Annotated in this window: 459 protein-coding genes, 2 tRNA genes, 1 other RNA gene, 8 pseudogenes, 2 riboswitches and 9 other annotated features (2 of these 481 cut by a window edge); of the genes and pseudogenes, 401 read left to right on the top strand and 69 right to left on the bottom strand. The window is 39.2% G+C overall.

The genetic code is table 11. The annotated features are described in order from the left end of the window. A protein-coding gene (locus tag NSQ71_RS14285) for a DNA translocase FtsK (RefSeq protein ID WP_340734140.1) crosses the window boundary here: on the top strand, positions 1–1,067 show its 3' end. It extends 1,513 nt beyond the left edge of the window; the window shows 1,067 of its 2,580 coding nt (coding positions 1,514–2,580); its start codon lies beyond the left edge, outside the window; it ends in the stop codon at positions 1,065–1,067. A 203-nt stretch (positions 1,068–1,270) separates the two neighbouring features. After that, a complete protein-coding gene (gene murC / locus NSQ71_RS14280; RefSeq protein ID WP_063387332.1) occupies positions 1,271–2,569 on the top strand; it encodes a UDP-N-acetylmuramate--L-alanine ligase in 1,299 nt (432 codons plus the stop codon). Between the two features lie 59 nt (positions 2,570–2,628). On the opposite strand, the gene NSQ71_RS14275 is transcribed toward murC, so the two are convergent. Continuing rightward, positions 2,629–3,744, bottom strand: coding sequence for an aminopeptidase (locus tag NSQ71_RS14275; protein ID WP_340734139.1), 1,116 nt, complete (start codon positions 3,742–3,744; stop codon positions 2,629–2,631). 197 nt (positions 3,745–3,941) lie between these two features. On the opposite strand from NSQ71_RS14275, the gene NSQ71_RS14270 reads away from it, so the two are divergent. The 4 genes from NSQ71_RS14270 (at position 3,942) to ccpA (ending at position 7,647) form a co-directional block, all read left to right on the top strand. Further along, a complete protein-coding gene (locus tag NSQ71_RS14270) occupies positions 3,942–4,373 on the top strand; it encodes a DUF948 domain-containing protein (protein ID WP_063387334.1) in 432 nt (143 codons plus the stop codon). Between the two features lie 32 nt (positions 4,374–4,405). Beyond that, positions 4,406–4,849, top strand: coding sequence for a YtxH domain-containing protein (locus NSQ71_RS14265; RefSeq protein WP_063387335.1), 444 nt, complete (start codon positions 4,406–4,408; stop codon positions 4,847–4,849). A gap of 477 nt (positions 4,850–5,326) precedes the next feature. Next, positions 5,327–6,403 (top strand): bifunctional 3-deoxy-7-phosphoheptulonate synthase/chorismate mutase, encoded by a 1,077-nt coding sequence (locus tag NSQ71_RS14260; protein ID WP_063387336.1) that lies wholly within the window; start codon positions 5,327–5,329, stop codon positions 6,401–6,403. Between the two features lie 239 nt (positions 6,404–6,642). Then, positions 6,643–7,647: a catabolite control protein A gene (ccpA, locus tag NSQ71_RS14255; RefSeq protein WP_066248881.1), complete on the top strand. Its 1,005-nt coding sequence runs from the start codon at positions 6,643–6,645 to the stop codon at positions 7,645–7,647. 35 nt (positions 7,648–7,682) lie between these two features. Here the strand turns inward: ccpA and NSQ71_RS14250 are convergent, their stop codons facing one another. Genes NSQ71_RS14250 through NSQ71_RS14240 form a run of 3 tightly spaced genes read right to left on the bottom strand, consistent with a single transcriptional unit; the run spans position 7,683 to position 10,189 of the window. Continuing rightward, positions 7,683–8,879: an acetoin utilization protein AcuC gene (locus NSQ71_RS14250; protein ID WP_063387338.1), complete on the bottom strand. Its 1,197-nt coding sequence runs from the start codon at positions 8,877–8,879 to the stop codon at positions 7,683–7,685. Between the two features lies 1 nt (position 8,880). Beyond that, positions 8,881–9,522, bottom strand: a complete 642-nt coding sequence (locus NSQ71_RS14245; RefSeq protein WP_063387339.1) for an acetoin utilization AcuB family protein — start codon at positions 9,520–9,522, stop codon at positions 8,881–8,883. 34 nt (positions 9,523–9,556) lie between these two features. After that, positions 9,557–10,189, bottom strand: coding sequence for a GNAT family N-acetyltransferase (locus NSQ71_RS14240; RefSeq protein WP_066248879.1), 633 nt, complete (start codon positions 10,187–10,189; stop codon positions 9,557–9,559). Between the two features lie 159 nt (positions 10,190–10,348). Here NSQ71_RS14240 and acsA point away from each other — a divergent pair, with 159 nt between their 5' ends. Next, positions 10,349–12,064, top strand: a complete 1,716-nt coding sequence (gene acsA / locus NSQ71_RS14235; protein ID WP_063387341.1) for an acetate--CoA ligase — start codon at positions 10,349–10,351, stop codon at positions 12,062–12,064. A 115-nt stretch (positions 12,065–12,179) separates the two neighbouring features. Then, positions 12,180–12,626, top strand: coding sequence for a GNAT family N-acetyltransferase (locus tag NSQ71_RS14230; protein WP_063387342.1), 447 nt, complete (start codon positions 12,180–12,182; stop codon positions 12,624–12,626). Between the two features lie 128 nt (positions 12,627–12,754). Here the strand turns inward: NSQ71_RS14230 and NSQ71_RS14225 are convergent, their stop codons facing one another. Further along, entirely contained in the window at positions 12,755–15,544 is a 2,790-nt protein-coding gene (locus NSQ71_RS14225; RefSeq protein WP_340734138.1) for a transglycosylase domain-containing protein, read from the bottom strand. Between the two features lie 128 nt (positions 15,545–15,672). Further along, positions 15,673–15,889, top strand: a binding site (T-box leader). 48 nt (positions 15,890–15,937) lie between these two features. On the opposite strand from NSQ71_RS14225, the gene tyrS reads away from it, so the two are divergent. The 4 genes and pseudogenes from tyrS to NSQ71_RS14205 all read left to right on the top strand — a co-directional run bounded on the left by tyrS (position 15,938) and on the right by NSQ71_RS14205 (position 21,965). Beyond that, positions 15,938–17,200 (top strand): tyrosine--tRNA ligase, encoded by a 1,263-nt coding sequence (gene tyrS, locus NSQ71_RS14220; RefSeq protein ID WP_339193230.1) that lies wholly within the window; start codon positions 15,938–15,940, stop codon positions 17,198–17,200. Positions 17,201–17,590: 390 nt separating this feature from the next. Further along, entirely contained in the window at positions 17,591–18,706 is a 1,116-nt protein-coding gene (locus NSQ71_RS14215) for an IS4 family transposase (protein WP_340734137.1), read from the top strand. 302 nt (positions 18,707–19,008) lie between these two features. Next, positions 19,009–20,237 (top strand): annotated as a pseudogene (locus NSQ71_RS14210) (IS256 family transposase). 216 nt (positions 20,238–20,453) lie between these two features. Further along, positions 20,454–21,965: an Eco57I restriction-modification methylase domain-containing protein gene (locus tag NSQ71_RS14205; RefSeq protein WP_340734136.1), complete on the top strand. Its 1,512-nt coding sequence runs from the start codon at positions 20,454–20,456 to the stop codon at positions 21,963–21,965. 3 nt (positions 21,966–21,968) lie between these two features. On the opposite strand, the gene NSQ71_RS14200 is transcribed toward NSQ71_RS14205, so the two are convergent. The 3 genes from NSQ71_RS14200 to NSQ71_RS14190 all read right to left on the bottom strand — a co-directional run bounded on the left by NSQ71_RS14200 (position 21,969) and on the right by NSQ71_RS14190 (position 23,582). After that, positions 21,969–22,847: an IS982-like element ISGth1 family transposase gene (locus tag NSQ71_RS14200; RefSeq protein WP_094246354.1), complete on the bottom strand. Its 879-nt coding sequence runs from the start codon at positions 22,845–22,847 to the stop codon at positions 21,969–21,971. Between the two features lie 289 nt (positions 22,848–23,136). Then, positions 23,137–23,319: a hypothetical protein gene (locus NSQ71_RS14195; protein WP_340734135.1), complete on the bottom strand. Its 183-nt coding sequence runs from the start codon at positions 23,317–23,319 to the stop codon at positions 23,137–23,139. Positions 23,320–23,423: 104 nt separating this feature from the next. After that, positions 23,424–23,582: a hypothetical protein gene (locus tag NSQ71_RS14190; protein WP_340734134.1), complete on the bottom strand. Its 159-nt coding sequence runs from the start codon at positions 23,580–23,582 to the stop codon at positions 23,424–23,426. 60 nt (positions 23,583–23,642) lie between these two features. Here NSQ71_RS14190 and NSQ71_RS14185 point away from each other — a divergent pair, with 60 nt between their 5' ends. The 8 genes from NSQ71_RS14185 to NSQ71_RS14150 all read left to right on the top strand — a co-directional run bounded on the left by NSQ71_RS14185 (position 23,643) and on the right by NSQ71_RS14150 (position 31,635). Continuing rightward, entirely contained in the window at positions 23,643–24,869 is a 1,227-nt protein-coding gene (locus NSQ71_RS14185) for an ISL3 family transposase (protein WP_340734133.1), read from the top strand. Positions 24,870–25,358: 489 nt separating this feature from the next. Beyond that, entirely contained in the window at positions 25,359–26,633 is a 1,275-nt protein-coding gene (locus NSQ71_RS14180) for an SLC13 family permease (RefSeq protein ID WP_340734132.1), read from the top strand. A 117-nt stretch (positions 26,634–26,750) separates the two neighbouring features. Further along, entirely contained in the window at positions 26,751–27,650 is a 900-nt protein-coding gene (gene ttdA, locus NSQ71_RS14175; protein WP_340734131.1) for a L(+)-tartrate dehydratase subunit alpha, read from the top strand. Next, a complete protein-coding gene (gene ttdB / locus NSQ71_RS14170) occupies positions 27,647–28,258 on the top strand; it encodes a L(+)-tartrate dehydratase subunit beta (RefSeq protein ID WP_340734130.1) in 612 nt (203 codons plus the stop codon). The genes ttdA and ttdB overlap by 4 nt, the downstream gene beginning before the upstream one ends. 20 nt (positions 28,259–28,278) lie before the next feature. Beyond that, complete coding sequence (locus tag NSQ71_RS14165) at positions 28,279–29,076, top strand: fumarylacetoacetate hydrolase family protein (RefSeq protein WP_340734129.1); 798 nt, start codon at positions 28,279–28,281, stop codon at positions 29,074–29,076. 252 nt (positions 29,077–29,328) lie between these two features. After that, positions 29,329–30,414, top strand: a complete 1,086-nt coding sequence (locus tag NSQ71_RS14160; protein WP_340734128.1) for an AraC family transcriptional regulator — start codon at positions 29,329–29,331, stop codon at positions 30,412–30,414. A 263-nt stretch (positions 30,415–30,677) separates the two neighbouring features. After that, positions 30,678–31,085 (top strand): cysteine peptidase family C39 domain-containing protein, encoded by a 408-nt coding sequence (locus NSQ71_RS14155; protein WP_340734434.1) that lies wholly within the window; start codon positions 30,678–30,680, stop codon positions 31,083–31,085. Next, the gene (locus tag NSQ71_RS14150) at positions 31,015–31,635 is read left to right on the top strand and encodes an ABC transporter transmembrane domain-containing protein (RefSeq protein ID WP_340734127.1); all 621 of its coding nucleotides are present in this window, start codon (positions 31,015–31,017) and stop codon (positions 31,633–31,635) included. Before NSQ71_RS14155 ends, NSQ71_RS14150 begins: the two co-directional genes overlap by 71 nt. Before the next feature lie 154 nt (positions 31,636–31,789). Here NSQ71_RS14150 and NSQ71_RS14145 read toward each other — a convergent pair. Further along, a pseudogene (locus tag NSQ71_RS14145) lies at positions 31,790–33,010 on the bottom strand (IS110 family transposase). 746 nt (positions 33,011–33,756) lie between these two features. Here NSQ71_RS14145 and NSQ71_RS14140 point away from each other — a divergent pair. Next, entirely contained in the window at positions 33,757–34,080 is a 324-nt protein-coding gene (locus NSQ71_RS14140) for a hypothetical protein (RefSeq protein WP_311066392.1), read from the top strand. A 337-nt stretch (positions 34,081–34,417) separates the two neighbouring features. Continuing rightward, positions 34,418–35,564, top strand: a protein-coding gene (locus NSQ71_RS14135) for an IS3 family transposase (RefSeq protein WP_445684694.1) whose coding sequence is annotated in 2 segments (ribosomal slippage) — positions 34,418–34,689 and positions 34,688–35,564 — 1,149 coding nt in all. Because the reading frame shifts where the segments join, the coding sequence is not laid out codon by codon here. Positions 35,565–36,931: 1,367 nt separating this feature from the next. Here NSQ71_RS14135 and rpsD read toward each other — a convergent pair. After that, entirely contained in the window at positions 36,932–37,534 is a 603-nt protein-coding gene (gene rpsD / locus NSQ71_RS14130; RefSeq protein WP_063387361.1) for a 30S ribosomal protein S4, read from the bottom strand. Positions 37,535–37,919: 385 nt separating this feature from the next. Between rpsD and NSQ71_RS14125 the strand changes: the two genes are divergently transcribed. Next, complete coding sequence (locus NSQ71_RS14125; RefSeq protein WP_340734125.1) at positions 37,920–39,725, top strand: sensor domain-containing diguanylate cyclase; 1,806 nt, start codon at positions 37,920–37,922, stop codon at positions 39,723–39,725. A 145-nt stretch (positions 39,726–39,870) separates the two neighbouring features. Here the strand turns inward: NSQ71_RS14125 and NSQ71_RS14120 are convergent, their stop codons facing one another. Then, positions 39,871–40,350 carry a GAF domain-containing protein gene (locus tag NSQ71_RS14120; protein ID WP_066247848.1) on the bottom strand — a complete coding sequence of 160 codons (480 nt, stop codon included), beginning with the start codon at positions 40,348–40,350 and terminating at the stop codon, positions 39,871–39,873. A gap of 124 nt (positions 40,351–40,474) precedes the next feature. Here NSQ71_RS14120 and refZ point away from each other — a divergent pair, with 124 nt between their 5' ends. Further along, positions 40,475–41,110 carry a forespore capture DNA-binding protein RefZ gene (gene refZ / locus NSQ71_RS14115; protein ID WP_063387364.1) on the top strand — a complete coding sequence of 212 codons (636 nt, stop codon included), beginning with the start codon at positions 40,475–40,477 and terminating at the stop codon, positions 41,108–41,110. Here the strand turns inward: refZ and hisJ are convergent. After that, positions 41,107–41,904 (bottom strand): histidinol-phosphatase HisJ, encoded by a 798-nt coding sequence (hisJ, locus tag NSQ71_RS14110; RefSeq protein ID WP_063387365.1) that lies wholly within the window; start codon positions 41,902–41,904, stop codon positions 41,107–41,109. The two genes, refZ and hisJ, sit on opposite strands and share 4 nt — an antisense overlap. Positions 41,905–42,088: 184 nt before the next feature. Here hisJ and ezrA point away from each other — a divergent pair, with 184 nt between their 5' ends. The 7 genes and pseudogenes from ezrA to NSQ71_RS14075 all read left to right on the top strand — a co-directional run bounded on the left by ezrA (position 42,089) and on the right by NSQ71_RS14075 (position 48,824). Further along, complete coding sequence (gene ezrA / locus NSQ71_RS14105; RefSeq protein ID WP_340734124.1) at positions 42,089–43,789, top strand: septation ring formation regulator EzrA; 1,701 nt, start codon at positions 42,089–42,091, stop codon at positions 43,787–43,789. A 494-nt stretch (positions 43,790–44,283) separates the two neighbouring features. Further along, positions 44,284–45,183: an aldo/keto reductase gene (locus NSQ71_RS14100; protein ID WP_094246540.1), complete on the top strand. Its 900-nt coding sequence runs from the start codon at positions 44,284–44,286 to the stop codon at positions 45,181–45,183. A 184-nt stretch (positions 45,184–45,367) separates the two neighbouring features. Next, positions 45,368–45,565 carry a hypothetical protein gene (locus NSQ71_RS14095; RefSeq protein WP_340734122.1) on the top strand — a complete coding sequence of 66 codons (198 nt, stop codon included), beginning with the start codon at positions 45,368–45,370 and terminating at the stop codon, positions 45,563–45,565. Positions 45,566–45,766: 201 nt separating this feature from the next. Further along, a pseudogene (locus NSQ71_RS14090) lies at positions 45,767–45,974 on the top strand (hypothetical protein); the annotation flags it as partial. 170 nt (positions 45,975–46,144) lie between these two features. Further along, entirely contained in the window at positions 46,145–47,293 is a 1,149-nt protein-coding gene (locus NSQ71_RS14085) for a cysteine desulfurase family protein (RefSeq protein ID WP_340734121.1), read from the top strand. 2 nt (positions 47,294–47,295) lie between these two features. Beyond that, positions 47,296–48,513, top strand: coding sequence for a tRNA uracil 4-sulfurtransferase ThiI (thiI, locus tag NSQ71_RS14080; protein ID WP_066247844.1), 1,218 nt, complete (start codon positions 47,296–47,298; stop codon positions 48,511–48,513). Positions 48,514–48,605: 92 nt separating this feature from the next. After that, the gene (locus NSQ71_RS14075) at positions 48,606–48,824 is read left to right on the top strand and encodes an alpha/beta-type small acid-soluble spore protein (protein WP_063387370.1); all 219 of its coding nucleotides are present in this window, start codon (positions 48,606–48,608) and stop codon (positions 48,822–48,824) included. A gap of 53 nt (positions 48,825–48,877) precedes the next feature. Here the strand turns inward: NSQ71_RS14075 and NSQ71_RS14070 are convergent, their stop codons facing one another. Next, the gene (locus NSQ71_RS14070; RefSeq protein WP_340734120.1) at positions 48,878–49,678 is read right to left on the bottom strand and encodes an NAD kinase; all 801 of its coding nucleotides are present in this window, start codon (positions 49,676–49,678) and stop codon (positions 48,878–48,880) included. 135 nt (positions 49,679–49,813) lie between these two features. Between NSQ71_RS14070 and sppA the strand changes: the two genes are divergently transcribed. The 9 genes from sppA to NSQ71_RS14025 all read left to right on the top strand — a co-directional run bounded on the left by sppA (position 49,814) and on the right by NSQ71_RS14025 (position 58,467). Next, positions 49,814–50,815 carry a signal peptide peptidase SppA gene (gene sppA, locus NSQ71_RS14065; RefSeq protein ID WP_063387372.1) on the top strand — a complete coding sequence of 334 codons (1,002 nt, stop codon included), beginning with the start codon at positions 49,814–49,816 and terminating at the stop codon, positions 50,813–50,815. Between the two features lie 11 nt (positions 50,816–50,826). After that, positions 50,827–51,312 carry an RDD family protein gene (locus NSQ71_RS14060; RefSeq protein WP_063387373.1) on the top strand — a complete coding sequence of 162 codons (486 nt, stop codon included), beginning with the start codon at positions 50,827–50,829 and terminating at the stop codon, positions 51,310–51,312. Between the two features lie 68 nt (positions 51,313–51,380). Then, the gene (locus tag NSQ71_RS14055) at positions 51,381–52,085 is read left to right on the top strand and encodes a DUF2953 domain-containing protein (RefSeq protein ID WP_340734119.1); all 705 of its coding nucleotides are present in this window, start codon (positions 51,381–51,383) and stop codon (positions 52,083–52,085) included. Beyond that, the gene (gene ytfJ / locus NSQ71_RS14050; RefSeq protein ID WP_066247839.1) at positions 52,082–52,549 is read left to right on the top strand and encodes a GerW family sporulation protein; all 468 of its coding nucleotides are present in this window, start codon (positions 52,082–52,084) and stop codon (positions 52,547–52,549) included. Before NSQ71_RS14055 ends, ytfJ begins: the two co-directional genes overlap by 4 nt. Before the next feature lie 101 nt (positions 52,550–52,650). After that, positions 52,651–53,151: a thiol peroxidase gene (tpx, locus tag NSQ71_RS14045; protein ID WP_063387376.1), complete on the top strand. Its 501-nt coding sequence runs from the start codon at positions 52,651–52,653 to the stop codon at positions 53,149–53,151. A gap of 90 nt (positions 53,152–53,241) precedes the next feature. Next, positions 53,242–54,231, top strand: a complete 990-nt coding sequence (locus NSQ71_RS14040) for a class I SAM-dependent methyltransferase (RefSeq protein ID WP_063387377.1) — start codon at positions 53,242–53,244, stop codon at positions 54,229–54,231. Positions 54,232–54,594: 363 nt separating this feature from the next. Next, positions 54,595–55,785, top strand: coding sequence for an acetate kinase (locus NSQ71_RS14035; RefSeq protein WP_066247835.1), 1,191 nt, complete (start codon positions 54,595–54,597; stop codon positions 55,783–55,785). A gap of 327 nt (positions 55,786–56,112) precedes the next feature. After that, entirely contained in the window at positions 56,113–57,570 is a 1,458-nt protein-coding gene (locus NSQ71_RS14030; RefSeq protein ID WP_340734118.1) for an alkaline phosphatase family protein, read from the top strand. 75 nt (positions 57,571–57,645) lie between these two features. After that, positions 57,646–58,467 (top strand): EcsC family protein, encoded by an 822-nt coding sequence (locus NSQ71_RS14025; protein WP_340734117.1) that lies wholly within the window; start codon positions 57,646–57,648, stop codon positions 58,465–58,467. Positions 58,468–58,479: 12 nt separating this feature from the next. Here NSQ71_RS14025 and NSQ71_RS14020 read toward each other — a convergent pair whose 3' ends face one another. Further along, positions 58,480–58,776 carry a hypothetical protein gene (locus tag NSQ71_RS14020; protein WP_445290585.1) on the bottom strand — a complete coding sequence of 99 codons (297 nt, stop codon included), beginning with the start codon at positions 58,774–58,776 and terminating at the stop codon, positions 58,480–58,482. 172 nt (positions 58,777–58,948) lie between these two features. On the opposite strand from NSQ71_RS14020, the gene NSQ71_RS14015 reads away from it, so the two are divergent. From NSQ71_RS14015 to NSQ71_RS13995, 5 genes are all read left to right on the top strand, one after another. Beyond that, positions 58,949–60,154, top strand: a complete 1,206-nt coding sequence (locus NSQ71_RS14015; protein ID WP_340734115.1) for an argininosuccinate synthase — start codon at positions 58,949–58,951, stop codon at positions 60,152–60,154. Further along, positions 60,151–61,521 (top strand): argininosuccinate lyase, encoded by a 1,371-nt coding sequence (argH, locus tag NSQ71_RS14010; protein ID WP_066247830.1) that lies wholly within the window; start codon positions 60,151–60,153, stop codon positions 61,519–61,521. Before NSQ71_RS14015 ends, argH begins: the two co-directional genes overlap by 4 nt. A 229-nt stretch (positions 61,522–61,750) precedes the next feature. After that, positions 61,751–62,512: an SDR family oxidoreductase gene (locus NSQ71_RS14005; RefSeq protein WP_063387386.1), complete on the top strand. Its 762-nt coding sequence runs from the start codon at positions 61,751–61,753 to the stop codon at positions 62,510–62,512. Between the two features lie 69 nt (positions 62,513–62,581). Beyond that, entirely contained in the window at positions 62,582–63,262 is a 681-nt protein-coding gene (locus NSQ71_RS14000) for a metal-dependent hydrolase (RefSeq protein ID WP_144597842.1), read from the top strand. 142 nt (positions 63,263–63,404) lie between these two features. Further along, the gene (locus NSQ71_RS13995; RefSeq protein ID WP_066247825.1) at positions 63,405–64,724 is read left to right on the top strand and encodes a CBS domain-containing protein; all 1,320 of its coding nucleotides are present in this window, start codon (positions 63,405–63,407) and stop codon (positions 64,722–64,724) included. A 47-nt stretch (positions 64,725–64,771) separates the two neighbouring features. Here NSQ71_RS13995 and NSQ71_RS13990 read toward each other — a convergent pair whose 3' ends face one another. Continuing rightward, on the bottom strand, positions 64,772–65,071 hold the full coding sequence (locus NSQ71_RS13990) for a YtpI family protein (RefSeq protein WP_063387389.1): 300 nt from the start codon (positions 65,069–65,071) through the stop codon (positions 64,772–64,774). 88 nt (positions 65,072–65,159) lie between these two features. Here NSQ71_RS13990 and NSQ71_RS13985 point away from each other — a divergent pair, with 88 nt between their 5' ends. Then, complete coding sequence (locus tag NSQ71_RS13985; protein WP_340734114.1) at positions 65,160–66,098, top strand: DHH family phosphoesterase; 939 nt, start codon at positions 65,160–65,162, stop codon at positions 66,096–66,098. A 46-nt stretch (positions 66,099–66,144) separates the two neighbouring features. Here the strand turns inward: NSQ71_RS13985 and ytrI are convergent, their stop codons facing one another. Beyond that, positions 66,145–66,648, bottom strand: coding sequence for a sporulation membrane protein YtrI (ytrI, locus tag NSQ71_RS13980; protein WP_066247820.1), 504 nt, complete (start codon positions 66,646–66,648; stop codon positions 66,145–66,147). Next, positions 66,645–66,983 (bottom strand): YtrH family sporulation protein, encoded by a 339-nt coding sequence (locus NSQ71_RS13975; protein ID WP_063387392.1) that lies wholly within the window; start codon positions 66,981–66,983, stop codon positions 66,645–66,647. The genes ytrI and NSQ71_RS13975 overlap by 4 nt, the downstream gene beginning before the upstream one ends. Positions 66,984–67,196: 213 nt before the next feature. Here NSQ71_RS13975 and dnaE point away from each other — a divergent pair, with 213 nt between their 5' ends. Beyond that, positions 67,197–70,535, top strand: a complete 3,339-nt coding sequence (gene dnaE, locus NSQ71_RS13970) for a DNA polymerase III subunit alpha (RefSeq protein ID WP_340734113.1) — start codon at positions 67,197–67,199, stop codon at positions 70,533–70,535. A 246-nt stretch (positions 70,536–70,781) separates the two neighbouring features. Here dnaE and NSQ71_RS13965 read toward each other — a convergent pair whose 3' ends face one another. Continuing rightward, positions 70,782–72,011, bottom strand: coding sequence for an IS110 family transposase (locus NSQ71_RS13965; RefSeq protein WP_027725928.1), 1,230 nt, complete (start codon positions 72,009–72,011; stop codon positions 70,782–70,784). A 433-nt stretch (positions 72,012–72,444) separates the two neighbouring features. On the opposite strand from NSQ71_RS13965, the gene NSQ71_RS13960 reads away from it, so the two are divergent. From NSQ71_RS13960 to coaW, 26 genes are all read left to right on the top strand, one after another. Then, positions 72,445–73,677 (top strand): NAD(P)-dependent malic enzyme, encoded by a 1,233-nt coding sequence (locus NSQ71_RS13960; RefSeq protein ID WP_066247817.1) that lies wholly within the window; start codon positions 72,445–72,447, stop codon positions 73,675–73,677. Positions 73,678–73,869: 192 nt separating this feature from the next. Further along, positions 73,870–74,733, top strand: a complete 864-nt coding sequence (gene accD / locus NSQ71_RS13955) for an acetyl-CoA carboxylase, carboxyltransferase subunit beta (RefSeq protein ID WP_066247816.1) — start codon at positions 73,870–73,872, stop codon at positions 74,731–74,733. After that, positions 74,727–75,701, top strand: coding sequence for an acetyl-CoA carboxylase carboxyl transferase subunit alpha (accA, locus tag NSQ71_RS13950; RefSeq protein WP_063387396.1), 975 nt, complete (start codon positions 74,727–74,729; stop codon positions 75,699–75,701). Before accD ends, accA begins: the two co-directional genes overlap by 7 nt. Before the next feature lie 179 nt (positions 75,702–75,880). Next, positions 75,881–76,840: a 6-phosphofructokinase gene (gene pfkA / locus NSQ71_RS13945; RefSeq protein WP_063387397.1), complete on the top strand. Its 960-nt coding sequence runs from the start codon at positions 75,881–75,883 to the stop codon at positions 76,838–76,840. 49 nt (positions 76,841–76,889) lie between these two features. Then, complete coding sequence (pyk, locus tag NSQ71_RS13940; protein WP_340734112.1) at positions 76,890–78,650, top strand: pyruvate kinase; 1,761 nt, start codon at positions 76,890–76,892, stop codon at positions 78,648–78,650. A gap of 136 nt (positions 78,651–78,786) precedes the next feature. Beyond that, the gene (locus tag NSQ71_RS13935) at positions 78,787–79,176 is read left to right on the top strand and encodes an FxsA family protein (RefSeq protein WP_327847828.1); all 390 of its coding nucleotides are present in this window, start codon (positions 78,787–78,789) and stop codon (positions 79,174–79,176) included. Positions 79,177–79,477: 301 nt separating this feature from the next. Next, complete coding sequence (citZ, locus tag NSQ71_RS13930; protein WP_063387400.1) at positions 79,478–80,596, top strand: citrate synthase; 1,119 nt, start codon at positions 79,478–79,480, stop codon at positions 80,594–80,596. 96 nt (positions 80,597–80,692) lie between these two features. After that, entirely contained in the window at positions 80,693–81,964 is a 1,272-nt protein-coding gene (gene icd / locus NSQ71_RS13925; protein WP_066247811.1) for an NADP-dependent isocitrate dehydrogenase, read from the top strand. Between the two features lie 96 nt (positions 81,965–82,060). Then, positions 82,061–82,999, top strand: a complete 939-nt coding sequence (gene mdh / locus NSQ71_RS13920; RefSeq protein WP_063387488.1) for a malate dehydrogenase — start codon at positions 82,061–82,063, stop codon at positions 82,997–82,999. 243 nt (positions 83,000–83,242) lie between these two features. Continuing rightward, positions 83,243–83,965, top strand: a complete 723-nt coding sequence (locus NSQ71_RS13915; protein ID WP_063387489.1) for a response regulator transcription factor — start codon at positions 83,243–83,245, stop codon at positions 83,963–83,965. Further along, positions 83,958–85,718 (top strand): two-component system histidine kinase PnpS, encoded by a 1,761-nt coding sequence (gene pnpS / locus NSQ71_RS13910; protein ID WP_339197028.1) that lies wholly within the window; start codon positions 83,958–83,960, stop codon positions 85,716–85,718. Before NSQ71_RS13915 ends, pnpS begins: the two co-directional genes overlap by 8 nt. A gap of 204 nt (positions 85,719–85,922) precedes the next feature. Next, the gene (hflK, locus tag NSQ71_RS13905; RefSeq protein WP_066247808.1) at positions 85,923–86,933 is read left to right on the top strand and encodes an FtsH protease activity modulator HflK; all 1,011 of its coding nucleotides are present in this window, start codon (positions 85,923–85,925) and stop codon (positions 86,931–86,933) included. Then, positions 86,920–87,834, top strand: coding sequence for a protease modulator HflC (gene hflC, locus NSQ71_RS13900; RefSeq protein ID WP_339197026.1), 915 nt, complete (start codon positions 86,920–86,922; stop codon positions 87,832–87,834). Before hflK ends, hflC begins: the two co-directional genes overlap by 14 nt. 89 nt (positions 87,835–87,923) lie before the next feature. After that, entirely contained in the window at positions 87,924–90,554 is a 2,631-nt protein-coding gene (polA, locus tag NSQ71_RS13895; RefSeq protein WP_340734111.1) for a DNA polymerase I, read from the top strand. Positions 90,555–90,617: 63 nt separating this feature from the next. Then, complete coding sequence (gene mutM / locus NSQ71_RS13890; protein WP_130156137.1) at positions 90,618–91,442, top strand: DNA-formamidopyrimidine glycosylase; 825 nt, start codon at positions 90,618–90,620, stop codon at positions 91,440–91,442. Next, the gene (gene ytaF / locus NSQ71_RS13885) at positions 91,399–92,181 is read left to right on the top strand and encodes a sporulation membrane protein YtaF (protein WP_340734110.1); all 783 of its coding nucleotides are present in this window, start codon (positions 91,399–91,401) and stop codon (positions 92,179–92,181) included. The genes mutM and ytaF overlap by 44 nt, the downstream gene beginning before the upstream one ends. A gap of 20 nt (positions 92,182–92,201) precedes the next feature. Further along, positions 92,202–92,801 carry a dephospho-CoA kinase gene (coaE, locus tag NSQ71_RS13880; protein ID WP_063387409.1) on the top strand — a complete coding sequence of 200 codons (600 nt, stop codon included), beginning with the start codon at positions 92,202–92,204 and terminating at the stop codon, positions 92,799–92,801. A gap of 152 nt (positions 92,802–92,953) precedes the next feature. Beyond that, the gene (locus NSQ71_RS13875) at positions 92,954–93,979 is read left to right on the top strand and encodes a glyceraldehyde-3-phosphate dehydrogenase (RefSeq protein WP_063387490.1); all 1,026 of its coding nucleotides are present in this window, start codon (positions 92,954–92,956) and stop codon (positions 93,977–93,979) included. A 261-nt stretch (positions 93,980–94,240) separates the two neighbouring features. Then, positions 94,241–94,621 carry an adenosylmethionine decarboxylase gene (speD, locus tag NSQ71_RS13870; RefSeq protein WP_063387410.1) on the top strand — a complete coding sequence of 127 codons (381 nt, stop codon included), beginning with the start codon at positions 94,241–94,243 and terminating at the stop codon, positions 94,619–94,621. 430 nt (positions 94,622–95,051) lie between these two features. Then, the gene (nrdR, locus tag NSQ71_RS13865; RefSeq protein ID WP_063387411.1) at positions 95,052–95,513 is read left to right on the top strand and encodes a transcriptional regulator NrdR; all 462 of its coding nucleotides are present in this window, start codon (positions 95,052–95,054) and stop codon (positions 95,511–95,513) included. Positions 95,514–95,559: 46 nt separating this feature from the next. Then, positions 95,560–96,954: a replication initiation and membrane attachment family protein gene (locus tag NSQ71_RS13860; RefSeq protein ID WP_094246325.1), complete on the top strand. Its 1,395-nt coding sequence runs from the start codon at positions 95,560–95,562 to the stop codon at positions 96,952–96,954. 18 nt (positions 96,955–96,972) lie between these two features. After that, positions 96,973–97,908 (top strand): primosomal protein DnaI, encoded by a 936-nt coding sequence (dnaI, locus tag NSQ71_RS13855; RefSeq protein ID WP_063387413.1) that lies wholly within the window; start codon positions 96,973–96,975, stop codon positions 97,906–97,908. Between the two features lie 86 nt (positions 97,909–97,994). Then, positions 97,995–98,822 carry a putative sporulation protein YtxC gene (gene ytxC, locus NSQ71_RS13850; RefSeq protein WP_063387414.1) on the top strand — a complete coding sequence of 276 codons (828 nt, stop codon included), beginning with the start codon at positions 97,995–97,997 and terminating at the stop codon, positions 98,820–98,822. A 351-nt stretch (positions 98,823–99,173) separates the two neighbouring features. Further along, positions 99,174–101,105, top strand: a complete 1,932-nt coding sequence (gene thrS, locus NSQ71_RS13845; protein WP_066247800.1) for a threonine--tRNA ligase — start codon at positions 99,174–99,176, stop codon at positions 101,103–101,105. A 135-nt stretch (positions 101,106–101,240) separates the two neighbouring features. Then, positions 101,241–103,034 carry an IS1182 family transposase gene (locus NSQ71_RS13840; protein ID WP_340734109.1) on the top strand — a complete coding sequence of 598 codons (1,794 nt, stop codon included), beginning with the start codon at positions 101,241–101,243 and terminating at the stop codon, positions 103,032–103,034. A 22-nt stretch (positions 103,035–103,056) separates the two neighbouring features. After that, the gene (gene coaW, locus NSQ71_RS13835; RefSeq protein ID WP_339197016.1) at positions 103,057–103,860 is read left to right on the top strand and encodes a type II pantothenate kinase; all 804 of its coding nucleotides are present in this window, start codon (positions 103,057–103,059) and stop codon (positions 103,858–103,860) included. A gap of 20 nt (positions 103,861–103,880) precedes the next feature. Here coaW and NSQ71_RS13830 read toward each other — a convergent pair whose 3' ends face one another. Continuing rightward, the gene (locus NSQ71_RS13830) at positions 103,881–104,060 is read right to left on the bottom strand and encodes an H-type small acid-soluble spore protein (protein ID WP_063387416.1); all 180 of its coding nucleotides are present in this window, start codon (positions 104,058–104,060) and stop codon (positions 103,881–103,883) included. A 179-nt stretch (positions 104,061–104,239) separates the two neighbouring features. After that, positions 104,240–104,370: a sequence feature (ribosomal protein L20 leader region), on the top strand. 68 nt (positions 104,371–104,438) lie between these two features. Between NSQ71_RS13830 and infC the strand changes: the two genes are divergently transcribed. The 4 genes from infC to NSQ71_RS13810 all read left to right on the top strand — a co-directional run bounded on the left by infC (position 104,439) and on the right by NSQ71_RS13810 (position 105,910). Beyond that, the gene (infC, locus tag NSQ71_RS13825) at positions 104,439–104,960 is read left to right on the top strand and encodes a translation initiation factor IF-3 (protein ID WP_222422773.1); all 522 of its coding nucleotides are present in this window, start codon (positions 104,439–104,441) and stop codon (positions 104,958–104,960) included. 15 nt (positions 104,961–104,975) lie between these two features. Beyond that, the gene (rpmI, locus tag NSQ71_RS13820; protein ID WP_063387419.1) at positions 104,976–105,176 is read left to right on the top strand and encodes a 50S ribosomal protein L35; all 201 of its coding nucleotides are present in this window, start codon (positions 104,976–104,978) and stop codon (positions 105,174–105,176) included. Between the two features lie 34 nt (positions 105,177–105,210). Beyond that, positions 105,211–105,570: a 50S ribosomal protein L20 gene (gene rplT, locus NSQ71_RS13815; protein WP_063387420.1), complete on the top strand. Its 360-nt coding sequence runs from the start codon at positions 105,211–105,213 to the stop codon at positions 105,568–105,570. Positions 105,571–105,718: 148 nt separating this feature from the next. Next, complete coding sequence (locus NSQ71_RS13810; protein ID WP_130156128.1) at positions 105,719–105,910, top strand: hypothetical protein; 192 nt, start codon at positions 105,719–105,721, stop codon at positions 105,908–105,910. Between the two features lie 277 nt (positions 105,911–106,187). On the opposite strand, the gene NSQ71_RS13805 is transcribed toward NSQ71_RS13810, so the two are convergent. Further along, positions 106,188–106,598 (bottom strand): hypothetical protein, encoded by a 411-nt coding sequence (locus NSQ71_RS13805; RefSeq protein WP_063387422.1) that lies wholly within the window; start codon positions 106,596–106,598, stop codon positions 106,188–106,190. A gap of 122 nt (positions 106,599–106,720) precedes the next feature. Between NSQ71_RS13805 and NSQ71_RS13800 the strand changes: the two genes are divergently transcribed. Together NSQ71_RS13800 and NSQ71_RS13795 are read left to right on the top strand one after the other, a co-directional pair. After that, a complete protein-coding gene (locus tag NSQ71_RS13800) occupies positions 106,721–107,209 on the top strand; it encodes a dUTP diphosphatase (RefSeq protein ID WP_063387423.1) in 489 nt (162 codons plus the stop codon). Positions 107,210–107,258: 49 nt separating this feature from the next. Beyond that, complete coding sequence (locus NSQ71_RS13795) at positions 107,259–108,344, top strand: M42 family metallopeptidase (RefSeq protein ID WP_340734108.1); 1,086 nt, start codon at positions 107,259–107,261, stop codon at positions 108,342–108,344. Positions 108,345–108,358: 14 nt separating this feature from the next. On the opposite strand, the gene sspI is transcribed toward NSQ71_RS13795, so the two are convergent. Next, entirely contained in the window at positions 108,359–108,583 is a 225-nt protein-coding gene (gene sspI, locus NSQ71_RS13790) for a small acid-soluble spore protein SspI (protein WP_063387425.1), read from the bottom strand. 67 nt (positions 108,584–108,650) lie between these two features. Here sspI and NSQ71_RS13785 point away from each other — a divergent pair, with 67 nt between their 5' ends. The 3 genes from NSQ71_RS13785 to pheT all read left to right on the top strand — a co-directional run bounded on the left by NSQ71_RS13785 (position 108,651) and on the right by pheT (position 113,219). Beyond that, positions 108,651–109,433, top strand: a complete 783-nt coding sequence (locus tag NSQ71_RS13785; protein WP_375338756.1) for a TrmH family RNA methyltransferase — start codon at positions 108,651–108,653, stop codon at positions 109,431–109,433. A gap of 49 nt (positions 109,434–109,482) precedes the next feature. Continuing rightward, positions 109,483–109,713, top strand: a binding site (T-box leader). A 45-nt stretch (positions 109,714–109,758) separates the two neighbouring features. Continuing rightward, positions 109,759–110,793: a phenylalanine--tRNA ligase subunit alpha gene (gene pheS / locus NSQ71_RS13780; RefSeq protein ID WP_063387428.1), complete on the top strand. Its 1,035-nt coding sequence runs from the start codon at positions 109,759–109,761 to the stop codon at positions 110,791–110,793. 14 nt (positions 110,794–110,807) lie between these two features. Continuing rightward, positions 110,808–113,219 (top strand): phenylalanine--tRNA ligase subunit beta, encoded by a 2,412-nt coding sequence (pheT, locus tag NSQ71_RS13775; RefSeq protein ID WP_340734106.1) that lies wholly within the window; start codon positions 110,808–110,810, stop codon positions 113,217–113,219. Between the two features lie 127 nt (positions 113,220–113,346). Here the strand turns inward: pheT and rnhC are convergent, their stop codons facing one another. Beyond that, on the bottom strand, positions 113,347–114,255 hold the full coding sequence (rnhC, locus tag NSQ71_RS13770) for a ribonuclease HIII (RefSeq protein ID WP_340734105.1): 909 nt from the start codon (positions 114,253–114,255) through the stop codon (positions 113,347–113,349). Between the two features lie 151 nt (positions 114,256–114,406). On the opposite strand from rnhC, the gene zapA reads away from it, so the two are divergent. From zapA to uvrC, 11 genes are all read left to right on the top strand, one after another. Further along, positions 114,407–114,664, top strand: a complete 258-nt coding sequence (gene zapA, locus NSQ71_RS13765; protein ID WP_063387431.1) for a cell division protein ZapA — start codon at positions 114,407–114,409, stop codon at positions 114,662–114,664. A gap of 8 nt (positions 114,665–114,672) precedes the next feature. Next, positions 114,673–115,221, top strand: coding sequence for a CvpA family protein (locus NSQ71_RS13760; protein WP_063387432.1), 549 nt, complete (start codon positions 114,673–114,675; stop codon positions 115,219–115,221). Positions 115,222–115,341: 120 nt separating this feature from the next. After that, positions 115,342–117,060 carry a DNA polymerase/3'-5' exonuclease PolX gene (polX, locus tag NSQ71_RS13755; protein WP_339197005.1) on the top strand — a complete coding sequence of 573 codons (1,719 nt, stop codon included), beginning with the start codon at positions 115,342–115,344 and terminating at the stop codon, positions 117,058–117,060. A gap of 29 nt (positions 117,061–117,089) precedes the next feature. Continuing rightward, positions 117,090–119,450: an endonuclease MutS2 gene (locus tag NSQ71_RS13750; RefSeq protein WP_340734104.1), complete on the top strand. Its 2,361-nt coding sequence runs from the start codon at positions 117,090–117,092 to the stop codon at positions 119,448–119,450. A gap of 23 nt (positions 119,451–119,473) precedes the next feature. Then, the gene (locus NSQ71_RS13745) at positions 119,474–119,884 is read left to right on the top strand and encodes a DUF350 domain-containing protein (RefSeq protein WP_063387435.1); all 411 of its coding nucleotides are present in this window, start codon (positions 119,474–119,476) and stop codon (positions 119,882–119,884) included. A 221-nt stretch (positions 119,885–120,105) separates the two neighbouring features. After that, on the top strand, positions 120,106–121,782 hold the full coding sequence (locus NSQ71_RS13740; protein ID WP_094246314.1) for a long-chain-fatty-acid--CoA ligase: 1,677 nt from the start codon (positions 120,106–120,108) through the stop codon (positions 121,780–121,782). 120 nt (positions 121,783–121,902) lie between these two features. Beyond that, entirely contained in the window at positions 121,903–122,493 is a 591-nt protein-coding gene (locus NSQ71_RS13735) for a TetR/AcrR family transcriptional regulator (RefSeq protein WP_339197000.1), read from the top strand. 38 nt (positions 122,494–122,531) lie between these two features. Beyond that, complete coding sequence (locus tag NSQ71_RS13730; protein WP_063387438.1) at positions 122,532–123,305, top strand: electron transfer flavoprotein subunit beta/FixA family protein; 774 nt, start codon at positions 122,532–122,534, stop codon at positions 123,303–123,305. 30 nt (positions 123,306–123,335) lie between these two features. Further along, on the top strand, positions 123,336–124,316 hold the full coding sequence (locus tag NSQ71_RS13725) for an electron transfer flavoprotein subunit alpha/FixB family protein (protein WP_063387439.1): 981 nt from the start codon (positions 123,336–123,338) through the stop codon (positions 124,314–124,316). 182 nt (positions 124,317–124,498) lie between these two features. Beyond that, positions 124,499–124,813, top strand: coding sequence for a thioredoxin (trxA, locus tag NSQ71_RS13720; RefSeq protein ID WP_063387440.1), 315 nt, complete (start codon positions 124,499–124,501; stop codon positions 124,811–124,813). 117 nt (positions 124,814–124,930) lie between these two features. Continuing rightward, complete coding sequence (gene uvrC, locus NSQ71_RS13715; protein ID WP_094246311.1) at positions 124,931–126,703, top strand: excinuclease ABC subunit UvrC; 1,773 nt, start codon at positions 124,931–124,933, stop codon at positions 126,701–126,703. A gap of 59 nt (positions 126,704–126,762) precedes the next feature. Here uvrC and NSQ71_RS13710 read toward each other — a convergent pair whose 3' ends face one another. After that, positions 126,763–127,212, bottom strand: coding sequence for a YslB family protein (locus tag NSQ71_RS13710; RefSeq protein ID WP_232515579.1), 450 nt, complete (start codon positions 127,210–127,212; stop codon positions 126,763–126,765). Positions 127,213–127,512: 300 nt separating this feature from the next. On the opposite strand from NSQ71_RS13710, the gene NSQ71_RS13705 reads away from it, so the two are divergent. The 13 genes from NSQ71_RS13705 (at position 127,513) to NSQ71_RS18575 (ending at position 136,644) form a co-directional block, all read left to right on the top strand. Next, entirely contained in the window at positions 127,513–128,121 is a 609-nt protein-coding gene (locus tag NSQ71_RS13705) for a succinate dehydrogenase cytochrome b558 subunit (RefSeq protein ID WP_339196997.1), read from the top strand. Between the two features lie 36 nt (positions 128,122–128,157). Continuing rightward, positions 128,158–129,909 (top strand): succinate dehydrogenase flavoprotein subunit, encoded by a 1,752-nt coding sequence (gene sdhA, locus NSQ71_RS13700; RefSeq protein ID WP_066247775.1) that lies wholly within the window; start codon positions 128,158–128,160, stop codon positions 129,907–129,909. A 29-nt stretch (positions 129,910–129,938) separates the two neighbouring features. Next, positions 129,939–130,703: a succinate dehydrogenase iron-sulfur subunit gene (gene sdhB / locus NSQ71_RS13695; protein WP_063387445.1), complete on the top strand. Its 765-nt coding sequence runs from the start codon at positions 129,939–129,941 to the stop codon at positions 130,701–130,703. A gap of 247 nt (positions 130,704–130,950) precedes the next feature. Then, the gene (locus NSQ71_RS13690) at positions 130,951–131,175 is read left to right on the top strand and encodes a helix-turn-helix domain-containing protein (protein WP_063387446.1); all 225 of its coding nucleotides are present in this window, start codon (positions 130,951–130,953) and stop codon (positions 131,173–131,175) included. Between the two features lie 237 nt (positions 131,176–131,412). Continuing rightward, positions 131,413–131,847, top strand: a complete 435-nt coding sequence (locus NSQ71_RS13685) for a MarR family winged helix-turn-helix transcriptional regulator (protein WP_339193195.1) — start codon at positions 131,413–131,415, stop codon at positions 131,845–131,847. 10 nt (positions 131,848–131,857) lie between these two features. Then, positions 131,858–132,676 (top strand): glutamate racemase, encoded by an 819-nt coding sequence (racE, locus tag NSQ71_RS13680; protein ID WP_144597664.1) that lies wholly within the window; start codon positions 131,858–131,860, stop codon positions 132,674–132,676. 101 nt (positions 132,677–132,777) lie between these two features. Continuing rightward, positions 132,778–133,860, top strand: coding sequence for a GerMN domain-containing protein (locus NSQ71_RS13675; protein WP_340734102.1), 1,083 nt, complete (start codon positions 132,778–132,780; stop codon positions 133,858–133,860). Positions 133,861–133,964: 104 nt separating this feature from the next. Continuing rightward, positions 133,965–134,735, top strand: a complete 771-nt coding sequence (gene rph, locus NSQ71_RS13670) for a ribonuclease PH (RefSeq protein WP_063387450.1) — start codon at positions 133,965–133,967, stop codon at positions 134,733–134,735. Further along, positions 134,732–135,349 carry an XTP/dITP diphosphatase gene (locus NSQ71_RS13665; RefSeq protein ID WP_339193192.1) on the top strand — a complete coding sequence of 206 codons (618 nt, stop codon included), beginning with the start codon at positions 134,732–134,734 and terminating at the stop codon, positions 135,347–135,349. Before rph ends, NSQ71_RS13665 begins: the two co-directional genes overlap by 4 nt. After that, complete coding sequence (locus tag NSQ71_RS13660; RefSeq protein WP_144597669.1) at positions 135,327–135,839, top strand: metallophosphoesterase family protein; 513 nt, start codon at positions 135,327–135,329, stop codon at positions 135,837–135,839. Before NSQ71_RS13665 ends, NSQ71_RS13660 begins: the two co-directional genes overlap by 23 nt. A 125-nt stretch (positions 135,840–135,964) precedes the next feature. Next, positions 135,965–136,041 (top strand) — tRNA-Arg (locus NSQ71_RS13655). A 209-nt stretch (positions 136,042–136,250) separates the two neighbouring features. Further along, on the top strand, positions 136,251–136,442 hold the full coding sequence (locus NSQ71_RS18580) for a DUF2283 domain-containing protein (protein WP_445206682.1): 192 nt from the start codon (positions 136,251–136,253) through the stop codon (positions 136,440–136,442). Continuing rightward, positions 136,405–136,644 carry a hypothetical protein gene (locus NSQ71_RS18575; protein ID WP_445684583.1) on the top strand — a complete coding sequence of 80 codons (240 nt, stop codon included), beginning with the start codon at positions 136,405–136,407 and terminating at the stop codon, positions 136,642–136,644. The genes NSQ71_RS18580 and NSQ71_RS18575 overlap by 38 nt, the downstream gene beginning before the upstream one ends. A 253-nt stretch (positions 136,645–136,897) precedes the next feature. Here NSQ71_RS18575 and NSQ71_RS13645 read toward each other — a convergent pair whose 3' ends face one another. Then, positions 136,898–137,257, bottom strand: a complete 360-nt coding sequence (locus NSQ71_RS13645; protein WP_066249800.1) for an MmcQ/YjbR family DNA-binding protein — start codon at positions 137,255–137,257, stop codon at positions 136,898–136,900. A 540-nt stretch (positions 137,258–137,797) separates the two neighbouring features. Then, positions 137,798–138,049: a binding site (T-box leader), on the top strand. Positions 138,050–138,136: 87 nt separating this feature from the next. Between NSQ71_RS13645 and ilvB the strand changes: the two genes are divergently transcribed. The 13 genes from ilvB to yihA all read left to right on the top strand — a co-directional run bounded on the left by ilvB (position 138,137) and on the right by yihA (position 155,280). Then, on the top strand, positions 138,137–139,861 hold the full coding sequence (gene ilvB, locus NSQ71_RS13640; RefSeq protein ID WP_063387453.1) for an acetolactate synthase large subunit: 1,725 nt from the start codon (positions 138,137–138,139) through the stop codon (positions 139,859–139,861). Further along, positions 139,858–140,376 carry an acetolactate synthase small subunit gene (ilvN, locus tag NSQ71_RS13635; protein ID WP_063387454.1) on the top strand — a complete coding sequence of 173 codons (519 nt, stop codon included), beginning with the start codon at positions 139,858–139,860 and terminating at the stop codon, positions 140,374–140,376. Before ilvB ends, ilvN begins: the two co-directional genes overlap by 4 nt. Before the next feature lie 13 nt (positions 140,377–140,389). Then, the gene (gene ilvC / locus NSQ71_RS13630; RefSeq protein ID WP_257790183.1) at positions 140,390–141,448 is read left to right on the top strand and encodes a ketol-acid reductoisomerase; all 1,059 of its coding nucleotides are present in this window, start codon (positions 140,390–140,392) and stop codon (positions 141,446–141,448) included. After that, on the top strand, positions 141,435–142,979 hold the full coding sequence (locus tag NSQ71_RS13625; protein WP_339193188.1) for a 2-isopropylmalate synthase: 1,545 nt from the start codon (positions 141,435–141,437) through the stop codon (positions 142,977–142,979). The genes ilvC and NSQ71_RS13625 overlap by 14 nt, the downstream gene beginning before the upstream one ends. 23 nt (positions 142,980–143,002) lie before the next feature. Further along, positions 143,003–144,115 carry a 3-isopropylmalate dehydrogenase gene (gene leuB, locus NSQ71_RS13620; RefSeq protein WP_063387457.1) on the top strand — a complete coding sequence of 371 codons (1,113 nt, stop codon included), beginning with the start codon at positions 143,003–143,005 and terminating at the stop codon, positions 144,113–144,115. An 84-nt stretch (positions 144,116–144,199) separates the two neighbouring features. After that, positions 144,200–145,615 carry a 3-isopropylmalate dehydratase large subunit gene (gene leuC, locus NSQ71_RS13615; RefSeq protein ID WP_340734101.1) on the top strand — a complete coding sequence of 472 codons (1,416 nt, stop codon included), beginning with the start codon at positions 144,200–144,202 and terminating at the stop codon, positions 145,613–145,615. Between the two features lie 16 nt (positions 145,616–145,631). After that, positions 145,632–146,225 carry a 3-isopropylmalate dehydratase small subunit gene (gene leuD, locus NSQ71_RS13610; protein ID WP_063387459.1) on the top strand — a complete coding sequence of 198 codons (594 nt, stop codon included), beginning with the start codon at positions 145,632–145,634 and terminating at the stop codon, positions 146,223–146,225. 90 nt (positions 146,226–146,315) lie between these two features. Continuing rightward, positions 146,316–147,296 carry a tetratricopeptide repeat protein gene (locus NSQ71_RS13605; RefSeq protein ID WP_339193186.1) on the top strand — a complete coding sequence of 327 codons (981 nt, stop codon included), beginning with the start codon at positions 146,316–146,318 and terminating at the stop codon, positions 147,294–147,296. Positions 147,297–147,500: 204 nt separating this feature from the next. Next, on the top strand, positions 147,501–148,787 hold the full coding sequence (tig, locus tag NSQ71_RS13600) for a trigger factor (RefSeq protein WP_063387461.1): 1,287 nt from the start codon (positions 147,501–147,503) through the stop codon (positions 148,785–148,787). Between the two features lie 274 nt (positions 148,788–149,061). Beyond that, positions 149,062–150,327 (top strand): ATP-dependent protease ATP-binding subunit ClpX, encoded by a 1,266-nt coding sequence (clpX, locus tag NSQ71_RS13595; RefSeq protein WP_066249773.1) that lies wholly within the window; start codon positions 149,062–149,064, stop codon positions 150,325–150,327. A 201-nt stretch (positions 150,328–150,528) separates the two neighbouring features. Further along, the gene (lonB, locus tag NSQ71_RS13590; RefSeq protein WP_340734100.1) at positions 150,529–152,187 is read left to right on the top strand and encodes an ATP-dependent protease LonB; all 1,659 of its coding nucleotides are present in this window, start codon (positions 150,529–150,531) and stop codon (positions 152,185–152,187) included. Positions 152,188–152,374: 187 nt separating this feature from the next. Beyond that, entirely contained in the window at positions 152,375–154,699 is a 2,325-nt protein-coding gene (gene lon / locus NSQ71_RS13585) for an endopeptidase La (protein ID WP_340734099.1), read from the top strand. Next, positions 154,696–155,280, top strand: a complete 585-nt coding sequence (yihA, locus tag NSQ71_RS13580; protein WP_063387465.1) for a ribosome biogenesis GTP-binding protein YihA/YsxC — start codon at positions 154,696–154,698, stop codon at positions 155,278–155,280. The genes lon and yihA overlap by 4 nt, the downstream gene beginning before the upstream one ends. Before the next feature lie 70 nt (positions 155,281–155,350). On the opposite strand, the gene NSQ71_RS13575 is transcribed toward yihA, so the two are convergent. Further along, the gene (locus tag NSQ71_RS13575; protein WP_339193183.1) at positions 155,351–155,824 is read right to left on the bottom strand and encodes a LiaF transmembrane domain-containing protein; all 474 of its coding nucleotides are present in this window, start codon (positions 155,822–155,824) and stop codon (positions 155,351–155,353) included. A 195-nt stretch (positions 155,825–156,019) separates the two neighbouring features. On the opposite strand from NSQ71_RS13575, the gene hemA reads away from it, so the two are divergent. The 8 genes from hemA to ysxE all read left to right on the top strand — a co-directional run bounded on the left by hemA (position 156,020) and on the right by ysxE (position 165,249). Continuing rightward, positions 156,020–157,357 carry a glutamyl-tRNA reductase gene (gene hemA, locus NSQ71_RS13570; protein ID WP_340734098.1) on the top strand — a complete coding sequence of 446 codons (1,338 nt, stop codon included), beginning with the start codon at positions 156,020–156,022 and terminating at the stop codon, positions 157,355–157,357. Positions 157,358–157,377: 20 nt separating this feature from the next. Then, the gene (locus NSQ71_RS13565; RefSeq protein WP_063387468.1) at positions 157,378–158,199 is read left to right on the top strand and encodes a cytochrome c biogenesis protein; all 822 of its coding nucleotides are present in this window, start codon (positions 157,378–157,380) and stop codon (positions 158,197–158,199) included. Between the two features lie 23 nt (positions 158,200–158,222). Further along, positions 158,223–159,164, top strand: coding sequence for a hydroxymethylbilane synthase (hemC, locus tag NSQ71_RS13560; RefSeq protein WP_063387469.1), 942 nt, complete (start codon positions 158,223–158,225; stop codon positions 159,162–159,164). Next, positions 159,161–159,958, top strand: a complete 798-nt coding sequence (locus NSQ71_RS13555) for a uroporphyrinogen-III synthase (protein WP_340734097.1) — start codon at positions 159,161–159,163, stop codon at positions 159,956–159,958. The genes hemC and NSQ71_RS13555 overlap by 4 nt, the downstream gene beginning before the upstream one ends. A 3-nt stretch (positions 159,959–159,961) precedes the next feature. Further along, the gene (gene hemB / locus NSQ71_RS13550) at positions 159,962–160,945 is read left to right on the top strand and encodes a porphobilinogen synthase (RefSeq protein WP_144597681.1); all 984 of its coding nucleotides are present in this window, start codon (positions 159,962–159,964) and stop codon (positions 160,943–160,945) included. 16 nt (positions 160,946–160,961) lie between these two features. After that, a complete protein-coding gene (gene hemL / locus NSQ71_RS13545; protein WP_144597683.1) occupies positions 160,962–162,245 on the top strand; it encodes a glutamate-1-semialdehyde 2,1-aminomutase in 1,284 nt (427 codons plus the stop codon). Between the two features lie 774 nt (positions 162,246–163,019). Further along, a complete protein-coding gene (gene spoVID / locus NSQ71_RS13540; RefSeq protein ID WP_340734096.1) occupies positions 163,020–164,162 on the top strand; it encodes a stage VI sporulation protein D in 1,143 nt (380 codons plus the stop codon). A gap of 73 nt (positions 164,163–164,235) precedes the next feature. Then, on the top strand, positions 164,236–165,249 hold the full coding sequence (gene ysxE, locus NSQ71_RS13535) for a spore coat protein YsxE (protein WP_340734095.1): 1,014 nt from the start codon (positions 164,236–164,238) through the stop codon (positions 165,247–165,249). Between the two features lie 18 nt (positions 165,250–165,267). Here ysxE and NSQ71_RS13530 read toward each other — a convergent pair whose 3' ends face one another. Beyond that, entirely contained in the window at positions 165,268–165,459 is a 192-nt protein-coding gene (locus NSQ71_RS13530; RefSeq protein ID WP_327847811.1) for a hypothetical protein, read from the bottom strand. A 146-nt stretch (positions 165,460–165,605) separates the two neighbouring features. After that, positions 165,606–165,828, top strand: a binding site (T-box leader). Between the two features lie 53 nt (positions 165,829–165,881). Between NSQ71_RS13530 and NSQ71_RS13525 the strand changes: the two genes are divergently transcribed. From NSQ71_RS13525 to NSQ71_RS13505, 5 genes and pseudogenes are all read left to right on the top strand, one after another. Further along, on the top strand, positions 165,882–168,524 hold the full coding sequence (locus NSQ71_RS13525) for a valine--tRNA ligase (RefSeq protein ID WP_340734094.1): 2,643 nt from the start codon (positions 165,882–165,884) through the stop codon (positions 168,522–168,524). Positions 168,525–168,630: 106 nt separating this feature from the next. Beyond that, positions 168,631–169,914 (top strand): bifunctional folylpolyglutamate synthase/dihydrofolate synthase, encoded by a 1,284-nt coding sequence (locus tag NSQ71_RS13520; RefSeq protein WP_340734093.1) that lies wholly within the window; start codon positions 168,631–168,633, stop codon positions 169,912–169,914. Positions 169,915–170,039: 125 nt separating this feature from the next. After that, positions 170,040–170,975, top strand: coding sequence for an SPOR domain-containing protein (locus NSQ71_RS13515; RefSeq protein ID WP_340734092.1), 936 nt, complete (start codon positions 170,040–170,042; stop codon positions 170,973–170,975). Positions 170,976–171,174: 199 nt separating this feature from the next. Further along, the gene (locus tag NSQ71_RS13510) at positions 171,175–171,741 is read left to right on the top strand and encodes a Maf family protein (protein WP_094246292.1); all 567 of its coding nucleotides are present in this window, start codon (positions 171,175–171,177) and stop codon (positions 171,739–171,741) included. A gap of 18 nt (positions 171,742–171,759) precedes the next feature. Continuing rightward, positions 171,760–172,149, top strand: a pseudogene (locus NSQ71_RS13505) (UPF0758 domain-containing protein); the annotation flags it as partial. A 35-nt stretch (positions 172,150–172,184) separates the two neighbouring features. Here the strand turns inward: NSQ71_RS13505 and NSQ71_RS13500 are convergent. From NSQ71_RS13500 to NSQ71_RS13480, 5 genes are all read right to left on the bottom strand, one after another. Further along, entirely contained in the window at positions 172,185–173,579 is a 1,395-nt protein-coding gene (locus NSQ71_RS13500) for a recombinase family protein (RefSeq protein ID WP_340734091.1), read from the bottom strand. 69 nt (positions 173,580–173,648) lie between these two features. Then, a complete protein-coding gene (locus NSQ71_RS13495) occupies positions 173,649–175,043 on the bottom strand; it encodes a thermonuclease family protein (RefSeq protein WP_340734090.1) in 1,395 nt (464 codons plus the stop codon). Positions 175,044–175,161: 118 nt separating this feature from the next. Then, positions 175,162–176,151 carry a hypothetical protein gene (locus tag NSQ71_RS13490; protein ID WP_340734089.1) on the bottom strand — a complete coding sequence of 330 codons (990 nt, stop codon included), beginning with the start codon at positions 176,149–176,151 and terminating at the stop codon, positions 175,162–175,164. Positions 176,152–176,224: 73 nt separating this feature from the next. Then, positions 176,225–176,644: an ImmA/IrrE family metallo-endopeptidase gene (locus NSQ71_RS13485; RefSeq protein ID WP_340734088.1), complete on the bottom strand. Its 420-nt coding sequence runs from the start codon at positions 176,642–176,644 to the stop codon at positions 176,225–176,227. A gap of 11 nt (positions 176,645–176,655) precedes the next feature. Then, entirely contained in the window at positions 176,656–177,105 is a 450-nt protein-coding gene (locus tag NSQ71_RS13480) for a helix-turn-helix domain-containing protein (RefSeq protein WP_340734087.1), read from the bottom strand. A 154-nt stretch (positions 177,106–177,259) separates the two neighbouring features. On the opposite strand from NSQ71_RS13480, the gene NSQ71_RS13475 reads away from it, so the two are divergent. From NSQ71_RS13475 to NSQ71_RS13160, 64 genes are all read left to right on the top strand, one after another. Further along, positions 177,260–177,484 (top strand): helix-turn-helix transcriptional regulator, encoded by a 225-nt coding sequence (locus NSQ71_RS13475; protein ID WP_327873626.1) that lies wholly within the window; start codon positions 177,260–177,262, stop codon positions 177,482–177,484. 167 nt (positions 177,485–177,651) lie between these two features. After that, complete coding sequence (locus NSQ71_RS13470; RefSeq protein WP_340734086.1) at positions 177,652–178,386, top strand: phage antirepressor N-terminal domain-containing protein; 735 nt, start codon at positions 177,652–177,654, stop codon at positions 178,384–178,386. A gap of 68 nt (positions 178,387–178,454) precedes the next feature. Next, complete coding sequence (locus tag NSQ71_RS13465) at positions 178,455–178,976, top strand: hypothetical protein (RefSeq protein ID WP_063387854.1); 522 nt, start codon at positions 178,455–178,457, stop codon at positions 178,974–178,976. Further along, positions 178,973–179,206: a hypothetical protein gene (locus NSQ71_RS13460; protein ID WP_340734085.1), complete on the top strand. Its 234-nt coding sequence runs from the start codon at positions 178,973–178,975 to the stop codon at positions 179,204–179,206. The genes NSQ71_RS13465 and NSQ71_RS13460 overlap by 4 nt, the downstream gene beginning before the upstream one ends. Positions 179,207–179,458: 252 nt before the next feature. Further along, entirely contained in the window at positions 179,459–179,617 is a 159-nt protein-coding gene (locus NSQ71_RS13455; protein ID WP_340734084.1) for a hypothetical protein, read from the top strand. Between the two features lie 2 nt (positions 179,618–179,619). Beyond that, on the top strand, positions 179,620–179,820 hold the full coding sequence (locus tag NSQ71_RS13450) for a YqaI family protein (RefSeq protein WP_340734083.1): 201 nt from the start codon (positions 179,620–179,622) through the stop codon (positions 179,818–179,820). A 94-nt stretch (positions 179,821–179,914) separates the two neighbouring features. Further along, positions 179,915–181,900, top strand: a complete 1,986-nt coding sequence (locus NSQ71_RS13445) for a hypothetical protein (protein ID WP_340734082.1) — start codon at positions 179,915–179,917, stop codon at positions 181,898–181,900. A 1-nt stretch (position 181,901) separates the two neighbouring features. Next, positions 181,902–182,801: a recombinase RecT gene (locus NSQ71_RS13440; RefSeq protein WP_340734081.1), complete on the top strand. Its 900-nt coding sequence runs from the start codon at positions 181,902–181,904 to the stop codon at positions 182,799–182,801. Further along, positions 182,802–183,503, top strand: coding sequence for an MBL fold metallo-hydrolase (locus NSQ71_RS13435; RefSeq protein WP_340734079.1), 702 nt, complete (start codon positions 182,802–182,804; stop codon positions 183,501–183,503). It begins immediately after the preceding gene. Positions 183,504–183,522: 19 nt separating this feature from the next. Continuing rightward, positions 183,523–184,386 carry a DnaD domain-containing protein gene (locus NSQ71_RS13430; protein WP_340734078.1) on the top strand — a complete coding sequence of 288 codons (864 nt, stop codon included), beginning with the start codon at positions 183,523–183,525 and terminating at the stop codon, positions 184,384–184,386. A gap of 4 nt (positions 184,387–184,390) precedes the next feature. Beyond that, the gene (locus tag NSQ71_RS13425) at positions 184,391–184,597 is read left to right on the top strand and encodes a hypothetical protein (protein WP_340734077.1); all 207 of its coding nucleotides are present in this window, start codon (positions 184,391–184,393) and stop codon (positions 184,595–184,597) included. Positions 184,598–184,609: 12 nt separating this feature from the next. Continuing rightward, positions 184,610–184,978: an IDEAL domain-containing protein gene (locus NSQ71_RS13420; protein WP_340734076.1), complete on the top strand. Its 369-nt coding sequence runs from the start codon at positions 184,610–184,612 to the stop codon at positions 184,976–184,978. Next, a complete protein-coding gene (locus NSQ71_RS13415) occupies positions 184,929–185,114 on the top strand; it encodes a Fur-regulated basic protein FbpA (RefSeq protein ID WP_340734075.1) in 186 nt (61 codons plus the stop codon). The genes NSQ71_RS13420 and NSQ71_RS13415 overlap by 50 nt, the downstream gene beginning before the upstream one ends. After that, positions 185,104–185,268 (top strand): hypothetical protein, encoded by a 165-nt coding sequence (locus NSQ71_RS13410; protein WP_340734449.1) that lies wholly within the window; start codon positions 185,104–185,106, stop codon positions 185,266–185,268. The genes NSQ71_RS13415 and NSQ71_RS13410 overlap by 11 nt, the downstream gene beginning before the upstream one ends. Before the next feature lie 100 nt (positions 185,269–185,368). Beyond that, positions 185,369–186,031 carry a dUTP diphosphatase gene (locus tag NSQ71_RS13405; RefSeq protein ID WP_340734074.1) on the top strand — a complete coding sequence of 221 codons (663 nt, stop codon included), beginning with the start codon at positions 185,369–185,371 and terminating at the stop codon, positions 186,029–186,031. A 9-nt stretch (positions 186,032–186,040) separates the two neighbouring features. Then, a complete protein-coding gene (locus tag NSQ71_RS13400) occupies positions 186,041–186,466 on the top strand; it encodes a DUF1064 domain-containing protein (RefSeq protein WP_340734073.1) in 426 nt (141 codons plus the stop codon). 181 nt (positions 186,467–186,647) lie between these two features. Continuing rightward, positions 186,648–186,842 carry a hypothetical protein gene (locus tag NSQ71_RS13395; protein ID WP_340734072.1) on the top strand — a complete coding sequence of 65 codons (195 nt, stop codon included), beginning with the start codon at positions 186,648–186,650 and terminating at the stop codon, positions 186,840–186,842. A 40-nt stretch (positions 186,843–186,882) separates the two neighbouring features. Next, entirely contained in the window at positions 186,883–187,137 is a 255-nt protein-coding gene (locus NSQ71_RS13390; protein WP_340734071.1) for a hypothetical protein, read from the top strand. Beyond that, on the top strand, positions 187,127–187,387 hold the full coding sequence (locus tag NSQ71_RS13385) for a hypothetical protein (RefSeq protein ID WP_340734070.1): 261 nt from the start codon (positions 187,127–187,129) through the stop codon (positions 187,385–187,387). The genes NSQ71_RS13390 and NSQ71_RS13385 overlap by 11 nt, the downstream gene beginning before the upstream one ends. Further along, a complete protein-coding gene (locus NSQ71_RS13380; RefSeq protein ID WP_340734069.1) occupies positions 187,384–187,749 on the top strand; it encodes a hypothetical protein in 366 nt (121 codons plus the stop codon). The genes NSQ71_RS13385 and NSQ71_RS13380 overlap by 4 nt, the downstream gene beginning before the upstream one ends. Next, positions 187,734–187,871, top strand: coding sequence for a hypothetical protein (locus tag NSQ71_RS13375; RefSeq protein WP_340734068.1), 138 nt, complete (start codon positions 187,734–187,736; stop codon positions 187,869–187,871). The genes NSQ71_RS13380 and NSQ71_RS13375 overlap by 16 nt, the downstream gene beginning before the upstream one ends. Before the next feature lie 77 nt (positions 187,872–187,948). After that, positions 187,949–188,134, top strand: coding sequence for a DUF3954 domain-containing protein (locus NSQ71_RS13370; protein WP_445684693.1), 186 nt, complete (start codon positions 187,949–187,951; stop codon positions 188,132–188,134). 4 nt (positions 188,135–188,138) lie between these two features. Further along, positions 188,139–188,567 carry a LexA family protein gene (locus NSQ71_RS13365; protein WP_340734067.1) on the top strand — a complete coding sequence of 143 codons (429 nt, stop codon included), beginning with the start codon at positions 188,139–188,141 and terminating at the stop codon, positions 188,565–188,567. Then, the gene (locus tag NSQ71_RS13360; RefSeq protein ID WP_340734066.1) at positions 188,504–189,463 is read left to right on the top strand and encodes a hypothetical protein; all 960 of its coding nucleotides are present in this window, start codon (positions 188,504–188,506) and stop codon (positions 189,461–189,463) included. Before NSQ71_RS13365 ends, NSQ71_RS13360 begins: the two co-directional genes overlap by 64 nt. Then, positions 189,394–189,750, top strand: a complete 357-nt coding sequence (locus tag NSQ71_RS13355; protein WP_340734065.1) for a hypothetical protein — start codon at positions 189,394–189,396, stop codon at positions 189,748–189,750. Before NSQ71_RS13360 ends, NSQ71_RS13355 begins: the two co-directional genes overlap by 70 nt. Positions 189,751–189,752: 2 nt before the next feature. Further along, the gene (locus NSQ71_RS13350) at positions 189,753–190,703 is read left to right on the top strand and encodes a hypothetical protein (protein WP_340734064.1); all 951 of its coding nucleotides are present in this window, start codon (positions 189,753–189,755) and stop codon (positions 190,701–190,703) included. After that, positions 190,700–191,383, top strand: coding sequence for a hypothetical protein (locus NSQ71_RS13345; RefSeq protein WP_340734063.1), 684 nt, complete (start codon positions 190,700–190,702; stop codon positions 191,381–191,383). The genes NSQ71_RS13350 and NSQ71_RS13345 overlap by 4 nt, the downstream gene beginning before the upstream one ends. After that, a complete protein-coding gene (gene cas6 / locus NSQ71_RS13340; RefSeq protein WP_340734062.1) occupies positions 191,376–192,035 on the top strand; it encodes a CRISPR system precrRNA processing endoribonuclease RAMP protein Cas6 in 660 nt (219 codons plus the stop codon). Before NSQ71_RS13345 ends, cas6 begins: the two co-directional genes overlap by 8 nt. Further along, positions 192,032–192,703 (top strand): hypothetical protein, encoded by a 672-nt coding sequence (locus NSQ71_RS13335; protein ID WP_340734061.1) that lies wholly within the window; start codon positions 192,032–192,034, stop codon positions 192,701–192,703. The genes cas6 and NSQ71_RS13335 overlap by 4 nt, the downstream gene beginning before the upstream one ends. Further along, positions 192,693–193,397 (top strand): hypothetical protein, encoded by a 705-nt coding sequence (locus tag NSQ71_RS13330; RefSeq protein WP_340734060.1) that lies wholly within the window; start codon positions 192,693–192,695, stop codon positions 193,395–193,397. Before NSQ71_RS13335 ends, NSQ71_RS13330 begins: the two co-directional genes overlap by 11 nt. A 4-nt stretch (positions 193,398–193,401) precedes the next feature. Next, positions 193,402–194,154, top strand: coding sequence for a phosphoadenosine phosphosulfate reductase domain-containing protein (locus NSQ71_RS13325; RefSeq protein ID WP_340734059.1), 753 nt, complete (start codon positions 193,402–193,404; stop codon positions 194,152–194,154). Between the two features lie 208 nt (positions 194,155–194,362). Then, entirely contained in the window at positions 194,363–194,797 is a 435-nt protein-coding gene (locus NSQ71_RS13320) for a LuxR C-terminal-related transcriptional regulator (RefSeq protein ID WP_340734058.1), read from the top strand. A 122-nt stretch (positions 194,798–194,919) separates the two neighbouring features. Next, a complete protein-coding gene (locus tag NSQ71_RS13315; protein WP_340734057.1) occupies positions 194,920–195,096 on the top strand; it encodes a hypothetical protein in 177 nt (58 codons plus the stop codon). 73 nt (positions 195,097–195,169) lie between these two features. Next, on the top strand, positions 195,170–195,892 hold the full coding sequence (terS, locus tag NSQ71_RS13310) for a phage terminase small subunit (RefSeq protein WP_340734056.1): 723 nt from the start codon (positions 195,170–195,172) through the stop codon (positions 195,890–195,892). Next, entirely contained in the window at positions 195,889–197,184 is a 1,296-nt protein-coding gene (locus NSQ71_RS13305; RefSeq protein ID WP_340734055.1) for a PBSX family phage terminase large subunit, read from the top strand. The genes terS and NSQ71_RS13305 overlap by 4 nt, the downstream gene beginning before the upstream one ends. An 11-nt stretch (positions 197,185–197,195) precedes the next feature. Next, the gene (locus NSQ71_RS13300) at positions 197,196–198,539 is read left to right on the top strand and encodes a DUF1073 domain-containing protein (RefSeq protein WP_340734054.1); all 1,344 of its coding nucleotides are present in this window, start codon (positions 197,196–197,198) and stop codon (positions 198,537–198,539) included. Next, entirely contained in the window at positions 198,532–199,305 is a 774-nt protein-coding gene (locus NSQ71_RS13295; protein ID WP_340734432.1) for a phage head morphogenesis protein, read from the top strand. Before NSQ71_RS13300 ends, NSQ71_RS13295 begins: the two co-directional genes overlap by 8 nt. Before the next feature lie 53 nt (positions 199,306–199,358). Further along, positions 199,359–200,450: a DUF2213 domain-containing protein gene (locus tag NSQ71_RS13290; protein WP_340734053.1), complete on the top strand. Its 1,092-nt coding sequence runs from the start codon at positions 199,359–199,361 to the stop codon at positions 200,448–200,450. 14 nt (positions 200,451–200,464) lie between these two features. Then, complete coding sequence (locus NSQ71_RS13285) at positions 200,465–200,938, top strand: structural cement protein Gp24 (protein ID WP_066249664.1); 474 nt, start codon at positions 200,465–200,467, stop codon at positions 200,936–200,938. Positions 200,939–200,951: 13 nt separating this feature from the next. Then, on the top strand, positions 200,952–201,845 hold the full coding sequence (locus NSQ71_RS13280) for a DUF2184 domain-containing protein (protein WP_340734052.1): 894 nt from the start codon (positions 200,952–200,954) through the stop codon (positions 201,843–201,845). After that, positions 201,845–202,213 carry a hypothetical protein gene (locus NSQ71_RS13275; protein WP_340734051.1) on the top strand — a complete coding sequence of 123 codons (369 nt, stop codon included), beginning with the start codon at positions 201,845–201,847 and terminating at the stop codon, positions 202,211–202,213. Before NSQ71_RS13280 ends, NSQ71_RS13275 begins: the two co-directional genes overlap by 1 nt. Before the next feature lie 11 nt (positions 202,214–202,224). Continuing rightward, entirely contained in the window at positions 202,225–202,569 is a 345-nt protein-coding gene (locus tag NSQ71_RS13270; protein ID WP_340734050.1) for a DUF4054 domain-containing protein, read from the top strand. Continuing rightward, positions 202,570–203,190, top strand: coding sequence for a hypothetical protein (locus NSQ71_RS13265; RefSeq protein ID WP_340734049.1), 621 nt, complete (start codon positions 202,570–202,572; stop codon positions 203,188–203,190). It abuts the gene before it with no gap. Further along, a complete protein-coding gene (locus tag NSQ71_RS13260; protein WP_340734048.1) occupies positions 203,174–203,542 on the top strand; it encodes a hypothetical protein in 369 nt (122 codons plus the stop codon). Before NSQ71_RS13265 ends, NSQ71_RS13260 begins: the two co-directional genes overlap by 17 nt. Next, complete coding sequence (locus NSQ71_RS13255; RefSeq protein ID WP_340734046.1) at positions 203,532–203,993, top strand: phage neck terminator protein; 462 nt, start codon at positions 203,532–203,534, stop codon at positions 203,991–203,993. Before NSQ71_RS13260 ends, NSQ71_RS13255 begins: the two co-directional genes overlap by 11 nt. After that, the gene (locus tag NSQ71_RS13250) at positions 203,993–205,018 is read left to right on the top strand and encodes a DUF3383 family protein (protein ID WP_340734045.1); all 1,026 of its coding nucleotides are present in this window, start codon (positions 203,993–203,995) and stop codon (positions 205,016–205,018) included. Before NSQ71_RS13255 ends, NSQ71_RS13250 begins: the two co-directional genes overlap by 1 nt. Before the next feature lie 67 nt (positions 205,019–205,085). Further along, positions 205,086–205,490, top strand: coding sequence for a phage structural protein (locus tag NSQ71_RS13245; protein WP_340734044.1), 405 nt, complete (start codon positions 205,086–205,088; stop codon positions 205,488–205,490). A gap of 21 nt (positions 205,491–205,511) precedes the next feature. Then, entirely contained in the window at positions 205,512–205,814 is a 303-nt protein-coding gene (locus NSQ71_RS13240; protein WP_340734043.1) for a hypothetical protein, read from the top strand. After that, positions 205,798–205,989, top strand: a complete 192-nt coding sequence (locus NSQ71_RS13235) for a hypothetical protein (RefSeq protein WP_066249641.1) — start codon at positions 205,798–205,800, stop codon at positions 205,987–205,989. The genes NSQ71_RS13240 and NSQ71_RS13235 overlap by 17 nt, the downstream gene beginning before the upstream one ends. Positions 205,990–205,996: 7 nt before the next feature. Next, positions 205,997–210,166 (top strand): phage tail tape measure protein, encoded by a 4,170-nt coding sequence (locus tag NSQ71_RS13230; protein WP_340734042.1) that lies wholly within the window; start codon positions 205,997–205,999, stop codon positions 210,164–210,166. Further along, entirely contained in the window at positions 210,166–210,729 is a 564-nt protein-coding gene (locus NSQ71_RS13225; protein ID WP_340734041.1) for a LysM peptidoglycan-binding domain-containing protein, read from the top strand. Before NSQ71_RS13230 ends, NSQ71_RS13225 begins: the two co-directional genes overlap by 1 nt. A 12-nt stretch (positions 210,730–210,741) precedes the next feature. Beyond that, entirely contained in the window at positions 210,742–211,128 is a 387-nt protein-coding gene (locus NSQ71_RS13220) for a phage baseplate plug family protein (protein WP_066249634.1), read from the top strand. After that, on the top strand, positions 211,118–212,017 hold the full coding sequence (locus NSQ71_RS13215; protein ID WP_340734040.1) for a phage protein: 900 nt from the start codon (positions 211,118–211,120) through the stop codon (positions 212,015–212,017). The genes NSQ71_RS13220 and NSQ71_RS13215 overlap by 11 nt, the downstream gene beginning before the upstream one ends. Before the next feature lie 8 nt (positions 212,018–212,025). Then, entirely contained in the window at positions 212,026–212,367 is a 342-nt protein-coding gene (locus tag NSQ71_RS13210; protein WP_340734039.1) for a hypothetical protein, read from the top strand. Continuing rightward, the gene (locus tag NSQ71_RS13205) at positions 212,364–212,720 is read left to right on the top strand and encodes a DUF2634 domain-containing protein (protein ID WP_340734038.1); all 357 of its coding nucleotides are present in this window, start codon (positions 212,364–212,366) and stop codon (positions 212,718–212,720) included. Before NSQ71_RS13210 ends, NSQ71_RS13205 begins: the two co-directional genes overlap by 4 nt. Further along, on the top strand, positions 212,713–213,879 hold the full coding sequence (locus NSQ71_RS13200) for a baseplate J/gp47 family protein (protein ID WP_340734037.1): 1,167 nt from the start codon (positions 212,713–212,715) through the stop codon (positions 213,877–213,879). The genes NSQ71_RS13205 and NSQ71_RS13200 overlap by 8 nt, the downstream gene beginning before the upstream one ends. Then, on the top strand, positions 213,876–214,679 hold the full coding sequence (locus NSQ71_RS13195; RefSeq protein ID WP_340734036.1) for a hypothetical protein: 804 nt from the start codon (positions 213,876–213,878) through the stop codon (positions 214,677–214,679). The genes NSQ71_RS13200 and NSQ71_RS13195 overlap by 4 nt, the downstream gene beginning before the upstream one ends. After that, a complete protein-coding gene (locus NSQ71_RS13190) occupies positions 214,680–214,976 on the top strand; it encodes a hypothetical protein (RefSeq protein ID WP_340734035.1) in 297 nt (98 codons plus the stop codon). 14 nt (positions 214,977–214,990) lie between these two features. Further along, on the top strand, positions 214,991–215,467 hold the full coding sequence (locus NSQ71_RS13185; protein WP_340734034.1) for a signal transduction protein: 477 nt from the start codon (positions 214,991–214,993) through the stop codon (positions 215,465–215,467). A 13-nt stretch (positions 215,468–215,480) separates the two neighbouring features. Next, positions 215,481–215,867 carry an AAA family ATPase gene (locus NSQ71_RS13180; protein WP_340734033.1) on the top strand — a complete coding sequence of 129 codons (387 nt, stop codon included), beginning with the start codon at positions 215,481–215,483 and terminating at the stop codon, positions 215,865–215,867. Then, entirely contained in the window at positions 215,867–216,952 is a 1,086-nt protein-coding gene (locus tag NSQ71_RS13175; RefSeq protein ID WP_340734032.1) for an SUMF1/EgtB/PvdO family nonheme iron enzyme, read from the top strand. The genes NSQ71_RS13180 and NSQ71_RS13175 overlap by 1 nt, the downstream gene beginning before the upstream one ends. Before the next feature lie 80 nt (positions 216,953–217,032). Further along, a complete protein-coding gene (locus NSQ71_RS13170) occupies positions 217,033–217,299 on the top strand; it encodes a hypothetical protein (RefSeq protein WP_340734031.1) in 267 nt (88 codons plus the stop codon). A 5-nt stretch (positions 217,300–217,304) separates the two neighbouring features. Beyond that, entirely contained in the window at positions 217,305–217,559 is a 255-nt protein-coding gene (locus NSQ71_RS13165) for a hypothetical protein (RefSeq protein WP_340734030.1), read from the top strand. Further along, positions 217,559–218,278, top strand: a complete 720-nt coding sequence (locus NSQ71_RS13160) for an N-acetylmuramoyl-L-alanine amidase (protein WP_340734029.1) — start codon at positions 217,559–217,561, stop codon at positions 218,276–218,278. The genes NSQ71_RS13165 and NSQ71_RS13160 overlap by 1 nt, the downstream gene beginning before the upstream one ends. Positions 218,279–218,307: 29 nt before the next feature. Here the strand turns inward: NSQ71_RS13160 and NSQ71_RS13155 are convergent, their stop codons facing one another. From NSQ71_RS13155 to NSQ71_RS13145, 3 genes are read right to left on the bottom strand one after another with little or no spacing between them, the layout of a single operon-like run. After that, positions 218,308–218,547 carry a hypothetical protein gene (locus NSQ71_RS13155; RefSeq protein ID WP_340734028.1) on the bottom strand — a complete coding sequence of 80 codons (240 nt, stop codon included), beginning with the start codon at positions 218,545–218,547 and terminating at the stop codon, positions 218,308–218,310. Continuing rightward, positions 218,548–218,964, bottom strand: a complete 417-nt coding sequence (locus tag NSQ71_RS13150) for a helix-turn-helix domain-containing protein (RefSeq protein ID WP_340734027.1) — start codon at positions 218,962–218,964, stop codon at positions 218,548–218,550. Next, entirely contained in the window at positions 218,964–219,488 is a 525-nt protein-coding gene (locus NSQ71_RS13145; RefSeq protein WP_340734026.1) for a hypothetical protein, read from the bottom strand. Before NSQ71_RS13145 ends, NSQ71_RS13150 begins: the two co-directional genes overlap by 1 nt. Positions 219,489–219,709: 221 nt before the next feature. Here NSQ71_RS13145 and radC point away from each other — a divergent pair. The 6 genes and pseudogenes from radC to minD all read left to right on the top strand — a co-directional run. Then, positions 219,710–220,009 (top strand): annotated as a pseudogene (gene radC, locus NSQ71_RS13140) (RadC family protein); the annotation flags it as partial. A gap of 1,507 nt (positions 220,010–221,516) precedes the next feature. Next, the gene (locus tag NSQ71_RS13135) at positions 221,517–222,539 is read left to right on the top strand and encodes a rod shape-determining protein (RefSeq protein ID WP_340734025.1); all 1,023 of its coding nucleotides are present in this window, start codon (positions 221,517–221,519) and stop codon (positions 222,537–222,539) included. A gap of 16 nt (positions 222,540–222,555) precedes the next feature. Then, complete coding sequence (mreC, locus tag NSQ71_RS13130) at positions 222,556–223,440, top strand: rod shape-determining protein MreC (protein ID WP_311066364.1); 885 nt, start codon at positions 222,556–222,558, stop codon at positions 223,438–223,440. Continuing rightward, on the top strand, positions 223,437–223,955 hold the full coding sequence (mreD, locus tag NSQ71_RS13125; protein ID WP_340734024.1) for a rod shape-determining protein MreD: 519 nt from the start codon (positions 223,437–223,439) through the stop codon (positions 223,953–223,955). Before mreC ends, mreD begins: the two co-directional genes overlap by 4 nt. 58 nt (positions 223,956–224,013) lie before the next feature. Then, the gene (gene minC / locus NSQ71_RS13120; protein ID WP_082829524.1) at positions 224,014–224,718 is read left to right on the top strand and encodes a septum site-determining protein MinC; all 705 of its coding nucleotides are present in this window, start codon (positions 224,014–224,016) and stop codon (positions 224,716–224,718) included. Further along, entirely contained in the window at positions 224,711–225,514 is an 804-nt protein-coding gene (gene minD, locus NSQ71_RS13115; protein WP_327856493.1) for a septum site-determining protein MinD, read from the top strand. Before minC ends, minD begins: the two co-directional genes overlap by 8 nt. A 184-nt stretch (positions 225,515–225,698) precedes the next feature. On the opposite strand, the gene NSQ71_RS13110 is transcribed toward minD, so the two are convergent. After that, on the bottom strand, positions 225,699–226,250 hold the full coding sequence (locus NSQ71_RS13110) for a nitroreductase family protein (protein ID WP_339210163.1): 552 nt from the start codon (positions 226,248–226,250) through the stop codon (positions 225,699–225,701). A 406-nt stretch (positions 226,251–226,656) separates the two neighbouring features. Here NSQ71_RS13110 and NSQ71_RS13105 point away from each other — a divergent pair, with 406 nt between their 5' ends. From NSQ71_RS13105 to pheA, 11 genes are all read left to right on the top strand, one after another. Next, positions 226,657–227,895, top strand: coding sequence for an Nramp family divalent metal transporter (locus NSQ71_RS13105; protein ID WP_340734023.1), 1,239 nt, complete (start codon positions 226,657–226,659; stop codon positions 227,893–227,895). 346 nt (positions 227,896–228,241) lie between these two features. Next, entirely contained in the window at positions 228,242–229,036 is a 795-nt protein-coding gene (locus tag NSQ71_RS13100; protein WP_327873565.1) for a M23 family metallopeptidase, read from the top strand. After that, entirely contained in the window at positions 229,029–229,895 is an 867-nt protein-coding gene (locus NSQ71_RS13095) for a M50 family metallopeptidase (RefSeq protein WP_340734022.1), read from the top strand. Before NSQ71_RS13100 ends, NSQ71_RS13095 begins: the two co-directional genes overlap by 8 nt. Before the next feature lie 59 nt (positions 229,896–229,954). Next, entirely contained in the window at positions 229,955–231,421 is a 1,467-nt protein-coding gene (locus tag NSQ71_RS13090; protein WP_340734021.1) for an Rne/Rng family ribonuclease, read from the top strand. 51 nt (positions 231,422–231,472) lie between these two features. Beyond that, positions 231,473–231,548: a sequence feature (ribosomal protein L21 leader region), on the top strand. Positions 231,549–231,561: 13 nt separating this feature from the next. Then, positions 231,562–231,870 carry a 50S ribosomal protein L21 gene (rplU, locus tag NSQ71_RS13085; protein ID WP_063387953.1) on the top strand — a complete coding sequence of 103 codons (309 nt, stop codon included), beginning with the start codon at positions 231,562–231,564 and terminating at the stop codon, positions 231,868–231,870. Between the two features lie 15 nt (positions 231,871–231,885). Beyond that, a complete protein-coding gene (locus NSQ71_RS13080) occupies positions 231,886–232,224 on the top strand; it encodes a ribosomal-processing cysteine protease Prp (RefSeq protein WP_063387954.1) in 339 nt (112 codons plus the stop codon). A 12-nt stretch (positions 232,225–232,236) separates the two neighbouring features. Further along, positions 232,237–232,527, top strand: a complete 291-nt coding sequence (rpmA, locus tag NSQ71_RS13075) for a 50S ribosomal protein L27 (RefSeq protein WP_063387955.1) — start codon at positions 232,237–232,239, stop codon at positions 232,525–232,527. A 120-nt stretch (positions 232,528–232,647) separates the two neighbouring features. Continuing rightward, the gene (locus NSQ71_RS13070; protein ID WP_340734020.1) at positions 232,648–233,196 is read left to right on the top strand and encodes a Spo0B C-terminal domain-containing protein; all 549 of its coding nucleotides are present in this window, start codon (positions 232,648–232,650) and stop codon (positions 233,194–233,196) included. Between the two features lie 28 nt (positions 233,197–233,224). Next, the gene (gene obgE / locus NSQ71_RS13065; RefSeq protein WP_327856489.1) at positions 233,225–234,520 is read left to right on the top strand and encodes a GTPase ObgE; all 1,296 of its coding nucleotides are present in this window, start codon (positions 233,225–233,227) and stop codon (positions 234,518–234,520) included. A gap of 67 nt (positions 234,521–234,587) precedes the next feature. Next, positions 234,588–235,031, top strand: coding sequence for an ACT domain-containing protein (locus NSQ71_RS13060; RefSeq protein ID WP_063387958.1), 444 nt, complete (start codon positions 234,588–234,590; stop codon positions 235,029–235,031). Between the two features lie 22 nt (positions 235,032–235,053). After that, positions 235,054–235,908: a prephenate dehydratase gene (gene pheA, locus NSQ71_RS13055; RefSeq protein ID WP_063387959.1), complete on the top strand. Its 855-nt coding sequence runs from the start codon at positions 235,054–235,056 to the stop codon at positions 235,906–235,908. A 41-nt stretch (positions 235,909–235,949) separates the two neighbouring features. Here the strand turns inward: pheA and NSQ71_RS13050 are convergent, their stop codons facing one another. Then, positions 235,950–236,489, bottom strand: a complete 540-nt coding sequence (locus NSQ71_RS13050; protein WP_063387960.1) for a transcription repressor NadR — start codon at positions 236,487–236,489, stop codon at positions 235,950–235,952. A 22-nt stretch (positions 236,490–236,511) separates the two neighbouring features. Then, entirely contained in the window at positions 236,512–237,600 is a 1,089-nt protein-coding gene (locus NSQ71_RS13045) for an IscS subfamily cysteine desulfurase (protein ID WP_063388165.1), read from the bottom strand. Between the two features lie 154 nt (positions 237,601–237,754). Here NSQ71_RS13045 and nadB point away from each other — a divergent pair, with 154 nt between their 5' ends. The 14 genes and pseudogenes from nadB (at position 237,755) to yajC (ending at position 250,392) form a co-directional block, all read left to right on the top strand. After that, entirely contained in the window at positions 237,755–239,296 is a 1,542-nt protein-coding gene (gene nadB, locus NSQ71_RS13040; RefSeq protein WP_340734019.1) for an L-aspartate oxidase, read from the top strand. After that, positions 239,293–240,147 (top strand): carboxylating nicotinate-nucleotide diphosphorylase, encoded by an 855-nt coding sequence (gene nadC, locus NSQ71_RS13035; RefSeq protein WP_340734018.1) that lies wholly within the window; start codon positions 239,293–239,295, stop codon positions 240,145–240,147. Before nadB ends, nadC begins: the two co-directional genes overlap by 4 nt. Then, positions 240,134–241,246, top strand: a complete 1,113-nt coding sequence (nadA, locus tag NSQ71_RS13030; RefSeq protein WP_327847806.1) for a quinolinate synthase NadA — start codon at positions 240,134–240,136, stop codon at positions 241,244–241,246. Before nadC ends, nadA begins: the two co-directional genes overlap by 14 nt. Positions 241,247–241,544: 298 nt before the next feature. Continuing rightward, a pseudogene (gene safA / locus NSQ71_RS18570) lies at positions 241,545–241,692 on the top strand (SafA/ExsA family spore coat assembly protein); the annotation flags it as partial. 1,164 nt (positions 241,693–242,856) lie between these two features. Then, entirely contained in the window at positions 242,857–243,597 is a 741-nt protein-coding gene (nadE, locus tag NSQ71_RS13020; protein ID WP_130156071.1) for an NAD(+) synthase, read from the top strand. 95 nt (positions 243,598–243,692) lie between these two features. After that, complete coding sequence (locus NSQ71_RS13015; protein ID WP_066249549.1) at positions 243,693–244,361, top strand: YhcN/YlaJ family sporulation lipoprotein; 669 nt, start codon at positions 243,693–243,695, stop codon at positions 244,359–244,361. 110 nt (positions 244,362–244,471) lie between these two features. Beyond that, positions 244,472–245,197: a YebC/PmpR family DNA-binding transcriptional regulator gene (locus NSQ71_RS13010; RefSeq protein WP_144597700.1), complete on the top strand. Its 726-nt coding sequence runs from the start codon at positions 244,472–244,474 to the stop codon at positions 245,195–245,197. 239 nt (positions 245,198–245,436) lie between these two features. After that, positions 245,437–245,946, top strand: coding sequence for a BofC C-terminal domain-containing protein (locus NSQ71_RS13005; protein ID WP_340734016.1), 510 nt, complete (start codon positions 245,437–245,439; stop codon positions 245,944–245,946). 100 nt (positions 245,947–246,046) lie between these two features. Then, entirely contained in the window at positions 246,047–246,655 is a 609-nt protein-coding gene (ruvA, locus tag NSQ71_RS13000; RefSeq protein ID WP_063387968.1) for a Holliday junction branch migration protein RuvA, read from the top strand. 10 nt (positions 246,656–246,665) lie between these two features. Then, the gene (gene ruvB / locus NSQ71_RS12995; protein ID WP_117016756.1) at positions 246,666–247,667 is read left to right on the top strand and encodes a Holliday junction branch migration DNA helicase RuvB; all 1,002 of its coding nucleotides are present in this window, start codon (positions 246,666–246,668) and stop codon (positions 247,665–247,667) included. Then, positions 247,664–247,864 carry a DUF2905 domain-containing protein gene (locus NSQ71_RS12990; protein WP_063387970.1) on the top strand — a complete coding sequence of 67 codons (201 nt, stop codon included), beginning with the start codon at positions 247,664–247,666 and terminating at the stop codon, positions 247,862–247,864. The genes ruvB and NSQ71_RS12990 overlap by 4 nt, the downstream gene beginning before the upstream one ends. Positions 247,865–247,887: 23 nt before the next feature. Further along, positions 247,888–248,916: a tRNA preQ1(34) S-adenosylmethionine ribosyltransferase-isomerase QueA gene (queA, locus tag NSQ71_RS12985; RefSeq protein ID WP_063387971.1), complete on the top strand. Its 1,029-nt coding sequence runs from the start codon at positions 247,888–247,890 to the stop codon at positions 248,914–248,916. A gap of 39 nt (positions 248,917–248,955) precedes the next feature. Beyond that, on the top strand, positions 248,956–250,101 hold the full coding sequence (gene tgt / locus NSQ71_RS12980; RefSeq protein WP_063387972.1) for a tRNA guanosine(34) transglycosylase Tgt: 1,146 nt from the start codon (positions 248,956–248,958) through the stop codon (positions 250,099–250,101). A gap of 21 nt (positions 250,102–250,122) precedes the next feature. After that, a complete protein-coding gene (gene yajC / locus NSQ71_RS12975; protein ID WP_063387973.1) occupies positions 250,123–250,392 on the top strand; it encodes a preprotein translocase subunit YajC in 270 nt (89 codons plus the stop codon). Positions 250,393–250,436: 44 nt separating this feature from the next. Here the strand turns inward: yajC and NSQ71_RS12970 are convergent, their stop codons facing one another. Together NSQ71_RS12970 and spoVB are read right to left on the bottom strand one after the other, a co-directional pair. Then, entirely contained in the window at positions 250,437–250,826 is a 390-nt protein-coding gene (locus NSQ71_RS12970) for a TIGR04086 family membrane protein (protein ID WP_327847802.1), read from the bottom strand. A gap of 123 nt (positions 250,827–250,949) precedes the next feature. Beyond that, positions 250,950–252,530 (bottom strand): stage V sporulation protein B, encoded by a 1,581-nt coding sequence (spoVB, locus tag NSQ71_RS12965; RefSeq protein WP_340734015.1) that lies wholly within the window; start codon positions 252,528–252,530, stop codon positions 250,950–250,952. A gap of 99 nt (positions 252,531–252,629) precedes the next feature. Here spoVB and NSQ71_RS12960 point away from each other — a divergent pair, with 99 nt between their 5' ends. The 7 genes from NSQ71_RS12960 to NSQ71_RS12930 all read left to right on the top strand — a co-directional run bounded on the left by NSQ71_RS12960 (position 252,630) and on the right by NSQ71_RS12930 (position 262,834). Then, on the top strand, positions 252,630–252,923 hold the full coding sequence (locus NSQ71_RS12960) for a post-transcriptional regulator (protein ID WP_066249531.1): 294 nt from the start codon (positions 252,630–252,632) through the stop codon (positions 252,921–252,923). 45 nt (positions 252,924–252,968) lie between these two features. Further along, positions 252,969–255,191: a protein translocase subunit SecDF gene (gene secDF / locus NSQ71_RS12955; RefSeq protein WP_340734014.1), complete on the top strand. Its 2,223-nt coding sequence runs from the start codon at positions 252,969–252,971 to the stop codon at positions 255,189–255,191. 522 nt (positions 255,192–255,713) lie between these two features. Next, positions 255,714–258,092, top strand: coding sequence for a single-stranded-DNA-specific exonuclease RecJ (gene recJ / locus NSQ71_RS12950; protein WP_117016752.1), 2,379 nt, complete (start codon positions 255,714–255,716; stop codon positions 258,090–258,092). 20 nt (positions 258,093–258,112) lie between these two features. Then, complete coding sequence (locus tag NSQ71_RS12945) at positions 258,113–258,625, top strand: adenine phosphoribosyltransferase (protein WP_063387979.1); 513 nt, start codon at positions 258,113–258,115, stop codon at positions 258,623–258,625. A 224-nt stretch (positions 258,626–258,849) separates the two neighbouring features. Next, positions 258,850–261,033 carry a RelA/SpoT family protein gene (locus NSQ71_RS12940; RefSeq protein WP_063387980.1) on the top strand — a complete coding sequence of 728 codons (2,184 nt, stop codon included), beginning with the start codon at positions 258,850–258,852 and terminating at the stop codon, positions 261,031–261,033. 15 nt (positions 261,034–261,048) lie between these two features. Beyond that, complete coding sequence (gene dtd / locus NSQ71_RS12935) at positions 261,049–261,489, top strand: D-aminoacyl-tRNA deacylase (RefSeq protein WP_063387981.1); 441 nt, start codon at positions 261,049–261,051, stop codon at positions 261,487–261,489. Positions 261,490–261,652: 163 nt separating this feature from the next. Continuing rightward, on the top strand, positions 261,653–262,834 hold the full coding sequence (locus NSQ71_RS12930) for an IS701 family transposase (protein ID WP_311066339.1): 1,182 nt from the start codon (positions 261,653–261,655) through the stop codon (positions 262,832–262,834). 52 nt (positions 262,835–262,886) lie between these two features. On the opposite strand, the gene NSQ71_RS12925 is transcribed toward NSQ71_RS12930, so the two are convergent. Further along, positions 262,887–264,578 carry an SH3 domain-containing protein gene (locus tag NSQ71_RS12925; protein WP_339193156.1) on the bottom strand — a complete coding sequence of 564 codons (1,692 nt, stop codon included), beginning with the start codon at positions 264,576–264,578 and terminating at the stop codon, positions 262,887–262,889. 138 nt (positions 264,579–264,716) lie between these two features. Here NSQ71_RS12925 and NSQ71_RS12920 point away from each other — a divergent pair, with 138 nt between their 5' ends. The 5 genes from NSQ71_RS12920 (at position 264,717) to NSQ71_RS12900 (ending at position 269,351) form a co-directional block, all read left to right on the top strand. Then, entirely contained in the window at positions 264,717–264,884 is a 168-nt protein-coding gene (locus tag NSQ71_RS12920) for a hypothetical protein (RefSeq protein ID WP_158640147.1), read from the top strand. A 59-nt stretch (positions 264,885–264,943) separates the two neighbouring features. Continuing rightward, positions 264,944–265,162, top strand: a binding site (T-box leader). Positions 265,163–265,223: 61 nt separating this feature from the next. Beyond that, a complete protein-coding gene (gene hisS / locus NSQ71_RS12915; RefSeq protein ID WP_144596729.1) occupies positions 265,224–266,492 on the top strand; it encodes a histidine--tRNA ligase in 1,269 nt (422 codons plus the stop codon). A gap of 15 nt (positions 266,493–266,507) precedes the next feature. Continuing rightward, the gene (gene aspS / locus NSQ71_RS12910) at positions 266,508–268,283 is read left to right on the top strand and encodes an aspartate--tRNA ligase (RefSeq protein ID WP_311066350.1); all 1,776 of its coding nucleotides are present in this window, start codon (positions 266,508–266,510) and stop codon (positions 268,281–268,283) included. Positions 268,284–268,349: 66 nt separating this feature from the next. Next, a non-coding RNA gene (ssrS, locus tag NSQ71_RS12905) (6S RNA) lies at positions 268,350–268,542 on the top strand. Between the two features lie 41 nt (positions 268,543–268,583). Further along, the gene (locus NSQ71_RS12900; protein ID WP_063387985.1) at positions 268,584–269,351 is read left to right on the top strand and encodes a tRNA threonylcarbamoyladenosine dehydratase; all 768 of its coding nucleotides are present in this window, start codon (positions 268,584–268,586) and stop codon (positions 269,349–269,351) included. A 132-nt stretch (positions 269,352–269,483) separates the two neighbouring features. On the opposite strand, the gene NSQ71_RS12895 is transcribed toward NSQ71_RS12900, so the two are convergent. After that, a complete protein-coding gene (locus tag NSQ71_RS12895) occupies positions 269,484–270,761 on the bottom strand; it encodes a replication-associated recombination protein A (protein ID WP_340734013.1) in 1,278 nt (425 codons plus the stop codon). A 135-nt stretch (positions 270,762–270,896) separates the two neighbouring features. Between NSQ71_RS12895 and cymR the strand changes: the two genes are divergently transcribed. From cymR to NSQ71_RS12795, 20 genes are all read left to right on the top strand, one after another. Continuing rightward, a complete protein-coding gene (gene cymR, locus NSQ71_RS12890) occupies positions 270,897–271,316 on the top strand; it encodes a cysteine metabolism transcriptional regulator CymR (RefSeq protein ID WP_063387987.1) in 420 nt (139 codons plus the stop codon). 18 nt (positions 271,317–271,334) lie between these two features. Next, positions 271,335–272,480, top strand: coding sequence for a cysteine desulfurase family protein (locus NSQ71_RS12885; RefSeq protein ID WP_130158149.1), 1,146 nt, complete (start codon positions 271,335–271,337; stop codon positions 272,478–272,480). 15 nt (positions 272,481–272,495) lie between these two features. Continuing rightward, a complete protein-coding gene (gene mnmA, locus NSQ71_RS12880; RefSeq protein WP_063387989.1) occupies positions 272,496–273,611 on the top strand; it encodes a tRNA 2-thiouridine(34) synthase MnmA in 1,116 nt (371 codons plus the stop codon). Positions 273,612–273,692: 81 nt separating this feature from the next. After that, positions 273,693–274,346, top strand: a complete 654-nt coding sequence (locus tag NSQ71_RS12875) for a tetratricopeptide repeat protein (protein WP_063388167.1) — start codon at positions 273,693–273,695, stop codon at positions 274,344–274,346. Positions 274,347–274,367: 21 nt separating this feature from the next. Then, positions 274,368–276,743, top strand: coding sequence for an SF1B family DNA helicase RecD2 (gene recD2 / locus NSQ71_RS12870; RefSeq protein ID WP_066250524.1), 2,376 nt, complete (start codon positions 274,368–274,370; stop codon positions 276,741–276,743). Positions 276,744–276,941: 198 nt separating this feature from the next. After that, complete coding sequence (locus tag NSQ71_RS12865) at positions 276,942–277,127, top strand: hypothetical protein (protein ID WP_063387991.1); 186 nt, start codon at positions 276,942–276,944, stop codon at positions 277,125–277,127. A gap of 72 nt (positions 277,128–277,199) precedes the next feature. Continuing rightward, complete coding sequence (locus NSQ71_RS12860; RefSeq protein ID WP_063387992.1) at positions 277,200–278,261, top strand: AI-2E family transporter; 1,062 nt, start codon at positions 277,200–277,202, stop codon at positions 278,259–278,261. Between the two features lie 49 nt (positions 278,262–278,310). Then, positions 278,311–278,517: a binding site (T-box leader), on the top strand. Positions 278,518–278,589: 72 nt separating this feature from the next. Then, on the top strand, positions 278,590–281,226 hold the full coding sequence (gene alaS, locus NSQ71_RS12855; RefSeq protein WP_339193149.1) for an alanine--tRNA ligase: 2,637 nt from the start codon (positions 278,590–278,592) through the stop codon (positions 281,224–281,226). A 71-nt stretch (positions 281,227–281,297) separates the two neighbouring features. Continuing rightward, positions 281,298–281,564, top strand: coding sequence for an IreB family regulatory phosphoprotein (locus NSQ71_RS12850; protein WP_063387994.1), 267 nt, complete (start codon positions 281,298–281,300; stop codon positions 281,562–281,564). A gap of 1 nt (position 281,565) precedes the next feature. Beyond that, the gene (gene ruvX / locus NSQ71_RS12845; RefSeq protein WP_094246262.1) at positions 281,566–281,982 is read left to right on the top strand and encodes a Holliday junction resolvase RuvX; all 417 of its coding nucleotides are present in this window, start codon (positions 281,566–281,568) and stop codon (positions 281,980–281,982) included. A 15-nt stretch (positions 281,983–281,997) separates the two neighbouring features. Further along, on the top strand, positions 281,998–282,276 hold the full coding sequence (locus NSQ71_RS12840; protein WP_063387996.1) for a DUF1292 domain-containing protein: 279 nt from the start codon (positions 281,998–282,000) through the stop codon (positions 282,274–282,276). Positions 282,277–282,418: 142 nt separating this feature from the next. Then, on the top strand, positions 282,419–283,549 hold the full coding sequence (gene mltG, locus NSQ71_RS12835; RefSeq protein WP_066250532.1) for an endolytic transglycosylase MltG: 1,131 nt from the start codon (positions 282,419–282,421) through the stop codon (positions 283,547–283,549). A 120-nt stretch (positions 283,550–283,669) separates the two neighbouring features. Next, positions 283,670–284,320 carry an O-methyltransferase gene (locus NSQ71_RS12830; RefSeq protein WP_066250537.1) on the top strand — a complete coding sequence of 217 codons (651 nt, stop codon included), beginning with the start codon at positions 283,670–283,672 and terminating at the stop codon, positions 284,318–284,320. Then, positions 284,317–285,246 (top strand): peptidase U32 family protein, encoded by a 930-nt coding sequence (locus tag NSQ71_RS12825; RefSeq protein ID WP_063387999.1) that lies wholly within the window; start codon positions 284,317–284,319, stop codon positions 285,244–285,246. The genes NSQ71_RS12830 and NSQ71_RS12825 overlap by 4 nt, the downstream gene beginning before the upstream one ends. Positions 285,247–285,270: 24 nt before the next feature. Continuing rightward, on the top strand, positions 285,271–286,542 hold the full coding sequence (locus tag NSQ71_RS12820; RefSeq protein WP_063388000.1) for a peptidase U32 family protein: 1,272 nt from the start codon (positions 285,271–285,273) through the stop codon (positions 286,540–286,542). Positions 286,543–286,737: 195 nt separating this feature from the next. Further along, a complete protein-coding gene (gene greA, locus NSQ71_RS12815) occupies positions 286,738–287,214 on the top strand; it encodes a transcription elongation factor GreA (RefSeq protein ID WP_063388001.1) in 477 nt (158 codons plus the stop codon). 69 nt (positions 287,215–287,283) lie between these two features. Then, on the top strand, positions 287,284–289,041 hold the full coding sequence (locus tag NSQ71_RS12810) for a peptidoglycan D,D-transpeptidase FtsI family protein (protein ID WP_340734012.1): 1,758 nt from the start codon (positions 287,284–287,286) through the stop codon (positions 289,039–289,041). Between the two features lie 53 nt (positions 289,042–289,094). Next, positions 289,095–289,763: a DUF1510 family protein gene (locus tag NSQ71_RS12805; RefSeq protein WP_340734011.1), complete on the top strand. Its 669-nt coding sequence runs from the start codon at positions 289,095–289,097 to the stop codon at positions 289,761–289,763. Positions 289,764–289,872: 109 nt separating this feature from the next. Then, on the top strand, positions 289,873–290,568 hold the full coding sequence (gene mtnN, locus NSQ71_RS12800) for a 5'-methylthioadenosine/S-adenosylhomocysteine nucleosidase (RefSeq protein ID WP_340734010.1): 696 nt from the start codon (positions 289,873–289,875) through the stop codon (positions 290,566–290,568). Between the two features lie 90 nt (positions 290,569–290,658). After that, positions 290,659–290,892, top strand: a complete 234-nt coding sequence (locus tag NSQ71_RS12795) for a YrhC family protein (protein ID WP_063388004.1) — start codon at positions 290,659–290,661, stop codon at positions 290,890–290,892. Positions 290,893–291,353: 461 nt separating this feature from the next. Here the strand turns inward: NSQ71_RS12795 and sigK are convergent, their stop codons facing one another. Further along, complete coding sequence (sigK, locus tag NSQ71_RS12790; RefSeq protein WP_340734009.1) at positions 291,354–292,073, bottom strand: RNA polymerase sporulation sigma factor SigK; 720 nt, start codon at positions 292,071–292,073, stop codon at positions 291,354–291,356. A 284-nt stretch (positions 292,074–292,357) separates the two neighbouring features. Continuing rightward, entirely contained in the window at positions 292,358–292,498 is a 141-nt protein-coding gene (locus tag NSQ71_RS12785) for a sporulation histidine kinase inhibitor Sda (RefSeq protein WP_063388169.1), read from the bottom strand. 316 nt (positions 292,499–292,814) lie between these two features. Between NSQ71_RS12785 and NSQ71_RS12780 the strand changes: the two genes are divergently transcribed. The 8 genes from NSQ71_RS12780 to NSQ71_RS12745 are packed head-to-tail and all read left to right on the top strand — an operon-like array spanning position 292,815 to position 297,847. Next, positions 292,815–293,330 carry a YqeG family HAD IIIA-type phosphatase gene (locus NSQ71_RS12780; protein ID WP_339193131.1) on the top strand — a complete coding sequence of 172 codons (516 nt, stop codon included), beginning with the start codon at positions 292,815–292,817 and terminating at the stop codon, positions 293,328–293,330. Beyond that, positions 293,330–294,436: a ribosome biogenesis GTPase YqeH gene (yqeH, locus tag NSQ71_RS12775; protein ID WP_445684692.1), complete on the top strand. Its 1,107-nt coding sequence runs from the start codon at positions 293,330–293,332 to the stop codon at positions 294,434–294,436. The genes NSQ71_RS12780 and yqeH overlap by 1 nt, the downstream gene beginning before the upstream one ends. A gap of 26 nt (positions 294,437–294,462) precedes the next feature. After that, on the top strand, positions 294,463–295,308 hold the full coding sequence (gene aroE, locus NSQ71_RS12770; RefSeq protein ID WP_327848035.1) for a shikimate dehydrogenase: 846 nt from the start codon (positions 294,463–294,465) through the stop codon (positions 295,306–295,308). Continuing rightward, positions 295,305–295,601, top strand: coding sequence for a ribosome assembly RNA-binding protein YhbY (gene yhbY / locus NSQ71_RS12765; RefSeq protein WP_063388009.1), 297 nt, complete (start codon positions 295,305–295,307; stop codon positions 295,599–295,601). Before aroE ends, yhbY begins: the two co-directional genes overlap by 4 nt. Before the next feature lie 22 nt (positions 295,602–295,623). Next, positions 295,624–296,193 carry a nicotinate-nucleotide adenylyltransferase gene (locus NSQ71_RS12760; RefSeq protein WP_066250550.1) on the top strand — a complete coding sequence of 190 codons (570 nt, stop codon included), beginning with the start codon at positions 295,624–295,626 and terminating at the stop codon, positions 296,191–296,193. Continuing rightward, positions 296,183–296,743, top strand: coding sequence for a bis(5'-nucleosyl)-tetraphosphatase (symmetrical) YqeK (gene yqeK / locus NSQ71_RS12755; protein ID WP_339196888.1), 561 nt, complete (start codon positions 296,183–296,185; stop codon positions 296,741–296,743). Before NSQ71_RS12760 ends, yqeK begins: the two co-directional genes overlap by 11 nt. A gap of 13 nt (positions 296,744–296,756) precedes the next feature. Further along, positions 296,757–297,110, top strand: coding sequence for a ribosome silencing factor (gene rsfS, locus NSQ71_RS12750; protein ID WP_063388012.1), 354 nt, complete (start codon positions 296,757–296,759; stop codon positions 297,108–297,110). Continuing rightward, positions 297,098–297,847: a class I SAM-dependent DNA methyltransferase gene (locus NSQ71_RS12745; protein ID WP_235600443.1), complete on the top strand. Its 750-nt coding sequence runs from the start codon at positions 297,098–297,100 to the stop codon at positions 297,845–297,847. Before rsfS ends, NSQ71_RS12745 begins: the two co-directional genes overlap by 13 nt. A gap of 72 nt (positions 297,848–297,919) precedes the next feature. Here NSQ71_RS12745 and comER read toward each other — a convergent pair whose 3' ends face one another. After that, the gene (comER, locus tag NSQ71_RS12740) at positions 297,920–298,744 is read right to left on the bottom strand and encodes a late competence protein ComER (RefSeq protein ID WP_066250551.1); all 825 of its coding nucleotides are present in this window, start codon (positions 298,742–298,744) and stop codon (positions 297,920–297,922) included. 95 nt (positions 298,745–298,839) lie between these two features. Between comER and NSQ71_RS12735 the strand changes: the two genes are divergently transcribed. From NSQ71_RS12735 to NSQ71_RS12725, 3 genes are read left to right on the top strand one after another with little or no spacing between them, the layout of a single operon-like run. Beyond that, on the top strand, positions 298,840–299,529 hold the full coding sequence (locus NSQ71_RS12735) for a helix-hairpin-helix domain-containing protein (RefSeq protein WP_339210144.1): 690 nt from the start codon (positions 298,840–298,842) through the stop codon (positions 299,527–299,529). Between the two features lie 33 nt (positions 299,530–299,562). Then, positions 299,563–300,123, top strand: a complete 561-nt coding sequence (locus NSQ71_RS12730) for a ComE operon protein 2 (RefSeq protein ID WP_063388016.1) — start codon at positions 299,563–299,565, stop codon at positions 300,121–300,123. Between the two features lie 25 nt (positions 300,124–300,148). Beyond that, complete coding sequence (locus NSQ71_RS12725) at positions 300,149–302,458, top strand: DNA internalization-related competence protein ComEC/Rec2 (RefSeq protein ID WP_340734007.1); 2,310 nt, start codon at positions 300,149–300,151, stop codon at positions 302,456–302,458. 100 nt (positions 302,459–302,558) lie between these two features. Here NSQ71_RS12725 and NSQ71_RS12720 read toward each other — a convergent pair whose 3' ends face one another. Next, positions 302,559–302,690: a YqzM family protein gene (locus tag NSQ71_RS12720; protein WP_065095531.1), complete on the bottom strand. Its 132-nt coding sequence runs from the start codon at positions 302,688–302,690 to the stop codon at positions 302,559–302,561. Positions 302,691–302,978: 288 nt separating this feature from the next. Here NSQ71_RS12720 and holA point away from each other — a divergent pair, with 288 nt between their 5' ends. After that, positions 302,979–304,031 (top strand): DNA polymerase III subunit delta, encoded by a 1,053-nt coding sequence (holA, locus tag NSQ71_RS12715; RefSeq protein ID WP_063388017.1) that lies wholly within the window; start codon positions 302,979–302,981, stop codon positions 304,029–304,031. A gap of 15 nt (positions 304,032–304,046) precedes the next feature. On the opposite strand, the gene rpsT is transcribed toward holA, so the two are convergent. Beyond that, positions 304,047–304,313 carry a 30S ribosomal protein S20 gene (rpsT, locus tag NSQ71_RS12710; RefSeq protein ID WP_063388018.1) on the bottom strand — a complete coding sequence of 89 codons (267 nt, stop codon included), beginning with the start codon at positions 304,311–304,313 and terminating at the stop codon, positions 304,047–304,049. Positions 304,314–304,508: 195 nt separating this feature from the next. On the opposite strand from rpsT, the gene gpr reads away from it, so the two are divergent. The 13 genes from gpr to deoC all read left to right on the top strand — a co-directional run bounded on the left by gpr (position 304,509) and on the right by deoC (position 319,174). Beyond that, positions 304,509–305,603: a GPR endopeptidase gene (gene gpr, locus NSQ71_RS12705; RefSeq protein ID WP_340734431.1), complete on the top strand. Its 1,095-nt coding sequence runs from the start codon at positions 304,509–304,511 to the stop codon at positions 305,601–305,603. A 74-nt stretch (positions 305,604–305,677) separates the two neighbouring features. After that, complete coding sequence (gene spoIIP, locus NSQ71_RS12700; protein ID WP_063388019.1) at positions 305,678–306,847, top strand: stage II sporulation protein P; 1,170 nt, start codon at positions 305,678–305,680, stop codon at positions 306,845–306,847. 23 nt (positions 306,848–306,870) lie between these two features. Then, the gene (locus NSQ71_RS12695; protein ID WP_063388020.1) at positions 306,871–307,218 is read left to right on the top strand and encodes a DUF3679 domain-containing protein; all 348 of its coding nucleotides are present in this window, start codon (positions 306,871–306,873) and stop codon (positions 307,216–307,218) included. Between the two features lie 184 nt (positions 307,219–307,402). Next, the gene (lepA, locus tag NSQ71_RS12690; protein ID WP_340734004.1) at positions 307,403–309,232 is read left to right on the top strand and encodes a translation elongation factor 4; all 1,830 of its coding nucleotides are present in this window, start codon (positions 307,403–307,405) and stop codon (positions 309,230–309,232) included. A 63-nt stretch (positions 309,233–309,295) separates the two neighbouring features. Next, positions 309,296–310,441 (top strand): radical SAM family heme chaperone HemW, encoded by a 1,146-nt coding sequence (gene hemW, locus NSQ71_RS12685; RefSeq protein ID WP_340734003.1) that lies wholly within the window; start codon positions 309,296–309,298, stop codon positions 310,439–310,441. 81 nt (positions 310,442–310,522) lie between these two features. After that, a complete protein-coding gene (gene hrcA, locus NSQ71_RS12680; RefSeq protein WP_063388023.1) occupies positions 310,523–311,548 on the top strand; it encodes a heat-inducible transcriptional repressor HrcA in 1,026 nt (341 codons plus the stop codon). A gap of 52 nt (positions 311,549–311,600) precedes the next feature. After that, on the top strand, positions 311,601–312,233 hold the full coding sequence (gene grpE, locus NSQ71_RS12675; RefSeq protein WP_261308784.1) for a nucleotide exchange factor GrpE: 633 nt from the start codon (positions 311,601–311,603) through the stop codon (positions 312,231–312,233). Between the two features lie 33 nt (positions 312,234–312,266). Further along, positions 312,267–314,099 (top strand): molecular chaperone DnaK, encoded by a 1,833-nt coding sequence (dnaK, locus tag NSQ71_RS12670; protein WP_063388025.1) that lies wholly within the window; start codon positions 312,267–312,269, stop codon positions 314,097–314,099. A 142-nt stretch (positions 314,100–314,241) separates the two neighbouring features. After that, on the top strand, positions 314,242–315,372 hold the full coding sequence (gene dnaJ, locus NSQ71_RS12665) for a molecular chaperone DnaJ (RefSeq protein ID WP_063388026.1): 1,131 nt from the start codon (positions 314,242–314,244) through the stop codon (positions 315,370–315,372). Between the two features lie 18 nt (positions 315,373–315,390). Then, positions 315,391–316,326, top strand: coding sequence for a 50S ribosomal protein L11 methyltransferase (gene prmA / locus NSQ71_RS12660; RefSeq protein ID WP_340734002.1), 936 nt, complete (start codon positions 315,391–315,393; stop codon positions 316,324–316,326). Positions 316,327–316,337: 11 nt separating this feature from the next. Next, positions 316,338–317,093 (top strand): 16S rRNA (uracil(1498)-N(3))-methyltransferase, encoded by a 756-nt coding sequence (locus NSQ71_RS12655; RefSeq protein WP_066250567.1) that lies wholly within the window; start codon positions 316,338–316,340, stop codon positions 317,091–317,093. A 5-nt stretch (positions 317,094–317,098) separates the two neighbouring features. After that, entirely contained in the window at positions 317,099–318,445 is a 1,347-nt protein-coding gene (gene mtaB, locus NSQ71_RS12650) for a tRNA (N(6)-L-threonylcarbamoyladenosine(37)-C(2))-methylthiotransferase MtaB (protein WP_066250569.1), read from the top strand. A gap of 69 nt (positions 318,446–318,514) precedes the next feature. Beyond that, positions 318,515–319,174 (top strand): deoxyribose-phosphate aldolase, encoded by a 660-nt coding sequence (deoC, locus tag NSQ71_RS12645; protein WP_063388030.1) that lies wholly within the window; start codon positions 318,515–318,517, stop codon positions 319,172–319,174. A gap of 73 nt (positions 319,175–319,247) precedes the next feature. Here the strand turns inward: deoC and NSQ71_RS12640 are convergent, their stop codons facing one another. Next, entirely contained in the window at positions 319,248–320,195 is a 948-nt protein-coding gene (locus NSQ71_RS12640; RefSeq protein ID WP_082829575.1) for a Na/Pi symporter, read from the bottom strand. Between the two features lie 342 nt (positions 320,196–320,537). Here NSQ71_RS12640 and rpsU point away from each other — a divergent pair, with 342 nt between their 5' ends. Then, entirely contained in the window at positions 320,538–320,711 is a 174-nt protein-coding gene (gene rpsU / locus NSQ71_RS12635) for a 30S ribosomal protein S21 (protein ID WP_063388032.1), read from the top strand. Between the two features lie 19 nt (positions 320,712–320,730). Continuing rightward, entirely contained in the window at positions 320,731–321,177 is a 447-nt protein-coding gene (locus NSQ71_RS12630) for a GatB/YqeY domain-containing protein (protein ID WP_063388172.1), read from the top strand. Positions 321,178–321,657: 480 nt separating this feature from the next. On the opposite strand, the gene NSQ71_RS12625 is transcribed toward NSQ71_RS12630, so the two are convergent. Further along, entirely contained in the window at positions 321,658–322,212 is a 555-nt protein-coding gene (locus tag NSQ71_RS12625) for a YkoP family protein (RefSeq protein WP_340734001.1), read from the bottom strand. Positions 322,213–322,353: 141 nt separating this feature from the next. Here NSQ71_RS12625 and NSQ71_RS12620 point away from each other — a divergent pair, with 141 nt between their 5' ends. Continuing rightward, entirely contained in the window at positions 322,354–323,463 is a 1,110-nt protein-coding gene (locus NSQ71_RS12620; RefSeq protein ID WP_340734000.1) for an MGDG synthase family glycosyltransferase, read from the top strand. Positions 323,464–323,510: 47 nt separating this feature from the next. On the opposite strand, the gene thiC is transcribed toward NSQ71_RS12620, so the two are convergent. Further along, positions 323,511–325,253: a phosphomethylpyrimidine synthase ThiC gene (gene thiC / locus NSQ71_RS12615; RefSeq protein WP_340733999.1), complete on the bottom strand. Its 1,743-nt coding sequence runs from the start codon at positions 325,251–325,253 to the stop codon at positions 323,511–323,513. 136 nt (positions 325,254–325,389) lie between these two features. After that, a riboswitch (TPP riboswitch) is annotated at positions 325,390–325,505 on the bottom strand. A 193-nt stretch (positions 325,506–325,698) separates the two neighbouring features. Here thiC and NSQ71_RS12610 point away from each other — a divergent pair. From NSQ71_RS12610 to NSQ71_RS12500, 23 genes are all read left to right on the top strand, one after another. After that, the gene (locus tag NSQ71_RS12610; protein ID WP_340733998.1) at positions 325,699–326,982 is read left to right on the top strand and encodes an NfeD family protein; all 1,284 of its coding nucleotides are present in this window, start codon (positions 325,699–325,701) and stop codon (positions 326,980–326,982) included. 16 nt (positions 326,983–326,998) lie between these two features. Next, positions 326,999–327,991, top strand: coding sequence for a flotillin-like protein FloA (gene floA / locus NSQ71_RS12605; protein WP_066247540.1), 993 nt, complete (start codon positions 326,999–327,001; stop codon positions 327,989–327,991). A 28-nt stretch (positions 327,992–328,019) separates the two neighbouring features. Next, positions 328,020–328,397, top strand: a complete 378-nt coding sequence (locus NSQ71_RS12600) for a hypothetical protein (protein ID WP_340733997.1) — start codon at positions 328,020–328,022, stop codon at positions 328,395–328,397. A 63-nt stretch (positions 328,398–328,460) separates the two neighbouring features. Next, positions 328,461–328,745 (top strand): sporulation protein YqfC, encoded by a 285-nt coding sequence (yqfC, locus tag NSQ71_RS12595; RefSeq protein WP_063388039.1) that lies wholly within the window; start codon positions 328,461–328,463, stop codon positions 328,743–328,745. Positions 328,746–328,755: 10 nt separating this feature from the next. Beyond that, positions 328,756–329,949, top strand: a complete 1,194-nt coding sequence (gene yqfD / locus NSQ71_RS12590) for a sporulation protein YqfD (protein WP_063388040.1) — start codon at positions 328,756–328,758, stop codon at positions 329,947–329,949. Between the two features lie 3 nt (positions 329,950–329,952). Beyond that, positions 329,953–330,915, top strand: coding sequence for a PhoH family protein (locus NSQ71_RS12585; protein ID WP_063388041.1), 963 nt, complete (start codon positions 329,953–329,955; stop codon positions 330,913–330,915). A 60-nt stretch (positions 330,916–330,975) separates the two neighbouring features. Then, positions 330,976–333,108 carry an HD family phosphohydrolase gene (locus NSQ71_RS12580; protein WP_063388042.1) on the top strand — a complete coding sequence of 711 codons (2,133 nt, stop codon included), beginning with the start codon at positions 330,976–330,978 and terminating at the stop codon, positions 333,106–333,108. Next, a complete protein-coding gene (ybeY, locus tag NSQ71_RS12575) occupies positions 333,105–333,581 on the top strand; it encodes an rRNA maturation RNase YbeY (RefSeq protein ID WP_130158844.1) in 477 nt (158 codons plus the stop codon). The genes NSQ71_RS12580 and ybeY overlap by 4 nt, the downstream gene beginning before the upstream one ends. A gap of 2 nt (positions 333,582–333,583) precedes the next feature. Next, positions 333,584–333,943, top strand: coding sequence for a diacylglycerol kinase family protein (locus tag NSQ71_RS12570; protein ID WP_063388044.1), 360 nt, complete (start codon positions 333,584–333,586; stop codon positions 333,941–333,943). 98 nt (positions 333,944–334,041) lie between these two features. Beyond that, positions 334,042–334,440, top strand: coding sequence for a cytidine deaminase (locus NSQ71_RS12565; protein ID WP_339193093.1), 399 nt, complete (start codon positions 334,042–334,044; stop codon positions 334,438–334,440). Further along, positions 334,433–335,338 carry a GTPase Era gene (gene era / locus NSQ71_RS12560; protein ID WP_094246235.1) on the top strand — a complete coding sequence of 302 codons (906 nt, stop codon included), beginning with the start codon at positions 334,433–334,435 and terminating at the stop codon, positions 335,336–335,338. Before NSQ71_RS12565 ends, era begins: the two co-directional genes overlap by 8 nt. Before the next feature lie 112 nt (positions 335,339–335,450). Continuing rightward, positions 335,451–335,591 carry a YqzL family protein gene (locus NSQ71_RS12555; RefSeq protein ID WP_065095532.1) on the top strand — a complete coding sequence of 47 codons (141 nt, stop codon included), beginning with the start codon at positions 335,451–335,453 and terminating at the stop codon, positions 335,589–335,591. Positions 335,592–335,621: 30 nt separating this feature from the next. Then, positions 335,622–336,374 (top strand): DNA repair protein RecO, encoded by a 753-nt coding sequence (gene recO, locus NSQ71_RS12550; RefSeq protein WP_066247548.1) that lies wholly within the window; start codon positions 335,622–335,624, stop codon positions 336,372–336,374. A gap of 116 nt (positions 336,375–336,490) precedes the next feature. Next, positions 336,491–336,664 (top strand) — a binding site (T-box leader). A gap of 69 nt (positions 336,665–336,733) precedes the next feature. Next, on the top strand, positions 336,734–337,624 hold the full coding sequence (gene glyQ / locus NSQ71_RS12545) for a glycine--tRNA ligase subunit alpha (RefSeq protein WP_063388048.1): 891 nt from the start codon (positions 336,734–336,736) through the stop codon (positions 337,622–337,624). After that, positions 337,617–339,680, top strand: a complete 2,064-nt coding sequence (glyS, locus tag NSQ71_RS12540) for a glycine--tRNA ligase subunit beta (RefSeq protein ID WP_144596771.1) — start codon at positions 337,617–337,619, stop codon at positions 339,678–339,680. The genes glyQ and glyS overlap by 8 nt, the downstream gene beginning before the upstream one ends. A 125-nt stretch (positions 339,681–339,805) precedes the next feature. After that, positions 339,806–340,444: a helix-turn-helix transcriptional regulator gene (locus tag NSQ71_RS12535; RefSeq protein ID WP_094246231.1), complete on the top strand. Its 639-nt coding sequence runs from the start codon at positions 339,806–339,808 to the stop codon at positions 340,442–340,444. A gap of 15 nt (positions 340,445–340,459) precedes the next feature. Next, entirely contained in the window at positions 340,460–341,269 is an 810-nt protein-coding gene (locus NSQ71_RS12530; RefSeq protein ID WP_063388051.1) for a pyruvate, water dikinase regulatory protein, read from the top strand. 260 nt (positions 341,270–341,529) lie between these two features. Next, positions 341,530–342,018 (top strand): YaiI/YqxD family protein, encoded by a 489-nt coding sequence (locus NSQ71_RS12525; protein ID WP_066247551.1) that lies wholly within the window; start codon positions 341,530–341,532, stop codon positions 342,016–342,018. 24 nt (positions 342,019–342,042) lie between these two features. After that, on the top strand, positions 342,043–343,839 hold the full coding sequence (gene dnaG / locus NSQ71_RS12520) for a DNA primase (RefSeq protein WP_063388053.1): 1,797 nt from the start codon (positions 342,043–342,045) through the stop codon (positions 343,837–343,839). 32 nt (positions 343,840–343,871) lie between these two features. Continuing rightward, positions 343,872–344,999, top strand: coding sequence for an RNA polymerase sigma factor RpoD (rpoD, locus tag NSQ71_RS12515; protein ID WP_063388054.1), 1,128 nt, complete (start codon positions 343,872–343,874; stop codon positions 344,997–344,999). 315 nt (positions 345,000–345,314) lie between these two features. Beyond that, positions 345,315–345,680: a cytochrome c550 gene (gene cccA, locus NSQ71_RS12510; protein ID WP_063388055.1), complete on the top strand. Its 366-nt coding sequence runs from the start codon at positions 345,315–345,317 to the stop codon at positions 345,678–345,680. A gap of 89 nt (positions 345,681–345,769) precedes the next feature. Next, a complete protein-coding gene (locus NSQ71_RS12505) occupies positions 345,770–346,480 on the top strand; it encodes a tRNA (adenine(22)-N(1))-methyltransferase (protein WP_094246228.1) in 711 nt (236 codons plus the stop codon). Continuing rightward, positions 346,481–347,602 (top strand): Nif3-like dinuclear metal center hexameric protein, encoded by a 1,122-nt coding sequence (locus NSQ71_RS12500; RefSeq protein ID WP_340733995.1) that lies wholly within the window; start codon positions 346,481–346,483, stop codon positions 347,600–347,602. Positions 347,603–347,664: 62 nt separating this feature from the next. Here NSQ71_RS12500 and NSQ71_RS12495 read toward each other — a convergent pair whose 3' ends face one another. Both NSQ71_RS12495 and vrrA read right to left on the bottom strand, forming a co-directional pair. Continuing rightward, complete coding sequence (locus NSQ71_RS12495) at positions 347,665–348,612, bottom strand: 4-hydroxy-3-methylbut-2-enyl diphosphate reductase (protein WP_130156326.1); 948 nt, start codon at positions 348,610–348,612, stop codon at positions 347,665–347,667. Positions 348,613–348,716: 104 nt separating this feature from the next. Beyond that, a pseudogene (gene vrrA, locus NSQ71_RS12490) lies at positions 348,717–349,088 on the bottom strand (VrrA/YqfQ family protein); the annotation flags it as partial. Positions 349,089–349,355: 267 nt separating this feature from the next. Between vrrA and NSQ71_RS12485 the strand changes: the two are divergent. Together NSQ71_RS12485 and NSQ71_RS12480 are read left to right on the top strand one after the other, a co-directional pair. After that, on the top strand, positions 349,356–350,657 hold the full coding sequence (locus NSQ71_RS12485; protein WP_340733994.1) for a DEAD/DEAH box helicase: 1,302 nt from the start codon (positions 349,356–349,358) through the stop codon (positions 350,655–350,657). Between the two features lie 23 nt (positions 350,658–350,680). After that, positions 350,681–351,574: a deoxyribonuclease IV gene (locus tag NSQ71_RS12480; protein ID WP_066247561.1), complete on the top strand. Its 894-nt coding sequence runs from the start codon at positions 350,681–350,683 to the stop codon at positions 351,572–351,574. A 38-nt stretch (positions 351,575–351,612) separates the two neighbouring features. Here the strand turns inward: NSQ71_RS12480 and NSQ71_RS12475 are convergent, their stop codons facing one another. Then, positions 351,613–351,879: a DUF2624 domain-containing protein gene (locus NSQ71_RS12475; RefSeq protein ID WP_063388062.1), complete on the bottom strand. Its 267-nt coding sequence runs from the start codon at positions 351,877–351,879 to the stop codon at positions 351,613–351,615. Positions 351,880–352,025: 146 nt separating this feature from the next. Between NSQ71_RS12475 and NSQ71_RS12470 the strand changes: the two genes are divergently transcribed. The 5 genes from NSQ71_RS12470 to NSQ71_RS12450 all read left to right on the top strand — a co-directional run bounded on the left by NSQ71_RS12470 (position 352,026) and on the right by NSQ71_RS12450 (position 355,682). Further along, a complete protein-coding gene (locus NSQ71_RS12470; protein WP_144596777.1) occupies positions 352,026–352,907 on the top strand; it encodes a YitT family protein in 882 nt (293 codons plus the stop codon). A gap of 114 nt (positions 352,908–353,021) precedes the next feature. Next, positions 353,022–353,780, top strand: a complete 759-nt coding sequence (locus NSQ71_RS12465) for a metal ABC transporter ATP-binding protein (RefSeq protein WP_066247563.1) — start codon at positions 353,022–353,024, stop codon at positions 353,778–353,780. 15 nt (positions 353,781–353,795) lie between these two features. Then, positions 353,796–354,635, top strand: a complete 840-nt coding sequence (locus NSQ71_RS12460) for a metal ABC transporter permease (RefSeq protein ID WP_063388065.1) — start codon at positions 353,796–353,798, stop codon at positions 354,633–354,635. Continuing rightward, positions 354,632–355,054 (top strand): Fur family transcriptional regulator, encoded by a 423-nt coding sequence (locus tag NSQ71_RS12455; RefSeq protein WP_063388066.1) that lies wholly within the window; start codon positions 354,632–354,634, stop codon positions 355,052–355,054. Before NSQ71_RS12460 ends, NSQ71_RS12455 begins: the two co-directional genes overlap by 4 nt. Positions 355,055–355,295: 241 nt before the next feature. Continuing rightward, a complete protein-coding gene (locus NSQ71_RS12450) occupies positions 355,296–355,682 on the top strand; it encodes a hypothetical protein (RefSeq protein WP_063388067.1) in 387 nt (128 codons plus the stop codon). A 35-nt stretch (positions 355,683–355,717) separates the two neighbouring features. On the opposite strand, the gene ispG is transcribed toward NSQ71_RS12450, so the two are convergent. Next, complete coding sequence (gene ispG, locus NSQ71_RS12445; RefSeq protein WP_094246222.1) at positions 355,718–356,824, bottom strand: flavodoxin-dependent (E)-4-hydroxy-3-methylbut-2-enyl-diphosphate synthase; 1,107 nt, start codon at positions 356,822–356,824, stop codon at positions 355,718–355,720. 95 nt (positions 356,825–356,919) lie between these two features. Next, on the bottom strand, positions 356,920–357,222 hold the full coding sequence (locus NSQ71_RS12440; RefSeq protein ID WP_063388069.1) for a hypothetical protein: 303 nt from the start codon (positions 357,220–357,222) through the stop codon (positions 356,920–356,922). A 494-nt stretch (positions 357,223–357,716) separates the two neighbouring features. On the opposite strand from NSQ71_RS12440, the gene NSQ71_RS12435 reads away from it, so the two are divergent. Further along, on the top strand, positions 357,717–358,931 hold the full coding sequence (locus tag NSQ71_RS12435) for an MFS transporter (RefSeq protein WP_340733993.1): 1,215 nt from the start codon (positions 357,717–357,719) through the stop codon (positions 358,929–358,931). A gap of 77 nt (positions 358,932–359,008) precedes the next feature. Continuing rightward, on the top strand, positions 359,009–360,706 hold the full coding sequence (locus NSQ71_RS12430; protein WP_327848019.1) for a methyl-accepting chemotaxis protein: 1,698 nt from the start codon (positions 359,009–359,011) through the stop codon (positions 360,704–360,706). 51 nt (positions 360,707–360,757) lie between these two features. On the opposite strand, the gene NSQ71_RS12425 is transcribed toward NSQ71_RS12430, so the two are convergent. Continuing rightward, the gene (locus tag NSQ71_RS12425; protein ID WP_066247566.1) at positions 360,758–361,540 is read right to left on the bottom strand and encodes a DUF1189 domain-containing protein; all 783 of its coding nucleotides are present in this window, start codon (positions 361,538–361,540) and stop codon (positions 360,758–360,760) included. A gap of 362 nt (positions 361,541–361,902) precedes the next feature. Between NSQ71_RS12425 and NSQ71_RS12420 the strand changes: the two genes are divergently transcribed. The 10 genes from NSQ71_RS12420 (at position 361,903) to phoU (ending at position 371,249) form a co-directional block, all read left to right on the top strand. Next, positions 361,903–363,534, top strand: a complete 1,632-nt coding sequence (locus NSQ71_RS12420; RefSeq protein WP_327848018.1) for a Na/Pi cotransporter family protein — start codon at positions 361,903–361,905, stop codon at positions 363,532–363,534. Between the two features lie 56 nt (positions 363,535–363,590). Further along, entirely contained in the window at positions 363,591–364,073 is a 483-nt protein-coding gene (locus NSQ71_RS12415) for a DUF456 domain-containing protein (protein ID WP_063388073.1), read from the top strand. Positions 364,074–364,129: 56 nt separating this feature from the next. Then, positions 364,130–364,203: transfer RNA gene (locus NSQ71_RS12410), tRNA-Ile, on the top strand. Positions 364,204–364,341: 138 nt separating this feature from the next. Further along, positions 364,342–364,950, top strand: a complete 609-nt coding sequence (sodA, locus tag NSQ71_RS12405) for a superoxide dismutase SodA (protein ID WP_063388074.1) — start codon at positions 364,342–364,344, stop codon at positions 364,948–364,950. Positions 364,951–365,355: 405 nt separating this feature from the next. Then, a complete protein-coding gene (locus tag NSQ71_RS12400; protein WP_311066322.1) occupies positions 365,356–366,636 on the top strand; it encodes an MFS transporter in 1,281 nt (426 codons plus the stop codon). A 161-nt stretch (positions 366,637–366,797) separates the two neighbouring features. After that, positions 366,798–367,784, top strand: coding sequence for a PstS family phosphate ABC transporter substrate-binding protein (locus NSQ71_RS12395; RefSeq protein WP_063388076.1), 987 nt, complete (start codon positions 366,798–366,800; stop codon positions 367,782–367,784). Between the two features lie 73 nt (positions 367,785–367,857). Beyond that, on the top strand, positions 367,858–368,799 hold the full coding sequence (gene pstC, locus NSQ71_RS12390) for a phosphate ABC transporter permease subunit PstC (RefSeq protein WP_063388077.1): 942 nt from the start codon (positions 367,858–367,860) through the stop codon (positions 368,797–368,799). A gap of 1 nt (position 368,800) precedes the next feature. After that, a complete protein-coding gene (gene pstA, locus NSQ71_RS12385; protein WP_063388078.1) occupies positions 368,801–369,679 on the top strand; it encodes a phosphate ABC transporter permease PstA in 879 nt (292 codons plus the stop codon). A gap of 84 nt (positions 369,680–369,763) precedes the next feature. Continuing rightward, on the top strand, positions 369,764–370,555 hold the full coding sequence (gene pstB, locus NSQ71_RS12380; RefSeq protein ID WP_269467022.1) for a phosphate ABC transporter ATP-binding protein PstB: 792 nt from the start codon (positions 369,764–369,766) through the stop codon (positions 370,553–370,555). A gap of 40 nt (positions 370,556–370,595) precedes the next feature. After that, positions 370,596–371,249 (top strand): phosphate signaling complex protein PhoU, encoded by a 654-nt coding sequence (gene phoU / locus NSQ71_RS12375; protein WP_063388079.1) that lies wholly within the window; start codon positions 370,596–370,598, stop codon positions 371,247–371,249. A 533-nt stretch (positions 371,250–371,782) separates the two neighbouring features. Here the strand turns inward: phoU and NSQ71_RS12370 are convergent. Together NSQ71_RS12370 and NSQ71_RS12365 are read right to left on the bottom strand one after the other, a co-directional pair. Continuing rightward, a complete protein-coding gene (locus NSQ71_RS12370) occupies positions 371,783–372,328 on the bottom strand; it encodes an endolytic transglycosylase MltG (RefSeq protein ID WP_066247568.1) in 546 nt (181 codons plus the stop codon). Continuing rightward, positions 372,325–372,690 carry a DUF6115 domain-containing protein gene (locus tag NSQ71_RS12365; RefSeq protein ID WP_063388081.1) on the bottom strand — a complete coding sequence of 122 codons (366 nt, stop codon included), beginning with the start codon at positions 372,688–372,690 and terminating at the stop codon, positions 372,325–372,327. Before NSQ71_RS12365 ends, NSQ71_RS12370 begins: the two co-directional genes overlap by 4 nt. Before the next feature lie 219 nt (positions 372,691–372,909). Here NSQ71_RS12365 and rpmG point away from each other — a divergent pair, with 219 nt between their 5' ends. From rpmG to NSQ71_RS12315, 10 genes and pseudogenes are all read left to right on the top strand, one after another. Then, positions 372,910–373,059, top strand: a complete 150-nt coding sequence (gene rpmG, locus NSQ71_RS12360; RefSeq protein ID WP_063388082.1) for a 50S ribosomal protein L33 — start codon at positions 372,910–372,912, stop codon at positions 373,057–373,059. A gap of 67 nt (positions 373,060–373,126) precedes the next feature. Next, complete coding sequence (locus NSQ71_RS12355; RefSeq protein ID WP_240326721.1) at positions 373,127–373,696, top strand: 5-formyltetrahydrofolate cyclo-ligase; 570 nt, start codon at positions 373,127–373,129, stop codon at positions 373,694–373,696. Beyond that, complete coding sequence (locus NSQ71_RS12350; RefSeq protein WP_130156347.1) at positions 373,693–374,484, top strand: DUF92 domain-containing protein; 792 nt, start codon at positions 373,693–373,695, stop codon at positions 374,482–374,484. Before NSQ71_RS12355 ends, NSQ71_RS12350 begins: the two co-directional genes overlap by 4 nt. Before the next feature lie 310 nt (positions 374,485–374,794). Next, positions 374,795–376,324, top strand: a complete 1,530-nt coding sequence (locus NSQ71_RS12345) for a rhomboid family protein (protein WP_130156349.1) — start codon at positions 374,795–374,797, stop codon at positions 376,322–376,324. Positions 376,325–376,410: 86 nt separating this feature from the next. Beyond that, positions 376,411–376,641: a YqgQ family protein gene (locus NSQ71_RS12340; RefSeq protein ID WP_066247571.1), complete on the top strand. Its 231-nt coding sequence runs from the start codon at positions 376,411–376,413 to the stop codon at positions 376,639–376,641. After that, positions 376,631–377,599: an ROK family glucokinase gene (locus NSQ71_RS12335; protein WP_340733992.1), complete on the top strand. Its 969-nt coding sequence runs from the start codon at positions 376,631–376,633 to the stop codon at positions 377,597–377,599. The genes NSQ71_RS12340 and NSQ71_RS12335 overlap by 11 nt, the downstream gene beginning before the upstream one ends. A 494-nt stretch (positions 377,600–378,093) precedes the next feature. Continuing rightward, complete coding sequence (locus NSQ71_RS12330) at positions 378,094–380,004, top strand: LTA synthase family protein (RefSeq protein WP_144596790.1); 1,911 nt, start codon at positions 378,094–378,096, stop codon at positions 380,002–380,004. A gap of 110 nt (positions 380,005–380,114) precedes the next feature. Then, the gene (locus tag NSQ71_RS12325) at positions 380,115–381,236 is read left to right on the top strand and encodes a M14 family metallopeptidase (RefSeq protein ID WP_094246210.1); all 1,122 of its coding nucleotides are present in this window, start codon (positions 380,115–380,117) and stop codon (positions 381,234–381,236) included. A gap of 69 nt (positions 381,237–381,305) precedes the next feature. Continuing rightward, positions 381,306–382,424, top strand: a complete 1,119-nt coding sequence (locus NSQ71_RS12320; protein WP_144596792.1) for a YqgU-like beta propeller domain-containing protein — start codon at positions 381,306–381,308, stop codon at positions 382,422–382,424. Positions 382,425–382,769: 345 nt separating this feature from the next. After that, positions 382,770–383,897, top strand: a pseudogene (locus tag NSQ71_RS12315) (IS110 family transposase). 185 nt (positions 383,898–384,082) lie between these two features. On the opposite strand, the gene NSQ71_RS12310 reads toward NSQ71_RS12315, so the two are convergent. Continuing rightward, positions 384,083–384,256 (bottom strand): DUF2759 domain-containing protein, encoded by a 174-nt coding sequence (locus NSQ71_RS12310; RefSeq protein ID WP_065095533.1) that lies wholly within the window; start codon positions 384,254–384,256, stop codon positions 384,083–384,085. A 245-nt stretch (positions 384,257–384,501) separates the two neighbouring features. Between NSQ71_RS12310 and NSQ71_RS12305 the strand changes: the two genes are divergently transcribed. Beyond that, on the top strand, positions 384,502–385,146 hold the full coding sequence (locus NSQ71_RS12305) for an MBL fold metallo-hydrolase (protein WP_063388091.1): 645 nt from the start codon (positions 384,502–384,504) through the stop codon (positions 385,144–385,146). A 54-nt stretch (positions 385,147–385,200) separates the two neighbouring features. Here NSQ71_RS12305 and NSQ71_RS12300 read toward each other — a convergent pair whose 3' ends face one another. After that, positions 385,201–385,446 carry a DUF2626 domain-containing protein gene (locus NSQ71_RS12300; protein WP_063388092.1) on the bottom strand — a complete coding sequence of 82 codons (246 nt, stop codon included), beginning with the start codon at positions 385,444–385,446 and terminating at the stop codon, positions 385,201–385,203. A gap of 316 nt (positions 385,447–385,762) precedes the next feature. Here NSQ71_RS12300 and comGA point away from each other — a divergent pair, with 316 nt between their 5' ends. The 9 genes from comGA to ltrA all read left to right on the top strand — a co-directional run bounded on the left by comGA (position 385,763) and on the right by ltrA (position 391,844). Next, positions 385,763–386,830, top strand: a complete 1,068-nt coding sequence (gene comGA / locus NSQ71_RS12295; RefSeq protein ID WP_066247583.1) for a competence type IV pilus ATPase ComGA — start codon at positions 385,763–385,765, stop codon at positions 386,828–386,830. Then, positions 386,823–387,854, top strand: a complete 1,032-nt coding sequence (comGB, locus tag NSQ71_RS12290; protein WP_340733991.1) for a competence type IV pilus assembly protein ComGB — start codon at positions 386,823–386,825, stop codon at positions 387,852–387,854. Before comGA ends, comGB begins: the two co-directional genes overlap by 8 nt. Positions 387,855–387,858: 4 nt before the next feature. Beyond that, positions 387,859–388,170, top strand: coding sequence for a competence type IV pilus major pilin ComGC (comGC, locus tag NSQ71_RS12285; protein WP_063388095.1), 312 nt, complete (start codon positions 387,859–387,861; stop codon positions 388,168–388,170). Next, entirely contained in the window at positions 388,139–388,600 is a 462-nt protein-coding gene (comGD, locus tag NSQ71_RS12280) for a competence type IV pilus minor pilin ComGD (protein WP_063388096.1), read from the top strand. The genes comGC and comGD overlap by 32 nt, the downstream gene beginning before the upstream one ends. After that, positions 388,584–388,910 carry a hypothetical protein gene (locus tag NSQ71_RS12275; protein ID WP_063388097.1) on the top strand — a complete coding sequence of 109 codons (327 nt, stop codon included), beginning with the start codon at positions 388,584–388,586 and terminating at the stop codon, positions 388,908–388,910. The genes comGD and NSQ71_RS12275 overlap by 17 nt, the downstream gene beginning before the upstream one ends. Continuing rightward, on the top strand, positions 388,840–389,331 hold the full coding sequence (comGF, locus tag NSQ71_RS12270) for a competence type IV pilus minor pilin ComGF (protein WP_327856456.1): 492 nt from the start codon (positions 388,840–388,842) through the stop codon (positions 389,329–389,331). Before NSQ71_RS12275 ends, comGF begins: the two co-directional genes overlap by 71 nt. Next, complete coding sequence (gene comGG / locus NSQ71_RS12265; protein ID WP_327874156.1) at positions 389,328–389,699, top strand: competence type IV pilus minor pilin ComGG; 372 nt, start codon at positions 389,328–389,330, stop codon at positions 389,697–389,699. The genes comGF and comGG overlap by 4 nt, the downstream gene beginning before the upstream one ends. A 119-nt stretch (positions 389,700–389,818) precedes the next feature. Then, entirely contained in the window at positions 389,819–389,998 is a 180-nt protein-coding gene (locus NSQ71_RS12260; protein WP_130156369.1) for a YqzE family protein, read from the top strand. Between the two features lie 583 nt (positions 389,999–390,581). Next, the gene (gene ltrA / locus NSQ71_RS12255; RefSeq protein WP_327848818.1) at positions 390,582–391,844 is read left to right on the top strand and encodes a group II intron reverse transcriptase/maturase; all 1,263 of its coding nucleotides are present in this window, start codon (positions 390,582–390,584) and stop codon (positions 391,842–391,844) included. 130 nt (positions 391,845–391,974) lie between these two features. Here ltrA and NSQ71_RS12250 read toward each other — a convergent pair whose 3' ends face one another. After that, complete coding sequence (locus NSQ71_RS12250; RefSeq protein ID WP_063388101.1) at positions 391,975–392,772, bottom strand: YqhG family protein; 798 nt, start codon at positions 392,770–392,772, stop codon at positions 391,975–391,977. A gap of 50 nt (positions 392,773–392,822) precedes the next feature. Next, positions 392,823–394,490 (bottom strand): DEAD/DEAH box helicase, encoded by a 1,668-nt coding sequence (locus NSQ71_RS12245; protein ID WP_063388102.1) that lies wholly within the window; start codon positions 394,488–394,490, stop codon positions 392,823–392,825. Positions 394,491–394,773: 283 nt separating this feature from the next. Then, positions 394,774–394,861, top strand: a riboswitch (glycine riboswitch). Between the two features lie 213 nt (positions 394,862–395,074). Here NSQ71_RS12245 and gcvT point away from each other — a divergent pair. From gcvT to gcvPB, 3 genes are read left to right on the top strand one after another with little or no spacing between them, the layout of a single operon-like run. After that, entirely contained in the window at positions 395,075–396,190 is a 1,116-nt protein-coding gene (gcvT, locus tag NSQ71_RS12240; protein ID WP_082829399.1) for a glycine cleavage system aminomethyltransferase GcvT, read from the top strand. 18 nt (positions 396,191–396,208) lie between these two features. After that, positions 396,209–397,552, top strand: coding sequence for an aminomethyl-transferring glycine dehydrogenase subunit GcvPA (gene gcvPA, locus NSQ71_RS12235; RefSeq protein WP_340733990.1), 1,344 nt, complete (start codon positions 396,209–396,211; stop codon positions 397,550–397,552). Continuing rightward, positions 397,543–399,003, top strand: a complete 1,461-nt coding sequence (gcvPB, locus tag NSQ71_RS12230; protein ID WP_130156377.1) for an aminomethyl-transferring glycine dehydrogenase subunit GcvPB — start codon at positions 397,543–397,545, stop codon at positions 399,001–399,003. The genes gcvPA and gcvPB overlap by 10 nt, the downstream gene beginning before the upstream one ends. A 40-nt stretch (positions 399,004–399,043) precedes the next feature. Here gcvPB and NSQ71_RS12225 read toward each other — a convergent pair whose 3' ends face one another. Continuing rightward, entirely contained in the window at positions 399,044–399,418 is a 375-nt protein-coding gene (locus NSQ71_RS12225) for a rhodanese-like domain-containing protein (protein WP_063388106.1), read from the bottom strand. 193 nt (positions 399,419–399,611) lie between these two features. On the opposite strand from NSQ71_RS12225, the gene NSQ71_RS12220 reads away from it, so the two are divergent. The 3 genes from NSQ71_RS12220 (at position 399,612) to NSQ71_RS12210 (ending at position 404,960) form a co-directional block, all read left to right on the top strand. Then, the gene (locus tag NSQ71_RS12220; RefSeq protein WP_339210099.1) at positions 399,612–400,448 is read left to right on the top strand and encodes a lipoate--protein ligase family protein; all 837 of its coding nucleotides are present in this window, start codon (positions 399,612–399,614) and stop codon (positions 400,446–400,448) included. A gap of 323 nt (positions 400,449–400,771) precedes the next feature. Further along, entirely contained in the window at positions 400,772–403,333 is a 2,562-nt protein-coding gene (locus NSQ71_RS12215) for a vitamin B12-dependent ribonucleotide reductase (RefSeq protein ID WP_063388108.1), read from the top strand. 748 nt (positions 403,334–404,081) lie between these two features. Continuing rightward, positions 404,082–404,960: a patatin-like phospholipase family protein gene (locus tag NSQ71_RS12210; RefSeq protein ID WP_130156379.1), complete on the top strand. Its 879-nt coding sequence runs from the start codon at positions 404,082–404,084 to the stop codon at positions 404,958–404,960. On the opposite strand, the gene NSQ71_RS12205 is transcribed toward NSQ71_RS12210, so the two are convergent. Both NSQ71_RS12205 and NSQ71_RS12200 read right to left on the bottom strand, forming a co-directional pair. Then, positions 404,957–405,328 (bottom strand): SA1362 family protein, encoded by a 372-nt coding sequence (locus NSQ71_RS12205; protein WP_066247602.1) that lies wholly within the window; start codon positions 405,326–405,328, stop codon positions 404,957–404,959. The two genes, NSQ71_RS12210 and NSQ71_RS12205, sit on opposite strands and share 4 nt — an antisense overlap. A 57-nt stretch (positions 405,329–405,385) precedes the next feature. Further along, on the bottom strand, positions 405,386–406,324 hold the full coding sequence (locus NSQ71_RS12200) for a DUF1385 domain-containing protein (protein ID WP_066247604.1): 939 nt from the start codon (positions 406,322–406,324) through the stop codon (positions 405,386–405,388). 243 nt (positions 406,325–406,567) lie between these two features. On the opposite strand from NSQ71_RS12200, the gene NSQ71_RS12195 reads away from it, so the two are divergent. The 27 genes from NSQ71_RS12195 (at position 406,568) to spo0A (ending at position 430,318) form a co-directional block, all read left to right on the top strand. Continuing rightward, positions 406,568–407,062, top strand: coding sequence for a YqhR family membrane protein (locus tag NSQ71_RS12195; protein WP_340733988.1), 495 nt, complete (start codon positions 406,568–406,570; stop codon positions 407,060–407,062). Positions 407,063–407,202: 140 nt separating this feature from the next. After that, positions 407,203–407,655: a type II 3-dehydroquinate dehydratase gene (gene aroQ, locus NSQ71_RS12190; RefSeq protein WP_339193038.1), complete on the top strand. Its 453-nt coding sequence runs from the start codon at positions 407,203–407,205 to the stop codon at positions 407,653–407,655. Beyond that, positions 407,645–408,706 (top strand): M24 family metallopeptidase, encoded by a 1,062-nt coding sequence (locus tag NSQ71_RS12185; RefSeq protein WP_094246194.1) that lies wholly within the window; start codon positions 407,645–407,647, stop codon positions 408,704–408,706. Before aroQ ends, NSQ71_RS12185 begins: the two co-directional genes overlap by 11 nt. Positions 408,707–408,756: 50 nt before the next feature. Next, positions 408,757–409,314, top strand: coding sequence for an elongation factor P (efp, locus tag NSQ71_RS12180; RefSeq protein ID WP_063388115.1), 558 nt, complete (start codon positions 408,757–408,759; stop codon positions 409,312–409,314). 479 nt (positions 409,315–409,793) lie between these two features. Then, positions 409,794–410,711 (top strand): stage III sporulation protein AA, encoded by a 918-nt coding sequence (spoIIIAA, locus tag NSQ71_RS12175; protein ID WP_339196819.1) that lies wholly within the window; start codon positions 409,794–409,796, stop codon positions 410,709–410,711. Positions 410,712–410,713: 2 nt separating this feature from the next. Further along, positions 410,714–411,226, top strand: coding sequence for a stage III sporulation protein SpoIIIAB (spoIIIAB, locus tag NSQ71_RS12170; RefSeq protein ID WP_339196817.1), 513 nt, complete (start codon positions 410,714–410,716; stop codon positions 411,224–411,226). A gap of 27 nt (positions 411,227–411,253) precedes the next feature. Continuing rightward, positions 411,254–411,460, top strand: coding sequence for a stage III sporulation protein AC (spoIIIAC, locus tag NSQ71_RS12165; protein WP_063388118.1), 207 nt, complete (start codon positions 411,254–411,256; stop codon positions 411,458–411,460). Positions 411,461–411,466: 6 nt separating this feature from the next. Then, positions 411,467–411,865 (top strand): stage III sporulation protein AD, encoded by a 399-nt coding sequence (gene spoIIIAD, locus NSQ71_RS12160; RefSeq protein WP_094246193.1) that lies wholly within the window; start codon positions 411,467–411,469, stop codon positions 411,863–411,865. A 13-nt stretch (positions 411,866–411,878) separates the two neighbouring features. Beyond that, positions 411,879–413,096 (top strand): stage III sporulation protein AE, encoded by a 1,218-nt coding sequence (gene spoIIIAE, locus NSQ71_RS12155; RefSeq protein WP_094246192.1) that lies wholly within the window; start codon positions 411,879–411,881, stop codon positions 413,094–413,096. Positions 413,097–413,108: 12 nt separating this feature from the next. Beyond that, positions 413,109–413,726: a stage III sporulation protein AF gene (gene spoIIIAF / locus NSQ71_RS12150; RefSeq protein ID WP_063388120.1), complete on the top strand. Its 618-nt coding sequence runs from the start codon at positions 413,109–413,111 to the stop codon at positions 413,724–413,726. Then, on the top strand, positions 413,719–414,354 hold the full coding sequence (gene spoIIIAG, locus NSQ71_RS12145) for a stage III sporulation protein AG (protein WP_232515569.1): 636 nt from the start codon (positions 413,719–413,721) through the stop codon (positions 414,352–414,354). Before spoIIIAF ends, spoIIIAG begins: the two co-directional genes overlap by 8 nt. A 15-nt stretch (positions 414,355–414,369) precedes the next feature. After that, positions 414,370–414,990, top strand: coding sequence for a SpoIIIAH-like family protein (locus NSQ71_RS12140; RefSeq protein WP_066247608.1), 621 nt, complete (start codon positions 414,370–414,372; stop codon positions 414,988–414,990). A gap of 185 nt (positions 414,991–415,175) precedes the next feature. Beyond that, positions 415,176–415,667 (top strand): acetyl-CoA carboxylase biotin carboxyl carrier protein, encoded by a 492-nt coding sequence (gene accB, locus NSQ71_RS12135; protein ID WP_066247610.1) that lies wholly within the window; start codon positions 415,176–415,178, stop codon positions 415,665–415,667. A 10-nt stretch (positions 415,668–415,677) separates the two neighbouring features. Further along, on the top strand, positions 415,678–417,027 hold the full coding sequence (gene accC / locus NSQ71_RS12130) for an acetyl-CoA carboxylase biotin carboxylase subunit (protein WP_063388123.1): 1,350 nt from the start codon (positions 415,678–415,680) through the stop codon (positions 417,025–417,027). 17 nt (positions 417,028–417,044) lie between these two features. Then, on the top strand, positions 417,045–417,446 hold the full coding sequence (locus tag NSQ71_RS12125; RefSeq protein WP_063388124.1) for an Asp23/Gls24 family envelope stress response protein: 402 nt from the start codon (positions 417,045–417,047) through the stop codon (positions 417,444–417,446). A gap of 158 nt (positions 417,447–417,604) precedes the next feature. Beyond that, on the top strand, positions 417,605–418,003 hold the full coding sequence (nusB, locus tag NSQ71_RS12120; protein WP_063388125.1) for a transcription antitermination factor NusB: 399 nt from the start codon (positions 417,605–417,607) through the stop codon (positions 418,001–418,003). A 10-nt stretch (positions 418,004–418,013) separates the two neighbouring features. Continuing rightward, positions 418,014–418,868, top strand: coding sequence for a bifunctional methylenetetrahydrofolate dehydrogenase/methenyltetrahydrofolate cyclohydrolase FolD (folD, locus tag NSQ71_RS12115; protein WP_339196811.1), 855 nt, complete (start codon positions 418,014–418,016; stop codon positions 418,866–418,868). 22 nt (positions 418,869–418,890) lie between these two features. After that, positions 418,891–420,237 (top strand): exodeoxyribonuclease VII large subunit, encoded by a 1,347-nt coding sequence (gene xseA / locus NSQ71_RS12110; protein ID WP_339196808.1) that lies wholly within the window; start codon positions 418,891–418,893, stop codon positions 420,235–420,237. Further along, positions 420,234–420,473, top strand: coding sequence for an exodeoxyribonuclease VII small subunit (locus tag NSQ71_RS12105; RefSeq protein ID WP_063388128.1), 240 nt, complete (start codon positions 420,234–420,236; stop codon positions 420,471–420,473). Before xseA ends, NSQ71_RS12105 begins: the two co-directional genes overlap by 4 nt. Continuing rightward, entirely contained in the window at positions 420,473–421,351 is an 879-nt protein-coding gene (locus NSQ71_RS12100) for a polyprenyl synthetase family protein (RefSeq protein WP_063388129.1), read from the top strand. Before NSQ71_RS12105 ends, NSQ71_RS12100 begins: the two co-directional genes overlap by 1 nt. Before the next feature lie 763 nt (positions 421,352–422,114). Continuing rightward, entirely contained in the window at positions 422,115–422,735 is a 621-nt protein-coding gene (locus NSQ71_RS12095; RefSeq protein ID WP_066247695.1) for a hypothetical protein, read from the top strand. Between the two features lie 10 nt (positions 422,736–422,745). After that, on the top strand, positions 422,746–424,647 hold the full coding sequence (gene dxs / locus NSQ71_RS12090; protein WP_063388130.1) for a 1-deoxy-D-xylulose-5-phosphate synthase: 1,902 nt from the start codon (positions 422,746–422,748) through the stop codon (positions 424,645–424,647). After that, a complete protein-coding gene (locus NSQ71_RS12085; protein ID WP_066247615.1) occupies positions 424,640–425,473 on the top strand; it encodes a TlyA family RNA methyltransferase in 834 nt (277 codons plus the stop codon). The genes dxs and NSQ71_RS12085 overlap by 8 nt, the downstream gene beginning before the upstream one ends. A gap of 67 nt (positions 425,474–425,540) precedes the next feature. Then, positions 425,541–425,990 carry a transcriptional regulator AhrC/ArgR gene (ahrC, locus tag NSQ71_RS12080; protein ID WP_063388132.1) on the top strand — a complete coding sequence of 150 codons (450 nt, stop codon included), beginning with the start codon at positions 425,541–425,543 and terminating at the stop codon, positions 425,988–425,990. Between the two features lie 21 nt (positions 425,991–426,011). After that, positions 426,012–427,736: a DNA repair protein RecN gene (gene recN / locus NSQ71_RS12075; RefSeq protein WP_327859091.1), complete on the top strand. Its 1,725-nt coding sequence runs from the start codon at positions 426,012–426,014 to the stop codon at positions 427,734–427,736. 115 nt (positions 427,737–427,851) lie between these two features. Further along, positions 427,852–429,141 carry a SpoIVB peptidase gene (spoIVB, locus tag NSQ71_RS12070; protein WP_144596806.1) on the top strand — a complete coding sequence of 430 codons (1,290 nt, stop codon included), beginning with the start codon at positions 427,852–427,854 and terminating at the stop codon, positions 429,139–429,141. A gap of 382 nt (positions 429,142–429,523) precedes the next feature. Next, positions 429,524–430,318, top strand: coding sequence for a sporulation transcription factor Spo0A (gene spo0A / locus NSQ71_RS12065; protein WP_063388135.1), 795 nt, complete (start codon positions 429,524–429,526; stop codon positions 430,316–430,318). A 20-nt stretch (positions 430,319–430,338) separates the two neighbouring features. Here spo0A and NSQ71_RS12060 read toward each other — a convergent pair whose 3' ends face one another. Beyond that, positions 430,339–430,587: a DUF2627 domain-containing protein gene (locus tag NSQ71_RS12060; RefSeq protein ID WP_063388136.1), complete on the bottom strand. Its 249-nt coding sequence runs from the start codon at positions 430,585–430,587 to the stop codon at positions 430,339–430,341. Positions 430,588–430,798: 211 nt separating this feature from the next. On the opposite strand from NSQ71_RS12060, the gene lpdA reads away from it, so the two are divergent. The 6 genes from lpdA (at position 430,799) to NSQ71_RS12030 (ending at position 437,103) form a co-directional block, all read left to right on the top strand. After that, positions 430,799–432,220 carry a dihydrolipoyl dehydrogenase gene (gene lpdA / locus NSQ71_RS12055; RefSeq protein ID WP_063388137.1) on the top strand — a complete coding sequence of 474 codons (1,422 nt, stop codon included), beginning with the start codon at positions 430,799–430,801 and terminating at the stop codon, positions 432,218–432,220. A 17-nt stretch (positions 432,221–432,237) separates the two neighbouring features. Continuing rightward, entirely contained in the window at positions 432,238–433,230 is a 993-nt protein-coding gene (locus tag NSQ71_RS12050; RefSeq protein WP_063388138.1) for a thiamine pyrophosphate-dependent dehydrogenase E1 component subunit alpha, read from the top strand. 13 nt (positions 433,231–433,243) lie between these two features. Further along, a complete protein-coding gene (locus NSQ71_RS12045) occupies positions 433,244–434,227 on the top strand; it encodes an alpha-ketoacid dehydrogenase subunit beta (RefSeq protein ID WP_063388139.1) in 984 nt (327 codons plus the stop codon). 30 nt (positions 434,228–434,257) lie between these two features. Next, entirely contained in the window at positions 434,258–435,493 is a 1,236-nt protein-coding gene (locus tag NSQ71_RS12040; protein WP_340733987.1) for a dihydrolipoamide acetyltransferase family protein, read from the top strand. Positions 435,494–435,610: 117 nt separating this feature from the next. Continuing rightward, complete coding sequence (locus NSQ71_RS12035) at positions 435,611–436,048, top strand: BrxA/BrxB family bacilliredoxin (protein ID WP_063388141.1); 438 nt, start codon at positions 435,611–435,613, stop codon at positions 436,046–436,048. Between the two features lie 77 nt (positions 436,049–436,125). Further along, a complete protein-coding gene (locus tag NSQ71_RS12030; RefSeq protein ID WP_063388142.1) occupies positions 436,126–437,103 on the top strand; it encodes an aromatic acid exporter family protein in 978 nt (325 codons plus the stop codon). A gap of 424 nt (positions 437,104–437,527) precedes the next feature. On the opposite strand, the gene prli42 is transcribed toward NSQ71_RS12030, so the two are convergent. Beyond that, a complete protein-coding gene (gene prli42, locus NSQ71_RS12025) occupies positions 437,528–437,626 on the bottom strand; it encodes a stressosome-associated protein Prli42 (RefSeq protein ID WP_232515568.1) in 99 nt (32 codons plus the stop codon). 147 nt (positions 437,627–437,773) lie between these two features. Between prli42 and NSQ71_RS12020 the strand changes: the two genes are divergently transcribed. Further along, positions 437,774–438,895, top strand: coding sequence for a tripeptidase T (locus NSQ71_RS12020; protein ID WP_063388143.1), 1,122 nt, complete (start codon positions 437,774–437,776; stop codon positions 438,893–438,895). A gap of 190 nt (positions 438,896–439,085) precedes the next feature. Here NSQ71_RS12020 and NSQ71_RS12015 read toward each other — a convergent pair whose 3' ends face one another. After that, positions 439,086–439,988, bottom strand: a complete 903-nt coding sequence (locus NSQ71_RS12015) for a LysR family transcriptional regulator (protein ID WP_063388144.1) — start codon at positions 439,986–439,988, stop codon at positions 439,086–439,088. Positions 439,989–440,116: 128 nt separating this feature from the next. Here NSQ71_RS12015 and gltB point away from each other — a divergent pair, with 128 nt between their 5' ends. The 7 genes from gltB to NSQ71_RS11980 all read left to right on the top strand — a co-directional run bounded on the left by gltB (position 440,117) and on the right by NSQ71_RS11980 (position 452,626). After that, positions 440,117–444,676 carry a glutamate synthase large subunit gene (gene gltB / locus NSQ71_RS12010; RefSeq protein WP_340733986.1) on the top strand — a complete coding sequence of 1,520 codons (4,560 nt, stop codon included), beginning with the start codon at positions 440,117–440,119 and terminating at the stop codon, positions 444,674–444,676. Between the two features lie 45 nt (positions 444,677–444,721). Continuing rightward, positions 444,722–446,203: a glutamate synthase subunit beta gene (locus NSQ71_RS12005; protein ID WP_063388146.1), complete on the top strand. Its 1,482-nt coding sequence runs from the start codon at positions 444,722–444,724 to the stop codon at positions 446,201–446,203. A 268-nt stretch (positions 446,204–446,471) separates the two neighbouring features. Further along, positions 446,472–447,692 carry a DNA polymerase IV gene (locus tag NSQ71_RS12000; protein ID WP_066247697.1) on the top strand — a complete coding sequence of 407 codons (1,221 nt, stop codon included), beginning with the start codon at positions 446,472–446,474 and terminating at the stop codon, positions 447,690–447,692. A 110-nt stretch (positions 447,693–447,802) separates the two neighbouring features. Beyond that, a complete protein-coding gene (gndA, locus tag NSQ71_RS11995) occupies positions 447,803–449,215 on the top strand; it encodes an NADP-dependent phosphogluconate dehydrogenase (protein WP_063388147.1) in 1,413 nt (470 codons plus the stop codon). Positions 449,216–449,441: 226 nt separating this feature from the next. Then, a complete protein-coding gene (locus tag NSQ71_RS11990) occupies positions 449,442–449,993 on the top strand; it encodes a hypothetical protein (RefSeq protein WP_340733985.1) in 552 nt (183 codons plus the stop codon). 161 nt (positions 449,994–450,154) lie between these two features. Next, entirely contained in the window at positions 450,155–451,657 is a 1,503-nt protein-coding gene (locus tag NSQ71_RS11985) for a hypothetical protein (protein ID WP_340733984.1), read from the top strand. 297 nt (positions 451,658–451,954) lie between these two features. Continuing rightward, complete coding sequence (locus NSQ71_RS11980) at positions 451,955–452,626, top strand: ABC transporter ATP-binding protein (RefSeq protein WP_094246181.1); 672 nt, start codon at positions 451,955–451,957, stop codon at positions 452,624–452,626. A 190-nt stretch (positions 452,627–452,816) separates the two neighbouring features. On the opposite strand, the gene NSQ71_RS11975 is transcribed toward NSQ71_RS11980, so the two are convergent. Together NSQ71_RS11975 and NSQ71_RS11970 are read right to left on the bottom strand one after the other, a co-directional pair. Then, complete coding sequence (locus tag NSQ71_RS11975; protein WP_066247629.1) at positions 452,817–453,284, bottom strand: CBO0543 family protein; 468 nt, start codon at positions 453,282–453,284, stop codon at positions 452,817–452,819. Further along, complete coding sequence (locus NSQ71_RS11970) at positions 453,205–454,356, bottom strand: DUF2515 family protein (RefSeq protein WP_066247631.1); 1,152 nt, start codon at positions 454,354–454,356, stop codon at positions 453,205–453,207. Before NSQ71_RS11970 ends, NSQ71_RS11975 begins: the two co-directional genes overlap by 80 nt. Positions 454,357–454,446: 90 nt before the next feature. On the opposite strand from NSQ71_RS11970, the gene shc reads away from it, so the two are divergent. The 5 genes from shc to xylF all read left to right on the top strand — a co-directional run. After that, a complete protein-coding gene (gene shc / locus NSQ71_RS11965) occupies positions 454,447–456,309 on the top strand; it encodes a squalene--hopene cyclase (protein ID WP_339211929.1) in 1,863 nt (620 codons plus the stop codon). 215 nt (positions 456,310–456,524) lie between these two features. Continuing rightward, entirely contained in the window at positions 456,525–457,640 is a 1,116-nt protein-coding gene (locus NSQ71_RS11960) for a sugar-binding protein (RefSeq protein ID WP_242513817.1), read from the top strand. Beyond that, entirely contained in the window at positions 457,637–459,070 is a 1,434-nt protein-coding gene (locus NSQ71_RS11955; RefSeq protein WP_445206644.1) for a sensor histidine kinase, read from the top strand. Before NSQ71_RS11960 ends, NSQ71_RS11955 begins: the two co-directional genes overlap by 4 nt. Further along, on the top strand, positions 459,063–460,337 hold the full coding sequence (locus NSQ71_RS11950; RefSeq protein WP_066247636.1) for a response regulator: 1,275 nt from the start codon (positions 459,063–459,065) through the stop codon (positions 460,335–460,337). Before NSQ71_RS11955 ends, NSQ71_RS11950 begins: the two co-directional genes overlap by 8 nt. A 222-nt stretch (positions 460,338–460,559) precedes the next feature. Beyond that, positions 460,560–461,373, top strand: partial view of a D-xylose ABC transporter substrate-binding protein gene (xylF, locus tag NSQ71_RS11945; RefSeq protein ID WP_339230421.1) — the 5' portion only. Its footprint extends 275 nt past the window's final position; the window shows 814 of its 1,089 coding nt (coding positions 1–814); it begins with the start codon at positions 460,560–460,562; its stop codon lies beyond the right edge, outside the window.

Raw genomic sequence — 461,373 nt, 5'->3', positions numbered from 1 at the left:
CGAAAGCTTTTCAAGCCAACCGCTCTCCGTTAACGGTTGCTCTGGGCCTCAGCATTTCAGGGGAGCCGATTGTGACGGATTTGAAAAAAATGCCGCATGGTTTGATTGCGGGAGCTACAGGGTCAGGAAAAAGCGTTTGTATCAATACGATTTTAGTCAGCCTGCTCTATAAAGCAACTCCAAATGATGTGAAAATGCTCCTCATTGATCCAAAAATGGTGGAGCTTGCACCGTATAACCGCATACCTCATCTCGTCAGCCCTGTTATTACGGATGTAAAAGCAGCTACTGCTGCACTGAAATGGGCGGTAGATGAAATGGAAAGAAGGTATGAATTATTTGCCCATGTAGGCGTTCGAGATATCGAGAAATTTAATGAACGGGTCGGCGACAAGGAAAAGGAGAAACGATTGCCGTACATCGTGATTGTGATTGACGAGCTCGCTGATTTAATGATGGTTTCGCCGAACGATGTGGAGGAGGCGATTTGCCGGATTGCCCAAAAAGCGAGAGCTTGCGGCATCCATTTATTAATTGCCACACAAAGACCGTCTGTTGATGTTATAACCGGTTTAATAAAGGCGAATATTCCTACAAGAATAGCATTTTCCGTATCATCGCAAATAGATTCAAGAACGATTCTTGATACTTCCGGTGCAGAAAGACTCCTAGGAAGAGGAGACATGCTGTTTTTAGAAAACGGTTCTGCAAAACCGGTAAGAGTTCAAGGAACTTTTGTTTCTGATGATGAAATTGATCGCGTCGTTCACCATGTAAAAAACCAGATGGCGCCCAATTATTTGTTTAAACAAGAGGAATTGCTTGCGAAAACAAATTTCCAAGCAGAAGAAGATGATCTTTTTTATGAAGCCTGCGAGTTTGTTGTAGAGCAGGGGCATGCTTCGGCTTCAAGCCTTCAACGCCGTTTTCGAATCGGTTATAATAGAGCGGCCAGATTGATTGATTTAATGGAGGAGCAGGGGATCATTTCCCCGCCGAAAGGAAGCAAGCCGCGAGACGTGCTAGTGTCAGAAGAACAATTGAAAACAATAAAAGAGAGTAGTTGAGATGTACTGAACATGATATTATTAAAATGTTGGGCTGATTTTGGCAATGCCGATTTAAAACGATATACGTTGCTTTCAATTAGGAAACACTAAAAGTATACAATATTGCGTTATGAAGCTTGCAGGAAATAAATATTATAGTTGCAAAACTAGTCATTCGTCATATATTATTTTACAGATAGACGATTGTTGGAGGTTCTTATATGACTGCTTATCATTTTGTTGGCATAAAAGGAACAGGGATGAGTGCTTTAGCTCAAATCCTTCATGATATGAATGAAAATGTACAAGGATCTGATATTGAAAAATATATTTTTACACAAAAAGGCTTGGAGGAACGGGGAATTCAAATATTTCCTTTTTCAAAAAATAACATTCACCCTGGTTTAACTGTAATAGCTGGTAATGCTTTTCCAGATACACACGAGGAGATTGAAGAAGCAAAGAGACTTCAATTGCCGGTTTACCGCTATCACAAATTTTTAGGGGAATTGATGAACAAATTCACAAGCATAGCGGTAACTGGCGTGCACGGTAAAACATCTACAACCGGTTTACTGTCTCATGTTATGCAAGGTGCTTTTCCTACCTCATACTTGATTGGAGACGGAACGGGAAAAGGAGTTCAAAACAGCAAATATTTTGTCTTTGAAGCATGTGAATACCGGCGCCATTTTCTATCCTATCATCCGGATTATGCGATTATGACGAACATTGATTTTGACCACCCTGATTATTATCGTGATCTGGATGATGTTTTTTCAGCCTTTCAGCAAATGGCTTTACAAGTGAAAAAAGGAATTATCGCTTGCGGAGATGATGAGCGTTTACAGGAAATACAAGCGAAAGTTCCGGTATTATATTACGGTTTTCATGAGGAAAACGATTTTCAAGCGAGAAATGTGGTGAAAAGCACAACGGGAACTGTATTTGATGTATATATTCGGAATACGTTTTACGGCACGTTTGAAATTCCTGCATTCGGGGATCACAACGTTCTAAATGCGCTGGCGGTTATTACGTTATGCCAATACGAAAATATTGGAATTGATGTTATTCAGGAGCGCGTCAAAACGTTTAAAGGCGTAAAAAGAAGATTCAGCGCCAAAAATTTCGGAGGACAAGTGCTGATTGACGATTACGCCCATCATCCTACGGAAATAAAAGCAACAATTGAAGCTGCGCGGCAAAAATATCCTGACCGGGAAATTGTTGCTGTTTTTCAGCCTCATACCTTTTCAAGAACACAGTCATTTCTTAATGAGTTTGCGGATAGTTTAAAAAGCGCCGACAAAGTATACTTATGCGAAATTTTTGGCTCTGCCCGTGAAAACATAGGGAACCTCACGATAAAAGATTTGCAGGCGCAAATTGAACATTCAGAGCTAATCGATGAGACGAACATTAAAGTTTTGAAAAAGCATGAAAGCAGCGTTATTTTATTCATGGGTGCAGGAGATATTCAAAAATATCAAGATGCCTATGAAAAGCTGTGTGTTTAAAACAAAACGACTGTAACAAAAAATGTTACAGTCGTTTTGTTTTTATAGCGAAGAATGCACTATTTTAAATTCTCAGGATTTAGCTGCTCCAATTCCGGAATGACAAACAGTCCGTCTTTTCGGATCAATACGTCGTCAAAATAAATTTCTCCGCCTCCATATTCCGGACGCTGAATGGCGACCAAATCCCAGTGGATATTGGAATGATTGCCATTATACGCCTCATCGTAGCATTGCCCTGGCGTAAAGTGGAAGCTTCCAGCGATTTTTTCGTCAAACAGAATGTCCTGCATCGGGTGAAGGATGTATGGATTGACACCGATGGCGAATTCACCGATATATCTTGCTCCTTCATCTGTATCCAAAATGCTGTTTAATCGTTTTGTATCATTAGCTGACGCATCAATGATTTTTCCGTCTTTAAATGTTAACTGAACATTTTCAAATGTAAATCCTTGGTACGGAGAAGGCGTATTAAACGTAATGGTACCGTTCACAGAATTTTTAACAGGCGCTGTAAATACTTCACCGTCAGGAATATTCATGCGTCCTGCACATTTAATCGCAGGAATATCTTTGATTGAAAAAGTCAAATCAGTGCCAGGACCTTTAATATGTACTTTGTTAGTTTTGTTCATCAGTTCAACAAGCGCATCCATCGCTTTATCCATTTTTTCGTAATCAAGAGTGCAGACATTAAAATAAAAGTCTTCAAACGCTTCTGTGCTCATTTTTGCAAGCTGTGCCATGGATTCATTCGGGTATCTGAGAACCACCCATTTTGTTTTCGGAACGCGGATTTCACGATGCACCTTTTGCCCGATTGTTCTGCCTTCCAGCTTCATTTTTTCTTCTGGAACGTCAGCAAATTCATTAATGTTTTTGCCTGATCTGAGGCCTATGTATGCGTCCATTTCTTTCATGACATTTGCTTCGAAATCAGCCATCATTTCGAATTGTTCTTCTTGTCCTCCAAGCAATAAAGCTCGGTTTATTTGATGATCTTTAATGGAAACAAACGGATGCCCGCCAGCTTTGTAAGCCTCGCGGATGAGAGCAATCACAAGCTCCTTCTCAAGACCAAAGTTTTCAATAAGCACTTTTTCGCCTTTTTGCAGTTGGCATGAATAATGAATTAAAATTTTTGCCAATTTTTCGATTCTTGGATCTTTCAACTTGCCGGCCTCCTTTTTTTTCGTTATACAATAATATTGTAGCGTTTCCTGATTGGATTTAAAACTTGTTCTATTTTTGATATGATCGAAAGGATTCAATTGACAAAATGTCGAATAGATAAATGATTGCAGATTTTATGTTTGCATTCCGAAAAATTAGGGAATTGTATTATTGGTTTTACTTGGAGGTGCAGCAGTTGGAATTCATATTATATGCAAGCATTGCGCTAATAGCCGTAGCTTTTACAGTGTTAGTTGTTTATTTAGCCAAAACATTAAAATCTCTGCGCATTACACTCGATCAAGTAGCCGGGACACTTGCGGGCCTTGAAAAGCAGGTGGAGGGCATTACAAAAGAAACAACAGATTTGCTTCATAAAACAAACCAATTGGCGGAAGACATTCAGAAAAAATCTGAGAAGGTCAACTCAGTGGTGGATGCCGTAAAAGAGATTGGAACATCCATTCAACAATTTAATCGGTCTATGAAAAAAGTTTCAGCGAGTGTAACTGGACAATTGGAAAAAAATGAAGAAAAAGTTGCTCAAGCCATCCAGTGGACAAATGCTGTGATGGAATTGATTGATAAAGTAAAGCAGAGAAAACGATCAAAGAAGCAAACTGATTAATTAATTTTACTTAAAAAACAGGAGGCGCAAACATGTCAAAAAAAAGCACGAATAAAAAAGGGTTCATAATAGGTTCTATTATAGGCGCTGTTGTTGGGGCAGCTTCCGCATTATTGCTTACGCCAAAGTCAGGAAAAGAGCTTCGCGAAAATTTTAATGATCAGGCGGGAAAAGTGAAGGAAAAAACATCAAAAATTACAAGCGAAGCATATGAAAAAGGAGTACAGTTTATCAGCTTGGCAAAAGAAAAATCACAAAATATTCAACAGAAAATCCAAGAGCAGTCTGAGGGCTTGGTAAAAAAAATAAAGGAACGAAGCAATGAAAATGAAATTTCTGAAAAAGAAAATCCTTCAGATTCCGCTGACACCGAGCTTGACGACGAACAAAGTCAGAAAACAGAAAATTTGACTGACACTTCACAAGCCTCAGATGAAGAGCTTCAAAGCGAAAACAATAAAGAAACAAAGTCATAGGTTTGGCAAGACAATCATCATCGGCAAACAAGCCGATGATTTTCGTTTACAGGAAAATAGGCAGCGAATAGAGGAAAAGAGCGTGAAAATTTTCATGGGGAATATTTTTCGAACAGTGTTACAAGTCCATCAGCCGGCAAGGTTTTCAAGAATTTTAAGCTTTTGCTGCTGATTGCCAAAGCCCTAATCATTTAGTTTACATGTACAAGAATTGTCCGATTCCATAACTGAAACATAATATAAATGAAACATAAATCCCCCAAATATTGTATAATAATTTTATCTGGCATGATGATCATTGGGAAATGACTTGTGAAGAACTGAAGAAAATATTTTGAAAAAAATAAACACTTTACCGCTTAAAAGCGTTTAATCGATAAAGAAATTTTTAGTGACATTTCAAGGAATATGGTTTATAATAAACCCTAATTAAAATCAAATGCTTAAAATTTTGACGGATGTGAAAGGGTGGAAAAAATGAGCAATACAGAATTAGAAGCGCTTAGGGAACGGGTTGATGAAATCAATTTGCAAATTTTAAAATTAATTAACGAGCGAGGCAAGCTTGTTCAAGAAATTGGGAAAGCGAAAGAAGCGCAAGGAGTTAACCGATATGATCCTGTCCGTGAACGAAAAATGCTCGATTTGATAAAAGAACATAATAATGGTCCATTTGAAGATTCCACTTTACAGCATATTTTTAAGGAAATATTTAAAGCGGCATTAGAGCTTCAAGAGGACGATCATCGCAAAGCATTGTTAGTATCAAGAAAGAAAAAGAAAGAGAATACAATCGTTGACGTCAAAGGCGAAAAAATCGGGGATGGCAGCCAATACTTTGTTGTCGGTCCTTGTGCGGTAGAAAGCTATGAGCAAGTAGCTGCTGTTGCGGAAGCAGCGAAGAAACAAGGCTTGAAGCTGCTAAGAGGCGGTGCATTTAAACCTAGAACATCACCATATGATTTCCAAGGTTTAGGTATTGAAGGCTTAAAAATTTTAAAAAGAATTGCTGATGAGTTTGATATGGCAGTTATTAGTGAAATTGTGTCGCCTCAAGATATTGATGTGGCCCTTGATTACATCGATGTCATCCAAATCGGGGCACGGAACATGCAAAACTTTGAATTGTTAAAAGCAGCAGGATCTGTTCGCAAGCCTGTATTGTTAAAACGCGGTCTTTCTGCAACGTTATCAGAATTTATGAATGCTGCGGAATACATTATTTCTCGAGGTAACGATCAAATCATTCTTTGTGAACGCGGAATTCGCACGTATGAACGCGCTACAAGAAACACGCTGGACATTACAGCAGTTCCGATTTTAAAACAGGAAACACATTTGCCTGTATTAGTTGATGTCACTCATTCAACAGGCCGGAAAGACCTTCTAATTCCTGCTGCAAAAGCTGCTCTTGCTATTGGGGCAGACGGTATTATGGCTGAAGTTCATCCGGATCCGGAAGTAGCTTTGTCAGATTCTGCGCAGCAAATGAATATTGAGCAATTCAATCAGTTTATTTCTGAATTAAGACCATTAGCGAAAGTAAATGCCTAATTGAATATCGTCTATTTTTTAAAAAAGGAGCCTTTTAAGGTTCCTTTTTTTGCGTAGATCGTTTACATTATTTAATGAAGGATATACTTTAATGAACATATTTTTTTAACGAAAAAGGTAAAAATATAAGAAAACACGCCAAGCACATTGCGGACGAATGCTTTGTATCGTATGATAAGAGTTATACGGAAGAGACTGTACTTATTTGATATAGATCATTTAGATGAGGAGTGTTGATCATGAATAATGTGACGATATATGATGTTGCACGTGAAGCGAACGTTTCAATGGCGACAGTTTCACGAGTTGTAAACGGCAACCCGAATGTAAAGCCGACAACTAGAAAGAAAGTATTGGAAGCGATTGAGCGTCTCGGCTATCGGCCAAATGCGGTCGCAAGAGGGCTGGCTAGCAAAAAGACGACGACTGTAGGTGTTGTTATACCGGATGTATCAAGCACATTTTATTCAGAATTGGCTCGCGGGATTGAAGACATCGCAACGATGTATAAATATAATATTATTTTAAGCAATTCTGACCAAAATAAAGAAAAAGAATTGCATTTGCTTAACACCCTTTTAGGGAAACAAGTGGATGGAATTGTATTTATGAGCGGCAATATTACAGAGGAGCATGTGGAAGAATTTAAACGTTCACCGGTTCCTATTGTGCTTGCATCAACTTTTGATGAAAACAATGAACTGCCTTCTGTTAATATCAATTATGAACAGGCAGCCTATGATGCGGTTAAGTTTTTAATCGATAAAGGACACAAACATATTGCCTATGTATCCGGGCCGATGGAAGAGCCTGTGAATAAAGTGAAAAAACTTAAAGGATACATACGTGCACTTGAAGAGGCAGGGATCAAATACGATGAACAATTTGTAGTAGAAGGAGATTATTCCTACGAATCCGGGATTGAAGCATTTGACAAAGTGTTGGAGCTGTCGCCAAAACCGACTGCAATCTTTGTTGGAACGGACGAAATGGCATTGGGCGTGATTCATGCCGCTCAAGATAAAGGCTATGAAATTCCGAAAGATTTTGATGTCATCGGCTTTGACAATACTCGTTTGGCGACTATGGTTCGTCCGCGATTAACAACCGTTGTCCAACCGTCTTACGATATCGGTGCGGTTGCGATGCGCCTGTTAACAAAATTGATGAACAAAGAGGAAGTAGATAATCATATTGTTGAACTCCCGCATCGTATTGAAATTCGGCAATCGACAAAATCATAATCTTTTTAAGCTGAAGAAAAAACGGCCAAGCTTTTTTAAAAAGTTTGGCCGTTAACATTTTTTTTTGCATTATATTCCCTTTGCTGCCGGATGAATTGCAGAGCCAATTCAAGAGTGTGATTGTTTTTTTCTTCAATTTCTTTTTTCCTTGGAATCGGTTGATATAACGGATCGGGATCTTCCCATGTTGGGATTAATTCAACGGGAGATTTCTCCTGCCATTTTTCCAGCCATTCTTTCGGAAGAGCCCCTTGTGCTTTGCAGCTTAAATTTTTCATCTCCAGCCAAATGAGCGACCAAGCTCTTGGAACAACCCGCCAAATATCGTAGCCTCCTCCGCCGACAGCTATCCATTTTCCATCGCAGTAGCTATGGGCAATTTCATGTGCAAGTTTCGGAATTTCCCGGTAAATATTGATGCTGGCGTGAAGATGAGTTAGTGGATCAAAATAGTGGGCATCAGCTCCGTTTTGAGTGACGATGACATCAGGCTTAAAGTACTCTGCAACTTCTGTAACGGCCTCTTTGTAAACTTTTAGCCATGATTCATCTTCGGTAAATGCATCTAACGGAATATTAAAGGCAAAACCGTATCCAGAACCTTGTCCCCGCTCATGAACTGTTCCTGTCCCAGGAAATAAATATCGCCCAGTTTCATGAATAGATAGTGTGCAAACGTTTGGCTCATCATAAAACGACCATTGAACACCATCTCCGTGATGCGCATCCGTGTCAATGTACAGCACCCTTGCCCCATATTTTTCGATAATATATTTAATCGCCACTGCGCTGTCATTATATATACAAAATCCAGACGCTTTCCCCCTGAAGCCGTGATGAAGACCTCCGCCTAAATTTAAAGCATGCTTCGATTTTTCCATCATGACATGATCAACTGCTGTTAATGTCGCGCCAACAATAAGAGAACTGGCCTGATGCATGTTTTGAAAAATAGGTGTATCTTCCGTACCAAGTCCGTAGTTTAAAGCTTCATGCTCAGACAGCTTTCCTTCCCCTGCCTGTTTTACTGCACGAATATAGCCGGCATCATGAATAAGCTCCAGCTCCTCATCTGTTGCAAATCTTGGTTCAACTATTTCATCATCTTCAAGCGCTTTCAATTTTTTTAGCAAATCAACTGTTAATTCTACTCGCAGCTGGTTGAATGGGTGCTTATTACTAAATTTATAATTTAAAAATAAAGGGGAATAAATAAACACGCTGTCTTTCATGTTATTCCCCCATCATATGAGGCCATACAACGGTATAACCTTTTTTCTCAAGCTCAGTAATAAGCCCCATTGGATTCATCGTCTGCACCCGAAAAACTAGTGTTTTGAATTTTTCGTTTTCTTCCGGATACACAAAAACGCTGGAAATGTTTACTTTTCCTTTATGAAATACTGTTGCGACTTCTGAAAGCATTCCGGTTATATTGGGAACTCTTACTTCAATTCGGGAGCTGGGCTGATGGGCTCCAGTCAACTTTACAAACGTATTCAAAACATCTGTTTTGGTAATAATTCCGACAAGCTTGCCATTTGTAGTAATGGGGAGGCAGCTGATTTTATGCTCATAAAAAATCGTAGCAGCATCTTCAACAAAATCAAGAGGGTGTCCGGTTATGACATCGGTTTTCATAATGTTTTTAACTGGCTTGTTTAAAAGCGCATCCAATTTTTCATTTTTACTTAATATAGAGGGAGCAGCATCGCGAATATCTCTGTCTGATATAATGCCAATAAGGGTATTCTCTTCGCTGATGATCGGAATATGCTTGATTCTAGCTTTTTTAATTAAGTTTAAAGCATCTTGGATCGAGTGATCCGGAGAAAGCGTGAGTACGTTTTTTTGCATGATTTTTTCAATAATCATGTTATCCATCCCCTTTCCAAGAATAGCATGGCGATTAATACAAAAATCTGTTTGTAAACCTTAATTGGTCGAATTTCTGAATCGATTCGTTATCTACCCTTTTTCCAATACGAACCATTAGACAGTTTGCAGGATGAGAGCAAATTTCTGGATCATCTGTTGCATACCACTCAAGACCGCCTGCATTCATCATTTTTTCCATCATTTTTCTATACTCCCAAACATTTAAGCCAGTTCCCTTTAAATCCCAATGCCAATAATATTCCGTTGTAATAATGATGTAATCTTCCATTGCATCATCCATCATCGAAACAATCAATAAATTTTTTCCAATTTCACATCCGCGAAATTCTGGAATCACTTCAATGGCTCCTAGCTCAATTAAATTTTCCATCTTTCCTTCAGACCATCGTTCTAGAGGATCAGGGTATAAAAATGTAACATACCCGATGATTGTTTCGTCTTTTCTGGCAATAATAATCCGTCCTTCAGGAAGCTTGGCAATTTCTACAAGCGCTTTGTGCTGCCTTGGTGCAGGACGGAAAGCTGTTAAATCCTCATGAAATTTATAGCCTGCCAGTTTATCTGGGGGAATTGGCCCTTCGACAATCACCGTTCCATTTGGAGTTTCAATTTCTTTGGCATGATATGTTTTTTTATGTTCCATTCATTACACCGCCTACCAATCTAATAACCTATTCATATTATACAGGAATTGTCGAACATAATCGGATTTGTTTTGTAAAAAATTTTTACAAAATTGCGAAATGGAATAAAAAGTTATATAATGATAAACAAATATACTAATTTTTAGGGGGGTACTTCGATGAAAGTGGAAGCGCTACCAGCAATAAAAGGAAACCACAACTTAGCAAACTATGAGGAAGCATATGCGAGCTTTGACTGGAAAGAAGTAGAGGAGAATTTTTCATGGAGTAAAACTGGGAAAATCAATGCGGCTTATGAGGCGATTGACCGTCATGCAGATGGGGCCAAAAAAAATAAAGTCGCACTTTATTATCGCGATGCGAATCGTGACGAAAAGTATACGTTTGAAGAGATGAAAGAGCTCTCCAATAAAGCTGCGAATGTTTTAAAACAGCATACCGACCTTCAAAAAGGTGATCGGGTTTTCGTATTTATGCCTAGAAGTCCAGAGCTTTATTTTGTCATTTTGGGCGCAATTAAACTGGGAGCTATTGTAGGTCCTTTATTTGAAGCGTTTATGGAGAGCGCGGTAAAGGATCGTTTGGAAGATAGTGAAGCAAAAGTGATTGTAACAACAAAAGAGCTGCTGCCAAGAGTTCCAATTGATGAATTGCCTGCGCTCAAACATGTGGTGGTTGTAGGAGAAGATGTAAAAGAAGAAGGAAAAATAATCGATTTCTTTGCTCATTTTGAAAATGCAAGCAAAGATTTGGAAATTGAATGGGTGGATCGGAGAGACGGACTTCTTTTGCATTATACTTCCGGATCAACAGGAAAACCGAAAGGCGTTCTCCATGTCCATAATGCGATGATTCAGCATTATCAAACAGCAAAATGGGTTCTTGACTTGAAGGAAGAAGATATTTATTGGTGTACGGCAGACCCTGGATGGGTAACCGGAACAGTTTATGGTATTTTTGGTCCGTGGCTCCTAGGTGTTACAAATGTTATTGTTGGAGGCAGATTCAGCCCTGATTATTGGTATGAAACAATCGAAAAATACGGTGTCACTGTCTGGTACAGCGCTCCAACAGCGTTTCGGATGCTGATGAGTGCAGGAGACGAATTGGTGAAAAAATATAATTTAAGCTCTCTGCGCCATATTTTAAGTGTCGGAGAACCTTTAAATCCTGAAGTTATTCGCTGGGGAATGAAAGTATTTAATAAGCGCATTCATGATACTTGGTGGATGACGGAAACAGGCGGGCATCTTATTTGCAACTATCCGTGTATGGATATCCGGCCTGGATCAATGGGCAAGCCGATCCCCGGCGTAAAAGCAGCAATTATTGACGATCATGGAAATGAATTGCCTCCAAACCGAATGGGGAATCTAGCAATTAAAAAAGGCTGGCCTTCCATGATGCAAGCAATTTGGAATAATCCTGAAAAATATGAATCTTATTTTATCGGTGACTGGTATGTATCTGGAGACTCCGCTTATATGGATGAAGATGGATATTTTTGGTTCCAGGGACGGGTTGATGACGTCATTATGACTTCCGGCGAACGGGTCGGACCGTTCGAAGTAGAAAGCAAGCTTGTTGAACATCCTGCTGTAGCGGAAGCTGGAGTTATCGGCAAGCCGGACCCTGTTCGAGGAGAAATTATTAAAGCGTTCGTTGCATTGCGCAGCGGCTATGAAGCATCAGAAGATTTGAAAGAGGATATTCGCCAGTTTGTTAAAAAAGGGCTGGCAGCACATGCAGCGCCACGGGAAATAGAATTTTGCGAAAAACTGCCGAAAACTCGAAGCGGAAAAATTATGCGCCGCGTGTTGAAAGCATGGGAGCTTAACTTGCCAACAGGTGACTTGTCGACGTTGGAAGATTAAAAATAATAGAAGCCGTAAGTCTAGTAAATAGGCTTGCGGCTTTGTTATTGGCGGTTCAGGCATTAATAATAGATTGATAAAATAAACGCTAAAAATGGAAATAGGAGAGAAGCTTATGGAATCATCCCTTTTATTGAAAGAATTGCGAACGAAAGAGGAAATTTTAGAAGGATTTTCAGTGATGAAACATTTGCGGACTCATCTTGATGAACAATCATTTCTTGAATTGGTGCTTGAAGCTAAACAAAAGGAAGGATATCAATTAGTTGCTCTTTACGATCATAATAAAATGGTTGCCATCATCGGATTTATGCCAATGATCACTTTATACTACGGGCGTTTCATTTGGGTTTGTGATTTAGTGACATTGCCTGAAGAACGATCAAAAGGATACGGTGAAAAGCTTTTAACGTATGTTCATCAATATGCTGTAGAAAATGGCTATAATATTGTTTCTTTATCTTCCGGCTTGCAGCGCGTTGACGCACACCGCTTCTATGAAGAAAAAATGCGATACAATAAAGTAAGCTATGTTTTCTTAAAAAAGCTGCCGTCACACTAGCCAGTAAAAGATAAAAAGGACCACGTGCGGTCCTTTTTAAATATTTATTGGGTGAAAGCAAGTTTTGCTGGGCTGTTTTTTCTGTTTCGTCTACTTTATTGATCGTTTAATGCATCTTTTCCATTCGCCTATTGTCTTGCATTTGCCGTCTGCTTCGGTTTTTGCTGCGGCTCTGTTTTTCCAGATTGCGCCGTTTTTACAATGGCTGAAGGAGGAGACGCTTTTCCTGCCACATCAACTGCAACGACGTAATAGGAGGCAGGAGATTTTCCGACTGAGATGCTTAAGTTATTTTTTGCAGGTATGCTGGCAATTTTTTTGAAACTATTTGAATTAGAGGGAGCTGCATAAACTCTGTACCCGATAACATCATATTCACCGCTTTTGCTCCAGGATAATGTTGTTCCGCTAAGCTTTACAGCGGGCACTTTAGAAGGAGCTTTGCCATTATCCTGAAGAACCCTATTGCCGGTCAACGTCAAAGCCTCTAAATTAACTCCGCTAGGCAGAAGTTTAGTCAATTGGGACACGTCTGAAATCCCAAGATTATTCAATACTTCTTTTTTCAGCAGAGGCCCTTCCTGGACGAATTCAGCCGGTGCATTTGCCGGCACTTGATAGGCTACGTTGTCTACTAAAACAAATTTGCCGTACGCCAAGCTTTTATCCACTTTATTCGGCAGAAATTTAGCGTTATACAAGTCAGTTTGAACGAGTCCAGCTTTCTTACATAATTCAGAAGGCAGATCCCCAGAGAGGGCGCAATACGATCTTGAAACAATTCCTTTAGGCATTTTAAAGGAAGTGTTAGGATCTATTAAGTCAGGTTTGACGCTGTATGCGGCGTTCATTAATTTTGCCCAAAGCAATATATTTCTATTACTGTAGGTCAAACCTTTGTAGGTCGTTTCCAGCCTTTTCGGCGTGTCATAACCGATCCATGTGCCGAAGGATACATTAGGATTTACAGCAACAAACCATGCATCCCGATAATCCTGCCCAGTTCCTGTTTTTCCAGCCCAATCAGATTGAAATGATAGATACCTTTTTAAAGAGGAAGCCGTTCCGCTTTGAATGACATCCCGCATCATATCAATCATTAAATAGGCTGTTTGAGGGGAAAAGACCTTCTCTTTCTTGCTGTTATGTTGATATATAACTTTTCCGTCTTGTGTTTCAATTTTTTCAATCATGTAGGCGTCGACAAATTCACCGTTATTGGCAAATGTTGAAAAGGCGTTTACGTTTTCCTCCACGGTTACTCCGTAAGTCATTGCCCCAAGAGCGAGGGAGAATGAACTGTAATCTTCTTGAGCAAGTGAACTAAATCCCATTTTTTCTAAATAGGATACCGGATTTTGCGAAATAATTTTTGCATAGGTTTTTACCGCCGGAATGTTATATGAATGTTTCAATGCTGTTCGAATACTTGTTAATCCGTGATAGCCGCCTCCATAGTTTTTCGGCTGATATTTCCCGATTGAAAATGGAAGATCTGCCACAACAGTTCCCGGCTGGACGATGCCCATTTCCATCGCGGGTGCATAGACAGCGAGCGGTTTCATTGTTGAACCGTTTGGTCTTAATGCTCTTGTAGCATGGTTTGTCTGCTCCCTGTTATGATCACGGCCGCCAACAAAGGAGATAATTTTTCCAGTTTTGTTTTCGATTAAAACAGCGCCGACTTCAACTGGTTCCTCGATGGTTACGGTCTTGCCTGTTTCAGGATCTTTTTTCTTTTCAAGCTTTGGACTTCCGTAATACTCGTAGTTTTTGACAACCTCTTGCATTTTGTCATAAATTTTCTTGTTAATGGTCGTATGAATGTTGTAGCCGTTTTGTCTCATGTCTTGATCGGCCAGCGCCATGTATCGATTAAACAGCTCTTTATTATTTTTTCGGAGATCCTCCAGCTTGTGACCGTCTTTTTTCGCCAGCTGCTCAGCCAGTATATCCTTCACTCTTTTTTCAACTTCGTATATAATCCAAGGATATTGCTCAATATCAGGTTTTTTCTTTTTGGCTAAATGAGCCTTTAAATCAAACTTAAGTGCTTCTTCATATTCTTTTTTTGTAATATATCCTTCTGCAAACATTTTTCTTAGGACGGTTTTCATTCGGTTTATACCAGGCTGTAAATCTTCTTTTACTTCTCCGTCCTTTGTGAACGGTGTATAAGCAAAAGGATTTTGAGGGAGACCAGCGATAAAAGCTGCCTGCGGTATCGATAAGTCTTTCGCATCTATGCCAAAAATCCCCTGCGCTGCAGCCTGCACGCCTGCAATGTTTCTTCCGGAGCTGTTTCGTCCAAATGATGATACATTTAAATAGGCTTCTAATATTTGATCTTTCGTAAAATATTTTTCTAATCTCAATGCTAGCAGGATTTCTTTTGCTTTTCTTTCAAATGACACTTCGTTGGTCAATATTTGGTTTTTAATTAATTGCTGTGTGAGGGTGCTTCCGCCGGTTCTGACAGAAGAGTTTGAGAACTCCTGGAAAATCGCCCGCATGATCGCCTTTGGGACAATCCCTTTATGCTCGTAAAAATATTCGTCCTCAACTGCAACAATTGCATGTTTTAAATGCTCGGAAATTTGATCAATTTTGATTTTTTCACGTTCAAGATCTGTGCGAATTTTCCCTAAATAGACATTGTCTGCAAAGTACACTTTCGTTGTTTCAGAATAATCGTAAATGTCTTTTTCCAATTCTTTTTCGGAACGGATCGGCTCATCTTTTACAAGCGATGCAAAATAACCAGCTCCTAATCCTCCGATAAAGGAGAAGCCTATTAAACCGATAACTAATAGTAAAAGAAATAAGTTCCATGTTACGTTATAGGCAATGACCATTTTTTGCTGGTGCTTGTGATAAAAGGAGCTTACCTTCCTAAAAAATTCGTACCATTTCTCCATTTTTCATCATCCCTCTACAAAATCTAGTTTATTATAGCATATTTTTTTCTCCGGTTGACGCCCTCTGTTCTAATCTTAGTTGACAAAGGATGTCAATTATGCTAAAAATATTTATTAATGAAAAAAATACTTGAGCGTTGATTGGAGAAAGTAGCAGGCATTTCCCTGTTTCAGAGAGCTGATGGCCGGTGCGAATCAGCACATAAATGCTTTGTGAATTACCTCCATGAGCATTCTTTGTGAAAGTGAAGTAGCAAAGGACGGTTTTTAGCCGTTATCAGAATGAGTGAAGAACATGCAAATGTTCTTAAGCAGGGTGGTACCGCGTAATTATACGTCCCTTCATGAAGGGGCGTTTTTTATTTGGATAAAATTTGAAAAGGAGTGGGTTTGATGAATGCTTTGCTAGAAGATTTAAAATATCGCGGACTCATTAATCAAGTAACGGATGAAGAAGGATTAGATAAATTGTTGTCAGAGGAACAGGTGAAGCTGTACTGCGGTTTTGACCCGACGGCAGACAGCCTTCATATCGGGCATTTGCTGCCGATTTTAACGTTAAAAAGATTTCAAGAGGCAGGTCATCAACCGATTGCTCTTGTTGGCGGCGCAACAGGCTTGATCGGCGATCCAAGCGGAAAAAAACAGGAAAGAACATTAAATGAAAAAGAAACGGTGAAGCAGTGGTCAGAACGCATTAAGGAACAGCTTTCCCGCTTTTTGGATTTTGAAAAAGAAGGGAATCCGGCCATTTTGGCCAACAACTACGATTGGATCGGGCCATTGGATGTCATCACATTTTTGCGCGATATCGGCAAAAGCTTTGGCATAAACTATATGCTGGCGAAAGAAACCGTGCAGTCAAGAATTGAAACGGGCATTTCCTTTACGGAATTCAGCTACATGATTTTGCAATCGTACGATTTTTTAAAGCTGTACCAAACCTATGATTGCCGCTTGCAAATCGGCGGAAGCGACCAATGGGGAAATATTACGTCAGGACTTGAACTAATTCGAAAAACGGAAGAAAATGCGAAAGCATACGGTCTTACACTCCAGCTCGTCACGAAAGCCGACGGCACAAAATTCGGCAAAACGGAAGGAGGAGCCATCTGGCTCGATAAAGAAAAAACATCGCCTTACGAATTTTATCAATTTTGGATCAATACCGATGACCGGGATGTCATCAAATATTTAAAATATTTTACTTTCTTATCAAAAGAAGAAATTGAACAATTGGCAGAAGAAGTGAAAAATACTCCTGAAAAACGGTCTGCGCAAAAAGCGTTAGCGGAAGAAGTGACAAAGCTTGTCCATGGCGAAGAAGCACTCAAACAGGCAGTCAAAATTTCCGAAGCGCTGTTCAGCGGCAATATAAAAGCTTTAACAGCAGAAGAAATAAAACAAGGCTTTAAAGATGTGCCTTCGTATGAAACGACCGAAAATGAAATCGGATTAGTCGATTTATTGGTTCAGGCGAAAATTTCTCCATCGAAACGGCAGGCAAGAGAAGACATCGGAAACGGTGCGATTTACATTAACGGCGAACGGGTGCAGGAGCTTGATTATATTGTGTCTGAAAAAGACATCATCGAAGGTCAATTTGCTGTGATCCGCCGGGGCAAAAAGAAATATTTCTTAATTCATTTCAAATAATCATATGCCTCTGCTCACACTTTAGGGGCCTATTAAAATCAATTGGAAAATATACGGGCGAGTGATTCTAAACGACCACCGCTCATACCCGTATTCTATTAAATAAGTCAAAAGCACCCCCCCCTTCAATTGAATGGATTAATTTATTCATTGAAGGGGGGTTTTTTCGTACAAAAGAAGCGGAATTTGTCGAAAAATACAGAATTTTGTATGTCAAAAAATGTACCTAAATCTAGTTTTTATAAAGTATCACTAGCATTGCACTAATTAAATCTGATGATTCAAAATACTAAGAATGTTCAATTTTTTATTGATTTCGAAACAAAAAAATCCTTTACAATGGAAGTACAGGTGGTTCCTGTCCAAATCCAATCGTAAAGGATAACCATTATGGACAAGAATACACTAATTTCATCATTTGGTAAATGGGTTTCACCCATAAATATTCAAAAACTTAGCGAACAAGTCAAAGAATTGAAACAGGACTATTACACAAAAAAGCTGACAACAGAAGCCTATATTAAACTTTTATTGGTAGCCCAACTGCTCGAATTTACGAGCTTAGAGGAAATGAGTGATGCACTTGTAGACGAAGATCTTCAAAAAGCACTCGGATTTGAATCGATAAGTGCCTCTCAGCTATCCCGAAAAAACAATCAGATCCACCCACTAATTCTTGCAAATTTGTTCTTGGATCTTGTTTGGAAAATTCAACGGCACCATTATCAAAACGGAAAGAATATGCCACTGAAAATCATTGATTCAAGTACACTCCCGTTGAATTTGACCCATTATAAATGGGCAAAATTCCGTAAAACAAAAGCTGGTGTAAAGCTACACTTACGGCTCGTTTTCATGGATAAAGACACCGTCTATCCTGAAAAAGCAGTGATTACGACAGCAAAAGAACATGACCGAAATCAACTCGAAGTCCTAGTGGATGATCAAGAAGCCATGTATGTGTTTGACCGCGGTTATGTGGACTATGAACGTTTTGATCGGATGACAGATGATGGCTATTTCTTCGTTTCAAGACTGAAGAAAAACGCAGTCATTCGTGAAGTCTATACATTTTCACTTCCTGATGATTGTCACGTTCTATCCGATAAAATGGTCTACATTGGTACCACACAAAATCGTACTGAAAATGTCTTTCGTCTACTAGAAGTTACGGACACAAAAGGGAACTTACTTCGTTTCATCACCAACCGATTTGATTTAAAACCAGAAGAGATAAGTGATATTTACCGATCTCGCTGGGCTATTGAGCTCTTTTTCAAATGGCTCAAGCAACACGTGGAAATTAAGCACTTTTATGGGATGAGTGAAACAGCTATTCAAAATCAAATTTTCTTAGCCCTTATCACGTATTGCTTACATGTTCTCATTCAATTGGAGATGAAAAGTAAGAAATCCCTACTTCGAATTACTCGTTGGTTAAAGAGATCTCTGTGGAAACCAGCTTATGTTTGGTTGCGAAAATTTGATGGGCGAGCCAGTCCATAATCTCCCTTTTGTCGTTGTCGCTCTGGTTTAGCTGTATATATTTACCAAATGGGCAGTGCCACCTTTCTGTAGGTTTTGTCTTTTTGGCACAAATTCACAAAAATTAATTAACAGAAAATTCTAACTATATTTATGCAATGCTAATGATTTTAAATAGTTCCTGATAGAATTTATAAAAAACTTTTGGGGAGTTAAGTCCATATAATTGTGTAAAAAGGGAAATAGAAAAAGAGCCATGTTGCTTCCCCTTTGGTAGTATAAACAGTGGACCAAAAACACCAAACATAAGGAGGAATGCAACCATGGCTCAATATCATATTACCCTAAATGATGAACTTTTGCACGGGTTATTCACCAGAGATGAAGGATTAGCTAAGCTATTGGAACAAGTCCTCAATCAAATCCTCGAGGCGCAAGTAGAAGAACAGCTGGGAGCTCGCCGTTATGAACGAACGGAAGAACGAAAAGGCTATCGAAACGGTTCGTATCCACACCAGCTGACGACCCGGGTGGGACGGTTGACCTTGCGCGTTCCACGGACAAGAGATGGGGAGTTCTCTACGGAACTGTTCTAACGGTATCAACGGAGCGAACAAGCACTGGTACTGGCACTAATGGAAATGGTGGTAAACGGGGTGTCTACCCGAAAAATCACTCAAATCACGGAGGAATTATGCGGCACTTCGTTTTCCAAGTCGACGGTCTCCTCGCTGTGCAAGGGACTGGATCCGATTATCCAAGACTGGAATTACCGTTCCCTTCATGAACACGTGTATCCGTTTGTGCTAGTAGATGCTATTTATACGAAAGTCCGGGAGGATGGACGATTACGCTCCAGAGCCGTGTTGATCGCTACAGGAGTGAATGAGGAAGGATATCGAGAAATTCTTGGCCTGCAAATCGGAAACAGTGAATCGGAGTCCAGCTGGAGCGAGTTCTTCGGATGGCTGAAAGACCGGGGACTCCGGGGAGTGGACTTGATCATCTCGGATCAGCACGGCGGGCTGGTGCAAGCCATTGAAAAGCATTTCCAAGGCGCTACATGGCAACGATGCCAGACACATTTTATTCGCAATATCCTCGATGCCGCACCAAAGTATATGCAGGATGCCTTGCTCGAGGAGATTCGTGGGATTCTTCATGTAAGCAAACGGCCCGGCTGTTATTGGAACAAGTGCTGGCCAAATGGGAAGAAAAAGCCCCAAAAGCCATGCAAATCCTCGAAGAGGGATTCGAAGACGCCACCGCCGTATTGGACTATCCGGACCGTTATCGTCGGCGTCTGCGTACGACAAACGGAGTGGAACGGCTGAACGAAGAAATTCGCCGCAGAGAACGGGTCATCCGCATCTTTCCGAACCGGGAATCGGTGTATCGCCTCGTTGGTGCCGTGTTGATCGAAATCGATGAGAAATGGATGTCGGGACGTAAATACTTAGATATGTCCGAATATTGGCAGTGGCGGAAAACGAAAGAGCAAGAAGCTCGATCGGTGAATCAGGAGGCTCCGGCGATCAAGAGAGTGGGATAACCTCTATGCCGTGTCAAGGAGAACGTGGAATACCGGAGCGAAGCGAGGATATGCCGCGAAAGCTCCTTGACACGCCTGTTCCTTGACAACATGATGTTTTGTCCGGAAGGCGACTGGCAGGGAGACTTGCCGGACTTACCTACTATACGTCAAGTCATCAGGTCCATGTTGTCTATCAAAGGGGAATTTACACAATAATTTGGACTTGACCCTGCAGTGCTGGGATTAATCTTTGAAAAAATTAATGGTTATAGGGATGGCTCATACTTTACACCTGGTCACATCACAATGTATATGAGCAGATATATTATTAGAAAAGCTGTGGTTGATAAGATAAATGAGGTCAAAGGTTGGAACTGTAAAGATATTTACGAGGTTCAGTTTAGAATTACATCGTTAGATGAAGCAAAAGAAATTAGTGGAATTATAGACACTATTAAAATTTGTGATCCTGCGGTTGGATCAGGACATTTTCTTGTTTCAGTGTTGAATGAACTTATCGCTATTAAAAGCGAACTTAGAGTCTTAATTGATACTGAAGGGCGATCAATGAATGATATTCGTTGTACAGTTGTGAATGACGAATTAGTCATTCAAGATATGAATGGTGATAATTTTACTTATAGAAAAGGAAATCCAGAATCTGAACGTATTCAAAAAGCAATTTTCCATGAAAAAAGAAAATTAATAGAAAACTGTCTATTTGGTGTAGATATTAACCCTAACTCTGTTAATATTTGTCGCCTACGTTTGTGGATTGAATTACTTAAAAGCTCTTACTATTATCATGATGAAGAATCAAATACACAGCAATTAATCACATTGCCTAATATTGATATTAATATCAAGGTTGGTAATAGCTTGCTTCATAAATTTGGCATTCACGATAGTTTAGATAAACGGTTTTCTGAATTGAAAAATTATACACAACTTGTTTCTGAATATAAGGGTGCTAATGACAAACGGAAGAAACAAGATTTGATGAAGCAGATCGATGAAATTAAAAAGCGGTTCTTATCCAGTATTGAAACACCTGAATCACGGCGTGTAAAACGATTAAATCGCAAATTAGCACTAGTTGGGCAAACCAATTTGTTTGCTTCGGATGAAGATGTAAAAAAACAACGTAAAGAATTTGCTGAAATTGAGAAGAAACTTAAAGAAGCAATTGCTGACTTGGAGTATTCGCGTCAAAATCCTCTGTTCCGTAAAGGCTTAGAATGGCGAATGGAATTTCCTGAAGTTCTAGATGATGAAGGTAACTTCGTTGGTTTTGATGTTGTAATTGCTAATCCACCATATATATATTCGTCTGATGGTGCTTTTAGTGAATCTGAAAAACGGTATTTTGAAACAAAATATCCTCTTTGCAAGTATCAAGCAAATACATTTGGTCTTTTTTTAGAACTGAGTTTTAAAATTTTAAGAAAAAATGGATATTGCTCAATGATTATTCCAAATACTTTCCTTACAATTGGTCAATACGATACATTACGTCGATATATCTTGGAACACACAGGCGATGTATTCATTATAAATTCCCATGATAAGATTTTTGAAGATGCATCGGTTGATAATTGCATTGTAAACTTTAAAATGTCATCTCCTAATACAGTTGTTTTAGCGGAACTAATAAATGAAGAAGTATGTATAGTTAACAAAGTTACGCCAGATCAGTTATTAAGATTCAGTGTTATTAATATTTCTTCAACCCGTGGTGCTAGTTGAGTCTTAACGCTCAACTAGCCCAAGAACAACAAGGGAGTAAGCCAGTAAAATACCATCCAGTGCCGTTTCAAATCCAGAAACCGAGTTCGCTCGAATCTCGGTGATCCGATACGAATCGACTAAAATCGAAAACACGGTTTCAATCACTTTGCGTTTTCGTTTCATCCACTGTTTCCATGCGTCGGATTGGAGAATTCGCTGATTTTTTCGAACGGGCGTCCAAAAAGCGACTTGATGCTCTTCGTACAGCTTCTTTTGCAGTTTTTGGCTGATGTACCCTTTGTCACCTAGGTTATATGGATGTGGAATTTGCGTCATGACGGTTTCAGCGGCCACCCGGTCGTGACAAGACGCTTCGGTGACAACATATCCCATCGGAAGCCCTTGGTCGGTGACTTGCAGGTGAAGTTTCAACCCATAGAAAGTGATCCTTTTGGAAGCACAATAGCCAATATCCGCAATTCCACGAAACCGTTTGGCGCGATACATTCGAGCTGAATGACACAGCTCGATCGGCAAACTGTCCACGACCGCATACGCATGGTGTTGTCCACGCTTGGCCAGCTGGTGCCGCATCCACTTGATCGCAAAGCCAAGCGCTCGGCAGCGACGGTTGTATCGAGAACGTTCAGGGAACAAGTCCTTGGAAAACAAATTCCCGATCACAAACCGGTGCCAAGCCCGTTCGGAAGTGAAGCCTAACAACTTTCCAAGGACATGGACGGCGATGATGACCTCGTCCTTCTGTTTCAACAAATGAAGATTTCGACGTTGAAGATGAATCTGGATACTCGATAGTTGAGCTGATACAAAACACAAAATCGATACATATTGTTTTTGAAGTTTGGCTCGATCTGTTGTAAAATGAAAGTGCTCTTGCATGTGAATTCTCCTTTTAAATGTTTGGTCGCACTTTCATTTTAAGGAGATCCTCATGCAAGGGCTTTTTTTATGCTTGTCTGATTTTATCTAGCACCACGGGTTTTAAATATCTTCTTAGGCTCCTTTAAATTTAATTCAGGAGTAATTTACACTATTCGGACAGCCCCTCTTAAAAATTAGATTTTTCGATAATCCTCTCTAGCTCCTAACCACTCTTTCCCATATTGATATAATGTTAAAGCAGCACCGAATGGACCTACTTTAACGGCACCTCCAACAACTTTTTTAATTAAAGCCAACTCAATAGATTACCAGCTTTTAACGCTTTTATTATATCATCTGCAAAACTTGCTACTCCAAAAGTAACCAAATCAAGCTCTTTACCCCTTAACCCATCTGCATGTCCTTGAAATCTAATAAAATTAGAATTATTTTTTCTTGTGTCTTTATAGTAAGGTTTTTGCCCAGCCATAATTGCTGTCGCCTTACTGTCAGAAAACACTCTATATCTAACATCTGCTACGTAAGATCCACCATCAGTATAATAATAATTTACTGCAAAAACACGGTTGCTTTTCAAATTACTACTATTGTTATACTAGTATCAATAAGAATCTTTTCACCTTCTTCTGATTCCACTTCAATCTTATCAGAGTCTACTTCAGAAACAATAGTAGTTCCTTCATCTATCAACAATTTATTTTCTCCATCAACTTTATAAAAAATTTGATTCATCACCACATTTTGTGATTTAACCTAAAAAATAAGGAAAACACTCACGAATTCCTGGCAATAATGTTAGCGTCACTTAACATAACAGGAGGTTCTAAGTTTTCCGTATCACTAGATTTGCCAGAATTTGAAGTTGTTAAACAAGTGTTTCTTGAAGATTGCAATTTGTTACATGTCGAGAAAAATACTACAGAAGAACGCTGTTCTTACTGCGGTTTTTTTTCTAGTCATGTCCATGACTGGCGGACAAGAAAGGTTCGTGACTTGTCCGTATTAGGTAAGCCCCTTTTCTTATTTGTCAGAGTGTATAGATACCGTTGTCACAACTGTAATGAGGTATTTTCACAAACATTTGAATCTATCAGTCCTAATAAGCATCAGACCAATCGGTACAGAGAATATCTGTACGAAATGTGCATTGGCTCTACTATCCAAGAAGTGAGTCGAAAGGAAAAAATACCTTATACAACCGTTGAAAGAATATTTTATTCCGTTGCTAAAGAAAAAGAGAAGGAGCATTTAGAAACTCTTGAAAGTGTTTTAGAAAACAATGAATTAATCCTTAGCCTTGATGAGATCGCTGTCCGAAAGGGTCACCGATATGAAACAGTTCTTATGGATACCCAATCCGGGAGTGTGCTTGGTATGGAACATCAACGGAGTTATCATTCAACTCAGATCTTACTTGCCAAGAAGATTCTGTCTAATAAATGTGTTCATACCGTTGTTATGGATATGTGGGATCCCTTCCATAAAGCTGTTAAATCTATATTCCCAGAGGCCTGTATCGTCATTGATAAATATCATGTGGTGCAAAAGGTGACACATGCACTTGACCAAGTTAGAAAGAAAACTCCTGGACTAAAAAAGGGACGGTTTAAACTCTTGAAAGGTTCTGAAAAGTTAACGGCTAATGAAAAACAACAATTAGACGAGATGCTCAAAGAGCATTCAGAATTGTCATATGCCTATTTTCTAAAAGAACTCTTTAGAGAAATATACCAAGTGAATGACTATGATACAGCTGATTCACTCTTAGAAGAATGGATTCAACTCGCATGGAGCAGCCCATTTCCTTCATTTCATCAAGTTGCCAAGACGATAGAAAATTGGAAGGCACAAATTTTACAATATTTTCTTACACCTTTTACGAATGGCCGGATTGAAGGTACAAACCATAAGAGTAAGAACATCAAAAGACGTGCTTTTGGCTTCAGAAACCTTGAAAGATTTCGACTACGTGTATTTTTGGAATGTACAGGTAAAACTTATACAAATCAGGTTGCTTAACCATGCTCTTCATCAGCTTTCCGCATTGTAGTGGCTAGAATGGAAGCCGTCAAGGAAAGCGCTTGACCACTTCCATTCTACCCACTTAGTGGTCTGCAAGCTGACGAAGGAGCTACTCTAGATTGAGTATCAATCTCGCTAACTTATTACCGGAATTGTGTGAACATCACAGAATATGGTGATGAGACAAAAATTTTTAAAAATAAAAAATATAAAGTTTTTACTAAGTATTTTTTTATATTGTTGAAGATAATGAAATTTTGTGGATATTGTGCGTTTATGCCTTATAAGGTTAATTTTATTATTTGAATATTTAGGTTATTTTTTGTTAGCGCTTACTTTTTATTTGGCGATATCAAAAAGTGCTAATTAAAACGAGAAAATAAAGATTTAAAAAATTGGATAGAATAAGCGCTTGTAAATGATTACTATATGCATCAAGAAGAGGTCTTCTATATTCAAAATAAAGAATGAGAAAGGGGATGTTGGATGAGCGAGGTGTTTATCACTTTATTTTTTCTAGTATTTGCTATTGTTATGTTTGTATGGGAAATAATCCCTTTATCTATCACGGCAATGATCGTTGCAGTTGGTCTTACGGTTTCCGGGGTTCTTGAGCCTGCTGATGCTTTTGCTGGGTTCGTTGATGGAAATGTTCTTCTTTTCATGGCGATGTTTATTGTTGGTGCTGCTTTTTTTGAAACGGGTATGGCACAAAAAGTCGGAGAGGTTGTTACTAAATTTGCTAAAACAGAAAAACAGTTAATTATAGCTGTGATGATCGTTACTGGATTAATGTCTGGATTTCTTTCTAATACTGGAACAGCAGCAGTTTTAATACCGTGTGTCATAGGTATTGCAGCGAAATCCGGTTTTTCGCGTTCCAGATTATTGTTACCTCTTGTGTTGGCTGCTGCAATGGGAGGGAACTTAAGTTTAATTGGTGCGCCTGGAAATATGATTGCTCAGTCAGCGCTTCAAGAGATTGGATTAGAATTCGGCTTTTTTGAGTATGCCAAAGCAGGTTTACCAATTCTTATTGTAGGTATTTTGTACTTCAGTTTATTTGGTCATAAGGTTTTACCAAGGGGTGAAGATACTCTTTTAGATTCAGATTCCATTTACAATAAGCAAATCGATTATTCAAGCATACCGAAATGGAAACAGCATATGTCCTTCATTGTGCTCGTATTAACTATTTTGGCGATGGTATTTGAAAAACAAATTGGAATAAAGCTTTATGTGTCAGCGTGGATAGGAGCATTAATATTAGTAGCGATGCGGATTATTTCTAAAAGTAATGCGATGAAGTCAATAGATATGGATACGATCATGTTATTTGTCGGTTCTCTCGCACTAGCTAAAGCTATAGATGTAACTGGAACAGGGGCGGTCATAGCCGATTCAATTATTGGTGCTGTAGGAAACACTTCATCTCCTTACGTTCTGTTGTTCGTTATTTTAATACTTTCGGCGATGATGACAAACTTTATGTCGAATACGGCGACAACTGCATTGCTCGTTCCTATAAGTCTTTCCATTGCTAGTGCTATGGGTGCAGATCCAAGGGCCGTTTTAATGGCAACAGTAATTGGTGGTTCCATGGCTTATGCGACACCTATTGGAATGCCGGCAAACACAATGGTCTATGGTCTAGGGGGGTATAAGTTTAAAGATTATGTAAAAGCTGGCGCCCCGTTAATTATTATTTCAATTATTGTTTCGATGATTTTGTTACCGATTTTCTTTCCTTTCTATAGGTAAAATGGTGGTTAAGCGCTTTATTTTAGCTTATAAACAAAAGTACCATTGTTCAAACTCATACTTAAAAGTTGAATCGACTTAAAAATTATCTTATTAGAAAGTGAGGTTGAGATTTTGATGGATAAAAAACAGCAAAAAGAAAAAATGATTGAACTGATGTCAAATTTTATTTCACTCGTTAGCTATAAGCTTCCAGATGATGTGGAAAGTAAATTGAGAGAACTGAGTGAAGAGGAAAGCAACCAGCTTGCTAAAACCATATACAAAACGATGTTTGAAAATCAAAAGATAGCTTATAAGTTAAAGAGACCTTCCTGTCAAGATACTGGTGTACTACAGTTTTTTGTGAAATGCGGCGAAGACTTTCCTTTAATTGGACAGTTAGAAAGTATTTTAAGAGAGAGCACCTATAAAGCAACAAAAGAAACTCCATTACGTCATAATTCGGTTGAAACATTTGATGAATATAATACTGGAAAGAATATCGGCAGCGGTACACCGAGCATTTTTTGGGAGGTAGTAGAAGGTAGTGACAAAGCAGAAATTTATACTTATATGGCAGGCGGGGGGTGTACACTTCCGGGAGTGGCAACGGTTCTAATGCCGAGTGAGGGATATGAAGGAGTTGTCAAGTTTGTGCTTGATCGTATGACAAGCTACGGAATTAATGCATGTCCTCCTCTTCTCGTCGGAGTAGGTATCGGTACATCAGTTGAAACAGCAGCTTTAAATTCAAAGCTGGCACTTATGAGACCTGTCGGTAGTCGAAATGAAAATGAAAACGCTGCTAAATTAGAGAAACTTCTCGAAGATGGAATAAATGCGATCGGTCTTGGTCCTCAAGGATTAAAAGGTTCGAAGTCTGTCATGGGAGTTAACGTCGTGAACTCAGCAAGACATCCTTCTACTATCGGAGTAGCAGTTAATACAGGTTGTTGGTCGCATAGAAGAGGCAAAATCACTTTTGATAGAAATTTGAACTATGAAATTCACACACACAAGGGGGTAAAGTTGTGAATAAGAAAATATTAACTACTCCAATAACAGATGAAGATCTAAAGAATATAAGAATAGGAGATATTATTTACTTAAACGGAACGTTAGTTACTTGCAGAGATGTCGCTCATAGAAGAGTGGTTGAAGGAGGAATTCCGTTACCGATTGACCTTAAAGGAAAAGCGATTTTCCATGCGGGTCCCATCGTGAGAGAAACTGAGGATAATAAGTATGAGATTGTTTCTATCGGCCCTACTACAAGCATGAGAATGGAAAAATTCGAAAAACAATTTATAGAAAAAACTGGCGTTAAACTGATTATCGGAAAAGGTGGAATGGGGAAAAGGACAGAAGAAGGGTGTAAAACTTATAAAGCTCTTCATCTCGTCTTTCCCGCTGGTAATGCAGTTTATGCTGCAACAAAAGTTGAACGAATTAAGGAAGTTTATTGGACAGACTTAGGAATGCCGGAGTCACTTTGGGTATGTGAAGTGAAGGAATTTGGCCCTTTAATTGTTTCAATTGATGCAGAAGGTAACAATGTATTCGAACAAAATAAAGCGGAGTTTAATAGAAAAAAAGAAGAGCAATATGAGTACATTAGCAAGCAGGTAGGGTTTATTAAGTAGTCGAGGGAGTTTTGTGAATCATGCGAATAATGACCAAGACCCAAACGATAGTTCGGTATCAACGATATGAGGGCAATATTTTCTATGGCGTTTTAGAAGGAGATGAAATTTTACAACTGTCTAGTGATTTTAAGGACATTGTCCACAATGAATTAAAATACGATGGTGAAAAAGTAAAATATAGTGATGTGCAGATTTTAGAACCGATAGTACCATCAAAGATTATTAATTTCGGCTGGACATATGCTGAACATGCTGTTGAAACGGGAGGGAAGGTTGGTCTCCAAGAACCATTTTTGTTTTTAAAGCCGCCGTCTTGCTTGATTCCGGATCAAGGGGATATTATCATTCCGCCAAGTGATTTAACTAACCAGGTGGAGATGGAAGGAGAAGTAGCGCTTATTGTTGGAAAGCAAGGAAAAAATATAAAAGAAGAACATGCATTAGATTATATTTTCGGCTGTACGATATTTAATGATGTGACTGCGAGGGATCTTACAAAAACGGATCCGCAATTTACTAGAGGTAAAGGATTTGATACTTTTGGTCCTATTGGTCCGTATATTGTAACGGGTATAGATCCAACTAATTTACGAATCGTTACGACTTTAAATGGGAAAGTTGTGCAAGAAGGTAATACGAATCAGATGTTATTTTCGATCCCTTATCTCATAAGTTGGGTTTCGAGAATTATGACGTTAGAGCCCGGCGATGTTTTAGCTACAGGATCTCCTTCCGGCAGTTGTGCGATGAAGCGAGGAGATACTGTAGTCGTCGAAGTAGAAGGTATGGGTAAGCTTTGTAATTATGTGAAGTAAGAGCAAATAGTCTTTACCCGTGGTGCTAGTTGAGCGTTAACACTTAACTAGCACCACGGGTATTTTGATTGTTTGTGCGGATTATTTCCAATCCTGGATACGGTTGTGGAAGAAAGGGGATTAGGACTTACTATCCCATAGAAGGACGGTGAAAAAGTTCACTCTGAGAGAGGGGATGATAGGGCTTGTGTCGAAAAAAGTAAAAGAATGTTGTCGGGCTGTTTACAAATATGAAAAAGTCGGGGGGATTTAATGAGTATCGTATACTATGAATGGAAGAATGATAAAAAAGATATAGATGTAAAGCAGTACGTGTATTATATTAAGCATTATCATTACAACTGGCATGAATCATTAGAGTTCATCATCGTTCTTCAAGGTGAGGTTGAAATGAGCGTAAACGGGAATATATATATTCTGCAAGAAGACGATATTATGCTCGTTAACTCTAATGTTGGGCATGCTACTATTGCGAAAAAGATAAATTCAATAGCTATGGTTATTCATATTAATCCGATATATTTTCGCTCTTATTACAAAGACTATCATTTACTTCAGTTTTCATGTAGATCTAACTTTAAAACTAGAAATAATGAGAGTTTTAGCCGATTAAGAAATTTAGCGCTCGAAATGGTTAAATATATAAAAGGTGAACATCCTGAAGAAAAAATTTACTTCGAGAGCCTTCTTAATCAGCTAATAGCCAATTTGATCAGAGATTTTCCTCCGAAAATGATGTCTTCAAAAGAGTTAGTTAGAAATAAAAAGAGAAAAGAAGATGTAGACAATATTGTTGCGTATATTGAAAAAAACTATAAAAATAAAATTAGTCTTGAAGAGCTTTCATCATTTTCAGGATATCATGAAAGTTATATTTCTCAAATTGTAAAGCAACAGCTCGGTATTAATTATTACGAATATCTCACAAGAATTAGACTTCGTGAAGCTACGTATGACTTAACGGATTTAAAAAGAAAAATTTCTGATATCGCTTTGTCACACGGTTTTTCTGATGTCAAGTCTTTTAATATTGCATTTAAGAAAAACTTTGGAAAAACGCCTTCAGAGTACAGGAAGCAGCTCCTCAAAGAAAAGATGCACGAGACTGAGTTGCGGGAAAAGAGATATTTAGAGGAATATGAGTTTAATACGTTGCTTATGGGCAGGGAAGAAATCAAAAATAAAGTTGTTGCCGACCAAATCAGTAACAAGAAAATACCTAAAGGTTTGAGCGAAGAGGACTTTCTTGATATGAAGGAAATTATAGATAGTTTAGATGATTCTGTTGTTAAACTTATAAATCTATATGATAAATGGCGTAGAGAAGCAAATGATTAGTACTTGATCCTTCCTAATGCCAAGCGTTGAAGACAAAAAGGCGAAAATCGCACCTACAAACAGGATGCGAGAAAAAGAAAACGTTTACAAAAATCGAAATCACAGAAAATTAAAACAAAAAAAGGAACCTTAAATTGGCAATATAAAAAAACAAGACCCAACCGCTGTTTAAGTAAACAGATCGAATGCTGGATGCTTCCTTAGATTATCGAGCAACTTTATATGGGGTGGCGGGCATGATAGTCTAAAAAAAATACTATTGTATAAAGCAACATGACATAAAGGACTGTGGTCCTGCTTGCTTAGCAACGATAGCGAAACAATATGGTCTAAAAATTCCTATTTCCAAATTAAGAGAGATAGCGAAAACAGATAAGCAAGGTACAAACTTATATGGATTAATTAAAGCAGCAGAGCAACTAGGGTTTACAGCAAAAGGTGTGAAGGGAAATAAAGAGAGTTTTTTTAGTCCATTTCCTTTGCCCGCTATTGCACATGTCGTAATCAATAATAGTTTGTTGCACTATGTTGTTATTCATAAGATTACAAAAGAGCAAGTCATTATTGCTGATCCTGCATCCTGCAGAAGGCTTGAAAAAAATGAGCCCAGAAGAATTTTTTCAGATTTGGACAGGGGTTTTAGTCCTTCTTGTTCCTGCTCCAACATTTGAAAAAGGAGATCAGACTAAAGGGTTATTTCAGAGGTTTATTGGTTTATTAAAGCCACAAAAAGGCATTCTTCTACAAATATTCTTTGCAAGTATTTTATTTACCATCTTTGGAATTATTGGTTCGTTTTATTTCCAATTTTTAATAGATGACATATTGACACAGAGTTTAGAAAAATCTCTTCATGTTTTATCTATCGGAATCATAGTACTATATACATTTAAAGTGTTACTAAATGCTTTTCGATCTTATCTACTTATTCATTTAAGTCAAAAGTTAGATTTAGGACTTGTACTTGGATACTATCATCATGTTTTATCTTTACCAATGAACTTTTTTAGTACAAGAAAAGTTGGAGAAATTATTTCTAGGCTAATGGACGCCTCAAAAGTAAGAGATGCTATTTCAGGTGCGACTTTAACGATTATGATTGATACTCTAATGGTCGTTATTGGTGGTGCCATTTTATATGCACAAAATACACTTCTTTTTGGTGTAACTGTTTTGCTTGTTCCTTTATATGCCTTAGTTGTATGGCTTTCTTACGATTAGTCAAGAGGTTTATCAATAGTTATTTGAGATCATTAATCTTTTTTTGGCGGAAGGGGTACCCCTTCCGCCAAAAAAAGATTTTCGCATGCCAAATAGACCTAACGATTTTTGCTTTTTTTCGCTAGGCCCATTATGTTATACTTTTACTACACAATTACGAAGATACTGAAGCGATTTCGTAATTGTACGTTAAATTGTGTGTAATAAGGTGGAAAAGGCACTTCAATAACTTATTCACACATGCGATGGACGCAACTTTATAACATTTGTTATAGGGTTGCGTTTTTAATTTGTCATAGTATTCTACAAAATGATTGTGTCCAAAGCGTCTGTTGGCGGATCATATTTTGAATCGTAAAATAAAGGATTTTGCGCAGATGACTGTTGCCACGCTTATTGATTTTATCTTTGTAAAACAAGGTGCCTGATTGAAAACGCCTTATATCAATTCCTGCATAGGCATTGAGTTGCTTATGATTTTCGAAGCGTGTCATGTCGCCTATTTCTCCAATCAAACGAACGGCTGTATTTTTCCCTATACCAGGAATACTGATTAAGATTTGATATTCATTTCGTTCTTCTGAAAGAACAACCATCTGCTGAATCAGTTCCTCACGTTTTCTCAAAATGGCTAAAGAACGTTTGGCATAATCTTTTAGCTGTTCACAGCGAATGTCGTCTTGATCCACTGCTGGATACGAATCCTGTGCTGCACTTATTAACTGTATGGCCTTTTTCTCTGCCGTTTTAGGCGCTAATTTCTTATCTGTGTTGGCAAGTAGTCGGTTGCGTACAACCGTTTTTGAAAGATTTTTAACGTAATCAGGATGTGGGAATAGCTGTAGGATATTTAAAAACAGTTCGGATTTTTGTGTGAACAGCGATTCCATTTCTGGGAAAGTCAGTTGTAGTAAAGTGTGCATTCTACTTCGAAGCATCGCTAATTCTTCGTCTAATTCATGATAGTATCGGGAAAGCGCACGCATTTGGTCGAAGTAGTGGTCCTGCGGTTTTTTTATGCGCCGTTCGGTTGTAAAGTGAGTTTGGGCCAAACGGTGGGCATCACTTTTATCGGTTTTATGAATGCGCATAGTAGCCGTTTGAATCTTTGATTCAAGGGGATTTAACAGACAGTACGGAAAACCGTGATCATTCATAAAGCGCTCTAATGGTCGGGAATACACGCCTGTTGCTTCAAATACAATGGCTGGAACTTGTCCATCTTTTTGTACTAAATCGATGATTCGTTTATTTAGCTGTTCAAAATGGGGGCGATTATGCAAAATTTCCCCTCAAAAATACAAGAACGTGCAGCGTTATAAATCACCATATAACTTTTTCCCATACTGACATCAAAAGCAATGACGCTTTTCATATACATTCCTCCTGATTTTTATGTAGAAGTCTTCACTTCACCTTATCGATTCCCTTTTCTTATACACGATCTCAAGGATCCAACATACTGAAACTGATTCTTATAAGGGCAGTGAAGTAGGCCAGTTTTTCATACGAACTCAAGGTTCTGGGGCTGTCACGACCTATTCTCCACTTCTACTATAAAAAAATAGTAGCACAGACCATGGCCGTGGTCTGTGCTACTAATCTTAGTATGTTTCTTATGTTTTCTTGCTTAAAAAAATAACTTTTATTATATATAAGCCTCTCCATACCATACCCTGTCAAAAAGTTGGTAAAAAATTTATAAATGAAAATGTGTAAAAGTAGTTTCTTTTCAAAAATATCCTATGATACCATTCAATTATTAGGTATTAAGATATGGTTTTTGTGAAGAGGAGTGGGATGAATTTCCAAATATCAATTTAAGATTTCCGGTAAAATTTTTTTGGTAATATCCATTGTAATTTATTTATTGGTCGGAGCTTATATGGTAGGAACAGGATATTATATCGATGAGGAGGCACCTGATGCGCTTGTTTTTCATAAATTTGGCTTTTTGGAATTAATCATCCTGTCCTATGCGTACATTTTTTTAGGACTTGCAGTAGGGTTTGGGAAAAGGAAAGAGAATTGAAATTGGAAATCCCCAAGGAATTTGGAGCCGTGGAGACGGGATATAAGGATGTAATCCATAATAAAAAGGAATCAAGGAGAACGATAACAATGAAAATTAGTGAATTGGCTGTTTACGAGCCATATTATATTTCAATTTTTTTAGTCTTACTTGGATTAGGATATTGGATGATAATTGCGTTAGTTGTTTCTAAATTTCGTTTTACTATATTCGGTAAATTATTTTTGGCAATATCCATTGTGATCTATCTCTTGGTCGGGGTTTATATGGTTGGCAAGGGGGATTATATCGATGAAAAAGCTCAGGATTCACTTATTTTTCATAAATTTGGCTTTTTGGAATTAATCATCCTGTCCTATGCGTATATTTTTCTAGGACTTGCGGTAGGCTTTGGGAAAAGGAAAGACAATTGAATGTTAAATCTTGGATTTTTCAATATTCCACTTGTTTTTTCATAACACGGTTATGCAAAAAAGATTGGCCAAATTTTATGGTCAATCTTTGCATTTATCTATTCAAATACTTTTGTTGAAGAGGAAGATCTTGTCGTTTTATTTTCTCTCCGCTCTTATTTCTTTTTTTAAGAAACCAGAACAGGACTGTAAGTGAAAATAATAAAATTGGTATATATCCAACTAACCGCCATGCGTTTAACGCACCGAGAAAATAATATGCAACTGGTAAAAATGTTACTATAATGCTCCCATAAGGTGAGACACATGAGCGTGATAAATAAGTTATAATGATACCATGAAAAAAAGAAACCGATATACCGCAGAATTTAAAGCTAAGGTGGTTCTTGAGGTGTTGCGTGAAGAGCAAACCGTCAATGAAATAGCCGCCAAATATGAATTAAGCCCAGTCATGGTCAGTCGTTGGAAAGCAGAATTTCTAGAACGATCCTCGATGGTCTTTGAAAAAGGCTCAAGCGAAGTGGATAAAATCCGTAAAGAATATGAGGCCAAACAAGAAAATTTAGAGAAATTGGTAGGTCAGTTAACGGTTGAAGTTGACTGGCTGAAAAAAAAATCTGGACTCAAATAAGTCTGTTGACGAACGAAAGGCTATGGTCGAATTCAATCACCCATCGATCAGCATCAAGCGTCAGGCACAGTTATTAGGTATTCATCGTACTAGCGTGTATCGCCAATCAAAGGGGCAAACAGAAAGCTCAGAAAACATCATGCTCATGCACGAAATGGATATGCTTTATACAGTTCATCCCTACTTTGGCTACAGGCGCATGACTGCGAAACTTCGTGAGAAAGGATTTGATGTGAATCGTAAACGCGTACGCCGTCTCATGCGCCTTATGGGTATACAAGCTATTTACCCTAAACCCAACATTAGTAAGAGGCTACATGCCAAGTACTGCCGACCTTACCTGCTCCGTGGATTGGAGATCACCCATCCGAACCATGTGTGGGGAGTGGATATCACCTACCTTCGTATGGGACGGGGCTTTATGTATCTGTTTACCATCATCGACTGGTTCAGCCGCAAAGTGATCGATTACGAGTTATCTAGTACGCTGGAGAAAGGATTTGTCATCAACTGTCTTAAGCGGGCATTGCGTCATGGTAAGCCGACCATCATCAATAGTGACCAGGGCAGCCATTTTACAAACGCTGACTATCTCGGGCTGTTGAAAGAGTATGGCATCCAGGTATCAATGGATGGCAAAGGACGAGCAACAGACAATAGTCGTACGGAACGCTTCTTTAGAGCTTTAAAGTATGAATGTATCTATCTCAATGAATTCGAGAATCCTAAAGAGTTGCGAAAAGGCATTCGACGCTATGTTACGTTCTATAATACAGACCGACCTCACCAATCCTTGGACTATTTGACGCCAGCAACAGTGTACAAGCAACCTAAGATGGCTCAAGCATCCTAACCATCGAACGTGATGAGAGGCTTTATATGGAGAGACGGGCATGATAGGCTGTTTTAGCCATGCGATGTTATCTGTCCATCGCTCCAGCGCAAAAAATCGTGCCCGTAGAGGCTCCATGTCAAGCCTTTATCGCACACGCACCACATTCATAGCGAAAGGAGAGAATGGATAACTTAAATATTATCAATTTGTGTCTTGACAAAGGGGTGCATTACATACAGTACTAATAAGCATAAACAGCCAAGAACGATGGAGTAAACCAATTATAAATGTAAGTATTGAAATAACAAATGAAGTTCTCCATAAGAATATAATCAAATTAAAATCATCCAATATATCGTCCACCCCCTGCGTGAAATACTGTAATATTTAAAGAAACTAGGAGCTGTCCAAAAAGTCAGGGTTAACTGACTTTTTCGAGCCCCTTCATTTTAGGGACTTATCGGGCAGACCATTTTTTCTATCTTTTTATATCCTTCAGAAGTCTTATGAAGGACTTTTCTTATGCTCCCTCTTTCTGAATTGGTTCTTCAAAAGTTTTTTATGACGGACATTCAGCACATATAATTGCTTCTTGTTGGGCTTCATTGCCTCTATGAAGGACATTTACAAATTTTATTCCATTATTTTTGTCCTTCACAGTAGTATTTCTCCCAAATCCTTCATTTTAGGGACTCATCAGGCAGCCCCTTTAAAAAATTGATTTCTTACTCATCATCAACTTTTAATTTTAAATTTGAGTAAAGAACTAAATTCCTACCTCAAATTTTGCTTCGTCATCCGATGTATCAGCATCTATTTCATTAGAAGATCATTAATCGATATTATTTCACCAGCTGTGAAAGCATTCGTTATTGGGATTTTACAACTAAATCTAATAGAATATTGCCGTATATAAATATTCTTCATTATGCGCTCAATTCCTTTTTTTGTTTTAAGAAGTGAGTCTTCAAGCTTTTTTCTGCAACGATATGGCATGCAGGCACAAAACTAAACAATTTAAATTCAATAGAGCAAATGTCCCGTGTATTTTATGTGAGTAAAAAGAATTGGTTAAAAATAGGGGAAATTTTAAGTTATAAAAACGTTTTACTAAGCACATACATTTTATGAATCGTGATAGATCTGAATGTACTGATACGATTTCAAGGATTTCCACCGGCTCTAAATCTCATTTTGGTACTTTCGTGTATATAAAAATAATTCAGCATCTGTCCGCATTTTTATAAAAAGTAGCTCCAAAAGCTGCCCCACTTGCCCCAAAATAATACATTATGAAAACCTAAATTGAAACAAAAAAACCCTGAAATCCTTTCTTCTCAAGGGTTTCAGGGTTTTTAAATACTGAATTATACAATCTAATTTTATTAACGAGAGTAGAACTCAACGATGAGCGATTCGTTGATTTCCGCAGGCAATTCAGAGCGTTCGGGCAGACGAGTGTATGTTCCTTCAAGCTTTTCCGGATCAAATGTTAAATATTCAGGAACAAAGTTGTTTAATTCAACCGCTTCTTTAATGATTTGAAGGTTGCGGGATTTTTCACGGACAGAAATCGTTTGGCCTGGTTTTACTTGGTAAGACGGAATGTCCACGCGGCTTCCATCCACTAAAATATGGCCGTGGTTAACCAATTGGCGTGCTTGACGGCGAGTGCGAGCCAAGCCAAGACGATAAACAATGTTATCTAAACGAGACTCTAAAAGGATCATGAAGTTTTCACCGTGAATACCCGGCATTTTGCCCGCCTTTACGAAAGTATTTCGGAATTGACGTTCGTTAACTCCGTACATATGGCGAAGCTTTTGTTTTTCTTGCAATTGTAAGCCATATTCAGAAAGTTTTTTCCGTTGGCCTGGACCATGCTGACCAGGTGCATACGGGCGTTTTTCAAGCTCTTTGCCTGTGCCGCTCAAAGAAATGCCTAAACGGCGGGAAATTTTCCATGTAGGACCTGTATAACGAGACATATTGCTCCTCCTTTTGTATTTTCGATTGTAAAATACAAACAGACTGATTCTCTCAATTATGCACATTTTGTTTTCATGTACCTTCGCTCCAGCAGCAGAGAGTTACACGGTACACCTCAGATTTGAGGAACAAAATGAAATCATAATTGTCGAATCCTTAGGCTGCTATATTTTACACAACGATCATTATATGATTTTAAATGAGCGGTGTCAAGATTATTTCCTTTGCTGTCAGCGAAAAGGAATATTTAATCCGACGAACTTCACACATTCATTTCTATTTTTTGTGAAAAAAATACCAATTATTTCACAAAAAAAATTGTGCTTCATGTTATAATACTATTAAAGTAATAAGGTCTATTTTCCCGGTTATAGGTGGTGGAGTATGGATTGGGATCATTTTGAAAACTTATTTTTCCGATTACTTATGAATGATTCGGACAGGCAGCATTTCGATGAATTTATTAATGAAATGTTTGCAATTTTAATCAAAGCATTTAATCTTCAAAATGTGTCGATTTGGAAAGAGATCGGTTCGAATCTTTTTTTATGCCAATACTCGAGCAATGACGATGTAAAAGGTGCTTCGAAATCATTTAGCTTCAAAGACGATGAACAATTTGTAGTTTACAAAGAAAAAGGACGATTGTTTTTGCAGTATTCGGCAGATTCCTCTCCAAAAATGCTGTTGGAATTCAGAGGAGGCCGTGTACTTCACAAACTTTCTAATCAACAACTAGAAAAAATTTCTAAAATATGTTTTGCCATGTTTTTTCACGGAAAAAAATTATATTTGCAAAAAACGCTTAAAGAAAAATATTATCAATTGTTTTTATTAACTGATGAACTTTATTCCATTATGAAAGAAGAAGAAGTGTTAAACAAGCTTTATAACACTTTGAGGCAAATGTATCCCGACCTATTATGCCATTTCATTTTGCCAATGGATTATTCATTAGGACATGAAATTCCTGTGAAAAATTTGGAGCAGGAAATAGATCAGTATGAGGAAGCTATGACAGCCTTTTTGAAAGGCGATATGGTCGTAAGAAGCTCGTCAAACGGGCTCTATATTTATGTCCCGATTGCAGGAAGACAGGGTGTTTATGGATTAATTGATGTACATATCCCACTTCATATTGAACAAATCGATGACGTAATCGATATGATCGAAAAAGTGGCAAAGGCCGGCGGCAAAGCGCTGGAAAATGCCAAGCTGTATGAACAGTCGAAGCAGCATGTAAACGATTTGCAGCTCATTAATGATACGGCTCGAAAAATTAATAAAAACTTGCGGATTTCAGATACGATGAAATACATGGTTAAAAGAATGCTTCGTTCATTTTCTGCAGATGAGGCCGCTTTTTTTATTTTTGATGAAAATAAAAAATGGAACATGCTTTCAGAAAGTACATCGTTTTTCCATTTAGATGAATCGAAGGCTTACGTTGATTGGGTTGCACAAAATATATTGGAGCAAAATAGTGTATTCACTGGCGATATTTCCAATTCCATTCTCGGGGAAGCCGTTTATAAATCAATAATGGCTGTTCCGATGATCGACAGTGAAAAAATCATCGGATTTGCTGTTGTGCTGCGTAAAGAACCGTATTCCTTCACGTTTGATATGTACAAATTAATGGAATCGCTTGTGTCTCATTCTACACTCGCCTTTACGAACTCCATGCTTCGGGAAAAGCTGGAATTGCTCGTGATCACAGATCCGCTTACAAATCTTTTTAATAGAAAATATTTTGACGAGGTTGTTCATCAATCGTTTAAAGAAGACCAAAGAGGCACATTAATTTTAATAGACGTAGACAATTTTAAACAAATCAATGATACGTATGGCCACCAAGTAGGCGATAAAGTGCTTATTCAAATTGCTAAAACGATAAGGAACAACATACGGGAGGAAGATGTAGGAGCTAGATGGGGCGGAGAAGAGCTGGCCATTTATCTTCCTAAAGTGGGTTTAAAAATCGGATGTGAAGTGGCAAACAGAATTGTTTCAGCTGTGCGGAAATCAACGAAACCGCCTGTAACAGTTTCATGCGGTGTTTCCTGTTGGGATGCAGCCCATAAAAATGATTCGCCTGCCCTTCTTTTTAAAAGAGCAGATGATGCCTTGTATCAGGCAAAGCGCAATGGAAAAAATCAAGTATCGGTTTTAGACCAAGAAAGAGCATAAAGGGTTCCTAGGTATTGCTCTGATTTGTTAAAATCGTTTGACAGATCGTAACTAGGGACCCTTTTTTATATCATTTGAAAGGGTTCAAAAGTTGAATGCTCATTTCCACCTGTTCACGACTTCCGGCGTTTGAAAAACAAGGCTATTAAAGGTATTCTGTAAGAATATTCGTGAATTTTTCTAAATATCTTTGGTCTATTTCATCAAATCGGTTTTTAATCGGGCTGTCAATATCTAACACACCGATTACCTCATCGTTCTTAATAAGCGGGACAACGATTTCCGATTGTGATCGCGCGTCGCAGGCGATGTGTCCAGGGAACTCATTTACATCAGCCACTCTCACCGTTCTTTTTTCGAAAGCAGCTGTTCCGCATACACCTTTGCCAATAGGAATTCGAACGCATGCCGGCAGCCCCTGAAAAGGTCCGAGAACAAGCTCATCTCCGTCTTTTACATAAAAACCAACCCAATTGATTTCTGACAAAAATTGATTCAACAAGGCGGATGCATTAGCTAAATTCGCTATGACATTTTTTTCCCCTTCAATCAATGCTGTAAGCTGTTTTAACACAAGCTCATAATTTTCTTCTTTTGTTCCATTATAGCTTTCGACGACAAACATGGAAATTCCTCACTTTCTTTTTCAAAATGACAAGTAAGTACGAACTTTGTCGAGAAATTATAGCAGGAAAATATCGTTGCGGGTAGAAAACTTCTAACAGCCATCAACAAAAGGAGTGATCCACTTGCAAACGAAAACGAACACTGTTACGAAAGAAAATATCGTTGATGCAGCAATTTTCCTTTTTAATACAAAAGGTTACACCGGAACATCGGTTAGGGAAATTGCCAAACGGGCCAATGCAAATATCGCCCATATTTCTTACTATTTTAAAGGAAAAAACGGATTATTGGAACATTTAGTGTCCAAGTTTTATGAAGGTTATTTAGACGTAATCGATCAATGCTATCAAAAATGTACAGAATCTCCAAAACTCTCTCTTATGGCAATCGTTGAAGAACTTCTCCGCTATCAATATGAAAACCGCCGGCTTGCCCGTTTTGTCCACCGAGAAGTAACGCTTGATTCGACTCTCATTCGCCAGGTGATGATGACTTATTTAGCGAAAGAAAAATATTATTTGCTTAACCTGCTTGAACGAGGGATGCGAGCGAACCAATTTAAACAAGTAGACATTCCCCATTTTTTAGTACAATTCAAAAGCTTAATAAATATGCCGTTTTTACAGCCTCAATACATGTATGAAGTTTTACATATTAATCCGTACGAAGAATATTTTGTCAAGCAATATAGTAAACAGCTGGTTTCATGGCTGGAACAAATACTTTTTCAGAAAAACGAAAAACAATCAAATGACTAAACCATTTTTTCAAAAAGTGAAAAATCGCTGCCTACATCCTTCGCGCTATGGGCATCAGAACCATAAACGAGAGGGATGCTTTGTTTTTTGGCCGCTTGTATAATATCCTCTGGCGGGTAAATTTCTCCGCAAAAGGCTTTTCGTAAACCGGAAGTGTTGACGTCCAGTTCCATCCCCCTTTTGTTCATTTCAGCAAAAATCTGTTCAATATAAGGCTTTTCATCAAATGTGGCTTGGAAAAGCTTTTGAAATTTGTGTATTAGCGTAATATGTCCAAGCCGCTTCGGCTTATACTTTCCAAGATCTGAAACAACCCCTTTTAATACTGTCGCATAATATAATTCGTATAAATGATTGATGCCACCTGACAGCTCCGCCATTTTTTGAAACGTATGTTCATCAAAATCTACACAATAATATTGTCCATTTAATTTTAAAAAATGTACGGACAAAATGCTGTCATCAAGAAAAGGACCGTATTTGTCCAAAAATTGCGCTGTTTCTCTTTCAAAACCGTTAATATAGTCTACTTCTAAACCGATATGAATATCGATATCGCGTTTATATTGTTTTTTTAAGTCTAGCAAAATAGACAAGTAGCGGTCGATATCACTGAAGGGCATTGCGCTGTCCTTATCGGGAGTTGGATCAACAAACCCTTCCGGCAATGGAGCATGTTCTGTAAAGGTTATAGCAGAAAATCCTTTTTTTATGGCAGTTTCAATATACAATTCAAATGAATCGTCCGTACCGTGGGGGCAAAAAGGGGTGTGAACATGTCCATCTTTTTTCATAGAAATCACCTCAAGTTTGTCGAGATTTATGTGAAAAAATTAAAAATTTTGCTCAAAAAATGTCGTTATCATGGTATCATAAATACATTGAGAACACATTATTTTCTTTTGAAAGTTTTTTCGACAACGTCGTTTAAAATATACATACCCTTTAAGAAAGTGAAACGGACCGAGGGGGCTCATAATGGAAGTTGTGATCGTATTAATTTTATTGATTTTCCTTCTATTTGGAATCGGTTATGGATTTCGAAAAAATATTTATAAAGAAGTAGACCGTCTTGAAGCTTGGAAAATAGACATTATGAATCAGTCCATAACAGATGAACTGTCCAAAGTAAAAGAATTAATCATGAGTGGAGAAACAGAAGAATTGTTTGAACGCTGGCGAAAAGATTGGGACGATATCGTCACTAGCAGGCTTCCGCAGGTGGAAGAGCTTCTGTTTGAAGCGGAGGAATATGCTGAAAAATACCGCTTTAAAAAGTCAAAAGAAGTTTTATTACATATTGAATCGGTTTTAAAAGAAATAGAAGAACAAATAGCCGGCATTGTTCAGCACATTAACGATCTTGTTGCAACAGAAAGCAATAATAAGACAGAAGGTGAAGCAGTCAAACAACAGCTAAAAGAGTTGAAAAAAACACTGCTCTCCCATCGCCATACATTTGGAACTGCGTATGAACGGCTGGAAAAAGAGTTATATGAAATGTTACATACAATGGAAAAATTTGATGAGGAAATGAACTCAGGAAATTACGTAACAGCGAAGGAAATTTTGGATGAACAAAAACAGAAGCTTGAAGCACTCCAATTAAAAGTAGAGGAGATTCCAAAGCTTTTAACTGAATGTCAAATGATTGTGCCGAACGAGATTTCCGAATTGAAAGAAGGGTATAAAAAACTGCTCGAGGATGGCTACAAGCTTGAGCATTTGGAAGTGGAAAAAGAAATTTCGCATATTGAGGAAAAAATGCAGGGCTTGAAAAAGAAGCTAAGTGAAGCAGAGACAGAAGACGTGAAAATGGGTCTTGATTCCATAAAAGAAACGATTGATAACCTTTACGAAATGCTTGAGAAGGAAGTGTATGCGAGCCAATATGTAAGACAAGAAGCGGAAAAAACCGGGGAAAAGCTGCAATCTTTATTAGAGGAAAAAAATGATTTAAAAGAACAAGTCAGTCTTGTACAGCAGAGCTACCAGCTGTCAAATGATGATGTCGACAAGCTAAAAGAGTTGGATAAACTGATGAACCAACTGAAAAATCATTACAAGCATATTTTGGCAAGCATAGAGAACTCCAATATTGCGTATTCCGTTTTACAGGAGGAACTGGAAAGTTTTAATAAGCAAATTGATCAAGCAAAGGAAAAATACAACGAATGGCATTCGATGCTTCAGGCATTGAGAAAGGATGAATTAAACGCGCGCGACAAATTAGCAGAACTAAAGCGAATGATGGCTGAGATTAAACGGGCGATTCGAAAAAACAACATTCCCGGCCTTCCGGAAAGCTTCGTGGAGCAATTACAAACTGCTCAGCAATCGTTTGAAAAGGTCAGCAATGCGCTTGAAGAAATTCCGCTCGATATGGATCGAGTCCAAACGTATTTAAACGATGCTGTGAGCATCATCGAACAATTAAAAGAAAACACAGATGAGATCATTGCCCAAGTTTGTTTAGTCGAAAGATTAATACAATACGGTAATCGATACCGCAGCACGTATTCGGGCCTTGATAAAAAATTAAAAGAAGCTGAACAGTTGTTCAGAAATTATGAATACAGCAAATCTTTGGAGCAAGCGGCTGCTGCCATAGAGGAAATCGATTCGGAAGCGATGAAAAGAATACAGAAGCTTGTTGAAAATGAATTGAAAGATCTATGATTTATGCCTGTCTTCGTTTGAAAGACGGGCATTTTTATTGCCCATGCTCCCATATGGACTATAGTCAGTAAGCATTTTTATTTAACTATGAGGAGTTGAAGCAATAATGCTGTGCGAAATGTCGGTTTGGAGAGTATATTTTTTCACTTAACATGAGAAAACCTATAAGAAATTGAAACTCCACTCGTACAAACACGAGCAATTGCAGAGCTTGTTATCTATAAGATAATGAAATTCCACAGCCGGATGATTTTGTGAATCGTCCTTTCCTTATTTTTATTTGTCCCATCTAGGCGCTTGCCGCTGTGAAGGGCTTTTTTATTGTAATTCATTGCCACATTTGTTATAAAGGTGTAAAAGGGAAACAATAGCAATCAAACAAACACTAAAAACAAGTTTCGAAAGCACGTACATATTTTTGAAGTCGAAAAGGTATGAAAGCGGAATTTTATAGAATGGGAAATTCACAATATAACGGAAAGGGTCGAGAGTGGATGGGATTATTGGACAGTAATAAAATCATGGAAATAAGAAGTCATGTTGAAAAACGAGTAGTGAAGCTGCCTGATGGCACGACTGTTCCATGTATAGGTCAAGGAACATGGTACATGGGAGATAAGCCACAGGAGAAAGCTAAAGAAATAAAAGCCTTACAACTTGGAATAGAATTGGGCATGAAAGTAATTGACACTGCTGAGATGTACGGAAATGGCGCTTCTGAACGCTTAGTCGGCGAAGCAATCAAAGGGCGCAGAGATGATGTGTTTTTAGTCTCTAAAGTGTATCCGCATAATGCAGGACTAGACAAGATTTCCGTTGCATGTGAAAACAGCTTAAAACGGCTGGGGACGGACTATTTAGATTTATATCTTTTACATTGGCGAGGCCGCATTCCTTTAGAAGAAACAATCGAAGGCATGGAAAAGCTGCGAAAAGAAGGAAAAATATTAAGATGGGGAGTCTCCAATTTTGACACAGACGATATGGAAGAGCTATGGAACACGCTCAACGGATCAAACTGTGCGACAAACCAAGTATTATACCATATAGGTTCGAGAGGAATTGATTTTGATCTGCTGCCTTGGCACCGGGAACATCATATACCGATTATGGCGTACAGCCCCCTTGCCCAAGGAGGTACATTAAGAAAGCAGTTGTTGACGGATCCAACTGTTAATGAAATTGCCAAAAAATACAATGTAAAACCATTACAAATTGCACTTGCTTGGACGATACGCACGAATGATGTCATTGCTATTCCAAAAGCTGGGCAAGAGCAGCATGTGCTGGAGAATGCTGAAGCTGCTGCTATTGAATTAACTCAAGAAGACTTGAACCGACTTGATGAGGCATTTCCAAAACCTCGTAAAAAAGTGCCTTTGGATATCATTTAACATGTTGCTGAAGCAATATTCGGTAATACGCTGGAGTTGTCCAGAAAGTCAAGCTCCCATCGAAAACAAAAAATCATAAACACCGATATATCAAAGTTTCTAAAACATTAAAGGGGTCAATAACCCGAAAAAACGACTTATTAGACAGCCCCTTCATTAAAAGGAAATAGAAACGAAGGTCGTCATGAAAACTTTTTTTCAAGGATTGACGTTTCCCGAGTTAGCTCTGGCAGGCAAGGAGCAAGCAAAAAGGGCAGCTAAAGGACATGATGATGAACGGATTCAAGAAACGAATCATCAGCAGCTTAAACTATTGCACCTGCTGGCAGCTGTGGCAGGATTCCGGCAGTCTTTTGGAACGACATTACGCTTTGCGCTATAGGCGTTTTATGAGCTGCTTAAAAAGTAATTCACGATAGTCCGGTTATTTTGAAAAATAGAAGCCGATGCTTTTATCAACTTTTTATGGCATAATGAACAGCTGAGAAAATCAGCTAATTCTCGTTTCTCTAAAGCAAAATGCTAGAGGAGTAACGAGTTTTTTTTATTTCTTTACTCTGTGTTCTAAAAGTGATTGATAGGAATGAGAAAGAGATTGATCTCAAATTTTATTTGCGGTTCAAGAAATGGGGAACGACTGACGAAGAAAGGGGAAATCATCCGCTTTGTGAAGCGAGTGACGAAGGAATACGATAGGTTAGTCGTGCTTGATGATGTCAGTTTTTAAGATTGAACGCGGGAAGTTTTACACGCTGCTTGGGATCGGCGGATGTGGGAAGACGACGATGATCGAAGATGACGTTGTTGAATTCACAAAAAAAGCGGCTTACGTGCGTGGACAAAGGCTTTCGTCTGAATGAGCCCGTTTATGTGATGATCTTTTCTTTTTCATTTCAATTTACTTATGTTAATATTGCATTGCAAAGTGTTAGAAAATATAATTCAAAGGGGTATACAACCGATGCTTTACTTGGATAATAGTGCAACTACAAAGCCTTACCCTGATGTACTTGATACGTACCGGCAAGTGGCGGAAAAGTTTTTCGGGAACCCATCATCTCTTCATCATTTGGGTGTTCAAGCGGAAAGACTTTTAACAAAAGCGAGAGAACAAGTAGCCGATTTGCTAGGTGTAAGCGGACAGGAAATCATATTTACGTCTGGAGCAACGGAAGGAAATAATTTGGCGATTAAAGGCGCGGCTTTTGCACAAAGACATAAAGGAAAGCATTTGATTACGACTGTAATTGAACACCCTTCTGTCAGCGAAGCATTTGAACAGCTTGAAAAAGAATTCGGGTTTGAAGTGACGTGGATTCCTGTAAATGAAAATGGCATTGTGTCTCCAGCTGACATACAAAAGGCTGTACGTAACGATACAATCTTAGTGTCCGTTATGCATGTCAACAATGAAATCGGAGCGATTCAGCCAATTGAAGAGATTGGCGAAATACTTAAAAGCTATCCGAACATCGTTTATCATGTCGATCACGTGCAAGGAGTCGGGAAGGTTCCTTTAAATATAAAAAAAGCGGGAATTGATTTATGTACAATATCTGGCCATAAATTTCATGCCCTAAACGGTACAGGAGTGTTGTACATTAGAAAAAATACACCAATTCTCACTCTTTTATCAGGGGGTGGCCAGGAAGCAAGCATTAGATCTGGCACCGAAAATTTAGCGGGCAGCGTGTCCCTAGCGAAAGGTTTAAGGCTGGCATTCAACGACTATGAAGAGAAGATCGATCGTCTGATTAATACGAAAAACTATCTTATAAATGAGCTTGAAAAAATAGATGGCATTATTATCAACACACCAAAGGAATCTTCCGCCCCTCATATTATCAACTTTTCTGTACCTGGTATAAAAGCGGAAGTTTTAGTTCATATGCTTGAAGAGGAGAATATTTATGTCTCCACTACTTCAGCTTGTTCTTCAAGGAAAAAGGGAGAAAGCAAAGTATTGAAGGCGATGGGCAAAAAAAGCAGCATCACCGAAAGCGCCATCCGCATAAGCCTTTCAATTGGGCAGACGATCGATGATGTCAAGCCGTTGATTGACGTCCTGCCATCATCTATACAAAAATTAAAAAATATAATGGGGTTATAAACATGCAATATGATCATATTTTAGTCAGATATGGTGAAATGTCTTTAAAGGGAAAAAATCGCAAACATTTTATTAACCATTTGAAGAACAATATAAAACTTGCATTGTCTTCCTTTTCGTCTTTAGAGTATACAGCGAACAGAGATCGTCTTTTCATCAAATTAAATGGAGAAGACGGGGAAAAGGTAGCGGAAAAATTGCAAACAGTTTTTGGCATACAGTCCTTCAGTTTGGCAATCAGAACGAAAAGCGACATCGAAGCCATAAAGGACACGGCTTTACAGGCAGTCAAGCAATTGTATAAAAACGGAGACACTTTTAAAGTGTCGGCCAAAAGAGCAGATAAATCGTTTCCGTTAACTTCAGACCAACTCAATTATGAAATTGGCCGGCATATACTTATTCATACTGACGGTTTGAAAGTAGATGTTCATCATCCGGACATAAACGTGCGCGTAGAGGTCCGTCCGCATGCCACATATATAATGTGCAAAGATTTTAAAGGGGCGGGAGGGCTTCCGGTTGGTTCAAGCGGAAAGGCGATGCTGATGCTTTCTGGAGGAATTGACAGCCCTGTCGCTGGGTATTTGTCAATGAAAAGAGGCTTGGAGATTGAAGCGATCCATTTCTTCAGCCCTCCATATACGAATGAAAGAGCGAAGCAAAAGGTTATGGATCTCGTAGAAAAATTAACCGAATTTGGCGGCAAAATCGTGCTTCACATCGTTCCGTTTACAGAAATTCAAGTGACCATTCAGCAAAAAATATTAGAAAATTATACAATGACATCGACTAGAAGAATGATGTTAAAAATTGCCGATGAAATTCGGAAAAACCGAGGCGCCTTAGCCATTGTAACAGGCGAAAGTCTAGGGCAGGTAGCAAGCCAAACGCTTGAGAGCATGTATGCTATTAATGAAGTGACGACAACTCCTATACTGAGACCTTTAATTTCAATGGATAAAAATGAAATCATTGAAATTGCCGAAAAAATTGATACGTTTGAGATTTCAAACAGACCTTATGAAGACTGCTGTACTATTTTTACACCAGCTTCACCGAAAACGAAGCCGAAAAGGGAGAAAATATTAAAGCTTGAAAGCTATGTAGATTTTCAACCTCTCATTCAGAAGGCGATTGAGGAAACAGTAACAATTGAATTTCCAAGAAAACATGATATACAAGAAAAAATAGAAGAGGATTTTGAAAATTTACTATAATATTCCACAAGTTCAAAACAATTACCATTTCGTTTTATGCATGAAGCCATGTGTTTTTTCACATTCTATATCCACAAGGAGGTGAATGACACATGGCTCAAAACAGATCTAGCAACTCTAACCAAATTTTAGTTCCTGGTGCTGAACAAGCACTTGAGCAATTAAAAACTGAAATCGCATCAGAATTTGGTGTAAACTTAGGTCCTGATACTACATCCCGCGCGAACGGCTCCGTTGGAGGAGAAATTACAAAGCGGCTTGTATCTTTTGCTCAGCAGCAACTATCTGGCGGTGGCGGAACATTTCAATAAATGAATATTTTGGCTTTTGAGCGAAAAGGTGATCCTTTTCGCTCATTTTCATTTTATAAAAAGGTTCTTTTCACTTTATCCCAGAAAGAATTATCTTTTAATTTAACAGTTTTAATTTTTTTCTTTCCTAATTCAATATCCAGCTGGTTGACATGACGAATGCTTAGAGCTTCGTTGTCCATTCCGATAATCGGATAATCGTTGCCGTCCTGCACTATTTTTAATGTAAGCTTTCGATTTCCGCTTAAAATAAAAGAGGATCCTAACGTCCGATATAGATTATTGTTCAAAGATGCAAGTTCAGTTACTTGTAAACAGTCTATGAGCGGATCGACGACAGCTCCCTTCACAGATTTATTGTAGGCTGTGCTCCCTGTTGGAGTGGCAATAATCATTCCGTCGCCTCGGAACGTTTCAAAATGCATATCATCAATAAATACATCCAGAACAAATGTTTTAATAATTGCTGATCTGACACTGCATTCATTTAAGCAGGAAATCTTTACTTCATGGTCGACGGTGACATCGATGGTTGGATATCTTCTTACCTCGACCTTTTCCAGCTGAAAAGCTTCAACTAATTTGTCTTTTTGATCTATATGGAAATCACAATAAAAACTGATATGCCCTTCAGTTGCGATGCCTATGTACAGACAGTCGTCGCGAAATTGCGTTTTTCTAACCGCTTGCAAAAATGTTCCGTCCCCTCCGATTGCTACGATAATGTTCGCATGTCTCCAATCTTCAACAGGATGAAAATCATACTGCTTCGCCAAGTCAATTAACGAAGCTATTTTCTGTTCAAGGTGATCGCTATGTTTGTAAAAGAAGTAGATATTTCGGCGTGGATCCATCAAAAAACCTCCTCTTTTTGGAAGATTCTCCACAATTATATAAATAAATGTTAAAATACACTATGATATATAGTTTAACATTTTTATAATGGAACATGTCAAAAAAGGTGAAATTGAATCAAGGAGGTAAACATCTTGAGTGGAAAAAGGTGGGCTGCGTTAGGAATTGCCGCAGCATTATTTGTTTTTTCGATGATCATTAGCTTTACTTCTATGGCTGTTTCAAATGCAGAAAAATTGTCTGAGAATTTTTTTGAATCGCAGTTTTCCGAGGAAGTCCTTGAAGAAGGAATGCCGGATGAAAAAATTGCGGTGCTGGAAGTAAATGGAGTGATTCAAGATACGGGAGAAGATGTTACATCGATTTTTGCCAGTGAAGGCTACAATCATAAAGAATTTTTGAAATTGATTGAAAAGGCCGGCGAGGATAAAAGCGTAAAAGGAATAATTTTGCGAGTCAACTCTCCTGGCGGGGGAGTAGTGGAAAGTGCAGAAATTCATAAAAAACTAATGGAAGTTAAAGAAAAGGCGAAAAAGCCGATTTATGTTTCGATGGGAACCATGGCAGCTTCAGGAGGATATTATATTTCAACTCCTGCCGATAAAATTATTGCAGCACCGGATACGATGACAGGCTCGCTAGGGGTCATTATGCAAGGAATAAACTACAGTGAATTGGCAAAAAACTTTGGGGTGAAAGTAGAAACGATCAAAAGCGGTCCATATAAAGACATTTTTTCTTCAACAAGAGATATGACAAAAGAGGAAAGAGAAATTCTTCAAAAAATGGTGAATAACGCTTATGAAGGCTTTGTAGACGTAATCTCGCAAGGAAGAAAGATGGATGAAGGGGAAGTGCGGAAAATTGCCGATGGACGAATTTATGACGGCCGGCAGGCGAAGCAGCTCCATTTAGTTGACGAGCTAGGCTATTTTGATGATGCGGTGGAAATGATGAAAAAAGACTTAGACTTATCAGATCCATATGTATTCAAATATAAATCGAGCTTTGGATTTGAATCGTTCCTTTCCATGATGGCTGGGAAGGTGATCTCTAAAGATCTGGAAATGCAGGGACTATACAAATTGTTTTCACAACCGAATTCTCCCCGCCTGATGTATTTATATTCGGAGTAGGAGGTGCCAACATGGATGGAACATTTGAAGAAATAAATCAAATTGAACAAAAGCGTGAGGTTCAAACAGACATCTCTTATCACTTTGCGGGATTTTGGATGCGGTTTTGGGCATACTTGCTTGACCTCATTGTTGTTTCAAGCGTCATCCGAATTGTTGCCAATCCGCTTTTTTTACTGATCGGATTGGAAAAAAGCGATTTTATTTTTTCACCTTATCGAATTTTAAGCGCCTTGTTTTTCTTTTCCTACTTTATTCTTATGACGAAGTTTTTAGGACAAACGCTCGGGAAAATGGTTTTTGGCCTGCGTGTTATATCTTTAAAAAATGATAAGCTTACATGGACCGATGTTTTCTTCAGGGAATGGATCGGACGGTACATTTCCAAGGTTACGTGGATTGGATATTTGATCGTTGCTTTTACAAAAAAGAAACAAGGACTGCACGATTTATTCAGCGATACAACAGTTATTCATGATGAACGGTTTTCAAGATGACCTGCCGAAAAGGCAGGTTTATTTTTTTATAGAGAGGTGATAATGGTTCACTGAAAGGATGTGAAATTATGCCATTTTGGCTTGCAATAGTCTTTTTCCTATTTTTGATATTTGTGCTTCTTGTTGCAATGACAAAATTAACGATTGTACTTTCATATAAACACGATAAATATGACGATCGGTTAAGAGTGACATTTCTATTGTTTTTTGGCCTTATTCGCTACACAATCAAAATCCCTTTTATAAAACTGGATCAAGAAGGTCCAAATATTGTTTATAAACAAGAAAAAGAAACGAAACATTCAACTCAAAAATCGTCCGAAAAAGTGACTCCTGAAGAGCTGTTTGAGAAGCTGCAAAATTTTAAAGAAATATTGGAAAATGTTATCCATTTTTCCTTTATTATTCGGAAATTTTTGAAGAAGGTTCGGATTGTGAAATGGGAATGGCGTACTGAAATCGGAACGGGAGAAGCTGCCTCAACAGGAATGTCGGCGGGTACACTATGGGGGATGAAAAGCTCTATTATTTATTTCGCTTCCCTATACTTTACATTAATAGGTTATCCAGTTGTTTCAATCTTTCCTAATTTCAACCGAATGGTTTTGAAAACGACATTTGTATGTATGATGCAATTCCGACTTGGGAATGCTATCATAGCAGGATTGCGTCTCGTAAAATGGTCGAGATCAAAAACAGCATTATGGCGAAACTTACCGTTTGCCAAGAAAAACAAGAAGAATGAACATAGTTTAGAGGAGGCAAAAGTATGAGCGATCATCCGATTCAAGGGTTAATGAAAACGGCAATGGAAAACTTGCAGCAAATGATCGATGTCAATACCATAATTGGCGATCCAGTTGAAACTCCTGATGGGAGTGTTATACTAACCGTTTCAAAAGTGGGATTCGGATTTGCGGCAGGTGGCAGTGAATTTTACGGACCGACAGGTGAAAAACATTCAAGCAGTCCTTATGGAAGCAGCACTACAGGTGAAAAAGGAAAACTTCCTTTCGGCGGAGGAAGCGGAGGCGGTGTATCGATTACGCCAATCGCATTTCTTATTGTTGGAACAAATGGAATCAAAATTCTACATTTAGATGAAAATACCCATCTTTATGAAAAAATTTTAGATGCAACCCCTCAAACGGTAGAAAAAATTCAAGAACTGTTTCGAAAGAAAAAACATATACAAGACGATAACAATGAAAAAGAAAAAATTGATTTTGACATTTAAAGCTGCTTTGGCAGCTTTTTGAAATTTTCAAACACTTTTTCTTTGAAAAGTCTTCAAAAACAAGCTATAGTTAAACTATACATAGATTTGGAGGGGATAAAATGGCAAACGTAACATTTAAAGGAAATCCGGTAACTCTTTTAGGAAATGAAGTGAAGGTTGGAGATAAAGCGCCTGATTTCAAAGTGCTTGCGAATGATTTGTCGGAAGTTACTTTAGCTGATACAAAAGGGCAGGTCCGAATCATTTCTGTTGTTCCTTCGATCGATACTGGCGTATGTGATGCACAAACACGCCGCTTTAATGAAGAAGCTTCCAAGCTGGATAATGTTAAAATTTTAACAATCAGCATGGATCTTCCTTTTGCGCAAAAACGTTGGTGCGGTGCGAACGGAATTGAAAATGTACAATTGTTATCAGACCATCGCGACGCTTCTTTCGGACAGGCGTACGGAGTATTAATCAAAGAATTGCGTCTGCTTGCTCGCGCTGTTTTTGTTGTTGATTCAAACGATAATGTAACATATGTAGAATATGTCAGCGAGGCGACAAATCATCCAAACTATGAAGCGGCGATTGAAGCTGCAAAAGCAGCAAATTAAGGACCTGATGCAAGGTCCTTTTTTTCTTGCTTATAAAACAATGAAACGCTAAAATGAAAGGATGTGACGAGCTTAAAGGAGGAAGCCTTTATGCAAGGATTTTCAAATGTTGAAAAACTGTTTTCACTCATTAATGAGACGGCAGAAATCATTAAAAACGAAATGAATTGTACATACATTGAAGCGGTAGCGAACACAGGAGAAAACCTGTTTCACGGAACTGCAGTTCAAGATTCCATTAGCGAAATTACAAGTAAAAAACTGAACAATATATACCGGACGTTTCATTTGGATCACTACTCAAATGAAGAAATTCGGAGAGCTTTTCAGCTCGCTGTTTTAAAAGGATTAAAGGAAGATAATCAGCAAATCCACCAAATGACCCCTGACAGCGTTTGCATATTGCTCGGCTATCTTGTGCAAAAATTTTTTCAAGATGAAAAAAATTTAATGATTTTAGACCCTGCTGTAGGTTCGGGTAATTTACTCTCGGCTGTCTTAAACCAACTAGAAGCAAAGCAAGTTGAAAGCATTGGAATCGATATAAATGATTTGTTAGTTAAAATCGCTTATGTGAATGCAAATTTGCAGAAGCATTCTATTGACTTTTATAATCAGGACAGCTTAAAAAACCTTTTTATCGACCCTGTGGATGCGGTGGTGTGCGACTTGCCAGTCGGCTATTATCCCGATCATGACGTCGCAAAGCATTTTGAATTGAAGGCTGATGAAGGCCATTCTTACGCCCATCATCTTTTTATTGAGCAGAGCATCCGCTATACAAAAGAAGGCGGTTATTTGTTTTTCCTTATACCAAACCATCTTTTTGAGACGCCTGAAGCTCCAAAATTGAATCGATATTTAAAAGAAAATACAGTGATCCAAGGCCTGTTGCAGCTCCCGCGCTCCATGTTTAAATCGGAAAATAGTCGAAAAAGCATCTTTATTTTGCAAAAAAAGGGAGAAGGAATTGTACCGCCCAAACGGGTTATGCTTGTTGATCTACCGAAATTTTCGAATAAAAAAGCTCTTGCTTCGATTATGGATCAAATTGATGAGTGGGTCCGGACAAATAAATGAAAAGATGAAGACACTAAAAGGTGACAGCATGTCGCCTTTTTTTTAGAATTCGGTTTATTTCTTCTATTTTTCATAAAAACTAAACTAGAGAAAAGAAATCTTCGGTTTTAGCGAATAGTGGCTTCCCGTTTCATTTAGGAAGTGGATGGAAGCGCTTTTTATTTTTAGAAATTTTTGTATACAGATAGACATTTATTTTTCACTTGAAATGTTGCTTTATCAATGTTTAAATGTATAGAGCGATCATCTCTCTTTTTAAAATTAGACAAGTCTGGTGTTTCACATATTTTGCTAATTTCTATGTCACATGCAGGAATTTTTAAAAAAGTTTCATCAACAAAAAGAAGGAGAGAATGAAAATACATGCCTAAGATTTTAGCTGTAAATGCTGGAAGCTCTTCATTAAAGTTTAAATTGTTTGAAATGCCGAATGAAGAAGTTTTAACAAAAGGGGTAGTTGAAAGGATTGGTTTGGACCAATCATTTTTTAAGATATATGTTAACGGAGAAGAAAAGAAAGAAAGTTGTCAAATTACCGATTTTTCAATAGCGGTACAGCTTGTGCTAAATAAATTAACTGAATATGGAATTATCCGGACGTTAAATGATATTGACGGAATCGGTCATAGGGTTGTACATGGAGGAGAGATCTTCAGTGACTCAGCGCTTATTACGGATGGAACTTTAAAGAAAATTGAAGAACTCTCTCATTTGGCGCCTTTGCATAATCCAGTCAATGTGCTTGGCATTCGCGCCTTCCAAAAGGTGCTTCCGGACGTTCCAGCGGTAGCGGTGTTCGATACTGCCTTTCACCAATCGATGCCGGAACAATCTTACTTATACAGTTTGCCATATGATTATTATGAAAAATACGGAATTCGCAAATACGGCTTCCATGGAACGTCTCATAAATATGTAACGGAACGGGCAGCTCAATTGCTTGAAAGACCTTTAAAGCATTTGCGGCTTATTTCCTGCCATCTAGGAAATGGTGCCAGCATTGCAGCAGTTGAAGGCGGAAAATCAATCGATACATCGATGGGATTTACGCCTCTTGAAGGTGTTGCGATGGGAACTCGTTCCGGAAGTATTGATCCAGCGCTTATCCCATATATCATGGAAAAAACAGGTAAAACCGCTGATGAAGTTATTAATGTATTAAATAAAAAGAGCGGACTTTTAGGAATATCCGGTTTCTCAAGCGATTTGCGCGATATCGAAGATGCTGCAGCGAAGGGGAATGCTCGCGCCGAATTGGCATTGGCGGTTTTTGCTGACCGCATTCATAAATATATCGGATCTTATGCGGCGCGGATGTGCGGTGTGGATGCGATTATCTTTACCGCCGGCATTGGTGAAAACAGTGACATTGTCCGCGAACGAGTGCTGCGGGGATTGGAATTTATGGGCGTTTATTGGGATCCTGCCTTAAACAAAGTACGTGGAAAAGAAGCGTTTATTAACTATCCACACTCACCAGTAAAAGTTCTAGTTATACCGACAAATGAAGAAGTGATGATTGCAAGAGATGTAATGAGAATAGCGAATTTATAAGGTTTTGCCGAGGGATAACAGCAAAACCTGAACTCGTAACCAACGCAACCTTTTTTCATATTCCGAAATGGATATGAAAGGAGGTTGCTTTTTTTTACCAATAAAAAGTGGAAACAATCTATTTATATGATGAACGATGCAGGGGAACTAAAATGATTCATTCCCTCCAACATTTCTTATTTCAAAAATAAAGTAGTGATGATTGAAGGGTGATGAGAATGATAATAGCGTTTAATATTGCTCCGGTTTAAAAAACCGGAGTTTTTTGCATGATTTTCACCTTCTAGACAAATTCTAATAGCAAATAAACGATGAGGATGGAACAAAATGGCTAAAAAAAATGTGATATTGTTGATTATCGATACTCTCATGCTCCCTTTTTTGAAAAAAGCAGTAGACAATAAAATGGCGCCGGCTTTCGCCTTTTTCATGAAGCATGGTACTGCTTCAGAAATTATCAGTCCTTTTCCGACGATGTCCGTCAATGTGGAAAGCAGTCTGCTTACCGGGCATTATTCAGATGTGCATCACGTTCCAGGATTAGTCTGGTTTCATGATGAAGAAAAGCGTCTTATTAATTATGGAACAAATGCATCTGAGCTTTTACAGCTGGGGCTCGCAACTTCATTAAAGGATCCGCTGTACAATATAAATCATGAGCATTTAAACAAAAAGGCCGCAACCATTTTTGAAGAACTGAGCAAAAAGGGGAAAAATTCCGCGTCTATTAATGGACTTCTCTATCGAGGAAGTCAGGAAAAAGTAATGCAGCTTCCGTTTTTATTATCTTTGCTGCCTACTTTTCATAGAAGCCTTACTGTTAAGGGACCGGATTTGTTAACTTACGGCTCCTTCATTAAACAAAACCCATTTGCAAAGTATGGACACTTCTGGCAAAGATTTGGCTTTAATAATCGATTTTCTGCTCAGGAGCTTATTTATCTTATTAAAAATCATTCTTTGCCTCCTTTTACAATGGTCTATTTTCCTGATATGGATCAAATTATACATAAAAAAGGAGTTGAGGATCTGTCAGGAATCGTAAAAACAGATCGTGAATTGCAAAAAGTGTTAGACAGTTTTCATTCATGGGAGGAAGCGCTGAAGAACAATGTTTGGATCATTATGGGCGATAACGGCCAAGCGGTTGTCCGCCCGAGAAATCAAAATCCTCTGATCCATTTAGAAAAGCTACTCAGCCCATATCGTATTACCAAGCTGTCAAAAGGTGTACGGAAGGATGATGATCTCGTACTTGCGGTCAATCAACGCATGGCGTTCGTATATTTATTACAGCCGAACCATTCGCTTGAAGAAATTGCAAACATTTTGAAAACAGATGCACGCATCGATGTCATCGCTTGGCGGGAAGAAGAGGAAAAAATAAAAGTTGTTTCAGGGCGGCGGGAAGGAATGCTGATGTTTAAAAAAGGAGGTCAATGGGAAGATCCGTATGGAAGTATGTGGACTTTAAACGGAGACATTGAAGTGTTGGATATTTTCACGGAAGGAAGCCGAATTAAGTACGGGGAATATCCGGATGCGCTGGCAAGATTACATGCAGCCGCTTTGTCACATAAAGGACAATTTCTTATGATTAGCGCTTATCCTGGCTTTGAATTCAAGTACGGGTCATCTCCAGTGCATGTGGGCGGTGCGAGTCATGGCGGTTTACACCAGCATGACTCTTTAGCAGCAATCATCGTTTCAGGGACAGAGCGATTGCCGAAGTATAATCGGATGATAGATGTAAAGGATTGGATTTTATCAATGCTCGACTCTTAAGAGTTATATCAATTCCGTGATATAATATCATTGTATATTTGCGCGCATTTTTTTAAAAAGAAAGGCGGTGCATTTTTGGGGGCCATTTTGGAAGAAAGCTGGGTAAATCAAATGAAATGCTGGGAGGAAGAGTTGGAAAAATGTGCATGTAAATGCACGCTTCCATTTGACAAATGGCTGGAAACAAGATTGAATGACCTTCCTGAGCATATTCAAAAAGAAATGTTTGAGAAGGTCGATTACGTTTTGTTTCATATGCATTCGATTTTGCAAAGCTCGATCTTCTATTCAGAAACACGGAAGCGGATCCTCTCATTTGCACGTGTTATTTCCGATCAAGTTCAAACGATCACTGATTTAAAAAAGCTCCCTTTAGAAGAATGCTATCAATTGGCTGAGAAGGAAATGGCGAAGCAGCGGCTGTATTCCTTTATTCAAGGAGGAATCGCATCTTCCGGTGGAGTTTTTTCGCTAAGTGCAGATATTGTGCTGCAAATAATTTTTCATATGCGGGCTGTGCAAACATTATCTCTTGCGTATGGTTATGAAGTTTCGTCACCTTATGAAATGATGCTGTCTCTAAAGGTTTTTCACAGCTCTTTAATGCCGAAACATTTAAAATTTGAAGCGTGGAATCAATTAAAAGAGGAATTACAAAATGGAGATGATGCTTATTTTTATGAGCAGAACGAACCATTTGTCAACCATCAAACTGTAAACCAAATCTTAAAATGCATTGCCGTGCAAACATTCAAATATAAAACAATTCGGGGAAAACCGATTTTAAGCTTAATGATCGGAGGCGGCATTCGCTATCGTTCAATGAAAGTGGCCATTGAGTTTGCCCATAAATTTTATCAATATAGACATCATTATGAAAGGATGAGCTTGAGATGAAATTATAACTTCTCAAGCTTTTGTTATATGCGGATCAATCCGGTACCAAAGCCATAAATCATTGATGATGGAAGCAATCTCACTGATTTCTTCATTTAGTCTGCACGAAAGCTCAAAATCCTCTTCGTCATTCAACTGCTCTTGCTTTTTATTTATTATCGCTTCTAAATGTTTAATGCGGTCAGGGATTTGTCCACGTATACATTCCCAATCCGATAAAATTTGCTGTTGAACCTCATTTGGATATTCATCCCAATGCTTGCTGAATGCAGGAAGAGGAATCCCCAATCTTTCGTTATATTCAAACATTTCCATTCCTCCATTTTTTATTATGCAAATTATATCATAAACAAATAATGCTTTTTTAAAAAAACTATTGAAAAAAGTCAGCAAAACTGTTACATTTTTAATTAATGATTGCATTTTTATGAATAAAAAAGTATTTTTATTCATTTTGTATACATCGGAGAGGAGAATGAACATGTCAAAACCAAAAGTAGTATTGGCCTATTCTGGAGGTTTAGATACATCTGTCGCCATCAAGTGGCTGCAAGAAAAAGGATATGACGTCGTTGCCTGCTGTCTGGACGTTGGGGAAGGGAAGGATTTAGAGTTTATTAAAGAAAAAGCACTAAAAGTCGGTGCTGTACAATCTTATATTATAGATGCGAAAAAAGAGTTTGCGGAAGAATATGCGTTGATCGCCCTTCAGGCACACACCCTTTATGAAGGTAAATATCCTCTTGTTTCCGCTCTTTCAAGACCGCTCATTGCCAAAAAATTAGTGGAAATAGCGGAAAAGACCGGCGCTGTCGCAGTTGCTCACGGTTGTACCGGAAAAGGAAACGACCAAGTGCGCTTTGAAGTTTCCATAAAAGCGTTAAATCCTGAGCTGGAGGTTTTGGCACCTGTTCGGGAATGGAAATGGTCGCGTGAAGAGGAAATTGAATATGCGAAACAGCATGACATTCCAATTCCGATTGATCTGGACAGCCCATATTCCATCGATCAAAACTTATGGGGAAGAAGCAATGAATGCGGAGTTTTAGAAGATCCATGGGCTGCACCGCCTGAGGATGCCTATGAACTGACTTCTTCCATTGAAAATGCACCGGATGAAGCGGACATCATCGAAATTGAATTTGAACAAGGCGTACCGGTAGCAGTGAACGGTCAAAGAATGCAGTTAGATGAACTTATTTTGAAGCTGAATGCGCTCGCTGGAAAACATGGCGTCGGCAGAATCGATCATGTGGAAAACAGACTTGTCGGCATTAAATCGCGCGAAGTGTACGAATGCCCTGCGGCTATGACATTGATTAAAGCGCATAAAGAATTGGAAGATTTAACACAGGTTAAAGAAGTAGCGCATTTTAAACCGCTGATCGAACAAAAGCTTGCCGAGCTTATTTACAACGGTCTTTGGTTCTCTCCGCTGAAAAGCGCATTGGAAGCATTTTTGAAAGAAACTCAAAAATATGTAACAGGGACAGTGCTCGTAAAATTGTATAAAGGGCACGCAATTGTTGAAGGAAGAAAATCTCCGTACTCGCTTTATGATGAAAAGCTGGCCACCTACACGCAAGAAGATTCATTTGATCATGAAGCAGCAGTCGGCTTTATTAAACTGTTCGGCCTTCCAACAGCGGTGAACAGCATCGTGAAAAACAAGAAGGTGACAATATGAAAAAACTTTGGGGCGGCCGTTTTCAAAAGACGCCCGAAGCATGGGTCGACGAATTCAATGCGTCGATCACGTTTGACAAACAGCTCGTAGAGGAAGACATTCAAGGGAGCCTCGCCCATGTTAAAATGCTTGCCAAGTGCGGCATTTTAACAAAAGAGGAAGGAGAAGCGATTGAAAAAGGGCTGCACCGTCTTTTGGAAAAAGCAAAAAATGGGGAGCTTGAATACTCCGTTCAATATGAAGATATTCATTTAAACATTGAAAAAATGTTAATAGATGAAATCGGACCGATCGGCGGAAAGCTGCATACATCAAGAAGCCGCAACGACCAAGTGGCGACCGATATGCATCTATACTTAAAAAAACATGTTGAAGCCATTGTGGAACTGATCAGAGAATTGCAAAAAGCGCTTGTAAACAAAGCTGAACAGCATATTGAGACGATTTTGCCGGGATATACACATTTGCAGCGGGCGCAGCCGATTTCATTCGCCCATCATTTATTGGCTTATTTTTGGATGCTTGAGCGTGACAAATCTAGATTTACAGAATCTTTGAAACGGATTAATATCAGTCCGCTTGGCGCTGCCGCATTAGCTGGGACAACCTTTCCGATTGACCGGAAATATACGGCTGAGCTTTTAGGCTTCGATGAAGTTTATTTAAACAGCCTGGATGCGGTGAGCGACAGGGATTTTATTGTTGAATTTATGAGCAACAGCTCGCTGTTGATGATTCATCTATCAAGATTTTGCGAAGAATTAATTTTATGGTGCTCGCAGGAATTCCAGTTCGTTGAAATGGATGACGCTTATTCGACCGGCAGCAGCATCATGCCACAAAAGAAAAATCCGGATATGGCGGAATTAATTCGAGGGAAGAGCGGTCGCGTCGTCGGCAATCTCGTCGGTTTGCTGACGGTTTTAAAAGGTCTCCCTCTTGCCTATAACAAAGACTTGCAGGAAGATAAAGAGGGCATGTTCGATACTGTAAAAACAGTAGAGGGCTGTTTGCAAATTATGACGGGAATGATCGAAACGCTGAAAGTAAATAAAGAGCAGATGGAAAAATCGGTGAAGCAGGATTTTTCAAACGCTACTGAACTCGCTGACTATTTGGCGAAAAAAGGTCTTCCTTTCCGCGAAGCTCATGAAGTAGTCGGAAAACTTGTATATAAATGCATTCAAAAAGGAATCTATTTACTTGACTTGCCATTAGAAGAGTATAAGGAAGCATCCTCTCTGTTTGAAAATGATGTATATGAAGTTCTGAACCCATACGAAGCGGTCAACAAACGAAACAGCTTAGGTGGAACCGGATTTAAGGAAGTAAAGGAGCAAATCAATAAAGCAAAGGCGATTATATAAATCCAACTCCATTTGTTTTAATTGAATAAAGACCTTCAATGAAAAATCAGTCTTCTGCGCATAAGCTGAAACAGGCGGGTACTCATTGTGCCCGCTTTTTTGTATGGAAAGGCCGCCTTGCACTTGCATTCCAACCTCTTGCTGATAAAAATCGTGGAAGCTATTCCGTTTTTGCATTTTAAAAAATTATTGTAAAATGATTGTAGTAAATAAAGGGAGGAATTGATGGGTGCGCCATGCAATTGTTACGGCAGGCTCAAGAGGTCTTGGACGAAAGGTGACCGAATTATTTTTGGAAAAGGGGTACAGCGTGACGGTCAGTTATCACAATAATCAAACAGGAGTTGAACAACTGCAGGAAAAATATGCTTCTATGCGCGACCGTTTGCTGTTTATACGATGTGATGTGACGAAAAAGGAAGATTTAATTCGGCTGATTGATCAAACTTATCAGTGCTTTGGCCGTATTGACTGTTTAGTTAATAATGCGGGTCCGTATATATTTGAGAGGAAAAAGCTTGCTGATTATTCTGATCAGGAATGGTATGAAATGATTGAAGGAAATTTAAGCTCGGTGTTTCATTTAGTGAAACGAACAATCCCGATTATGAGGAAACAAAAGTATGGCCGAATCATTACCTACGGCTTCCAAGGTGCCGGGGATGCTTCAGGCTGGCTTCACCGCTCGGCGTTCAGCGCGGCTAAGACCGGACTAGTCTCTTTGACAAAAACGATTGCTATTGAAGAGGCGGAAAACGGCATCACAGCAAATATGGTTTGTCCAGGAAACATTACGGCGGAAATGAAAGAGGCGACCATTGAAGAAGCTAGAAAACATATTGACGTGAACACGCCGATTGGAAGATCAGGTACAGGGGAAGATATCGCAAGAATTATAACCTTTTTGTGCGATGAACAGTCAGATTTTATTACAGGCGCCATAATTGAAGCGACGGGAGCCGCTAATGTCATTCATCGATTTCATCAATAACGATAAAACGTTTTCAAAAGCATAAGTTTCCAGTAAAATGAAAGTAGATTCAAAAAGGAGGGGTTTTTTATGAAGGTTTCCTTTCACGGTCATTCCATCGTTCAAATTGAAACAAATGGGAAAAACATTATCATTGATCCGTTCATTAATGGGAACGGGCAAACCGATTTGAAGGTAGAAGATGTGAAAGCAGATGTCATTTTGTTGACACACGGCCATAATGATCATGTAGGGGATACGGTTGAGATTGCAAAAAGAAATGATTCGTTAGTCGTGGCGATTGCAGAGCTGGCTACATACTTGAGCTGGAAAGGGATTAAAACCCATGGAATGAGCATCGGGGGAGCATATGAGTTTGAGTTTGGAAAAGTAAAGCTGACTCAGGCTTTCCATGGCTCCAGCTATACGGAAGATAACCAAAACATTGTGTATACTGGCATGCCAGCAGGAATTTTGTTGACAACTGAGGACAAAACGATTTATCATGCAGGCGATACAGCATTGTTTTCTGATATGAAATTAATTGGAGAACGCAATGAAATTGATTTAGCCTTTTTGCCGATTGGCGATAATTATACAATGGGGCCGGAGGATGCTCTTACAGCAGCAGAATGGATTCGAGCTAAAAAAGTCGTGCCGATTCATTACAACACGTTCCCAGTGATCCAGCAAAACCCTGAAGATTTTGTTTCCAAGCTTCCAGACGGTGTCGGTCTCCTATTGAAACCAGGAGAAACAATCGAACTGTGAGATTGTTGATGGACGGCTTTTAGCCGTTCATTTTACGTATTATGAGTTCAAAGCATTTGTTTGTTAAACAGTAAATTTTAGGAAAAAATAAGTAAATGTTTGAAGAATTTGCCAATCGTGTAACTTAAAAGGAGGGAAGAAATTGGCGACAAAGCATGAACAAATTTTGAACTATATTGAGTCTCTGCCCGTCGGAGATAAAATTTCTGTCAGACAAATTGCCAAAGTTATGAATGTCAGTGAAGGAACTGCCTATCGTGCGATTAAAGATGCGGAAAATAAAGGCTTTGTCAGCACAATCGAAAGGGTCGGCACCATTCGAATTGAAAAAAAGAAAAAAGACAATATTGAAAAGCTGACATTTGCGGAGGTTGTCAATATTGTCGACGGACAAGTGTTAGGCGGCAGGGCCGGTCTTCATAAAACTTTAAATAAATTCGTTATCGGCGCCATGAAATTGGAAGCGATGATGAGATATACAGGTGCTGGAAACTTGCTCATTGTCGGCAACAGGACAAAAGCTCAGCAGTCGGCTTTGGAAGCAGGTGCCGCCGTTTTAATAACCGGGGGATTTGACACAGATGATTATGTAAAAAAACTGGCGGATGAGCTCGAGCTCCCGATAATATCCACTAGCTACGATACTTTTACAGTGGCTACGATGATAAACAGAGCGATATATGACCAGCTGATCAAAAAGGAAATCGTGTTAGTGGAAGACATTTTGACCCCATTAGAAAAAACTGTCACGTTAACCCCGAATGATCCGATTGAACGCTGGTTTGAATACAACCGGCAAACTGGACACGGACGATTCCCGGTCATTGATCAAGGTTTGAAGGTTGTTGGAATTGTCACGGCAAAGGATATTATGACGTCAGATCGAAAAACATCCATTGAAAAAGTGATGACAAAAAGTCCGATAACCGTTACAGGAAAAACATCTGTCGCTTCAGCTGCGCAAATAATGGTTTGGGAAGGAATTGAAGTATTGCCTGTTGTGGACGGAAACGGCCGCCTATCAGGTATGATTTCCAGACAGGACGTTTTAAAGGCTCTCCATTCAATTGAACGGCAGCCGCACACAGGTGAAAAAATTGATGACATCATCACGAGGCAGATGATCAATCTTTCTGATGAAGCAAAAGAATCAAACATTTTTAAATGTGAAGTAACACCGCAAATGACAAACCAGTTCGGTACCATTTCATACGGTGCCTTCACAACTCTAGTTACAGAAGCGGCCAATTATCATTTGAGACAGAAAAAGAAAGGCGAGCTTGTCGTTGAGAATATGACGATTTATTTTTTGAAACCTGTTCAAATGGAAAGTATGATTGAAATTCATCCGAAAATATTAGACGTGGGTCGAAAATTCGGGAAAATTGATGTGGAAGTATTCCACGAAAACACTTTAGTCGGCAAAGCTATGTTAATGGTGCAAATCATGGATCGTAATTAAAAAAAGACTGTCTGAAAAATAAGGACAGTCTCTCCCATATAATTTTCTTAGCGGGCATTTTCGCTTTCTTTGATTGCCAAAGGCAAATAATATTTGTAAGCTTTATATCCTGCCCAAATGCTCAGACAACCTGTTATAATAAAAACAACACCGACGATGAGCGCAACAGTGGATCGGTTTAAAAACATTTGGTTTAATCCGAAAAAGAAGACAAACAATCCTAGAGAAATGCTAGATTTAGATGAAATCCAGCTTCTTTCCATCGGACGTTTCGTGCGAAAATATTTGATTTTGTAAAAAACATAAAAAGATAAAGAAATGACCGTTAGGATAGCTAAAACAGGCATGATGTCAACCTCCATCTAAGTATCGTATATCATTTTACCATTAGTAAATGATGAAATAAAACATTTATGATGATAAAGGAGAGCTGAAATGAAACAACAGATTTTAAATGAAATAAAAGCATTCGATACGATTATTATACATAGACATGTCCGGCCGGATCCTGATGCATACGGTTCTCAGTGCGGGCTTGCGGAATTGTTAAAAGAATCGTTTCCTGAAAAAAACATATATGTAGTCGGCAACGATGAGCCTTCTTTAACGTTTTTATACAAAATGGATGAAATTCAAGATGACGTCTATCAAGAAGCGCTCGTCATCGTATGTGACACAGCTAACCAAGAACGAATTTGCGATCAAAGATATGATAAAGGGAAAAAATTGATCAAAATCGATCATCATCCAAATGAAGATCCTTATGGAGATATAGTCTGGGTAGACACATCTGCCAGCTCTGTCAGCGAAATGATTTATGAATTTTATCTATTTGGCAAAGATCAAGGCTTAACGTTATCGAAAAAAGCAGCCAGTCTCATTTATGCCGGAATTGTTGGGGATACAGGAAGATTTTTGTTTTCAAATACGACGAAAAAAACGTTCCAATATGCAAGCGAGATTATAGACTATGGGTTTTCATTTACGCAAATATACGACGAAATGTATAAAACGAAACTTAATGTGGCGAAGCTGAACGGTTACGTCCTGCAAAATTTTGTTTTGACTGATTCAGGGGCCGCTTATATAAAGCTTCCAAAAGAACTATTGGACGAATACCGCGTCACTCCTTCCGAAGCTTCACAGCTCGTCGGTGCTTTAGGAAATATTGAAGGGATCAAGGCGTGGGTGCTGTTTGTCGAGGAAAACAACGAAATTCGGGTCAGATTCCGCTCGAAGGGAATCGTGATCAATGAGCTTGCAAAACGCTTTAAAGGAGGAGGCCATCCGCTTGCGGCCGGAGCTACGATCGACAGCTGGGAAACTGCGGATCAAATCATTCAAGAGCTGGTCGCTTTATGTAAAGCATCTTAAGGAGGGCGCTTTTTCCCTCCTCATAATAGGAGAAAAGTTGCCATTATTATTTGCTCAATTTCAATTCTACTTCAACAATAATGGTCGGTGTAATGACAAGCTCCACGACAGTAGCGTTGTATTCTTTGTCATCTATTTTATATTTTCTATTTTCAATCGTTTTGGCAATTAAATGCCTTGTTTTCACAACACTGTCAATATCTTTTGCAATTAAATCAGCTAAATCGTTTTTGATCGTATTTTCAATCGAATATTTCATTAATTCATCCAGCTTATATTTTTCCGCATTTTTAATTTCGATTTTGACATCCTGTACAGTCAATAATTCTAAGTTTCTCTTATTTAGCTCTTTGTAATCCCTCTGCCAAATTTGAATGTCATTTTTTAATTGTTCGATCGTTTCTTGCTGTGTTGAAATGATTTTTACTTGTTTTTCTTGGTAATAGCCAAAGGAATATAGAAAAAACCCCCAGCTAATAAGAGCTCCTACGGCAACTCCGGCAAAAAAACGCTGCCATGAAGGCTTTTTATAATAAGGCGGGATTCTCATTGCGAAACATGCTCCTGTGTGAACCAAGAGATTAAGAGCCAGCCTGTTTGAGAACCACCCATGGCGGAAATGATTAACAAAATCTGTTTCACAATGTCCTTTGTCGCTCCTTCAAAAATCCCTCGTTCAAAGCTGTAAAACGCATCAAACGTCCCTCCAATAGCTGCAACAAGAGCCCAAATTTTCAATTTGTTTGCCATTCTGAAAATGGAGGTGAGAGGAGCATCGCCTGTAATATATGCGCCAATACCGCCGATTAACGAGCCGCCGAAAATGACTCCTAACGCAATAAAATACACTTTAATAAAGGTTGCAATAAAAGTATCTGTTTCCATTGAGCTTCCACCATCCTTTCTTCCGTTCATTGGGGAAATATGATTATAATAAACTTGCTAAATAGCCGGTTTCAGCAAGCAGTGAAAAGGCTTGTTTTATTCTCTTTCTTTATATGTATATGGATGGGAAGATAAAAGTATGAAGTTTGTCTTTCATTGAAAACAATGACTATAATTGTTTTAAGAAATCATTGAAAAAAGGTGGGGTCTTCATTGCCTTTTGTTCACCTACAAGTGAAGAGCGCCTATAGTTTGCTGACTAGTGCTGCGGGATTGGACAAGCTTGTCCGCTATGCGAAAAAAACTGGTCAAACAGCTCTAGCCTTGACAGACCATCATGTCATGTATGGAGCGCTCTCTTTTTATAAAATTTGTAAAGAACACGGGATTAAACCGATTTTCGGTTTAACTGCTACCGTTATCATAAAAAACGAACCGTATCCTTTTGTTTTGCTTGCTAAAAATAACAGCGGATACCGCAATTTGCTTAAATTAAGCAGTTTGCTGCAAACAAAGTTTCCGAAAGGACTTCCGCTTTCTTTTTTTAAACAATACAGCAGGGATCTTTTTGTGATCACACCTGGCAGACAAGGCTTGATTGAGCAGCTGCTTATAAACGGACAGATTGCAGAGGCAGGAAAAGCGGTGGAGTTTTTTCAAAGCATGCTCGATCCCAATTCTTTTTACATATCCTTACAAAATCACGGCTTGCCGGAAGAGCAGCAATTAAATGAAAAAATTGCGGAGCTGAGAGAAACGATCAAAGTTCCGATTGTCGCAACGAACGATGTTTTATATGTTGAAAAGGATGATGCATTTGCACACCGCTGTTTGCTGGCGATTAAAGACGGAACGACTGTAGAAGAACAAGACGCAGCGTTTGCTTGCGAATATTATTTAAAATCCCCGGCGGAAATGATAAACAATTTCGCGAACTTTCCTGATTCCATTGAGAATACTGTTCGGATCGCCTCCGAATGCCATGTTGAAATAGAATTAGGCAAAACAAAATTGCCTAAATACCCCTTTTCTGGAGGATTGAGCAGCGATGATTTTCTTGAACAGCTGTGCTTTGAAGGATTAAGAAAAAAAGTAACATCCCCTTCGAACGAGTATGTCAAAAGGCTGTCGTATGAGCTGTCTGTTATAAAAAAAATGAATTTTAGCGATTATTTTTTAATCGTTTGGGATTTTATGAAATACGCGCATGAAAAAGGTATTGTAACCGGTCCAGGCCGCGGTTCAGCAGCCGGCTCTTTAGTGGCATATGTACTAGATATTACGAATGTAGATCCAATTCGCTATAATCTATTGTTTGAGCGTTTTTTAAATCCTGAACGTGTTTCTATGCCAGATATCGATATTGATTTTCCGGATACAAGACGGGATGAAATGATTGAATATGTTGCGCGAAAATACGGAAAAGGGCATGTGGCTCAAATCATCACTTTCGGTACTTTTGCGGCCAAAGCTGCTATTCGAGATGTGGCAAAAGCGCTTGGAGCTTCGAATAAAGAGGTGGATGTGCTCGCAAAGCACATACCTTCAAAGCTTGGAATTACTTTAAGAGAAGCATTTGAACAATCGGCAGCATTTCGAAACATCCTTCATTCAATGGAAAAAGGAAAGGAAATTTTTGAAACGGCTTTAAAGCTGGAAGGCTTGCCGCGCCATGTATCGACGCATGCTGCGGGAGTGGTGCTAAGCGATCACCCGCTGACTGAAGTCATTCCGATTCAAAATGGTCATCACAATATATATTTAACACAATATTCAATGGATTTTTTAGAAGAAATCGGGCTGTTGAAAATCGATTTTTTAGGTCTGCGAAATTTAACGTTAATAGAAGATATCAAACGTTTAATTGAACGTTACGAGGGAACAAAGCTCTCTGTCCACTTTACAAATTATGATGATGAAAAAACGTTTTCCCTTTTATCGGAAGGAAATACGACAGGTGTGTTCCAATTTGAGTCAGAAGGAATGAGGAAAGTTTTACAAAAGCTAAAACCTACTAATTTGGAAGATTTGGTTGCGGTTAATGCTTTATATCGTCCAGGACCGATGGAAAACATTCCTGTCTATATCGAACGGAAGCACGGCCGGATGCCGGTAGAATATTTGCATAAAGATTTGCAGCCTATTTTAGAAAAGACATACGGAGTCATTGTGTATCAAGAGCAAATAATGGAAATCGCAGCGAAAATGGCCGGTTTTTCGTTAGGGGAAGCAGACCTGTTGAGACGGGCCGTCGGCAAAAAAATTAAAACGATTTTGGATGAAAACAGAAATCGCTTTATTATAGGTTGTTTAAAAAAAGGATACGACGAAAAAACCGCGAATAAAGTATACGATCTCATTGTTAAATTTGCCAACTACGGTTTTAACCGCAGCCACGCTGTTGCCTACAGCATGATTGCCTATCAGCTTGCTTATTTAAAAGCCCACTATCCTTTATATTTTATGGCTGCGCTAATGTCGAGCATCGGAGGAAATCAAGAAAAATTAGCGCAATATGTTCGAGAAGCTTCAGAAATGGGAATTACAATCCTGCCACCGTCCATTCATAAAAGCGGTTTTTCTTTTTTAGTGGAAAACGGATCTATCCGATTCGGACTTGCCTCGATTAAAAATGTTGGCATTGCCGCCATGAAAGAAATTGCAAAAGAAAGAAAAAAGAAGCCTTTTGAAGATTTGTTTGATTTTTGTATCAGGATGTCTTCAAAGGCAGTCAATCGCCGAACAATAGAAGCGCTCATTTTTTCTGGCGCGATGGATGATTTTGGGCAAGATCGGGCAACGTTGCTTGCTAGTATAGATGTTGCGCTCGAGCATGCAGAATTATTCAAAATGGATGAAAAAGAGCAAATCGTTTTTCCGCTTGACGATCTTGCTGCGATTAAACCAAAGTATGTGGAAGTGGAACCGTTCACCATTGAAGAAAAATTAAAATTCGAAAAGGAAACATTAGGATTTTATTTATCAAGCCATCCGATTCAGCCTTACGATTCGGTTTTGAAGCAGCTGGGGGCAGTTCGATTAATGGATTTATCGCAATGGATTGAAAAAAAAGTTCATGTGGGCGCGTATGTGACAAACGTAAAGGCAATTCGCACAAAAAGCGGCCAGGCGATGGCTTTTCTCAATATAAGCGATCAAAGCGGGGATGTAGAAGCGGTCTTGTTTCCTAATGAATACGCAAAGTTCAGCGGAAAAATAAAGAAAGGGAATGTTTATTTGTTGACCGGAAAACCGGAAATTAGAAATGAACATGTTCAATATATAATTCAAGACGTAAAAGACATCTCGGAATTTAAACGGCAGCGTGCTTTATTTTTAAAAATTGCAGATGAAGCATCAGAGAAACAAAAGCTTCTCGAAATAAAAAAAGTTTTGCAGGATTATCCAGGCAGCATACCTGTATTTATTTACCATGAACGAAAAAAGAAAGCGGTCAAGCTTCCCGAAACATTTGGTGTACAACCGTCTGAACAATGTTTGAATCGATTGCGGGCATTGCTCGGAGAAAGGAATGTCGCCTTGAGAGAATAAACATGTCTTTTTCTTTACAACGGATTGCATGTATAATATTTTAGAAATATCTAAAAAGTGGTCTTTCCATTTTGACGATTATCCATGTTGTTAAGTCCTGCGGTAATATGTCAAGGTGAAAAATCATAGAAATTGGAAATTCCCTTGTCCGATGATCCGAAAAAAGGCAATACTGAAGAAACCCAGTATTGGTACATGTAATAAACTGGGTCTAAAGGTTGATATTGGTATACCAGATCGATCCTCTTATCGATCTTCCCCCTTTCTTGGCGTGTAGATTTGACCGTTGCGTAGCAGCGCATCGATCACACGCACGAGTTTTCTAGCGGTGAGGACGAGGGCTCGTTTATGTTGGTGTTTGGGCACTTCCTCATACTTCTTCCGGTAGTACGCACGAAACGTCGCATCATGCCGTTGCACCGAGTTGGCAGCCTCCACTAGGTAGTAACGGAGATAGCGATTGCCGGAACGAATGAGGGAGGTGTCCTCGGCTTGAAAACGGCCCGATTGGTGCTTGGACCATGTCAAGCCGGCATATTTTGCCAAGGCGGCCTGGTTGTGAAACCGCTCGATTTGCCCGATTTCGGCCAGGATGCCTGCGGTATAAACCGGTCCGATGCCTGGGATGGTTTGCAGTGTGTTCGGAATGCCTTCAAGATGGCGGGTAATGGCTTTATCGAGCTCTTTGAGCTGCGATTGCAGGCTGCGGATTGATTGAATCGACAGCCCTAACAGCAAGTCGATGGAATCCTCGACACACTTGGACAACCGATACGACGAACGGGCCGCCTTTTGAATCGACTTGGCGATGCATTCCGGATCGGCAAAGCGATTGCGCCCTTTTTGGCGCAGGAAGTCGGCCAACTGCTTGACATCCATTTGGCAGATGTCATCGAGGCTCCACGACTCAAGCAGCAGTTCGAGAATGGCATGTCCGAAGATCGAACTGTCCACCTCTTGGGTAAAGGAACTGCATTTGTAAAACAAGTGCTGGAGAAAATACTGTTTCTCACGGGTTAACTGGTGGACGAGATGATATCGCATGCGTGTCAGTCGCTGAAGCGCGAGAAACTGCTCCTTGAGGACAGCCGTCATCTTCAGACGGCCGAAGCGAAGCCGATCCGCAATGATCCAAGCATCGATGTCATCCGTTTTCTCCAAGTCGACATAGGCTTCTTTAAACTTGCGAATGAGCTTTGGATTGATCGTAAACACCTTGACGTTCCAAGCCTGCAAGGCCTCCTGCTGGTGGAAAAACATAGCTGGATGCCAACTGTAGACCGAGGTGGCTTCCATCCCGATCAGAATTTCGGTTGGCTTTCGCTTGTTAGCCCACAGGAGGATTTGATCCCGAAGGAAGGTGGCGCCCAGAAGATGATTATCCACTTTGAAGCGTGCGCACGTATTTCCTTCATGATCCATAATGCAGGTGGCTAAGTCGCGTGAGCTCACGTCGATCCCGACGTAGAGTTTCATGAGATCACCTCCTATTGTTGTAGGATCGAGGGGTAGGACTCTTCGGGATGCCCCCGGATCGCGCCTGTTGACCAGTCACCCTCGCATATGAGAACTCACGTTGGACCATGGGCTGCCCTGGAAGCTGCTCCTTCCAGCATGGGGAAAACCAACGGGAACAGCCTGCGGGTTAGACGTCCAAACAGGGGCCGAGGAGACAGACTTTACAAGTAGTCAAAGCTACAGGAGTGAGAAGAGTATCCCCGATGATCCTAAGACCATTATCCAGGAACATTGCGAAAAGTCCAACCCCGGTACGCTCAACCCTTTGTGGGAGGGGCGCGCCCCTCCCACAAAGGCAACCACCCAAGATATGCGATTGTCAAGGAGCGTATCGGACTGGAAATTCGATAAAAAAACTTTCTGAAACTTAGTATACGAGGAGTGATAAAGGTTGTCATTAAGAGAAGAAGCATTACATATTCATAGTGTTCAGAAGGGAAAACTTGAAACAAAATCAAAAATTCCGGTACGAAATGCAAAAGATTTAAGTTTAGCATACTCTCCTGGAGTGGCTGAGCCGTGCAAGGCAATTTATGATGATAAAAGCAAAGTCTATGAGTATACGATGAAGGGGAATATGGTGGCGGTTGTCTCTGATGGAACAGCCGTTTTAGGGCTTGGAAACATCGGACCGGAGGCAGCTCTCCCTGTCATGGAAGGAAAAGCTGTTTTATTTAAAAGCTTTGCAGGTGTCGATGCGTTCCCGATTTGTATAGATACGACAGATGTGGAAAAAATTATTGAGACAGTAAAGCTTCTTGAGCCGACTTTTGGCGGCATAAACTTGGAAGATATTGCCGCACCAAATTGCTTCGAAATTGAAGAGCGTTTAAAAAAGGAAACGAACATTCCGATTTTCCATGACGATCAACACGGAACCGCCATTGTAACTGTCGCTGGTTTATTAAATGCGTTGAAGCTGGTCGGCAAAGAGATGTCAAATATTAAAGTTGTCGCAAACGGAGCAGGAGCGGCTGGAATAGCTATTATAAAATTATTATATCGCTATGGTGTTCGTGACATTATTTTGTGCGATTCAAAAGGAGCCATTTTCGACGGACGCCCTTACGGAATGAACAGCATAAAAGCTGAAGTGGCTAAATATACAAATCATGATCGCTTAGAGGGCTCTTTGGCCGATGTAATCGAAGGAGCGGATGTTTTTATCGGTGTGTCAGTCGCAGGAGCCCTAACAAAAGAAATGGTAAAATTAATGGCGGATAATCCGATCATTTTCGCTATGGCCAATCCAGATCCGGAAATTATGCCTGACGATGCGAAAGAAGCTGGAGCAAAAGTCATTGGAACAGGACGTTCAGATTTCCCTAACCAGGTGAATAACGTTTTAGCATTTCCAGGGATTTTCCGTGGAGCATTGGATGTAAGAGCAACACATATAAATGAACAGATGAAAATGGCTGCTGCTGAAGCGATTGCTTCTCTTATTAAGGAAGATGAGCTTCGTCCTGATTATGTTATTCCGGCGCCGTTTGATCCAAGGGTTGCACCATGTGTTGCTGCAGCTGTTGCGAAAACGGCAATGGAAACAGGTGTTGCACGCATAAAAGTAGATCCGGAAGAAGTTGCGGAAAAAACAAGAAAGCTTGCTATTATTGGAAAATAAAAGCGGCTACAAATGGCGAAAGAATGAGAAACCTCTCTTCTCTGCTGTTGGGAGAAAGAAAAATATGATATATTTATAATATTTGAATACCTCTCAAAAGATATAGGAAGAAGATCCGGAAGATTTAAGATTGATTGAAGGTGTCATCCCTTGCAATGAAGACATTATTCAGCCAAAAAGGGAGGTTCTATTTTGATAAAAAACATTTTTTCAAAAAAGAAAAAATATGCATCGATCCCTTCCGGACATGCAAAATATGATGTTCCTGAAGGTATTATGACAAAATGTCCAAAATGTAAAAAGATTATGTACTCAAAAGAAATTGAAAAAAATTTAAAAGTGTGCAACAACTGCGGCTACCATTTTCAAATGGGAGCGAGAGAAAGAATTGCCAGCCTTTTAGATCATGGCAGCTTTTTAGAATATGACAGCGATATGCGTTCTGAAAACCCTCTTAATTTTGAAGGGTATTTAGAAAAGCTAGAAAAAGACAAAGAGAAAACGAAGCTAAATGAAGCTGTCGTGACAGGCGAAGGAACAATCGGCGGATTTCCAGTAGTGATTGCCGTTATGGATGCAAGTTTTCGCATGGGGAGCATGGGTTCGGTAGTTGGCGAAAAAATTACAAGGGCAATTGAAAAAGCGAAGAAAAAAAACATCCCCTTTATTATTTTCACAGCTTCAGGCGGTGCTCGTATGCAAGAAGGCGTCCTCAGTTTAATGCAGATGGCGAAAACTAGCGCTGCTTTAAAATTATTCAGCGATGAAGGCGGACTCATTATTTCGGTTATGACCCATCCGACTACAGGGGGAGTATCGGCTAGCTTCGCTTCTTTAGGTGACTACAATTTTGCCGAGCCTGGTGCATTAATCGGTTTTGCAGGGCGCAGAATCATAGAACAAACGATCAGAGAAGAGCTTCCGGAAGATTTCCAAACTGCTGAATTTCTGCTGAAGCATGGGCAGCTTGATTCTGTATTGCACCGCCACCAACTGCGGGATACGTTAATCAACCTCTTGGATATACACCAAGCAAAGGGGGATGTAGATTGGTAGGAGAACTGGAATTTGAAAAGCCGATTATAGAATTAAAGAAAAAAATTCATGAATTAAAGGAATTTACAAAAACAGCGGATGTAGATTTGTCGGCTGAAATTGAAAAGCTGGAAACAAGACTAAAAAATTTAGAAAAGGAAATATATGATCACCTCTCCCCGTGGAATCGCGTCCAAATCGCACGCCATCCGAATCGCCCTACAACGCTTGATTATATTGAGCTGTTATTTGAAAATTTTTTCGAATGCCACGGAGACAGATATTTTGGTGATGACGAAGCGATTGTAGGAGGCGTTGCAAAATTTCATGGGATCCCTGTAACGGTAATCGGGCAGCAAAGAGGAAAAGATACGAAAGACAATATCCGAAGAAATTTTGGTATGCCGCATCCTGAAGGTTACCGTAAAGCATTGCGCCTTATGAAACAGGCGAACAAGTTTAACCGCCCTATTATTACGTTTATCGATACAAAAGGAGCTTACCCAGGAAAAGCTGCAGAAGAGCGGGGACAAAGTGAAGCAATTGCCAGAAATTTGTTTGAAATGGCCGGTTTTTCTGTTCCAATTATATGTATTGTCATTGGAGAAGGGGGAAGCGGCGGCGCATTAGCATTAGGAGTAGGAAATCATATATATATGTTGGAAAATTCTACTTATTCAGTTATTTCTCCCGAAGGGGCTGCCGCCCTATTATGGAAGGATGCCGGCTTAGCTAAAAAAGCGGCAGAAACAATGAAGATCACTGCCCAAGATTTAAAAGAGCTTGGTGTTATTGATGATATCATTCCGGAAGTAAAAGGCGGGGCACATAGGGATGTCCAATTGCAAGCTAAACACATTGAACAGGCTTTAAAACGATCATTAAAAGAATTGACCAATATGAGCGGAGAAGAGCTGATAAGGCATCGGTACGAAAAATTTAAAAGTATTGGGGCCGTTATTGACGAACAAGTGACAAATACGCAGTAACGTGCGCTCCTTGATGGAGCCGCACGTTATTTTTTTATTTTTATCTTTCGCATCGCTTCTTTTTGTGTATAATAATAAAGAATTTAACTATTCTAAGCTTACTATGCTCAACGATTATCAGATAATATGATCATTATTTTATGTAAGCTTTGTTTGAGCAGTCCAAGAGAGGTGAAATTATGAAAAAAATCGGCGTTTTAACGAGCGGCGGCGATTCTCCTGGTATGAACGCTGCAATTCGTGCCGTTGTCCGCAAAGGAATTTTTCATGGATTAGAAGTTTATGGAATTTATAATGGTTACTCAGGTCTTATTTCGGGAAAAATTCAAAAGCTTGAACTTGGTTCAGTAGGTGACATCATTCATCGCGGTGGAACGATGCTCTATACGGCACGGTGCGAAGAATTTAAAACAATCGAAGGACAAAAAAAAGGAATTGAACAATTGAAGAAATTCGGGATTGAAGGTCTTGTCGTTATTGGCGGAAACGGCTCCTACATGGGCGCAAAAAAGTTGACTGAACATGGATATCCATGCGTTGGGGTGCCGGGCACCATCGACAATGACATACCTGGAACTGACTATACGATCGGTTTTGATACAGCACTTAATACGGTGATACAAGCAATTGATAAAATTCGTGATACAGCTACCTCCCATGAGCGTACATACGTAATAGAAGTAATGGGTCGGGATGCCGGTGACATTGCTTTATGGTCCGGGCTTGCCGGAGGTGCGGAAACCATTTTAATTCCGGAAGCAGATTTCAAAATAGAGGAAATCATCGATCGATTAAAACGAGGTCATGAAAGAGGGAAAAAACATAGTATTATTATTGTCGCTGAAGGTGTGGGAAGCGGCGTCGAAATAGGCCAAAAGATCAAAGAGATGACAAACTTTGAAACGCGTGTTTCTGTATTAGGCCACATTCAACGCGGCGGATCGCCTACCGCATTTGATAGAGTATTGGCAAGCAGACTAGGCGCTTATGCGGTGGAACTGCTTCTTAATGGTAAAGGCGGACGATGTGTAGGCATCCAAAATAATCAGCTTGTGGATCATGACATTTTAGAAATTTTGGATCAGCCTCATACGGTTGATAAGTCAATGTACAAGCTTTCAAAAGAACTTTCTATATAAAGTATGAACATGGGATCGTTTTCATAATGTTTAGGAGGTATGCCAATTTATGCGAAAAACGAAAATTGTTTGTACAATAGGTCCTGCAAGCGAGAGCATCGAAATGTTGGAAAAACTAATTAAGGCCGGCATGAATGTGGCTCGGCTCAATTTTTCGCATGGAGATCATGAGGAGCATAAAGCGAGAATTCAAAACATTCGGGAGGCAGCGAAGCGCTTGGGCAAAAGTGTTGCAATATTATTGGACACAAAAGGCCCTGAGATTCGAACGCATACAATGGAAAACGGGGAGATACAATTAGAAGCAGGATCCCGCCTTCTTATTTCAATGGAAGAGGTTGTCGGCACGAAAGAAAAAATTTCGGTTACATATAAAGGATTAATCAATGATGTGTCCGTTGGTTCTAAAATATTGCTTGATGACGGATTAATTGGTTTAGAAGTTACAAAGATTGATAAAGAAAAACAGGAAATTGAAACGAAGGTATTAAACAGCGGAATTTTGAAAAATAAAAAAGGAGTCAATGTTCCTGGAGTTAGTGTCAATCTTCCTGGAATTACGGAGAAAGATGCAAAAGATATTTTGTTTGGCATTGAGCAGGGAGTCGATTTTATCGCTGCATCATTTGTTCGCCGCGCTTCCGATGTATTGGAAATTCGTCAACTGCTGGAGGAGCACCAAGCTGACGATATTCAAATTATCCCGAAAATAGAAAATCAAGAAGGCGTTGACAATATTGATCAAATTTTGGAAGTTTCCGACGGGCTAATGGTTGCTCGAGGAGATTTAGGAGTAGAAATTCCCGCTGAAGATGTTCCGCTTGTCCAAAAAGAACTGATTCGCAAATGCAATCAATTAGGAAAACCTGTTATTACTGCTACTCAAATGCTTGATTCGATGCAGCGAAACCCAAGACCTACCCGGGCGGAAGCCAGCGATGTAGCAAACGCTATTTTTGATGGAACCGATGCAATTATGCTTTCAGGCGAGACAGCTGCCGGTTTATATCCGGTAGAAGCAGTGGAGACGATGCATAAAATTGCTTCCCGCGTTGAACAAGCTTTAGATTATCGCCAAGCCTTAACGAAACATACGAAAGTTGCTGATTCAACGATCACAAATGCAATTGGACAATCAGTAGCTTATACGGCGATAAATTTGGACGTTTCGGCCATTATCACGCCAACAGTCAGCGGCTATACGGCCAAAATGATTTCGAAATATCGGCCAAAAGCACCGATTATTGCAGTAACATCCAGCAGTAAAGTATGCCGTAAGCTTGCCCTTGTATGGGGTGTGCATCCAACAATAGGACAAATTGCTACAACAACAGATGAAATGCTTGACATAGCTGTGCGTGAATCTATAAACACTGGAATTATTACACATGGAGATCGAGTGATTATTACAGCCGGAGTACCTGTAGGAGAAACAGGTTCCACAAATCTGATGAAAGTCCATGTTGTTGGCGATGTTTTAGGAAAAGGTCAAGGGATTGGACGAGCATCGGCATTTGGAAAGGTTATCGTTGCAAAGAATAGTAAAGAAGCTGTTGAGAAAATGGTGAAAGGTTCAATTCTCGTTACGAATGGAACCGACAAATACATGATGGAAGCGATTGAAAAAGCAGCTGCACTTGTTACGGAAGAAGGCGGCTTAACGTGCCATGCGGCCGTAGTCGGTTTGAGCCTTGGCATTCCAGTCATTGTCGGGGTAGAAAATGCAACAGAAATTTTGAAGGATGGTATGGAAGTCACTGTGGATGCAATACAAGGGATGATATATAAAGGACATGCGAGCGTTCTATAATTTTGATTGAAAGGAGAAGGATTTCAGTTCCTTCTCTTTTTTTGTATAGTAAAGATTAAGAAACGAGCATTTTACATCTCCCTTTTGTATAGTAAAGAGTAGGGAACGGGTATTTTATATATGGAGGAGATAGCATATGCGAGCATTATTGATTTTTTTTATTGTTGCACCGGCTTGTGAAATAGGGGTTTTGCTTTTATCTGGAAAGACGATCGGGGTGCTTCCGACTGTGCTATTGATTATCTTAACAGGCTTTGTTGGGGCTTATTTGGCGAAAAAACAAGGAATTCAGGCTGTGCGAAATCTTCAAAAGGAAATTCAATATGGGCGCATTCCAAGCAATGCCATTTTGGATGCAATTGCTATTTTAGTCGGAGGAATCATGCTATTGACGCCGGGATTTATTTCGGATATCGTCGGTTTGTTTCTTTTATTTCCAATCACAAGAAATTGGATAAAACCTTTTCTTATTCAATTCATAAAAAAATGGATTGATAAACATACGATCCATATTATTCGGCCATAATTCAATAAAAGATTTATTATGCTGAAATAAGTAATTCTTATTCAATTCTATAAGATTTTTTTATTAAAAAAAAGAATTCCGTAAAAAATATCTTATTTATCTGATTCACAAAAGTCTGATAATTGTTTATAATAGAGGTGTATTTTTTAATTCATATGTTTGGTGATCATTTCACTGATAAAAAATATTTCACAAAAGAAATGAAAGCATTTTCTTTTTGTGAAAAAATGAAAGTTTTATGAATTTTGTTTATTTCTATTTGAATTGCAGTTGAAAATTTTTATGTAAAGGGGAGATAGCCATGACAGCAACGCGTGGACTAGAGGGCGTGGTAGCCACAACTTCATCAATAAGTTCTATTATTGATGATACATTGACATATGTTGGTTACAATATTGACGATTTAGCTCAAAACGCAAGCTTTGAAGAAGTTGTTTACCTGCTTTGGCATCGAAAGCTTCCGAATAAGGAGCAATTAGAGGAATTAAGAAAGCAGCTTGCTGAGAATGCGTCGATACCGAATGAAATATTAGAACATTTTAAAACTTATCCGATTGATAAAGTTCATCCGATGGCAGCTTTGAGAACAGCTGTATCTTTGCTTGGATTGTATGACGAAGAAGCGGACAACATGTCTGATGAGGCAAATTATCGAAAAGCAATTCGATTGCAGGCGAAAATTTCTACAATTGTCGCTGCTTTTGCCCGCATCCGCAAAGGATTGGAGCCTGTTCAACCGAGAACAGATTTAGGCTTTGCCGCTAATTTCTTATATATGTTAAAAGGTGAAGAACCTGATCAAACTTCCATTGAAGCCTTCAACAAAGCGCTCGTTCTTCATGCAGACCATGAATTGAATGCTTCGACATTTACTGCAAGAGTATGTGTGGCAACGCTTTCGGACATTTATTCCGGAATTACTGCGGCAATTGGAGCATTGAAAGGACCGTTGCATGGCGGTGCGAACGAACGCGTTATGCGAATGTTAACAGAAATTGGTGAACCTGAAAATGTAGAATCTTACATTCGCGAAAAATTAGCAAACAAAGAAAAAATTATGGGATTTGGTCATCGAGTTTATCGCAAAGGGGATCCTCGTGCCAAACATTTAAAAGAAATGTCCCGCAGACTAACAGAAATCACCGGTGAAACGAAATGGTATGAAATGTCAACTAAAATTGAGGAAATCGTAACATCTGAAAAATCTTTACCGCCGAATGTTGATTTTTATTCAGCGTCTGTATACCATTGCTTAGGTATTGATCATGATTTATTTACGCCGATTTTTGCAATAAGCCGCACATCTGGATGGTTAGCCCATATTTTAGAGCAATATGAAAACAATCGATTGATTCGTCCTCGTGCGGAATATACAGGACCAGAAAAACAAGTATTTATCCCTATCGAAAAGCGCAGCTAACAGGTAAAATAGAAAAGGGATTCCTTTTTCTTCCCTGTTAAGCATGGCCATGCTTTTATACACAAATAGAGAATACATATTTAGGAGGTAATGATTGTGGCAGAAGGTCAAAAAATTACAATGACAAATGGTACTTTAAACGTTCCAAATGATCCTATAATTCCGTTTATTGAAGGAGACGGCACTGGTCCTGATATTTGGAGAGCTGCGTCAAAAGTGCTGGAAGCAGCTGTAGAAAAAGCATACAATGGCGAAAAGAAAATCGTTTGGAAAGAAGTGCTTGCTGGTGAAAAAGCTTTTAAAGAGACTGGGGAATGGCTTCCTCAAGAAACGCTTGATGTGATACGCGAGTATATGATTGCGATCAAAGGTCCGTTAACAACTCCTGTAGGTGGAGGAATCCGTTCTTTAAACGTTGCTCTTCGCCAAGAGCTGGATTTATTTGTGTGCTTAAGACCTGTCCGTTATTTCAACGGAGTTCCTTCCCCTGTAAAACGTCCTCAAGATACAGACATGGTAATTTTCCGTGAAAATACCGAAGACATCTATGCTGGCATAGAGTATGCAAAAGGGACAGAAGAAGTAAAAAAAGTCATTGAATTTTTACAAAAAGAGCTGGGAGTAAACAAAATCCGTTTCCCTGAAACGTCCGGAATCGGCATTAAGCCTATTTCTGAAGAAGGAACGAAACGGCTTGTCCGGGCGGCCATTAACTATGCAATTGAACACGGAAGAAAATCTGTCACCCTTGTTCATAAAGGGAACATTATGAAATTTACAGAAGGCGCGTTTAAAAATTGGGGATATGAATTGGCTGAGCAAGAGTTTGGCGATAAAGTATTCACATGGGCTGAGTATGACCGCATTGTTGAAAAAGAAGGAAAAGAAGCGGCTAACAAAGCGCAAGAAGAAGCAGAAAAAGCTGGAAAAATTATAATTAAAGATGCAATTGCAGATATTTTCCTACAGCAAATTCTTACTCGTCCGCGCGAGTTTGATGTAGTAGCAACGATGAATTTAAATGGAGACTACATTTCGGATGCTTTGGCTGCACAAGTAGGCGGAATCGGTATTGCTCCAGGAGCAAACATTAACTACGAGACAGGGCATGCGATTTTTGAAGCAACACACGGTACAGCACCAAAATACGCCGGACTTGATAAAGTGAATCCATCTTCCGTAATTCTTTCTGGAGTGCTTATGCTCGAACATTTAGGCTGGAAAGAAGCAGCTGATTTAATCATTCAAGCAATGGAAAAAACGATCGCTTCAAAAGTTGTCACCTATGACTTTGCACGCCTCATGGACGGAGCTACGGAAGTAAAATGCTCTGAATTCGGCAATGAATTGATTAAAAACATGGGTTAAACAAAGAACTGAGAGCTGCTTCTTTACGAAGTAGCTCTCCATTTAGATTCATTTTTGAAAAAATCACTTACATAAAAGAGAGGATGGATGCTTGAAATGGCGATTAAAAGAAAGAAAATTTCTGTCATTGGTGCTGGATTTACTGGTGCGACAACAGCTTTTTTGCTGGCAAAAAAAGAGCTGGGAGATGTTGTGCTCGTTGACATTCCGCAAGCAGAGAATCCGACAAAAGGGAAAGCGTTAGACATGCTTGAATCAAGCCCTGTTCTTGGATTTGATGCGAACATTATCGGAACATCAAACTATGAGGAAACGGCTGATTCCGATATTGTTGTGATCACGGCAGGAATTGCAAGAAAACCTGGAATGAGTCGAGACGATTTAGTGCAGACCAACCAAAAAGTAATGAAAAGCGTCACAAAAGAAGTTGTAAAATATTCCCCAAATTCCATTATCATTGTGCTGACAAATCCGGTTGATGCAATGACTTACACTGTTTATAAAGAATCCGGATTTCCAAAACACCGCGTCATCGGTCAATCTGGAGTTTTAGATACCGCAAGATTCCGTACATTTGTTGCTCAAGAATTGAATTTATCAGTCAAAGACATTACAGGATTTGTGTTAGGCGGCCACGGAGATGATATGGTGCCATTAGTTCGCTATTCATACGCAGGGGGCATTCCGTTAGAAAAATTAATTCCGAAAGAGCGCTTGGATGCGATTGTTGAAAGAACTAGAAAAGGCGGGGGAGAAATTGTTAACCTGCTTGGAAACGGAAGCGCATACTACGCACCAGCCGCATCTCTTGTAGAAATGGTGGAAGCGATTGTTAAAGATCAGCGCCGCGTATTGCCTGCCATTGCATATTTAGAAGGAGAATACGGTTTTGAAGGTATTTATTTAGGCGTTCCAACAATTCTTGGAGGCAATGGCTTAGAGCAAATTATTGAGCTTGAACTGACGGATGAAGAAAAAGCAGCTTTGGAAAAATCTGCGGAATCTGTAAGAAATGTTATGAAAGCATTAATATAGTGCATGATAGAAAAAGGAGGACATGTTATGTTCCTCCTTTTTCTTATAAAAGAAAAAAGAGAGTTTGCATAGAAAATTCGTCCGCTTTTTCAATTTCCGCTTCAAAACCGCTCCATCATGTTTCTATCGATTCTTTAAAATCTTCTGAAAGCAGCTTTTCTTGTATTGGTTCTTTCTGCTTCGTGGACTATAATAATAATAAAGAATAATAAGAACAGTAGGAGAAAATTATTGGAGGATTTTATGAGTAAAAAAATATTAGTAGTGGATGATGAACAATCGATTGTCACTCTTCTTCAGTATAATCTTGAACAAGCAGGCTATGAAGTCATTACTGCTCAGGATGGAAGCGAAGGATTTGAAAAAGCAATTACAGATGCACCGGATTTAATTGTGCTTGATTTAATGCTCCCGAGTATAGATGGTATGGAAATTTGTAAACAGCTTAGACAGCGCAAAGTGATGACGCCCATTTTAATGCTTACGGCAAAAGATGATGAATTTGATAAGGTGCTTGGGCTTGAGTTAGGTGCGGACGATTACATGACAAAACCGTTCAGTCCAAGAGAAATTATCGCTCGGGTAAAAGCAATCCTGCGGCGTGTCAGATCAGAAGATGCTCACATGCATGTAAAAAAAGAAGCGGAAGAAAACAACATTATTATCGGTGATTTAAAAATTATGCCTGAACGATATGAAGCTTATTTTGAACAAGAAAGACTTGACTTTACACCGAAAGAGTTTGAACTGCTTCTTTATCTTGCGAAACATAAAGGCCGAGTTTTGACAAGGGATCAGTTATTAAGCGCTGTTTGGAATTATGATTTTGCCGGTGATACAAGAATAGTGGATGTTCATATCAGCCATTTAAGAGAAAAAATTGAACGGAATACGAAAAAGCCTGAATATATTAAAACGATCAGAGGTCTAGGCTACAAACTGGAGGATCCAAAGCTAAATGAGTAAGTTCCGTTCAAAACTGCTTCTTGCGTTTACAGCATTAATTATTACTGTTCTGCTTGGTTTTGGATTTATTTTAGGACAATTATTTCAATCGTTTTACTTCATCAATTATGAGAAGCAATTTAAAAAAGAAGCCGAGTTGATCAAGCTGGTCATTGAGAATGAAAAGATCGGTTCTACCGAAATGAAGCATAAAATGGAGGAAATGAGCGAAAAGTTAAACTCACTCCTTCTTTTTATGGATATGGACGGAAACATCGTTTTTAAAACAGGTCCTAGCTTTCATCAAAGCGACGAAAGGTTATCAGAACTGATCTTGACCAACCACCGAAATGCAAAGGAAGGATTTCGCCTAGGTCTCGATCAAGCTGATTTGTTATTTTACGGTATTCCCATCTTTCAACAAGATGAACGAAAGGGATTTTTAGTTTTCGGGACTTCCATCAAATATTTCGAAGCGATGAATAAAGAAATTTGGTTTTTCATTATAGGGAGTCTTATTGCGGCATTAACGATCATTTTAATTTTTGGCACCCGCATTATGAAGCAGTATACGAAACCGATCGAATCGGCGACAGAAGTGGCGATGGAGCTTGCAAAAGGAAATTACAAAGCGAGAACATATGAAAATTCATCAGGCGACGAAACGAGTATGTTGAGCAAATCCATCAACATTTTGGCACGCAACCTTCAAGACATGACAAGAACCCAGGAATTGCACCAGGAAAGGCTGCAAACATTGATTGAAAACATGGGAAGCGGTCTTCTTTTCATTGATGAACGTGGCTATATTAGCCTGATGAATAAAGCCTTTAAAGAAATTTTTCAAATTAATCAAGAGGATTATTTATATAAATCTTACCAAGAAGCGATCGCATATAAAGAAATTATTCAAATGGTCGAAGAAATTTTTTTGACGGAATCAAATATAAGAAAGCATATTATGCTTCCTGTTAACATCGAAAGAAAGCATTTTGAAGTTTACGGTGCTCCGATCATTGGAAAAAGTGAAGTATGGAAAGGCGTCGTTCTTGTTTTTCACGATATTACCGAATTGAAAAAGCTTGAACAAATACGAAAAGATTTTGTAGCAAATGTATCTCATGAATTAAAAACACCGATCACCTCCATCAAAGGGTTTTCTGAAACATTGCTGGATGGCGCCATGAAAGATGAACAAACATTGCACTTTTTTTTATCCATCATTTTAAAAGAAAGCGAACGAATGCAATCTTTAATTCAAGATTTATTAGATTTATCAAAAATCGAGCAGCAGGGCTTTCAGCTGGAGCTTAGAAAATGCAATGTAAACGAGTTTTTAAAAGAAATTCATCATTTGCTAGATAGAAAAGCGAAAGAAAAAAATATTGATTTTATATTGGATGTTCCAGACGAGCCTGTTTTTATTGAAGGCGATCCTCATCGGCTGAAGCAAATTTTTATAAACTTAGCCAGCAACGGAATTATGTATACGCCAGCTGGCGGAAAAGTGACCCTTTCTGTTAAGGCTGGACATGATGAAGTAGCCATTTCTGTTCAAGACACCGGAATTGGAATTAGAGAAGAGGAAATTCCTAGAATTTTTGAGCGTTTTTATAGAGTTGATAAAGCTAGAAGCAGAAACTCAGGTGGAACTGGTTTAGGGCTTGCGATCGTAAAACATTTAGTAGAAGCCCACCAAGCAAATTTGACAGTCAAAAGCACCGTTGGTGTTGGAACGACTTTTACTGTGACTTTTCAAAGATACAATGAATAGTTTAACATAAGATTTACATCCAATTTATGCTAAGTTAACATTTGATTGTTAAAATGGCATTCGAAAACCCCTTCATCCAAGGAGCCCATTTGCAGATGGAAACAATTACGTTTCCGTCTTTTTTTTATGGCTGCGTTTTTTAAATGAAACAAAATCGTACTTTTTTCGTATGAAATAATAAATAGAGAGAGATGGGGGGATATAATGGTAAGCATAAGAAGATTATTAACAATTATTGGATTTATTTTTCTGATCAGCATTCTCGGTCTTGCTGCGATTACTTCCTGGTATACTGTAGACGAGTCGGAACAAGCGGTTATTACTACATTTGGAAAAGTGGAAGAGGGTATAACTGAGCCTGGGCTTCATTTTAAATGGCCATGGCCGATTCAATCGGTAAAAAAACTATCCAAAGAAACATTCAGTTTACAATTTGGATATAAAGAAAAAGATGGAAAAGTTGAGTCTTTTCCAAAGGAAACAAAAATGATTACAGGCGATGAAAACATTGTGTTAGCAGATATGGTCGTTCAATGGAAAATAACGAATCCGGCAAAATATTTGTTCAATGCTGAAAATCCAAAGGAAATTTTGCGGGATGCAACATCTGCTTCGTTAAGAAGCATTATTGGAAGCACAAAAATTGACAATGCTTTAACGAGCGGAAAAGTGGAAATTGAAGCTCAAGTGCAAGAATTATTAAGCTCGTTGATGAAAAAGTATGATATTGGCATTTCAATCATTGCGGTCAAATTGCAGGATGTTGATTTGCCGAACGAAGAAGTTCGAAAGGCGTTTACAAACGTTACGGATGCAAGAGAAATGATGAATACGAAAATAAACGAAGCCAATAAATATAGGAATAAACGAACAAAAGAGGCAGAAGGAGAGCGCGATGCAATCATCTCCAAAGCTGAAGGGGACAGAGCGTCCAGAATTGAACAAGCGAAAGGGGAAGTCGCACTATTTAATTCTTTATACAATGAATACAAAAATTCGAAAGAAATCACAGAAAAACGTCTAATTTTAGAAACAATAGACAGCGTGCTGCCAAATGCGCAAATTTACATTATGAAGGATGATGGAAATACAATGAAGTATTTTCCTGTTCAGCCTATGCAGCAAGTGCTGCCTAATGATCAGCAAAGTCAGCAAAAAGCTGATCAATCGAGTGAGAACACGCAAAAAAGAGGTGAAAACAATGGACAAGAATGAAAAGAAAATTAATTTTGAATGGAAGAAATACATACGCCTAGGGTCTGTTATAGCCGGTTTATTTGCGTGTTTGCTATTTTTATTCAGCAACGTTTTTGTTGTGAAAGAAAATGAATATAAAGTCGTTCGTCAATTTGGCGAAGTTGTAAAAATTATAGAGAAGCCCGGCCTCCATTTAAAAATTCCTTTCATACAAACAGTTGAAAGTCTTCCAAAGCATCAATTAACGTATGATGTGGAGGAAGCGGAAATCAATACAAAGGATAAAAAACGAATATTAATTGACAACTATGCGGTTTGGAGAATCGAAGATCCGAAAGAAATGATCGCCAATGCAAGAACAGTTGTCAATGCAGAGGCAAAAATGTCGGAATTTATCTTTTCCACTGTGAGATCGCAGCTTGGAAAACTGAATTATGATGAAATTATTAATGATGAAAAGTCTTCCCGCGGGAGCCTCAATGACAAAATCACAAATATTGTTAATAACCTGCTTGAACAAAATCATTTCGGCATTAAGGTGGTTGATGTAAGAATTAAACGGACGGATTTGCCGGAAGCAAATGAAAAATCGGTATTTACTAGGATGATATCAGAGCGGGAATCAAAAGCCCAAGAATATTTATCGATGGGGGATGCAGAAAAAAATCGAATTGTTGCTGAAACGGACAGACAAGTAAAAGAAATGCTGGCAAAAGCTGAAGCTCAAGCTGAAACCATCCGCGGTCATGGAGAGGCGGAGGCGGCGAAGCTCTATAACCAGGCTTATTCAAAAGATCCTAAATTTTATGAATTATATAGAACACTTCAATCCTACAAGAAAACAATCGACGGTGAAACAGTCATCGTTCTCCCGTTCGATTCTCCATACGCCAAAATATTAATGGGAGAAACAGAATAAAATCGATAAGCCATGTTTTTTCTTCTGCTGAAAGTAATGGTAGAATAGAAGGAAGGCATGGCTTTTTTAGTTGAAGGAGGCTAGTAGTAGTGACAAAGAAGCTAGTTTTAATTGATGGAAACAGTATTGCTTACAGAGCGTTTTTCGCTTTGCCGCTTTTAAATAATGATAAGGGGATTTATACGAATGCAATTTACGGCTTTACAAATATGCTGTTAAAAGTACTGGAGGAAGAAAAACCGACACATATCCTTGTTGCATTTGATGCAGGGAAAACAACGTTCCGGCATAAAACTTTTAAAGAATATAAAGGAACTCGGCAAAAAACCCCGCCTGAATTGTCGGAGCAGCTACCATTTATACGGGATTTGCTTGATGCCTACAAAATTACAACATATGAGCTCGAAAATTATGAGGCTGATGATATTATTGGAACAGTTGCGAGACAAGCTGAGAAGCAAGATTTTGAAGTGAAAATTATTTCCGGAGATAAGGATTTAACACAGCTGGCAACTGAAAAAACGACCGTTTCCATCACGAAAAAAGGAATTACGGATGTTGAACCGAACACGCCTGAATCGATTCAAGAGAAGTATGGGCTAAGCCCGGCACAAATTATTGATTTGAAAGGATTGATGGGCGATCAATCAGATAATATCCCAGGTGTGCCCGGCGTTGGAGAGAAAACCGCGATTAAATTGCTGAAACAGTTTGAGACAGTCGAAAATATTTTAAATTCGATTGAAGAAGTAAATGGAAAAAAATTAAAGGAAAACTTACAAAACTATAAAGAGCAAGCATTAATGAGCAAACAGCTTGCGACAATTAATTGTGAAGCTCCTGTCGAAATAAAAATTCAAGACCTTGAGTATAAAGGCTATGACAAAGAAAAAGTAGTGAAAATTTTTAAGGAACTAGGCTTCCAATCGCTCCTAGACAAAATGGGAGAGCATGAGAATGAAGAAGCGGATGAAATGCCGACGATTAAGTTCGAAAAAGTTGAAAAGCTGTCAGACAAGGTTTTATCAGAGAAGGCAGCTCTTTTAGTGGAAATCATTGATGAAAATTATCATACTGGAGAAATCATCGGGTTTTCTATCGCAAACGAAAATGGATGTTTTTATATTCCAGCCGAAATTGCGCTACATTCAAAAGAGTTCATAGAATGGGTGAAGGATGAAACAAAGCGGAAAGTGGTGTATGATGCGAAAAAATCAATTGTGGCGCTGCGCTGGCGAAACATTGATTTAGCAGGTATTGAGTTTGATGTTCTCATTGCCTCATACATTTTAAACCCGTCTGAATCGATTGACGACATAGCCGAGCTTGCCAAGACAAAAAATAAACATTTAGTTCAAAAGGATGAAGTGATTTACGGAAAAGGCGCTAAACGTCATATCCCTGATGAAGACATTTTAGGCGAACATCTTGCCAGAAAAGCGTTAGCCATTTATGAGCTGGAAGAATTATTAATACAAGAATTAGAAGAAAATGAACAATTTCATTTATTCAGCGAATTGGAGCTTCCGCTGTCAGCCATTTTATCTGACATGGAAACAACAGGAGTAAAGATAGACGTCAACCGTCTGAAAGAAATGGGAAAAGAGCTTGATGAACAGCTGAAGCAATTAGAAAAGGATATTCATCGTCTAGCTGGAGTGTCATTTAACATTAATTCTCCGAAGCAGCTTGGGCCGATTTTATTTGAAAAGCTCAATCTACCGGTTTTGAAAAAGACCAAAACGGGGTATTCGACCTCTGCGGACGTTTTAGAAAAATTGAGAGGACAACACGAAATTGTGGAGAAAATTTTGCATTACCGGCAGCTCGGAAAGCTTCAATCGACGTATATTGAAGGGCTGCTGAAGGTTGTCCATCGTGATACGCATAAAATCCACACCCGATTTAATCAAGCATTAACGCAAACCGGAAGATTAAGCTCCACAGACCCGAATTTGCAAAACATTCCGATTCGCCTTGAGGAAGGCCGCAAAATTCGTCAAGCATTTATCCCTTCTGAAAAAGATTGGGTCATTTTTGCTGCGGACTATTCCCAGATTGAACTGCGAGTGCTTGCGCATATATCTGGAGATGAAAAATTGATTGAAGCGTTTCAACAAGATCTTGATATTCATACAAAAACGGCGATCGATGTGTTCCATGTCGAAGAAGATAAAGTGACCTCCAACATGAGAAGACAGGCAAAAGCAGTTAATTTCGGGATTGTTTACGGAATCAGCGATTACGGATTGTCGCAAAACTTAGGAATTACCCGAAAAGAAGCTGGTGAATTTATTAAAAAATATTTTGAAATTTATAAAGGTGTTAAAGAATATATGGATGGCATAATCCAAGAGGCGAAGCAAAAAGGCTATGTAACGACACTAATGCAGCGTCGGAGATATATTCCGGAAATTACGAGCAGAAATTTCAATATCAGAAGCTTTGCCGAGCGAACAGCCATGAATACTCCGATTCAAGGAAGTGCAGCGGATATTATCAAAAAAGCGATGATCGATATGGCGCAAGAAATTGAAAAACGAAATTTGCAAACGAGGCTGCTGCTTCAAGTTCATGACGAATTGGTGTTTGAAGCGCCAAAGGATGAAATTGAAATTTTAGAAAAGCTTGTTCCGGAAGTAATGGAAAATGCCATTCAGCTAAAAGTGCCGTTAAAGGTTGATTATTCTTACGGTTCTACGTGGTATGAAGCGAAATAATTTGAAAAAGGCGGAAAGGGAAGCTCCCCCGCCTTTTTCGAGTGTAGATAAGGGGTGAACATAATGCCTGAGCTTCCTGAAGTAGAAACGATTCGAAAAACATTAAGGGAGCTTGTCATAGGAAAAGTCATCGATGAAGTTATCGTATCATGGCCGAAAATCATCAAACGTCCCGAAGACGCAGAGCAGTTTTGCCGCGTTTTGAGAGGGGAAACAATCAATGAAATCGGAAGAAGAGGGAAATTTTTAAAATTTTATTTAGATCGTTATGTTCTTGTATCACATTTACGAATGGAAGGAAGATATGGACTGTATCCAAAAATAAAGCCCATTGAACCTCACACACATGTCATTTTTCGCTTTCAAGATGAAACGGAATTAAGATATCGGGATGTTCGCAAATTTGGCACTATGCATCTGTATCAAAAGGGCGAGGAGGAGAAGCATCCTCCTTTGTCCCAGTTAGGGATGGAGCCTTTTTCGGAACAATTTACTGCTGAAAGACTTATGAGCAAGCTTCAGTCTACCTCTAGAAACATCAAGACGGTTTTGCTTGACCAAAAAATAGTGGCGGGATTAGGAAACATTTACGTTGATGAAGTATTGTTTCGATCAGGCATTCATCCGGAGCGGCTGGCAAAAGATTTGACAGCGGAAAAAGTGAAAATATTGCATCGGGAAATTATTCAAACGCTGAAGGAAGCAGTTGAAAAAGGAGGAAGTACTGTCCGATCCTACGTCAATTCACAAGGGCAAATCGGGATGTTTCAACTGGACTTATTTGTCTATGCAAGAGAAAAAGAACAATGTAAAATTTGCGGAAGCCCTATCCAAAAAATAAAAATTGGGGGAAGAGGCACACATTTTTGTTCATCTTGCCAAGTGTAGAAAGATTTATGCCACCTTCTTTAAGCGAACACATTTTAGTCGGTTTTCATATTACTATGTTAGCAATAAAAGGAAAGAAGGGGCATTTGATAAAATGACGGAAATCGGATCGGTTTTAATATTGGCGTTGGCAGTCAGTCTTGATAGTTTTTCTGTTGGCTTAGCGTTCGGTTTGCGTAAAGTAAAAATTCCAATTAAATCGATTATCACTATTTCATGCTGTTCGGCGATTGTGTTGCTCGCTGCGATGATGGCCGGACAAATAGCTCAAAGTGTTCTTCCTCCCTATTTTACGGATAGGCTTGGCGGAGCTATTTTCATTTTGCTTGGCATGTTTGTGTTATATTCCTTTTTCCGCAACAATGAATCAGAGGATGAGAAAGATGAGGAAAAGAGTGAAAAAACGATTTTAAATATGGAATTAAAATCGTTAGGCATTGTCATTCATATATTGAAAAAGCCTGCTGCAGTTGATATGGATCGATCTGGCGAGATTACAGGCGTGGAAGCTTTGCTGCTTGGGATCGCTCTTTCGCTCGATTCATTCGGAGCAGGAATCGGTGCGGCTTTAGCAGGGTATGAACCTTTTTTAACAGCTATTTTCGTCACTTGTATGAGCACGATGTTTGTTTATATTGGAATGAAATTCGGCCGATTTGCTTCATCCTATTCGTTTTTTGAAAAGTTTTCATTTATCCCGGGTTTATTATTAATAATGATCGGTGTTTGGGCCATGTAAGGATAAAGGAGAATGATGATATGACAATGATTATTGGATTAACTGGAGGCATAGCAAGCGGAAAAAGCACTGTGTCTGAAATGCTTAAAAAAAGAGGCATTCCAGTTATTGACGCAGATCTAATTGCAAGAGAAGTGGTAGAAGTCGGCAAAAAAGCATATACAGAGATCGTAAATGCTTTCGGAAAAGAAATATTAAACGAAGACTTAACGATCAACCGAGCTCGATTAGGCTCCATTGTATTTCAAAACGAAGATAAGCGGGAGAAGCTAAACAGTATTGTACATCCTGAGGTCAGGCTGGAAATGAAAAGGCGACAGGAACAATTGATCTCAGAAGGTGCGAAAGCAGTAGTTCTTGATATTCCCCTTCTATTTGAAAGCAATTTGAAGCATTTAGTGGATAAAGTGATTGTTGTTTATACGGGAGAAAAAAATCAACTGGAACGATTAATGAAAAGGAATAATTTTTCGAAGAAAGAAGCTTTATCACGCATCAATGCACAAATGCCTTTGAAAGAAAAAGTAAAATTTGCCGATGCAGTGATCAATAATGATGGAACATTAGAAGAAACGGAACAGCAATTGGAAAACATTCTCATGAATTGGGGAATTGGTTAATCCGCTCGTGAATAGAGCGGTTTTTTTTATTTTTAGTATATATTTTTTAAGAAACGATTAAAATAATTGTTTCGTTATTTTATAAATATGATATACTAATTAACAGAATAGGAGATAAAAAGTGTAACATAATGCCGGAAGGGGATATTCACATGAGTGCTAAGGTTGCCATTAACGGTTTCGGCCGAATTGGCCGAATGGTATTCAGAAAAGCAATTTTAGAAGGAGATTTGAATATCGTAGCAATCAATGCAAGCTATCCAGCAGAAACATTGGCTCATTTAATTAAATACGATACAAACCATGGGAAATTTGAAGGAGAAGTCATTCCAAAAGAAGATCATTTAATTGTAAATGGCCATAAAGTGCTTCTTTTGAACAATCGAAATCCTATTGAACTTCCCTGGAAAGATCTAGATGTGGACATAGTGATTGAAGCGACAGGAAAATTCAACTCCCGTGAAAAAGCGATGATGCATGTTGAGGCAGGGGCGAAGAAAGTCATTTTAACAGCACCTGGAAAAAATGAAGATGTAACGATTGTTATCGGTGTAAACGAAGAACAATATGATCCTGACAACCATGTCATTATTTCGAATGCTTCTTGCACAACAAACTGTCTAGCGCCTGTTGCAAAAGTTCTTGATGAACAGTTTGGCATTGAATATGGTTTAATGACCACTGTCCACGCATATACGAACGATCAAAGAAATATTGATAATCCGCATAAAGATTTAAGAAGAGCGCGAGCGTGCGCCCAATCAATCATTCCGACAACTACCGGTGCAGCAAAAGCGATCGGTTTAGTTTTACCGCAATTAAAAGGAAAATTGCACGGTCTTGCATTAAGAGTGCCTACACCAAACGTCTCCCTCGTAGACTTTGTTGTAGATCTAAAACGCGATGTGACCGTTGAAGAGGTAAATGAAGCGTTTATCCAAGCTTCTCAAGGAAAGCTGAAGGGGATATTAGATTTTTCTTCAGAACCGCTCGTATCGGTTGACTACAACACAAACCCGCACTCTGCTATTGTCGACGGTTTAACGACAATGGTTATGGGAACAAGAAAGGTAAAAGTGCTTGCATGGTATGATAATGAATGGGGCTACTCTTGCCGCGTTGTGGATTTAGCAAAACTTGTAGCAAGCAAATTGAATAAATTGGCCGCAGCTGTATAAAATGATGGGAGGGTTGATCTTTACAAAGATTGACCCTCTTCTTCTTTTTGTTTGGATACTTTTTTCAGCGCAAAATTTTTGACAAAGTATGTTGCAAAAACAAATCAAACCATATATACTATTTTTCGTGAACTTCTTAAACGCAAGGTAATGTGGCTACTTAAAGGGTTAGGACCTCTTTGGACTAACTTTCCCCCGTGGTAGTTAAACATACCAGAGTGCGAAGAATTCATAAAAATTTATAAAGGGGGATCCATGGCTATGGAAACAATGGGACGTCACGTTATCTCTGAGCTGTGGGGATGCGACTTTGATAAGTTGAATGACTTGGAATTTATTGAAAAAACGTTTGTAAATGCAGCATTAAAATCAGGTGCTGAAATCCGGGAGGTTGCGTTTCATAAGTTTGCGCCTCAGGGTGTAAGCGGAGTTGTGATCATTTCAGAGTCACACCTAACAATTCATAGTTTTCCAGAGCATGGATATGCTAGCATTGATGTGTACACTTGCGGTGATTTAAATCCAAATATTGCAGCGGATTACATTTCTGAAGCTTTAGGTGCTCAAACGCGCGAAAATATTGAAATTCCTCGCGGTATGGGTCCTGTTCAAATCAAACAGGGTCAAGCAAAAGCACTTTAAAGTGAAAACAGAATAAAATTTGAATGGAAATGCAAAGAGGTGTCAGCTTTTTACTGCACCTCTTTTTATATTATAATAAAGAATAATATTTCATATTGAATGGTATTTAGAGGCATCTTATTTGTGGCCTCAAAGGACCGAGTTATTCTACCCCCTTCAAAGCCGTTATGAAAAAGAGGCTTTGATGTTTTTAAAATCATTCATTGTAGTGATGTAAAAATAAAAAAGCTTTTATTGGCATGGCTGCCATCACTGTTTGGCGGTTCGAACATCATTTGATTGGACCGGACTGACAGAAATCCATTTCATTCAGTCGAATTATCTATAACAAAAATACAAGAGCTTGAAAGTTTCTTGTCTGATCCAATGCTATTTAATAAGATGTAGGTAGAGCTTTTTTGATTTAGTTAAAAAGATTGGAGCTGGTGATATGAAATGCCCTTCCTGCCACCATTTTGGAACACGTGTTTTAGATTCGCGTCCAGTCGATGAAGGGAGATCAATTCGGAGGCGAAGGGAATGTGAGGAATGTCAATATCGGTTCACAACGTTTGAAAAAGTGGAAGAAATTCCGCTCATCGTTGTGAAAAAGGAAGGAACACGTGAAGAGTTCAGCAGGGAAAAAGTTTTGCGCGGGATGATTAAAGCTTGTGAGAAAAGACCGGTTTCTTTAAAAAAATTGGAAGATGCTGCGCATGATATTGAAAAAGAACTAAGAAATCTAGGTACATCGGAAATATCAAGCGAAACGATCGGCGAAATGGTGATGGACAGACTAGCCGAAATTGATGAAGTCGCATACGTTCGATTTGCTTCTGTTTACAGGCAATTTAAAGATATAAATGTCTTTATTGAGGAATTGAAAGAACTGATCAAAAAAGAACGTTCATAAAAGAGCTGCGAGATTATGACATGCTATTTGGGAAGGTTTTGAAAAAATGATTGGACATCATCACTGGAAAGAGCTGCTGCCTGTTGATCGCTACGTTGTGAAATGTACGAGCAGTTTGATTCATGAATTTGACCGAAAAGTTCTTACATTACTGTACCAGCCCTTAATCGGGCCAAGAACGTTAAACTTATACATGACGCTTTGGAGCGAGCTTGAACAAAACCGTCTTTGGGGGACGGAATCGACCCACCATTTTTTAATGGCTGTTACTCAATCCCCATTAAATGAAATTTATCATGACCGTTTGAAATTAGAAGGAATAGGTCTTTTAAAAACATACCTTGTCGATGAAAGCGAACCGAAAAAATATATTTATGAACTTCAACGACCTCTTTCCCCCAAACAATTTTTTTATGATGGAATGTTGAACATATATTTATATAACAGAGTTGGAAAAACGGTGTACCAAAGATTGAAAAGCTATTTTTCCGATAAATCGGTTGATAGCAACGCCAAAGATGTGACAAGATCATTTCATGAAGTATACCAATCGATCCACCCATCTGAGCTTTCAGCCAATATTGCAATGGAACCCGAGGAAAACGATCAGGAGCTTTTTGATCATGCGCCTGGAGAACCGATTTCGATTCAAAACCAGTCCTTTGATTTTCAATTGTTTTATGCCGGTTTATCAGAGCATATTGTGCCCAAAAAAGCGATCACGCCTGCGGTTAAGGAAGCTGTTGAGAAATTAGCATATGTTTATGGAATTGATCCAATTGAAATGAAAAATCTGGTCATCCGTTCTTTGGATCATGATGAGCAAATTAATTTAGACGAGCTGCGAAAATGGGCGAGGGATTGGTATAAGCTGAATCACGGCAACCGTCTTCCAGAGCTTGTTGATAGGCTTCAGCCTTTGAATCAGCGGGTGAAAGACGAAGAAATTGAACAGTCAAAAGATAAGGAATTAATTCGACAGCTTGAATCCATCTCTCCAAGACAGTTTCTAAAAGATATTTCAGGCGGTATTGAACCGTCCGCAGCGGATTTGAAAATTATTGAAGATGTCATGTTTCAGCAAAAGCTGCTTCCCGGAGTTGTCAACGTTTTAATTTATTATGTCCTGCTAAAAACAAATATGAGATTGTCAAGAGCGTATGTTGAGAAAATTGCCAGCCACTGGGCTCGATTAGGAATTAAAACTGTGAAGGATGCAGTGGATGTGGCGAAAAAAGAACATAAGAAATATTTAACTTGGGCGGAAACAAAGGATAAGAAGACTGTCAGCAAAAAAATCGTTCGAAAAGAAAAACTCCCTTCATGGCTTTTGGAAAACGAAAATCAACAGGTAGAAAACATCGATCCGGAAGCGTTTGAAAAAGAAAAACAAAAGCTACAGGAGCGGATTAAAAAATATAAAAATAAACAGAAGGACTAGGTGAAAGGAGGGAGGAAGATGGAATCCCTGCAAAATCATTTAAAACAATTCATGAACAGCAAAGGGTTTCGGGAAACGTATTTGAACTTGAAACAGCAAATAAAATCGGACAAAGATGTCAGGTTATTTTTAGAAAAGCATAAAAATCAAATCGATGAACATATGATTGACCGCAGCTTAGGCAAACTGTATGAATTTGTAACGCAGAGCAAGTTTTGCCGTGAATGCCGAAATTTAGATGAGTGCAAAAATATTTTAAAAGGATATCACCCTACATTAATTATTGAAAGAAAAACAATCGACCTGAAATATGATAAATGCCCGAGAAAAGAAGCATATGATGCTCGAAAAAAACAAGAATCGCTCATTAAATGCATGTATGTACCAAAGGAAATCCTCAATGCACACCTAGAGGATATTGATTTAAACGAACCAAACCGTCTGAAGGCAGTGTCTCTCGTGCAAGATTTTGTTGAGCAATACGGTCAAAATGATCGGTTAAAAGGATTGTATTTATACGGTTCCTTCGGCGTGGGAAAGACATTTATTCTTGGAGCGATCGCGAATGAGCTGGCGGAAAAAGGCGTTCCTTCCATGCTTGTATATGTTCCGGAGTTTGTCAGGGAGTTAAAAAGCGCTCTTCAAGATCATTCACTGAATGAAAAGATTGATGCGGTTAAAAAAATTCCGGTATTAATGCTTGATGATATTGGTGCTGAATCGATGTCGAGCTGGATGAGAGACGACATTTTAGGCTCGATTCTCCAATTCCGCATGCTTGAAAATTTACCGACCTTTTTTACATCCAACTTTAATTTTAGCGAATTGGAACACCACCTGACTTATTCACAAAAAGGCGAAATAGAACAGCTAAAGGCAAAAAGAATTATGGAAAGGATTCGTTTTTTGGCCATTCCCGTGGAATTGAAAGGAAAAAATCGCAGACAAGAATAACCGCTGGACAGCAAACACTTCTAAATAATGCCATCCCCCCATATATATAGAAACAGGACTTGCTATATAAAGGGGGGGATCTTTTTTTGCTGGAAATAACTTTTCAAACGGAAAAAGAAGCTTCTTATCTGCATCAATTGCTTAATACAGAGAAGGAAAACTTTGATTTCCAAGCAGCCTTGCTGAACGGCACAGTATTAACATGTGAAACAGATGATTGGGAAACATTTATATCTGATGTGCTCGTACCATCATTTGTTGACTTTTTTCTAAATGTGAAAGAGCCCCGTCTCCTTCTTTTTATAATTGAAAAACAATTTTATTTTGAGGATGAAGATGAAAAACAGCAAATTTTACATATTGCTCAATCGATCTTGGAAGGAGAGCGGGCGGAAATTCCAATGATCAAACATTTTGAGCCGAGAGAAAACTTAATTATTTCTGCTTTAACGAATTTCCTTCGGCCAAACCAATCTTTTTCTATAGAATCATTTATTCAATTCCGCTTGTCTGATTATTTATCAAGACTTTCGGAATATGTCGGTCTCTCCATTGAAGAGTATAAAATGGAGCAGGAATACCAAAATTTTATTCAAAGCTTGCGGGAATATGTTCTCAATAAAAAACCGAAATTATCAACGATTCATATTTTGCATGATACTTCCTTTCAAGTGTTTAATGAAAAGTTCATCGAAATAAAAGAGCTGGAATTGAAAAAGTGGATTGATCGGGAATTTATTTATCGCCACCCGATGTATATTGATTCCCATTTGCTGGCCCCGCTTGTATCCATTGCTCCTTTAGAAATTTATATATACTCCGATCAACAGGAGGAAGCAATGATTCAAACGATCCAAAACATCTTTCAGGAACGGGTTCGATTTTTTTCAAGGGCTAGCTTTCAAAAACGATAAGTTTCTTTCAGTACTCCTTGATTTTTGGTGGCGAATCAGTCTATAATACGGTTGAAATCATTCATCACGAAAAGGTTATGATGAGGACACGGGAGTATTATCACAGTTCAAAGAGAGGGAAGGCACAGGCTGAAACCTTCCTAACTCGTGTAATGCTCTTACCACCTCTAAACTTCAGCTGTGAACGGCTTTTGCCAAGTAATAGCTGGCGGATTGCTCCGTTATCAAAATGAGCCGCGCAAAGTTTTGAGCGGGAACTAGGGTGGAACCACGGGTTTTACATACAACACTCGTCCCTTCTTTTAGGGACGGGTGTTTATTTTTGCAAGAAAAAACAAAGGAGGAAAGAAGATGAAAGAAGCCATTAAAATTACTTTTCCAGACGGTTCTGTAAAAGAATTTCCGTACGGAACAACAACGGAAGAAATCGCTGCATCCATCAGCCCTGGATTAAAGAAAAAAGCCATTGCAGGTAAAATAAATGGAAAGCTTATTGACTTAAAAACCCCGATTGAACAAGACGGCCAGATTGAAATTTTGACGCCTGATACAAAAGAAGCGTTAGAAATTTTACGACATAGTACAGCACATTTAATGGCGCAAGCGATTAAACGGCTTTACCCAAATGTAAAATTGGGAGTTGGGCCCGTCATTGAAAACGGTTTTTATTATGATATCGATATGGATGAAACGATCTCACACGAAGATTTGCCTAAAATCGAAAAAGAAATGAAAAAAATTGTCGGCGAAAATTTGCCGGTTATTCGTAAAGAAGTAAGCCGCGATGAAGCAAAAAAAATGTATGAGGAAATCGGCGACCATTTAAAGCTTGAGCTTATCGATGATATTCCGGAAGGCGAAATCATTTCCATATATGAGCAAGGAGAATTTTTCGATCTATGCCGAGGAGTCCACGTTCCTTCTACCGGAAAAATAAAGGAATTTAAATTGCTCAGCGTAGCCGGCGCCTACTGGCGTGGAGACAGCAAAAACAAAATGCTTCAACGCATATACGGTACAGCATTTTTTACAAAAGAAGAGCTTAAAGAACATCTCCGCATGCTTGAAGAAGCGAAAGAGCGGGATCATCGCAAGCTTGGAAAAGAATTAAACCTGTTTACCACTTCTCAAAAGGTTGGACAAGGCTTGCCGCTTTGGCTGCCAAAAGGTGCAACTATCCGCCGGATTATCGAACGCTATATTGTTGATAAAGAAATTAAACTCGGATACCAGCATGTATACACACCTGTTCTCGGCAGCGTCGATCTTTATAAAGCTTCCGGCCATTGGGACCATTATCAAGATGATATGTTTCCGCCAATGAAGATGGATAACGAAGAGCTTGTATTGCGTCCGATGAACTGCCCGCATCATATGATGATTTACAAAAATGAAATTCACAGCTATCGGGAATTGCCGATCCGCATTGCAGAACTTGGAACAATGCACAGATACGAAATGTCAGGGGCATTGACAGGGCTGCAGCGTGTTCGCGGGATGACGTTGAACGATGCGCATATTTTCGTGCGGCCGGATCAAATTAAAGACGAATTCATCCGAGTTGTCCGCCTTATTGAAGAGGTATACGAGGATTTTGGTATAAAAGATTATTCGTTCCGATTATCTTACCGCGATCCTGAGGATAAAGAAAAATATTATGATGATGATGAAATGTGGGAAAAGGCCCAGTCGATGCTGAAAGCCGCAATGGACGAACTCGGGCTGGATTATTATGAAGCGGAAGGTGAAGCGGCATTTTACGGACCGAAATTGGATGTACAAGTGCGGACGGCTTTAGGAAAAGATGAAACATTATCGACTGTTCAGCTAGATTTTCTCCTTCCGGAACGGCTTGATTTAACATATGTTGGCGAAGACGGCAAACATCATCGGCCAGTTGTTATTCACCGCGGAGTTGTTTCAACGATGGAACGGTTTGTTGCCTTCTTAATTGAGGAATATAAAGGCGCCTTCCCAACTTGGCTTGCACCTGTGCAAGTCAAAGTCATCCCTGTTTCGCCGGAAGTGCATCTTGATTATGCCAAAACAGTAGAACAGCGTCTTCAGCAAGAAGGCTTGCGTGTTGAAGTCGATATTCGGGATGAAAAAATCGGCTATAAAATTCGTGAGGCACAAATGCAAAAAATCCCGTACATGGTCGTTGTCGGTGATCAAGAAGCAGAAAATGAGACGGTCAATGTCAGAAAGTATGGAGAACAAAAATCAGAATCCATGCCGCTGGAGACATTTGCTGTATCTGTTGGAAAAGAAGGGAGAAAATAAGGGGCTGTCCAAAAAGTCAGGGTAACTGACTTTTTGGAGCCCCTCATTTTTCACTTTTAAAAAAAATGCACAAAAAAATCGTCCTTTCTAGTAAAATGAAGTTACCACACAACATTACAGAAAGGACGATTTTTTATGAGCAATCAAATGATTACTCGTGAAAATTATAACACACAAATGACACTTCCTCTAGATGGAAAAGAAGAAAAAACTCCTGCCAAAAGAAATTTAGCCCCTACTTTCAAACCATATGACAACCGTCAAGTTCAAATGATTTATGATATTGAATCTCTTATACCCGAACATCACGTGGCACGTGTCGTGGACGAAATGGTGGAGGCGATACCAGATAAACAATTGTTTTCTCATTATAAAGGCGGCGGCAGAAGTTCCTATCATCCCAAAATGATGCTGAAAATCATTCTGTATGCTTATTCTCAAAAGGTTTATTCCTGCCGAGGAATCGAAAAACTCGTTAAAGAAAATATTCCTGCCATGTGGCTTTCAGCGATGCAACAACCAGATTTTCGCACCATTAATGAGTTCCGAGGGGAACGGATGAAAGCTTTCATGGATGAGCTCTTTGAAGTCATGATTCTCAAATTGATAAAAGAACATTACATCACGATGGAAAACTACTTTTTGGATGGCACTAAGATCGAAGCCAATGCCAATAAGTATTCTTTTGTGTGGAAAAAATCCACTTTGAAATTCGAAGAGAAATTAAAAGAAAAAATCCAAGAAACACTAAAGCACATTCATGAATTAACCCAATTAGAAGCCGGAACAGGGCAAAAGGAAAGCGATCAACATACAGAGATCACCGAACAAAACCTGGAGGAAACCGCAAAAGAAATAGAAGAAAAAGTTGAAACGCTAACGGAAGAAATCGAAAAGGAGACCGATACATCCATTCGGAAAGAGAAGCGAAAAAAACGCAGTCAATTAAAGAAATCGGTGAAACAAATTCGGGAAGATTTCCTGCCCCGAATGGCAAGATACAAAGAACAAAAGGAAATGTTCGGTGACCGTAACAGCTACTCGAAAACAGACAAAGACGCAACCTTCATGCGCATGAAAGAAGACCATATGAAAAACGGTCAGCTCAAGCCCGGATACAACGTGCAAATGGGGACAGAGAATCAGTTTATCTTGTTTTATACTATTCATCAACGACCGACCGATACACGTTGCTTTATCCCACATATGGAGAAGCTAGCCTCCAGTTCATTACCGATGCCCCAAACAGTTATTGCGGATGCAGGCTATGGTAGTGAAGAAAACTATGTATATGCAGTTGGTGATGAGAAAGAGCCCCGTTTTGAGTTTCTAATTCCTTATGGGAGCTATGTAAAAGAACAAACACGTACATACAAAAAAGACATTAAAAATGCCAAAAACTGGACCTATTGTGAAGAGGATGATTGTTTTATTTGCCCGAATGGAAGGAGAGTAACGTTTAAAAAATACCAAAACAAAAAGAATCCATCTGGCTATGAACAAAGCTTCAAAATATACGAATGTGAAGATTGTACCGATTGCCCATTGAAAGCGAAATGCACAAAAGCGAAAGGCAACCGACAAGTTCACTGGAATCCCATCTTCGAAGAAATGAAAGCAAAGGCCAAAACAGCCCTTGAATGTGAAGAGAAAGCCGCTATCTACGCTCGACGCAAAGTCGAGGCAGAAAGTGTGTTCGGTCACATCAAGGGCAATCGGTCGTTCCGCAGATTTTCTTTGCGGGGCCTCGACAAGGTACATGTTGAGTTTGGGATTGTGGCATTAGCCCACAACATACTGAAAGTAGCCGGTATCCGCCAGCTACTTTCAGATAAAAATCGAAAAAATATAAAAGCAAGTGGAGAGAAACGAATTGTTTTTCTCCACTTGCTTCATTTTAGGGACTTATCGGACAGCCCCTTTTTTTGAAACATAAGCGAGGGGTGTACGGATGGAAATAGTAGGAATTGATGCAGGGGGAAGTTTATTAAAAATTGCTTATGTTGAACATGGGCGATATCGGTATAAATGGTTTCCAATTGATGAAATGGATCAAGCTCTTTCTTGGATGAAGAGATTGAAGCCGGCTGCCCGCTATAGAATAACAGGAGGCAGAGCTGCAAAAGTAAAAGAAAAATTGACCGGCGCTGATGTGACCTTTATTCCAGAATTTGATTCAGTTTGTATAGGAACAAGAGAGCTTTTAGTAGAAGAAGGAAAGGAGCCAAAGAGCGATTTTTTAATCGTCAGCATCGGAACTGGAACATCTTTTTTCCTTATGAAGGGCGAGCGGTATGAGCGTTTGCTTGGAAGCGGTATCGGCGGCGGTGTTATTTCCGGTTTAAGCCGGCTCATTTTGCAGGAGAGCAATTTTTATCAAATCGTTGATTTGGCGAAAAAAGGTGATCGAAGCCATGTTGATTTGTTGGTAAAAGATTTGTATGGAGAAGAGGCTCCTCCAATTTTAGGAGATGTAACCGCTGCTAATTTTGGCAATCCGGATTTATCGAGAGCCCGGAAAAAAGATGCTTTTGCAACGTTATTTCAATTGATTGGTGAAACGATCGTTCTTTTGGCAAAGCAATGTGCCGAGCTTCATCAAGTGGACACGTGTGTCTATGTTGGAGCTGCAATTTCGCAAAACCCTCCTTTACAACAAATCATCCAAAGCTTTGATTCCATGACAGGTCTGCAAAGCATATTTTTATCAAACGGTTCTTTTACCGGAGCATTGGGAGCTATTTTATATCAATAATGTTTAAAACAATGGAGGAATTATTTTTCTTCAAGCTCAGAAATATCTACAACCGTACGTTCTTTAAACGGACCTCTTACATGAACGGTTGCTGTTTTTCCATCTTCATTTAGCTGATCAATCCAAACGGAAGCTCCGTTATAGAGAACTTCAATATCAGCGGGCGAGGATAAAATTTGTTTTACGCGGTTTGCATCCATTTCGATCACTCCAATAGTTATATGAAATATTGATTATCATGTCCACTCCATTCCGATTTATGTATGTTCATTCAAATAGACTCTTGCATTTTCTGTTTGAATAGTTTAAAATGGTATCGTTTTTGAAGAAATGTTGTTTTGACAAAGCTGCTTTGCCATGGTAGAATATTATAGTCAAGGAGAACAAGCAGAAGCACCCGCTTCTCACCTGATTGACGCACATTGTTGCTGTTGACAGGTTTATACATTGGACAAAAAGTTCGTGTATTCAACGTGTGGGTGCAGTGTGCGTCTACGCGTTTTTTATTTGCATAAACGAATGTATAAGCTCTGTCAAGGCGAACGTGCACTTTGTTTATAAAATCTTGGAGGTGGCTCATTATTAGCAAAGATATGTTAGTAAACGAGGGCATCCGCGCTCGTGAAGTTCGACTGGTCGATCAAAACGGTAATCAGTTAGGCATTAAATCACGGCAAGAAGCGCTTGATATTGCCGCAAATGCCAATTTGGATCTCGTTCTTGTTGCTCCGAATGCAAAACCGCCGGTTGCTCGCATCATGGATTACGGAAAATACCGCTTCGAGCAGCAAAAGAAAGAAAAAGAGGCGCGTAAAAAGCAGAAAGTTATTAATGTGAAGGAAGTCCGCCTAAGCCCAACAATTGAAGAGCATGACTTTAATACAAAGCTTCGCAATGCTCGGAAATTTTTGGAGAAGGGTGACAAGGTGAAAGCATCGATCCGCTTTAAAGGAAGAGCGATTACCCATAAAGAAATCGGCCAACGAGTTCTAGAAAGATTTTCTGAAGCATGCGCTGACATCAGTTCTGTTGAAACGAAGCCGAAAATGGATGGGCGCAGCATGTTTCTAGTGCTAGCACCGAAAAACGAAAAGAAATAGAAGGAGGATCCTTTTATGCCTAAAATGAAAACTCATCGCGGCTCTGCGAAAAGATTTAAAAAAACTGGGAACGGAAATTTGAAACGGTCTCATGCATTTACTAGTCATTTATTCGCTAACAAAACTCAAAAGCAAAAACGCAAACTTCGCAAACCAGCATTAGTAAGCAAAGGTGACTTTAAACGTATTCATCAAATGCTTGACAATATAAAATAATTTTTAACTTCGATTTTTTAGGAGGGAATGCATTATGGCACGTGTTAAAGGCGGTACAGTGACACGCAGACGCCGCAAAAAAATTATTAAGCTTGCAAAAGGTTATTACGGTTCGAAGCATCGTTTATATAAAGTTGCTAACCAGCAAGTAATGAAATCTTTAATGTATGCATACCGTGACCGTCGCCAAAGAAAACGCGATTTCCGTAAGCTTTGGATTACGAGAATCAATGCTGCTGCGCGCATTCACGGTCTTTCCTACAACCGGTTCATGCACGGTTTAAAGCTTGCTGGCATTGAAGTAAACAGAAAAATGCTTGCTGACTTAGCAGTAAATGATGAAAAAGGATTTGCACAACTCGCCGAAACAGCTAAAGCTGAATTAAATAAGTAATCGAAAAAGCAAGCCACCTATAAACGTACATTGCCCTTTGGGCTGGACATAATTGAACAGCACATTATTGATCCCCTTTAAGTAGACGTGTAAAAAATCTGCGCAATGACTCGCGGATGCTGCACTTCTATTTGGAGGGGATTTTTATATGGCTGAAAAGGTAAACGATTATGGCTTTACGTTTCTCAACAGTGAAAAAAGTCAAAAGTTCAAGGGTTTTTTAGGCCGATGCAAAAAATTTAGGTTCTATACTAAATGTTGGGATCAAGAATATCATCAAAATGAAAAAAGCATTTACGAAGCACTCTGTTTTATAATGAAAGTGACCAAACCCAATTAAAAAGGAGACTTCGAAAAATTATAATCAATTACCGAGCTGTTTTACAAAATTTCATAGAGGAAGAGAAAAGGTAATGGGATAAAAATAGAAATGGAAGCTAACAGCAGCTCCCGCAATGGGAACTGCCTTCAGAATGCTTATTTTCTTTTTAAATCAGAAATATTGCATAGATTGATCAAAAAAGCGACACCATGATCGTCCAGTCATGGACCGCATAGTCTTTTAACACTGTCAATTTTGAACGAGAATGTCAAGCTGCTCATTCTTTTTTACTGTCTTAAGATAGTGTCGGGAATTCCGATTCGTTCCGATTCAAAAACTCTTTAATTGGACTTTTCCAGTCGATTTTGGCGTAAGGATATGCTTCTTTTATTTTCGATTCTATAAATTGAAAATCTTCTTTTGTAAACCCCCTTAACTTATTTGGAGTAGATGTCCAAATAAAAACGGAGATAACTTCAAAAGAAGTTTCAGTCGTGCCTAAATATTTTTCCCCTTCAAATAAAACTCCTTTATGCGTTAACAAAAAATTTTTGTGGACATTTTCTTTATCATCAAGAAAGAAAAATTTTTTTTGCTCATGAGCCAATTCTAACTTTCGCTTCGGGTTCAATAAATATTTAATGAATGAATAAATTAGGAAAATAATCGCAGCAATTATGAAAAGACGAAGAAGGATGACAATCATTTACTTTAAACCTCCCCGAAGGTCATATTCATACATATACATTACGAAAAAGGAATTGAAGGGGTTTCATTAATGATCACATTTGCTATAATTTTTTTAGATATATTTTAGGGGTTGAGAAAATGGATTTTGAACAGTTATATAAAATGCAAAAAGAATTGGATGAAAAAATTGAAAAGAAACACGGTTTGGAGGAAGAAAGGCTGATCGAGAGAAAAGTTTTAGCCTTGCTTGTCGAAATTGGCGAATTGGCTAATGAAACGCGCTGCTTTAAATTTTGGAGCGTTAAGCCGCCTTCCGACAGAGAGGTTATTTTGGAAGAGTATGTAGACGGCCTTCATTTTTTATTGTCGATCGGCCATGAATTGTATATTGAAAAACTGCCGGAAATGAAAGCAAGAAAAATCGATAAAAGCCTGACCGATCTTTTTTTAAACGTTTATCAAAAAACGGCAAAATTCAGTGAATATTTGTCTGTCCAAGCGTATATCGATTTATTTAACGACTATGTTACACTCGGCTCTGCGCTGGGCTTTTCAGAGGAAGATATTATTTCAGCATACATGGCGAAAAATGAAGTCAATCATGCTAGACAAAATCAAGGATATTAACAATTCCGTTTGGGAAAAATGAAGAATATAAATTAAAGGAGGTTTCAGTGTGGAGAAATGGGATGAAACATTGAAAATGTTAAAAGATTTAACAGACGCGAAAGGCATCGCCGGCAATGAACGGGAAGTCAGAGAAGTAATGAGAGGGTACATAAAAGATTATGCGGATGATATCCAAACGGATGGACTCGGCAGTTTAATTGCCAAAAAAGAAGGAGAATCAGGCGGACCCAAAATTATGATCGCGGGCCATCTTGATGAGGTCGGCTTTATGGTTACGCAAATTGATGATAAAGGGTTCATTCGCTTTCAGCCTGTTGGTGGCTGGTGGAATCAAGTTATGCTCGCACAAAGAGTGACGATTGTCACCCAAAAAGGAGATGTGACCGGCATCATCGGTTCCAAGCCGCCGCATATTTTGCCGGCAGAAGCACGAAAAAAGCCTGTAGAGATCAAAGACATGTTTATTGATATTGGCGCCAGCAGTCGAGAAGAAGCGATGGAATTTGGTGTTCGTCCCGGCGACCCAATTGTGCCTTATTTTGAGTTCACCGTTATGAAAAATGATAAAATCCTTTTGGCGAAAGCTTGGGATAACCGCATCGGTTGTGCAATAGCGATCGAAGTTTTGAAAAAGCTGAAAGGGGTAAACCATCCGAACGTCGTTTACGGTGTAGGAACCGTTCAGGAGGAAGTAGGATTAAGAGGAGCCCGCACATCAGCCCATTATATTGAGCCTGATATTGCTTTCGGCGTAGACGTCGGAATAGCCGGCGACACTCCAGGCATTTCCGAAAAAGAAGCGATGGGAAAAATGGGGAAAGGTCCGCAAATTATTTTATATGATGCTTCTATGGTCTCCCATAAAGGGCTTCGCGATTTTGTCGTAGGGGTCGCTGAAGAATGCGGCATTCCATATCAGTATGATGCTATGCCGGGTGGCGGTACAGACTCCGGATCGATTCATTTAACAGGAAATGGTGTTCCAACGCTTTCCATTACGATTGCAACGCGCTACATTCATACACACGCTGCGATGATTCATCGCGAAGACTTTGAACATACGGTTCAATTATTGACAGAAGTCATTAAACGCCTCGACAAAAAAACGGTTGAAAACATTACGTACAACTAAAAAGCAGGAGCTGGTTATTTCCCAGCTCCAGTCTCTTTTAATCCTTGTTCAAGTGTTTCAACCATTTCCTGCTGATCACGCTGACTTGAATGGTTCCAGATAATTTCAAATAACACGCCTAACCCTGGAAGCATTTTTTCTTCCTTGCTATTGATGGCATCAACGATCGTTTCTCTCAGCTCGTCTTTTGAATTTTGCGATATGTTGGCAATGACTGCATTGCGCAAATCAAAATTCATATCCTTCACCTCGTTTTTCTTCATTCTTCTTTATTTTTTCTTTTGTTTTCTATAATATGTATATGAAATGAACTATCAGTTGAAGGAGACACCATCATTGAAACGGATTGCGTCAACTAAAAATGAAAGAGTAAAAGAATGGAAAAAGCTGCAATCAAGAAAAAAACGGGAAGAGCGCGGGCTGTTTTTAATTGAAGGCTTGCATTTAATCGAGGAAGCTCTCAAATACAAATCAATTGTTCAAGAGTTAATTGTTTTAGACGGAGCGAAGCTGCCAAATCATTTTTTCGAAGGTACTATTCCGACAACGATTGTTTCCAAAGAGGTGTTTTCGCTTCTGTCTGAAACGGATTCCCCGCAAGGTGTCATGGCTGTTTGTAAGCAGCTTAGGTGGGAAATCGATTTGAACGCCAAAAAATGGCTGTTAATAGATGCGGTTCAAGACCCAGGAAATCTCGGTACGATCATTCGTACTGCAGATGCGGCTGGAATGGATGTTGTGATTTTAGGTGACGGGACGGTTGATTTGTACAATAGTAAAACGATCCGGGCGACACAAGGATCAATTTTTCATTTGCCTGTGGTCAATTCGTCATTAAAACAGATTATAAACAAATTGAAGGAAGAGAAAATTCCTGTATTTGGAACTTCAACAAAAAATGCTGTTTTCTATAAAGAGATCCCTCCATCTGAAACATTTGCCCTCCTTGTAGGAAATGAGGGAAATGGGGTCTCAAAAGAGCTGCTGGATATGACGGATCAAAATTTACACATTCCGATTTATGGAAAAGCGGAGTCATTAAATGTTGCCGTTGCTTCAGCTATTTTCATGTACCATCTTCGCAAATAGTGTTGCGCCTTTAATTCCTTTTTTTTATAATTAAAAGCAATTGAATAAAGGAATAACGATGACGGAGAAGAGTAGTTTGCAGGTCGCCATTTAGGGAGAAAATGCCGTAGACTGGAAGCATTTTTATGGTAGAGGCAAACGAATTCACCTCCAGAGTTGACGCCAGGACCATGCGGAAGCATGTAAAGGCGCTCCGGCTGTGCCGTTATGATAATGAAGTGAACAAAGATTCTTTCTTTGTTAATAAGGGTGGTACCGCGAAATTCAACTCGTCCCTTTTTTGGGATGGGTTTTTTTATTTATTTTAAAAAAAGGAGGAATTTACATGCAGGAAGAATTAACAAAGCTTCGCGATGAAGCGTTGCAAAAGGTACGGGAAGCAACGGATTTAAAACAATTGCAAAATATTCGCGTTCAATATCTTGGAAAAAAAGGACCGATTACCGAAGTTCTTCGCGGAATGGGAAAGCTTTCGAAAGAAGAACGGCCGAAAATAGGTGCGTTAGCAAATGAAATTCGGGAAGTGATTGCCGGGGAAATAACAAGTAAGCAAGAACAACTCGAAAAAGCAGAAATCGAGAAAAAATTACAGCAAGAAACGATTGACGTTACCCTTCCAGGCAGACCGGTTCGAACAGGAAACCATCATCCTCTCCAAGCGGTCATTGAAGAAATTGAAGATTTGTTTATCGGCATGGGATACACAGTAGAGGAAGGTCCAGAAGTTGAAACAGATTATTACAATTTTGAAGCGCTCAATTTGCCGAAGGGCCATCCGGCAAGGGATATGCAAGATTCCTTTTACATAACTGATGAAATTTTGCTGCGCACACACACATCTCCAGTTCAGGCGAGAACGTTAGAAAAATATAAAGGGAAAGGTCCTGTAAAAATCATTTGTCCAGGGAAAGTATACAGACGTGATACAGATGATGCAACGCACTCCCATCAATTTACGCAAATTGAAGGGCTCGTTGTGGATGAAAACATTCGCATGAGCGATTTAAAAGGAACGCTCGAAGTGTTTGCGAAAAAACTGTTCGGTGAAGACAGGCAAATTCGTCTGCGTCCGAGCTTTTTCCCGTTTACTGAACCGTCGGTGGAAGTCGATGTATCCTGCTTTAAATGCTCCATGAAAGGCTGTCATGTATGCAAAGGAACAGGCTGGATTGAAATTTTAGGAGCGGGGATGGTTCATCCAAACGTTTTGGAAATGGCGGGATTCGATTCGAAAAAATACCGTGGTTTTGCATTTGGAATGGGACCGGAACGGATTGCCATGTTGAAATATGGAATTGATGATATTCGTCATTTTTATACAAACGATGTGCGTTTTTTGAAACAGTTTAAACAAGCTTAAAAGGAGGTTTTCTCATGTTCGTTTCATACAAATGGCTCTCTGAATATGTCGATCTAGACATTTCCCCTGAGGAGCTGGCTGAAAAAATAACGAAGAGCGGCATTGAAGTTGAAAATGTTCAAGCTGTTAATGAAGGAATAAAAGATGTTGTAGTTGGACAGGTGCTTGAAAAAGAACAGCATCCAAATGCAGAAAAATTAAGCAAATGTTTAGTTGACATCGGAGAAGGAGAACCAGTGCAAATTATATGCGGCGCCAAAAACGTTGAAAAAGGGCAAAAAGTGCCGGTAGCCAAAGTTGGTGCGGTTTTGCCGGGCAATTTCAAAATTAAACGGGCAAAGCTGCGCGGTGAAGAATCTAACGGTATGATTTGTTCTTTGCAAGAGCTGGGCATTGAAGGAAAGCTTGTCCCAAAAGAGTTTTCTGACGGCATTTTTGTTTTCCCTAGTGATGCTGAAGTTGGAAAAAATGCGATTGAACAGCTGTTTATGGACGATTATGTACTTGAATTAGGTCTTACACCAAACCGTTCTGACTGTTTAAGCATGATCGGTGTTGCCTATGAAGTTGCAGCAATTTTAAAGAAAGAGGTTCGAAAGCCGGAAGTTCATTATGAGGCTGCCGAAGAAAAAGCAACTGATTATATTACTGTGAATGTTGAAGCAAAAGAAGATAATCCATTCTATGTAGCCAAAATTATTAAAAATGTCAAAATTGCCCCTTCCCCTTTATGGATGCAAATGCGCTTAATAAAAGCCGGAATCAGACCGCATAACAACGTCGTCGATATTACAAACTATTGTTTATTAGAATACGGCCAGCCGCTTCATGCGTTTGACTATGACCGGTTCGGATCAAAGGAAATACTCGTTCGCCGCGCACATGACGGAGAGACGATCGTGACCCTTGATGATCAAGAACGAAAGCTTACAAGCGATCACCTTGTGATCACAAATGGCAAAGTACCTGTTGCATTAGCTGGTGTAATGGGAGGGGCCGATTCTGAAGTAAGAGACGATACGACGACCGTTTTGCTTGAGGCCGCCTATTTTAAAGGCAGTGTTGTCCGAAAAGCGTCGAAGGATTTCGGACTTAGAAGTGAAGCGAGCTTGAGATTTGAAAAGGGGGTTGACCCGAACAGGGTAAAAGCTGCAGCAGAGCGGGCAGCACAATTGATCGCAAAATACGCCTCCGGAACTGTTTTAGAAGGTGAAGCAGAATTTCATGATTTTTCAATCGAGAAAAAAGTGATCACCATTTCCGCTGAGAAAATTAACAACGTTTTAGGGACAAACATTGCAGTAGATGAAATAAAAGAAATTTTTGACCGCTTGCAATTTGAAACCGTTGAAGAAAACGGTCTTTTTACAGTAACCGTTCCGACAAGAAGAGGCGATATTGCGATTGAAGAAGATTTAATTGAAGAAGTAGCCCGCCTTTACGGATATGACTATATTCCGTCAACATTGCCTGCAGGATCTTCAACATCCGGAGCATTAACAGACTATCAATTGAAAAGAAGAAAAGTGCGAAGATTTTTGGAAGGCGCCGGGCTTTATCAAGCGATCACATATTCGTTAACGAGCAAAGAAAAGGCGGGACAATTTACGCTGGAGACGTCAAGCTTTACTCAATTAGCATTGCCGATGAGTGAAGAGCGGAGTGTTTTGCGTTTAAGCCTGCTTCCTCATTTGCTTGAGTCCGTAAAATATAATAAAGCGCGGCAAATCGATGATATTCATCTTTATGAAATTGGTTCTGTTTTCATTTCGGACGATGCTTTAGAAAAGCCTTTGGAAAAAGAACGTTTATCAGGCGTCATGACGGGTCACTACGTTTATCACCCATGGCAAGGGGAAAAAACAAAAGTTGATTTTTATGTTGTGAAAGGAATTTTAGACGGTTTATTTGATCTGCTTGGACTGTTGGATGAAATTGAGTATAAACAGGCAAAACGTGAAGGGCTGCATCCCGGCAGAACGGCAGATATTTATTTAAACGGATCATTCATCGGATTTGTCGGCGAATTAAATCCGGAAGTTGAAAAAGAGTATGATTTAGATGAAACATATGTTTTTGAGCTGAAGCTAGCCGATCTCATTCAATATGAAGCTAAGCCAGTCATATATACGCCGATTCCAAGGTTCCCATCCATTACAAGGGATATCGCCTTAGTCGTTGATCAGCATGTGCATGCTGGCGAGCTTCAAGAAACGATCCGGGAAGCGGGCGGAAAACTGTTAAAAGAGATTTCCATTTTCGATGTGTATGAAGGAGAACGTTTGGGAGCAGGGAAAAAATCGATCGCATTTTCACTCCGCTACTACGATCCTGAACGAACATTGACGGATGAGGAAGCAGCAAAAGCTCATGAAAAAGTAATTAAGGCGGTAGAGGAAAAATTTTCAGCAGTTCTTCGCAGCTAACGCAGGACGATAAATCCCTAAAATAATTCCAGCTAACAAATGAAGGTGCAGATAGCACCTTCATTTTTATTGAAATCATAAATTGGTCCTGCTAACCTCAGAAAATAAGATTTCCGGATTCGTCATTTCAATTCAATAGATTCAAAGCTTTTTCGGTGTTGGCAAAATGAAGCTTTGCCATTTTGCCAAGTGTGTTTTTCCCTTTTTCCTTTATTAATTTGGCAGCAGCTTCATCAACAGTATGGCTGGCTCCTTTTGGCAAATAAAATCCGGCTGCGTTGGATAAGCTGTTTAATTCTTTTAAAAAAGCATATCTTGCGATAATGGATGCTGCAGCGACAGATATGTGTATATGCTCCGCCTTCGGTTTAAAGATGGTTATGTCTTTAAACGGAACATCCCGGTCTTTAAGATATTGAAAGTAAACATTCGGCTCTGCAAACTGATCGATCAACACAGCTTCTGGTTTATCAGGAGAAATTTTCTTGAGTAAATGATGGATCGCTTGATTATGAAGGATAGCTTTCAATTTCCCTTGGTTCATTCCAGATTTTTGCAATTGATTGTATTTTTCATTGCGCAAAATTAAGAGGCTGTACGGAACTTTCTCTATTAAAGTGTTGGCGATTGAAAAAACTTGTTTGTCTGTCAAAGCCTTTGAATCTTTTACTCCAAGCTGCTGAACCAGTTTTCTTTTTTCTTTAGGGACAAATACTGCAGCAACCGTGATCGGTCCAAAATAATCCCCCGTTCCTGCTTCATCAGAGCCGATGACTGACATCTGTTGAAGCTGTTGAAGCTCATTCTCTGTTTGAGAAGGGGCTGTTTTTGCTGTTTTTTCCCATCTGTTTGCTTCCTGCTGAGCGGCAGATCCTTGAAAAAGCACTTTTCCCGACTTGTAAGCAGTGATCGTACAGTTTGTCAATTTGGCAGAAAAGACGGCACCTGGAGGGGTTCTGTCTATAATGAAAGGATTATAAAAATCTTTCAAAGTTTGAATTCCCCCATGATCAACTTTTATGACGATATTGGACAATAAAAAACGCCTCGCTTTCCTAAAATGGATGCTATATTATTGTACCCTTTCTTTTGTTCTTCTTTCCATCTTTTCGACAAACATGTTATGATTATGATTAGGATTTTGAATCATTTTGCGATATTTTTTCATAGAGGATGGAGGATTCGCTTTGTCTGATCAACCTAAAAATAAAGCGACTGTTTATATATATGGACAGCAGTATTCGATTGTTGGAAATGAGAGCGTAAATCATATGAAGCTTGTCGCTTCAATTGTTGACGAAAAAATGCGGGAAATCAGTCAAAAAAACCCATCTCTAGATTTAAACAAGCTGGCAGTACTAACTGCGGTTAATGCTGTTCATGATTATCTCAAATTAAAGGAGAAATTTGAAGAACTAGAAAAGCAACTTCAAGAAAAGGATTGAAATTTAAAATGCTTGACTTGATCATTTTATTTTTCTTAGTATTCGGATTGCTCACTGGCCTTAAAAGGGGATTTATTCTCCAAGTAGTTTATTTATCAAGTGTTATAGTGTCTTTCATAATTGCCAGAACATATTTTGACGATCTTGCTCCTAAACTGGAATTATGGGTACCGTATCCAAATATAGGAGATTCAAATGCTGCTCTATCTATATTGACAGGGGGCCATTTGGAGGAAGCTTACTATCGCGGAGTTGCATTCGTGCTTTTGTTTATCGGATCAAAAATAGCGCTTCACATCATCGGATCTATGTTTGATTTTGTTGCGATGCTTCCAATACTTAAGCAAATCAACCGCTTGCTGGGTGCGGTTTTAGGTTTTGCGGAAACTTACCTCATTTTATTCATTCTGCTTTTTTTGGCAGCGCTCATTCCAGCCGAGCAAATTCAAAATCTTATCGATAAATCGCTGCTGGCTGATTTAATTGTCAATCATACCCCTGTCTTATCTGATAAAATTCACGATCTTTGGATCGGCTATTTCGGTAAAGGAAGCTAGACGTAAAGGGACGATGGAAACATCTTTATTTAGACCCCCATCGTCCTTCTCTGTTTCTATTAAATAGTTCAATAGCAGGTGATTTTTATATTGTTTAAGATTCAAGAGGTGACGTAAAACATGACGGTTCACAAAAAGGATGTTGTCAGCCTGTTAAAGAAAATTGCGGTATATATGGAGTTAAAAGGCGAAAACCCTTTTAAAATCTCCGCGTTTTATAAAGCTGCCAATGCCCTTGAAAGGGATGCGAGAAGCCTATCAGACATCCACGATTTTACTTTAATCAGTGGGATTGGGAAAGGAACGAGTGCAGTCATCGAAGAATTCATAAAAACCGGCGAGTCAAAAACGCTGCAAACCTTGCAAAAGGAAGTTCCTGAAGGGTTAATCCCTCTTCTTCAATTGCCAGGGCTGGGCGGAAAGAAGATTGCAAAATTGTACAAGGATTTAGGTGTTGTGGACATCGATTCTTTAAAAAAAGCTTGTGAAGAACATAAAGTGCAAAGTTTACAAGGTTTTGGAAAAGTAACGGAAGAAAAAATATTGGCTGCGATCGATGAAATGAATAAAAAACCGGGCCGACTGCCTCTTGCTTATATGCTGCCGATTGCAGAAAAAATAGAGAAATTTTTAGAAAAAGGACAGAAAAACGGAATAGTTCGCTTTTCTCGCGCAGGAAGCTTAAGAAGAATGAAAGAAACGATAAAAGACCTTGACTTTATTATTGCGGCGGAAAATAAAGAAGCTGTGCGAGATTACATTTTAACAATGCCGAATATAACTGAAATCATTGCGAAAGGCGATACGAAAATATCGATTGAACTCAAGTTTGATGTCAAGGTTCAGGTCGATTTTCGCATCGTGCACCCAAAGGAATTCATTTCGGCTTTGCACCATTTTACAGGCTCAAAAGAGCATAATGTAAAAATGCGCCAGCTAGCGAAGGAAAGAGGAGAAAAAATAAGCGAATACGGCGTAGAAATAATAGAAACCGGAGAAGTGCTCACATTTGAGTCAGAAAAAGAGCTGTATGCACACTTTCAGCTTCCCTACATTCCGCCAGAGGTTCGGGAAGATGGGGAGGAAGTGGAAAAATACAAAGGAAATCTTATTTCGCTCGAGGAAATAAAGGGAGATCTCCATATGCATTCAACATGGAGCGACGGCGCTCATTCAATCAAGGAAATGGCTGAGGCTGCTAAAAGAAAAGGCTACAAGTACATCGCGATTACAGATCACTCGCAATTTTTAAAAGTAGCCAACGGCTTGACTCCTGAGCAGCTGAAAGAACAAAAAGAAGAAATTGACATGTTGAATGAACAATATTCTGATTTTACGATTTTCAGAGGAATCGAGATGGATATTTTGCCGGACGGTACACTTGATTATGACGACGATTGTCTAAAAGAGCTAGATATAGTTATTGCATCGATCCATTCGAACTTTTCCCAGCCGCAGAGTGTAATTATGAAAAGGCTGAAAGCAGCCCTATATAATAACCATGTTGATATTATCGCTCATCCGACTGGAAGGTTAATTGGGCGAAGAGAAGGATACGATGTTGATATAGAAATGCTTTTAGAACTTGCAAAGGAAACAGATACTATTTTAGAATTGAACGCAAATCCGAACAGGCTTGACTTATGTGTAGAACATTTGAAGAAAGCGAAGGAATACGGTGTAAAGGTTGTGATTAATACAGATGCCCACAGCATAAACATGCTAGAACATATGGAGATAGGGGTTGCGTATGCGCGGAAAGCTTTCATTCAGCCGGATGACGTTGTGAATACGTGGGATGTTGAACAATTAAAGCAATTTTTAAAAAGGAAAGACTGACCATTCAACTGTCAGGAGGTTTTGAGAAGTTGCAGGAACGAGTGTTACATGTTTTGGAATTTAATAAAATAAGGGAACTGCTGAAAGAGCATGCTTCTTCTTCTTTAGGAAAAGAGAAAGCGTTAAAGCTTATGCCATCAGGAGACATCAACGAAGTACTGAAGAGGCAGGAGCAGACAGATGAAGCACTAACAGTGCTCCGATTGAAAGGCTCTGCCCCTTTCGGAGGATTAAGCGACATACGGCCGAGCGTAAAGCGTGCGCAAATAGGCGGAACTTTAGGTCCGCAAGAGCTTGTGGCTGTTTCTGCCGTGTTATATGCTTCAAGACAAATGAAGCAATTTATTGAAAAGTTGACTCAAGAAGAGGAGGTTTCACTTCCTCATTTAGAACAATTGGTCAGCGAAATCGGAATTTATTTAAAAGAAGAAAAAGAAATTCAACGTTGCATACGCGATGACGGGGAAATTGTTGATGATGCGAGCGATAAATTAAAAGCGATAAGAGGTCAAATCCGTACACTGGAGGCTCGTATTCGCGAAAAGCTGGAATCGATCATTCGCTCCCCATCTGCACAAAAAAATCTTTCGGATGCCATTATTACGATTCGAAATGACCGCTATTGCATTCCTGTCAAACAAGAATATAGAGGAGTTTACGGAGGAATCGTCCATGATCAATCTTCCTCAGGAGCAACTCTGTTTATTGAGCCGCAGGCTATCGTAGAAGCGAGCAACTCTTTAAATGAAGCGCGGATTAAGGAAAGGCGCGAAATTGAACGGATCTTAACGGAATTGTCGAAAATGGTTGCTGACATAAGCAAGGGAATCATTCATAATATCACTGTAATGGGTGAAATCGATTTTATGTTTGCCAAGGCATTGTATGCTAAAAAATTAAAGGCTACAAAGCCAAATATAAATGATCGTGGCATTATGAAGCTATATAAAGCCCGCCATCCTCTTATTGACCCTGAAACCGTTGTGCCAAATACAATTGAACTTGGGGAAGATTTTCAATCGATTGTCATTACCGGTCCAAACACCGGCGGTAAGACGGTGACGCTGAAGACAATTGGACTGCTCGCACTAATGGCGCAATCAGGTCTGCAAATACCTGCTGAAGAAGGATCTACAATGCCGGTATTTGAGGCAGTTTACGCAGATATTGGGGATGAACAGTCAATTGAACAAAATTTGAGTACATTTTCTTCTCATATGGTGAACATCGTCAAAATTTTACAGGAACTTAATGATCGCTCACTCGTACTACTTGATGAACTTGGGGCAGGTACAGATCCTGGAGAAGGTGCTGCTCTAGCCATTGCAATTTTGGATGAAGCTTTAAACAGAGGAGCGCAAGTTGTTGCAACCACCCACTATCCCGAATTGAAAGCATACGGATTTAACCGTAAGGGCGTGATCAATGCAAGCGTTGAGTTTGATGTCGACACATTATCGCCGACGTATAAATTGTTGATCGGTGTACCTGGCCGAAGTAATGCGTTTGAAATATCAAAAAGGCTTGGATTGAGCAAAGAAATTATTGAGCGCGCCAAATCGTTCATGAGCGCTGACAGATCCAAAACGGATGCAATGATTGCCTCCCTTGAGGAAAGCAAAAAACGTGCTGAAGAGGATTGGATGGAAGCTGAAAAAACGCTGAAAGAAGCAGAAAAACTTCATAAAGAACTACAAGAACAAATCATTGAATTTAATAAGCAGAAAGACCGCCTATATCAAGAAGCTGAGGAAATGGTGAAAAAAAGGCTGGAAGAAGCGCAAAAAGAAGCAGATCAGATTATTCAAAAATTGAAAAACATGCAAAAAGAGCACAGTTCAGCTATTAAAGAGCATGAATTAATAGAAGCAAAAAAGCGGCTTGAATATGCAGCGCCTGAATTTATAAATACTGAACAAAAATCTGAAAAACAAAAAAGCAAAAAGCAGCTGCGCCCCGGCGATGAGGTAAAAGTGATCAACTTAAATCAAAAAGGACATCTGCTTGAAAAAGCAAATGAAAGTGAATGGCTTGTACAAATTGGAATATTGAAAATGAAAGTAAAAGAAGAAGATCTTGAATATATTGGCAGCCCGAAACAAGAGGGAGAAAAAACGCTCGCAACAGTAAAAGGGAAGGATTTTCATGTTTCATTAGAACTTGATTTGCGGGGAGAGCGATATGAAGATGCGCTCCTCCGTCTTGAAAAATATATTGACGATTGTCTTCTCGCAGGATATCCACGGGCGCACATTATTCATGGCAAAGGGACGGGCGCTTTAAGAAAAGGGGTGCGGGAATTTTTGCAAAACCACCGCGCTGTTAAAAACGTCCGTTTCGGTGAAGCAAATGAAGGCGGAACAGGTGTTACGATTGTCGAGTTCAAATAAACTTTTCTTTAAGGAGAGTAAACATGAATCTGTTTTGGGAAAACGTATATGTTCAAACTGCTGCTAATTATAGTGTTGTCATATTGTGCGGGGTTTTATTTTTAGTCATTTTTGAATTGGTGACGAAATATAAAAACTGGGAAGAAATCCAAAAAGGCAATGTGGCTGTTGCAATGGCAACAGGCGGCAAAATTTTCGGGATTTCAAACGTTTTCCGATTCTCAATTGAACAGCATGACGGTCTTTTTGAAATGATTGGCTGGGGCTTTTACGGATTTGCCTTGCTCTTAATCGGATATTTTATTTTTGAATTTCTGACTCCTAAATTTAATATTGATGATGAAATTCAAAAGGATAACCGTGCAGTTGGCTTTATCTCAATGGTCATATCCATAGGCTTGTCCTTTGTAATCGGAGCAGGAATTACAAATTAGGAGAGGGGAACATGGAAACGCTGGCTAAAATTTTATTTGGTTTGTGCGGTCTGTTTATTGCGATCGGTATTATTTATATGGTGTTTTTTGCTTGAAAAAGCGGAGAAAAGAAAAGGTCTCCGCTTTTTCCTATTTAAAATTCTAAAAATAATTATATTTCTGAATTTTATTTTGATATAATGAAATAAAATCATCATTATTTTTCAAAGGAGAGGAGATAAATGGAATGTCAAAAACCTTGGCTCAATTTTTATCCCTCGGAAATTCCGCATAATATCTCTTGGGAGAATAAGCCGCTTTCCAAATATTTTCAAGATACGGCTAATCAGTTTCCGAATCATACAGCCGTTTCATTTCTTGGAAAGAACATTACGTACCGCAAGCTATACGAACAGATGCTTCAATTGGCTAATTATTTGGAGCAAACAGGGTTTGAAAAAGGGGATCGGGCAGCGATTATGCTTCCAAATTGTCCACAGGCAGTTATTGCTTATTATGCAGTTCTGGAGGCAGGCGGAATAGTCGTTCAATTGAACCCTCTTTATACAGAATCAGAGCTGGAGTACCAGTTGAATGACAGCAGTGCTACACATCTCATTACATTAGATCTTTTCTATCCAAAAGCCTCGAAATTGAAATCTCTCACAAATATCAAACATATCATAATAACAAAGATCCAAGAGTATTTGCCTTTCCCAAAAAATCTTCTATACCCGCTCATTCAAAAGAAGGAGCAAAATCTTTTAATAAAGGTAAACGCAGCAAATGGTGTTCATGTATGGACAGAGATCTTAAAAACATCGCCTGCTAAAGAATTGACAGTAAATATTGATCCGAAAGAAGATATTGCCCTTTTGCAATATACAGGAGGGACGACAGGGACGCCTAAAGGGGTGATGTTGACGCATGAAAACTTAATTTCCAATACGAAAATGTGTGCTGCCTGGATGTATAAATGCAGGAAAGGAGAAGAGTCCATACTAGGAGTTTTGCCTTTTTTTCACGTATATGGCATGACGACTGTAATGAATTTATCGATCATGGAAGGTTTTAAAATGATTTTAATCCCCAAATTTGATTCAACCGAAATTTTGAAAGCGATTGAAAAAGAAAAGCCAACGCTTTTTCCAGGAGTGCCAACGATTTATGTTGCTCTTTTAAATCATAAAGATTTGCGAAAATACGACTTGTCCTCGGTTAAATATTGTATCAGCGGTTCGGCTCCTCTTCCGGTAGAAATTCAGGAGCGCTTTGAAAAAGAAACAGGCGGGAAGCTTGTTGAAGGATATGGACTCTCGGAAGCTTCTCCCGTTACGCATGCAAACTTATTTTATTCAGATGTCAAGAAAAAAGGAAGCATTGGCATCCCTTGGCCCAATACGCATGCAGCCATTTATTCGGCTGAAAAAGAAGGATTTGCAGATGTCAACGAATTCGGCGAGCTTATTGTAAAAGGACCGCAGGTGATGAAAGGCTACTGGAACAACCGAGAGGAAACGGAAGCGGTTTTCAAAGACGGATGGCTTTTTACAGGAGATATCGGCTATATGGATGAAGACGGATTCTTTTATATTGTCGATCGTAAAAAAGATATGATTATTGCTGGCGGGTACAATATTTATCCCCGCGAGATAGAAGAAGTGTTGTATGCTAATGAAAAGGTTAAAGAGGTTGTCGTTGCAGGTGTTCCGGATCCTTACAGAGGCGAGACCGTGAAAGCTTATGTTGTACCAAAGGGAGGAGCACAGCTTACGGAGCAAGAGCTTGACCAATTCGCCCGAAAACATCTTGCCCCGTACAAAGTGCCGAAAAAATACGAATTTCGCGACGAGCTTCCGAAAACAGCAGTAGGAAAAATTTTAAGAAGAAAACTAGTAGAGGAAGAAAGAAAAATATAAAACGGACATCTATCGGTTTTGAACGAGAATAAAAACTTCCCTCAATGCTTGACAAAAAGGCTTAATCTAAATATCATATAAATGAATGACCATTCATTCATTTTGAAGGGAAGATACACGTTGAAAGAAAAAAAGGCAAAATATAAACAAATCATTGATGCAGCTATTGTCGTCATTGCGGAGAACGGCTATCATTCCGCTCAGGTTTCGAAAATTGCCAAACAGGCGGGCGTAGCAGATGGAACGATTTATTTGTATTTTAAAAACAAGGAGGATATTTTAATCTCCCTTTTTCGAGAAAGATTGATGAATCATATCGCTGAAGTGAAAAAAAGCATTGATGCAAAGCAGACTGCTGCAGAAAAATTGTTTGCGTTGATCGAAAAGCATTTTCAAATGCTAGTTCATGATCGGAATTTGGCAGTGGTTCTTCAATTGGAATTGCGGCAAGTAAACAAAGAATTGCGCCGGCGCATAAATGAAATTTTTAAAGAATATTTGAAAGTAATAGACGAAGTGATCGAATTCGGAAAAAAAACGGGAGAGTTTCGACAAGATTTGGATTTAAGGCTGGCAAGACAAATGATTTTTGGGACGATGGACGAAACGGCGACAACGTGGGTAATGAAAGATCAAAAATACGATCTCCTCACAATTGCAGAAAAAATTCCTGAGCTGTTAATCAACGGATTTAAAAGCAATCATTCATAAAAAGAGAATGATCAATTTTTAAAAAGGGGATGGGAAAGGTGAATATTTTTGTCCTTATGAAAAGAACTTTTGACACAGAAGAAAAAATTTTAATTGAAAATGGATCAATCTCCGAGGATGATGCAGAATTCATCATAAACCCTTATGATGAATATGCCATTGAAGAAGCGCTGCAGCTTAAGGAGGCTCATGGCGGAGAAGTAACTGTTGTTACAGTAGGATCAGAAGAAAGCGAAAAAGAGCTGAGAACGGCTCTTGCGATGGGATGCGATAAAGCTGTCTTAATAAATATTGAGGAAGATTTGGAAGATGGAGATCAATTTACAACAGCAAAAATTCTATATGAATTTTTGAAGGATAAAGAAGCGGACATTATATTAGCTGGAAACGTTGCCATTGACGGAGGATCTGGCCAAGTAGGCCCCCGTTTGGCGGAGCTTCTTGACATTCCGTATGTCACAACGATCACAAATATTGAAATAGATGGAAAAAACGTGAAAATTGTGAGAGATGTTGAAGGGGATTCGGAAATCATTGAAACAACACTCCCTCTTTTAGTAACTGCCCAACAAGGTTTAAACGAACCGAGATACCCGTCTTTGCCGGGAATTATGAAGGCAAAGAAAAAACCGCTTGAAGAGTTGGAGCTCGATGATTTAGATCTTGAAGAAGAAGATGTCATGCCGAAAACAAAAACGTTAGAAATTTATTTGCCGCCTAAAAAAGAAGCAGGAAAAATATTGCAAGGGGAACTGCAGGATCAAGTGAAGGAACTTGTTTCTTTATTGAGATCAGAAGCAAAAGTTATTTAGTGGAGACGAATATAGCAGGGGGATGAAAAAATGGCTCGAAAAGTGTTCGTATTGGGAGAAATAAGGGATCAATTTTTAAGGAACGTATCATTTGAAGCGCTTGCAGCCGGCAAGATAATATCCGAAGGCGGAGAGGTGGTCGCCGGATTAATTGGAGAGAACGTTAGAACGCTTGCAAATGACATGATTTATTATGGAGCGGATAGGGTTGTCATCGTGGAAGATGAAAAATTGAAATATTATAGTCCGGACGGGTATTCACAAGCTGTCATGGCGATCATTGACAGTGAAAAGCCTGACGCTATTATTTTCGGACATACGGCATTAGGCAAAGATTTATCTCCAAAAATAGCGGCTAAATTAAACGCAGGTCTTATTTCTGATGCTACCGCTGTAGAAATAGTGGGCGGTAACGTTGTTTTCACAAGACCGATCTATTCAGGAAAAGCTTTTGAGAAAAAAATCATTACGGATGGGATTATTTTTGCGACCGTTCGTCCGAACAATATTCCACCTCTCGAAAAAAATGAATCAAGGAGCGGAGAAGTTGCTTCCATATCGGTAGAAATAAAAGATCTGCGCACGATCGTGCGTGAGGTTGTCCAAAATGCAGCGGAAGGCGTTGACTTATCTGAAGCAAAGGTGATCGTTGCCGGAGGGAGAGGGGTAAAAAGTGCAGAAGGGTTTGAACCGTTAAAAGAATTGGCATCTGTGCTCGGAGGAGCAGTAGGGGCGTCACGCGGTGCCTGTGATGCAAACTATTGTGACTACTCGCTGCAAATCGGACAAACGGGAAAAGTCGTTACACCGGATTTATATATTGCCTGCGGAATTTCTGGAGCCATTCAGCATTTAGCGGGAATGTCGAATTCTAAAGTAATTGTTGCAATCAATAAAGATCCGGAAGCGAACATTTTCAACGTCGCAGACTACGGTATTGTCGGAGATTTATTTGAAGTTGTGCCAATGCTTACGGAAGAATTTAAAAAATTAAAAATCCATTCCTCTTAACGTGTCCTGAATGGACTCGTATTTTTTTGAACAAATCCATTCCTCCTAGTATAAGTGGAGACGGGTCACGACGTACATAAAATACAAAAAATATGAAAAAATAGTTGCAGATCAAAACATTCGCTTCAAGCGAAAGAACATGGTATACTTCACATAGAAAAAGTGAATTAGGAGGAATTAAGATGGCAATTGTAAACGTTACTGACCAGAATTTTTCCCAAGAAACAAGCGAGGGTGTAGTATTGGCAGATTTCTGGGCGCCTTGGTGCGGTCCATGTAAAATGATTGCCCCAGTCCTTGAAGAATTGGATCAAGAACTTGGTGACAAAGTAAAAATTGTTAAGCTTAACGTGGATGAAAATCAAGAAACTGCCGGTCAATACGGAGTCATGAGCATTCCGACGTTAATCGTCTTTAAAAATGGTGAAGCAGTGGATAAAGCGATCGGTTACCAGCCGAAAGAAGCTTTAGCGCAATTGCTTAACAAACATTTGTAATATAAAATATAAAAAGAGGCGCTCACGAAAGTTACCTTTTGGAGCGCCTTCTTGCTTTTAAATGAAAACGGCTGAATAAATCCAGCACAGATTAGAATAAGTTGGAGTGTTTTACCGATGTATGAGCATTTAAAAGAAAAACTTTCGCTTCTTCCGAATAAGCCTGGCTGTTATTTAATGAAGGACAAAAACGGAACCGTCATTTATGTTGGAAAGGCAAAAGTATTGAAAAACCGGGTTCGTTCCTACTTTACTGGATCACATGACGGAAAAACGTTAAGACTCGTTCAAGAAATTGCCGATTTTGAATATATCGTAACATCCTCGAATATTGAGGCGCTTCTATTAGAAATGAATTTAATTAAAAAACATGAACCGAAATACAATGTCAATCTAAAAGATGATAAAAGCTATCCGTATATTAAAATTACTTCCGAGCGCCATCCGCGGCTGATCGTCACACGAAAAGTAAAAAAAGATAAGGGAAAATACTTTGGACCGTATGCAAACGTCCAAGCTGCGAGAGAGACAAAAAAGCTGCTTGACCGCATGTATCCTTTGAGAAAATGCAATTCGCTTCCAGACCGGGTTTGCATCTATTATCATATGGGCCAGTGTCTTGCGCCTTGTGTTCACGAAGTTTCCGAAGAAACGAACAAACAAATGGTGGAAAGCATCATCCGTTTTTTAAATGGCGGATATAAGGAGATCAAAAAAGAATTAACAGAAAAAATGCTGAAATGTGCAGAAAATCTTGAATTTGAAAGGGCAAAAGAATATCGGGACCAAATCGCGCATATCGAAGCAACAATGGAAAAGCAAAAAATGGTTCTCAATGATTTTATTGATCGCGATGTATTTGCTTATTATTACGATAAAGGATGGATGTGCGTCCAAGTATTTTTTATCAGGCAAGGAAAACTGATAGAACGGGATGTGTCCATTTTCCCTCTGTACCAAGAGCCAGAGGAGGAATTTTTAACATTTATTGGTCAATTTTACGCAAAGAACGACCATTTTCTTCCGAAAGAAATAGTCATTCCGGAAGATGTCAATGAGGAAATGGTTCGAGCTTTAGTACAAGTACAGGTCAGCAAACCAAAGAAAGGAAAAAAGAAAGATCTCGTACAGCTAGCTTATCAAAATGCAAAAATTTCGTTAAAAGAGAAGTTTTCACTCATTGAACGAGATGAAGAAAGGACGATCAAAGCAATTGAAAATTTAGGAAAGCAGTTGAATATTCCTACACCACATCGGATTGAAGCTTTTGACAATTCCAATATTCAAGGCGCGGACGCTGTTTCGGCTATGGTTGTTTTCATAGATGGAAAACCTGCGAGAAAAGAGTATCGAAAGTTTAAAATAAAAACAGTCAGCGGGCCTGATGATTATGAATCGATGAGGGAAGTAATTCGCAGGCGATATACTAGAGTGCTGAAGGAGGAGCTGCCGTTGCCGGACCTTATTATTGTTGATGGAGGAAAAGGACAGGTACAAGCAGCTATGGATGTATTAGAAAACGAACTGGGACTTGACGTTCCTGTTGCCGGGCTTGTGAAAGATGACAAGCACAAAACGAGCGATTTGCTTCTCGGCAACCGGGAAGCTGCTGTTCAATTGTCAAGAAGCAGCCAAGAATTTTATTTGCTTCAGCGCATTCAAGATGAAGTGCACCGCTTTGCCATTACGTTTCATCGACAAGTCCGCCAAAAGAATACGTTTAAGTCTGTATTAGATGAAATCCCCGGCATAGGACCTAAGCGTAAAAAACAACTGTTAAAATCGTTCGGTTCCGTTGAAAATATTAAAAAGGCATCGCTTGAAGAGCTAAAACAGGCAGGAATGCCTGAAAAAACAGCACAAAACATTTTACAATATTTCAGCGAATAGCGATGTAATAAAACAAATAGGAGGAAGCTTTTAAATCCTCCTACTGCCCTTTCATTCTGTTAAATTTTATCTTTTTCATCCCATTTTACAATGAAAATAACTTTGTTTAAGCGTTTGTTTATCTGTTCATACGCTTCTGTGACGACACCGTTCATACATTCGATTTGCTGCGCGATAAATCCTGCTTCTAGTTGGAAGGATAAATCTTTGAAAAGCTTCATCCTTTTTTCGATCAATTGGCCTGTTAATTCAAATTCCATTTCGTTTTTTTTCTGGCGAATAATATGAAGATCGCCCCATCCGGCTGATGAAAAAAAAGATATAAGTTCTTCTAACGTAGATAATTGAATTTTTCGAGCTAGCTGTTTGCCTGCCCAATACAAAATGGAATGATGCTCTTTTCCTAGAAGTTCAGGAAGTAAATAGTCGCGAAGCAGCAAAACGCTAAAAGGATGTAAGGTTATTTCTTCTAATTCTTTTAATTGATCGTGATATGACAGCTCTTTCAATCGTTTCCCCTCTTTCTAGCGAACAATTATATTATATCAGCTTTCACATAAGATGAAAGAGTTTATAAAATCAATTTCGGATACGGGAAATATTCTATTTTCCGATCAGAAAAAATGATTTTACTGAATAATACTTTGTAGACGTTTTCTTGACGGTACTACTTTATGGGAGTACAATGAATTTGTCCTATTATTTTAAGATTTCGTCATATTTTGTCGGCGGATTTTTACATGCCAAGCAGGGGGAGCAGGAGATTTTAAGAAATCTTTTAATTTATTAAGATTAGGGGGTAAACGCATATGTCTGGTAACAGAGAATTTGCAAACCGCAGACTACATTCACTTTTAGGTGTTGTACCGATTGGCGTATTTTTAATTCAACACCTGACTGTCAACCATTTCGCCACAAGGGGCGAAGAAGCATTTAACAACGCAGCGCATTTTATGGAAAATTTACCATTCCGCTATTTTCTGGAAATTTTCGTTATTTTCCTTCCTCTGTTATACCACGCCATTTATGGGATTTATATTGCTTTCACAGCAAAAAGCAATGTAGGTCGCTTTGGCTATTTCCGCAATTGGATGTTCCTGCTTCAACGTGTAACTGGTATTATTACCCTTGTTTTTATTGCATGGCATGTATGGGAAACTCGTATTGCCGCGATGTTTGGGGCTGAAGTTAATTTTGATATGATGGAATCCATTTTAAGCAATCCTGTTAGTTTAGTGCTTTACATAGTAGGCGTTCTTTCAGCGATTTTCCATTTTTCCAACGGTCTATGGTCTTTTGCAGTCAGCTGGGGAATTACGGTTACTCCAAAATCTCAGCTAGTCTCAACTTATGTGACAATAGGTATTTTTGTGTTGCTTTCAATCGTAGGTCTTCGTGCCATTTTTGCGTTTGTCTAATCTAACTAAATTGCGTTCAAGGGAGTGGGCGAAAAAATGAGTAAAGGAAAATTAATTGTTGTCGGCGGCGGCTTGGCTGGCTTAATGGCAACTATAAAGGCTGCGGAAGCCGGGGTGTCTGTTGACTTATTCTCGTTAGTACCTGTAAAACGTTCCCATTCAGTATGTGCTCAAGGAGGGATCAACGGGGCGGTAAATACAAAAGGAGAAGGAGACTCTCCGTGGATCCATTTTGATGATACGATTTATGGCGGAGACTTTTTGGCTAACCAGCCACCGGTTAAAGCGATGTGTGAAGCAGCACCGGGAATTATTAACCTTTTAGATCGCATGGGTGTTATGTTTAACCGTACACCAGAAGGATTGTTGGATTTCCGTCGTTTTGGAGGAACACAGCATCACCGGACAGCGTTTGCCGGAGCAACAACTGGACAACAGCTTTTATATGCATTGGACGAGCAAGTTCGACGTCACGAAGTAGCAGGTCTTGTGACGAAATATGAAGGCTGGGAGTTTTTAGGAATCATACAAGATGATGAAGGACGCTGCCGCGGCATCGTTGCTCAAGATTTAAAATCAATGGAGATTCAAGCTTTCCGTTCGAATGCCGTAATAATGGCGACAGGAGGACCTGGAATTATCTTTGGTAAATCAACAAACTCTGTGATTAATACGGGATCGGCTGCTTCTATCGTTTATCAGCAAGGAGCTTATTATGCAAACGGGGAATTTATACAAATTCATCCGACAGCCATCCCTGGAGATGACAAGCTTCGATTAATGAGCGAGTCTGCACGCGGCGAAGGCGGAAGAATTTGGACATATAAAGACGGAAAACCATGGTATTTCCTTGAAGAAAAATATCCGGCATATGGAAACCTTGTTCCTCGTGATATTGCAACGAGAGAAATATTCCATGTATGTGTAGACTTGAAATTAGGCATTAATGGCGAAAACATGGTATATCTTGATCTTTCTCATAAAGATCCAAAAGAGCTTGATATTAAACTAGGCGGTATTATCGAAATTTATGAAAAATTCATGGGTGAAGATCCAAGAAAAGTGCCGATGAAAATTTTCCCTGCCGTCCATTATTCTATGGGAGGTCTATGGATCGATTACGATCAAATGACAAACATCCCTGGTTTGTTTGCAGCTGGTGAATGCGATTACTCTCAGCATGGTGCGAACCGGCTTGGAGCAAACTCATTGCTTTCTGCAATTTACGGTGGTATGGTTGCAGGACCAAAAGCTGTTGAATATATGAATGGATTGGAAAAATCAGCTGACGATTTACCATCCACATTATATGATGCACGCGTAAAAGAAGAACAAAGCAAATGGGACGAAATCCTGAAAATGGATGGAAACGAAAATGCTTACGTTCTTCATAAAGAGCTTGGTGAATGGATGACGGATAATGTTACAGTCGTGCGCTACAATGATAAACTTCTAAAAACAGATGAAAAAATTCAAGAGCTTATGGAACGTTGGGAAAGAATTAATATTAACGATACTGCGAAATGGAGCAACCAAGGCGCAAGCTTTACTCGCCAGTTGAGAAACATGCTTGTGTTGGCTCGGGTTATTACGCTTGGAGCTTATAACCGTAATGAAAGCCGAGGTGCTCACTATAAACCAGAATTTCCAGAACGAAATGATGAAGAGTGGCTCAAAACAACTATGGCAACGTTTGCCGGCCTGAAGGAAGCTCCTAAGTTCCACTATGAAGATGTTGATGTATCACTCATTAAGCCTCGTGTGCGTGACTATACGAAGAAACATTAAAAAAGCTGGGAGAAAAGGGGGAGTAAACAATGAGTGAAAAAAAAGTGCGGTTTATTATCACTAGACAGGATCGACCAGACACGGAACCATATCAAGAAGAATTTGAAGTGCCATATCGTCCGAATATGAACGTTATTTCGGCCTTAATGGAAATTCGCCGTAATCCTGTTAATGCCAAAGGCGAAAAAACAACGCCTGTTACATGGGATATGAACTGTTTAGAGGAAGTATGCGGTGCTTGTTCAATGGTCATTAACGGGAAGCCCCGCCAATCATGTACAGCGCTTATTGATCAGCTGGAACAGCCTATTCGTCTCGAGCCGATGCGCACATTCCCGGTTATTCGCGATCTTCAAGTAGACCGCAGCCGCATGTTTGACTCTTTGAAAAAAGTAAAAGCATGGATACCAATTGACGGTACGTATGACTTAGGACCAGGACCAAGAATGCCTGAGAAAAAACGCCAATGGGCATATGAGCTTTCAAAATGTATGACGTGCGGCGTATGCCTTGAAGCTTGTCCAAACGTAAACAGCAAATCGAACTTCATCGGTCCAGCGCCATTATCACAAGTTCGTTTGTTTAACGCTCATCCGACAGGCGCGATGCATAAATCAGAACGCTTGGAAGCTATTATGGGCGACGGCGGACTTGCGAACTGCGGAAATTCCCAAAACTGCGTTCAATCCTGTCCAAAAGGAATTCCGCTTACAACATCGATTGCAGCATTAAATAGAGAAACAACTGTTCACGCATTTCGTAAAATGTTCGGAAGCGACTATATTGACAGCTGATGTATATTGTGAAAAAGGAACACCTTGCAATGTCAAGGTGTTCCTAATTTTAGAAACGGTTGAATCTTTCTCGAACATTTCCTCCTTCAAACGAGTCCCTTTAACGTAAAGAAGCTTCTTTTCGCCTAAAATGCACCTTTCTTTTATGAATCTTGTCACGGTCATCTTTTTGCGATCATACTATATGGTGACAATTTTTAAATCCATCCTGTCGACTGGCTCTCATCTGCAAGGAGGGTTACAATACTTGAATGAGAAGGATTTTCAGCCAAAGCCGCTGCTAACAAAGAGAGAGAGAGAAGTATTTGAGTTATTAGTGCAAGATAAGACTACAAGAGAAATAGCCAGTGAACTTTTCATAAGTGAAAAGACGGTGCGGAACCATATTTCAAATGCTATGCAAAAATTAGGTGTGAAAGGGCGCTCACAAGCAGTCGTAGAACTTCTTCGTATGGGAGAACTAAAGCTTTAAACAGTAGAGGCAGCCTTAGTGGAACTTCGCCGTCGGCTGCCTTTTTTAGATTGATAAGGAAAGAGTTTGTTTTACTCTTTTTCTATGAATCATTGGCTTCTTAAAAAGGCTTGTGACTTTTTGAAAAAATTCGTCTTTCCACATTTTGAAAATACGGCTATGCTTGAAATTTTACATAAAAAAATGGAAAATAGATTTGATCTTATTTGTTAATCTTGAAAGAAAGGGTTCCCCGTTATGACGTACGTTTTCAATACTGTTGAAGAAATAGAAAAATCCCTCCGCTGCATAGCTGCGATTTTAAAAAAGAAGGGCCGTGATATTTTAAGCAACTACTCGATTACTCCTCCGCAATTTGATGCGCTTCTGTTATTGAATGAATCAGGAAACATGACAATTGGAGAACTTTCAAATAAAATGTATCTTGCATGCAGCACGATCACGGATTTAATGGATCGAATGGAAAAAAACAACCTTGTTAAAAGGGTGAAAGACGAAAAGGATCGTCGATTAGTCAGGATTCAATTGCTTGAAAATGGACAACGCGTTATCGAGGCTGCATTAGCGAAGCGGCAAGAATATTTAAGAGAAGTTTTGAAAAACTTCTCGGATCAAGAAATTGTTCAATTGGAAAAGCTATTAGCAAAATTGCAACAAGAAATGAAAGAATAGAGGCGATTTTTTGAATAGACCAATTGGAGTTATTGATTCAGGTGTTGGTGGATTAACTGTTGTTAAAGAGTTGATGAGGCAGCTTCCAAAAGAAGAATTAATTTATTTGGGTGATACCGCCCGATGTCCGTACGGCCCGAGGCCGAAAACGGAAATTCGACAATTTACATGGGAGCTGACCAACTATTTAATTTCAAACTTTCATATCAAAATGCTTGTCATTGCTTGTAATACTGCAACAGCAGTTGTATTAAAAGAAATTCAAGAACAACTTGATATCCCTGTGATTGGTGTAATTCAACCAGGGGCAAGAGCTGCCATAAATGCTACACGCTCAGGCCATATTGGTGTAATCGGAACAAAAGGAACTATATCGAGCGGCGCGTACGTTCGTGCGCTCAAAACGATTAATAGTTCCGTCATTGTGGAGAGTCTCGCTTGCCCTGAGTTTGTGCCGGTAGTAGAAAGCGGCGAATTTGAAGGTGAACGGGCGGAATATATTGTTGCAGAATCTTTACTTCCTTTTAAAGGAAAGAGAATTGATACGCTTATTTTAGGATGCACACATTATCCTCTATTACGGCCTTTAATTCAAAAATATATCGGGAAAGACGTAAAAATAATCACCTCGGGAGATGAAACAGCCCGGGAAGTGAGCGCTATTTTATCCTTTCATCATTGTTTAAACCAAGAGGATGGCAATAAAAACCACAAATTTTTAACTACTGGGTCGAAACAAATGTTTCAAAAGATTGCTTCAAAATGGTTCGGTCATCACATTGATCATGTAGAAAGTATAACTTTAACGAAAACAGTTTGCTCTAAATGAGCAAGCTGTTTTTTTGTCCATTGAATTTTTGGTTGGAGCTGGTCTATTTTTTTTCAATGCTCGTATACATAGTAGTACAAACTGCCTTAGGAGGGATTGTTATGCCAAAAAACAGATGGGTGAATGTGACAGCAGCAGTTTTGGCTACTTTTGTTTTGCTTTCAGGGTGTTCTTCATTTGGAAGCAAGAGTTCAAAACAAGAAATAGATCCGCCGCAGGATATTACCTATTTGGAGGACGGGGATCAGCTTGATCAGCAATTAGACTCAGAGAAATCAACGTCCGACAAAGAGGAATCCTCAAAGGAAACGGTGAAAAGAGTTCTGTATTTAATTGACAAAAACGGAATGGTCGTTCCACAAACATTGGAGCTGCCTAACACGAAGGAAGTAGCCAAACAAGCCGTTGAATATTTAGTGGCTGGAGGGCCCGTTTCAAACATTCTCCCGAACGGGTTCCGTGCGGTATTGCCGGAAGATACAGTTGTTAAAGGAGTAGATATTAAAGACGGAACGGCTATTGTAGATTTCTCAAATGAATTTACTAACTACAAGCCGGAAGATGAAGAAAAAATTTTGCAGGCAATTACATGGACATTAACCCAATTTAAAAATATTAATAAAGTAAAGCTCTGGGTGAACGGCCATGAACTGAAAGAAATGCCAGTAAAGGGAACCCCAATCGGCGAAGGAACGACTAGAAAAGACGGCATCAATATTGATACGAGCGATGCTGTTGATATTACGGATACTCATCCTCTAACCGTGTATTATATTGGGGAAGAAGGGGATAACGTATATTATGTTCCCGTGACAAAGAGGATCAGCAATGAAGAAAAAGACGAAGTCGTAGCTGCTGTTAACGCATTAGTTGAAGGTCCAGACCGTTCAAGCGGATTATTAAGCGAGTTTCAGTCTGAAGTGAAGCTGATTGAAAAGCCAAAATATGAAGACGGTCAAGTCACTTTAAACTTCAACGAAGCGATTTATGGAAGCTATGATGAGGAGAAAAAGATCGTTTCCAATCATGTTATAAACTCCCTTGTGCTTACATTGACGGAGCAGGAAGGAATAGAAAAAGTAGCACTAAAAGTGAACGGCAAGCAAGACCTTGTGAATGAAGATGGAAAAAGTTTGTCAGAGCCAGTGTCAAGACCTGAAAATGTAAACACAGGTAGTTTTTAAACATCTATTTTTGATATACTATAAGAATGAGACTTTAGAGGCGAGCATGATAGCTGCCTCTTCTTTCATGTTTTCGTACATTGCAGTTGGTAGGAGGGAAAACAATGCGCCTTGATGGCAGAAATCAAGATGAGTTAAGAGAAGTCACAATAGTAACGGATTATTTGAAGCATCCGGAAGGGTCTGTTTTAATAACGGTTGGAGATACAAAAGTGATATGCAGCGCAAGTGTAGAAGACCGTGTCCCTCCTTTTATGAGAGGTGAAGGGAAAGGATGGATTACCGCAGAATACTCCATGCTTCCGCGTGCAACGGCTCAAAGAACGGTCCGGGAAGCATCAAAAGGAAAAATCTCCGGAAGGACAATGGAAATTCAACGGCTGATTGGAAGAAGCTTGCGTGCAGTAGTTGATTTGGAGAAACTGGGTGAAAGAACATTATGGATTGATTGCGATGTAATTCAAGCGGACGGGGGAACGAGAACGGCTTCCATAACAGGTTCTTATGTTGCAATAAATCTCGCTCTCGGTAAATTATTCAATGACGGTGTACTAGATACATATCCAGTAACAGATTTTTTAGCAGCTACGTCTGTAGGGATCGTTCCTGAACACGGAGTCATTTTAGATTTGAATTATGAAGAGGACTCAGCGGCAAAAGTTGATATGAATGTTGTTATGACATCAAGCCGCCATTTTGTTGAATTGCAGGGAACTGGGGAAGAATCCACGTTTTCAAAAGAAGAGCTGAACTTACTGTTGGAATATGCTGAAAAAGGAATTTTGGAACTAATCGAAAAACAAAAAGCGGCATTAGGGGAATGGACTGCAAAAATTATCAATAACAGGGATCAGCGGGAAGAGGGATGCTCATGAAAGAATTGGTGATCGCCACCAAAAACAAAGGGAAAATCGAAGAATTTCGCGCGATGTTAGAAAAAAAAGGAATACAGGTCAAGTCACTGTTGGATTATCCGAATTTGCCAGATGTTGAAGAAACCGGCCAAACTTTTTATGAAAATGCTGTTCTAAAAGCGGAGACAATCAGCCAATTGCTTAATAAACCCGTTGTTGCAGATGATTCCGGGCTTTCGATTGATGCTTTAAATGGTGAACCGGGGGTTTATTCGGCCCGATATGCAGGAAATGAAAAAGATGATCAAAAAAATATTCAAAAGGTTTTAAAAAAAATGGAAGGCGTTGAAAATCGAAAAGCAAGGTTCATATGTGTTTTGGCGTTTGCTGCTCCAGACCTTGAAACGATGACGGTGGAAGGTGTGTGTGAAGGACAAATTACAACTGAACCTCGCGGTGACAATGGCTTTGGATATGATCCTATTTTTCTTGTGGACGGCAAAGAAAAAACGATGGCTCAACTAGAGCAGTTCGAAAAAAACAAAATCAGCCATCGTGCAAAAGCTTTGAAGAAACTAGAAAAATTAATAGGCGATTGGGGAGAGGCTAATCGTGAAAGTTTTAATTATAAGTGATAGTCACGGTCTTACGGATGAGCTTGTGGAAATTAAGAAAAGGCATATAAACGAAGTAGAAGCAATCATCCATTGCGGTGATTCAGAGCTGAATGATGGAGCGGAACAAATTCAAGATATGTTGATCGTGAAAGGAAATTGCGATTTCCTTGGAAGCTTCCCGAATGAAATCATTGAAACAATCGGAACCTATCGCTTTTTTATCACCCATGGCCATTTATATTCTGTCAAAACGACTTTAATGAAATTAAAATATCGTGCAGAGGAAGCGCAAGCGAACATTGTTTGTTTCGGCCATTCGCATATAGCCGGAGCCGAGCTTGTAGACGGGAAATTGTTTATTAATCCAGGAAGTATTTTCCTTCCGAGGATGAGAAATGAAAAAACTTATGCTATACTAGAATTGATGAATGGCCAAGCAATTGTAGATTTTTACAATCTTCATGGAGAGAAAATTTCAAACTTGTCCACTAAATTCCAATTTGCTTAACCACTCTTCCTTGAGGGAGAATTTTTCTCCCTCAAAAAATTTTTTTAAAAAAGTAGTTGACATACTTTTAGCATGAAATTATAATAAACATTGTCTTTCGAAAAAATAATAAAAAATTATCCAATGTCCCAGTAGCTCAGCTGGATAGAGCAGCGGCCTTCTAAGCCGTCGGTCGGGAGTTCGAATCTCTCCTGGGACGCCATTTTTATAACGATAAAGCCCATCAAATCAACCTTTTAAAGTGCTTAGTGAAGCGGTCAAGAATTCGATCGCTTTTTAAAAGTGGAGCGTTTTAGAAGGTTGATTTTTATTATGACGAAGAAAAAAGATGTTATAATGTTATTAAGAAAAATTATAGTTTGAATGTTGTGCCTCTTGTTCATGAAAAAAGATAACGAGGTAAAAGATAAAATGGAACCTAGAATAACGTATGACAATGAAGCTAAATTAGCCTATTTATATATTTTCCCTGCAGATTTTCCATATGATATTGAATGTACCGAGGAATTAGAAGTTAATGAATTTTTAGTGCTTGATATTGATCATCATGAAAGGATTGTGGGGATTGAATTTTTTTGGACCTGCAGCCCATCAATTATCTAAATTAGCTGGGGCAGAGAAAATATATAAGAAAAATGGTAATACCTTTTCGTTTCGTCTGTCAGAACAAGAAGTAAAAAATAAATTCCAATATAAAGGAATTAATTTTTGCTTTTCTGATAAAGAGTTTGAACATTTTATCGGGTTTGATATTGTAGATCTTAATAAATACAATGAACATGCTTTAGAACAATTAGTAATTTAAAAAAATAATTAATACAGTTTATTAGACAGAGTAAGGATTTAGCTTGCTCTGCTTTTTATCGTTTCAATGTTTAAAAATTTATTGCTGCAGGCCTATGGTTTCTATGCATTAAAAGACTAGCATGTGTATAAGCGAAATCCGTGGATGCAAATCCAATTCTAAGCTCCATTTAAAAAGATTTGAGGCTTTTCACTGAGGAGGAGTTCACATCTAATAAGTGACGCCCAAAACAGCAATGTCATTATTTCCTAAGTTACTGCAGTTTTATTTGCTTTTGTATTTTCTTCGGCAATTTTTGAAAAACAAGTTCGTAGGAACGAAAAATCAGGTTTTCCAAAATTTCCTCCGGGATGTTCGTGTTAAAATATATTGAGATCCAATGATTTTTGTTCATATAGTAGCCTGGAATGACGCCATCGTAATTTTCTCTTAATTGTTCAGAATGATGCGGATCACATTTTAACGTGATGATTGGCTTTCCTTCAGAATCACATCCTATAATCGCAAATATTTTGTCTCCCACTTTATATCGGTCTGCTTCCCAATCAATTTGGTAATCATGAACAGAACCGGGAAGTTTGAGACAGAAAGATTCAAGCTTTTGTTTGTTCATCATATAATCTCCTCCACCATATATTGTTCCAAATATTTTTTATACAACATACTTTGTCTTTTTTCCTTCTTCCGAAATTGCTCGTTTCAAGTGAAGGGCTTTTATTTAAAATCGAATAACGTTCAAGGTTTTAGAACATACATATGCTGCATTACTGATTAAAACAGATTACAGCCCTCTTTCTGAAGTGTTCGGGTTGCCGAGCCTTTAAGAAAAACTGGTGTAATTTCGAATAAAATGGATGTTTTTTCTTTTGCCGCATTTGTTGAAAACGTTGGCTATTCAAATTAATTTAAATAAAATATTACGCACATTTTGCCTAATGGCTTGGAATCGATATTTATTTCAATTTAGAGCATAAAAAATTTTCATTGTATTATAAAATGTTGAAATAATGAGTTTGTAAACGTTACCAAAAAAACTGTTTCATAAAAATAATCAAATAATTCATAAAAATGGTGTTGACACTTTTGAAAAATCAGCGTATTATAAGGCTCAAACATAAATTTTCGTAGAAGAATTGAATGTAAAAATTTATAGATGAAAACGATGAAGAGGATTAGTAATCTTTGGTTAAGATAACTCCAGAGAGCCGGGGGAGCTGAAAACCGGCGTTATCACCAAGGATGAACTCGCCTCCGAGTGCCTTTTCGAAAGCGGACAGCGAGTAGGATTGGCCGGGTGCATCCCAATGCACTCGTTAGGAAAAGAACGGATATTCCGTTCATGAGGTGATCGATTTGATCACGAAGAAGGGTGGTACCGCGGGAATTCAACCTTCTCGCCCCTTTGGCCTGCTATAAGTGGGTTTCATAGGGGCGGGAAGGTTTTTCATTATCTAAAAATTCTATCACATCTGTTTAAAAGGAGGATATATTCATGACTGCGAATGTACAGTTGGATGAGTTGAAAACCAAATGTACAACAACAACCATGACGGGGTCGGAAATGCTCATCGAAGCCTTAAAAAGGGAAAATGTAGAAGTCATTTTCGGCTATCCCGGTGGAGCCGTTTTGCCAATATATGATAAGCTATATAATTCTGGAGTCTTTCACGTCTTAACAAGACACGAGCAAGGAGGAATCCATGCTGCTGAAGGATATGCACGTATATCCGGAAAACCGGGTGTCGTCATTGCCACTTCAGGACCTGGTGCAACCAACTTAGTGACAGGGCTTGCGGATGCATTAATTGATTCTTTGCCGCTCGTCGTCTTTACAGGGCAAGTAGCAACAACTGTGATCGGTTCTGATGCTTTCCAAGAAGCAGATGTGATCGGAATTACCATGCCCGTTACAAAACATAATTATCAAGTTCGGGATATAAATGATTTACCGAGAATTGTTAAAGAAGCGTTTCATATCGCAACAACTGGAAGACCAGGACCTGTATTGATCGATATTCCAAAAGATATTTCACAGGCGGAAGGCAATTTCGAATATGATATGGAATTGTCATTGCCTGGCTACCAGCCGAAATTAGAGCCGAATTACTTGCAAATCCGCAGGCTTGTGGAATCGGTCAGCAGTGCAAAAAAACCGGTGATTTTAGCTGGTGCCGGCGTTCTTCATGCCAATGCTGCGAATGAACTGAGAGAATATGTTGAACAGCAGCAAATTCCGATCACAAACACTCTACTTGGATTAGGAAGTTTCCCAGCGGATCATCCTCTATTTTTAGGAATGGCAGGAATGCATGGAACATACGCGGCTAACATGGCTCTTTATGAATGCGACTTATTGATTAGCATCGGAGCCCGCTTTGATGACAGAGTGACAGGAAATCTTAAACATTTTGCGCCTAATGCAACTGTAGCACATATTGACATTGATCCTGCCGAAATTGGTAAAAATGTTCCCACACAAATTCCGATTGTCGGCGACGCGAAGCAAGTATTGAAGCTTTTGATCGAGCAGGAAGGAAATAAAGGCGATCATCAAGAGTGGATTCAGCATCTTGCTGAATATAAAAAAGAATATCCATTATGGTATGAAAAATCTGAAAATGAAATCAAACCTCAAGAAGTGATCGAAGAAATTTATAAACAAACAAAAGGAGAAGCAATTGTTACAACAGATGTAGGCCAGCATCAAATGTGGGCTGCGCAATATTATCGCTTTAATTCGCCAAACAGATGGGTGACATCGGGCGGACTTGGAACGATGGGCTTTGGACTCCCTTCAGCTATCGGCGCGCAATTTGCTGACCGCAACAGAACGGTTGTCGCGATATTGGGTGATGGAGGGTTCCAAATGACCTTCCAAGAGCTTGCGGTAATCAAAGAGCACAATTTGCCAATCAAAGTAATCGTTCTGAACAACAATTCGCTCGGTATGGTTCGCCAATGGCAAGAACTCTTTTATGAAAAACGTTATTCTCATTCCGTCTTTCAAACGCAGCCTGATTTTATTAAATTGGCAGAAGCGTTTGGAATAAAAGGAGTAAGAATCCAAAATCATCAAAATCTTAAGACAGTGTTGGAAAAAAGCTTTGCAAACAGAGAGCCGGAGCTGATTGAAATCGTCGTAGCACCGGAAGAAAACGTATATCCAATGATTGCTCCTGGCAAAGGACTGAATGAAATGGTGGGGATAAAGAAATGAAGCGAATCATTACGCTGACTGTCATGAATAGATCAGGAGTTTTAAACCGAATTACTGGCCTGTTTACGAAAAGACACTATAATATCGAAAGCATTTCTGTCGGCCATTCGGAAATAGAAGGCGTTTCGCGAATTACATTTGTTGTAAATGTTAAAGAAGAAAAAGAAGTTGAACAAATTACAAAGCAATTAAATAAGCAAATTGATGTGTTGAAAGTGATGGATATCACAAATCAATCAATTGTTGCAAGAGAACTAGCATTAATTAAAGTTGTTGCAAATCCATCGACAAGAATGGAAATATACGGTGTGATCGAACCGTTTCGCGCATCGATCATTGATGTTAGCAGAGACAGCGTTGTCGTACAGGTAACAGGTGAGCCGAACAAAATTGAAGCGCTGATTGACTTATTGAAACCGTACGGCATCAAGGAAATAGCAAGAACAGGACTGACAGCTTTTCCTCGCGGTACACAAAAGCTGCAGCAGTCCGAAAAAACTTTTTCAATCGTCTAATACATTTTTAAATATAGTAAAACATTTAAGAAAGGGAGATGTACAAATGACAAAAGTATACTATAACGGAGATATTAACGGAGCTGTATTAGAAGGGAAGAAAGTAGCGATTTTAGGATATGGTTCTCAAGGTCACGCGCATGCTTTAAATTTAAAAGAAAGCGGCGTAGATGTAGTAGTTGGCGTTAGAAAAGGTAAATCATTTGAAAAAGCTCAAGAGGATGGATTGGAAGTTAAAACAGTTCGTGAAGCTGTTGAAGAAGCAGACATTATCATGGTGCTTGTTCCGGATGAAAAGCAAAGAGAGCTTTATGAAAATGAAGTGAAGCCGGGACTAAAAGCAGGAAATGCTCTCGTATTTGCCCATGGATTTAACGTTCATTTCAATCAAATTGTTCCGCCAAGCGATGTGGATGTATTTTTAGTTGCACCTAAAGGCCCAGGTCATCTTGTGCGAAGAACTTACACTGAAGGAGCTGGGGTTCCGGCATTGATTGCTGTTGAACAAAATGTAACAGGTCAAGCGAAAGAATTGGCTTTAGCATATGCAAAAGCAATCGGATCCGCACGTGCCGGCGTTCTTGAAACAACGTTTAAAGAAGAAACAGAAACGGATCTTTTCGGTGAGCAAGCAGTTCTTTGCGGCGGGTTAACATCCCTTGTAAAAGCTGGATTTGAAACGCTTGTTGAAGCAGGTTACAAGCCTGAAGTTGCATATTTTGAATGTTTGCATGAACTAAAATTAATTGTGGATTTACTGTATGAAGGCGGGCTTTCCAACATGAGATACTCCATTTCCGATACAGCTCAATGGGGTGATTTTGTATCTGGACCGCGCGTAATCGATGCGCATGTAAAAGAAAACATGAAAGCTGTATTGAATGATATTCAAACTGGAAAATTTGCGAAAGAATGGATTTTGGAAAACCAAGTAGGAAGACCGCAGTTTAACGCGATCAACAATCGTGAAAATGAGCATCAAATTGAACAGGTCGGAAGAGTGTTAAGAGACATGATGCCGTTTGTAAAGCCTAAAAATAAGGAAGCGGTGGTAACTGGTGCGAAAAATTAACTTTTTTGACACAACCTTAAGAGATGGCGAGCAATCCGCTGGAGTAAACCTAAACTTAAAAGAAAAATTAGAAATCGCAAAACAGCTGGAACGAGTTGGAATGGACATTATTGAGGCAGGCTTTCCTGCCTCCTCTCCAGGCGATTTTCGCTCAGTACAGGAAATTGCCAGAACAATCAAAAATTCTTCTGTTACAGGATTGGCGAGATCTGTTAAAGGAGATATCGATGCGGCGTGGGAAGCATTGAAAGACGGGGCGGAGCCAAGACTTCATACGTTTATTGCAACATCGCCTGTTCATCGGGAATATAAATTGAAAATGACGAAGGAGCAAGTGATCGAGCGTGCAGTAGAATCCGTCAAATATGCAGCGAAATTTTTCCCTATTATACAATGGTCTGCAGAGGATGCCTGCCGCACTGAACTCGATTTTTTGGCGGAAATTGTTGAAAAAGTGATTGAAGCCGGCGCGAAAGTCATCAATATTCCTGATACTGTAGGCTATATCACTCCGATTGAATATGGCAAAATATTTGAATATTTAAAACAAAATGTGAAAAACATTGATCAAGTCATTTTGTCCGCTCATTGCCACGACGATTTAGGAATGGCAGTAGCGAACGCTCTCAGCGCTGTAGAACATGGAGCAGGGCAAATTGAAGGTACGATTAACGGAATTGGAGAGCGTGCGGGCAATTCAGCTTTAGAGGAAGTGGCTGTCGCTCTGTACATTCGAAAAGACTATTACAAAGTTGAAACAAACATCCGCTTAAATGAAATTAAGAGAACAAGTGATTTAGTGAGCAAATTGACAGGAATGATAGTTCCGCCAAACAAAGCGATCGTCGGGAAAAACGCTTTTGCCCATGAATCTGGCATACATCAAGACGGTGTGCTGAAAGAAAAAACAACATATGAGATCATATCTCCTGAACTTGTTGGGGTACAGTCCAACAGTTTAGTATTAGGGAAACATTCTGGTCGTCACGCATTTCGGGTAAAGCTCAAGGAATTAGGCTTTACAATGGATGAAGAAGCGACAAATCGTTTATTCACTGCTTTTAAGGAACTTTCTGAAAAGAAAAAAGAATTGACGGAAGATGATCTTGTAGCTCTTGTATTAGAAGAACAATTAACAGGTGAAGAAGGAACATATGAACTTTGTGCGCTGCAGGTAACATATGGTACGACTGGAGTCCCGTCTGCCACTGTGACGCTGAAAACGAAAGAAAACGAGGAAATTCAAGAGGCTGCGACAGGAAATGGAAGCGTAGAAGCTATTTACAATACGTTAGAACGCTGTTTGAAGCAGTCCGTCACTTTGCTGGACTACCGAATCCAATCTAATTCAGGAGGACGCGATGCGTTAGCGCAAGTATATGTAAAAGTTAACGTGGACGGAATTGAAATGGGAGGACGCGGCATTGCCCAGGATGTGCTTGAAGCATCTGCCAAAGCCTATCTAAATGCTGTCAACAGGGCGATATTACTCAAACATACAGCGAAGGAAAAACATCAGGCGACTGTATAAAATCATGAAAGGGGTGGAACGTGATGAAGAAAAAAATCGCTGTTTTGCCGGGAGACGGCATTGGAAAAGAAGTAGCGAACGGAGCTATTGAGGTTTTAAAGGCTATTGGACAATATTACAAACATGATTTTGAATTTGAATTCGGCTTAATTGGCGGAGAAGCGATAGATAAGTGCGGGACACCTCTTCCTGAAGAAACGATTGAATTATGTCGTTCAAGCGATGCGGTTTTATTAGGAGCTGTAGGCGGTCCGAAATGGGATAAAAATCTTCCTGAACTCCGTCCGGAAAAAGGATTGCTAGGCATTCGAAAAGAGTTGGACTTATTTGCAAATATCCGCCCTGTTCAAACTTATAAAGCCCTTCAAGAAATATCTCCGTTAAAGGGAGAAAAAATAGAAGATGTTGACTTGGTGATTGTACGCGAATTGACAAGCGGACTTTATTTCGGGAAACCGAGTGAAAGAATCGTTTCAGACGGAGAAGAAGCAGCGGTTGACACGCTTTTTTATAAACGGAAAGAAATTGAACGCATTTTAGAAACAGCTTTTCAAATGGCGCAAAAACGCCGAGGAAAAGTAACGTCTGTTGATAAGGCAAACGTGCTTACAACTAGCAAGCTTTGGCGTGAAATTGCTGAAGAATTGGCTTCAAAATACCCTGATGTCACATTGGAGCATATGCTTGTTGATAATGCGGCCATGCAATTGATCCGCATGCCAAGCCAGTTTGATGTGATTGTGACGGAAAATATGTTCGGTGACATTTTAAGCGATGAAGCATCCATGATTACTGGATCGTTGGGCATGCTTCCTTCAGCAAGCTTATCAAACAGTGGATTGCACTTATATGAACCAGTGCATGGATCGGCTCCTGACATTGCCGGCCAAAACCTGGCAAACCCTGTCGGAATGATTTTATCTGGTGCGCTCATGCTCCGCTATTCCTTTGATCTTCATGAAGAAGCTAGAGCCATTGAAAAAGCGGTTAAACACGTGTTGGATTCCGGAAAGTGCACGAGAGATTTAACAAATAATGAAGGTGCATTTATTCATACAACTGAAATGGTGGAAGAAATCAAAGAAGTGCTTGCGAACGATTATGCACTATTAAATATTATCGATTCCTACGAATAAAATGGGGGGGTGTGGGCTTTTCCGGGAGGAGAAGCTCACCGTTTTCTTAATAGATACAAAACAGGAAATAGGGGGAAAAAGAAAATGAAGCCTCGAAACATAATAGAAAAAATCTGGGATGATCATGTGGTCGTAAGGGAAGAGGGAAAACCGGATCTGCTTTATATTGACCTTCATCTCATACATGAAGTTACATCACCGCAAGCTTTTGAAGGATTGAGACAAAACGGACGGAAAGTGAGACGTCCTGATCTCACCTTTGCCACAATGGATCATAATATCCCAACCGTGAACCGCTTTGTCATTGAAGATGATGTAGCTAAAAACCAAATAAGTGCTTTAGAAAGAAACTGCCAAGAATTTGGAATTACTCTGGCAGGATTAGACAGCGATGATCAAGGAATTGTCCATGTTATCGGTCCGGAATTAGGGCTTACTCTTCCAGGAAAGACTATTGTATGCGGAGACAGCCATACATCGACACACGGCGCTTTTGGGGCGCTGGCATTTGGAATCGGAACAAGTGAAGTAGAACACGTTTTGGCCACTCAAACATTATGGCAGCACCGTCCGAAAACTTTGCAAGTGAAAGTGACAGGATCTTTGTCAGAAGGAGTCACGGCCAAAGACGTCATCCTTTACATTATTGGAAAATTTGGTGTTGATTTCGGTACAGGCTATGTTATTGAATATTCGGGTGAAGTGATTGAAAGCTTATCAATGGATGAACGGATGACTATTTGCAATATGTCAATCGAAGCAGGTGCCCGCGCCGGTTTAATAGCTCCGGATGAAACAACCTTTAATTATATAAAAGGAAGAAAATATGCTCCGAAAGGGGAAGAGTTCGAAAAAGCAGTTGCTTACTGGAAATCTTTAAGATCTGATCCAGGAGCTACATTTGATAAAACGATTGAAATCCGCGGGGAAGACATCGCACCGATGGTTACCTGGGGTACAAATCCAAGCATGGTGCTGCCTGTTGACCATTCGATTCCGACACTTGAGGATGCACGCAATGAAAATGAAGCAGCTTCCTTCAAACGGGCGTATGAGTACATGGGACTTGAACCGGGAACGAACATTCAAGACATTGAAATCGATTATGTATTCATTGGATCATGTACAAACTCAAGACTAACTGATTTGCGTGCAGCGGCGAATGTAATTAAAGGACGAAAGGTTGCTCCAAATGTGAAAGCGATCGTAGTTCCAGGCTCCCAAAAAGTAAAACAAGCAGCAGAACAAGAAGGATTGCATGAAATTTTCATCAATGCTGGTTTTGAATGGAGAGATTCTGGATGCAGCATGTGTTTAAGCATGAATAACGATGTCGTGCCTCCTGGAAAACGATGTGCGTCTACTTCCAACCGCAACTTTGAAGGACGTCAAGGGAAAGGGGCAAGAACTCACTTAGTGAGTCCTGCAATGGCAGCACTGGCAGCAATTTATGGTAAGTTTGTTGATATTCGGACAGAGAAGCTTGAAGCAGTAAAATGAGGAGGGAAGAAGCAGCATGCAGCCTTTTACAACATTAACTAGCCATATTGCAGTATTAAATAGAACAAATGTGGATACGGACCAAATCATTCCGAAACAATTTTTAAAACGAATTGAACGGACAGGTTATGGAAGATTTGCTTTTTTTGATTGGAGATATTTAGATAATGGTGAGGAAAATCCACAATTCGAGTTAAATCAGCCAGTCTACAAAGGCGCACAAATTTTGCTGGCTGGCGAAAATTTCGGTTGCGGTTCATCAAGAGAGCATGCTCCATGGGCTTTAGCAGACTTTGGTTTCCGCGCAATTATCGCGCCTAGCTTCGCAGATATTTTTTATCAAAACTGTTTAAAAAACGGAATCCTGCCGATACGGGTCAATGAAGAAGTGTTTGAAACATTGCTCAAAAAAGCGGAAGGAAATGTGTACGAATGCACGATTGATTTAGAGCAGCAAAAAGTATTTGATCAAGAAGGATTTGAGTTTCATTTTGACATTAATGAGCATTGGAAGGAAATGCTTTTAAATGGACGCGACGAAATAGGATTTACATTATTATATGAAGAGCAGATCAGCCAATTTGAACAAAAGGCAAAAGCGTGGGGATGATGATTGCATCCTCCGCTTTTTCTTTTGATTCTTGTTTTCTCGTTGCTCAGCTGGTAAACTTGTAGCAAAATCATAAAGAGGTTTTCTACAATGAAAAAAGCGAATGGAAAAATCATTCCCTTTCCCCGACTTAATGAACGATTGATTGAAAAAGGAATGAATGCGTTACATAATAAACAATTTGAACAAGCGCTCGACCTTTTTTTAGAGGCGAGATCTTGGAATTCAAATCACCCTGATATTGAAATAGGAATTGCTTTATGCTTAATGGAGCTTGGAGAATATCAGGAAGCAAAACAAATTTGTAAAAAAATGCTTCACGAAGCAAAAGGAAATTATTTTGAAATATTGCAGATGTATTTAACGATTTTAGTACAGCTTGGACAATATGATGAGGTAAAAACGACGATTGAAGCGGTTTTGGAAGAAAATAAACTTCCGGCAGCACATGCAGAACAGTTTTACAAGCTGCTTCATTTTAGCCGGAGGATGAGCGAAGAGCAAATCAGTCCAGAACCGAATGACGATGATCTTTTCAGCAGGCTGGACAAGCAAATTTCCTACATACATTCGATCAAAAATAATAATAATGTTAAAAAAAATTTACATACGATTGAAGAGATGCTTCAGTCAAAAACGGTCCATCCGGTTGTGAAAACAATGCTGCTGCAAATATTGCGAGATCATGAAATAGCACGAATAATGACCGTTGAGAAATTCGGGGAAACTACCGCTGTAAATCCTATCCATCTTCAAGATTTATTAGAAATGACGTTTGCCAAAAAAGTGCTCAATCTTTTGGACGATTTTTTAGGAAATGAAAATCCAACCCTTTTCGAAGCTGTAAAAGATATATGGATTCGTCATTTATATGTCATGTATCCTTTTCATCCTAAACCGGAAAATGCAAATATTTGGGCAGCAGCGCTTCATTACGTTGGCTACGAAATTTTTGGGATCGTCATCAAGCTGACGGAAGTTGAGCGGATTTACAACATAAAAAGTGCTGAGTTTATTTCAGTTTGCGATAAAATTAGACAAATTGAAGAAATTTCAAACATTAGATGGTAGAGTCCTATTGAAAGGATTGAATCCTATGGTATAATAAAATGGTTGTAAAATGTATATTTTTTGTATGCACCTTTCTTGCTATTGGTGCCGGTTATCCTTTTTTGACATATTTATTTTATGGCTTGTTTCTTTACGGACAAGGCATATAAAAAATTTTTATCGTGTACTCACGAATAATATTTATAGATTGTTGGAGGGAAACAAATGTCAGTTAAATGGGAAAAATTAGAGAAAAACGAAGGAGTCTTAACCGTTGAAGTAGATGCACAAACATTTAAAGAAGCGCTGGATCGAGCATTTAAAAAAGTTGTAAAAAATGTAGCTGTTCCAGGATTCCGCAAAGGAAGAGTGCCGCGCCCTATTTTTGAAAAGAGATTCGGTGTTGAGGCGCTATATCAAGATGCGCTTGATATTTTGCTTCCAGAAGTTTACCCAAAAGCGGTTGAAGAAGCTGGAATTGAACCGGTAGACCGTCCTGAAATTGATATTGAACAAATTGAAAAAGATAAACCGCTTATTTTTACGGCTAAAGTAACGGTCAAACCAGAAGTGAAACTTGGCGAATATAAAGGTTTGGATGTCCAAAAAGAAGATACAACCGTTACGGATGAAGATGTGGAAAACGAATTAAAACAGCTTCAAGAACGGCATGCTGAATTGGTTGTGAAAGAAGAAGGAAAAGTGGAAGAGGGAGATACAGTCGTCCTCGACTTCGAAGGTTTTGTTGACGGCGAAGCGTTTGAAGGCGGAAAAGCTGAGAATTATTCTTTGGAAGTCGGCTCCGGCACATTTATCCCTGGTTTTGAAGATCAGTTGATCGGGCTTGAAGCAGGCGAAGAAAAGGATGTAGAAGTAACGTTCCCTGAAGAATATCATGAGGAAAAGCTTGCTGGAAAACCGGCTGTCTTTAAAGTGAAAATTCATGAAATCAAAACGAAAGAACTCCCTGCATTGGATGATGAATTTGCAAAAGATGTAAACGATGAGGTTGAAACACTTGAAGAATTAAAGGCGAAAATTAGAGAGCGTTTAGAAGAGCAAAAGAACACACAAGCTGAAAATAAACTTCGTGATGAACTTGTTGAAAAAGCTGCAGAAAATGTTGAAGTGGACATTCCGCAAGTGATGATTGACAATGAACTTGAAAGAATGATGAATGAATTTCAACAACGCTTGCAATTGCAAGGCTTGAACTTAGAACTGTATTACCAATTCTCTGGCCAAAGCGAAGAAGAATTACGTGAACAAATGAGAAAAGACGCTGAAAAGCGCGTGAAATATAACTTAACATTAGAAGCAATTGCGAAAGCTGAAAACATTGATGTGACAGAAGAAGAAGTAAATGAAGAGCTGCAAAAAATGGCTGACATGTACAATATGCCAGTTGAAAGCGTAAAGAGAGCACTCGGTTCAACAGAAGGAATAAAAGAAGATTTAAAAATTAAAAAAGCGGTCGATTTTCTTGTAGAAAATAGAAAAGATGTTGCATAATATAGTTATAGGAACATCATGATCTTTGATAAAGTTGATAACAAGGCGCGATTTGATCGTGCCTTGTTTTATAAAATGAAAAGCGTTAAATCGTTCGAAACTGTACATAATAATTGTCACATAACTATACATACTTTTCATTACCGCTTTTCTTTTGTTTTATGATAAAATGCGATACATACTTTTCTTTTGTTTGAAAAGCATTGTTCCCCGATTCATGCGTGCGGTTTATATATGGGTGGGGAGGCAATGAAGGAAATTAAGGGGTGATATCATGTTTAAGTTTAACGATGAAAAGGGACAGTTAAAATGTTCGTTTTGCGGAAAAACTCAAGATCAAGTGAGAAAGCTGGTTGCTGGTCCTGGCGTCTATATATGCGATGAATGTATTGAACTTTGCACAGAAATTGTAGAAGAGGAGCTTGGCACGGAAGAAGAGGCTGAATTTAAGGATGTTCCGAAACCGAAAGAAATTCTCAGCATCTTAGATGAATATGTAATCGGGCAGGAGCAGGCAAAAAAATCTTTGGCGGTTGCAGTTTACAACCATTATAAGCGGATTAATTCAAACAATAAAATTGATGATGTTGAGCTGTCCAAAAGTAATATTGTGTTAATCGGGCCGACAGGAAGCGGAAAAACGCTGCTTGCACAAACACTTGCACGCATTTTGAATGTTCCATTTGCAATTGCTGACGCAACGTCGTTAACGGAAGCTGGATACGTTGGGGAAGATGTTGAAAATATTTTGCTGAAGCTAATCCAAGCTGCTGATTACGATGTGGAAAAAGCGGAAAAAGGAATTATTTACATCGATGAGATTGACAAAATTGCTAGAAAATCAGAAAATCCATCCATTACAAGAGATGTGTCTGGTGAAGGCGTCCAACAAGCACTTCTGAAAATTTTGGAAGGAACTGTAGCAAGTGTTCCTCCACAAGGTGGAAGAAAACATCCGCATCAAGAATTTATCCAAATCGATACGACTAATATATTATTTATTTGCGGCGGAGCATTTGACGGCATAGAGCAAATCATCAAGCGCAGATTAGGGCAAAAGGTCATTGGATTTGGAGCAGATAGCCGAAACAAAGAGCTTGATCAAAAGCAGCTGCTTTCAAAGGTGCTACCTGAGGATTTATTAAAATTCGGGTTAATTCCGGAATTTATCGGGCGTTTGCCTGTCATTGCCAGCCTTGAACCGCTTGATGAAGCAGCACTTGTCGAAATATTAACAAAACCGAAAAACGCGCTTGTTAAACAATATCAAAAAATGCTCGAGCTAGATGGCGTTGAGCTGGAATTTGAAGAAGAAGCATTATCAGAAATTGCGAAAAAAGCAATTGAACGAAAAACAGGTGCGCGCGGCCTTCGTTCTATCATTGAAGGCATTATGCTTGATGTGATGTTTGAATTGCCGTCTCGTGATGATATTACAAAATGTGTCATCACGGCAAACACTGTAAGAGAAAAAATTCCTCCGAAGCTGATTGCAAATGATGGAACCATTATAAATGAAGATACGAAAACTTCCGCATAAGACACGTTTTGACGGGCTTTTTAGTCTGAATTTGCAGCAGTTTGGTTTTGTAAAAGGATAGTTGTTCTCATAAAAATAAGAAGGATCGAGTTCATACAACTCGATCCTTCTTTTCATTAAAATCCGTCCTCAACATATGTTTAATCCGTATATGCAAAGGAGATAATAGGGGATAAACATTTGTTGAGGAGGAAACTCAGGATGAACTGGACAGGGATTGCCCTTTTCATACAATTAATTTTCGGAGTCATTGTCGGTCTTTATTTTTGGAATTTATTGCGGAATCAGCGGACGCAAAAAATTTCCATTGACCGCGAGTCGAAAAAAGAAATGGAACAATTGAGAAAAATGAGAGCTATCCAATTATCAAAGCCGCTTTCAGAACGAATTCGTCCAAAAAGCTTTTCTGACATCGTCGGACAGGAGGATGGCATCAAAGCATTAAAAGCGGCTTTATGCGGGCCGAATCCCCAGCATGTTATTATTTACGGACCTCCTGGTGTAGGAAAAACGGCTGCTGCAAGGCTCGTTCTTGAAGAAGCGAAAAGAAATAAAAAGTCTCCTTTTCAACATAATGCTGTTTTTGTTGAATTGGATGCAACAACAGCGAGATTTGATGAACGGGGAATAGCTGATCCTTTAATAGGTTCTGTTCATGATCCCATTTATCAAGGTGCTGGGGCAATGGGACAAGCCGGAATTCCACAGCCGAAACAAGGAGCAGTGACTCATGCACACGGCGGCGTGTTGTTTATTGATGAAATTGGCGAACTCCATCCCATTCAAATGAATAAACTGTTAAAAGTACTTGAAGACCGAAAAGTTTTTTTAGAAAGCGCCTATTATAGTGAAGAAAATTCTCAAATTCCAAGTCATATTCATGATATTTTCCAAAACGGTCTCCCGGCTGATTTTCGCTTGATCGGGGCAACTACAAGAACACCATCTGAAATACCGCCCGCCATTCGCTCGCGCTGCCTTGAAGTATTTTTTAGAGATTTAACGGCCGATGAACTCGCGGTCGTTGCTCGGAAAGCGGCTGAAAAAGTAAATGTAAAAATTTCAGAAAAAGGAATATCCATTTTAACTTCTTATGCCCGCAATGGAAGAGAAATTGCCAATATGATGCAAATTGCTGCTGGAATTGCTATCACCGAGGACCGAAATGAAGTGAAAGTCGAAGATATTGAATGGATTGTCCATTTCAGCCAGCTTACACCAAAATATGAAAAGAAAATTGGAAATGAACCTAAAGTTGGACTGGTGAACGGTCTTGCTGTTTACGGACCAAACAGCGGCTCTTTATTAGAGGTGGAAGTGACGGTTATTCCGGCAAAAGAAAAAGGAACGATCAACATTACAGGTATTGTAGAAGAAGAAAACATTGGCGACCGCGGAAAATCCATCAAAAGAAAAAGCATGGCCAAAGGCTCCGTTGAAAATGTCATAACAGTGTTACGATCAATGGGAGTTAATGCCCATGATTATGATATTCATGTAAACTTTCCCGGCGGGGTACCTGTTGATGGACCGAGTGCAGGAATAGCGATGGCAACCGGCATTTTTTCTGCCATCCACAAAATTCCTGTTGATAATACCGTTGCGATGACTGGAGAGATCAGCATTCATGGGAATGTAAAACCGATTGGCGGAATTATTCCAAAAATAAAAGCTGCCAAGATGGCAGGTGCCAAAAAAGTGATCATACCAGAGGAGAATATGCAGTCAATTTTAAAAACGATTGAAAACATTGAAATTATTCCTGTTCGAAGCTTTCAGGAAGTGTTAGATTGTGCGCTTATCAATCCTCCAACGGAGCAAATTTATCCAGAGACAATCATAGAGAAAAAATCGGTTTAAAGCAGCGTCTTCATTCCAAATGCCTAACAGGGTTCAGGCCGTGGCACTGAACCTTTATTTTTGTTGAGGCAGTTATTTATTCCTTTCAATAAAGATAAGTTTGAAAATAGACAGTGCAGAAAGAATAGGATAGAATTGAACAAGGACGCTGTATAATCTATTTTTCACATGATGGAGGTGTAAAAATATGGCGAAAAAAGAGAATAGAATCGTCCCCCTCCTACCGCTTCGAGGTTTGTTAGTTTATCCATCGATGGTGCTACATTTAGATGTAGGACGCGATAAATCTGTACAGGCGCTTGAGAAGGCGATGATGGATGATCATATGATATTTTTAACAACACAAAAGGAAGTTTCAATAGATGATCCAAAAGAGGATGATTTATACCATATTGGAACGCTGACGAAAATTAAGCAAATGCTCAAACTGCCGAACGGCACCATTCGCGTGCTTGTCGAGGGACAAAAAAGAGGCGAAATCAAAAGTTTTGAAAGCAAGGAACCATATATTTCTGTACAAGTTGATACTTATGAAGAACCGCTTCAAAAAGATGTTGAAGAAGAAGCTTTGATGCGAACTGCGCTTGAATATTTTGAGCAATACATAAAAATGTCTAAAAAAATTTCAAGTGAGACGTTTGCAACCGTTTTGGATATAGAGGAACCAGGAAGATTGGCCGATATTATTGCTTCTCACTTGCCGATCAAGCTGAAAGATAAGCAAGAAATATTAGAAACATTTGATGTGAAAGAAAGATTAAATAAAATTATTCAAATGCTCCATAATGAGAAGGAAGTTCTGCAGCTTGAAAAGAAAATAGGCCAGCGGGTCCGTCAATCAATGGAACGGACGCAAAAAGAATATTATTTGCGCGAACAAATGAAGGCCATTCAAAAAGAGCTCGGAGAAAAGGAAGGGAAAACGGGCGAAATAGAAGATTTGACTGAAAAAATTGAAAAATCGGGAATGCCGGAACATGTTTATAAAACGGCTATGAAAGAGCTCAGCCGATATGAAAAAATCCCTTCAACATCCGCTGAAAGTGCGGTGATCCGCAATTATTTAGACTGGCTCATTTCCTTGCCGTGGAACAAGGCAACAGAGGACAGACTGGATATAAAGCTGGCGGAAGTGATCTTAAATGAAGAGCATTACGGACTAGATAAAGTAAAGGAACGGGTGCTTGAATATTTAGCAGTGCAAAAATTAACAAATTCGCTTAAAGGCCCTATTTTATGTTTAGTGGGACCGCCTGGCGTTGGGAAAACATCTCTTGCCCGTTCTGTTGCAAAATCATTAAATAGAAAGTTCGTTCGAATTTCTCTTGGCGGCGTTCGGGATGAATCGGAAATAAGAGGCCATAGAAGAACATATGTCGGTGCGATGCCGGGTCGGATCATTCAAGGGATGAAAAAAGCGGGAACGATTAATCCGGTATTTTTGCTGGATGAAATTGATAAAATGTCCAGCGATTTTCGCGGTGATCCTTCAGCTGCTCTCCTTGAAGTGCTGGATCCAGAGCAAAACCATAATTTCAGCGATCATTATATTGAAGAGCCGTATGATTTATCAAAAGTCATGTTTATTGCGACAGCTAATAATTTAGCAACTATTCCAGGTCCGCTGCGCGACAGAATGGAAATTATCACAATTGCCGGTTATACCGAATTAGAAAAAGTTCATATCGCCAAAGATCATCTTCTTCCAAAACAATTAATAGAGCATGGACTGAAAAAAGGTCACTTGCAAATAAGAGAAGAAGCAATTTTAAATATAATTCGTTATTATACGCGCGAAGCAGGGGTAAGAGGGTTAGAACGCCAAATCGCAGCAATATGCCGAAAAGCAGCGAAAACGATTGTAACAGGTGAAAGAAAAAGAATTGTTGTAACCGCTAAAACTCTTGAAGACTTTTTGGGCAAAAAATTGTTTCGATACGGTCAGGCAGAATTGCAGGATCAAATCGGTGTGGCGACCGGTCTCGCATATACGACGGTCGGCGGCGATACGCTGTCCATTGAAGTGTCCATCTCTCCGGGTAAAGGCAAGTTGATTTTAACCGGAAAGCTCGGAGATGTCATGAAGGAATCGGCTCAAGCCGCTTTCAGCTATATTCGATCTAGAACAAAAGAACTAAAGATAGATCCAGATTTCCACGAACAATATGATATCCATATTCATGTGCCTGAAGGAGCTGTTCCAAAAGATGGACCGTCTGCAGGCATTACGATGGCAACGGCGCTTATTTCAGCATTAACTGGAAGACCGGTTCGAAAAGAAGTCGGAATGACAGGTGAAATTACTTTAAGAGGCCGCGTTCTGCCGATAGGCGGTTTAAAAGAAAAAACATTAAGCGCCCATCGTGCCGGTTTAAAGAAAATTATTTTGCCGAAGGAAAATGAAAAGGATTTAGATGATATTCCGGAAAGCGTAAGAAAAGAATTGACTTTTGTTCTTGTCTCACATATGGATGAAGTATTAAAACATGCATTGGCAGGAGAAAAAGAATGAAGGTAACAAAAGCAGAAATTGTCATAAGTGCGGTTAAATCTGATCAATATCCATCAACCGATTTTCCAGAAATCGCTCTGGCAGGAAGGTCTAACGTCGGGAAATCTTCGTTTATTAATAAAATGATCAATAGAAAAAATTTGGCGAGAACCTCTTCAAAGCCTGGGAAAACGCAAACGTTAAACTTTTATTTAATTAACGATCAATTTTATTTCGTTGATGTTCCCGGATATGGATTTGCCAAAGTGTCGAAAAGGGAGCGGGAAAAATGGGGGAAAATGATCGAAGCGTATTTGCTCAAAAGAGAACAGCTTAAAGCATGTATTCTTATCATTGACATCCGCCATGCACCTACATCTGATGATGTCATGATGTACGAATTTTTAAAATATCATGGAATTCCTGCTGTAATTGTCGCCACAAAGGCGGATAAAATTCCTAAAGGAAAATGGCAAAAACACTTAAAAGTAGTGAAAGAAACGCTAAAAATGGAAAAAAATGATCCGCTTATTCTTTTTTCAGCAGAAACTGGTTACGGAAAAGAGGATGCATGGTCAGCCATTTATCCATTCCTATCATAAAATGAAATTGCTTTAGGCTGGATACAGAAGGAAAAGCTCGAGAAGCTTAACCGCTTCGAGCTGTTTCCTTTTATTTTTTTCTGAAAAACAATAAATACAAACCTGCAATAACAAAAAGAATCGGCCAAAAGGCTTGCCAATTGGAAACGCTCTTTTGAATAAAAGATGTCAAAGCGGAAGGAAAATAGTAAAGGAAACTTCCGATCAAAAGAAGGATAAATCCTTGTGCAAACCCGCTTTTTGTTTGAGCAGACCGAATAATGAAAGCAAGGGCAATGATCCAGATCATTGCGGTTAAATCATCAGGCCAGAACGGGAATGATTTTCCCCATAAAAAATGGATGCCAAGGCCAAGCAGCAGAACGGCAGGAACGATTGCTTGGTCATCCTTTTCCGCTTTTGCCTGAACCATAAAGGCGATGCCAAACATGATGAAAAAGAAAGGCAAAGTGTTCATGTTCATATTGAAAAAGAGATCGAAATTTTTCAACAAGAAATAAAGCCCGATCTCCAGCATAATCATAGCAACAAACGTCCAACGCACTTAACGATCACCTCTGTTTTGATGACTTGATTCCGGCTCTCTTTTTTGATAATATTTTTAATGTAATAATTAATATAATTTATATCTGTTTCTTACTTTATCATCATATCATACAGTTTCATATACTGTTCACATTTTTTTGTCGATATTTTGTTATAATAAAGTCAGTATGTATTTGCTTTTGGGGGGTCGGAGATGCATATTTTAGCTGTTGGGTTAAATTATAAAACAGCCCCTGTTGAAATTCGCGAAAGGTTGAGTTTTAGCAGCAATGATTTAGCTTCTGCAATGAAACGGTTGAAGAATGAAAAGAGCATTTTGGAAAACGTGATCGTTTCCACCTGCAACCGGACAGAAATCTATGCAGTTGTTGATCAGCTTCATACAGGGCGTTATTATATAAAAGCATTTTTAGCTGAATGGTTCAATATGGACATTGAGGAGTTCGATTCGTATCTAAAATACTTTGAAAATGAACAGGCTGTTCAGCACTTGTTTCGGGTGGCATGCGGCCTGGATTCTATGATTTTAGGCGAAACGCAAATTTTAGGACAAGTCCGTTCAAGCTTTTTATTAGCTCAAGAACATAACACGATCGGAACGATTTTTAATCAACTGTTTAAACAGGCAGTTACATTGGCTAAAGAAGCACATTCGGAAACGGAAATCGGTTCAAATGCTGTTTCCGTCAGCTATGCTGCCGTAGAATTGGCAAAAAAAATTTTCGGCGACCTATCCAGCAAGCATGTGCTTATTTTAGGCGCAGGAAAAATGGGAGAGCTTGCCGTACAAAATTTACATGGCAGCGGAGTCAAACAAATTACGGTTATGAACCGCACATTTGAAAAGGCGAATGAATTGGCGAAGCGTTTTTCCGGACAAGCAAAAATGATGTCTGAGCTTCAGTGTGCGCTTATTGAGGCAGATATTTTAATTAGTTCAACAGGTGCAAAGAGTTTTGTGATTTCGAAAGACATGATGTTAGATGTTGAAAAGTTAAGAAAAGGCCGCCCGTTTCTGATGGTGGATATTGCGGTTCCACGCGATTTAGATCCTGCATTGAGTGAAATAGACAGCATTTTTTTATATGACATCGATGATTTGGAAGGAATTGTCGAAGCGAATTTGCAGGAAAGAAAAGAAGCGGCTGAACAAATTGAAATCATGATCGAGCAAGAGGTCTTGGAGTTTTCGAAATGGCTGAATACATTAGGGGTTGTTCCGGTTATTGCTGCATTGAGGGAAAAAGCTCTTCTTATCCAATCGGAAACAATGAAAAGTATTGAACGGAAGCTGCCGAATTTGACAGAACGCGAAAGAAAAATATTAAATAAACATACGAAAAGCATTGTCAATCAAATGTTGAGAGATCCGATTTTAAAAGTGAAAGAGCTGGCTGCTCTTCCAAATGGCGAACAATCTTTGGAATTATTTAAAGAGATTTTTAATTTAGATTTAGATGAAGAATTAATAGAACAAACTCCTTCCGTTCAATTAAAAACGCATTCAAAAAATGTTTCACTTGAAATGTAAGTGAAAGGAAAAACTAATATATGTTTGATTGGAATATCATTAGATTAAACGAATTGATGATTGTTTTATATGCATTGAGCGTTTTCTTATATTTTATAGATTTTTTGCATCATAACCGGAAGGCAAACAAAATAGCCTTCTGGTTACTTTCTATTGTCTGGGTTTTACAATCCTTTTTTTTATTTTCGCAAATGGCGCAAACGGGCAGATTTCCGGTTTTAAACATAGCGGAAGGTCTTTATTTTTATGCATGGGTATTGGTCACTCTTTCCCTTGTGATCAACCGGCTGCTTCGAGTCGATTTTATTGTCTTCTTTACGAATGTCATTGGTTTTATCATTATGGCCATCCGGACGTTTGCTCCTTCAGAGGCAGTATCGACTGAAGTATCCAGCAGGTTAATTTCAGAACTGTTATTGATCCATATCACGATGGCGATACTATCATACGGAGCGTTTTCGCTTTCATTTGTTTTTTCCATTCTTTATTTGATACAGCACAACTTATTAAAAAAGAAAAAATGGGGGAAAAGGCTTCATCGCATTCAAGATTTGGCAAAACTGGATTATATGACATATGTTTTAAATATGATCGGTGTACCTATATTGCTATTAGCTCTCATTTTAGGAATGATATGGGCTTATTTAAAGGTACCAAATTTGAACTGGTATGATGCAAAAGTGATCGGCTCATTTTCTGTTTTAGGCATATACAGTTTTTATTTGTATGCCAGAGTAGTAAAAGAGTGGCAATGGAAAAGAATTGCTTTTTTAAACGTTGCCTCATTTTTAGTGCTGTTAGTTAATTTCTTTTTATTTGGAAGCTTATCGAATTTCCATTAATGCATGTGCTCAGGAGGATGTTTATGCGAAAAATTATTGTCGGGTCAAGGCGAAGTCGGTTAGCAATCGCCCAAACAAATTGGGTGATCGAGAGATTAAAAGAGCTTGGAGCCCCATTTGAATTCGAAATAAAAGAAATTGTCACAAAAGGTGATAAAATAGTTGATGTCACTCTTTCAAAAGTAGGCGGGAAAGGCCTTTTTGTAAAAGAAATTGAGCAGGCTATGCTAAACGGTGATATTGATATGGCCGTGCACAGCATGAAGGATGTGCCGTCTGTCTTGCCGAATGGCTTGACGATCGGCTGCATTCCTAAACGAGAAGATTACCGCGATGTTTTGATTTCGAAGGATTGCCAAACTTTAAGAGATTTGAAAGCTGGCGCTGTTGTTGGAACGAGCAGCTTAAGAAGGAGCGCCCAAATTTTAGCCGTCCGCCCCGATGTAACCGTCCGTTGGATTCGCGGAAATATTGATACGCGTCTAAAGAAGCTGCGGGAAGGCAACGATTATGATGCAATCATTTTAGCAGCAGCAGGTCTTAAACGAATGGGCTGGAAAGACGAATTGGAAAAAGCGTACTTTTTACCGCCTGATATGTGCGTTCCGGCAGTCGGTCAGGGAGCTTTGGCGATAGAATGCCGAGAAGATGATCATGAACTGCTTGCAGCTTTAAGAAAACTAAATGACGAACGGACGGAGAAAGCCGTTTTAACAGAGCGGGCTTTTTTGCATGATATGGAAGGAAGCTGTCAAGTGCCTATTGCCGGTTTAGCTCAAGTTGATGAAAATGAAGAAATTGTGTTGACAGCACTTGTTGCATCTCCGAATGGAAAAACGGTATATAAAGAGACGAAAACTGGAAAAGATCCGAATTTACTTGGAAAGGATATGGCAGCACTTCTATCGTCTCAAGGCGCCAAAGAGCTGGTCGAACAAGTGAGAAAGGAGCTAAACCATGAATGAGTGCTGAAAAACCATTGAATGGTTTTAATGTGTTAGTGACGAGAGCGAACAGCCAGGCTGCCGAATTCTCAAAGAAAATTCAAGCGGCGGGAGGCTGTCCTATAGAAGTTCCGTTAATTGCAACGAGGAAAACAGAAACGGATTTCAATGCCCTCCCCGTTTTAAAACAGTTAACATCTAAAGACTGGATTGTTTTTACTAGTGCAAACGGCGTTCAATATTTTTCCGAACATGTAAAAGACTTGTCATTGGAATTAGAAGATCTGAAAAACGTCAATGTTGCTTGTGTCGGTATAAAGACAAAAAAAGCTGCGGAGAAAATAGGATGGAAGGTTTCTTTATGTCCTGAAGAGTTTCGTGCCGAAAGCTTAGCGGAAGAATTAATCGATCATGTTCGGCAAGACAGCAAAATAGTAATTGCCCGCGGGAATTTGGCACGCACTTATTTACGTGAAGTATTAACAGAAAAAAAGATTTTTTTCTTTGATTTTGTTGTTTATGAAACAATACAATTGTTGGAAAATGAAAAAGAAGTGTTGCATTTGCTTGAAAATAAAACGATTGATTTTATTACGCTGACGAGTTCTTCCACAGCTTCTGCATTTATGCAAATTGTCAAAAGAAACGGGTTGGAAAACAGGATTCAGGATATTGTGTTTGTTTGCATCGGACCGATAACAAGAGATAAATTGCTGTCTTATAAAATAAAGTGTACTTGCATTATGCCGGAAAAATATACAATTGATGGAATGCTGGAAAAAATGTGTACATACGCAGAAAAAAGGGAGGAATAGATCATGCTGAATTTTGCACGGCACAGACGATTGCGGCATACAGCTAATCTGCGGGCTATGGTCAGGGAAACCCGCCTTCATAAAGAAGATTTAATATATCCGATTTTTGTTGTCGAAGGAGAAAATCAAAAAAATCCAGTGCAATCGATGCCGGGAGTTTTTCAAGTTTCATTGGACCTGTTAAATGAAGAAATTGAAGAAGTTGTCAAGCTGGGAATTAAATCAGTTATTTTATTCGGCATTCCTCATGAAAAGGATGAAGTCGGTTCAGGAGCATACCATGATCATGGCATCGTGCAGCGGGCTATAGCTCAAATTAAACAGCAGCATTCTGATCTTGTCGTTATCGCAGATACTTGTCTATGCGAATATACTGATCACGGTCATTGCGGAGTTGTGGAAAACGGGCAAATTGTAAATGATGCTTCGTTAAAATTATTAGCCAAAACAGCTGTCAGCCAGGCAAAAGCCGGGGCGGATATAATTGCTCCATCCAATATGATGGACGGATTTGTCGCAGCCATTCGGGAAGCGCTTGATGAAGAAGGCTTTGTTCATATTCCAATTATGTCATATGCGGTCAAATATGCCAGTGCTTTTTACGGACCGTTCCGGGAAGCAGCTGAAAGCACGCCGAAATTCGGTGATCGGAAGACGTACCAGATGGATCCGGCTAACAGGCTGGAGGCATTAAGGGAAGCAGAAGCAGATGTTGAACAAGGATGCGATTTTTTAATTGTGAAACCGGCGCTTTCTTATTTAGACATTGTCCGTGATGTTAAAAATCATTTTAACCTTCCTGTCGTTGCTTATAATGTAAGCGGCGAGTACTCAATGATTAAAGCGGCAGCTGAAAATGGATGGATTGATGAAAAAGGCACTGTCCTTGAAATGCTTACAAGCATGAAAAGAGCCGGCGCGGATTTAATGATTACGTACCATGCAAAAGATGTTGCCCGTTGGTTAGATGAACAGTCTGATTATTGAAAAGGGGGCTCATTTCATGAAATATGAACGTTCGATAAAAGCATTTGAAAAAGCGAAGACGTTGATGCCCGGCGGGGTCAACAGCCCTGTGCGCGCGTTTAAATCCGTTCAAATGAATCCGATCTTTATTGAGCGCGGAAAAGGTTCTAAAGTGTATGACATTGATGGCAACGAATATATTGATTATGTTCTTTCATGGGGACCGTTAATTTTAGGACATGCCAATGACAGAGTTGTTGAAGCATTAAAGAAAATAGCGGAGCAAGGAACGAGCTTTGGGGCGCCGACCTTGATTGAAAATAAGCTGGCGGAGCTTGTTGTGGAGAGGGTTCCTTCCGTTGAAATTGTGCGGATGGTGAACTCTGGTACGGAAGCGACAATGAGCGCATTGCGCCTTGCCCGCGGATATACGGGAAGAAATAAAATTTTAAAATTTGAAGGATGTTATCATGGCCATGGAGATTCGCTGCTCATTAAAGCTGGATCAGGAGTGGCCACATTAGGGCTTCCGGATAGTCCAGGGGTGCCGGAAGGAATTGCCCAGCATACGATTACTGTTCCATATAATGATTTAGAGAGCGTCCGCTTTGCTTTTGAAAAATTTGGCGAAGACATAGCTGCCGTGATCGTCGAGCCAGTAGCCGGAAATATGGGTGTTGTACCGCCTAAAGAAGGCTTTTTAGAAGGCTTGCGCGAGATCACCAAACAATACGAATCGCTTCTGATTTTTGACGAAGTGATGACCGGTTTTCGCGTTGACTATCATTGCGCCCAAGGATACTTTGGAGTGACTCCGGATTTGACATGTTTAGGAAAAGTCATTGGAGGAGGACTTCCAGTCGGAGCCTATGGCGGACGGGCGGACATCATGGAAAAAATCGCTCCTGTCGGTCCTATTTATCAAGCGGGGACACTTTCAGGAAATCCGCTTGCGATGACAGCCGGATATGAAACACTCATTCAGCTTACACCAGACACATATAAAGAATTTAAAAGAAAAGCGGATAAATTAGAGGAAGGATTGCGCAAAGCTGCTCAAAAATATGAAATCCCTCATACGATTAATAGAGCGGGATCAATGATCGGATTTTTCTTTACAAATGAAGATGTTGTCAATTACGAAAAAGCAAAAACATCAAACCTTGATTTTTTTGCAAAGTATTATCGTGTTATGGCGGATGAAGGCATTTACTTGCCGCCTTCCCAATTTGAAGGAATGTTTCTGTCAACAGAGCATTCGGATGAAGATATTGAAAAAACAATTGAAGCATGTGAAAAAGCTTTTTCGGTTTTGAGATAACGAGCTAAAAGGACTAGCTTCTGATTGAAGCTGGTCCTTTTATTGTGCGCCCGGCATGGGTGTAATCTATAGGGTGAAAGTCCCGAGCTGCGAAGGCAGAAGTAGCAGTTAGCTTAACGCAAGGGTGTCCGTGGTGACGCGGAATCTGAAGGAAGCGAGCGGCAAACTTTGGGTCTCTCGGAACACGAACTTCATATGAGGCTAGGTATCACTGGGTGAGTTTGCAAGACAAAACAAAGCCCTTTCTGCCGAAGGTGATACAGAGTAAATGAAGCAGATGGATGGAAGGAAAGATTACACTCTTACCCGGGGAGGTCTGGCGGATATGTGAAGTACGCTTCATAACCTACTTAGTGATAAGTAGCTGAACCGTCAGAAGTCAGCAGAGGTCATAGTATTAGTTGGTCTAGAACAACTAAGAAGGACCGAACAATTAAGAGAGAATAGCCCTTGGCATTCAGTGAGTCATGATGAACACAGAAAACGTAGTACCTCACTTGAGGGAGGAAGCGGTGAATCCCGTGGGAGATCTCTTGGAGGGTGGAGTGACCACTGGCATAAAGAGAACAGCTATTCACGGAAGTTATAAAGACTTGCGTCAATTATCTTAATTGAACCGCCGTATACGGAACCGTACGTACGGTGGTGTGAGAGGACGGGAGTTAATCGCTCCCTCCTACTCGATTTTGTTTCCCGTGCATATTTTGCCATCCTCCTTCATACATCTTTAATGGCACGATAAATTAGATTGATTGGAGAAAGGAGGAAGTCCGCATGTCCATTGAAGAAACGTCCGTTTTACGATTTTCGGTAGAGGAATCGGTCTTGTTTCGCCATCATTTTCAACCTTCTGAACTATTGTCCATTTCACTGGAACCTGACATCTCAATTGAAGAACATGATGGATATGTAACGATAAAAGGTGCTCTAGAGCTTTCCGGAGAATACAAATTCGATGGAGAGGAGCAACAGAACGATAAACTTCTTCAAACCTCCTCCATCGCCCGTTATATACAAAATGTAGAAGCGAGAAATGACGGTGTAATGGAATTTAGACACGAGCTTCCGGTCGATATTACAATACCGAAAAAAAGAATTGCCAATTTAGAAGAGGTGTTTGTGGCGATTGAATCATTTGATTATGATTTTCCGGAAGCAAATGGTTTAAAGCTTATAGCTGATCTATCCATTTACGGAATTCGAGAAGAGCAGGCGGAAGAAACTGCTGCAAATGAAGTGGACGAGATCATAGATGCTGAAGCGGAAATCTCATCTGTTCGACAGTCTGATGAAAGGGAAGAAGATGAAACCGAATCAACGCTCAAAGAAAATCGTTTCAATGATGAACCAATCAACAAAGCGGAAAATATTGAAAAAGACAATGAACAGAAAAGTCTTAATGAATATTTCGAATTCGATACAGCCGAACGCGATCAAAATGAGCAAATCGAACATGATCGTGATGTTGTTCAAAAGGATGACAATGAAGAGACGGCAGACATTGTTTTTATGATGCCATTAAAGAGAGAAGAAGAAACGGAAACGGATTACGATACATTCACTGTTGAAGCGAAGAAAAATCAAGTCAGTTTGGAAGAGAAAGGCCGCATTGAAGAAGAAAAGCCAGTGATCAATAAAATTTCCAATTATGTCGAAAAAGACGATGAAGAAAAAGAATCTGTAAGGAAAAATGATAACACCTTATATTTAACAAAATTGTTTACGAAAAATGAAGAAGAAGAATTTTCTAAATTAAGAATGTACATTGTCCAGCAGGGAGACTCGCTCGAAAATATTTGCGAACGCTACAACATTACGCTCCAGCAGCTCAATCGAGTAAATCAATTTCACCATGATAAAGAGATTAGTGAAGGAGACATTTTATATATCCCGGTTCTTGAAACACAACAAACGTAATTTTTGCAAGCGGCTTGAGAGGGATCAAACCAGCTCAAGCTTTTCTTTATTTTCTTTAAAGGCGAGTGGGAAGATGAGCGATGATCTGAAAACGGCCATGAGGATTTTGCAGCATTATCCAATCAAACCGATTTATTTAGAGAAAAAAACAAAAAATGTCTTGAAAATTCATTGTGAAAAAAGAACATATGCTTTAAAACGAACAACGATTAAAAAGCAAAGAAACATTCTAAAATTATATTCAATTTTTCACGACTTTCCATATTTAGGAATCGTGCCGATTTATAGGACAACGAACGGAAATGTGTTTGTTAATGACTCAACGCAATCGTTTTATTTAATGCCTTGGATGGAAGGTTCAATCGTTGATGAAAAAAATGCCTCAATCCTTTTTTACCACTTAGCGAAACTCCATAAAAAAACAAAACAGGAAATCAACATACCTGAAGTTCAGCTCGAAAAAGTGTATCAACAGATTCAGAACAAGTGGAAGAGAAATTTCAACCTGCTGGAAGCATTTATGGAACAAATCGAAAAAAAATGGTATATGTCGCCTTTTGAATTGGCGGTCTTCAGTTATTATTTTGAAACGAGGCAAGCCATCTTATTTGCTGAAGCGAAGCTTGATGAGTGGTATAACGAAATAAAGCAATCCCCTCACATGCGAATTGCACTGAACAAAGTAAATGTCTCCTTATCTCATTTTCTGTTAGATCCAAAAGGGAAAATTTATTTTATTAATATGGAAGATGCAGCATTTGCTACTCCAATTTATGACCTTTTCTTAATGTTTATGAACCTCTCCGAAGCGGAACCAACCGTTAGTGATCAAAATGTGCAATATATATCAGATTACGAAAAAGTGCTTCCTTTAACAAAAACTGAGAGATTGCTGTTGGTAAGCTATTTATCTTATCCAGCCAAATTATTAAAGCTTGTCCGGCAATATCAAAAAAAGAAAAGCGAAAAGGGAGAATTAGAATATTGCAAACAGCTGTTAAGAGCATACTGGCAAATGAAAAATACCGGGTACATTGCTTTAAAATGGAATGAAAAACTAGAAAACGATTCATTGGCATCAGAATGAATGGGGGATCTGTCAGCTTTAACCCCGTTCCATATACAACGCGGCTGCTAGAAATAGTAAAATGGCTAATAAAATAATATCAAACATAGTTGGTAAAAGGATTGTTCGAATTCCCTGAAAAATCATTAAAGGAACGATGAACTGTTCAAGAGTAGATCGGAATTGTTTAATAAACGATTGAATATAGTATGGTTTTATTTTTTTTCTCATGTTGATCACCTTCAACTTTGTTAATTTATATTATGAAATAAAGAACATTTTGTGATTTTTGTTTAAAGGTTAAGGAAGATGGGGAAAATATTGACGAAAAAAACAATTTTTTAGTACTATTAAATATAGAAATTTATATAGTTTGTGAAAATGTGTTGAAGGGGAGTAGTACAACGAACGACTCCTTCCAGAGAGGGAAATCGCAAGCTGGAAGATTTCCTAGGAGATCCCGTTGGAAAGTCGCCCTGGAGCAGCTTCCTTGAAAGCTTTTAGTAAAGGGAGCCGGCATTAGCCGTTACCTGAAAGAAGTGCACAGACGTATCTGTGAAAAAAGGTGGTACCGCGAAAACATCTCCTTTCGTCCTTTTAGGATGGAAGGAGTTTTTATATTTTAGAATGAAAATAAGGAGGTTTTCATAAATATGTCGAATTCACAAATCACTCTTTCCCCAAAATACGATCCGAAAACGGTTGAAGAGGATCGGTATGCATTTTGGCTCGAGGGAAAATTTTTTGAAGCAAAAGATGATGAGGGGAAAACTCCTTTCACGATCGTTATTCCTCCGCCAAACGTCACCGGTAAGCTTCACCTTGGACATGCATGGGATACAACTCTTCAAGATATTATTACCCGAATGAAGCGAATGCAAGGGTACGATGTTTTGTGGCTGCCAGGGATGGATCATGCGGGAATCGCCACACAAGCCAAGGTGGAAGCAAAACTGCGCGAAGAAGGGAAAAGTCGGTATGATCTCGGGCGGGAAAAATTTGTAGAAGAAACATGGAAATGGAAGGAAGAATATGCAGACCATATTCGCAAACAATGGGCAAAATTAGGCCTAGGTCTTGACTACACAAGAGAGAGGTTCACCCTTGATGAAGGTCTTTCAAAAGCTGTAAGAGAGGTTTTTGTATCACTTTATAAAAAAGGTCTTATTTACCGAGGAGAGTACATTATTAACTGGGATCCGGTGACAAAAACAGCCCTTTCCGATATCGAAGTCATTTATAAAGAAGTGAAAGGGGCACTTTATCATTTAAAATATCCGCTGGCTGATGGATCCGGATATATTGAAGTCGCGACCACTCGCCCGGAAACGATGCTTGGGGATACAGCAGTGGCAGTTCATCCTGATGATGATAGGTATAAGCATTTAATCGGAAAAACAGTGAAGCTGCCAATAACAGGACGGGAAATTCCGATCGTCGCAGATGAATATGTCGATATGGAATTCGGTTCAGGAGCAGTAAAAATAACTCCTGCACACGATCCGAACGACTTTGAAATCGGAAACCGCCACAATTTAGAAAGAATATTAGTCATGAATGAAGACGGGACAATGAATGAAAAAGCGGGAAAATATGAAGGAATGGATCGCTTTGAATGCCGGAAGCAGTTGGTGAAAGACCTGCAGGAGGAAGGAATTTTATTTAAAATTGAAGAGCATATCCATTCCGTAGGCCATAGTGAACGAAGCGGAGCAGTTATCGAGCCGTATTTATCAACTCAATGGTTTGTGAAAATGAAGCCTTTGGCCGAAGCTGCTTTGAACCTTCAGAAAACAGAAGGGAAAGTTCATTTTATTCCTGAACGATTTGAAAAAACGTATTTGCATTGGCTGGAAAACATTCGCGACTGGTGTATTTCCCGTCAGTTATGGTGGGGACATCGCATTCCAGCTTGGTATCATAAGGAAACAGGCGAAGTTTATGTTGATCATGAGCCGCCTAAAGATATTGAAAATTGGGAGCAGGATCCAGATGTGTTAGATACATGGTTCAGCTCTGCTTTATGGCCGTTTTCAACAATGGGCTGGCCTGATAAAGAGGCAAAAGATTATAAACGCTATTATCCGACAGATGTCCTTGTTACCGGGTATGACATTATTTTCTTTTGGGTTTCACGGATGATTTTCCAAGGATTGGAGTTTACTGGGAAAAGACCGTTTAAAGATGTTTTGATTCATGGACTTGTACGCGATTCAGAAGGAAGAAAAATGAGCAAATCATTAGGCAATGGCGTCGATCCGATGGATGTTATTGACAAATACGGTGCGGACTCTTTGCGCTACTTTTTAGCTACCGGCTCAAGCCCAGGGCAGGATTTAAGATTCAGCTTTGAAAAAGTAGAAGCCGTGTGGAATTTTGCCAATAAAATATGGAACGCCTCCCGCTTTGTACTGATGAATTTGAACGGTTTAACATATGAAGAAATTGATTTAAACGGAAAAAAATCAGTGGTAGATAAATGGATTCTCACACGGTTAAATGAAACGATTGAGCTTGTCACAAGACTTGCGGAAAAATATGAATTTGGCGAAGCCGGTCGGGTGCTGTACAATTTTATTTGGGATGATTTTTGCGACTGGTATATTGAAATGGCAAAAATTCCGCTGTACGGAAATGATGAGGAAGCGAAAAAGACAACTCGTTCCATTTTGGCATATGTGTTAGATCAAACATTGCGACTCCTTCATCCTTTTATGCCGTTTATAACAGAAGAAATTTGGCAGCACCTTCCTCATCAGGGAGAATCGATTACAATTGCATCATGGCCGGTTGTACGTCAGGAGCTTTCTGATGAAAAAGCTGCAAACGAAATGAAGCTTTTAGTTGATGTGATTCGCTCAGTCCGTAATATTCGCGCTGAAGTGAACACGCCGATGAAGAAGCAGGTGGATATGATCATTCATGCTCATAGTGAAGAAGTTAAAAACCAGTTGGAGAAAAACCGCAGCTATTTAGAGAGATTTTGCAATCCTAGCTCATTAACAATTGATACAAACATTGAAGCTCCTGACAAGGCTATGACAGCTGTTGTGAGCGGGGCAGAAGTATTTCTTCCTCTTGAAGGACTCATTAATGTGGAAGAAGAAATCAAACGGCTTGAAAAAGAATTAGAGAAATGGAATAAAGAAGTCGAGCGCGTTCAGAAAAAGCTTGCCAATGAAGGATTTATTAAAAAAGCACCGAAAGAAGTCGTAGAAGAAGAGAGGGCAAAAGAAAAGGACTATTTAGAAAAACAGCAGGCGGTGTTAAAACGACTTCAGGAGCTGAAAGGCTAAAACAAATCCGGGTATGCCCCGGATTTTCTTCCATCAAAACGTTTATGATACATCCGGCCATTCAAATTCATTGAAAATGTTCGAGAGTTCAAGGAGGGGAATTTATATGTTTCAAACATATGAAGAAGCACTCAAGTGGATACATTCCCGCCTAACCTTTGGAATAAAGCCTGGTCTCCAGCGAATGGAATGGATGATGGAAAAGCTTGATCATCCGGAAAGAAGATGCCGCTTCATTCATGTAGCCGGAACAAACGGGAAAGGATCAACGATTGCTTTTATGCAAGAGGTGTTAAAAGCCGCTGAATATAAAGTAGGTGCTTTCATCTCGCCTTATTTGGAATCATTCAATGAACGAATTACGATAGATGGCAATCCCATTTCTGAAGAGGAAATATTGCAGCTATCCAATGTGATCAAACCGGTTGTTGACGAGCTTGAGAAAACGGAGCTTGGAGCACCGACAGAGTTTGAAGTCATTACTGCGATGATGTTTTATTATTTTGGTAAAATCAACGTGCCGGATGTTGTTTTATTAGAAACAGGACTCGGGGGAAAATGGGATTCTACGAATATTGCGAATCCTATTCTTTCAGTGATTACAATGATTGGACATGATCATTTAAACATCCTTGGCTCAACGATAGAAGAGATTGCAGAGCAAAAGGCAGGCATTATTAAAAACGGAGTTCCTGTCATTACAGCTGTGGAACAAAAGGAAGCCCTTGATGTCATTGAGCGTGTTGCAAAAGAAAAAAAAGCAAAGCATTATTGGCTTACTAGGGATTTTCACGCAGGAGATTTTGATGAATTTTTTGTACAAACCCCCTTTAAACGATATAACAGCCTTTCATTACAGATGAAAGGAAACCATCAAGCGATCAATGCTGCACTGAGTGTCATGACGCTTGATTATTTAAGAGTTTATTATTCGTTTATCATTGAGGAGGAGCATATACAGGAAGGACTGAAGCGCACTTTTTGGAAAGGGCGGTTTGAAGAAGTAAAGGAAAAACCGAGAGTCATTTTGGACGGAGCACATAATCCGGAAGGAATGGCAGCGTTGAAAGAAACTGTACAAAAGTTTTACCCTGATAAGAAAATCATCATGTTATTTTCTTGTGTGAAGGACAAGCAATATAAAGAAATGATCGAGCAGGCTGCACAAATAGCAAATCGAATCATTTTTACAACCTTTCATTTCCCGAAAGCAGCTGATGCGAAAGAATTATACGAGGCTTGCGACATGAAGGATAAAGAGTATGAAGACAATTGGGAGCTTGCCTATGAAAAGATTATCAACACAATGGATGACGAAACGGTTCTCATTATTACAGGTTCCCTTTATTTTATCGGTGAAGTGAGAAAACATATAAAACATAGCTCATGAGTACGAGGATGTCGAAAAATAACGACAACAATTATGAACGAGGCGACAAATGTCTCGTTCTTTTTTATTTTACATATGTTAGCATAAAAAAAAGTTTGTCCAGCATAAAAAGGGCGGTGATCATTTTGGACAAGCCATCATCGAAAATAACCATTAAAATCAACGGTCAGGAAAACAATTTTTCCAACGATACGGATGTTTCTGCTGAACCAAGTGAAACTGGCAAACAATTAAAAGTATCCAGCTGGGAGGAAAAGGTGAAGGCTGAAAAAGAAATGGCAGCATCAGAGGATAAGAACGAAGAGGAGACATCTTTTCCTTGGATTTTGCCGGATGATGAGGAGGATAAGAAAGAAAACCCGAAAATAGCCTTCTCAAAGAACCATAGCAGAACGCTGCCTCCTAAAATAAAAAATTATGTGATATCGATCATATTTGCTGTTATTCTTGGACTGAGTTTTGGGGTTTTAGCCCTGCAATTTATTTCAAACGATTCAATGCCTGTATCATCTGAATTGAAGGATGTGTCAAAGTCTCCTCACAGACAGAACGTTAGCAATGCTTCAGCGCCAAGCGGTGCGGAAAACATCGTTTTTGAAGTTTATATGGTACAAGCCGGAAAATTTACAAAAAAAGAAGGGGCGGAAACCGTCAGCGGGCAGATAAAGGCTAAAGGATTGCCTTCTGTTATCGTTTCACAAGGCGGCGATCATTACGTATTCGTTGGGGCAGCGTTGGATAAAAAGACAGCAGAAGAGTTGAAAAACATGGCTGAATCACATCAAATTGAAACGTTTGTGAAAAAGATGAAATGGGAAGGAAAGGTGGAAAACGAAAAAACAAAAACGGTCGTTGAGGAGATGCTGAAGCTGTCTTCGTCTTTTGTGAATGGAACCGCCCCGGAACAAGAGAAAGTAGAGTCATTATTAAATGAGGCTGGTCAAATAAAAGACGATTCAATTTTGGCAGCAGTAAAAAAACTGCAAACAGAAAAATCGGCAAATGAACAGCTATGGAGCCTGCAGCAGTCGCTGCTAGATTTTTTTGAAAAACTTTCTTGATAACGGGAAAGCGTTTGCTCGAGCATTCGTTTTCTTTTTTTATTTTCACAAGCAGTTTTCCTTAGATAATGTAGTTTTTTCTGTAAATTGAATAAATGTTTTTATTAATGGCGATTAGATAATTCTTTTTTGAAAAATTGTTTGCAAAAGCCTTTTTTGATAACATACGGATAGTATTGGTTGAAAGGATGAAATAAAAATGGAACGCCTCATACTTGCATCAAGCTCTCCGCGAAGAAAAGAACTCCTCAAGCTGTTAGGAATACCATTTGCTGTGATTGAAAGCAATTTGGAAGAGAGGCTGGACGAAGAAGCTGAACCCGAAAAAGCCATTCAAAAACTTGCCTTTCAAAAAGCCTTTCATGTAGCCGAAAGGTATAAAGATGCATATGTCATCGGAGCAGATACGGCGGTGATCCTCGAAAATCGAATACTAGGAAAACCGAAAGACCGCCGTGACGCCTATTACATGTTAAAATCACTTTCTGGGAAAACACATACTGTTTTAACAGCAGTTTCGATTATTCATGGTGAAAAGCATACAACATTTTCTGAATCAACAAAAGTTACTTTTTGGCCGCTTTCAGACGATGAAATCCTGGAATACATTGAGACAAACGAACCGATGGACAAGGCGGGTGCTTATGGAATTCAACATTTCGGCTCATTGCTAGTGAAAAAAATTGATGGCGATTATTTTACAGTTGTCGGTCTTCCTGTTTCAAGACTGTACAGAGAATTAAAAAATTTTGGATTTCACTGGTAACAAACAAGGGGGAAAGATATGCTCGCTATTCGAGATTTTCCAGAAGAAGAAAGACCGAGGGAACGATTGATACACAACGGACCAAAAGGCCTTTCCAACCATGAACTGCTGGCAATTTTATTGAGAACAGGGACAAAGGGAGAATCAGTGCTTGAACTGGCGAATAAGCTTTTAAAAACATTCGGCGGTCTTAGAATGTTAAAAGAGGCGTCAGTTCAGGAAATTATGGGCATACCCGGCATTGGAAAAGCAAAAGCGGTGCAAATTATAGCAGCATTAGAGTTGGGAAAAAGAATTCATCAGCTCGCATACGAAGATCGGTATGTCATTCGTTCTCCGCAAGATGCCTCCAATTATGTCATGGAAGAAATGCGCTTTTTAAAACAAGAGCATTTCGTAGGTATATATTTTACATAAATACAAAAAAGAGTACACAAAGGTACTCAATAAAAGTTTACGTCCAATATTTGAACAGTCCCGTCCTGTTTCTCGAACTGGATGCTTTCCACAAAGGTATTAATAAACTGTCTTTTTTCATCTGGAGATAAATAAGACCAATTCATTCTGAAGTTGTTCACAATATCTTTCAATTTCTCGATGTCAAATTCTTGTTGTGCAGGTTGAATGGCATCGAGTTTTGTTTTGATTTCTTCATACATTTGTTTAGTTTCCTTCATTCGATGTGAAAATTCTTCATCCGAAACTAGATCATTCGCCCAAGCTTTTTGGTATTTCTCACGCTGTCTTTCTATTTTTTTGAGCTGTGCTGTTAGTTGTTCAATTTCTTGCTTTGAATTGTCTTCCACTTCAGGAATATGATCAAATTTAATCGATTCAAAATATTTTAACAGAGCTCGTTCTATTTTCTTTTCACTGACTCCAATTGATTTTCTTTTGTTTAGTGTGCATGCTTGGCAACGATATTGATTGCTTTCTACAATTGTATTATCTCGTTTTCTGTAGTACCTTGTACGTTCACTTGCTAGTCGGTTCCCACACTGCGGGCATATTAATTTCATTTGAAAAACGAAGATGCTATAGGTTTCACGTTTTTTGAAGTTTTGCCTGCTTTCTAGTACCTTTAGAAGATGTTGATACTCCTCTTTAGTGATAATTCCTTCATGAGCCCCTTCAATAATCTCATCTCTCCATCTAACAGCACCATACAGAGCTGGATTTTTAAGAATATCTAATATACTTGCAATATGCCACTTATACCCACGGATTGGGGGTATTCCACTGTTATCCATATAGTCAGCCAATTTCCTGATCGAATATCCCTCTTTGATCTTTTCAATCATATCTAATACAACAATTTTTTCATCTTCGTTTATAACAAGACGGTCATCCGGTCCTTTATCGAACCCAAACGGAGCTTTTGCGCTATATTTACCTTGCCGTGCTTTCTCTATTTGCCCCATTCGTACTCTTTCACCCAAGTTCTCGCGCTCCCACTGTGCCATAGCGGCGACAAGGGTAATGAACATTCTACCCATTGCGGTCGAGGTGTCATACACTTCTGTCGCCGACCGGAATTTACAACCATATTTTTCAAAGACATCTAACAACTTGTATAAATCTAAAACGGACCGGGTAAGTCTATCTAAGCGATACACAAGAACAGTGTCGATCATTCCTTCTTTGATATGTTGGAGCATCAGCTGAAGTTGAGGGCGGTTTATGTCCTTACCTGATATACCTTCATCAATATAGAAACGAAAGTCATTCCAGTCCTGGACTTGGCAGTATGCTTTAAGTTTTTCACGTTGAGCAGAGATAGAATATCCTTCTTTTGCTTGTTCTTCAGTGGATACACGGATATAGATTGCAACTGTCATTCAACTTCCTCCTAAACAGAATATATGTTCGGTTTTAGGTTTATAAGAAAAGCCCAAAAGGGCTTAGAATTATCTTTCGCACGCCCAGCCATCTTTATCTCGATCGTGCTTAGATGCATATGCTGGATGATCAGAAGGTACTCCCTCTGGATATTTTTTACGCAATTCAGTACAGTTTTTAAAGTATTCAGTTCCTCCAGATGATGAAGTTGCTGAAGATCCTGAACTAGAGTTTGAGTTGTTACTGCTATTGGACGATGAACGGCTACTTGATGATGTATTCGAACTAGAGTTGTTTGAAGATTGACTACTGGTTTTTGGATCTAAATCCCCTTTAGTAGTCCCATATTCTCCGTAAGCCCACAGACCAACTTCTTTTTCTCGCGCTTCCCTGGCAAATTTTCTGAAATACTCAGCGTATTTTACGTCTGGTGGATAGGTCGAAGGTTCGGCATATCCGTTGATCACTAAATCAGCATTAAACATCTTCGATCGTATTTCAGATTCGTTCATATCATCATTCGGAATTTGCAGCCAAACGATTCTTAGGAGACGACCATAGCGATCTGTTTCAGATACATCTTTTTGTAAATAGATTTGTTTTCCTTCCAGTTTGGATTTTGTATAGTTGCTTGCTTCTTTTCCGTATGGTTCTGTTCGAGTAGTAGACTCTGGAGTATTTACACCGATTAAGCGAACTTTTCTTCCGTCAGTAAGTTCGAAAGTGTCGCCATCAACAACTCTAGCGACAGTGGCAGCTACTAGACCAAGATTTGCAGCTTTTTCTTTCTGTTTTTTCTCAGCTTCTTGTTTAGCTTTTTGTTCAGCTGCAATTTTTTCTGATGCTTCTTTATTCTTTGGCTCAGGAGCTACCTTTTCAACTTCTTGCTTTTCTTTTTCTTCTTTTTGTGCTTTTTGTTTTTCTTCATCATTATTTACAGATGCAGTAGCTGTCGGTACAGCTTTACTATCATTGTTTTTATTTTCTTCACTATCTTCTTTACTGGTTTCTTGGTTACTAATTGTTTTTTCAGATTTTGCTGTTTCTATTTGAGGCTGAGGTGAGATCGATAAAAAGATAATAGATAATACTAACGAAGCAGCTGTAATACCGGAGTATCTTTTCCACATTACATTTTTCCGGATAAGCATAACTATCGTCGTAATTAAAAAGTACACGAATGAACAAAGTAATAAACTGGCTAAAGTATTGAGTGGTTCCTTAAAAGAGAACCAAAACAGTGCAAGTAAAAATCCATTCACTATAGAAAAAACAGGCCAATACAGAGTAAGGTTATATTTATTTCTATTAATAGCGAAATAGAATCCAGCAATAACAGAAATGATGCCTAAAATCCCTAAAATATTAAGGAATGTCCATTGAATAATTGCTATGACTAAAGATATCAAAATAACGATGCCTAAACAGCCGGCTAAAGTACCACTATCATTTTTCTTTGTCACAAAAGTTCCTCCTTTGGCATGAAATTGACCGAACTAACCCTCAGGTGGGAGATGAATTTCGGAAATTATGTAAAAAAAATCTTTGATGTTTATTGAAATGAAAAGTCCAAAAGGGCAATTATTCATTAAACAATACGTTGTACTGATCAGCAATTGCTGGTAAATCAACATTTTGAATGTCATCAAAATTAATTTTAGATAATGTATCTTTTTCTAAAGATATTTTATAAGCAGTATCTTCTTTAGTATTTCCATAGCTATCAGTTAAAGGTAAGTACCAAAAGAATGTAATGCTGTCTTTTTCAAAATCTAAGTTTATATCATCCAAAATCACTTTTGAAATTCTCAAGGTTGCTTCATTTACTTTCTTTTTAATTGCATTATTGGTAGCGGAAATTGGAGCATTTAAACGTATAAGAATTAGCTTACTTCCATCTTGTTTCCCCATATTGTCGTTCACTTCGACTTCTCGAACGGTGTTTTTCTTTTTACCGTTCCAATCCACTTTTTCACCAATAGTATCTTCAATGGCAAATTGGACAAAATAAGCATAATCTTCATTGGTTGTTTTAATATCATTATCTTTACCATCAGATTTATAGATACCAGTTGATTTTTCTGGATTACTAAAGTTATTTATCCCATCTTCATCAATACCTGTTGTATCTTTACTTGTAATTCCTGATTGCTCTATATAATCAACTTTATTTTCTAAATCAAACTCAATTATTGCGTACGCATCGGAAGAAAGAGAATTCTCTCCATCGTATTTCCATGTAAAATCTTCTCCAACTTCTTTAGGATATCCTAGAACCTTTACAACTTTCTCATAAGAATCTCCTAGTTTTATTTTTTTTAACTGATCAGCAGTAACAGCAGATTTTTCATTTGTTTTTACGTCAAGAATTGGATCTTTTTCACTTACCTTACTAGTTTCATGACTGCTTGTGTCGCGTAAAGATGCGCTTATAAGAAAAAAAATTATTCCTAAAATTACAATAGAAATCAATAATCTTTTCTTGGAGTTGTTTTCAGGTTTTTTGAAAATCAACAACAACAATGACCCAACAATCATCAAAAAACCTAATATGCCTAATATTATTAACATGATATTCCCCCTTTAAAGGCCATAAAGGCTATGAAAATTTAAGAAAATATGAATATATTTTCCTATAAAAATTTTAAAAAAATATATACCTCTCCATCTCCAAAGGAATCCCGTTTTCTCGCAAAATATCATATTTTGTTTCATAATCTTCTAAATTTTTATCATATAAAAGTAACCTAACAGCAAAAAAATTAGCTTGTGTCTCTATTTTATCTTTCGAAATTAATGTGTTTTTACTTAAAAACGGCGTGTTTTCGTTTGGATGTAAAATGGCGTGCCCTAATTCGTGGGCGCATACAAATTTTTTTAAATAGTCTTCTATATCGGAATTAATAGTAATAACTTGATGGCGAACATTTTTCATATAGAACCCCAATGTTTGACCAAGAGGAAAATATCTAATAATGATATTTCTGTTTTTCGCAATTTCAAAAGGATTATTTGTCCGGTGCTTTTTAATCTCTCTATCTAATGTCCGTATAATCCAATTCAAGAAACTCACTCCTAATCTTTACGGTATTTTTTTGGAGTGAATTTTTTCTTAGCAAGTTGTTTTGTAAGTCTTAAGTTACTTTCGATCGCTGCCTTAACCAATTCTTTTGTTTCCTCGTCCATTGGCTCACCGTCAAAGGCTAGAGCTGTACCTGAATCCATGCTATCGAGTATTTTTTCAAGTTGCTTAGCAATGTCTCGTTCGTCTTTTTCTGTTAACCTAGGAAGATTATCTTTATGGTTTGATGGGTTATTAGATCTTGGGTTATCAGATCTTCCAAGTAAATAATCCGTTGATGTTTCGAGCACATCAGCCAGTAGAGCTAACATTTCATTCGAGGGCGTGCTATACCCGTTTTCATAATTACTAATTGTTCCTTTTGTAGTATTCACTTTTTTTGCTAGTTCTTCCTGAGTATACTTTCTAAGTTTTCTCATATGTTTAAGCCTTTGGGATAGCATATCATCACCCTTTTTTAAATGTACAAGTTTATTGTACATGAATTAAATTAAATTTAAACAATAGTACAAAAAAATTGTACTTTTGTATTGACATACAAGTTTCTTGTACATATAATAAAAGTACAAGATATTCATACAACAAGGTGGTGAGACATTGAAAAATACCAATTTAATTAACTCACGTAAATCCAAAGGATTAACACAAGAGCAATTGGCCCATATAGTAGGATGCAAGGGTAGACAAGCCGTTTCTAACTGGGAGAATGGCTATTCAACTCCTCCGTTAGCAATTGCTCTAAAGGTTGCAGAGGTATTAGAAAAAGATGTTGCTTTTTTATTTGGACATAAAGTACAAGAAACTCATACAAATTCAGCCTAACAAGATAAAAAGCCGCAACTATTTTCTTACTTGCGGGGAGGTGATCTGATGAATCAACCCTCAGAAGAAACCAAAAGAAAAATGGTCGAGTTCTTCATGAGAACTTCGGTTCCAAGAATCCTTGCTGATATGAAAAAGCAAGAGCAAAAAGAAAAGGAGGCGTCTTGATGAATCAGTTGCAACCAGTCCAACAAAAACTTGTTGATTTTAATGGTACTGAGATTATGGCTATTCAAACGAATGATAAAAAGATTTTTGCTGGCGTTAAATCAATTTGCCAAGGATTGAAATTAGATCCACGTCGTCAAAAAGAAAAATTACAATCTCACTTAACGCTTTCAAAGGGAGTGGCAACCCTGACACTACCTACGAATGGTGGTATGCAAGAAACATTAGTTATTGATATTGATTTTCTTCCACTTTGGTTGGCTTCTATCAATCCTGCTTTAGTTAGTGAAGAAGTGAGAGAAAACTTACTCGACTTTCAACTTAAAGCAAAAGATGTTCTTGCTTCTGCTTTTATTAAAAAAGAAAATGTAACTCCACTTTCAAAAGATCAAGCTCTTGTTACAGTGCTGCGGACAACAGCTGATTTAGTCGAAAAACAAGATTCAATTATCAAAGAGCAGCATGAAATTAGAAAGTTAGTTTCGCAGATTGATAACAAAGTAGAAGAACAAATCACTTTAGACCACGGTGAACAGCGCCGACTACAAAAAGCAGTTGCTTCTAAAGTTTATGAATTATCGGATGATCCAAAAGAACGATCACGTTTATTCCGTGAAATCTATCGAGAAATAAAAGACCGTTTCGCAGTTGCAAGTTACAAAGACGTGAAACGGAAAGAACTTCAAGCGGCATTGAATTATATCGAAAACTGGATCCCGAAAAAGGTTTCGTGAATTAATATTAACTCTTATTCGTGTATAGAAAAATATACCAATTAATACAAAAGGGGGAATTCATTTGCATGCAAGCGCAATATGTCGGTGAAGCCGTCGGTCGGCTTCTTGAAGATGAAGAAATATCAGGAGTGCAGTTAGCGTGGGATTTGAACATATCTGAGCAATTGGTTTCCCATTACAAAAACAATCGACGAAAGATGCAACCAGACATAGCAGAACATTCAATAAGAAAACTAGATAACCCTTTTTACATCATGGAGATACTACATAAATTCTCGGATCATTGTTCACCACCGGTGTTTCGAGGGAAGTCAGTAGAAGAACATCGATTAGCCTTTGAGGAAGTGACAATAACAGAGGCTTATGAAGCAATCAAAACCCTTGAGGAAGTAAGTCTTGTTAAGTCACCAACACTTGTGACACCGGAAGAAAGGCAACGTATCAAAGATACAATAGGAGAGTTGTTAGATGTTGAAGCCTGGGCAAAGAACTTAGCTGCCATTCTTTGTGCTGAATATCAGATTTCGTGGAAAGAAGCATATAAAAGCAGGATACCAACTTGGAAAGCGAAAGGGTGGATGGAATGAACTCATACGAAAAACGCTACTACAAACAGATGGTAAAAGAAATGGAATGTGTACGTGATCTCCTTATTGAAATTGAAGGAAAAATGATTAATCAAAATTATGATTTAGCGATATCACGCTGTTACGACATGATTCGATCATTAGAGACTATGAAAAAAATTCATACGGAAAAACAATTCTTGGATGCATTGGTATCAGCGGGGTTTAGGGTCTTAGGAGGCATGAAATGATCGAGGTATTAACTGTATGGGGATTGTTATTCATAGCAGGTGCATCAATGATCATTTGGAAAGAAACAGAAAAATAAAAAAAACAGCAAGCAAAAGCTTACTGCCTATCAATTAAACCTAATTTCATTGTATGACAGGGCTTTTGCCCCTGTCAATATGGTCGGGAAGAAAAACCCCCTATTCCGCACATCTCCCACTCCCCACTTCCTGGCCATATTGATGCGGGCAACGCATCAGAAAGGGGTGAATTGAATGGACAAAAACGTGAAACATATTGCGTACTACACAAGAAAGGTTGCAGAACAAGGCGCAATACATCCTGCCAAAAGAGATGGACGATGGTTTCATCGTCACAAAAGACTTTTGAATTACAAGAAAGCCTTACACGCGAGAATTTCAAAGGAGGTCTAAATATGTTAGAACATCCAGCGATCACGAGAACAATGAAATACGGCTATCCTGAGCCGGAACGGAAAGTGAAAACAGACCGTTACGGTACTCCAATTGAGGGAGAAAAGACTTTCATGGATTGGAACCGATTTGAAGAAGTCCACGCTGAAAATCTTACTGAATACTTACATGATGTGTATGGACTGGAAATCGAAGAAATATAAAAAACTCACTTTGGCGAGTGAGTTCAATGTCAAAAAATATTCCGTTTACGGTTATTTTAAATCATTTACCAATGAAAAACAAGGAGGAGTAAAAGTGAAGGAAATAAGGCTGTTAACACTCAACCTTAAAAACTTCAAGGGAATTCGCTCTTTTTCCCTTGAAACCAACGGAGAAAATGTTCGAGTATTCGGAGACAATGCGACTGGAAAAACAACGTTATTCGACGCATTTATTTGGTTGCTTTTTGACAAAGATTCGAATAATCGAAAGGATTTTGCCATCAAAACCTTAGACAAAAATGGGAACGTGCTGCACAACCTAGATCACGAAGTAGAAGGCGTGTTTTTGGTTGATGGGAAGCAGCTTTCATTGAAAAAAGTGTATTCGGAAAAATGGACCAAGAAACGCGGATCCGTACAGGCGGAATTTACCGGGCACACCACTGATTATTTCGTTGACGGAGTACCAGTGAAGAAAAAAGAATACGCCGAGAAAGTTGCATCGATCATTGATGAGGACATTTTCAAGCTTTTAACTAGCCCTTCTTACTTCAATGAGCAATTGAAATGGCAAGACCGACGGAAAATCCTGCTTGAGGTTTGCGGTGACATCACAGATGAAGAGGTCATAGCAAGTGACAAATCACTTGCTGCTCTTCCTTCCATATTACAAGGTCGGACAATCGAAGATCACCGGAAAGTGATCGCGGCTAGACGTGCCGAGATTAACAAGGAACTTGAAAAAATTCCGGTCCGTATCGATGAGATTCAATTAAATATGCCCAAACTGTACGGTCTCGATAAGGCGGCATTGGAAGCAGAAATCTCCCGTTTGAATTCCGATATCGACGAAAAGATGACTTTGATCAGCAACATTCGGAACGGGAATGCTATTTCGCAAAAGCAAAAAGAGATTCAAGAAATAGAAATCGAGCTTCTTCAAATCAAACAACAGCATGAATCTGGTTCAAAAGATGAGTTGTACAAGCTAAAAGCTCGGATTCAAGAGGAAGAATCGAATTTAAACATCTTGCAGCAAAAAATCGAAAACATCAGCTATCAACGAAAATACAACGATGAAAATATCCAATCAATCGAAAAACGATTAGAAGAATTGCGTCAAGAGTGGCACCAAATCAACTCAGAGGAATTCAAACATGAAGTAGACTGCACTTGTCCAACATGCGGACAAGCTCTTCCAGAAGAACAAGTGTCAGCTGCACGAGAAAAAGCACTTGCTCAATTTAACCTTGCGAAATCTAAAAAGCTTGAAGAAATCCAAACAAAAGGTAAGCAAGGCAAGGAACAAAAAGAACAGTTTGTTGCTGAAAACGATAAGCTTACAAAAGAGTATGAAAAGTTTTCAAACCAAATCAAAGAAAAGCAAGACCTTTTAAGCAAGCTGAACAATCAATTACAAATCGTTGAAAGCACTATTGTTGATGTTACAGAAAACGCTCAATATGTAGCAAAACTTCAAGAAAAGCAACGTCTCCAAAAAGAAATTGACGAATTGAGACTTGCTGCAAATGAATCCATTCAATCTATTGAAGCGGAGATCGTTGAATTGAAATCGAAACGCAGTCAATTGGAAAGCGACTTGGCAAAGTTTTCTATCGTTGAACAAGCAGAAAAACGCATTAAAGAACTTGAAGATCAGGAGCGTGAACTTGCTGCTGAATTTGAAAAGTTAGAACACGAGCTTTTTCTTACAGAAGAATTTATTCGGTGCAAAGTCAACATGCTCGAGGAAAAAATCAATTCGAAGTTCAAATATGCACGTTTCAAATTGTTCGAGCAACAAATCAACGGAGGTCTGCAAGAAGTTTGCGAAACGCTTTATGAAGGAGTTCCATACGGTTCAGGGCTTAACAATGCAGCAAAAATCAATGTCGGACTTGACATAATAAACACCTTGTCAGAGTTCTATGGTTTCAAGGCCTCTATATTCGTCGACAACGCAGAAGCTGTCACTAAGTTAATCGATGTAGATTCTCAAGTTATTAGCTTGATTGTTTCTGAAAAAGATAAGCAATTACGTGTAGAGCTACCTGAAAAACAAATGAAGGAGGCTATCTAATATGAGTAACAATCAATTGGCATTAGTAAAAAAGGATGTTGTGGATGTTGTAGCAACGAAGGTTAGAGAGTTCCAGGAACGTGGAGAAATCCACTTTCCTGCGAACTATAGTCCAGAAAATGCAATGAAAAGTGCATGGTTGATTTTACAAAGTACGGTTGACAGAAATAAACGTCCTGCACTTGAAGTTTGCACAAAGGACAGCATCGCAAATGCCCTTCTCGATATGGTTGTTCAGGGTCTTAATCCAGCGAAAAAACAAGGATACTTCATAGTTTACGGAAATCAATTGGTCTTTCAGCGTTCTTATTTCGGAACTATGGCTGTTACAAAGCGAGTAACCGGAGCGAAAGAAATCAATGCGAATGTCATATACGAAGGTGACGAAGTAGATTACGAAATAATCAACGGTCGAATTACAAATCTTTCTCATAAACAAAAGTTCGGAAATATCAATAAAGATAAAATCATTGGGGCATATGCAACAATTGTTCTTCCTGATGGGGATGTGTATTACGAATTAATGACTATCGATGAGATCCGTAAAGCGTGGAGCAAATCCCAAATGTGGGGAAAAGAACAAACAGTCGAGAAAAAAGGTAGCACTCATGATGAATTCAGGCAGGAAATGGCTAAGAAAACCGTTATTAACCGTGCTTGTAAGAAATTCATGAACTCGAGCGATGACAGCAGCCTTATTATTCATCATTTCAACAGGCAGGACGAAATCATCGAGGAGGCCCAAGTGCAAGCAGAAATTGAAGAAAATGCCAACCAAGAAATCATTGACATTGAGTATGAAGAAGTGGCCGAAGAAACACAGCACGAAGAACAATTAGATCAAACAGAGACTGTCCAACAAGAAATGCCACTAACAGGCACAGAAGGACCAGGATTTTAAATGATCGAGATAAACACACTTGCTACTGGGAGCAAAGGAAACGCTTATCATGTCACAGATGGGCATACTTCCTTGCTCCTAGAAGCAGGGATACCATTCAAAGACATTAGACGAAAGTTAAACTTTCAAACATCAAATATTGCGGCTTGCTTAATCAGTCATGAACACAAAGATCACTGCAAGGGTTTAAATGATGTCTTAAAGGCGGGAATCGATTGCTATATGTCTGCTGGAACAGCAGAAGCGATCGGCATTAAACATCACCGCATTAAAACCGTACAAGCCAAAAAACAATTCAAATTAGGCACATGGACAATACTTCCTTTTGACGTTCAGCATGATGTGTCGGAACCTTATGGGTTCTTATTGATGAATAAGCAGGGAGAAAAACTGCTTTTTGCAACGGATACCTATTACATCCGATACAAGTTCCCAGGACTGACACACATTATGGTGGAGTGCAATTACTCTATCAAGATCTTAAATGAAAACATTGCAGCCGGCAGAGTGCCGCGAGTAATGAAAAAAAGATTATTACGGTCCCATTTTAGCCTGGAAAACGTGAAGGATTTTCTTCGTTCTAATGATCTGAAGAAAGTACAGGAAATATGGCTGCTGCATTTAAGCGACAACAACAGCGACGAAGAATTTTTCAAACGAGAAATACAAGAATTGGCGGGGAAAATGGTCGTCGTGCCTTAAGGAAGGGGTGAAGAGCATCATGAACTATATCAAAGAGCTTAACGCATTCTATGATTGGCTCGAACTAAATGAACTGTCACCATCAGCAATTAATTTATGGTATGCATTAATGCACATAAATAATAAGGCTGGATGGACAGAAACATTTACGGTGGCCGAATCGGTGTTATGCGTTAAGACAGGATTAACAGATCGCACCCTTCGAAAAGTTAGGAACGAGTTGAAGCAAAAAGGAAGAATTGATTTTATTTCCAGAAAAGGGAAAGCGCCTATTTACAAAATTATCCCTTTTAACAGTTCGGAACAAAGTACGGAAAATAATTCCGAACATAACAAAAGGTCGGAAATAAATTCCGCAGTTCGTTCCGAGGTTAGTTCCGGAGTTAGTTCCGCACCTAGTTCCGAGGTTAGTTCCGCATTAATTAAACATAAACAAAACGAAACAAAACAAAAAAATAAAGAAGATGAAGAAGACGCGCACACGAAGAACCCATTTCGTTTTTTTGAACAAAACGGATTTGGAACAATCAGTCCGTACATTGCTGAAAAAATCTCCATGTGGATCGATGATTTGTCGGAAGAACTTGTCTTAGAAGCTATGAAAATAGCTGTTGAAAATGGAGCTCGTTCTTGGAATTACGTTGAAACCATTCTTAGAGACTGGGCAAGCAAAAAGTTAACAACAGTGGAACAAGTTCAAGCTGAACGGCTAGCTTATCAGCAAAGTAAAGCAAAATATCCTAAGAAACCAATACGGCAAGAGATAGTACCGGAATGGGTACATGATACACAAACTACAGTTGATGAAGCTCAAAATATTGCAGACTTTGAGGAAGAAAAAAGAAAACTACTTGAACGAATTCGAAAGTATAAGAGTGGTTGATACTATGCAAGGAATTTATATAGCTTGTGAAAACCTCAATTTTGTTTGGGATTCGAAAGAAGTGCAGGAATTTGACCGGCTTTGGAAAGAGCTGAAAAAGGATGGAAAAACATCGTTTGAGATCATACAAGAACTTGCTGAACATTTTGAGCGTGATCCAGACGAAGTGGCGATATTAGCCATTTGCCGAGCCAGACGAGGGCGAATTTAGGAGGTGGATGTTGTGGGTTTTGTAACGAGGTTAAAAGTAGGAGACTGGGTGAAAGTTAAAAGCGGAGGGAAATACATTTTCGGATATATTGCTTATATTTCTAAGAATCAAAAGGAAGCTCAAATTCGAAAAGTTTACTCTATCCGCAAAGGCAAAAGATTTTATTACAACCCTAAAAATAACTTAGGGACATTCGAAACATATAGGCTCATAAAGCTTGAACAAAAGCTTTATCAAGAAGATTTACAGATATTGATCGACATTGCGATTGATACAAAGGATCGAGAATGGTTCTTAGAGTTAACAAAGAGAATGGAGGGTATTAAACGAAATGGCAGTTCCAAAAGAAGTGGTCGAAAAGCGAAAGAAGTTTCTAATTGATTGGCTGATCAATCACGAAATTTACGAGGCGGAAGATGGCAGGCAATTGTACGAATTGTCGCTTGGAGAACTTGAACACATGTATATAGCAGAGAGAATCAAGATCGGAAGGGAGATGTCAAAGATTGATGATTGAAACCATTTCTTTTAGTCAAGAGTTGAAACGGCAAATTATCATCCAACAGCTTAAAGATTTTGGGATTCATCAATATCAAAATCAATCAATCTATGACCTTGATTATTATACATTGCTTCATCTTTTAGCTAAAGAAAAGGCGGTGCAATCGTGAAAGAATATACTCTGACTTATGCTGTGTTTTCGATACTTTCCGCATCTGTAGGATTTATCTTGGGATTTTTGATCGGAATGCTATTTTAGGGGGCGGGAATATGAATCTACAAAAACTCTTTGAACTCCAACGCCAGCTTGACGCTCACATCGAAAAAGAGCATCCGCGACAAGACGGTGAAGATCGGCTGGCAAAGAAAATCCTTGCGTTGATGGTAGAACTTGGTGAGTTGGCGAATGAGGCTAGATTCTTCAAATATTGGAGCCATGACCAAGCGCCGAGAACAAAAATTGAATATATATGCCCGACTTGTAACGGAACTGGCGATGAAAATTATGATAGTTATATTGACGATCTCGAAGGTGGTTACACGCACGAAGTCATTAATTGTGAGGATTGCGGGGGAACGGGGACTTTAGGCTACAAAAACCCACTCCTTGAAGAATTCGCAGACGCGCTTCACTTCATCTTGTCGATTGGGTTGGAGTTAGAAATAACGGCCATTGAAATTGATAGTGACTACACACATGAAGATCCGTCAGCTACATTTGTTGAATTATTCGGTGACACTTGGGAACTGTTTAATTTTCGTGAAATTCATGATAAACAAAGTAAGTTTATTCAGATCAGCATATATGAGCGCATGTTTAATCGATTCGTCGGAATAGGAGAGAAACATCTCGGCTTCACATGGGAACAGATCGAGGCGGCATACATGGAAAAGAATACCGAGAATCATAGAAGGCAAGATTCAAACTATTGAGGTGATCTAATGACAATAACAAAATATCGTTCCAAAAAAGTAGAAGTGAATGGACACGTTTTTGATTCAAAGATCGAAGCAAAATATTATGAGCAATTGAAATGGTTACAGAATAACAAGCAAATATTGTTTTTTCGATTACAGCCAAGGTATTTGCTCCAAGAAGCATTTGAAAAAGATGGAAAGTCTTATAGAAAAATAGAGTATATCGCGGATTTTGAAGTGCATCATCTGGATGGAAGTATTGAAGTAGTTGATGTGAAAGGGATTGAAACCGAAGCTTTCAAGATTAAGAGAAAGTTATTTGAGAAAAAATATCCCCACAAACTCAGCTTGATTACATATGTCAAAAAATACGGTGGTTGGATTGAATTGGATGAATTGAAAAAGCGAAGAAGAGAAGCAAAAAAGGAGCGAATGAAATGCAAGTCATGATCATTGACGATCGTCCTAAATGGGTTATCGAGGAAGACAAGCTGATGGCGTGCATGACACGCTGTCGCTTGTTCCGGAAATGTAGTAGCAGGATGGGGAATGATTGCAAGCATTTAGGAGGAACGGAAATACCGAAGATTCGGGGTTGATTCAAACTGTGAAATAAGAAAGGGTGAATTTTATGCCAAAATACAAAGTTTATGGTGTTGTAACAGGAACGAAATATATTGGAGAATTTGAAGCAAATAACAAAGAAGAAGCTGAACAAATGGCTTGGGATTCTGAAAATGGCGATGTTTCTATTTGTTGGCATTGTTCAAAAGAAATTGACGAACCGCAAATTGAAAAAATGATTGTAGAAAAAGAAGAAGATTAATGCACATTACGAAAATAATCCGAACAATGAAGGTGATCCAATGGGTAAATCACTGCGGAAAATCAAACGGGAGAGGGAGAAAATTTCTTCTCCCTTTCAAAAGGAAGTAATGGCTGCGTGGAATCGGGGATTTGCAGCAGGTGCCAAGCAGCAAATGAAACAAGACACAGAAATCATGATGGAATGGCTAGGGCGGTTAGAGGAGATCGAGGGGATCGGTCCGAAAATGGCATGGAGAATCAGGGAGCATTATTTGGAGTTTATGAGGGAAAAGAGGGAACGGAATGAACGATAAGGAACGTTTGGAAGAAATTAAACAAAAATATCAATGGGCAATAAAACGTTCATTGGCTAATAGAATTGATGATTCTGATATCGAGTGGCTTATCCAACAAGCTGAACGAGTACAGGAGTTAGAAAAAGAAAACAGACGATATAGAAAGGTAATAAACAATATTATTGAAAAAGCAATGCTGTTTGGAGTAGATGAACAGGTATTTGAAGCTATAAAAGAAGCTAACAGAGTATTGGAGGGAGAGGAATGAACAATAAAAATTTTTTAGAAGATTTAAGAAAGCTAGTTATCGATACTGATAGCGGAAAAGAACGACATTATCAGGCAACATTTGTTTATCTTTATAAAAATCTTGATGCTTTAGATTGGCTTATTGAACAAGCAGAGAAAGTTGAACTTCTTAACGCAGAAAAGGATTTATTACAAGCTAAATGGGAAGCGCAAGGACTAATGATTCAAAAATTACACAATCAGGCAGAAAAGGTTGAACGGTATGAGAAAGCGATAAAAGAATGCATCGAACGGATGGATGAAGGCGGATCTGGAACGAGAAGTTTTGTATATGAGAAATTGAAAGAAGTGATGGGGGGAACGGAATGCATGGGAAAGTAAAAGTCTATAAACTTTCTCAAGATGAGCTAGAGCGTATTCGTACAGGCTGGAAATGCGATCTTTCCAATCGACCGAAAAGGATTGGCGTTGTGGATTGGAAGTGGAGAAACGGAAGAAAGTAGCAAATTAAAATAAAAAGCCAGGATCTCTCCCGGCAAAACTTGTGGGCTAACTTTATTATAGCACGGGAGGGATTCCGGTGGTGAATATAAACATAGAAAAAATGACGGCTGAAATAGATTTGAGAAGCAATGCTATGTACATTGTCAAAGACGGACAATTAAAGAAAATAGACGCTCCCCCGAGTGGCTTTGGTGAATATACAACCATCTGGAAAGACGGGAAGGTTTTGGATGTTATAAAGAGTGAGAGGGTGAGGATATGATGTCATGAAGGCTATCCGTAGTCTAACGAAATTGAATGAACTAACAGAAGTTAGAATTGGTAATTGTATATTTTCAAAAAATGATATCGAAAAAATGTATATTGACCAAGGTTTGAGTATACAAGAATTGGCTAAAAGATTGGAGACTAGCGTATGGAAAGCGAATCAGATTCTTGAAAAATTCGGTATACCAAAGAATTGGAATCAGAATCTTACTCCTAGAAGATTACGGGTACTCAGATACATTATATGGCATCAAAAGAAATATCGAAAATCACCAACTCTTTCAGAAATTTCGAGAAAACTTGATATTCCAGTTAGTTGTGTCCATTTCCACATGAAAAACCTAAAAAGGCTAGGATACCTAGAATGGGATGGAAAAAAGAGGGAAATTCACTTGAAAGAGAGGAGCAAAGAATGCCGACGCATTTAATATATCAGGCTTGGAAGAAAACAGGTCGATTGATTCAGAACACGAAGGACAGTAAAGGAAACGATATCCAGAAAGAAATCAAACTAGTTGACCCTATGACACATAAGGATATGGAAGAATTCGATGGATATTGCTACTTGTGCGGTGAACCAACAACGCACGGGATGAAGTTGAAAAAAGTGTTTTCAAACGTATTCACGGACTGGAATATAGGCAAATACCGAACATCTACTCATGTGTGTCCAGCTTGTTGCTTTACGATTCTTACAAGTCCAGAACGACATGCATTACGTACGTTCTCAAATGTGGCCAACAAAGATAATCTCTATTTGCCGAATCGGGTAGAGATGAGGGAGTTTCTTCTTCATCCTCCCGAACCGCCTTTTGTTATTAATTTAGCTGTTTCTCAAAAAAAACACATTGCTTTTAAAGGGGAGGTGAACTATTCGAGGGACATATTTACGGTGATGTATGAAGAAATGCCTGTACTGATCGATAGAAAAGAGTTTACAAGGTTATTAGAACTTGTCGAACACTTCCTATATGGATTTACGAAAACTGAGATTACAACAGGTGATTACAATCAAAAAAGAATTTTGGATTTTGGTATAGAAGAATGGGAAGCGTTTGAAGAACGAGTGAAAAAATATCGAGGATCACCATTGTTGGATGTTGTCATGTTTGTTGCTCAAAAAATAGAAAGTGAGGAGAAATTACAATGCTATATGGCTTCAGAACTAAAAATGAACACGCTGCAGCAGCAGCACTCATCGTCTATGCCGTCTACCGCAGCCGGAACAGAAAAAGAGGACCAAGTGGGGTCGACATGTGGGGACAAATTGAACGATTCACAAAAGTTAGTGCAAAACGAGCAACTACAATTGGAGCTTTTTTAGAAACTTTCAAACGCAAAATGGCTTGTGAATCAATCAATCCGAAATGGTGCGATAGTGGAAGTCAAGTAATGTCAGCTATTGAAGATGAGTTAGGGAACATCATCATTAGTGGTGAAAGAGGACGACAATTTCTAACCGAAATCATTGAAAGTGGAAAAGATCAAGAAATCCTCCATCAACTCTATAAAGAAACTGCACGTGTGATTATGCTTGTTCGAGATCGTTTAGAACGCGAAAAGCCAATTGAATCCAAATTAGAAGAAATCATAGAAAGCGAGGAAAATTAATTATGAAACACTATCGAATTGAAACGATTTACACATTGTTACAACCACTTAGCCATATTGGAGAAAGCGAATCAACTCAATCATTTTTGAATACGACAACTGTAGTGAATGACGGAAAACCGGAAGAAGTATTCGTATATACAGGAAATGCCTTGCGTGGCATGCTCCGAGATTGCGGAGCTCGATATTTGCTCAACAAATTAGAAATTCAAGTACCACTTAAAGCTTTCCATCTTCTTTTTAGTGGCGGGAGTATTGGTGGGGCACAATCGTTAGACATTGATCAAGCGAAAATTATTAGAAAAGCATTACCGTTTGTCTCCTTATTTGGAGGTGGTGTTGGAAATCAGATCCTAGATGGGAAACTGAAGCAGACATTTGCATATCCGATTTGCAGAGAAACTAACGGTATTCTTCCTTCATATGTAGAAAAGTCCGACTATAGTTGGAGACATTTCACAAATGTGATTGAATTTTCTCGGAAAGATGATGAAAAAAATGTCAATATCGCTGATCAGTTTCTATTGAACAATGAGGAAACACTCCTCTTAGAAGGAGATTCCAAGAAAAAGAAAAAAGATGAGCCTGCAACTCAAATGCGGTATGGTGTGGAATATCTGGCGGCCGGCACGAAACTCTGGCACCGTTGGGATATTATTTGCAATGAACTAGAACTAGGCGCTTTTGTATCAGCAATACACGAATGGCAAAAGCAGCCATACCTTGGGGGCATGAGCGGAAAGGGTTTCGGATTAGTTAAGGCTGATATGGATTTGATTACAGAAGATGATCGGGAACCATTTGCAAGCATTGGACAAGAATTTATCCAATTAGGAAATACAGCAAAACAAGCGAAAGACACGTATGACGCACACTTAAAAGAAATGTACGATACCTATTTAATTGACAAGAAGGAGGAATTCACCAAACTTTTGGCAGGTGAAGTAAAATGAAAAACTTGAAAATCACTGCCCGTCTTTTAGACGGGCGTGTGAACTCAAGCGACGGATTATTTAATTTTGATAGCATATTGGCATATGCATGGATGTTGGAAAATCATCCGGACGAACTATTAAACAATAGTTTAAAATTGGACAATTTAATCGAGCCCAAATTACCACTGGCAAGAGATGAAAACGGGCGTTGGAAGACATCTGTTGGATTTTATGTCCAATACGCCGAAACCGTTGAGTATTGGCATAAGAAAATCAATGATTTCGATGCGGGCATTTATGTCGATTTTCAAGGGAAACGCGGGAAAATCGACTCCCAAAAAGGCGAATTTAAAGCTTACCGGATGCCGCAATTGATCCGGATTATAAGCGACATCGAATTCTATTGTGTCGGTGATTCGGACGGAATTCACAGCCTTTTGAGATTTGTAACGAACATCGGAAAAAAGGGATCGCAAGGTTACGGATATGTGAAAGAATGGATTATTGAAGAGGTGAAAGATGACTATACCGATATTGGCCCATATGGAATCATGAGAACAAAACCATTTACAGGAGAATTGCCGGATGATGGGCAAACCTACCAGATCCGGAAAATGCGACTGAAGCCGCCGTACCATTTGCATACCGACAGAGTTCCGTGCATCATTCCAAACGTCAGGAGGGAAAAACTTGCTTAAAGTTAGATTACCTATTCAATTCCAAGATGGAAAAGAAATGTATGATGCTGTTTTGGCCATTATTCATAAAAAGTCACCTGTTTTATCAAGAATGATCCATGATAATTTTAACTATAATCCTTTCAGCCTTGAATTGCCTGACATTGTAAATGTGATAGGTTTAGAATTAGAACCCATTTTTAAAAAATTGGATGGGATTGAAATCATTAATGAAAAGCCTCATATCGAACTGTTAAATGCGAAATATAGCAACGTTTCTGTATTATTGCAGTTTCATAATACAACATTCCGATATCAAGGATTTGATATTCCTATGCCGTTACCAGAAAAAATATTATTGAGTTTAAAAGAAAGGTGGAATCAGCTGTATCCGGAAAAGATTGATATTCCTATTCCGTTTCCTGGAGAAAAAAAGGTGAAGAATCACACAATAGTGAAATTCGCCAATATCCATACAAATAGACATCGTATAGGGGATTATCATCCTTTTACTTGCTTTTATGGAAAAGTGGGATTAAAGGCTTTTGGAAGCGAAGAATATATTCATCAATTTAACGTACTCATGCGGTTTGCAGAGTGGGCAGGAGTTGGTCACAAGCGACCGATGGGCATGGGTGTAGTGAAAATATTGGCGGATGGTGAGGAAGAATGAACGAAAGCAGAAGAGAATTTCTTGAACAGGGATTGAATGAGCTTCCGAAAGAGTTTGTCGAAAACTACATAGTAGTAGATGGGAAAAACGGGGAAACTCTTGCGGCATATGATGAGGCGGAAGTGTGGAAGCGAGTGCTCAATTATCGGCTGGCGCATTTCCTTCATCCTTACCGGATTGTAGAAACACACGGTGGACTAGGTGTTTCTACTGCGCTATATCGAATGGCTTGTGACGCAGAAATTATTTCGTGCTCCCATTTCCAATCTGATTTATTAGATGTAGATAAAGCTGATTTTATTGATATTGACCCGTTTGGTCAACCATACGAAGCATTAAAACTTGTATTGGACAAAATCGACTATGATCGACCGACTGTATTGCTTGTTTCAAACGGCGAGATGATGTCTGTTGTGAGGCGTTTAAAGAATACACAATATTTGAAAACGGAGTATTACGGGAAAACATCGCATAGGTGGGTTGAAGAACAGTACATTCCGTTTTTAGAAGAGAAAACGAAACTAAAAACTCAATTTTATTATATTTTTCCTTCAACGGTGCGGGTTGTCTTGTCAAACATGGATATACCTAAATCGGTTTTTAGTGGATGTAAAAAATATATGTGGTGGATTGAAAAATATGCAGTGGTGAAGACGAATGAACAATAAAAAAGTATATGTGTTCCCACATTGTAGAAACAAAGAACATGAGATCAGAAAGATAGAAGGAATCAGCCGGTTATTCGCTTTTCCAATTGAGCCACATTTTGAAAACAATGGAATCATTGTAATATTAGACAGCGGTGCTTTTGGTTTAAGTATGAAAAAGCGAAAGATGACGTTGAAATATATGGAAGAACTGAATGAATACTACGTAAAATATAAAAACAACGATCATGTTATATGCGTTGCTCCAGATGAATTCCTAAATCCATCTCAAACTATGTATAACTTTCGAAAGTGGATGTCAAAAGGATTCTTTCCGAATGTGGCAGCCGTGTTGCAATGTGAACGAAAACATGAAGTCAACATCGAACAATTAAAATGGCAAGCGGAGTTTTATCGTGAATACACTGACACTATTTTCTTTTCTAATAACGGATTACGTGGACAATATGCCCAACATATAGGAATAGAAGAACTTTTTCGATATATGAAAGAAGAATTGAATGTAAAATGGATACATGTGTTAGGAGCTGGATGGAGTATCGAAGATATAGAAGATTGGTGTGGTATCCGATATTTTGATTCTTTGGATAGTATTGCTTACTACCGTTCATCAAAAGGTGAATTCAGTTCGACAGATCCGGTTCAAAATATATATGACATACTCAATTTACCATGTATAACACTTCAGAGGTGAGAAAATGAAAGAGAGCGAAAAAGAAAAATATGAACTTTATTCTCATCTGACGGTTTATCGGCAACGATTGACCGGAGCGATCGAGTCAATCAAAAAAGCTTTTTCATTAACATCTGATTGGGTGGTTTGCTATTCTGGTGGCAAAGATTCCACCGCGCTCTTGGACCTATGCGTCAAGTATGGAAATGTAAAAGACATGCTTTTTGGAAAATATCGTGAAACACCGAAAGAAAATATTGAAATGGCCGAAAACATGGCAAAGAAATATGATTTACGGCTGCATATTATTGAACTGCCTGGGGCATTTGATGTTTATGAAAAAGTTGGACATTTTTTTACTGAACCCAAATCGGAAGAAGAGAGAAAATGGACGAATTGGATGCTTAAAGAATACAAAAAAGTGATGATTGAATATATAGACGGCAGATGGAAGGGGGAGTTTTTAGGGTTGAGAATGAAAGAATCTAAAGCCCGAATGTTTGCCCTATCAAAGAAAAAAGATTTATATCGAACGAAAGATAGAAGTGTTTGGACATGTACTCCTTTATATCGTTTGGATGGAAACGACATATGGGCATATATCATTGAAAACAACCTTCCGTATTTGAAAATCTACGACAACCCCATGCAAGATCGTGAACGCACTAGGAGCGAACCGACGTTTTTGGCCTCGGAAGCAATATGGAGACATGGACACGGTGAATTCATCAAAAAATATTATCCAGATATTTGGCTTCAAATTAAGCAGATGATGTAATGTCCTTACGGAAGAACCGAGGGCACTGATCACGCATTAGCGGGATTGGTGTCCTTTTTTGTTTGTCAGAAAGGCGATGGAACAATGAAAATTCGAGTTATTGATGACCATTGTAAAAATTGCTTGTGGCTACTGAAAGGGAATTTATGTCCGTTTGTCCGGTGCGTTAAGCGTTATGGGTTTACTCATGATCAAGGAGATGATAGGGATGAATAAAAACGAAATTTCCAAAATATTGCGCGACTACCATTGGATGATCAATGAAATTAAAAGGCAGCGAAAGATATTAGAAGATATGAACGGAAATCTTACTGCTCAATATGGCATTGAATCGACATTGCCAAAACCTAAAGGTCAAAATGGTGATCCGATTATTCGGGAAGTCTTGAGACGAGAAAAGAAATCAAAATGGATTGAGAAACTTGAAAGAAAAGTTATGTTTATACAGGAGCGAATGGACTTAATAATTGACGAAAGGGAAAAAGCAGTATTGGAATGCCTTCTTGATGGTATGAGTATTAAAGCAATATCAAAACATATGGGATTATCGGAGCGTCATATTTTCAGAATTAAAAACAGCATAGTAGACAAAATGTCAGAGATGTCAGGAATGTCAGGGATGTCAGAGAAATTGTGTGGGTGAAATCTTATCGTTAGAATATGAGGTAGGAACGGGGCGGAGTGCTAAGCCATAGCACTTAGATTAAAAAATGCAGGAAAATGTCTCCTTTTGTCGAATTTAGTAGGCGAAGGGAGAGGATATGAATGAGTTATCAAGGGCAATTGGAAAAAGTTATTGAAAGAATGAGCGACGAAGAAATGAGACAAATTTTATATGATATTTGTTTAATAATCAACAGAGGGAACGAAGAGGAAAAAGCAAATATGTTAAAGGACATTATCGAAATTGTGAGTGAAAAAATTCTAAAACGTATTTATTAAAGCATCCTAATAATCGGGTGCTTTTTCTTTTGCAAAACAAACATAATTACGGAGGTGGCAGGTGATGTAGCAAGTGTCTGACAAACATATTCAAGCTGAAAAAGATTATGTCAAAGGCATGAAATATAAAGACATTGCTGAAAAATATGGCGTGTCTTTAAATACGGTTAAGTCATGGAAAAAGCGTTACGGTTGGACGCGTGAAAAGGGTGCACACAAAGAAAAAGGTGTGCACACAAAAAATAAAAGGGGCGCACCTATCGGAAATATAAATGCAAAGGGAAATAAAGGCGGCGCGGCTCCAAAAGGCAACCAAAACGCAGTCAAACACGGCTTCTTCTCCAAATACATTCCAGCGGAAACTCTTGAGATCATGGGAATGTTAGAAGAGAAATCGCCTGCTGATCTGATATATGACCAGATCAGAATTCAGTATGCTGCAATCATCCGGGCACAACAGATTATGTTCGTTGAAGATAAGCATGAAATCATTAAAGAACTGAAAAAAATCAAACCAGGTGAATTTGGTGATGAGCAAGAGTGGGAATTCCAATTCGCTTGGGATCGTCATGCAACTTTCATGAATGCTCAATCTAGGGCAATGAGCGAGTTAAGAAGCTTGATCAAGCAGTTCAATGAATTGGCACATGAAGATGACGAAAGACGCCTAAAACTTGAACAAATGCGCTTAGACATTGAAAAGACAAAAGCCGAAGTAGACAAAATCTCTTCTGGATCCGACGACAAGCCGATTGAAATCCTCATCAAGCGGAAGAGTAAAGGTGATGGATCATGATTGAAAAAGAAGTGAACCCTCACTTTGAAGACTTTCTGTTTGATTGGTCCACGAAATTTCAGTTTCTTGTCGGCGGTTATGGTTCGTCTAAAAGCTATCACATTGCTTTAAAACTAATCTTAAAACTATTAAGCGAAAAACGAACAGCATTAGTCGTTCGTGAAGTTTATGAAACGATTCGGGAATCGTGTTTCTCGTTACTTGAAGAGATAATTACCGACTTAGGCTTAGAAAATCAAATCAAATGTATAGTATCTCCGATGCAGATTCGTTTTCCAAATGGAAGCAAAATCATCTTTAAAGGGATGGATAAGCCATCCAAATTAAAGTCAATAAACAACATCTCAATAATTTGGCTTGAAGAGTGTTCAGAGATTAAATACGCTGGTTTTAAAGAGTTGTTAGGACGTTTGAGACATCCAACATTGAAACTTCATATGATCCTATCAACAAATCCAGTGAGCAAAGACAACTGGACTTATAAACACTTTTTCAAGGATGAACAAAATAACCGTTTAATTCTGGATGATGAAGAACTTTATGAAAAACGGACAATTATAACAAACGACACCTATTATCATCACTCAACAGCTGATGATAATTTATTTTTGCCTGAAAGCTACATTGAACAGTTAGACGAATTAAAAGATTATGACCCAGACCTTTACCGAATTGCTCGGAAAGGTCATTTTGGCGTGAATGGCGTTAAAGTATTGCCGCAGTTCGAAGTGGCTCCACATGATGAGGTCATGGAAGCTATTAGACGTTTACCTAATCCAATTAAACGGGTTGGGATGGACTTTGGATTCGAAACTTCTTACAACGCTATTATCCGTATGGTAGTTGATCCGAACAAACAATATCTATACATTTATTGGGAATATTACAAAAACAAAATGACTGACGATCAGACGGCGGAGGAGATTAAAGAATTTAAAGAAACTGGTGAATTAATCAGAGCTGATTCAGCAGAGCCCAAAACTATCCAGTTCTACAAACAGAACGGATTCAACATGAGAGCGGCTAAAAAGTTTCAAGGCTCACGGTTGCAGTACACAAGAAAGGTCAAACGTTTCAAGAAAATCATTTGCTCTGATCAATGCAAGAATACAATCCGCGAGTTGAAGAATTTAACTTACAAGAAAGATAAGAACGATGAAATTATTCCGGATGAATTTAACATAGACCCACATACACTTAGTGCTATTTGGTATGGCCTAGATGATTATGAGGTATCAGACCTTAAAGCGCCATTAGAACGATATAGGAAGATGTTAAGCCGACGCAGATAGGTGGTGATAAAATGAAAAGCGTGGAAAAAGCAAAAGTACTACGAGCGGATTTTATGCAGGGGCATGGAAAAGGATATGGAAAAGATGCTTTGGTAAGACAACAACCTGGAGTAAGAAGAAGACTTACGAATCAAGAACTCACAGACCTTTATGCAACAAATGCCATCGTCCAAAATATCATCGACATTCCTGCGGAGGATATGACGCGAAACTGGTTCACTTTGAGAATGGAAGATGAAAAACTAAAGAATGATATCATGAGCAAACTCAGTGATTTAAAGGCAAAAGAAAAATTTAAAAAAGCCAGATCGTATGAAAGGCTTTATGGTGATGGATTTATTTCATTGGGTGTTACCCAATCGTCACCTTTTAAATTGTCAGATCCATTAGATGTACAGAAGTTAAAACGCGTCGATTATATCCATGCTTTTAGTGGGAAAAAGGTGAATGAATTCATCCTCAATGAGGACATGTTTAGCCCGAACTACGGACAAGTTGAGTTTTTTCAAGTAAACAGGAGATCGAGACTTGGTCAACAGATTGCAGGAGTAACTCAGGATAATGTCCATGCTTCACGCCTTATCCATGATCAAACTCGTAGGCTTGAAGATGAATACCGCGGTCAGCCGTTGCTTGAATCACTTTATGACATCATCACTGTTTTAGATACTTCCTTGTGGTCTGTTGGACAGATCCTATACGACTTTGCTTTTAAAGTTTATAAATCAGACAGTATCGTGGATATGGATGCTCAAGAAAAATACGAATTGGGAATGATTATGGATTACATGTTTCGCACCGAAGCTCTTGCTGTAATTGGCAAAGAAGAGGAACTGACCAAAGAAACAACCAACACAACAGGAATTAAAGATCTACTTGATTATGTTTGGGATTACCTTTCCGGAGCTGTCCGAATGCCAAAAACAGTCATAAAAGGGCAAGAAGCAGGGACCATCACTGGTGCTCAGTACGATGTGATGAACTATTATTCTCGTATTGTTGCCATGCAAGAAAATGAATTAAAACCCAATCTTGAACGACTTATTCGGTTACTTTTATGGTCGTCTGATGAATTAGGTGGTGTCATTGATCCTGATTCTCTTGAGTGGGAGATAAAATTCAATCCGTTGTGGCATGTCGATTCCAAAACAGATGCTGAGATTCGTAAGTTAATAGCTGAAACAGACCAAATTTATGTAACCAACGGAATTCTAACTGTTGACGAAGTAAGGGAAACTCGTTTCGGTCAGTTCGGTCTAACAAATGAACTTAAATTTAGCGGCGATGAAGCGGATTTAGAGAGAATGGCTAAAGAGGTTTATGAGGCATGGAAGGAACGTGGAAAAAATGGCTAGAAAGGCCCCTCCTACGCGTTTTCCCGATGCGGTGGCTGTTTCCTATTACCGAGAGATAAAACGCCTTGTAGACGAGCTAGGAAAGCTTACTTTGCGTGTGTTCGATGAACAGATTAAAGAGCAGATCAAATTGTATCAGCGGAACGACAGTGCCTTTTATAAAACAGATGGTCCACTTGATGTTATTCAGCAGGCTATCGATTTGATCAAAGCATTGTCTCTTGGAATATTTGCATCAAGTACCGTAAAAGAAATTGCTACTCGTTTCTTGAATTCGTTAAATCAATACAGCGAAAACATCGCTAGAAATCAAGGAAAGATCAAAGGTATTGATCCGACTCAATATGAACCATGGCTTGATGAATACATGAGATCATCCATAACGGAAAATGTGAGCTATATCAGCACAATTCGAGATGAGTTTTTCCCTAAAATCGAAGCTATCATCTATCAAGGTGTAAAAAACGGCCAAAGCATTAAAGAAATCCGAGATCAGCTGGTGAAACGTATTGGAATGACGCAAAATCGTGCCAAATTTATAGCGGTTGATCAGACTGGGTCCATTTTTGGACAAATGACAGCCAAGCGTCATCAAGAAATGGGAGTTAATAAATTTAAGTGGTCTACTTCTCATGATGAACGTGTAAGACCGGCACATAGAGCATTGGATGGAAAAGTATTTCCCTACAGTGATCCACCTGCAGAAGGGCTTCCTGGTACTCCGTTTAGATGCAGATGTGTGGCTATTCCGGTGTTTGATGATTAGCACTTCCATTACGGATAGTGCTTTTTATTATGCACGAGAGGAGGTGATAACGTGTGAAGCTCCAAAGGTATGATAAAACATTCATACAGGATTTTGACGAGACACAAGAGGGATACCTAACCGTCACAGCACCTATCACTCGTCCCGGTGTCTTTCCCTATATGAGAAGTGATGGAACGGTTCAGATGGAAGCAAAGTTGCCAGAGGAAATCTTTTCAGACAAAACGATTCAATCGGCACAAGCAAAGCCGGTTACTGATGACCATCCTAACGAACCTGTCACATTGCAAAATTTCAGCCAATATGCAAAAGGGATTACACATACGGATGCGAGAGTACAAGATTTAAAGCTAGTCGTCTCTTTTACTGTCACAGATGCCGGGCTTATTCAAAAGATTCGTGACGGGAAACGAGAGATTAGCATTGGTTTTATGGCTGACATCGTTGCAGAATCAGGCACTTATCAAGGGCAGCAATATGAATATGTTCAACGAAACATTGAAATCAATCATATTGCTATTGTTGATCAAGGGCGTGCTGGTCCTGAAGTTGCTATTCGTGGTGACTCTGATGCCTGGCAAATCGAAGATGAAGGAGGAATAAATATGGTGAAATACAAAATCGATGGCAAGGAATATGAAGTGGATTCAGCGGTTAAGTCATTTATTGAAGCTCAAGCAGCAAAATTAGACGCTGCTGAAACAAAATTAAAGGATTATGACGCATTGCAAGGCCGATATGACGCATTAGAAGCTCAACTTAAAGCGAAAGAACAAGAATTGGAGGAAGCCAAGAAAAATACCCTTTCTGCAGATGAATTAGACAAAAAAGTGAATGAACGTATTGAATTAATCACCAGCGCGAAACCATTGCTTGGTGATTCTTTTGATTTTACAGGAAAAACAGAACGTGAGATCAAAGAAGCCGTTATCCAAAAGGTGAAACCAGACTTTAAAGGTGATGGAAAGTCGGATGACTATATAAACGCATTCTTCGATGCAACAGTTGGTGTTGTAAGCGAAAGAGGATTTTCTTCTGATGGGGCCAACCAGCTTAAAAATTTCGGGGGAACAAGTCAACAATCAGCTGTTGAGGAAAAGAAAAAACAACGCATGAACATTAAAAACATGAACAAATCAAAATAAGGAGGTTTTGAAACATGCCTATTACTAGTTATGAACAGTACATGCCACAAGAATTAGGAAAAGGTAAAGTAGCTTCTTACCATGGCCACCGGGCAGATACCGGGGCGGCTGCTGAAGACATTGATTGGGGTGTAGCAGTCCAATTAAACGCCACTAATCCAAACAAGGTGGAAACATACGATGGAACAGGAAAATTTCAAGGGGTGGCCATTGCGAACCATTTTGCAGAAACTCGATTAGCGAACGTCTCTGATTCTGTAAATGGCAAATATTCAGCTGGTGACGCTGTTTCATATTTACGACGCGGCATCATCTTTGTAGAAGTCTTGGAAGATGTAGTGAAGGGTGATGAAGCGGTTATTGATAATGCTACAGGCAATTTCCGGCCAGCGGATACAACCGTTACAGAGAAATCAGGGGTGGTTGGAGTATTTAAAACTTCAGCTGCAGCCAACGGATTAGCACAATTAGAGATTAACTTACCATAAGGGGGAATTTTAGATGGATAAAGTAATGTTTCGAGCACTCGATCTTGAAGCGATCGATAACACACTATATGAACCGAAATATGAGGAATTAACTGCGCGGCAATGCTTTGATATTAAATCAGATATTCATCCAGGAGCAGAAACCTATGCTTATAACGTTCTGACTCGTTCTGGCGTAGCAAAAATCATGGGAAATGCAGCAGATGATTTGCCACTTGTAGACGCTGATATTCGTCGTGAGTTTGCTAGAATCTATACAATTGCCACAGGATTCACCTACACAGTTCAAGAGTTGCGGGCAGCACAGATGACAGGAACTACTGTTGATGCTACAAAAGCTGCGGTTGCTCGTAGAGCTGTAGCTGAAAAGGAAAATAAGCTTGCTTGGATTGGAGACCCTGATTACAACATTTTAGGTGCTGTGAATACTCCTGGTATTCAAATTGAAAATGTTGCTCAAGGAGCAAGCGGTAAAACAGAATGGGTAAATAAAACAAGCGCTGAAATCATTGAAGATATTCGGAAACTACGTAAAAAAGTAACGGTACTGCCAGGGCATTCAAATTCATCGAATCTTGTTTTATGCGTACCTGCAGAACAATACGAAGAGTTGAATCGACGTTTCAGCGATTTTGACGCACGATCTATATTGCAAGTCATTCAAGGATATCAATGGTTCTCTCAAATCCATCGTGTTCCTGATCTTAAAGGTGTTGGTACAGCTGGAACAGATTCATTCTTAGTAATGGATGCTTCTCCAGAAGTAGTTCAACTTGTCGTTCCGATGGACCTTACTCGTCTTGATGAAGAATGGAAATATCCGAAATGGACTGTTCCGGTAGAAGAACGCTGCGGAGGAATCATTGTTCGTTATCCCATGGCTATTGCGAGAGGAGATGGAATCTGATGCTAGTGCAAAATTTAGGTGAATTCGTTCGTCATATTGGTGTTCGATTAATTCCGGGAGTTAATAATCTTTCTTTATCGGAAGGGCAAAAGTTTAAAAAAGCACTGGAACATCCACTGAATAAATATTTAATCGATAAAGGCGAAATTGTCATTGCACAAGATGATGATTTCGCTTCTTTAGCGTCTTTAGATGCAAAAAAAGCGATCGAACTAGTCAATGACACCTTTGAGCTTGCCACTTTGCAAAAATTCCGTGAAGAAGAAGCTGCCAAGGGAAATCGAAAAACAGTTATCGAAGCTATCGATAAACAAATTGAATCAATCAAGAACCCTCCGGAAGATAAAATTGTAAAACCTGAAGAATAGGAGGGATAAAAATGGCTGTTACAACGCCTGAAAGAGTTAGATCAATCGCTAAACACCTATCGGCACTAACGGATGATGAGCTGCAAATTATCATTGATGACGCTTATCAAGAGGTTAAGTCATTAGGTATACAAGAAGAATACGAAGAACGGTTGAACCGGTATTTGGCTGCTCACCTTGGGTCGCTAAATATCCGACAAACACAATCAGAGTCAGTGGGACCAATGAGAAAAGATTATAGCACTCAATCTATTAATAATAATACTGGGTTGAGTGCTACTCCATATGGCCAAGAATATGAACGTTTGAAAAACAGACTTACAGCAAAATCGAGGATTAATTTGACGGTGATTTAAATGGTCAATGTGCATACAGATGATGAAGGATTGCAATGGCTTTATCGTGAATTAGCCGAACTCGATCGCTATTCCATCGAGATTGGCATTTTTGGTTCGGATGATTCTTTTTACGCAATGATCGCGAATGTACACGAGTTTGGGATACAAATTAAAGCGAAGAATAAATACCTTGCCATTCCAACCAAAGAAGCAGGAGACAGAAAACCTGCAGATATTCCCGGCCTATTCCAACCAAAAGGGAAAAATGTTCTTGCAGTTGCTGACAAAACAGCGGAGAACGGAATCAAAGTCATGTTCATCCTGAAAGAAAGTGTCAATATACCGGAACGTTCTTTTATCCGTTCAACGTTCGACGAAAAGAATGATGAATGGATGGACTATTTAGAAAGGCAAATCGAAAAACTTTGTGAGTTAGAAATAGACGCACAGACCGTTTTTAAGCGATTGGGGGCTAAGATAGTAGGAGATATCCAAGATAAGATTAGGGATATTCGAACGCCTCCTAATGCTCCACTAACGATTGAAAATAAAGGGTCTGATAATCCACTGATTGACACTGGTGGATTGCGAATGCACGTCACATGGAAGTTGGTGAGAGACGATGGGGAATATGTTTGATTTCTCTGATCTAATCGAAGAGTATAGCTTACCCATTCAAATTATTTTGCCCGCAAATCCAGATGATAAAGGCCATTATGACGAAAATACCGGTGAATGGGTTTCGCCAACAGCGGCTGAACCTATTAGTACTAATGCCGTTGTCATTCCATTTTCTTCGAATGAGATTTATCAAAGCGGTGGCCGTCTCTCATCAGCAGACAGACAGCTTATAACTACTATGGACATTCCAATTAAAAGTATAGTCGTTAGCGATGGTCATAAGTATTCGGTTGAACGAGAATTGCCGTATAAAGCATATGCAGGATTTAATCTGTATGAATTAAAGTGGGTGAGTGCATTTGACCAATGATTTTGATTACACCACCGTCACAAGCGCTTTGATTAAAGCAGTTAAAGACGGAACAGGATATCCCTTAATTGCTGGCAATAGTGCAGGAGAACCACCTCCTTATCCGTATTGCAGCTATACCATCACTTCTCCAAAGATTGGCATTGAAAGAGATTATGAAGGCGCCTTATTCGAATTGGTTGTGTCATTAACTTGGCATGGAACTAGTTCAGTAGGCGTTTTAAATTTGGCCAAAAAAACAGAGTCTTATCTAAAATCCTCACAAGGACGAAGTTTGTTGGAAAAACAAGGGATTGTTGTGGTAAGCACAATGAATTTTTCGCAACGTGACAATTTCATATCCATTGATTATGAACGTACAGCTGGTTTTGATGTTCAGCTTCGTGTTCGTGATACCTATGTAGATGATGTAGAGCCGATTGAAGAATTTAAAATAGGAGGTACAAACTAATGGCGATTCAAGACGTTCAAGTGACTATTGATGTTCAGAATCCAGCGCCTAAGATTGGTTTAGGACGCCCATTGATCTTAGCGGCATCAACTGAAACTGAATCAATTTATAAAGAATACAGTGAGTTGGATACGTTGAAACAAGATTTTCCCGAAAGTACAAGCGTATACAAAAAGGCTGCAGCTGTTTTCGCTCAAACTAATAGACCAGATATTGTAGCTGTAGCAACTTATAGCGCTTCAGGTGGAGGAGAGCCTGGAACCGGGTTAACAATCGTACAAGCATTAGAAAAATATTTTGATAGATCATGGCACTTTTTACTCTTGCCAGATGCAATTTCATCCGAAAGATTGGCAGTATCTAATGCTTTACAAGCACGGAAATTCAAGTTTTTAGTATTAAAAATTGAAGACAAAGCAGAGATAGATCAATACAAATTAAATTCTAGAACCATTCTCTATTATCATCCTGACAAACCAGATGAAGAAATTGATGCTGCTATTGTCGGTGATGCTGCATCACTAACAGTTGGATCAATCACATGGAAGTTCCGCAAGAATTTAAGCGGCGTTACACCAATTGATATTTCTGCTGGTGAGCTAAAATCATTACATTCTTCTGGAGCCAATGCTTACGTGTTGAAGGCGGGAACTCCTCAGACTTCTGAAGGATTAACAGCAAGCGGTTCATATATTGATTTCATTCACGGTCAAGATTGGGTGAAAGCTAATATTGAAAGCGGCTTGCAGCAAATGTTGAGCGATAATGATAAAGTTCCAAGCAATGACACAGGTATTGCAATGGCAGTTTCTGTCGTAACAACAGTTTTGTCTGTTGCTGCACAAAATGGGATTATTGATAAAGATGAAAATGGAAATGCCGAATTTACAGTCTTTTCAAAAACGATGAATGAGATTCCTGCAGAAGATAGGGAAAAACGTATTTATAGTGGGCTGAGCTTTGAATATTATCCAGAAGGAGCCTTCCACGAAATGAAGGTAAAAGGGACAGTTGTAAATTACTAAAATAATCAAACTGGCGGGCTTACAAGCTCGCTTTCTTATTTTGATTTTTGATTAAAAGGAGGAATCTATGATGGCAGACGGAGTTTATGACGCTTCGAAAGTAACTGTAACTGCAAAAAACATGAACGTAACGGGATTTAAAAAAGGGACGTTCGTCACCGCAAATAAGGACGATGATAATGTCACGGTGGAATCCAATGCTCAAGGAGAGACAACATGGACTGTTAATAACTCTAAATTGGGAACCATCACCATCACGCTAAATCAAACTTCACCATTTTGTAAATTCTTTAACAATCTAGCAAAATCTCGCGAATTGTTCCCGATTTGGGTGAATGATCCATCTACTCGTGAAAAACGCGGTGGCACAAAAGCAATGGTGACAAAACAAGCCGATGCTACTTTTTCTGATGGAGTGGAAGGACGTCAATACACGATCAAAGTTGGAGACTTTGATGTTATCAACTACTAATGAAATTAGGAGGAATGGAAAGTGAGCGAAAATAATAAACAAGTTCAAAAAGAAGAAGTAAAACAATCTAAATTTGGTAAACAAGAAAAACATACGGTAGCTGGTGTGGAATATACTTTTCAATTTCCGGGCGTAAAGGCAACGATTGAAATGCTTGATCGATGCCGAAATGGATTTAACAACGTTGTAGATTCTGCTTATTATGAAGAAATTATGGAACATGTCATTGTTGATCCGAAAGTGGATTGGGAATACTGGGAGACTCACGATGGATTACGTGAGGTGATGGCATTAGCCGACAACTTTCTTGGTAGACAATTGTAAGTTTGATCCACAGGAAGTTTATGATCGCAAATTACAAGAAGATATTGATTACTGGTTGCCGGTAATCGCAGGGATAGCCACACATGAGGAAGTAGGTCGTATGACGGCTGAACAACTTGGTGTGGCTATTAGTGCTGCAAAAATGAAGATAAAACTGTTTGGGAAAGGGGGTTGACGGATAGATGGCTAAATCACTTAGAAATACAACGATGAAGGTCAATATTGAAGTCAACTCCAAAGCCCTTGATGATGCAAATCGTAGGATTAATGCTTCTATCCACGAAACGGACAAGCTTGAAAGAAGTGCTAATCAAAGCGGTAAAGCCATCGAACAAGCTGGTAGAAAATATGCCAATGCTAGCAGTTCCATCAGAAAGAACGCTGATTCTTTAAAAGAAAATGCCGATCGTGCCAGAAGTGCCAGTCGTGAACATAGTAGCCTAGCTTCCAGTGCCAAAAGATCCGGAGATAGCTTCAGAGAACAAAAAAGAAGTGTTGATGATTCTAGTAAATCTTTAAAAGATTTCGCTTCTACGGCCGATTTAGCAAAAGGTGCGTTGGCAACAATTGGTGTCGGTGCATTTACTAAGCAAATGTATGATTTAGGTGCAGCGGCTATCAAAGTTGGCATGGAATTTGACAAGCAGATGAGTGCGGTACAGGCCGTTTCTGGTGCTACTTTGGAGCAATTTAGGGCAATGCGTGATCAGGCAATTGAACTTGGGGCAAGTACTACTAAATCTGCTTCTGAAGTAGCTGCTGGTCAATTGGAGCTTGCAAAGGCCGGATTTACAGTCAAACAAATTATGGCAGCTATGCCTGGTGTCATTTCAGCAAGTGAAGCTTCTGGAGAAAGTATGGCACGCACTGCCGAAGTTATGACTGCTGCATTGAATGGATTTGGGCTTAAAGCTAGCGCAGCGAGTCATGTAGCTGATGTCTTGGCACAGGCGGCAAATGATTCGGCTGCGGACATCAACGATTTGGGTTATGCGTTTAAATATGCTGCAGCCCCGGCTCACGCGTTAGGAATGAAACTTGAAGAAGTATCTGCTGCTATTGAAATAATGAGTGATGCAGGAATTAAAGGAGAGACTGCTGGAACGACTTTACGTGGCGGTCTCATTCAATTGTTAAAACCATCTGAAGAAACATCGAAAATGATGCAAAAGCTAGGAATCACGATAGAGGATTCGAAAGGAAACTTTGTCGGCTTGGCCAATCTGATTCAAAATATTTCTCAATCGCTGGAAGGACAGACCAGAGCTCAAAAATTAGCGAACCTTTCTGCGATGGTGGGCACTGAGGCTGCTTCAGGTTTCCTAACGCTGATGGAAGCTGGACCGGAAAAAATAAGGAAATATACTAAATCACTTCAAGAATCAGATGGTGCCTCCAAAAAAGCCGCAGATACAATGTCAGATAACCTGGCCGGATCTGTTGAACAGATGAAAGGTGCTTTTGAAAGCGCAGCAATTAGTGTATCGGACACATTAAAACCAGCTGTTAAAGAAGGCGTTGAAGTAATTACACATCTAGTTGAAGGGTTTAACAATTTAAGCCCTTCTGCAAAGTCTATGGTTGTATGGGGAAGCATAATTGTAGGCGGTATAATCCCCGTATCTTTTGCTTTGTATAATGTACACAAGGCAATTAAATCAGTCCGTGAAGTCATGAGCGGTGCTAAAGTATTCTTTAGTAATTACCGTACTGAAATGGCCAAGACAGGTAATGAAGCGCTAGTAATGGCTTCTAAGATTCAAAAAGCAAATGCAACTATTGCTGCCTCTCAATCTATTTCGTCTATTCAGCCAACTTCTAAGACTAAAAGCTATTCTGAGTTGATGAAAGAAGCTCAAAATAAAAAAATTAGATCAGCTGTAACAGATGAAGCAGCAACTAAAGGCGGTTTCTTTTCGAAAGTAGGAAATCGAGTAAAAGAGGGCATGCAGTTTAGTGGTAAGGCTACAAAGGCTGTTCCTATTGTAGGCACTGCACTTGCTGGATTATCTTTGATCGGCATGTCGAAGGATACTGTTGGTGAAAGTTTAGGTGGATTTGGTGGTTCTTTAGCTGGCGGGGCAGCAGGAGCTGCTATTGGATCGGCTATTCTTCCGGGTATTGGTACAGCTATAGGTGGTATGCTTGGCTCTATAGCCGGAACAAAATTTGGAATCGAGTTTGGTAAAACTATTCAAAAGAAATGGCCTAAAATTGTACAATCACTAAAAAAAGCCTTCGAAGATCCTTTGTCTGCTACCGTTAAGTTCGGAAAAGGCGTATCTGAATCAACTGCTAAAGCGTACAATAGCTACAAAAAATTATCAGACGGCGCTATTGTCATGCTTAACAAAATGAACTGGTCAGGAAAGGCCGTTTCTAAAGATACTGCTGATAGTTTAATTAAAACGTATGATCGAATGGCTGATACTATTAACAAAAACTTCAAAACAAAGTTTGAGAAAAGCGAAAAAACACTCTCTAACTTCTTAAAATCTAGCGGTTTCAGTCAAAAAGAACAGAACGCTATTTTAAATAGCATGAAGTCAAACCATCAAAAGCAACAGGATGAAGTGCGAAAGGCACAAGATAGAATACAAAAAATTTTAGAAAAGGCTTCTAAGGAAAAGCGTGCATTGAACGAAGATGAACAAAAAGAGATCAATAAACTGCAAAGCAAAATGAATACATTTGCTGTGAAATCACTATCAAAATCAGCAAAAGAACAGCAAACAATTTTAACAATGTTGCAAAATGAATCAAGTGAAATCAGTGCGAGACAAGCGGCTGATGTTGTGAAGCAGTCTAAAAAGGCTCGTGACGGTGCTGTCAAAGAGGCTGAGAAGAAATACAAAGAAGTTGTAGCAGCAGCTAACCAGGAATACCTTGAAAACAAGTCTATTACTGAAGAACAGTATAAGGCAATTATCAGTAAAGCAAAGGAAACTCGCGATGGCGCTGTCAAAGAAGCTGAAGATATGCATAAAAAGGTAGTTGAGCAAGCCAAGAAGCAAGCTAAGGAGCATGTTGATCAAGTTGATTGGGAGACAGGACAAGTTCTGTCAAAATGGGATACCTTCAAAATTGGCTTGGCTAAAGTAGTTAATGCTATTTCAAGTGGAATTAACAAAGTACTTGAATTTTTTGGATCAGAAAAAAGAATTCCGATGTGGAAACCAGCAGGATACAGTTCCGCATCAGCCAAATCCAAAGTTAAATCTTATGCTAAAGGTACGAATTTTCATCCAGGTGGACCAGCTGTAGTTGGTGAGGAAGGCGTAGAATTGGCTTACGTCCCGTACAAAGGAGCGACACTTGTCGGACAAAATGGCGCTGAGATTGTGGATCTCCCTCCGGGGACAAGGGTCCTGACACACGCTAAAACAAAGCAAATGCTATCTGGCGGATTGAAAGGCAGTATGCCCGGTTACGCAAGAGGAATTGGTGGATCCATTCAAGAAGCGGCTAGCACAGTTGTGAATAAAGTGAAAAACACTGCAAGCGGTGTTATACGTACAGCTGGTGAAATAACAGATGAAATTTTAGAGTTTATCACAAATCCTGCTTCAGCAGTTAAAAAGTTATTCAGTAAAAACACTTTGCAAATAGATATCGGCGGTATCGGTAAAAGTGCACTTAATTACTTAAAAACTAATGCAATTGACTACTTGAAAGAGAAAGTTGGAGATTTTGCAGGTATTGGGGCGGTATCAGGGGCCGGAGCTGCACAAGCAAGAAAATGGATTCTTGCAGCAATGGCTATTACCAATACACCAGCAAGCTATCTAAACGCTTTAATGACGATTGCTAAAAAAGAATCTGGCTTTAACCCAAAGGCAATAAATCTTTGGGATATCAACGCAAAACGGGGAACGCCGTCGAAAGGGCTGTTCCAAACAATCGACCCGACGTTCAATGCATACAAGTTACCTGGATTTAATGACATTTGGAACCCGGTACACAATGCCGTTGCTGCAATTCGTTACATGAATGCGCGGTACGGATCGATCGCGAATGTCCCTGGACTTCGTAATATGGCTCGTGGTAAGGGATATGTCGGATATAAAAACGGCGGTCGAAAAATGAACCATGATCAAGTAATTGTGGGAGAAGACGGACCGGAAATCGTTGATCTACCCTTTGGAAGCCAGATTCATAACAACAGAAAAACTCAAGAATTACTCAAACAAAAAAGAAACATCACGATCAATTTTAATCCTGTCATCAATATTAAAATTGAGGGTAATAGCAACGATACAAACGAATCTAAAATTCAACGTGCTGTTAATGATGCAATGGAAAAAGCGTTTAAGGATTTTATATCAATTATCGATTCGGGGGTGGCATATTAATGGGGAAATTAGCAGGATACACCATTGCAAATATGCAAGAGTCCTTTACCAACACTGTTAATGTCACCTCTTATCCGACAGAAAAGGGGCTGCCAATTACTGACTCAGTACAAAGGCAGCCCAAAACTTTTACTATAACTGGAAAGATACTAGGAAAGAACTATACAGAAGCAATGAAAGTTTACAATGCGTTAGAAAAAAAGCAAAACGCAGGAACAGTCGTCACTTATGTTGGTAGAACTACTGCCAAAAACGTAGTCATTATTAGCATGCAGCCAACATTTGATTCAACAATTGGGAATGGCATGAGTATATCAATTGAGTTGCAAGAGATTCGGATAGCAAAAAGTCCATATGTCAAAAAGAAAACAACAAAAAAGAAAAGCGGAAAGAAAAGTAAATCCAATACAAAAAAAACAACGAAAGTCTATCACAAGGTAAAAAAAGGAGACACATACTGGGGACTGTGGAAAAAATATGGAACTCCTATTGCGACATTAAGAAAGTGGAACAAGTACCCCGATCGTCGAATCCCCATTGGTGTAAAATTGCGGGTTAAATAAGAAGGTGATTAAATGGCTAAGCGGGATTATATCGATTTTGACAAGGAAGAGGTTCCGGTTATCTTTGATATTGATATTGGAGAAGAGCAATTCACCATGGGAATTAATTATAATCAGACGAATGATTTTTTTACGGTTGATTTATGGGACAGTGAGGGAAATGTTATTGTCCTTGGTGAAAAGATGGTGTTGAATCGCCCTCTTTTTGAGGATTTAATTGACGAACGCTTGCCCGGCCCTACACTCGTGCCGATGGATGAGGCAGGTAGAGAAGACCGTATCACCTATGAAAATTTTGGAGTTACTGTCTTTTTATATATTGATGATATACAAGACGAAGATGAACCTGACCCTAACGATTACAATTACAATTTAAATGGTGATGACAATGGCAACTAGTACACTTTTATACGGCAGAGTAATAAAAGTGACAATTGGAGTGTCGGGAGGGTATTTAAATTTTTCCAATGATGATCTCGAAATCCAATTTGAGATTAACTTTGATGATGATGAAAAACCAAATATCAATACAGTAAAAATTTATAATTTGACTAAAACTACCATAAGTCGAATTAAAAAAGGACAAAATATTTCGGTTACGGCCGGATATAAAGGTGACTATGGTGTTTTAAGTGCAGGAAAAATTACTTCCATTGTCACAAAATATAATGGTCCAGATAAAATCACGACTATTACTTTTAAAGAAGGTACAGACTATAGTGGAATAAAAGTGACTCCTGATGTGGCGGATCCTGCAAAAAAATATTATGTGAAGAAACGAATTAAAGGCAGAACTGTTAAAGTAGCAAAGTACCGAAAACAAACAATGCAAATCACTTTTAAGAATGGTACAACAGCCAAACAAATCATCACAAAATTAACAAAAATACTTGGAATCAAGCTGGCTGAACTTAGTTTACCGCGTAACAAGGTATATAAAAATGGCTATAAGGTTACCGGTCAAATTGAAAATAACCTTGTTGAAGTGGTCAAAGATTGCGGTGCTTCTATGTACTACCGCAGAGGTCAAATGGTCATTCGTTCGATTAAAAAAGGCAATGATGAACGCTTTACATTGAGTGAAGAGACAGGCCTTATAGAACCTCCTGAACCGTTTGAGGATGACGATCAAAAAGGATATACAGTTAGGTGCTTGCTTCAACACCGAATCACCACTGCTTCCATTATTCAGATAAAAAGTTCCACAGCTAACGGTACTTTCCGAGCTAAGAGTGGAAAGCACTATTATGACGGAACGGACTTTCTCAGCGAATTTGAGGTGATTTAATGAGCTACATGTCAAAGTTCTTTGAAAAGTATAAAAGAGAAACGTTATTGAGCATCCACACACTAGCGCCGGCAAAAGTTTTGAAATATGATTCGAATACTAAGAGAGCTGATTTACAGCCTCTTTTTCTTATGGCAGATACAAATGACAACGTTTATAAGCAATCACCAATCAACGATGCCCCTGTTTTGAAGCATTGCCAAGATGATATTAGGGTTGGGTGTTTAGTCTTTTACATGTGTGCTCAAAGATCACTGGCAGATTTAAACGGCACCAACTTCATTGATCCGGATTCGCATTCTCTTTTTAGCGAAAATGATGCAGTCGTAGTGGGGGTGTTTGATGGTTGAAAACTTTGGAACTTGTAAATGGTGACTTAGTTTTTAATGAGAGTGGAGAGTTAGAAATGGTTAGCGACGATGAGGAATTATTACAAAATCTAGAAATGATTTTAAAAATACAACTTGGAGAATTCCAGTTGGATGAAACAATAGGATTAGATCGGAGCAATATTTTAACTAAGCAATTTGATGAAGAACAGGCTCATTACGACATTGTAGAGGCCTTGATGCAAGAGGACCGAGTAGCAGAAGTAAGAGAAATCATTTTTACCCCAGACAATAGGAGAATAAGCGTAGATGTAACAGTCGTAAAAACTGATGGGTCTTCCGTTAGTTTAGAAGGAGTGACTGTAGATGCTTGATCGCAATGGATTTTCAAAAAAAACGTACAGTGATCTTATTGATGAGATGGAAGCAAAAGCAAAGGAATTGTTTGGAGAGGACGTAAACACCAAAGCTTATACACCACTCGGAATTATTCTTCGTATTTTTGCTTGGTTTCAAGCCATTCTTTGGGACAACGTTGAACGGGTATATAATAACTCATTTCCCGGAACTGCAGAAGGGGTGTCATTGTATCGATTGGGGAAATTAAAAGGAATGACACCTTTAAAAGCTGACTATGCTTACGGAAAAATACAGATTACTGGGGAACCCAACACAACTATAGAAGCGGGTTTTGTTGTTGGGACAAAAAATAATGTTTTATTTGAAACAACAGAAGATTGCACACTAGACGGCAACGGAGTTGGTTATGCTGAAATTTACGCGCAAGAATCCGGAGCAAAAGGAAACGTAGATGCTGGGGCCATAACTGAAATCATAGAATTAGATCCTAATGTTCATTCTGTTGTCAATCTTGAACCCACTACAGGTGGTAGAGATGCAGAAACAGACGCTGAATTTTATGAGAGATTTCAAAATTACCCTGAAAAATCCGGATCTTCTAATATAGAAAGTATTGAAGCCAAACTTCTGGAAGTGCCAGGAGTTCGAGATGCAATCGTCAATCAAAACACGTCTAGTGTCGAAAAAAACGGTTTCCCCCCACATTGCATTGCACCCTTTGTATTTGGCGGGAGCGACGAAGACGTGGCACAAGCGATATTTTCCGTTGCTCCTGGAGGCATTCAGGTATATGGAACAACTGTTGTACAGGTCACAGATTCCAAAGGAACTGTTCATGATATTGGGTTTACAAGACCAGAAACTATTCAAGTTTACGTGAGAGTTACTCTCACAAAAGGTGCTGAATTTCCATCGGATGGTATTAAGAATGTTAGAAATAAAATACTTAGTTATATTGGTGGCACTGATGAAAATGGTAACGAATATCCCGGTCTAGGGCTCAAACAAAATGTGGTTCATGCGAAAATTGTAGCCGCAGTATTAAATACTGTTGGTGTAGATGATGCCATCGTGGAATTAAGCACGGATGGCATTAATTATTTTCAATCTAATATCGTCGTCGATTCTAACCAAGTGGCAAAAACCACATATGACAAGGTTGTGGTCTCATGAGTTTTTTAACGGATATGCTTAGCAAACTTCCGGATATGTTTAAAAAAACGCCCGATAGCACAATTGGGAAGCTTTTTACGATTGTTTCGGACCAAATTGACGACTTACAAGAAACTCTCGACAAGATGGAATTATGGCGAGACATCGATGAAGCTGAGGGCGTTGTTCTTGATCGTATTGGGGTTGAGATCTTACAAGAACCTCGAGGCGGTATTTCCGATGAGGAATATCGTCTTAAGCTAAAAACTCGTATTATCGTAAACTACTTATCTGATGGCGATATTGAGACAATTATCAAGCTCCTAGAAGTTTATCTCGGTGACCATCTTGTGAGCGTTCAATCCGGATTTGAAGTGAAAGACGGTCCATTTGCATGGGCGCCGGCTACGCTATTTATAACAATTAAAGGTAAAGATGATCCGATTTCTATTCCGTTTGAACAACTGAACAAGGTTATTACCGGTGGCGTCGGAACTCATTGGGAATATATAAATGAACGCCTGCTGTCCATCACTTCGGGATACAATAAGATTTTATACCCGTTTGAATATTTTGCTGGATGGATGATATCTGCTGAAGAAAAGCAAACAAACGATAATGTAGATTCAGTGAATAGTTTTCAGTTCGGTCAGATCCAAAGCTCTACTATTCAAGATGTATACCCAATATGTGGTGTATATGAGCCGTATAACGATAATATCACTCATGCCAATGAGTACGATTTAAGCGAATTATATTTTTCGTTAACACAAGATGCATACCCAATATGCGGTACGTTTGTAGCTGGGGAGGTGGTCTAGTTGGCAATATCATCGAATGGACTTTTAAAATTTAAAAACGCTTTAGTAGGGTTGATTAGAGAGGGGCAGTACACCCTAGACGGAAAAGTCTATAGTACACCGATTTTTAAAACAGCCATAAGTGGTGATGACGTCAATATTTATCTATATCTTGACGATAAAGTCAGTGGAAATATCACGCAAGTTCAATTGATTGATAAAGATGGTGAAGTGTTTGATTCTCAACCAGAAAATATTACAAAGCCGTCCGTTAACGGATTGCTTGTGACGTTCAAATATACTCTTAAAAAAGTGTAGGAGGTGTTTAAACCGTGCCTTATGAAAAAATTCAATGGCAGGATCGAATAAAAGATTCAAACGGCAACATTATTCAAGAAGGCACACCTTTCAGTGCTGGGAATATGAACAACATCGTTGAGGGGATTGAGATTGGCCATTCAAGTGTTGGTCTTTTAGCCACATTTCTGGCGCAGCAGGTCAACTTAAACACAAAAGAACTTGAAAAGTACAAAAAACAGAGATTGCTACAAGGACAGGCAACGATTTCGGCATCTTCATCTAATGGTTATTTTCGAGATTTGGATCCTTTCGTTCAAGTTAGTTTAAATGGTTTTGCGCAAATTAATGCCCCTAACTATGATGTGATCGTTACTCCTATTAGCGGAGACACGGGGCTCATCGGGGATTTACAGGTTTATGACAAAACTCAAAATGGTTTTAAAGTCAAGATGACCGGCAGTGCAAGTTCGGTCACTTTTTTATGGACTTTAATCAATCCTGCAGTCTAAGGAGGAGATAAAAATGATTATCACTGAAATTAATCAAGGACCAAAAGCAACATATTCGTTGCAGGGGAAAGTGTTGACAATCGGAGGACAGGTATCTATCGATTTGCAGGAAAGACAGTCTGATGTACAAAAGGTTATCGATATTTGCCTAGACAATCAGCTGCAAACCATGCGTGAGGGCATCGGCGCTTGGTACGTCGCTACGATCATCATCCCTCCGAAACAACGCGAACTGGTTCCTAGCGGCGAGGTTGATGAAGCGGGAAACGATATCTATATCGAGCGTGATCGTGAACTCGACATTAATAAAGTTGAGCTTCGATTGTGGACTTTGCCTGCTGGATACGAAGAAACTGCCGAAACTGTAAAAGAACAAAATCCAGAAGAGGTGACTGAATAATGGCATTCGTATTATCTGTAAAAGACTCATATAGACAAGCGGTAGAATCGGCGACAGGCGGAAAAAACACCGTCATGTATGACGACAAGGGTAATCCGTCTATCATGGTATTTATTCCGCGTTTCAATATTTCAGACGTCATCCCCAGCGGGCCAAACGTTCCACATCCCGCATTCATCGTAAACGGCGTTGTCAAAGACGGGATTTGGGTTTCTAAATATCAAAATATCGTACACGACGGACGCGCATATTCTATTCCTTTTCAGGATCCGAGAGTTTATGTTACGTACGATCAGGCGAAGCAATATTGTGTAGCTAAAGGTCCAGGTTGGCATCTCATGACAAACGCCGAATGGGCGGCAATCGCTCTGTGGACGAAGAAAAATGGAACAATGCCTCGAGGCAACAACAACTACGGAAAAGACCATTCGGCAACTCATGAGCTGGGCAAAGTAACGTACACGTACAACGATGCTGGAACTATGAGAAATGGTCGTGTCGCAACAGGATCTGGTCCTGCTTCTTGGTCGCACGATGGAACGAATGAGGGTATCTTCGATCTCAACGGAAACGTATGGGAATGGGTCGACGGATTGAAACTCATAGATGGAAAGATTTATGTTCATCAGGACAACAATTTCAATACACCAGAAGGGCCGCGCGTAGTCGATCAGTGGGTGGATACAGGCGTTTACTTTGATAACACTACTGCCGGAAATGAAAATACAACTGGTTCAGATATTGGCGGAGATCCTGTTTTAGGGGCGGAAAGAACAAATCCGATGTACACGGGCGACGCAAGCTCCAACCCTAATTATGGATATAGCTTCACAACTTTCGAAACTTTAGCTGCCAAAAACGGTTTTACTGTTCCTGATCTACTAAAAACTCTTGCTATCGCGCCGATTGATGCGAACCACGGAGGGGATGGTATTTGGGTGCGTAACTACGGTGAGCGTGTTGCGCTACGCGGTGGCAACTGGGACATTGGCGCGGGTGCTGGTGTGTTTGCTCTGTTCCTGCGCAACGCTCGGTCGAACTCGTATCATGACATCGGCTTTCGCTCCGCGTACATCGCGCCGTAATCTGGAATCTGAGAAACTGTGAATCTGACAGGGTCCGCGATAGCGGGCCCTCACATTCAGAAGAACGGGGGTATCAAAAATTGGAACAGAAAGATTACGAACGGATAACCGCATTAGAGACCCAACTTGAAACGTTGACTAAAAGTGTAGAGAGAATCGAAACAAAACTAGATTTACTGACTTCTAGCTTCATAACGAGAAATGAAGCGGATATCAGATTCAAAAATGTTGAAAAGGAATTAATAGAGTTAAAAGATGATAAACGGGCAAATAGAGCTTTTTGGGTGAGCGTCAGTGCTTTGGCGGTCACTTTTGTTTTTTCGTTACTAAATTATTTGAGAGGATGAGATAAATGGAAGCAATTCTATCAATTGAATTCACTGCATATGTGGCATTAGCCGTTTTGCTGTACGCAATCCGTCAAGCAACCAATCTTTCGAATCGCTACATTCCGATTGTCGCAGTTTTACTAGGCGTTGCTTTCTCGATTTTTGAGAACAACGCTTTTTCTTTTGAAGTGATGGTTAACGGATTGCAATATGCCTTGTACGGCATCGGATCCGTCGCGTCAATCAAATATGCATTAGAGAAAGGGGAAGATAAATAATGACGTTGAAAATCGCATACTGTGCTGGACATGGGGTGAATACCCCGGGCAAACAGACCCCGGACGGGGAAAAAGAGTGGTCCTTCAACAACAAGGTTGCACGGGCTTTTGCAGATGAAATCCAAAAGTACGAAGGAGTTCAATTGCTCCGTACGGATGATCCGACTGGTAAAATTGACGTTCCTCTCAAGACAAGGACCGACAAAGCAAATGCATGGGGCGCTAATGTTTACATTTCGTTTCATCATAACGCGAACACTGGCAAATGGGGTGAATGGACTGGCGTTGAAACCCACGTTTATAAAACGAAACCAGCAGATTCGGTGCGGCTTGCAAAATTGGTGCAGCCTGCAATTGTTAAGGCCTATGGATTAAGAGATCGCGGGATTAAATATACTGACTTGCATATTACGCGGGAAACAAAATGCACGGCGATTTTAATTGAAGGCGGATTTATGGATTCCCGGATCGACATTAAGAAATTACGGGATGATAAGGTTTTAGAAAAGGCTGGATGGTTAATAGCTCAGGCGGTTGCGAAGTACGCTAAACTAAAACGGAAAGAAGAACCGAAGCCTACACTTAAACCTACCCCAAAAACAACATCGAAAGACAATTTATATCGTGTCCAAGTCGGGGCGTTTAATGATAAGAAAAACGCTGAACGGCTTGTGGCAGAGCTCAAGAAAAAAGGCTACCCGGCCTTTATCACGAAATAGCAAAAAAAGCACGGCCTTTCGGTCGTGCTTCATATTTCTCTATATTTTTGAAAATATTCTTTATGTCTTTTAATATATTGTTTTCTTCTGTTTTTAAAAACAGGTCTGACGAGTTTCCATATATCGTTTGAAATTTCGAAATATCCGTCTTTCGACAATGCTTCCACGTCTTCCAAGAAAGACCCTTCTGTCAAATAATGCTCCTCCATAATTCCATCTTTTTCAATCACAAAAACACCGTCTCTATTCTTGTATAATCTGATTTTCACTTATTCAACCCCCTCATAACTCTCCCTGAAGCGGTAAAACCACTCAGGGAAGGATAGGTATTCTTCTCCGTCCTCAATACTAGCACCCACAATGGCATCTTGGTATAGATCGTAAATTCGGTCAAACGGGGCACCATCAAGAAACTGCACAATTTCTTCTTCAATAACCGGGTTCAGCTCACTGTCAATATAATTTCGTATCCACTCCCAGTCTTTTTTGACTGGGATGCGGTCTTCATATTCTTCACTATACACTCTTTTCGCCTCCCTCAATGTAATGAGCCAAGTTGCACCGCTTTTTCTAATTTCTGATTTCCGGAATTTTTCCCGCCGGAGATCCCGACGAACGGAACCTTCCGGCAGGGAGAACATTTCTTCAACTTCAGCAGGTGTGACAACCTGATACAAAAACATCATCAAAACTCTCCTTTCAAGAATTTGATATCTGCTGTGACAAAAACGTCATTAACAGCGCGAGCAACACGAATATCAAAATTTTCAACTTCATTTTGCAACGCTTCAAAAATCGCTCTTTTAACATTTCTTTCACGTGTAACAGCTTTAAATTTGTCGATCCAAGCTGCGGCGTTTTCTTCGTTTTCGATGAAGTCTGTCGCAGCTTTTTTCAATTCTTCTACACCTTCTTGAGCGAATTTAAATTTTCTTTCACTCATATCCTCTTTGTTTTCATCTAATGATCTTTCGATCACTTCGAAAACTCCGTCAATGTTTTCAACAACAACTTTGCGAATATCTTCTGCCCATTTGATTTGCTTTTCGGAGCCCATCAATTGGATGGAGCCTGCTTGATCTGTAGCGATTCTTTTCGCTTCTTTCCAAGCTAATTTAAGAGCCATTGCAAAATATTCTTTTACTTTACCACCGAATTTTTTCACTCCTTCTTTAGCGATTTCCCAAGCACGTTTCATAATGTTTTTCATTTCTCCCAACTCCTTTTTATAACTTTTGATACGAATTCGTATCAACTTTCTGATTTTATTATATGATACGAATTCGTATCAGTCAACCTTTTTTAAAAAAATTTTTTGCATAAAAAAATCCCTCCTCCGATAGGAAGGGATTTTTTATTTTAACCATTTAATTTTTTCTTCCTATCATATATGTACTCAGTGGAAGTATTTTTTGTATTTATATAAATTATACAGGTTTATATTTAAACACAAAAAACCAAGTGCTGCATAAGCAAACGATTTTCATTGGCAGTTTAAATACATCAATTGTTCACCCAAGAGAAGTCTTCAAGGAGGCATTGAAATGTTCAGCTGCATCTTTTATTTGTATCCATAATCATCCATCAGGAGATCCCTCCCCAAGCAAAGAGGATATTGAAGTCACGAGGCGCTTGTCCGAATGCGGAAAGCTGATCGGGATTGAACTTTTAGATCATATCATAATCGGAGAGCGTAAATACGTCAGTTTAAAAGAAAAGGGATATTTATAACGTTTTTTTAAAAGGTTCTATGTCAATTGTTGGGGTGCACTGGATATGAAGTGCACCTCTTTTTATGATGTGTGAAGATTAGATCTATGAAATTATTGATAAATGACTTCCAATTTTTTAAGCTTAAAAATGACATTCGCAGTTTTATGAATTTTTATCTTTGAATATCTATTGCTGATGGAGAATGGCTTGATATATAATCAATAGCATCCCTTTACTTTATTGGAAAACTTTCATATATAAGGTTCTATTTTATATTACTCATATGATGCTCCTGTCTTTTATAATGAATTGTAAGGAAGCATGTTTTCATTTAAGATTACAGACTTCTGAAGTTAAGATCCTCGTCGCACTGCTGCCTATGTGATTGTGCACTTGAATTTGTATTGATGTTCTTTTTTTGGCAACTGCATCAGACCAGCTAACTTATTATTGAAAAATAACAATTCATTTTACTCTAGTCATTCTACCTCAGTTCCAGCAACAAAGTTTTATGAAAACCACTTATATGTATAATCATTACATTTCACCCAAAATTTTGTCATTGCGAAAAAGGAGTTATTTTTACACACTTTATATGGTTAAAAAACTTATTTTCCCGAGTTATAAATGGGTGAAAAAGTATGCCTTCATTTAAAATCAATCCTAACACGTATTACAGTTAATAGCTTTGGATTCTGAACTGCTAGCGCTTTTTCGGACAGATTTTTGCGCTTCTAGACACGTAATGCGAACAACCACCGTCTTGCTGAATTTGCAGGGGGACAGATGGGAGACATCAACGGTATATAACATACTGACCAGCCGCGCAAAGCACGATAAAAAGCTGCTTGAAGCGGGGCAGTGACGTTATTACAACGCATAAGTGCATGATAAAAGGAATTTCAAAAAACATTTGCACGGCCTCGCGGGCTCCAAATGATGTCCGCATTACAAAGGGTTTGCGACATAAGAAGAGCCAAAGTTGGAGAAAAAGCTCATATTTTAGTGATTTTCAATAATAGATGAACTTGAAACTTCGGCAGAATTGTTATGTAATACTTTATTGGAGTCATTTGAATTGAAACACAATCAACTGAAAAAACCATTATTTTTTATGACATTCTAAACCGTCGCTAATAAAGAGTGCAAAGGGGGGATTTGTAAACATAAAATAATATTTTTTGTATGGACTTGTAATATTTTTAAGTTATTATTCTCAATGGATAAATTAAATCAAGGTTTTCATACGGGCGGTATATGCTGTGACATCTATTTTTCATCCTCTATTCTCCACTAGGAAAATTTTTTAGTAAAAATTTTTGAGGCGTCCAACACAATGATCAGCTTTTCATCAAGTTTCATGAAAAATACCTCGCAAATTTTTATTTTACGCAGGGTATTGATAGCACTTTTTTTTTTGAAAAATTACGTTATAATATAATTTATGGGTTTTTTCAATAATGATTAGACATTTACATGAATATAAAAACGTATTTATTTTGGAAGAAAGGGAGATACAACAGCTATGTTTGGAATTGGTACGAGAGACCTTGGAATAGATTTAGGGACAGCCAATACGTTAGTGTTTGTGAAGGGAAAAGGTATTGTAGTGCGTGAACCATCTGTTGTTGCTTTGCAAACTGATACAAAGCAAATTGTTGCAGTTGGTAATGATGCAAAAAATATGATCGGGCGTACGCCTGGAAATGTTGTAGCACTTCGACCAATGAAAGACGGAGTGATTGCTGATTATGAAACGACTGCTACGATGATGAAATACTACATAAAACAGGCAACAAAAAATGCAGGTATTTTTTCGCGAAAACCTTATGTGATGGTTTGTGTTCCTTCGGGAATAACTGCGGTTGAAGAACGTGCGGTCATTGATGCAACGAGACAAGCAGGCGCTAGAGATGCGTATACGATCGAAGAACCATTTGCGGCTGCTATTGGAGCCAATCTTCCAGTTTGGGAACCGACCGGAAGCATGGTTGTAGACATCGGCGGGGGAACAACGGAAGTTGCCATCATTTCTCTCGGCGGAATTGTGACAAGCCAATCTATCCGTGTTGCCGGTGATGAAATGGATGAAGCCATCATTAACTATATCCGTAAAACCTACAACTTAATGATTGGTGATCGGACAGCGGAAGCGGTGAAGCTTGAAATCGGTTCTGCAAGCGCTCCGGAAGGTGTTGAAAACATGGAAATTCGCGGAAGAGATTTGTTAACAGGCCTTCCGAAAACGATTGAAATTACTGCGACAGAAATTTCAGAGGCATTACGCGATACTGTCTATGCGATCGTAGATGCTGTAAAAATTACTTTGGAAAAAACTCCGCCTGAACTTGCGGCGGATATTATGGATCGAGGAATTGTTTTAACTGGTGGGGGCGCCCTTCTTCGCAATTTAGACAAAGTTATAAGCGACGAAACGAAAATGCCTGTAATCATTGCGGAAAATCCTCTTGATTGTGTAGCGGTCGGAACAGGAAAAGCTCTTGAACATATCCACCTATTCAAAAATCGTGCAAAAGACCACAGATAAGTTAGAGGTGTAAATCATGCCACAATTTTTTCTAAATAAACGATTAATTGTGCTCCTTGTCGGGATCATTATTTTGGTGGCATTGATTGGTTTTTCCCTAAAGGAAGACCGCAATCTTTCGTGGCAGGAGAAGTTTATTCAAGATTCGGTTGGACTAGTCCAGAAGGTATTTCATCAGCCCGCACAATATATTGCGGGCTTCTTTGAGAATTTGAATCATTTAAAAAATACATACGAAGAAAACGAGCTGCTTCGCAAACAACTGAATAATTATATTCAATTGGAGGAAAAGCTGCAGGAATTAGAACAGGAAAACAGACAATTAAAAGAAGAATTAAAATTATCTGCTGATAACGATATAAGAAAATATAAGTCGATCCAAGGGACAGTCATCGCAAGAAATCCTGATCGTTGGCATGATTATATCAAAATTGATAAAGGCGAACAGCACGGAATCAAAAAAGACATGGCGGTTATAACGGCAAAAGGATTGATCGGGAAAGTGAAAAATACTTCTGAATTTACGTCCACCGTTCAGCTTTTAAGTGCTTCCGACAGAAAAAACCGGATTTCAGCAATGGTTCATACGAATAACGGAAAGGTATTCGGCCTCATTGTCGGCTACAGTGAGCAGGAAAATGCTCTTGAAATGAACATCATTGAATCAAATGCTCAAATCAAAGAAAATCAAATTGTAGCGACTTCTGGCCTTGGCGGAGTGTTTCCTGAAGGTTTAGTGATCGGAAAAGTAAAAAAAGTCGAACTTGATTCGTACGGATTAACAAAGATAGCTTATATAACCCCATCAGCTGACTTTTATGATATAGATCGTGTCATGATCATCGAGCGGGTTCTTCCAACAGTTGATATCAATCAATTGGAAGAGGAGGAAGACTCTTGAGAACGTTTTTCCTCCCCGTAATGGTTATGTTTATTTTCGTATTGGAAAGCATCATCGTTGATCTTGTTCCGATCCCTTTTCTTTCAGATCACCAAGTGGCAGTTCCCCATCTTTTACTATTGATGATTGTCATCTTGGCAGCGTACGGCTCTCGGAAAATTGCCGTCATTTATGGAATTGTTTTCGGTTTATTGTTCGATGTTGTTTACACGCAAGTTATCGGCATATATGCTTTCTCATTTCCGACCTTGGCATATTTAGTGATACAAGCTTTGCGGGTGCTCAATCCCAATATTTTTGTTTTAATTTTTTTAACTGAGCTTTCCGTTGCATTGCTTGAATTTTTCACATACGGTATTTATTTACTAATCGGGATGACAGCTGTTCCTCTGCAATTGTTTACAATTGAACGCCTGCTACCGACACTTGCTCTGAATTTTGTATTAGCTTGTGTGTTAATCTATCCTTTAAAGAAATTCGTTTTGGGCTTGAAAATAGGTGAACACAACGATTAGGTTTTAAAGTTTGATAGAGGAGTTTTTGTTATTGCTGTCGAAATAGATTTTTGTTGGGGTGAACTTCGTGAAAGCTCAAAGACCATATTATGTAACGATAAAAGGCACAAAGGATGGATTGACATTATATTTAGATGATTCCTGTTCGTTTCATGATATTGTGAATGAACTGGATTCGATGCTCTCCAAAAGGCAGTATGTTCAGGAAAATGAACCGATGATCAGGGTGACGATAAAGGCTGGAAATCGTTTTTTGACGGAGGAACAAGAGGAGAAAATAAAAGACGTAATAAGAAAAAAAAGAAATTTAATTGTCGATGCAATTGATTCAAATGTCATCTCAAAGGAAGAGGCGTTGAAGTGGAAAGAGGAAGCAGATGTTATCTCAGTTGCTAAAGTCGTCCGTTCTGGGCAAGTGTTGAAAATTAGAGGGGATTTGTTGCTGATAGGAGATGTCAATCCTGGCGGGACAGTCATGGCAACGGGCAATATTTTTGTCATGGGGGCTTTAAAAGGCATAGCTCATGCTGGTTTTGAAGGGAATCGAAATGCAGTGATTGCCGCCTCCTTGATGAAGCCGACACAGCTGAGGATCTCCGATATTTTAAGTAGGCCACCCGATCAGAAGGAGCCATCATTTCGAAATGATATGGAATGCGCATATATTGATGAAAATGGGACAATCATTATTGAACGGATTCAACAATTAGCTCATCTGAGACCCAATTTAACTAGGCTTGAAGGGGGAATAATGAATGGGTGAGGCAATTGTGGTCACTTCTGGCAAGGGCGGGGTCGGCAAAACAACAACTTCTGCAAATGTTGGTACAGCCCTTGCCATTATGGGAAAGAAAGTTTGTCTAGTTGATACAGATATCGGCTTGCGGAACCTCGATGTTGTCATGGGATTGGAAAACAGGATTATTTATGATTTAGTTGATGTTGTCCAAGAACGATGCAAAATTCATCAAGCTCTCGTAAAAGATAAACGCTTTAATGATTTTCTTTATTTGCTGCCTGCAGCGCAAACTAGCGATAAAACTGCCGTAACACCTGAGCAGATGAAAAATTTAATTGACCAGCTAAAACAAGATTTTGATTATATTATTATCGACTGTCCTGCCGGGATTGAACAAGGATATAAAAATGCCGTATCCGGTGCGGATCAAGCGATTGTCGTGACAACACCAGAAGTTTCCGCTGTGAGAGATGCGGATCGAATTATCGGTTTGCTGGAGAAGGAAGATATTGAGCCGCCACGATTAATTATTAATCGGATCCGAAATCATTTAATGAAAAACGGTGATATGCTGGATGTCGATGAAATTGTCAGCCATCTTTCTATTGATTTGTTGGGGATTGTAATTGATGATGATGAGGTAATAAAAGCGTCTAATAATGGTGAACCGATTGTAATGAACCCTGACAATCGTGCTTCCATTGCCTACCGCAATATTGCGAGAAGAATTTTAGGTGAAGCGGTTCCGCTTCAATCATTAGATGAGCCTGAAAAAGGTGTTATCGCAAAAATCAAAAAATTTTTTGGAGTACGTGCTTAATCCTAATCAATTTAAAAATCACACTTCCTTGAATAAGGCATTAGCTTTTTTCTTTGCACACATTAGAATCACTGCCATCACACTGATATATCTCCCACCTGCTGATCGGTTTTTTCTTCTATCTCTTGAGGTGGGAGATTTTTTGAAGGCTGTACAAAATATTTCCTCTTGAATCTTTTCCCTTTCAATATGATTCAATAATCGTCAATTTTTCTTCTGCGTTTGTCCGCTGTTTTGGGTCTGGGATTGAGGCAGGATAGCCAATATGTAGAAGGCCGACAATTTTTTCTCCTGGTTCTACTCCAACTTTTTGTCGGAAAGATGGTGAATAAATATAAGCACCTGTTTTCCATATAACGCCAATACCTTTTTCCCATGCAGCTAGTTGAAAATTTTGGATTAATGCACTTGTCGCTTTTAAATCCTCCTCCCACTGCTTTTGACGCGGATCCTCTTTCATGATTACCAATAAATGTGCTGGAATCGGCAGCAGCTTTTCTCGTAATCGATCGATATTTTTTCCATTGTTCGTTTCTTGTGCAATAGCAGCAACTAATTTTTCTTTTCCTTCATTCATAAACAGCACGAACCGCCATGGCTCTCTTAATCCATGATTAGGAGCCCAAACAGCCGTATTTAATAATTCACATATTACTTCTTTAGGGATTGGATCTTTCTTAAATTCTTTAATCGATCGACGCTCTTTAATTATATTGGCTACTTTGTATGTTTCCATTGGTATTTCTGATGCCTCCTTAATAATAATGATTTTCAATTAGAATTATTTCAAAATTGAGGCGATATGTAAATGTTTATTTTTACAGTCGTAATCGTTTACAAAGGGAAGGAGACAGGTGCGAGAAATCATTTCAAACAGCTGATACAAGAGCAATGAAAACGATCGACTTAAAAATACAGAATATTCAATTAATAAAATATGAATTCTTTACATAAGAACTATAAATGAGAAAGTTTCGCATGGATGAACAATTGCTAAAACTAGATATAACAGCATGATGCGAAAATATGTTCATCCAGCAATTGATTCATGCACATTTATATTCCCTAATGAGAAAGATCATTCATAAGAAATATTAGATGACTCATTTCTACGTTCAAATCTCAGATGGAAGGTGACAGTGATGGAACATGGCAAATCCACAAAAAAGTGGCCGGCCGTTGGTCCGGGGTTAATTGTCGCAGCAACGGGCGTCGGAGCCGGTGATCTAGTTGCTGCCTTAGTTGCCGGTACAAATTTTGGGCTTGTCTTTTTATGGGCAATCATTATCGGGGCTATTTTAAAATTTGCCTTAAATGAGGGTGTTGGCCGATATCATTTGCTGACTGGAAAAACTATTTTAGAAGGCTGGCATTCTATGGGATTATGGGCAACAAGCTATTTTGGCGTTTATTCGGTTATTTGGGGATTTGTTTATGGAGCGGCTGCGACTTCATCTTGTGCATTGGCTCTGTCTGCATTATTTCCTGTCTTGCCTTTATGGGTATGGGCGGTTATAAGCGGTTTGTTAGGTTTTTTATTAACATGGATGGGGCAATATAAGCTATTTGAAAAAGTTATGAATCTTTTAATTCTACTTATGTTTATTTCGGTTGTCGGCTCAGCTGTTATTGTTTTGCCGGAACTTTCTGATATCATGGACACTGCTGTTCCGGCGTTGCCGAAAGGGTCACTGCTTTACGCACTCGGATTAATTGGGGGAGTTGGCGGATCCATTACCATGGCGTCTTATGGCTATTGGCTGCAGGAAAACAATTGGAAGGATCGATCCTACCTCCGCTACGTTAGATTTGACTCCATGATTGCCTATATTACTACAGCAGTTTTTACAATTTCTTTATTAATTTTGGGTGCTGCATTACTATATGGAACGAATACAAACATTAACGGTGAGCAAGGTCTCGTATCATTTGCTACCATTTTAGGAAACGAGTTGTCCCCAACTGTACGCATCTTATTTCTCATCGGTTTTTGGTCAGCTTCCTTTACATCAGTATTAGGTGTTTGGAATGGCGTCTCTTATTTATTTGCTGATTTTGTCTATACTGTTAAAAAACATGATGTGAATAAAGAACAATTAAGTAAGACAAAAGCTTATAAATTTTTTGTTTTTTGGTTAACATTCCCGCCAATGCTCTTGCATTTTATAGGAAAACCTGTGAGCCTCATTATTTTGTATGGTTCCCTTGGTGCGCTATTTATGCCCTTTCTGGCGCTGACCCTTATCTATTTGCTTAATAGTAAAAAGCATCTTCCTCATAAGGAAGATCGAAATAAATGGTTTTTCAACGTACTTTTGAGTTTAAATATTGTTTTATTTTTCATTTTATCGATCAATGAACTAGTCAACCTATTTCGTTAAACGGCTTCAAATAAGAGGCAGTCTAGCTTTTGGGTTAATTCACCATATACTACTATTTCAAAAAGAAGACGACAAAAGCATTTTGTGGTCTTCTTTTTGATTTCAAAATTTTGCTTTTCAGTGGATAGCGCCATATTTTATTTTGCTTCATCCAGTATTCCTTTGAATCAGAAAAGAGTGAAGAACCTGCTTACTAGGAGAATTTTGGCTTGTAGGTAAAAGTTCTTTATCAAGGTCAAAGATAAACATTTGCCTAGATATCGCTTTAAGAAATGCAAAATGGCTTTATTGTCATAAACGGTAAGGACAGGGCATAAACTTGTACAAAATTGCAAAAGGATGATGGATGATGAATCGTCGAGCAAAAGAAATAAAAAAACGAATAGCAAAGCGTAAACGAAAAAGAATGAACAGCATGCTTTCGAGCAGTTCAAGCAGCAGTGATGATACATCTGTTCCATTTATCAATCAAATCACACAAGAAAACGTGCAAGTTGACGCGGACTCCCCGTTTTATGTAGAGGCAGAAGGAAGTAAAAATTTTCATCCATTGTTTCGTTCGGACGTTTTTATAACAAAATTGCTAATCTCTGCCTGCATCGTCCTGATGATCGGTATTATTTTTAAAAATGACCGGGCAGAATTTCTGAAAGCTAGAGATTTCGTCAGCCATGTGATGGAAAAGGAGTTTAACTTTGCATATGTTTCCAAATGGTACGAAGAGCAATTTGGGAATCCATTAGCGTTTTTGAAAAAACAATCGAAAGAGGAAAGTGGATCTAAAGAAAGTCAATATGCGGTTCCGGCATCAGGAAAGGTGCTTCAGAGCTTTAAAGATACAGGGCAAGGCGTGATGATCGAAACAAATAATAAAACGGTAGAGGCCATGAATGAAGGAATTGTTATTGAAGCTGGAAAGAAGGAGGATACTGGTCTGACTGTGGTGATTCAACATGCTGATGGAATAGAAACCTGGTATGGGAACCTGGAAGAGCTAAATGTAGCGCTGTATGACTTTGTCGAAACGGGAAAACCTGTAGGCAAAGTAAAGCAAAGCCAAAACCAGCACGGAACTTACTATTTTGCCATAAAAAAGGGCGACACATTTATTGACCCGAGTCAGGTGATCTCATTTGAATAAATATTTTTCCTTATTGTCGAAAATACATATTCATCCTATCTTTTGGGTGTTGATTGCAATCGGAGCAATGACAGCGCAATTTAAAGCTCTTTGCATCCTTTTCTCAATAGTTTTTATTCATGAAATGGGGCATGCTGTTTGCGCCAGTTTTTTTTCATGGAGGATCAAGTCCATTCAGCTTCTTCCTTTTGGCGGTGCAGTGGAAATGGAGGAGCATGGAAATCGTCCCTTGAAAGAAGATCTGTTTGTTGTTATATCTGGACCGATTCAGCATTTATGGATGCAAATAGCTGCATGGATTTTTTGGGAAGTGAATTTCATAAACGACTCTACATATGAAATGTTTATTTTTTTTAATATGTCTATTTTCCTTTTTAATCTTGTTCCCATTTGGCCCCTTGATGGAGGAAAGCTTCTTTTTATTTTGCTGAGCAAACAAAAACCTTTTTCAGTTGCTCATAAGGAAATGCTTCGCATATCTGCAGTTGTTTTTTCATGTTTGTTCCTTTTTTTGCTTTTTTTTAACCCTACTCTTTTAAGCGGGTGGATTATCGCAGCCTTTATCGTCCACTCCATTTATACGGAATATAAACAAAGACAATTTGTATATATTCGCTTCTTGATGGAAAGGTATTATGGAAATCATCAAGCGTTTACAGTGTTAAAGCCGATCATTGTTGATCGCGATGATTTGATTTACCACGTGCTGCTGAAATTTCAGCGGGGTTGCAAGCACCCTATTATTGTGGAGGACGATGGAAAAAAACTTTTTCAGCTTGATGAAAATGAGCTGCTGCACAGTTTTTTTTCGGAAAAAAAGACGGACAGAAAAATGGGCGATTTACAGTACGTTTATTGACGCCTGCAGGAAAACATGATATTGAAATAGGAAACAATACATGAAAAGAGGTTGTTGGGTTGCGGCAATTAATTATAAATAAAAAAACGGATGATGAACGCATTGCATTGTTGGAAAACGGACGACTGGCGGAAGTATGGATAAAAGAAAAAAACACGATTGTCGGCAACATTTATAAAGGAAAAGTAACAAAAGTCCTTCCTGGTATGGAGGCTGTTTTTGTTGATTTAGGTCAGGGAAGAAACGGCTATCTTCACCGGAATGACATTATGTCATATTTTGAGACGTCCCGAACGAATGAGGCATTAAAAAATAAAAATGTCCGACATTTTATTTCTCAAGGTGAAGAGGTAATCGTTCAAGTTGTAAAAGAATCAGGAGAATTTAAAGGCCCTAAAGTCACAATGAATATTGAATTGCGATCCCCTTTTTTTGTATATCAGCCCTTTGGCCGCTCGGTAGCAATTTCCAAAAAAATTATTTCCCAGGAAGAAAGAAAAAGATTGCAGCTTCTCGGGGAAACGTTATGCTCAAACAAAGGGGGCATCGTTTTCCGAACTGCTGCTGAAAGAGCGGATGACCAAACAATAAAAAAATGGTTCGATGACATGCTGAGCAGTTTTGAACAACAGCTGAAAAGCAAAAAAGTGCCGAGCTTATTATTCGGTTCAGAAAGTTTTGTAGAGCAAATTATCGCTGAAATTTCACCGCATGTATTGGATGAAATTGTCATTGATGACATAAGCACTGTAAAAGAATTGAAAAAAAATTACGGAGATTTGTTCCCATTTTCCATTGATTTTTATTCCGAAAACGAAAATATTTTTTCTTATTATGCAATCGAACATGAAATCGAAAAGGCGCTGAAAAAAATTGTTTGGCTAAAAAACGGCGCGTTTATCGTAATTGAAGAAACGGAAGCAATGATTGTCATTGATGTTAATACAGGGAAATTTTCGGGGAAAAATACGTACCGAGATACGGTTTTAAAAACCAATGAGGAGGCGGCAAAAGAAATTGCCCGGCAGTTAAGATTAAGAAATTTGAGCGGAATCATTTTGATCGATTTTATTGATATGGAGAAGGAAGATCGAAGCCGGATTTTGAGATTGTTTCAAAAAGAATTGGAAAAGGACCGCATTTTCACAAAAGTCATCGGGTTTACCGAATTAAATATATTGCAATTAACAAGGAAAAAAACTCGAAAATCTCTTTCCGAGCTTTTGCTCGAACCATGTCCAGCATGTGGTGGAACAGGAAGAAAAAGGACGGTTGAAAGCATTGCTTTTGAACTTGAAAGAACCCTTCTTGAACATGCTGGATCAGATGACGAAGCCGTCCTTGTAGAAGCGGCCCCAGAAGTTTGCGATTTTTTTACATGTGAATATGAGAAACATTTAAAAAAGCTTGAAGAACTAATAGGCATGAAGATTTTCTTCAGTCCTTCCGATCATGTAAAAGGATTCGAAATTCGCCAATGGGGAACAGAAGAGGAAGTGGCTTTACGGATCTCCAAAATGTATTGACATATACATTCATATTTTGTTAAGATCAATTTGTTATTGTTTTTTGTAGCACCCGTGCTACAACCGCTCAGTTTGGGTTAGAAGCTCGGTTATCCGACACCCTAATCTGGCGAGTCTTAGTTAAATAGGAGGTGCAGAATATGTACGCAATCATTGAAACTGGCGGGAAACAAGTGAAAGTTGAAGAGGGTCAAGCCATTTATGTGGAAAAATTAGACGCTCAAGAAGGTGAAACAGTTACTTTTGACAAGGTGCTTTTCGTTGGAGGAGACAACGTAAAGGTAGGTAACCCGCTGGTAGAAGGAGCTACGGTTACGGCAAAAGTTGAAAAGCATGGCCGAGGTAAGAAAATTATCGTTTTTAAATATAAACCGAAAAAAAATTACCGTAGAAAACAAGGTCATCGCCAACCGTACACAAAAGTTGTCATTGAAAAAATTAATGCATAATAAAGGCTGTTTCATATGATACATGTGACCATCCATCGTTCGAAAGAAGGATTCATCCGGTCGTTTACAATGAAAGGGCATGCGGACTTCGCAGAGCACGGGAAGGACATCGTATGTGCAGGCGCTTCAGCTGTTTCTTTTGGAGCAGTAAATGCGATCAAAGCTTTAGCCAATGTCGATATGAATGTTGAACAATCGGAAGAAGGCGGATTTTTGCACGTACAGGTTCCTGATCAAGTTGACACGGATTCATTTGAAAAAATCCAATTATTGCTTGAAGGAATGCTTGTTTCATTACAAACGATCGAGCGAGGGTATGGAAAGTTTATTCGAATCGTTACAAAAAAAGATTAGGAGGTGGCACTCATGCTAAAATTGGATCTTCAATTTTTCGCATCGAAAAAAGGAGTTGGGTCCACGAAAAACGGACGTGATTCCATCGCAAAACGATTAGGTGCAAAACGTGCGGACGGCCAATTTGTTACAGGCGGCTCCATTCTTTATCGTCAAAGAGGTACAAAAGTTTATCCTGGTTTGAATGTTGGCCGCGGCGGGGATGATACGCTTTATGCGAAAGTAGACGGCATCGTCCGTTTTGAACGATATGGACGCGACAAGAAAAAAGTCAGCGTGTATCCGATAGCAAAAGAAGCATAAGCAAACACTTGAAAAACTCTAGCCTTTTTGGTTAGAGTTTTCTTTTTCGGTGTTTTTTTAATGGAAAGTTGATATAATTTTTGTACATGTTTAAAAAGATAGCTTGATGGGAGTGGAACCATGGCTGATCAAAGAGAGAGATGGAGTATTGTTGACGCATTAAGCCACTCCAGACATGATTGGATGAATAAATTGCAATTAATTAAAGGCCATTTATCATTAAAAAAATACGATCGGGTGAAGGAATTTATTGATGAAATTGTCGTGGAAGCAAAGCAAGAATCAAAACTTTGCAATTTAAACATGCCCAGTTTTGCAGAGCTGCTTTTAACATATAACTGGAAAGGACACCTTCTCATTTTGGATTATGAAGTGCTAGGGGAAGCGATGGATTGTTCTGGTCTAGATGAGGAAATGTTCCATTTTACAACAGATCTTTTTCAAATCCTTAATCAAAATATTGATAAAAAACAAGAAAATCATATAACCATTACATTAGAACTCTTTAAAACAGAAAACAATGTCCGGTTCTTTTATGATTTTAATGGTATACTAACGGATGATAAGACTCTTTTAACATTTTTAGAGCAGTACCAATCAGATGCAATCACCATTCAACAAATACATTTTGATACATATGAATTTACATTGATGGTCAGTAAGTCGTGATGAAACAATGAAAGGAGGCTGAAGCTCAATGTTTGTCGATCAAGTGAAGGTATATGTGAAGGGCGGAGATGGCGGGAACGGCATGGTTGCTTTCCGCCGTGAAAAATATGTTCCGAAAGGAGGCCCTGCAGGGGGTGACGGCGGAAAGGGCGGAGATGTGATTTTTGAAGTGGATGAAGGTCTCCGGACGTTAATGGATTTTCGCTATAAAAAACATTTTAAAGCTCCAAAAGGCGAAAACGGGATGTCAAAAAATCAGCACGGGAAAAATGCCGACCCCCTTGTTGTGAAAGTTCCTCCCGGTACTGTTGTAATAGATGATGATACAAAAGAAGTGATCGCAGATTTAACCGAGCACGGGCAAAGAAGCGTGATTGCCAAAGGAGGACGGGGCGGCAGAGGAAACACCCGATTTGCCTCGCCAACGAATCCGGCGCCCGAAATATGCGAAAAAGGAGAGCCGGGCGAAGAACGATATGTAACATTGGAATTAAAGCTTTTGGCTGATGTCGGGCTTGTCGGATTTCCGAGCGTTGGAAAGTCCACTCTTTTATCAGTTGTATCAAGTGCTAAACCAAAAATCGCTGCCTACCATTTTACAACGATAGTGCCGAATTTAGGTGTTGTTGAGACCGAAGACGGACGCAGTTTTGTGATGGCAGATTTACCGGGTCTTATTGAAGGCGCTCATCAAGGAGTAGGTCTTGGACATCAATTTTTGCGTCATATTGAAAGAACAAGAGTCATCGTTCATGTCATTGATATGTCCGCAATGGAAGGCCGTGATCCGTATGAGGATTACCTGACGATCAATGAAGAATTAAAACAATATAATTTAAGGCTGACGGAGCGGCCGCAAATTGTTGTCGCCAACAAAATGGATATGCCAAATGCTGCTGAAAATCTTTCACAATTTAAAAGAAAGCTGCAAGACAAAAATGTCAGCATTTTTCCAATATCAGCCGTTACACGCCAAGGAATTCGCGAGCTGTTATTTGCTATTGCCGATTTATTGGAAAAAACGCCGGAATTCCCTCTTTACTTTGACGAAACGGAAACATCTGCTCCGAATCGTGTCGTGTATACATTAAAGGATGAAAAGCCGAGCTTTACCATCAGCCGTGACAGCGATGGAGCGTTTATTTTATCAGGTGAAAAGGTTGAAAAGCTGTTTAAAATGACCGATTTTTCAAGAGACGAATCCGTTCGCCGTTTTGCAAGACAGCTTCGCAAAATGGGGGTAGACGACGCATTAAGAGAGCGCGGTGCAAAAGATGGGGATACAGTAAGGCTGCTGGAATTTGAATTTGAATTCATTGAATAAAACATTTTGCACATAAAATCTGTGTCCTTCATGCTTCATCGCATATGGGTGGGAAAGGAGACGGTAGATGAAAGACGAAATTTTTTATTTGGTAAGGGAAGATGTGCTGCCGGAAGCAATGAAAAAAACGCTCGAAGTGAAAAAGCTTCTTGAACGAGGCAAAGTCTCGTCCGTTCAAGAAGCAGTGCAGCTCGTTGACTTGAGCCGAAGTGCGTTTTATAAATACAGAGACGCGGTTTTTCCTTTTCATACTGTTGTCAAAGAAAAAATCATTACGTTGTTTTTCCATTTAGAAGATCGTTCCGGAACGCTGTCGCATTTGCTTAAAGTTGTGGCTGAAGCAGGCTGCAATGTGCTGACAATTCACCAAACCATTCCAATTCAAGGAAGAGCCAATGTGACTTTATCATTAAACACGAACGGAATGAAAGAAGATATGAACGTTTTATTATTAAAATTGCGGAAGCTAGAATTTGTAGAAAAGGTCGAACTATTAAGTTCAGGTGCATAGAATTAGGAAGGAAGATATACAGATGAAAATCAGCTATTTGGGACCGAAAGCAACATTTACTCATTTGGCCGTCTCAAAATTTTTTGAAAACGATGTAAAACTAGTCCCTTACCGAACGATTCCACATGTCATGGATGCAGTCGTCAAGCAAGAAACAAACATTGCCGTTGTTCCGCTTGAAAACGCGCTTGAGGGGTCGGTCAATCTTACAATTGATTATTTAATTCATGAAAATACACTGCATATTGTCGGTGAAATTGTTGTTCCAATCAAGCAGCATTTAATGGTTCATCCTTGCAGGAAGGATGATTGGAAAAAAATCGAAAAAGTATTTTCTCATTCACATGCTATTGCACAATGCCATAAATTTTTACATGAGCATATGCCGGATGTTTCGATCGAATATGCCACATCGACAGGAGCCGCTGCAGAATATATCCATCAACATCCGGAAGAAAATATGGCTGTCATTGCCAATGAGTTGGCGGCAAAAGAGTATGATTTAGCTATTGTGAAATATAATATTCACGATTATGATTACAACCATACACGATTTGTTATTTTACATCCGGATCAAGATTTTCAAATAGAAAATAACCACCATAATAAAGTCGGTGAAAAGACGACATTAGTTGTAACGTTGCCGACAGACCATGTAGGCGCCCTGCATCAAGTATTGTCTGCATTTGCATGGAGAAAACTGAATTTATCAAAAATTGAATCTCGTCCAATGAAAACGGGATTAGGAGATTACTTGTTTATTATAGATATAGAATCAAAAATGGATGATGTTTTAATACCCGGGGCAATCCAAGAACTGGAGGCTTTAGGCTGCGGCGTCAAGATTCTCGGAAGCTTTCCGGCTTATAAACTATAAAAAAAGCCGAGCATCCATTGCAGGATGCCTGGCTTGATTAATCAATGATCGTCACGAATTAAAAATCCTGCTTGATCAAGAGCTGCACAAACTTCATTTAAAGTTTTTTCATTGTCGGCAAGAATGGTGTGCAAATGAATGCCGTTCGTTAATTCCGACAAATAAGAGGCGTTTGTTGTTTCGATTTTTTTTATGAACTCATCTACTTCTTTTCGATTGCTTACCATAATCGATGCGGTCAAATCCCCGTACACTGGATGTTCAACGATTACATCTTTTACGGTCGCTCCGTAATCAACAATAATGTTCAATTCCTCCTTTGTTTTTTCCGGAGCGTGCTTGCAGGCAATAAGACGTTTCGCTTTTTTTGCCTCATTCGTTCTTTCTTTTAAATACATATATCCCTGACTTGTGGCTAAAATCGGTTCTCCGAGTGCTTTTAAAAGAGAAATATCTTGAACGATGACTTGACGGCTGACATTCGTCCGTGAGGCTAATTCCCCGCCCGTGATCGGCCGATTTTCATTTTTCAACCATTCGAGAATCACTTCCCTCCGCTTGTCCCCTAATATTTTTTCCATAAACACCAACCTTTCAAAACTCTTATCGAACGATGGATAGAATCGCATTGATAAGCTCATCGACTTCCGAGATTGTATTTGTAATTCCAAAGGAAATACGAATAAATTGATGAGCGGAATCTTTGTCAAAGCCGATTGAAAGAAGGGTTTTAGAAGGATGACTATTTCCAGCTTGACAGGCGCTTCCAGTTGAGACCGCAAATCCTTTTCGGTTCAATTCGAGCATTACAAATTGACCTTCTAAACTGTTTGTGACAACACCAACAATATTTGGGAGAACCTCTTTTTTCGTTTCATTGACAATCGTTATAGTGGGCAGCTGTGTCTTTAATTGGCTGATCAAATGCTGCTTGAGCTTGATGAAATGGTTAAAATGCTTCTCTCTTTGATTATAAAACTCATTTGCGGCAGTGACAAAGGAAAAAATGCCTGGAACGTTGACAGTGCCTGGACGAAATCCGTCCTCATGTGTTGTTCCGGGAATCACTGGCGACCAGCTTGCTGCTGGATGAATATACACTGCTCCTACGCCCTTTGGACCGTAAATTTTATGTGAAGAAAATGTATAGGCATCAGCATTCATCTCATCGACGGGAATCAACAGTTTTCCAAACGTTTGCACACAATCGGTATGAAAGTATATTTTCCTCTTTTTTAAAAACAAGCCAATTTCCTTTATATTTTGAATTGTTCCGATTTCGGAATTGCCGTGCTGGATGGTGACAAGGGCCGTATCTTCACGTATTTCTTCTTCAAGATGCTCCATTAAAATATTTCCATTTTGATCATGTTTTAAAAATGTAATGTCATATCCTTTCGCACGCAATAAAGACAAATAATGGTCAATGGATGCATGTTCAAGTGAAGAAGCAATAATATGCTTTTTGTTTGGCGTGCTATTTAATAATGATTGGATGGCCAGTATGTTGCCTTCAGAACCGCCGCTAGTAAAATAAACACCGTTTGGATCTCCTCCTAATAACGCTGCAAATGCTTTCCTTGACGCTGTCAATAGTTCATACGCTTTGCCGCCGATATCATGCAGACTGCTTGAGTTTCCGTAAGCAAATTTTGCCGCTTCGGTGTATGAAGCAATCGCTTTTTCACTCATGGGGGTCGTTGCTGCAAAATCAAAGTATATCAATTGTTTTCGCCCCTCTCTATTCAAGCCTTAAAAATTTTGTGAAAAATTCCTCTTGTCAATATTGTATTTTTGTGTAAATATATGTGTCAAGACATGTGTAAATTTATAAGGGGGGTTGTTGATGACCCATTATGATGTCATCATCGTCGGAAGCGGTATTGCCGCATTAACGGTTGCAAGCGAATTATGTGAAAAAATGAACATATTAATGATTACAAAAACGATGAAAACTAGTTCTAATTCTCATTTAGCTCAAGGTGGAATTGCATGTGCCATACATGAAAATGATCATAGCTGCCTTCATTATGAAGATACATTATATGCTGGGCGCTACCACAATAAAAAGGAAGCAGTTGAGCTGCTCGTACAAGAAGGAAAGGAAATTATTTCATCCCTTATGGATGAGGGCTTTCCATTTGACAAGGACGAGCAAGGAAATGTGGATTTAGGAAATGAAGGGGCGCACTCCTTTCGCCGCATTCTCCATGCAGGAGGAGATGCGACGGGAAGGAAAATGGTAGAGCATTTTTTGAAAAAAATAACAAACCGGATAACAATCAATGAATATCAGTTTGTTTGTGATGTCGTTGTAAAGGACGGAAGGGCAGTTGGCATTATTACCAAAACAGCAGATGAAAATATACATGTCTATACAGCCTCCCATATTATTTTGGCAACCGGCGGCTGCGGTCAAGCTTATGAATGGACATCCAATCATCCGAACGCAACGGGAGACGGACTTGCCATTGCTTTTCGGGCTGGATGCAGGCTGATCGATATGGAGTTTACACAGTTTCATCCAACAATGCTTTATATAAACGGGACATGCAGAGGATTGATTTCTGAAGCGGTCAGGGGTGAAGGAGCTGTATTGATCGATGAAACGGGGCAAAGATTTATGAGCGAAATTCACCCATTAGGTGATTTGGCTCCTCGAGATGTTGTTGCCCGCGCAATTTATCGTAAATATCGGGATGGACATCAAGTGTATTTGGATATTTCAGAAATTCAATTTTTTTCCGAACGTTTTCCGACGATTGCTGAGATGTGTCGGCAAAATCGGGTAAATTTGAGCGAGAAGAAAATTCCTGTAGTGCCTGGCATGCATTTTTTAATGGGCGGAATTGAAACCGATTTAGTCGGCAGAACGAATATCGATCGGCTTTATGCTGTAGGCGAATTGGCGTGTACCGGTGTCCACGGGGCAAATCGTCTAGCATCAAATTCTCTTTTAGAAGGTCTTGTATTCGGAAAAAGGATTGCAAAATTTATACTGGATCAGCGGCTGTCTTCACAGGAGAGTTTTGGGGATTTCCATTGGAACGAATATGAAAAAACAGAGATTCCAGAAAAAGGAGAAATACGCAAAATATTGACAAAATGGGTTGGAATCGAACGGACGCATGGAGAACTGGTAAGGGCTGTTTCATGGCTGAAGCGATATGTCAAATATTTTCCATTAAATGCTATAAATTATTCAATTGAAGAAATCGAACGGATTAACATGATCACAGCCGGATATTTAATAGCTAAAGGAGCTCTTTTACGAAAGGAAAGCCGCGGCGGCCATTTCAGGATCGATTATCCAGGGGAAAAACCTGAATGGCTGGAAAAACGAATTGTACAAACAAACGAGCAAAGGATAGGGGCGGTTGAAACATGAATCAAATAAAACTCGAGCAGGCATTGAAGCAATTTTTTATGGAAGACATAGGAGACAATGATTTGTCCAGCGATGCGATTTTCTCAGAAAACGACCGAGGATCGGGCGTCATAAAAGCAAAACAAAGCGGAGTTTTTTGTGGAGAAAACGTGGTGAAAACCGCTTTTTCGATGTTAAACCCCAACCTTGAAGTTCACATGTTTGTAAAAGATGGACATGAGCTGACAGCGGGGGAAGAGATTGCCGTCATAAAAGGTTCTATTCGTTCCATCTTACAAGGAGAGCGCGTAGTGTTAAATCTGCTGCAGCGAATGAGCGGGATCGCAACTTTGACAAAACAAGCGGTGCTGACGTTAAATTCAACGCATACAAAAATTTGTGATACAAGAAAAACAACACCTGGGCTTAGAATGTTTGAAAAGTATGCTGTCCGCATAGGGGGAGGATATAATCACAGATTTGGTTTATATGACGGGGTGATGATTAAAGACAACCATATTGCCTTTTGCGGTTCGATTACAAAAGCAGTTGAAAGGGTAAGAAATCGGGTCGGTCACATGGTGAAAATTGAGGTGGAGGTTGAAACGGAAGAGCAATTGAAAGAAGCAATTTCAGTACATCCCGATATTATCATGTTTGACAATTGCCCGCCTGAACAAGTGAAAAAATTTGTTGATATGACTCCGCCTGATATTATTACAGAAGCTTCAGGCGGAATTACGTTAAAAAATTTAGCGGATTACAAAGATACAAATGTTGATTTTATATCGCTTGGGTTTATTACCCATTCAGCACCTTCAATAGACATTAGTTTATCTTTTTCGGGGAGGAATAGCTATGAATCTTTTTGAATTGTTGGATGCTTCAAAAACAGAAATGATGCCTGAAGATTATAAACATCGATCTGTGGAAGAATTGGAAAACCGTGTGATAGAAATTAAAAAGAAATTCGGAACAAGACTGATGATCCCAGGTCATCATTATCAAAAAGACGAAGTGATCCAATTTGCAGATGTAACAGGAGATTCGTTAAAGCTGGCACAAATAGCGCAAGAAACAAAAGATGCCGAATATATTGTCTTTTGTGGTGTTCATTTTATGGCAGAAACAGCAGACATGCTGACATCGCCTTATCAAAAGGTGATTCTTCCGGATATGAGAGCTGGCTGTTCGATGGCGGATATGGCAAATATCAAACAAACAGAAGCCGCTTGGAGCAAGCTGCAAGAGCTTTTTGACGACACGATTTTGCCATTAACATATGTCAATTCATCAGCAGAGATTAAAGCTTTTGTCGGTAAAAATGGCGGAGCAACGGTAACCTCCTCAAATGCTGAAACGATGCTGGCTTGGGCGCTGAAGCAAAAAAAGAGAATTTTGTTTTTACCTGATCAGCACTTAGGGAGAAATACTGCCTTTAAACTGGGTATTCCCCTTAATAAGATGGCTGTCTGGGATCCGATTGAACAAAAGCTGCATTATGATGGAACAAGGGAAGATGTCGCCATCATCTTATGGAAAGGCCATTGCTCAGTGCATGAGAAATTTACAGTAAAAAATATTGAACATATTCGCAGCAAATATCCCGATATGAAAATTATCGTTCATCCTGAATGTACATTTGAGGTTGTTCAGATGGCCGATTATTCGGGATCCACGAAATATATTATTGATACGATTCAAAACTCCCCGAAAGGAAGCAAGTGGGCAATCGGAACAGAAATGAATCTAGTGAATCGGTTAATACAAAATAATCCCGACAAAGAGATCGTTTCTTTAAATCCATATATGTGTCCGTGTTTAACAATGAATCGAATTGATCTGCCCCACTTAGTTTGGGCGCTGGAATCAATCGATAAAGGAAAAATAATTAATCAAATCATTGTGGATGAAGCAATTAAAGAGTATGCAGTTCTTGCATTAAATCGCATGCTGGATCATAGCTCATAAAAAGGAAAAATATTGAAATCGCCCATATGCATGCGGGATAGCAAAAGTACGAAGAACAATTTGAATGCCTGGGGTCCCTCCCCGGGTTTTTTTATTTTTGTAATTTTTGCAGCATAAATCAGCAGCTGTGTACTGATATCGATATCAATTGGCTTTTAAAAAAGAGGATCGTTTTTCTTAGCCTTCATTTTTAAATCATAATCCCACTAAAATTTGCATAAGTTGTGATGAAGAAGATTTATGAATGTTTTGATTCGAAAGTTGTATAGGCAGTACGTTTTCACAGGAGGGGGAAACAGTGAAAATCCACATTGTTCAAAAAGGCGATACACTATGGAAAATTGCTCAAAAATATGGAGTCGATTTCCAAGAGTTAAAAAAGTTGAATTCCCAATTGAGCAATCCTGATCTTATTATGCCAGGAATGAAAATAAAAATTCCAACTGGCGATGTGCCAATTAAAAAGGAAGTGAAACATGAATTAAAGAAAGAAGTGCCAAAAGTAGCTTTTAAAAAGGAAGCAAAGGAACATCCTTTTGCAGAGGAAAAACCTGTTGCTCCTATTGAGACGGAGGAACCGGAAGCAAAGGAGAAGCCGTCTAAACCATATGTGCCTCCCGTTCCAAAAGTTTATCAGCCTTACTATCCGAAAAAAACTGATGTAAGCAATTATTTTATGCTCAATATGCCGATGATGAATATCCATGAAGAAGCGGAAAAGGCTCCAACGCATCCCTATGCTTCAAAAGATTCCAAACCGCAGCTTCCGAAAAAGCCTGAAAATGTGTTTCATGAAGTTTTGGGTAAAGGAGAAGAAAATAAAGAGGAGGACAACAAAGATATGACGAATCCGCAATTTTCGAATGTCAATCCATATTATGGAGCCCAATGGCAGCCTTATTACGCGCCTGTCTGGCCAAATATTCCGAACCCTGCCCCGAATTATCAATATGTAAGCCCACAACAATATGACGAAGATTTTGATGATGATGATGAATATGATGAAGCGTATGGTTACGAAAACGTTGCACCTAATATTCCGCCCAATATTCCGCCTAATGTTGCACCTAACATTCCGCCAAACGTTTCACCAATACAATACAGTCCGCAACCCGTAGTTCCATATGTACCATATCCTGTTCTTTGTCCACCGTTTCCATTCTTAGGATGCCATCCGGTATCTCCTGTATATCCAGGATCAGGATTGGCGCCGACACCTTATGCTGCACCTTATGGAATACCGCACGGTCAATGGGTAAGCCCGGAGGCGGCAGAAAATCAAGAATTTGCAGAGAATATACCTCATACTGGAGCTTTTCCGAGTCATCAGGATGACTGCGGCTGCGGAGGTCCTGTACCTTATGGATATCGAGCGGCTCCATTTGTACCATATGGAATACCGCATTACCCTTATGCTGTGCCTTACTATGATTATAACCAGTTCGTTGCACCGCAAGATGAAGAAGATGAAGATTAATTTTATTGGAGACGATGATAAAAATCGTCTCTTTTTTCTTTGAAAATTTCATGACATGATTTATTTTTCATAAAACACAATATGATACAATGGATAATAAAAAGAAATGATGCTAAGGAAGGTGCATGACATAATGCAGGAAAAAATTGCAAAACTAATCGAATGGCTTCAAAATCAAGTAAAAAACGCAGGATTAAACGGTGCAATTGTCGGAATAAGCGGGGGAATTGATTCCGCCGTAGTTGCTCATCTCATTAAGCGAGCGTTTCCTGAGCATTCGCTTGGCCTAATCATGCCATGTAAAAGCAATCCGAAAGATCAAGAAGATGCTTTAAAAGTAGTGAAAAGCTGCAACATTGATTATATGGTGATCGACTTGACCGAAACTCATGAAACGCTTTTTCACGCCATTCAAAAAAATATTCAAGCTAAAAACGATTGGAATGAAGAAGCATCAAGATTAGGCGACGCGAATACGCGCGCGCGGCTCAGAATGACAACATTATACGCTGTGGCAAACAATTATCGTTACATGGTTGTTGGCACAGATAATGCAGCTGAATGGTATACGGGCTATTTTACGAAATACGGAGACGGCGGTGTAGACCTTGTTCCTCTTGTACATTTTACAAAAGGCGAAGTAAGGGAAATGGCAAAAATTTTAGGAGTTCCGGATGAAATTATTAATAAAGCTCCAAGCGCCGGTTTGTGGGAAGGACAAACGGATGAAAACGAAATGGGAACAACATATGATATGATTGACAAATTTTTAAAGGGAGAGGAAATTCCTGAGAAAGATAAAGAAATCATTGAAGCGCTGCATAGACGTTCTGAGCATAAACGAAATTTAGCGGCAGCACCGCCAAAATTTTAATTAATTGCCGGGAACTAACAGCAATAAACCTCCCCTGATAGAACAAGCTATGGATGAGCTATTATGCTCAAATTGTTTTTCAGGGGGTTTTTTCATTGAGAAAATCAGTTTCCGCAGCTATTGCCCTTTCTTTTATGACAATTGGTCTTGCGGCGTGCAACAACAATAATGGTGCATTGGATGACCGTGATCGAAATGGTGCAGCACCAATTGGCTACTATTCAGCTGATCGGGATCGCAATTTTGATTACGTTGATAATGATGGACCGATCACTGAAATGTTTGACGGCGGAATGGATGACAATGATATGCTCCGCGATGCAAATGACCGCAATAGAGACCGCTCGCTGACAGTGAACGATAGAAGAAACAACGGCTTCCAAAGAAGCGATGTCAATTATCATAATCATTTACGGGATGTGGGCTCGAATAATGCTCAATTAGCCGAACGAATTTCTGATCAGGTAAGCCGGCTGAAAAACGTGCAGGATGTTGATACGCTCGTAACAAATGACAGGGTTGTAGTAGCGATCAATACAACTGATCGAAACGAACAGAACGTAAAAAATCGAGCCAAACGAGTTGTATCAAGACTGGCTGGAAATAAAAGCATCCATATTGTAACAGACGAGGAAACTTTTACTCGTGTGCGAAACATTAATAATAACTTGAATAACGGTACGGATGTAGGGGAAGATATCCAACGTCTATTCAATGATATTGGAGAAGCAGTAACAGAGCCTTTTGACGGAAATAACCGCTAACGAGACAGGGAGAACTCCTCCCTGTTTCTTTTGTGAAGAACAATTTTTCCCGCTAAATAAAATATGTTATATTAAAAATCGAGATTTGTTTATGAGAGGGGATTTTTAGAATGGCAGGACATTCTAAATGGAAAAATATTCAAAGAAGAAAAAATGCCCAAGATGCGAAGCGGGGCAAAATTTTTATGAAATTGGCAAAAGAAATTTATGTTGCGGCTAAACAAGGCGGAGGAGATCCTGACGCGAATCCGAGCCTCAGACTTGCCATTGACAAGGCTAAAGCTGCCAACATGCCGAACGATAATATAGAACGAGCAATTAAAAAAGCGACCGGCAGCCAAGATGGAGCCAACTATGAAGAAATTACATATGAAGGATATGGCCCCGGCGGTGTCGCTGTAATGGTAAAATGTCTGACGGACAATAAAAACCGTACAGCAACAAGTGTTCGCACTGCTTTTAATAAAAACGGAGGAAACTTAGGAGAAACTGGTTGTGTATCCTATATGTTCGAACGAAAGGGATATATTGTTATTGATGGTAACGGAATTGAAGAGGATGACTTGTTTCTTGAAGCAATTGACGCTGGAGCAGAAGAATTAGAAGCGTCAGGCGAGGCGTTTGAAATTTATACCGCTCCTGAAAATTTGAATAATGTAAAAACCGCTTTAGAAGAAAAAGGATATAAACTGGAAACAGCGGAAATCACATGGATTCCTCAAACGTACACGCAACTAGATGAAACAACAGCTGAAAAAATGTACAAATTAATCGATGTCCTTGAAGATGACGACGATGTCCAAGAAGTCTTCCATAATATGCAGGAAGATGAGTGATTGAAAATTTGTTGATATTAACGATTTAAAAAATCTAACAGCCGAAAAAAAAAGAAATTGTTAAGTTATCCATTTTACTTTTTCTAATTGAAACGTATTAATATACAAGCATGCCATGATATACAAGGTAGTTTCCATAATATGTAATAAGATGAAGAATCAGGACTAAGGGTTAAAACTTCTCATGATGGCTACAATAATTAAAAACAAATGTGTTATAAGTTCAGGAGTGGTGGCATGTGAAAAAGGTATTTTGCCTCTTTTGTTATACTTTGATGATCTTAGCTTTTTGTCATTTCCATCCTGAAGCATCTTTCGCAAATGAGAATCATCATTCCTCGACAGTTGAAGTCATCTTGAGAAGAGTTTATCTTGATGGCGAAGTGAGCGAAGAGGTCAAAACAGAACATCATCATTCTATCGCAGATGTAATTGCGAAATATCAAGATTGGCAGGTTGTTCGTCAGGATGGCGACGAAATTGTCTTTCAAAAGCAAATTGATGACCTCTCTCCATTATTAAAAACAAATGGTTTTTTCGGTATTATGGAAGACGGGACTTTGTCGATTTTTAACGGGAAGCCTGACGCAGACAATGAAGTCATTCAGTCTTTTTTCCAGATCGATATAAAAAAACTGGAAAGCTATCGCCACCTGCAACTAAAAAGAGGAATTCCCGTAAAAAATAAAGAGAATTATTTAAATGTCATCAATACCTTTAAAGCTTATTCTGCTGATGAATTCAAATAAAAGGACCGATGCTTTTGGCATCGGTTTATTTTTGCAGTTCTTTCCCTGACGGAGCGAGTTCTTTATGTTAAAATAGGTTAAGTGATGAGAGGTGAACGCAGTGATTGAGTTTATCCGCGGAGTTGTAGATCATATATCAATAGATTCAATTGTGATCGATCGGAACGGAATCGGCTTTCAAATTTTCACTCCCAATCCTTTCAGCTATCAAAAACATATAAAAAAAGAAGTGACAGTTTATACATATCAATATGTAAGGGAGGATCTCCTCGCTCTGTACGGATTTTCAAGCCGTGAAGAAAAGACTCTCTTTTCCAAGCTTTTAAACGTAACAGGAATCGGTCCGAAGGGTGCTCTGGCGATCCTGGCTTATGGGGATGCAAAGCAAGTAGTGGAGGCCATTGAAAATGAAGATGAAGCATTTTTAGTAAAATTTCCTGGTGTCGGAAAGAAAACAGCGAGGCAAATCATCTTAGATTTAAAAGGGAAGCTCGTCGAATTCGTTTCAGAACCGTCTTCCAACATGTTAGCTAATCAGGTACAAACAAACCAAAAACATAGCAATCATTCGCTTATGGAAGCGATCGATGCACTGAAAGTTTTAGGATACAGTGAGAAAGAGATAGCAAAAATCAAGCCGTCATTGGAAGGTGAATCGCTCTCAACTGATCAATATGTGAAAAAAGCATTGAAACTGCTTTTGAAATAAGGTGATAGCAATGGAGGAAAGAATTGTTGCAGGCGAAGCTGAAGCGGGAGAAAAAGATTTTGAATTCAGCCTTCGTCCTCAATCTTTCGATCAATATATCGGTCAATCAAAGATTAAGGAAAACTTAAAAATATTTATTGAAGCGGCAAAGCTTAGAGAAGAAACGTTGGATCATGTTCTTTTATATGGACCTCCAGGGCTCGGGAAAACAACACTTGCAACGATTATCGCAAATGAGATGGGGACGAATATCCGCCATACTTCAGGGCCCGCGATTGAACGGCCGGGAGAATTAGCGGCTATTCTCACTTCTTTAGAACCGGGGGATGTTTTATTTATTGATGAAATTCACCGGCTTAATCGTTCGATCGAAGAAGTCTTGTACCCAGCGATGGAAGATTTTTGTATAGATATCGTCATTGGAAAAGGATCAAGCGCCCGCACGATCAGGTTGGATCTGCCACCGTTTACACTTGTTGGTGCAACAACTAGAGTCGGCTTATTAACTGCTCCTTTAAGGGATCGATTTGGTGTGTTAAGCCGCTTGGAATATTATCAAGAGCACGAGCTCTCAAAGATAGTCAAACGAACGGCCAATCTGTTAAATATCGAGATTGAAGAGCAGGCAGCCGTTGAAATAGCCAGAAGATCGCGGGGAACGCCAAGAATTGCGAACAGACTTCTTAAAAGGGTCAGGGATTTTGCGCAAGTGCTCGGATTTGAAAAAATCAGCGCCCATCTTGCCGAAGACGCCTTGGAGCGTTTGCAAGTGGATAAACTTGGATTGGATCATATCGATCATAAACTTCTTTTAGGGATCATTGAAAAATTCCAAGGAGGACCCGTTGGAATTGAGACCATTTCAGCGACAATCGGTGAAGAAGCGCACACAATTGAAGATGTTTATGAACCGTATTTATTGCAAATCGGTTTTATTCGGCGAACACCGAGGGGAAGAATAGTAACAGATCTTGTGTATAAACATTTTCAAATGGAGGTGCCGAAAAGATGACGGAATTTCCAAAGCTATTGATGGTGCTTGGCGGTATTTTGCTTTTTATCGGCTTATTTATGCAAGTTGTCGGAAGACTGCCAGGAGATATCGTAGTAAAAAAAGGAAATTTCACCTTCTTCTTTCCGATTGTCACATGCATTGTCATTAGTTTGCTTTTAACGTTCATTTTTTCTTTTTTAGGACGGTTTAAATAATGGACAGAAGCTAGGTGAACAGGATGAATATCGAATTATTTGACTTCGAATTGCCAGAGGAACTGATTGCTCAAACTCCGTTGAAGGAGAGGGATGCTTCAAGATTAATGATTGTTGATAAAAAAAGCGGAGATATTACGCACAGCAGATTTAAAAGCTTAATTGAGTATGTATCTCCGGGTGATTGCCTTGTTTTAAATGATACGCGGGTCATGCCGGCCAGATTGTACGGGGTGAAAGAAGAAACCGGGGCCAAAGTGGAAGTTTTATTGCTAAAAGAAAAAGAAGGGAATGTTTGGGAAACCCTTGTAAAACCTTCAAAGCGAGTCAAAGTAGGGACAACATTAAATTTCGGAAACGGCCTTTTAAAAGGAACATGTGTAGGAACTCTTGAACACGGCGGTAGAATCATTGAATTTCAATATGAAGGCATTTTTTTGGAAATTTTGGATCAGCTTGGGGAAATGCCATTGCCGCCATACATTAAAGAGCAGCTTGATAATAAAGAACGATATCAAACCGTTTATTCCCGAGAAATTGGTTCAGCAGCTGCACCGACTGCAGGTTTGCATTTCACGGATGAAATACTCGAAAATATAAAAAATAAAGGGATTCATATCGCTTTTATAACGCTGCATGTTGGGCTTGGGACATTTCGTCCAGTCAGCAGCACAAACATTACAGAACATAAAATGCATGCGGAATTTTATCAAATGACAGAGGGAACGGCCCGCTTATTAAATGAAGTAAGAGAAAAGGGAGGACGTATTATCGCAGTCGGTACGACTTCAACAAGAACGCTGGAAACAATTGCTGGAAAACATGGAGGCAAATTTGTCGAAGAAAGCGGTTGGACAGACATTTTTATTTATCCGGGCTACAATTTTAAAGGAATAGACGGACTCGTTACAAATTTTCATCTTCCTAAGTCTTCTCTGATCATGCTTGTCAGTGCGCTGGCTGGAAGAGAAACAATTCTTCGCGCGTATGAGGAGGCTATAAAGGAAAAATACCGTTTTTTCAGCTTTGGAGATGCCATGCTGATTATTTGAAACAGAATAGAGGTACACTGAATAAAGGAGGGGCTATCATTGAATAAGCCACCTATTCGATATGAATTGATCAAAACATGCAAACAAACAGGCGCCCGCCTTGGAATCGTACATACACCTCACGGTTCGTTTGAAACTCCGGTGTTTATGCCTGTGGGAACATTGGCGACCGTCAAAACTATGTCACCGGAGGAATTAAAAGAAATTGGCGCAAAAATCATTTTGAGCAATACATACCATTTATGGCTCAGACCAGGGGAAGATATCGTTAAGGAGGCAGGAGGTCTCCATTCTTTTATGAATTGGGATGGAGCGATTTTAACCGACTCCGGCGGATTTCAAGTGTTCAGCTTAAGCGAATTCCGGCGAATTGAAGAAGAGGGAGTATATTTTCGCAATCATTTAAACGGGGACAAGCTGTTTTTATCTCCAGAAAAAGCAACTGAAATCCAAAATGCTCTCGGATCAGATATTATAATGGCATTTGACGAATGCCCGCCTTACCCGGCATCATTTGATTATATGAAACAATCTGTAGAACGAACCTCCAGATGGGCTGAACGCTGTCTAGCAGCTCATAAAAGAGAAAATGAACAAGGGATGTTTGGAATTGTACAAGGCGGCGAATATGAAAACTTGCGGAAGCAAAGCGCACGCGATCTTGTCTCGCTTGATTTTTCGGGATATGCGGTTGGTGGTCTTTCTGTCGGTGAACCGAAAGAAGTGATGAATCGTGTGCTAGAATTTACCGTGCCTTTATTGCCAAGTGACAAACCTCGTTATTTGATGGGGGTCGGTTCTCCAGATTCACTGATAGATGGAGCGATTCGGGGCATTGATATGTTTGATTGCGTGCTTCCTACTAGAATTGCGCGCAACGGCACCTTAATGACATCAACAGGTCGGCTTGTCGTAAAAAATGCGAAATATGCGCGCGATTTCGGTCCATTGGATGAATCTTGTGATTGCTACGTTTGCCGAAATTATTCACGTGCTTATATCAGACATTTAATTAAAAGCAATGAAACATTTGGGATTCGATTAACATCTTACCATAATCTCTATTTTTTGATAAAATTAATGGAGCAGATTAGGGAATCAATCCGTGAAGACCGTTTAGGAGATTTCCGAGAAGAATTTTTTGAACGGTACGGATTCAATAAACCAAATGCGAAAAACTTTTAATGCTTAGAAAGGGGTGAAGAAATGTCGGAGAATTTTGTAGCAACAGTGCTGCCTTTTGTGCTGATGATTGCTATTTTTTACTTTTTGTTGATCAGACCTCAGCAAAAAAGGCAAAAGCAAATCCGTGACATGCAGGCAAACTTGAAGAAGGGTGATAAAATCGTAACGATTGGCGGTTTGCATGGGACGGTTGATTCATTGGATGAAGATAAAATCGTCATCCGTACGGGAGACGGCTCCCGCTTAACTTTTGACCGAAATGCTGTGAGAGAAGTCGTAGAACAATCATAGTTCTACAAAAAACAGGGCTGACTTAAATGTCAGCCTTTTTCTTTTTAAGCCTGCCGTTTTGGCGACGAAATATTGACTCCCAGCATTCCTCCAACTATTGAAGTGATTAAAAATCCACCGTGATATAATAGCGATTCTGGCGAAAGCGTTTTTCCGTAACCTAAAAATTGAAACAACAACACAATTCCCGTGTAAGCAACCGCTGTCGCACCGCCTAAAAGCCACCCTTTTTCTTTACCTTTTCCGCCAGCTATAAAACCTCCGATAAAAACGGCTAAAAAACTTATAGATGTGATGACCCAAAAGAGCGAATCTTCTGTTAAACTAGTAAATCGTAATAAAATAGATAAAAGAAAACTGGAAATCAAAGCAATGATCAAAATGGTAAAAACACCGTAAAATACAGCTTTCCCCCACCGCTTTGCTTCAATCATCCATTCATCTCCTCCCATGTTCACCCGTACAAGGGTAATCACTTTTATACAAGCATATTCATAAAAAAAAGATTTAGAATTAAAATTGCCAGATCAGGGTGAAAGGAATGAAACGGATAGATTTTAACGATTTTTCTGCATCGGAATAAAGATTGCTATATACGGACCGATTAGGGGAATTCGCTTTACTTCTTCCTTTTCGACTAGTCGAAAGATGATAAGAAACAGACTGTAAATAACTGTTGTGATCATGCATGCATACATTAACTTTGGCAGCAAATGCAGTTGTTCCAATAAGATATCGTAAATATGATAGGAGATCCAACCTGTTAAGAAAATGGCTGCAAAAGATAGAACATAGTCTCTTAAATAAATTGTGAACTTAAACACTTTCAGCACCGTTGCATAATGAAGAAGAGTAACGATCATAAACCCGCTTATAATGGCAAGAGCTGCGCCGATTATGCCGAGCTGCGGCCTAGTTGCGAAAACAAAAATGAGCGCTGTTTTTAAAATGGAACCGATTAAACTGTTGGTCATCGCTGCTTTTGCTAAATTTAATGCTTGCAATGCTGCTTGCAGTGGACCTTGGAAATAATAAAAGATGAAAAAAGGAGCCATAACTTTCACATAGATGGCAGATTGAGCATTTCCATACATAAAGATCATGATCGGTTCAGCGTACACGTATAAAATAACAACTGCTAGTCCGCCTGTAACAAGCGAGAGCCTTAAAGCTTGCCTCAGCCGATATTCTGCTAATCGAATCCTTTTTTGGGCAATCGCTTCGCTTAATGCGGGCACTAATGATGTTGACAGCGAAAAAGTTATGAAAGAGGGAAGCATTAATAAAGGAAGCGCATACCCCGTCAATTCCCCATATTGTTTTGTAGCTAAAGATGAATGAACGCCGGCGATCAGTAAACTGTGTGAAACAACGATCGGTTCGAGAAACCATGAAATGTTGCCGATAAATCGGCTGCCGGTTGTCGGCAGGGCAATTTTCATGAGCTGACTGAATGTTTCTTTTCCCTTTTTTAACGAACGGAAAAACGATTTTCTCACTCGAATTTGCTTTTTGAAACGGAACGCTATTAGTAAGTAAAGTAAGGAAGCAAGTTCTCCAATTGCTGCCGCAACAAAGGCGCCAGCGGCTGCATATTCGATTCCGTAAGGCAGCATAGCTTTTGTACAAACGGCGATAAAGGCGATTCTGACCGCTTGCTCAAGCACCTGGGAGAATGCCGCAGGCGTCATGTTTTGTTTTCCTTGAAAGTAGCCTCTCAAAACAGAGGATACAGCAATAATAGGAATTACAGGAGTGATGGAAATCAAAGGAAAGAATGTTCTTGGGTCTGTAAGCAATGTTTCAGAAATATATGAGGCGGAAAACAACACAAGCGGTGCGATGATAATGCTTAAACTGCACGTAATTGTTAAAGATACAACCAGTATTTTTTTTACCTTTTTGCTGTCTCCTATTGCATCCGCTTCCGCGACCAGCTTGGAGATGGCAACCGGCAAACCGAGCTGTGTAGCTGCTGCGACAAGGCCAAACGTAGGCATCGCCATCATGTAGAGGCCAACCCCTTCTTCTCCAATCATTCTGGCTATGACAATTCGATTAATAAAACCGAGAATTCTTGTGATGAGGCCTGCCGTCATTAAAATGAGCATTCCTTTTAAAAAGGTTTGCTTCGGCATTTTTCTCCCTGCCTTCTCAAAAAACTTGATATCATATACAATTACTATATGCAGACTCGAAGTACAGGCATGACAACCTTTTAAGAAAGGAGCATAAAAGTGGAGAACTATTCGGTAGATGCCTATCGCAAGTATTTAAGGCCGTTTTTGAAAAGCAAGCTCGAAGAATTCCGGCTGTATGGATACGATAAAATGACAGAGGATGAATTGTGGGCTTTTTTGAAAAGAAAAAAATGGAAAAAAATTGAGGGTGTCAGAGTACATCGGTTAGTAGAAGGGATTATGTCAGTGAAAGTGTCCGATTTCATGAATTATACGACCATTGAGTTTATGAAAGATGCAAAATGGTTAGATAGTAAAGAAGGACAAGAAATATTAAAAGAATTAACCTAAAGATGATAAGGCGATGTTTCGCATATAAGCTTGAGGAGGATCAACATGGCAAAAAAAGGCCGAATTATATCATTTTTTATCATTGTTTTCGCCCTTTTAGGTTTGACTGGCGCAACGACAAAACCAATCGTAGAAGGCATTACGCTTGGTCTTGATTTAAAAGGCGGCTTTGAAGTTTTATATGAAGTGAAGCCGGTAAATAAAGGAGATAAAATTGACCGTCAAGCCCTTTTAAATGCAGTTGAAGCGCTGGACAAAAGGGCGAATGCTCTTGGAGTGAGCGAACCAAATATCCAAATAGAAGGGAATGACCGAATTCGCGTTCAGCTTGCAGGCGTGACGGATCAGACTGAAGCTCGGAAAATTTTGTCGACGCAGGCAGAGCTGACCTTTCGTGATGTCAATGACAAAGAATTACTAAACGGTTCAGACTTAGTGCAAGGCGGTGCCAAGCAATCATTTGACCAAAACGGTAAACCGAACGTTGTCGTTGAGCTAAAGGATGCGAAAAAATTTAAAGAAGTGACAGAGAAAATAGTAAAAATGGCGCCTGAAAATAAGCTGATCATATGGCTTGATTGGGAAGAAGGCGACTCGTATAAAAAAGAAGCAGCAAAAGCGAATCCGAAATTTTTGTCCGATCCGTACGTAAATGAAGTGTTTGATACGACTACCGTCACGATTGAAGGACAATTTACGGTAGAAGAAGCGCAGCAATTAGCAAGTTTGCTGAATGCTGGTGCATTGCCAGTGAAGCTGCACGAAATTTATTCAACTTCTGTCGGGGCAAAATATGGGGAAGAAGCGATGCAATCAACCATTTATGCGGGTTACGTCGGCGTAGGCCTCATTATGCTGTTCATGATCTTTTACTATCGCTTGCCGGGATTGATCGCATCTATCACGCTTGTTTCATACATATACCTCATTTTAGTTGTGTACAATTGGATGCATGCGGTGCTTACATTGCCGGGGATCGCCGCCCTTATTTTAGGGGTTGGGATGGCAGTTGACGCGAACATTATTACAGACGAACGAATTAAGGATGAATTAAAGCTTGGAAAAAGTGTCCGATCTGCTTTTAAAGCAGGAAACAAAAGATCGCTTTTAACCATTTTTGATGCCAATATTACGACAATACTCGCAGCTGTTGTTTTATTTATTTTTGGAACAAGCTCTGTAAAAGGATTTGCGACAATGCTCATTGTCAGCATTATTATATCCTTCCTTACGGCGATTTATTTAAGTAGATTGCTGCTCGGATTGCTCGTAGAGAGCCGGGCATTTGACAAAAAGCCGCATTGGTTTGGCGTGAGGAAAAGCGATATTTTGGATATTACGAAAACGAATAAAGATACCGATGTCCCAACTCGCTTTGATCATATTGATTTTGTTAAACATCGGAAGAAGTTTTTCGTTTTATCAAGTGTATTAATTGTCGCAGGCATCATCATCCTCTTTGTTGCTAAATTGAATCTAAGCATCGATTTTACGAGCGGAACGCGGGTCGAGCTAGCGACAAATGAGCCGCTATCGGCTGATACAATCGAAAAAGAGTTCAAATCAATCGGGCTTAAGCCGGATGAAATTGTATTATCTGGTAATGATAAAAGCACAGCAGTTGTACGATTTGTAGGCGCATTTGATAAAGAAACGATTTCAAATGTAAAAGAACATTTCACAGAGCTGTATGGGATAGAGCCAAATATAAGCACGGTTTCGCCAACAGTCGGAAAAGAGCTGGCGCGAAATGCTCTCATCGGTGTTGCAATTGCTTCCATTGGGATTATCATATATGTATCCATCCGCTTTGAATTTTATATGGCGCTTGCAGCTGTGCTTGCCCTATTGCACGATGCCTTTTTTATCATTTCCTTTTTCAGCATCACCCGTCTTGAAGTAGACATTACATTTATCGCGGCCGTGTTGACGATTATTGGTTACTCGATCAACGATACGATTGTTACGTTTGACCGTATAAAAGAAAACATGGGAAAAGCGAAAAAAATAAAAACATTTGAGCAGCTTGCGGAAATTGTCAACAAAAGCTTGCGGCAAACCTTTACAAGATCGATTAACACCGTTTTAACCGTGATCTTTGCTGTTGTCGCTCTCATTTTATTCGGAAGCTCGTCCATTTTAAATTTCTCGATTGCTTTGTTGGTTGGATTGATCGCAGGCGTTTATTCCTCTTTGTTTATCGCCAGCCAGCTTTGGCTCGTTTGGAAATGGAAGCAAATTGAAAAACGTTCTGTAAAAGAAAACTAGTGAACAGCCGCTGTAAAAGTTCGAAGGGGCTGTCCAAAAAGTCAGGGTTAACTGACTTTTTGGGGCTCCTTCATTTTAGGGATTTATCGGACAGACTATTTTTCCTATCTTGTGTTTAGGGGCTGTCTTTGAAAGTCAAATCGCCATTGAAAACAAAAAATCATAAACACCGATATATCAACATTTCTAAAACATTAATGGGAGCGTCAATAAGCCGTAAAAACGACTTATTAGACATCCCCCTTCTTATGCTCTCTTTCTTCATTACGTTCTCCAAAAGTTTTATGATGGACATTCAGCGCATACAATTTATTCCAGTTGGACTTCATTGCTTCTATGAAGGACATTTACAAATTTTATTCGATTATTTTTGTCCTTCACAATGTATTTCTCCAAACTCCTTCATTTTAGGAACTCATCGGACAGCCCCTCTCTTTCTTATGAAGAAACATAACCTTAAAAATAGTGTTTGAAAACATTTCATTTCGTTCTGTATAATAGGAGAAGTTGAGGGGTGAAATTATGCTGAGATCTAAATTTCGTTGGAATCGTTTATATAGGGATGAGTCCAACGAAGAGGCTGTTCGAGCATTAATCGACTCTTTGAATATTACATATTTGACTGCTCGATTACTTGTGAATCGCGGCATTCAAAATGTTGAAGAAGCAAAAGAGTTTTTACATATAAAGGAACCTTCATTTCATGATCCTTTTTTGTTGGATGGGATGGAGCGGGCATGTGAGCGTATTTTTGCAGCAATCCGCGCTGGTGAAAAGATTGTCGTATACGGTGATTATGATGCGGACGGCGTTTCCAGCACTGCCGTCCTGTTGACGGCATTAAAGGAATTGGGGGCAAACGTCGATTTTTACATACCGAATCGATTTTCAGAAGGATACGGGCCAAACGAACATGCTTTCCGAATGATTCATGAAAAAGGATGCAGGCTGATTATAACAGTTGATACCGGCATCGCGGCAATCAATGAAGCGGATTTAGCCAAAAGGCTTGGAATCGACCTCATTATCACAGACCATCATGAACCGGGGCCTGTTTTGCCTGATGCGTATGCGATCATTCATCCGAAATTGCCAAATTCAACATATCCTTTTAAGGAGCTGGCAGGTGTAGGCGTTGCTTTTAAAATGGCCCATGCCCTTTATGGAAAGGTTCCAGAATCTCTGATAGAGATCGCAGCCATTGGAACAATTGCTGATTTAGTACCTCTATACGGAGAAAATCGGCTTCTTGCGAAAAAAGGGATTGAAAAATTAAAAACGACGACAAGACCTGGCATAAATTCGCTTCTTTCCATTGCTGGAGTGGACAAATCTTCCGTAAATGAGGAAACGATAGGATTTGTTTTAGGACCGAGAATTAATGCGGCAGGGAGGCTGCAAGAAGCCGATCCTGCCGTTGAATTGTTGTTGACAGATGATAAAGAAAAAGCTGATATGCTTGCTAAGGAAATCGATCAATTAAATAAGCAAAGGCAGAAGCTTGTACAAGAGATAACGGACGAAGCGATTAAGGAAATTGAGAAAAATTTTCCAATCGAAGACAATCCTGTTTTAGTCGTCGCAAAAGAAAACTGGAATTCTGGAGTGATCGGAATCGTTGCTTCCAGATTGGTCGAAAAATTTTACCGTCCTGCCATCGTGTTGAGCATTGATCGTGAGACAGGTCTTGCCAAAGGGTCTGCGCGAAGCATTCAAGGGTTTGATCTATTTAAAAACTTATCGGAATGCAGGGAGCTTCTCCCTCATTTTGGAGGCCATACGATGGCTGCTGGCATGACGCTGAAAGCAGAGCATATTGACGAGCTGCGCCAAAAAATGATCGATCTTGCAAATAGTCAGCTTTCAGATGAAGATTTTATTCCCGTAAAAAACATTGAATGTGCCTGTTCATTGGAGCATGTCACAATAAAAGCAGTCGAAGAGCTGGAGAAGCTTGCCCCTTTCGGAGTCGATAATCCGAAGCCGCTCTTTTTACTAGAGAATGTCAATGCGGCAGATGTTAGAAAAATTGGGGTAAACGGAAATCATTTGAAAATGAAGATTGAGGAGAAGGAATTTGAATTAGATGTCGTCGGCTTTGGACAGGGAGAATTGGCAGAAGAAATATCTCCTTTCGCAAACGTTTCTATTGTCGGTGAGCTTGCGATCAACGAATGGAATTATGTAAAAAAGCCGCAGCTATTGCTTCAAGACCTTGCCGTGCCAGCGTGGCAGCTTTTTGATTGGCGAGGTTCAAGAGGAACGGAGGCTTTGCTCTCTAAACTTCCTGCTGAAAAACGATTGCTGATCGCCTTTCATGAAGAATCTATAAAATTATATAAAGATCAACCGTACATTCATGAAATTCATATAATATCAGAAATAAAGGATTACAAAAATATAGATGTTTCCAATAAGTATGTTGTATTTCTCGATATGCCCCCGGCAATCGAATTTCTTGTTTCAGCATTTGAGCAAGGAATGCCTGAAAGAATTTATGCTATTTTTTATCAGCATGCAGACCACTTTTTTCAAACAATGCCGACAAGAGAGCATTTTAAATGGTATTACGCATTCTTAACGAAAAAAAGTTCTTTCGATTACAAAAAATATGGGGAAGATTTAGCCAAATACCGTGGCTGGACAAAAGAAACGATCTTTTTTATGACAAAGGTGTTTTTTGAACTTGAATTTGTTACAATAAACAATGGTGTGATTACATTAAACAAAAAGGTGAAAAAACGGGATTTATCAGAATCCGGGACATATCAGCAGAAGCTGGATCAAATGAAACTGGAACAGCAGCTTCTCTATTCTTCTTATCAAGAACTGAAGGAATGGTTTGAAAAGGCAGTCTTGAAACGAGATGCCGATAAATTTTTACAAGTTCATGAATGGTAAACAACCGAGGAGGACGAGTGATGGATTTAAAAAAATACGTGACAATTGTTGAAGATTTTCCAAAACCGGGCATTTCTTTTAAAGATATCACAACATTAATGGACAACGGGGAAGCATTTAAATATGCAACAGACCAAATTGTTCAATATGCGCGTGAAAAGAAGATTGATATTGTTGTCGGTCCAGAAGCAAGAGGGTTTATCATCGGCTGCCCAGTTGCTTACTCTCTCGGAGTTGGTTTTGCACCTGTTCGAAAAGAAGGCAAGCTTCCGCGCGAAACGATCAAGGTGGAATACGGGCTTGAGTACGGAAAAGATGCATTAACCATTCATAAAGATGCGATTAAGCCTGGCCAGCGAGTGTTAATAACCGATGATTTGCTGGCGACTGGAGGAACGATTGAAGCTACCATTAAATTAGTGGAACAGCTTGGCGGAGAGGTTGCCGGCATTGCCTTTTTAATTGAATTGTCTTATCTTGAGGGCAGAAAAAGGCTTGAAGGCTATGATATATTAGCATTGATTAAATATTAATCGGCGCAAATCTATAAATGAAGCACTCTTAATGGGTGCTTTTTTTTAAAACAATAAAATGAAAAACTTTAGAAATTGTAATATTTTCCATCCACTCGCAAAATAGCTGCAGCAGCTCTATTTTTTTTACCCCTTTTCAAAAGGATCGTATTCTTCTCTTTACATGTTTGTTAATTTTATTTAATAATAAAAACAATAACGTATATACAATTAAAGGTGATCCCATGGCAAACGAACAAATGTTGACAGCTGAACAGATCTTCGAAAAAGCGGAAAAGTATCTTCCGCCTGACGATATAGAGTTTATAAAAAAAGCATACGAGTTTGCAAAAAACGCCCATCATGGGCAATATCGCAAATCAGGCGAACCATATATTATGCATCCGGTGCAGGTTGCCGGGATTCTAGTAGATTTGGAGCTGGATCCTACAACGATTGCCGGCGGCTTTTTACATGATGTTGTGGAAGATACGGATGTGACATTAGACGAGCTTCGACAAGAATTTAACGATGAAGTCGCTATGCTTGTGGATGGAGTAACAAAGCTGGGAAAAATTAAATATAAATCAAAAGAAGAGCAGCAGGCGGAGAATCACCGGAAAATGTTTGTCGCTATGGCGAAGGACATTCGGGTCATTTTAATTAAACTGGCAGACCGTCTTCACAATATGCGTACGTTAAAACATTTGCCGCAGGAAAAGCAGCGAAGAATCGCCAATGAAACGTTGGAAATATTTGCTCCTCTCGCCCATCGCCTCGGAATCTCAAAAATCAAATGGGAACTTGAAGATACAGCCTTGCGGTATTTAAATCCGCAGCAATACTACCGAATTGTCAATTTGATGAAAAAGAAACGTGCAGAACGGGAAAAGTATGTTGAAGAGGTAATTGAAGATTTAAAGAAGCGAATTGAAGAAGTAAAGATAAAGGCAGAGCTGTACGGCCGGCCGAAGCATATTTATTCCATTTATCGAAAAATGGTTCTCCAAAATAAACAATTTAACGAAATATATGATTTGCTGGCTGTGCGAATTATTGTGAACAGCATAAAAGACTGCTACGCAGTGCTTGGCATCATTCACACATGCTGGAAGCCGATGCCTGGCAGATTTAAAGATTATATTGCAATGCCAAAAACAAACATGTATCAATCCATTCACACGACTGTCATCGGTCCGAAGGGGGATCCCCTTGAGGTTCAAATTCGCACATACGAAATGCATGCGATCGCTGAATACGGGATTGCCGCCCATTGGGCTTATAAAGAAGGAAAAAGCATTACATCTTTTGATAAAAAACTGAGCTGGTTTAGAGAAATATTGGAGTTTCAAAACGATTCTTCCAACGCCGAAGAATTTATGGAGGCATTGAAAGTTGATCTGTTCTCTGACATGGTGTTTGTATTTACTCCAAAAGGAGATGTCATTGAGCTTCCCGCCGGGTCAATTCCGATTGATTTCGCCTACAGAATTCATTCTGAAATAGGCAATAAGACGATCGGAGCAAAAGTAAACGGAAAAATAGTGCCTCTTGATTATAAATTAAAAACCGGAGATATAGTGGAAATATTGACGTCGAAGCATTCTTACGGTCCGAGCCAAGATTGGCTTAAATTGACGCAGACCTCTCAAGCGAAAAATAAAATTCGCCAATTTTTCAAAAAGCAGCGCCGAGAGGAGAATGTTGAAAAAGGAAAAGAATTAATTGAAAAAGAAATTAAAGCGATGGATTTTGATGTGAAAGAAGTCCTTACTCAGGAAAATATAAAACGTGTCGCGGAAAAATTCAATTTTTCAAACGAGGACGATATGTATGCGGCGGTTGGCTTCAACGGCATTACTGCTTTACAGGTTGCAAACCGCCTAGTCGAAAAAATTCGCAAACAGCGGGATATAGAAGAGCAGGAAAAATTGATGGAAAAGGTGGTTCAACAAGGTGCAAGGCGGCCGAAGCGCCGTGATGCAGGAGTGTCTGTAAAGGGTATTGATAATTTGTTAATCAGGCTTTCCCGCTGCTGCAACCCAGTCCCTGGCGATGATATTGTCGGATTTATTACAAAAGGAAGAGGGGTATCTGTTCACCGGTCTGATTGTCCAAATGTCAATAAAGAGGATGCAAAAGACAGGTTAATTGAAGTGGAATGGGAAAATCAGCTGGACGGCCGGAAGGAATACAATGTGGAAATTGAGATTTTAGGTTTTGACCGGCGCGGCTTATTAAATGAAGTGCTCCAGTCTGTAACAGAGACGAAGACAAACATTACGACAATTTCGGGAAGAACGGACCGTAACAAAGTAGCGAACATCCATTTAGGAATTTCGATTCAAAATGTCAGCCATCTTCAAAAAGTTGTGGATCGGATCAAGCAAATACCGGATGTATATTCAGTGCGGAGAATTATGAATTAAGAAAGGAAATATATGATGAAAGTTGTAGTACAACGAGCAAGGAATGCAAATGTCAAAGTAGATGGACAAGTTGTTGGTTCGATTGAGTTCGGTTTAATGGTGCTAGTCGGTGTTACACACGAGGATACGGAAAAAGATGCAGAGTTTTTAGCGGATAAAGTGGCCAATTTGCGCATATTTGAGGATGAAGAAGGGAAAATGAATTTATCTCTTTTAGATGTTGGGGGCGAAGTTTTATCCGTCTCCCAATTTACGCTGTACGGCGATTGCCGGAAAGGAAGAAGGCCAAATTTTATGCAAGCAGCCAAACCGGATATTGCTGAAAAACTATATGAATCTTTCAACGACAAACTGAGAGAAAAAGGCGTACGTGTTGAAACGGGTTCTTTCGGAGCGATGATGGCTGTTGAATTTACAAACGTTGGCCCAGTAACATTGATTATCGAAAGCAAATAAAAAAATCGTGAGCGAGCTGCTCACGATTTTTTTATGAGTTTACAGTAGATGAGCAAAATCACTAACATAAATTTACATCGAAACAAAAAAGGAGACATGAACCCGATTCCTTGGTTAGAATAGATGTGCCAACAAACCATTCACACAAGGAGGTTCATGTCTCATGAATAGATTAGCACATCATCAAGGAATCCACAAGTTTTTCACGATGTTGGGGTTGGCACTTTATTTTTCAAAACCTGTCATGAAGCATCTCGTTCATATCGTGGATGCGATGATCACGAAAGGCTTTTCTGGAACGTTGACCGATCTTCATCATTGGAGCTTTCACCCCAATCATCGAACGACACTCAGCCATTTTTTCACGAAAAGCCCTTGGGATGAAGAGACGCTGCTTCGCAAACTCCAGCAATGGATGCTTCATCGTGTCGAACGGATCGCCAAACAGAAAAATCAACCCCTTTTTGTTTCGATCGATGATACGATTTGCCAAAAAATCAAGCCTTCGTCACGGGCAACGCACGCCATTCAAGGGTGTGATTGGCACTATTCTCACACAGAGAAAAAGTCGATCTGGGGACATTCTCTTGTTTGGCTCATGGTTCATACGATGACCCAGGCTTTTCCCTTTGCGTTCCGCCTCTACGACAAGGCGGCTGGGAAAAGCAAGGGGGAACTCGCGATCGAGATGCTTTCTTCTTTGGATGTACGCCGTCCCGTTTATGTGCTGATGGATTCGTGGTATCCATCGCAAGCGCTCGTGGAAGCCTGTCTGAAAAAAGGATTTCACGTCATCGCGATGCTCAAAACGAACCGGATTCTCTATCCGAAAGGCATCGCCATCCAAGCCAAACAGTTTGCCCGCTATATCGAACCGAACGACACCCATCTCGTCACGGTGGGAGAAGAGCGTTATCGCGTGTATCGCTACGAGGGATCGCTGAAAGGTCTCGATGATGCCGTTGTGTTGTTGGCTTGGAAAGCCGATCAGCCGATGACACCCGAACATCTTCACTGCGTCTTGAGCACCGACCGGGAGCTAAGCGATGAAGAGATCTTGCGCTACTATGCCCAACGTTGGTCGATCGAATGCTTTTTTCGACAAGCGAAAGACCAGCTGAAGCTCGATGGGTACCGCGTTCGTCAACGTCGGGCGGTGAAACGGTATTGGATCTTGGTGCAACTCGCTTATGTGTACAGTATGGTCGAGTCCAACCGGGATTTCTCTACTGGGCTTGATCTTCTCCGAACGAAGAAAGGGCATAGTCTCGTCGAGTTCATTTACCATGCAGCGAAGCAAGATATTCCCATTGATGTTGTCAAAAAACAGCTCCATGTGGCATAAGGGGTACCCTGTTTGTCTCTTTTGGTATGGTAATTATTGTTATGAAAATTGCTCATCTACAGGAGTTTACATATTTGACGACCGCTTTATAAATCGCTTGTGAGATTTTCTCTTGGTAAGCGTTTGTGCTGACTGTCCACTCTTCCATAGGATTGCTCAAAAAACCTAGTTCAAGCAAAGCAGCAGGACGTTTATTTTCACGCAGCACAAAATAATTTCCAAATTGAACACCGCGGTTTCTTAAATTGACATGCCTCACCATCTCTTTGTGAATTACATTTGCTAATGCTTTATCCTTTGCAGAATTGTAATAAAAAGTTGTGATTCCATTTGCGCTTGGAATGATTGAGCTATTATAATGGATGCTCACAAAGGCGTTTGCGTTGTTTTTTACAGAAATTCCTACACGGGATTGCAGGCTGATATATGTATCGTCGCTTCTAGTTAAAACTGCATTTACACCTGCTCTTTTTAATTTGTTGTACACAAGTTTAGCTGTTTTTAAGGTTAAATGTTTTTCCAGCGTCCCTCTGACACCGATCGTCCCGCTGTCATAGCCTCCGTGGCCCGGATCGATAATGACTTTTTTACCGTTTGACGGTATGCTTGTCCCTTTATTGGAATTGTTTTCGCTTGTTGTTGTGACGACCCAGCTTGCTACATAAGCTGTTTGACCGTTTCGGAGCTGAATTTTATACCAATTATTATAAATCCCTACAATTGGAAAAGTCTGCCCTTTGTTTCCTCTTTGAACAATTTTTGCAGAAGTGGAAGGTGCACTGCGCAAATTTGTTCCGTCGTATAAAAGGACAACTGATTGAGCGCCGTTTGTTTTCTTTGAGCCAGCTTCGATATATCTTTTGGATGCCCAGCCTGTTTTGTTTTTCGCATATCTAATTTGATACCAATCTCCGTTTGCACCTATGATTTCTACCTCTGTTCCTTTTTTAATGGTACCGACAATTTTTGAGTGTAAAGACGGACCGCTTCTAACATTTAACGAACTGGCTGTAATCCTTCCTTTTTGCGGGGAAGTGCTGCTGCTTTTAGCTGCTGCTTTGGTAATATATTGCTTCGACACCCACCCCGTCACATTGTTGTAGCGAATGTTATACCAATTGCCTTGTTCCGAAATGATTTCAACTTTCATGTTTTTTGTCAGCTTGCCGGTAATTGATGATTGTGCATTTGGTTTTGAACGAACATTTAATATAGTGGCTGTAACCGTACCGAGGCTATGCTTCTGATTCGAAGGAGTTTTGCTTGCTGCTGGAGCTACATATGCAGAAGAGACCCATCCTTGCCGGCCATTATAGGAAATTTTCACCCATTTCCCCTGTTTCATCAACACATGCGCTTTTTCCCCTTTAGGAAACTGTCCAACAACTTTATAGTTTGTCCCGGGGCCAGAACGGATTCTTAACCCGGTAGTCGTAGAAACGACATAATCCTTTTTTTGAAGCTCGGTTTCTACTGAAAGAAGCCAATCGGCTACCCACCCGGAAGAGCCCTGTTTTAATTGAATTTTCACCCAATCTCCTTTCCTTGCGACAATCGGGTATTTTTCACCGTACCGAACGCTTTTCATTACGGGATAGCTTAAACCGGGACCTGTCCGGACATTTACTTTATCTTGCTTAATGACTGCATTTTGCGTATCCGCTTGGGCTGAATGAAAAACTGGAGCGGTAGAAGTAAAAAGCAGTGAAAGCAACAGAACGATTAAAAAGCATTTTTTTCGCAATGGCCATGCTCCTTTCACATTCATGCAAAAAACTATTTCTATTTTATTTCGGCATTTCCTTTTTTACATTGAGTATTTTTTCATTTTTTTGCGGGAAGACTAAGACGCAAATTCTGATGAAAAAGAAAGGGGAAAAATATGCGGTCCAGTGAAAAACATTCTTTCTCCGCATCAATTTTTCATGACCAGTTTGGTATTTCTTTCAGTGATCGTACGATGCAGGATATTTTAATAGAGGTTTCGTTTGAGCATGGTTTAAATCAAGAGGAGGCGAAAAAGCTCCGTGATCGGCTCAGCCGTTCTTGACATGACACAGTATTGTTCGTATGATAATATAAAATTCTAGATTTAAAAATAACGTACATAAACAACCGATGACGGAGACAAGTAGCTGGGATGCACATGGACAGAGAGGAAAGGCCTTAGGCTGAAAGCCTTTCCCCATGATCGCTTAGTGAAGAACACTCCGGAGGTTTTCCTCTGAAAGGTGTAAAAGTAGGAGGAAACGTAAATAGGCGTTAACTTTTAAGTGGAAGCATTGCTTCAATTAGGGTGGCACCACGGGAGACTCTCCCGTCCCTACGGGAATCGTCAGGGGACGGGTTTTTTTATGGAATTTATTTTATAAGTGGAGGAGAATCGACAATGGCTTTTCAAATCCCGCGAGGTACACAGGATATTTTGCCGTCGGAGGCTTCAAGATGGCAATATGTTGAGAAAAAAGCTAGGGAAATATGCCGTCTTTATCGCTTTCAAGAAATTCGAACCCCCATTTTTGAACATACGGAATTATTTCAAAGGGGTGTAGGCGAATCAACCGATATTGTCCAAAAAGAAATGTACACTTTTTCCGACAGGAAAGGAAGAAGTTTAACATTAAGACCGGAAGGAACGGCAGCAGTCGTCCGCGCTTTTGTTGAAAAGAAAATGTACGCAGATCCGAACCAGCCTGTAAAGCTTTTTTACATCGGTCCGATGTTTCGGTATGAAAGACCGCAATCAGGGCGTTTTCGGCAATTTGTTCAATTCGGTGTGGAGGCTCTCGGCTCGGACGACCCTGCGCTGGATGCTGAAGTTATTTCTTTGGCGATGGCGTTTTATCAATCGCTCGGCTTAAAAAAATTGAAGCTTGTCATTAACAGTTTGGGAGATCAAGAGAGCAGAGCTGCACATCGTGCTGCTTTAGTCAACCATTTTAAGCCGAGAATTGGAGAATTTTGCTCTGATTGCCAAAAGCGGCTTGAGCAAAATCCGTTAAGAATACTTGATTGTAAACAAGACCGCGAGCATGAATTGATGAAAAGCGCCCCTTCCATCATTGACTTTTTAAACGATGAATCAAAGCAATATTTTGATCAAGTGTTAAAATATTTAACGGAGCTTGGCATTGAGTATGAAATCGATCCAAATCTCGTCCGCGGATTGGATTATTATAACCATACAGCATTTGAAATCATGAGCAATGCGGAAGGGTTTGGGGCGATTACGACTTTATGCGGCGGCGGAAGATATAACGGCTTGGTCGAAGAAGCCGGAGGGCCAAGCACGCCGGGGATCGGCTTTGCTTTAAGCATTGAACGCCTGTTAGCAGCAATTGATGCTGAAAACATCGCTCTTCCGATTGAAAAAGGTCTAGATTGTTATATTGTGGCACTGGGAGATCGGGCGAAGGAACGGTCGGTATCTCTATTGCAGGAAATGCGGAAAGCCGGCATTTCTGCAGACAAAGATTATGAAAATAAGAAAATGAAAGCACAACTGAAGCAAGCGGACAGGCTTCAAGCCAAATTTGTCATCATCATAGGTGATGAGGAATTAGAAAAAGGCGTGGCGAACGTAAAAAACATGGCAACAGGCGAACAAGATGCGGTGGCATTTGAACGACTTGCAGAGTATATAAAAGAGAGAAAGTAAAGGAGAGTATGTAGGATGTTTGGACGTTCGTATTATTGTGGAGAAATTTCCGAAAAAGCAATCGGCGAAAAGGTCGTTTTAAAAGGATGGGTGCAAAGACGCCGCGATTTAGGAGGACTTATTTTTATCGACTTGCGCGACCGGACAGGAGTTGTCCAAATTGTTTTTAATCCTGAAGTTTCAAAGGAAGCGTTAGAAATAGCTGAAAAAATCCGCAGCGAGTATGTATTGGACATTGAAGGCGAAGTGGTGAAAAGATCGGAAGAGACGATTAATCCGAACATTCGAACAGGAAAAGTGGAAGTGGTTGTTCAATCGGTAACCATTTTAAACAGCGCCAAAACTCCTCCTTTTTCACTTGCGGATCAAAAAGCGGACATTTCCGAAGAGGTTCGTTTAAAATACCGTTATTTAGATTTGCGCCGTCCAGTCATGTTTGAAACGTTAAAAATGCGGCATCAAATTACGAGAGCGATTCGCAACTTTTTGGATGAAAATGGATTTATTGATGTGGAAACCCCCATTTTAACGAAAAGCACACCGGAAGGAGCACGGGACTATCTTGTCCCTTCTCGCGTCCATGAGGGGGAATTTTATGCGCTCCCGCAATCGCCGCAAATATTCAAACAGCTTCTAATGGTTTCAGGATTTGATAAATATTATCAAATTGCAAGATGCTTCCGCGATGAGGATTTGCGCGCAGACAGACAGCCGGAATTTACCCAAATAGATATAGAAACTTCTTTTATGAGCCAAGAAGATATTATGAATCTAACCGAAAAGATGATGGCTCATGTGTTAAAAGAAGTGAAAGGAATCGAGCTTACTCTTCCATTCCAACGCATGCCATATGATGAGGCGATGGCGCGCTTTGGGTCGGACAAGCCGGACGTTCGATTCGACCTGGAGCTTGTTGATGTATCTGAAATTGTGAAAAACTCCGCTTTCAAAGTTTTCAGTCAAGCAGTTGCAGGTGGAGGGCAAGTAAAGCTAATCAATGTAAAAGGAAAAAAAGACGAATTTTCACGCAAAGATCTAGATGCTCTCCAAGAGTATGTTCACAATTATGGAGCGAAAGGTTTGGCTTGGCTTAAAGTAGAAGAAAATGAAGTAAAAGGCCCAATTGCAAAATTTTTATCAGAAAATGAACAAAATAGTATTTTGCAAGCAGCTGAAGGACAGAATGGAGACTTGCTTCTGTTTGTTGCCGACAAGCCGAATGTTGTTGCTGATTCGTTGGGGGCTCTCAGATTAAAACTAGGAAAAGATTTAGGGCTGATCGAAGAAGATAAACTTGAATTTTTATGGATTACGGATTGGCCGCTCGTTGAATATAATGAAGAAGACGGCCGCTATTATGCATTGCATCATCCGTTTACTATGCCGTTTCGTGAGGACTTGGAGTACTTTGAGAAAGACCCTCTCAAAATGCGGGCTCAAGCATATGACTTAGTGTTAAATGGATATGAACTTGGCGGAGGGTCGATTCGGATTTTTGAAAAAGACGTTCAAGAAAAGATGTTCAAACTTCTTGGTTTTACAGAGGAACAAGCAAGAGAACAGTTCGGATTTTTGCTGGAAGCCTTCGAATACGGTACGCCGCCGCATGGTGGAATTGCACTAGGATTGGATCGGATTGTAATGCTTTTGGCAGGAAGAACAAATTTACGGGATACGATTGCCTTTCCGAAAACAGCAAGTGCGAGCTGTTTGTTAACGGAGGCACCAAGCCAAGTAAGCAAAGAGCAATTGGATGAACTGCATCTTGAAGTGAAACATAGCTCAAGGTAATAATTTCCATTATTTGTTTTTTATCTTGAAATCTCATGCTAATTATGATATTCTTTATTCAAAATTTAAGTCCTGATGTGTGCGTCGTACACCTAGTTTTGACCGAACAACGATTTAAATGGGAGCCCGGAGTTTCTAAAGTGAGTAAATGCCTCAAATGCATATGGCACGAGGACTTACAAAGCTTTAGAACAGGGCACCCACCTGCTGAGAGCGGGTTCAAAACGAAGGAAACGGCGACGGCACAATTGGGACTTTTTTAGTTTGTACACTGAATTTTGTCAAATTGGAGTGATTTTTTTGCTTCATCAGTTTTCCCGGAATGAACTAGCGATTGGAAAAGAAGGTTTACATAAATTGAAAAACAGCTCCGTAGCCGTTTTAGGGGTTGGCGGAGTTGGATCTTTTGCCGTCGAAGCTCTTGCACGATCAGGCATCGGGCGATTGATTTTGATCGATAAAGATGATGTCGATATTACGAATATTAACCGGCAAATCCATGCGCTTTTGTCGACGGTTGGAAAACCGAAAGTGGATTTAATGAAAGCAAGAATTGCTGACATTAATCCGGATTGTGAAGTAATTGCATTAAAAATGTTTTACACGGAAGAGACGTATGAAGACTTTTTTAAGCTAAACCCTGACTATGTGATTGACGCCAGCGATACGATCAGCTATAAAATTCATTTAATGAAGGAATGCCTGAAACGGAATATTCCTATTATTTCAAGCATGGGGGCAGCCAACAAAACGGATCCAACCCGTTTCCGAGTAGCAGATATTTCAAAAACACATACAGATCCGATTGCCAAAGTGATTCGAACGAAACTGCGAAAAGAAGGGATCCGAAAGGGAATTCAAGTCGTATTTTCTGATGAACGCCCTGTTGTTATTAGAGAAGATGTCAGAAAAGAAGTCGGCAATAACGAATCAACGATCCGCAAAGCAAAAATGCCCCCGTCATCAAATGCCTTTGTGCCATCCGTAGCCGGATTGATTATGGCTGGTCATGTGATTAATGAATTGCTGAAGGATATAAAAATTTATCGTGTCGGCGACGACGATTAAAAAATGGGGGTGTCAAATAAGCCGTTTTTCGGCTTATTGACGCCCCCTTTTATTTACGTTTTCCATGGGGTTTTGACATTTTGGACAATCCTATTTATATTTTCAAGATGACGCGGATATGACCGAAGCTTCCTATTCGTTCTTTTCTTTTTTCTTTTTCTCGATATTTTCATATATTTGCGCTAAAGCCTGCTCGAATTTGCCCGTTCTTTTTGGCTTGTAATATTTTTTATGCTTGATGGGGTCAGGCAAATATTGCTGGTTTACCCAGCCTGATTCATAATCGTGCGGATATAAATAGTTCACTCCTCTGCCAAGCTGCTTTGCTCCTTTATAATGAGCATCCCGCAAGTGGGAAGGGACCTCGCCTGTCACTCCTGAGCGAATGTCGGCTAAAGCTGCATCAATCGCTTTATAAGCAGAGTTTGATTTAGGGGATAAACATAGTTCAATCACCGCATTGGCCAAAGGGATGCGTGCTTCGGGAAAACCGATGCGCTCAGCTGCTTCTATAGCCGAAAGAGTTCTAGGTCCCGCTTGCGGATTTGCAAGACCAATATCTTCATAGGCGATGACCGTTAAACGCCTTGCAATCGAAGAAAGATCCCCTGCCTCAATTAATCTGGCCAAATAGTGAAGCGCTGCGTTTACATCGGACCCGCGAATAGACTTTTGAAAAGCAGATAAAACATCGTAATGATGATCTCCGTCTTTATCGTGGGAAAAGCTCTTTTTTTGCATGCACTCTTCAGCAATTTCAACCGTAATGCAAATGTCCCCATTCTCATCTTCCTTTGTTGATAAAACGGCGAGTTCCAATCCATTTAACGCCGCACGCACATCTCCGCCGGAGCTTTCGGCAAAATGTCTTAGAGCTTCGTCGCTGATTTGAACAGGAAAGTCGCTCAGTCCTCTTGGGTCTGTAAGAGCTCTTTTCAGGGCAATCATAATGTCATCTGGAGAAAGAGGGTGCAATTCGAAAATTTGACAGCGGCTCCGAATCGCCGGGTTAATGGCATGATACGGATTGCTTGTCGTTGCACCGATTAAAATAATCATGCCGTTTTCTAAATATGGAAGCAAAAAATCTTGTTTCCCTTTATCAAGTCTGTGCACTTCATCTAAAATGAGAATGATTTGCCCTGACATTTTTGCTTCTTCTACAACAATTTCCATATCTTTTTTATTGTGGACAACCGCATTCAGCTTTCGAAAAGGCGTGTTAGTGCTGCCTGCTATTGCAGTTGCAATAGATGTTTTTCCGATTCCAGGAGGTCCGTATAAAATCATCGAGCTTAAATATTTAGCTCGCACCATTCGTTCAATAATCTTTCCTTTTCCAACTAAATGTTCTTGTCCAATAATATCTTCTATTTTGGTTGGACGCATTCTATACGCTAAAGGTTCCATTTTATCGCTCCCAAATAAAAATCATATCATCTCATTTACCCACTAATAAAATAATATGCTATAATGTCTAAAGTTTAAAGTAGAACCAAGATGGTGAAAATCTTGAAAAAAACTAAAAAATAGGAGTGTAGAAACGTGAGAATTTCAACGAAAGGACGCTATGGTTTAACGATTATGATTGAATTGGCGCGAAAGTACGGAGAAGGACCGACATCTTTGAAAAGTATTGCACAATCTCATGATTTATCAGAGCATTATTTGGAACAATTAATTGCTCCTCTCCGCAATGCCGGACTTGTCAAAAGCATTCGCGGAGCTTATGGCGGATATATTTTAGCGAACGATCCGTCCAAAATAACGGCTGGTGACGTTATCCGTGTGTTGGAAGGACCGATCACCCCTGTTGAAGGAATTGAAGATGAACCGCCTGCTCAAAGGCATCTATGGTTAAAAATCCGCGATGCGGTGAAGGACGTTCTTGACAACACGACACTTGATGATTTAGCAAGCCATACAGGAGATAATGAGCAGGACGCTTACATGTTTTACATTTAAAGTCGGGAGGAATTAACTTTGGAACGGATATATTTGGATCATGCGGCAACATCGCCAGTCCATCCCGCAGTTTTGGATAAAATGACAACCTTTATGAAGGATTATTTCGGCAATCCGTCTAGCATCCATTCTTTTGGCAGAGAAAGCAGACGAGAAGTGGATGAGGCTCGAGAGCTCCTTGCCAAAAGTATTCATGCCGATCCAAAAGAAATCATATTTACAAGCGGAGGAACAGAAGCAGATAATTTAGCGGTGATTGGAACAGCGCTTGCTAATAAAGAAAAAGGAAACCATATTATCACAACAGAAATTGAGCATCCGGCTGTCCTCCAATCTTGCCGCTATCTAGAAAAAAACGGATTTCACGTTACGTATTTGCCTGTCAATCAATCGGGAGTTATTTCTGTCGATGATCTTAAAAAAGCTTTAAAAGATGAAACGATTCTTGTCACAGTCATGTATGGAAATAATGAAGTAGGTGCCTTACAGCCTATTTCAGAAATAGGAAGCTTATTACAAAACCATCAAGCGTATTTTCATACCGATGCAGTTCAAGCATACGGACTCGTTCCAATTGATGTTCGCGAGCTGAATGTCGATCTGCTGTCGGTTTCCGGTCATAAAATAAATGGGCCGAAAGGGATCGGTTTTTTATATGCAAAAGCTGGGGTGAAATTCACTCCGCGCATGCATGGCGGTGAGCAGGAATTGAAGAGAAGAGCCGGAACGGAAAATGTTCCAGCGATTATCGGGTTTGCGGAAAGCGCAAAAATTGCAGAACAAACAAGAAAGGAAAAAACAGAGCAATATGTGCATTTTAAACAAATAATGATCGATGTGTTTGAACAAGAGGGCATTTCCTTCGCTGTGAACGGCTCGATTGACAACAGCCTGCCTCATATATTAAACGTTTTCTTTCCGGGAACAAATGTTGAATCGCTTCTTGTCAACCTCGATTTGGCGGGAATTGCGGCATCAAGCGGATCAGCTTGTACAGCAGGATCAGTTGAACCGTCGCATGTGCTCGTTTCAATGTTTGGAAAAAATTCAAAAGAAATAACTTCATCGGTTCGATTCAGCTTCGGCTTAGGAAATACGGAGGCACAAATTGAATCGGCTGCCAAAAAAACAGCCGAGATTGTTAAAAGGTTAACGTCAAAATAGAAAGAGGTGAGAGAGATGGAAAAGGCGCCGCATGAAACAAGAGTCGTAGTCGGGATGTCTGGCGGAGTAGATTCATCTGTAACTGCTTTGCTCCTAAAAGAACAAGGGTACGAAGTCATCGGGGTCTTTATGAAAAATTGGGATGATACGGATGAAAACGGCGTATGTACGGCAACGCAAGATTATGATGATGTAATCCGTGTATGCAATCAGCTTGGGATTCCTTATTATGCAGTGAATTTCGAAAAAGAGTATTGGGATAAAGTGTTCACTTACTTTTTAGAGGAATATAAAGCTGGAAGAACGCCAAATCCCGATGTCATGTGCAATAAAGAAATTAAATTTAAAGCTTTTTTGGAGCATGCAGCTGACTTAGGCGCGGACTATATCGCAACAGGTCATTATGCACGGGTAAAATACCGCGATGGTGTGTACAAATTGCTCAGAGGAAAGGATCCAAACAAAGATCAAACGTATTTTTTGAATCAGCTGAATCAGAAGCAACTGTCAAAGGTCATGTTCCCCATCGGGCATCTTGAAAAAAAAGAAGTTAGAGAAATTGCGGAAAAAGCAAACTTGGCAACAGCAAAGAAAAAAGATTCAACAGGCATCTGCTTTATTGGCGAGCGGAACTTTAAAGAATTTTTAAGCCAGTATTTACCTGCTCAACCCGGCAAAATGGAGACGTTGTCTGGTGAGGTAAAAGGGAAGCATGACGGGCTTATGTATTATACGATCGGTCAACGCCATGGACTCGGAATAGGAGGAAATGGCGATCCTTGGTTTGTGGTTGGAAAAAATTTAAAAAATAATATTTTATATGTTGAACAAGGATTTCATAATGAACATTTATATTCAGACTCCATTATCGCAACAAATGTAAACTGGATAACCGGTGTAAAACCAACAGATGAGCTTGTTTGCACCGCAAAATTTCGCTACCGCCAGCCTGATCAGCCAGTAAAAGTGAAAATGATCGGTGATCAAACTGCACAAATTTCGTTTGAACAGCCGGTCCGTGCCGTTACACCAGGACAAGCTGTCGTTTTTTATAATGGAGAGGAATGTCTGGGAGGCGGCATTATCGATAAAGTATTTCGCAACGGCGAAAAACTGTGGTATGTCGGTTAAAGAGTTAAGCTGTACCGATCGGAATGAGATTTGTTAACTTGGCGCAGCCTCTTTGCCTTTGGATGTGAAAGGATGAAATGGATGCATAAAAATCAACTGGCTTTAGAAGCAATAAAAGAAGGGAAATGGGAAGAAGCAGCGAAATATTTTGCAGAAGCATTGGAAGAAAATCCAAACGACCCTGTGTTATACGTAAATTTTGGGAATTTGCTTGCCTCTTCAGGTGATGCAGAAAGAGCATTGAAATTTTATGAAAAGGCGATTGAGATTGATAAAGGGACGGCTACTGCGTATTACGGCATTGGAACCGTTCATTATAATGCGGGAGATTATCATAAAGCGAAAACATTTTTTGATCAGGCGGAAAAGTATGGGCTTGCTCATAAAGATGTCTATTTTATGCTTGGAATGTCTCTTTACCAGCTTGAACAGCCCCGTCTTGCACTTCCGTATTTTTTGCGGGCGGTTGAGCTGGATGAACAAGACGCCAGCGCTCACTTTCAATATGGTTTATGTTTAGCACAAGCAGGCCACATTCAAGAAGCAAAAAAAGAGTTTGAAAAAACGATCGACCTCGATCAACATCACGCAGATGCTTATTATAATTTAGGTGTTGCGTACGCATTTGAAGAAAATAGAGAAGAAGCTTTAAAAATGTTTGATATGGCGCTTTCCATTCAACCGGATCATTTGCTTGCGGGCAACGGGAAAAGGCTGTTAGAAGAAATGATTTAAACGAAATTAGGAGGAAAGAGGATGGGCGGTCAACAGGAGAGTTTGTTTCATGAGGAAAGTACTCCTTTTGTTCGCGGAGTCATTAAACATATTGTGTTCCAGAATGAGCAAAATTTTTATACTGTTATTAAAGTGAAAATTGAAGAGACGAATGAACAGTTTGAGCAAGATCAAGTGACCGTGACGGGTTTTTTTCCTCTTCTCCAATTACATGACAGCTATACGTTTTTTGGCGCAAAAAAATACCATCCAAAATTCGGCGTACAATTTCAAGCTGAGCGTTTTCAAAAGGAGCTTCCAACTACGAAAGAAGGAGTTATTCAATATTTATCAAGCGGGCTTTTTAAAGGAATCGGCAAAAAAACAGCGGAAGCGATCGTGAATGAACTGGGGGAACATGCGATTTCGATTATTTTGGAGGATCCCGATTCATTAAAAAGAGTGAAGAAGCTTTCAAAGGAAAAAGCCAAAATACTGGCTGAAACACTGAAGGAACATCAAGGTTTAGAAGGGGTTTTAATCGGATTAAATCAGCTTGGCATTGGGCCTGCACTTGGGATGAAAATTTATCAGCTGTATCGGGAGGATACGCTTAAAATCATTCAAAAAAACCCATATCAATTGGTGGAAGATATTGAAGGGATCGGCTTTATTCGAGCGGATGAAATTGGGAGAGAGCTTGGGATCTCCGGCAATCATCCCGACCGGCTGAAGGCGGCTTGTTTGTTCACTATTGAACAAGATGCTGTAAAAGAAGGACATGTATATGTTACAAAAGTTCAGCTGATGGAAAAAGCGAAAAAATTGCTCACCCAAAATGGAGAAGACATATCTGATCAGGATATTGAAAGAATCATTCTTGAATTGGAAGAAGATCGAAAAATTATCGTCGAGGAAGATCGAATTTATTTACCCTCTCTTTACTATGCTGAAGTGGGACTTGCCAATAACATTGAAGAAATTTTAGCCCAAAACCAATTTCAAGATATGTTTCCTGAATCAGAATTTTTGCTGGAGTTAGGAAAACTGGAAGAAAAAATGAATGTTCAGTATGCCCCCTCTCAAAAAGAAGCCATTCAGCGGGCTATTCATTCGCCGATTCTTTTGCTGACCGGCGGGCCTGGAACGGGAAAAACAACCGTTATCAAAGGCATCGTTGAAATTTATGCGAACCTCCACGGCCTTTCATTGAACCCAAAAGAATATCAAAAGAAGGAAGAGCCGTTTCCCATTGTACTGGTGGCACCTACTGGACGAGCTGCAAAAAGAATGGCAGAAGCAACCGGTCTTCCTGCCGTCACAATCCACCGCCTTTTAGGATGGAATGGTTCAGAAGGATTTGAACACAATGAGGATCATCCGATTTCTGGAAAGCTTCTGATTGTTGATGAAGTATCAATGGTTGATATTTGGCTCATGCATCAATTGTTTAAATCGCTTCCTTCGGACATACAAATTGTTCTTGTTGGAGACGAACACCAACTTCCGTCCGTTGGACCCGGCCAAGTGCTTCGCGATTTGATTCAATCCGGACGAATCCCAGTTGTTACGCTGACAGATATTTATAGACAAGCAGAAGGATCTACAATTATTGATTTGGCCCATTCAATCCGCCAAGGAACTCTTCCAGCGAACCTTTTGCAAACGACACAAGACAGATCGTTTATTCCTTGTACAACATCACAAATAAAAGAAGTTATAACGAGAGTAATTGAGAACGCTTTGAAAAAAGGATATTCTGCGAAGGATATACAGGTGTTGGCACCGATGTACAGAGGGATTGCCGGCATTGATCAGTTGAATGAAATGCTTCAGGAAATGTTAAACCCCCCTTCAAAAGAAAAAAGAGAGATCAAGCATGGCAACGTTATTTACCGAATTGGGGACAAAGTGCTGCAGCTCGTCAATCAGCCTGATCAAAACGTGTTTAATGGCGATATTGGGGAGATTGTTTCTATTTTTTACGCAAAAGAAAATGTCGAAAAAGAAGATATGGTGGTCATTTCTTACGACGGTATCGAAGTAACCTATACGAAGCAAGATTTTAATCAGTTTACTCATGCTTACTGCTGCTCCATCCATAAAGCGCAGGGAAGCGAATTTCCGATTGTCATTTTGCCGGTAGTAAAAGGCTACTTTCGGATGTTGAGAAGAAATTTGATTTATACAGCTGTTACAAGGAGCAAGCAATTTTTAATTATGTGCGGAGAATGGGAAGCGTTAAAAATGGGAGTATACAACAATCAGGAGTCGATGAGGCAGACAACCTTAAAAGAGAGGCTGAAAACGTCTGAACTTGCCGAGCTGAAAGAGGAGCTTCCTTTTCCACTAGAAGATGCCAACATTGGGATGGAGAACATCACTCCATATGATTTTATGGAAGAGGGCGAAGGATAATAAATTTGTTCCTTTCCATAAGATCGATAACGATTGACAGATGATGCTACAAACAGGGGACAAATTGTTTAAGCATAAAAAGCATGCTTTATAGAGACGTATAATTTTTTTGAAAATGGTAACAAATAGTAGTGTGCATAGCGAGAACATACCGGATTAATAAATAATTAAATAAATGAATAAAGAAGGTGTCCCTGTTTGTTTACATGTCCGAATTGTAAAAGCAAAGATATTGGAAAAATCGGAGTCAATCAGTATTATTGTTGGCATTGTTTTATTGAGCTTACCGTTACAAAAGGCATTATTCACACACATCAAGTAGAAGAAGACGGAACATTAAGTTCTTTAGATGACTTGTTTCCTGAAGAAGATCGTGCGATTTGAGGCGCCTAAAATGGGCGCCTTCATGCATATTTTCGTGAGCATTCCTCAAAATAATAAGAGGAGGGATGCGGGATGAATGAGCGAGAGCGGAAATGGCTTTTCCGAATCATTTTTTTTCTCATTTTATCATTGTTTGTATATATGGTTCTTCAGCTAAAAGTCATTTGGTTTCCTATTTTCAAAATGTTAAAAGCTGTTTTAATTCCTTTTATGCTTTCCGGCTTCATTACCTACTTGCTTCATCCCGTAGTGGAAAAACTTTACCGTTCAGGTGTTCCAAGAACATGTTCGATTCTCATCATCTATTTTATTTTTTTCGGAGGAGTCGGTTTTAGCTTTTATAAAGGTGTCCCAATTTTTGTTGAACAAATGAAAGACCTTTCCGAAAATATCCCTATGTTTACAAAATATTACCAAAGCTGGACGGATAAAATTCATGACGGAACAACCAATTTACCTGGAGAAATTCATCATCGAATTGAATCTTTTATTGCTGGAATGGAAACATCCGTCGCTGCCTTTCTTGAACGGATGCTTTCAAGCATGAAGTCAATTATTGATTATGCTGTTATTATTGGTGTCATTCCCTTTCTCGTTTTTTATATGTTGAAAGATTATGAGAAAATGAAAAAGGCCATTTGGTACTTCACCCCGAAGAAATGGAGACGTGAAGGGAGACGTTTTTTAGAAAACGTCGATGAGTCGCTCGGAAGTTATTTGCGGGGGCAACTATTTGTTTGTTTTCTGATCGGGCTGGCGGCTTCGATTTTGTTTTGGCTGTTTAAAATTAAATATCCGTTAATTTTAGGGACGATTATCGGAATGACCAATATTATTCCTTATTTCGGTCCATTTATCGGTGCGGTTCCTGCTTTGATGGTCGCTGCGACGCTCTCCATTAACAAAATAATTGTAGTGCTTTTCATCATTTTTGGGCTGCAATTTATTGAAAGTAATATTCTTGGCCCTTTCATCGTTGGGAAAAGCCTGCATATGCATCCGATGGTGATTATTATGGCGCTCTTGGCGGGCGGAGAAATCGGCGGAGTGATCGGTTTAATTTTAGCTGTGCCTTTTATCACTGTTCTGAAAGAGATATTGCTGCATATCATCCGTCTGAGGAAAGCGCATTGACAAGCGATTTTTCCTTGTCTATAATTCGTGTTAGACATGGAATAAGTGCATGAAAGCGATGACGAATCGAGTATGTTGCAGTCCATCTTAAAAGAGAGGGGCTTCCGAGGCTGAAAGAAGCTCTAGATGAAGGGCAACAGAACGCTAATTCTGAGTGCAGGCAAAACCTGACGAAAATGCCACGTTACGGCAAATGAAGGTGATGAGCAATTGGCTCATAATCAGGGTGGTACCGCGAGTAACTCTCGTCCCTGTGTAAATCAGAGCATTTACATAGGCGAGAGTTTTTATTTTGCGAGAAAAATGAAGACATTTTAGGAGGAATGCCATGAAAAAGCTCACTTCAGCACAAGTTCGTCAAATGTTTTTAGATTTTTTTAAGGAAAAAGGACATTCGGTTGAACCGAGCGCTTCTTTAATTCCGGTTGATGATCCGTCACTATTGTGGATCAACAGCGGTGTCGCAACATTGAAAAAATATTTTGACGGAAGGGTTGTTCCTGAAAATCCGAGAATTACTAACGCACAAAAATCAATCCGAACAAACGATATTGAAAATGTCGGAAAAACAGCACGCCATCATACATTTTTCGAAATGCTCGGAAATTTCTCAATCGGCGACTATTTTAAAGAAGAGGCGATTGAATGGGCATGGGAATTTTTAACAAGCGAAAAATGGATTGGCTTCGACCCAAATAGATTATCAGTTACTATTCATCCGGAAGATGAAGAGGCGTATGACATTTGGAAAAATAAAATCGGGTTGCCGGAAGAACGAATTATCCGTTTGGAAGGGAATTTCTGGGATATTGGTGAAGGGCCAAGCGGACCAAATACTGAAATATTTTATGATCGTGGAGAAGAATTTGGAAACGATCCAAATGATCCGGAACTTTATCCCGGTGGTGAAAACGAACGCTATTTGGAAGTTTGGAATCTTGTTTTTTCTCAATTTAATCATAATCCTGATGGAACTTACACTCCGCTTCCAAAAAAGAATATTGATACAGGCATGGGCTTAGAGCGAATGGTTTCTGTCATTCAAAATGCGCCGACCAACTTTGACACAGATCTCTTTTTACCGATCATTCAAGCTACCGAAAAGATTTCGGGGGAAGCTTATCGAACCGACAAAGAGAAAGATGTCGCTTTTAAAGTGATTGCCGACCATATCCGCACGGTTACATTTGCTGTTGCAGACGGTGCGCTACCTTCTAATGAAGGCAGAGGGTATGTACTTCGCCGTCTTATCCGCAGAGCGGTTCGGTATGCAAAAACGATCAACATAGACCGCCCGTTTATGTATGAATTAGTTCCGGTTGTAGCGGAAATTATGAACGATTACTATCCGGAAGTAAAAGAAAAAGCATCCTTTGTTCAAAAGGTAATTAAAAATGAGGAAGAGCGTTTCCATGAGACTCTCCATGAAGGGCTTGCCATTTTAGCGGATGTAATCAAAAAGCAGAAAGGACAGGGTAGCCGAATAATTCCAGGCGAAGATGTGTTTCGGCTTTACGACACATACGGTTTTCCAGTGGAATTGACGGAGGAATACGCACAAGATGAAGGCATGGAGCTGGATTATGAAGGCTTTGAACGAGAAATGGAGCATCAAAAAGAACGTGCAAGAAAAGCCAGACAGGATGTCGACTCGATGCAAGTGCAAAGCGGAATTCTTGTGGAATTAAAAGAGGAAAGCAAATTTGTCGGCTACAATACCCTGGAAGCAAATGCACGGGTGCTTGTGATCATAAAAGATGGGGAATTAGTCGATCAAGCCGAGAGCGGGGAAGAGGTCCAAATTATATTGGACGAGACGCCTTTTTATGCTGAAAGCGGAGGTCAAATTGCTGACAAAGGAATCATCAAAAATGATGATGTGGTCTTAAACGTAAAAGATGTGCAAAAAGCGCCGAACGGCCAACACTTGCACCGGGCTGTCATCGAAAAAGGCGTTTTGACAAAAGGAGCAGCAGTTTACGCTTCCGTTTGTGCAGAGTCTAGAAAATCCATCGTGAAAAATCATACAGCGACACATTTGCTGCACCAAGCGCTGAAGGACGTGCTGGGCGTACATGTCAACCAAGCTGGATCGCTTGTTGCTTCCGACCGTCTCCGTTTTGACTTTTCACATTTTGGACAAGTTTCAACAGAAGAGCTGGAAGAAATTGAGCGAATTGTAAATGAGAAAATTTGGGAAAGCATTCCAGTCTCTATCGAGCACATGCCTCTTGACGAAGCGAAAGCGATGGGCGCGATGGCTTTATTTGGAGAAAAATACGGAAAAATTGTTCGCGTTGTTCAAGTAGGCGATTATTCGCTTGAGCTTTGCGGCGGATGCCATGTAACAAATACAGCGGAAATCGGACTGTTTAAGATTGTTTCCGAAACTGGAATTGGTGCAGGAACCCGCCGAATTGAAGCGGTGACAGGAAAAGAAGCGTACCGGTTTATGAATGAACAATATTTATTGTTAAAGGAAATTGGGGCAAAACTGAAAGCGAATGTAAAAAATCTGCCGGAGAGAATTGACAGTCTGCAGCAAGAAATAAAAGAACTACAGCGGGAAAACGAATCTCTTACGATGAAGCTTAGCAATCTGGAAGCGGGGAACATCGCTGAAAAAGCGGTAACGATCAACGGTGTAACAGTTCTTGCGGAAAAAGTTCAAGTGAAAGATATGAACAGATTGCGCGGCATGGTCGATGAACTGAAGCAAAAGCTCGGCTCGGCTATTGTTGTGCTAGCAACGGTATCAGACGGAAAAGTAAATTTAGCAGCCGGCATCACAAAAGACTTAGTTGACAAAGGGTTCCATGCTGGAAAATTAATTAAGGAAATTGCAAGCCGCTGTGGAGGCGGCGGCGGCGGAAGACCTGACATGGCTCAAGCGGGAGGAAAAAATCCTGAACGGTTAGCTGAAGCTCTTCGTTTTGTCGAAGACTGGGTGAAATCCGTTTCATAAATTCCATTCATAGTGTAAAATGGATGTAGACAAGCAGATTCGCTTTTTAGTCTAGGAAAGAGGTGCAAAAATTGAGTTCCTTCGATAAAACGATGAAATTTAATTTTTCAGAAGAACCTGTTGAGACAAATGTCAAGGAAGTTCTAAGTGCCGTATACAATGCACTGGAAGAAAAGGGTTATAATCCGATCAATCAAATCGTCGGCTATTTGTTGTCCGGAGATCCTGCTTACATTCCTAGACATAACGGCGCACGCAATCTGATTAGAAAAATTGAACGAGATGAATTAATTGAAGAGCTTGTAAAATTTTATTTGAAAAACAACCGTGAGGAATAAAATGCGAATCATTGGGTTAGACTTAGGTTCAAAAACATTAGGAGTTGCGGTAAGCGATGAGCTGGGATGGACTGCTCAAGGTGTGGAAACGATCAGCATAAATGAAGATGAAGGCGAGTTCGGGATTCAAAGACTCGCTGAACTGATAAAGAAATACGAGGTAGAAAAAATAGTAGTCGGGTATCCGAAAAATATGAACGGCACCGTTGGACCAAGGGGAGAAGCAAGCGAGCGCTTTGCCGCGCTTTTGAAGGAGCAGTTTCAGCTTCCGGTCATTTTATGGGATGAGCGCCTTTCGACGATGGAAGCCGAAAGATTTCTCATTGAGGCGGATGTAAGCCGGCGAAAAAGACGGCAAGTCATTGATAAAATGGCTGCGGTGATTATTTTGCAAAGTTATTTGGACAGTCAACAATAAATTGAGGTGAAATAAGTGGAAGGTGAAAAACATATTACCGTTATTGATGAAAACGGTAATGAACAACTATATGAAATTTTGTTTACGTTTAATTCGGACGAATTTGACAAATCTTACGTTCTTTATTATCCGATCGGCATCGATGATGAGGAAGACGAAGATGGAATAGAAATTCATGCAGCAAGCTACATTCCCAATGAAGACGGTGAAGGCGGAAAGCTGGAGCCTGTGGAAACCGATGAAGAATGGGAAATGATCGAGGCCGTTTTAAATACATTTTTAGAAGAGGAATAAGCACCGTTTTGCGGTGCTTTTTTTGTTGAGGTGATTTACATCCAAATGAAAAAAACAATTTCTTCCTATAAAAAAATGGAGATTTTTGACGAATAAATGCGTGTATGTAGTATAATAATCGGGACGGAAGGAGGATGAATTGATGGCGGATTCGGATTCGAATAAGGAATTTTTGGATAAGAAACTCCAAGAAAAACTGCATATAGCGAAAATTGTTCGAAAAACTGTGTTAACTGTCCTGATTGCCTTTGTTGTTATATTTGCTGGAGTGATTGGCGGCGGGTATTTATATGTGCGATCTGCATTAAAACCTGTTGATCCGGATAATAAGGAACCTGTAAAGGTACAAATTCCGATTGGATCTTCCGTATCGCAAATTGCTTCTATTTTAGAAAAAAATGACATCATTAAAAGTGCGATCGTGTTTAAATATTACGTGAAATTTAAAAATGAATCAGGGTTTCAAGCAGGAAATTATCAATTTAATCAATCGATGACGATTCAAGAAATCGTTGAACGCTTAAAAAAAGGCGAATTAATGGGAGAAGCAGCTATTAAATTGACGATCCCGGAAGGATTGCAACTATCAGAAATTGCTGACATCATCGCCAAACATACTCCCTATTCAAAAAAAGAAATTATGAATCAATTAACAAACCAACAGTTTATCAAACAAATGCAAAAAAAGTATCCTAATACAATAACAGATGACATTTTCAACGGACGTATAAAATATGCATTGGAAGGATATTTGTATCCGGCTACTTATTCGTTTTATGAGGAATCTCCTCCTTTGTCGGAAATCATTGAAACAATGATTAAAAAGACAGATGAAATGCTTGTTCCTTATAGAAACAAAATGAAAGAGCTGAGTCTCTCCACTCATCAATTTTTAACATTAGCGTCTTTAGTGGAGGAGGAAGCGACGGAAAAAGCCGACAGGGAAAAAATAGCCAGCGTTTTTTACAATCGTTTAGAAAAGAACATGCCTCTCCAGACAGATCCAACCGTTTTATATTCATTAGGAAAGCATAAGGAGCGCGTATACTATAAAGATTTAGAAGTCAATTCTCCCTATAACACATATAAAAATAAAGGACTTCCGCCGGGGCCGATTGCCAATGCTGGCAAGCAGTCACTAGATGCTGTAGCAAATCCTGCCGATACAAACTATTTTTATTTTCTCGCAACGAAAGAAGGGGAAGTTATATTTACGAAGACGCTGGATGAGCATAACAAAGAAAAAGCTAAGCATATTACGGAAAAGGATTAAAGGTTTGCGATTCGCATTCCTTTTTCTTTTATGTTAAAATATATCGAGCTAAAAAAACAAACTTGAAGAGTTCGAACAGAACTCTTCTTTGATTAAGGGAGTTTTTTAGGAGTGTCCATTTTGTCAAACAAAAAAATCGAGGAATATTTAGCAAATTTTTCTACTAACAAAGATGAAAAATTAGTTCAATTAGAAGCATATGCAAAAGAGCAGAAGGTGCCGATTATGGAAGAGCGGGCGCTGTCTGTCATGCTTCATATTTTAAAGCTCCATCAGCCGAACAAAATATTGGAAATTGGGGCGGCGATCGGCTATTCGGCGATTCGGATGGCAAAAGCGCTGCCGAACACAAAAATTGTAACGATTGAAATAGATCCTCATCGATTTGAACTAGCGGAACAAAATATTCGAGCTTGCGGTCTTGAAAATCAAATTACCATTTATCACGGTGATGCTCTAGAAATCGTACAGGAAGTCAAGCTTGACGGCCCGTTTGATGCGCTCTTTATCGATGCGAGCAAAGGGCAATATAAACGTTTTTTTCAAGCATATGAACCTTTGCTGTCAAAAAGAGCGGTCGTTTTTTCGGATAATGTTCTTTTTAAAGGACTAGTCGCTGAAGAAATGATAGAATCAAAAAGGTTAAAATCTTTAGCGAAGAAAATTAAAGAATATAATGAATGGCTAATGAATCAGCCCGATTGGGATACCGTTATTATTCCGATAGGCGACGGATTAGCCTTCAGTATAAAAAGGGGTGAAGGGGAATGAAAAAACCCGAACTGCTCGTCACACCTGTAAATGTCAAAAATATTGAGAGCCTTTGCAAAGCTGGCGCAGATGCTTTTATCATCGGCGAACAGCGTTATGGCTTAAGGCTTGCAGGGGAATTTCATCGAAAAGATGTATTAGATGCGATTGATCTTGCCCATCAATATGGAAAAAAAGTATACGTTGCAATGAATGCAATTTTTCATAATGATAAAGTAGACGAGCTTGCAGATTATGTAAAATTTGTTCATAATGCGAAGGCAGATGCGATTGTATTCGGTGATCCAGCTGTGTTAATGACTGTTAGGGAAGTTGCTCCGGAGATGAAGCTCCATTGGAATACGGAAACAACCGCGACCAACTGGTATGCATGCAACTATTGGGGAAGGAAAGGCGCCAAGCGTGCAGTACTAGCTCGGGAGTTAAGCATGGAAGCTGTCATTGAAACGAAAGAGCATGCAGAAGTGGAAATAGAAGTCCAAGTCCACGGAATGACGTGCATGTTTCAGTCCAAAAGATCTCTTATCGGCAATTATTTTGAATATCGTGGGAAAGCGATGGAAATTCACAATTATAAATACGGCAAAAATATGTTTTTGCATGATAAAGAGAGAAATAACAAATATCCAATTTTTGAGGATGAAAATGGAACCCATATTATGAGTCCGAATGATATTTGCATCATTGACGAGCTGGAGGAACTGGTTGATGCAGGAATTGATTCTTTTAAAATAGATGGCGTGCTGAAAACTCCGGAATATATTGTAGAAGTGACGAAAAAGTATCGAAAGGCGATCGATTTATGCGCTGAGGATCGAGAGCAATATGAAAATGTTAAAGACAAGCTGTACGCTGAAATTGAGGAAATACAGCCGCCAAACCGCCCGTTGGATACAGGATTTTTCTTTAAAGAGACCGTTTATTAAAAAAACGTTAAAGGAGGAGTTCGCATGCCGGTTGTGAAAGATAAAATTTCAACAATTATCAACGGCAAAAGGGTCATAACGAAAAAACCTGAACTTCTTGCACCTGCCGGAAATTTGGAGAAATTAAAAATCGCCGTCATGTACGGTGCTGACGCCGTCTTCATTGGCGGACAAGAGTACGGCTTGCGTTCCAATGCCGATAATTTCTCCATTGAGGAAATTAAAGAAGGAGTTCAATTTGCTAATCAGTACGGGGCAAAAATATATGTGACGACAAACATTTATGCACATAATGAAAACATCCCTGGACTCGATCAATATTTAAAAGCGCTCGAAGACGCGGGAGTGTCAGGGGTCATTGTCGCAGATCCCCTCATTATTGAAACGTGCAGAAAGGTAGCCCCAAAATTGGAAGTCCACTTAAGCACCCAGCAATCCCTTTCGAATTGGAAAGCTGTCCAATTTTGGAAGGAGGAAGGTTTGGAGCGGGTCGTTCTAGCACGGGAAACGAGCGCTGAAGAAATTAGAGAAATAAAAGAAAAAGTAGATATTGAAATCGAAACGTTTATTCACGGTGCGATGTGCATTGCCTATTCAGGCCGCTGCACATTAAGCAATCATATGACAGCGCGAGATTCAAACAGAGGAGGATGCTGTCAGTCCTGCCGGTGGGATTATGATTTATATGAATATTATAAAGGCAAAGAAGTGCCTATGTTTGATGAGCAAGACTCGCCATTTGCAATGAGCGCTAAAGACTTAAAATTGGTTGAGTCGATTCCGAAAATGATTGAAATGGGGATCGACAGCTTGAAAATTGAAGGCCGCATGAAATCCATTCACTATGTTGCAACTGTTGTCAGTGTATATCGCAAAGTCATTGATGCATACTGCGCCGATCCCGATCATTTTGTCATGAAACAGGAATGGCTGGAAGAATTGGATAAATGCGCGAACAGAGAAACGGCTCCTGCCTTTTTTGAAGGAGTGCCTGGTTATCAAGAGCAATTATTTGGCACTCACAGCAAAAAAACAGCATACGACTTTGTCGGGCTTGTGCTTGACTGGAATCCAGAAACGAAAATGGTGACATTGCAGCAAAGAAACCATTTCAGACCCGGTGACGAAGTAGAATTTTTCGGTCCGCAAATTGACAATTTTCGCATTGTCATCGATAAAATTTGGGATGAAGATGGAAATGAATTGGATGCAGCAAGACATCCTTTGCAAATAATCCGCTTCAAGTGCGAGCATCCGCTATATCCGTATAATATGATGAGAAAAGAGACAAGATAGGGGAAGAATCTGGATTTTTTTATAAAAAAGCAAAACGTTTCTTGAACTGCCGATTATTTTGTAATAACATATCATAGATAAATATTTCCTTCTATAACTATGTTATAAAAGATTCTTTTCTGTCGAAAGAACGGCAGAAAAGTTCTTTCATTTTTTAGGAACCATTAGGGGGATATAAAGAAAAGGAGGACTATTATGGCGGAAGAAAAGGTATTTCCTATGACGAAAGCTGGGAAAGAAAAACTTGAACAAGAACTTGAGTATTTAAAAACGGTAAAGCGAAAAGAAGTTGTAGAACGAATAAAAGTGGCAAGATCATTTGGCGACCTATCAGAAAACTCTGAATATGATTCAGCAAAAGAAGAGCAAGCTTTTGTAGAAGGACGCATTACAACGCTCGAAAATATGATTCGCAATGCGAAAATTATTGAAGAAGACACAGAAAATAAAACAACTGTTTCACTTGGAAAATCTGTTACGTTTATTGAATTGCCTGATGGAGAAGAAGAAACTTATACAATTGTCGGAAGTGCAGAAGCAGATCCTTTCGAAGGGAAAATTTCCAATGATTCTCCGATGGCTAAAAGCCTGCTCGGCCGTCAAGTAGGGGAAGAAGTTGTAGTTCAGACGCCTGGCGGCGATATGACAGTCAAAATTGTACGTGTTGATTAATGTTGATAGCCTTTAATATAGTTTAAGATGTGCGCACCTCGTCGAAAATATAAGACGAGGTGTTTTTTTATGAATAAGCGAATAAAATATATAGGCGTCTTCATCATTTTGTTAATGGGTGTTCTCATATATAGACTTGCGCAAATTCAACTGCTTGAAACCGAGTCATTTTCAGAACAAGATGTCAATTTGATGAAAGAAAGCGTCAAACAGAGGACACAAGAAGTAATTATAGATGATGGGCGGGGTCGATTTATTGATCGTGAAAATAAACCTTTGAACGAAACATATTTGCCTACGCTCGTTTTATTTCCATTTCTGAAAAATTATCAATGGCCGATCGATCAATTGGCGGCAGCCATTTCTGTTCGCAAGGATGAAATCGAACAATTATTGAAAGGAACGAAAAATGAACCTATTTTGTTGAATAAAGAAAAAGGATTTCAACTTGATGAACAGGATATAAAAGCCATCAATAAGTTAAAAATTCCGGGAGTATTCGGCATCTTTATGAAAACAGAGCAATCAGACAATATTGCTTCCCATCTTATTGGGATGACAAGCGAAAATGAAACAGAATGGAAAAAAAGATACCCTGACAAAGAGATCACGTCATTAAGTCCTGAAGTAGGCGTGACTGGACTGGAGGAGGCGTTTGATGAATTTTTGCAGCCGGAAGATGCGTCAAGACTTTTATATCATGTTGATGGTCTCGGCAGGCCTCTTTTCGGCGTCAATGTAAAATATATTGCCGATTCCAATCCATTTTACCCAATTGCCGTTCAAACAACGATTGACAAACATTTGCAAGAAAAAGCTGAACAAATTTTAACAAAACATCAAGTAAATGAAGGCGGCCTCGTTCTGTTAGACATTGAAAACAGCGAAGTAGTTGCAATGGCCTCCAAACCGGATCTGGACCGGAATGATCCAAAAACATATGAAAATAAAATGCTTTCGGCAATGTTTCCTGGTTCTGTTTTTAAAACCGTTATCGCTGCAGCAGCGATCGACACAAACATGATCAAACCGGAAAGAACATTTAATTGTGACCGGAATGTCTACGGCCAAACAGAAAAAGAGGAAGAAAAGCGGGCTGGAACGCTTACGTTTGAAGAAAGCTTTGCGAAAAGTTGCAATTATGCGTTTGCTACGATCGGTCAGGAATTAATACAAAAAAAGAGCAATATAATTGAAGAACACGCAGAAAAGCTTGGCCTTCTCAGCTTCTCAGGCTGGTCGGGAAAAGTATACCATTACGATCAATTTAAACAATTTCCAAGGGAGCAAAGAGGAACGATTTGGGGAGATGACAGCGACAAAAGGTCAGCAAAGGCCATCGCACAAACCTCCATCGGACAAAAAAATGTAAAGGTTACTCCTCTAGCTGTCGCGAATATGATGGCTACAATTGCACGCGGAGGAGAAAAAAGAGAAGTGAAAGTCGTGGATAAAATTTTATATAAAAACGGAGAAACGATGTATACATTCAAGAACCATTTGATGAAAGGAGAAAAAATTTCCCCTGCAACATCATCAAAATTAACGGATCTCCTGCTTCAAGTAGTCGCTCATCCTGATGGAACCGGCAGAGTGTTTCAAAGCTTGCCTGTTAAAGTAGCCGGCAAATCGGGCACTGCCGAAACGGGAACATTGAACGACAATGGAAAAAAATTATATCATAAATGGTTTGCCGGTTTTTTTCCTGCGGAACATCCGAAATATGCTTTAGTTGTTGTTGATATGAACAAAACGAGCGGTAGAGCAAAGACAAATGATGTTTTTTACGAAATGGTTGAACAGATTTATAATGTTAATGAAGAATAAAGTATGTTAAAATAATAACTCAAAGATTGGAGAAACAAAGGAGTTGACGGGGAATGGCGGGTTCTCGTTATGAAATTCGGGATAAAAAACGAAAAACGAATTTGATTTTAAATATTTTAATTGGAATTGTCGCCTTACTCATCCTCGTTATTGCTTCTCAGCTTTTTTTGGGAGGCGGTACTGAACAAGCGAATTCCAACAGTGAACAACAAAAAGAGCAATCAAGCTCATCTAAAAATATCGAAGAAGAGACAGCTGAACAATCTAACGATCAGCAGGAAGAAGAAAAAGCAGCTGAACAAAATGAAAGTAATGAAAATATCGAGGAAGAGGAAGAAAATACGCCATCAGCAAATGAAGAAAAGGAATCGAGCGATGATCCTTTTGAAGGTGCAACAGTAACTGAAGGAGAAGCGGGTTCCGATGTTGAACAAATCATTGAAAATCCAAATTGGAAGCCGATCGGAACAGTCCAGACAGGTGAGCACGTTACGACTTATAAAAAGTCATCTGTAGATTGGAAGGAAATGGAGAAAGCATTAAGCTATGCAACAGGTGTTTCTCTTGAAAATATGCAGACCCTTTGGATCGGCAATAACGGAAGCCCGAATGATGCGAAAGGAACGATTCAAAACAAAGCAGACGGAAAAAAATATAGAGTATCCATTACATGGATAGACGGAGAGGGCTGGAAACCGACTAGAGTTGAAGTATTAAAATAGACTGAAAAGCAAAAAAGACCCTCATGTGTAAAAAGCTGACTGTCAAACACTTGAGGGATCTTTTTTTATGATTTTTATAGCTATTCATGATAGAAAGGAATGTTGGAATATGAAAATTGCAATCATTGGTGCAATGGAAGAAGAAGTGCGCATCCTGCGCGAGAAATTGGATTGTACAAAAGAAGAGGAGATTGCAGGCTGCAGTTTTATGATTGGGAAATACAATCAAACTGATACGATTTTATTAAAATCAGGAATTGGAAAAGTGAATGCAGCCGTAAGCACAACTTTGCTGCTGGAGCGATATCAGCCGGATTATGTGATCAATACCGGCTCCGCCGGAGGATTTCATGAGTCTTTAAACGTAGGGGATGTTGTCATTTCCACAGAGGTTCGCCATCATGATGTAGATGTGACGGCTTTTGGGTATGAATATGGTCAAGTTCCCGGGCTTCCTCCTTCCTTTAAAGCCGATGAAAAACTGATTGAAATCGCTGAAAGAAAAGCAAAAGACATTTCAGGAATTCAGACGGTAAAAGGGGCGATCGCAACGGGGGATTCTTTTATGAACGACCCCGATAAAGTAGCTTTTGTCCGGTCTAAATTCAGCCATTTGTACGCTGTTGAGATGGAAGCTGCTGCTGTTGCGCAAGTGTGCTACAAATTTCAAACGCCTTTTGTCATCATCCGGGCGCTCTCAGATATCGCCGGAAAAGAGTCGAACATTTCCTTTGAACAATTTTTAGACAAAGCGGCTTTCAATTCATCGGAATTGGTTCTGAAAATGATTGAAGAACTAGGTTGAATGTAAATGGAAACTATTACAAGCCTATTAGCCCGAATCGATATGTTATTCTTTTATAATATAGAATAACTAATTCGATTAGGTGATATTATGGAGGAGAAAAAATTAAAAGAATTAATAGAAGACTATAAACATTTTGCTCTCGTTCTGCTAGCTGTCGGAACCTTTTTATACATCGGAATATGGATTCCTAATCATTCACCTCGGACAAATATACAAGAAATAATGCTAATCGGAACTTCAACGATGATGTTAGCCAGTTCTATTCTATTTTTCAAATTGTCATCGAAATATCAAAAAAAGCTTGATAAGTTGCAATCTTAATCATTTCTTGAAAAAGGGCTCAAAAAAGTCAGTATAGCTGACTCTTTTGAGCCTCTCTTTTTTGATAAAACATTAGGTGAATGAAGGCGGCATTGTTCTGTTTCATATGAAAACAGCAACTAGCGCTGCAATAAAGGCTGCCTTTTTACAGATTGAAAGCAGTTGTAATGGGCTCTCAACCGTAACGTTCGCATCCTGTCAAATAATGTTACCACCATTTTACGTCAAACAGCGGATTCGCTTTCTGCGATTTTTATTAATCGGTCAATTTTGAGATTCGTTTTTATATCTCGATTTGCGCCAATGCGCTGGAAACCATGCAGCAAGGTTAATTTTGAGTTTTTATGGGATGTCACATATCGGAAAGCCACTTTAACATGAATTTTGCCGTTTTACGCGAGTAAATCATTCAGGAACTCTCGCAAATTTCGCACAAAATCTCGTTGAAAATGCTTTTCCTTTTATTCTTTTGACATCTTTTTTTCTTTTTCATTTCGGTAAAACTCATGAAACATTTTCATGAGTGCCCTTTTTTCGATTCTGGAAACATAACTCCTCGAAATGCCGAGCTCTTTCGCAATTTCACGCTGCGTTTTTTCCTGCTGCGTGTTCAATCCAAACCGCCCGATAATGACTTCTTTTTCTCTTTCGTCTAGAACCGATAAATATTTTTTAATTTTTTCCAGCTCCATATTCAATTGAATCGTGTCGATAATATCTTCATTTTCTGATTTTAGCACATCTATTAAACTGATTTCGTTTCCTTCTTTATCTTGGCCAATAGGATCGTGTAGGGAAACATCTTTTTTTGTTTTTTTTAAGGAACGGAGATGCATTAAAATTTCATTTTCAATGCATCTTGCGGCATATGTAGCAAGCTTTGTCCCTTTGTTTTCGGAATAGCTTTCAATCGCTTTAATTAAACCAATTGTGCCGATGGATATGAGATCTTCCGAGTCTTCACCTGTATTTTCAAATTTTTTGACAATATGAGCGACAAGGCGCAAATTATGTTCAATTAATATATTTCTTGCTTCGTCATTTCCTTCGGCCATCAGGCGGAGATATTTTTTTTCTTCATTTGGGGAAAGCGGTTGAGGGAAAGCATTGTTTTTTACATATGAAACGAGAAAAACCAATTCTTTTATAAAATAGCTTAGTGCAGTCAAAATTCCAGACATGTTTTTCACCCCCGCATTACGTATTATTAAATTGTATGTGATTGCGGCTTTGTCCTTGTATGTCCTTCATAAAAACGGGGGAAAGAGTATGGAAAACAGCTGAGTTTTAGTTATAATGAGACAGTGAAGAAAAATGGATTGGCATCGGAGATCATCTGTTGAAAGGTATTAAGTCATTGTGGACTGACATCAACGATTATCTGTTAAAAGGAGTTTAGCGGCTGTGGGATATGCAGCCATGCGCCCGGGGGTAGGTATTTTTTAAGCAAAAAAAAAAGACACCGCTAAGATGATGCTTTTAATAAGTGAGAGAGCGAGCGGCGCTTTATTTCCAATTCTATTAATTCGATGAATTCTTTGCTAAGCCTCATTTCGGTTGCTTTATAGTAAGATTCAATTAAAAATTCGTCCGATAAATTTTTCATAGAAGCGATCATGTTATGGAGAAAGCACCTCCTTTATTTATTACCATTAATTTACCATGTTTTTTAATAGAGAACAACCGTTCTGTTATCCACAGCATTCGGTGGAAAACTTGTGGGTAGTTTGTTTATATACTTTAGTAAAGATTGATATGAATAGGTGGATATTGTGTATAAAATTATCCACAGCTGTTGAATATTTCAAAAAATTGTCGAATTTTTTTGTGAAAACAATATTGTTTTGAAAGTAAACTCGAAATTCGGTATGATGAAAAATAGTTTAACAATTGTCTATTTATTGAATTAAGAGGTGTTCAATTTGCTGAAAAGGTTTTTGCCCGGAGAATATGCGAAAAGCGTTTTTCATATTTATCCTCATTTTTTAAAGGAAAAAGGTATAAAAGGTATTATTACCGATTTAGATAATACTTTAGTAGAATGGGACAGGCCGAACGCAACTCCGAAATTGAAAAATTGGTTTGAAATGATGGAACAGAACGGGATTAAAGTGACAATTGTTTCAAATAATAACGAAAAACGCGTCCGTTCGTTTTCTGAACCGCTGAATATTCCGTTCATTTCGAAAGCGGGAAAACCCCGTGCAAAAGCGTTTAAAAAAGCGGCTGAGCAGATGGGGCTGAAAAAAGAAGAAGTTGTTGTGGTCGGCGACCAGCTGCTGACAGATGTTCTCGGAGGGAATCTCTGCGGTTTTCATACGATTTTAGTTGTGCCTGTATCGTCTACTGACGGCTTTTGGACCCGGATCAACAGGAAAATTGAAAGGAAAATTTTAAAATTGTTAAAACAGAAAGGCATGCTGCATTGGGAGGAGTGATGAGTTTGGATGAGAAGGTTTGCGTCGGGTGCGGAGTAAAAATTCAAACGGAAGATCCATCTGAAATTGGATATGCTCCAAAAGCTGCTCTTGAGAAAGAACAGCCGATCTGCCAAAGGTGTTTTCGGCTGAAACATTATAACGAAATTCAAGATGTCTCGTTAACAAATGAGGACTTTTTAAAAATTTTGCACGGCATTGGCAATACGAAAGCTCTTGTTGTGAAGGTTGTCGACATTTTTGATTTTAACGGAAGCTGGATCAACGGCATACAGCGTTTTATCGGCTACAATCCAGTCATTTTAATCGGCAATAAAGCAGATCTCCTTCCAAAATCGGTGAAAAAAGAAAAGGTTATTCGTTGGATGAAGAGAGAAGCAAGAGAGTATGGATTAACGCCATTGGATGTGCTTTTAATCAGCTCAGAAAAGGGACATGGCATTAAAGAAGCGGCAGAGCAAATAGATCATTATCGCAACGGAGAAAACGTGTATGTTGTTGGATGTACAAATGTTGGGAAATCAACTTTTATTAATCGAATCTTGAAGGAGGTTACGGGAGAAGGGGATATCATTACAACTTCCCATTATCCCGGCACAACGCTCAATCTAATTGAAATTCCGTTAGATGACGGCGCAGTTTTATACGATACACCAGGCATTATCAATGATCATCAGATGGCGCACTTTATTGATAAGCGCGACCTAAAGCTTCTATCGCCGAAAAAAGAAATTAAGCCTAGAGTGTTCCAGTTAAATGAAAGGCAAACTTTATACTTCGGCGGATTGGCAAGACTGGATTATATAAAGGGAGGACGTTCCTCCATTGTGTGCTATATTCCGAACAGCATTGACATTCATCGAACAAAACTGGAGAAGGCGGATCATTTATATGCAACACATTTAGGGGAGCTTTTAACCCCTCCTAGTAAAGAAGCAGTCGAATCCTTTCCAGAACTTGTCCCGCACGAATTCACTATAAATGGAAAAAAGAAAGATATCGTGTTTTCAGGTCTTGGATGGGTAACGATCCACGATGGACCGAAAAGAGTTGTTGCTTATGCACCTAAAGATGTACATGTGGGCGTCCGTCATTCATTAATATAAAAACAAAAAGGTGGAGAGGATTTCAAATGGAGCAAGTTTACGGAGTAATAGGCGACCCGATCGGTCATTCGCTTTCCCCTCTCATTCATAACGATGCTTTCGATTACTTAAATATGAATGCCCGCTATCACGCATTTCAAGTAAAAGGGGAAGAGCTTGAACAAGCGGTAAAAGGGATGAAGGCTCTTGGCATAAAGGGGTTTAATGTAACGGTTCCACATAAAGTGTCAATCATTCCTTTTCTTGATGAATTGGATGAATCGGCTCAATTGCTTCACGCGGTAAATACAGTAAAAAACGAAGACGGGAGATTAATCGGTTTTAACACAGACGGATACGGATTTTACCTGTCATTGAAAGAGCATATTGACAATACCAATCCCCGAGATTTAAAAGTGCTGCTGATCGGGGCGGGCGGAGCCGCTCGGGCGATCTATACAACGCTGGCGAAAGAAGGCTTTGCGTTCATTGATATTGTAAACAGAACAGCAGAGCGGGCTCATCTGTTAAAGGAAAACTGCAGCTATGAGACAAAAGGAAACGTTTATTCATTCCAACAACTCGATCAAACGTCCAATGAATATGATGTCATCATTCAAACGACATCCATCGGGATGAAGCCAAATATCGAAGAAAAGCCGATTGAATTAACCGGACGCGTTCACGGCGGAACTGTCGTTGCTGATATCATTTATAATCCGCTGAAAACGATGTTATTAAAAGAGGCTGAAAAGCTGGGCCTTAAAGCTGTTGACGGAGTAGGAATGTTTGTTTATCAAGGGGCATGTGCGTTTCAAATATGGACGAATGTGGAACCTGATGTCAGTCGAATGAAAAAGCTCGTATATGAAAAATTAGGAGGAAAATCATGACTTTAACTGGAAAACAAAAACGTTTTTTACGCTCTCTTGCACATCATCTGAACCCGATTTTCCAAATTGGAAAGGGCGGAGTAAATTCAAATTTGCTTCAGCAGGTGAACGATTGTTTAGAAGCAAGAGAGCTCATAAAAGTGAACGTGCTGAAAAATTGTGATGAAGACAAAGCAGCAGTTGCTCAAGCACTTGTTGATGGGACAAATGCCCATCTCGTCCAAATCATCGGAAATGTCATTGTTTTATATAAAGAATCAAAAGAAAAAAAACAAATCATTTTGCCTGAATAAACGAACGGATGGTGCGGAAAAATTGGGTAAAATCGGAATTTTTGGGGGGACATTTGACCCGCCCCATAACGGACATTTATTAATGGCCAATGAGGTTCTTCATTCTCTTAATCTGGACAAAATATGGTTTATGCCGAACAATATTCCACCCCATAAACAAAAGGAGCCGGTGACAGAAACACACCACCGGGTAAATATGCTGAAAAGAGCAATTGAAGGAAATCCATTTTTTCAAGTCCAATTAATTGAACTTGAAAGAGAGGGTCCGTCTTTTACGTATGACACAGTGAAAATATTGAAAGAAAGATATCCAAACGAAGAATTTTATTTTATTATTGGATCAGATATGATTGAAAATTTGCCTCATTGGCATCGAATAGAGGAATTGATGGATATGGTGCAATTTGTCGGCGTGAAACGTAACGGATACTCGAATGAGAGCACATTTTTCGTAAAAGAGGTGGAAGTTCCTCAGTTTGATGTTTCCTCTACAATGATCAGAGAGCGATTGAAAAACGGACAAGCGGTGGACTATCTTCTGCCCAAAAAAGTTATTCAATATATAGGGGAGAATCGATTATATGGAACGTGAAAAAGCGTTAGCAGTTGTGGAAAAGGCGATAACGAAACAGCGTTATCAACATACTTTAGGCGTAATGGAGACAGCCATCAGTTTGGCAAAGCGGTACGGCGCCGATGTGAAAAAGACAGAATTAGCAGCTATTTTTCATGATTATGCCAAATTTCGGCCAAAAGATGAAATGAGAAAAATTATTATTGAACAAAATATGCCGAAGGACTTGCTGGAATATAATACAGAACTTTGGCATGCACCTGTTGGCGCCTATTTAGTCGAGAAGGAAGTCGGCATTTCTGATAAAGAAATTTTAGATGCGATCCGCTACCATACATCCGGAAGAGAAAACATGACTCTTCTTGAAAAAGTGATTTATTTAGCTGATTATATTGAACCGGGTAGAAGCTTCCCCGGAGTCGATGAAGTCAGGGAATTGGCACAAAAAGATTTAAATGAAGCGCTCGTTCAGTCGATATCCAATACGATTGCATTTTTAATGAAGAAAAAGCAGCCGATTTACCCTGAAACGTTTAAAACTTATAATGCGCTCGTAATGAAAAATTGAAGGAGTGAAGTGGATGAATTCGCGTGATATTCTAGCTTTAACTGTTAAAGCAGGCAGCGATAAAAAAGCAGAAGATATCGTAGTATTAAACATGCAAGGAATCTCTCTAATAGCTGATTATTTTATGATATGCCATGCGAATAACGAAAAAAATGTGCAAGCAATTGCCAGAGAAATGAAAGAGAAAGCAGAGGAAAACGGAATTCCCGTCAAGCGTCTCGAAGGGTTTGACGAGGCAAAATGGGTTCTCATTGATTTAGGAGATGTCGTTGCTCATGTTTTCCATAGGGATGAAAGAAGCTATTATAATTTAGAAAAATTATGGGGAGATGCTCCGCGCGAAGAAGTGAGCGAGTGGTTAGCTTGATTTATAAGCATTTTGCATCTGTGTACGACCGATTAATGAAAGATGTTCCTTATGATGAATGGGCGCAATTTTTGCATCAAGCGATTCAACGATATGGAAACGGCGGGAACCGGGTGCTAGATTTAGCTTGTGGAACAGGAGAAATATCGTATAGGATGGCTGAGCTTGGGTATGAGCTAACAGGTGTCGATCTCTCCGGAGAAATGCTCGCCGTTGCCCAGGAAAAGATGATGAAAAAAGGGTTTGATGCGCTCTTTATTGAACAAGATATGAGGGAGCTTAAAGGCTACAAGCCTTTTGATGCGGTGTTATTAAATTGCGATTCCATCAACTACTTGCTGAAGGAAGAGGATGTGGTCAAAACGTTTCAAGCCGTATACGACCACTTGAACCGAAACGGCTTATTTCTGTTTGATGCCCATTCTGTTCATAAAATGGAGAAAATATTTAAACATGCTGTATTCGCTGATAATGATGAGGATGTCAGCTATATTTGGAAATGCTTTGACGGTGAATATCCAAACAGTGTCATTCATGAATTAACCTTCTTTGTGAACAATGGAACGGATTATGTACGGTTGGATGAAGACCATTATCAAAGAACTTTTTCAATTTCTGAGTACCGACATATGTTGGAAAAGTGCGGCTTTACGATCGTTGACATAACGGATGGAATTTTTCAAAGCCCGGACATCGAGCAGGCGGAACGAATATTTTATATTGCGAAAAAAAGTTGAAACCATCGAATGTAATTTTTTTTCGATGGTTTTTTTCATTTTAGCAGGAATTTTCATGAGCCCTGCAGAATATTATTCATTGTCAAATTGATGCCTCACTTTTTGTAAATCTTCATCAAATTTTGCATGGGTGCTTTGAAATAAATGATGAAACATGTCGCCTAGTTCATTTTCAAGCACTTTAATCCCCTCTCCGGTAACTCCCCCTTTTACGTGCACTTTTTCCTGCAATGTCGGAAGCGTGTAATACCCGCTTTCAAGCAGCTTGCCTATGCCGATCATCATCTCGTTTGCTAATTGAACCGCATCCTCTTTCGAAATGTCTGTTTCCGCCGCAGCAGCTTCAATAAATTTTTGTAGCAAAAAGCTGAAAAAAGCCGGTCCGCAGCTGACGATATCAGATGCAACACGGGTAATGTTATTTTCTATTAAGATTGGCTTTGATATTTTTTCAAACATGGAAAGAATGATATTTCTTGTATGTTCGCTGCATCTATTTCCAAATGTCAGCAAAGCAGCTCCCGCTTTAGCCCTGTTTGTTATGCTTGGTATGACTCGGGCTACTTGGCATGGAACAGCCGATTCGATTTGCTCGACTGAAATCGGGCTCGTAATGGAAATTAAACATTGATGTCCTTGTAAACCAGTTTTCAGTTCCTTTAAAAGGGGGTGTATATCTAAAGGCTTAACGCATAGAAATATGAAATCGCTTTGATGAACGACCTCTATACTTGATGTACAAACATGTATTTCAGGATATTTCCGTTTGATGGCATATGCCTTTTGAATCGTTCTATTCGTTATAAACAACGATGAGGGTGTTGATACTTTTGCCTCGCAAAAAGCTTCAATGAGAATACGCCCCATATTGCCGGTTCCTATAAACCCTATTTTCACTTTTCACCCCTCCTTTTTTTAACATTGTTCTCCTACACGATATGTTCTGCTGCCTTATTTTATGAATGAATATTTAGAAAGGGGAATTCATGTGCATGAACCATTTCCTTTTTATAAAAAAGTATGGGGTTTTTTTGTTAATCATTTTCGCTGCCATTTTGTTTTTTATCATCAACAACTGGCGTGATTCAAACGAGATCGAAGTTTCCGATGAACCATTGCTGGAAACGGATGAACGAACGCCGATGCAAAAAAGCAGAGAAGATGATGACGAAGAAGAGAATGAGCACCGTAACGAACAGACGACGATGATTTATATTGATGTAAAGGGGGCAGTTCGTAAGCCTGGTGTTTATGAATTGCCGTCATCCAGCAGGGTGTTTGAAGCAATCGAAAAAGCTGGAGGAATGAATGACCAGGCAGACGGAAATCGTGTGAATCTGGCCAGAAAGCTAACAGACGGTATGGTTGTTTATGTGCCAAAGCTAGGCGAAAAAATTGACGAAAATGCTCTTATGGATGAAAGCGGCGCAAATGCTGATGCTTTACAAAGACCGCAAGAGAAAGAAAAAATCAATATTAATACGGCGACAAAGGAAGAGCTGCAAAAATTAACGGGAATCGGCCCTGCAAAAGCGGAAGCAATTATCGCACACCGTGAAGAAAACGGGCCGTTTCAAAAAGAAGAGGATTTACTGGAGGTTACCGGTATAGGAGAAAAAACGTTTGAAAAGATCAAAAATGAGATTAGCGTTGACGAACATGAAGACTTGTCGATAAACTGAAAAAGAATGTTTACAAAATTCGGAGGGGTAAAAGTGGATCGAATTTCTTGGAATCATTATTTCATGGCGCAAAGCCATTTGCTTGCGCTGAGAAGCACATGTACAAGACTTGCTGTCGGTGCTACGATTGTCCGCGATAAACGGATTATTGCGGGGGGATATAACGGCTCGATCGCAGGAGGAGTCCACTGTATTGATGAAGGCTGCTATGTGATTGATAACCATTGTGTTCGAACGATCCATGCGGAGATGAATGCGATATTGCAATGCGCCAAATTTGGAGTGGCAACAGCAGGAGCGGAAATTTACGTCACGCATTTTCCATGCTTAGCTTGCACAAAAGCGATTATTCAAGCGGGTATTCAAAGTGTATATTATGCAAAAGATTACAAAAATCATCCATATGCAATGGAATTATTTGAACAAGCAGGTGTTCATATAGAAAAAGTCGCATTCGATGAAACGACTTTGGATTTAAAAAATGAAGAAAAGCGCGAATATGTTGAGCAGCTTTTAAATGCTTTAAAACATCTCGGCGTATCAGAAACGGACTTGAAAAAATGGAATGAACAAGCCCGTCAACTTTTCGGCTGATCTAATCGAAAAGGAGGTTATTTTTTTGAGAGGCCAGTGGGCATATGTCGCGATTTCCGCATTGTTGGCGATTGTTTCCGCTACCTCTTTTCCTTCCCTTCTTCCTTTTTTCATTTTTGCTGCACTTCTTTTTTTCTTATGGCTTCAACATAAAAGGAAATTAGCTTTCATCGTTGCTTGCTCGTTTTTGTTCATGCTTCCATATTTTCATTGGTATGATCAACAAAATAAAACAAATTATCACGAAGGCATGTTATCAGCAAAAGGAAAGGTAATCTCCTCTCCTGAAATCGACGGGGATCTGATGACATTTGCGGTCGAGACGAATCAGGGAGAAAAGCTGACGGCCCGTTATACATTGAAAACAAAACAAGAGATGAAAAGTACAAATAATATACGGCCAGGTGATATATGCAATTTTTCAGGAAAGCTTGAAAAACCGAAAAATAACACAAATGAAAATGCGTTTAATTATAAGCGCTATTTGTATTTTCAGCAAATCCACTGGCTGTATAAGCTCGACAAAATCGGGCATTGTACATATAAGCCGTCATGGAAAGATCATTTGGAAAATTACCGGCAAAAAATGATTGAATGGATTCATCATAAATTTCCAGAAAAAACAGCCGGCTTCGTCCTTGCTTTGACGGTAGGCTATCAGAACAATATTCCAGAAGAAGATCTTGCCGCTTATCGAAAGCTAGGGATTGTTCATATTCTTTCGATTTCAGGTCTTCACGTAAGCATATTAATCGCCTCACTTTACTTCTTCCTTTTGCGGCTGGGCATTTCAAAAGAACAAACCATTATGATTTTGATTTGCTTCCTCCCCTTTTATGCATTGTTAACAGGAGGAGCTCCGCCTGTCGTCCGCGCCTCTCTTATGGCAGCGCTGATCATGGGAGGAACACTTTTTAAACAAAATATGCCCCTTTCTGATTCAATCTCATTCAGCTTTCTTCTCATGACATTTCTTGACCCGTATGAAGTTTTTCATCTTGGATTTCAGCTTTCTTACGCAGTCACATTTTCGCTAATTTTATCAAGACAAATCTTTCAAAAATGCAGGAATTCATTGCAATTGTTGGCAGCAGTTTCATTTGTTGCCCAAACTGCTTCACTGCCGATTATATGCTACTATTTTTATCAATTTTCTCTATTGAGCTTTATCATGAATATTATGTTTGTGCCGCTATACACGTTCTTTTTGCTGCCGCTTACCATGATCACTCTCATTTTAACCGTAATTTCTTCTTCCATCGGTTCAATATTTGTTTCCCTTCTTCACACTTCTTTTACTTTGTCGTCCAAAACAGCATTATTTTTCGGTGATTTGCCTTTTTTCACGATAACAACTGGCAAACCGTCTGTTTTTTTATTTCTGTTGCAATATATCATTTTTATCAGCCTTTTCTTTCAAATGGAACATAAGCCGATGGCAAAATGGGGAAAACCGATATTATGCAGCGGTTTGCTCACTGCATTGCTTTTGATAGCAGGGAAAATGACCATGCCGGGAGAAGTAACAGTTCTTGATGTCGGACAAGGAGACAGCATTTTTATTAGAGAGCCCGGCTTAGGTAACAGTTATTTAATTGATACAGGAGGAATGGCTGTATTTGAAAAAGAAAGCTGGCAGATGCGAAAAAAACCGTTTTCCATCGCATTGGACGTCCTGATCCCTTATTTTCAGTCGAAAGGGGTAGAGGAAATTGAAATTTTGTTTTTAACTCATGGAGACTATGACCATATCGGCGAGTCATTAACCTTAATCAAACAATTTCGAGTAAACAAATTGGTTATTCCAAAATATTTTTCCAGAGAAGAGCTTGAAAAGCAAATAGTAAAAGAAGCGAAAAATCGAGGAATTGAAATATTTGAATTAGAAGCAGGAGATCGGATCACAGGCAGAACAGCTTTCCACGTTCTCTCTCCTTTCACAAAATCGGATTCTAAAAATAATGATTCTCTCGTCCTAATGGCAAAAATAGGCGGGTTGCGCTGGCTGTTTACCGGTGATCTTGAAGAAAGCGGAGAGCGGCACATGATTAAACAATATCCAAAAATGACTGCGGATGTGGTCAAAATCGGGCATCATGGAAGCAGAACTTCGACTAGCGATATATTTTTACAAACAATTGATCCGAAGATCGGGGTCATTTCAGCAGGAAGAAACAATCGTTTCGGACATCCTCATCAAGAAGTATTGAATCGATTAAAAAAACAAAACGTATCCATATTTCGTACAGATCAACTGGGTGCTGTCCAATACAAATATCGAAAGTCTCAAGGAACCTTTTTATTCTACCCGCCATACGATACATTAACAAAATAGGGCAGTTTTGACAGCTTGAAAATGGAGAGATGATTGGACGGCTGGGTCCGGATTGTACAAGGAGCAAAAAGAAAGAGACTGCCGTTTGCAGCCTCTCTCTTTACGAGCCGATCAATTTAATCGCTGTTGCAATGATAAACAATGTGGCAAAAAAGCCAAAAGAAACAATAAAACCGACGGCAGAATCAACAGCATCATTACGTTTGCTTACATTTTGTTCAAATTCGTTCATCTATACCCCTCCTCATCGTCATAAGTAGTATAAGCGATTTCAGCAAAAAAATCTACATTCTTAAAAATGATTCATGTTAACGATTAACAACTATATTCTTTTTCGAAAGGGAGAATATATGAATGGGTAATCGTTTTTTTGTAAGTGTCCCGGGGCTTACAAAAAACGTTCATATAAATCGGAGGATTGGCTTCGCTGCCAATTCTCCATTATGTTGAAGTGTTGCGAAAAAATTTTTTTCCATATATGATGAATGAAGCACACTTCATTTTTTAGGGGAATCTTAAGATGATTGTCGATTTATGGAATTCATTTAAAAAGAAACAATTTCAGTCTCTTTATTTATTTTATGGAAAAGAATCATTTTTATTAAATGAAACAATTCGCAAATTGTTAACCGAGGCAATTAGTGAAGACGAACGGGAATTTAATTATTCCGTCTATGATATGGAAGAAACAAATATAGAAACGGCTGTTGAAGATGGGGAAACGATGCCGTTTTTAGGTGAACGCAGGATGGTTGTTGTGAAAAATCCTTATTTTTTGACGAGCGAAAAGAAAAAAGAAAAAGTGGAGCATAATCTTAAAAAACTTGAACAATATGTAGAAAATCCTGCCCCGTTTACTGTTTTTGTCTTTTTGCTTCCACATGAAAAAATTGATGAAAGAAAAAAGCTGACAAAACAAATAAAGAAAGCGGCAACAGTAGTTGAAATGAATTCCTTTTCAGAAGAGGAAACAGTCAAATGGATAAAGGAAAAAGCGGAAGCAGAAAATGTGGCGATGGAAAAAGAAGCGATCGATGAGCTTATGGAAAAAACATCTGGCAACTTAATGATCATAGATAAAGAGATGGAAAAATTATGTGCATATGTTGGAAGCGGAAATAAGTTGACTGCAGAAATGGTCAAGCAGCTCGTTGCACGCTCGCTTGAACAAAATGTTTTTGATTTAATTGATGCCGTCGTCAAAAAGAAAACAGAAGAAGCCTTTAAAATTTTTTATGATTTGTTAAAAATAAACGAAGAACCGATTAAAATTTTAAGCCTCCTTACACAACAATTCCGTCTATTATATCAAGTGAAGCAGCTTTCGAAATCCGGTTACGGACAGGATCGGATGGCGTCATCCTTAAAGGTTCATCCGTTTCGCATTAAGCTGGCTTTAAAACAGGAGAAGCAGTTTTCTGCCAGTGAATTGCAGAGCATCATAAAAGCTCTTGCGGAGACAGATTTTGAAATAAAAACAGGAAAAAAAGATAGACAATTAGCGTTAGAGTTTTTGCTGCTGAAGCTGTTTCAGCAAGAAAAAAAGCAATCAACAAGCGGGATAAAAGCTTGATGATTGCTTTTATTTTTATGCTGATAAGCTGTTTAATTTTTTAGCTAAGCGTGATTTGAAACGAGCGGCTGCATTTTTATGAATGATTCCTTTGGAAGCAGCTTTATCAATTTTTTTCGCAGCTACTTTAAACGCTTCTTTTGCTTGTTCAACATCTTTATTTACAACGTACGCTTCAAACTTTTTAATTGCTGTACGCATAGCCGATTTCATTGATGTATTGCGGGCACGGCGTGTTTCATTTGTTTTCATTCGTTTAATAGCGGATTTAATGTTAGCCATTGTTTCACCTCCTACTGACTATATAAAATCAAAGCTGCCGCATTCTTTTTTGGATATAGAACAAAAGTTATTCTATCAAACGGTTTTTTCTTTTGCAATACTAATGTAAATGAAATCCCCCTTTGAAGCTAAGAAATGGGATGAAATGAAATGACTTTGGAAAAAATAGATAAAAATGAACTTGGGGTGACAATGATGAACAATGCGCTTGATTTAAGCAAATATTCAATCAGAACGGATTTGGCGCTTGAAGCGAGAGATTTGGCCCTTGAAAAAAAGAAAGAAATGGAAGGGGTCATCGTTCAAGAAGAAGAGGAAGACGGTATGAAAATTGTCCATATGGACATTACGGATAAAGGTGCTGAGACAATCGGCAAAAAGAAAGGCAAATATTTAACGCTGGAAGTGCAGGGAATCCGCAATAAAGATACCGAACTGCAGGAAAAAGTAATCAAAATGTTTGCAAAGCATTTCAGTTCTTTTTTGGAACAGCTGCAAATTTCTAAAGATGCAAGCTGCTTAGTGGTCGGTCTTGGCAATTGGAATGTCACTCCAGATGCTTTAGGCCCTTTAACATGTGAAAATTTATTGGTCACAAGACATTTGTTTCAGCTTGAACCAGAAAACGTCAAAGAAGGCTATCGACCTGTCAGCGCCCTTGCACCAGGAGTGATGGGGCTAACGGGAATTGAAACATCTGATATTATAACGGGAGTTGTAAAACAATCAAAACCTGACTTCATTATTGCCGTTGATGCATTAGCTGCAAGATCAATAGAGCGTGTAAACAGCACAATACAAATTGCCGATTCCGGCATCCATCCTGGATCCGGCGTAGGAAACAAAAGAAAAGAATTGAGTGTGGACACGATAGGCGTTCCGGTTATATCAATCGGAATTCCGACAGTAGTTGATGCTGTAACGATAACTAGTGATACGATTGATTTTATATTAAAGCATCTCGGCAGAGAAATGCGGGAAGGAAATCGCCCAAAAAATGCGTTGGCTCCGTCTTGGTTTAGCTTTGCTGAAAAAAAGAAGCTGACGAATGAAGATTTGCCTAAGGAAAAAGAGAGAAAGCAGTTTTTAGGGATAATCGGTACACTGGAAGAAAATGAAAAGAGAATGCTGATTCATGAAGTGCTGAGTCCACTTGGACATAATTTAATGGTAACACCGAAAGAAGTAGATATGTTTATTGAAGATATGGCGAATGTGCTTGCGAGCGGTTTAAACATGGCGCTCCATTCCGCGGTGAATGAAGAAAATACCGGGGCTTACACACATTAAAAACAAAGTAAAAGTTCTATTCCTCCCAGTGCTGTCATACATATTTTGTAGACAAGCCTTGGAGGAGGATTTTCATGAAGCATCGCAGAATGGTCGTAACAGTTGATAGGACAAGCTTAAAAAAAATCATCTTAGCGGGATTTTTTTTAATCATTTTTATGTTTTTCATTACAGGGCTTTTGACGTCGATTAAGATTGAATATCGTCCCGCCTCTAGTTCTATTCATGAAATCACGGGAAATATAAACGGCAGAATGTTTCTTCATTTATTAAACTTTGAAAACCATTATTTTTCTCAAGGATTAGAAGAAAGTAAACCGGATTTTTCAGTTTCTTCCGTCCTTTTTCAATTAACGACAAGCATAAATCCTGATGATCCGCGCAGCTTGCTCGGAAGGGAGCTTCCAGGGTTTACTTTGTTCGATGGCGACATCATTGTGGCTGGAGAAGGGACGAATTATACGAACATGCCGATTGAATCCGCTCCCCCGACAGAAGTGCTTTTAGAGGAAAGGGAAGCTTCGATTGACAAGCTTGAAGATGTGGAAGGCGAGGAAAAGCCAAAACAGTCTCCTAACTTAACAACAAATGGAAAAAAAGTCGTATTTATTTATCATACTCACACGACCGAATCTTATTATCCTTTATTAAATGGGGCAAAATCTCCTTTTCATTCAAAGGCGAATGTCACATTAGTCGGAGAAAAGTTTGGACAGGAGCTTGAAGAAAGAGGAATAGGAGCGGTTGTGGACAAAACGAATTTTCAAACTGTATTAAATGAGAAAAAATGGAAATATTACAAATCATATGATGCATCAAGACCTGTTGTTCAAGAAGCATTGGCATCGAATCGAGATCTTCAATACATTTTCGACATCCACCGTGATTCACAAAAAAGGGATAAAACAACCATTACGATTAATGGAAAGAGTTATGCCAAAATTGCATTTGTGATTGGCGGGAATAATCCAAATGCTGATAAAAATAAAAAAATTGCACAAAATTTGCACAAATTGTTTGAAAAGAAATATCCGGGCTTAAGCCGTGGTGTGTTTTCCAAAAAAGGCGAAGGAGTTAACGGCGTTTACAATCAAGACTTATCAGAGAATTCGCTGCTGATTGAATTCGGGGGAGTTGATAATAACATGGAAGAACTCAGCAGAACTGTCGAAGCTGTTGCAAACATATTTAGCGAATATTATTGGCAGGCAGAAAAGGTGAGCGGGAGCGTTCAAAACGAGTGACGGCTTGAAAGGAGGAATGTTTGATGGCGAAGTTTATGGCCAAAAGTCTGCTTCTAACCTTCATTATGTTTTTAGGAGTAATAATTGGCATACAGCAAGCGAGCCATGGCATTCAACAAATGAGAGGCTATGAGACGGAAGAGACAGTCGAAGCCGTTCAACTAAAGCAAAAGGACGACGGAAAACTGGAAGCCACGATTTTGGGAAATCAAGTGACAAGCCACGATTTACAAAAAAAGCAGGAGCAGCTTGAAAAAATAGAGGCATTCAATTTCTTCTCTCAAATTGGAAAATCGCTTGCGAATCTAGTGCAAAAAGGAACGTCAGCGATCATTGAAGGAATATTGGAACTGATTGAAGCATACACCTAAACAAATTTAAAAGAAAGACTTGAAGCAATCCGCAGGTCTAGTCTATTTCAAAACAGGGTTCAGACAGTCATTCTGATCCCTGTTTTGCGTATTCAATCACAGAATAAATTTTCATTGAATCTCCAATTTTCTACTGATATAATCAAAGCTAGTGTAGTTGGCTAGTAGGAGTGGTGACAAAAATATGAAAAGGGAAGAAAAATTAGAACGCCAGAAGAGAATTCGCAATTTTTCCATCATTGCTCATATAGATCACGGGAAATCAACACTAGCTGACCGGATTCTGGAGAAAACAGCTGCTGTTACCCAAAGGGAAATGAAAGAGCAGCTGCTCGATTCGATGGATCTTGAACGCGAAAGAGGTATAACAATTAAACTGAATGCGGTTCAGTTATCATATAAAGCGAAAGACGGGAATGAATATATTTTTCATTTAATTGATACCCCTGGACATGTTGATTTTACGTATGAGGTTTCGAGAAGCTTGGCTGCCTGTGAAGGCGCCATTTTAGTTGTGGATGCGGCGCAAGGGATCGAAGCGCAAACGCTGGCGAACGTCTATTTAGCGATTGACAACGACTTAGAAATTTTGCCTGTTATTAATAAGATTGACTTGCCGAGCGCTGAGCCTGAACGAGTGCGACAAGAAATTGAAGACGTGATTGGGCTTGATGCTTCTGAGGCTGTGTTGGCATCAGCAAAAGCAGGAATCGGCATCGAAGAAATTTTAGAACAAATTGTTCAAAAAGTCCCAGCTCCGCAAGGTGACCCAGACGCACCTTTCAAAGCGCTTATATTTGATTCTCTGTATGATGCATACCGTGGAGTTGTTGCTTATATACGCGTTTTTGATGGTACGGTAAAAGTCGGAGACCGTATAAAGATGATGGCGACGGGGAAAGAATTTGAAGTAACGGAAGTCGGTGTATTCAAGCCAAAAGCGCATCCTGTACAGGAGCTCACGGTTGGCGACGTCGGTTATTTAACGGCTTCCATTAAAAATGTCAGTGACACACGAGTTGGTGATACGATCACTAGCGCTGTCAATCCGGCTGCCGAGCCACTGCCGGGGTACCGAAAATTAAATCCGATGGTCTTTTGCGGGATGTATCCAATAGATACGGCAAAATACAACGATTTACGTGATGCTCTTGAAAAATTGCAGCTGAATGACTCCGCATTGCAATTTGAACCTGAAACATCGCAAGCGCTGGGCTTTGGATTTCGCTGCGGCTTTTTAGGTCTGCTGCATATGGAAATCATCCAAGAGAGAATTGAAAGGGAATTTCATATTGATTTAATTACGACGGCTCCTAGCGTTATTTATCATGTTTATTTAACAGACGGCAGCATGGTTCAAGTTGATAACCCTTCGAACATGCCGGATCCGCAAAAAATTGACCGAATAGAAGAGCCTTATGTGAAAGCCGGGATTATGGCTCCAAACGACTATGTTGGTGCGGTGATGGAGCTTTGCCAAGGAAAACGCGGCCAATTCATAGATATGCAATATTTGGATGAAACGAGAGTCAATATTGTTTATGAAATCCCCCTTTCGGAAATCGTTTATGATTTTTTTGATCAGTTGAAATCAAGCACAAAAGGGTATGCTTCGTTTGACTACGAACTCATTGGCTACAAACCTTCAAAACTTGTGAAAATGGATATTCTTTTAAACGGGGAGAAAATCGATGCTTTATCCTTCATTGTTCATCGTGACAGCGCCTATGAACGCGGCAAAGCTATCGTTGAAAAATTAAAAGAGCTTATTCCAAGGCAGCAATTTGAAGTTCCTGTTCAGGCTGCAATTGGAAACAAGGTCATCGCACGTTCAACGATTAAAGCTTTACGTAAAAATGTGTTGTCAAAATGTTACGGTGGAGATGTGTCGCGTAAACGGAAGCTTCTTGAAAAACAAAAAGAAGGAAAAAAACGAATGAAACAAGTCGGCTCTGTCGAAGTGCCGCAAGAAGCCTTCATGGCTGTGCTGAAAATGGATGAAAACCAAAAATGATGTTGACGAGTGCCGCAGCCATTGCTGCGGCATTAGCGCTTTGGAAAGGCAGGAGAATGAAAAATGGCTGAAGCCGCGTATATTCATATCCCGTTTTGCGAACAAATATGCCACTACTGTGATTTCAATAAATTTTTTTTACAAAACCAGCCTGTTGATGACTATTTGCAAGCACTGTGTTTGGAAATGAAAAAGGCAATGGAGGATCAAGTATTAAATGAAGAATTAAAAACGATATTTATCGGCGGCGGTACGCCTACTTCCCTGTCAGCCAAACAGCTCGATCATTTAATGGAGAGCATACATCAAACTTTGCCGATGCAATCCGTAGTTGAATTTACAGTTGAATGCAATCCAGATCAATTAACGATGGAAAAGCTGTCTGTATTGAAAAACGCCGGAGTCAATCGCCTATCCATCGGAGTGCAAGCCTTTCAAGATTCATTGCTGAAAAAAATTGGAAGGACTCATAATAAAGAAACAGTTTTTCAAGCAGTTGAACGGGCAAGATCGCTAGGCTTTGAAAATATTAGCATAGATCTTATGTACGGTCTTCCCGGCCAAATGATAGAAGAATGGAAAGAAACTCTTTCCGTTGCATTTTCATTAGAGGTCCAGCATATGTCTGCTTATTCGCTAATCGTAGAACCGAAAACGGTGTTTTATAATTTAATGCGAAAAGGAAAGCTTTTGCTTCCTTCTCAAGAGGAAGAGGCGTTTATGTATGAGACCGTTATGAATGAAATGGAACGGCACGGATACCATCAGTATGAATTAAGTAATTTCGCACGCAAAGGCTTTGAAAGCAAACATAATTTAACGTATTGGCATAATAACCATTACTATGGATTTGGAGCTGGAGCACACAGCTATTTGGACGGGATCCGGCGGGAAAACGCTCGACCGCTGAAAAAATATATTGAAATGATTTATAAAAATAATGGAACGGCTTTTGTTTCGGAGAATATGCTGACAAAAGAAGAAATGATGGAGGAAGAAATGTTTCTCGGATTGCGGACGATTAGAGGGGTTTCCAAAAAACGGTTCCGAGATAAATACGGATTAGATGTTGGGGAAGTATTTGGCCCGCAAATTGAAGAACAATTAAGAAAAGGTCTTTTATCTGAAAGTGCATCACATCTTTTTTTAACAAGAAAAGGAATGCTTTTAGGCAATGAAGTATTTCAAGCATTTCTCGCAGTTAGTTAATTGACAATTCTTCTTTCATTTGATAACTTTATCATAGAATTAGCACTCGAGTAATATGAGTGCTAACAGAGGTGATGTTCCTTGCTGACAGATCGTCAATTATTAATTTTGCAAATTATAATTGATGATTTTATTCAATATGCTCAGCCGGTTGGCTCCCGTTCTTTATCGAAAAAGGAATCGATTACGTTCAGCTCGGCTACAATCCGAAATGAAATGGCGGACTTGGAAGAATTAGGATTGATTGAAAAGACCCATACGTCATCAGGCAGAGTGCCATCCGAAAAAGGGTATAGATACTATGTCGACCATTTATTGTCACCAAAAAAATTAACGAAAAAAGAAATTATGGCGATAAGATCCATTTTCGCCGAGAAAATATATGAATTAGAAACGCTTGTTCAAAAATCAGCTCAAATTTTATCTGAGCTTACAAGCTATACAGCGATTGTTTTAGGTCCGAAAGTTTCGGAGAACCGACTCAAACGTTTGCAAATCGTTCCAATTAACGAAGATAAGGCGGTTGCCATATTTGTAACTAACACAGGCCATGTTGAGAATAAAATGATTACTTTTCCCGAAAAAATAGACATGAGTGAACTGGAAAAAATCGTAAATATTTTAAATGAAAAGCTTGCCGGCGTGCCTCTAAGCGAATTAAAGGATAAAATATACAAGGAAATTGCAAACATTTTACGGAAGCATATTAGAAATTATGATATTTTATTAAAATTGATTACTGGCACGCTGAATGTAGGTCACGAAAAAATATATTTCGGAGGAAAAACGAATATTTTGAGCCAGCCGGAGTTCCGCGATGTCTCTCAAATTCAAACATTTTTAGATTTCATAGAACAAGAAGATGAACTGTATGATTTGCTAAAGACAAACCCGTCAGGCATTACGGTGAAAATTGGCACGGAAAATAAAATATCTGCTATGGAAAACTGCAGCTTAATTACTGCCACCTATTCAATTGGCGAGAAGCAAATCGGCACAGTCGCGGTGCTTGGCCCGAAACGAATGGATTATTCAAGGGTCATCAGCCTTTTAAAATTTTTCTCGAAAGATTTATCACAAGTTTTAACAAAGCTATATCAAGGATAGGATGGGGGAATTCTCCATCCCTTTTCCTTTGCACTTTAAGGGAGGTGAAATGATGGCAAACGATCAGACTGAAAAAGAACAAACAATCCAAGAAGAAGTTGAATACAATAACGAGAAAGCCGAAAACGAGAAAGAAGAAATGCCTGATCAAGAAGAATTGCGCCAAGAGGGCAGCCAAGAGGAAAAAGGTGAAGAACAATCTTCTTCAAATGCTGAAGAGGAATTGGTGAAAGCGAATGAAAAGATCGCTGAGCTTGAGGCAAAGCTGGAGGAAATGGAAAATCGCATGCTCAGAGCTCAAGCCGATTTTGAAAATTTTCGCCGGCGCAGCAGGCTTGATATGGAAGCACAGCAAAAATATCGTGCGCAAAGTTTAATATCAGATCTTTTGCCTGCAATTGATAATTTTGAACGGGCGTTGAAAATTGAGGCAGAGGATGAAAAAACAAAATCCGTTTTGCAGGGCATGGAAATGGTTTACCGTCAGATCCTTCAAGCACTTGAAAATGAAGGAGTTGAAGTGATCGAAGCGGTTGGGAAACCGTTTGATCCGCACCTTCATCAAGCTGTAATGCAAGTGAAAGACGAAAATTTCGAATCCAATGTTGTTGTGGAAGAGCTGCAAAAAGGCTACAAACTGAAAGACCGGGTTATTCGACCATCTATGGTAAAGGTTAATGAGTAATTACATATGATAATTAGCAGGAGGTTGTGATATATGGGTAAAATCATCGGTATTGACTTAGGAACAACGAACTCTTGTGTAGCGGTTCTGGAGGGCGGCGAACCGAAAGTGATTCCAAACCCAGAAGGAAACCGGACGACACCGTCGGTTGTTGCATTTAAAAACGGCGAGCGTCAAGTAGGTGAAATTGCAAAACGCCAAGCGATCACGAATCCAAATACAATTATTTCTATTAAACGCCACATGGGAACTGACTACAAAGTGGAGATTGACGGAAAAAAATATACGCCGCAGGAAATTTCTGCTATTATTTTGCAGCATTTAAAATCGTATGCAGAAGATTATTTAGGGGAAAAAGTAGAAAAAGCTGTCATTACTGTTCCTGCCTATTTTAACGATGCTCAGCGCCAAGCAACAAAAGATGCAGGAAGAATAGCCGGTCTTGAAGTTGAACGGATTATCAATGAGCCGACTGCAGCTGCTTTAGCTTACGGTCTTGACAAAATGGATGAAGATCAAACCATTTTAGTTTATGACTTGGGCGGCGGTACATTTGATGTGTCCATTCTTGAACTTGGGGACGGTGTTTTTGAAGTAAGAGCAACAGCGGGCGACAACCATCTCGGCGGTGATGACTTTGACCAAGTCATTATTGACTATTTAGTAGATCAATTTAAAAAAGAAAATGGCATTGATCTTTCCAAAGACAAAATGGCTCTGCAAAGATTGAAGGATGCTGCGGAAAAGGCGAAAAAAGACTTATCAGGCGTAACATCAACACAAATTTCTTTGCCGTTTATTACTGCAGGTGAACAAGGACCGCTTCATCTGGAAGTGACATTAACGCGGGCAAAATTTGAAGAATTGTCTGCGCATCTTGTAGAAAAAACTATGGGTCCTGTTCGCCAAGCATTGAGCGACGCTGGTTTAACGAAAAACGATATCGATAAAGTAATTTTAGTCGGAGGCTCCACTCGGATTCCTGCTGTTCAAGAAGCGATTAAAAAGGAAATTGGCAAAGAGCCTCATAAAGGCGTTAACCCGGACGAAGTCGTTGCGTTAGGTGCTGCAATTCAAGGCGGTGTCATCACAGGTGATGTGAAGGACGTTGTGCTCCTAGACGTTACTCCATTATCGCTTGGAATTGAAACGATGGGCGGAGTGTTTACAAAACTGATTGAACGGAACACTACGATCCCAACGAGCAAGTCGCAAATCTTTTCAACTGCTGCTGACAACCAAACTGCGGTCGATATTCACGTTCTGCAAGGGGAACGTCCGATGGCTGCTGACAATAAAACATTAGGACGCTTCCAATTAACAGATATCCCGCCTGCGCCGCGAGGAGTGCCGCAAATCGAGGTAACGTTTGATATCGACAAAAACGGAATTGTGAACGTAAGTGCTAAGGATTTAGGAACTGGAAAAGAACAAAAAATTACAATTAAATCATCCACGGGATTATCCGAAGAAGAAATTGAGCGCATGATTAAGGAAGCGGAAGAAAACGCTGAAGCTGACAAAAAACGAAAAGAACAGGCAGAATTGAGAAATGAAGCTGACCAGCTTGTCTTTACGACAGAGAAAACATTAAAAGAGCTGCAAGGAAAAGTTGATGAAGCAGAAGTGAAAAAAGCAAACGAAATAAAAGACGCATTAAAAGAAGCGATTGATAAAAATGATTTCGATCAAATAAAAGCGAAAAAAGAAGAACTTCAAGAAATCGTTCAGAACCTTTCTGTAAAACTTTATGAGGAAGCGGCTAAACAAGCACAGACAAATAATCAACAAAATAATTCTGAAAACAAAAATAAAAATGACGATGATGTGATTGACGCTGAATATAAAGAAGTAGATGACAAATAAAATGTTTTAATCTGAAAATGGATAAGTCAAAGTCAGGCATGTCTTGACTTTGACTTTTTTCAGTAAAGGCGGTTAACAGTTGCTTTCTTCCGTTTGTCAATGTTAAAATTTACTCTATGTGAGAAATCGGGAGTGTGAATATATGGCGAAGCGTGATTACTATGAGGTGCTTGGAGTTAGTAAGAACGCAACAAAAGAGGAGATTAAAAAAGCCTATCGCAAGCTGTCCAAAAAATATCATCCGGATATTAACAAAGACCCAGACGCGCCCGAAAAATTCAAAGAAGTAAAAGAAGCGTATGAAGTGTTAAGCGACGACACAAAAAGAGCCCAATATGACCGCTACGGTCATGCAGGTGCTACTCAAGGCTTCGGCGGCTTTAACGGTGAAGAATTTGAAGCGGATTTCGGGGGATTTGGATTTGATGACTTATTCAGTTCGATCTTTGGCGGAGGAAGAAGAAGAGATCCGAATGCTCCTCGAGCAGGTGCAGATATTCAATATACGATGACGATTTCATTTGAAGAAGCTGCGTTCGGAAAGGAAACGACAATTGAAATTCCTAGCGAAGAAACATGTGATACTTGCCACGGTTCAGGAGCGAAACCTGGTACTACTCCGGAAACTTGTCCGCATTGCGGAGGTTCGGGTCAAATCAGCTCAGAGCAGCGAACAGCTTTTGGTGTTTTTGTGAATCGGCGCGTTTGTTATCAATGTAACGGAACAGGTAAATTTATCAGACATCGCTGTACAACTTGTGGCGGCAGCGGAAAAGTGAAGAAACGCAGAAAAATCCAAGTAAAAATTCCAGCTGGTGTAGATGACGGTCAGCAGCTCCGCATACAAGGGAAAGGAGAGCCGGGAATTAACGGCGGTCCATCAGGTGATTTATATATTGTTTTCCACGTACAGGAACACGAATTTTTCGTCCGCGATGGTGATGACATCTATTGTGAAATGCCGCTGACATTCGCACAAGCTGCGCTTGGAGATGAGATTGAAGTTCCTACTTTATACGGTAAAGTGAAATTAAAAATACCTGCAGGCACGCAGACAGGCCGAAAATTCAGACTGTCTGGAAAAGGGATCAAAAATGTTCACGGCCATGGCATAGGAGATCAATATGTAACTGTTCGCGTCGTTACACCAACTAACCTTACGGAAAAACAAAAAGAATTGCTGCGGGAATTTGCGGCTATCAGCGGGAATCAACCTGATGTACAGGAAGAAAGTTTTTTTGATAAAGTGAAGCGGGCGTTTAAAGGAGATTAAAGGATTGGGGTTACTAAAATGAAGTGGTCAGAGATTAGCATCCATACAACGGAAGAAGCGGTTGAACCTATCTCTAATATTTTACATGAAGCGGGTGCTGGTGGAGTAGTTATTGAAGATCCGTATGATCTTATAAAAGAAAGAGAAGATCAATATGGAGAAATATATCAGCTTGATCCTGAAGACTATCCTGATGAAGGTGTCATCATTAAAGCGTACCTTCCTGTGAATAGCTTTTTAGGCGAGACGGTGGAAGGGATAAAAGAACGGATAAATAACCTGCTGTTGTATGATATTGATTTGGGGCGGAACCATATTACAATTAGTGAAGTTAATGAGGAAGAATGGGCTACCGCTTGGAAGAAATATTACCGTCCTGTGAAGGTTTCAAAAAAATTTACGATTGTCCCCACATGGGAGCTGTATGAACCTGCTCACACCGATGAACTGATCATTGAATTGGATCCTGGTATGGCGTTTGGAACTGGAACCCATCCAACAACAGTTCTCTGCATACAAGCACTTGAAAAAAAGGTGCAAAAGGGAAATATTGTAATTGATGTCGGTACAGGGTCAGGCGTATTGAGCATCACGAGTGCTTTGCTGGGGGCCGATAAAGTCATCGCACTTGATTTGGATCCAGTTGCAGTGGACAGCGCGCGATTAAATGTTAAATTGAATAAAGTGCAGCATCTTGTTCAAGTCAAGCAAAACAATTTGTTGGACGATATCGATGTTAAAGCGAACGTAATTGTTGCAAACATATTAGCTGAAGTCATATTGCGATTTGTTCGTGATGCGCATGAGCGTTTAGAAAACGGCGGTTATTTTATTACTTCCGGAATTATTCAAAACAAAAAACACGAAGTGGAGCAAGCTTTAATCGAAGCTGGTTTTACGATTGAAGAGACGATGACGATGGAAGATTGGGTCGCCTTTATCGCAAAAAAATAGAGGGATTGAAGATGCAGCGTTATTTTATTCATTATGCAAAAAAAGAATTAACTGATATTATTGACATCACCGGGGAAGATGTCCACCACATTTCCCGGGTGATGCGGATGAAACAGAATGATCAAATTATATGTGTAACAAAGGATGGATATTCAGCCCTTTGCCAAATTGTTCAAATATCTGCCGATAAAGTATGCTGTTCCATTTTAGAGTGGATCGAGAACAATTCCGAGCTTCCGGTAAAAGTGATATTAGCGAATGGGCTGCCTAAAGGGGATAAATTGGAGCTCGTCATTCAAAAAGGGACGGAGCTTGGTGCTTCCAAGTTTATCCCTTTTAATGCTGCTCGTTCAATTGTAAAATTAAATGAAGGTAAAATAAATAAAAAATTAGAGCGGTGGAATAAAATTGCGAAAGAAGCTGCGGAACAGTCACATCGGACCATAATTCCTGAGGTGACGAAGCCAGCTTCATTAAAGGATGTCATTTCTTATGCTGCATCAGCCGATGTAAAAATTGTCGCTTATGAAGAGCATGCAAAAAAAGGTGAAACGAGCAATTTATTTCGTGCTTTAAATTCTTTGCAGCGGGGAGGATCATTATTCGCTGTTTTTGGACCAGAAGGAGGTTTTACAGCCGAGGAGATTAAGCAGTTATCCGATAACGGCTTTCTTTTATGCGGGCTAGGTCCGAGAATATTGCGGGCGGAAACGGCTCCTCTTTATTTATTATCTGCAGTATCCTATCATTTTGAACTGTCGAGGTGAAAAACATGCCGACTGTTGCTTTTCATACATTAGGATGTAAGGTAAATCATTATGAAACAGAAGCTATTTGGCAGCTATTTAAAGAAGCGGGATATGAGCGCCGGGATTTTGAAGCGATTGCGGATGTATATGTCATTAACACTTGTACGGTGACGAATACAGGTGATAAAAAAAGCCGCCAAGTAATACGGAGAGCGATCCGCAAAAACCCTGACAGTGTTATTTGCGTTACAGGTTGTTATGCGCAAACGGCACCCGCAGAAGTCATGGCTATTCCTGGGGTTGATATCGTTGTCGGTACACAAGATCGAAAAAAAATGCTCGATTATATTGAGCAGTTTAAGAAGGAGCGCCAGCCGATCAACGGTGTGACAAACATTATGAAAGCTCGGGTATTCGAGGAGATGGACGTACCTTCCTTTACAGACCGGACGCGGGCGTCTTTAAAAATACAAGAAGGCTGCAATAATTTTTGCACGTTTTGTATTATTCCTTGGGCACGCGGTCTCATGCGGAGCCGGGATCCAAAAGAAGTGATTAAACAGGCTCAAAAGCTGGTGGATGCTGGATATAAAGAAATTGTTTTAACCGGCATCCATACAGGAGGATATGGGGAAGATTTAAAAGATTATAATTTTGCGCAGCTTCTTCGCGATATTGATTCTGAAGTGAAAGGATTAAAGCGGCTTAGAATTTCTTCAATTGAAGCGAGCCAAATAACTGATGAAGTAATTGAAGTGCTGAAAACGTCCGATAAAATTGTCCGCCATTTGCATATTCCGCTTCAATCAGGATCAAACAGCGTCTTAAAGCGGATGCGCCGTAAATATACGACGGAATTTTATGCTGAGCGTCTGAAACGGCTGCGGGAAGCTTTGCCTGGGCTTGCGGTAACTTCTGATGTGATTGTAGGTTTCCCGGGTGAAACGGAAGAAGAATTTATGGAAACATACAACTTTGTTAAAGAACACCGTTATTCTGAGCTTCATGTTTTCCCTTATTCGAAGCGGACAGGAACACCAGCTGCCCGAATGGAAAATCAAGTTGACGAAGACATAAAAAACGAACGCGTACACCGGCTGATCGCATTAAGCGATCAACTAGCAAAAGAATATGCCTCAAAATTTGAGGGACAAGTACTGGAGGTTATTCCAGAAGAACCTTATAAAGAAGCTCCAGACAGCGGCAAATATGAAGGATATACGGACAATTATTTAAAAGTTGTTTTTCCGGCGACGAAAGAGATGGTTGGGAAAATTGTGAAGGTGAAATTAACTAAGGCTGGCTATCCATATAATGAAGGACAAGTAGTCCGTATAGTCGATGAAGACTATTTACAGAAGTCTTCTTAATCTAGCTTTTTCTTGCGTAAAACAGACTTTGATGTAAGCTGTACCACTTTTTATGAAGGGAGCCTTCTCATGAAAAGGGATATTGCGAAGTATATTGACCATACTGTTTTAAAGCCGGATGTCACGCAGGCAGATATTGAAAAGCTTTGTTTTGAGGCGAAGGAGTACGGATTTGCATCTGTCTGTGTTAACCCCGTATGGGTGGAAACAGCAGCTAATTTGCTGCAAAAATCAGATGTGAAAGTTTGCTCAGTGATTGGTTTTCCGCTTGGAGCAACAACTACTGAAGTAAAGGCATATGAAACGACAGAGTTGGTTCAAAAAGGTGCAGCGGAATTAGATATGGTGATAAACATCAGCGCATTAAAGGATCAGCGTTATCATGCAGTTGAAGAAGATATTCGTGCTGTCGTTGAAGCGGCAAACGGAAAAGCTTTGATAAAGGTGATTATTGAAACATGTCTATTAAATGTTGATGAGAAAAGAAAAGCGTGTGAGCTAGCTGTAAAAGCCGGAGCAGATTTTGTCAAAACATCGACAGGATTTTCTACCGGTGGTGCAACAGTTGACGATGTGAAGCTTATGCGTGCAGTAGTAGGTCCGAAATTCGGCGTGAAAGCATCTGGCGGAATCCGCGATTATAAAACTGCGATCATGATGATAGAAGCCGGTGCGACAAGAATTGGTACTAGTTCTGGAGTGGCGATTATAAAAGGAAGTGAACGTTAATCTATTATAATCACAGAATTGCTGGATTTTTTACATTTAGTTTAAAAAAGTTTTCCCGCAGTTTGTTGCGGGATTATTTTTTTATCCATGCTGAAATAGTTTTTGTCCACCATAATACAAAATTTGCATATTGATTCGCAAACGGGAGAATGATTAAAGAAGTTATCAGGTTAAAAATCAGACTAAAGTGAGCGATTTGGAAATCTGGTTCATTTGTTAACAATTTTAAATTATTTGCGAAAAAAGGAATAAGCGGAACGAACAGGATCACTCCAAACACATTCAGCCAAAGATGGGCAAAAGCAGTATATTTCGCTTCTTGTTTAGAGCCGATCGAGGCCAATAAAGCTGTAATGCAGGTGCCGATATTTGCGCCGAGAACAAAAGCTAATCCTGTTTCTAATGGCAGCAGCTGTTCGTTCATAAAGCTCATGACAATTCCGATTAATGCAGTTGATGATTGAATAATTCCGGTGAAGACCGCGCTTATTCCGACAGAAAAAAGCAAATGGTCACTCGATTTGGAAAGTAGATCAGACATAACCTGCAGGTCAGACAAAAGAAAAGCAGCTTTTTCAAACCCGTTCAAAGCTAAAAAAATACACGATATGCCGAAGCATGAACAGCCTAATGAAAATAAAATTCTGTTTTTAAAAAGCATGAGAAGAAGAGAAATTGCAAACATCATCCCTAAATAGTCATCTATTTCAACGGCTAGAAATTCGGTCGTAAAGGTCGTCCCGACATTGGAACCTAAAATAATTCCAATTGCATCTTTAAACTTTAACAAACCAGCGGAAACAAAACTAACTGTAATCACCATCACTAGAGAACTGCTATGAACAAGAGCTGTTGCAATCATGCCGGTTAGAAAGGATTTGATTGGGGCATTCGTGCAGTTGTACAGCCATTTCTCCAGCTGCCTATGGGACATTTGCTGAAATCCGTATTTCATCATTGCCATTCCGCAAAAAAATAAAAGGAAACAAGAAAAAAATAATAACAGCAATTGCATTCCCATGAAAACCACCTCATCAACAGTCTATGGACAAGGTGTCACAATAAGACCTTATGAACGAGTAATTTTTTTCAATCGAACTAGTTATATTTTTTCAGACAGCTGTTTAGCGGCTTTCAAACGATCTTGAATCATTTCCTTATATACATGATGAATTTGGAAATTCTTCCATACAAAAGCTGATATGAAACAGTCTTGTAAACCTGTCCGGTAAAAAAAAGTCATAAGGAATAGGAAAGATGTTTTGAACATTGACCAAATAAATCGATTATATTATACTAACTTAGTAAATGTTCTTTTTGATAAGGAACATGAACTGGCTTTGTTCGGAGGGAGGGAAAAAGGATGTCTAAAACGATCGTACGTAAAAACGAATCGCTTGAGGATGCTCTTCGCCGCTTCAGACGCCAAGTATCAAAAACTGGTACTTTGCAGGAATATAGAAAGCGCGAATTTTATGAGAAGCCTAGCGTAAGACGCAAGAAAAAATCTGAAGCTGCAAGAAAGCGTAAATATTAAAAGAGGGTGTATATTAATTATGGGTCTTCTTGAGCGTTTAAATCAAGATATGAAGCAAGCGATGAAAAATAAAGAGAAAGATCGCCTTTCAGTCATTCGCATGGTAAAAGCATCCTTGCAAAATGAAGCGATTAAACTCGGAAAAAGTGAGTTGACTGAAGAAGAGGAATTAACGGTACTTTCTCGAGAATTAAAGCAACGTAAAGACTCCCTCCAAGAATTTGAAAATGCAGGTCGTTCAGATTTAGTTGAAAAAGTGAAAGCTGAAATTGCAGTAATAACTGAATATATGCCTGAGCAATTATCTGAAGAGGAATTAATACAAATTATTAAAACAACAATTTCGGAAGTGAACGCAACGTCCAAATCCGATATGGGGAAAGTAATGGGAGCCGTTATGCCAAAAGTAAAAGGAAAAGCAGATGGCTCGCTTGTCAATAAATTGGTTCAGGATTTGCTTTCATAATTCGAGTAAAAAGCTTGCCGCTTTCTATGTGCGGCAAGCTTTTAAGTTTTTGCAGCGGATTCATCCTATGGACTGCGGCAGTCGATTAATGAATGTAGCTGCCTTGCAATTCATCAATAGTGGTTCAGTTGTTGATAGCAAGCTTGTCGGCGAAAGAATATAACTGCTATGCAAATGTCCGCAAAAAATTGAGCAGAGGGAAACAATGAAGGAAAACATTCGGAAAGATCGCTGATCTCAATGAAGATTATCGGGAAAATACAGCGGCAATAAAGGAAAACCTATCGAAAAGAAAGCACACGTCTATCTGGCTGTGAGAACAGGGAAAAACGACAGCACTATTTGCTCTGAAAGGGAAAGGATTTATTTCGGAGTTAACCCAAATATTTTCATTGAAACATCAACGGGATCAACATGACGGAGCGTATAAGCGGCGCCTGAGCTGTTCATACGCTCTTTTTTGATGAAGGGAAAACCGTTCTATCCATATAGTTTGAGCAGTTTTTCTTTTGACATCATTAAATATTTCGGCGGCCGCTTCAAGCTATCGAAACGATATTGAATGATTAAATACATAGGGGTAAATGTCAAAAGCTTATACCATTTATAAAATGGATTTTGAATGGAAAACGTTTCAAAGCCCAGCCGTTCAGAGCCTTTATTTAAAATAGTTATTCCAATAATCCCTTTCACATTATGAAATTGTGAATGATTCCGCAAGTATTGAACGATATTTGGCAGCCCTTTTTCTGTTTTAGAGTAAATGTATCTTCCTTTTTGAATTTCGCTCTTAAAACGATTCAGTTCCTTCATTAAGTAGACGTTATGAAGATGTATTTTTAACAGAAGATCATTTTTTTTAATTTTTGTACCGTCTGAAAGAATTATTTCCCTTCCTTTATATTTTGTCAATCGAACCCGGAAAATGTCACGATTATTCTCCTTGTCCTTCACATACTCAAGCCGCGAACAAAGGTAATAAATGGGATCCAACAGGCACCAAAACTTAAAAAAACAATATCTCAACCTTCCCATTTGCAACACCTTTCACTTTTTTTCTTACAGTTTATTTTTTAGCATACGAATTGTTTTTATTTATAAAAATTTTTTTCGAATAGCCATGCGAAATTAAGAAAAAACTTTTAAAGAACTCCATCAATAACAATGGTGAGCGATATGAAAAAAATTTTATATCTTCCTTTTTTGACCATACCTTCAGGCCATCATCAAACAGCTGATGCTCTAATGGAAGGGTTGTTACGGCTTGATCCCGACATTCATTGCGAAAAAATGGACCTTTTGTCATCGAAATTTGGAAAAATAGAAAGGCTGATATCTTCCTTTTATTTGCAATGGATTGGCCGTTTTCCTAAATCATATAGCCATATGTACCACAGGTCAGTGCTTGCGGAGCAAAAGAGCGTCAAAAGGTTTGTCCATTATGAAGCACTTTTTCTCCGGCATTTAAAAAAGATCATTGATGAATTGAATCCGAAAATGATTGTTTGTACCCATGCTCTTCCTTCCTACTTGCTTGCCAGGCTGAAAGCCTCTTCTCAAATCAACATCCCTGTTATCAATGTATACACAGATTTTTTTATTCATCATCTTTGGGGAAAAAGAGAAATTGACTATCATTTTGTCGGTCACTCATATATGAAAGATTATTTGCTCCAAAAAGGTATAAAAAAAGAACAGATTTTTGTTACGGGGATTCCTGTTCACCCCAATATTACAAAAAGGAAAGATGAACATGTACATAGCATGCGTTTTTATCAAGGATTAATTTCGGGAGGAAGCTCAGGCGTCGGTTCAATAGAGAAAATAACGGAAAAAATCAGCCGCGATGATGATATCCATTATATGGTCTTATGCGGAAAAAACAGAAAGCTTTATGATCGATTAATAAAACAAAACCATCCACGAATTACTCCTTTACCTTACATCTCTTCAAGAGAACAAATGAACGATCTGTACAATCGCGTCGATTTTATCATGACAAAGCCCGGGGGTGTGACAATTAGCGAATGTTTATACAAAAAAATCCCTATTTTTGTGTACCACACTCTTCCAGGACAGGAAGAAATAAATTTGGAGAAATTAAAAAAATTCGGGATGGTGTTTGATTTTCGAAATTGGCAAGAGGAAACAAATATTTCGGCCTCCATTATTCGAGCGCTGCAATCTAAACAGCTATCAAAATTTTTAACGAAAGTGGATGAATATCATAAAAGTTTAATTCCGATTGAACCAGCGGGATTGATCAAACGTTTAATGAATGAATAGCTCCTGGAAGCCATTAAAGCTTCCAGGAGCATTAGTTTGAAAATTATTTATCGATAAAGGGATGATCCGCCCTCTATAAATTCTTTTGCTTTTTGCCTCAAACCTTCCTGAACGAAATCAGAATCACTTGAACCGGCCATTTTTCTTAAATTGTGGGAAATTTTCATCGAGCAAAATTTTGGACCGCACATAGAACAAAAATGGGCAATTTTCGCTCCTTCTGCCGGCAAAGTTTCGTCATGATATTCGCGTGCCCGTTCAGGATCGAGAGAAAGATTAAATTGGTCGTTCCAGCGAAATTCAAAACGGGCTTTTGATAAAGCATCATCCCTTATTTGGGCGCCTGGATGCCCTTTTGCCAAATCTGCGGCGTGGGCTGCAATTTTGTAAGCAACAACACCTTGGCGCACATCCTCTTTATTGGGAAGGCCTAAATGCTCTTTCGGAGTTACATAACATAGCATGGCCGTTCCGTACCAGCCGATCATGGCTGCTCCAATGGCTGACGTAATATGATCATAGCCGGGAGCAATATCGGTTGTTAATGGACCAAGGGTATAAAAAGGAGCCCCCTTGCAAATTTCATTTTCTAAATCAACATTTTCTTTAATTTTATGCATCGGAATGTGCCCAGGGCCTTCGATCATGACTTGAACATCATGTTTCCAGGCGATTTCCGTCAATTCACCGAGCGTTTTCAATTCGGCAAATTGCGCTTCATCATTGGCATCTCGAATAGATCCGGGACGCAAGCCGTCACCTAATGAAACAGCAATATCATATGTTTTTAAAATTTCGCAAATCTCTTCAAAATGAGTGTATAAAAAGTTTTCTTGATGATGCGCCATACACCACTGGGCCATGATCGAACCGCCGCGGGATACGATTCCGGTCGTCCTTTTGACGGTCAAAGGGATATAATGAAGCAGCACGCCGGCATGTATAGTAAAATAATCGACCCCTTGTTCTGCTTGCTCAATTAATGTATCACGGTAAATTTCCCATGTTAACTCTTCAGCAACGCCATTTACTTTTTCGAGCGCTTGGTAAATCGGGACGGTTCCAACCGGCACGGGCGAGTTGCGGATGATAAATTCTCTTGTTGCATGAATATTTTTTCCTGTTGACAGGTCCATAATTGTGTCAGCGCCCCAGCGAATGGCCCAAAGCATCTTCTCAACTTCTTCTTCAATTGACGATGTTACAGCTGAATTGCCAATGTTGGCATTAATTTTTACATGAAAGTTCCGGCCGATGATCATCGGTTCACTTTCCGGGTGATTAATGTTGGACGGAATAATGGCCCTGCCGGTAGCGACTTCTTGACGAACGAATTCAGGATCCATGTTTTCACGAATCGCCACAAACTCCATCTCTGGGGTGATGATCCCCTTTTTTGCATAGTGCATTTGTGTAACGACAGCACCTTTTTTTGCTTTGAAAGGCTTTCGATGAAAAGGTGTGGCAATATTGTGATCTTCCCAATTGCGAAATCCATTATCTTCAGGCTTTACCTGGCGCCCGTCATATTCTACAACATCATGACGGTCTAAAATCCACTGTTTGCGCACAGCCGGCAAACCTTTATGAATATCTGCCTGAAAATCAGGATCTGTATAGGGACCGCTCGTGTCATAAACCTTTACAGGTTCATTTTCAAACGTTCCCGCTTCCGTTTTCGTGGGAGTTAATTGAATTTCCCTCATCGGAACCCGAATATCGGGTCTCGACCCAGTCACATAAATTTTTTTGCTTGCTGGAAACTGCATGTTTTCGAAATAATGTTTCATTTTTCTCCTCCTCCATTTTTTTATCTGAAGATGTGCATAGAAAAATAGGAGGGGAGATGGGATGTGAAAAATAAAAACGGGTTCGCTTTAACACGAACCCGATCAATTCAATATAGAAAAAGAAGGCAATACAAAATACTCCCGCTACCTACTTCCCTACGCTGGCATCATCCAGATCAGGTTCAAAGGGTTGAAGAACTTCAGGCGCGTTCTTCTCTCAGTCCAGCTAATTGGACACCCCTAGTAGATGGTTATATATTTTTTTTAATAGTAACATAATATGAAAAATAATGAAAATATTTTTTCGTTTCATGTTTGTTTGCAGAATAGTTGATTTTTGAAACTTTCTGCACAATTGTCCGTAATAATATTAGGCAAAAAATAAGGGGGGAGAGGCCTGAAATCAAACAATAAGTTTTTCGCTATTTGCGCTCTGCTGCTCATCTTGTCGATTATTTGTGCGTCTTTTGATGCCAAATCAGCTGAAGGAAAAACTGTTTATTTTATTCCGATTGAAAATACAATTGAAAAAGGGTTGGTGCATTTTATTAAACGATCCATTCAGGAGGCGGAAAAAGAAAAAGCGGATGTCATTGTTTTTGAATTGAACACTCCTGGCGGTGCTTTAGAGGCAGCGATAGAAATAGGTAAAATGATTATGGATACAGATATCAAAACAATCACTTATGTAAATAAACATGCGATTTCCGCAGGGGCTTATATAGCATTAAGGGCTGATCAAATATATTACCATCCTGGCGGTACCATTGGGTCAGCGGCTGTCATTGACTCCAATGGCAATGCTGCAGAAGTAAAAGTGCAATCGTTTTGGAAAGCAGAGATGAGAAATGCTGCTGAGGTTCATGGCAGAGACCCTATGTTCGCTGAGGCGATGGTAGACAGCAGCTTGGATATGCCCGAATATGGTGCAGAAAAAGGAGAATTACTAACATTAACAGCAAAACAAGCGATGGAAGTCGGGTATGGTGAAGGCATCGCCAAAAGCCGGGCAGAGCTTTTGAAATCGATCGGAATGGAAGGTGCAAAAATCCAAGAGACTGAGGAGACGTTTGCTGAAAAAATAGCCCGTTTTGTAACAAACATGTATACCATTCCGATATTATTAACGATTAGCGGTTTAGGGTTTGTGTTAGAATTGTACACTCCTGGGTTTGGCATTCCTGGTTTTATTGGACTATTGGCGCTGTTTTTGTTTTTCTTCGGTCATTTTATTGCAGGGCTTGCGGGATTGGAAACGGTTGTTTTGTTCGTGCTTGGGGTTCTGCTTATAATTGCAGAGTTGTTTGTTCCAGGAGGAATTATTGGAGCAATCGGTTTTCTTTCAGTCCTTTTAAGTTTATTTTTAGCAGCTGATCATATAGGACATATGGCGGTTTCTCTTTTTATTGCCGGTTCCATTTCGATATTCACAATATTCATCATGTCAAAGGTGATTGGTAAGCGTATGAAATGGTTTAAAAAAATTATTTTAAATGATTCAATCAGCACGGAGAAAGGTTATGTATCCAATCAAAATCGTACAGATTTAATTGGGAAAACGGGTGTAACTGTGACTGCTTTACGACCGGCAGGAACAGTAATGACCGATGGAGAGGAAAGATTGGATGTTGTGACAGAAGGAACGTATATTGAGAAAGGAAAAAAAGTGAAAATTGTTAAAGTAGAAGGCTCACGAATTGTTGTAAGAGCTATTAATGAAAATGAATAGGAGGTAGGTATATCACATGGATGTATCATTTTTTCTTTTACTAGGTCTTATCGTATTAGGTCTTATTTTGCTTGGCATCTTGTTCTCTTTTGTGCCGATTATGCTCTGGATTTCCGCTCTGGCAGCTGGCGTTCGCATCAGTATTTTGACTCTTATTGGAATGAGGCTGCGTAGAGTCATTCCAAGTCGAGTGATCAATCCGTTAATTAAAGCGCATAAAGCAGGCCTTGATGTCACAACGAATCAATTGGAAAGCCATTATTTGGCAGGAGGGAATGTTGATCGAGTTGTCAACGCATTAATTGCAGCTGAAAGAGCTAATATTGAATTGAGCTTTGAACGTTGTGCTGCGATTGATTTAGCGGGAAGAGACGTGCTTGAGGCCGTTCAAATGAGCGTAAATCCGAAAGTAATCGAAACCCCGTTTATTGCAGGGGTTGCCATGGACGGAATTGAAGTGAAAGCAAAAGCCCGCATCACGGTGCGAGCCAATATCGACCGGCTTGTTGGCGGTGCCGGGGAAGAAACGATTATCGCACGTGTAGGTGAAGGAATTGTCAGCACTATTGGTTCTTCTGATGATCATAAAAAAGTGCTGGAAAACCCTGATATGATTTCGCAAACAGTTTTAAACAAAGGACTCGATTCAGGAACAGCCTTTGAAATTTTATCCATCGACATCGCGGACGTTGATATCGGCAAAAACATCGGTGCGATCCTGCAGACAGATCAAGCGGAAGCGGACAAAAACATCGCGCAAGCTAAAGCGGAGGAACGCAGGGCGATGGCGGTGGCAAGAGAGCAGGAAATGCGAGCTAAAGTTGAAGAAATGCGGGCAAAAGTTGTTGAGGCGGAAGCGCAAGTTCCGCTTGCAATGGCGGAAGCTTTAAAATCAGGAAATATTGGAGTTATGGATTATATGAACATCAAAAACATTACCGCTGATACAAATATGCGTGATTCTATCGGAAAAATGACAAAAAACTCTGCTGGTGATGAAGAAGAATGATCTTTCTGCCCATCAAAGGAGGTGTCATATGGAAATATTTGAAAATCCACTGCTCATTTTTATTTTAATCGGGATTATTTCTTCTTTGTTTGGCAGAAATAAAAAAGATCAAGAGCAGCAGAAAAAAAGGAAACAAGTGGCAAAACAAACGAAACAAAGGACAAAAAATGTTTCGACAAGCCCTCCAAATGAATGGAATCAAATTCAAAATGTACACACAGGCCTATCCAGCCAACTAAAAAAAGCTGAAAAAGACAAATCGAATATGAAATCTTTTCATAATAAAAATAAAAAACAGAAACCATCAGCTTTACACATGCATTCAGCTGCAAAAGGAGTCATTTGGAGCGTCATTTTAGATGAACCCCGATCCAAAAAGCCCCATCGGTCGAATTTCATAAAATAAATGAATTAATGGTGTTAATCCCCTTTTGTCTCTCATAAATATGAGGATGAAGGGGGTTCTTTTATGGGCAAAAAATGGCATCAGCGAATAAAAAGCATATTGACAGAAGGATTGCAAATACCAGCTGACGTCATGATGGATCTTCCCCGTGTTACGATGATCGGTACATTGCATATATATATAGAAAATCATAAAGGACTGCTTTCCTTTACAGATAAAGAGATTCGAGTTTTGCTGCAGCAAGGCCAGATGCTCATTAAAGGAAGCGATTTTGTGATGAAAGCGATATTGCCAGAAGAGCTCCTTGTAGAAGGGAAAATTGAACAAGTATTATATATTGATCAGTAGGGGGATCGGGATGCGGAACAATTGGTTGTTATATTTTACAGGCTTCGTTCAGGTAATAGCGGAAGGAACCGGCTCAGAAAGAATGTTGAACGATTGCACGCGGCTTGGCATTGTCACAATAAATGTAAAGCGGCTGGAAAACGGTGCAATTTCTTTTTTTATACGCCTTAAAGATGTACAGGCTTTACGAAAAGTAGTTCGTAAACATGAATGTAAGTGCACCTTTCACCAAAGGATAGGATTTCCATTTTTATTAAAAAAATCATGGAGAAATTTTGGTTTTGTTATTGGAATTGTTCTGTTCATTGCCATTACATTTCTTTTATCCAACATGATTTGGCATATTGAAATAAAAGGGGCTAGTCCGAAAACAGAGCATTTAATACAAAAAGAATTGGACAAAATAGGAATTAAAAGAGGGACGTTTCAGTTTTTGACATCGAGCAATCAAACAGTTCAAAATCGTTTGATGAGCCAAATAGATGATATAACATGGATCGGTGTCAAATTAAAAGGAACGACATATTCTCTGGAAGTAGCCGAAAAGAAAAAAGAGCAAAAAAGCAAAGTGGAGGGGCCGAGGCATTTAGTGGCCGCGAAGGAAGCTGTTATAGCAAAAATGTATGTTGAAAAAGGACAACCTTTAGTAGACGTTCATGATTTTGTTAGAAAAGGACAAATATTAGTTTCCGGTGTAGTTGGAGAAGGTGATAAAATACGAAAAGTGGCAGCAGACGGAGAAATATTAGGCGAAACTTGGTATATTTCAACAGTGGAGGTGCCGCTTCAAACAACTTTCCAGTTATTTTCAGGAAAGTCAGTCACGAAGCATTTTCTCTCCTTTCGTTCTTTTTCCCTTCCTATTTGGGGGATGTTTCGCAATGATGAATCGGAATATCCGCAATATGCGGTGGAGCGAGACGAGCGTCCATTAAAATTTTTAAAATGGGATCTTCCAGTTAACTATAAGAAAGAAACGATTCGTGAGACGGAAACCTTTCACAGAAAATATTCTGTGGATGAAGCGAAACGGCAAGCGATTGCTGCCGGGAAAAATGACTTATTTCGAAAACTTGGAAAAGATGTCAAAATTGTTGGCGAAAAAGTTTTGCACGAAGACGTCGAGAATGGTAAAGTAAGATTGAAAATACACTTCCAAGTTATTGAAAACATTGTAAAAATAAAACGGGTTCAGGGAGATTAGAGAATGACAGAAGATTTAGTCACAATCAGCCAGAGTTTAGAAAATCCGAATGAAGCCATTAATTTATTTGGGATTCATGATGTTCATTTAAAAAGAATTGAAGAAGAGTTAAACGTATCGATCATTTCGCGCGGTGAAGCGGTATATGTTTCAGGAGATAAAGAAAAAGCTGAACTGGTTGAAGACATCTTGAAATCCCTTCTTTCGGTTATTCGAAAAGGAATTTCGATTAACGAACAAGACGTGCTTTATGCAACAAAAATGGCGAAAAGTGGGAAGATCGATGAATTTGAATCCCTATACGATGAAGAAGTTGCGAAAAATGCAAAAGGAAAAACCATTCGTGTAAAAACGCTAGGTCAACGAAAGTATTTTCAAGCAATTAAAACGCATGATTTAGTATTTGGAATCGGTCCAGCAGGAACAGGAAAAACGTTTCTCGCTGTTGTCATGGCCGTCCATTGCTTGAAAAATGGGCTTGTAAATAAAATCATATTAACGCGGCCGGCCGTTGAAGCTGGTGAAAATTTAGGTTTTTTGCCCGGCGATTTAAAAGAAAAGGTAGATCCTTATTTAAGGCCTTTGTATGATGCTCTACACGATATTTTAGGCGTGGACCATACGGAGCGCTTGTTAGAAAGAGGAGTTATTGAAATTGCTCCATTGGCGTATATGCGCGGAAGAACACTTGAGGATGCGTTCGTTATTTTAGATGAAGCGCAAAATACAACAACTCAGCAAATGAAAATGTTTCTAACCCGTTTAGGCTTTGGATCCAAAATGGTCATTACAGGCGACCTGACACAAGTGGATTTGCCAAAAGGAGTAAAATCAGGACTGCTTGAAGCGAATGAAAAATTATCAGGCATTCGGGGCATTTCATTCGTATATTTAAAGGAAACTGATGTCGTGCGGCACCCGCTCGTTTCAAAAATTATTGAGGCTTATGAAAAAGATGATCAGTAAGACCCGCTCATCATGACCGGGTCATTTTTTGCATAGAATTGATCGGAGGTGCTGTGACAAATGAAAAGAAAAATGGATCGCAAAGACAGGAAACAGCCGATATTCCATTTTTTAAAAAAAATGCAATCCCTTCATCTTTTCTTATATCCCGTTATTGGAGTAATTTTGTTTACCGTTTTATACAGCAATGTAGAACCGGACACGTTTGATGCCAAATTATTTTCAGTATCCGACCAAACGATTTACGCACCTGTTACCGTTGTCGATAAGGAAATGACGGAAAAGAGAAGAGAAGAAGCTGCTGAAAGCGTGGAAGATCAATATGTGCTAAAAAAAGAATATGCGGACAACAGTGTGGATTTGGTCGAATCTTTATTTGATGCCATCATGGAGGCTTCTTCTAATGCCGAAATGAGCAGCAAAGAGAAGCTTGACAGGCTTAAAAGCAGTTTAGGAGATATGTATGATAAATATCCTGAAAGCGTATATACATCGTTGTTAAGTGCAAATGAAGGACAGCTTACGCTGGCGAAAGATGCGGTTGTTACGGCTGTCAATGAAACGATGAGCGAGCCGATTCCGGCTGAAAAATTAGAAGAAGCGAGAAACAAAGTGAAAGAACGGCTTCAAAACGTGAATTTGCCGGATAAGATACGCTCAGCAGCTGAAGAGATTGGACGCAGCGCAATTATTTCCAATTATGTATTTGACCCAAAATCAACAGATGAAAAGCGGGAAGAAGCAAAAGAAAAAGTGCAGGAGGTTCAAATTAAGCAAGGTCAAATTATAGTCGAAGAGGGCCAATTAATTGACAGGGAAGTATATAGAAAGCTGGAATTGTTGGGCCTTTTAGATAATAAGTACACATTTCAGCCGATTATTGGTCTTTTCATTTTAGTCTTATTAGTGATGATCTATCTTGCATATTTTTTTGAAAAAGAAAAGAACTCGTTCTTTACGAGTAAAAACCAGTCATTGCTTCTCTTTACCATCATCCTAGCGATAACGTTAACGGTCATGAAGATTATCAGCTTATTTCAAAAAATGGACTATTCTCATATCGGCTTTATTGTCCCGGTGCTGATGGGAGTTATGTTGACAAAGCTTTTGATTAATGACCGCCTTGCGTTCGTGACAAGCATTATATATGCTTTTTGCGGAAGCTTGATTTTTAATGATGGAGTCACTGGCACATTTAATTTTACAATTGGTCTTTACTACTTATGCGGGTGCATCGCAGCCATTCTGTTTCTAGGGGAACATAACGTCCGTTCGAAAATTTTACAAGCTGGTCTTTTCGTTTCGGCTGTTAATATTGTTGTGATCACCGCTATTTTATTCATTCAAAATGGAATTTATTCGAATCTAGAGATCGGTTCTTATTTTCTTATGGCGATTGTATCAGGTGTTATCTCTTCCGTCTTGACAATCGGTTTAATGCCTTTTTTTGAATCAGGTTTTGGCATTTTATCGACGATGAAGCTGATTGAACTGTCGAATCCGAATCATCCTTTATTAAGGAAAATATTAACGGAGGCGCCTGGTACTTATCATCACAGTGTAATGGTGGCCAATCTAGCCGAGGCTGCTTGCGAAGCGATCGGTGCGAATGGGTTGTTGGCAAGAGTTGGAAGCTACTATCACGATATCGGCAAGACGAAACGGCCGCGCTATTTTATTGAAAACCAAATGAACATGGAAAATCCGCATGATAAATTGTCCCCTCAGCTAAGCAAAAACATTATTATTGCTCATGCTGAAGAGGGAGCAGAAATGTTAAGGAAGCATAAAATGCCGAAAGAATTTATCGATATTGCTCTGCAGCATCATGGAACATCGCTTTTAAAATTTTTCTACCATAAAGCCCAAGAAAATAGTGATCAGCCTATTTTGGAAAGTGAGTTTAGATATCCGGGTCCGAAGCCGCAAACGCGGGAGATTGCCGTTATTTGTATCGCTGACAGTGTAGAAGCAGCTGTTCGTTCAATGAAAAATCCGATGCCCGAAAAAATTGAAAAGCTTGTTCGTTCCATCATAAAAGATAAACTTCAAGACGGGCAATTCGACGAATGTGATATAACGTTTAAAGAGCTTGAAACGGTGGCAAAAATATTGTGTGAAACATTGAAGGGGATTTTTCATTCAAGAATTGAATATCCGGAATTTCATGAAAAGAAGGTGAAGAAAACATGACATTATCCATTGACATTTTCGACCAGACGGAAACACTCTCTTCTGAGGAAATAGAAACGATCGAAAATTTGCTGCAATTTGCTGCTTTAGAAGAACGTGTTCCCAAAGATTCGGAAGTATCTATAACCTTTGTTACTAATAAACACATTCAAGAGATCAATCGGGATTACCGGGGAAAAGATCAGCCGACAGATGTGATTTCATTTGCGCTTGAAGAAACAGGAGAAGATGAAGTGGAGATCCAAGGTGCTGATCTCCCCCCTCATTTAGGGGATATCATTATCTCAATAGAAAAAGCGAAAGAGCAAGCAGAAGAATACGGCCACTCATTTATGAGAGAGCTCGGATTTTTATCTGTTCACGGCTTTTTGCATTTATTAGGTTATGATCATATGACAAAAGAAGAAGAAGAAAAAATGTTTTCAAGGCAAAAGGAAATTTTAGAGAAATTTGGATTGAAAAGAACAGGATAAACATGAAGACTTTGTTGAAAAGCTTTTATTTTGCCGTACAAGGAATAGCTGCAGCCTTCCAATCCGAGCGGAACTTTAGAATTCATGTGACAGCTGCGATCATCGTGATCGCAGCCGGATTATTTTTCAACATTAGCTTAATTGAATGGATTGTCATTCTCCTATTAATTGGCGGAATGTTAGCTTTAGAGCTGGTCAATACTGCCATTGAGCGAATCGCTGATGCTGTGTCGAAAGAATTTCATCCTCTGCTTAAAACTGCAAAAGATGCAGCTGCAGGAGCAGTATTGGTTTATGCAGCCGTTTCGGTTGTTATCGGATTCATCATTTTTGCCCCCAAAATAATTGAAGTTTTTTCGTGAAAAATGTAGAATTTTCTGAAAAAATAAACGTGAAATTAAATGAAAAATGATGTAAAATAATGAGTATAAGCTGCAACGTAAACGAAAGGAAGGAAGCTATGGACTCCCATCAACTGATTGAAGAAGCAAAAAGAGCAAGAGAATTTGCTTATGCACCATACTCTCGATTTAAAGTAGGTGCAGCACTTCTGACAAAGGATGGAAAAGTATACAAAGGATGCAATATTGAAAACGCAGCTTATTCCATGTGCAATTGTGCCGAGCGCACTGCTATATATAAAGCGGTTTCAGAAGGTGAAAATGAATTCGCAGCTATTGCCATAGTTGCGGATACAAAGCGCCCTGTATCGCCATGCGGCGCTTGCAGGCAAGTCATAGCAGAGCTCTGTCCTAAAAATATGAAGGTGATTTTGGCGAATCTTAACGGAGACTATAACGAGCTAACAGTTGAACAACTATTACCAGAAGCATTTTCATCGGAGGATTTACATGAATAAGACAGAATTTAAATCAGGATTTGTATCAATCATTGGCCGTCCGAATGTCGGCAAATCGACTTTTATTAACCGTGTAATCGGTCAAAAAATTGCGATTATGAGCGATAAACCTCAAACAACGAGAAACAAAATACAAGGGGTTTATACGACGGAAAACTCACAAATTATTTTTATCGACACTCCCGGTATTCATAAACCAAAGCATAAATTGGGCGATTTTATGATGAAAGTCGCTCAAAATACGCTCAAAGAAGTGGATCTAATTCTGTTTATGATTAATGCTGAAGAAGGATTAGGCCGCGGTGATGAATATATCATGGAACGATTGAAGGAAACCGATACTCCTGTATTTTTAGTTGTCAATAAAATCGATCGGGTTCATCCTGATGATTTATTGCCGCTTATTGATCAATACAGGGAAAAGTTCGAGTTTCAGGAAATTGTTCCAATTTCTGCCCTGCAAGGAAACAACATTGAAACGTTGCTAGGGCAAATTGAAGCGTATTTGCCGGAAGGTCCGCAATATTATCCTAGTGATCAGGTGACAGATCACCCGGAACGTTTTATCATTTCTGAACTAGTTCGCGAAAAAGTATTGCATTTGACAAGAGAAGAGATCCCGCATTCTGTCGCAGTTGTTGTTGATTCTATTGAAAAAAGAGAAAACCATGCAGTATATATAGCTGCAACAATTGTTGTGGAACGCAACTCTCAAAAAGGTATTATCATTGGGAAGCAAGGAAGAATGTTGAAAGAAATTGGGAAAAGGGCAAGGGTTGACATTGAAAACTTGCTCGGATCAAAAGTCTTTTTAGAGCTGTGGGTCAAAGTGCAAAAAGATTGGAGAAATCGCCTGTCGCAATTGCGAGATTTTGGATTTAGGGAAGACGAATATTAATTGACTTGAAGGAAGTTAGAAATATTTTCAAAACATGAAAATGAGTCAAAAAGGCTATGATAACAATGAATTGGATATAGCTTAGGAACAACGACAGAAAGGTGGGGACAATATGTTAGATTTTACCTGGAAAGTATTCACGTTTACAGGTAATATTGACACATATCTCCTTTTTAAAGAGCTTGAAAAGGAGCGGACGAAAGATTGTCAAATGAAGGAAGAAGAGCGGACTGAGGTTGATCTCCCTGTTTAGTAGTGCTGTATCCAATAGGATGGTGGAGAAATGCTTGTAAAGACGGAAGGAATTGTCATTCGTACAACGGAATATGGTGAGACCAATAAAGTTGTTACAATATATACAAGGGAGTTTGGGAAAGTTGGTGTAATGGCACGGGGCGCAAATAAACCGAACAGCCGCCTCGCAGCTGTTACCCAACTTTTTACGTATGGAAATTTTTTGTATCATCAATCTTCTGGATTGGGCAATTTAAGCCAAGGAGAAATCATTTCCGCTTTTAGAGAGATTAAGGAAAATATTTTTTTGACTGCATATGCTTCATATATTGTAGAGCTCCTTGATAAAGGAACAGATGAAAAAGACAGAAACCCTTTTTTGTTTGAGCTCTTATTTCAAACACTTCATCTGCTGAATGAAGAAAAGGATGCGGAAATTTTGACCAATATATTTGAAATAAAGATGCTCAACGTTCTCGGTTTATATCCCGAATTAAACAAATGTGCAGTAAGCGGCGAAACAAACGGACCGTTTCATTTTTCATTAAAAGAAAACGGATTGATTTGCAGCCGCTGTTTTGAAAAAGATCCTTACAGGCTCAATATTTCTCAGAAGACAGTGAAGCTGTTGCGGCTGTTTTATTCTATTGACTTAAACCGCATTGGTCAAATATCCGTCTCCGCTGAGACAAAAAAAGAACTGAGATTTGTTCTTGATCAATATTATCAGGAATATGCAGGTTTATCGCTGAAATCGAAAAAATTTTTAAATCAGCTTGACAGTTTAAAAGAAATGTTGTAAACCATATACATGGATGTGAAACCTTTCAAATGAAGGATTTATCCCCCCTCATGCTGTTAGAAAAAGCGATTTAATGTCATGTAATGAGCGGAAATGATACGTGTCAAATTGAATAATAAAATGCGATGAAGGAAAAGAGTACCTGCAATCTTCATAGAAAGCGACCTTAGGATGGTGCGAGCTAAGGTATGAGGATGCAGGGAACGGCGTTCCAGAGCAATAACGGTTTACGAGAGGCTGAAACGTTTTTCAGCAAATAGGGTGGAACCGCGGGTCATCCCGTCCCTATGCAACTTTGTTGCATTAGGGACGGTTTTTATTTTGTTCGAACATAACTTAATTGTGGAGGTGCATGATGAATGAACATTCAAGAAATGATTTTGACGCTGCAAAAGCATTGGGCCGATCATGGATGTATTTTGATGCAGGCATATGATGTAGAAAAAGGTGCCGGAACCATGAGCCCATACACATTTCTTCGCTCCATCGGGCCAGAACCGTGGAATGTTGCTTACGTGGAGCCGTCAAGAAGACCTGCTGACGGAAGGTATGGGGAAAATCCGAACCGCCTTTATCAACACCATCAATTCCAAGTCATTATGAAGCCGTCTCCGAAAAACATACAAGAAATTTATTTAGATTCATTAAAGGCTCTTGGAATTGATCCGCTTGAACATGACATCCGCTTTGTGGAAGATAACTGGGAAAATCCTTCTCTCGGCTGCGCAGGGCTTGGCTGGGAAGTTTGGCTTGACGGAATGGAAATTACTCAATTCACGTATTTTCAGCAGGTCGGAGGACTGGAATGCAAACCGATTTCTGTTGAAATAACTTATGGAATTGAGCGTTTGGCGTCTTATATTCAAGAAAAAGAAAATGTATTTGACCTTGAATGGACAAACGGATTTACATATCGGGACATTTTTTATCAGCCTGAATATGAGCATTCCAAGTATACGTTCGAAACATCCGATACAAACATGCTATTTGAACTGTTTAATACGTATGAAAAAGAAGCGCACAGACAGATGGAATTAGGTCTCGTTCATCCAGCGTACGACTACGTTTTAAAATGCTCGCACACATTTAATTTGCTTGACGCAAAAGGAGCTATTTCTGTTACAGAACGAACCGGATATATTGGCAGAGTGAGAAAGCTGGCAAGAAAAGTTGCCAAAACGTTTTATGAAGAACGGGAAAAACTCGGTTTTCCAATGCTGAAAAACAAGGGGGCCGAAAATCATGAATAAACGGGATTTACTTATCGAAATCGGGCTTGAAGAAATGCCTGCCGGCGTCATCCTGTCTTCGATTGATCAGCTGGCTGACAAAGTAGGAGCTTGGCTGGATGAACATCGCATTTCTTACGCCAAAATAAAAAAATATTCAACTCCTAGACGTCTTGCCGTCCTTGTAGAGGATGTAAATGAAAAACAGGAAGATTTGCTTGGCGAAGCAAAAGGACCGGCAAAAAAGATTGCGGTTGATGAGAATGGAAATTGGACAAAAGCAGCGTTAGGCTTTGCACGGAGCCAAGGAGCTTCCACAAACGACATATCCTTTAAAGAAGTAAATGGTGTTGAGTACGCTTTTGTTCAAACATTTCAAAAAGGGAAAGAAACGAAAGAACTGCTCCCAGGGTTAGAAGAGATTATTCAAACCATCCATTTTCCGAAAAATATGCGTTGGGGAAATTGGAATCTTCGCTATATCCGTCCGATCCAATGGTTAGTTGTCTTATTTGGACAAGACATCATTCCGTTTTCCATTACCGATGTTCCGACAGGAAATGTTACGTATGGCCATCGCTTTTTAGGGACGAAAGCGGAAATTTCCACTCCACGCGATTATGAAAATACTTTGTTGAACCAGTTTGTTGTCGCCGATTATGAAAAACGAAAACAAATGATCATTCAACAGCTGGAGGAACTGGAAAGAAAGGAAAACTGGATCATCCCTGTTGATGAAGATTTGCTCGAGGAAGTTACAAACTTGGTGGAATATCCGACCGCCCTGTACGGTTCATTCGAAGACCAGTTTTTAACATTGCCTGAAGAAGTGTTAGTGACGACGATGAAGGAGCATCAGCGATATTTTCCTGTCAAAAATAAAGATGGAAAGCTGCTTCCGTTTTTTGTTACCGTAAAAAACGGGAATGATCAAAACATTGAAACGATTGCCAAGGGGAATGAAAAGGTCCTTCGGGCAAGACTTTCCGATGCAAATTTCTTCTACGAAGAAGACAAAAAGCTTGCCATCGATACCGCACTGGAGAAGCTTGAAAAAATTGTTTTTCATGAAGAACTGGGCTCCATCGGTGACAAGGTTCGCCGAATTGTAAAATTATCAGAAAAGCTTAGCGAAAAGCTTGAATGCTCCAATGAGGAGAAAGCTTATATTAAACGGACTGCTTCCATTTGCAAATTTGACATTGTTACGCAAATGGTTTATGAATTTCCTGAGCTTCAAGGAATTATGGGAGAAAAATACGCTCTTTTAAAGGGTGAACAGGAAGAGGTTGCAAAAGGAATAAATGAGCATTATATGCCGCGGCATGCTTCCGACAAGACGCCTGAAACGTTGAGCGGAGCCATTGTAGGGCTTGCGGACAAGCTGGATACAATTGCAGGATTTTTTTCGATCGGTTTGATTCCAACTGGCTCACAAGATCCGTATGCATTAAGAAGACAAGCAAGCGGCATTGTTCAAATTCTTCGAGCCAAACAATGGCGGCTTGAATTGGAGGAATTGTTCGACCTTGCTATAAATGTATATGGTTTAGAAAATAAAGACAATTTGAGAAAAGAATTGCTGTCGTTCTTCCAAATGAGAGTCAAATTTGCGCTTCATGAAGAAAATGTCCGCCATGATATAATTGAATCGGTATTACAATCCAATTACCATGAAGTTAATGCATATTTTGAGCGGGCTGCCGTTCTGTCAGAAGAAAGCCAAAAGGGTGACTTTAAAGAAGTAATTGAATCGCTGTCTCGTGTTGTCAACATCTCGTCTAAGGGCCAAGAGGGCAATATTAAAGAAGAGCTGTTCGAGAAGGAAGAAGAAAAAACATTGTATCAAGCGTATTTACGGCTTGAAGAAAATTTTGTAAAATTGCAAAAAGAGGGTAATTTTAAAGAAGCATTTTTGGAAATGAAAGCTTTAAAGCCGGTGATTGATCGTTATTTTGATAATATTATGGTAATGGCAGAGGATGAATCGGTTAAACAAAACAGGCTGTCCCAAATGGTACAATTAACAAAGATAATCACATCTTTTGCCAAAGTGAATGAAATTATCGTAAAATAAATGCAAATGGACGATTATCCCGAGGATAATCGTCTTTCCTTTCGCCGTAATGAGCAATAGAAAACCTTTTCAAAATATTGAAATCATATATAATATTTTTATAATGCAGCCTCTTTTTCAAGGTGGTGAGGACAATAGAGCTTAATAAACGGCAAGAACAAATATTGCAAATCGTTAAGGAGCATGGGCCAATTACAGGTGAGCATATTGCAGATCGTTTAAACTTGACAAGAGCTACGCTAAGACCTGATTTAGCAATTTTAACAATGGCTGGATACCTTGACGCAAGGCCGCGAGTCGGCTATTTTTATACAGGGAAATCAGGCGCCAATTTGCTTGCAGAGAAATTAAAAAAGCTCCAAGTAAAAGATTTTCAGTCGATCCCAGTCGTTGTCAACGATAATGTTTCTGTTTATGATGCAATTTGTACAATGTTTTTGGAAGATGTCGGGACATTATTTGTGGTAGATAATCAATCGTTGCTAGTGGGAGTGCTGTCGAGAAAAGATCTCCTCCGGGCAAGCATCGGCAAACAGGAATTAACCCAAATCCCCGTCAATATTATTATGACTAGAATGCCAAATATAACCGTATGCAAAAAGGAAGATCTTATTATTGATGTAGCAAGGATTTTAATTGAAAAGCAAATCGATGCACTGCCCGTTGTAAAAGAAGTGGACGGCGGTTTTGAAGTGATAGGAAGAATTACGAAAACAAACATTACAAAAATATTGGTAAGATTAGTTGATGACGATATTATGTAAGAATGGGGGATCCGAATGAATAATCGTACGATCTATATTGTTTCAGACTCAGTCGGGGAAACGGCAGATCTCGTTGTAAAAGCAGCTATCAGTCAATTTAACGGCTCTCAATATGAAACGAATGTGAAAAGGGTGCCTTATGTGGAGGATGCAAATACAATCAAAGAAGTTGTCGCATTGGCGAAAATGGATAATGCGATCATTTGCTTCACAATCGTTGTCCCCGAACTTAGGAATCTTCTTATTCAAGAAGCGGAAAAAGAAGGTGTGATCTACCACGATATCATTGGTCCTTTAATTGATAAAATGGAAACGTCATATGGAATAAAAGCGAAGTATGAGCCCGGAAGAGTTCGGAAGCTTGATGAAGACTATTTCAAAAAAGTAGAAGCAATTGAGTTTGCTGTTAAATATGATGACGGCCGCGATCCGAGAGGAATTTTGAAAGCCGATATTGTTTTGATCGGTGTATCGCGGACTTCCAAAACGCCTTTGTCGCAATATTTGGCGCTAAAACGATTAAAAGTAGCTAATGTTCCTATTGTTCCAGAAGTAGAACCCCCTGAAGAACTTTTTAAAGTTTCCAAAGAGAAATGCGTCGGTCTAAAAATCAGTCCGGAAAAGCTGAATTATATTCGAAAGGAAAGATTAAAGCAGCTCGGGCTTAATGATCAGGCTATATATGCTAATATAGACAGAATTAAAGAAGAATTAGCTTATTTTGAAAAAATTGTTCAAAAAATCGGCTGTCCAGTTATAGATGTATCGAACAAAGCAGTTGAAGAAACAGCCAATCATATCCAAAATTTATTCTTAAAAAAATAACATGTGATAAAACCTGCTTATTCCGATCTTAAGAATATAGTAGGTTTTTTTCATGGCGAAAGATAAAATGATGGAATAACGCAGTGTATTGTATTATAATAAAAAATTGTGATAAAATTATGCTTTTTAGGTTTAGACTAAAAAAAATACGAATAAACTATTTACAGGAAGATGTCAAGGGGGTTGGAGAAAGAAAATTCGACAAATCACTTTTTGTAAAAAGTTTAAATTGCAGGCAGGATTCTTTGAGGTGATGAAGAATAGAGAAATATGATGGGAAAAATATCACTATTTTTGTCGATGCTGATGCATGCCCCGTCAAAGAAGAAATTGCATCAGTCGCAAAAAAATATAAAGTCCCGGTTTGTTTCATTGCATCATATGCTCATGTAGGTAAAAAGGATGACGGGAATAGCTGGGTATTTGTCGATCAAGAAAAGGAATCTGTCGACTTATACATTTTTAACAACTCAAAAAAACATGACATCATCATTACACAAGATATCGGACTAGCCGGTATGCTGCTTAAAAAATGCACACATGTTCTCTCTCCAAGAGGAATGCTGTTTACAGAAGATACAATCGACTCTGTTCTCCATCTCCGGTATATTTCGGCAAGGGAAAGAAGAAACGGCAATTATATCAAAGGGCCAAAAAAATTCCAAGATAAAGATCGTCATCATTTTATCACAGCATTTGAAAAAATATTGTCGAATTATGCAGGAAATTTTAAAATTCATATTGAATAAATTTTAAGGCACGGAGTTGTTCATATGGGGAAAATGCTTCCCGAGGAATTTATAGAAAAAGTACAACATGCTGTAGATATAGTAGATGTTGTGAGTGAATATGTTCAATTAAAGAAGCAGGGTCGAAACTTTTTTGGACTATGTCCTTTTCACGGCGAAAATACACCTTCATTTTCTGTTTCACCTGAAAAACAAATTTTCCACTGCTTTGGCTGCGGTTCTGGCGGAAATGTTTTTACCTTTCTCATGCAAATTGAAGGATGCAGCTTTACAGAAGCTGTACAAATGACAGCAAAAAAAGCTGGTTTGGACATTCCAGGGGGCTCGGCGCTTTCTCAAGAATCGACATACCCAAACAACAGCGAAGCAGAGAAAATGATAAAAGTGCATGAACTGCTGAAAAAAATGTACCATCATTTATTACTAAATACAAAAGAAGGGCAAAACGCGTTAAATTATTTGCTTCATCGGGGTTTTACGAAAGAATTAATCGATCAATTTGAGATTGGCTACGCTTTAGATTCTTGGGACTTTTCTTTAAAATATTTGCTGAAAAAAGGTTTTGAACTTCCGTTATTAGAAAAAACAGGATTAATTATCCGAAGCGAATCTAACGGTTCTTTTTTTGATCGGTTTCGCAATCGGATCATGTTTCCGGTTAAAGATGCACAAGGCCGTACAGTCGCTTTTTCCGGAAGGTCGCTAGGAAACAAACAGCCAAAATATTTAAACAGCCCTGAGACAAAAATATTTAACAAAGGACGGATTCTTTATAATTTCCACCAAGCAAGACCTTTCATTAGACGAAAACAGGAAGCGGTGTTGTTTGAAGGGTTTGCGGATGTTATATCGTCCGTTCATGCAGGAATCGAGCATAGTGTAGCAACAATGGGAACAGCGCTGACGGAAGAACAGGTCAAGCTCTTAGCCAGAAGCGGAGGAACAGTTGTCATTTGCTACGATTCCGATTCCGCTGGAATTGAAGCTGCCTTCAGAGCTTCTAAATTGCTTGTTGAAGCAGGATGTAATGTAAGGATTGCTAAAATGCCTGAAGGGTTAGACCCTGATGACTACATTCGGACATACGGAAAGGAAAAATTCAAAAACGATGTAATAGGGGCAAGTCTCTCATTAATGGCATTTAAGATGGAATATTTTCGAAAGGGGAAAAATCTCCAGGATGAAGGGGACCGAGCGAGATACATTCAAGAAGTGCTTAACGAATTAAGCAGCCTTCCGAGCGGGATCGAACAAGAGCTGTATATCACGCAGCTTTCTGAAGAATTTTCCGTATTAAAAGAAACGTTAATGGCAGAGCTTCGGAATATAAATAAGCGGAAAAGAAGAAGACCAGAAAAAACGAGCCTCAAGACTGATGCATTACAACGGAATGCACTGATGCCTGCTTATCAAAAGGCAGAACGCCTTCTAATTGCTCATATGTTGAAAAGCAGGGAAGTGGCAGAAAAGGTTCTTCATGCGATTGGTGGAAATTTTAACGTGGAGGAGCATCGGGCTATTTCATCCTATTTATACGCTTATTATGAGGAAGGGAACGATCCGGACATAAGCCACTTTTTGACGAAGCTCAAAGATCCTTCATTAAGCCGAATTGTATCGGAAATTGCCATGATGACAATTGGCGAACAATTGACTGAGCAAGAGCTTCAAGACTATGTAAAACATATCTTGAACCATCAAAAAATGCTCATCCTAAAGGAAAAGGAAGCTGAGAAGAAAGAGGCTGAAAAACGAAAAGATTATGTAAAAGCTGCCGAAATTGCAATGGAAGTAATTCAGCTGAAAAAAGGATTAATGTGAAAGCTTGTATAACTCTGGAAGGAGGGGATCCAATGGCTGAAAAACAAGCCCATTCAAAAGATTTAGAAGCTGATGGAACTGTTGAGGAAGTGAAAAATCAGCTTATTCAATTAGGAAAGAAACGCGGAGTTTTAACATATGAAGAAATTGCTGAGAAAATGGCAAATTTCGATATTGATTCAGATCAAATGGATGAGTTTTATGAATACGTTAATGAGCAAGGAATCGAATTAATTAGCGAAAACGAAGATGTTGATTCCAATTTGCCGGATTTAGACAAAGAAGATGAAGAAGAATTTGATCTAAATGATCTTAGTGTACCGCCGGGTGTGAAAATAAATGATCCGGTTCGAATGTATTTAAAAGAAATCGGCCGGGTTGATCTCTTATCGGCTGATGAAGAAATCGAACTTGCCAAGCGTATTGAACAAGGGGACGAAGAAGCGAAAAGAAGGCTTGCAGAAGCCAACCTGCGCCTAGTCGTCAGCATTGCAAAACGCTACGTCGGCCGCGGAATGCTCTTCCTCGATCTCATACAGGAAGGCAACATGGGGCTGATGAAAGCTGTTGAAAAATTTGATTATCGAAAAGGATACAAATTCAGCACATATGCAACATGGTGGATTCGCCAGGCAATTACACGGGCAATTGCAGATCAGGCGAGAACGATCCGCATCCCTGTCCATATGGTTGAGACAATCAATAAGTTAATTCGAGTCCAACGCCAATTGCTTCAAGATTTGGGTCGTGAACCGACACCAGAAGAGATCGCTGAAGATATGGATTTGACTCCAGAAAAAGTTAGAGAAATCTTAAAAATTGCCCAAGAACCTGTATCATTAGAAACACCGATTGGCGAAGAAGACGATTCGCACTTAGGTGATTTTATTGAAGACCAAGAGGCTACTTCTCCATCAGAGCATGCTGCATATGAATTATTAAAGGAGCAGCTTGAAGATGTTCTCGATACCCTTACAGACAGGGAAGAAAACGTTCTGCGCCTTCGTTTTGGACTGGACGATGGAAGAACTCGGACTCTGGAAGAAGTAGGAAAAGTTTTCGGTGTCACTCGAGAACGCATTCGGCAAATTGAAGCGAAGGCTCTGCGAAAATTGCGCCATCCAAGCCGAAGCAAGCGGCTGAAAGACTTTTTGGAATAAAAATGTTTTTTTCTTTCCTTGGGCAGACTTATTCGTCTGCCTTCCCTTCAATATATGTAAACGCTAACAACAATAACTATTTGTACTATATTTTACTGAATCTTCTTTCATTTTGCAAATGACATTTGTTAAAAAACATAAGATCTTTTTAAATTGTTTTTTTGTCTAATTCGTGAACATCACAAGGAACTTATATAGAAAGACTTTTCCTTCAAAGAAAATTCAAGTACAATAGAGATTGTTTAGGTTAGTTTCAGCTCGTCCATGTTGAGCGAAAAAAGCAAATGTACGGTTATACATAAGGGAGGTTACAAAATGAATCGTAATCCGCTTATTCCATTTGCATTAATCATTGTGTTTGGAATTGGACTAATGGTTGCATTTTCTTTCATCGGACTGGATAATATGAAAGAGATGGCTGAAGAAAAAGAGGGGGGCGGACAAAAAACGGAAGACGTCGCTAATGCAAAGCCGGAGGATATATTCAAGCAAAGCTGTGCAAGCTGCCACGGTCAAAACTTTGAAGGCGGAGCAGGTCCTTCATTAAAAGGTGTTGGCGACAAATTGTCTGTTGATGAAATTAAAGAAACAATTAAAAACGGCCGCGGTGCGATGCCTGGCGGGCTAGTACCTGAAGAAAAGCTTGATGAAATGGCCGAATGGGTTTCTAAAATTAAATAATAAAAAACATATTGGTTGAAAAGTCTTCCTTTTGGGGGACTTTTTTCGTATTTTCATGTTTACCAAATTGGAATAAAGGGTGAAATAAATTGAACAGTGTCCAACTTTCAAAAAGACTGTCGGCTGTGGCAGAATTTGTTCCGAATAATCAGGTGACAGCAGATATTGGATCAGATCATGCATATTTGCCATGTTATTTAGTGCTTGCCAAAAAAACAGTGAAAGCGATTGCCGGTGAAATCAATGAAGGCCCTTTTCAAGCGGCAAAAAAGCAAGTGGAAAAAAACGGGCTCCAGCATGTAATTTCCGTTCGGAAAGGGGACGGATTGTCCGTATTACAAAAGGATGAGGCAACATGCATCACGATAGCTGGCATGGGCGGCTCGCTTATTAAAACGATTTTGGAGGAAGGAAAAGAGAAGCTCGGGAAGGTTGAACGGCTTGTACTTCAGCCGAATATTCATGCAATTGAAGTTCGAAAATGGCTGATTGACAATGGTTGGGAGCTCGAAGGAGAAACAATTCTAGAAGAGAGCGGAAAAATATATGAGGTGCTGTCCGCAAAGCGTGGAAATGCAATGAAGCCGTACGAAGCTTTGCCATTTGAAGCAGCTTTGTTAATGGGTCCATTTTTGTTAAAAGAAAAGAACAACGTTTTTTTAAAAAAATGGAAACACGAGCTTTCTCATCGGAAGGACATTCTACGGCAGCTGGAGCAATCCAACGGAAATGAACAGCTTATGCAAAAAAAAGAAGAAATAAAAAAGGTGATCGAGATCATTGAGGAGGTCATAAAATAAATGAAGAAAATCGCTAACGGCCAACATATTATTCAATTATTTGAACGGTTTTCTCCAAAGCATTATGCATTGGAAGGAGACAAGATCGGGCTGCAAATCGGCACATTAAACAAGCCTGTCCGAAAAATTATGGTCGCTCTGGATGTTTTGGAGGAAGTCGTTGATGAAGCAATCAATCAAAAGGTTGATTTGATTATCGCTCATCATCCTCCCATTTTTCATCCTTTAAAGCATATTAGAACAGATGATCCGGCAGGGCGTATTATAGAAAAATGCATCAAGCATGAAATTGCCGTTTATGCAGCCCATACAAATTTGGATGTGGCTCCAGGCGGAGTGAATGATCTTTTGGTCGACCGCTTACAACTGGTGAATCAAAAAATACTTGTCCCAACTTATCAAGACCCATTAAAAAAGCTTGCTGTATTTGTACCAAAAGACTATGAGGGGGACGTTCGGGAGGCGCTTGGCAAAGCGGGTGCTGGATTTATCGGCAACTACAGTTATTGCACTTTTTCCTCGGCAGGAACAGGAACATTTTTACCTTTGGAAAATGCAAATCCCTTTATCGGAGATACTGGAAAGCTTGAAATGGTTGAAGAAGTCAAAATTGAAACGATCTTCCCGCAGTCAATCCAAAAGAAAGTCATTCAAGCGATGTTGAAGGCGCATCCTTATGAAGAAGTTGCTTATGACATCTATCCATTAGAAAACGAAGGGAAACAGCTAGGATTAGGGAAAATTGGAGAGCTTGAAAAAGAAATGACATTGAAGGAATTTGCAGAGCATGTTAAGAAAGCTTTAGAAGTGGAAAAAGTAAGAGTAGTAGGGGATTTACAGGCAACTATAAAAAAAGTAGCCGTTTTAGGCGGAGACGGAAATAAATACATTTATCAGGCAAAAATGAGAGGCGCAGATGTTTATGTAACTGGTGATGTATATTACCACACAGCTCACGATGCTATGATGCTCGGCTTACATGTAGTTGATCCAGGTCACAACATTGAAAAGGTGATGAAAGAGGGAGTGGCGGAAAAACTAACAAAGCTGTGTGCTGAAGAAAATCTGGAAGTAGAAATTATTCCTTCCCGCGTCCATACAGATCCGTTCAAGTTTCTATAATTAAAAGGGGGATCAGTCCTTTTTAGTGGACCGATCCCCTTTAATCATTAAAAAGGTTTTGTCTATGATTTTTTGACTTTTACCTTTGGCAATATTTTTTCAAGAGGGACATTTGAAGTTAAATCCCATGTTTCTGGATTTTCTGGATCATAATTCTCCAAAAATCGAATGACCTCTTTGACAATCGGCGTTGGGGTTGATGCACCGGCTGTAACGGCAACTTTTTTAACGTCTTTAAGCCATTCCAGTTTGATTTCACTTACATTCGCCACGCGATAAGCTTTCGTGCCCGCAATCTCTTCAGATACTTGCGCAAGCCGGTTTGAATTGTTGCTGCGCGGATCGCCGACGACAATGGTTAAATCAGCTTCTTTTGCCTGTTCGGCCACAGCTTCCTGGCGAACTTGTGTTGCGAGGCAAATTTCTTTATGAAACTCGACATGCGGATATTTTTCCTTCACTTTTTCCATTATATCAGCTACGTCCCATTGGCTCATTGTTGTTTGGTTCGTAACAATGATTTTGTCGTTGGAAATATCGAGCTCTTCAACATCGTTGACAGTCTCGACTAAATGAACGATATCCGGCGCTACACCTACTGCTCCTTCCGGTTCCGGATGCCCTTTTTTTCCAATATAAATGACGTCATACCCTTCTTCTTTTTTTTGCTTAATAAGTTCATGAGTTTTTGTGACGTCAGGGCATGTAGCATCGATCGTGACAAGCCCTTTTTCCTTCGCTATTTTGCGCACTTCTGGCGAAACGCCGTGAGCAGTGAAAATAACGGTTCCTTTATCGACTTTTTTCAAAATCTCAAGTCGATTTTTTCCGTCTAACGTAATAATCCCTTCTTTTTCAAAGGCATCTGTTACATGTTTATTATGAACGATCATTCCTAAAATATAGATCGGTCTAGGCAGTGATTTATCCATTGCTGCATTTTTGGCTATCACCATTGCATCAACAACACCATAGCAGTATCCTCGAGGGGAAATTTTAATAACCTCCATGTTTTTTCCTCCTGATATTTAGTAAAGGAAAATAAAAAAGCCGTCAAGCGGCTTGACTATCTAACATCATTATACCTAACATGGAGGAAGAAAACAAAACACAATTAAATATATAGCTTAGGTTTTGATTCGCCCGACGTATTTTCATCTGAAGGGCTGTCATCGGCTGTCTGTTCCTTCAATCTTTTAGATGACGAATTTTCTTTTATATCATCTTCTTCGCTACTGTCTGTATCAGCATTTTTTAATTCTCTATAAATTTTGAACATTGCCGGGAGATTGCGGATCAGAGGACCGTATTGCTGAACCATCGGTGTGACTTGCTGAGCGACACCGAGAACTTTTTGGACATTCGTCAACATGTTTGAAAGATTGGCAGGGTTTGCTAAACTTTGAACAGCGCCGCTTGACGGTATACTTCCTGCATGCATTGTGCTCGATGGAAGAAAACGTGAAAAAAGCGATTGTAATCCTCCCCTAGGCGGAACAGGCCATTGCTGAACAGGGGGCTGCCCCCAAAAAGGATGGTAGCCTCCACCAAAAAAAGGGCGGATCAATGGCTGCTGCCGGAAGGGAGGAAAAGCTCGATAAGGATGCATAAACTTTTCCCCTTTCTTTTGCTGTTTTACCTACATTAAACTATGCGGCGTTTTAGGAAAATGTTTTATTAAAATTGGAGTTTTTCCATTATATTGTTTATAATCAAAAAATGGGTTGATTGATTATGAAGGAGTTGTTTTGCAATGGCAGCTGACTTTAAAGATTTTCCATTTCAAGATTTTATTATAGATGCCGTTCAGTCGTTAGGTTTTAAAGAACCGACTGAAATTCAAGCACAAATGATCCCAATCATATTAAGAGGAGCAAGTGCCATCGGCCAATCACAAACAGGTACAGGCAAAACACATGCTTATTTGCTACCGTTAATCAACAGCATTTGCGGAGAGGAAAAGCGTGTTCAAGTTGTTGTTTTAGCACCTACGAGAGAGCTTGCGACTCAAATTTACGAAGAAGCGTTAAAAATCATAAAATTTGCCCCGCCAGAAAAAGAATTACATGCAAAACTTTTTATTGGCGGTACAGATAAAATGCGGGCGATCGAAAAGCTAAAAACTCAGCCCCATCTTGTGATCGGAACACCTGGCAGAATTCTTGATCTTGTCAAGGAAGGGGCGCTAGATTTATATTCGACAAAAAGCATAGTTGTGGATGAAGCCGATTTAATGCTAGATTTAGGCTTTATTTATGAGGTCGACCAAATAGCTAGTCGAATGAAAAAAGAACTGCAAATGCTTGTGTTTTCTGCCACCATTCCTGAAAAATTAAAGCCTTTTTTAAAAAAATATATGGAAAATCCTGAGTATGTTCATGTATCTCCAAAACAAGTACATGCCAAAAACATCACGCATGTCCTTGTTCCGCTGAGGCATCGAAACAAAATAGATCTTTTATACAATATGGTAGTTTCCTTAAACCCTTATTTAGCGTTAATTTTTGTGAATACAAAAGCGAATGCCCAAGATGTGGCATACGGTCTTGCCGAAAAGGGATTAAAGGTTGGGCAAATCCACGGCGGTCTTACCCCGCGTGAACGGAAAAAAGAAATGCGTCAAATAAAGGATCTTGCCTATCAAGTTGTAGTAGCAACTGATTTAGCTGCAAGAGGAATTGATATTGAAGGTGTTTCCCATGTAATCAATGCCGAGCTGCCGACTGATTTAGATTTTTATATTCACCGAACCGGAAGAACGGCTCGGGCTGGCTTTTCAGGATTTGCCTATACAATCTATGAAGACGATGATGAACAAATGCTGCAAAAGCTTGAAAAAATGGGGATAATCTTTGAAAATCGAGATATTGAAAACGGAATATGGAAAGCGCTCGATGACCGAAATCGCAGACAAAAAAGAAAAAAACAACCAATGGAAACAAACGCGATTATCGGAATCATCAAAAAGCCAAAATCGGTAAAACCAGGATACAAAAAAAAGATGAAAGAACAAATTGAAAAGCTAAAGAAAAAGCAAGCAAGAAAAAATAAATAAAAGGTTGTAAGGAGAGGAAAAACATGTTAAAAATTGGCTCGCATGTATCGATGAGCGGCAAGAAAATGTTGCTTGCGGCAAGTGAAGAGGCAGTTTCATACGGCGCTAATACGTTTATGATTTATACAGGAGCCCCGCAAAACACGAGAAGAAAAAAAATTGAAGATTTAAATATCGAAGCAGGTTTGGCGCATATGAAAGAGCATGGCATCGAAGAAATTGTCGTTCACGCACCATATATTATTAACATTGGCAATACAACAAATTTAGCGACCTTCCAGCTTGGCGTTGATTTTTTAAAATCGGAAATTGAGCGCACGGAAGCAATCGGTGCAAAACAAATCGTGCTCCATCCGGGAGCTCACGTTGGAGCCGGTGCAGAAGCCGGAATTAAAAAAATTATTGAAGGTTTAAATGAAGTGCTGGAGAGGGGGCAAAAAGTGCAAATCGCCCTTGAAACGATGGCCGGCAAAGGTTCAGAATGCGGAAGAACGTTTGAGGAGCTTGCGATGATCATTGATGGTGTTACCTACAATGAACATTTGTCCGTTTGTTTCGACACTTGCCATACTCATGATGCCGGTTATGATATTGTCAATGATTTTGATGGGGTTTTAAATCAATTTGATAAAATCATCGGTATCGACCGTTTGAAAGTTGTTCATATAAACGACAGCAAAAATCCGCGCGGGGCCCAAAAAGACCGTCATGAAAATATCGGATTCGGCCACATAGGATTTAAAGCAATCAATTATATCGTCCACCATCCGCAATTAAAAGACTTGCCAAAAATTTTAGAAACTCCGTATGTCGGTGACGACAAAAAAAATAAAAAGCCGCCTTATAAATTTGAAATTGACATGCTGAAGAATAAGACGTTTGATGAAAATGTTTTGGAAAAAATAGCGAATCAATAAAAAAGAACAAGCTCCCTTTTTTAGGGAACTTGCCTTTTTTATTTCCAATTGCCATTGAAGAATTGCAAAAATAATTGATTTGCTTTTTTGGCTGTTTCCGGCGAAGTGATTTTGGCAATTTGTTTTAACAAAGCAATTCTTTCTTCTTCATGAAACACGTTGATTTTTTTTCCCTGTACGAGTTGAAGCAGCTGTTTTGCTTCGTTAATCGAAATGGATATATCATATTGCTTTGCATATGACACAAGTTCTTCAGGTTTTAAACTGTTAATTTTTTGTTGAATAATTTTTTCAAATAAAATCAAAGATCTCGCCTCCCCTCTTATTCGTATGAACAGAGGGGAAGATAGTTGCCTTTTTTTAAAAAAAATGGGTGGAGAAAATGACATAAATATCGTCTCAGCAAAATTTTTATAATACAATATGATTAAAAAAAAACTAGGAGGACGAGATGAGTAAAAAACATCATAAAAAAGAAAGCTTAAGACACATCATTTATCGATTGTTAATGATTGTGATCGGAGCTGTTCTGGCAGCCGTAAGCATCGAGCTGTTTTTAGTCCCAAATCATATGATTGATGGCGGTATCATCGGCATTTCGCTTATTTTAGACCACATATTTTCGAATCATATTAAAATCATTAATTTCGCAACATTAGTTATTGTGTTAAACCTTCCTTTTATGTATTCCGGTTATAAGCAGATTGGGAAGACATTTATGTTTTCGTCCATATTTGGCATCATTTGTTTGGCCATTGCGGAAAGGCTGGCCCATGATTTTGAGGTCTTTACTACAGAGCCTTTGCTAGCCACTGTATTTGGTGGTTTTTTGCTCGGTGCAGGAGTGGGACTTGTCATCCGACACGGAGGATCTCTGGACGGGACAGAAATTTTAGGAATTCTTTTAACGAAAAAAATTCCCTTTTCCGTTGGTGAAATCGTGATGTTTTTGAATATTTTCATTTTTGGAAGCGCAGCGTTTGTCTTCGGGATTGAGCAAGCCATGTATTCCATCTTTACATATTATATTGCCTTTAAAACAATTGATGCGGTTGTTCAAGGTCTTGATGAAACAAAGGCCGCCATCATTATATCTGATCATTACGATGAAGTGTCTGATGCCATATTGTCACGCTTAGGACGCGGAACGACAAAATTAAAGGGAAAAGGCGGATACACGGATACGGAAAAAGACGTCATTTATGCAGTTGTTACAAGGCTTGAAGTGGCAAAATTAAAATCGATTGTACATGAGATTGACCCGAACGCGTTTATTACCATTATGAATACACAAGAAACGAAGGGCGGAAAATTTAAATCTGCCATCCATTAATTAACACATTGAAATAGAGGGAGAACACATTTTTCTTTACAAATGTGCTCTTCTCCTGTATACTTTAATGATAAAAATAAATCGTAATGATTCCTAATAAAATAGGTGAGAAGCATGGGGGAAAAAATAGTAGAAGTAAAAAACCTTTTTTTTCAATATGAGAGAAAATATGTGCTCGAAAATATCAATATTTCCATTGAAAAAGGAGCATTTTTAGGTTTAGTTGGGCCGAACGGCTCCGGAAAATCGACATTATTGAAATGTCTGCTAGGGCTTTTAAAGCCTCAGAAAGGGACGATTCATTTATTTGGTGAAGATATTCATCAATTTAACGATTGGCATAAAATTGGCTACGTTTCTCAAAAGGCAAACAGCTTTAACTCTTCGTTCCCGGCTACTGTTTTTGAAGTAGTAGCGAGCGGCTTGACTCCCAAACTCGGTTTGTTTAAAAAAATGAAAAAAGCTGATCGGGAAAAGGTAATGGAAGCGATCCGGGCAGTTGGAATGGAAAAGGCAGTTCACCAAAATATCGGTGAGCTTTCAGGAGGACAGCAGCAAAGGGTATTTATTGCTCGCGCACTTGTCAGTGAACCTAAATTATTGATTTTAGATGAACCAACTGTAGGTGTAGATAGTCAGACAGTCAATCATTTTTATCAGCTTTTGCATCATTTGAATAAAGAATTGGAAATCACATTAATACTTGTTACCCATGATATTGGAGCTATTACAGATAAAGTTACGCATGTTGCTTGCTTGAACAAACAACTTTATTTCCATGGAAATAAAGACGAATTTGAACGCCTGAAAGAAACGGAATTGACCTCATTGTACGGGCATCCAGTTCAGTTAATAACACATGATCATGAGTAGATGGAGGAAATGAAGATGTTTAGCAGTATTTTACAATTTGAGTTTTTGCAAAATGCATTTCTTTCAGGTATTTTAATCGGTTTTATCGCACCTCTTTTAGGTGTTTTTGTGGTGGTCAGACGATTATCACTAATTGCAGATGCACTGAGTCATGTGACCTTGGCTGGAATTGCGGGCGGTCTTTTTTTATCTTCAAAAATATCCTTCTTTTCTTCATTGAATCCAATTTATGTAGGAATGGGTTTTTCTGTTTTAGGCTCACTTGTGATTGAAAAGCTGCGAGCTTTTTATAAATTTTATGCGGAATTGGCCATTCCGATAATTATGTCGGCTGGGATCGGTTTTAGCGTTGTATTTATCTCTTTGGCAGACGGGTTTAATACAGATCTTTTTAATTACTTATTTGGAAGTGTTAGTGCGGTTTCTAGGACGGATTTATATATTATTACTGGTGTTGCAGCATTGGTTATTTTATTGATCGTATTGTTTTATAAGGAATTGTTTTTACTGTCGTTTGATGAAGAATATGCATCTGCATTAGGGCTGCCGGCAAAAGGCTTGCATCTTTTGTTTATTTTAACAGTTGCCCTAGTGATAAGCGTTTCCATGAGAGTTGTTGGAATTTTGTTGGTTTCCTCGCTTATGACCCTTCCTGTTGCTGCAAGTATTAGAATAGCAACCGGTTTTAAAAAGACAATTTTTCTTTCCGTTATAATAGGAGAAGCTTCCGTTTTAATCGGTTTAGTATTATCTTATTATTTAGATATTGCTCCGGGAGGAACAATTGTCATTTTAGAGGTATTGGCTTTGATTTTTTCCATTATTTTGTCAAAAGCTAGGAGGGGCAAAATATGAATGTCGAACAAGCTTTACAATATTTAAAAGAAAAGGGATATAAATATACATCCAAAAGGAAAGAAATGCTTCAACTAATTGCCGATTCTGATAAATATTTGACAGCTAAAGATGTTTTGGAAAAAATGAATAAGCGCTATCCCGGTTTAAGTTTTGATACGATTTACCGGAATTTATCATTGTTTGCAGAGTTGGGTATATTGGAAACGACAGAGCTTTCAGGTGAAAAGCACTTTCGCTTTCATTGTGACTTAGGACATCATCACCACCATTTTATTTGCATGGAATGCGGAAAAACGAAAGAGATCGAATCATGCCCAATGAATACGATAGAGGAGTATTTGGACGGATATAAAATTAATGGACATAAATTTGAAATTTATGGGTTATGCCCGAATTGCCATGAACAAACCTTGTGAAATTTGATCACAAGGTTTGTTTTTTTATGGGAATTCATGATAAGAAGGGATGAACTCGAGTTTTGTCATTTCTTAAAAAAAGAATAAAATTTCACAAATAGTAAAAAAATAAAGGATCAACATATTGCTTCCCGTCCTCTGATCCAACATTAGATCCTATTTGAAAACATTTCCATAATAATGGGAATTGATTTGCTTATACTATAAATGCTCCTATCTTTTGAAAGCGAGGGATATGGCAATGGCAAACAAAAATTTCCCACATGCCGGCAAATCAACTGAAATAAATGCCATTCAGGAAAACCGAAATTTTGAAAACCGGAATAATGAAAACCGAGATTATCTAGAAGAAACCGCAGCAGAAGCTGGAGCAGTTGAATCTAGAAATACAAATGAAACATATAATTATAATAATGACGCCGATGAAGCTGGCGGCCGCAATTTAGGATGGCTGGCGCTGGCACTATCGATTATTTCTTTATTTGTTTTGCCCGTTTTATTAGGAGCATCGGGTATCATTATAGGGTTTATCGCCCGTCGGCGCGGTGCGGAAAATCTGGGAGCATGGGCGATCGGAATAGGTATCGTTTCCTTGCTGCTTGGAATTTTCGTATTGCCGTTTTTTTAACAAAAACAAAAAGCTTGGGGCATCTGCTCCAAGCTTTAAACTTTTTCCTTTTCTTGTTTTTTGAAATATTCTTCAGCGATTAAATCCACTTCTTTTTTTAATTCTTCGACCATTGTTTCTTCCGGAACTTTCCGAACAATTTTTCCTTTTCTAAAAAGCAATCCTTCGCCTCGTGCACCAGCAATTCCAATATCGGCTTCTCTCGCTTCGCCTGGACCGTTTACTGCGCATCCTAAAACAGCTACTTTGATTGGCGCACGAATTTTTGAAATATATTCTTCGACTTCATTCGCGATTTTAATGAGATCTATTTCAATTCTTCCGCATGTAGGGCATGAAATAAGTGTTGCTGCATTGGCAGCCAGGCCGAATGATTTCAGCAATTCCCGGGCAACCTTCACCTCTTCGACGGGATCAGCGCTTAATGATATACGCAAAGTATTGCCGATGCCTTTGCTTAAAATGGCTCCAAGGCCAGCAGCGCTTTTGATTGTCCCCGCAAACAAAGTGCCAGATTCGGTAATCCCTAAATGGAGAGGATAATCAAACGCCTTTGCAGCTTTTTCATATGCTTCGATTGAAAGCCGTACATCAGACGCTTTTAAAGAAACGATAATATCGTGAAAATCAAGATCCTCTAAAATTTTTATGTGATGCAATGCACTTTCAACCATTCCGTCAGCAGTAGGATAGCCGTACTTTTCTAAAATCCTTTTTTCAAGTGAACCGGCGTTTACTCCAATTCTGATTGGAATGTTTCTTTCTTTCGCAGCCTTCACAACGGCTTCTACTTTTTCCCTTCGCCCGATGTTCCCCGGGTTAATCCGTATTTTATCTGCTCCGCCTTCAATCGCTTTTAAAGCGAGTCGGTAATCGAAATGTATATCGACAACTAGAGGAATGTTAATGCGTTTTTTGATTTCTGGAATTGCATTTGCAGCCCGTTCATCAGGACAAGCAACACGAACGATTTGACAACCTGCTTCTTCCAGTCTGTGAATTTCTTTTACTGTGGCTTCAACATCATGCGTTTTCGTTGTGGTCATGCTTTGAATGACTACTTCATTATTTCCGCCAATTTGGATGTTGCCTACTTTGACTGGACGTGTTTTCGTACGATGTGTGATTTCGCCCACGTTTATCGCTCCTTAAATATAAATACGTTTGATGGAACATTTGCCATCCTATGATATTGTACCAATCATAGCCAAGCAATGACAAGAATTAAAAACTTTAACTAATTGTTATATAAGGGGAATTTGTATGTTTTTCCTGCTTGTATACTGTACACATCTTCATTTGAATTTAATTCCCCAAAATCTTTAATAATCTCTTCAATGCTTGCTGGAACAGGCTTATTGTGTATTTTTTCAACAATGGAAAGAACCGTATCTCCTTCCTTCACTTTTACCTCCATAAATTGTTCTTCAGCATGCTGTTCATTTTGTATGGAAGATACAGGTAATGTACCGTTTTTTAAATCATAATAAATAACAAAACTGAAAAAGATAACTAGTAAAGCGGAAAATAAACGTTTCATCTCTATGTTCCCCCGTTTTGTTCTTTATTAACATATATGTTTTTTTATGTACAAACATACCAATTATGTCTTTGCTGGCATACACAAGTGAAAAGTTAGCAAGTTCGGAGGACCTGGGGAGAAATCAACATCTCTTTTCTCGCTTGAGACAAGCTGCTGAAGCTGTTGCAAAGCGAGTTCGCTGCTTTTTTCGATCTTTCTTCCTTCTCAAATGGAAAATTTATACAGATTAAAGCTTTCAGGCAATGCGGGCTCAAATTTATGAATTCAGATCCTTTCCAGCTATTCTTTCCGAAAATATGTTCAAGCTGCAGCCAGTGCCTGAATTAATGCGAGAGGGAAGCTCAGTTAAACCTAAAGGGTAGAAGGGGCTGCTTTACGATCGAAGAGCATTTTGAAAACGTCCAAAATATTCTTCGGTTTAACGCATTCCCTGCTGTCAACAATGAATTCATGCATCAATTCGAAATTCGAGTAAACGAAGGGAGATAAATATGAGAGAGCATATCATCATTATGTTATTAGGGATGCTTCCGTTTATGATGGTGCTAGGAAATTCGATGCTGATCCCGATATTGCCGGAGTTTGGACAAGCGCTTGAAATTACAGCTGCACAGACGAGCTTTATTTTAAGCATATTTAATATACCTGCAGCGATCATCATCCCAATCGTAGGTTTCCTTTCCGACCGTTACGGCCGAAAAACATTTATTTTATGGTCGCTTTTATTGCTGATCATAGGGGGGGCTATCTGTTTTTTCAGCGGTTTTGTCAACAAATCTATTGCTTTTTGGACATTGTTAGCTGGACGTTTGGTGCAAGGGCTTGGCACAGGAGGAATATCGTCTCTAGCCATGTCATTAGCAGGAGACATGTTTACGGCCGAAAAACGGGATCGAGCTCTTGCCGTTTTAGAAGTGTTCAACGGAACTGCAAAAGTAGCCGCTCCCATTTTAGGAGCTTTGTTAGCCCTTGTAACATGGTATTTTCCATTCATTCTTTTCCCTATTATTGGAACTCTCTTGCTTTTTTTCATTCTTTTTTTTATAAAGACTTCTCCATCAGGCGAGGAAAAAATATCGCTTCACGAATATGTGCAAAGAATAGCTGATGTGTTAAAGGTGCAAAAAGTGCGATTGTTATCTCTTTACCTGTATGGCGGTACAAGTATGTTTTTGCCTTTTGGGCTGCTGTATTACTTAGCCTATTTAATTGAAGAGTTATATCATATCGATGGATTCTTTAAAGGATTTGTATACTCTTTTCCGTTAGGCGCATTATCTATATCGTCTTATTGGACAGGAAAGCGATTGGACTATGTAAAAAACCGTTTTCTTTTTTTATTGGTAGGGATGTTCATGACGTTTTTATCATTTTTCAGTTTTTTGATTTTTCAACAGTTTTCGCTATTTTTGTTTTTTATCACTATTTCATTTGGCGGCTTAGGTTTTGTGCTGCCGGTTATTAATTCGTTGATTATATCAAGTGTTGATGATGCAGAAAGAGGGATTGTAGTTAGCTTATACGGGATGGCGCGTTTTTTAGGGGTTGCGCTCGGACCGGTTGTTTTTAGCTTGTGGATTGGCAATGAACAGTTGTTGTTTAAGCTTTTATTTTTTATGTTGTCGCTCGTTCAATGTTTACTCCTATACGTATTTAAAAATGATTGGAAAATAGTATGTAGCAAAATGTGGAGGAATTTACAATAAAAATAAAAAAACTTTAAATTCCCTTAATAATCTTTTGTCATAATGCTGTTAAGCTTATAAAGGGGGAAATCATAATAGTGAAAAAGAAGAGAAAGAACATGTCGATAGGAGAGCGAATACCTCTATCTGTAAGATTGATTTTGTTTGCGCTCATACTTCTTATTAGTTCGATAACTGTTGTCGGTTATACTGCTTACCAAAAAGCAAGTGAAACAACTTTTAATTTGATAGAGGATCGATTAAAAAGGGAAGTATATATGACAGAGATTGCTGCCAGCAATCTTCTGTATGCTTATGTAAATAGCTCTGATGATTTTTTCGAAAGATTTGATAAAGAAGTCGTTCAAAGGCAATCCTCCCAGCTGATTCAGGACGGTTTAAATGCTGACTTTTTTTTCGTTCGAAATGAAAAGGCCACACCATTTTCGGTTAGCGTTAAAACAAAAACTCAAATCCCAGCTGCAATTGTAAAGGAAATAACGAAAAAAAATAGTGGAATTATTCATAAATCTTTCAATGGACAAGATTATACGTTGGCCTTTAAAGAAATGCAGGAATTGAAAGGAATTTTTTTGCTTGCCGTTCCGACAGAAAGTTTTATAAAGCCTGTGCATGAACTAGCTTACAATACAATCTGGATTGGAATAATCAGCGTCTTTTTTATGATGGGAATATTGTTTTTAGCTGTCAGAAGTATGACAAAACCGTTGACGATTTTGAGGGAAAAAATGAGAAAAATGCGTGAAGGAGATATTCAGCTTGATTTAAACATAAATACAAATCTTCCAGAAATCCTTTCGCTCATCAAAAGCTTTAAGCAATTGGCAGGCTATTTGGGGATGATGATTCAAAGGATTAATACCACAACAGAAAATTTGTTTTCGACAGGCCGGAAGCTTAAACATTCTTCTGATGACGTATTAACATTACATACGAATCTTGTTGAAGCGATTGAAATGGTGAAAAACGGTGCGCAGCAAACAGCTTCAAGCTCTGAAGAAAGCGCAAAAGTATTTCATTCCATGAAAAATACAGTTCAAACTGTGCTGGAGAGAATAGAGCGCCTTTTCTCAAGCGCACAAGGCATGAACCGATCAGCCAACACGGGAGAACAAAATATGAGACAGATGATCGAATCGTTAAATCGCTTTGAAAAAGAGTGCAAAACTATGTCTAAAACGATCCAAAGTGTTCGAGATCATTCGACGGCGATTGAAAAGGTTGTGGAAATGATATATGCAATATCTGAGAAAACAAAGCTATTGTCATTAAATGCAACAATTGAAGCAGCAAGAGCTGGAGAAGAAGGCAAAGGATTTGCTATCGTTGCTGAGGAAGTCCGAAAATTGGCTGAACAGTCATCCAAAGCGACGGAAGACATAGCACAGTCTGTAAAAATGATGGATGATATTTCTCAGAGCGCTTATCAGCAGTTTAAGCTAATTTTGGAGCTTGTGCAAAACCATTTAGAAGTTGCAGGTAAATCGCGGCTTTCATTTGATCAACTAGTAGATGAGATTGGAAAAGTGAATGAAATATTGTCTGAAACAAGACACAGCTTACATACTTTAGATGATTGGCTCCCTAAAATGGAGCAATCTGCTGAAAATTTTTTATCAGTCTCTCAAGAAACGTTCGCCAGTGCAGAGCAAATGCAATCTGTCGCAAAAGTACAGATGGAACAAATTCGCGAAACCCATGCTATTGGACTAACTTTAATGGAACTGTCCGAATCTCTAAAGTCCACTACAAACAAATTTCAGTTTAAATCATAGTGTTAATAACCCCCTTAAGGCAGAGTTGGAAATTCTGCCTTAAGGGGTTTTTTATGCAGCTTTTACTGGCTGTTTCGGGCTCGGGATTTCTTTTAATACAAGATATAAAACAGTTATATGTACAAACCAGTTTATATAAAGAGCAAAGGATATATCGATGAGAAAAAAGTTCATAATGGCAAAAAACACGGTTGCAAGCGTGACGCTGTAGGCTGAAATAGTCCAAAGCTGTTTAAAATTTAATCTTTTTCCCATCCTCTTTTTAAACAACAGCCCGACAATAGCTAAAAACGTAATTTCCACAAATTTAGAAGTGGCTGACATCGCAAATAGTGTGACAGATATCACGGGAATGATAATCGGAGCAACTTCAGACAGCTGTTTGATGGCAGCTGTCAAATCCTCTTTTGTTATCTCTGTTTCCTGAAAAAAGTTATACTCGAGCTGCTGCATTGTGCCATTGGAAACGAAAACAAATTCATTCGATAAGATGCCGATGACGTTTTCCTGCCATTTCAAGTCATCCCTTGTGAAAGTTCCTTTTGGGTCAAAAATAATTGTATATTGATCATGCTTTGCTTTCACAACCGCATTTTCCTCGGATTTTAAAGTTCCGTTATGAATGGTGAATTCAGGGATTTTTTCATTTATCGTTTGGTCAAGCCCGTTTATAGCATTTACAATAGCTAAGTTTAAATATATGCAATTGGGCAGGGCGGCAAGAAAGGCCAATAAAAATCCATAAAGAATAGGTTTGCCGATTTTTTGAAATCTAGTAAGAGCGATCGTTTTTGGAGAGTATATGCTTTTAAAAAGGAGGACAAATAAATTCATTGATCGAAACACTTCCTTTTATAACATTTCTATTTGATTGTACCAATGAAACAAAAATAATGAAAATAAGTTATATAGGCGATTCGGCAATAAGAATAACAATTGTGAACAAAATGTAAAATTTTTTTGTTAAATTTAAAATATAAAAGTAACATGTGTGGGAGGAACATGTTAAAAATTAATTTTGTTTGCGGGGCATATCGGCTTCATCCATTATTATAGATAGAAGCTGCAGGAGCCTGCACCGATTGCAAAATAAAAAAAGTGGATTTGAAGGAATTTGGTAATGGGAAATATAAACGTTTCTTTTTCAAAAATGATTCAACTGTTAATACATTTGGAAAAATAAGGAGGTGAAACGAGTGGATGTAGATGTTCAAAAAATATTATTTGAATTTCTTGGCGGGATTGGAATTTTTTTATTTGCGATTAAAAGTATGGGAGAAGGTATGCAAAAATTCTCCGGAGATAAATTACGAGATATTTTGGATAAGTTTACGACAAACCCTATTATGGGTATTTTTGCTGGGATGTTTGTGACAATGTTAATTCAATCAAGCAGCGGTACAACTGTTTTAACGGTTGGTCTCGTTTCTGCCGGCTTCATGAGCTTAAAGCAAGCAATAGGCGTGATCATGGGAGCAAATATCGGAACGACTGTTACGGCATTTATTATCGGATTCGATATCGAAGCTTATGCCTTGCCAATTTTATTTATAGGTTCTGTTCTTTTATTTTTTTCTAAAAACAAAAAAATAAACAGCATCGGGCAGGTGATCTTTGGATTTGGCGCTTTGTTTTTTGGGCTTGAATTGATGGGAGACGGCATGAAGCCGTTAAGATCATTAGAAATTTTTCATGACTTGACTGTCAGCATAAGTGCAAATCCGCTGCTTGGCGTTGTAATTGGAACCGTTTTTACAATCATCGTTCAAAGTTCAAGTGCGACGATTGGGATTTTGCAAATGATGTTTTCACAAGGGTTAATTGATCTCAACGCTGCGCTGCCTTTATTATTCGGTGATAATATCGGAACAACCATCACAGCAGTTTTGGCATCAATTGGAGCATCGATTGCTGCTAAACGGGCTGCTTTGACGCATGTAATGTTTAATTTAATCGGAACGGCAATTTTTCTAATTATTTTACCAATTTTCAAATATTTTATCGAATCATTGCAAGCCCATTTGTATTTAAATCCTGAAATGACCATTGCCTTTGCTCATGGAATATTTAATGTTGTCAATACGATCGTTCAAGCGCCGTTCATCGGTGCACTTGCACTGCTTGTCACAAAAGTTATACCTGGTGAAGATTTAGCGATAGAGTATAAAGCGAAGCATTTGGATCCAATTTTTATTGAACAGTCACCAACCATTGCTTTAGGGCAAGCGAAGGAAGAAGTGCTTCGGATGGGTCAATATGCATCATTAGGGCTAGAGGAAACGAGACAATTTTTGATGACAAATCAGCAGAAGCACGCACAAATGGCGATGCAGCTTGAAGAGGCGATCAATAATTTAGATAGGAAAATAACAGATTATCTCGTATTGATTTCTGGAAAAGATATGTCGCAAAATGATTCACGCCGACATTCCATTTTAATGGATACTGTTCGAGATATTGAACGAATCGGCGACCATTTTGAAAATATAGTGGAGCTTATTGATTATAAAAATAATAATAAAGTCACCATTACTGTGCAGGCATTGGAAGATTTATTGGAAATGTTTGAAATTACCTTGCAAAATGTGAAGGATGCGATCGACGCTTTAGATGATAACGATGTTGTATTAGCAAAAAAAGTATTGAAATCTGAAGAAAAAATCGATAGAATGGAACGCACTTTACGCAAAAAACATATTATCCGCATTAATGAAGGGATTTGTACCGGACAAGGCGGAATAGTATATGTAGATATTATCAGCAACTTAGAACGAATTGGCGACCACTCGGTGAATATTGCGGAAGCTGTTTTAGGATACCGTCAATAATCGTTTCAAGTGGATTAAATTGTTCATTGATTTCTAATTTCTAGGAGGATAAGCAAATGGATGTAATCATTTGGATTTTGATCATTGCTCTTTTTATCTTATCTTTTGTCGGGCTGCTTTTCCCCATTTTACCGTCAGCGTTATTGATTGTAGCAGCCTTTTTTATCTATGGAATTTGTTTTAGCTTCAGCCAGTTAACCATTTCATTTTGGGTTGTTGAAAGTATGTTCATCATTCTTTTATTCCTATCGGATTATTTGGCAAATATGGTAGGAGTTAAACGGTTTGGTGGAAGTAAAGCAGCCGGATGGGGAAGTACGATTGGTTTAATTGCCGGGCCATTTATCATCCCGTTTGTTGGCATTATTTTAGGACCTTTTTTAGGGGCTGTTGCGGCAGAGCTTCTCGTACACCGCAAAACATTTAGCGAGGCTGTAAAGGTTGGAGTCGGTTCTTTATTGGGGTTGTTGGCGAGCACAGTAGCAAAAGGGCTGATTCAGCTGTTGATGATCATTCATTTTCTTTATACAATATTCTAAATTAGCCATTGACTTCAACAGCTATTTAGTGATAATTTACTTATGTGTTTGAAAAAGGACCCTTAGCTCAGCTGGTTAGAGCAGACGGCTCATAACCGTCCGGTCGCAGGTTCGAATCCTGCAGGGTCCATAAAATTAGTCGAATAATGTAACCGCTTTTTTAATTGCACATTAATTGCATCATTTTAATAAGTTTGGTAATCTGAATATGAAAGCTTCAAGGCAGAAAGCATTTAGTACATATTAATCATTAAGGAGGAGATTCATTATGGCTTATGAATTACCTAAATTGCCATACGACTATGATGCATTGGAACCTCATATTGACAAAGAAACAATGACGATTCACCACACAAAACATCATAACACATATGTGACGAACTTGAACGCTGCTTTGGAAGGTCAGACTGAACTTTTATCTAAAAGTGTAGAAGACTTAATCTCTAATTTAGACGCTGTTCCTGAATCTGTTCGTACAGCTGTTCGAAATAATGGAGGAGGACATGCAAATCACAGCTTGTTCTGGACCATCCTCTCACCGAATGGAGGCGGCGAGCCAACTGGAGAATTAGCAGAAGCAATTAACAAAAAATTTGGAAGTTTTGAAGCTTTTAAAGAAGAATTTGCTAAAGCTGCTGCTGGTCGTTTTGGCTCCGGCTGGGCATGGTTGGTTGTAAACAACGGCGAGCTTGAAATTACAAGCACTCCAAACCAAGACAATCCTCTTATGGAAGGGAAAACTCCAATTTTAGGCCTTGATGTTTGGGAGCATGCTTATTACTTAAAATACCAAAACCGTCGTCCTGAATATATTGCAGCGTTTTGGAATGTTGTGAATTGGGACGAAGTGGCAAAACGCTACAGCGCTGCAAAATAAACTGTTATAAGAGGCTGAGATATTCGAATCTCAGCCTTTTTTTATTTGGCGCGCCCAGCTAAGCTGATATCTGCTAGTTAGTGCAAGTCCAACTCGAGTAAATGCCAGGACGCTCGGTAGCTGACAGGCAACTGGTGGAGAAACTAGACCTTGAAATCAACAAAGAAAAATCCAAACTGGTCAGCCTATGGGACGACACAAACGGATTTGACTTTCTGGACAGCCCCTTGAAATCAGTTTTCTACTCTACTATTTTTTTGGAAATGACTGACATAATTTGCGTTTCAGCGGTTTCTGTGCATTTTTTTGAGGTTGATCACTGAAAGGTAACGAAAACACCTTTCTTTATACATAACTCCCCTTTAGCTAGGAAAAATAGTAGTAGCAAGTAAAGGGGAGTTTTATATGATAAACGTCAAAAAATGGATTGGATCAAGAAAAACAGACCATGATTTAATGCTGCTGTTGATGATCGGCGGTTTTTATTCATTAAGCATTGCACTTTCGAATACGTTCGTAAATGTTTATTTATGGAAACAGTCAGGGGAATTGATTGATTTAGGATTATACAATTTATTTATTGTCATTTTTCAGCCGCTTGCTTTCATTATTGCTGGGAAAGTATCCAAAAAAATTGATCGAGTCGTTGTACTTCGCCTAGGAGTGTCCTTTTTAGCCGCATTTTTTCTAACCGTTTTAGTTTTAAAAGATCAAGCTGTCAACTACATGTATTTGTTAGGTGCAATCATTGGCATCGGCTACGGTTTTTATTGGCTAGCCTTTAATGTGTTGACATTTGAAATTACTGAACCGGAAACACGGGACTTTTTTAATGGCTTTCTTGGGATATTAACTTCCCTTTCAGGGATGGTTGGACCGATGTTAGCCGGTCTGATTATTTCAAGACTTACAAATACTATTGGGTATAAAGTGATTTTTGCAGTTTCGTTAATGTTATTTACTGTTGCTGTCATGTTGAGCTTCTTTTTTACGTCTAGAAAAGCTCACGGAGATTACATTTTATTGAAAATCATTCAAGAAAGAAAAAGAAACAAAAATTGGAGATTAATTACAAACGCTCATGTGTTTCAAGGATTGCGTGAAGGAACATTTACATTTTTCATTAATGTGTTTGTATACATCGTGACCAAAAGTGAGATGGCTTTAGGTACATTTAGTTTTCTAAATTCTTTCGTAGCCTTTTTCACTTATATTGTGGCTTCTCGGTGGATCACGAAAAAAATGAGGAAAAAAGCTATTCTAGCCGGCGGGCTTATGCTATACTTTTCCTTGTTTCTCATTTTATTTCAAATTTCCTATGAAAGATTGTTAATATATGCTATTGCAATCGGAATTGCCTATCCAATTTTGCTTGTTCCGTACTCTTCGATCACGTATGATGTGATTGGAAAAGGGTGGAATATTGCGCAAGCAAGGATCGAATATATTGTTGTTCGAGAAATTTTTTTAAATGCAGGAAGAATCCTATCGATCCTCTTTTTTATTTTTACAGTTGCTTTGACAAATGAAACAAAAACCATTCCTTTTTTATTGCTCTTAATAGGTTCAGGCCATGCGTTCATATATCTGTTTGTTAAACAAATTAGGCTGAAAGAAAGCAACCGCCCGTTAAAACAAGAAAAGCGCATACACAGGCCAAATCTAGCGGATGGAGAGAAGGGATAAAATAAATGCGGAATGCCGTTTACGCAGCATCAGCTGTTCTTTATACACACAAAAAACAAGCTTTACAAAAGCTTTACATTCTATTAAAACTTGTTTAATACTTGAAAGTTAATCTTATATACGTAAGATGAGATCACGAAATAATAGGGGGAAGTAACCGAATGAAAAATTTTAAATTTTTGGCGTCATCCATTATGATCAGTTCTGTATTAGCTTTTGCAGCAGCCTGTGGTAATTCGGATGATGCAAACACAAATGGTTCAAACTCCGGACAGCAATCATCTTCAGAAAGCGGATCAAGCGAGCAAAAATTAGAAGGTGAAATCGCTATTGATGGATCATCAACTGTTGGTCCGATAATGGAAGCTGTTTCTGAAGAATTTGCTGCAGAACATCCTGATGTAAAAGCTCCAATTGGAATTTCAGGAACAGGCGGGGGCTTTGAAAAATTTACAGCTGGTGAAACTGATATTTCTAACGCATCTCGCCCAATTAAAGACGAAGAGAAAAAAGTTGCTGAAGAAAATGGTATTGAATATACAGAATTCAAAATTGCTTTTGACGGTTTATCCGTTGTTGTAAACAAAGAAAATGACTGGGTCGATAAACTTACGATCGAAGATTTAGCAAAAATTTGGAAAGGCGAGCCGAAAAAATGGTCTGACATCAACCCTGAGTGGCCGGATGAAAAAATTAAATACTTCTCGCCTGGTACAGATTCCGGTACGTATGATTATTTTGATGAAGTTGTTTTAGGCGGTGAGCCGATTGTAAAAGATGCGACATTGTCCGAAGACGATAACGTACTTGTAAAAGGAGTCGCTAACGATAAAAATGCAATAGGTTATTTCGGCTATGCATACTATTTAGAAAATAAAGACCAGTTGAAAGTTGTACCGATTGTAAACTCTAAAGGGGAAGCAGTCGAGCCGACAAATGAAACGATTGAAAAAGGAACTTATGAACCGCTTTCCCGTCCGTTATTCTTTTATGTGAACAACAAATCATTAAAAGAAAAGCCGCAAGTGTATGAATACGTGAAGTTTGCCTTGGAAAACGCTGGGCAATTGGCAGAGGAAGTTGGCTATGTAAAACTTCCGCAAGAGCAATATGATGAACAGTTAAAAACGCTTGAAGGTTTAAAATAAAAATAAATAGACTGGTTGGATGAGAAGCATCCTTGCTTCTCATCTTCCTATGGGCATGAAAGGGGTTTTCATGATGGCTTTATCTGCAGGAAAATCGGTTCGGGAAATGATCAAAGAGAAAAAAACAAAAAAATCCACGCGCGATTTTATGGAAAAAATGGTCCCAGCCGTTTTATTTGTTGCAGCAGCTATTTCCATCTTAACAACTATCGGAATCATTGCTACTCTTGCTACAGAAACAATCATGTTTTTTTCACGAGTTTCTTTTTTTGAATTTATCACTGAAAAAGAATGGTATCCGTTTTTAAAAGATGATGCCTCATATGGAATCATGGCTCTTGTTTCTGGCACGCTTTTAGTAACGGTTATTGCCATGATTGTTGCGCTTCCAGTCGGTCTTGCATCTGCTATTTTTTTGAGTGAGTATGCGTCAGATCGGACAAGAAGGATTATCAAACCGATTTTAGAGGTTTTGGCAGGAATTCCAACTATTGTATATGGTTTTTTTGCTCTGACGTTTGTTACTCCTCTCTTGCAAAAATTGATCCCTGATATTGGCTTTTTCAATGCATTAAGCCCGGGCATTGTTGTTGGAATTATGATTATTCCGATGATTGCTTCCCTTTCAGAAGATGCGATGAGCTCTGTTCCGAATTCCATTCGAGAAGGCGCACTTGCTTTAGGTGCGACAAAATTTGAGGTGGCTTTAAAAGTAGTACTTCCTGCTGCCACATCGGGAGTCGTTGCCTCGTTCGTACTAGGAATTTCCCGTGCGATTGGCGAAACAATGATTGTCACATTGGCTGGAGGAGCCACTCCAAAATTAACGTTTGATCCAACTGAATCTATTCAAACGATGACGGCTTATATCGTTCAAGTCAGCACGGGCGATGCGGGATACGGAACAACAATCTATTACAGCATTTATGCTGTCGGGGCCACGCTTTTTGTCTTTACAATGCTGATGAATTTATTAGCTCAATTTATCTCGCGCCGATTCAGGGAGGAATATTAACATGAAGTACATTGATCAAACGGTTGTTCGAAAAATGATGGGCAAAAGGGCTATGAAAAATCGTTTTTTTCAAACACTGTTTTTTGTATCTACCATCTTCGCTTTAGTAGTCCTTGCTATTTTGTTATACCGGATATTCACTCAAGGAATTAGTTATGTAACACCGGAGTTTTTCCAAAATTTTGCCTCTAGAAGAGCTTCTGCATCAGGAATAAAAGCAGCCCTGGTCGGCTCAATTTGGGTTATGGGAGTGGTCATTCCAATTTCCCTCCTGCTTGGTGTAGGAACAGCTATCTATTTAGAGGAATATGCGAAAAAAAATAAACTTACAAATTTTATTCAGGCGAATATTTCGAATTTGGCGGGTGTCCCATCTATTGTTTTTGGTTTGTTGGGGCTTACAGTATTTGTTCGGGGAATGGATTTAGGCAGAAGCATTTTGGCAGGCGGTTTAACGATGAGTTTATTAATATTGCCAGTTATTGTCGTGGCGGCACAAGAAGCGATCCGTTCGGTTCCGAAAGAGTTACGTGAAGCTTCTTATGGAATGGGAGCAACGAAATGGCAAACAATTTATCGAATTGTTCTTCCAGCTGCAATTCCTGGAATTCTTACCGGAAGCATTTTAGCTTTTTCACGAGCTATTGGAGAAACAGCCCCTCTTCTTGTGGCGGGTGCATTTGTATTTGTTAACTATTTACCAGAGAATTTATTAAGCTCCTATACGGTTATGCCGATTCAAATTTACAATTGGGCTTCGCGACCTCAAGCAGAATTTCAAAATGTAGCAGCTGCCGGAATCATTGTGTTGTTTATTTTCTTAATTGTAATGAATTCGGTTGCGGTGTTGATTCGAAACAAATTTCAAAAGCGTTATTAAATGGGTTTTCCTAAAAGGATGAAGGAGGTTTTTATTTTGGCAATTACTGAATTGAAAAAAACTGAACTGAAAAAAGAACAAGAAATTGTTTATGAACAAAATAGCGAAGACAAGAATGAAAAGAAAATCGTCTATAAAACGAACGGCTTAAATTTATGGTACGGTGATGATCAGGCTCTAAAAAACATTGATTTAGACATTTATGAAAATGAAGTAACTGCAATCATCGGTCCTTCTGGGTGCGGAAAGTCGACTTATATCAAAACATTGAATCGAATGGTCGAGCTGATTCCATCCGTTCGAATCAATGGTGAAATATTATATCGCGGAAAAAATATATTTGATAAATCTTATCGTGTTGAAGAACTGCGCACTCAAGTCGGCATGGTTTTCCAAAAGCCGAACCCGTTTCCGAAATCTATTTATGACAATATTGCGTATGGACCGAGAATACACGGCATCCGTGATAAAAAAATATTGGATGAAATCGTCGAAAAAAGTTTAAGAGGCGCGGCTATATGGGATGAAGTAAAAGATCGGTTGAAGGAAAACGCGTATGGCCTGTCAGGAGGACAACAGCAGCGTTTATGTATTGCGCGTTGTTTAGCAATTGAACCTGATGTGATTTTGATGGACGAACCAACGTCAGCGCTTGATCCGATTTCTACGTTGAAAATTGAGGAATTGGTTCAAGAATTAAAGAAAGATTACAGCATTATTATTGTAACGCATAACATGCAGCAAGCTGCACGTATATCTGATAAAACTGCCTTTTTCTTAAACGGAGAAGTTATCGAATTTGGCGAAACCGACCAAATTTTTTCTAATCCGTCAGATAAGCGGACGGAAGATTATATTACAGGACGCTTCGGATAATAATTGTTTTGAATAACACGGTTCATGTTGGAGGAAAAAAATGAGAGAAAAATTCGAACTTGACTTGAACACGTTACACACCAAGTTAATTGAAATCGGCAGTTTGACGGAAGTTGCATTAGGCAAATCAATCCGCGCATTAGAAAAGCAGGATATCGATTTGGCTATTGAAGTATTAGAGCAAGATGTGAATGTCGATCAGCTCGAAGAGGAAATTAATGACTTTGCAATTCTTTTAATTGCAAAGCAGCAGCCCGTTGCGATTGATCTAAGAAGAATCATTGTTTCCATTAAAATAGCTGCTGATATCGAACGAATGGCAGATAACGCAGTCAACATCGCAAAATCAGCAATTCGAATTGGAAATGAACCGCTTATAAAACCGCTTGAACAAATCACAAAAATGCACAAGCTGGCATCAGAAATGCTGTCTTTATCGCTGAAAGCTTACCATGAGGAAGATGTTGCATTAGCAAGAAAAATAGCCGAAATAGACGATGAAGTAGATGATTTATATGGTGAAGCAATTAAGGAGCTTTTGCAAATTATTCCTGAGAACTTAGAGTATATGAATCAAATTACCCAGCTCTCTCTTGTAGCAAGATTTATTGAACGTACTGCTGACCATGCGACGAATATCGCGGAAAATGTTTTATATTTAGTTAAAGGCCGCCATTATGCTTTAAATGATTAAAGGTTTGCCGTTTTCAGGCAAACCTTTTTTATATAAATAAAATCGCTATGTTATTCGTAAATGGTTCCGCGATACTAAAAAGCCCCTCCTAGTGCTAAAAAAAATTTTGGTTCGCCGCCCAAATTTATCTAGATAGGAAGGGAACTTTTTATGTCTTTCGATTTACATAGTTTATCGCATATAAAATGGGATTGTAAGTATTATATCGTGTCTATGTCTGAAATATAAGAGACAAGAGTTATGGAAAAATTTCGGGCAGAGCATAGGGCAATTTTGTGAAAGAAAAGGCATGGAATTTTGGTGGGCTTATTGATTAAAAAAAGACAATTTAAAAGCCGAGAAAAGCACAAAATTGAGGCTGGGACAATGATCTTGGAATGACAATAATCAACACGGTCGGGAATGGGAGAAAAATGATAAGGGCAATTTTTTTGTGGTTCTGAACTTCACCATTTTGAGTTTTGAAAAACTTCCTTTTTTTACAAACGGCTGGTTTCAAACCTTATTTATAAAAAAACGGATCGCAGCCCCTTTTATCTTGTAAGGGCTTCTGCGATCTCGTAGTAGCTCATCCCTTTTTTTACTTCAAAAGTTCCAATTTGTACACGCTTATGATAATCGTGTTTAATTAAGTATTGATTAAATTTGGAGGCGGAATCAATAATGCCCGATTGTTCAAGTATTTTTGATACGTCGCTTGTCGTCATGCCTTCTTTAATATTTACTTTTACAGGTTTTACCTCAGTTTGTTGGTTATTGTTCTTTTGTTCTTGGTTTTGATTTTGTGCATTTTGGTTTTGTGCATTTTGATTTTGCTGCTTCTGCTGCTGTTCATTTTGTTGAGGTGTTTTATTCAGATTTTTTACTTTTGTATCTTTGTAAGAAAGAAATTCTTCATATTCTTTATTGGATACAGCAATTTTATTATTTTGAGCTAAATACTCGTTAACTGATTTGTCCGTCAACTCTTTTTCAGCCACAACCTTTTGATCATAGTTCCCTAAATAAAAAGTGAGGGTCAAAATTGAGGTGGAAACGATCATCCCTGCTGAGAATGCTTGTAAAATTCGTTTATTCATGATAGTTCCCTCTTATTTTGTTCGATTATTAGCTTTACTTCATCGGTTGTGGCATTTTCCGATTTTGCAATTTCAGCAATTGACATGCCTTGCTGATATTTTGATAGAATTTTGTTTTTCGTGTAATAATCAAAGTGTATAACGGACTGTGTGTCTTGCGAAACAGGCTTTGTGTTTGTTCCTTGCAGCAATTCTTCTTCCAATACCCTCATTTTCTTTTTCATTTTGTATATTTCTTGCATCGCAGAAACGGATAAATGCTCAACTTCTTGTTCCAACTCTTTTATATCGTCACGCTGAGTATAAGCAATTCCTAATAAAGCAATGCTGACAAGGAAAAGAATAATAATCACAATTTCCATGCATCTCACCTTCCATTAGTTGTCCCTTTATTGTTATATCATATATTTTAATAGAACAAAACGGCTTTTAACGAAATTTCATGTTAACTTAAAAAAAATGTAATTTGAAACGACTTGAAACTTTGTGTTCAAAAATAAACATAATGTAGATTTTACAATGCAAAAATGATATTATATAAAAGTCTGAATTTGAACATGAAATAGTTTGGAGGGAAAGATATGCGCGTAAATATTACTCTTGCTTGCACAGAATGCGGCGATAGAAATTATATCTCTACAAAAAATAAACGTACAAACACAGAACGCATCGAATTGAAAAAATATTGTCCAAGATGCAAAAGTCATGCTTTGCATCGTGAAACGAAGTAAAAGCAGTGGGAAGATATTTCCTGCTGTTTTTTTATTATAAAAAAGGTAAATGGGAGGAATTTTTAAGTTGGAAAAAAAATTTGAAATCAGAAATGAAGTGAAACGGATGTTAAAAAACATGGGGCATGAATTGCATGCGGAATGGTCAAACAAAATTGCTGAAACTCTTTTTGAAACAGACTATTGGCAGGAGGCGAATACCATTGGCCTTACAGTATCCAAAGGCTTCGAGGTCGATACAAAAAGTTTATTTTTTCGCTGCTGGCAGGAAAAGAAAAAAACAGCTGTGCCTAAATGCGACCCAAATATAAAAGAAATGGAGTTCAGGGAAATAAAATCGTTTGATCAATTAGAGAATGTTTATTTAGATTTACAGGAGCCGATCTTTGAGCAAACAACACTCATAACGCCAAAAGAAATCGACTTGCTCATCGTCCCTGGCATCTGCTTCGACCGGCGCGGGCACAGGATCGGATATGGCGGGGGTTATTTTGATCGTTATTTACATAAATACGCAAATGTAACTATTGCGCTTGCTTTTTCCTTTCAAATAGTTGAGGAAGTGCCGATTGAATCCCATGATATTCCGGTTGATATCATCATTACTGAAAAAGAATTGGTGGAGTGCAGGAAATGATCATTCCTTTATTGTTCATTATTTTTATTGCGACTATCGCTTATATTTCCTATAAGTCAAAAGCTTTGTCGATTTCTGGAGCAATAAGCTCCGTATTTGTCGGCGCTAGCATCTATTTTAGTTTTGGTTTTCCAGGGCTGGTCCCCCTTGGATTATTTTTTGCGTCATCAAGCATGATCAGTAAATGGAAGAAGGAACGAAAAGCGCAAATGGCATCAATTCTTGAAAAAGGGGAAAGACGCGACTATGTTCAAGTGCTGGCAAATGGCGGGATTCCAGTATTGATCAGCATTTTCAATATAGTGGATCATGATGACCGCAATTTTTGGTTCATTCTTTTAACCATTTCATTCGCTTGCGCCAACGCGGACACATGGGCTTCCGAAATTGGCAGCTTAAGCCGAATAAAACCGATTCTTTTATTTCCTCCAAAATTTGTCGAAAAAGGAACATCAGGTGCTGTTACCGTTCTCGGAACTTTTGCTTCCATCCTCGGTTCTTCGTTTGTTGCGCTGGGGAGTTCTTTTTTTATAAAAAATGATGCTCAAATTTTACCTTTCATTATATTATTTGGATTTATTGGAGCTTTGATTGACACGCTGTTCGGATGCTTTTTTCAACGAAAAAATAAATGTCTCGTCTGCCATGCTGAAACGGAAAAAAGAATACATTGCGGGGAATATACGGTAAAGACGAAAGGTTTTGTCTGGATGAATAATGACGCAGTCAATTTTTTATCAATTTTCATTGCAACAGTAATTGCGTATTTTATTTTGGATAAAAATTGAGCAAAAAGTTTATTTTAATTAATGGAGGGATTAAATTATGAAGCGATTAAAAAGAATTCTTCTAGTATTCGGCATTTTCTTCATATATTCAAATCGATACAAAATTATGAACGTATGCCTAAAAAGCAAATGGATGCGTGAGAAATTTATTCAACTGACAATGCAGATACCGCTAATTGGCAGGAAATTTCTCCAAGGTGCTTTTAAATAGGTGGAAATGGAAAGCTGAATCGTTTTTGATTCAGCTTTTTTCTTCAAACTGCCCTTCCACATTGGTATAATAAAGGAAAAACATGCGGAGAGATTTTAAATGGGGACTCAGCTAGATTTTATTTTTTGGAAAATTTTGCGAAGTCTTGTGGTGGAGCATAATTACAGGCTAATCAATATATCCGGCGATCATTCGGAGGTTTGGCTTGAGCCGTTTCGCAACAAATATTTTCAGCTTGTACGATTTGTCAGAAAAGATATTGACTGGGGAAATTGGATCTCTCAAGACATTGAACATACGGCGCATATTTTTGAAACGATCCGAAAACAATCTATGAGAAGGGACTTAAATATTCTTAACATTTATGTGACCACATTTCCTCCTGTTGATGATTGGGAATTTCGGATTAAAGAACCTTTTGCGCATGGGAAAACAGTCGTCAAAACAATGCTGCTGGATCAAGAGCATATAATGGAAAAAACAGGTGATTTGGAAGATGCTCTTTCGGCTTCGTTGAAAAAACTTGATTATGCAGCAGAAGAATCAAATTTTGAATCAGTTGAACGAATAAAAGAAGAAATATTTTCTTATATAAAAAGGCAGGAAAGGCTGGAACGCTCCTTTTTTGAAAATGGCAGGCCTTTCTTTACATATGTTTTTTTAACAGCACAAATTGTGATGTTTTTTCTTCTTGAATGGTACGGGGGAAGCACAAATTCTGATACTCTTATAAAATTTGGAGCGAAATACAATCCTGCCATTTACGATGGCGAATGGTGGAGATTTTTTTCACCAATTTTATTGCATATCGGTTTTTTGCATTTGATTATGAACTCTTTAGCCCTTTATTATATTGGAATGACTGTTGAAAAAATGTATGGTTCGATTCGATTTTTGCTTATATACTTGTTTGCCGGATTTACTGGTTCGCTTGCAAGCTTTGCTTTCAGCCCCTTTTTGTCCGCAGGTGCATCAGGTGCGATATTCGGCTTGTTCGGTGCGCTCTTGTTTTTAGGAGTGTTAAACCCTAAATTGTTTTTCCGTACAATAGGACCCAACATCTTGATTGTAGTTTTAATTAACTTAATGCTTGGCTGGACGATTCCGAATGTGGACAACGCTGGTCATATAGGCGGTTTAATTGGCGGATTTCTGGCAGCTTTTGTTCTTCAGATTCCAAGGATGTCCAAATTTTTCACGAGAGCAGTGGGGCTTATTTTATCGATCATCTTCGTTTTCGGTCTTGGGTATTATGGATATGAAATAGCCCCTAAGCGCAATTCGGAAATGGCTTTAGCAAGGGCGCAGGCACTAATTGAGAACAAGGAGTTCCAAAAGGCTTCCGAAGTGCTTTCGGAAGCGAAGGAGCTTGATGATGCAAAAGTTGAAATCATCTATTTACTTGCTTATACGGAATATCGTTTGAACAATGTGGCAAGCTCAATTGAATATTTAAACAATGTATTGGAAAAAGATCCGACATTTCATCAAGCTTATTATGTACTTAGCCTAATATATGCGGAACAGAATGATGTTGTGAAAGCACAAGAAGCGATTGATAAGGCATTGAAGCTTGATCCGGGAAAAGCGGAATATCAGCAGCTAAAACAACAGCTTGACAATCTATAGCTCGATGACTTGTTCGGAAGTTTTCAAAAAAAGAACTTTAGCAATATGTGCAGCTTATCCGCATTTTTATTTAGAAGGTGATGTTTTTGAAAACGATTTACGACATACAACAGCTTTTAAAACGTTTCGGTACTATCATATACATCGGAGATCGTGTGGCTGATCTTGAATTAATGGAGGAGGAGGTCAAGCAGCTGTTTGAGTCGCAGCTGATTGACGCAAAAGAATTTGAAATGGCCATGCTATTGTTAAGACGAGAAATAATGATAGAAAAAGATAAGAGAAAAAGAGTAAAGGATGAAAAATATGATCGATAATTGGCTAGTTGGTGTGGACTTAGGGGGAACTACGATAAAAATTGCATTTATCAATATAAATGGAGATATTATTGAAAAATGGGAAATCCCTACCGATAAATCAGGAAAAAATATTGTTAGTGATATTTCTCAATCTATATACGAAAAGTTGAAAGAACTTGGTGAATCGAAGCAAAAGCTGATTGGAATCGGCATGGGGGCGCCTGGCCCTGTCGATTTAACAGAGGGAATCATTTCTAGAACTGTCAATATTGGATGGGAAAATAATTATCCGCTTAAGAAAAATCTTGAAAAAGAAACTGGTTTGCAAGTAATCGTTGATAATGATGCCAACCTTGCAGCTCTTGGTGAAATGTGGAAAGGAGCGGGGAATGGAGAAAGGGATTTAATATGCGTCACACTCGGAACGGGAGTCGGCGGAGGAATCATTGCAAATGGAGAAATAATCCATGGGAAAAATAGCGCAGGCGGAGAAATCGGCCATATAACTTCCGTTTTGCATGGAGGTTTTCCGTGCAACTGCGGAAAAACGGGCTGCCTGGAAACGGTCGCCTCTGCAACTGGAATAGTTCGAATGGCTATAGCCAAAATGGAAGAGTTTAATGGGAGATCAACGCTGAATCGAGAATTGGAAAGAAAAGGATCGATCACTGCAAAAGATGTGTTTGATGCTGCGAAAAACGGCGATGAGATGGCATTGCAGGTTGTCGACGACATGACGATGCATCTTGGTCTTGCTCTTGCCAACTTGGCTACTGCTTTAAATCCTTCCAAAATTATCATTGGCGGTGGAGTATCAAAGGCTGGGGAATTTTTAATAAAAAGAGTTAAAAATGTTTTTCAACAGTTCGTTTTTCATGAAGCTTCCGCAGCAGATATTGCTCTTGCAACGCTTGGCAATGATGCAGGTGTAATTGGCGGCGCATGGCTGGTTAAAACGTACATACTTAAAAATTGAGGAAGACTAAAAAGGAATTGTCCGATAAGTCCCTAAAATGAAGTAAGTGGAGAAAAACAATGTGTTTCTCTCCACTTGCTTTTATATTTGTTCGATTTTCATCTGAAAGTAGCTGGCGGATGCCGGCTCCTTTCAGTATGTGTGCGCTAAAGCCACAATCCCAAACTCGACATGTACCTTGTCGAGGTCCAGCAAAGAAAATCTGATAGCGCTTTTAAAAAAGGCGCTATTTTTTTGGCAGCCAAATTTGGATTATAACAAATTCTGTTTATATGAAACTTTTTTAATTTTTGTCCGTCTAAACATAATAGGTACTGAGATAAAATAATATATAAAAAGCTAGCATCTTATTGTAAATATATTGTAAAAAAACATTGATTTTTTTTGGAAGAAGTATTAAGATAATCTTTAGTTATTCACTAAGATGCCTAAAAAATGGAAAAAAACACTTAAGTGTAGAAATGCGCAGGTCCACCGTTTGAGGAGGTAAAAAAATGCGTAAAAGCACATTTTCAAAAATTTCTTTTTTGTTATTAGCGACATTTTTTATGTGGATTAAAACGTACATTGTCTACAAAACTAGCTTTGATATAAAAATAGAAAATTTCAAGCAAGAGATTATTTTATTCATCAATCCGCTGAGCTTTTTGCTGTTTGTTTTTGGTATTGGATTATTTATGAAAGACAAAAACCGGAATCGCTGGGTGATCGGTGCCAGCATTGTGATGACCTTTCTCTTATTAGCTAATGTTGTTTTTTATCGGTTTTATAACGACTTTTTGACTATTCCCGTGCTCTTCCAAGCTAGCAATATGGGAGATTTGGGAAGCAGCATAACCGAGCTGATTCAACCTGTCGATATATTAATGTTTGTTGATATAGCCATTTTAATTTGGCTTTCACGGAGACCTGTTTTCCGCAAACAGGAAAAATTAATGCGCAAAGAAAAAACAGCATATTATTTAATGGTTGCAGCTGTGTTTTTCTTTAATCTTGGATTGGCTGAAACAGAGCGTCCGCAGCTTTTAACAAGAACGTTTGACAGGGAGATGCTCGTCAAAAATATTGGTGTATACAATTTTCATATTTACGATTCTTTGCTGCAGTCCAAAACGTCTGCACAACGTGCGTTAGCTGACAGCAATAACTTGGTCGAAATTCAAAATTATTTAAATGCGAACAAAAAAGAACCTAGTAAAGAAATGAATGGAATTGCAAAAGGTAGAAATGTCATTATCGTCTCTATGGAGTCGTTCCAAAACTTTGTTATCAATCAGAAATTGAACGGACAAGAAATTACCCCGTTTTTAAATGATTTTATTAAACAAAGCTACTATTTTGATAATTTTTACCATCAAACAGGACAAGGCAAAACGTCAGATTCAGAATTTTTATTGGAAAATTCTTTGTATCCGTTGGGAAGAGGCTCAGTCTTCTTTACAAATGCGAACAATGAGTACAATGCAACTCCGGAAATTTTAAAGGATTACGGTTATTACACAGCTGTATTTCATGCAAATAACCGCACATTCTGGAATCGCGATGTGATGTATAATTCTCTTGGATACGACCGTTTCTTTGATGTCAGAGATTATAATGTGACGGAAGAAAATTCGGTAGGATGGGGATTGAAGGATATTGACTTCTTTAAGCAGTCGGTACAATTATTGAAAAATGTTCCTCAGCCTTTTTATACGAAATATATTACATTAACGAACCATTTTCCGTTTGAGTTGGGTGAAGAAGATAAATTGATTGATGAATTTGATTCCGAAGATGGAGTCGTGAATCGCTATTTTACGACGGTTCGTTATACAGATGAAGCCTTGAAAGTGTTCATCGAAGATCTAAAAAAAGCTGGACTATATGAAAATTCAATTATTATATTGTACGGCGACCATTACGGTATTTCCGAAAACCATAACAAAGCGATGGCACAATTTTTAGGGAAAGAGGAAATTACGCCGCTTGATACGATTCAGCTGCAAAAAGTTCCGTTAATTATCCATATTCCAGGGGTTACCGATAAAAATCCGAAAGTGTTCCATCAAGTCGCCGGGCAAATTGACTTGAAGCCAACTATTTTAAACCTGCTAGGCATTGATACGAAAAACGATATCGAATTTGGTACAGATATTTTTTCAAAAGACCGTATTCCGTTTGTTGTGTTAAGGGACGGCAGCTTTATTACGGATCAATATGTGTATACAAGAGGAATATGCTATGACAAATCAACAGGCGAAGCTGTTGAGGATAAAAATGCATGTGAACCATATATGGAAAAAGCGAAAAATGAGCTTGATTATTCGGATGAAATTATTTATGGTGACCTGCTGCGGTTTTTTGACAAAGAGGATGAACCATCTCCGAATTCAACCGAGCAGCAAGCTGCAAAAAAACAGTAAAAGGCTCTGGCCATTAGGTCAGAGCTTTTTTTATACGTTTTATTAATGAAACATGATGTCGTTCATATAATATGTTATGTACTGAATAAAAAGGGGAGAGGGGTTTTTTTATGGAAATCTGTATGAATGAAACAGCGGATTTGGAGTACTTGGAAAAAAAATATCAACTTTCGAAACGATTGTTGTTGGATTCAAATCCCTTCTTCGAAAACGAAAAAATCTTTAAAGGGGAAAAAATCGTCATCCCCGGATGGGGTTTCGTACAAAATAATCCGTTTCATCCTTCACCAAGCTTGACTAAAAATACATACAATGCTGTCCCAATTTCATGGCCTGTAATTGATCCAAAACGGCCCTATCATTTTTTTGCTTTGACAAGCGATATTAAGGTGTTAAAAAAAAATTACCCATTTATTAAAGAGAGGATTATCGGCCGCAGTGTTCTAGGGAATCCTTTAGTTGAACTTCTTATCGGTTCCGGAACGAAAAAAGTTCATATGAACGGTTCGTTTCATGCAAATGAGTGGATTACGACAGCCATTATGATGAAATGGCTCAATGAGTATGTTCGGAAGCTTATTTTAAACGAATCGATTAATGGAATTTCTGTAAGACAGCTTTATGAGCAGATTACTTTATCGTTTGTCCCGATGGTGAATCCGGATGGAGTGAATCTTGTTTTAGCAGCTGAATCGTTCGATCCTCAAGTGAAAGAACAGGCCGTCAAGTTAAATAATAACTGTGAAGATTTTTCCGATTGGAAAGCAAATATTCGCGGCGTTGATCTGAACAATCAATTTCCTGCCTTTTGGGAAATTGAAAAAGAAAGAAAAAGCCCTAAATCCCCGGCTCCTCGTGATTATCCAGGTGATTATCCTCTCTCAGAGCCGGAAGCAATTGCTATGAGTGAACTAGTCAAGCAGTCTCAATTTGAACTCATCGTAGCCTTCCACACACAAGGAGAAGAAATATATTGGGGGTATTTAAACTATGAACCAGAGAAGTCGGAAGAAATCGTAAAAGAGTATGAGTTGTTAAGCGGATATAAAGGAATCCGAATGATTGATAGTCATGCCGGTTTTCGCGATTGGTTTATTAAAGAATACAGAAAGCCGGGATTTACCGTTGAATTAGGCAGAGGAAGGAACCCTTTGCCGCTTGACCAATTTGATGAAATTTATCGGAAAGCAAAGGGAATATTTTGGGCGTCGCTTTATTTGCTGTGCAAATAAATTTTTTGAAACATTTTTTTGAAAAATTCGTAAATTATAAGTGAAAATTGGATGAGAAGGATGAGGGTGATGAGGGCAGCCTTTTTTTTCGTCATGTGCTTTCCGATTCTCCTTTTGTCGTCTTGTGAATTTCATCAGCTTACGAATGAAAAGAAACAAGTGACAAAAGAGAAAAAAATGGAAAATGAGTTTGAAAACTTTAAAGCAGAACAGAATCTTTTAGAGAACATTCAACCGATTGAAGCAGAGGAAAATACCTTTCAAAATATTACTGGATGGTTTCATGAAACGGCTGTGCTTTACATTAAAAATCTTGAAGACCGTTCGGAAGTTATTTGTCACGATCTTCAAAGCGGAAAAGATGAACTATTTTTTCAGACAAAGCATCCGATTATTCAAACAGTGCCCAATGATCGCCGAACAATTTTTCTCATTCATTCAAGCCCTGAAACCAATCAAGCCATCCTGACATTTGTAAACACCGAAGGAGAGGAATTATTTCATTGGGAAATCAATGCGTTTGAACTTCAATACACATGGAATCCCTATAATGAAAAAGAGCTGATGGTTACAGCATTTGCTGAAGATTGGTCATATAAGACTTATTTGCTTGATTTGAAAGAGAAAAAAGTTGTGGATAGTCCCTATCAAATACCTTTTTTTCAATGGACAGATGAAGATCGCATTACATATGTAAAATGGAATAACGATGAGCCTGAGTTAAGCGCTCCGCTTTATGAAGCGAACTTAATGAAACATCACGAAAAAAAAATCGCTGATCATGTCATCGGAAATGGAAATTTTTCATCGATTGTCATGTATTTGCAGGAAAATCAACAGGAAAAAGGATTCGGTCAATATGTTTTTATAAATTCTTCATCAAAAAAAGTGTTGTCTACATTTCGTGTCCCTTTGGCTTCCGATTACTCTCAATGGATTTTTCCCTACTATGACTTCAATGCTCAAAATCAGCAGTTTTATACATTTGTGCCCGTTGCCAAATCCCAGGACGGTTCCTTTGAACTGCAGAGATTTAACCTTATCACTAAGAAAAAAGAAACCATCTTCAAAAACGTGACAAACGATCCTATCCTCATTTCGCCATCCGGTCATTATGCTTTGTATGGGCCGAGATTGGAAAAAATCATGGATTTAAGTAAGGAAAAGATTCAGGAGATTGTAAAATAAACAGGAGTGAAAGCATCTTTTTTGGCAATATGAAGCGGAGGTTAAAAGACGGGTGTGTGACAACTGAATGTTTATTTATTCATAAAAACATCCATGAGTAATTTTACTCCCCACCCATGCATGAAAATCCATCATTCCTTCCCATAATGGATATGAACGCAAACAGTTTTGAAAGACGTTCTCTTTAATGGTGGTTCGACCCTGTAATAAAAACTGTTTGAGTCCATTTGGTGTTCCACCCATTGTCAGCCCTTTTCGTGTGAAAAGGTGACTACGAACAGAAAAATGCCTAACGTGCAAATGGACTCCCTGTTTGCGAATTTATCGATGGAAGGAGTAAGAATCATGGATGTTCTTTATCATCGTTGTGCAGGATTAGATGTCCATGCCGAAACAATTGTCGTTTGTGCTCTTCTTGGAGAGGAAGAACACGTTCAAAAGGAAGTTGAAACATTTCCTACTTTCACGAAAGACTTGTTTCGTCTTCTGAAATGGTTAGAAGATCGTGGTGTCACTCATATTGCGATGGAGAGTACGGGCGTTTACTGGAAACCTGTGTTCAATATTTTGGAAGATTACTTTGACATTACACTTGCCAACGCTCAGCGAATCAAAAATGTACCGGGGAGAAAAACCGATGTTTCCGATGCAGAATGGATCGCCAAATTGTTGCGTTACGGATTGATCGAGAAGAGTTTCGTACCTCCTGAGAACATTCGAGAATGACGGGATTTAACTCGCTTGCGCAAAAAATGGATCGGGCAGTTAACCGCGGAGAAAAACCGCATTCAAAAAGTGTTGGAATGTTCCAATATCAAGTTAAGTTCCGTGATTTCGGATGTATTTGGTGTATCTGGGCGAAAGCTACTGGAACGTTTAATGAAACAGGGATACATCGAAGAAACCGAAGTCGATGCTTGCATTCACAGGAGTATGAAGAGGAAAAAACAACAAATTCAGGATTCTCTCTTTGGTACATTGACCAACCATCAACTGTTCATGATTCGCCAATCGTGGAAGCACATCGAATCGTTGGAAAGTTTACTTCGAGACATCGAAGAACGAATCGACCAACTCTTACAAGTATACAAACAAGAGATGGAGCTTCTTGTGACCATACCGGGGATCAAGAAGGAAACCGCTGCCGTGATTATCGCTGAAATCGGAGTCGATATGGGACAATTTCCAACGTCTCAACACCTCGCTTCATGGGCGGGAGTCGCGCCGGGAAATCATGAAAGTGCTGGAAAACGAAAAAGTACCCGAACGACGAAGGGGAATCCGCATATCAAATCGGCGTTATGTGAGGCGGCTTGGGCTTTGTCTCGATGTAGGAATCAACGTTTGGCAGCGAAATATTGGTCATTGGCGGCACGCAGGGGAAAGAAAAAAGCACTCGTTGCGATCGCGCACCGAATGCTTACCATCATTTACTGCATCATTTCTCGAAAAGAACCGTTTCGAGAGCAGTAAATAAATTAGTATAACCAAAAAGGTTCAGAAATATACGAGATACCTAAAAATAAGGTAGCTCTGCTTTCCTATTTCCTTTTTTTGGTCGTTAATAGGGTATCCAATTTGATTGTGGGGTATACCGCTTCAGCCATGGTTAATTGATTTTCACAGAAAAAAAGAATGGCCCCGCCATTCTTTCTTTTTTAGTGTGGCACTGGTATACCGTGGTGAACAATCGTTTTATAGGTAAACCATCCAAAAACAGCGACTGTTCCAAGCGCAAACAAAATTCCCAATATGTTTTTTTGTTTTAAAGAACGGAAAATAGCATAGATACCAAGCAAAGTTACTAAAGTAAAGATAATGACAGTACCCATTGTATAGCCCCCAATCTTTTATACGTTGAAGTGCGGCAAATATCTTCCCCTTCATATTTTAATCTCTTTTACTAGATTTGTCGAGGTAGGAACGGTACGTTTGCATAAAATGACTATGTCAATTTTATGAACGGTATGTCCTGCACATTTTAGGTTTGGCCAAAAATTTTCTAACTATTCCTTTTGCGCCAAAAAAGAATGTTTTGTATGATGGAAATGAAAAGAAAATGACCTGAGGTGAGAGCATGAAATGGATGAGAATCCCGCTCGGATTGCTGCAAACAAATGCGTATATTTTAACAAATGACAAAAATGAGTGTATTTTATTTGATCCAGGCGATGAAGGAGAAAAGCTAATTGAAGTATTGCGCAAACATCAGTTGACTCCCCTTGCCATTTTGTTGACACATGCACATTTTGATCACATCGGAGCGATTGATGATGTTCGAAAAGTTTGGAATATTCCAGTATATGTCCACGAAAAAGAACAAAAATGGCTTGGCGATCCTTCTTTAAATGGATCTGGTCATTTTATGAATGGAAAAAATGTAACGGTAGAGGAAGCGGACGAAATCATTCGGGAAGAAGGAAGCTTGACAATTGGTTCTTTCCAGTTCTCTTTATTTGAAACACCGGGGCATTCTCCTGGAAGCATCTCCTACTATTTAGAAGAAGCAAATGCTGTTTTTTCAGGCGACGTATTATTTAAAGGAAGCATTGGCCGTACGGATTTGCTTGGAGGGAATCATGAAGAACTGCTGAAAAGCATTCATGAAAAACTGCTAGTGCTGCCGGAAGAAACCATTGTGTTGCCTGGCCACGGTTCAGAAACAACCATTATAGAAGAAATGGAAACAAATCCTTTTTTAAATGGATTTTCGCTTTCGTAAAAATTGAAGAAGGTCAAAAAACAGGCAATTCCATTGCGGAATTGCCTGTTTTTATTAATGGCCGCCTTGTCCAGGGACCATCATAAACGTCGTCCAATATGTAAACCCGACGAAGAAAATGGTCAAATATGCTCCGAAAATATAAATATACATACGTTCAGTTAATTTTAAATAAGATAGTAAAACAAAAAATCCAGTTTGACCAAAGAAAAGTAAAGACGTCGTCTTCATATCGCCTAAATAAAACATAATAGCAAAAATACCTGTCCAAAAACCGAGTACACGGAACATGCGATCCATTGTGTTTCCCTCCTTTTCCCTCAATCGGTCGCTTTTTATATTATAATGTACAGCTTGATACATTGTAAATATACCGTTTCCAATTGTTATTGTATCCACTTTGTTTTCAAACATGTTGTAAAAAAATGTTCAAAAATTATGAGTTTATAGCAAAAAATTGTTTTCTAAACAGTCTTTGCAAACAATTGTTATTTTTCGGTTATGTTCAATTAAATTTTGCAAAAGGAAAGGGAAAAGAAAAATCCATTATCTACGTTCGCATTTTTCTCTTCAATTCGTTAAGATGAATCCTAAGAAAAGAAAGGGGGGATATGGAATGATTGAAATTGAAAAGCTTAGCGAAAAACTGATTGAACTGGCGTGTTCATTTAGTGCCTCAGACATCCATATTGTTCCGAAAAAGAAAAAAGCAGTTATTCAATTTCGAATTGACGATGACATCAAAGAAATATTTCATCTGCCTAAAGCTATTTGTGAACGCTTAATTTCTCATTTTAAATTTATGGCCCAAATGGATATTGGCGAAAAAAGGCGTCCGCAAAACGGTGCTTACTCCTTCCATACGATTTACGGAGAGGTGCATCTTCGTTTATCGACATTGCCTACAGTATTCGATGAAAGTCTAGTCATCCGAATATTGCTAGAGCAATCGATTCAATCGCCTGAAAAACTTTCATTGTTCCCGTCAGAATCCAAAAAAATGCTTTCATTTTTAAAGCATTCTCACGGTCTCCTGATCCTTACCGGTCCGACCGGTTCGGGAAAAACGACCACTCTTTATTCGCTTCTCCATTATGCAAAAAAACATTTTAAAAGAAACATCATCACACTTGAAGATCCTGTGGAAACGAAAAGCGATGAAATGCTTCAAGTGCAGATCAATGAAAAAGCTGGAATTACGTATGCAAATGGGTTAAAAGCAATATTAAGACACGATCCCGATGTCATTATGGTCGGTGAAATTCGGGATCATGAGACAGCAAGGATTGCGGTCCGGGCTGGGCTTAGCGGACATTTAGTACTGACCACCATGCATACGCGGGATGCAAAGGGAGCTATTTATCGATTATTAGAATTTGGTGTAACCTTTTCCGAAATTGAGCAAACTTTGATCGCTGTTGCTGCGCAGCGTCTCGTTCATTTAATATGCCCGTTTTGCAAAGGGAATTGCCCGCCTTATTGCAAAAAATTAAAGGAAATTAGGAGAATTGGGGTCTATGAACTTCTTTACGGCAAAAATTTAACCGCCGCTATTCGGGAAGCAAAAGGAGAGGAGCAGAGTGAGTTAGATTATATGAAGTTAAAAGATGTAATTAAAAAAGGAATCGCTCTTGGGTATTTATATCCGGACATATATGATCGTTGGGTGTTTGAATATGAATAGGCATCGATGGAACAAAAAGATGCAGGCACAATTTTTGAAGAAAGTGAGTGAGCTGCTTTCAGAAGGGTATGCATTAAATGAAGCTATTCGCTTTATGAGTTTTCATGTAAAAGAAAAATACCGACAAGATATTGAGACTTGTATACAGATGTTGACGAAAGGAAATTCGCTATACACGGCTTTTGAGAAGCTTGGATTTCATCGAGATGTACTAAGCTATCTTTTCTTTGCTGAAAAGCATGGTGATATACATTTTGCTTTAAAAGAAAGCTCAGTAATGCTGGAAAAACAACTCCTCCATTTGGAAAAATTTATTCAAGTTCTCCGCTATCCGCTCTTCTTAATTGCTCTTCTTTTAATTATTTTATTTGTCATCCAAGCAGTTGTTACCCCGCAATTTTCGTATATGTATGAAGCAGTTGATTTGAACGCCTCCTTCTTTCTGACATTTGTCATGTTTACCATTCAAGGCATCAAAACGTTTTTTTTCATTTTGTTTAGTTTCTTATTGCTCCTTTTTTTCTACTATTGGGTCTCTTTCCGAAAAAAGCCTCCGCTTGAAAAACAGAAGCTGCTTATGAAAATTCCGATCGTTTCAAAAGGTTTGCGGTTATTTCACAGCTACTATTTTTCTTTGCAAATGAGCAATTTGTTGAAGGGAGGATTGTCCGTTTTTGAATGCTTTACTCTGTTTCAAGAACAACATTTTCTCCATTTTTATAGGGAAGAGGCCAATCTGTTTATCGAGAAATTAAAGAAAGGAGAACCGCTAGAGATAATATTTGCTGCAAGTCCATTTTTTGAACAGGAACTTTCCTCTGTTGTTCAACATGGACAAGCCGTCGGTCAATTGTCTAAAGAGTTGTATATGTACAGCCGGTTCGTATTGGAGCGGATGGAACAAAAAATAATGAGAATCATTAGTTATATTCAGCCGGTCGTTTTTCTGATGATCGGGGTCTTCGTATTGATCATTTATTTATCGATTTTGCTTCCAATGTACCAAATGATGGGTCAAGTATAGGAGGATGAAAATAGTGAAAAATGAACATGGATTTACATTGGTGGAAATGCTGGTTGTACTGTTAGTGATCTCGATTTTGCTTATTATAACGATTCCGAATGTTATGGCTCATAATAAAAATATTCAAAATAAAGGGTGCGAAGGTTTAATTGATATGGTGCAGGGGCAAGTCGTCGCATATGAAATGGAGTTTCATCAAACACCAACAATTAATGATTTAATCACTAAAGGGTACTTGCCGAATAATTCTGGAAAATGTCCAAATGGTGATGAGATTGAAATTGATGCAAATGGAAACGTCATTAAGAGCAACTAGGCAAAGTGGTTTTACTGTTCTGGAGATGCTTCTTGTTCTTTCGATCTTTTTATTGATCAGCTCTTTTATATGGATTGGAGCAACAAATATTTACAGAGAAAAAGTCATCGATCAATTTTTCGTTCAACTGGAAAAAGATTTGCTATATGTACAACAGCACGCATTCGTTAATAAAGAAAAAATTTATTTGTTTTGGTATCCTGACAAACATTACTACGAAGCTGAACGATCCGGCTTTAAAGGGGAACTGTTTGAAAGAGCATACGATCAAAACATAAAAGTCGAATCAGGAAACATAAAATTTCCAATCGAGTACTCTCCTTCCGGCTATTTTTATCAAGCTGGAACAATCTTCATTTCGTATGATAAAAAAACGTACAAAATCATTTTTAATTTAGGGAGAGGAAGGTTCCGTGTGGAAAAATTATAGCGGATATACGATCACAGAAATATTAATAGCATTTTCCATATGGTGTTTGCTTTCGCTGACGCTGGTCCCTGTGTCAACAGCCTTATTGAAACAGCAAAAAGAAGCAGCAGCATCTGTGCTGGCTTATCAACTGCTCAAAGAAGAACTTGAACGTTTTGTATTTGAAAAGAAAAAAACAAATGGCCAAGTTGAGCGGCAAGGGATGATGTTCGAACTGGTGTGGGGAAAGGAGGGGCAATTTGCTGAATTATGTGTTCTTTCGGATGAAAATGCAGAACAAAAGGTTTGCGGCTACATTTATGAACAATAAAGGATATACGGCAGCAAACATGCTGATAGCCTTTCTAGCGACAACCATTATCATCTCTTCCTTTGCACCCATGCTCTCATTTTTTCTCAAATTGAATGCGAGACAGCAAGATTTACATCCAAGCGAGTGGAATTTATTTCTAATTGAGCTTCATCGTGAAATCAAAACATCTCAACAAATAATGGTGAAGCAAAATGTTTTACAATATAAAAATCAAAAAGGAGAAGTAGTCACACTCAGCCAATATAATGATTTGCTGCGCTATCAGGTTGACGGAAAAGGACATGTTATTGTGCTGCGCGGTGTTCAAGCCTCTCATTTTATTCCAATAACACATGGTGTGAAAATTGAAATCACAAGCTTAGAAGGTAAGCGGTTTGAAGGAACCATTCGCGATGTGAAAGGAGTGATTCCTGATTGAAAAATGAAGATGGTCATATTTTTCCAATGACGATCGGCATATTTCTGCTTTGCATAATGATTCTTACCGCATATGCTTCCTCATATATTCAAGAGCAAAGATTTCGGCATGATGCGAAAGAGTTTTATTTGCAGGAAACGTTAATGCTTGCCGGTGTTCAATATTCGCTGAAAAAAGCTGACTATTCTGATACCCAGGAAATACTTGAACTCCCAAATGGAACCATTTCGTATAAACGAACGAAAAAAGAAAACGGAATCGTCAATATTTCCATTACATGCAAGACGATAAAAGGAACCGAGTATACGGCAAACTTTCATTATGATTTGAACAATCAACAGATTATGAGCTGGAATGAATATTCATAGCTTTCATCGTTCAGCGCCTTATCAAAGCTTCAACCAATCGTTTATTTGCCAGAATGTCTGTTTAAATGAACAGAGTTTAGGAAATAATATAAAAAAATTTTATTTCGAGGTGCCCGCTTATGTCTGGTAATGATTATGTGAAATATGTAACCGAACAGTTTGTAAAGTTTATCGACACCCCAAAAGAAACAAGGAAACAAAGGCGTGAGGAACGGAAAAAAGATCGTCTTCCATTATCAATGAGATGGTTTGGATTTTTGCCGATGGCGTTTTTAATTTTGATCAAGAAAAAGAAATAAAGGAAAAGGAGCCGTTCACCAGCTCCTTTTTTATGTGCGCCCGGCATGGGTGTAATCTCTAGGGTGAAAGTCCCGAGCCACGAAGGCAGAAGTAGTGGTTAGCCTAACGCAAGGGTGTCCGTGGTGACGCGGAATCTGAAGGAAGCGAGCGGCGAACTTCCGGTCTGAGGAACACGAACTTCATATAAGGCTAGGTATCATTGGATGAGTTTGCATAACAAAACAAAGTCCTTTCTGCCAAAGGTGATATAGAGTAAATGAAGCAGATAGATGGAAGGAAAGATTACACTCTTACCCGGGGAGGTCTGATGGATATGTGAAGTACCCTTCATAACCTACTTAGTGATAAGTAGCTGAACCATCAGAAGTCAGCAGAGGTCATAGTACGGATTGGTCTAGAACAATTCGGAAGGACCGAACAATTAAGAGAGAATAGCCCTTTGCATTCAGTGCGTCATGTTGAACACAGAAAACGTAGTACCTCACTTGAGGGAGGAAGCGGTGAATCCCGCAGGGGTCCTCTTGGAGGGTGGAGTGAGCACTGGCATAAGAAGACCAGCTATTCACGGAAGGAAGAATAACGATGCTCTTGAAACGAATCCTGTCACGGGAGAATATGCTTTTAGCTTTACAAAGAGTAGAAAAGAATAAAGGTAGTCATGGAGTAGATATGATGCCCGTACAAAACCTACGTCAGCACATAGTCGAAAACTGGATATCCATTAAAGAAGCCATTCTCAAGGGTACCTATGAACCAATGCCTGTCCGACGAGTCGAAATCCCGAAACCCGATGGCGGTGTTCGGTTATTAGGTATTCCAACCGTGACAGACCGTTTGATTCAACAAGCAATAGCCCAAGTACTATCCAGGATATATGACCCTATGTTCTCCGAACATAGTTATGGGTTTCGTCCAAATCGAAGTGCCCATGACGCAGTAAGGAAAGCAAAAGGTTATATCAGGGATGGTTATAGATGGGTAGTGGACATGGATTTAGAAAAGTTCTTCGATCGAGTGAATCATGACAGGCTGATGAACACATTAGCCAAGACGATTAAAGAAAAGCCACTATTGAAGCTAATCCGCAAATATCTACAAGCTGGTGTCATGATTAATGGTGTGGTTTCAAGTACAGAACAAGGGACGCCGCAAGGTGGCCCTCTAAGCCCTCTACTTTCGAATATTGCACTAGATGAACTAGACAAAGAATTAGAGAAAAGAGGACATAAATTTGTTCGTTATGCCGATGATTGCAATATTTATGTGAAGTCGAAACGAGCTGGGGAACGAACAATGGCTAGTGTTCAACGATTTATTGAGGGGAAACTACGTCTAAAGGTCAACGAGAAAAAATCGGCGGTTGACCGACCATGGAAACGGAAGTTTCTTGGATTTAGTTTTACATCTTCAGAAGAGCCAAAAGTTCGAATCGCCAGAGAGAGTATAAAACGAATGAAGAAAAAGGTACGAGAAATTACATCAAGAAAGATGCCATACCCAATGGAATATCGAATTGAGAAATTGAATCAATATTTAATTGGTTGGTGTGGATATTTTGCATTAGCAGACACAAAGAGTATCTTTGGAAAATTAGATAGCTGGATACGACGAAGACTCCGGATGTGTTTATGGAAAAGCTGGAAAAAGCCAAAAACCAGAATACGCAACCTCATAAAGTTAGGAGTTCCTAGCTGGAAAGCCTATGAATGGGGGAACAGTCGTAAAGGTTACTGGCGAATTTCAAAAAGTCCCATATTACACAAAACCCTTGGAAACCCCTATTGGAGTAACCAAGGGCTTAAAAGTCTACAAAAACGTTATGAATTCTTGCGTCATCTATCTTAATTGAACCGCCGTATACGGAACCGTACGTACGGTGGTGTGAGAGGACGGGGGTTAATCTCCCCCTCCTACTCGATTGAAAAGTGACGAGATCATTCAATTTCGAGCGTATTTTCTGCGTCTTGATTTTATTTTAATGAATTATAGAATCCGATGATAAATAAAAAATTCCTCCATTGTGGACTTCTATTTCAATGCGCGGTTCATACAGCTCTTGAATCGCCTTCTTTTCTGTCCAATAAACAGAAGGTTTTTCATCTAGATCTTCATAAAAATGCTCCAACAATGCTAAATCGGCATTCATTCGTTCTCTCGCTTCTTCCGCCCACCGATGGTCATCTTCTTCAATTTTTTTTATCACGTAATGCTTCAATCGAGTTAATCCGCTTTTTGGTGTAATTAATGGCGTAATGGTAAAACAAAAATCAGGAATTTTCGGTGTCAAATGAATTTTTTCTAGCTGCTCCTGAAAATTTTCAACAATCCTTCCATTGATTAAATGCAGTCCTAATGAATAAGTTTGATCCTTCTTTTTGTCACAAATATACGAAATCGTTACATTCATCCCAATCCAAGGGTGCAGCGGCACGTTTGCTTTGGAAGCTGCTGTCTGTTCATATAACCGAATATAAGAAGACATTTTCTTCGTTGCCGCAAAAATTTGGTGCAGTCTCGGCGATCCGAAATGAATCCATTCACCTTTTACATCTTCCGGAGCCTCCTTTGAATCCGTGATGAAAGTAAGTTTCATCGGATTTGGAGTTCCGCCGGTTTTTTCTAAATAATGCCAGTAAAAAGGCCGATTCATTAATTCTTTATCCATTTCAACAGTTAATTGAACGGTAAAATATCCGTTTTTTTCTTCAATAATTGGACAATTGGTCGCCTGAAAAAAGCGTTTTAAAAATGTGGAAATTTGAGCCTGCTGCATCATTCCGCCTCCTATTTAAAAATTTTGCAAGCAGCTATGAAAAAAAGAAATCAGTTATTCTCGGCCTGTTGTAATTGTTCACCAAAGTTAAGAATAGCCGCTAAATTTTCCATTTTAATTTTCATTTCTCCTTCCGAACTCGACTGAATCATAATATCTTCTATATGTTCATGAATATTGCGGAGGTCAAGTTTTGCTAAAATACTGTCCAATTCCCCAATAACACGTTCAAACAGATTTATTTTTTCATATAATAGCTTTAAGATATGCTCCTCTACTGTATTTTTTGTCGCCATGTTATAAATGAACACATCTCGTTCTTGTCCGAGACGGTGGATGCGCCCGATTCGCTGCTCCAAACGCATCGGGTTCCAAGGCAGATCATAATTAATAATATGATTGCAAAACTGCAAATTTATCCCTTCCCCTCCTGCCTCTGTCGCGATCAGTACTTGCGCTCTATTTTTAAATAAATCCTTCATCCAATCCTTTTTGCCGCGTTTAAATCCGCCGCGGAACGGAACAGATGTTATGCCGTGCTGTTTTAAAAACCATTGTAAATATAATTGTGTTGCCCGGTATTCGGTAAAAATAATCACTTTATCGTTAATGTTTTGAATGAGTTCGACCGTTTTTTCTGCTTTCGAATTTTTTGTTACTTGATCGATATAGCCCATTAGATTGCGAATGATCTTTTCAGGCAATTGTGGAGCTTCATCCTTTTTATCAAGCATTTTTTTTAATGTTATGTACACTGCTTCTCTGCTCGAACATGCTTCACGCTGAAGCGTTAAAATGGAGAAACTGCTTGTCGGAATAGAGAATGACGACCGAATTTGGCTGATGGCATCATATAAAGCCTTTTCAGCTTCCGAAAATTGAATCCAAATCGTTTCCACATGTCTTTTTGACCATTCAATTCCTGTATCAATGCGGCGGTTTCGTATCATAACTTTATTGACAAGTTCTCGTAAATGCTCATCGTCACGAATATTCCGTCCTTTTTTCTTAAACATATCGTGAAAGAGCTGTTCATTGCCGAGATGTCCAGGTTTTAAAAGAGAAACAAGGTTGAAAATTTCTTCAATGCGATTTTGAATAGGCGTTGCCGTCAATAATAAACAAAATTTTTTCTTTAAATTTTGAACAAACTCATAGTTTTTTGTTTTGTTATTTTTTAATTTATGCGCTTCATCAATGATGACCATGTCATAATCCAATCCGTGAATAATTTCTTTATGGGGGCTTCTTTTTGCTGTATCAAGGGAAGATACGACAACATCGCATTGCTCCCAAACATAGCTTTTCTTTTGCTCAACGGCAGGAATGTAAAATTTTTCATTTAATTCCCTCACCCATTGGGAGACGAGTGAAGCTGGAACTAAGATGAGCACTTTTTTGACAAGTCCGCGAATCATATATTCTTTTAATATTAATCCGGCTTCAATTGTTTTGCCGAGACCGACTTCATCAGCTAATATTGCTTTTCCGTTTAATTTTTCTACTACTGTTTGTGCGACCTCCAATTGGTGGGGAAGAGGGGTTACATGATCAAGATGCAAAGGAGCTACTAAACCTTCAAATGATGGAATGGACAAATAATTCGTAACTTCATAAGCTAATTTGTATAATTCCCAGTTTGCCCACGGACCGTCTTCCTTTAATCTTTGCAAAAATTCTTCTTCCCATGTTGTTTTATAGCGGATGTTTATATTCATTGCCCACACCCCATCCTTTATTTTTATATTCAAAGTGAAATGTTCATTTTTTTTATCGCTAATTCAAAAACCGTTCCGTTTTTTGATTATAAATTTTTATAAACACGAACAATTAACAATGATTTTTTAAAATTATTTGGGAAAGGTATTGCTGAAAACGTTTAAAGATGATACCATTAAAATACGTTTGAAGTCTTTTTCTTTTGTTTTCTACTCATCTTTTTCCTTTTTGTCGAATATGTCATTTGTTATTTTTTCACAATTTACAAGAAAATATGTGCGGATGAGAGCAAGGGGAGAGACCTCCTTTGTGAGGCGCCGAAGGAGCAAGCATATGTGAATCTCTCAGGCAAAAAGACTCTTGTTTGACGCAGCTCTGGAGAGTGTTTGCATATTGTGCAAACCACCAAAGGGGAAAGCCTTTTTAAGGTAAACTTTCAGGTGCAAGGACAGAGACGGTGTAGCAAAATCTTGTCGATTGGAATAGACAAGACGATACTAGGCCGTTTTCTGTCCTTTTTTCTGCTTTTTAAGCTGAAAAATTTTGAGAGAAATTAGATGCAAAAAATAGATCAGGAGGGGAAATGATGAATGAATTAAAACGCACTCCTCTTTTTGAAGTGTATAAACAATATCGAGCAAAGACGATCAATTTTGGAGGATGGGAATTACCTGTGCAATTTACTTCCATTAAAGAGGAGCATTACGCTGTCCGCACCAATGCAGGTCTATTTGATGTTTCTCATATGGGAGAAATCATTGTAAAAGGGAAAGATAGTCTTCAGTTTTTGCAAAAGGTATTAACTAATGATGTTTCAAAGCTTCGGGATGGAAAGGCTCAATACACAATTATGTGTTATGAAGATGGAGGCTGTGTAGACGATTTAATCGTTTATCGGCTAAACGAGGAAAAATATCTTTTAGTAGTCAATGCAGCGAATATTCAAAAAGATTTTCAATGGCTCATGTCTCAAAAACACGGAGATGTTGAATTGCAAAATATTTCTGAAAGCTGTGCTCTCCTTGCATTGCAAGGCCAGAAAGCGGAAAAGGTGCTGCAAACTTTAACAGACGTACACTTATCTGAGTTGAAATTTTTTGAATTTATTGAAAGTGCTGAGATCGCAGGTAAAAAAGCGCTCATTGCCCGAACTGGTTATACCGGGGAAGACGGCTTTGAAATCTATTGCCAAAGTGAGGACGCCGTTTATTTATGGGAGAAGATTTTGCAAGCAGGAGATAAAGAAAAAGTTGTTCCATGCGGATTGGGCGCTCGTGATACTTTGCGGCTGGAAGCAGCTTTGCCGTTGTACGGTCAAGATCTTTCGGAAGACATTACTCCGATAGAAGCAGGAGTCGGATTTGCAGTGAAGCTTACGAAAAAAGAGAATTTTATCGGAAAAGATGTATTGCAAATACAAAAAGAACAAGGGGTATCGAGGCTGGCGGTCGGCTTGGAAATGATCGAAAAAGGCATTCCCCGTTCAGGCTATAAATTGTTTTCTGGAAATCAACAAATTGGAGTTGTTACATCAGGGACGCACTCTCCTACTTTGAATAAAAGCATCGGGATCGCTCTCGTCAAGAAAGAATTTTCGGAGATCGGGAATGAAATCGAGGTGGAAGTTCGGACAAAACGATTAAAAGCAAGAGTAGTACCAACTCCATTTTATAAACGACCAACAAAAAATGGAAAATAAAGAAAGGAGAAGCTTTCGATGAAGCATCGCTATTTACCGATGACAGAAACTGATCGAAAAGAGATGTTGGGGGCGATCGGAGTCGAATCGATCGATGACCTGTTTGCCGACATTCCAGAAAGTGTACGGTTTAAAGGAAAATACAACATAAAGGCTGCGAAACCGGAAACCGAGCTGTTTCGCGAGCTATCTCAACTTGCTGCCAAAAATAAAGATGTAAAAACAAACGTTTCCTTTTTAGGAGCTGGAGTGTATGACCATTATATTCCGGCAATTGTCGATCATGTCATTTCCCGATCAGAGTTTTATACGGCTTATACGCCATACCAGCCAGAAATTTCTCAAGGCGAGCTCCAAGCAATATTCGAATTTCAAACAATGATTTGTGAATTGACAGGAATGGATGTCGCCAACTCGTCGATGTACGACGGAGGGACAGCTTTAGCAGAAGCTGCATTATTAGCTGCAGGTCAAACAAAAAAGAAAAAGGTGCTCGTTTCGCAAACGGTGCATCCTGAAACGAGAGATGTGCTAAAAACTTATGCAAAAGGACAAAACGTTGAGGTAGTGGAAATCCCTTACCGAAACGGAGTGACCGATGTAGAGGCATTAAAAGAAATGATGAACGCCGAAGTAGCATCAGTCATTGTACAGCATCCAAATTTTTTCGGCCAACTTGAACCGCTTCACCAAATCGAAGAGATCTCCCATTCCGAGAAAAGCTTATTGATCGTTTCAAGCAATCCTCTTGCTTTAGGTGTGCTTTCACCGCCTGGTTCATTTGGTGCGGATATCGTAGTAGGCGATGTTCAACCGTTTGGAATTCCAATGTCTTTTGGCGGTCCAACTTGTGGATATTTCGCCGTAAAAAAAGAGCTGATGAGAAAAATTCCTGGGCGACTCGTCGGTCAAACAGTAGATGAAGAGGGGAAACGAGGCTTTGTTCTCACTCTGCAGGCAAGGGAGCAGCATATCAGAAGGGATAAAGCTACATCAAACATTTGCTCCAACCAAGCGTTAAATGCTCTTGCCTCTTCTGTTGCCATGACTGCTCTTGGAAAAACAGGTGTAAAAGAAATGGCTTATCAAAATATCCAAAAAGCAAACTATGCGAAAAAGATGTTTGAGAAGAAAGGTTTTTCCATTCCGTTTCAAGGTCCAATGTTTAATGAGTTTGTCGTGAAGCTGTCCAAACCAGTTTCTTTGGCCAATAAAAAGCTGCTCGAAAAGGGAATCATCGGCGGCTACGACCTTGGCAGAACGTATCCGGAACTTGAAAAACATATGCTTGTAGCGGTAACAGAGCTTCGTTCGAAAGAAGAAATCGATTTATTTGTGAACGAGTTGGAGGGATGGCAATGAAGGATCAACCGTTAATTTTTGAAATATCAAAACCGGGACGGATCGGATACAGCCTGCCTGATTTAGACGTACCGGAGGAAAATATTGATCAGCTGATTCCTAGTGACTATTTGCGGACAGAAGATGCCGAGCTGCCGGAAGTATCAGAACTTGACATTATGCGCCATTATACTGCTTTGTCGAAGCGGAACCACGGTGTGGATTCCGGTTTTTATCCGCTTGGTTCCTGTACAATGAAATATAATCCGAAAATAAATGAAAATGTGGCAAGATTAACTGGCTTTTCTTATATTCATCCATTACAGGATGAAGCGACGGTTCAAGGAGCAATGGAATTAATGTATGATTTATCAGAACATTTAAAAGAAATTACAGGTATGGATGCTGTTACATTGCAGCCGTCGGCAGGGGCGCACGGAGAGTGGACGGGGCTCATGATGATTCGCGCCTACCATGAGGCAAATGGAGAAAAACATCGAACACAAGTGATTGTACCTGATTCAGCCCATGGAACAAATCCTGCTTCAGCGACCGTTGCCGGTTTTGAAACTGTCACGGTGCGATCTGATCAAAACGGACTTGTCGACTTAGACGACTTAAAGAGAGTGGTTGGAGAAAATACAGCTGCTCTAATGTTAACAAACCCCAATACGCTCGGTTTGTTTGAAGAGCATATTGTAGAGATGGCGGAGATTGTTCATTCAGTTGGAGGAAAATTGTATTATGACGGAGCGAATTTAAATGCAATTTTAGGCAAAGCGAGACCAGGGGATATGGGCTTTGATGTCGTTCATTTAAATCTTCATAAAACGTTTACAGGCCCCCACGGGGGAGGGGGTCCCGGTTCAGGACCTGTCGGTGTGAAAAAAGAGTTAATTCCTTTTTTGCCGAAGCCTGTGCTCGTCAAGGATGAAAATGGATTTCGTTTCGACGAAGACAGGCCGCAATCGATCGGACGAGTAAAATCGTTTTATGGAAATTTTGGAATCAATGTGCGGGCATACACATACATCCGCTCCATGGGTCCGGACGGTTTAAAGGCGGTTTCTGAAAATGCGGTATTAAATGCGAATTATATGCTGAAAAAATTAGCGCCTTATTACGAAATGCCGTATGACCGCATTTGTAAACACGAATTTGTCTTATCTGCGAAACGGCAAAAGAAGCTCGGTGTCCGTGCGCTTGATATTGCAAAAAGGCTTCTCGATTTCGGGTATCATCCGCCGACAATTTATTTTCCGCTCAATGTTGAAGAATGCATGATGATTGAACCGACTGAAACGGAATCGAAGGAAACATTGGATGCCTTTATCGAAGCGATGATTCAAATTGCTAAAGAAGCGGAGGAAGAACCGGAAATCGTTCAAGAAGCTCCTCATACAACAGTCGTCAAAAGGCTCGATGAAACACTCGCAGCAAGAAATCCGATATTAAAATATGAAAAAAAGTAAGGATTCGCGTTTTGCGAATCCTTATCTTTTATACTTGATTTTATTTCCCTTTTTTAATTTTTCCAGTCCACTTTTTAAAGCCGCCCTTTAAATAATAGAGCTCCTGATAGCCTTTTTTCTTCAGCATTTGTGCGGCTCGCCCGCTTCTTGCACTTGACTGGCAATATAAATAAACCGGTTTGTCTGGGCGGATTTCTTTATAGCGCTGTCTCAATTGGGAAAGGGGAATATTTCTTGCTCCTAAAATGTGGCCACCTTCAAATTCATTCGGCTCCCGCACATCGATGAGCTGCGCTTTCCGATAGCCGGCTTTAAATTCTTCCTCCGTTAATCCTTTCATAATCTTTTTTTGATATAAAAATGTGGCCAAAAAATAAATGATAATAGCTGCAAGAATGAGCAATGACCATTCCACGCTTGTTCGACTCCTTTTTATTTGTTTGAATTTATTTGTTTGAAGTTCATGTGAACATACATACGAATGTTGGACAACATTTATTATATAAAACAAGAATGGAAATGTCATTTCTTTTCGGGCGTTTTATTTAACAATATCCTCTTCATTTGATAGACTAAAAAAGCAAATATAAAATAAAGAGGGTTGCGATATGGGAAAAGAATTATGGAATTATATTGATTCTGGCTTTTCATCCCCTTTTTACAATATGGCTCTTGATGAAGCTTTATTGGACTGGCACAGTGAAGGAAAAATCGCTCCGACGATTCGTTTTTACGGATGGAATCCGCCGACATTATCCATCGGCTATTTTCAAAAGGTTGAAAAAGAAATTGATATGGATGCTGTAAGACGACACGGCCTTGGCTTTGTACGAAGACCAACAGGCGGAAGGGGCGTGCTGCATGACAAGGAGCTTACATATAGCGTCATCGTATCCGAAGATCATCCGCGAATGCCCAAAACCGTGACAGAGGCTTATCGTGTAATTTCGGAAGGAATTTTGCATGGATTTCGCTTGTTAGGCTTAGACGCTCATTTTGCAATTCCAAGAACGGATGAAGAAAAACAGCATTTGAAAAATCCGCGGTCATCTGTATGCTTTGATGCACCGTCTTGGTATGAGCTGGTAGTTGAAGGAAGAAAAGTTGCCGGGAGTGCCCAAACTCGCCAGAAAGGCGTTATCCTGCAGCACGGCTCGATATTGCTAGATTTAGATGAAAAGCTGCTGTTCGACTTGTTTAAATATCCTAATGAGCGAGTCAGGGAAAGATTAGAGAAAAACTTTAAAAATAAAGCGGTGGCGATCAACGACCTTAGAGAAACTCCAGTCACAATGGAAGAGGCATGGAGCGCCTTTAAAAAAGGGTTTGAATACGGGCTTGATATTGAGTTGAGACCGTACCAATTGTCTAGCGAACAAGAAGAGTATGTGAAAAAACTGGCTAAAGAGAAATATGAAACAGAAGAATGGAATTTTAGAAGATGAAGCGGCGAACATGCCGTTTTTTGTATGATCAAAATGAAATGGATCGTTGCTTGTAAATTAAGGTGCCGATGTGTTTTCAAAAACTGCAACTGACAAATTTCTTCAAATACCGCCGGAATGATTCTAAGATCATTAAATTTCTTTTCCTTGCTTCTTTTTTTGGTTAGTTTTACATTTGACATTTTCATAATGTAGCGTATATCATACAATATATAGAGCAAACAAATGTTCTTTAGCACAATATATTGTTATTTTTTCGTTGATAATATCATCTAAATGTGGTAACGTATATCAAGTACGATATTTTTAAGGGAGTTGTGAATATGACAGTGGCGCTGAATGAGAAAATGAAAATTGATGTGGAGAAGCTGAATAAAGATATCAGCCTTTTCCCGCAGGTGCATCCGATTACGGAAGATATGAAAATCACGCACAAAGGTGTTTCGCGCCTTGTAATGCTGGACAGGTATTCATTTAAAGACACTGAAAAAATTACGCTATCTGAAGGCGATTTTGTAGTGCTGACGATCAAGGAAGATCCAAAATTTCCTGCAAGAGGGCTAGGCTACATTAAAGAAATTGATTGGGAAAATAAAAAGGCAAAGGTTCAGGTCGAAGAAGAGTTTCGTCATACTCTTGAAAAGCCTGAAGAACGGGAGACGGGAATCATCGTTCGCTCTTTAGATGTTATCGAAAAACCGCTTGAAATTTTTTATGAACAAATTGCCAAAAGAAATGCAACAGGTCTTGCTGCTGTTGAAAAAACAGAAGAAAAAAGAAAAGAATGGTTTGAAAAATTTTATCAAGAGCTCGTCAATCTGCATTTTATTCCGGCTGGCCGGGTTCTTTACGGCGCAGGAGCAGGAACCGAAGTGACGTATTTTAACTGCTATGTCATGCCCTTTGTAAAAGATTCCCGTGAAGGGATCTCTGAACACCGCAAACAAGTAATGGAAATTATGAGCCGCGGAGGCGGTGTCGGTACGAACGGTTCAACATTGAGACCAAGAAACACATTAGCCCGAGGTGTAAACGGCAAATCATCAGGATCTGTGTCGTGGCTGGATGACATTGCAAAATTAACCCATCTTGTTGAACAAGGTGGCTCACGGCGAGGAGCCCAAATGATTATGCTGGCCGACTGGCATCCTGACATCATTGAATTTATCGTTTCCAAAATGCAAAACCCGCGCATTTTGCGCTACTTAATTGAAAATACAAATGATGAAGGAATTAAGAAGGCGGCTGAAGACAAGCTCAAATTTGTTCCTCTTACACAGCAAGAGCGCGACATGTATCAAGGAATTGTCAACTTTAAAAATGTTCCGGGCAAAGGAGGCTTTTCAGACGCTGTTATTAGAGAGGCGGAATTAAAGCTTCGAGTCGGAGGAACATATACTGTTCATAATCCGGAATTTTTAACAGGCGCTAACATTTCTGTCTGCTTGACGAAAGAGTTTATGGAAGCAGTGGAAGAAGATCGGGAGTATGAGCTTCGCTTCCCAGATGTGGAAAGCTACAATGATGAAGAAATGAAGATTTACAATGAAGAATGGCATAAAGTTGGCGATGTGCGCGAATGGGAGAAAATGGGGCATCGCGTGCGCGTGTACCGCAAAATTCGCGCAAGAGAGCTTTGGAAGCTGATTAACATTTGTGCAACCTATTCAGCGGAGCCAGGTATTTTCTTCATTGACAATGCCAATGATATGACGAACGCAAGAGCATACGGTCAAAAGGTTGTTGCAACAAATCCGTGCGGTGAACAGCCTCTTGCACCATATTCCGTCTGCAACTTAGCAGCAGTAAACTTGGCGAAGATGGTCGACAAGGAAAAGAAAGCTGTTGACTATGAAAAGCTCAAACGAACTGTGGAAATCGGCGTCAGAATGCAAGATAATGTCATTGATGCTACGCCTTATTTTCTCGAAGAAAACAAAAAGCAAGCGCTGGGTGAACGGCGCATCGGCTTAGGCGTTATGGGTTTGGCGGACTTGCTTATCTACTGCGAAAAAGAATATGGAGCAGAGGACGGCAACAAGCTTGTTGATGAAGTGTTTAAGGTAATTGCAACGACCGCATACCGGGCATCAATAGAACTGGCAAAAGAAAAAGGCAGCTTCCCGTTCCTAGTCGGCGAAACGGAGGAAGAGACGCAAAAATTAAGACAAGCCTTCATTAATACAGGATATATGAAAAAAATGCCGGAAGATATTCGCGAAAACATTTTAAAATATGGTATTCGCAACTCGCATTTGCTGACGGTAGCACCGACAGGATCAACTGGCACTATGGTTGGCGTTTCTACAGGTCTTGAGCCATATTTCTCCTTCTCATACTACCGAAGCGGGCGTCTTGGCAAATTTATTGAAGTAAAAGCGGATATCGTTCAAGAATATTTAAATGAACATCCGGAAGCTGACCCGAATCATTTACCGCATTGGTTTGTGTCAGCGATGGACTTGTCGCCTGAAGCTCATGCCGATGTGCAATGCATCATTCAACGATGGGTCGATTCAAGCCTTTCCAAAACAGTAAATGCACCGAAAGGCTATACAGTTGATCAAGTGCAAAAAGTATATGAGCGCCTATGGAAGGGCGGAGCAAAAGGCGGAACTGTTTATGTAGACGGAAGCCGTGATACCCAAGTCCTGACATTAAAAGCGGAAGAAAATGTATTGAATGACGACATTCCGGAATCGACGAAAGAAAATGAAGGCAAAGTTGTGTTAATGAACACTGTTCAAGATTTGCGCTCAACTGATGTCACATATGGCAACGAAGTCGGCAATACATGTCCTGTTTGCCGGGAAGGGAAGGTTCAAGAAATCGGCGGCTGCAATACTTGTACAAAATGCGGTGCCCAATTGAAATGTGGATTATAATAAAGCGGCAGACTTGTTCTGCTGCTTTATTCTTGTGCGCCCGGCATGGGTGTAATCTATAGGGTGAAAGTCCCGAGCTGCGAAGGCAGAAGTAGCAGTTAGCTTAACGCAAGGGTGTCCGTGGTGACGCGGAATCTGAAGGAAGCGAGCGGCAAACTTCCGGTCTGAGGAACACGAACTTCATATGAGGCTAGGTATCACTGGGTGAGTTTGCAAGACAAAACAAAGCCCTTTCTGCCGAAGGTGATACAGAGTAAATGAAGCAGATGGATGGAAGGAAAGATTACACTCTTACCCGGGGAGGTCTGGCTGGCACGCCAAGTAACCTTGGTAACCTATCTAGTGATAGATAGCTGAACAGTCAGAAGTCAGCAGAGGTCATAGTATTAGTTGGTCTAGAACAACTAAGAAGGACCGAACAATTAAGAGAGAATAGCCCTTGGCATTCAGTGAGTCATGATGAACACAGAAAACGTAGTACCTCACTTGAGGGAGGAAGCGGTGAATCCCGTGGGAGATCTCTTGGAGGGTGGAGTGACCACTGGCATAAAGAGAACAGCTATTCACGGAAGTTATAAAGACTTGCGTCAATTATCTTAATTGAACCGCCGTATACGGAACCGTACGTACGGTGGTGTGAGAGGACGGGAGTTAATCGCTCCCTCCTACTCGATTTATTGAAAACAAACTTCTAAACATCGTTTTCCCTTCTTAAAATGTAGTAACGGAATAGTAAGGAGGGAATGCTTTGAAAATTGACGGTGTTTTTTCTGGTGGAGGGATCAAAGGCTTCGCTTTTATTGGAGCATACAAGGCCTTGGAGGAAAAAGGATTTGAATTCGCCAGGGTTGCTGGCACGAGCGCCGGTTCGATCATTGCCGCTCTCATTGCAGCCGGCTACAAAAGTGATGAAATCCTTTCTTTGATGGACAGCTTAGAGCTGCGAAAGTTTTTAGATAAAAGAAAAGGAATTATGTCATTTATGCTCATGAAATGGATCAGTGTTTATTGGCGGATGGGACTATATAAAGGACAATTTTTAGAAGAATGGATGGAAGAAAAATTAAAAGCAAAAGGAGTTTCAACATTTGCAGATTTGCCGAAAGGAAAGCTTCGTGTGATTGCCTCCGACCTTACGAACGGAAAAATTGTTGTATTGCCGGACGATTTAAGCAAATATGGAATCAATGCTAATAGATTTTCTGTTGCAAAGGCAGTCAGAATGAGCTCATGCCTCCCGTATTTTTTTGAACCTGTCAAACTATGGACGAAGGATGGCGTCAGTATTGTTGTCGATGGAGGAGTGCTCAGCAATTTCCCGATTTGGCTTTTTGATGGAAAAATAAAAAAAAGACCGATCCTCGGTTTTCAGCTTAGCGCGCATATAGAGGAAAGGCCAAAAAATGAAATAAAAAACGCTTTATCAATGTTTCATGCGTTATTTGAAACGATGAAAGAAGCGCACGATGCAAGGCATATTGCTACAAGGCATGAACGCAGCATCGTTTTTATTCCGGTTGAAAATATTTTAACGACGGAATTTAAAATTACGAATGAGAAGAAACAGGAATTAATTCAGCTCGGCAAAGAAAAAACGGAAACCTTTTTAAAAAAGTGGTCCTATTAGAAAAGAGCTCTATTTTTCTTTTTTCCTTTTTTACCTTCGATGACTGTCAAATGATTGTTTTCTCTCCGCCTTTTAGCAGAGATAGCCGTTTTGTTTTTTTTGTGGAGTACGTGCTTTTGAGCATAATGTATCTTTTTGTCTTTAAATCTTTTTTTCGATCTTTTCGCAGCTTTTAAAAACTGTGAATACTCATTATTTGTACGTTTTTTCATCACTAAGCGATAAATGAGGATGATGATCCCGATGACAACCGCCCAAATAAACAATTTGAAAAAAGTCTTTGGATTGAAAAAGAGCATATAAATAAGCCCTAAACCTCCTAAAGTAGCGATAACGGCGAATACGGGATGGACGGGAAAACGGTTCATCTAAAGGCCACCTCCATCAGTCGTTTTCAAGAAAAAGAAAAGCTCTCGTTTATCAAATCAACCAATACGCTCCATTTTTTCCGTCTCTTCTTCCAATAAAAGCAGCTTTTGAAAGCTTGCAATCGCTACTTCCACTTGATCGTCTGTAGGTTCTTTTGTCGTCAGCAGCTGAAGCCATAGTCCTGGATAACCAAGATATTTTAAAACAGGCTTATGCCGCAGCTTATTTGTAAACTGCAATACTTCAAATGAAATGCCGAGAACAACCGGTATAAGAGCGATTCGGTCAACAACGCGAAGCCAAAGCGGGTCTGTCGGAACGAGCAGATACACAAATACTCCAACAATAACCGTAAACAAAATGAAACTGGAACCGCATCGATAATGAAGTCTTGATTGTTTTTGTACATTTTCAACAGTTAAAGCGAGCCCGTTTTCATAGGCGTTAATCACTTTATGCTCAGCCCCATGGTATTGAAAAACACGCTTTACTAAAGGAGTCATCGAGATGAAATAAATATAAGCAAGCAACAGCAAAAGCTTAAAAAAGCCTTCGAGCAAAATTTGCCCCACATCCGATGAGATGATCGGCCTGAACCATTCTGCGATAAACACTGGAATTAAAGTAAAGATAAATTTGCCAAGCAAAAATGACAGCACTCCGACAGCAGCAGCTCCTAAAATGAGTGAAAGCTTCGACTCTTTTTTTTCTTCTGACAATAATTTTTCATCATCGGCTGGATCAACATCGTATCGATCTGAAGAATAGCTTAAATGCTTGGAGCCGTTTGCGCTTGCTTCAATAATGGCGGCAATTCCGCGAATAAAAGGAATTTTTTTGAAGCGGGATAATATAGGATGTTTTTTTCGCGGCAATTGAAAAAAATCAATTGAATTGTCTTTTCTCCTGATCGCTGTGACGAAATGATGCTTCCCTCCAAACATAACTCCTTCAATTACCGCTTGCCCGCCATACATAGTCTTTTCGTTTTTCATGACGCACCAACCTGCCTATCTATATAATAAAAAAGCTATTGAAAAGTTTTATTTATTACTATTCTACAAAAAATTAGATGAAACCTCTAGGTTGGATGTGTCTTTTTTCCAATAGGGCGGCGTGAAAAACTTTATCATTATTTAGTATGAATGAAATAAATTTTTTTATACAAAAAATAAACTTTTCATGAAAAATTCATCAAGAAAAGAAAAGTGGACATATTAAAAAAGGGAGGTGGACGGATGCTTAACAGCGAAAAAAAGAATTCTACTGGTAAGGAAAAGAAAAAAGAACCATTCCGATCCTTTTTTCTGAAAATTGTTGTCATTGGTTTTACTGGCGGAGTATTATGGAGTTTGATAGGATATTTAGCGTATGTGTTGAACTTTACGAAAATCGGGCCAAATCGAGCTCTCATGTTATTTGCCTTTGATAATTGGAAGAACGGAGTCGCTGGGCATTTTGCGGGAGCTGCCTTCATAGGCATCATTTCTATACTTACTGCATTTTTATATTATGTTCTGTTCAAAAAAGTTCGGTCAATATGGGGAGGCATTGTTTTCGGAGTCGCGCTGTGGGCCGTTGTTTTTTGCTGGCTGGGACCGGCATTTCTAAAAATCGATCCGCTCGGTCGGCTTGGTACAAATACCATTGTCACCTCCATCTGCTTGTATGTGCTGTTTGGCGTTTTTGTCGGGTATTCCATTTCCTACGAATATAGGGAACGTCAATCATAAACTAAATGATGAGATTATAGAACTGTGTCAGGGTCACAAGATCCAATCATAAACTAAATGATGAGAGATCAAGAATCTTATGGTAGAATGTTCATAATACTGGACATTCTTTTTTAATACATGATAGAAAGGTGTAATCAATGGAGAGAATACTTGTGATCAATGGCCCGAATTTAAATTATTTAGGCGTGAGGGAGCCGCATATTTACGGAAAAAAAACATTGGCAGATTTGGAAAATGAATTGAAATCTCTCGGTGAAAAAAAACAAGTTCAATTTTCTTTTTTTCAATCGAATCATGAAGGAGAGATTATCGATAAGCTTTATGAAGCCGATCAACAATTTGATGGAGTGATTTTAAATCCAGGAGCTTTTACTCATTACAGCTATGCGATACGGGATGCAATTGCCAGCATTTCAAAACCGGTAATTGAAGTCCATATCTCCAATACAAATCAACGGGAACCGTTCCGGCATCATTCTGTCACAGCGCCGGTGACACAAGGGCAAATAATTGGCTTAGGGTTTTACGGCTATCAATTGGCAGCTTTATCTTTACTACGTTTGATCAGGGAGGAAACACATGAAGCTTGAAAAAGTTCGTTCACAAATGGAACAGTTAAATATTGACGGCATGCTCATTACAAACGAATATAACCGCCGCTATTTGACGGGATTTACAGGTACGGCCGGGGTCGCACTAGTGGCAAAAGAGGATGCATGCTTTATTACCGATTTCCGGTATGTAGAACAGTCAAAAAAACAAGTAAAGCATTTTAGAATTGTGCAGCATTCAGGATCGATTTTTGAAGAAGTCGCTGCGCAGGCGAAGAAAATGGGGATCAAAACGCTCGGGTTTGAGCAGGATCATCTTTCTTATTCAACATACACATCGTACAAGGATGTTTTAAAAGGGATTGAATTCGTTCCTGTCTCAAATATTGTGGAAAAGTTGCGCTTGATAAAGACTGATGAAGAGATTAAGATATTAAAGGAAGCCGCTGAAATCGTTGATGCTGCCTTTACACACATTTTACATATGATCCGTCCAGGTGTGAGAGAGATTGAACTAGCGAATGAGCTCGAATTTTTTATGCGAAAAAAAGGAGCAGCTTCCTCATCTTTCGATACGATTGTCGCGTCAGGCTATCGGTCAGCCCTTCCCCATGGTGTAGCAAGTGAAAAACCAATTGAAAAGGGAGAGCTTGTAACGTTTGACTTTGGCGCCTATTATAAAGGATACTGTTCAGATATGACGCGGACAATTGCTGTTGGAGATCCTGGAGATGAAATGAAAGAAATTTATAACATCGTGCTTGAAGCGCAAAAGAAAGGCGTGCGCGAAATCAAGTCTGGAATGACTGGAAGGGAAGCGGATGCTGTTACACGTACCTACATTGAGGATAAAGGGTACGGCGAATATTTCGGTCATTCAACTGGACATGGAATCGGACTTGAAATCCATGAAGGGCCGACACTATCAGCTCGCTCTGATACCGTTCTTCAGCCAGGCATGGTGGTCACGGTTGAACCTGGTATATACCTTCCAGGAAAAGGCGGGGTAAGAATTGAGGATGATATTTTGATCACTGAGCACGGAAATGAAGTGTTGACTCATTCGAAGAAAGAGCTCATCATTCTCTAGCGAGTGCCCCAATCAATGTTGTTAAAGAAAATGTAATAGGAGGACCAAATATGATTTCTGTAAATGATTTTCGTACAGGTTTAACGATTGAAGTCGATGGGGGGATTTGGCGCGTTCTTGAATTCCAGCATGTAAAGCCTGGTAAAGGGGCGGCGTTCGTTCGTTCAAAATTGCGCAACCTTCGGACAGGTGCCATCCAAGAAAAAACGTTTCGGGCTGGCGAAAAAGTAGCACGTGCTCAAATTGACACCCGGAAAATGCAATATTTGTATGCAAATGGCGATCAGCACGTTTTCATGGACACAGAATCGTATGAACAAATTGAGCTTACTTCAAAACAAATTGAATATGAGTTGAAGTTTTTGAAAGAAAATATGGAAGTATACATCATGATGTATCAAGGCGAAACAATCGGAATTGAGCTTCCGAACACGGTTGAATTAACTGTTACGGAAACAGAACCTGGCATTAAAGGGGACACTGCATCAGGCGGCTCTAAACCGGCTACGCTTGAAACAGGGCTTGTCGTGCAAGTGCCGTTTTTCGTTAATGAAGGGGACGTTATTATCGTCAATACTTCTGACGGTTCTTATGTTTCCCGTGCGTAATTATTCTTAAAAAATAATGAAAAAAGTCAAAGAAAACGAAAAGACCCGCAGAATTCATAACTGATTTCTGTGGGTTATTTTTTTTGAAAAGAAAGTTATAGCTATTTTCGCAATCGTTTATAAAAGACCAGAATACACAAGCTTTCCAACCTGGCCTTTTTTTGAACAGGATTCAATTACAGCTTGTCCACCTTTAATGATCCATCCACGCTTTTTTCTTTTTCCTCAATTCACTGAAAACGGCAAAAGGTATAACAATATAAATAAAAGCCGCAAGAAGCCATACAAGTCCATCATAAATTTGAACCAACATTCAATCACCACCCCCTAACTCCATTATAACTGTTAAAATCAGAAAATTCTATCAAATTCTATTGAAATGATAAATGCAAAAAAAAGGAATAAGAGAAACGGTAGTCATAAAGTGGCCAAGCTTGCATACATTGAAAATAAATAAGGTATTAAAGGGGGAAGGAAGATTGAAAGAAATCATCTCAATTTTTCCCGAAACAATTGCAAATGAATTAAAGCAGCTTCCTTCTTCTTTTTTTGAACAGATGGAAGAAATTCGCATACGTTTGTACAAGCCGATTGAAATCATCGCATTCGGCAAACCGCACTTTCTTCACTACGAGGCGACAAAAGAAGACGGGATGATGATTTTAAACAAGATCAGCCAATATTCGATTTACACACTGGAGGAAGAATTAAAGAGAGGTTTTATTACGATTGGAGGAGGGCACCGGATCGGCCTTGCTGGAAAAGTGATTACAGAAAACGGCAATGTCAAAGCCATACGGCACGTTACATCTTTTAATATCCGGATAGCAAGGGAGAAAATAGGCCTGGCTGAGCAATATATTCCTTATGTATATGAAAAAAAATGGTTAAATACGCTTGTTTTTGGACCTCCCCAATCAGGAAAAACGACGCTGCTGCGCGATTTTGCCCGGATCATAAGTACTGGGGTTAAAACGATCCCGCCTCAAAAGGTCGGCATTGTGGATGAAAGATCAGAAATAGCCGGCAGTGTAAAAGGAATTCCGCAATTTACTTTTGGTCTTCGCATTGATGTATTGGACGGATGCCCGAAAGCAGAAGGGATGATGATGTTGATCCGTTCGATGAGCCCTGACATCATTATTGCTGATGAAATAGGGCGTAAGGAAGATACCGATGCATTAATGGAAGCTGTGAACAGCGGTGTTCAGCTGTTTGTGAGCGCTCATGGCGAATGCTTTGAAGATTTGCTGCACCGTCCGACTTTAAGAGAACTTATTCAATTAGGCATTTTTGACCGATACATGGAATTGGAGAAAAAAGGTACTCCAGGGATGGTTTCCCGTATATTTGGAAAAAAAGAAAAAGAGATTGTGTATAAAGCAGGTGTGAAATAGCGATGAAATTGCTAGGGTCTTTATTCATCTTATTAGCAACAACATGGATTGGGTTTGATTCGGCTAAACGATTGACAGAGCGGACAAGACAATTGCGGCAATTAAAGGTTTCTTTGCAAAGCTTGGAAGCTGAGATCATGTACGGCCACACACCATTGCAGGATGCATCGCTTCATATTGCCAAACAGTCAGCCCCTCCGCTTTCTAATCTATTTACATTATTTTCTGAGAAATTATCGCAAGGCGACATGGATGTGAAAAGCGCATGGGAAAGCAGTCTGCTTGAAATATGGCCTTATACATCGCTGAAGGAAGGGGAATTGGAAGTTTTAAAGCAATTTGGAGAAACATTGGGGCAGCATGATTTAATCAGCCAGCAAAAGCATATTAAATTGACAATGGCTCATTTGGAAAAAGAAGAAAAAGAAGCGCTGTTTAATCAAGAGCATTACGGAAAAATGACGAAAAGCTTAGGATTTTTAGCGGGATTGCTCATTATCATTCTTTTGATGTAGCGATATAAGCTGGGAGGAGAAAGGGACATGGGTGTTGACGTCAACACAATTTTCCAAATCGCAGGAATCGGAATTATCGTTGCGTTTCTTCATACCATTTTAGATCAAATGGGGAAGAAAGAGTACGCCCAATGGGTTACATTGTTGGGATTTATTTACATACTTTTTATGGTTGCTTCCATTGTCAACGATTTGTTCCAAAAAATTAAAGCGGTTTTTCTTTTTCAAGGATAGGAGGTTTTGGAGATTGAAATTTTTCAAATTGTCGGGCTAGGATTGATTGCAACTTTGCTCGCTCTTGTCATAAAAGAACAAAAGCCGACCTTTGCCTTTCTATTAATCGTCTTTACCGGTGTCTCCATTTTTCTTTTTTTAGTGGATCAAATTTATGAATTGATTCGAATGGTCGAAAGAATTGCGAATGAAGCAAGCATTGATTTGATTTATGTCGAAACCATTTTAAAAATCATCGGAATTGCCTATATTGCTGAATTTGGTGCGCAAATTACGAAAGATGCCGGACAAGGCTCCATTGCATCCAAAATTGAATTGGCAGGGAAAATTTTAATCTTATCTATGGCAATTCCGATCATGACGGTGATTATACAAACGATGATTAAGCTTCTCCCAAATATATAAGTTTAAGGGGGTGATGGGGATTCAGTCATCATTTTTTCGCGGCATCCTTTTTTTGGCGTTTTTTGCTTTCGCTGTGCCAAACATGGTACAAGCCTCTCAAGAGCAAAATTCATCAGCAGATCCTCCAAAAGAAGAAGCGATTCAACAAGAATATATGGCAGAACAAATGGACGAACTTGGGATTGAGGAAATTAAAAATTTTTGGAATGACATTATGACGACATACGGAGGACTTCTTCCGGAAAGCCAGAAGGGAAGTTTGATGGATTTTATTAAAGGTGAAAAACAATTTTCTATAAAAGAGTGGGCCGTTGGCATTTTGAAATTTCTTTTACATGAAATCTTGGCAAACGGAAAGCTTCTTGGAACCATTATTATTTTAACGATATTTAGCGTTCTTCTCCAGCATTTACAAAACGCTTTTGAAGAAAAAAATGTAAGCAAAGTTGCTTACTCCATTGTTTATATGGTGCTTGTCATTTTAGCTTTAAACAGTTTTCACGTAGCCATTTCCTATGCAACGAATGCGATTAACGGGATGACAAGCTTTCTTCTAGCCTTAATTCCGATGTTAATAGCTTTAATGGCGTCATCTGGAGGAGTTGCTTCGGCTGCATTTTTTCACCCCATTACCATTTTCTTGATGAACGGAAGCGGTTTGTTGATTGAAAAAATTGTTCTCCCTCTGCTGTTTTTGTCTTCTTTGTTATTTTTAATCAGCACGATGACGGATCAATATAAAGTTACTCAGCTTGCTCAGCTGTTCAGAAGCATTAGCATCTGGCTTTTAGGCATTTTCTTAACCATTTTTTTAGGAGTGATTTCTGTCCAGGGGGCGACGGCAGCTGTGACAGACGGGATCGCCTTGCGGACGACAAAGTTTATAACGGGAAACTTTATACCTGTGCTTGGAAAAATGTTTACGGAAGCGGCTGATACGCTCTTCAGCGCATCGATGCTGTTAAAAAACACAATTGGCGTCATTGGTGTTGCCATTCTCTTTTTGATCACCATTTTTCCGGCAATGAAAGTACTGGCGATTGCCTTCATCTATAAATTTGCCGCTGCCGTTTTGCAGCCTTTAGGGCCGGGAGAGATTATCTCCTGTTTAGACATCATCTCCAAGAGCATCATCTATATACTAGCGGCACTGATCCTTGTATCGTTCATGTTTTTTTTAAGCATTACAGTTATTATCGCAGCGAGCAATGTCACCATGATGGTTCGATAGGAGTGGTGGTATATGTCATTCATCACCGAATGGGTCACTAATATCATATTATTTATTTTTATTGCCATTATTTTAGATATGCTGCTGCCGAGATCCGCAATGCAAAAATATGTAAAAGTCGTTGTTAGTTTATTATTAGTGTCTGTCATTCTTACGCCGATTTTAAAAATATTTTCCTATGATTTTCCGAACTTGTTATCCGAGGAGCTGCTGAACTCGGAAGCAAAAGAAGATTCAATAAAAAAATCAATAGAATTTAAGAAAAATGAAATACAAGCTAACAACCGTGCATATATTTTAGAACAAATGGCTGTCCAAATGAAAAATTTAGCGGAAGAGGAGCTGGTAGAAAACTATGGTTTAAAGGTTCAAAAAATTCATCTTTCGGTTGATGAAACAAAAGAGAAGATTGAATCAGAAAACGATTTAAAGCAAGTTACAGTTTTCGTGGAAGAAAAAGATCTTCCCCACACGGTTGAAACGGTTAAACCGGTTGAAATCAACATGAACGAAGAAGACAAAAAAATGCTCGCAAATGAAAACGAAATAATTGCCCAGCTTGCTGAAACATGGGGAGTATCGAAAGAAAAAATTTCGATTGAAATGGAAGGAGGCGGCCTAAGTGAATGATAGGAAAAATTTTTTGCAGCGACTAGCCTCTCTTCTTCCCGGACGAGATATGCTCAAAAAATCAGCCACCTATCCATTCATGCTTATACTTTTGACGCTTGGAATCGCTTTTATGCTGATCGGCAGTTTTTTATCCGGCGAAAGCAAAACAGTAGAAACGATAAACACCGCTGCAGAAGAAGAGGATGTTGAACCCGCATTTAAACAAACAACAAGTGAAAAAGGAACAATTGAACGTTATGAACAGCAGTATGCAAATGAGCTAAAAGGAGCGCTTCAGTCCATTTCAGGCGTAGGTGAGGTAGAAGTTATTGTCAATGTTGACTCTTCATCTGAAAGTGTGTTGGAAAAAAATCGCTCGATTCAAAACCAAACGACAGATGAGACGGACCGTGAAGGCGGAAAGCGGCAGGTGGAAGATAAATCTGTTGACGAACAAGTGGTAATCATTCGAAAAGGGGATCAAGAATCGCCCATCGTTGTAAAAACCGAAAAGCCGAAAATACGCGGAGTGTTAGTAGTAGCAAAAGGTGCTGAAAACGTTCAAATTAAAAAAATGATCACCGATGCAGTTACAAGGGTGCTTGATGTTGATAGTCATAGAGTAGCCGTATTGCCAAAAAAGTAAAGGAGGATGCTTGACATGTTAAAAAAACAAACTGTTTGGTTATTAACCATGTTAAGTTTAGTTGTTGTGCTGTCCGTTTATTACATTACATCTCCTGAAGGAGGATCTTCCCCTGATGTGGTGTTGACGGATACAGAGACGAATTCGAATGAAAAAGAAAGCGGAAATGACAATAATAAAGAACAAACAGAGCAGCAAAAAACTGATGCGAAGCAGCAAGAAAAAGAACAATCGAGCAAGCAGTCCAGCTCAGAAGATGGATCGGTAGTCTCCACAATAACGGACGATGATTTATTTACTGCGCTGAGAATGGAAGTGGAAGATGAAAGAAGTGAACGCAAGCAGGAGCTGGAGACAATTATTGGGTCCAATGATGTCTCATCTGAGGAAAAAAACAATGCATATGAGGAGATGCGCGAATTATCCAAGCTGTCAGAGAAAGAGAAGGTATTAGAAACACTTATCAAAACAAAAGGCTACGAGGATGCATTAGTTCGCGCTGATGGAGACAAGGTGAGAATTACCGTAAAAGCGAAAGAACACTCCCCGCAGCAAGCAAACGAACTGATTCAATTGGTGAAGGATGAAATCCAGTCCATGCAAGATGTTGCCGTAACATTTGAAATAGCAAAGTAACATGACTCCCCGAGAAAAATCGGGGATTTTTTCATGTGAAGAAAAAGCTGCTTTGAATTGTTTGCTCATATTTTTAATAGTTATTGAATTTTAGCAAAAAGTTATCGTATCATAAATGATAGTTACTTTTAATACTTGATGATAATATCTAGCAAATTGGAATTCATTTTAAGGAGTGTTTTTTCATGTTAAATTTTAAAGAAATAAAGGAAATCATCAAATTGATCGATGATTCATCCATTGATGAATTTACATATGAAAGCGAAGGGGCAAAGGTCCAATTAAAAAAAACTGCGGCTCGCGCTAATCAGCATGTTGTCTATAACAATGCTTCTGAAATTCAAGCTTTGCCAAAGCAACCAGCTGCTGAATCTTTAGAACAGCCGAAAAAAGAGGTGCATTTGCCGAAAGAAGAAAGCGAGCAGAAAACAGAAAATTTACATAAAATTACTTCGCCGATGGTCGGCACATTTTATGCTGCTCCAAACCCAGATGCAGATCCTTATGTTACAATAGGATCAAAAGTAAAAGAGAATACCGTTGTTTGCATTGTAGAGGCAATGAAATTATTTAATGAGATTGAAGCGGAAGTAAAAGGCGAAATTGTCGACATTTTAGTTGAGAACGGTCAGCTTGTTGAATACGGACAACCATTATTCCTTGTAAAACCAGAGTGAGGGAAAGAAAATGTTTAAAAAATTGCTGATAGCAAACAGAGGAGAAATTGCAGTAAGAATCATACGCGCCTGCAAGGAATTAGGGATCGAAACAGTCGCCATATATTCTGAGGCGGATAAAGACTCCTTGCATGTTCAGCTTGCAGATGAAGCGTATTGCATAGGACCGACTGCATCTAAAGACAGCTATTTAAACTTTACGAACATCGTGAGTGTAGCGACGTTGACTGGATCAGAAGCCATTCATCCAGGCTACGGATTTTTGGCAGAAAACGCTGATTTCGCCGAGCTTTGCAATGATTGCAACATTGTTTTTGTAGGCCCTAGTCCAGAAGCAATCACAAAAATGGGAAAAAAAGATGTTGCTAGGGAAACAATGCGGCAGGCGGGTGTTCCGATTGTGCCTGGGTCAAAAGGGATCATTAAAAGCGAAGAGGAAGCAGTTGAGATCGCAAATCAAATCGGTTATCCAGTCATTATTAAAGCAGCCGCCGGAGGCGGAGGAAAAGGAATACGCGTTGCGAATGACGAAGAAAGCTTGCGGAAAGGGATCCAAATTACTCAGCAGGAAGCGCAAACAGCATTTGGAAACCCAGGCGTTTACATTGAAAAATGTATTGAAGATTTCCGCCATGTTGAAATCCAAATTCTTGCCGATCACCATGGAAACGTCGTTCATTTAGGTGAAAGGGACTGCAGCATTCAAAGGCGCTTACAAAAGCTGGTGGAAGAAACTCCTTCTCCTGCACTATCTGATAAAATGCGACATAAAATGGGGGAAGCGGCTGTAAAAGCAGCCAAAGCGGTGCGTTATTCCGGTGCAGGTACAGTGGAATTCATTTTTGATTATAAAAATGAGCAATTTTATTTCATGGAAATGAATACCCGCATTCAAGTTGAGCATCCTGTTACTGAAATGGTCACAGGCATTGATCTGATCAAAGAGCAGATCAAGATTGCAGCAAACGAACCACTAAGCTTTGAACAGAAAGACATTACATTTAACGGCTGGGCGATCGAATGTAGAATTAACGCAGAAAACCCGGAAAAGAATTTTATGCCTTCAGCTGGTAAAATCGAAATGTACCTGCCTCCGGGCGGACCGGGTGTCCGCATTGATTCTGCCTGCTACCCTGGCTATTCCATTCCGCCATATTATGATTCAATGGTCGCAAAGCTGATTACACACGGAGCGACAAGGGAAGAAGCGATAGCCAAAATGAAAAGAGCTTTAAGTGAATTTGTTATAGAAGGAGTGCATACAACCATACCTTTCCACCTGAAATTAATGGATCATGAAAAATTTATCAGCGGGGAGTTCAACACTAGATTTCTTGAAAATTATAAAATCATGTCATAATTTTGGAGGTGTACTATTTGAAAGATACAGGATTGGAAATGAATCATGAAGCAAGCTTTGGAAAAGTGGAAATCGCTCCGGAAGTCATTGAAGTCATCGCCGGAATTGCCGCATCTGAAATAGAAGGGGTAGCCCAAATGCGCGGCAATTTCGCTTCAGGAGTCGCTGAACGCTTTGGCAAAAAAAATCATGGTAAAGGCGTAAAAGTAGACTTAGGTGAAGAAGGCATTGTCATTGATGTATATTGTGTCATGAATTTCGGGGTTTCCATTCCGGCTGTTGCACAGAAAGTACAAGAAAACATTCGTCAAACGCTTTTAACGATGACGGCGCTTGAAATCAACGAAATCAACATTCATGTAGTGGGCATTCAGTTTGAAACGAAGACGGAAGAGCCTGAAATTCAAGAGGAAATGTAAAGGCGGAGGATATCCTCCCCTTTTTTGTTTAAAATAAAGAATAATAAGAAAGATTCTGAAATTTCTTTTCGGATGAACTTTCATATGTGATACAAGAGACAGTTATGATATGATTCATATATGACATTTCGACATAGTTTGAAAAAAGGAGCAAAAAGATGAAACGGAGAACAGCTAGGAAAAAGGCATTGCAGGCACTGTTTCAAATTGACTTGGCTGAAGCGCTTCCTGAGGAAGCCATCAATCATGTTTTGGACGGTAATGAACATGATCCATTTTTAAATAAGCTTGTACTCGGAACGGTTGAACATCAAAACGAAATTGACGAATTGATAAAAAGGAATTTAACCAATTGGAAATTGGAAAGATTGGCTAACATTGACCGTGCCATTTTGCGTTTAGCTGTATATGAGATGAAATATGAACCGGATATTCCGTTCAATGTAACAATTGATGAAGCGATTGAACTTGCTAAAATGTTCGGAGATGTTCAGTCGAGCAAATTTGTAAATGGTGTCCTCTCAAGTATAAAAGAAGAGTTAGAAAAAAAAGCTTAGGAGGAAAAAGATGGTGGCGACGATTATTGACGGAAAAGAATTGGCAAAAGAAATGCGAAGCGAGTTAAAAAAAGAAGTGGAACAATTAAAGGAAAAAGGGGTAACTCCCGGCCTTGCCATTATTTTAGTTGGAAATAATCCTGCTTCCCTTTCTTACATTAAGGGGAAGCAAAAAGCTTCGGAGGAAATCGGTGTTTCTTTTAAGCTGGAACATTTGGAGGAGTCGATTTCACAAGAAGAACTGCTTGAAGTGATAGAAAAATATAATCAGGACGATCGTTATGACGGAATTCTTGTTCAGCTTCCGTTACCTGACCATATTGATGAAACAGCAGTCATTGAAAAAATTTCTCCAGAAAAAGATGTGGATGGCTTTCATCCGATTAATGTTGGACGCATGATGACGGGACAGGATGCGTTTTTGCCGTGCACACCGGCCGGAATTGTTGAAATGATCAAATCTGCAAATATCGAAATTGCCGGAAAGCATGTTGTCGTTGTTGGCAGAAGCAATATTGTCGGAAAACCGGTCGGACAATTGCTTCTAAACGAAAATGCAACGGTTACATATTGCCATTCGAAAACGAAAAATTTGCGGGAGCATACGATCCAAGGAGATATTTTAATCGTTGCTGTCGGGCGTCCTCATTTCATAGGTGCTGATCATATTAAAGAAGGTGCAGTCGTAATAGATGTTGGCGTCAATAGACTTGAGAACGGAAAACTTGTAGGCGATGTAAAATTTGATGAGGCAAAAGAAAAAGCAAGCACCATTACTCCTGTTCCCGGCGGAGTAGGTCCAATGACGATTACGATGCTGGTTTATAATACGGTTAAATCCGCAAAGAAGCGGGTACGTCCATAAACTTGCTTTAAAGGAGTTGTTCATGAGTAACAAAAAATTTGTAACCGTTTCGGCGTTAACAAAATACCTTAAGCGAAAATTTGATGTTGATCCACATTTGCGCGATATTTGGGTAAAAGGCGAATTATCAAACGTAAAAATTCATGACAGCGGACATATTTATTTTACGTTAAAGGACGAGCATGCCAGAATACAGGCGGTTATGTTTTCAAGTTTTAACCGTTCTCTTCCATTTCGGCCAGAGGACGGGATGAACGTATTGGTACGCGGTGAAATTACCATTTACCAGCCCGGAGGAATATACCAAATTTATGCAAAGGAAATGGAGCCTGATGGAGTAGGGGGGCTTTATCTTGCATTCGAGCAGCTGAAAAAAAAATTGGAGCAAGAAGGGCTGTTCGATGTCAAGCATAAAAAAACGATTCCTGCCTTTCCAAAGACGATCGGTGTGATCACATCGCCGACAGGTGCAGCCGTCAGGGATATCATCACAACGATCAAACGAAGATACCCTGTGGCAAAAGTGGTGGTTATTCCCGCAATTGTTCAAGGTGTACAAGCGGGAAAATCGATTGTGAATAAAATACAGCTTGCCAACTCCCTCGGTTATTTCGATGTCCTCATTGTTGGAAGAGGAGGCGGATCGATTGAAGAGTTGTGGGCTTTCAATGAAGAGATGGTGGCAAGGGAAATTTTTAAATCAAAAATACCCGTTATATCTGCTGTAGGCCATGAAACAGATTATACAATCGCAGATTTTGTCGCCGATCTTCGGGCGCCGACTCCAACCGGAGCAGCAGAGCTGGCTGTTCCTAATATAACGGATTTAATCGAAAAGATCCGAGAACGGAACATTAGAATGACGAACGCTTTAAAGGAACGGATCAAAAAGGAAAAGCTCAAGCTTTTCCGCTTAACCAACTCATATGCATTCAAATATCCGAAAAAGCTTTATATGCAAAAAGAACAGGAGCTGGACATTTTATTCGAACGGTTTAAAAAAGCAGGAAAACGTTACTTAAACGATCAAACGAACCGATACTTGTTATTGACGAATCGTCTTAAAAACGAACTTCCATATGACCAAATTGAGCGGGCGAAGACAAGAATGAAGGATCTGGACAAAAAAATGCTGCGCGAGATGACAGCTTTATTTCAACAGAAGCTGAATCGCTTTCAAGCATTAGCTTCTAAACTTGATGCGCTCAGCCCATTAAAGATTATGGAACGTGGATACAGCCTTGTGTATAAACAAGATAAGCTGGTAAAGAGCGTAAAACAAACGGCTGAAGGGGATTTTATTCAAATTAAATTGCAGGACGGGACCATCCATTGTGAAGTATCTGAAATTGAGGAGAGAAGATCATGAATGATCAAAAAGAATTAACGTTTGAAGAAGCGATGAAAGAGCTGGAAGCAATTGTTTTAAAATTAGAAGACGGAGATGTTCCATTAGAACAGGCGATCCAATATTTTCAAGAAGGAATGAAGCTTTCAAAGCTTTGCCATGAAAAATTAACGCAAGCTGAAAAGCAATTGGATTTTATTCTTGATGAAGATGGAACGATCAAACCTTTCCAAGCACAGGAGGAAGAACAAAAGTGATGTCTTTTCCGGAATACTTAAAAACGCGCAAAGCTGCCATTGATTCCGTTCTTCCCACATATATTGAAAGATTAAATGCCCCGAAAATTATTAAAGAATCGATGCTTTATTCCTTAAATGCCGGCGGGAAACGTCTGCGCCCTATGCTCTTGCTTGCCGTTCTCCATTCGTATGGAAAAGAAGAGAAAATTGGCTACCCGGTCGCATGTGCGGTGGAATTGATTCATACGTATTCGCTCATTCATGATGACCTTCCATGCATGGACAATGATGATTTTAGAAGAGGAAAGCCGACCAATCATAAAGTATATGGAGAAGCCATAGCCGTGCTGGCAGGTGACGGATTACTGACTGAAAGCTTTCGGCTGATTGCTGATGCTGAAGAGCTTTCAGATCGCGTAAAATTGACGCTCATTTCAGAGCTTTCAAAGGCGGCTGGTGCAGAAGGAATGGTTGGCGGACAAGTTGCCGACATGGAAGGAGAAAACAAACAATTAACTTTAAAACAGCTTGAATATATTCATGAGCATAAAACAGCAAAGCTTCTGGCTTTCAGTATTATTGCAGGTGCCATCATTGCTGAGGCGTCGATTGAAGAAATAAATAAATTAAAGGAATTCGCATACCATATAGGCATTGCCTTCCAAATTAAAGATGACATATTAGATGTTGAAGGAGACGAAGAAAAGATCGGAAAGCCTGTTGGTTCCGATGAAGAGAATAAAAAAACAACGTATTTGTCCGTACTGTCTTTGGAAGGCGCAAAGGAAAAATTGTCGGAGCATATTGAAACATCAAAGGCTATTTTGCAAACATGTTCCATAAACAATGAGCTTCTATTATCGTTTTGTGATTTAATTGGGGAGCGCGAACATTAAACGATGAAAATTCGGTGCACCTCCAACGGGTCGACAAAATGTGAGGAACGGGATTCGCATTTGAATGTGTGCATTCTCCAACAAGTTGAGGAAAACACTCCTATATGATATAATTCTGTCAGAAAACATGATGGAGTGGTGCAGTATTCTAGTCAGCCCTCCGGTTCTGAAGGCGGGCCTAAAAATCCGCTAAAGGGCACATCGATGAAGTTCCTGGTGTTGGCTTGAGGCGCCCAGCCTTGGGTTGATGCTGGGGGTTAAGGTTAGAGGGCGATCCACAATGGCATGTGGGCGTTGACCCTCTTTCCGCGGAGGCCCATTTTATGTGCAAAATGGGTATGAACCTGTCTACGCGCTTCATAGTGCAATGAGGCGCGGACAGCGTAGCCTGCCTTGAGTGGAGGCCGAGGGGATTATGGAAACAAGGAACTTTTTCATATGGCCAATGAAAGAGTTTCTTATGTGACATATGAAATCGGCTCTGCAAAAGAGGCTAGGAACCGGCTAAAGGCTGTTTGAGGAAAACTCCTAGACTGTTCACATGACATATATAGAGGATTGTAGTACGGACTAAGTGGCAATCCAGTCTAGCGTTTGGCGACAGCGCTAAGTCAGGTTTAAAGGGAAACCGCCGGGGCGGCAACGCCTGGTACTTGACTGGGAAAACCTACTGGACCTAAGCCGTAATGTTTACTCTATATATGACCACTCCATTTCGTTATATATAGTTTTTACATAGAAATCAGGTGTTATGCATTTCATGATGAAAGAGCTAATTCGATATTCAATACGATGGAGTTTAGGAATTGCCGTTATCACATTCGTGTTAGCGGCTCTTTTTTCAATTGTATCAACTGTTCTTCTGGAAGGCGTCGGATGGGCTGCCGGTATGATGATCGTTTTTGTGATCGTTTTAATCGGCATTTTTTTTGATATGCTCGGCATTGCTGCCACATCAGCAGATGAGGTTCCGTTTCATGCGATGGCGTCAAAGCGTGTGAGCGGTGCCAAGCATGCCATTCAAATTATCCGAAATGCCGATCGCTTTTCGAACTTTTGCAACGATGTTATTGGCGATATTTCCGGCATAATCAGCGGAACAGCCTCGGCTGTTGTCGTAGTGCAGCTGGCGGTGACGTTTGCCGACCGTCAAACTTCGGCGCTTGAGTTTACGATTTCAATCGTATTCACAAGCATTGTAGCCGCTCTTACTGTCGGAGGAAAAGCGTTTGGAAAGGCGTTTGCAATCCGTTTTTCAACTCCGATTATTTTTTATGTCGGAAAGATATTTTATTTTTTTGAAAAAAGATTTAATATTGTTTTGATGAAAGAGAAAAAAGGAAAGAATCATAAAAAAGCAAGCATATCTAAAAAGCGAAAGTGAGTGATCCGTTTTGGATCTATTGTCCATCGAAAATCCAAAATTTCTGAAAAAGTTTTCAATAAAAGAACTGGAGCAATTGAGCGCGGAAATTCGCCAATTTTTAATTGAAAAGCTGTCAGTGACCGGCGGACATATTGGACCAAATTTAGGAGTAGTTGAGCTGACAATATCTTTACATAAAATGTTTGACAGCCCGAAAGATAAATTTATTTGGGATGTAGGTCACCAGGCGTACGTTCATAAAATTTTGACAGGCAGGGCGAAAGAGTTTGATACGTTGAGGCAGTATAAAGGATTGTCCGGTTTTCCGAAGCGTTCAGAAAGCGAGCACGATGTTTGGGAAACGGGGCACAGTTCAACTTCACTTTCTGCGGCAATGGGAATGGTTATTGCCCGCGATTTAAAAGGAACGGATGAATATATTGTGCCGATTATCGGCGACGGTGCTTTAACCGGAGGCATGGCGCTTGAAGCATTGAATCACATCGGCCATGAACAAAAGGATATTATTGTTGTGTTAAACGATAATGAAATGTCTATTGCTCCAAACGTCGGTGCTCTTCATCATATACTTGGAAGATTAAGAACAACAGGCAAATATCACTGGGTAAAAGAAGAGTTGGAATACTTGTTAAAAAAAATTCCAGCTGTCGGAGGAAAGCTTGCCTCAACAGCAGAACGGCTTAAAGACAGTCTGAAATATTTATTCGTTTCGGGCATGTTTTTTGAGGAGCTTGGCTTTACCTATTTTGGACCGATTGACGGACATGATTTTCAGGCATTGATGGAAAACATTAGTTATGCCAAAAAAACAAAAGGCCCTGTTTTGCTGCATGTTATCACGAAAAAAGGAAAGGGCTATTTGCCTGCCGAAAAAGACAAGGTTGGAACATGGCATGGAACAGGCCCGTATAAAATTGAAACAGGCGATTTTGTTAAACCGAAAATATCGGCTCCGTCTTGGAGTGAATTAGTAAGTGAAACAGTTCGAAAATTAGCGAGAAACGATGAAAGAATTGTTGCAATTACACCAGCCATGCCGGTTGGTTCGAAACTTGAAAAATTCCGAGAAGAATTTCCGGACAGAATGTTTGATGTCGGTATTGCCGAGCAGCATGCGGTGACGCTTGCAGGAGGACTTGCTGCTGCCAATATGAAGCCGTTTTTGGCAATCTATTCAACCTTTTTGCAGCGCGGTTATGACCAAATGGTTCATGACATTTGCCGACAAAACTTAAATGTGTTTTTCGGAATTGACCGCGCAGGACTCGTCGGAGCTGACGGAGAAACCCATCAGGGAGTATTTGACATCGCTTTTTTGCGCCATATACCAAACATTGTATTAATGATGGCGAAAGACGAAAATGAAGGACAGCATATGGTTTATACGGCTCTGAAGTACGATGAAGGGCCGATCGCTCTTCGCTATCCGAGAGGAACAGGATTGGGTGTGCCTCTTGATCCTGAGCTGAAAGAAATTCCAATCGGTACGTGGGAAGTTCTTTTACAAGGTAAAGATGCTGTCATTTTAACATTTGGAACGACGATTAAAATGGCATTGGATGCAGCGAAAGCACTTGCCAAAAATAATGTTTCCGTTCGAGTCGTCAATGCCCGCTTTTTAAAGCCGCTTGATGAGAAAATGCTTCTTGAGATTTTCAACGAAGGAATACCGATTTTAACAGTAGAGGAAGCAGTTCTTGAAGGCGGTTTTGGCAGCTCGGTATTAGAATTTGCTGAAAAGCATGGCTTTACAAATCTTACAATGAAAAGAATGGGAATTCCAGATCGCTTTATCGAGCATGGAAGCGTGGAAAAACTGTTAGAAGAGATTGGATTAACAAAAGAAGGAATAATAAAAAATGTGCTCGAAGTAATACCAAAAAAAGAAAAAGGAATCAAATATGGGTAAAAAGGAACGTTTAGATGTATTGCTTGTAGAAAGAGGACTTGCAGAAACGAGAGAAAAAGCAAAAAGGGCCGTTATGGCCGGGCTTGTTTATTCAAATGAAAAACGATTGGATAAGCCTGGCGAAAAAATTGATCGCGACATCCCGTTAACTGTAAAGGGAGATGCGATCCCTTATGTTTCAAGAGGCGGTTTAAAGCTGGAAAAGGCATTGAAACAATTTGAAATCAGTGTGGCAGGAAAAATTATGGTAGATGTCGGCTCTTCTACGGGTGGATTTACCGACTGCGCCTTGCAGAACGGCGCAAAATTATGTTATGCGGTGGATGTCGGGTATAATCAATTGGATTGGAAGCTGCGTCAAGATGAACGTGTCATCGTGATGGAACGGACAAACTTCCGTTATGTAAAGCCGGAGGATTTTCAAAAGGGGCTTCCGGAATTTGCTACCATTGATGTATCGTTTATCTCTTTAAAATTGATCCTCCCTGTTTTAAAAACCATTTTGGTGCCCACTGGTGAATGCGTCGCGCTAATTAAGCCGCAATTTGAAGCAGGAAAAGAAAAAGTCGGGAAAAAAGGAATTGTGAAGGATGCTCGGGTTCATGAGGAAGTTTTGCATGACATAACGGCCTTTGCAATCAATGAAGGATTTGATTGCTTACATTTATCGTACTCTCCGATCACTGGCAGCAACGGGAATATAGAGTTTTTGCTCCATTTGTATTGGGGAGGGGCAAAAGAAAAAGGTGACATAAAATTTACGGAAACAATTGAAGAAATTGTGAAAAACGCTCATTCCACGTTAAAAATAAAGAGACAGGGATAACGAATACAAGTTATTCCTGTTTTTCTATGAGATATCATAACAGGAAAGAGAATAGGGGTGGTCGCTAATGACAAAAGGACAGCGTCTTATTAAAATTAGAGAGCTTGTCACAAATTACGAAATCGAAACGCAGGATGAACTAGTTGAAATGCTGAAAAATTTAGGTTTTAATGTCACCCAAGCAACCGTATCCCGCGACATCAAGGAGCTCCATTTAGTGAAGGTTCCGACATCTGATGGACGTTATAAATACAGCCTGCCCGCAGATCAGCGCTTCAATCCCCATCAAAAGCTGAAAAGAGCATTGATGGATGCGTTTGTTAAAATCGATTCTGCCGGACATTTGCTTGTGATGAAAACAATGCCGGGAAATGCTCATGCAATTGGTGCATTAATTGATAATTTGGACTGGGAAGAAATATTAGGGACAATTTGCGGCGATGACACGATTTTAATTATATGCAGGAAGAATGAAGACACCAAAACGTTGACGGAAAAATTTTTGGACATGCTTTAACAAGTTTGGGGTGAAAATGCGATGTTAGCGGAATTGTCGATTAAAAATTTTGCCATTATTGAATCCCTATCTCTTTCTTTTGAAAAAGGGCTGACAGTGCTGACGGGAGAAACAGGTGCTGGGAAATCGATCATTATTGATGCTATATCTCTTCTTGTAGGAGGACGCGGTTCTTCTGAATTTGTCCGAGCCGGTGAAAAGCGCGCTGAATTGGAAGGGTTGTTTATATTGGAAGAAGAGGACCATCCGTGCTTGAAAAAATGCCATGAATTAGGAATAGATGCTAGTGAAGGCATGATTGTTTTAAACCGGAATATCTCCGCTAACGGAAAAAGCATTTGCAGAATTAATGGAAAGCTTGTCACAATCGGAATTCTCCGGGATATTGGGAGCACATTAGTCGATATACATGGACAGCACGATCATCAAGAGCTGATGGACGAGCAAAAGCATCTTCATCTTCTCGACGAATATGGCGGCGAAGAAGTGAAAAAAGCAAAGGATGCATACGTAAAGCTTTATAAAAAATACGCGGACTTAACAAAGCGGTTAAAAGCCCTTTCAGAAAATGAGCAGCAGATGGCGCATCGATTGGATTTATTGAAGTTTCAATTAAAGGAAATTGACGATGCCGATTTAAAAATGGATGAAGATATAAAGCTTCAGGAAGAACGGCAGGAAATGTTAAATTTTGAAAAAATTTATGAAGCCTTGAAAAATAGCTATGAATCGCTGCAAGGAGAGCAGCGCGGGCTTGATTTTTTACGACTTGCCATGAATCATTTAGAAGAAGCAGCAGAATTTAATAAACAGTTAAAAGAAATGTCCGAAACGCTGTCGAACAGTTTTTACGTTGTAGAGGATTTAACATTTCAGCTTAGAAATGAATTAGAACGCATGGAATTTAATCCTGATCGGTTAAATATGATAGAGGACCGCCTCCATGTCATTCATCGGTTAAAACGAAAGTACGGGCAATCAATCAAAGACATTTTGCAATATAGAGATGAAATTGAAAAAGAGATCGATACGATTGAAAACCGTGATAGCCATATTCAAACGCTTAGAAATGAGCTTAAATCTGTCGTCGAAGAACTGCTGACAAAATCCCAACATTTAACGGCAATAAGAAAAAAATATGCAAACAAGCTAACTGCTCAAATCACATCTGAATTAAAACAGCTGTACATGGATAAAACTACATTTAAGGTTCAATTTTCGCAGAAAGAGGCCCAAGATTCCGCTTTGATCGATGGAATTCCAGCGAAATTTGGAAGTGACGGCATGGATTTTGTGGAATTTTACATTTCCACCAATCCAGGCGAACCTCTTAAGCCTCTTGCGAAAATTGCTTCCGGCGGGGAATTATCAAGAATCATGCTTGCCTTAAAAACGATTTTTTCCAAGCATCAAGGAATTACTTCCATCATATTTGACGAGGTGGATACTGGTGTAAGCGGCCGTGTCGCCCAAGCGATCGGAGAAAAAATTTATCAGGTGTCGATTAACTCTCAAGTGCTATGCATCACACATCTTCCTCAAGTTGCAGCGATGGCAGACAACCATCTATTAATTGCTAAGGAAGTAAGCAAAGAGGGAAGAACGAAAACAAAGGTTATTCCGCTTTCTGAAAAAGAAAAAATTGCAGAAATCGGCCGGATGATTGCTGGAGCGGAAGTGACGGAATTGTCGAAGCAGCATGCAAAAGAGCTGTTGGATCTGGCTATATCGGTGAAATCCTCCTAGCGGAAATAATTTCTTTAAGAAAAAGTTATAAATGACCTCGCTCAAGGAAAAATTATTAGATGTAGCCATGTGAAATAGTCATATGGTGTGGGTTAGGAGCGAGGAGAGTGAAGAAATGACTTTAGAATACATCAGAAAAATAATTGGTACGATTCTCCTTGTTTCTTTAATCAGTTTAGGCTTTTCAAAAGAGGTGCGACAATATTTACACATTCCGAAAACAATCACCATTTTTGAAAATGACGTTTATACAATAGAAAAAAATGTTATTCCAGCTCAAGCTCAAGTTCAGGATGTTCAAAACGCTTTCAAAGTGTCGGAAAGCGGGGACGAATTGCAGCTAAAAGGCACGAAATCTGGAGATGGACAAATTCTCTATGAAATAAAAGGCATGCCGGTTAAAAACGTGAATGTCAAAGTTCTCCCGGAATTAAAGGTAATTCCTGGAGGCCAATCGATCGGTGTTAAGTTAAATACACTTGGTGTTTTAGTAGTCGGCTTTCACCAAATTGAAACTGAAGCCGGAAAAAAATCACCGGGTGAATCGGCAGGTGTAGAAGTCGGCGATATGATAACAAAAATTAATGGGACAAAAATAGAAAAAATGAGTGATATTATTCCATTTATACAAGAAGCAGGAAGAACAGGCCGCCCTTTAGCGATCGAAGTAAAACGCAACAACAAAGTTCTCAACACGAAATTGACACCAGTCAAAGACAAAAGCGACAAAACGTATCGTATCGGTCTCTATATACGGGATTCTGCAGCAGGCATTGGAACGATGACGTTTTATGATCCGAAATCAAAAAAATACGGTGCTCTTGGGCACGTTATATCAGATATGGATACAAAAAAACCGATTGTGGTTGAAAACGGAAAAATTGTCCGGTCTACGGTAACGTCGATTGAAAAAGGAAGAGGCGGAAGTCCAGGTGAAAAATTAGCAAGATTTTCAGAAAAACATGAAGTGATCGGCTCTATTTCAAAAAACAGTCCATTCGGCATATTTGGCAGGCTGAATCAAGAAGTGAAAAACGGAATTATGGACAAACCGATACCAGTTGCTTTTTCACATCAAGTGAAAGAAGGTCCTGCACAAATTTTAACAGTGGTAGATCAAAATAAAGTGGAAGCATTTGATGTAGAAATTGTCAGTACCGTTAATCAAAAGTTTCCTGCAACAAAAGGTATGGTCATAAAAGTGACAGATAAGGAGTTGCTTAAGAAAACAGGAGGCATTGTTCAAGGAATGAGCGGCAGTCCAATCATTCAAGATGGAAAGCTGGTTGGCGCTGTGACTCATGTATTTGTCAATGATCCGACATCTGGTTACGGTGTTCACATTGAATGGATGCTGCAAGACGCAGGGATTAGTATGGACGAAAAGCAGCAAAAAGCGAGTTAACGCACTCGCTTTTTCTTATTACATGATGCAGCGTTCTTAAATAAATCCTTTTGCGAAAAACGTCACGTTCACATAAAGGAGTTTTGTGAAGTGGGCTGTTTGCTTTAAAAGCAAGGGAAGTGTACTGGCTCAATCAAGCGAAAATTTATGTATAAACTTATTTAATTCGACATACATATTTATTACAAAAACGCTGTTTATGTTTGTTAGAGGAGAATTTTGCTTGAAATCGAAAACTTTATTCATAATAAGAAGAACTTTGAAAAAACACATAATTTTTCACTTTTTTTAAAAAAGGAAAAGGATTCTCTGTAAAGTTGTCGAAAATATCTTGTAGATCAAACAATGTATAATTTTGTAAAGAGGATTGGGAGGAGTGCGTGTGGAAAAAATTAAAGTATGTATCGTTGATGATAATCGAGAGCTTGTTGCCCTTTTGGATGAATATTTATCCAGCCAGGAGGATATGGAAGTAATCGGCGTTGCTTACAATGGTCAGGAATGTTTAAATATTTTGAATGAAAAAAGCCCGGACGTCCTTGTTTTGGATATCATTATGCCCCATTTAGATGGATTAGCAGTACTGCAAAAGCTCAAGGAGCTAAACAAAGCGAAAAAGCCGAACGTAATCATGTTAACTGCTTTTGGCCAGGAGGATGTAACGAAAAAAGCGGTCGACCTAGGGGCTGCTTATTTTATTTTAAAACCGTTCGATATGGAACAGCTGGCTGGAAATATTCGTCAAGTGAGTGGAAAGCCTTCGCCTCTAATGAAAAATATATCTTTACATAAATCTGGCTCTGCTGTTTCTGAAAATAAAAATGACAATCTAGACGCTAGTATTACAAGCATTATTCATGAAATCGGGGTTCCTGCGCACATCAAAGGATATTTATATTTAAGAGAAGCGATTTCCATGGTTTATAATGATATCGAGCTGTTAGGATCGATTACAAAAGTGCTTTATCCAGATATTGCGAAAAAATTTAACACAACGGCAAGCCGTGTGGAACGTGCTATCCGCCATGCTATTGAAGTAGCATGGAGCCGCGGCAACATTGAATCTATCTCATCGCTGTTTGGCTACACAGTCAGCATGTCAAAAGCCAAACCGACGAACTCGGAATTTATTGCAATGGTGGCAGATAAATTGAGATTGGAGCATAAGGCCTCCTGAAAAAAAAGTAACCGCTGAGCCTAACGGCGGTTACTTTTTTTCTGAAAACGCGGCTGAACTCGATTGCGTTTTCTATCTCTATGCAAAATAAATCCTCCTATAAAGAACAATCCTGCTAGGAAAAATAATAAACCCATTAAAAATTGCAGCCATAAGTAAGGAAACGGGGGCTGTAAAATGCCAAAAAGCATGTCTCTCATTAATTTAATTCCGTAAACCGCCAGGATCCCTGGAATCACCATAATCAACAATGCAATAAGCCTTATCATTTGACTTTATATCCCTTTCTGTTAAAATAGAGCGAATCAATTTCATTTTTACGATCATATTACAATTTGTCAATACAAATAAACATGTTATGATGAAGATATGCCATTTTATTAACGATGAATGGACAAGGAGCATACGTCTTTTCTATATAAATATTTTTAAAAATCGGTTTTTTAGCATACATAGAAGAGATGAAGGAAGGAGAGTTTCATGGCCAAAGAATATGATGTAGTGATTTTAGGAGGAGGAACGGCAGGATATGTTACAGCGATCCGGGCATCCCAGCTCGGAATGAAAACAGCTATTGTTGAAAAATCAAAGCTTGGAGGGACCTGTTTGCATTCGGGCTGCATCCCGAGCAAAGTTTTATTGCGAAGCGCTGAAATATTTGCTCAATCAAAAAAAAGCAGCGACTTTGGAATCGAGCTGTCCAATGTTCAAGTCAATTTTGATAAAGTGCAGGAGCGGAAGGAAAAGATAGTTTCTCAACTTTATCAAGGGGTCAGGCAATTAGTCAAAAAGGGAAAGATCGATGTGTTTCATGGCATCGGACGAATTTTAGGTGCGTCCATCTTTTCTCCGCAGCCGGGAACAGTTTCTGTAGAGATGGAAAACGGGGAGGAAAACCAAATTTTACTTCCGAAATACGTTATTATTGCAACTGGATCGCGCCCTCGTGAATTGCCTGGATTAACGATTGACGGCGAGACTATTTTGACGTCAGATGAAGCATTGCAATTACAACGCCTTCCTTCATCTATGATCATTGTGGGCGGCGGAGTGATTGGAATGGAATGGGCATCTATGCTCTCTGATTTCGGAGTTGAAGTCACGATCCTTGAAATGGCGGATCGAATTTTGCCGTCAGAAGATATTGAAATAAGTAAAGAAATGGAACGGCTAATGAGGAAAAAAGGAGTCCGCATTTTTACGAATATATCGATTTTGCCTGAAAAAACAGAAATACAAAACGGAATCACAGTGTTCATCGAACAGGATGGACAAGAAATCAGTTTGCACAGTGAAAAACTGCTGTTGTCAATAGGGAGAAAAGGGAACACAGAAGGAATTGGATTGGAAAATACCGAAATTGAAATCCATAATGGCTATATTGTGACAAACGAGTTTTATCAAACAAAGGAATCAAACATCTATGCAGTCGGTGATGTCATCGGCGGTCTTCAGCTTGCCCATGTCGCATCGCAAGAAGGAATACGCGCCGTAGAACATATTGCAGGAGAGAATGTTTTGCCAATTGACTACAAAAAAGTCCCTAAATGTATTTATTCGAATCCTGCAGCTGCAAGTATCGGTTTAACAGAACAAGAAGCGAGGGAAAAAGGCTATACCATCAAAATCGGAAAATTTCCTTTTCAAGGAGTTGGAAAAGCGCTCATTTATGGAGAACCGCAAGGGTTTGTCAAAATTGTCGCAGATGAAAAGACCGATGATCTTTTAGGAATTCATATTATCGGACCAAATGCAACAGAGCTGATTTCTGAAGGAAGTTTAGCAAGCTTTCTCGATGCAAGCTCTTGGGAACTCTCCCGTACGATTCATGCCCATCCAACATTGTCAGAAGGGATAATGGAAGCGGCTCTTGCGGTAAATGGCAAAGCAATACATATATAAGCTAGGGAGGTCTTGTCATGCCCAAAAATCGTCATCAGTCTTTAGGTTTAACGGATCAGGACGTATTAAACATGTATGAAACGATGCTTCTTGCAAGAAAAGTGGACGAACGGATGTGGCTTTTAAACCGAGCAGGAAAAATCCCATTTGTCATCTCATGTCAAGGGCATGAAGGCGCTCAAGTTGGTGCAGCCTTTGCCTTGGACAAAACAAAGGATTATATCTTGCCTTACTACCGTGATGTAGGCGTTGTCCTGCACTTTGGAATGACCGTGAAAGAATTAATGCTATCAGCATTTGCAAAAGCGGAAGACCCGAATTCCGGGGGCAGGCAAATGCCAGGACATTTCGGCCAAAAGAAAAATCGGATTGTAACTGGTTCATCCCCTGTTACAACTCAAGTTCCTCATGCAGCTGGGATCGCCTTAGCAGGAAAAATCGATAAAAAGGATTTTGTCACATTTGTTTCCTTTGGGGAAGGATCATCGAACCAAGGAGATTTTCATGAAGGGGCGAATTTTGCTGGAGTACATAAATTACCTGTCATTTTGATGTGTGAAAATAACCAATACGCCATCAGCGTTCCGATTCAAAAGCAATTAGCTTGCGAAAAAGTGTCAGACAGAGCAGCAGGGTACGGCATGCACGGGGTGACTGTAGATGGAAACGATCCTCTTGAAGTGTATAAAGTTGTGAAGGAAGCGAGAGAAAGAGCTGTCCGAGGAGAGGGACCGACATTGGTTGAAACGCTTGTGCACCGCCTTACACCCCATTCGAGCGATGATGATGATCGGAGCTACCGGACAAAAGAAGAAATCGAAGAAGCTAAGAAAAAAGATCCGATTTATACGTTTGCATCCTATTTAAAAGAAATTGGATTGTTAACAGAGGAATTGGAACAAAATATGCAGACGAAAATTGCAAGCATAATCGATGAAGCAACTGATTATGCAGAAAATGCGCCTTATGCGGCTCCGGAACATGCACTGAAACATGTGTATGGAAACTGAAGGAGGAAAAAAGATGCCAATTATGTCATATATCGAAGCAGTTACAGCTGCACTTCGTGAGGAAATGGAGCGAGATGAAAAAGTATTTCTACTAGGAGAAGATGTCGGGAAAAAAGGAGGAGTTTTTAAAGCGACTCAAGGGTTATATGAACAGTTTGGAGAAGAGAGGGTAATCGATGCTCCCCTTGCTGAATCTGCTATCGCTGGCGTTGGAATAGGAGCGGCCATGTACGGAATGCGCCCTGTTTGTGAAATACAATTTGCTGATTTTATTATGCCGGCTGTCAATCAAATTATTTCAGAAGCAGCGAAAATACGGTATCGCTCCAACAATGACTGGAACTGTCCGATTACGATTCGGGCGCCGTTTGGCGGAGGAGTGCACGGTGCTTTATACCATTCTCAGTCTGTTGAAGCGGTATTTGCCAACCAGCCCGGTTTGAAAATTGTCATACCTTCTACGCCGTATGACGTAAAAGGATTATTAAAAGCAGCGATACGCGATGATGATCCTGTCTTATTTTTTGAACATAAGCGGGCATACAGGCTCATTAAAGGGGAAGTTCCGGCAGATGATTATGTTTTGCCGATTGGAAAGGCGGATGTCAAGCTGGAAGGGGATGACATTACCGTTATTACATATGGATTGTGCGTTCATTTTGCTCTGCAGGCAGCTGAACGATTAGAAAAAGATGGAATTTCTGTCCACCTTTTAGATTTAAGAACGGTATATCCGCTTGATCAGGAGGCTATTATTGAGGCCGCTTCAAAAACCGGCAAGGTGCTTCTCGTGACTGAGGATAATAAAGAAGGCAGTGTAATGAGCGAGGTATCCGCCATTATTGCAGAGCATTGTTTGTTTGATCTTGATGCACCAATTAAACGGCTTGCAGGCCCGGATGTACCTGCGATGCCATTTGCACCGACAATGGAAAAATTTTTTATGATGAATGCAGAAAAAATTGAAAAAGCGATGAGAGAATTGGCAGAGTTTTAAAGTTGACCCTAATCTCAAGGAGGAATCAACGTGCTAATCGAAGAAATGAAAATGCCTCAATTAGGAGAAAGCGTGACAGAAGGAACAATCAGCAAGTGGCTCGTCTCCATCGGCGATAAGGTCAACAAATATGATCCCATTGCAGAAGTTATGACGGATAAAGTAAATGCAGAAGTTCCTTCATCATATACAGGTGTAATTAAAGAGCTTTTAGCTGAGGAGGGAGATACTCTCCAAGTTGGTGAAGTTATTTGCAGAATTGAAGTGGAGGCTGTGGCGGTTGAACAAGAAAAAAACATTCAGCCAAAAGACAGTCTTTATGCTAATGACCATCAGTCGGCTGAAAAAGAAGAAACGGAAAAGAAGACTATGAAAAACAGGTATTCTCCGGCAGTGCTTCGGCTAGCTCAAGAACATGATATTGATTTAGAAAAAGTCAACGGAACGGGAGCTTTCGGAAGAATTACCCGAAAAGATGTGTTGAAGCTGATTGAAGCAGGTAATATACCGAAAAAGGGCTCCTTGATCCAAGAAACGAAATCCTATAAATCACCTAAAACAGCCGGTGATACTGAAATTCCTGTTTCTGGGGTGCGCAAAGCCATTGCTCAAAATATGGCGCGAAGCAAAACAGAAATTCCCCATGCTTGGATGATGATTGAGGTCGATGTAACTGGGTTAGTTGAATTAAGAAATTCGATCAAGGAAGAATTTAAAGCAAAAGAAGGTTTTCCTTTAACATTTTTCCCGTTTTTTGTGAAAAGCGTTGCAGAAGCGTTGAAAGAATATCCGCAAATGAATTCGACTTGGGCGGGGGATAAAATTATTCAAAAGAAAGACATTAATATTTCGATCGCTGTTGCAACAGATGATGCGCTTTATGTACCAGTTATTAAACATGCTGATGAAAAATCCATTAAAGGAATTGCTCGAGAAATTAACGAGCTTGCTTTAAAGGTTAGAACGGGAACGATTGAAGCGAAGGAAATGGAAGGCGGCACATTTACCGTTAACAACACAGGTTCATTCGGCTCTATTCAATCAATGGGAATTATTAACTATCCACAAGCGGCTTTGCTGCAAGTAGAAACGATTGTGAAAAGATTAGTTGTCATGAAAAACGGAATGATCGCCGTGCGCGATATGGTGAATCTCTGCCTTTCTCTCGATCATAGAGTATTAGATGGGGTAGTATGCGGAAGATTTTTGCAAAGAGTAAAACAAATATTAGAAGGTATTTCGAAAGAAACGACATCCGTATATTAGTCCTTTGAGTTATTAGAAATAATGCTTAAGCAACATTGGTTAACATTTGCTTCAAAGATTGCTGTTATTGTAAGATAACAATATAATGGTGAAAAAAAGGGAAAGGGGTGCGAATGAATGAGCATCGATTTTAATTTCTTCATGAACGACATAGTTCGCCAAGCGCGTGAGGAAATCGTTGCCGCTGGCTATACGGAATTGAAAACACCGGAAGAAGTGGATGAAGCTTTAACGAAAAAAGGAACCACTTTAGTAATGGTTAATTCTGTTTGCGGCTGTGCAGGCGGAATCGCAAGACCGGCTGCATATCATGCGCTTCATTATGATAAACGTCCTGATCAATTAGTGACTGTATTTGCAGGTCAAGATAAAGAAGCTACGGAACGAGCTAGATCTTATTTTACCGGTTATCCGCCGTCTTCTCCATCTTTTGCGCTGCTCAAGGATGGAAAGCTCGTTACCATGATTGAACGCCATGAAATCGAAGGACATGAGCCGATGTCTGTTGTCCAAAAATTGCAAGAGGCATTCGAGCAATATTGTGACGAAGTATAAAAAGAAAAGGCTGCCATTTTTAGATGTGGCGCCTTTTTTATTTCGAAAAGAGAATAGGCAAATGATGGTGATGAGTAATGAGAAAATTTAAAATCGGTTATCGTACGTTAAAAACAGCGATAGGTGCTTCTCTATCGATATTTTTAGCACAGCTGATGGATTTAAACCATTTTGTTTCCACCGGCATCATCGCGATTCTTTGTATTCAAGTAACAAAAAAGAAATCATTGAAAAGCGCTTGGTCCAGGTTTTTTGCTTGTATAACGGGAATGATGTTTTCTTTTCTTTTTTTTGAAATTTTTGGTTACCATCCAATTGTCATTGGATTTCTGTTGCTTTTTTTCATACCGACAATGGTGCTTTTTAAAACGACAGAAGGCATTGTAACGAGCGCTGTTATTATTTTGCACTTATATGAAGCAGGTCAAATAACGCTGGATATTGTTCAAAACGAACTTTTGATTATTGTGACAGGGATCGGAGTAGCGCTCTTAATGAATCTGTATATGCCGAGCTTGGAAAATGACCTTAATGTTTATCGAAAAGAAGTAGAAAAAAACTTTGCGGTTATTTTTGAAAAAATTGTAGCTTTTTTAAGAGAAGGCGACTATACGTGGGATGGAAAAGAAATTCCTGAGACAGCCGATCTCATTGAAAAAGGGAAAGGATTGGCGCTCCGAAATGTAGAAAATCGTTTGCTAAGACATGAAGACCAATATTATGCATATTTTAAAATGAGAGAAAAACAATTTGAAATCATTGAACGAGTGCTGCCGACGTTCACGATGATCACCGCAAACGTAGAACAAGCGCACCTTATTGCACAGTTTATTGAAGAGTTAAAAGACAACATTCATTCCGGAAATACAGCAAAGAAATTTTTAAAAAAGCTAGATGACATCAAAAAAGAGATGGAAAGGGCACCGCTTCCGAAAACAAGAAAGGAATTTGAAACGAGAGCAAGGCTTTATCATTTTTTATATGAAATGGAGCAATATTTAATTATTAAAAGCCAGTTTAAAGGTCTTGCCGACGCCAAAAAAGGAAAAGGATGAAGCGCTTGTCATTGAGCACAATAAAACGAGAGATCGTGTCAATGCTTTTTTCGTACATATGTTTAGAAGAAACGCCTTTATGAGCTGCACTTTTCAAAATACAAACAGAAGAATGGACCGTGTCTGCTGAAAAAAATCGGCTAAGAATGTTCACCATATCGGTTCGCATGATCTGAAAATATTCGTGAACAGCTATGGAATAAATCAGCGTGATCTGTAAAAAAATTCGCGGCAACGATGCCAAAAGTCCGCAGCGGACGAGATTGATTTTGCGAAAATGAATGTGCGGAATTCATGGACTTTATCGGAAAATATGTAACAAAAGGTAGTATGAGGACGAGCAATCGAGAGAGGAAGCACCGATTTGAAAGAAATTGTTTTTCACCAAACAGCCTATGTGGTGTAAAAAGTGCATGTTGAATTTTTAAAGCCACATAGTGATGCCTGTTAAAATTGAGGTGATCAGCAATGAACCTAACATAATATAAACAACCCACTTTTGCATTTTTTTGCTTGTCATCATGATTCCCTCCACATACATGATTTATAAAACATTGTACAACGATTTTTTAGAGGGGACAACCTTCATCGACAGCTTCTTTTTGATTTCACAAGCGGAATCAAAATCGGTTACACTAAACATGAATACATAATTAGGAGGAAAGACAAAATGGTTCAGGAAAACCGGCTAGTGAATGAATTTTTAGAACTCGTGAAAATTGATTCAGAAACAAAATTTGAACGGGAAATAGCAAATGTATTAAAGCAAAAATTTACCGAGCTTGGACTACAAGTAATAGAAGACGAATCAATTGAAAAAACAGGACATGGAGCAGGAAATTTAATTTGTACGCTAGAGGCGACGAAAGAAGGCGTTGATACGATTTATTTTACCTCTCATATGGATACGGTCGTACCTGGAAAAGGGGTAAAACCTTCTATACAAAACGGATATATTGTGACGGACGGAACAACGATTTTAGGCGCTGATGATAAAGCGGGCCTTGCCGCAATGCTGGAAGCGGTGCGTGTATTAAAAGAAAATAACATTCCTCACGGGAAAATCGAGTTTGTCATTACGGTTGGAGAAGAATCAGGTTTAATTGGGGCAAAAGCGCTTGATTCAAAACTGATTACCGCGCAATACGGGTATGCATTGGACAGTGACGGAAAAGTTGGAGACATTATTGTTTCGGCGCCGACACATGCAAAAATTAAAGCGACGATTCACGGAAAAACCGCTCATGCCGGGGTTGCGCCAGAAAAAGGAATTTCCGCTATTACGGTTGCAGCAAAAGCAGTTGCCAATATGCCTTTAGGCCGAATCGATGAAGAAACAACGGCAAATATCGGCCGTTTTGAAGGGGGAACGCAAACAAATATCGTATGCGACCGCGTTGATATTTTAGCTGAAGCGCGTTCACTTGTACCTGAAAAATTGGAGCAGCAAGTACAAAAAATGAAGGAAGCTTTTGAAACAGCAGCTGCCGAAATGGGAGCAAAAGCAGAAGTGGATATTAACGTAATGTATCCCGGATTTACGTTTACCGATGAAGATAAGGTCGTTCAAATTGCTAAAAAAGCTATCAAAACAATCGGCAGAGAGAGCAGATTGTTAAAAAGCGGGGGCGGAAGCGATGCGAATATTATCGCTGGCTTCGGTATTCCGACTGTTAATCTTGCTGTTGGTTATGAGGAAATTCATACAACAAATGAAAAAATGCCGATTGAGGAGCTTGTCAAAACAGCAGAATTAGTTGTCGCCATTATAAAAGAGGTAGCAAACCAATAGAGCTTTGAAAATTTGAAGCCGGAAGCTCGTCACTCAGCAAACGATCCGATGTGCCAGGCCTTAGGCTTCATAATAAGAATTGACAGCTCCAAAACATCTGCAAGACCTCTGATAGTTTTTACAACCTCCGGCTTCTATAATATTGACAGCCGTTCCGCTCTTCCAGCGTCGTGTTGGAAGAGCATCTTTTTTATTGATATTTTTCTAGTACTGAGAAAAACTCTTTAGCAAATTGATAAAAAACTTTAACGGACGGGGCCAGCTCGTAATTTTTCGATATAATAATGCCGACATTTCTGCTTACACGAGGCATTTCAATCGGAATTTTTACCGTAAAACGAGGCATTGTTTCATAAAAAGTGCTTTCAGGCAGCAATGTTACGCCAATTTCTGCCGATACGAGCCCTTTGATGGCATCTAAATCTTCCCCTTCCGATGAAATAATTGGGGAAAATCCAGCCTGTTGACACGCTTCATGCACGATTTTATGCAGAATATAACCTTCTGGAAACGTCACAAACGGTTCATTACGTAATTCAGTCAGCACTAAGCTTTTTTTGTGCGCAAGCGGATGATTGTGCGGCAAAAGGGCTGCAAAGGATTCCGTAAATAAAATATCCCCTTTCACATCGTTGTCATCCGTCGGAATAGGACCGAGAAAAGCTAAATCGATTTCTCTTTTTTTGACGGCTTCAATTAAATATTTATAAGAACCTTGTCGCAAATGAAAGGAAACGTTCGGGTGTTTTGCTTTAAAAGCGGAAATAACAGTCGGCATTGTATGGCTTGCCAAGCTGGTCGGAAAGCCGATTTTAACTGTTCCTCTTTCCGGATCCAAAAATTCTTCAATTTGCTGTTTGGCGTGTTCGATCGCTTTTAAAGCCGTCTCGACATGGGGCAAAAAATGACGTCCAATTGGAGTAAGCTTAACATTCCTTCCTTCCCTTTCAAAAAGCTCCACTCCGAGCTCCGCCTCTAAATTTGCTATTTGCCTGCTGATAGCCGACTGTGCGACATGAAGGGCTTCAGCAGCTTCTGAAACATGCTCCCGCTTCGCAACCTCCCAAAAATATATAAGCTGTCTCAGTTCCATTTGACTCACCCCCAAGCAATTTATATCAAAATGAGATTATTATTATCTAAATTATATATTGTTAATATTATTTTTGAAAACTACAATTATACATACAGACTTATCGGCATGAGAATGGGGGAGAAGAGATGAAACAGATAGGATTACCAAAGGCACAAGGTCTCTATCGTCCTGAATTTGAACATGATGCATGTGGGATCGGTTTATATGCTCATCTGAAGGGGAAACCTTCTCATGATATTGTCAAAAAAGGCCTTCACATGCTTTGTCAATTGGAGCACCGCGGCGGACAAGGAAGCGATCCGAAAACTGGAGACGGTGCAGGCATTATGGTTCAAATTCCGCACAATTATTTTAAAGTTGCTTGCGGACGAATGAACCTTCCAGAAAAAGGACGATATGGAGTCGGAATGGTCTTTTTGCCGAGTCGTGAACATGATCGGATACATTATGAAACAGAAATCAATAAAATCATTGAAAAAGAAGGACAAATATTATTAGGTTGGAGAACTGTGCCGGTAAATTCTGAAAAGATCGGTTGGCTTGCAAAAGAGAGCAAACCTTTCATCAGACAAGTATTTATTGGGGCGAGCGATGATATTCAAGACGAGCTTACTTTTGAGAGAAAGCTGTATGTTATTCGGAAACAAGCAGAACGTCTTGTTCAAAATAATGAATTTTATTTTGCAAGTTTATCAAGCCGGACAATTGTTTATAAAGGTCTCTTGACGCCTGAACAATTAGATGAATTTTATGTAGACTTGCAGGACGAGAGATTTCAATCAGCTTTTGCTCTAGTCCACTCCCGATTCAGCACCAATACGTTCCCAAGCTGGGAAAGAGCGCATCCAAACAGATATTTAATCCATAATGGCGAGATCAACACATTGCGCGGCAATGTGAATTGGATGGCTGCAAGGGAAAAGCTGTTTGTTTCAGACGTTTTCAGGGATGATTTGACAAAAATCACACCTATTTTAGATATGAACGGAAGCGATTCATCCATTTTAGACAACGCTTTTGAATTTTTTGTGCTGGCAGGGAAAAAGCTGGCGCACGCGGCGATGATGCTTATTCCTGAACCGTGGTTTTGGGATGATGAAATGGATGATGATAAGAAAGCATTTTATGAGTTTCACAGCTGTTTTATGGAGCCGTGGGACGGTCCAACGGCCATCTCGTTTACAGACGGAAAGCAGATCGGAGCTATTTTGGACCGCAATGGACTTAGACCAGCCCGCTACTATGTGACGAAAGATGATTACATTATTTTCTCATCAGAAGTCGGTGTGATTGATGTTGAACCGGAAAATGTGCTTTATAAAGACCGGCTGAGTCCAGGAAAAATGCTGTTGATTGACTTGGAAGAAGGAAGAATCATTTCTGATCAGGAAATCAAAGAAGAAATCGCCAAAGAAAAACCATATCGCCAGTGGATCAATGATCAGATGATTTCTATTTTCGACATCAATGTCCCTGAAGATGTTGAAAAGGTTGACGATCTAACCAAACTCCAAAAAGCGTTTGGTTATACGTATGAAGATGTTGAAAAAACAATTGCAGCAATGGTGATCGATGGAAAAGATCCGATCGGCGCAATGGGAAATGATACTCCTCTTGCAGTGCTGTCAGATCGCCCGCAAAGCTTGTTTAATTATTTTAAACAATTGTTTGCCCAAGTAACGAATCCTCCGATTGATGCGATTCGTGAATCGATCGTCACTTCTACGATGACACTGTTAGGAAAAGAAGGAAATATTCTCGATCCTGATCCATCAGCAGCACGACGCATTCGCTTAGAATCTCCAATTCTTTCGAATGAAGAACTCGCTGCTTTGAAAAATAATCCGTATCCTGAATTTAAATGCGTCACTTTGCCAGCTTTGTTTAAAGATGATTTGAAAAATGCATTAGATCAGCTCTTTCAAGCTGCTGATGAAGCGGTGGAAAACGGCGCTACACTTCTAGTTTTATCAGATCGCGGAGTAAATGAAGAATATGCAGCAATTCCAGCACTGCTTGCCGGAAGCGCTCTGCATCAATATATGGTGAAAAAAGGAACCCGCACGAAAGCAAGCATTATTGTTGAATGCGGAGAAGCGAGAGAAGTGCACCATTTTGCGGCTCTAATAGGATATGGTGTAGATGCGGTCAATCCTTATTTAGCTTTAGAAACAGTGCGAAATGCTGTTCAAAAGGGAACGATTCCATATTCATATAAAGAAGCAGTAAAAAGATTTAAAAAAGCGGTGACAGACGGGGTCGTCAAAGTCATGTCAAAAATGGGAATTTCTACGATTCAAAGCTACCGCGGAGCCCAAATTTTTGAAGCGGTCGGCATTGGAGAAGAAGTTATCGAGGAATACTTCACTGGAACAGCCTCGCAAATTGGAGGAATCGGATTAAAAGAAATTGAAAAAGAAGCGAAAATGCGTCATGCTCAAGGATTTAAAACAACTTATCGAGATGAAACGCTCGATCCAGGCAGCGAATTTCAATGGAGAAGAAACGGAGAACACCATGCATTCAATCCGAAAACGATCCATACGCTGCAATGGGCATGCCGGAAAAACGATTATAAGTTATTTAAAGAATACTCGAAGATGGCCAATGAAGAGCAAGTGACGTTTTTGCGCAACTTGTTTGAATTCAATGAATCTAGAAAACCGATTCCTATTGAAGAAGTTGAGCCGGTGGAATCGATCGTACGCCGCTTTAAAACAGGAGCAATGTCCTTCGGTTCCTTAAGCAAGGAAGCGCATGAAGCATTGGCGGTTGCGATGAACCGCATCGGTGGAAAAAGCAACAGCGGTGAAGGTGGAGAAGATCCGAACCGCTATGTTCCAGATGAAAATGGAGATTTGAAGCGAAGTGCCATAAAACAAGTAGCTTCCGGCCGCTTCGGCGTGAAAATCCATTATTTAGTCAATGCTGACGAGCTGCAAATTAAAATGGCTCAAGGAGCAAAGCCAGGTGAGGGCGGACAGCTGCCAAGCAAAAAGGTGTATCCTTGGATCGGAAAAGTTCGCGGCTCTACACCGGGTGTGGAATTGATTTCACCGCCTCCGCACCATGACATTTATTCAATTGAAGACTTGGCGCAGCTTATTCATGATTTGAAAAATGCGAATAGAGATGCCCGAATCAGCGTCAAGCTTGTTTCAAAAGCTGGAGTAGGAACGATTGCTGCTGGAGTTGCGAAAGGTGCAGCGGACGTTATTACAATCAGCGGCTATGACGGCGGTACCGGGGCATCTCCAAAGACGAGCATTAAGCATGCCGGACTTCCGTGGGAGCTCGGCCTTAGTGAAACACATCAGACGCTTATGCTCAACGGATTGCGTGACCGAGTCGTTCTTGAAACAGACGGCAAGCTGATGACAGGCCGTGATGTTGTGATGGCGGCATTGTTCGGGGCAGAAGAATTTGGTTTTGCAACCGCTCCTCTAGTCGTTCTAGGATGTGTCATGATGCGTGTATGTCATCTTGATACATGTCCAGTCGGAGTGGCAACGCAAAATCCTGAACTTCGTGAAAAATTTATGGGCAAGCCAGAGCATGTTGTTAATTTCATGTATTTCATCGCGCAGGAAGTTCGCGAAATCATGGCAAGCCTCGGATTCCGAACTATTGATGAAATGGTTGGAAGAGTAGATGTATTGAAGGTTAGCGACCGTGCAAAAAAACATTGGAAAGCAAAGCATCTTGACCTATCCCGCTTGCTTTATCAAGTGGAGGGTTCGCGAACATTTGCACGTCCGCAAAACCATAAAATCGACCAGTCATTAGACGTGAACGAAGTATTGCCGAAAGTTGAAGAGGCAATTAAACGGAAAGAAAAAGTTGAACTCCATTTGAACATTAAAAATGTGAACCGCGTCGTTGGAACCATTACAGGCAGCGAAATTGCAAAACAATATGGCGAAGAGGGGCTGCCGGAAGATACGATCAATCTTCATTTCTACGGCTCAGCAGGTCAAAGCTTTGCTGCGTTTGTACCGAAAGGAATGACGATGACGCTTACTGGCGACGCCAATGATTACATTGGAAAAGGCTTATCCGGCGGAAAAGTAATTGTCCGTCACCCGAAAGAAGCATCTTTTGCATCAAGTGACAATGTCATTATTGGAAATGTGGCGTTCTACGGTGCAACGAGCGGTGAAGCATATATTCAAGGGCGAGCCGGCGAAAGATTTTGTGTAAGAAACAGCGGTGTGAATGCTGTTGTTGAAGGTGTCGGCGATCACGGTTGTGAATATATGACCGGAGGACGTGTTGTCATTCTCGGATCTGTCGGCAAAAACTTTGCAGCTGGTATGTCCGGAGGCATTGCTTACGTATTGGCGGATGATCAGGAGAAATTCAAACGAACAGCCAATAAGGAATTAGTGTTATTTGAATCTCTTGAAGATGAAGAAGAAATCCGCACTGTATATGACATGATTTCGAAGCATTTCCAATATACAGAAAGTCCAAAGGCCCGGCATATATTAGATCACTGGGAAGAGTATGTCGGAAGATTTATTAAAGTGATACCTAGAAACTACAAATTAATGATCAGCACGATTGAAAAAATGGAAAATTCAGGTCTTACGAAAGAAGAAGCTGTACTTGCAGCATTTGAAGCGGTTGCGAATGAGAAAACAACCGCCGGTGAACCATTCGCTTTACAGGCTGTTGCAAATTAACCTCATTGCGCACCTAGTGAATGGATGAAAAGGAGGGGGAGACTCGTGGGAAAAGCAACAGGTTTTATGGAGTATGTACGCGAAGAAGAGAAAAAACGTGATCCGCTTTCCCGCCTTGATGATTGGAAGGAATATTCATTCCCGTTTTCAAATGAAACACTTGCCAGACAAGGTGCCCGCTGCATGGACTGCGGGACTCCTTTCTGTCATATGGGAATGGAGATTAACGGCTTAACATCAGGTTGTCCGATTCATAATTTAATCCCTGAATGGAATGATCTTGTTTATAGAGGTAGATGGAAGGAAGCGCTGGACCGTCTTTTAAAAACAAATAATTTTCCTGAATTTACCGGAAGGGTTTGCCCTGCACCGTGTGAAGGATCTTGTACGGTTGCGATTTCAGATCCTGCTGTTGCCATTAAAGGCATCGAGCGCGCAATAATCGATAAGGGCTTTGACGAAGGATGGGTTCAGCCGAGAATTCCTGAAAAGCGCACAGGTAAAAAAGTCGCTATTGTTGGGTCAGGTCCTGCCGGTCTGGCATGTGCGGATCAATTGAACCAAGCGGGACATTCCGTTACGGTTTATGAGCGGGCTGATCGAATCGGCGGGTTATTAATGTACGGTATTCCGAATATGAAGCTTGAGAAGGAAATTGTTGAAAGAAGAGTACGTCTTTTAGAAGAAGAAGGAATTACGTTTATAACTAATACGGAAGTAGGCAAAGACATCACCGCTGATGAGCTTCGCTCCCAATATGATGCTGTTGTTTTATGCACAGGAGCGCAAAAGCAGCGTGATCTTGTGATTGAAGGAAGAGAATTAAACGGCGTGCACTTTGCGATGGATTATTTAACAGAAACGACGAAAAGCCTGCTCAATTCTAATTTTGCAGACAAAAAGTTTATTGATGCAAAAGATAAGCATGTCATCGTCATTGGCGGCGGTGATACAGGTGCTGACTGTGTAGCGACAGCATTGCGGCAAAAGTGTAAAAGCGTTGTGCAATTTGGTAAACATCCAGCCTTGCCGAAGGAGCGGGCGGAAGGCAATCCATGGCCTCAAGCTCCGCTGGTCTTTACGTTAGATTATGCATATGAGGAAGCTAAAAGCAAATTCGGACAGGATCCTCGTCAATTTTGCATCCAAACAAAGAAAATTGTCGGCGATGAAAATGGCAATGTAAAAGAATTGCATACGATTCAAATGGAAAAATCATTTGATGAAAACGGCAATGCGGTGTTTAAAGAAATACCCGGCACAGAAAAAGTATGGCCGTGCGATTTAGTCTTTATCGCAATCGGTTTTGAAGGGCCGGAACAGCCTGTTCTGAAGCAATTTGGCGTTGAAACGGTAAACCGGAAAGTGAACGCTCCGTACGGCAAATTTACAACAAATGTAGAAGGCGTATTTGCTGCAGGTGACGCAAGAAGAGGACAGAGCTTGATTGTCTGGGCGATTCATGAGGGAAGAGGTGCCGCAAGGGAAGTGGATCGCTTCTTAATGGGAGCGACGAATTTACCTTAAAATTATATTTTGAAATCCCGGGGCTGTCTAGAAAGTCCAATCGCCATTGAAAATAAAAATCATAAACACCGATATATCAACGTTTCTAAAACATTAATGGGGGCGTCAATAAGCCGTAAAAACGACTTATTAGACACCCCCTTTCCTTTATTTTTAAAGCATTTGCATAGCAGGCAGCAAGAAATGCCAGCTTCATTCAGCTCTGTCCGCCCATTCAAAAGAACAAGGGAGCCTCTTTTATTTATGTATGGTACAATGATATTGGGTGATGTGTATGAGCCGCGTTATTTTGCATATTGATATGAATAGTTTTTACGCATCTGTTGAGGCTGCCTTTGATCCGTCGTTAAAAGGGCTGCCGCTTGCGATAGCCGGCAACCCGGAGGAGAGGAAAGGAATTGTTGTGACTTGCAGCTATGAAGCTAGAGCGTTTGGGGTAAAGACGACCATGCCAGTATGGGAGGCAAAGAAGCTTTGCCCGAATTTAATTGTCAAAAAGCCCCGTTTTGATCGTTATCGAAAAGCATCGAAAGCAATGTTTGCGATTTTATGTTCATACACACCGATTGTAGAGCCGGTTTCTATAGACGAAGGATATATGGATGTCACAGACGTCGCAAGACATCCGCTCGATCTGGCAAAAGAAATTCAACAGCGGCTTCTTGATGAGTTGGAGCTGCCGTCCAGCATCGGAATTGCCCCGAATAAATTTTTGGCTAAAACAGCTTCTGATATGAAAAAGCCTTTAGGCATAACGGTTTTAAGGAAGAGGGATATTAAAGAGAAATTGTGGCCTCTTGATGTAGAAGAGATGCATGGCGTAGGGGCGAAAACAGCTGAAAAATTAAAGAAGATCGGAATTCGGACAATCGGTGACCTTGCAAGAGGAAACGACGTTCAACTAGAAAAAATAATTGGCATTAATGGATTAAGGTTAAAAGAAAAAGCAAACGGCATTGACCATCGCCCGGTTGATCCATCGTCCGTTTATGATTTTAAAAGCGTCGGAAATCAGATGACGCTGCCCGAAGATGCAACAAATGAAGAAGAGTTAAAGAATGCCCTGAAAAGTTTGGCGAAATCGGTAAGTCTCCGATTGAAGAAAAAAGAGGCGGTAGCGACAAAAGTTGCAGTGATGCTTCGCTATAAAGACCGGACGACTGTAACAAAAAGTATGAAATTAGAAAACCCAACCGATGATGAAAGAACAATTTTCCAGCATGCTTTGATTGTTTTTCAAAAGCTGTGGAAAAATGAGCCTGTGCGCCTGCTCGGCATAACAGGGCAGGATGTGATGCACAAAAAAAATGCTTTTAAACAGCTTGATCTATTTACTTTTGAAGAAGAAGCGAAAAATGAACCGCTCCATCAGGCGATAGAAAAATTGTCTGAAAAATATGGAGAAGGAATTATCAAAAAAGGACTGAGCATGCATAAAGAGATTGATTCTTTCGGCTCGAGCTTCGGGAAAGATTTTTTCTTTAAATAAGTTTTTTAAGCCTGTACTTTGTATATGGCTTTGACTTGAAAACAATCTATTAATTATGGTATTTTCAGTTCTGTAGAATAGTTATTCGAAATAGAAAGGGACGTATTCATATGTCAAAACAGCAAATAGGTGTTATCGGATTAGCAGTAATGGGAAAAAATTTAGCATTGAATATTGAAAGCAGAGGCTACAGCGTTTCTGTCTACAACCGTTCTTCAGAAAAAACAGACGAAATGCTAAAAGAAGCAGCAGGAAAAAAAATCGTCGGAACGTATAGTATAGAGGAATTTGTCAATTCTCTTGAAAAGCCTCGAAAAATTTTACTGATGGTTAAAGCGGGTGCTGCGACTGATGCAACTATTGAACAGCTTCTTCCATATCTCGATGAAGGAGATATTTTAATTGACGGCGGAAATACATATTATAAAGATACTCAACGCCGCAGCAAACAGCTCGCTGAACGCGGCATCCATTTCATTGGCACAGGGGTTTCCGGCGGGGAAGAAGGAGCTTTAAAAGGCCCTTCCATCATGCCGGGAGGACAAAAAGAGGCTCATGAGCTTGTGCGTCCAATTTTTGAAGCGATCGCCGCTAAGGTAAATGGTGAGCCGTGCACCACCTACATTGGTCCAGACGGAGCAGGACATTACGTAAAAATGGTGCATAACGGCATTGAATACGGAGATATGCAATTAATTTCCGAAGCTTACTTCATTTTAAAACATGTTCTAGGGTTAAATGCTCAAGAGCTTCATGAAGTGTTTGCTGAATGGAATAAAGGAGAGCTCGACAGCTATTTAATTGAAATTACAGCAGATATTTTCACAAAAATCGATGAAGAAACAGGAAAACCGCTTGTCGATGTCATTCTTGACACCGCCGGGCAAAAAGGAACAGGAAAATGGACAAGCCAAGACGCGCTCGATTTAGGAATCCCTCTTCCGATCATTACTGAATCGGTATTTGCCCGTTTTATTTCCGCCATGAAGGAAGAGCGTGTTAAAGCAAGCAAACTGTTGAGCGGACCGAATGTACGGCCTTATGAAGGAAGCAAGGAAGAACTCATTGAAGCCGTTCGCAAAGCGCTGTACATGAGCAAAATTTGTTCTTATGCTCAAGGGTTTGCGCAAATGAAAGCAGCAAGCGAAGAATATAATTGGAATTTAAAATACGGCGATATTGCCATGATCTTCCGCGGCGGCTGCATCATCCGCGCAGCGTTTTTGCAAAAAATCAAAGACGCTTACGATCGCGACCCTGATCTTCCAAACCTACTGTTGGACCCTTATTTTAAAGAAATTGTTGAAAGCTATCAGGGAGCTTTACGACAAGTTATTGCGATTGCCATCGAAAGAGGAATTCCAGTGCCGTGCTTCTCTGCCGCTCTTGCTTATTATGACAGCTACCGCACTGAAACATTGCCGGCAAACTTAATTCAAGCACAGCGCGATTATTTCGGCGCTCATACGTATCAGCGCGTTGACAAAGAAGGCATCTTCCATACAGATTGGCTGAATAAATAACGATAAAAAGCATCGGTTTTAACCGATGCTTTTTCATTTCGCCATGATTTCTTTCTCGTGAGCACCGTTCTGCTATTTTTCATTTTGAAAAAGAAAAATACAAAATTTTTCTTGATAAAAATTTCAACATAAATTACTATAAATTCAAATAAAGGTTATATATTCCATTAAGATATAAAACTAGACTTATAATTCATTTGCTAAAAAGCGAGATGAGTGATAAAAAATGATCCAATGGATAAAGGATAATAAATTTTCCAGCTATGTATTGTTTTTTATTGCTTTTACATTGTCGTTCATTTCGATCATTCTGTCCATCTATATATCGATGGGCTCAGAGGCGGAAAATATTCCAATCATGCTGAAAAAAGAAGGGGCGCCGGCTTATGCAGTTTTCGGAATTGTCCTCGTGTTTATTATATTATCAGTCATAATGCAATTATTTGTAGGAGCTTCCATTACTCATTTTTTCGTAAAATTTCTATTTAGAATTCCTTTACAATTTTCTTTATTTTATAGAGTTTATCTTATTTTCACTTCTTTTTTAGCGTTATCGATTATTTGGCAATTGTTTATGTTCCGAGATACTTCGAATATTTTTTTCATTGTAGCCAATCCGTTTTTACTCTCAGGTCTTTTTACTCTTTTTATTCTATTGAAAAGAATGGCGAATTTAAGCTGGAAAAAGCCGCTCCTTTTCACCATTTTTTCTTTATTCGTCTATTTGGCTTTTACATTTTTAGGAGGTTGCGTATTTGATGAAGAATACATTATGTGACGTGATCTTTTCTAATATGGCATCAGGATGAAGTTATGCAGTTTATTATAAAGGGTGCACTAAAAGCGGCTTTTAAAATTTAGTACTCTTAAAATATCACATAATTCATCCTTATTCATGAGAAAACCGATCTAAACTTGTGTAAGCGAGTATGATAAGACATGTATTTAAAATTATGCTATTTATTAACGAATAAAATCATCAAAGTATTTATAAACAGGCTTTTTTATTTAAGCGATGGAATTGGATTGAAGTCTAATATTTTTAATCCGATCCTTCAAATACTGAAAAGATATGCTGTTTTTGTATGTTTGGCTGCTTATATATTCTGGTTTGTACTTGCGGTCTTATTCCAAATCTTGTTTCACCATATTTCCTTGCCCATAAAAACATTGAATTTATTGATTATCTTATTTATTTTGCAACTGTGTATAATTCAGGCTGGAAGCGGTGTCAGCGATGAAATTCGCAATTTTGCAATTGAAAGCAGATTTTCTGCAGACATAAAGAAGAAATTGATCATTACTAATGAATTTTTAGGCTTCTTTTTAATATGGCTGTTTCTTTTGCTCATGTCATTGCCTTTTTTTATCGTACAGACATATTACAACTCCTATGCAGGCTTTGTTTTTCTTCTGCAAATCTTTTCATTTTTGTTCTTCTATGGGTTTGTGCTGGCATTTATAAAATTTTTATTATTTGTGTTCAAGCGAAGCTACCCCTTTGGAAGCAATCGGTTCATTATTTCTTTCATTTATTTGCTTCTCTGTTTATTCATCAATGGAAAAAAAGAAGATCTTGAATTTTTTGTTGGTTCTGCCGTTCGTTATTTTATTCACGGAGATTTTGCGGATTTTGTAATAAAATTTGTCCCTACCGAAGTCAATTTATATGAGTTGAGAATACATGGATGGCTGTTTTGGCTGGGCATTGTTTTAATAGGAATTTGCTTGTTTTTCTTTCATAAAGCCTGCGATTATTTATTCATTGAAAAGCAAATAATACGATCTTTTTCTAAATACCATTTGCCTAAAAAGAAGTCATTATATATTTTTTTCAATTATATAAGATCAAACGGGATCATCAACAGCCATTTTTTCGTGACGTATACATTAACTGTTCTGCTGTTTCTATTTGTCGAATCTCTTCCTATAAAGGTGAATGATATATCCCTTTTTACAGTTTTTCTATTTATTTCTCTATTCATGAATCATAATCATTCGAATATCATTTTGCTTTGTAAAAGACATAAACTTTCGATCATTCAAACGTCTGTTATGTTTTCGTATATTTTATGGGTTCAATACTTCATTGTGGTGATTTTACTAATTTCTGCGAAGTTGATATCTGCTGATCTGGCAGCATTATCCTTTATTTTATTAGGATTTGCCTTTATATTTTCCAGTCTAATCATTTATTGTACGTTTATTTATCAATTTGAAAAATATTTTATTGACGAAAAAGCGTTTGAAAAATTAGGCGGGATTTTAATCGTTCTCTTTTTTGCCTTCGTTGCTGCTATAAAATCCTTGCTGCGTCTAATAGGTTTAAACAATTTATTTTTAGGAGAAATGCTAAGTCTCATTTGTGTTTGTACAATTTTATTTTTAATTTTTCATAAAATCGATCGAATAAGAGGCTTCTTTTATGAGCGATTTCATTGATTTTTGAATGATGGCGTGCTTGGAATTTACCTAAACAATCGGCTTCTACGAAAATTTATTAATAAAACGCACCATTTTTGTCACATTATTCACTATGCTAATTTTTGCTGCTTTTTCAACAGCGATCGGTCATGGACAGCTTATCAACATTTCGCTTCATTTTATATAGGCTGGGAAGACAGCGGTCGCGTTGGCTTGCAGTCAGCTTCAATTAAGAATCAACAATGGGATTATGTTGTCTCCTCTTTAAATATAGAGGGAAATGTTAAAAATTAACATAAGTTAGGGTTGAAAAAGATGATTCAAGTTGCGGATTTAAAAAAGTCGTATCTGGCGAAAATGGAAATATTAAAAGGAGTTCAATTTACATTAGAACCAAATAATATCTATTGTCTATTAGGGAGGAATGGTGCGGGAAAAACGACATTGATGAAAATTTTGTCCGGCATTCTAGCTTATGATTCCGGCACGATTATAATAAAAGATAACAAAAAGCTTAATGAGCTTGTTCATTATGTTTCAGAGAAGCCAATTTTTCTAGATTTTTTATCTGGCTTTGACAACTTAGATTTTATTCAAAAAATCTATCATTTGAATATGTCGAAAGATGAATTGGAAAGGTTTTGTGAAGAACAAGGAATTCAGTCGTTTATCCACGAACTGGTCATCAATTATTCGCATGGAATGAAGCACCAGCTGGCTTTAGCCGTTGCTTTTTTAATAAAACCGAGGGTATTGCTGTTGGATGAGCCGCTAGTATCTTTAGACCCGATTAACATTGCTGAAACTTATAAGAAGCTCGTTTCTTATGCCAGAAGGGGAAATATTGTTCTTCTTTCCACGCATATGATCCCGATCGCCCATAAATTGGCCGATGAAATATTATTGCTGAAAAACGGGAAAATTCATCAAGTTGCCAATCAATACAGCGAAAGCGAACTGGAACATTATGTGTTAAATCAAATATAATAATATTTTTGCTGGATGCTTCAGCTATTTCAAAATCGATGCCGTTAATTATGCTGTCGGGCTTAAAACAGCAATTATTGTCAAGACCGAAAAAATCACCGATTTATCATTCTCCAGAATCTCATTGATCCTTTTATTGGGAGCCTCTTTTCCCGTAATCGACAGCTTCAAAGGGCTGAACGTTGCAGCCCTAATTGTTTTGGGGAGAATTCACCAGTATGCTGTAAAATCTCCATATAATTATAAAGAAAAGGATATATCCAAAAAAAGAATAGAAATGATTCCAATTAGAAGAATGGATAAACACGCCCGCTCGTTCAGCCGCTTGTTCAAAAATGCAGGCTAAAATACCAATTAAGCAAAGTAGGATTGGGCGAACAAAAGGACGGATTTTATGCATGACGATTAAAAATGAGGCGGTGATAATAGGTAGAATGACGAGCGTAAACAAGATGTTAATAGAGAAGATTTTCGGGAACAATCGTTTTGGAAAGGCGTAAAATCTGCATTCAACAAAAATCAAATCTAAGTATGTTCCAAGTAAAGAGGCAAAAAGTGCTGCAGCAAGTAAAGCAATGTTATTCCTTTCTAAGAAAAATTGCTTTTTTCGCCATGATGGTAAGTTCAATTTTTTCGATTGTTTTACAATAATCTTCATAAATATCCCCGCCTGAAAATGTTTCTTCTTTTAAATAGTGGATGACCTTCCAATCATGGAACCAATCTCCACTGTCCGCGTCTTCGTGTTTGATATTTCCCCAAGCGAATTTTAATTGAGGGCTGTAAATGCGCGGCTCTCCTTTTTTCAACTCGCACTTTTTTGTCCTTCGTTTATAGATTGTGCCTGGCAATGATTCTTTCACATGATGAAAGAGGTGCCCCCAGTAGTCTGCTCTCGAACCTGTATGCTTATTTTTTTTTGCCCAACGCAGCACTCCTTGTAAAACGTTCTCTTGGTGAAAAAGCAAAGAATATAAACGTTTACCTAACATAATTCGTTCATGAAGCGATGCAAAATGCTGCAGCGTCGCTCCGATTAAAGCAGGCTTTGTTTCATTTTCGACATACGGAAAGATGATGTGATTAAATCGCAAAAAATCATAAAGCTTGAAACCAATCGTGTTTAATACGGTCTTTTGAAAATGATGATTTTGAATAACATGTTTTTCTAAATAGTTTTGTTCATTGATGACCGTTGCGATTGCCAGTAGATAATAGTTTCTGTTTTCCCAATAGTGATTCCAGATTGTTTCCATAAATGTTGATACGTTTAAATAGGGGAGGAGGTAAAATAAGTTTCGTTTCATGCGCAAGCTGTGGTGATAAAGTAAAAATTGCGGGAATACATCTTGAAAGATTAACCAATTTCCACGTTCTAAAAATAAAAAGTAGTTTTTTTGCTCCTTTTCTGATATTAGCCTTGATAACAAGTCTCCTTTTAAATCTGTCATATGCCATCCTCCATTCCGGGAAACCATATGTCCTAAGAGCGCCCAATGGATGTCTGGATGCCTGATATAAAAATTTAAATATGCAGCTGTTCTAGTTACGTTGTTAGTGTTGAGTGTATTTGTCACGTTCACAATGGAATCAATGATGTTTTGTTCCCATGTTTGTAATGGAGGCATAGGCTGATTTACGTTACTTTTCATTTTTTCGACGAGATCTTCCTTAATTTTCAAAAGCTGTTGATCGATCAATTTATTGTTGTTCAACCATGGAAAGACCATCCTATTCCTCCCTCATCGAATAGCTTCCATAAAAGCTGAATATGTATAGGAATAAGCTAAAACTTACTACATGAAGTGGTGGTGAATAGGATGAAACAACGAATTGAAGCTGAAATCAATCGATTGGCGGAATTAATCCTAAAGAGGCAAAATTTTGACGGAGCTTGGGATTTCCCATTTGAAACGGGTATTGCCACAGATTGTTATATGATTATCTTATTACGAACATTGGAAATTCATGATGAACAATTCATTCAATCACTCGTTGACAGGATATTAAGTAAACAGGAGAAAAACGGAGCATGGAAGCTGTTTTACGATGAAGAGAAGGGAAATCTATCCACAACAGTTGAAGCATACTATGCTTTACTTTATTCGGGATTCATCGATCAAAACAATACAAACATGCGACTAGCTAGGAAGTTTATCATAAACTATGGTGGCATTGGAAAAGTAAATATGTTTACGAAAGTCATGCTTGCTTTAACGGGCCAAATCAAATGGCCTAAATCCTTTCATCTGCCGATCGAATTCATTTTATTTCCAACTACTTTTCCTGTAAATTTTTTTGACTTTTCCGTTTATGCAAGAGCCAATTTAATACCAATATTGATTGCTGCTGATCGCAAGTTTAGTATAAAGACAAAGCATACTCCTGACTTATCAGACTTATATGTTCATAGAAATGAAGACCTTTGGGACTTGGACTCTTCTGAATGGCGTTCTTTTTTTTCGTTTATATATGACGGCATGAAACAATTAGTAGGTATTCCTTTTGAGCTTCATCGATTGGCATTACATCGAGCAGAACAATATATGTTAAATCGAATTGAACAAGATGGTACCTTTTATAGCTACTTTAGTTCAACATTTTTAATGATTTTTGCTCTGATGGCTCTAGGATATTCGAAAAAGCATCCAGTTATTGTTCGGGCTGTTCAAGGGCTAAAGTCAATGAAGACAACAATAGATGGACACACTCATATTCAATACACGACGGCAACTGTTTGGAATACGGCATTATTAAGCTATTCATTACAAGAAGCTGGTGTACCATCTGCGTCAGCTTCTATTCAAAGAGCAAATCAATATTTGCTTTCTCGCCAGCACTATCTATATGGTGATTGGGCTGTTCATAATCCGTATCAAATACCGGGGGGATGGGGATTTTCAAATATTAATACGATGAATCCGGATATTGATGATACAACAGCGGCTTTACGCGCGTTGCGAAAAGAAGCATTAAATAATCGCTCCTTTTGGGATCGAGGAATGAAATGGCTCCTGTCTATGCAAAACGATGATGGAGGCTGGGGATCGTTCGAAAAAAATGTCAATAAGTCATCGCTATCTTGGCTTCCGATAGAAGGCGGGGAAAAAATGCTTCTTGACCCATCAACGCCTGATTTAACGGGAAGAACGTTGGAGTTTTTAGGGAATTTTACACGATCAAGCTACAATCAAACGTTTATAAAACAAGGGGTAAAGTGGCTTTTAAAAAATCAACGAAGCGATGGTTCTTGGTATGGACGATGGGGAATTTGTTATATTTATGGATCATGGTGTGCATTAACAGGCTTAATCGCAGTAAAGGTGAGAAGAGATCACCCTGCCGTACGAAAGGCTGTGAAATGGTTATACTCCATTCAAAATGACGATGGGGGCTGGGGAGAGTCTTGTAAAAGTGATATACAGAAAAAATTTATCCCTTTACCAGCTAGTACTAGAGTGCATACCGCGTGGGCATTAGACGCTTTGGCAGCGGCAGAAGAAACGGTTACACCACAAATGAATCAAGCAGTGAACTATTTATTAAATTCAAAAGATGAAAATTCATGGACAATCACATACCCAAAAGGTCAAGGCTTACCTGGCGGATTTTACATTCATTATCCAAGCTATGAATATATTTTTCCTTTGCTGGCATTGGCTCATTTTGTAAAGAAATGGTGATTAGAGGATGGAAATTTGTATGCAAAAAGCTACGGCCGTAACATTTTTGATAATTAATTTTTAACCTTTTTACCGAAAAATAGTAGAACGATGTTTCAATGGAAAGCTATCCTCATTTAAAGTGAAATTCGCGAGACTCCTAAAGGGAAAAAGCGATCAGTGTAAGACAAAAGCTATGAATTATTTCCCTATGAGGAGTCATACATGAGAAATTTATGAAAAATAAAAAGGAAATCGCACTAGTTTATAATAATATTAATAGATATAAGGCTTGTAGATTATCAAAATATTTAATCGGATTAACTGTAAACGGTTACAATTTATTTGAGCTAAAGGTGAAATATATGTCAAACAAAAGATGGACATTAACTTTTTTATTCTTAATTATTTTGTTTCTATATGTTTTTATTCAATTTATATGGACGTCAAAGCAGATGGAAGAGACAGTGGAAGCTCTTGACAAAAGGGTTTCCCTACATGAAGAACCTCCGCATTTTATTCTTATTGCTCAAGAATTCGATAATCCATACTGGCGGAAAGTAGAAAAAGGTGCTCAGGATGCTGCAAAAAAGTTTCAAGTAGAAGTTGAATATGTCGCTCCGTTACGAACAAGTATTGAAGAACAGATTAAGTTATTAGAAAAAGCAATTGCTTCTAAAGTAGATGGAATCATTGTTCAAAGTTTGGATGAAGAAACATTTACTCCAATCATTAATAAAGCAATATCCAAAAATATTCCAATTATCACAATTGATACAGATGCTAAAGCGAGCCGTCGTCTTTCCTATGTAGGGACAGACAATTTTGCAGCTGGTCAATTGCTTGGGAAAACCGTGGTAGATATGACAACAGGGCAGCATAAAATTGGGGTTATTATTGGGAGTGAATCATCTGACAATCAACAGGAGCGGCTAGATGGTTTTTTGTCAGTTATTAAACAACATCCAAGGTTAGAAGTAGTGGAAGTCCAAGCATCCAATATTTCAAGAATACAAGCGTCCATTCAAGCTGATATTATGTTAAGAAAATATCCCGATATTTCAGTGATGGTTGGGACAAGTGCTTTAGATGCAATTGGTATGACAGTGGCTGTGAAAAATTTGCAACGATCCGATATTCAAATTTTTGGATTTGATGACGTCGAAGAAACATTATTGGCAATAAAAAAAGGAGAGATTACAGCAACCATCATTCAAAAACCATATGAAATGGGTTTTATTGCTGTTCAATTAATGTCCAAGCATTTGCAAGGACAACCTATTCCAAACGTATATTTTACTTCAAGCAAAAAAGTAGATGCATCAAACGTACAAATGGAGGTAACACCGTGAATATACGGACAAAATTGTTTATCTTTATTCCATTGCTCGTCATTTTACTCAATACTATAGCATTTTTTATTTTTGATAGTGGAAAAAAAGTTCAAAAGAGCTATGACTTCATGGTCCATCGTATTTACTTATACAAACAAATTTCCAATGAAACTCAAGAAAATCTTCGCTATTTAAGCAGCTATCTCATATATCAAGACAAAGAAAATCTTAACTTGCTAATTAAACATAAAGCTAATTTAGAAGCTCTGCAAAGTAATTTAAGCAACAATTCGGCCAGTAATGCTTTAGTAGTTGATAATTACAAAAATATGATCAATACTTTTCTCCAACTGGAAGAAGCTATTTTAACAAACTTAAAAGAAAAAAAATTTCTGGATCAAGCTGATCAATTCAAAGAAATAGAAAGAGTTGCTTCTTTCATTCGGGAGGATAGCCAACAACTAGTAGACATGGAATTGAGTGAATACCAGCCTGTGTATAATAGTATGTTGGCAATTAACGAAAATATGAATAAATGGGGAGGAAGTTTGTTTATTGTAACCACAGCATTAAGTATCGTATTTGCTATCTGGCTGTCTCGAAGTATCGTCATTCCCATTCAGCAGCTTGTTCAAACAGCTAAACAAGTCGCTGCGGGAGACTTAAATACGAACGTGCCGATATACCAGCCAAATGATGAGGTTGGGGTACTAGGAAAAGTGTTTAATCAGATGATTGAAAATTTACGAAAATTAATCTCTAAAAATATGGAAATACTAGAAAAAGAAAAATTAATGAGAGAATTAGAGTTAAAAGCACTTCAAAGTCAAATTAACCCGCACTTTTTATTTAACACATTAAATGTGATCTCAAAGCTTGCATATATTGAAGGAGCTGAAAAAACGAGTGAACTAACCATTTCTACTTCCAATTTATTACGATATAATTTGCGGAAATTAAACGAACCTGTCATGCTGCGTGAAGAAATTGAAAATGCAAAAGAGTATTTTGCCATACAAAAAGCACGATTTCGTGACCGTATTTCATTTCAAATGGAGATTGATAATCATTGTTTAGACCAATCAATACCTGCACTTACGATTCAGCCTTTGCTTGAAAATGCTTTTGTCCACGGGATCGAATCAATGGAATCAGGAGCTGTTATTGAGTTAAGCGTCAAAGAAAAAGAAGGAAGAGTGTTGGTGAAAATTTCGGATAATGGTGTAGGGATGGATGAAAGGATTGTGAAAACAATACTCGAGTCACCATCTTTTTCAATTAAAAAATCAACAGGACATTCAACAGGATTAGGAATGGAAAATGTGTTTCGACGTTTGCGATTATTTTACCAAGTACATGATATCGTGGATATTAAAAGCAAGCAAGGTCGCGGCACCACGATTTTGTTGTCATTACCAAGAGTAAGGGGGGAAAAGATGCATGTATAAACTTCTCATTGCAGATGATGAACCTCTAGAGCGTGAAGGGTTAGAATTGATGATTCAAAAATGTTTGCCCAATCAATTTCAAATTTTTCATGCTGAAAATGGCCGATTGGCGATACAACAGATGGAAAAGCATCAGCCGGAAATTATATTTATGGATTTAAAAATGCCTGGTATTCAAGGACTGGAGGCGATTGAAGAAATAAAAAAACAAAATCCTAAGATTAAAATCATTATATTAACTGCATTTGATTATTTTTCCTATGCAAAAGAAGCCATTGAACTCGGTGTGAATGATTATATTTTAAAACCAGCTAAAAAAGAGAAAATTGTCTCTGTGTTGAAAAAATGTATATCAGAATTAGAAGAAGAATTGCTAAATCGTGAGAAGGAACTGAAAATGAAAGAAAAGCTGGGACACCTTTTTTCAATTAGTGAATCCGAATGTGCCCTAATGATTATGATGGATGCAGTATCAGAAACAGACGTGGATGAATTGCTTTCTCTGTTAAAAATCCCTCACCGAACTAGTGTAGCCTTTGTCATTGAATTTTCCGATATAAAGATGGAAGAGAAACAAGATTTATACCAAATTGTCAAAAGGTATATGAAAAATAAACAAGAGTGTATATGCAGTCCTTTAATCGATCATCGTATGACGATATTTTCTTTTCCTTCCGATCAGGACATGACGAGAAATCAATGGATTACTCTTTCCATGAAATGGTTGAAGGAAATCGAAAAACGAACAAACAAAAAAATTAAAATAGGAATTGGTACTTTGCAAAAGGATATTCAAGGCTTTAAAAAGTCATATCAAGAAGCTCTTCTGGCTGTAACATCTCAACCGTATTTTGGACGGGTAAAACATATTTCAGAAGTAGAGGCTGCACACGATTCAGACAAGAAAGAAAAGAATCGAGCTTTACTAAATTCAGAGAATACGAAGGGACTAGATATAGCACTTCAATTTATTTCTGATCATTTTCACGAAGATATTACACTAGAGGAAGTCGCTCAATTGATGAATTTTCATCCACACTATTTTAGTAAACGATTTAAACAGGAAACGGGCCAAACGTTCTCTGATTTTTTAACACACATGCGTATTGAAAAAGCGAAAGAACTGATGAAACAATACCACCTTAACGTAAAAGAAATCTCTTATTATGTTGGTTATAACGATCCTAACTATTTTAGCCGAGTTTTTAAAAAAGTTACAAAAATGACGCCAAAAGAGTATCGAAACCAACTGCAGAAAAATAAATGATAAATTCGATCACTTCTCCTATACGTGCAGGAGGGGTGCTCTTTTTTTTAGCACTTTTTTGACAAATATTAAAAGAATCCTATTTTGGTAGTCAGTAAAATTTTTACAGGTGAAAAATGTCCCTTTATAAGTCGAAAAAGTGAAGGAAATAAGAAAGAAATCGTTTTCATATGCGTGATAGGCTTAAAAATGAAAGCGTAAACATTACGAGGGGGGTTTCAAATGAAGAAATGGTGGAAAACTTTATCGATGGCAGCTGCATCACTTGTTTTAGCTTCTGCTTTAACAGGATGCGGCGTTGTTTCATCGGGAGACGAGGACAAAAGCAGTCAAGCAAAAGAAGATGGCGACAAAATTGTGGTTGGTTTCTCAATGGATACGTTAAAGGAGGAGCGCTGGCAGCGCGATAAAGACCTGTTTGAAGCAAAGGTAAAGGAATTAGGAGCAGAAGTAAAAACGCTTGCGGCTAATGGCGATGATGCTGCTCAATTGAATCAAGCAGAACAATTAATTTCCGAAGGGGTAGATGTGTTAGTTGTTGTACCACATAATGCAGAAGCTACAGCAGCTATTGTTGACAAAGCGCATAAAGAAGGAATTAAGGTTATTTCGTATGACCGCCTGATTAAAAATGCAGATGTAGACTACTATGTATCTTTTGACAATGTTCGAGTTGGGGAAATGCAGGCGAAAGAGATTGTTAAGCAAGCACCGACTGGAAACTATGTATACATCGGTGGTGCCGATACAGATAATAATGCACACCTATTCCGTGAAGGAGCTATGAATGTGTTAAAACCGCTTGAAGAAAAAGGGGATATTAAGATTGTTTATGATCAGTTCTCAAAGGACTGGAAGCCTGAAGAAGCATTGAAAAATATGGAAAACGCTTTAACAGCAAATAAAAATAATATTCAAGCAGTTATAGCAGCAAATGATGGCACAGCTGGCGGCGCCATTCAAGCATTAGCGGCTCAAGGACTGGCAGGGAAAATCCCTGTGTCTGGTCAAGATGCAGAGTTGGCTGCGCTGCAAC

Source organism: Aeribacillus sp. FSL M8-0235 (assembly GCF_038000355.1).
Lineage (GTDB): Bacteria > Bacillota > Bacilli > Bacillales > Aeribacillaceae > Aeribacillus > Aeribacillus composti.
This window is presented reverse-complemented; position numbering and strand designations above follow the sequence as displayed.

Coding starts and splice junctions, on each gene's coding strand:
- NSQ71_RS12045 (WP_063388139.1), top strand. CDS start 433,244: ATGCCAATTATGTCATATATCGAAGCAGTTACAGCTGCACTTCGTGAG.
- NSQ71_RS13705 (WP_339196997.1), top strand. CDS start 127,513: ATGTCTGGTAACAGAGAATTTGCAAACCGCAGACTACATTCACTTTTA.
- NSQ71_RS12970 (WP_327847802.1), bottom strand. CDS start 250,826: ATGATTGAAGCAAAGCGGTGGGGGAAAGCTGTATTTTACGGTGTTTTT.
- NSQ71_RS12000 (WP_066247697.1), top strand. CDS start 446,472: ATGTGTATGAGCCGCGTTATTTTGCATATTGATATGAATAGTTTTTAC.
- NSQ71_RS12100 (WP_063388129.1), top strand. CDS start 420,473: ATGTCTTTTCCGGAATACTTAAAAACGCGCAAAGCTGCCATTGATTCC.
- NSQ71_RS13425 (WP_340734077.1), top strand. CDS start 184,391: ATGCAAGGAATTTATATAGCTTGTGAAAACCTCAATTTTGTTTGGGAT.
- rpmI (WP_063387419.1), top strand. CDS start 104,976: ATGCCTAAAATGAAAACTCATCGCGGCTCTGCGAAAAGATTTAAAAAA.
- prli42 (WP_232515568.1), bottom strand. CDS start 437,626: ATGATGACAAGCAAAAAAATGCAAAAGTGGGTTGTTTATATTATGTTA.
- NSQ71_RS13250 (WP_340734045.1), top strand. CDS start 203,993: ATGGCGATTCAAGACGTTCAAGTGACTATTGATGTTCAGAATCCAGCG.
- alaS (WP_339193149.1), top strand. CDS start 278,590: ATGAAAAAGCTCACTTCAGCACAAGTTCGTCAAATGTTTTTAGATTTT.
- NSQ71_RS11970 (WP_066247631.1), bottom strand. CDS start 454,356: ATGGTCTTTCCATGGTTGAACAACAATAAATTGATCGATCAACAGCTT.
- ruvB (WP_117016756.1), top strand. CDS start 246,666: ATGGAGGAAAGAATTGTTGCAGGCGAAGCTGAAGCGGGAGAAAAAGAT.
- ttdA (WP_340734131.1), top strand. CDS start 26,751: ATGGATAAAAAACAGCAAAAAGAAAAAATGATTGAACTGATGTCAAAT.
- NSQ71_RS13180 (WP_340734033.1), top strand. CDS start 215,481: ATGATTATCACTGAAATTAATCAAGGACCAAAAGCAACATATTCGTTG.
- NSQ71_RS13460 (WP_340734085.1), top strand. CDS start 178,973: ATGAACTCATACGAAAAACGCTACTACAAACAGATGGTAAAAGAAATG.
- NSQ71_RS12060 (WP_063388136.1), bottom strand. CDS start 430,587: ATGATAAGGCTTATTGCATTGTTGATTATGGTGATTCCAGGGATCCTG.
- NSQ71_RS13915 (WP_063387489.1), top strand. CDS start 83,243: ATGAGTAAAAAAATATTAGTAGTGGATGATGAACAATCGATTGTCACT.
- holA (WP_063388017.1), top strand. CDS start 302,979: ATGATTGTCGATTTATGGAATTCATTTAAAAAGAAACAATTTCAGTCT.
- NSQ71_RS12350 (WP_130156347.1), top strand. CDS start 373,693: ATGATCATTCCTTTATTGTTCATTATTTTTATTGCGACTATCGCTTAT.
- leuC (WP_340734101.1), top strand. CDS start 144,200: ATGAAGCCTCGAAACATAATAGAAAAAATCTGGGATGATCATGTGGTC.
- NSQ71_RS13230 (WP_340734042.1), top strand. CDS start 205,997: ATGGCTAAATCACTTAGAAATACAACGATGAAGGTCAATATTGAAGTC.
- NSQ71_RS13360 (WP_340734066.1), top strand. CDS start 188,504: ATGGGATGGAAAAAAGAGGGAAATTCACTTGAAAGAGAGGAGCAAAGA.
- NSQ71_RS13965 (WP_027725928.1), bottom strand. CDS start 72,011: ATGAAACTCTACGTCGGGATCGACGTGAGCTCACGCGACTTAGCCACC.
- ytrI (WP_066247820.1), bottom strand. CDS start 66,648: ATGAGAATCCCGCCTTATTATAAAAAGCCTTCATGGCAGCGTTTTTTT.
- NSQ71_RS12250 (WP_063388101.1), bottom strand. CDS start 392,772: ATGCAGCAGGCTCAAATTTCCACATTTTTAAAACGCTTTTTTCAGGCG.
- murC (WP_063387332.1), top strand. CDS start 1,271: ATGACTGCTTATCATTTTGTTGGCATAAAAGGAACAGGGATGAGTGCT.
- NSQ71_RS12695 (WP_063388020.1), top strand. CDS start 306,871: ATGGCGAAGTTTATGGCCAAAAGTCTGCTTCTAACCTTCATTATGTTT.
- accB (WP_066247610.1), top strand. CDS start 415,176: ATGTTAAATTTTAAAGAAATAAAGGAAATCATCAAATTGATCGATGAT.
- lepA (WP_340734004.1), top strand. CDS start 307,403: ATGAAAAGGGAAGAAAAATTAGAACGCCAGAAGAGAATTCGCAATTTT.
- NSQ71_RS13935 (WP_327847828.1), top strand. CDS start 78,787: ATGCGAGCATTATTGATTTTTTTTATTGTTGCACCGGCTTGTGAAATA.
- NSQ71_RS12945 (WP_063387979.1), top strand. CDS start 258,113: ATGGATTTAAAAAAATACGTGACAATTGTTGAAGATTTTCCAAAACCG.
- NSQ71_RS11960 (WP_242513817.1), top strand. CDS start 456,525: ATGAAAAATAAAAAGGAAATCGCACTAGTTTATAATAATATTAATAGA.
- NSQ71_RS13875 (WP_063387490.1), top strand. CDS start 92,954: ATGAGTGCTAAGGTTGCCATTAACGGTTTCGGCCGAATTGGCCGAATG.
- NSQ71_RS13380 (WP_340734069.1), top strand. CDS start 187,384: ATGAACAATAAAAATTTTTTAGAAGATTTAAGAAAGCTAGTTATCGAT.
- NSQ71_RS13070 (WP_340734020.1), top strand. CDS start 232,648: ATGGCTGATCAAAGAGAGAGATGGAGTATTGTTGACGCATTAAGCCAC.
- hflK (WP_066247808.1), top strand. CDS start 85,923: ATGGTAAGCATAAGAAGATTATTAACAATTATTGGATTTATTTTTCTG.
- NSQ71_RS12785 (WP_063388169.1), bottom strand. CDS start 292,498: ATGAAAAATTTATCGGACGAATTTTTAATTGAATCTTACTATAAAGCA.
- NSQ71_RS13295 (WP_340734432.1), top strand. CDS start 198,532: ATGGCTAGAAAGGCCCCTCCTACGCGTTTTCCCGATGCGGTGGCTGTT.
- mtnN (WP_340734010.1), top strand. CDS start 289,873: ATGAAAATTGCAATCATTGGTGCAATGGAAGAAGAAGTGCGCATCCTG.
- NSQ71_RS13225 (WP_340734041.1), top strand. CDS start 210,166: ATGGGGAAATTAGCAGGATACACCATTGCAAATATGCAAGAGTCCTTT.
- NSQ71_RS14240 (WP_066248879.1), bottom strand. CDS start 10,189: ATGGAACATAAAAAAACATATCATGCCAAAGAAATTGAAACTCCAAAT.
- NSQ71_RS13265 (WP_340734049.1), top strand. CDS start 202,570: ATGGTCAATGTGCATACAGATGATGAAGGATTGCAATGGCTTTATCGT.
- NSQ71_RS11985 (WP_340733984.1), top strand. CDS start 450,155: ATGTATTTAAAATTATGCTATTTATTAACGAATAAAATCATCAAAGTA.
- xseA (WP_339196808.1), top strand. CDS start 418,891: ATGAGTAACAAAAAATTTGTAACCGTTTCGGCGTTAACAAAATACCTT.
- spoVB (WP_340734015.1), bottom strand. CDS start 252,530: ATGCCGAAGCAAACCTTTTTAAAAGGAATGCTCATTTTAATGACGGCA.
- NSQ71_RS13725 (WP_063387439.1), top strand. CDS start 123,336: ATGGCTCGAAAAGTGTTCGTATTGGGAGAAATAAGGGATCAATTTTTA.
- NSQ71_RS13305 (WP_340734055.1), top strand. CDS start 195,889: ATGATTGAAAAAGAAGTGAACCCTCACTTTGAAGACTTTCTGTTTGAT.
- NSQ71_RS13985 (WP_340734114.1), top strand. CDS start 65,160: ATGAAACAACAGATTTTAAATGAAATAAAAGCATTCGATACGATTATT.
- NSQ71_RS13785 (WP_375338756.1), top strand. CDS start 108,651: ATGAACTATCAGTTGAAGGAGACACCATCATTGAAACGGATTGCGTCA.
- hflC (WP_339197026.1), top strand. CDS start 86,920: ATGGACAAGAATGAAAAGAAAATTAATTTTGAATGGAAGAAATACATA.
- NSQ71_RS13520 (WP_340734093.1), top strand. CDS start 168,631: ATGTTTCAAACATATGAAGAAGCACTCAAGTGGATACATTCCCGCCTA.
- lpdA (WP_063388137.1), top strand. CDS start 430,799: ATGGCCAAAGAATATGATGTAGTGATTTTAGGAGGAGGAACGGCAGGA.
- yqfC (WP_063388039.1), top strand. CDS start 328,461: ATGGGCAAAAAATGGCATCAGCGAATAAAAAGCATATTGACAGAAGGA.
- comGD (WP_063388096.1), top strand. CDS start 388,139: ATGCAAATGGAAACGTCATTAAGAGCAACTAGGCAAAGTGGTTTTACT.
- spoIVB (WP_144596806.1), top strand. CDS start 427,852: ATGACTTTAGAATACATCAGAAAAATAATTGGTACGATTCTCCTTGTT.
- NSQ71_RS12465 (WP_066247563.1), top strand. CDS start 353,022: ATGGGGGAAAAAATAGTAGAAGTAAAAAACCTTTTTTTTCAATATGAG.
- rpmA (WP_063387955.1), top strand. CDS start 232,237: ATGCTAAAATTGGATCTTCAATTTTTCGCATCGAAAAAAGGAGTTGGG.
- NSQ71_RS13470 (WP_340734086.1), top strand. CDS start 177,652: ATGAATCAGTTGCAACCAGTCCAACAAAAACTTGTTGATTTTAATGGT.
- NSQ71_RS11980 (WP_094246181.1), top strand. CDS start 451,955: ATGATTCAAGTTGCGGATTTAAAAAAGTCGTATCTGGCGAAAATGGAA.
- NSQ71_RS14015 (WP_340734115.1), top strand. CDS start 58,949: ATGTCAAAACCAAAAGTAGTATTGGCCTATTCTGGAGGTTTAGATACA.
- NSQ71_RS12820 (WP_063388000.1), top strand. CDS start 285,271: ATGCCGGTTGTGAAAGATAAAATTTCAACAATTATCAACGGCAAAAGG.
- NSQ71_RS13990 (WP_063387389.1), bottom strand. CDS start 65,071: ATGCCTGTTTTAGCTATCCTAACGGTCATTTCTTTATCTTTTTATGTT.
- dnaG (WP_063388053.1), top strand. CDS start 342,043: ATGGGGAAAATGCTTCCCGAGGAATTTATAGAAAAAGTACAACATGCT.
- NSQ71_RS11990 (WP_340733985.1), top strand. CDS start 449,442: ATGATCCAATGGATAAAGGATAATAAATTTTCCAGCTATGTATTGTTT.
- NSQ71_RS14185 (WP_340734133.1), top strand. CDS start 23,643: ATGTTAGCGTCACTTAACATAACAGGAGGTTCTAAGTTTTCCGTATCA.
- ilvN (WP_063387454.1), top strand. CDS start 139,858: ATGAAGCGAATCATTACGCTGACTGTCATGAATAGATCAGGAGTTTTA.
- NSQ71_RS13350 (WP_340734064.1), top strand. CDS start 189,753: ATGAAACACTATCGAATTGAAACGATTTACACATTGTTACAACCACTT.
- mtaB (WP_066250569.1), top strand. CDS start 317,099: ATGCCGACTGTTGCTTTTCATACATTAGGATGTAAGGTAAATCATTAT.
- phoU (WP_063388079.1), top strand. CDS start 370,596: ATGAGAGAAAAATTCGAACTTGACTTGAACACGTTACACACCAAGTTA.
- mnmA (WP_063387989.1), top strand. CDS start 272,496: ATGGAAAAGGCGCCGCATGAAACAAGAGTCGTAGTCGGGATGTCTGGC.
- NSQ71_RS13210 (WP_340734039.1), top strand. CDS start 212,026: ATGTCAAAGTTCTTTGAAAAGTATAAAAGAGAAACGTTATTGAGCATC.
- pfkA (WP_063387397.1), top strand. CDS start 75,881: ATGAAAAAAATCGGCGTTTTAACGAGCGGCGGCGATTCTCCTGGTATG.
- rsfS (WP_063388012.1), top strand. CDS start 296,757: ATGAATTCGCGTGATATTCTAGCTTTAACTGTTAAAGCAGGCAGCGAT.
- nadE (WP_130156071.1), top strand. CDS start 242,857: ATGCAGGAAAAAATTGCAAAACTAATCGAATGGCTTCAAAATCAAGTA.
- NSQ71_RS14095 (WP_340734122.1), top strand. CDS start 45,368: ATGAAAACTTTTTTTCAAGGATTGACGTTTCCCGAGTTAGCTCTGGCA.
- NSQ71_RS13465 (WP_063387854.1), top strand. CDS start 178,455: ATGCAAGCGCAATATGTCGGTGAAGCCGTCGGTCGGCTTCTTGAAGAT.
- NSQ71_RS14030 (WP_340734118.1), top strand. CDS start 56,113: ATGGCTAAAAAAAATGTGATATTGTTGATTATCGATACTCTCATGCTC.
- NSQ71_RS12555 (WP_065095532.1), top strand. CDS start 335,451: ATGTTAGATTTTACCTGGAAAGTATTCACGTTTACAGGTAATATTGAC.
- NSQ71_RS13160 (WP_340734029.1), top strand. CDS start 217,559: ATGACGTTGAAAATCGCATACTGTGCTGGACATGGGGTGAATACCCCG.
- nrdR (WP_063387411.1), top strand. CDS start 95,052: ATGAAATGCCCTTCCTGCCACCATTTTGGAACACGTGTTTTAGATTCG.
- NSQ71_RS11975 (WP_066247629.1), bottom strand. CDS start 453,284: ATGAAGATTATTGTAAAACAATCGAAAAAATTGAACTTACCATCATGG.
- NSQ71_RS13220 (WP_066249634.1), top strand. CDS start 210,742: ATGGCTAAGCGGGATTATATCGATTTTGACAAGGAAGAGGTTCCGGTT.
- ezrA (WP_340734124.1), top strand. CDS start 42,089: ATGGAAGTTGTGATCGTATTAATTTTATTGATTTTCCTTCTATTTGGA.
- NSQ71_RS13685 (WP_339193195.1), top strand. CDS start 131,413: ATGACGTACGTTTTCAATACTGTTGAAGAAATAGAAAAATCCCTCCGC.
- NSQ71_RS13440 (WP_340734081.1), top strand. CDS start 181,902: ATGAGTAACAATCAATTGGCATTAGTAAAAAAGGATGTTGTGGATGTT.
- NSQ71_RS13100 (WP_327873565.1), top strand. CDS start 228,242: ATGATGAATCGTCGAGCAAAAGAAATAAAAAAACGAATAGCAAAGCGT.
- mreC (WP_311066364.1), top strand. CDS start 222,556: ATGCCACAATTTTTTCTAAATAAACGATTAATTGTGCTCCTTGTCGGG.
- NSQ71_RS13300 (WP_340734054.1), top strand. CDS start 197,196: ATGAAAAGCGTGGAAAAAGCAAAAGTACTACGAGCGGATTTTATGCAG.
- NSQ71_RS12455 (WP_063388066.1), top strand. CDS start 354,632: ATGAATGTCGAACAAGCTTTACAATATTTAAAAGAAAAGGGATATAAA.
- NSQ71_RS13060 (WP_063387958.1), top strand. CDS start 234,588: ATGAAAGACGAAATTTTTTATTTGGTAAGGGAAGATGTGCTGCCGGAA.
- ahrC (WP_063388132.1), top strand. CDS start 425,541: ATGACAAAAGGACAGCGTCTTATTAAAATTAGAGAGCTTGTCACAAAT.
- NSQ71_RS13200 (WP_340734037.1), top strand. CDS start 212,713: ATGCTTGATCGCAATGGATTTTCAAAAAAAACGTACAGTGATCTTATT.
- ytfJ (WP_066247839.1), top strand. CDS start 52,082: ATGAGCGATCATCCGATTCAAGGGTTAATGAAAACGGCAATGGAAAAC.
- NSQ71_RS12245 (WP_063388102.1), bottom strand. CDS start 394,490: ATGAATATAAACATCCGCTATAAAACAACATGGGAAGAAGAATTTTTG.
- NSQ71_RS12940 (WP_063387980.1), top strand. CDS start 258,850: ATGGCAAACGAACAAATGTTGACAGCTGAACAGATCTTCGAAAAAGCG.
- efp (WP_063388115.1), top strand. CDS start 408,757: ATGATTTCTGTAAATGATTTTCGTACAGGTTTAACGATTGAAGTCGAT.
- hisJ (WP_063387365.1), bottom strand. CDS start 41,904: ATGAAAAAAGATGGACATGTTCACACCCCTTTTTGCCCCCACGGTACG.
- NSQ71_RS13450 (WP_340734083.1), top strand. CDS start 179,620: ATGTTAGAACATCCAGCGATCACGAGAACAATGAAATACGGCTATCCT.
- NSQ71_RS14215 (WP_340734137.1), top strand. CDS start 17,591: ATGGACAAGAATACACTAATTTCATCATTTGGTAAATGGGTTTCACCC.
- NSQ71_RS12300 (WP_063388092.1), bottom strand. CDS start 385,446: ATGGATCGCATGTTCCGTGTACTCGGTTTTTGGACAGGTATTTTTGCT.
- NSQ71_RS12020 (WP_063388143.1), top strand. CDS start 437,774: ATGGTTCAGGAAAACCGGCTAGTGAATGAATTTTTAGAACTCGTGAAA.
- NSQ71_RS12460 (WP_063388065.1), top strand. CDS start 353,796: ATGTTTAGCAGTATTTTACAATTTGAGTTTTTGCAAAATGCATTTCTT.
- aroQ (WP_339193038.1), top strand. CDS start 407,203: ATGGAGAGAATACTTGTGATCAATGGCCCGAATTTAAATTATTTAGGC.
- NSQ71_RS12570 (WP_063388044.1), top strand. CDS start 333,584: ATGAAGACTTTGTTGAAAAGCTTTTATTTTGCCGTACAAGGAATAGCT.
- NSQ71_RS12930 (WP_311066339.1), top strand. CDS start 261,653: ATGAATAGATTAGCACATCATCAAGGAATCCACAAGTTTTTCACGATG.
- NSQ71_RS13320 (WP_340734058.1), top strand. CDS start 194,363: ATGAATAAAAACGAAATTTCCAAAATATTGCGCGACTACCATTGGATG.
- NSQ71_RS13400 (WP_340734073.1), top strand. CDS start 186,041: ATGACAATAACAAAATATCGTTCCAAAAAAGTAGAAGTGAATGGACAC.
- dtd (WP_063387981.1), top strand. CDS start 261,049: ATGAAAGTTGTAGTACAACGAGCAAGGAATGCAAATGTCAAAGTAGAT.
- NSQ71_RS13745 (WP_063387435.1), top strand. CDS start 119,474: ATGAATCTGTTTTGGGAAAACGTATATGTTCAAACTGCTGCTAATTAT.
- leuD (WP_063387459.1), top strand. CDS start 145,632: ATGCAGCCTTTTACAACATTAACTAGCCATATTGCAGTATTAAATAGA.
- NSQ71_RS12435 (WP_340733993.1), top strand. CDS start 357,717: ATGAGAGAGCATATCATCATTATGTTATTAGGGATGCTTCCGTTTATG.
- gcvPB (WP_130156377.1), top strand. CDS start 397,543: ATGGCAATGAAGGATCAACCGTTAATTTTTGAAATATCAAAACCGGGA.
- pnpS (WP_339197028.1), top strand. CDS start 83,958: ATGAGTAAGTTCCGTTCAAAACTGCTTCTTGCGTTTACAGCATTAATT.
- NSQ71_RS12370 (WP_066247568.1), bottom strand. CDS start 372,328: ATGAATAAACGAATTTTACAAGCATTCTCAGCAGGGATGATCGTTTCC.
- yihA (WP_063387465.1), top strand. CDS start 154,696: ATGAAGGTAACAAAAGCAGAAATTGTCATAAGTGCGGTTAAATCTGAT.
- recO (WP_066247548.1), top strand. CDS start 335,622: ATGCTTGTAAAGACGGAAGGAATTGTCATTCGTACAACGGAATATGGT.
- NSQ71_RS18580 (WP_445206682.1), top strand. CDS start 136,251: ATGGAACCTAGAATAACGTATGACAATGAAGCTAAATTAGCCTATTTA.
- NSQ71_RS12095 (WP_066247695.1), top strand. CDS start 422,115: ATGAAAGAGCTAATTCGATATTCAATACGATGGAGTTTAGGAATTGCC.
- NSQ71_RS12580 (WP_063388042.1), top strand. CDS start 330,976: ATGAAAAGAAAAATGGATCGCAAAGACAGGAAACAGCCGATATTCCAT.
- NSQ71_RS14055 (WP_340734119.1), top strand. CDS start 51,381: ATGCCATTTTGGCTTGCAATAGTCTTTTTCCTATTTTTGATATTTGTG.
- hemB (WP_144597681.1), top strand. CDS start 159,962: ATGCTGAATTTTGCACGGCACAGACGATTGCGGCATACAGCTAATCTG.
- ybeY (WP_130158844.1), top strand. CDS start 333,105: ATGACATTATCCATTGACATTTTCGACCAGACGGAAACACTCTCTTCT.
- NSQ71_RS12330 (WP_144596790.1), top strand. CDS start 378,094: ATGCGTAAAAGCACATTTTCAAAAATTTCTTTTTTGTTATTAGCGACA.
- nusB (WP_063388125.1), top strand. CDS start 417,605: ATGAAACGGAGAACAGCTAGGAAAAAGGCATTGCAGGCACTGTTTCAA.
- NSQ71_RS12860 (WP_063387992.1), top strand. CDS start 277,200: ATGAATGAGCGAGAGCGGAAATGGCTTTTCCGAATCATTTTTTTTCTC.
- minD (WP_327856493.1), top strand. CDS start 224,711: ATGGGTGAGGCAATTGTGGTCACTTCTGGCAAGGGCGGGGTCGGCAAA.
- NSQ71_RS13260 (WP_340734048.1), top strand. CDS start 203,174: ATGGGGAATATGTTTGATTTCTCTGATCTAATCGAAGAGTATAGCTTA.
- NSQ71_RS12015 (WP_063388144.1), bottom strand. CDS start 439,988: ATGGAACTGAGACAGCTTATATATTTTTGGGAGGTTGCGAAGCGGGAG.
- NSQ71_RS12485 (WP_340733994.1), top strand. CDS start 349,356: ATGGCAGCTGACTTTAAAGATTTTCCATTTCAAGATTTTATTATAGAT.
- NSQ71_RS14070 (WP_340734120.1), bottom strand. CDS start 49,678: ATGGATCCACGCCGAAATATCTACTTCTTTTACAAACATAGCGATCAC.
- NSQ71_RS13105 (WP_340734023.1), top strand. CDS start 226,657: ATGGAACATGGCAAATCCACAAAAAAGTGGCCGGCCGTTGGTCCGGGG.
- gcvPA (WP_340733990.1), top strand. CDS start 396,209: ATGAAGCATCGCTATTTACCGATGACAGAAACTGATCGAAAAGAGATG.
- NSQ71_RS14250 (WP_063387338.1), bottom strand. CDS start 8,879: ATGAAAGACAGCGTGTTTATTTATTCCCCTTTATTTTTAAATTATAAA.
- NSQ71_RS13145 (WP_340734026.1), bottom strand. CDS start 219,488: ATGAAAAACATTATGAAACGTGCTTGGGAAATCGCTAAAGAAGGAGTG.
- NSQ71_RS12565 (WP_339193093.1), top strand. CDS start 334,042: ATGGACTCCCATCAACTGATTGAAGAAGCAAAAAGAGCAAGAGAATTT.
- NSQ71_RS13110 (WP_339210163.1), bottom strand. CDS start 226,250: ATGGAAACATACAAAGTAGCCAATATAATTAAAGAGCGTCGATCGATT.
- lonB (WP_340734100.1), top strand. CDS start 150,529: ATGAACTGGACAGGGATTGCCCTTTTCATACAATTAATTTTCGGAGTC.
- uvrC (WP_094246311.1), top strand. CDS start 124,931: ATGTATGAGCATTTAAAAGAAAAACTTTCGCTTCTTCCGAATAAGCCT.
- pheA (WP_063387959.1), top strand. CDS start 235,054: ATGAAAATCAGCTATTTGGGACCGAAAGCAACATTTACTCATTTGGCC.
- NSQ71_RS13150 (WP_340734027.1), bottom strand. CDS start 218,964: ATGATGTTTTTGTATCAGGTTGTCACACCTGCTGAAGTTGAAGAAATG.
- rpsT (WP_063388018.1), bottom strand. CDS start 304,313: ATGGCTAACATTAAATCCGCTATTAAACGAATGAAAACAAATGAAACA.
- tyrS (WP_339193230.1), top strand. CDS start 15,938: ATGAATGCTTTGCTAGAAGATTTAAAATATCGCGGACTCATTAATCAA.
- NSQ71_RS12035 (WP_063388141.1), top strand. CDS start 435,611: ATGAGCATCGATTTTAATTTCTTCATGAACGACATAGTTCGCCAAGCG.
- NSQ71_RS13135 (WP_340734025.1), top strand. CDS start 221,517: ATGTTTGGAATTGGTACGAGAGACCTTGGAATAGATTTAGGGACAGCC.
- secDF (WP_340734014.1), top strand. CDS start 252,969: ATGGCAAAAAAAGGCCGAATTATATCATTTTTTATCATTGTTTTCGCC.
- ysxE (WP_340734095.1), top strand. CDS start 164,236: ATGAGCGATGATCTGAAAACGGCCATGAGGATTTTGCAGCATTATCCA.
- NSQ71_RS14180 (WP_340734132.1), top strand. CDS start 25,359: ATGAGCGAGGTGTTTATCACTTTATTTTTTCTAGTATTTGCTATTGTT.
- NSQ71_RS12215 (WP_063388108.1), top strand. CDS start 400,772: ATGACAGTGGCGCTGAATGAGAAAATGAAAATTGATGTGGAGAAGCTG.
- NSQ71_RS14150 (WP_340734127.1), top strand. CDS start 31,015: ATGAGCCCAGAAGAATTTTTTCAGATTTGGACAGGGGTTTTAGTCCTT.
- ilvB (WP_063387453.1), top strand. CDS start 138,137: ATGACTGCGAATGTACAGTTGGATGAGTTGAAAACCAAATGTACAACA.
- NSQ71_RS14245 (WP_063387339.1), bottom strand. CDS start 9,522: ATGATTATTGAAAAAATCATGCAAAAAAACGTACTCACGCTTTCTCCG.
- speD (WP_063387410.1), top strand. CDS start 94,241: ATGGAAACAATGGGACGTCACGTTATCTCTGAGCTGTGGGGATGCGAC.
- NSQ71_RS13375 (WP_340734068.1), top strand. CDS start 187,734: ATGCATGGGAAAGTAAAAGTCTATAAACTTTCTCAAGATGAGCTAGAG.
- NSQ71_RS13270 (WP_340734050.1), top strand. CDS start 202,225: ATGGCTGTTACAACGCCTGAAAGAGTTAGATCAATCGCTAAACACCTA.
- pheT (WP_340734106.1), top strand. CDS start 110,808: ATGTTCGTTTCATACAAATGGCTCTCTGAATATGTCGATCTAGACATT.
- NSQ71_RS13565 (WP_063387468.1), top strand. CDS start 157,378: ATGTTTGATTGGAATATCATTAGATTAAACGAATTGATGATTGTTTTA.
- NSQ71_RS12050 (WP_063388138.1), top strand. CDS start 432,238: ATGCCCAAAAATCGTCATCAGTCTTTAGGTTTAACGGATCAGGACGTA.
- NSQ71_RS12630 (WP_063388172.1), top strand. CDS start 320,731: ATGGGTCTTCTTGAGCGTTTAAATCAAGATATGAAGCAAGCGATGAAA.
- comGB (WP_340733991.1), top strand. CDS start 386,823: ATGAATAGGCATCGATGGAACAAAAAGATGCAGGCACAATTTTTGAAG.
- NSQ71_RS13500 (WP_340734091.1), bottom strand. CDS start 173,579: ATGACAGTTGCAATCTATATCCGTGTATCCACTGAAGAACAAGCAAAA.
- NSQ71_RS13345 (WP_340734063.1), top strand. CDS start 190,700: ATGAAAAACTTGAAAATCACTGCCCGTCTTTTAGACGGGCGTGTGAAC.
- mutM (WP_130156137.1), top strand. CDS start 90,618: ATGCCTGAGCTTCCTGAAGTAGAAACGATTCGAAAAACATTAAGGGAG.
- nadB (WP_340734019.1), top strand. CDS start 237,755: ATGACCCATTATGATGTCATCATCGTCGGAAGCGGTATTGCCGCATTA.
- NSQ71_RS13435 (WP_340734079.1), top strand. CDS start 182,802: ATGATCGAGATAAACACACTTGCTACTGGGAGCAAAGGAAACGCTTAT.
- NSQ71_RS13365 (WP_340734067.1), top strand. CDS start 188,139: ATGAAGGCTATCCGTAGTCTAACGAAATTGAATGAACTAACAGAAGTT.
- NSQ71_RS12495 (WP_130156326.1), bottom strand. CDS start 348,612: ATGGAGGTTATTAAAATTTCCCCTCGAGGATACTGCTATGGTGTTGTT.
- sdhA (WP_066247775.1), top strand. CDS start 128,158: ATGAGTAAAGGAAAATTAATTGTTGTCGGCGGCGGCTTGGCTGGCTTA.
- era (WP_094246235.1), top strand. CDS start 334,433: ATGAATAAGACAGAATTTAAATCAGGATTTGTATCAATCATTGGCCGT.
- NSQ71_RS14040 (WP_063387377.1), top strand. CDS start 53,242: ATGCAAGGATTTTCAAATGTTGAAAAACTGTTTTCACTCATTAATGAG.
- NSQ71_RS12185 (WP_094246194.1), top strand. CDS start 407,645: ATGAAGCTTGAAAAAGTTCGTTCACAAATGGAACAGTTAAATATTGAC.
- hemA (WP_340734098.1), top strand. CDS start 156,020: ATGCATATTTTAGCTGTTGGGTTAAATTATAAAACAGCCCCTGTTGAA.
- sdhB (WP_063387445.1), top strand. CDS start 129,939: ATGAGTGAAAAAAAAGTGCGGTTTATTATCACTAGACAGGATCGACCA.
- spoIIIAE (WP_094246192.1), top strand. CDS start 411,879: ATGGGGATTCAGTCATCATTTTTTCGCGGCATCCTTTTTTTGGCGTTT.
- NSQ71_RS12205 (WP_066247602.1), bottom strand. CDS start 405,328: ATGAACCGTTTTCCCGTCCATCCCGTATTCGCCGTTATCGCTACTTTA.
- gcvT (WP_082829399.1), top strand. CDS start 395,075: ATGATGAATGAATTAAAACGCACTCCTCTTTTTGAAGTGTATAAACAA.
- NSQ71_RS13975 (WP_063387392.1), bottom strand. CDS start 66,983: ATGGAAACAGATACTTTTATTGCAACCTTTATTAAAGTGTATTTTATT.
- NSQ71_RS12625 (WP_340734001.1), bottom strand. CDS start 322,212: ATGGGAAGGTTGAGATATTGTTTTTTTAAGTTTTGGTGCCTGTTGGAT.
- sodA (WP_063388074.1), top strand. CDS start 364,342: ATGGCTTATGAATTACCTAAATTGCCATACGACTATGATGCATTGGAA.
- NSQ71_RS13490 (WP_340734089.1), bottom strand. CDS start 176,151: ATGTTAATAATATTAGGCATATTAGGTTTTTTGATGATTGTTGGGTCA.
- NSQ71_RS13195 (WP_340734036.1), top strand. CDS start 213,876: ATGAGTTTTTTAACGGATATGCTTAGCAAACTTCCGGATATGTTTAAA.
- NSQ71_RS13830 (WP_063387416.1), bottom strand. CDS start 104,060: ATGGATGCAAACCGCGTAAAACAAATTTTATCCTCGCCCGCTGATATT.
- NSQ71_RS13480 (WP_340734087.1), bottom strand. CDS start 177,105: ATGCTATCCCAAAGGCTTAAACATATGAGAAAACTTAGAAAGTATACT.
- deoC (WP_063388030.1), top strand. CDS start 318,515: ATGAAAAGGGATATTGCGAAGTATATTGACCATACTGTTTTAAAGCCG.
- NSQ71_RS14190 (WP_340734134.1), bottom strand. CDS start 23,582: ATGAATCAAATTTTTTATAAAGTTGATGGAGAAAATAAATTGTTGATA.
- NSQ71_RS14120 (WP_066247848.1), bottom strand. CDS start 40,350: ATGTTTGTCGTCGAAAGCTATAATGGAACAAAAGAAGAAAATTATGAG.
- acsA (WP_063387341.1), top strand. CDS start 10,349: ATGAAAGTGGAAGCGCTACCAGCAATAAAAGGAAACCACAACTTAGCA.
- NSQ71_RS13395 (WP_340734072.1), top strand. CDS start 186,648: ATGCCAAAATACAAAGTTTATGGTGTTGTAACAGGAACGAAATATATT.
- NSQ71_RS13315 (WP_340734057.1), top strand. CDS start 194,920: ATGAGTTATCAAGGGCAATTGGAAAAAGTTATTGAAAGAATGAGCGAC.
- hemC (WP_063387469.1), top strand. CDS start 158,223: ATGCGAAAAATTATTGTCGGGTCAAGGCGAAGTCGGTTAGCAATCGCC.
- NSQ71_RS13530 (WP_327847811.1), bottom strand. CDS start 165,459: ATGAGAAAAAAAATAAAACCATACTATATTCAATCGTTTATTAAACAA.
- rpmG (WP_063388082.1), top strand. CDS start 372,910: ATGCGCGTAAATATTACTCTTGCTTGCACAGAATGCGGCGATAGAAAT.
- NSQ71_RS12105 (WP_063388128.1), top strand. CDS start 420,234: ATGAATGATCAAAAAGAATTAACGTTTGAAGAAGCGATGAAAGAGCTG.
- pstC (WP_063388077.1), top strand. CDS start 367,858: ATGGCTTTATCTGCAGGAAAATCGGTTCGGGAAATGATCAAAGAGAAA.
- sspI (WP_063387425.1), bottom strand. CDS start 108,583: ATGAATTTTGATTTGCGCAATGCAGTCATTGCCAACATATCGCAAAAT.
- obgE (WP_327856489.1), top strand. CDS start 233,225: ATGTTTGTCGATCAAGTGAAGGTATATGTGAAGGGCGGAGATGGCGGG.
- recD2 (WP_066250524.1), top strand. CDS start 274,368: ATGGGCGGTCAACAGGAGAGTTTGTTTCATGAGGAAAGTACTCCTTTT.
- NSQ71_RS12640 (WP_082829575.1), bottom strand. CDS start 320,195: ATGGGAATGCAATTGCTGTTATTATTTTTTTCTTGTTTCCTTTTATTT.
- pstA (WP_063388078.1), top strand. CDS start 368,801: ATGAAGTACATTGATCAAACGGTTGTTCGAAAAATGATGGGCAAAAGG.
- NSQ71_RS12200 (WP_066247604.1), bottom strand. CDS start 406,324: ATGAAAAACGAAAAGACTATGTATGGCGGGCAAGCGGTAATTGAAGGA.
- hemW (WP_340734003.1), top strand. CDS start 309,296: ATGGCTGAAGCCGCGTATATTCATATCCCGTTTTGCGAACAAATATGC.
- NSQ71_RS13740 (WP_094246314.1), top strand. CDS start 120,106: ATGGAATGTCAAAAACCTTGGCTCAATTTTTATCCCTCGGAAATTCCG.
- NSQ71_RS12735 (WP_339210144.1), top strand. CDS start 298,840: ATGAACCATTTCCTTTTTATAAAAAAGTATGGGGTTTTTTTGTTAATC.
- aroE (WP_327848035.1), top strand. CDS start 294,463: ATGGAGCAAGTTTACGGAGTAATAGGCGACCCGATCGGTCATTCGCTT.
- NSQ71_RS12825 (WP_063387999.1), top strand. CDS start 284,317: ATGAAAAAACCCGAACTGCTCGTCACACCTGTAAATGTCAAAAATATT.
- cccA (WP_063388055.1), top strand. CDS start 345,315: ATGAATCGTAATCCGCTTATTCCATTTGCATTAATCATTGTGTTTGGA.
- NSQ71_RS13860 (WP_094246325.1), top strand. CDS start 95,560: ATGATTGGACATCATCACTGGAAAGAGCTGCTGCCTGTTGATCGCTAC.
- lon (WP_340734099.1), top strand. CDS start 152,375: ATGGCGAAAAAAGAGAATAGAATCGTCCCCCTCCTACCGCTTCGAGGT.
- NSQ71_RS13330 (WP_340734060.1), top strand. CDS start 192,693: ATGAACAATAAAAAAGTATATGTGTTCCCACATTGTAGAAACAAAGAA.
- NSQ71_RS12585 (WP_063388041.1), top strand. CDS start 329,953: ATGACAGAAGATTTAGTCACAATCAGCCAGAGTTTAGAAAATCCGAAT.
- NSQ71_RS13415 (WP_340734075.1), top strand. CDS start 184,929: ATGGCAGTTCCAAAAGAAGTGGTCGAAAAGCGAAAGAAGTTTCTAATT.
- NSQ71_RS13525 (WP_340734094.1), top strand. CDS start 165,882: ATGTCGAATTCACAAATCACTCTTTCCCCAAAATACGATCCGAAAACG.
- dnaK (WP_063388025.1), top strand. CDS start 312,267: ATGGGTAAAATCATCGGTATTGACTTAGGAACAACGAACTCTTGTGTA.
- nadC (WP_340734018.1), top strand. CDS start 239,293: ATGAATCAAATAAAACTCGAGCAGGCATTGAAGCAATTTTTTATGGAA.
- NSQ71_RS13510 (WP_094246292.1), top strand. CDS start 171,175: ATGGAACGCCTCATACTTGCATCAAGCTCTCCGCGAAGAAAAGAACTC.
- NSQ71_RS13285 (WP_066249664.1), top strand. CDS start 200,465: ATGCCTATTACTAGTTATGAACAGTACATGCCACAAGAATTAGGAAAA.
- thrS (WP_066247800.1), top strand. CDS start 99,174: ATGAAAGAAGCCATTAAAATTACTTTTCCAGACGGTTCTGTAAAAGAA.
- NSQ71_RS13385 (WP_340734070.1), top strand. CDS start 187,127: ATGAACGATAAGGAACGTTTGGAAGAAATTAAACAAAAATATCAATGG.
- nadA (WP_327847806.1), top strand. CDS start 240,134: ATGAATCTTTTTGAATTGTTGGATGCTTCAAAAACAGAAATGATGCCT.
- yqeH (WP_445684692.1), top strand. CDS start 293,330: ATGAGTTTGGATGAGAAGGTTTGCGTCGGGTGCGGAGTAAAAATTCAA.
- prmA (WP_340734002.1), top strand. CDS start 315,391: ATGAAGTGGTCAGAGATTAGCATCCATACAACGGAAGAAGCGGTTGAA.
- NSQ71_RS13080 (WP_063387954.1), top strand. CDS start 231,886: ATGATACATGTGACCATCCATCGTTCGAAAGAAGGATTCATCCGGTCG.
- NSQ71_RS12795 (WP_063388004.1), top strand. CDS start 290,659: ATGGAGGAGAAAAAATTAAAAGAATTAATAGAAGACTATAAACATTTT.
- yqfD (WP_063388040.1), top strand. CDS start 328,756: ATGCGGAACAATTGGTTGTTATATTTTACAGGCTTCGTTCAGGTAATA.
- rplU (WP_063387953.1), top strand. CDS start 231,562: ATGTACGCAATCATTGAAACTGGCGGGAAACAAGTGAAAGTTGAAGAG.
- NSQ71_RS14000 (WP_144597842.1), top strand. CDS start 62,582: ATGAAGGTTTCCTTTCACGGTCATTCCATCGTTCAAATTGAAACAAAT.
- NSQ71_RS12530 (WP_063388051.1), top strand. CDS start 340,460: ATGAATAATCGTACGATCTATATTGTTTCAGACTCAGTCGGGGAAACG.
- NSQ71_RS14230 (WP_063387342.1), top strand. CDS start 12,180: ATGGAATCATCCCTTTTATTGAAAGAATTGCGAACGAAAGAGGAAATT.
- NSQ71_RS12620 (WP_340734000.1), top strand. CDS start 322,354: ATGAAAAAAATTTTATATCTTCCTTTTTTGACCATACCTTCAGGCCAT.
- NSQ71_RS12920 (WP_158640147.1), top strand. CDS start 264,717: ATGCGGTCCAGTGAAAAACATTCTTTCTCCGCATCAATTTTTCATGAC.
- shc (WP_339211929.1), top strand. CDS start 454,447: ATGAAACAACGAATTGAAGCTGAAATCAATCGATTGGCGGAATTAATC.
- NSQ71_RS12470 (WP_144596777.1), top strand. CDS start 352,026: ATGAGTAAAAAACATCATAAAAAAGAAAGCTTAAGACACATCATTTAT.
- NSQ71_RS13840 (WP_340734109.1), top strand. CDS start 101,241: ATGAGCAATCAAATGATTACTCGTGAAAATTATAACACACAAATGACA.
- NSQ71_RS13805 (WP_063387422.1), bottom strand. CDS start 106,598: ATGATTGTCATCCTTCTTCGTCTTTTCATAATTGCTGCGATTATTTTC.
- NSQ71_RS13275 (WP_340734051.1), top strand. CDS start 201,845: ATGCTAGTGCAAAATTTAGGTGAATTCGTTCGTCATATTGGTGTTCGA.
- comGA (WP_066247583.1), top strand. CDS start 385,763: ATGATTGAAATTGAAAAGCTTAGCGAAAAACTGATTGAACTGGCGTGT.
- recJ (WP_117016752.1), top strand. CDS start 255,714: ATGCTGAGATCTAAATTTCGTTGGAATCGTTTATATAGGGATGAGTCC.
- pheS (WP_063387428.1), top strand. CDS start 109,759: ATGCAGGAAGAATTAACAAAGCTTCGCGATGAAGCGTTGCAAAAGGTA.
- rpsD (WP_063387361.1), bottom strand. CDS start 37,534: ATGTCTCGTTATACAGGTCCTACATGGAAAATTTCCCGCCGTTTAGGC.
- NSQ71_RS13605 (WP_339193186.1), top strand. CDS start 146,316: ATGAAAAAAGCGAATGGAAAAATCATTCCCTTTCCCCGACTTAATGAA.
- NSQ71_RS12875 (WP_063388167.1), top strand. CDS start 273,693: ATGCATAAAAATCAACTGGCTTTAGAAGCAATAAAAGAAGGGAAATGG.
- pyk (WP_340734112.1), top strand. CDS start 76,890: ATGCGAAAAACGAAAATTGTTTGTACAATAGGTCCTGCAAGCGAGAGC.
- yqeK (WP_339196888.1), top strand. CDS start 296,183: ATGGAACGTGAAAAAGCGTTAGCAGTTGTGGAAAAGGCGATAACGAAA.
- NSQ71_RS12450 (WP_063388067.1), top strand. CDS start 355,296: ATGGCAAACAAAAATTTCCCACATGCCGGCAAATCAACTGAAATAAAT.
- NSQ71_RS12195 (WP_340733988.1), top strand. CDS start 406,568: ATGCTTAACAGCGAAAAAAAGAATTCTACTGGTAAGGAAAAGAAAAAA.
- aspS (WP_311066350.1), top strand. CDS start 266,508: ATGTTTGGACGTTCGTATTATTGTGGAGAAATTTCCGAAAAAGCAATC.
- yhbY (WP_063388009.1), top strand. CDS start 295,305: ATGACTTTAACTGGAAAACAAAAACGTTTTTTACGCTCTCTTGCACAT.
- ccpA (WP_066248881.1), top strand. CDS start 6,643: ATGAATAATGTGACGATATATGATGTTGCACGTGAAGCGAACGTTTCA.
- NSQ71_RS13430 (WP_340734078.1), top strand. CDS start 183,523: ATGAACTATATCAAAGAGCTTAACGCATTCTATGATTGGCTCGAACTA.
- leuB (WP_063387457.1), top strand. CDS start 143,003: ATGAAGAAAAAAATCGCTGTTTTGCCGGGAGACGGCATTGGAAAAGAA.
- NSQ71_RS12810 (WP_340734012.1), top strand. CDS start 287,284: ATGAATAAGCGAATAAAATATATAGGCGTCTTCATCATTTTGTTAATG.
- polX (WP_339197005.1), top strand. CDS start 115,342: ATGACGGTTCACAAAAAGGATGTTGTCAGCCTGTTAAAGAAAATTGCG.
- NSQ71_RS14260 (WP_063387336.1), top strand. CDS start 5,327: ATGAGCAATACAGAATTAGAAGCGCTTAGGGAACGGGTTGATGAAATC.
- NSQ71_RS12480 (WP_066247561.1), top strand. CDS start 350,681: ATGTTAAAAATTGGCTCGCATGTATCGATGAGCGGCAAGAAAATGTTG.
- spoIIIAB (WP_339196817.1), top strand. CDS start 410,714: ATGAAATTGCTAGGGTCTTTATTCATCTTATTAGCAACAACATGGATT.
- NSQ71_RS13810 (WP_130156128.1), top strand. CDS start 105,719: ATGGCTGAAAAGGTAAACGATTATGGCTTTACGTTTCTCAACAGTGAA.
- NSQ71_RS13455 (WP_340734084.1), top strand. CDS start 179,459: ATGGACAAAAACGTGAAACATATTGCGTACTACACAAGAAAGGTTGCA.
- NSQ71_RS13675 (WP_340734102.1), top strand. CDS start 132,778: ATGCCAAAAAACAGATGGGTGAATGTGACAGCAGCAGTTTTGGCTACT.
- NSQ71_RS14100 (WP_094246540.1), top strand. CDS start 44,284: ATGGGATTATTGGACAGTAATAAAATCATGGAAATAAGAAGTCATGTT.
- NSQ71_RS13555 (WP_340734097.1), top strand. CDS start 159,161: ATGAGTGCTGAAAAACCATTGAATGGTTTTAATGTGTTAGTGACGAGA.
- NSQ71_RS13045 (WP_063388165.1), bottom strand. CDS start 237,600: ATGAGTGAAAAAGCGATTGCTTCATACACCGAAGCGGCAAAATTTGCT.
- hisS (WP_144596729.1), top strand. CDS start 265,224: ATGGCTTTTCAAATCCCGCGAGGTACACAGGATATTTTGCCGTCGGAG.
- clpX (WP_066249773.1), top strand. CDS start 149,062: ATGTTTAAGTTTAACGATGAAAAGGGACAGTTAAAATGTTCGTTTTGC.
- spoIIIAF (WP_063388120.1), top strand. CDS start 413,109: ATGTCATTCATCACCGAATGGGTCACTAATATCATATTATTTATTTTT.
- NSQ71_RS12415 (WP_063388073.1), top strand. CDS start 363,591: ATGGATGTAATCATTTGGATTTTGATCATTGCTCTTTTTATCTTATCT.
- NSQ71_RS13355 (WP_340734065.1), top strand. CDS start 189,394: ATGTGGGGACAAATTGAACGATTCACAAAAGTTAGTGCAAAACGAGCA.
- mdh (WP_063387488.1), top strand. CDS start 82,061: ATGGCGATTAAAAGAAAGAAAATTTCTGTCATTGGTGCTGGATTTACT.
- tig (WP_063387461.1), top strand. CDS start 147,501: ATGTCAGTTAAATGGGAAAAATTAGAGAAAAACGAAGGAGTCTTAACC.
- coaW (WP_339197016.1), top strand. CDS start 103,057: ATGGAAATAGTAGGAATTGATGCAGGGGGAAGTTTATTAAAAATTGCT.
- NSQ71_RS12425 (WP_066247566.1), bottom strand. CDS start 361,540: ATGAATTTATTTGTCCTCCTTTTTAAAAGCATATACTCTCCAAAAACG.
- NSQ71_RS13800 (WP_063387423.1), top strand. CDS start 106,721: ATGGATTTTGAACAGTTATATAAAATGCAAAAAGAATTGGATGAAAAA.
- NSQ71_RS12990 (WP_063387970.1), top strand. CDS start 247,664: ATGACGGAATTTCCAAAGCTATTGATGGTGCTTGGCGGTATTTTGCTT.
- NSQ71_RS12030 (WP_063388142.1), top strand. CDS start 436,126: ATGAGAAAATTTAAAATCGGTTATCGTACGTTAAAAACAGCGATAGGT.
- rplT (WP_063387420.1), top strand. CDS start 105,211: ATGGCACGTGTTAAAGGCGGTACAGTGACACGCAGACGCCGCAAAAAA.
- gpr (WP_340734431.1), top strand. CDS start 304,509: ATGAACAATGCGCTTGATTTAAGCAAATATTCAATCAGAACGGATTTG.
- NSQ71_RS12805 (WP_340734011.1), top strand. CDS start 289,095: ATGGCGGGTTCTCGTTATGAAATTCGGGATAAAAAACGAAAAACGAAT.
- hemL (WP_144597683.1), top strand. CDS start 160,962: ATGAAATATGAACGTTCGATAAAAGCATTTGAAAAAGCGAAGACGTTG.
- NSQ71_RS12320 (WP_144596792.1), top strand. CDS start 381,306: ATGAGGGCAGCCTTTTTTTTCGTCATGTGCTTTCCGATTCTCCTTTTG.
- floA (WP_066247540.1), top strand. CDS start 326,999: ATGGATGTATCATTTTTTCTTTTACTAGGTCTTATCGTATTAGGTCTT.
- argH (WP_066247830.1), top strand. CDS start 60,151: ATGAAAAAACTTTGGGGCGGCCGTTTTCAAAAGACGCCCGAAGCATGG.
- NSQ71_RS14165 (WP_340734129.1), top strand. CDS start 28,279: ATGCGAATAATGACCAAGACCCAAACGATAGTTCGGTATCAACGATAT.
- spoIIIAC (WP_063388118.1), top strand. CDS start 411,254: ATGGGTGTTGACGTCAACACAATTTTCCAAATCGCAGGAATCGGAATT.
- NSQ71_RS12500 (WP_340733995.1), top strand. CDS start 346,481: ATGAAGAAAATCGCTAACGGCCAACATATTATTCAATTATTTGAACGG.
- coaE (WP_063387409.1), top strand. CDS start 92,202: ATGACAATGATTATTGGATTAACTGGAGGCATAGCAAGCGGAAAAAGC.
- glyQ (WP_063388048.1), top strand. CDS start 336,734: ATGAACATTCAAGAAATGATTTTGACGCTGCAAAAGCATTGGGCCGAT.
- NSQ71_RS14060 (WP_063387373.1), top strand. CDS start 50,827: ATGGATGGAACATTTGAAGAAATAAATCAAATTGAACAAAAGCGTGAG.
- spoVID (WP_340734096.1), top strand. CDS start 163,020: ATGTCCATTGAAGAAACGTCCGTTTTACGATTTTCGGTAGAGGAATCG.
- NSQ71_RS13390 (WP_340734071.1), top strand. CDS start 186,883: ATGGGTAAATCACTGCGGAAAATCAAACGGGAGAGGGAGAAAATTTCT.
- sigK (WP_340734009.1), bottom strand. CDS start 292,073: ATGTCTGGAATTTTGACTGCACTAAGCTATTTTATAAAAGAATTGGTT.
- gndA (WP_063388147.1), top strand. CDS start 447,803: ATGTCAAAACAGCAAATAGGTGTTATCGGATTAGCAGTAATGGGAAAA.
- NSQ71_RS12345 (WP_130156349.1), top strand. CDS start 374,795: ATGGGGACTCAGCTAGATTTTATTTTTTGGAAAATTTTGCGAAGTCTT.
- NSQ71_RS14035 (WP_066247835.1), top strand. CDS start 54,595: ATGCCTAAGATTTTAGCTGTAAATGCTGGAAGCTCTTCATTAAAGTTT.
- NSQ71_RS12600 (WP_340733997.1), top strand. CDS start 328,020: ATGGAAATATTTGAAAATCCACTGCTCATTTTTATTTTAATCGGGATT.
- NSQ71_RS14085 (WP_340734121.1), top strand. CDS start 46,145: ATGCTTTACTTGGATAATAGTGCAACTACAAAGCCTTACCCTGATGTA.
- NSQ71_RS12085 (WP_066247615.1), top strand. CDS start 424,640: ATGGGTAAAAAGGAACGTTTAGATGTATTGCTTGTAGAAAGAGGACTT.
- thiI (WP_066247844.1), top strand. CDS start 47,296: ATGCAATATGATCATATTTTAGTCAGATATGGTGAAATGTCTTTAAAG.
- NSQ71_RS14265 (WP_063387335.1), top strand. CDS start 4,406: ATGTCAAAAAAAAGCACGAATAAAAAAGGGTTCATAATAGGTTCTATT.
- NSQ71_RS13760 (WP_063387432.1), top strand. CDS start 114,673: ATGCTTGACTTGATCATTTTATTTTTCTTAGTATTCGGATTGCTCACT.
- dnaJ (WP_063388026.1), top strand. CDS start 314,242: ATGGCGAAGCGTGATTACTATGAGGTGCTTGGAGTTAGTAAGAACGCA.
- trxA (WP_063387440.1), top strand. CDS start 124,499: ATGGCAATTGTAAACGTTACTGACCAGAATTTTTCCCAAGAAACAAGC.
- NSQ71_RS12260 (WP_130156369.1), top strand. CDS start 389,819: ATGTCTGGTAATGATTATGTGAAATATGTAACCGAACAGTTTGTAAAG.
- NSQ71_RS13245 (WP_340734044.1), top strand. CDS start 205,086: ATGATGGCAGACGGAGTTTATGACGCTTCGAAAGTAACTGTAACTGCA.
- NSQ71_RS13215 (WP_340734040.1), top strand. CDS start 211,118: ATGGCAACTAGTACACTTTTATACGGCAGAGTAATAAAAGTGACAATT.
- citZ (WP_063387400.1), top strand. CDS start 79,478: ATGACAGCAACGCGTGGACTAGAGGGCGTGGTAGCCACAACTTCATCA.
- NSQ71_RS12325 (WP_094246210.1), top strand. CDS start 380,115: ATGGAAATCTGTATGAATGAAACAGCGGATTTGGAGTACTTGGAAAAA.
- NSQ71_RS12220 (WP_339210099.1), top strand. CDS start 399,612: ATGGGAAAAGAATTATGGAATTATATTGATTCTGGCTTTTCATCCCCT.
- NSQ71_RS14140 (WP_311066392.1), top strand. CDS start 33,757: ATGAAAATTAGTGAATTGGCTGTTTACGAGCCATATTATATTTCAATT.
- NSQ71_RS14160 (WP_340734128.1), top strand. CDS start 29,329: ATGAGTATCGTATACTATGAATGGAAGAATGATAAAAAAGATATAGAT.
- NSQ71_RS12335 (WP_340733992.1), top strand. CDS start 376,631: ATGATCGATAATTGGCTAGTTGGTGTGGACTTAGGGGGAACTACGATA.
- NSQ71_RS12395 (WP_063388076.1), top strand. CDS start 366,798: ATGAAAAATTTTAAATTTTTGGCGTCATCCATTATGATCAGTTCTGTA.
- NSQ71_RS11950 (WP_066247636.1), top strand. CDS start 459,063: ATGTATAAACTTCTCATTGCAGATGATGAACCTCTAGAGCGTGAAGGG.
- NSQ71_RS13405 (WP_340734074.1), top strand. CDS start 185,369: ATGAATCTACAAAAACTCTTTGAACTCCAACGCCAGCTTGACGCTCAC.
- yajC (WP_063387973.1), top strand. CDS start 250,123: ATGTCGGAGAATTTTGTAGCAACAGTGCTGCCTTTTGTGCTGATGATT.
- comGC (WP_063388095.1), top strand. CDS start 387,859: ATGAAAATAGTGAAAAATGAACATGGATTTACATTGGTGGAAATGCTG.
- gltB (WP_340733986.1), top strand. CDS start 440,117: ATGAAACAGATAGGATTACCAAAGGCACAAGGTCTCTATCGTCCTGAA.
- NSQ71_RS12720 (WP_065095531.1), bottom strand. CDS start 302,690: ATGAACGAATTTGAACAAAATGTAAGCAAACGTAATGATGCTGTTGAT.
- NSQ71_RS14225 (WP_340734138.1), bottom strand. CDS start 15,544: ATGGAGAAATGGTACGAATTTTTTAGGAAGGTAAGCTCCTTTTATCAC.
- NSQ71_RS12365 (WP_063388081.1), bottom strand. CDS start 372,690: ATGGAAATTGTGATTATTATTCTTTTCCTTGTCAGCATTGCTTTATTA.
- greA (WP_063388001.1), top strand. CDS start 286,738: ATGGCGGAAGAAAAGGTATTTCCTATGACGAAAGCTGGGAAAGAAAAA.
- NSQ71_RS12400 (WP_311066322.1), top strand. CDS start 365,356: ATGATAAACGTCAAAAAATGGATTGGATCAAGAAAAACAGACCATGAT.
- NSQ71_RS14200 (WP_094246354.1), bottom strand. CDS start 22,847: ATGCAAGAGCACTTTCATTTTACAACAGATCGAGCCAAACTTCAAAAA.
- NSQ71_RS12305 (WP_063388091.1), top strand. CDS start 384,502: ATGAAATGGATGAGAATCCCGCTCGGATTGCTGCAAACAAATGCGTAT.
- NSQ71_RS12310 (WP_065095533.1), bottom strand. CDS start 384,256: ATGGGTACTGTCATTATCTTTACTTTAGTAACTTTGCTTGGTATCTAT.
- NSQ71_RS13280 (WP_340734052.1), top strand. CDS start 200,952: ATGGATAAAGTAATGTTTCGAGCACTCGATCTTGAAGCGATCGATAAC.
- NSQ71_RS13050 (WP_063387960.1), bottom strand. CDS start 236,489: ATGGAAAAAATATTAGGGGACAAGCGGAGGGAAGTGATTCTCGAATGG.
- ruvX (WP_094246262.1), top strand. CDS start 281,566: ATGCGAATCATTGGGTTAGACTTAGGTTCAAAAACATTAGGAGTTGCG.
- NSQ71_RS13665 (WP_339193192.1), top strand. CDS start 134,732: ATGAAAGAATTGGTGATCGCCACCAAAAACAAAGGGAAAATCGAAGAA.
- NSQ71_RS13010 (WP_144597700.1), top strand. CDS start 244,472: ATGGCAGGACATTCTAAATGGAAAAATATTCAAAGAAGAAAAAATGCC.
- grpE (WP_261308784.1), top strand. CDS start 311,601: ATGGCAAACGATCAGACTGAAAAAGAACAAACAATCCAAGAAGAAGTT.
- recN (WP_327859091.1), top strand. CDS start 426,012: ATGTTAGCGGAATTGTCGATTAAAAATTTTGCCATTATTGAATCCCTA.
- NSQ71_RS13175 (WP_340734032.1), top strand. CDS start 215,867: ATGGCATTCGTATTATCTGTAAAAGACTCATATAGACAAGCGGTAGAA.
- rpsU (WP_063388032.1), top strand. CDS start 320,538: ATGTCTAAAACGATCGTACGTAAAAACGAATCGCTTGAGGATGCTCTT.
- NSQ71_RS14195 (WP_340734135.1), bottom strand. CDS start 23,319: ATGGCTGGGCAAAAACCTTACTATAAAGACACAAGAAAAAATAATTCT.
- NSQ71_RS14075 (WP_063387370.1), top strand. CDS start 48,606: ATGGCTCAAAACAGATCTAGCAACTCTAACCAAATTTTAGTTCCTGGT.
- tpx (WP_063387376.1), top strand. CDS start 52,651: ATGGCAAACGTAACATTTAAAGGAAATCCGGTAACTCTTTTAGGAAAT.
- glyS (WP_144596771.1), top strand. CDS start 337,617: ATGAATAAACGGGATTTACTTATCGAAATCGGGCTTGAAGAAATGCCT.
- NSQ71_RS12440 (WP_063388069.1), bottom strand. CDS start 357,222: ATGAAACGTTTATTTTCCGCTTTACTAGTTATCTTTTTCAGTTTTGTT.
- NSQ71_RS14020 (WP_445290585.1), bottom strand. CDS start 58,776: ATGTTTGAATATAACGAAAGATTGGGGATTCCTCTTCCTGCATTCAGC.
- NSQ71_RS13335 (WP_340734061.1), top strand. CDS start 192,032: ATGAACGAAAGCAGAAGAGAATTTCTTGAACAGGGATTGAATGAGCTT.
- NSQ71_RS12655 (WP_066250567.1), top strand. CDS start 316,338: ATGCAGCGTTATTTTATTCATTATGCAAAAAAAGAATTAACTGATATT.
- thiC (WP_340733999.1), bottom strand. CDS start 325,253: ATGAAACATTATTTCGAAAACATGCAGTTTCCAGCAAGCAAAAAAATT.
- rpoD (WP_063388054.1), top strand. CDS start 343,872: ATGGCTGAAAAACAAGCCCATTCAAAAGATTTAGAAGCTGATGGAACT.
- dnaI (WP_063387413.1), top strand. CDS start 96,973: ATGGAATCCCTGCAAAATCATTTAAAACAATTCATGAACAGCAAAGGG.
- ltrA (WP_327848818.1), top strand. CDS start 390,582: ATGCTCTTGAAACGAATCCTGTCACGGGAGAATATGCTTTTAGCTTTA.
- folD (WP_339196811.1), top strand. CDS start 418,014: ATGGTGGCGACGATTATTGACGGAAAAGAATTGGCAAAAGAAATGCGA.
- NSQ71_RS13165 (WP_340734030.1), top strand. CDS start 217,305: ATGGAAGCAATTCTATCAATTGAATTCACTGCATATGTGGCATTAGCC.
- NSQ71_RS12140 (WP_066247608.1), top strand. CDS start 414,370: ATGTTAAAAAAACAAACTGTTTGGTTATTAACCATGTTAAGTTTAGTT.
- accC (WP_063388123.1), top strand. CDS start 415,678: ATGTTTAAAAAATTGCTGATAGCAAACAGAGGAGAAATTGCAGTAAGA.
- mltG (WP_066250532.1), top strand. CDS start 282,419: ATGGCGGATTCGGATTCGAATAAGGAATTTTTGGATAAGAAACTCCAA.
- NSQ71_RS13645 (WP_066249800.1), bottom strand. CDS start 137,257: ATGAACAAACAAAAGCTTGAATCTTTCTGTCTCAAACTTCCCGGTTCT.
- queA (WP_063387971.1), top strand. CDS start 247,888: ATGAATATCGAATTATTTGACTTCGAATTGCCAGAGGAACTGATTGCT.
- spoIIP (WP_063388019.1), top strand. CDS start 305,678: ATGAAGCATCGCAGAATGGTCGTAACAGTTGATAGGACAAGCTTAAAA.
- rph (WP_063387450.1), top strand. CDS start 133,965: ATGCGCCTTGATGGCAGAAATCAAGATGAGTTAAGAGAAGTCACAATA.
- NSQ71_RS14125 (WP_340734125.1), top strand. CDS start 37,920: ATGGATTGGGATCATTTTGAAAACTTATTTTTCCGATTACTTATGAAT.
- NSQ71_RS12895 (WP_340734013.1), bottom strand. CDS start 270,761: ATGGAACCTTTAGCGTATAGAATGCGTCCAACCAAAATAGAAGATATT.
- NSQ71_RS13325 (WP_340734059.1), top strand. CDS start 193,402: ATGAAAGAGAGCGAAAAAGAAAAATATGAACTTTATTCTCATCTGACG.